This window comes from Colwellia sp. 20A7, assembly GCF_009832865.1.
GTDB lineage: Bacteria > Pseudomonadota > Gammaproteobacteria > Enterobacterales > Alteromonadaceae > Colwellia.
On the sequence record NZ_CP047130.1, the window covers coordinates 865,072 to 1,326,444 of the forward strand.

The 461,373-nt window shown below is 36.3% G+C and carries 385 protein-coding genes, 6 tRNA genes, 3 rRNA genes, 1 other RNA gene and 2 pseudogenes (2 of these 397 cut by a window edge); 271 read left to right on the top strand and 126 right to left on the bottom strand.

What is annotated here, in order from left to right; translation table 11 throughout:
• Positions 1-289: the 5' portion of an efflux RND transporter permease subunit gene (locus GQS55_RS03765; RefSeq protein WP_159818107.1), read on the bottom strand. 2,762 nt of this gene lie to the left of the window's left edge; only the first 289 of its 3,051 coding nucleotides appear in the window; it begins with the start codon at positions 287-289; its stop codon lies off the left edge, out of view.
• Positions 290-300: 11 nt separating this feature from the next.
• A complete protein-coding gene (locus GQS55_RS03770; RefSeq protein ID WP_159818109.1) occupies positions 301-1,401 on the bottom strand; it encodes an efflux RND transporter periplasmic adaptor subunit in 1,101 nt (366 codons plus the stop codon).
• 156 nt (positions 1,402-1,557) lie between these two features.
• Between GQS55_RS03770 and GQS55_RS03775 the strand changes: the two genes are divergently transcribed.
• The 4 genes from GQS55_RS03775 to GQS55_RS03790 all read left to right on the top strand — a co-directional run bounded on the left by GQS55_RS03775 (position 1,558) and on the right by GQS55_RS03790 (position 4,389).
• Complete coding sequence (locus GQS55_RS03775) at positions 1,558-2,187, top strand: TetR/AcrR family transcriptional regulator (protein WP_159818111.1); 630 nt, start codon at positions 1,558-1,560, stop codon at positions 2,185-2,187.
• 439 nt (positions 2,188-2,626) lie between these two features.
• Positions 2,627-2,711, top strand: a tRNA-Leu gene (locus tag GQS55_RS03780).
• Between the two features lie 71 nt (positions 2,712-2,782).
• Positions 2,783-3,061, top strand: coding sequence for a peptidylprolyl isomerase PpiC (gene ppiC / locus GQS55_RS03785; RefSeq protein WP_159818113.1), 279 nt, complete (start codon positions 2,783-2,785; stop codon positions 3,059-3,061).
• A 200-nt stretch (positions 3,062-3,261) separates the two neighbouring features.
• On the top strand, positions 3,262-4,389 hold the full coding sequence (locus GQS55_RS03790; RefSeq protein WP_159818115.1) for a hypothetical protein: 1,128 nt from the start codon (positions 3,262-3,264) through the stop codon (positions 4,387-4,389).
• A 124-nt stretch (positions 4,390-4,513) separates the two neighbouring features.
• Here the strand turns inward: GQS55_RS03790 and GQS55_RS03795 are convergent, their stop codons facing one another.
• The 4 genes from GQS55_RS03795 to GQS55_RS03810 form a co-directional block, all read right to left on the bottom strand.
• A complete protein-coding gene (locus GQS55_RS03795; protein WP_159818117.1) occupies positions 4,514-4,930 on the bottom strand; it encodes a DUF2787 family protein in 417 nt (138 codons plus the stop codon).
• Between the two features lie 123 nt (positions 4,931-5,053).
• Entirely contained in the window at positions 5,054-5,491 is a 438-nt protein-coding gene (locus GQS55_RS03800) for a DUF6641 family protein (protein ID WP_159818119.1), read from the bottom strand.
• Between the two features lie 35 nt (positions 5,492-5,526).
• On the bottom strand, positions 5,527-7,575 hold the full coding sequence (locus GQS55_RS03805) for an AAA family ATPase (RefSeq protein WP_236559752.1): 2,049 nt from the start codon (positions 7,573-7,575) through the stop codon (positions 5,527-5,529).
• A 545-nt stretch (positions 7,576-8,120) separates the two neighbouring features.
• Positions 8,121-8,969, bottom strand: a complete 849-nt coding sequence (locus GQS55_RS03810; RefSeq protein WP_159818121.1) for a hypothetical protein — start codon at positions 8,967-8,969, stop codon at positions 8,121-8,123.
• Positions 8,970-9,163: 194 nt separating this feature from the next.
• On the opposite strand from GQS55_RS03810, the gene GQS55_RS03815 reads away from it, so the two are divergent.
• The 3 genes from GQS55_RS03815 (at position 9,164) to GQS55_RS03825 (ending at position 13,700) form a co-directional block, all read left to right on the top strand.
• Positions 9,164-9,694 carry a hypothetical protein gene (locus GQS55_RS03815; RefSeq protein ID WP_159818123.1) on the top strand — a complete coding sequence of 177 codons (531 nt, stop codon included), beginning with the start codon at positions 9,164-9,166 and terminating at the stop codon, positions 9,692-9,694.
• 128 nt (positions 9,695-9,822) lie between these two features.
• Positions 9,823-12,555, top strand: coding sequence for a UvrD-helicase domain-containing protein (locus tag GQS55_RS03820; RefSeq protein ID WP_159818125.1), 2,733 nt, complete (start codon positions 9,823-9,825; stop codon positions 12,553-12,555).
• A 479-nt stretch (positions 12,556-13,034) separates the two neighbouring features.
• A complete protein-coding gene (locus GQS55_RS03825; RefSeq protein WP_236559827.1) occupies positions 13,035-13,700 on the top strand; it encodes an endonuclease in 666 nt (221 codons plus the stop codon).
• Between the two features lie 10 nt (positions 13,701-13,710).
• On the opposite strand, the gene GQS55_RS03830 is transcribed toward GQS55_RS03825, so the two are convergent.
• From GQS55_RS03830 to GQS55_RS03855, 6 genes are all read right to left on the bottom strand, one after another.
• Positions 13,711-13,938 (bottom strand): hypothetical protein, encoded by a 228-nt coding sequence (locus GQS55_RS03830; RefSeq protein WP_159818127.1) that lies wholly within the window; start codon positions 13,936-13,938, stop codon positions 13,711-13,713.
• A gap of 188 nt (positions 13,939-14,126) precedes the next feature.
• Entirely contained in the window at positions 14,127-14,996 is an 870-nt protein-coding gene (locus tag GQS55_RS03835) for a hypothetical protein (protein WP_159818129.1), read from the bottom strand.
• Complete coding sequence (locus tag GQS55_RS03840; protein WP_159818131.1) at positions 14,993-15,760, bottom strand: HipA family kinase; 768 nt, start codon at positions 15,758-15,760, stop codon at positions 14,993-14,995. Before GQS55_RS03840 ends, GQS55_RS03835 begins: the two co-directional genes overlap by 4 nt.
• Positions 15,761-15,879: 119 nt before the next feature.
• A complete protein-coding gene (locus tag GQS55_RS03845; RefSeq protein WP_159818133.1) occupies positions 15,880-16,428 on the bottom strand; it encodes a recombinase family protein in 549 nt (182 codons plus the stop codon).
• Positions 16,429-16,643: 215 nt separating this feature from the next.
• On the bottom strand, positions 16,644-17,651 hold the full coding sequence (locus GQS55_RS03850; RefSeq protein WP_236559753.1) for a HEPN domain-containing protein: 1,008 nt from the start codon (positions 17,649-17,651) through the stop codon (positions 16,644-16,646).
• A gap of 134 nt (positions 17,652-17,785) precedes the next feature.
• Positions 17,786-18,907 carry a DUF262 domain-containing protein gene (locus GQS55_RS03855; RefSeq protein WP_236559754.1) on the bottom strand — a complete coding sequence of 374 codons (1,122 nt, stop codon included), beginning with the start codon at positions 18,905-18,907 and terminating at the stop codon, positions 17,786-17,788.
• 377 nt (positions 18,908-19,284) lie between these two features.
• On the opposite strand from GQS55_RS03855, the gene GQS55_RS03860 reads away from it, so the two are divergent.
• Together GQS55_RS03860 and GQS55_RS03865 are read left to right on the top strand one after the other, a co-directional pair.
• On the top strand, positions 19,285-20,124 hold the full coding sequence (locus GQS55_RS03860; RefSeq protein ID WP_159818139.1) for a hypothetical protein: 840 nt from the start codon (positions 19,285-19,287) through the stop codon (positions 20,122-20,124).
• Complete coding sequence (locus GQS55_RS03865; protein ID WP_159818141.1) at positions 20,124-22,202, top strand: DNA methyltransferase; 2,079 nt, start codon at positions 20,124-20,126, stop codon at positions 22,200-22,202. The genes GQS55_RS03860 and GQS55_RS03865 overlap by 1 nt, the downstream gene beginning before the upstream one ends.
• Positions 22,203-22,228: 26 nt before the next feature.
• On the opposite strand, the gene GQS55_RS03870 is transcribed toward GQS55_RS03865, so the two are convergent.
• Both GQS55_RS03870 and GQS55_RS03875 read right to left on the bottom strand, forming a co-directional pair.
• Positions 22,229-22,531: a hypothetical protein gene (locus GQS55_RS03870; RefSeq protein WP_159818143.1), complete on the bottom strand. Its 303-nt coding sequence runs from the start codon at positions 22,529-22,531 to the stop codon at positions 22,229-22,231.
• 255 nt (positions 22,532-22,786) lie between these two features.
• Positions 22,787-24,058, bottom strand: a complete 1,272-nt coding sequence (locus GQS55_RS03875; RefSeq protein ID WP_159818144.1) for a tyrosine-type recombinase/integrase — start codon at positions 24,056-24,058, stop codon at positions 22,787-22,789.
• 275 nt (positions 24,059-24,333) lie between these two features.
• Between GQS55_RS03875 and GQS55_RS03880 the strand changes: the two genes are divergently transcribed.
• Complete coding sequence (locus GQS55_RS03880; RefSeq protein WP_236559755.1) at positions 24,334-24,963, top strand: SIS domain-containing protein; 630 nt, start codon at positions 24,334-24,336, stop codon at positions 24,961-24,963.
• Positions 24,964-25,001: 38 nt separating this feature from the next.
• Complete coding sequence (locus tag GQS55_RS19950) at positions 25,002-25,178, top strand: hypothetical protein (protein WP_236559756.1); 177 nt, start codon at positions 25,002-25,004, stop codon at positions 25,176-25,178.
• A 145-nt stretch (positions 25,179-25,323) separates the two neighbouring features.
• Here the strand turns inward: GQS55_RS19950 and murQ (GQS55_RS03885) are convergent, their stop codons facing one another.
• The 3 genes from murQ (GQS55_RS03885) to GQS55_RS03895 form a co-directional block, all read right to left on the bottom strand.
• Positions 25,324-26,253 (bottom strand): N-acetylmuramic acid 6-phosphate etherase, encoded by a 930-nt coding sequence (gene murQ, locus GQS55_RS03885; protein WP_159818146.1) that lies wholly within the window; start codon positions 26,251-26,253, stop codon positions 25,324-25,326.
• A gap of 54 nt (positions 26,254-26,307) precedes the next feature.
• Positions 26,308-27,930: a sodium:solute symporter gene (locus tag GQS55_RS03890; RefSeq protein ID WP_159818148.1), complete on the bottom strand. Its 1,623-nt coding sequence runs from the start codon at positions 27,928-27,930 to the stop codon at positions 26,308-26,310.
• A 333-nt stretch (positions 27,931-28,263) separates the two neighbouring features.
• A complete protein-coding gene (locus tag GQS55_RS03895) occupies positions 28,264-29,469 on the bottom strand; it encodes an anhydro-N-acetylmuramic acid kinase (RefSeq protein WP_159818150.1) in 1,206 nt (401 codons plus the stop codon).
• Positions 29,470-29,609: 140 nt separating this feature from the next.
• On the opposite strand from GQS55_RS03895, the gene GQS55_RS03900 reads away from it, so the two are divergent.
• The 6 genes from GQS55_RS03900 (at position 29,610) to rrf (ending at position 39,579) form a co-directional block, all read left to right on the top strand.
• The gene (locus tag GQS55_RS03900) at positions 29,610-32,357 is read left to right on the top strand and encodes a TonB-dependent receptor domain-containing protein (RefSeq protein WP_159818152.1); all 2,748 of its coding nucleotides are present in this window, start codon (positions 29,610-29,612) and stop codon (positions 32,355-32,357) included.
• Between the two features lie 390 nt (positions 32,358-32,747).
• Complete coding sequence (gene ppiC, locus GQS55_RS03905) at positions 32,748-33,026, top strand: peptidylprolyl isomerase PpiC (protein WP_159818154.1); 279 nt, start codon at positions 32,748-32,750, stop codon at positions 33,024-33,026.
• 1,072 nt (positions 33,027-34,098) lie between these two features.
• Positions 34,099-35,639, top strand: a 16S ribosomal RNA gene (locus GQS55_RS03910).
• A gap of 105 nt (positions 35,640-35,744) precedes the next feature.
• A tRNA-Ile gene (locus GQS55_RS03915) sits at positions 35,745-35,821 on the top strand.
• A gap of 539 nt (positions 35,822-36,360) precedes the next feature.
• Positions 36,361-39,255, top strand: a 23S ribosomal RNA gene (locus GQS55_RS03920).
• A gap of 209 nt (positions 39,256-39,464) precedes the next feature.
• Positions 39,465-39,579: ribosomal RNA gene (gene rrf, locus GQS55_RS03925) — 5S ribosomal RNA — on the top strand.
• Together the 16S, 23S and 5S rRNA genes with 1 tRNA gene alongside form the textbook arrangement of a ribosomal RNA operon.
• 75 nt (positions 39,580-39,654) lie before the next feature.
• Here rrf and GQS55_RS03930 read toward each other — a convergent pair.
• From GQS55_RS03930 to GQS55_RS03945, 4 genes and pseudogenes are all read right to left on the bottom strand, one after another.
• Positions 39,655-39,831: pseudogene (locus tag GQS55_RS03930) on the bottom strand (IS630 family transposase); the annotation flags it as partial.
• A 14-nt stretch (positions 39,832-39,845) separates the two neighbouring features.
• Positions 39,846-40,160: pseudogene (locus GQS55_RS03935) on the bottom strand (transposase); the annotation flags it as partial.
• 15 nt (positions 40,161-40,175) lie between these two features.
• A protein-coding gene (locus GQS55_RS03940; protein WP_442872171.1) for an IS630 family transposase occupies positions 40,176-41,199 on the bottom strand; the annotation gives its coding sequence in 2 pieces (ribosomal slippage) (positions 40,176-40,746 and positions 40,745-41,199; 1,026 coding nt in all).
• Positions 41,200-41,318: 119 nt separating this feature from the next.
• The gene (locus GQS55_RS03945) at positions 41,319-43,382 is read right to left on the bottom strand and encodes a NosR/NirI family protein (RefSeq protein ID WP_159818162.1); all 2,064 of its coding nucleotides are present in this window, start codon (positions 43,380-43,382) and stop codon (positions 41,319-41,321) included.
• A 942-nt stretch (positions 43,383-44,324) separates the two neighbouring features.
• Between GQS55_RS03945 and GQS55_RS03950 the strand changes: the two genes are divergently transcribed.
• Together GQS55_RS03950 and GQS55_RS03955 are read left to right on the top strand one after the other, a co-directional pair.
• Positions 44,325-46,184: a PQQ-dependent methanol/ethanol family dehydrogenase gene (locus tag GQS55_RS03950; protein ID WP_159822531.1), complete on the top strand. Its 1,860-nt coding sequence runs from the start codon at positions 44,325-44,327 to the stop codon at positions 46,182-46,184.
• 76 nt (positions 46,185-46,260) lie between these two features.
• Complete coding sequence (locus tag GQS55_RS03955; RefSeq protein WP_159818164.1) at positions 46,261-46,851, top strand: pentapeptide repeat-containing protein; 591 nt, start codon at positions 46,261-46,263, stop codon at positions 46,849-46,851.
• 152 nt (positions 46,852-47,003) lie between these two features.
• Here the strand turns inward: GQS55_RS03955 and GQS55_RS03960 are convergent, their stop codons facing one another.
• A complete protein-coding gene (locus tag GQS55_RS03960) occupies positions 47,004-48,014 on the bottom strand; it encodes a LacI family DNA-binding transcriptional regulator (RefSeq protein ID WP_159818166.1) in 1,011 nt (336 codons plus the stop codon).
• 141 nt (positions 48,015-48,155) lie between these two features.
• Between GQS55_RS03960 and GQS55_RS03965 the strand changes: the two genes are divergently transcribed.
• The 6 genes from GQS55_RS03965 (at position 48,156) to GQS55_RS03990 (ending at position 59,349) form a co-directional block, all read left to right on the top strand.
• Positions 48,156-49,946, top strand: a complete 1,791-nt coding sequence (locus GQS55_RS03965) for a sodium:solute symporter family transporter (protein WP_159818168.1) — start codon at positions 48,156-48,158, stop codon at positions 49,944-49,946.
• Between the two features lie 67 nt (positions 49,947-50,013).
• Entirely contained in the window at positions 50,014-52,080 is a 2,067-nt protein-coding gene (locus GQS55_RS03970) for a DUF4962 domain-containing protein (protein WP_159818170.1), read from the top strand.
• Between the two features lie 137 nt (positions 52,081-52,217).
• Positions 52,218-52,982, top strand: coding sequence for a 2,5-didehydro-3-deoxy-L-galactonate 5-reductase (locus GQS55_RS03975; RefSeq protein WP_159818172.1), 765 nt, complete (start codon positions 52,218-52,220; stop codon positions 52,980-52,982).
• Positions 52,983-53,201: 219 nt separating this feature from the next.
• Positions 53,202-54,524 carry an MATE family efflux transporter gene (locus GQS55_RS03980; RefSeq protein ID WP_236559828.1) on the top strand — a complete coding sequence of 441 codons (1,323 nt, stop codon included), beginning with the start codon at positions 53,202-53,204 and terminating at the stop codon, positions 54,522-54,524.
• Between the two features lie 226 nt (positions 54,525-54,750).
• Positions 54,751-55,530 carry a substrate-binding periplasmic protein gene (locus GQS55_RS03985; RefSeq protein WP_159818176.1) on the top strand — a complete coding sequence of 260 codons (780 nt, stop codon included), beginning with the start codon at positions 54,751-54,753 and terminating at the stop codon, positions 55,528-55,530.
• A 399-nt stretch (positions 55,531-55,929) separates the two neighbouring features.
• Positions 55,930-59,349, top strand: coding sequence for an ABC transporter substrate-binding protein (locus GQS55_RS03990; protein WP_159818178.1), 3,420 nt, complete (start codon positions 55,930-55,932; stop codon positions 59,347-59,349).
• A gap of 646 nt (positions 59,350-59,995) precedes the next feature.
• Here the strand turns inward: GQS55_RS03990 and GQS55_RS03995 are convergent.
• Positions 59,996-62,977: a TonB-dependent receptor gene (locus GQS55_RS03995; RefSeq protein WP_159818180.1), complete on the bottom strand. Its 2,982-nt coding sequence runs from the start codon at positions 62,975-62,977 to the stop codon at positions 59,996-59,998.
• A 398-nt stretch (positions 62,978-63,375) separates the two neighbouring features.
• On the opposite strand from GQS55_RS03995, the gene manD reads away from it, so the two are divergent.
• From manD to GQS55_RS04020, 5 genes are all read left to right on the top strand, one after another.
• Positions 63,376-64,593 carry a D-mannonate dehydratase ManD gene (gene manD, locus GQS55_RS04000; RefSeq protein ID WP_159818182.1) on the top strand — a complete coding sequence of 406 codons (1,218 nt, stop codon included), beginning with the start codon at positions 63,376-63,378 and terminating at the stop codon, positions 64,591-64,593.
• A gap of 105 nt (positions 64,594-64,698) precedes the next feature.
• Positions 64,699-65,850, top strand: coding sequence for a Gfo/Idh/MocA family protein (locus tag GQS55_RS04005; protein WP_159818184.1), 1,152 nt, complete (start codon positions 64,699-64,701; stop codon positions 65,848-65,850).
• 15 nt (positions 65,851-65,865) lie between these two features.
• Positions 65,866-67,626, top strand: a complete 1,761-nt coding sequence (locus tag GQS55_RS04010; protein ID WP_159818186.1) for a sodium:solute symporter family transporter — start codon at positions 65,866-65,868, stop codon at positions 67,624-67,626.
• Between the two features lie 166 nt (positions 67,627-67,792).
• Positions 67,793-68,665, top strand: coding sequence for a hypothetical protein (locus GQS55_RS04015; RefSeq protein ID WP_159818188.1), 873 nt, complete (start codon positions 67,793-67,795; stop codon positions 68,663-68,665).
• A gap of 297 nt (positions 68,666-68,962) precedes the next feature.
• The gene (locus GQS55_RS04020; protein WP_159818190.1) at positions 68,963-69,694 is read left to right on the top strand and encodes a DUF1499 domain-containing protein; all 732 of its coding nucleotides are present in this window, start codon (positions 68,963-68,965) and stop codon (positions 69,692-69,694) included.
• 218 nt (positions 69,695-69,912) lie between these two features.
• Here the strand turns inward: GQS55_RS04020 and GQS55_RS04025 are convergent, their stop codons facing one another.
• Complete coding sequence (locus GQS55_RS04025) at positions 69,913-70,461, bottom strand: NUDIX domain-containing protein (RefSeq protein ID WP_159818192.1); 549 nt, start codon at positions 70,459-70,461, stop codon at positions 69,913-69,915.
• Between the two features lie 448 nt (positions 70,462-70,909).
• Between GQS55_RS04025 and GQS55_RS04030 the strand changes: the two genes are divergently transcribed.
• The 3 genes from GQS55_RS04030 to GQS55_RS04040 all read left to right on the top strand — a co-directional run bounded on the left by GQS55_RS04030 (position 70,910) and on the right by GQS55_RS04040 (position 74,675).
• Positions 70,910-72,523 (top strand): hypothetical protein, encoded by a 1,614-nt coding sequence (locus tag GQS55_RS04030; RefSeq protein ID WP_159818194.1) that lies wholly within the window; start codon positions 70,910-70,912, stop codon positions 72,521-72,523.
• A 145-nt stretch (positions 72,524-72,668) separates the two neighbouring features.
• The gene (locus GQS55_RS04035) at positions 72,669-73,229 is read left to right on the top strand and encodes a hypothetical protein (RefSeq protein WP_159818196.1); all 561 of its coding nucleotides are present in this window, start codon (positions 72,669-72,671) and stop codon (positions 73,227-73,229) included.
• A gap of 300 nt (positions 73,230-73,529) precedes the next feature.
• Complete coding sequence (locus GQS55_RS04040; protein ID WP_159818198.1) at positions 73,530-74,675, top strand: AraC family transcriptional regulator; 1,146 nt, start codon at positions 73,530-73,532, stop codon at positions 74,673-74,675.
• A 414-nt stretch (positions 74,676-75,089) separates the two neighbouring features.
• Here GQS55_RS04040 and GQS55_RS04045 read toward each other — a convergent pair whose 3' ends face one another.
• The 3 genes from GQS55_RS04045 to GQS55_RS04055 form a co-directional block, all read right to left on the bottom strand.
• Positions 75,090-76,868 carry a hypothetical protein gene (locus GQS55_RS04045; RefSeq protein ID WP_159818200.1) on the bottom strand — a complete coding sequence of 593 codons (1,779 nt, stop codon included), beginning with the start codon at positions 76,866-76,868 and terminating at the stop codon, positions 75,090-75,092.
• A gap of 43 nt (positions 76,869-76,911) precedes the next feature.
• Complete coding sequence (locus tag GQS55_RS04050; protein ID WP_159818202.1) at positions 76,912-77,844, bottom strand: sulfotransferase family protein; 933 nt, start codon at positions 77,842-77,844, stop codon at positions 76,912-76,914.
• Between the two features lie 69 nt (positions 77,845-77,913).
• On the bottom strand, positions 77,914-80,556 hold the full coding sequence (locus GQS55_RS04055) for a family 20 glycosylhydrolase (protein WP_159818204.1): 2,643 nt from the start codon (positions 80,554-80,556) through the stop codon (positions 77,914-77,916).
• 538 nt (positions 80,557-81,094) lie between these two features.
• On the opposite strand from GQS55_RS04055, the gene GQS55_RS04060 reads away from it, so the two are divergent.
• From GQS55_RS04060 to GQS55_RS04145, 18 genes are all read left to right on the top strand, one after another.
• Complete coding sequence (locus tag GQS55_RS04060; RefSeq protein WP_159818206.1) at positions 81,095-83,749, top strand: TonB-dependent receptor; 2,655 nt, start codon at positions 81,095-81,097, stop codon at positions 83,747-83,749.
• 94 nt (positions 83,750-83,843) lie between these two features.
• Positions 83,844-85,409, top strand: coding sequence for a tetratricopeptide repeat-containing sulfotransferase family protein (locus GQS55_RS04065; protein WP_159818208.1), 1,566 nt, complete (start codon positions 83,844-83,846; stop codon positions 85,407-85,409).
• A 15-nt stretch (positions 85,410-85,424) separates the two neighbouring features.
• Positions 85,425-86,033 carry an aspartyl/asparaginyl beta-hydroxylase domain-containing protein gene (locus tag GQS55_RS04070; RefSeq protein ID WP_159818210.1) on the top strand — a complete coding sequence of 203 codons (609 nt, stop codon included), beginning with the start codon at positions 85,425-85,427 and terminating at the stop codon, positions 86,031-86,033.
• Positions 86,034-86,064: 31 nt separating this feature from the next.
• On the top strand, positions 86,065-86,508 hold the full coding sequence (gene secB, locus GQS55_RS04075; protein ID WP_159818212.1) for a protein-export chaperone SecB: 444 nt from the start codon (positions 86,065-86,067) through the stop codon (positions 86,506-86,508).
• A gap of 185 nt (positions 86,509-86,693) precedes the next feature.
• A complete protein-coding gene (locus GQS55_RS04080; protein WP_159818214.1) occupies positions 86,694-87,386 on the top strand; it encodes a glutathione S-transferase in 693 nt (230 codons plus the stop codon).
• Between the two features lie 280 nt (positions 87,387-87,666).
• Positions 87,667-88,938, top strand: a complete 1,272-nt coding sequence (locus GQS55_RS04085) for an O-acetylhomoserine aminocarboxypropyltransferase/cysteine synthase family protein (RefSeq protein ID WP_159818216.1) — start codon at positions 87,667-87,669, stop codon at positions 88,936-88,938.
• A gap of 102 nt (positions 88,939-89,040) precedes the next feature.
• Positions 89,041-89,502: a DUF1456 family protein gene (locus GQS55_RS04090; protein WP_159818218.1), complete on the top strand. Its 462-nt coding sequence runs from the start codon at positions 89,041-89,043 to the stop codon at positions 89,500-89,502.
• A gap of 84 nt (positions 89,503-89,586) precedes the next feature.
• A complete protein-coding gene (locus tag GQS55_RS04095; protein WP_159818220.1) occupies positions 89,587-90,786 on the top strand; it encodes a DEAD/DEAH box helicase in 1,200 nt (399 codons plus the stop codon).
• 112 nt (positions 90,787-90,898) lie between these two features.
• Entirely contained in the window at positions 90,899-91,663 is a 765-nt protein-coding gene (locus GQS55_RS04100) for a glucosaminidase domain-containing protein (protein ID WP_159818222.1), read from the top strand.
• Between the two features lie 161 nt (positions 91,664-91,824).
• Entirely contained in the window at positions 91,825-92,193 is a 369-nt protein-coding gene (locus tag GQS55_RS04105) for a glutaredoxin family protein (RefSeq protein ID WP_159822533.1), read from the top strand.
• A gap of 146 nt (positions 92,194-92,339) precedes the next feature.
• Positions 92,340-93,356, top strand: coding sequence for a protein-methionine-sulfoxide reductase catalytic subunit MsrP (gene msrP, locus GQS55_RS04110; RefSeq protein WP_159818224.1), 1,017 nt, complete (start codon positions 92,340-92,342; stop codon positions 93,354-93,356).
• A gap of 42 nt (positions 93,357-93,398) precedes the next feature.
• The gene (msrQ, locus tag GQS55_RS04115; protein ID WP_159818226.1) at positions 93,399-94,004 is read left to right on the top strand and encodes a protein-methionine-sulfoxide reductase heme-binding subunit MsrQ; all 606 of its coding nucleotides are present in this window, start codon (positions 93,399-93,401) and stop codon (positions 94,002-94,004) included.
• 353 nt (positions 94,005-94,357) lie between these two features.
• Complete coding sequence (locus GQS55_RS04120; RefSeq protein ID WP_159818228.1) at positions 94,358-95,746, top strand: amidohydrolase; 1,389 nt, start codon at positions 94,358-94,360, stop codon at positions 95,744-95,746.
• Between the two features lie 10 nt (positions 95,747-95,756).
• Positions 95,757-97,052, top strand: coding sequence for an amidohydrolase family protein (locus GQS55_RS04125; protein WP_159818230.1), 1,296 nt, complete (start codon positions 95,757-95,759; stop codon positions 97,050-97,052).
• Positions 97,053-97,459: 407 nt separating this feature from the next.
• Positions 97,460-98,383 carry an N-acetylglucosamine kinase gene (nagK, locus tag GQS55_RS04130; RefSeq protein ID WP_159818232.1) on the top strand — a complete coding sequence of 308 codons (924 nt, stop codon included), beginning with the start codon at positions 97,460-97,462 and terminating at the stop codon, positions 98,381-98,383.
• Positions 98,384-98,468: 85 nt separating this feature from the next.
• Positions 98,469-99,599, top strand: a complete 1,131-nt coding sequence (gene nagA / locus GQS55_RS04135) for an N-acetylglucosamine-6-phosphate deacetylase (protein ID WP_159818234.1) — start codon at positions 98,469-98,471, stop codon at positions 99,597-99,599.
• Between the two features lie 100 nt (positions 99,600-99,699).
• The gene (gene nagP / locus GQS55_RS04140) at positions 99,700-101,010 is read left to right on the top strand and encodes an N-acetylglucosamine MFS transporter NagP (protein ID WP_159818237.1); all 1,311 of its coding nucleotides are present in this window, start codon (positions 99,700-99,702) and stop codon (positions 101,008-101,010) included.
• A 255-nt stretch (positions 101,011-101,265) separates the two neighbouring features.
• Positions 101,266-101,490, top strand: a complete 225-nt coding sequence (locus GQS55_RS04145) for a TIGR02922 family protein (protein ID WP_159818239.1) — start codon at positions 101,266-101,268, stop codon at positions 101,488-101,490.
• Between the two features lie 112 nt (positions 101,491-101,602).
• On the opposite strand, the gene ccmE is transcribed toward GQS55_RS04145, so the two are convergent.
• From ccmE to ccmA, 5 genes are all read right to left on the bottom strand, one after another.
• Positions 101,603-102,127 carry a cytochrome c maturation protein CcmE gene (gene ccmE, locus GQS55_RS04150; protein WP_159818241.1) on the bottom strand — a complete coding sequence of 175 codons (525 nt, stop codon included), beginning with the start codon at positions 102,125-102,127 and terminating at the stop codon, positions 101,603-101,605.
• The gene (gene ccmD / locus GQS55_RS04155) at positions 102,127-102,360 is read right to left on the bottom strand and encodes a heme exporter protein CcmD (protein ID WP_159818243.1); all 234 of its coding nucleotides are present in this window, start codon (positions 102,358-102,360) and stop codon (positions 102,127-102,129) included. Before ccmD ends, ccmE begins: the two co-directional genes overlap by 1 nt.
• On the bottom strand, positions 102,360-103,133 hold the full coding sequence (locus tag GQS55_RS04160) for a heme ABC transporter permease (RefSeq protein WP_268892442.1): 774 nt from the start codon (positions 103,131-103,133) through the stop codon (positions 102,360-102,362). The genes ccmD and GQS55_RS04160 overlap by 1 nt, the downstream gene beginning before the upstream one ends.
• A 118-nt stretch (positions 103,134-103,251) precedes the next feature.
• A complete protein-coding gene (ccmB, locus tag GQS55_RS04165) occupies positions 103,252-103,941 on the bottom strand; it encodes a heme exporter protein CcmB (protein ID WP_159818247.1) in 690 nt (229 codons plus the stop codon).
• A gap of 55 nt (positions 103,942-103,996) precedes the next feature.
• A complete protein-coding gene (ccmA, locus tag GQS55_RS04170; RefSeq protein ID WP_236559757.1) occupies positions 103,997-104,662 on the bottom strand; it encodes a cytochrome c biogenesis heme-transporting ATPase CcmA in 666 nt (221 codons plus the stop codon).
• Positions 104,663-105,018: 356 nt separating this feature from the next.
• Between ccmA and GQS55_RS04175 the strand changes: the two genes are divergently transcribed.
• The 11 genes from GQS55_RS04175 to GQS55_RS04230 all read left to right on the top strand — a co-directional run bounded on the left by GQS55_RS04175 (position 105,019) and on the right by GQS55_RS04230 (position 116,443).
• Complete coding sequence (locus GQS55_RS04175; protein WP_201294637.1) at positions 105,019-107,028, top strand: heme lyase CcmF/NrfE family subunit; 2,010 nt, start codon at positions 105,019-105,021, stop codon at positions 107,026-107,028.
• The gene (locus GQS55_RS04180) at positions 107,029-107,577 is read left to right on the top strand and encodes a DsbE family thiol:disulfide interchange protein (protein ID WP_159818251.1); all 549 of its coding nucleotides are present in this window, start codon (positions 107,029-107,031) and stop codon (positions 107,575-107,577) included.
• 2 nt (positions 107,578-107,579) lie between these two features.
• Positions 107,580-108,110, top strand: a complete 531-nt coding sequence (locus GQS55_RS04185; protein ID WP_236559758.1) for a cytochrome c-type biogenesis protein — start codon at positions 107,580-107,582, stop codon at positions 108,108-108,110.
• Between the two features lie 9 nt (positions 108,111-108,119).
• Positions 108,120-109,382 (top strand): c-type cytochrome biogenesis protein CcmI, encoded by a 1,263-nt coding sequence (gene ccmI, locus GQS55_RS04190; RefSeq protein WP_159818253.1) that lies wholly within the window; start codon positions 108,120-108,122, stop codon positions 109,380-109,382.
• A gap of 20 nt (positions 109,383-109,402) precedes the next feature.
• Entirely contained in the window at positions 109,403-110,488 is a 1,086-nt protein-coding gene (hemH, locus tag GQS55_RS04195) for a ferrochelatase (RefSeq protein ID WP_159818255.1), read from the top strand.
• Positions 110,489-110,631: 143 nt separating this feature from the next.
• Positions 110,632-111,690, top strand: a complete 1,059-nt coding sequence (dinB, locus tag GQS55_RS04200) for a DNA polymerase IV (protein ID WP_159818258.1) — start codon at positions 110,632-110,634, stop codon at positions 111,688-111,690.
• A gap of 509 nt (positions 111,691-112,199) precedes the next feature.
• Positions 112,200-114,830 (top strand): alanine--tRNA ligase, encoded by a 2,631-nt coding sequence (gene alaS, locus GQS55_RS04210; protein ID WP_159818260.1) that lies wholly within the window; start codon positions 112,200-112,202, stop codon positions 114,828-114,830.
• 713 nt (positions 114,831-115,543) lie between these two features.
• Positions 115,544-115,738, top strand: a complete 195-nt coding sequence (gene csrA, locus GQS55_RS04215) for a carbon storage regulator CsrA (RefSeq protein WP_159818262.1) — start codon at positions 115,544-115,546, stop codon at positions 115,736-115,738.
• Positions 115,739-115,931: 193 nt separating this feature from the next.
• A tRNA-Ser gene (locus tag GQS55_RS04220) sits at positions 115,932-116,023 on the top strand.
• A gap of 96 nt (positions 116,024-116,119) precedes the next feature.
• Positions 116,120-116,196: transfer RNA gene (locus GQS55_RS04225), tRNA-Arg, on the top strand.
• A gap of 170 nt (positions 116,197-116,366) precedes the next feature.
• Positions 116,367-116,443 (top strand) — tRNA-Arg (locus GQS55_RS04230).
• 93 nt (positions 116,444-116,536) lie between these two features.
• Here GQS55_RS04230 and GQS55_RS04235 read toward each other — a convergent pair.
• A protein-coding gene (locus tag GQS55_RS04235; protein WP_442872172.1) for an IS630 family transposase occupies positions 116,537-117,560 on the bottom strand; the annotation gives its coding sequence in 2 pieces (ribosomal slippage) (positions 116,537-117,107 and positions 117,106-117,560; 1,026 coding nt in all).
• 468 nt (positions 117,561-118,028) lie between these two features.
• On the opposite strand from GQS55_RS04235, the gene GQS55_RS04240 reads away from it, so the two are divergent.
• From GQS55_RS04240 to GQS55_RS04260, 5 genes are all read left to right on the top strand, one after another.
• The gene (locus GQS55_RS04240) at positions 118,029-118,331 is read left to right on the top strand and encodes a hypothetical protein (RefSeq protein WP_159818266.1); all 303 of its coding nucleotides are present in this window, start codon (positions 118,029-118,031) and stop codon (positions 118,329-118,331) included.
• 993 nt (positions 118,332-119,324) lie between these two features.
• Positions 119,325-119,600: an OadG family protein gene (locus GQS55_RS04245; protein ID WP_236559759.1), complete on the top strand. Its 276-nt coding sequence runs from the start codon at positions 119,325-119,327 to the stop codon at positions 119,598-119,600.
• 10 nt (positions 119,601-119,610) lie between these two features.
• The gene (oadA, locus tag GQS55_RS04250) at positions 119,611-121,389 is read left to right on the top strand and encodes a sodium-extruding oxaloacetate decarboxylase subunit alpha (RefSeq protein WP_159818270.1); all 1,779 of its coding nucleotides are present in this window, start codon (positions 119,611-119,613) and stop codon (positions 121,387-121,389) included.
• An 8-nt stretch (positions 121,390-121,397) separates the two neighbouring features.
• Entirely contained in the window at positions 121,398-122,528 is a 1,131-nt protein-coding gene (locus GQS55_RS04255) for a sodium ion-translocating decarboxylase subunit beta (RefSeq protein ID WP_159818272.1), read from the top strand.
• Between the two features lie 127 nt (positions 122,529-122,655).
• A complete protein-coding gene (locus GQS55_RS04260) occupies positions 122,656-123,480 on the top strand; it encodes a M48 family metallopeptidase (protein ID WP_159818274.1) in 825 nt (274 codons plus the stop codon).
• Between the two features lie 22 nt (positions 123,481-123,502).
• On the opposite strand, the gene GQS55_RS04265 is transcribed toward GQS55_RS04260, so the two are convergent.
• The 3 genes from GQS55_RS04265 to GQS55_RS04275 form a co-directional block, all read right to left on the bottom strand.
• On the bottom strand, positions 123,503-124,876 hold the full coding sequence (locus GQS55_RS04265; RefSeq protein ID WP_159818276.1) for a sensor histidine kinase: 1,374 nt from the start codon (positions 124,874-124,876) through the stop codon (positions 123,503-123,505).
• A gap of 55 nt (positions 124,877-124,931) precedes the next feature.
• Positions 124,932-125,585, bottom strand: a complete 654-nt coding sequence (pdxH, locus tag GQS55_RS04270; protein WP_159818278.1) for a pyridoxamine 5'-phosphate oxidase — start codon at positions 125,583-125,585, stop codon at positions 124,932-124,934.
• Between the two features lie 252 nt (positions 125,586-125,837).
• Positions 125,838-126,038 carry a PA3496 family putative envelope integrity protein gene (locus GQS55_RS04275; RefSeq protein WP_159818280.1) on the bottom strand — a complete coding sequence of 67 codons (201 nt, stop codon included), beginning with the start codon at positions 126,036-126,038 and terminating at the stop codon, positions 125,838-125,840.
• A 150-nt stretch (positions 126,039-126,188) separates the two neighbouring features.
• Here GQS55_RS04275 and GQS55_RS04280 point away from each other — a divergent pair, with 150 nt between their 5' ends.
• Positions 126,189-128,399 (top strand): tRNA(Met) cytidine acetyltransferase TmcA, encoded by a 2,211-nt coding sequence (locus GQS55_RS04280; protein ID WP_236559760.1) that lies wholly within the window; start codon positions 126,189-126,191, stop codon positions 128,397-128,399.
• A gap of 8 nt (positions 128,400-128,407) precedes the next feature.
• Here the strand turns inward: GQS55_RS04280 and GQS55_RS04285 are convergent, their stop codons facing one another.
• The gene (locus tag GQS55_RS04285; protein WP_159818282.1) at positions 128,408-128,647 is read right to left on the bottom strand and encodes a hypothetical protein; all 240 of its coding nucleotides are present in this window, start codon (positions 128,645-128,647) and stop codon (positions 128,408-128,410) included.
• Complete coding sequence (locus tag GQS55_RS04290; protein ID WP_159818284.1) at positions 128,638-128,850, bottom strand: hypothetical protein; 213 nt, start codon at positions 128,848-128,850, stop codon at positions 128,638-128,640. Before GQS55_RS04290 ends, GQS55_RS04285 begins: the two co-directional genes overlap by 10 nt.
• 154 nt (positions 128,851-129,004) lie before the next feature.
• Here GQS55_RS04290 and GQS55_RS04295 point away from each other — a divergent pair, with 154 nt between their 5' ends.
• Together GQS55_RS04295 and GQS55_RS04300 are read left to right on the top strand one after the other, a co-directional pair.
• Entirely contained in the window at positions 129,005-129,901 is an 897-nt protein-coding gene (locus GQS55_RS04295; protein WP_159818286.1) for an ABC transporter ATP-binding protein, read from the top strand.
• A gap of 6 nt (positions 129,902-129,907) precedes the next feature.
• The gene (locus tag GQS55_RS04300) at positions 129,908-130,936 is read left to right on the top strand and encodes an ABC transporter permease (protein ID WP_159818288.1); all 1,029 of its coding nucleotides are present in this window, start codon (positions 129,908-129,910) and stop codon (positions 130,934-130,936) included.
• Between the two features lie 22 nt (positions 130,937-130,958).
• Here the strand turns inward: GQS55_RS04300 and GQS55_RS04305 are convergent, their stop codons facing one another.
• Positions 130,959-131,339: a hypothetical protein gene (locus GQS55_RS04305; protein WP_159818290.1), complete on the bottom strand. Its 381-nt coding sequence runs from the start codon at positions 131,337-131,339 to the stop codon at positions 130,959-130,961.
• Positions 131,340-131,536: 197 nt separating this feature from the next.
• On the opposite strand from GQS55_RS04305, the gene GQS55_RS04310 reads away from it, so the two are divergent.
• The gene (locus tag GQS55_RS04310; RefSeq protein ID WP_159818292.1) at positions 131,537-131,869 is read left to right on the top strand and encodes a PBPRA1643 family SWIM/SEC-C metal-binding motif protein; all 333 of its coding nucleotides are present in this window, start codon (positions 131,537-131,539) and stop codon (positions 131,867-131,869) included.
• Positions 131,870-131,945: 76 nt separating this feature from the next.
• Here the strand turns inward: GQS55_RS04310 and GQS55_RS04315 are convergent.
• Positions 131,946-132,022 (bottom strand) — tRNA-Arg (locus GQS55_RS04315).
• A gap of 98 nt (positions 132,023-132,120) precedes the next feature.
• Positions 132,121-133,296, bottom strand: a complete 1,176-nt coding sequence (locus GQS55_RS04320; protein ID WP_159818294.1) for a flagella assembly protein FlgT — start codon at positions 133,294-133,296, stop codon at positions 132,121-132,123.
• 234 nt (positions 133,297-133,530) lie between these two features.
• Between GQS55_RS04320 and GQS55_RS04325 the strand changes: the two genes are divergently transcribed.
• Together GQS55_RS04325 and GQS55_RS04330 are read left to right on the top strand one after the other, a co-directional pair.
• Entirely contained in the window at positions 133,531-134,178 is a 648-nt protein-coding gene (locus tag GQS55_RS04325) for a FlgO family outer membrane protein (RefSeq protein ID WP_159818296.1), read from the top strand.
• A 16-nt stretch (positions 134,179-134,194) separates the two neighbouring features.
• The gene (locus GQS55_RS04330) at positions 134,195-134,662 is read left to right on the top strand and encodes an LPP20 family lipoprotein (RefSeq protein WP_159818298.1); all 468 of its coding nucleotides are present in this window, start codon (positions 134,195-134,197) and stop codon (positions 134,660-134,662) included.
• A 302-nt stretch (positions 134,663-134,964) separates the two neighbouring features.
• Here GQS55_RS04330 and flgN read toward each other — a convergent pair whose 3' ends face one another.
• The 3 genes from flgN to flgA form a co-directional block, all read right to left on the bottom strand.
• Positions 134,965-135,396, bottom strand: coding sequence for a flagellar export chaperone FlgN (gene flgN, locus GQS55_RS04335; protein WP_159818300.1), 432 nt, complete (start codon positions 135,394-135,396; stop codon positions 134,965-134,967).
• 59 nt (positions 135,397-135,455) lie between these two features.
• Positions 135,456-135,761, bottom strand: a complete 306-nt coding sequence (gene flgM / locus GQS55_RS04340; protein ID WP_201294562.1) for a flagellar biosynthesis anti-sigma factor FlgM — start codon at positions 135,759-135,761, stop codon at positions 135,456-135,458.
• Between the two features lie 140 nt (positions 135,762-135,901).
• Positions 135,902-136,594 carry a flagellar basal body P-ring formation chaperone FlgA gene (gene flgA / locus GQS55_RS04345; protein WP_159818302.1) on the bottom strand — a complete coding sequence of 231 codons (693 nt, stop codon included), beginning with the start codon at positions 136,592-136,594 and terminating at the stop codon, positions 135,902-135,904.
• Between the two features lie 252 nt (positions 136,595-136,846).
• On the opposite strand from flgA, the gene GQS55_RS04350 reads away from it, so the two are divergent.
• From GQS55_RS04350 to fliD, 18 genes are all read left to right on the top strand, one after another.
• Positions 136,847-137,776, top strand: a complete 930-nt coding sequence (locus GQS55_RS04350; RefSeq protein ID WP_159818304.1) for a chemotaxis protein — start codon at positions 136,847-136,849, stop codon at positions 137,774-137,776.
• 40 nt (positions 137,777-137,816) lie between these two features.
• Entirely contained in the window at positions 137,817-138,647 is an 831-nt protein-coding gene (locus tag GQS55_RS04355) for a CheR family methyltransferase (RefSeq protein WP_159818306.1), read from the top strand.
• 300 nt (positions 138,648-138,947) lie between these two features.
• Positions 138,948-139,343, top strand: a complete 396-nt coding sequence (gene flgB / locus GQS55_RS04360; RefSeq protein WP_159818308.1) for a flagellar basal body rod protein FlgB — start codon at positions 138,948-138,950, stop codon at positions 139,341-139,343.
• A gap of 2 nt (positions 139,344-139,345) precedes the next feature.
• On the top strand, positions 139,346-139,765 hold the full coding sequence (gene flgC / locus GQS55_RS04365) for a flagellar basal body rod protein FlgC (RefSeq protein WP_159818310.1): 420 nt from the start codon (positions 139,346-139,348) through the stop codon (positions 139,763-139,765).
• Between the two features lie 10 nt (positions 139,766-139,775).
• Positions 139,776-140,462: a flagellar hook assembly protein FlgD gene (locus tag GQS55_RS04370; protein ID WP_159818312.1), complete on the top strand. Its 687-nt coding sequence runs from the start codon at positions 139,776-139,778 to the stop codon at positions 140,460-140,462.
• A 98-nt stretch (positions 140,463-140,560) separates the two neighbouring features.
• Entirely contained in the window at positions 140,561-141,865 is a 1,305-nt protein-coding gene (gene flgE, locus GQS55_RS04375) for a flagellar hook protein FlgE (RefSeq protein WP_159818314.1), read from the top strand.
• Positions 141,866-142,103: 238 nt separating this feature from the next.
• Positions 142,104-142,877, top strand: a complete 774-nt coding sequence (flgF, locus tag GQS55_RS04380) for a flagellar basal-body rod protein FlgF (RefSeq protein ID WP_159818316.1) — start codon at positions 142,104-142,106, stop codon at positions 142,875-142,877.
• 45 nt (positions 142,878-142,922) lie between these two features.
• Positions 142,923-143,711 carry a flagellar basal-body rod protein FlgG gene (gene flgG / locus GQS55_RS04385; RefSeq protein WP_159818318.1) on the top strand — a complete coding sequence of 263 codons (789 nt, stop codon included), beginning with the start codon at positions 142,923-142,925 and terminating at the stop codon, positions 143,709-143,711.
• 67 nt (positions 143,712-143,778) lie between these two features.
• Positions 143,779-144,486, top strand: a complete 708-nt coding sequence (flgH, locus tag GQS55_RS04390) for a flagellar basal body L-ring protein FlgH (protein WP_159818320.1) — start codon at positions 143,779-143,781, stop codon at positions 144,484-144,486.
• 71 nt (positions 144,487-144,557) lie between these two features.
• Positions 144,558-145,640, top strand: coding sequence for a flagellar basal body P-ring protein FlgI (locus GQS55_RS04395; protein WP_159818322.1), 1,083 nt, complete (start codon positions 144,558-144,560; stop codon positions 145,638-145,640).
• A 12-nt stretch (positions 145,641-145,652) separates the two neighbouring features.
• Complete coding sequence (flgJ, locus tag GQS55_RS04400; RefSeq protein WP_159818324.1) at positions 145,653-146,735, top strand: flagellar assembly peptidoglycan hydrolase FlgJ; 1,083 nt, start codon at positions 145,653-145,655, stop codon at positions 146,733-146,735.
• 43 nt (positions 146,736-146,778) lie between these two features.
• Positions 146,779-148,767, top strand: a complete 1,989-nt coding sequence (gene flgK, locus GQS55_RS04405; RefSeq protein ID WP_159818326.1) for a flagellar hook-associated protein FlgK — start codon at positions 146,779-146,781, stop codon at positions 148,765-148,767.
• A 10-nt stretch (positions 148,768-148,777) separates the two neighbouring features.
• Positions 148,778-149,992 (top strand): flagellar hook-associated protein FlgL, encoded by a 1,215-nt coding sequence (gene flgL, locus GQS55_RS04410; protein ID WP_159818328.1) that lies wholly within the window; start codon positions 148,778-148,780, stop codon positions 149,990-149,992.
• Positions 149,993-150,190: 198 nt separating this feature from the next.
• On the top strand, positions 150,191-151,642 hold the full coding sequence (locus GQS55_RS04415) for a flagellin (RefSeq protein ID WP_159818330.1): 1,452 nt from the start codon (positions 150,191-150,193) through the stop codon (positions 151,640-151,642).
• A 521-nt stretch (positions 151,643-152,163) separates the two neighbouring features.
• Positions 152,164-153,636: a flagellin gene (locus GQS55_RS04420; protein ID WP_159818332.1), complete on the top strand. Its 1,473-nt coding sequence runs from the start codon at positions 152,164-152,166 to the stop codon at positions 153,634-153,636.
• A 559-nt stretch (positions 153,637-154,195) separates the two neighbouring features.
• Complete coding sequence (locus GQS55_RS04425) at positions 154,196-155,584, top strand: flagellin (protein ID WP_159818334.1); 1,389 nt, start codon at positions 154,196-154,198, stop codon at positions 155,582-155,584.
• A gap of 163 nt (positions 155,585-155,747) precedes the next feature.
• Complete coding sequence (locus GQS55_RS04430) at positions 155,748-156,158, top strand: flagellar protein FlaG (RefSeq protein ID WP_236559761.1); 411 nt, start codon at positions 155,748-155,750, stop codon at positions 156,156-156,158.
• A gap of 93 nt (positions 156,159-156,251) precedes the next feature.
• Positions 156,252-158,321: a flagellar filament capping protein FliD gene (gene fliD, locus GQS55_RS04435; RefSeq protein WP_159818336.1), complete on the top strand. Its 2,070-nt coding sequence runs from the start codon at positions 156,252-156,254 to the stop codon at positions 158,319-158,321.
• A gap of 148 nt (positions 158,322-158,469) precedes the next feature.
• Here the strand turns inward: fliD and GQS55_RS04440 are convergent, their stop codons facing one another.
• From GQS55_RS04440 to GQS55_RS04450, 3 genes are all read right to left on the bottom strand, one after another.
• Positions 158,470-158,856 (bottom strand): hypothetical protein, encoded by a 387-nt coding sequence (locus tag GQS55_RS04440; protein WP_159818338.1) that lies wholly within the window; start codon positions 158,854-158,856, stop codon positions 158,470-158,472.
• On the bottom strand, positions 158,856-159,254 hold the full coding sequence (gene fliS / locus GQS55_RS04445) for a flagellar export chaperone FliS (RefSeq protein ID WP_159818340.1): 399 nt from the start codon (positions 159,252-159,254) through the stop codon (positions 158,856-158,858). The genes GQS55_RS04440 and fliS overlap by 1 nt, the downstream gene beginning before the upstream one ends.
• A gap of 108 nt (positions 159,255-159,362) precedes the next feature.
• Positions 159,363-159,695, bottom strand: a complete 333-nt coding sequence (locus GQS55_RS04450; RefSeq protein WP_236559762.1) for a hypothetical protein — start codon at positions 159,693-159,695, stop codon at positions 159,363-159,365.
• A gap of 244 nt (positions 159,696-159,939) precedes the next feature.
• Between GQS55_RS04450 and GQS55_RS04455 the strand changes: the two genes are divergently transcribed.
• The 38 genes from GQS55_RS04455 to hpf (GQS55_RS04640) all read left to right on the top strand — a co-directional run bounded on the left by GQS55_RS04455 (position 159,940) and on the right by hpf (GQS55_RS04640) (position 197,783).
• Positions 159,940-161,490 (top strand): sigma-54 interaction domain-containing protein, encoded by a 1,551-nt coding sequence (locus tag GQS55_RS04455; protein ID WP_159818342.1) that lies wholly within the window; start codon positions 159,940-159,942, stop codon positions 161,488-161,490.
• A 236-nt stretch (positions 161,491-161,726) separates the two neighbouring features.
• The gene (locus GQS55_RS04460; protein WP_159818344.1) at positions 161,727-163,040 is read left to right on the top strand and encodes a sensor histidine kinase; all 1,314 of its coding nucleotides are present in this window, start codon (positions 161,727-161,729) and stop codon (positions 163,038-163,040) included.
• A complete protein-coding gene (locus GQS55_RS04465) occupies positions 163,027-164,367 on the top strand; it encodes a sigma-54-dependent transcriptional regulator (RefSeq protein WP_159818346.1) in 1,341 nt (446 codons plus the stop codon). Before GQS55_RS04460 ends, GQS55_RS04465 begins: the two co-directional genes overlap by 14 nt.
• 239 nt (positions 164,368-164,606) lie before the next feature.
• Positions 164,607-164,969 carry a flagellar hook-basal body complex protein FliE gene (gene fliE / locus GQS55_RS04470; RefSeq protein WP_159818348.1) on the top strand — a complete coding sequence of 121 codons (363 nt, stop codon included), beginning with the start codon at positions 164,607-164,609 and terminating at the stop codon, positions 164,967-164,969.
• A gap of 187 nt (positions 164,970-165,156) precedes the next feature.
• Positions 165,157-166,857 carry a flagellar basal-body MS-ring/collar protein FliF gene (fliF, locus tag GQS55_RS04475; protein WP_159822550.1) on the top strand — a complete coding sequence of 567 codons (1,701 nt, stop codon included), beginning with the start codon at positions 165,157-165,159 and terminating at the stop codon, positions 166,855-166,857.
• Complete coding sequence (gene fliG / locus GQS55_RS04480; RefSeq protein ID WP_159818350.1) at positions 166,850-167,905, top strand: flagellar motor switch protein FliG; 1,056 nt, start codon at positions 166,850-166,852, stop codon at positions 167,903-167,905. The genes fliF and fliG overlap by 8 nt, the downstream gene beginning before the upstream one ends.
• Positions 167,906-168,005: 100 nt before the next feature.
• Positions 168,006-168,791, top strand: coding sequence for a flagellar assembly protein FliH (gene fliH / locus GQS55_RS04485; RefSeq protein WP_159818351.1), 786 nt, complete (start codon positions 168,006-168,008; stop codon positions 168,789-168,791).
• Between the two features lie 61 nt (positions 168,792-168,852).
• On the top strand, positions 168,853-170,205 hold the full coding sequence (gene fliI, locus GQS55_RS04490; RefSeq protein WP_159818353.1) for a flagellar protein export ATPase FliI: 1,353 nt from the start codon (positions 168,853-168,855) through the stop codon (positions 170,203-170,205).
• A gap of 153 nt (positions 170,206-170,358) precedes the next feature.
• Positions 170,359-170,814 (top strand): flagellar export protein FliJ, encoded by a 456-nt coding sequence (fliJ, locus tag GQS55_RS04495; protein ID WP_159818355.1) that lies wholly within the window; start codon positions 170,359-170,361, stop codon positions 170,812-170,814.
• 190 nt (positions 170,815-171,004) lie between these two features.
• Positions 171,005-173,017: a flagellar hook-length control protein FliK gene (locus tag GQS55_RS04500; protein WP_159818357.1), complete on the top strand. Its 2,013-nt coding sequence runs from the start codon at positions 171,005-171,007 to the stop codon at positions 173,015-173,017.
• A gap of 131 nt (positions 173,018-173,148) precedes the next feature.
• Entirely contained in the window at positions 173,149-173,694 is a 546-nt protein-coding gene (gene fliL / locus GQS55_RS04505; RefSeq protein WP_159818359.1) for a flagellar basal body-associated protein FliL, read from the top strand.
• A 122-nt stretch (positions 173,695-173,816) separates the two neighbouring features.
• Positions 173,817-174,881, top strand: coding sequence for a flagellar motor switch protein FliM (gene fliM, locus GQS55_RS04510; RefSeq protein ID WP_159818361.1), 1,065 nt, complete (start codon positions 173,817-173,819; stop codon positions 174,879-174,881).
• A gap of 54 nt (positions 174,882-174,935) precedes the next feature.
• On the top strand, positions 174,936-175,343 hold the full coding sequence (gene fliN / locus GQS55_RS04515) for a flagellar motor switch protein FliN (RefSeq protein ID WP_159818363.1): 408 nt from the start codon (positions 174,936-174,938) through the stop codon (positions 175,341-175,343).
• On the top strand, positions 175,343-175,918 hold the full coding sequence (gene fliO / locus GQS55_RS04520) for a flagellar biosynthetic protein FliO (protein ID WP_159818365.1): 576 nt from the start codon (positions 175,343-175,345) through the stop codon (positions 175,916-175,918). Before fliN ends, fliO begins: the two co-directional genes overlap by 1 nt.
• Positions 175,919-175,986: 68 nt before the next feature.
• A complete protein-coding gene (gene fliP, locus GQS55_RS04525; RefSeq protein ID WP_159818367.1) occupies positions 175,987-176,748 on the top strand; it encodes a flagellar type III secretion system pore protein FliP in 762 nt (253 codons plus the stop codon).
• A 34-nt stretch (positions 176,749-176,782) separates the two neighbouring features.
• Positions 176,783-177,052 carry a flagellar biosynthesis protein FliQ gene (gene fliQ / locus GQS55_RS04530; RefSeq protein WP_159818369.1) on the top strand — a complete coding sequence of 90 codons (270 nt, stop codon included), beginning with the start codon at positions 176,783-176,785 and terminating at the stop codon, positions 177,050-177,052.
• Positions 177,052-177,834 carry a flagellar biosynthetic protein FliR gene (gene fliR / locus GQS55_RS04535; RefSeq protein ID WP_159818371.1) on the top strand — a complete coding sequence of 261 codons (783 nt, stop codon included), beginning with the start codon at positions 177,052-177,054 and terminating at the stop codon, positions 177,832-177,834. Before fliQ ends, fliR begins: the two co-directional genes overlap by 1 nt.
• A 90-nt stretch (positions 177,835-177,924) precedes the next feature.
• Positions 177,925-179,055: a flagellar biosynthesis protein FlhB gene (gene flhB / locus GQS55_RS04540; protein ID WP_159818373.1), complete on the top strand. Its 1,131-nt coding sequence runs from the start codon at positions 177,925-177,927 to the stop codon at positions 179,053-179,055.
• Positions 179,056-179,138: 83 nt separating this feature from the next.
• Positions 179,139-181,241, top strand: coding sequence for a flagellar biosynthesis protein FlhA (gene flhA / locus GQS55_RS04545; RefSeq protein ID WP_159818375.1), 2,103 nt, complete (start codon positions 179,139-179,141; stop codon positions 181,239-181,241).
• Positions 181,242-181,357: 116 nt separating this feature from the next.
• On the top strand, positions 181,358-182,950 hold the full coding sequence (gene flhF, locus GQS55_RS04550) for a flagellar biosynthesis protein FlhF (protein WP_159818377.1): 1,593 nt from the start codon (positions 181,358-181,360) through the stop codon (positions 182,948-182,950).
• Positions 182,951-183,009: 59 nt separating this feature from the next.
• Entirely contained in the window at positions 183,010-183,852 is an 843-nt protein-coding gene (locus GQS55_RS04555; RefSeq protein WP_159818379.1) for a MinD/ParA family protein, read from the top strand.
• An 85-nt stretch (positions 183,853-183,937) separates the two neighbouring features.
• The gene (locus tag GQS55_RS04560) at positions 183,938-184,657 is read left to right on the top strand and encodes an RNA polymerase sigma factor FliA (protein ID WP_159818381.1); all 720 of its coding nucleotides are present in this window, start codon (positions 183,938-183,940) and stop codon (positions 184,655-184,657) included.
• Between the two features lie 57 nt (positions 184,658-184,714).
• A complete protein-coding gene (gene cheY, locus GQS55_RS04565; RefSeq protein WP_159818383.1) occupies positions 184,715-185,098 on the top strand; it encodes a chemotaxis response regulator CheY in 384 nt (127 codons plus the stop codon).
• Between the two features lie 74 nt (positions 185,099-185,172).
• The gene (locus GQS55_RS04570; protein ID WP_159818385.1) at positions 185,173-185,916 is read left to right on the top strand and encodes a protein phosphatase CheZ; all 744 of its coding nucleotides are present in this window, start codon (positions 185,173-185,175) and stop codon (positions 185,914-185,916) included.
• A 13-nt stretch (positions 185,917-185,929) separates the two neighbouring features.
• Positions 185,930-188,029 (top strand): chemotaxis protein CheA, encoded by a 2,100-nt coding sequence (locus GQS55_RS04575; protein WP_159818387.1) that lies wholly within the window; start codon positions 185,930-185,932, stop codon positions 188,027-188,029.
• 29 nt (positions 188,030-188,058) lie between these two features.
• On the top strand, positions 188,059-189,192 hold the full coding sequence (locus GQS55_RS04580; RefSeq protein WP_159818389.1) for a protein-glutamate methylesterase/protein-glutamine glutaminase: 1,134 nt from the start codon (positions 188,059-188,061) through the stop codon (positions 189,190-189,192).
• The gene (locus GQS55_RS04585) at positions 189,185-189,931 is read left to right on the top strand and encodes a flagellar motor protein (protein ID WP_159818391.1); all 747 of its coding nucleotides are present in this window, start codon (positions 189,185-189,187) and stop codon (positions 189,929-189,931) included. The genes GQS55_RS04580 and GQS55_RS04585 overlap by 8 nt, the downstream gene beginning before the upstream one ends.
• The gene (locus GQS55_RS04590) at positions 189,928-190,953 is read left to right on the top strand and encodes a flagellar motor protein MotB (RefSeq protein WP_159818393.1); all 1,026 of its coding nucleotides are present in this window, start codon (positions 189,928-189,930) and stop codon (positions 190,951-190,953) included. Before GQS55_RS04585 ends, GQS55_RS04590 begins: the two co-directional genes overlap by 4 nt.
• A 15-nt stretch (positions 190,954-190,968) precedes the next feature.
• Entirely contained in the window at positions 190,969-191,748 is a 780-nt protein-coding gene (locus GQS55_RS04595) for a ParA family protein (protein ID WP_159818395.1), read from the top strand.
• A complete protein-coding gene (locus tag GQS55_RS04600; RefSeq protein ID WP_201294563.1) occupies positions 191,749-192,537 on the top strand; it encodes a chemotaxis protein CheW in 789 nt (262 codons plus the stop codon).
• A 96-nt stretch (positions 192,538-192,633) separates the two neighbouring features.
• A complete protein-coding gene (locus tag GQS55_RS04605) occupies positions 192,634-193,128 on the top strand; it encodes a chemotaxis protein CheW (RefSeq protein ID WP_159818397.1) in 495 nt (164 codons plus the stop codon).
• A gap of 193 nt (positions 193,129-193,321) precedes the next feature.
• On the top strand, positions 193,322-193,789 hold the full coding sequence (locus GQS55_RS04610) for a DUF2802 domain-containing protein (protein WP_159818399.1): 468 nt from the start codon (positions 193,322-193,324) through the stop codon (positions 193,787-193,789).
• 110 nt (positions 193,790-193,899) lie between these two features.
• A complete protein-coding gene (locus GQS55_RS04615; RefSeq protein ID WP_159818401.1) occupies positions 193,900-194,670 on the top strand; it encodes an MlaA family lipoprotein in 771 nt (256 codons plus the stop codon).
• Between the two features lie 143 nt (positions 194,671-194,813).
• The gene (gene ribH, locus GQS55_RS04620) at positions 194,814-195,278 is read left to right on the top strand and encodes a 6,7-dimethyl-8-ribityllumazine synthase (RefSeq protein ID WP_159818403.1); all 465 of its coding nucleotides are present in this window, start codon (positions 194,814-194,816) and stop codon (positions 195,276-195,278) included.
• 10 nt (positions 195,279-195,288) lie between these two features.
• Positions 195,289-195,705, top strand: coding sequence for a transcription antitermination factor NusB (nusB, locus tag GQS55_RS04625; RefSeq protein ID WP_159818405.1), 417 nt, complete (start codon positions 195,289-195,291; stop codon positions 195,703-195,705).
• Between the two features lie 35 nt (positions 195,706-195,740).
• Positions 195,741-196,706 (top strand): thiamine-phosphate kinase, encoded by a 966-nt coding sequence (gene thiL, locus GQS55_RS04630; RefSeq protein ID WP_159818407.1) that lies wholly within the window; start codon positions 195,741-195,743, stop codon positions 196,704-196,706.
• Between the two features lie 26 nt (positions 196,707-196,732).
• Entirely contained in the window at positions 196,733-197,206 is a 474-nt protein-coding gene (locus tag GQS55_RS04635; RefSeq protein WP_159818409.1) for a phosphatidylglycerophosphatase A family protein, read from the top strand.
• A 220-nt stretch (positions 197,207-197,426) separates the two neighbouring features.
• On the top strand, positions 197,427-197,783 hold the full coding sequence (gene hpf / locus GQS55_RS04640) for a ribosome hibernation-promoting factor, HPF/YfiA family (protein WP_159818411.1): 357 nt from the start codon (positions 197,427-197,429) through the stop codon (positions 197,781-197,783).
• A 91-nt stretch (positions 197,784-197,874) separates the two neighbouring features.
• Here hpf (GQS55_RS04640) and GQS55_RS04645 read toward each other — a convergent pair whose 3' ends face one another.
• Entirely contained in the window at positions 197,875-198,033 is a 159-nt protein-coding gene (locus GQS55_RS04645; protein WP_159818413.1) for a DUF2986 domain-containing protein, read from the bottom strand.
• A gap of 124 nt (positions 198,034-198,157) precedes the next feature.
• Here GQS55_RS04645 and dbpA point away from each other — a divergent pair, with 124 nt between their 5' ends.
• From dbpA to GQS55_RS04665, 4 genes are all read left to right on the top strand, one after another.
• Positions 198,158-199,594 (top strand): ATP-dependent RNA helicase DbpA, encoded by a 1,437-nt coding sequence (gene dbpA / locus GQS55_RS04650; protein WP_159818415.1) that lies wholly within the window; start codon positions 198,158-198,160, stop codon positions 199,592-199,594.
• A 47-nt stretch (positions 199,595-199,641) separates the two neighbouring features.
• On the top strand, positions 199,642-200,862 hold the full coding sequence (zapE, locus tag GQS55_RS04655) for a cell division protein ZapE (protein WP_159818417.1): 1,221 nt from the start codon (positions 199,642-199,644) through the stop codon (positions 200,860-200,862).
• Between the two features lie 276 nt (positions 200,863-201,138).
• Positions 201,139-201,987 (top strand): DUF2884 family protein, encoded by an 849-nt coding sequence (locus GQS55_RS04660; protein ID WP_159818419.1) that lies wholly within the window; start codon positions 201,139-201,141, stop codon positions 201,985-201,987.
• A gap of 97 nt (positions 201,988-202,084) precedes the next feature.
• Positions 202,085-202,852 carry a tRNA-uridine aminocarboxypropyltransferase gene (locus GQS55_RS04665; protein ID WP_159818421.1) on the top strand — a complete coding sequence of 256 codons (768 nt, stop codon included), beginning with the start codon at positions 202,085-202,087 and terminating at the stop codon, positions 202,850-202,852.
• A 100-nt stretch (positions 202,853-202,952) separates the two neighbouring features.
• Here GQS55_RS04665 and GQS55_RS04670 read toward each other — a convergent pair whose 3' ends face one another.
• On the bottom strand, positions 202,953-204,455 hold the full coding sequence (locus tag GQS55_RS04670) for a CoA-acylating methylmalonate-semialdehyde dehydrogenase (RefSeq protein ID WP_159818423.1): 1,503 nt from the start codon (positions 204,453-204,455) through the stop codon (positions 202,953-202,955).
• 132 nt (positions 204,456-204,587) lie between these two features.
• Here GQS55_RS04670 and GQS55_RS04675 point away from each other — a divergent pair, with 132 nt between their 5' ends.
• From GQS55_RS04675 to GQS55_RS04745, 16 genes are all read left to right on the top strand, one after another.
• Positions 204,588-205,478, top strand: a complete 891-nt coding sequence (locus GQS55_RS04675; protein WP_159818425.1) for a LysR family transcriptional regulator — start codon at positions 204,588-204,590, stop codon at positions 205,476-205,478.
• 40 nt (positions 205,479-205,518) lie between these two features.
• Positions 205,519-206,436: a DUF3014 domain-containing protein gene (locus tag GQS55_RS04680; protein ID WP_159818427.1), complete on the top strand. Its 918-nt coding sequence runs from the start codon at positions 205,519-205,521 to the stop codon at positions 206,434-206,436.
• 216 nt (positions 206,437-206,652) lie between these two features.
• Positions 206,653-206,749, top strand: an RNA gene (gene ffs / locus GQS55_RS04685) — signal recognition particle sRNA small type.
• Positions 206,750-206,818: 69 nt separating this feature from the next.
• Positions 206,819-207,868: a site-specific integrase gene (locus GQS55_RS04690; protein WP_159818429.1), complete on the top strand. Its 1,050-nt coding sequence runs from the start codon at positions 206,819-206,821 to the stop codon at positions 207,866-207,868.
• A gap of 157 nt (positions 207,869-208,025) precedes the next feature.
• Positions 208,026-209,372 carry a KAP family NTPase gene (locus GQS55_RS04695; protein WP_159818431.1) on the top strand — a complete coding sequence of 449 codons (1,347 nt, stop codon included), beginning with the start codon at positions 208,026-208,028 and terminating at the stop codon, positions 209,370-209,372.
• A gap of 398 nt (positions 209,373-209,770) precedes the next feature.
• Positions 209,771-210,364, top strand: a complete 594-nt coding sequence (locus GQS55_RS04700; protein WP_159818433.1) for an RNA polymerase sigma factor — start codon at positions 209,771-209,773, stop codon at positions 210,362-210,364.
• Positions 210,364-211,542 carry a FecR family protein gene (locus tag GQS55_RS04705; protein WP_159818435.1) on the top strand — a complete coding sequence of 393 codons (1,179 nt, stop codon included), beginning with the start codon at positions 210,364-210,366 and terminating at the stop codon, positions 211,540-211,542. The genes GQS55_RS04700 and GQS55_RS04705 overlap by 1 nt, the downstream gene beginning before the upstream one ends.
• Before the next feature lie 136 nt (positions 211,543-211,678).
• Positions 211,679-214,441 carry a TonB-dependent receptor gene (locus GQS55_RS04710; protein WP_159818437.1) on the top strand — a complete coding sequence of 921 codons (2,763 nt, stop codon included), beginning with the start codon at positions 211,679-211,681 and terminating at the stop codon, positions 214,439-214,441.
• Positions 214,442-214,614: 173 nt separating this feature from the next.
• The gene (locus GQS55_RS04715; RefSeq protein ID WP_236559763.1) at positions 214,615-215,190 is read left to right on the top strand and encodes a hypothetical protein; all 576 of its coding nucleotides are present in this window, start codon (positions 214,615-214,617) and stop codon (positions 215,188-215,190) included.
• Between the two features lie 40 nt (positions 215,191-215,230).
• Positions 215,231-215,602, top strand: a complete 372-nt coding sequence (locus tag GQS55_RS04720; RefSeq protein WP_159818046.1) for a hypothetical protein — start codon at positions 215,231-215,233, stop codon at positions 215,600-215,602.
• Positions 215,599-215,937, top strand: a complete 339-nt coding sequence (gene tnpB / locus GQS55_RS04725; protein WP_159817815.1) for an IS66 family insertion sequence element accessory protein TnpB — start codon at positions 215,599-215,601, stop codon at positions 215,935-215,937. The genes GQS55_RS04720 and tnpB (GQS55_RS04725) overlap by 4 nt, the downstream gene beginning before the upstream one ends.
• A 96-nt stretch (positions 215,938-216,033) precedes the next feature.
• Complete coding sequence (locus GQS55_RS19775) at positions 216,034-216,678, top strand: hypothetical protein (protein ID WP_201294501.1); 645 nt, start codon at positions 216,034-216,036, stop codon at positions 216,676-216,678.
• Positions 216,679-216,680: 2 nt separating this feature from the next.
• Positions 216,681-217,631 carry an IS66 family transposase gene (locus GQS55_RS19780; RefSeq protein ID WP_236559830.1) on the top strand — a complete coding sequence of 317 codons (951 nt, stop codon included), beginning with the start codon at positions 216,681-216,683 and terminating at the stop codon, positions 217,629-217,631.
• Positions 217,632-217,694: 63 nt separating this feature from the next.
• Complete coding sequence (locus tag GQS55_RS04735) at positions 217,695-218,666, top strand: Na+/H+ antiporter NhaC family protein (protein WP_159822554.1); 972 nt, start codon at positions 217,695-217,697, stop codon at positions 218,664-218,666.
• 101 nt (positions 218,667-218,767) lie between these two features.
• Positions 218,768-220,183, top strand: a complete 1,416-nt coding sequence (argH, locus tag GQS55_RS04740) for an argininosuccinate lyase (RefSeq protein WP_159818439.1) — start codon at positions 218,768-218,770, stop codon at positions 220,181-220,183.
• 447 nt (positions 220,184-220,630) lie between these two features.
• Positions 220,631-222,955 carry a tetratricopeptide repeat-containing diguanylate cyclase gene (locus GQS55_RS04745; RefSeq protein ID WP_236559764.1) on the top strand — a complete coding sequence of 775 codons (2,325 nt, stop codon included), beginning with the start codon at positions 220,631-220,633 and terminating at the stop codon, positions 222,953-222,955.
• 65 nt (positions 222,956-223,020) lie between these two features.
• Here the strand turns inward: GQS55_RS04745 and GQS55_RS04750 are convergent, their stop codons facing one another.
• Together GQS55_RS04750 and GQS55_RS04755 are read right to left on the bottom strand one after the other, a co-directional pair.
• Positions 223,021-223,293 (bottom strand): late competence development ComFB family protein, encoded by a 273-nt coding sequence (locus GQS55_RS04750; RefSeq protein WP_159818441.1) that lies wholly within the window; start codon positions 223,291-223,293, stop codon positions 223,021-223,023.
• 94 nt (positions 223,294-223,387) lie between these two features.
• Positions 223,388-224,020, bottom strand: coding sequence for a primosomal replication protein (locus tag GQS55_RS04755; RefSeq protein WP_159818443.1), 633 nt, complete (start codon positions 224,018-224,020; stop codon positions 223,388-223,390).
• Between the two features lie 632 nt (positions 224,021-224,652).
• Here GQS55_RS04755 and GQS55_RS04760 point away from each other — a divergent pair.
• The 3 genes from GQS55_RS04760 (at position 224,653) to GQS55_RS04770 (ending at position 228,677) form a co-directional block, all read left to right on the top strand.
• Entirely contained in the window at positions 224,653-227,283 is a 2,631-nt protein-coding gene (locus tag GQS55_RS04760) for a TonB-dependent receptor plug domain-containing protein (RefSeq protein WP_159818445.1), read from the top strand.
• Between the two features lie 94 nt (positions 227,284-227,377).
• Positions 227,378-228,337 carry a class I SAM-dependent methyltransferase gene (locus GQS55_RS04765; RefSeq protein WP_159818447.1) on the top strand — a complete coding sequence of 320 codons (960 nt, stop codon included), beginning with the start codon at positions 227,378-227,380 and terminating at the stop codon, positions 228,335-228,337.
• A 190-nt stretch (positions 228,338-228,527) separates the two neighbouring features.
• Positions 228,528-228,677, top strand: coding sequence for a YcjX family protein (locus tag GQS55_RS04770; RefSeq protein ID WP_236559765.1), 150 nt, complete (start codon positions 228,528-228,530; stop codon positions 228,675-228,677).
• Between the two features lie 812 nt (positions 228,678-229,489).
• Here the strand turns inward: GQS55_RS04770 and GQS55_RS20140 are convergent.
• From GQS55_RS20140 to GQS55_RS04785, 5 genes are all read right to left on the bottom strand, one after another.
• Complete coding sequence (locus GQS55_RS20140) at positions 229,490-229,879, bottom strand: IS66 family transposase (RefSeq protein ID WP_201294564.1); 390 nt, start codon at positions 229,877-229,879, stop codon at positions 229,490-229,492.
• Positions 229,836-230,498 (bottom strand): IS66 family transposase, encoded by a 663-nt coding sequence (locus GQS55_RS20145; protein WP_201294641.1) that lies wholly within the window; start codon positions 230,496-230,498, stop codon positions 229,836-229,838. Before GQS55_RS20145 ends, GQS55_RS20140 begins: the two co-directional genes overlap by 44 nt.
• Positions 230,441-231,085 (bottom strand): hypothetical protein, encoded by a 645-nt coding sequence (locus tag GQS55_RS19795; RefSeq protein WP_201294501.1) that lies wholly within the window; start codon positions 231,083-231,085, stop codon positions 230,441-230,443. Before GQS55_RS19795 ends, GQS55_RS20145 begins: the two co-directional genes overlap by 58 nt.
• A 96-nt stretch (positions 231,086-231,181) precedes the next feature.
• Positions 231,182-231,520, bottom strand: a complete 339-nt coding sequence (gene tnpB, locus GQS55_RS04780; RefSeq protein ID WP_159817815.1) for an IS66 family insertion sequence element accessory protein TnpB — start codon at positions 231,518-231,520, stop codon at positions 231,182-231,184.
• Positions 231,517-231,888, bottom strand: a complete 372-nt coding sequence (locus GQS55_RS04785) for a hypothetical protein (RefSeq protein WP_159818046.1) — start codon at positions 231,886-231,888, stop codon at positions 231,517-231,519. The genes tnpB (GQS55_RS04780) and GQS55_RS04785 overlap by 4 nt, the downstream gene beginning before the upstream one ends.
• Positions 231,889-232,029: 141 nt before the next feature.
• On the opposite strand from GQS55_RS04785, the gene GQS55_RS04790 reads away from it, so the two are divergent.
• The 8 genes from GQS55_RS04790 (at position 232,030) to maiA (ending at position 243,053) form a co-directional block, all read left to right on the top strand.
• Positions 232,030-234,798, top strand: coding sequence for a TonB-dependent receptor domain-containing protein (locus GQS55_RS04790; RefSeq protein WP_328698891.1), 2,769 nt, complete (start codon positions 232,030-232,032; stop codon positions 234,796-234,798).
• 434 nt (positions 234,799-235,232) lie between these two features.
• The gene (locus tag GQS55_RS04795) at positions 235,233-236,708 is read left to right on the top strand and encodes a YcjX family protein (RefSeq protein WP_159822559.1); all 1,476 of its coding nucleotides are present in this window, start codon (positions 235,233-235,235) and stop codon (positions 236,706-236,708) included.
• The gene (locus tag GQS55_RS04800) at positions 236,705-237,811 is read left to right on the top strand and encodes a YcjF family protein (protein ID WP_159818449.1); all 1,107 of its coding nucleotides are present in this window, start codon (positions 236,705-236,707) and stop codon (positions 237,809-237,811) included. The genes GQS55_RS04795 and GQS55_RS04800 overlap by 4 nt, the downstream gene beginning before the upstream one ends.
• A gap of 283 nt (positions 237,812-238,094) precedes the next feature.
• A complete protein-coding gene (gene phhA / locus GQS55_RS04805; RefSeq protein WP_159818451.1) occupies positions 238,095-238,907 on the top strand; it encodes a phenylalanine 4-monooxygenase in 813 nt (270 codons plus the stop codon).
• 116 nt (positions 238,908-239,023) lie between these two features.
• On the top strand, positions 239,024-239,362 hold the full coding sequence (locus tag GQS55_RS04810) for a 4a-hydroxytetrahydrobiopterin dehydratase (RefSeq protein ID WP_159818452.1): 339 nt from the start codon (positions 239,024-239,026) through the stop codon (positions 239,360-239,362).
• Between the two features lie 162 nt (positions 239,363-239,524).
• The gene (tyrR, locus tag GQS55_RS04815; RefSeq protein WP_159818454.1) at positions 239,525-241,090 is read left to right on the top strand and encodes a transcriptional regulator TyrR; all 1,566 of its coding nucleotides are present in this window, start codon (positions 239,525-239,527) and stop codon (positions 241,088-241,090) included.
• Between the two features lie 292 nt (positions 241,091-241,382).
• Positions 241,383-242,384 (top strand): fumarylacetoacetate hydrolase family protein, encoded by a 1,002-nt coding sequence (locus tag GQS55_RS04820; protein ID WP_159818456.1) that lies wholly within the window; start codon positions 241,383-241,385, stop codon positions 242,382-242,384.
• A gap of 27 nt (positions 242,385-242,411) precedes the next feature.
• Positions 242,412-243,053 carry a maleylacetoacetate isomerase gene (maiA, locus tag GQS55_RS04825; RefSeq protein WP_159818458.1) on the top strand — a complete coding sequence of 214 codons (642 nt, stop codon included), beginning with the start codon at positions 242,412-242,414 and terminating at the stop codon, positions 243,051-243,053.
• A 217-nt stretch (positions 243,054-243,270) separates the two neighbouring features.
• On the opposite strand, the gene serA is transcribed toward maiA, so the two are convergent.
• From serA to GQS55_RS04845, 4 genes are all read right to left on the bottom strand, one after another.
• Positions 243,271-244,515 carry a phosphoglycerate dehydrogenase gene (gene serA, locus GQS55_RS04830; protein WP_159822561.1) on the bottom strand — a complete coding sequence of 415 codons (1,245 nt, stop codon included), beginning with the start codon at positions 244,513-244,515 and terminating at the stop codon, positions 243,271-243,273.
• A gap of 300 nt (positions 244,516-244,815) precedes the next feature.
• Complete coding sequence (rpiA, locus tag GQS55_RS04835; RefSeq protein WP_159818460.1) at positions 244,816-245,472, bottom strand: ribose-5-phosphate isomerase RpiA; 657 nt, start codon at positions 245,470-245,472, stop codon at positions 244,816-244,818.
• Positions 245,473-245,583: 111 nt separating this feature from the next.
• Positions 245,584-246,213: a 5-formyltetrahydrofolate cyclo-ligase gene (locus GQS55_RS04840; protein ID WP_159818462.1), complete on the bottom strand. Its 630-nt coding sequence runs from the start codon at positions 246,211-246,213 to the stop codon at positions 245,584-245,586.
• 69 nt (positions 246,214-246,282) lie between these two features.
• Complete coding sequence (locus tag GQS55_RS04845; RefSeq protein ID WP_159818464.1) at positions 246,283-247,806, bottom strand: peptide MFS transporter; 1,524 nt, start codon at positions 247,804-247,806, stop codon at positions 246,283-246,285.
• A 469-nt stretch (positions 247,807-248,275) separates the two neighbouring features.
• Between GQS55_RS04845 and tviB the strand changes: the two genes are divergently transcribed.
• Together tviB and GQS55_RS04855 are read left to right on the top strand one after the other, a co-directional pair.
• Positions 248,276-249,556, top strand: coding sequence for a Vi polysaccharide biosynthesis UDP-N-acetylglucosamine C-6 dehydrogenase TviB (gene tviB / locus GQS55_RS04850; protein WP_159818466.1), 1,281 nt, complete (start codon positions 248,276-248,278; stop codon positions 249,554-249,556).
• Positions 249,557-249,789: 233 nt separating this feature from the next.
• Positions 249,790-250,830 (top strand): NAD-dependent epimerase/dehydratase family protein, encoded by a 1,041-nt coding sequence (locus GQS55_RS04855; RefSeq protein ID WP_159818468.1) that lies wholly within the window; start codon positions 249,790-249,792, stop codon positions 250,828-250,830.
• A gap of 140 nt (positions 250,831-250,970) precedes the next feature.
• Here GQS55_RS04855 and GQS55_RS04860 read toward each other — a convergent pair whose 3' ends face one another.
• The 3 genes from GQS55_RS04860 to tolC form a co-directional block, all read right to left on the bottom strand.
• Positions 250,971-251,600: a TcpQ domain-containing protein gene (locus tag GQS55_RS04860; RefSeq protein ID WP_159818470.1), complete on the bottom strand. Its 630-nt coding sequence runs from the start codon at positions 251,598-251,600 to the stop codon at positions 250,971-250,973.
• Positions 251,601-251,727: 127 nt separating this feature from the next.
• Positions 251,728-252,666, bottom strand: coding sequence for an LpxL/LpxP family Kdo(2)-lipid IV(A) lauroyl/palmitoleoyl acyltransferase (gene lpxL, locus GQS55_RS04865; RefSeq protein ID WP_159818472.1), 939 nt, complete (start codon positions 252,664-252,666; stop codon positions 251,728-251,730).
• 230 nt (positions 252,667-252,896) lie between these two features.
• The gene (gene tolC / locus GQS55_RS04870) at positions 252,897-254,243 is read right to left on the bottom strand and encodes an outer membrane channel protein TolC (RefSeq protein WP_159818474.1); all 1,347 of its coding nucleotides are present in this window, start codon (positions 254,241-254,243) and stop codon (positions 252,897-252,899) included.
• Between the two features lie 154 nt (positions 254,244-254,397).
• Between tolC and GQS55_RS04875 the strand changes: the two genes are divergently transcribed.
• The 13 genes from GQS55_RS04875 to GQS55_RS04935 all read left to right on the top strand — a co-directional run bounded on the left by GQS55_RS04875 (position 254,398) and on the right by GQS55_RS04935 (position 271,030).
• Positions 254,398-255,033: an NUDIX domain-containing protein gene (locus GQS55_RS04875; protein WP_159818476.1), complete on the top strand. Its 636-nt coding sequence runs from the start codon at positions 254,398-254,400 to the stop codon at positions 255,031-255,033.
• Positions 255,034-255,178: 145 nt separating this feature from the next.
• Positions 255,179-255,670 carry a DUF1249 domain-containing protein gene (locus GQS55_RS04880; protein WP_159818478.1) on the top strand — a complete coding sequence of 164 codons (492 nt, stop codon included), beginning with the start codon at positions 255,179-255,181 and terminating at the stop codon, positions 255,668-255,670.
• Between the two features lie 7 nt (positions 255,671-255,677).
• The gene (locus GQS55_RS04885; RefSeq protein WP_159818480.1) at positions 255,678-256,436 is read left to right on the top strand and encodes a metallophosphoesterase; all 759 of its coding nucleotides are present in this window, start codon (positions 255,678-255,680) and stop codon (positions 256,434-256,436) included.
• A 78-nt stretch (positions 256,437-256,514) separates the two neighbouring features.
• Positions 256,515-257,117: a YqiA/YcfP family alpha/beta fold hydrolase gene (locus GQS55_RS04890; protein WP_159818482.1), complete on the top strand. Its 603-nt coding sequence runs from the start codon at positions 256,515-256,517 to the stop codon at positions 257,115-257,117.
• Between the two features lie 54 nt (positions 257,118-257,171).
• Complete coding sequence (parE, locus tag GQS55_RS04895) at positions 257,172-259,067, top strand: DNA topoisomerase IV subunit B (protein WP_159818484.1); 1,896 nt, start codon at positions 257,172-257,174, stop codon at positions 259,065-259,067.
• Positions 259,068-259,368: 301 nt separating this feature from the next.
• Positions 259,369-261,303 (top strand): GGDEF domain-containing protein, encoded by a 1,935-nt coding sequence (locus GQS55_RS04900; protein WP_159818486.1) that lies wholly within the window; start codon positions 259,369-259,371, stop codon positions 261,301-261,303.
• Positions 261,303-262,538, top strand: coding sequence for a GGDEF domain-containing protein (locus GQS55_RS04905; protein WP_159818488.1), 1,236 nt, complete (start codon positions 261,303-261,305; stop codon positions 262,536-262,538). Before GQS55_RS04900 ends, GQS55_RS04905 begins: the two co-directional genes overlap by 1 nt.
• Positions 262,539-262,675: 137 nt before the next feature.
• On the top strand, positions 262,676-265,003 hold the full coding sequence (gene parC / locus GQS55_RS04910) for a DNA topoisomerase IV subunit A (protein ID WP_159818490.1): 2,328 nt from the start codon (positions 262,676-262,678) through the stop codon (positions 265,001-265,003).
• A gap of 274 nt (positions 265,004-265,277) precedes the next feature.
• Positions 265,278-265,502, top strand: coding sequence for a FeoA family protein (locus GQS55_RS04915; protein WP_159818492.1), 225 nt, complete (start codon positions 265,278-265,280; stop codon positions 265,500-265,502).
• Positions 265,503-265,576: 74 nt separating this feature from the next.
• Positions 265,577-267,736 (top strand): ferrous iron transport protein B, encoded by a 2,160-nt coding sequence (gene feoB / locus GQS55_RS04920; protein ID WP_159818494.1) that lies wholly within the window; start codon positions 265,577-265,579, stop codon positions 267,734-267,736.
• An 85-nt stretch (positions 267,737-267,821) separates the two neighbouring features.
• The gene (locus tag GQS55_RS04925; RefSeq protein ID WP_159818496.1) at positions 267,822-270,494 is read left to right on the top strand and encodes an intermembrane phospholipid transport protein YdbH family protein; all 2,673 of its coding nucleotides are present in this window, start codon (positions 267,822-267,824) and stop codon (positions 270,492-270,494) included.
• A 2-nt stretch (positions 270,495-270,496) separates the two neighbouring features.
• Positions 270,497-270,679 carry a YnbE family lipoprotein gene (locus tag GQS55_RS04930; protein WP_159818498.1) on the top strand — a complete coding sequence of 61 codons (183 nt, stop codon included), beginning with the start codon at positions 270,497-270,499 and terminating at the stop codon, positions 270,677-270,679.
• Between the two features lie 9 nt (positions 270,680-270,688).
• Positions 270,689-271,030, top strand: a complete 342-nt coding sequence (locus tag GQS55_RS04935) for a YdbL family protein (protein WP_159818500.1) — start codon at positions 270,689-270,691, stop codon at positions 271,028-271,030.
• A 56-nt stretch (positions 271,031-271,086) separates the two neighbouring features.
• Here GQS55_RS04935 and GQS55_RS04940 read toward each other — a convergent pair whose 3' ends face one another.
• The 5 genes from GQS55_RS04940 to GQS55_RS04960 all read right to left on the bottom strand — a co-directional run bounded on the left by GQS55_RS04940 (position 271,087) and on the right by GQS55_RS04960 (position 275,573).
• Positions 271,087-272,568, bottom strand: a complete 1,482-nt coding sequence (locus GQS55_RS04940; protein WP_159818502.1) for a sensor histidine kinase — start codon at positions 272,566-272,568, stop codon at positions 271,087-271,089.
• 29 nt (positions 272,569-272,597) lie between these two features.
• Positions 272,598-273,341 carry a response regulator transcription factor gene (locus tag GQS55_RS04945; RefSeq protein WP_159818504.1) on the bottom strand — a complete coding sequence of 248 codons (744 nt, stop codon included), beginning with the start codon at positions 273,339-273,341 and terminating at the stop codon, positions 272,598-272,600.
• A 59-nt stretch (positions 273,342-273,400) separates the two neighbouring features.
• Positions 273,401-274,150 (bottom strand): spondin domain-containing protein, encoded by a 750-nt coding sequence (locus tag GQS55_RS04950; protein WP_159818506.1) that lies wholly within the window; start codon positions 274,148-274,150, stop codon positions 273,401-273,403.
• 10 nt (positions 274,151-274,160) lie between these two features.
• Positions 274,161-274,874 (bottom strand): spondin domain-containing protein, encoded by a 714-nt coding sequence (locus GQS55_RS04955; protein WP_201294565.1) that lies wholly within the window; start codon positions 274,872-274,874, stop codon positions 274,161-274,163.
• Between the two features lie 135 nt (positions 274,875-275,009).
• The gene (locus tag GQS55_RS04960; RefSeq protein WP_159818508.1) at positions 275,010-275,573 is read right to left on the bottom strand and encodes a response regulator; all 564 of its coding nucleotides are present in this window, start codon (positions 275,571-275,573) and stop codon (positions 275,010-275,012) included.
• A 188-nt stretch (positions 275,574-275,761) separates the two neighbouring features.
• Here GQS55_RS04960 and GQS55_RS04965 point away from each other — a divergent pair, with 188 nt between their 5' ends.
• Both GQS55_RS04965 and GQS55_RS04970 read left to right on the top strand, forming a co-directional pair.
• The gene (locus GQS55_RS04965) at positions 275,762-277,306 is read left to right on the top strand and encodes a methyl-accepting chemotaxis protein (protein WP_159818510.1); all 1,545 of its coding nucleotides are present in this window, start codon (positions 275,762-275,764) and stop codon (positions 277,304-277,306) included.
• 28 nt (positions 277,307-277,334) lie between these two features.
• A complete protein-coding gene (locus GQS55_RS04970; RefSeq protein ID WP_159818512.1) occupies positions 277,335-279,914 on the top strand; it encodes a GGDEF domain-containing phosphodiesterase in 2,580 nt (859 codons plus the stop codon).
• Positions 279,915-279,963: 49 nt separating this feature from the next.
• On the opposite strand, the gene GQS55_RS04975 is transcribed toward GQS55_RS04970, so the two are convergent.
• Positions 279,964-280,782, bottom strand: a complete 819-nt coding sequence (locus tag GQS55_RS04975; RefSeq protein ID WP_159818514.1) for an AraC family transcriptional regulator — start codon at positions 280,780-280,782, stop codon at positions 279,964-279,966.
• Positions 280,783-280,930: 148 nt separating this feature from the next.
• Between GQS55_RS04975 and GQS55_RS04980 the strand changes: the two genes are divergently transcribed.
• The 3 genes from GQS55_RS04980 (at position 280,931) to GQS55_RS04990 (ending at position 283,285) form a co-directional block, all read left to right on the top strand.
• The gene (locus tag GQS55_RS04980; protein ID WP_159818516.1) at positions 280,931-281,416 is read left to right on the top strand and encodes a YHS domain-containing (seleno)protein; all 486 of its coding nucleotides are present in this window, start codon (positions 280,931-280,933) and stop codon (positions 281,414-281,416) included.
• A gap of 70 nt (positions 281,417-281,486) precedes the next feature.
• Entirely contained in the window at positions 281,487-281,801 is a 315-nt protein-coding gene (locus GQS55_RS04985; RefSeq protein WP_159818518.1) for a thioredoxin family protein, read from the top strand.
• A 278-nt stretch (positions 281,802-282,079) separates the two neighbouring features.
• On the top strand, positions 282,080-283,285 hold the full coding sequence (locus tag GQS55_RS04990) for a bifunctional alpha/beta hydrolase/OsmC family protein (RefSeq protein WP_159818520.1): 1,206 nt from the start codon (positions 282,080-282,082) through the stop codon (positions 283,283-283,285).
• A 242-nt stretch (positions 283,286-283,527) separates the two neighbouring features.
• Here GQS55_RS04990 and GQS55_RS04995 read toward each other — a convergent pair whose 3' ends face one another.
• From GQS55_RS04995 to GQS55_RS05010, 4 genes are read right to left on the bottom strand one after another with little or no spacing between them, the layout of a single operon-like run.
• On the bottom strand, positions 283,528-284,004 hold the full coding sequence (locus GQS55_RS04995) for a glycine zipper 2TM domain-containing protein (RefSeq protein WP_159818522.1): 477 nt from the start codon (positions 284,002-284,004) through the stop codon (positions 283,528-283,530).
• Positions 284,005-284,031: 27 nt separating this feature from the next.
• Entirely contained in the window at positions 284,032-284,634 is a 603-nt protein-coding gene (gene lpoB / locus GQS55_RS05000) for a penicillin-binding protein activator LpoB (RefSeq protein ID WP_159818524.1), read from the bottom strand.
• A 30-nt stretch (positions 284,635-284,664) separates the two neighbouring features.
• Entirely contained in the window at positions 284,665-285,108 is a 444-nt protein-coding gene (locus GQS55_RS05005; protein ID WP_159818526.1) for a YcfL family protein, read from the bottom strand.
• A gap of 53 nt (positions 285,109-285,161) precedes the next feature.
• The gene (locus GQS55_RS05010; RefSeq protein ID WP_201294566.1) at positions 285,162-286,598 is read right to left on the bottom strand and encodes a COG3014 family protein; all 1,437 of its coding nucleotides are present in this window, start codon (positions 286,596-286,598) and stop codon (positions 285,162-285,164) included.
• Between the two features lie 412 nt (positions 286,599-287,010).
• Between GQS55_RS05010 and GQS55_RS05015 the strand changes: the two genes are divergently transcribed.
• The 4 genes from GQS55_RS05015 to GQS55_RS05030 all read left to right on the top strand — a co-directional run bounded on the left by GQS55_RS05015 (position 287,011) and on the right by GQS55_RS05030 (position 291,053).
• On the top strand, positions 287,011-288,222 hold the full coding sequence (locus GQS55_RS05015) for an acyl-CoA dehydrogenase (protein WP_159818528.1): 1,212 nt from the start codon (positions 287,011-287,013) through the stop codon (positions 288,220-288,222).
• A gap of 100 nt (positions 288,223-288,322) precedes the next feature.
• Positions 288,323-288,802: a transcriptional regulator ArgR gene (argR, locus tag GQS55_RS05020; RefSeq protein ID WP_159818530.1), complete on the top strand. Its 480-nt coding sequence runs from the start codon at positions 288,323-288,325 to the stop codon at positions 288,800-288,802.
• Between the two features lie 359 nt (positions 288,803-289,161).
• A complete protein-coding gene (locus GQS55_RS05025) occupies positions 289,162-290,544 on the top strand; it encodes a hypothetical protein (RefSeq protein WP_159818532.1) in 1,383 nt (460 codons plus the stop codon).
• A gap of 128 nt (positions 290,545-290,672) precedes the next feature.
• A complete protein-coding gene (locus GQS55_RS05030) occupies positions 290,673-291,053 on the top strand; it encodes a YacL family protein (RefSeq protein WP_159818534.1) in 381 nt (126 codons plus the stop codon).
• Positions 291,054-291,104: 51 nt separating this feature from the next.
• Here the strand turns inward: GQS55_RS05030 and GQS55_RS05035 are convergent, their stop codons facing one another.
• Positions 291,105-291,944, bottom strand: coding sequence for an HDOD domain-containing protein (locus GQS55_RS05035; protein WP_159818536.1), 840 nt, complete (start codon positions 291,942-291,944; stop codon positions 291,105-291,107).
• Between the two features lie 126 nt (positions 291,945-292,070).
• Here GQS55_RS05035 and GQS55_RS05040 point away from each other — a divergent pair, with 126 nt between their 5' ends.
• On the top strand, positions 292,071-292,964 hold the full coding sequence (locus GQS55_RS05040; RefSeq protein WP_159818538.1) for an ATP-grasp domain-containing protein: 894 nt from the start codon (positions 292,071-292,073) through the stop codon (positions 292,962-292,964).
• A gap of 87 nt (positions 292,965-293,051) precedes the next feature.
• Here the strand turns inward: GQS55_RS05040 and GQS55_RS19800 are convergent, their stop codons facing one another.
• From GQS55_RS19800 to GQS55_RS05065, 6 genes are all read right to left on the bottom strand, one after another.
• The gene (locus tag GQS55_RS19800) at positions 293,052-293,222 is read right to left on the bottom strand and encodes a hypothetical protein (protein ID WP_201294568.1); all 171 of its coding nucleotides are present in this window, start codon (positions 293,220-293,222) and stop codon (positions 293,052-293,054) included.
• A gap of 1 nt (position 293,223) precedes the next feature.
• A complete protein-coding gene (locus GQS55_RS05045; protein ID WP_159818540.1) occupies positions 293,224-294,510 on the bottom strand; it encodes an AmpG family muropeptide MFS transporter in 1,287 nt (428 codons plus the stop codon).
• Between the two features lie 89 nt (positions 294,511-294,599).
• Positions 294,600-294,929 (bottom strand): hypothetical protein, encoded by a 330-nt coding sequence (locus tag GQS55_RS05050; RefSeq protein WP_159818542.1) that lies wholly within the window; start codon positions 294,927-294,929, stop codon positions 294,600-294,602.
• Positions 294,930-295,109: 180 nt separating this feature from the next.
• Positions 295,110-295,730 carry a peptidylprolyl isomerase gene (locus GQS55_RS05055; protein ID WP_159818544.1) on the bottom strand — a complete coding sequence of 207 codons (621 nt, stop codon included), beginning with the start codon at positions 295,728-295,730 and terminating at the stop codon, positions 295,110-295,112.
• A gap of 22 nt (positions 295,731-295,752) precedes the next feature.
• Positions 295,753-296,328 carry a YajG family lipoprotein gene (locus tag GQS55_RS05060; RefSeq protein WP_159818546.1) on the bottom strand — a complete coding sequence of 192 codons (576 nt, stop codon included), beginning with the start codon at positions 296,326-296,328 and terminating at the stop codon, positions 295,753-295,755.
• A gap of 119 nt (positions 296,329-296,447) precedes the next feature.
• Positions 296,448-297,647, bottom strand: a complete 1,200-nt coding sequence (locus GQS55_RS05065; RefSeq protein WP_159818548.1) for a methyltransferase — start codon at positions 297,645-297,647, stop codon at positions 296,448-296,450.
• A gap of 254 nt (positions 297,648-297,901) precedes the next feature.
• Here GQS55_RS05065 and bolA point away from each other — a divergent pair, with 254 nt between their 5' ends.
• The 11 genes from bolA to nqrM all read left to right on the top strand — a co-directional run bounded on the left by bolA (position 297,902) and on the right by nqrM (position 308,606).
• Positions 297,902-298,216 (top strand): transcriptional regulator BolA, encoded by a 315-nt coding sequence (gene bolA / locus GQS55_RS05070; RefSeq protein WP_159818550.1) that lies wholly within the window; start codon positions 297,902-297,904, stop codon positions 298,214-298,216.
• Positions 298,217-298,363: 147 nt separating this feature from the next.
• On the top strand, positions 298,364-299,554 hold the full coding sequence (gene fabV / locus GQS55_RS05075) for an enoyl-ACP reductase FabV (RefSeq protein ID WP_159818552.1): 1,191 nt from the start codon (positions 298,364-298,366) through the stop codon (positions 299,552-299,554).
• Between the two features lie 348 nt (positions 299,555-299,902).
• A complete protein-coding gene (locus GQS55_RS05080; protein WP_159818554.1) occupies positions 299,903-300,727 on the top strand; it encodes a GGDEF domain-containing protein in 825 nt (274 codons plus the stop codon).
• A 436-nt stretch (positions 300,728-301,163) separates the two neighbouring features.
• Positions 301,164-302,501, top strand: a complete 1,338-nt coding sequence (locus GQS55_RS05085) for a Na(+)-translocating NADH-quinone reductase subunit A (RefSeq protein ID WP_159818556.1) — start codon at positions 301,164-301,166, stop codon at positions 302,499-302,501.
• 2 nt (positions 302,502-302,503) lie between these two features.
• Positions 302,504-303,706: an NADH:ubiquinone reductase (Na(+)-transporting) subunit B gene (locus GQS55_RS05090; protein ID WP_159818558.1), complete on the top strand. Its 1,203-nt coding sequence runs from the start codon at positions 302,504-302,506 to the stop codon at positions 303,704-303,706.
• Positions 303,699-304,469 carry a Na(+)-translocating NADH-quinone reductase subunit C gene (locus GQS55_RS05095; RefSeq protein ID WP_159818560.1) on the top strand — a complete coding sequence of 257 codons (771 nt, stop codon included), beginning with the start codon at positions 303,699-303,701 and terminating at the stop codon, positions 304,467-304,469. The genes GQS55_RS05090 and GQS55_RS05095 overlap by 8 nt, the downstream gene beginning before the upstream one ends.
• Complete coding sequence (locus tag GQS55_RS05100; RefSeq protein ID WP_159818562.1) at positions 304,469-305,092, top strand: NADH:ubiquinone reductase (Na(+)-transporting) subunit D; 624 nt, start codon at positions 304,469-304,471, stop codon at positions 305,090-305,092. The genes GQS55_RS05095 and GQS55_RS05100 overlap by 1 nt, the downstream gene beginning before the upstream one ends.
• Positions 305,093-305,096: 4 nt before the next feature.
• Positions 305,097-305,720, top strand: a complete 624-nt coding sequence (nqrE, locus tag GQS55_RS05105; protein WP_159818564.1) for an NADH:ubiquinone reductase (Na(+)-transporting) subunit E — start codon at positions 305,097-305,099, stop codon at positions 305,718-305,720.
• Between the two features lie 63 nt (positions 305,721-305,783).
• The gene (gene nqrF, locus GQS55_RS05110) at positions 305,784-307,007 is read left to right on the top strand and encodes an NADH:ubiquinone reductase (Na(+)-transporting) subunit F (RefSeq protein WP_159818566.1); all 1,224 of its coding nucleotides are present in this window, start codon (positions 305,784-305,786) and stop codon (positions 307,005-307,007) included.
• Positions 307,008-307,233: 226 nt separating this feature from the next.
• Positions 307,234-308,265 (top strand): FAD:protein FMN transferase, encoded by a 1,032-nt coding sequence (locus tag GQS55_RS05115; RefSeq protein WP_159818568.1) that lies wholly within the window; start codon positions 307,234-307,236, stop codon positions 308,263-308,265.
• Positions 308,266-308,375: 110 nt separating this feature from the next.
• Positions 308,376-308,606, top strand: coding sequence for a (Na+)-NQR maturation NqrM (gene nqrM / locus GQS55_RS05120; RefSeq protein ID WP_159818570.1), 231 nt, complete (start codon positions 308,376-308,378; stop codon positions 308,604-308,606).
• 162 nt (positions 308,607-308,768) lie between these two features.
• Here nqrM and dxs read toward each other — a convergent pair whose 3' ends face one another.
• The 3 genes from dxs to xseB are packed head-to-tail and all read right to left on the bottom strand — an operon-like array spanning position 308,769 to position 311,827.
• Positions 308,769-310,640, bottom strand: a complete 1,872-nt coding sequence (dxs, locus tag GQS55_RS05125) for a 1-deoxy-D-xylulose-5-phosphate synthase (RefSeq protein WP_159818572.1) — start codon at positions 310,638-310,640, stop codon at positions 308,769-308,771.
• 33 nt (positions 310,641-310,673) lie between these two features.
• Positions 310,674-311,564: a (2E,6E)-farnesyl diphosphate synthase gene (ispA, locus tag GQS55_RS05130; RefSeq protein WP_159818574.1), complete on the bottom strand. Its 891-nt coding sequence runs from the start codon at positions 311,562-311,564 to the stop codon at positions 310,674-310,676.
• On the bottom strand, positions 311,561-311,827 hold the full coding sequence (gene xseB / locus GQS55_RS05135; protein ID WP_159818576.1) for an exodeoxyribonuclease VII small subunit: 267 nt from the start codon (positions 311,825-311,827) through the stop codon (positions 311,561-311,563). The genes ispA and xseB overlap by 4 nt, the downstream gene beginning before the upstream one ends.
• 245 nt (positions 311,828-312,072) lie before the next feature.
• Here xseB and pomA point away from each other — a divergent pair, with 245 nt between their 5' ends.
• The 3 genes from pomA (at position 312,073) to thiI (ending at position 315,421) form a co-directional block, all read left to right on the top strand.
• On the top strand, positions 312,073-312,840 hold the full coding sequence (gene pomA, locus GQS55_RS05140) for a flagellar motor protein PomA (RefSeq protein WP_159818578.1): 768 nt from the start codon (positions 312,073-312,075) through the stop codon (positions 312,838-312,840).
• 26 nt (positions 312,841-312,866) lie between these two features.
• Positions 312,867-313,808 (top strand): flagellar motor protein MotB, encoded by a 942-nt coding sequence (locus tag GQS55_RS05145; protein WP_159818580.1) that lies wholly within the window; start codon positions 312,867-312,869, stop codon positions 313,806-313,808.
• 158 nt (positions 313,809-313,966) lie between these two features.
• Positions 313,967-315,421 carry a tRNA uracil 4-sulfurtransferase ThiI gene (gene thiI, locus GQS55_RS05150; RefSeq protein WP_159818582.1) on the top strand — a complete coding sequence of 485 codons (1,455 nt, stop codon included), beginning with the start codon at positions 313,967-313,969 and terminating at the stop codon, positions 315,419-315,421.
• Positions 315,422-315,462: 41 nt separating this feature from the next.
• Here the strand turns inward: thiI and GQS55_RS05155 are convergent, their stop codons facing one another.
• Both GQS55_RS05155 and GQS55_RS05160 read right to left on the bottom strand, forming a co-directional pair.
• Positions 315,463-316,446, bottom strand: a complete 984-nt coding sequence (locus GQS55_RS05155; protein ID WP_159818584.1) for a ketopantoate reductase family protein — start codon at positions 316,444-316,446, stop codon at positions 315,463-315,465.
• Between the two features lie 7 nt (positions 316,447-316,453).
• On the bottom strand, positions 316,454-316,852 hold the full coding sequence (locus GQS55_RS05160; RefSeq protein WP_159818586.1) for a VanZ family protein: 399 nt from the start codon (positions 316,850-316,852) through the stop codon (positions 316,454-316,456).
• A gap of 145 nt (positions 316,853-316,997) precedes the next feature.
• Here GQS55_RS05160 and GQS55_RS05165 point away from each other — a divergent pair, with 145 nt between their 5' ends.
• Positions 316,998-317,480 (top strand): YajQ family cyclic di-GMP-binding protein, encoded by a 483-nt coding sequence (locus tag GQS55_RS05165; RefSeq protein WP_159818588.1) that lies wholly within the window; start codon positions 316,998-317,000, stop codon positions 317,478-317,480.
• 312 nt (positions 317,481-317,792) lie between these two features.
• The gene (locus GQS55_RS05170; RefSeq protein WP_159818590.1) at positions 317,793-318,146 is read left to right on the top strand and encodes a DUF1428 domain-containing protein; all 354 of its coding nucleotides are present in this window, start codon (positions 317,793-317,795) and stop codon (positions 318,144-318,146) included.
• 153 nt (positions 318,147-318,299) lie between these two features.
• Here the strand turns inward: GQS55_RS05170 and GQS55_RS05175 are convergent, their stop codons facing one another.
• Together GQS55_RS05175 and ygfZ are read right to left on the bottom strand one after the other, a co-directional pair.
• Positions 318,300-318,794, bottom strand: a complete 495-nt coding sequence (locus GQS55_RS05175) for an FKBP-type peptidyl-prolyl cis-trans isomerase (RefSeq protein WP_159818592.1) — start codon at positions 318,792-318,794, stop codon at positions 318,300-318,302.
• An 83-nt stretch (positions 318,795-318,877) separates the two neighbouring features.
• Positions 318,878-319,855, bottom strand: coding sequence for a tRNA-modifying protein YgfZ (gene ygfZ / locus GQS55_RS05180; protein WP_159818594.1), 978 nt, complete (start codon positions 319,853-319,855; stop codon positions 318,878-318,880).
• A 186-nt stretch (positions 319,856-320,041) separates the two neighbouring features.
• Here ygfZ and GQS55_RS05185 point away from each other — a divergent pair, with 186 nt between their 5' ends.
• Both GQS55_RS05185 and GQS55_RS05190 read left to right on the top strand, forming a co-directional pair.
• The gene (locus tag GQS55_RS05185; protein ID WP_159818596.1) at positions 320,042-320,326 is read left to right on the top strand and encodes an FAD assembly factor SdhE; all 285 of its coding nucleotides are present in this window, start codon (positions 320,042-320,044) and stop codon (positions 320,324-320,326) included.
• A gap of 61 nt (positions 320,327-320,387) precedes the next feature.
• Positions 320,388-320,759, top strand: a complete 372-nt coding sequence (locus GQS55_RS05190) for a protein YgfX (RefSeq protein ID WP_159818598.1) — start codon at positions 320,388-320,390, stop codon at positions 320,757-320,759.
• Here the strand turns inward: GQS55_RS05190 and nadB are convergent.
• Complete coding sequence (gene nadB, locus GQS55_RS05195; RefSeq protein WP_159818600.1) at positions 320,731-322,401, bottom strand: L-aspartate oxidase; 1,671 nt, start codon at positions 322,399-322,401, stop codon at positions 320,731-320,733. The genes GQS55_RS05190 and nadB overlap by 29 nt on opposite strands.
• A 229-nt stretch (positions 322,402-322,630) precedes the next feature.
• Between nadB and rpoE the strand changes: the two genes are divergently transcribed.
• The 12 genes from rpoE (at position 322,631) to GQS55_RS05255 (ending at position 332,518) form a co-directional block, all read left to right on the top strand.
• Positions 322,631-323,209, top strand: a complete 579-nt coding sequence (gene rpoE, locus GQS55_RS05200) for an RNA polymerase sigma factor RpoE (RefSeq protein WP_159818602.1) — start codon at positions 322,631-322,633, stop codon at positions 323,207-323,209.
• A 77-nt stretch (positions 323,210-323,286) separates the two neighbouring features.
• Positions 323,287-323,934: a sigma-E factor negative regulatory protein gene (locus GQS55_RS05205; protein WP_159818604.1), complete on the top strand. Its 648-nt coding sequence runs from the start codon at positions 323,287-323,289 to the stop codon at positions 323,932-323,934.
• Between the two features lie 90 nt (positions 323,935-324,024).
• A complete protein-coding gene (locus GQS55_RS05210) occupies positions 324,025-325,038 on the top strand; it encodes a MucB/RseB C-terminal domain-containing protein (RefSeq protein ID WP_159818606.1) in 1,014 nt (337 codons plus the stop codon).
• Entirely contained in the window at positions 325,038-325,529 is a 492-nt protein-coding gene (locus tag GQS55_RS05215; protein ID WP_159818608.1) for a SoxR reducing system RseC family protein, read from the top strand. Before GQS55_RS05210 ends, GQS55_RS05215 begins: the two co-directional genes overlap by 1 nt.
• A gap of 102 nt (positions 325,530-325,631) precedes the next feature.
• Positions 325,632-327,422, top strand: coding sequence for a translation elongation factor 4 (gene lepA, locus GQS55_RS05220; RefSeq protein ID WP_159818610.1), 1,791 nt, complete (start codon positions 325,632-325,634; stop codon positions 327,420-327,422).
• Between the two features lie 78 nt (positions 327,423-327,500).
• On the top strand, positions 327,501-328,433 hold the full coding sequence (gene lepB, locus GQS55_RS05225; RefSeq protein WP_159818612.1) for a signal peptidase I: 933 nt from the start codon (positions 327,501-327,503) through the stop codon (positions 328,431-328,433).
• Positions 328,433-329,161 carry a ribonuclease III gene (gene rnc / locus GQS55_RS05230; RefSeq protein ID WP_159818614.1) on the top strand — a complete coding sequence of 243 codons (729 nt, stop codon included), beginning with the start codon at positions 328,433-328,435 and terminating at the stop codon, positions 329,159-329,161. Before lepB ends, rnc begins: the two co-directional genes overlap by 1 nt.
• Before the next feature lie 3 nt (positions 329,162-329,164).
• Positions 329,165-330,076 (top strand): GTPase Era, encoded by a 912-nt coding sequence (era, locus tag GQS55_RS05235; RefSeq protein ID WP_159818616.1) that lies wholly within the window; start codon positions 329,165-329,167, stop codon positions 330,074-330,076.
• Between the two features lie 93 nt (positions 330,077-330,169).
• Positions 330,170-330,898 (top strand): DNA repair protein RecO, encoded by a 729-nt coding sequence (gene recO, locus GQS55_RS05240; protein WP_159818618.1) that lies wholly within the window; start codon positions 330,170-330,172, stop codon positions 330,896-330,898.
• Positions 330,899-330,932: 34 nt separating this feature from the next.
• Positions 330,933-331,664 (top strand): pyridoxine 5'-phosphate synthase, encoded by a 732-nt coding sequence (gene pdxJ, locus GQS55_RS05245; RefSeq protein WP_159822567.1) that lies wholly within the window; start codon positions 330,933-330,935, stop codon positions 331,662-331,664.
• A 63-nt stretch (positions 331,665-331,727) separates the two neighbouring features.
• On the top strand, positions 331,728-332,120 hold the full coding sequence (gene acpS / locus GQS55_RS05250) for a holo-ACP synthase (protein ID WP_159818620.1): 393 nt from the start codon (positions 331,728-331,730) through the stop codon (positions 332,118-332,120).
• 149 nt (positions 332,121-332,269) lie between these two features.
• Positions 332,270-332,518, top strand: coding sequence for a hypothetical protein (locus GQS55_RS05255; RefSeq protein WP_159818622.1), 249 nt, complete (start codon positions 332,270-332,272; stop codon positions 332,516-332,518).
• On the opposite strand, the gene barA is transcribed toward GQS55_RS05255, so the two are convergent.
• Complete coding sequence (gene barA / locus GQS55_RS05260) at positions 332,499-335,318, bottom strand: two-component sensor histidine kinase BarA (protein WP_159818624.1); 2,820 nt, start codon at positions 335,316-335,318, stop codon at positions 332,499-332,501. The genes GQS55_RS05255 and barA overlap by 20 nt on opposite strands.
• A 195-nt stretch (positions 335,319-335,513) precedes the next feature.
• Between barA and rlmD the strand changes: the two genes are divergently transcribed.
• The 5 genes from rlmD to GQS55_RS05285 all read left to right on the top strand — a co-directional run bounded on the left by rlmD (position 335,514) and on the right by GQS55_RS05285 (position 341,324).
• Complete coding sequence (gene rlmD, locus GQS55_RS05265) at positions 335,514-336,929, top strand: 23S rRNA (uracil(1939)-C(5))-methyltransferase RlmD (protein ID WP_159818626.1); 1,416 nt, start codon at positions 335,514-335,516, stop codon at positions 336,927-336,929.
• A 257-nt stretch (positions 336,930-337,186) separates the two neighbouring features.
• Positions 337,187-339,379 (top strand): GTP diphosphokinase, encoded by a 2,193-nt coding sequence (gene relA / locus GQS55_RS05270; protein WP_159818628.1) that lies wholly within the window; start codon positions 337,187-337,189, stop codon positions 339,377-339,379.
• A gap of 36 nt (positions 339,380-339,415) precedes the next feature.
• Entirely contained in the window at positions 339,416-340,234 is an 819-nt protein-coding gene (gene mazG / locus GQS55_RS05275; protein ID WP_159818630.1) for a nucleoside triphosphate pyrophosphohydrolase, read from the top strand.
• An 11-nt stretch (positions 340,235-340,245) separates the two neighbouring features.
• Positions 340,246-340,857 carry an RNA methyltransferase gene (locus GQS55_RS05280; protein WP_159818632.1) on the top strand — a complete coding sequence of 204 codons (612 nt, stop codon included), beginning with the start codon at positions 340,246-340,248 and terminating at the stop codon, positions 340,855-340,857.
• Positions 340,858-340,868: 11 nt separating this feature from the next.
• Positions 340,869-341,324: a YbaN family protein gene (locus GQS55_RS05285; protein ID WP_236559766.1), complete on the top strand. Its 456-nt coding sequence runs from the start codon at positions 340,869-340,871 to the stop codon at positions 341,322-341,324.
• A 204-nt stretch (positions 341,325-341,528) separates the two neighbouring features.
• On the opposite strand, the gene GQS55_RS05290 is transcribed toward GQS55_RS05285, so the two are convergent.
• On the bottom strand, positions 341,529-342,143 hold the full coding sequence (locus tag GQS55_RS05290) for a DUF4202 domain-containing protein (RefSeq protein WP_159818634.1): 615 nt from the start codon (positions 342,141-342,143) through the stop codon (positions 341,529-341,531).
• Positions 342,144-342,437: 294 nt separating this feature from the next.
• Here GQS55_RS05290 and GQS55_RS05295 point away from each other — a divergent pair, with 294 nt between their 5' ends.
• From GQS55_RS05295 to GQS55_RS05355, 13 genes are all read left to right on the top strand, one after another.
• Complete coding sequence (locus GQS55_RS05295; protein WP_159818636.1) at positions 342,438-344,075, top strand: CTP synthase; 1,638 nt, start codon at positions 342,438-342,440, stop codon at positions 344,073-344,075.
• Between the two features lie 69 nt (positions 344,076-344,144).
• On the top strand, positions 344,145-345,443 hold the full coding sequence (gene eno, locus GQS55_RS05300; RefSeq protein WP_159818638.1) for a phosphopyruvate hydratase: 1,299 nt from the start codon (positions 344,145-344,147) through the stop codon (positions 345,441-345,443).
• Positions 345,444-345,652: 209 nt separating this feature from the next.
• The gene (locus GQS55_RS05305; RefSeq protein WP_159822571.1) at positions 345,653-346,330 is read left to right on the top strand and encodes a hypothetical protein; all 678 of its coding nucleotides are present in this window, start codon (positions 345,653-345,655) and stop codon (positions 346,328-346,330) included.
• A gap of 57 nt (positions 346,331-346,387) precedes the next feature.
• The gene (gene ftsB / locus GQS55_RS05310) at positions 346,388-346,702 is read left to right on the top strand and encodes a cell division protein FtsB (RefSeq protein ID WP_159818640.1); all 315 of its coding nucleotides are present in this window, start codon (positions 346,388-346,390) and stop codon (positions 346,700-346,702) included.
• Between the two features lie 2 nt (positions 346,703-346,704).
• A complete protein-coding gene (ispD, locus tag GQS55_RS05315; RefSeq protein ID WP_268892429.1) occupies positions 346,705-347,454 on the top strand; it encodes a 2-C-methyl-D-erythritol 4-phosphate cytidylyltransferase in 750 nt (249 codons plus the stop codon).
• Positions 347,445-347,948, top strand: coding sequence for a 2-C-methyl-D-erythritol 2,4-cyclodiphosphate synthase (gene ispF / locus GQS55_RS05320; protein ID WP_159818642.1), 504 nt, complete (start codon positions 347,445-347,447; stop codon positions 347,946-347,948). Before ispD ends, ispF begins: the two co-directional genes overlap by 10 nt.
• Before the next feature lie 36 nt (positions 347,949-347,984).
• Positions 347,985-349,067 carry a tRNA pseudouridine(13) synthase TruD gene (truD, locus tag GQS55_RS05325; RefSeq protein WP_159818644.1) on the top strand — a complete coding sequence of 361 codons (1,083 nt, stop codon included), beginning with the start codon at positions 347,985-347,987 and terminating at the stop codon, positions 349,065-349,067.
• A gap of 8 nt (positions 349,068-349,075) precedes the next feature.
• The gene (gene surE, locus GQS55_RS05330) at positions 349,076-349,828 is read left to right on the top strand and encodes a 5'/3'-nucleotidase SurE (protein ID WP_159818646.1); all 753 of its coding nucleotides are present in this window, start codon (positions 349,076-349,078) and stop codon (positions 349,826-349,828) included.
• A complete protein-coding gene (locus tag GQS55_RS05335; protein WP_159822575.1) occupies positions 349,828-350,490 on the top strand; it encodes a protein-L-isoaspartate(D-aspartate) O-methyltransferase in 663 nt (220 codons plus the stop codon). Before surE ends, GQS55_RS05335 begins: the two co-directional genes overlap by 1 nt.
• Positions 350,490-351,068: a YqaA family protein gene (locus GQS55_RS05340; protein ID WP_159818648.1), complete on the top strand. Its 579-nt coding sequence runs from the start codon at positions 350,490-350,492 to the stop codon at positions 351,066-351,068. The genes GQS55_RS05335 and GQS55_RS05340 overlap by 1 nt, the downstream gene beginning before the upstream one ends.
• A gap of 14 nt (positions 351,069-351,082) precedes the next feature.
• Positions 351,083-351,973 (top strand): peptidoglycan DD-metalloendopeptidase family protein, encoded by an 891-nt coding sequence (locus tag GQS55_RS05345; protein ID WP_159818650.1) that lies wholly within the window; start codon positions 351,083-351,085, stop codon positions 351,971-351,973.
• Positions 351,974-352,088: 115 nt separating this feature from the next.
• Positions 352,089-352,982: an RNA polymerase sigma factor RpoS gene (gene rpoS, locus GQS55_RS05350; RefSeq protein WP_159818652.1), complete on the top strand. Its 894-nt coding sequence runs from the start codon at positions 352,089-352,091 to the stop codon at positions 352,980-352,982.
• A gap of 377 nt (positions 352,983-353,359) precedes the next feature.
• Positions 353,360-354,037, top strand: a complete 678-nt coding sequence (locus GQS55_RS05355; protein ID WP_159818654.1) for a FlgO family outer membrane protein — start codon at positions 353,360-353,362, stop codon at positions 354,035-354,037.
• A gap of 197 nt (positions 354,038-354,234) precedes the next feature.
• On the opposite strand, the gene mutS is transcribed toward GQS55_RS05355, so the two are convergent.
• Positions 354,235-356,829 (bottom strand): DNA mismatch repair protein MutS, encoded by a 2,595-nt coding sequence (gene mutS, locus GQS55_RS05360; protein WP_159818656.1) that lies wholly within the window; start codon positions 356,827-356,829, stop codon positions 354,235-354,237.
• A gap of 340 nt (positions 356,830-357,169) precedes the next feature.
• On the opposite strand from mutS, the gene recA reads away from it, so the two are divergent.
• From recA to metH, 3 genes are all read left to right on the top strand, one after another.
• Positions 357,170-358,210 (top strand): recombinase RecA, encoded by a 1,041-nt coding sequence (gene recA, locus GQS55_RS05365; RefSeq protein ID WP_159818658.1) that lies wholly within the window; start codon positions 357,170-357,172, stop codon positions 358,208-358,210.
• 227 nt (positions 358,211-358,437) lie between these two features.
• Positions 358,438-359,385, top strand: a complete 948-nt coding sequence (locus GQS55_RS05370) for a homoserine O-succinyltransferase (RefSeq protein WP_159818660.1) — start codon at positions 358,438-358,440, stop codon at positions 359,383-359,385.
• A gap of 56 nt (positions 359,386-359,441) precedes the next feature.
• The gene (metH, locus tag GQS55_RS05375; protein WP_159818662.1) at positions 359,442-363,134 is read left to right on the top strand and encodes a methionine synthase; all 3,693 of its coding nucleotides are present in this window, start codon (positions 359,442-359,444) and stop codon (positions 363,132-363,134) included.
• A 296-nt stretch (positions 363,135-363,430) separates the two neighbouring features.
• Here the strand turns inward: metH and hpf (GQS55_RS05380) are convergent, their stop codons facing one another.
• The 3 genes from hpf (GQS55_RS05380) to radA form a co-directional block, all read right to left on the bottom strand.
• Positions 363,431-363,769: a ribosome hibernation-promoting factor, HPF/YfiA family gene (gene hpf, locus GQS55_RS05380; protein WP_159818664.1), complete on the bottom strand. Its 339-nt coding sequence runs from the start codon at positions 363,767-363,769 to the stop codon at positions 363,431-363,433.
• 284 nt (positions 363,770-364,053) lie between these two features.
• A complete protein-coding gene (locus tag GQS55_RS05385) occupies positions 364,054-366,357 on the bottom strand; it encodes a S9 family peptidase (protein WP_159818666.1) in 2,304 nt (767 codons plus the stop codon).
• 55 nt (positions 366,358-366,412) lie between these two features.
• Positions 366,413-367,783: a DNA repair protein RadA gene (radA, locus tag GQS55_RS05390; protein WP_159818668.1), complete on the bottom strand. Its 1,371-nt coding sequence runs from the start codon at positions 367,781-367,783 to the stop codon at positions 366,413-366,415.
• A gap of 207 nt (positions 367,784-367,990) precedes the next feature.
• Here radA and GQS55_RS05395 point away from each other — a divergent pair, with 207 nt between their 5' ends.
• Positions 367,991-370,441, top strand: a complete 2,451-nt coding sequence (locus GQS55_RS05395; RefSeq protein ID WP_159818670.1) for a PilZ domain-containing protein — start codon at positions 367,991-367,993, stop codon at positions 370,439-370,441.
• A gap of 67 nt (positions 370,442-370,508) precedes the next feature.
• Here the strand turns inward: GQS55_RS05395 and serB are convergent, their stop codons facing one another.
• Positions 370,509-371,528 (bottom strand): phosphoserine phosphatase SerB, encoded by a 1,020-nt coding sequence (gene serB, locus GQS55_RS05400; protein ID WP_201294570.1) that lies wholly within the window; start codon positions 371,526-371,528, stop codon positions 370,509-370,511.
• A gap of 47 nt (positions 371,529-371,575) precedes the next feature.
• On the opposite strand from serB, the gene GQS55_RS05405 reads away from it, so the two are divergent.
• Positions 371,576-372,229 (top strand): AhpA/YtjB family protein, encoded by a 654-nt coding sequence (locus GQS55_RS05405; RefSeq protein ID WP_236559767.1) that lies wholly within the window; start codon positions 371,576-371,578, stop codon positions 372,227-372,229.
• On the opposite strand, the gene GQS55_RS05410 is transcribed toward GQS55_RS05405, so the two are convergent.
• Together GQS55_RS05410 and purL are read right to left on the bottom strand one after the other, a co-directional pair.
• A complete protein-coding gene (locus GQS55_RS05410) occupies positions 372,226-373,071 on the bottom strand; it encodes a TatD family hydrolase (RefSeq protein WP_159818672.1) in 846 nt (281 codons plus the stop codon). The two genes, GQS55_RS05405 and GQS55_RS05410, sit on opposite strands and share 4 nt — an antisense overlap.
• A 147-nt stretch (positions 373,072-373,218) precedes the next feature.
• A complete protein-coding gene (gene purL, locus GQS55_RS05415; RefSeq protein WP_442872188.1) occupies positions 373,219-377,217 on the bottom strand; it encodes a phosphoribosylformylglycinamidine synthase in 3,999 nt (1,332 codons plus the stop codon).
• A 196-nt stretch (positions 377,218-377,413) separates the two neighbouring features.
• On the opposite strand from purL, the gene mltF reads away from it, so the two are divergent.
• The 4 genes from mltF to GQS55_RS20150 all read left to right on the top strand — a co-directional run bounded on the left by mltF (position 377,414) and on the right by GQS55_RS20150 (position 385,412).
• On the top strand, positions 377,414-378,901 hold the full coding sequence (gene mltF, locus GQS55_RS05420; protein ID WP_159818674.1) for a membrane-bound lytic murein transglycosylase MltF: 1,488 nt from the start codon (positions 377,414-377,416) through the stop codon (positions 378,899-378,901).
• A gap of 966 nt (positions 378,902-379,867) precedes the next feature.
• On the top strand, positions 379,868-384,403 hold the full coding sequence (locus tag GQS55_RS05425) for an ExeM/NucH family extracellular endonuclease (RefSeq protein WP_159818676.1): 4,536 nt from the start codon (positions 379,868-379,870) through the stop codon (positions 384,401-384,403).
• Positions 384,404-384,470: 67 nt separating this feature from the next.
• Positions 384,471-385,052, top strand: coding sequence for a PEP-CTERM sorting domain-containing protein (locus GQS55_RS05430; protein WP_159818678.1), 582 nt, complete (start codon positions 384,471-384,473; stop codon positions 385,050-385,052).
• A gap of 225 nt (positions 385,053-385,277) precedes the next feature.
• Positions 385,278-385,412, top strand: coding sequence for a hypothetical protein (locus GQS55_RS20150; protein ID WP_268892430.1), 135 nt, complete (start codon positions 385,278-385,280; stop codon positions 385,410-385,412).
• A gap of 30 nt (positions 385,413-385,442) precedes the next feature.
• On the opposite strand, the gene tadA is transcribed toward GQS55_RS20150, so the two are convergent.
• From tadA to GQS55_RS05465, 7 genes are all read right to left on the bottom strand, one after another.
• A complete protein-coding gene (gene tadA, locus GQS55_RS05435) occupies positions 385,443-385,958 on the bottom strand; it encodes a tRNA adenosine(34) deaminase TadA (RefSeq protein WP_159818680.1) in 516 nt (171 codons plus the stop codon).
• Positions 385,958-387,178 (bottom strand): radical SAM family heme chaperone HemW, encoded by a 1,221-nt coding sequence (gene hemW, locus GQS55_RS05440; protein ID WP_236559768.1) that lies wholly within the window; start codon positions 387,176-387,178, stop codon positions 385,958-385,960. The genes tadA and hemW overlap by 1 nt, the downstream gene beginning before the upstream one ends.
• Positions 387,179-387,222: 44 nt before the next feature.
• Positions 387,223-387,825, bottom strand: a complete 603-nt coding sequence (gene rdgB, locus GQS55_RS05445) for an RdgB/HAM1 family non-canonical purine NTP pyrophosphatase (protein WP_159818682.1) — start codon at positions 387,823-387,825, stop codon at positions 387,223-387,225.
• Positions 387,826-387,950: 125 nt separating this feature from the next.
• Positions 387,951-388,391 (bottom strand): DUF4426 domain-containing protein, encoded by a 441-nt coding sequence (locus GQS55_RS05450; RefSeq protein WP_159818684.1) that lies wholly within the window; start codon positions 388,389-388,391, stop codon positions 387,951-387,953.
• A gap of 132 nt (positions 388,392-388,523) precedes the next feature.
• The gene (locus GQS55_RS05455; protein ID WP_159818686.1) at positions 388,524-389,069 is read right to left on the bottom strand and encodes a YggT family protein; all 546 of its coding nucleotides are present in this window, start codon (positions 389,067-389,069) and stop codon (positions 388,524-388,526) included.
• An 83-nt stretch (positions 389,070-389,152) separates the two neighbouring features.
• Positions 389,153-389,965 (bottom strand): pyrroline-5-carboxylate reductase, encoded by an 813-nt coding sequence (gene proC / locus GQS55_RS05460; protein WP_159818688.1) that lies wholly within the window; start codon positions 389,963-389,965, stop codon positions 389,153-389,155.
• A 97-nt stretch (positions 389,966-390,062) separates the two neighbouring features.
• The gene (locus GQS55_RS05465; RefSeq protein ID WP_159818690.1) at positions 390,063-390,821 is read right to left on the bottom strand and encodes a YggS family pyridoxal phosphate-dependent enzyme; all 759 of its coding nucleotides are present in this window, start codon (positions 390,819-390,821) and stop codon (positions 390,063-390,065) included.
• Between the two features lie 144 nt (positions 390,822-390,965).
• Here GQS55_RS05465 and GQS55_RS05470 point away from each other — a divergent pair, with 144 nt between their 5' ends.
• Complete coding sequence (locus GQS55_RS05470) at positions 390,966-392,009, top strand: type IV pilus twitching motility protein PilT (protein ID WP_159818692.1); 1,044 nt, start codon at positions 390,966-390,968, stop codon at positions 392,007-392,009.
• A gap of 33 nt (positions 392,010-392,042) precedes the next feature.
• On the top strand, positions 392,043-393,170 hold the full coding sequence (locus GQS55_RS05475) for a PilT/PilU family type 4a pilus ATPase (protein ID WP_159818694.1): 1,128 nt from the start codon (positions 392,043-392,045) through the stop codon (positions 393,168-393,170).
• 48 nt (positions 393,171-393,218) lie between these two features.
• Here the strand turns inward: GQS55_RS05475 and GQS55_RS05480 are convergent, their stop codons facing one another.
• Complete coding sequence (locus GQS55_RS05480; protein WP_159818696.1) at positions 393,219-393,653, bottom strand: CBS domain-containing protein; 435 nt, start codon at positions 393,651-393,653, stop codon at positions 393,219-393,221.
• A gap of 222 nt (positions 393,654-393,875) precedes the next feature.
• On the opposite strand from GQS55_RS05480, the gene GQS55_RS05485 reads away from it, so the two are divergent.
• From GQS55_RS05485 to GQS55_RS05495, 3 genes are all read left to right on the top strand, one after another.
• A complete protein-coding gene (locus tag GQS55_RS05485) occupies positions 393,876-395,321 on the top strand; it encodes a coniferyl aldehyde dehydrogenase (RefSeq protein WP_159818698.1) in 1,446 nt (481 codons plus the stop codon).
• A 289-nt stretch (positions 395,322-395,610) separates the two neighbouring features.
• Complete coding sequence (locus GQS55_RS05490) at positions 395,611-396,291, top strand: TIGR00153 family protein (protein ID WP_159818700.1); 681 nt, start codon at positions 395,611-395,613, stop codon at positions 396,289-396,291.
• 10 nt (positions 396,292-396,301) lie between these two features.
• Complete coding sequence (locus GQS55_RS05495) at positions 396,302-397,567, top strand: inorganic phosphate transporter (protein ID WP_159818702.1); 1,266 nt, start codon at positions 396,302-396,304, stop codon at positions 397,565-397,567.
• A gap of 134 nt (positions 397,568-397,701) precedes the next feature.
• On the opposite strand, the gene GQS55_RS05500 is transcribed toward GQS55_RS05495, so the two are convergent.
• Entirely contained in the window at positions 397,702-397,983 is a 282-nt protein-coding gene (locus GQS55_RS05500; RefSeq protein ID WP_159818704.1) for a peptidylprolyl isomerase, read from the bottom strand.
• Positions 397,984-398,289: 306 nt separating this feature from the next.
• Here GQS55_RS05500 and GQS55_RS05505 point away from each other — a divergent pair, with 306 nt between their 5' ends.
• The gene (locus GQS55_RS05505; protein WP_159818706.1) at positions 398,290-399,207 is read left to right on the top strand and encodes a hydrogen peroxide-inducible genes activator; all 918 of its coding nucleotides are present in this window, start codon (positions 398,290-398,292) and stop codon (positions 399,205-399,207) included.
• 154 nt (positions 399,208-399,361) lie between these two features.
• Here the strand turns inward: GQS55_RS05505 and GQS55_RS05510 are convergent, their stop codons facing one another.
• The 5 genes from GQS55_RS05510 to GQS55_RS05530 all read right to left on the bottom strand — a co-directional run bounded on the left by GQS55_RS05510 (position 399,362) and on the right by GQS55_RS05530 (position 404,381).
• On the bottom strand, positions 399,362-399,637 hold the full coding sequence (locus GQS55_RS05510) for a hypothetical protein (protein ID WP_159818708.1): 276 nt from the start codon (positions 399,635-399,637) through the stop codon (positions 399,362-399,364).
• A 238-nt stretch (positions 399,638-399,875) separates the two neighbouring features.
• The gene (locus tag GQS55_RS05515; protein WP_159818710.1) at positions 399,876-402,053 is read right to left on the bottom strand and encodes a malate synthase G; all 2,178 of its coding nucleotides are present in this window, start codon (positions 402,051-402,053) and stop codon (positions 399,876-399,878) included.
• A 187-nt stretch (positions 402,054-402,240) separates the two neighbouring features.
• The gene (locus GQS55_RS05520; protein ID WP_159818712.1) at positions 402,241-402,951 is read right to left on the bottom strand and encodes an LrgB family protein; all 711 of its coding nucleotides are present in this window, start codon (positions 402,949-402,951) and stop codon (positions 402,241-402,243) included.
• Between the two features lies 1 nt (position 402,952).
• On the bottom strand, positions 402,953-403,327 hold the full coding sequence (locus GQS55_RS05525; RefSeq protein WP_159818714.1) for a CidA/LrgA family protein: 375 nt from the start codon (positions 403,325-403,327) through the stop codon (positions 402,953-402,955).
• A gap of 112 nt (positions 403,328-403,439) precedes the next feature.
• Positions 403,440-404,381 carry a LysR family transcriptional regulator gene (locus GQS55_RS05530; protein WP_159818716.1) on the bottom strand — a complete coding sequence of 314 codons (942 nt, stop codon included), beginning with the start codon at positions 404,379-404,381 and terminating at the stop codon, positions 403,440-403,442.
• A gap of 340 nt (positions 404,382-404,721) precedes the next feature.
• Between GQS55_RS05530 and GQS55_RS05535 the strand changes: the two genes are divergently transcribed.
• On the top strand, positions 404,722-406,311 hold the full coding sequence (locus GQS55_RS05535) for an isocitrate lyase (protein ID WP_159818718.1): 1,590 nt from the start codon (positions 404,722-404,724) through the stop codon (positions 406,309-406,311).
• A 348-nt stretch (positions 406,312-406,659) separates the two neighbouring features.
• Here the strand turns inward: GQS55_RS05535 and GQS55_RS05540 are convergent, their stop codons facing one another.
• The 7 genes from GQS55_RS05540 to GQS55_RS05570 all read right to left on the bottom strand — a co-directional run bounded on the left by GQS55_RS05540 (position 406,660) and on the right by GQS55_RS05570 (position 415,297).
• Positions 406,660-407,442 (bottom strand): DUF481 domain-containing protein, encoded by a 783-nt coding sequence (locus GQS55_RS05540; protein WP_159818720.1) that lies wholly within the window; start codon positions 407,440-407,442, stop codon positions 406,660-406,662.
• A gap of 87 nt (positions 407,443-407,529) precedes the next feature.
• The gene (locus tag GQS55_RS05545; RefSeq protein ID WP_159818722.1) at positions 407,530-408,390 is read right to left on the bottom strand and encodes a DUF481 domain-containing protein; all 861 of its coding nucleotides are present in this window, start codon (positions 408,388-408,390) and stop codon (positions 407,530-407,532) included.
• Between the two features lie 377 nt (positions 408,391-408,767).
• The gene (gene fba, locus GQS55_RS05550; RefSeq protein WP_159818724.1) at positions 408,768-409,832 is read right to left on the bottom strand and encodes a class II fructose-bisphosphate aldolase; all 1,065 of its coding nucleotides are present in this window, start codon (positions 409,830-409,832) and stop codon (positions 408,768-408,770) included.
• Between the two features lie 296 nt (positions 409,833-410,128).
• On the bottom strand, positions 410,129-411,034 hold the full coding sequence (locus GQS55_RS05555) for a fructose bisphosphate aldolase (RefSeq protein WP_159818726.1): 906 nt from the start codon (positions 411,032-411,034) through the stop codon (positions 410,129-410,131).
• Positions 411,035-411,238: 204 nt separating this feature from the next.
• The gene (locus tag GQS55_RS05560) at positions 411,239-412,417 is read right to left on the bottom strand and encodes a phosphoglycerate kinase (RefSeq protein ID WP_159818728.1); all 1,179 of its coding nucleotides are present in this window, start codon (positions 412,415-412,417) and stop codon (positions 411,239-411,241) included.
• 41 nt (positions 412,418-412,458) lie between these two features.
• The gene (rdgC, locus tag GQS55_RS05565) at positions 412,459-413,382 is read right to left on the bottom strand and encodes a recombination-associated protein RdgC (RefSeq protein WP_159818730.1); all 924 of its coding nucleotides are present in this window, start codon (positions 413,380-413,382) and stop codon (positions 412,459-412,461) included.
• A gap of 169 nt (positions 413,383-413,551) precedes the next feature.
• Positions 413,552-415,297, bottom strand: coding sequence for a sensor histidine kinase (locus tag GQS55_RS05570; RefSeq protein ID WP_159818732.1), 1,746 nt, complete (start codon positions 415,295-415,297; stop codon positions 413,552-413,554).
• A gap of 265 nt (positions 415,298-415,562) precedes the next feature.
• Here GQS55_RS05570 and GQS55_RS05575 point away from each other — a divergent pair, with 265 nt between their 5' ends.
• From GQS55_RS05575 to phoR, 3 genes are all read left to right on the top strand, one after another.
• Complete coding sequence (locus GQS55_RS05575) at positions 415,563-416,486, top strand: porin (RefSeq protein WP_159818734.1); 924 nt, start codon at positions 415,563-415,565, stop codon at positions 416,484-416,486.
• Positions 416,487-416,832: 346 nt separating this feature from the next.
• The gene (phoB, locus tag GQS55_RS05580) at positions 416,833-417,540 is read left to right on the top strand and encodes a phosphate regulon transcriptional regulator PhoB (protein WP_159818736.1); all 708 of its coding nucleotides are present in this window, start codon (positions 416,833-416,835) and stop codon (positions 417,538-417,540) included.
• 50 nt (positions 417,541-417,590) lie between these two features.
• On the top strand, positions 417,591-418,631 hold the full coding sequence (gene phoR / locus GQS55_RS05585; protein WP_159818738.1) for a phosphate regulon sensor histidine kinase PhoR: 1,041 nt from the start codon (positions 417,591-417,593) through the stop codon (positions 418,629-418,631).
• 216 nt (positions 418,632-418,847) lie between these two features.
• Here phoR and lysA read toward each other — a convergent pair whose 3' ends face one another.
• From lysA to GQS55_RS05600, 3 genes are all read right to left on the bottom strand, one after another.
• Entirely contained in the window at positions 418,848-420,119 is a 1,272-nt protein-coding gene (gene lysA, locus GQS55_RS05590) for a diaminopimelate decarboxylase (RefSeq protein WP_159818740.1), read from the bottom strand.
• 70 nt (positions 420,120-420,189) lie between these two features.
• Positions 420,190-421,011 carry a hypothetical protein gene (locus tag GQS55_RS05595; RefSeq protein WP_159818742.1) on the bottom strand — a complete coding sequence of 274 codons (822 nt, stop codon included), beginning with the start codon at positions 421,009-421,011 and terminating at the stop codon, positions 420,190-420,192.
• A gap of 8 nt (positions 421,012-421,019) precedes the next feature.
• Positions 421,020-422,090 (bottom strand): S66 peptidase family protein, encoded by a 1,071-nt coding sequence (locus GQS55_RS05600; RefSeq protein ID WP_159818744.1) that lies wholly within the window; start codon positions 422,088-422,090, stop codon positions 421,020-421,022.
• Positions 422,091-422,542: 452 nt separating this feature from the next.
• On the opposite strand from GQS55_RS05600, the gene GQS55_RS05605 reads away from it, so the two are divergent.
• From GQS55_RS05605 to GQS55_RS05660, 12 genes are all read left to right on the top strand, one after another.
• Positions 422,543-430,894 (top strand): SdrD B-like domain-containing protein, encoded by an 8,352-nt coding sequence (locus GQS55_RS05605; protein ID WP_159818746.1) that lies wholly within the window; start codon positions 422,543-422,545, stop codon positions 430,892-430,894.
• Positions 430,887-434,981: an OmpA family protein gene (locus GQS55_RS05610; RefSeq protein WP_159818748.1), complete on the top strand. Its 4,095-nt coding sequence runs from the start codon at positions 430,887-430,889 to the stop codon at positions 434,979-434,981. Before GQS55_RS05605 ends, GQS55_RS05610 begins: the two co-directional genes overlap by 8 nt.
• 193 nt (positions 434,982-435,174) lie before the next feature.
• On the top strand, positions 435,175-436,176 hold the full coding sequence (locus GQS55_RS05615; protein ID WP_159818750.1) for a D-cysteine desulfhydrase: 1,002 nt from the start codon (positions 435,175-435,177) through the stop codon (positions 436,174-436,176).
• Between the two features lie 106 nt (positions 436,177-436,282).
• Positions 436,283-437,677, top strand: coding sequence for a Na+/H+ antiporter NhaC family protein (locus tag GQS55_RS05620; RefSeq protein WP_159818752.1), 1,395 nt, complete (start codon positions 436,283-436,285; stop codon positions 437,675-437,677).
• Between the two features lie 132 nt (positions 437,678-437,809).
• Positions 437,810-439,387: a serine hydrolase gene (locus GQS55_RS05625; protein ID WP_159818754.1), complete on the top strand. Its 1,578-nt coding sequence runs from the start codon at positions 437,810-437,812 to the stop codon at positions 439,385-439,387.
• A gap of 60 nt (positions 439,388-439,447) precedes the next feature.
• On the top strand, positions 439,448-441,346 hold the full coding sequence (locus GQS55_RS05630) for a glycoside hydrolase family 3 protein (RefSeq protein WP_159818756.1): 1,899 nt from the start codon (positions 439,448-439,450) through the stop codon (positions 441,344-441,346).
• 50 nt (positions 441,347-441,396) lie between these two features.
• Entirely contained in the window at positions 441,397-442,803 is a 1,407-nt protein-coding gene (locus tag GQS55_RS05635; protein WP_159818758.1) for a C40 family peptidase, read from the top strand.
• Between the two features lie 97 nt (positions 442,804-442,900).
• Positions 442,901-443,992, top strand: a complete 1,092-nt coding sequence (locus GQS55_RS05640; protein WP_159818760.1) for a dipeptide epimerase — start codon at positions 442,901-442,903, stop codon at positions 443,990-443,992.
• Positions 443,993-444,125: 133 nt separating this feature from the next.
• Positions 444,126-445,718, top strand: coding sequence for a sodium:solute symporter (locus tag GQS55_RS05645; protein WP_159818762.1), 1,593 nt, complete (start codon positions 444,126-444,128; stop codon positions 445,716-445,718).
• 2 nt (positions 445,719-445,720) lie between these two features.
• Positions 445,721-446,635: a BadF/BadG/BcrA/BcrD ATPase family protein gene (locus GQS55_RS05650; RefSeq protein ID WP_159818764.1), complete on the top strand. Its 915-nt coding sequence runs from the start codon at positions 445,721-445,723 to the stop codon at positions 446,633-446,635.
• The gene (murQ, locus tag GQS55_RS05655) at positions 446,625-447,587 is read left to right on the top strand and encodes an N-acetylmuramic acid 6-phosphate etherase (RefSeq protein ID WP_159818766.1); all 963 of its coding nucleotides are present in this window, start codon (positions 446,625-446,627) and stop codon (positions 447,585-447,587) included. Before GQS55_RS05650 ends, murQ (GQS55_RS05655) begins: the two co-directional genes overlap by 11 nt.
• On the top strand, positions 447,580-448,761 hold the full coding sequence (locus GQS55_RS05660) for an exo-beta-N-acetylmuramidase NamZ family protein (RefSeq protein ID WP_159818768.1): 1,182 nt from the start codon (positions 447,580-447,582) through the stop codon (positions 448,759-448,761). The genes murQ (GQS55_RS05655) and GQS55_RS05660 overlap by 8 nt, the downstream gene beginning before the upstream one ends.
• 56 nt (positions 448,762-448,817) lie before the next feature.
• Here GQS55_RS05660 and GQS55_RS05665 read toward each other — a convergent pair whose 3' ends face one another.
• The gene (locus GQS55_RS05665; RefSeq protein WP_159818770.1) at positions 448,818-449,672 is read right to left on the bottom strand and encodes a MurR/RpiR family transcriptional regulator; all 855 of its coding nucleotides are present in this window, start codon (positions 449,670-449,672) and stop codon (positions 448,818-448,820) included.
• A 335-nt stretch (positions 449,673-450,007) separates the two neighbouring features.
• Between GQS55_RS05665 and GQS55_RS05670 the strand changes: the two genes are divergently transcribed.
• Positions 450,008-452,938 (top strand): TonB-dependent receptor, encoded by a 2,931-nt coding sequence (locus GQS55_RS05670; RefSeq protein WP_159818772.1) that lies wholly within the window; start codon positions 450,008-450,010, stop codon positions 452,936-452,938.
• A 150-nt stretch (positions 452,939-453,088) separates the two neighbouring features.
• Positions 453,089-455,578 (top strand): penicillin binding protein PBP4B, encoded by a 2,490-nt coding sequence (gene pbp4b, locus GQS55_RS05675; RefSeq protein WP_159818774.1) that lies wholly within the window; start codon positions 453,089-453,091, stop codon positions 455,576-455,578.
• Between the two features lie 606 nt (positions 455,579-456,184).
• On the opposite strand, the gene GQS55_RS05680 is transcribed toward pbp4b, so the two are convergent.
• Positions 456,185-456,433, bottom strand: coding sequence for a type II toxin-antitoxin system Phd/YefM family antitoxin (locus tag GQS55_RS05680; RefSeq protein WP_159818776.1), 249 nt, complete (start codon positions 456,431-456,433; stop codon positions 456,185-456,187).
• Between the two features lie 181 nt (positions 456,434-456,614).
• On the opposite strand from GQS55_RS05680, the gene GQS55_RS05685 reads away from it, so the two are divergent.
• The 5 genes from GQS55_RS05685 (at position 456,615) to GQS55_RS05705 (ending at position 460,065) form a co-directional block, all read left to right on the top strand.
• On the top strand, positions 456,615-457,082 hold the full coding sequence (locus GQS55_RS05685; protein ID WP_159818778.1) for a hypothetical protein: 468 nt from the start codon (positions 456,615-456,617) through the stop codon (positions 457,080-457,082).
• Positions 457,083-457,183: 101 nt separating this feature from the next.
• Entirely contained in the window at positions 457,184-457,345 is a 162-nt protein-coding gene (locus tag GQS55_RS05690) for a GCN5-related N-acetyltransferase (RefSeq protein ID WP_201294572.1), read from the top strand.
• 250 nt (positions 457,346-457,595) lie between these two features.
• The gene (locus GQS55_RS05695) at positions 457,596-458,753 is read left to right on the top strand and encodes a M23 family metallopeptidase (protein ID WP_159818780.1); all 1,158 of its coding nucleotides are present in this window, start codon (positions 457,596-457,598) and stop codon (positions 458,751-458,753) included.
• Entirely contained in the window at positions 458,743-459,201 is a 459-nt protein-coding gene (locus tag GQS55_RS05700; protein ID WP_236559769.1) for a bactofilin family protein, read from the top strand. The genes GQS55_RS05695 and GQS55_RS05700 overlap by 11 nt, the downstream gene beginning before the upstream one ends.
• A 612-nt stretch (positions 459,202-459,813) precedes the next feature.
• Positions 459,814-460,065 (top strand): TIGR03643 family protein, encoded by a 252-nt coding sequence (locus GQS55_RS05705; protein ID WP_159818782.1) that lies wholly within the window; start codon positions 459,814-459,816, stop codon positions 460,063-460,065.
• 172 nt (positions 460,066-460,237) lie between these two features.
• Here GQS55_RS05705 and GQS55_RS05710 read toward each other — a convergent pair whose 3' ends face one another.
• The 3 genes from GQS55_RS05710 to ettA form a co-directional block, all read right to left on the bottom strand.
• The gene (locus GQS55_RS05710) at positions 460,238-460,738 is read right to left on the bottom strand and encodes a glycine cleavage system protein R (RefSeq protein WP_159818784.1); all 501 of its coding nucleotides are present in this window, start codon (positions 460,736-460,738) and stop codon (positions 460,238-460,240) included.
• Positions 460,739-460,779: 41 nt separating this feature from the next.
• Positions 460,780-461,139 carry a PilZ domain-containing protein gene (locus tag GQS55_RS05715; protein WP_159818786.1) on the bottom strand — a complete coding sequence of 120 codons (360 nt, stop codon included), beginning with the start codon at positions 461,137-461,139 and terminating at the stop codon, positions 460,780-460,782.
• 107 nt (positions 461,140-461,246) lie between these two features.
• Positions 461,247-461,373, bottom strand: partial view of an energy-dependent translational throttle protein EttA gene (gene ettA / locus GQS55_RS05720; RefSeq protein ID WP_159818788.1) — the 3' portion only. The gene runs 1,547 nt beyond the window's last position; 127 of the gene's 1,674 nt are visible here — the last part of the coding sequence; its start codon lies off the right edge, out of view; it ends in the stop codon at positions 461,247-461,249.

Consider the following 461,373-nt stretch of genomic DNA (forward strand, 5'->3'; position numbering starts at 1 on the left):
CATGAATTTTGACATGTATTGTTGAGTTTCCTGTGGTTGAAAGCGATCTTATTTCTTTCACCTCAGGTACTTTTCTAATTTCTTCTTCGAGTTTCTTTGTTATTAATTGCTCGACACGCTCAGGTGCCATACCAGGAAAAGAAGTTGAAATAACGGATTCTCTTATTGTTATTGTCGGGTCTTCTTGTGCCGGTAGAGTAAAGTAGGCAAATACACCATTGATTAATAATAATGTAAGAATGAAAAATACAGTTTTACGATACTTAAAAGCTATATGAGTGATATTCATTATGTTGGTTCTTAATTAAAGCGCTGTGTAGTGTTATCTAGAAGTGTTACCTTTTGGCCGTCTCGTAAGAATGCGACACCAGCAATAGCTATGATTTCACCACTTTTTAAACCTGAAGAAATAAAGGCGGTGTTGTTACGTATATTTTCAGTTTTAACTTCGCTTTGTTTAACCGATTGTGTCGCTGGATCGTAGATAAATACATAACTTTTTTGATTCAAACCTGCTCGTATTGCACTAAATGGCACGCTGATAGCAACTCCTTGGTAACCTTTATCTCCTTCATCCTCAAAAGTAAAATCTACTTCAGCAGTCATTCCCGCTCTTAATGATGGGCTTTCATCTTGTAATACCACGGTTATAGGAAAAGCATTCGCAGCTTCTGCTCTAGTTCCTATCTCTGTAACCCGACCTAACATTTTAGTTTGAGGTAATACTGGAAATCGCACTGGTATCATACTGTTGTGCTGTAATTCTCGTATCAGAGTCTCAGGTACCATTACATGTACTTCTAAACCATGCTTTCCTTCAATTTCAAAAGCGGGTTGCCCTGAGCCAATCTGTTGTGATGGTTCAATCAAGCGTTTAGTAATTATGCCGTTATAGGGAGAAAGTAATGTTCCATCTTGTAGGTTTTTTTGAGCTATATCTAGTTGTGCTTGAGCAACACCTACCGCGCTTTCGCTCGATTCATAATTAGCTTTTGCGTTATCAAATCCAGATTGAGATACCAAACCGTTTTTAATTAACTGGCTGTAGCGAGTAAAACTGTTTTTAGCTTCAACTTGATCAGAGTTTGCTTTATCCAGTTGTGCTTTAGCCGATTTTACAGAGAGTGTAAGGCTGCGGTGATTTAGTTGTGCCAACACCTGACCTTTTCTAACGGTATCGCCAAGCTTTACTTCAACGCTTTCCACCTTTCCCATTACTTCAAAGCTTAAGCTTGTTGACTCAACGGGAGCGACAATGCCAGACAAAGTACGTAACTGTTGCAAAGTCGATTCGCTAACCTTTTCCCAAGCAATTGGTCTAATAGCTTTTTCAGTTATGATTTTTTCCTCACTACAACTAAATAATAATGTAGTTAAAAGGAGCGTTAATAATAGTCTCATAATGATTCCAATAATGAAATTTACTCATTTTTTATAAGGTAATAAATGTTAAAAGTAAATTGATACTGTTAAATTGTCTATATCTTGGTACTATGCAGTACCAATGTCAAACGATAGTTAAACAAGAGTTAAACAAGAGTTAAATAAGATTTAAATATGGCCTATAACGAAGAATTAATTTTAAATGGCTTAAGCTCACGTGGAGAGTTAATACTTGAAGCCGCAAAAAATTTATTTCTTAAACATGGTTATGCTCAAACATCCCTTGAAATGATTATTGCCGAGGCAGGGGGATCGCGTCGATCCATATATAATGAGTTTGGTAATAAACAGGGTCTGCTGACATCGGTAATACAGCAGCAAGTTCTTATTCATACTGCCAGTGTTGCATCTATTAAATTGATTCAATTAGCACCTAGAGATGCACTTAGGGAAATGTGCTTTCGCTTTGTTAAAGGAATTGTTTCAGATACTATTGTTTCACTTTATCGTTTAGTGCTTCAAGTCGTTCCTAAATTACCTGAAATAGGAGTACTGGTTTATGAAAAAGGTCCGCTTAAAGGAATGAAGCCACTAACTAATTATTTAGTACAGTTGGATAGAGAAAATGTCATATCAATAGATGACCCGTTATTCGCTACACAAATCCTTATGGAAATGGTGAAGGGCCGATTACATTTTAAAGCTTTGTTATTGCCTAATAAGGAGATAACCGACGAAAACATTCAACAACAAGTTGATAAAGCCGTTGATCTATTCCTTAAAGCCTATCATCCTGATTCATAATCGAATAAATAAACAGCAAATAGCCACTGAGTTAAGAAAAACTATTGCACACACAAGGATATCTCGTATAATGCCTCCTCTTCAAGTTATCGAAGAATATGTAGTAATAGAGTAGTTCGTTAGTTAGACACTAGTTTATAAAGAAATCAGTTTTTAAAATAAAAATGACTTCTTTGCAAATTGCAAAACGGGCGTAAAGCCTTTGCCAGCGTGATGAAATTGGTATACATGGGGGATTCAAAATTTAACGTGTCTACATATAAGTATATGAATTTGTTGTTTAAATTGACGTACTCCTGTTTGCAAAGTTTTGCAAAGTTTTGCAAAGAATAGATGTTAATTTAGTAAGTAAGTTAAGCGAAAATAGTTTACAAAGAAGTACGTTTTTAAAGTGAAAAAAATACTTCTTTGCAAATTGCAAAACGGGCGTAAAGCCTTTGCCAGCGTGATGAAATTGGTATACATGGGGGATTCAAAATCCCCTGTCGCAAGACGTGTCGGTTCGAGTCCGACCGCTGGTACCACTATTATAAAGCCCTGATTCGAAAGAGTCGGGGCTTTTTTATGTCTAAAATAATGTTTAAGAGGTTTCTACATGGCAGCGACAGCGCATGCACTGCATATATTAGTTAAGCACAAAGAAATTGCAGAAGATATTATTAAGCAGTTAGGTAAAGGTGCTAAGTTTCAAACGTTAGCTAAAAAACATTCATCATGTCCATCAGGTAAAAAAGGTGGGGATCTAGGTGAGTTCAGACGAGGGCAGATGGTACCGCAGTTTGATAAGATAGCTTTTAGTGGTGCAATATTAGAGCCTCACCTAGTTAAAACTAAATTTGGCTGGCATGTAATTAAAGTGCTTTACCGTACATAACTTACAACGAGTTTTTTTGCTGCATGTTCTTTCAAGAACGATGTCGCAATATATGTCGGTTGAACTCCCCCTTGCATTACCATTTATAGAAGATCCTGATTTGAAAGATTCAGGGCATTTTTGTATCTGAAATTTGTGATGATACTAATTACTTGATAAGTTATGGATGAGAATCAACTGAGTATGTCCAAGGAAGCGGCTTGAAAAGAAGACACATAGGAATATTAACCATTCTGGCGTTTGTTGCTAGCTTCCTAATTGCAAGCTACTTTGACGACAATGATATTCATCTAGATTCACAATTTAACAAAACCATCCTGTGGATTGAGTCATTATTTGGCGAAAAGGCTATATTAAATGATCAAACAAATAATATTCCCCAAACTATTCCCAACACTGAAACGAGAAAACAATACCAACATGTAGACGTTGGAAGTGCTGGTGTTTGCAAAGATACTTCAATCGGTGAGGTGAAATATAAAGAATTTGGAGGTGTGTATACGTGGGTTGATGAAAGGGGCATTACAAACTTCAGCAGCACACCACCAGAAAATTTGGATTTCCAATTATTGAATTATGCTGGTGATAAGGTGTTTGATTATTTCAACCTAGACTTAAATACTGAAAGGCTACCTTATGATTTTAACCAGAAATTATCATTGAAGTTGAACAAGCTATTTGAATTATACGGGCAACTTCTCGATCGGTCATCACTAAGAAAAGTAGATATTAACCTTCATGTATACTCATCTAAATTGGCTTTTGACCAAATAAAGAAAAAACATAATATGCCTGTTGGAGATAATACCGCTGGTTTTTATAGCCATGCTAGTAATCAAGCTCACCTTTTACTTACTAAACACGATGCAACCATGCGAACGGCAACTCATGAAGCGGCTCATGCCATTAACCGAGGAATCATTGGCTACAGTCCTAAATGGTTAAATGAAGGCTTAGCTGAATACAGCGAATATATTGAGGTTACAAAGTTGACTGGTAGGGTATATCCCAATAGAAATTGGACTAAAAATGGATTTTTGTCTGAACAACTATTGCCCTTATCGGTACTTCTACCTTCTACAAATAAAGATTGGGATTCTAAATTAAGAAGTAGGCTATATGCGACTAGTTGGGCATTTGTCTATTTTATGATGGATACTCAATACAGAAAGGATAAGCTGGCGAAGATTATTAAGTTAGAACAACAAGATTTGTGTAGAGTTATTGAAGTTAAAGAGGTTGTAAGAATTATAGGCTTACCTTTAAGTGAATTACAAAAACAATTTAACCGTTGGGCTAAGCGAAGATTAAAGACACAAAGTATTTAATATAACTGACGCCAGCATAGCATTTAAACTTTTACCTAGCATGATGTTGGCATAAGGCTTGGCAACTGTAGCCGTGATAACTTGCCAAGCTTTAATATATAAGGCCATTCCAAATGGCGATAGATTAACTATCAGGTGTAAATGTTATAGTGAATATCTCTGCTACCATGGCGTAATAAACAAAGTTACTCTCCCATATTTGAAACATCTCAATAGCCTGTTCAATAGGGTATGTGCCAAAAAGGTTTTGAAATACCCCTGAATCAAAATCAAAATCCGCGTCTTTTGCAAGCTCCGCACAGAAACCAGAGCCAACATAACAAAAATCAGTGATATAGCAAAACCGCCAACCATCACCCTCGTTTTCTAGTCGTATCTCCACAGGATGATAACCTCCATCATCGCTACTGTAACTAGGGTCACGAAAGTTGATAGTAACGCCATTTTCACATTCATAAGGCGTTAACAGGCTGGCGATATAAAGTGTGAATACAGGGCTTAATGGCAGGGCTAATCCTTCGTGTTTAATTCGAATGGTCATAATATTTCCTTTGGTTTAATAAATAATGCCCCTTTGCTTGGCTAGCCTAGGCTTAAGGTCGAAGCCTAAGGTCAAAGCCTAAGGCTTAGCTTTAAAAAGCAGGGGGCATGTAGGTTTGGTGAGTTACTTTTTACTTAGGGGAAGTTGGCTGGCGCTTTCTGTTAGGAGTTTATCTAACTCGCCAGCAACCACGGCTTCAATAACCGTTGCAATGATGGTGGTTAAATTCTCTACCTCTCCCACCTCTATGGCGTGATTCCCCTTACTAAGCTCCAAAGGCTTGTTGGCAAAGCGCACTTCCAGATAATACTGACCACCACGCTTATAGAACCATTTGGCTACATTTTTAGGTATTTTCACCTTCTCTTGTACGCCTGTTTCAGCATTCTTCTGCCATTTCTCACGGTAACAGGTATATATCTCTCCTTTTATATGGCTCTGTGCCATGGCTAATTGTTGGTCTAATTTGGCGAGTAACTTCTCACGTCGCTTTAATTCAGGGTTATCTGAGGTTTTCTCAGGGCGAGTTGATAGCTTGAGTGAACTCAATAGTTTTGACATGGTATGTACCTTTTGTTGTGGTTGAACGGGTTGGTTTAGTTGATAAAGCCGATGGCCTTAGGTTGTTGTTTTCGATTGTTTTCTTGGGTCAGTATTGCCAGACATTGGGTATGCGATGCCTTGGTGTTTGAGATTTTCAGCCTACGGACGATAATAGCGAAATCGCCTGGGGTTAACGATTTAAGTGTCAGTAATTTATCGCGTATATTCTTTGAAAAATCAGACTTGCCTAGGAGGCGATTGTAGAGCATTAAAACCTGTGGTGATGTCAGATACTCAAAGTGAAGTTTAAAATCAAAACGGCGCATAACAGCACTGTCTAATCGAGTAGAAAAGTTTGTCGCAGCAAAAAAAGGCTGATTAAAACACTCGATTTGTGTCAGTAATTCGTTTACTTGCTGCACTTCAAAGCTTTGTGTCATGCCGCCACGGTCTTGTAATAAACTGTCTATTTCATCAAAGAAGAGAATAGCCCCGCGTTCATCGGCTTCTTTAAAGAGCCTTGCGATATTCTTTTCACTGCCACCGACGTATTTATCCAACACATCAGAGCACCTAACGGTCATAAGCTCTTTATTGGCTTGCTTTGCAAGGTGGTTAACAACCGCTGTTTTTCCTGTGCCTGAAGGTCCTGTCAATAAGGTTCGAATATCGCCATTGGTATTGACTGCTCGCCTAATTTTCTCAATCGCACTATTGCCGCCTTTAATGTTCAGAAGCTCGGTTGAAAAGTCTAATTGAGGTTTATATTGTGCTTTATGCTCCTCAATACCACAGGCCAACAAGGTTTCATCAATCATGTCCACCATCGTAGCCTCGGCTTGTTTACCTACATAGCCAAGGGTCTGACAGATAAAGGTGGCAGTAGAGACGTGGGCTGGCGTTATTTGTGACTTAGCCGCTAACATGACTTTAAAGGTAGGTGATAACCTAAGGCCCTTGGTTGTCTTATTAATAACACTCTCCATGACACGATTATCAGGTACGTGAATATGCTTAACAAAACTAAAGCGCCTAATACAGCTCGGTGGTAGCGCATCCACATGGTTCGTTATCCAAATGGTTGGTACGGCATTGGTTTCTAAAATGTCATGCAAGACTTCTTTGCCTAGGCGTCTGTTTGAGTTGCCTCGTGTGAAAAGCCCCTCACAGAAGATATCTTCTGCCTCATCCACCACCAATACCGTTTTTTCATCATGGCTAACCACGTTTTGTATTAGGCGGTGGTGCTGTAACCTTAGGCTTGCACTGCCTGTGGTGCTCTCATAATCAGGTGTGTGTTGGTTGATGTTGCTGCCTAAAGGTTTAATGGCGATTAATGCCGCATCCATGGTGTCGGCAAACAACCTACTTAATTCACTCTTTCCTGTTCCTGCTTCCCCATAGAGTAAAATGTTGACGCCAACCAAGGAATGATTCACTGCCACGGTTAAGAACTCGACCAAGGCATCCATGTCCAAGTGAAATATATCTTTAAAGGTTAACTGGCTCCTAGGTTGTAGTTGAATTAGTGGCGCAATTAAGGTGGTGTAACTATCAGTCTTCTCGCCGATGAGTCCATTAATAATACCTCTTGGCAAGCCCACCAAATCAATGAGGTGTAGGCAACGTTCAGGAAATAGCCCTGTTCCTGATAGTGCTAAACTAATGTTAATAACCTCAACTTCATCGAGTCCAATCATTGATGCAAAAAGGGCATTGATGTACATATCGGTTGGTAGCACCTGTTGGACAAACTCACTCAGACCGCTATTTGTATCCATTACCACCATTAATTGAATAACCTTCCATGCATCGTTGGGCAGTGATAAACCATTGGCGAGAGTTTGGCTGTTATGTGAGAGGGCATCGTTATTGTTTTCAACACGCCTGTCACGGAAATGCTTTGTTAATTGCTCGACCTCTTTTAAAGGTTCATTGGTTAATTTTAGGTGAGAGCCACAGATTGATTTAACCATATGGCCTTTGATATTGAGCAAGTCGCTGGCGTCTATATAACCTGAGGTTAGGGCTAAATAGGCGAATTCTGTTGCCAGAGGTTGGAACATGTTGGCTGGTAACAGCTCAGCATAAAGTCTAGCCATAGCAACCTCCATTATTAGTGAAGGTGCATATAGCTGTGTGTAACGGTTGATACATAGTTAATACCTTTGGTTGCTCTGTTAAGCCTATGGTATCAGGATGCTTACTGTGCTTTTAGGGGATGTTTGGGTCGGTGTTAGGCGAGGCTTATTCAGTCGATATTAGTATTTTTGTGGTGTTCATAATTGATAATTATCTTTGCCACTACACTTGCACAGAAAAAGAATAGGCAGTAGGTATATGAAGCACTTTAGAAATACTTCTGACCAAACTAAAATCAGGTGCATGTGCACCTTTTTCATCTTGGTTTATTCGGGCATTATCTAAGCCTTCATCAATTTCAGCAGCTATTCCTAACTTTTCTTAGTTGAGCTTGGTCGCTTTGCTTGCATAAGTCTTTGAGGAAACAGGATTTATTTTAGTTGTCATATACGTTTAAACGTCAATCAAATACATCAGAAGACCTAAGGTATTTGATTGACATATTAAGGGGCATTCAGAATAACATATTTATATGCCCTTATAAGTTAGGCTTTTGAGCATCTATCTAGGTCATGCGCATACTGAGGAAATCTTCGGTTAAGCTCAGCACTGCTTCCAAGTCTCTAGGCTTTAATTTACGAAGAAGTGTTTCAACCTTCATTACTTCCTTGCTTTTATATTTATGAATAGAGTGTTGATATGCAGTAAGTAAATTTATATCACTTTTATGGTTAAGGTAATCTAGATTAGTTAACTCTTCTTTCTCTTTTTGTTCAATAGCCATATCAGATAATTCCATATTTTCTGAAGTAACATCATCTTCAGATAATTCCATATTTTCTGAAGTAATATCATCTTCAAGTCGTTCATTAATCTGAGAGATTTCGCGTTTTGGCAATAAATATCCCAATTTTTCATATTGCATTATATAAAATAATACTGTTTTTTCTGTAATAGGCTCTCCTGTTTCATTGATAAGAAATTGCCAGAATTCTCTTAAGCCTTCATCACCCATTATTCTGCCTAGATTTCCTAGTCTCTCAAAAGCAGCATCAGCAATATCGTTATGTTCACGAAATCCAATTTTTAGAGTCTGTCTAACACACATTACTCCGTATATACGGTAAACAGTTGATCGTGATATATCTAAATACTTTTTAATAAAACTGTTGAGCGTTTTGCAGTTGTACGGTTCCATCTTGTATGTCTTGTAAAAGCAAATATAGAAAATATACATTTTAAGTCTAGCGTGGCTAATGTTGGCTTTTTTTGTGAAGTCCTCTGCTTCTTCTTTACTGGGTTTATAGTTCTTATCACCTAACACATATTTTGATTTTTCCTTTTTAGTCTTAGATATGACCTTGCGTTTTTTTTTTTGTTTTTTTACTAGGTTTGAGTTCTTTTTTTTGATCATGGTTGGTTTCTTAAGTGGCTTAATGAAGGTTTGTATTATAGATGAGGCTATTGTAATAAATAGGGGGCAAATGACCCGTTGATATGGTCAAATGAACCCTAATTTAAAAGGGGTCATTTGACCTCTTTGATCTTGTTTTAATGATCTTTGAACACTGGTAGTATTGGGTTGCATATATTTTTATTGGATTTACCATGACTGAAGCAAAGAAAGAGGATAGCCTTAAAAATAAAAAGGTTAAAAAGAAAGCGAAGTACGGAAACAGTAAGAGAGCAACGTTTGCGTACAGTAGACGTAAGTCAAAATATATTGCTAAAGCGATAAAGTTTCTTGTTCGTGCTAGAAGCTGTGGTGTTGAGTATGTTGATAAAGAAGAAAACCCCAAACTAAGAAGGAAAGCTAAACTTTCACCTCAGGAATTTGAAATAGCTATGTACCTACTACATATATTTCTTGCAAAGGCGCAACCTTTTCATACGGGGCTTGTATATAACAAAATGCTTTCGTTTAGTCACAAGTTTGCTACCTATTCAAATTATCTAAATAAAGACGAGCTAGGGCATTCATCAGTACCAGAAGATAAAGTTATGAAGAATGCCTTAAATAAACTCAGAGATATAGGGTTAATTTCTTTTAAAAAAGAACTTTCTAAGGCTAAGAATAAGGAAGGCATTTTAGTGACATATATTAAATTTAAGAACCCTCCCAAAAATGTCTCAGATTGAGACATTTCTAATCCTACTAATAACGTTAGATCTTGTTGAAGTGTCTATTCTTACTAGACTTGTAACATCGTCGACTAAACGTTAATTCCTAGATAGTGTGTTCTAATGCATATGGAGATACATCGTTAATGCCAAACCATCAATCTAAGCAAATCCGTGACCCTAAAAGACAAGCTTGGAGTAACAAATTTAAGCTTGAAAACAATAGCCTTGTTAATAAGAAATTGAACCGTAAACTCATTACTCTTTTAGATACTGAGTTTTTAAAGTACGGCACCTCAGCTAACAAGTTCATTAAGACTTTAAAGTCAAAAGAACTGTGTCGCTATCAAAGCCGACTATTGAACAAATATTTGTCTAACCCTCAAGAACACTTAACGCTGGATTGTGATCGGTTAACGCTTTCGATGGAAATAGGGGATAGTGATCTGGATAAACTGTTGAACAAAGATAAGTTTTTAACACCTTACCCAATAAAGGCTAGTACCGTTTTAGAAATAGAAACGTGTGGTGTTGGTAAACTTAATAATGGTGCCGGTAATGATGTGAGGCCGCTTTATACCCATGGCTACAAAGTGACTTTGTATAACGATAGCCGTAGGTTTGTGCACATTGCTATTTCAGATGGTTCAAAGGGCGAGCGACCTCGTAAAACGCTACGAGTTGATTTTGTGCCACAAAGGTTCACAGATATCGAAATAACGTTAGTACTAAGTAAGCTAAGGTCAACCTTAACAAACAGGCGTTGGGAGCAGTTACTCAAAAATGCTAGGGTTACAAGAGTTGACATAGGCATTAATTTGATGGGGATTATGTCTACCTTTCTGTATCCCATTAAGCCCATGGCTTCGCAGAATAGATGTTTACCTAACTTCCCTAAAAAATCAATAGTCGAAACGACCTACATTCAAAGTGATCGAGATTCACTTCACTATATTATTTATGAGAAGCTACTTAAAGAACTCAATTCTGAGCGGAATAGCGGTTATTTAACAACAGCTGAGGATAGGCGCGATGTACTGAATAAGCTTGCTATCACGACAAGGCTGGAGCGTCGCTTCATTTTAAATAAAAGAAATGGTGGCTTGCCAAAAGTTAAGTTTAAAGATCTAGCAGATAAGTTAGATAACAGGTTGTTTGATTTACAATTTGTTGATCCGCTGCATCTCTCTGCCTTAAATAAAAAGGACCTAAGAAAATTACTGCGAAATAAAGTGCCGTCAAAGGTACAAGAAATTGTTGGCAAAGATATAAATGTTTGTAAGTTTAACGAAGTGTGGGGTGCTGAAGCTCAACATAAACTTGTCCAGCACTATGTAAATTTGATTCTCAAACCTGAATTGGTAACCGTTAAGCAAATTGCCGTTTTAACACAGGAGTTCGATTTGGTGAAATCTAAAAACAAAAAAGTAAAAGTTAAAGCTAAAAAGGTTATTAAACCTGTAAATAGCCGTATTATCACCGATAGTAATTTGGAAGCCATAATACAGACCAAAGAAAAGAGTGTATTAATAAATGCGGGGGCTGGTAGTGGTAAAACGACGACAATGATAAAACGGATTGAGCACCTATTAAATAATACTCAAGCTAATAATGCCATCTCGTTTATTTCGTTCACAGGTAAATCAGCACGTGATGCTAACCATAAGTTGTCTGAATTAGGTATTAAGTCTGTTAAAGCCGATACATTTCATTCTTGGGCGTTAAAGATAATTAAGTCGAATCCTCACTATAAATTTTACAATTCCACAAAGAGAGAACCTTCACCATTAAAACAAGCTATCGAGCTAGTAACTAAATGTACTGCCGAGAAGTCTAAAGCTATTCAAGCTATTCTTGACTATCGCGTCAATCGAATGGTTAATTTGAAGGAGGCATACAATCTGACTGGTCCACACAAAAAATTGTCTTATAAGCAGGTAAAGTCAATTCATGAAAGCTATAAGGAACTCAAAAATGAAGCGGGATACCTAGATTATAACGACATGCTAGAGCGGTTGTTTAGACTGTTAAAAGAAACACCTAGTTTCGCTAAAGAAGTCGCCCAAACTTATCTACATATACTGTTAGATGAGGCTCAAGATTCAAATAAGTTACAATGGTCTATATTGAAAATGTTATCAAAGTCTGGGGCTAATGTATTTTGTGTAGGTGATGCAGCTCAAAGCATTTATGAGTTTAGGGGGGCATGCCCTGAAATGTTAAATACTTTCAGGAAACGATTTGGTTCATCACCTAAATTCTTAACAAGCCACTTTCGCTCTACACCAGAGATACTTAACTTAACCAATTATGTTCGTCGACAAATAAACCCAGAATTCCCAGATCTTGTTACAAAAAACAGTAGCGGGATTTTACCTAGGTACATGGAAGCTGAAGGTCTTGATGAACTTGCGATGAAAGTCGCCAAGTTACTCTACAAGTTAATTGTAGATGGCTATGAATTGGACGGCATAGGTATATTGTTTAGGGAGCGGATTGATAAAAATAGAGATAATTCTAATGCAGTACGGTTTGATGGATTGAAGTTGGCTTTTGAGGCTTTGGTACAAAATTCACCAATTGAAAATTATAAGTATAGAGAAGCGGATTTTGATAAGTGTTTAACAACCATGCATAAAGCAAAAGGTATGGAATGGCCAATCTGTATTGTTATTGATCCAAGATTTAAACAAACGTACGAAGAATCTTATGCATCCCACCTGACACTAGCGTATGTTGCGTTATCAAGGGGAGAGAAAGAGCTCTATGTCATAAAGCCTTTAAATTCCAATAGTAAGTTTAAGGATAAAGTTAGTGCTGAAAATATTTATGATAAATTAACAGAGAAAACGGATTTTATTGAACACTTGTCACTATAAGCATATTGTTTGCTCGTGGTTTTTAGTGATTTAATTAGTCAAATACGAAGGGTTTTAATAGATTTAAGCAGCCGTAGGTAGCCTGAATTTCAAACGTGTGTATAGTGTATGAAATGTTAAAGTTGATTATATTTAAGGTGTTTTTCTTCCCATATTTGTATTGACTAAAAACTTTAAGTGACCCGATGCTTGCCCTAGGAAGCTGGCATTGGGGATCTAATAAGCCAAACTCTTTATATTTTTCAGCTGGATTCGACGGCTGTTTTGCCCGCTTCAATTCAATACTATGTGCTGAATTGAAGCCTAAGGCCTTAGGTACTTAGCGCGTAAATCACTAAAGTAGAACTAGGCATTGCACTCAATATAGATGACAGGCATATTCATGTAATAATTACTCCATAGGTATACGAATGAAAACAATCATTAGCTTATTGGTTGCCATTTTAATCGCAACCCCTGCTATAGCAGCAAACTAAGAGATACAGTCCTTTAGTAAAGCCAAAAGGCTATTAGAGCAAAAGGTATATAACGAACATCGAAAAACACTTTATTGTGATGCAGAGTTTACTGCCAACAAAGAAGTAATACCGCCCAAGGGGTTTTCCACTGATAAATATGAGAAACGCGCTAAAAAAATAGAATGGGAACATACCTTACCAGCAGAGAACTTTGGGCGTACTTTCAGTGAGTGGCGTGATGGTCATGAGCAATGTGTTAGCAGTAAAGGAAAGGCATTCAAAGGCCGTAAATGTGCAGAGAAAGTAAATATTGAATATCGATACATGCAAGCAGACATGTTTAACCTTTATCCTGCTATAGGTGCGGTTAATGCTTTAAGAAGTAACTATAACTTCACCATGCTACCTGATGTTAAAAGTGATTTTGGTAGTTGTGCTATGAAAATTGAAAACCGTAAAGCTGAGCCACCTGAAAACTCAAGAGGAAGAATCGCACGTACTTATTTATACATGGAAGATACTTATAAACGATATAACATGAGTAAAGCACAACGCCAGTTAATGACTGCTTGGGATAAAATGTATCCCGTAGATTCGTGGGAGTGTAGCAGAGCAGAGAAAATTACTGTGCTACAGAAAAGCCAGAATAACATTGTTAAAAGTCGGTGTGATACTTTAAACCTTTAGTTGATATACGTCACATAAAGTCAGTAAATTCGGGGTTGTAATCAATCTTATCAAATAAGAACGAATCTACATCACCCCGTTTCACTTGTTCAATGTATAAAAATGCTAGGTCTATTGAGCCAAAGTAAATATCGATTGCGTTAAGGGCGTGTGATTTAGAGTGAGTTAGCTCTGTATGTTGGTTAGTCGCTATAAATAACCAAGTATCAACAAGTACGACTGGTGGGTATCCTTTCATATCGTCATCATCCTTAATGTCTCGTTATTTAACTATAGAAGACCATTTTTAGAATGCAAATTTTGACAATGGATATTTCAACTGTGGTCTAAATCAAGATTAAAACGTTACTGAAATAGCGGCGGTTGAACATTGGTTTAGATTTAGTCGGTATAACTAATTATTGAGTCTTAGAAGTTAAATATACACTAAGCTGCTTGCTCATTAATATGACTTGCAGCCTTCACTGCACTATCGGTATGAAACAACTTAACACCTTCTTTTTCTGCTATCTCTGAAACCATATCTACAGTTTCACGCAAACGAATAACCGCTTTATCAGACAAGGTGGGATCATCAAAAGATGGTGTACCTATAATTATTTCATATTGCTCGGGCTTAATTAGAAGTGATGATTTTTTAAAAGATTCTAGGTCAAGCAATTTAGCCTTAACAGAACTTAGTGAACCAGATAAACGGGTAGGAACTAGCAAGCCAAAATTTGAAACATAGGTATCCGTATAAAACCCATATGAAGTCATGACATTGGACTTACTAACCTTAATTTTTTGGTTAAAGCAAGTTAGCAATCTTGGGTTTATTTGCTTTAGTTCTTCAGCAATACTCCTTGACCACTGTTCATTTTGTTTCTTAGGCTGAATATCTTCATCATCACGCTCAGCATCTAAAGCTATATTACTCAAACTTGCCGAAAAACGTATAGCTTGTTTTAAAATCCCTTCAATATTTTCATCTGCGGCCAGATGAACATTTCCCGTAGTTAACCCACCAAATGGTGGACACCAACTATTTAATGCACCATTTTGATTGATTTCACTTCGAGCAGATTCGATCGCCCAATCAATTATCCCTTGCATACTATTTGATTGAGAGCCATATAAGCAATCTAATAATTCCGACCTAAGTGCTTGTAGAATTTTATGCTCCGAATTTTTTCCTATAGCTACAACTGCTATAGCAATTTTCTCACCTGATCCAACTATTGGTTCCAAATAAATTGTTTGCCAACATCCATTATAGGAAGGGGATTCTGGAAATAAAGAGTTTAAAGTATTCAAATCGCCATCTCCTGTTGTTTTAAGTTAAGCCTTTTAGCGAAAAGCTTTTCAAGTACTATTATTCTATTTTCTAAAAAAGATATTACGCTTAAAACTTCTTCATCACTGAGGTATGAGGTGGCATATGTCTTGTCAGAGATAAGAGAAAAAGGGAATTTTTCGTATTGAGGGATAATTGAGGTTTTTACATTCCTATTTACTTTATATTTTTCAAATTCACTTTGTGAAGAATATATAGCATCAATAATAATATTCGCTCTGGCCGCAGAATCAAAAGCTAAATTTGGATCTATTGCATTTTCATGATCAATAAACGAAAAGTGATTTCCACCATCATATAATATATTCCCTTGGTTTCTATCCCAATTACCAATCCACTCATCAAAAACAGCAATATCGAGAGTTCTTGAAAACTCTATCAACTTGGTCATTGCGAGCTGTTCGTTACTATTTATATATCGTCGAAAACTTGGGTATGCTGCATCCTCTGACCCAAAAGCCAATCGAAATTGACCTACAGGAATACCAGAAAAGTTTTCATTTGTTACTTTTACTATTATTGGTTTAGGGATAGGCAGACCAATATAGCGCCCGATTATTGCACAAACACATTCAACATATAACTTATGAAGCGATATTTGCTTCACAAAAGCAACAATGACTTTTTCATGTGTCTTTACATGTGCTTTCCATGTTGGATTAACATTTTGGTCATTAAACAGTTGTGCACCAGGTAGCATTACCCCAATTTTAATTTGTTCCATTTTTTACGGTTTCCTAATTTCCTATCAGGTTATGAATCCATCTTAACAGGTAGAGTAAATTGCTCAACTGGTTTAGTTAAGATAACCTTTCACAATTCATACTTATACAGCGTTAGTCATTAGCTTTCAACTAACGCTTTGTAAACAGTAGCTCTAGCACAGCCAATGCTTTTAGCTATCTGCATCTTATTCAAACCTTCAGCATATTTTAACCTGATTTTCTCATGAAGTGCCACATCTACAGGCTTGCCTTTGTACTTTCCTTTTTGTTTGGCAATGGCAATGCCTTCGCGTTGGCGCTCTAAAATCATGGCACGCTCAAATTGATAAATACCACCAAGCATAGTCAGCATTAGCTGCTGCATTGGATTACCTTCGCCAGTAAATTCTAAGTGCTCTTTATGAAACTTAAGGCTTATGCCTTGTTCAATAAACTGTTTAACTAATCGCAGTAAATCTTCGGTATTACGAGCCATGCGGCTAATATCGTGACAATGAATGATATCGCCTTCACGGGCATATTCAATTAGCTGTTTTAAAGCGGGTCGGTTAGTATCTTTACCGCTGCACTTGTCTGTAAATGAATTGTCTAGCTCAACATTTAATAGTTGACGCTCAGTATTTTGATCTGCTGTTGAAACTCTGATGTAACCTATATTCTCTGACATAATTTTGTACCGTCTGTTTTAAGTCTTAGAGCTCCACGGTAACTGGCTATTTATCTAGCCTCAAGAGTTAAAATAGACACTATTAGGCAATGAGACATACGGCTGTTTTGACTGTACTTAAAGTAAGCATATATGATGCTGTCAAGGATTAACGTCAAGCTTTCTTATATTTCCAAATTAAAAAGTAACACTCGAAGATATTAGATGACATAAGATCAAGAAACACCTGTCCGTCGAGTGATCGATAATTCTCTATTAGTCATACTGTTAGATATTTCGAAATCGACTTTAATAGAAAAGTCCTGCTCACTTGGCACTACGACTTCATCTGAGCGCTTACCACCCAACATCAGTGATGACACTACCCCAGAAATCACCTTGCTTCCTGTGCTCTTATTATGGGCAAAAATTTCATCACCTATTTTAATCGTAAACTGTTCCTCATCAACATTTATTGCTTTACCTACAAAGCCAAAACTGCTCTGTAAAGGGAAGGCTCGGTCAGCAGTCCCAATAACAAATCGAGCTTTACCGTGAAATACAATCTCTTCAAATGAACGATACAAAATTGAAGCTAACGCGACACCGAAATGTCTTAAAAAACTAGCACGCTCAATGATTAGATCAAAGGACTCAATGGAACGCTCAAATGAACCGTGAGCTATTTCATTTCTTAGCTGAGCTAGTTCGCCCAGTTCATACTCAAGCCAGTTCTTAAGTGCTGACTTATTCTCTGTAGTCTCTTGCTGCTGCCTAAGCGCCAGTTGATTTGTAACATTGTCAAAACCAAGAGTTCTGTAGGCTATGTGACTAACACCTACTTGGGCAAAGTATGATTGAATCAATTCATAGCGAAAGTTAGCAGTGTGGGCTGAAAATGCTTTGCTGTTTAATGAATATTCATTAGTCTCTTGTAGAAATGAATGTAGGTTCTCGATAACTTGTTTTTCACAATTTTTCTTTACACTATCATCTTGGTTTCGATCTTTTCCTATTTTAGTAAGAAATTGCATCGATAACTCAAGGTGCCTCTCTTTTATGGCTTTTGGCAAAGCTGATACTGGAATAGATGCCTCGTTGATACTGGTGATGAACTCCTCAGCAAGCTTCTGGAGAAAGCTTTCAAGGTAACCGTATAGCGAAATTATTGAATTAGTGTAAATGAATTCTTTCGACGATATACCAGACGGTTTTACGACTGTAGCTAAGTGAAGGTTTATCAATTCATGTAATTCGTTTCCTGTTGAGCAAGATTTTACAAGTTCTTTGAAGAATTTTTCTTTCTGTTCTTCAAAACTCAAATGTTGAATTAACCCATCGATCTTATCGGAAAATTCGTCACAGCAAATAAACATAGTTACAAAAACCTTGCAATGAAATCAGCTAATAAATTCTCTCTTTCCTTCAAAGCTGCAGCATTAACATTGCGACCCCCAAAAGCTTCATAGTTACTTTGATAAAAGTTGATCATAGCAGCCTGAATGTTCGCTTTAAGAGCAATCAATGTATCCTTGTGGTGAATATTTTGGCTAAGTACTAGCATCATTGGATCATAGACAGCAACAGTAGGGCGTTCGTACCAGGCCCATTGTCCTTTACGTTCTCGGTACAAATAGAATGCTTGCTCTCCGAAAACCTCATATGCCAAGTCTATACTTTCATTGAATAAAGAGGATAGAGCATCAAGCGTTTCTTGTGATAAGTAGTTTGCTTGCTCAAGGTATCGATCCAGATATTTTTCTAGTGAACCTGTATGTAGTTGGTGTTTTTGTCTATATGCGAAGAATCGAAGTACCAATTCAACATCACCCATAGTTTTGAATAGTTTATTGGCCGCTCGAGCAGTATGGATACCGTTACTACCTTCAATGTATAACGGAATTCCCCAAGTTTTACACAGAGACTCATTTTCAGATAAGGCTATGCAAAGCTTATTAAGTTTTCCATCAAAATTGGCATTACGCTTTTCTTGCGCTTCTAGCTTCTCACCACCGCTATTTATGCGGTCAAAAACCATTTGTTTAAGCTGTTCAGCTTGTTCGGGTGTTTTAGCTGTTTCATTTAATAATATGATCGAAGAAACATACCTACGATCTATCCCTTGTTTAACCACCTTAGGCAATTCGTGGTATCGCTTTCCGTTTAACTCAGGCCATTTAGTCAACTCTTCTAGTTCAAACTCATTCTCATAGAATGAAGAAATTGCAGTGAGGCGCTGAAGTCCATCCATTACTTCGTAACATGAGAAGTCATATTCATATAAGAAAATAGGAGGTAACGGAACATTCATAATAAGCGATTCGATAAGTGCAGAACGTTTCGCGTTGGACCAACGATGACGGCGTTGATATTCAGGATTCATCTTATAGTCATCACTACTGACCATTGATGCAATGGTATTTAAGGGATATCGAGCTTGCTCTGTAACGATCCGGATTTCACCATCTCGGTATTTTTTATTTATCTCATCGTCCGTCATTATTACTTCAGGTATCTTTCCATCACCTAGCTTAAGCTCTTCATTTTCGAGTAATTCGATTTCCATTATCAGCCTTAACCGGGTACAGAAACCCGATAATTATAGTTTTTCTGGTCAATATCTTAGCACTAATCGAATTATAATGTCCTGAGCTTTAATTTACTTACAAGAAAACTAAACGCATTAATTAAAAATAAACCTGTATATTTGAACAGTTGCTTTTGATATCATATTCAAAATAAATATTGTTCGTTGAAACTATCCAGTTGATAAGAAGTTTATTACTTAACAACAGATACTTCGACAGACTTTGCCCTTATTTTCAGGTACGATTTAGCTCACAGCTACGTAGTAGAAAATAAAAATAAGGGCAAATCATGTTTCAAGATGAGCATCAGGTTATTAAGGCTATTTATGACCACTTTTATAGTTTGGACTCTAACGGAGTAATCCCAATCAATTTGAGAGCTCCAACATTAGTAGGTACTACTCAGGATGATCCGTTTGATTGTCTGATTGAACATACCTTAAGCTCAGCATTTCCTCAATTAGAAGTGTTTAGCTCAGGTAAGTTGATGACCCCAGATATTATTGTTCGTGATCGTGCATCTGGTATCATTGTTGGTATTGAAGTGAAGAAATTAATACAAAAACCGAATGGGGCTGATTCTCGTGGTTTAACCATGGATTATAATAGTTGTTTGCCCTGTGGGAAGACACAAATTAAAGTCGGCAAAATGGTGACAGATATTCCTTGTTATTATTTGTTCGCTCTTCTCAGTAATGATAGTTCCAGCATTGTAACCTTGATTTTGATGCATGGTGATTTTATCAATAATGATTTTGAACTTCATAAGTATGCTAAGACTGCTAATCAAAGCGAATACGGACATGGAGCATATGGAGAAGGTTCTGTACGTCATAGAGCTATGTATACATACGTTAATCCATTGAACTCGAAGCTATCTAGTTTTTTTGGTCGAAAGACATTTGTACTGCCTAAAGCTGCAAGTGACCAACTTGGATATTCGAATTTAGTAGCACAAGAAATAGTGAGGACGGATTTGCAGGGTAACGACAATGCTTATTCCGTAGTTGATAACTCCGTACAACCTCAATTGAAGCCAACAGAATTAAGAGATATTTTTGCTAATGCCAAAGCTCGTAAAGCTAAAGAACGGAATTCAGCATCAATGCCTCAATTAGATGAGATTTAATGACAAAGATTATTGAGCAAGATTTTCCATTTGAAAGCATCGATCCTATTGCGGAGAGCGAGAGTTATCGAAAGGAAATAAACAGACCTATTTATCACATCCATAAATGGTGGGCTAAGAGGCTAGGTAGCGTATTTCGCTCTATTGTTTCTGGTTCACTTGCAGAAAATGAATGGCCTGATTTCCACGAAAAACAAAACTTCAAAGGCAGTGTAGTACTAGATCCATTTATGGGGTCTGGCACTACTCTTGGCGAAGCTGCAAAGCTTGGTGCCAAGGCGATTGGTTGTGACGTTAATCCTGTAAGTACTTTTCTAGTACGTCAAGCTCTAACGGCAGTTGATAAGCGACTATTAGAAGCAGAGTTCGATGCAATCGAAGTAGATGTTCGAGAGAAAATCCAGAACTTTTATACTACTAGAGTTCCTGGCGGTAAAAACCCGACAAAAGCACTTTACTACTTTTGGGTCAAAGTGGTAACAACACCAGATGGAGAAGATGTTCCTCTGTTCTCAAGTTATGTATTCAGCAAAAATGCTTATGCGAGTAAGAAACCACAAGCACAGCTTTTATGCCCGTCATGTGGAGAAATATTTCAGGACCTTTACAATGCAATTAAAGTTAAATGTCCTAATTGTCATCACGATTACAATCCTCAAGAAGGTCCTGTAAATCGCTCAACAGTCACGGATTCACTAGGCAACAGTTTCAAGGTTAAAGAATTAGCGACTAGCGTAAATACCCCGCCTAAACATCACCTTTATGCGATCATGGCTTTAAATGAAGCAGGTAACAAGGTCTATATCAAACCTACAGAGTTTGATCATGAGTTATTGAAAGAAGCTTCTGACTTGCTAGAAGAACTTGGTAATGAGTTGCCGTTACCTACAATGGATGTTCGACCTGGTCACAACACAAATCAGGCAAGAGGTTATAACTACAAGTATTGGAGAGATTTTTTCAATGACAGGCAACTGCTGACTCTTGGTTTATTGCTGCAACGAATCCTTCAGATTAAGGATACAACTATTAGAGACCACTTTGTTTGTTTATTCAGCGGTACATTAGAGTTTAATAACCTGTTTTGCAGCTTTAAAGGTGAAGGTACTGGTGCTGTTCGTCATATGTTCTCAAACCATATTCTAAAGCCAGAGCGGACTCCCCTAGAAAATAGTGTTTGGGGAGTTAATGGTAAAAGTAGTGGAACGTTTAGTAGTTTATTTAAGAGCCGTTTACTCAAAGCTAAAGCATATCTAGAAGAACCGTTCGATATAGTTATTGAGAATATTAATGAAGGTAAAAAGAGTACTAAGCGTGTTTGTAGTGATCCTATCGATCACCAGCTTTGTGATAAATATGATGAGTTCACAAAGCATGATAGAGCAACATTAGTACTAAATGGAGATAGCTCTCAATTACCTATTCCAGATTGTTCGGTACATGCAATTGTTACGGATCCTCCTTATTTTGACTTTGTTCATTACAGTGAGTTAAGTGATTTCTTTTATGCTTGGTTGAGCAATGCACTAGGTGACGAGTACACTTATCTTTCAAGGCCGGATTCATCTCACGAAAACGAGGTTCAGGATGCTAATAATGAAAGTTTCGCTAGAAAAATTTGCAGCGTATTTGAAGAATGTCATCGTGTGCTGGTTGATGAGGGATTATTGAGCTTTAGTTATCACCATTCAACTATTCCTGGCTGGATGGCTATCTACAATGCAATCACACGATCGAACTTTGATATTGTTGCGGCTCATCCTGTTAAGGCAGAAATGTCTGTTGCTAGCCCTAAGAGTAAATCCAAAAATCCAATCAACATAGATGCGATACTAGTTTGTAAGAAAGAGCAAAAACCACCTCGTATAGACAATGCTAAAGATGAAATAGTAAAACGTTTCAATTCTTATATAGAGCGGTTTGAAGCTATTAAGCGTAATCTTAGCGATGGTGATAAGTTTGTTATTGTATGCTCGCAAGCAATATCTATTGCTTCATGCTTAAAAATGAGTGAATCTGATGCTGAAACTCTTGTTACTTGGTCTGTGAACACTTTGGTCTGTAAACTACATACCTAAACGATAACTAAGAGTTATTAATAGATTCACAACCAATGATTTGGTATTACTAACTCAAAAGAGCTTGCAGCGTATTTGAGCATAGATAATATTTCTTTGTGTTTGGCTTGGTCATACGATTGATGGTTTTTACGTTGTTCAATAATTATCTGTAAGCGTGGCAAGTTAAACATGCCTAACTTATAAAAATTATTCCATGATGGAGTGCCGAATAGATTATAGATGATTTCTGTACCATCTCGTTCACTGGCTAGTCGTTTTTCACCAGAGATCAGGGCTTCTGCTTTTTCAGCTTCGTCACGATTTTCGTAAGAATTGAGTAATTTCATTTATTCAAAGCGGCAATGTAAATAGGGTCTATGCAATCAATATTAACAATTTGATGATGATAATATAAGGTTGTTAGTTGAAGTTTATTGATGTGGAGGCACATTATTGAATGAATATTTGAAGTGGCTGTGATTTCGGCCTCTTAATTAGATATGTTTCGTTTTAAATATCTATAATTGGATTGTGTCAAATTACAGTAAAAACAATATTTTAATTGTTTGTCTTGAGTTAACGAATAAGTCAGCTCTCCCATATTATATACACCCTCGTTTTTTAAATTCAGCTTCCCAGCTTTTGAATTGTTCAATTTGTTTATCCAATGACCTTTTGTTTATATGTCTAACCTTTCTCTCTCTTTTCTCAAACTTGACCCCAGAAAGTTCCTCTTCAAACATGCTAGGAACAACATGACTATAGTGCTGTTCAATCATTGCAGTACTAGTACCACATTGTTTGGCTAATATATCAATGCGTAAATCACGACGTAGCAATTGCCAAGTAATATAAGAGTGGCGCAATGAATAAAGTGTTCTAGCACCATCGGGTGAATCTTTTAAATCACAAGCCTCAAGTACTTTCCTGAAGTTTACACCAAGCTCATTAGTTTCCTCACCATCGGATAATCTAAATAATTTATCTTTTGGCTTTCTATTTGGGAATCTATCACGTAATGTTTCTAAAGTACCCCATATTTTGTCACGGCAAATAACTGTTCGAGTTCCTGTATGTTTGCTGGTTTTTCCTTTTCTTATTTTTACCTTGAAACGTACATTATTATCTTGGCGAGCCATTTCAATATCCCCCCAAGTTATGCCTTCCATTTCAGTACCTGGGCGTATGCCAGTGTATACAGCAAACTCCATATAGTTGAGTAACAGCTCTCTTATTAACTTTGTTTTCTCTTTGCGGCTGTTATCAATCATATTGAGTAGCGTATCAAAAACTTTATCGTATTCATCTTCCGTAAATGCTGCTCGACGCTTTCCATTTTCACCTTGTGAAGTAAGAATAGGAACTTGGGCAGCAATCATCCATTTACTTTCGATGGCTTCTTTAAATACCATATTCATTGCAGAATTATGAGTAAGAATAGTTGATTTTGCAGGCATACGACCAAGCTGTTCTATACGCCACTTATTAAATTGGCGTATTTTATCTTGATCAATGGAGGTTATGTACATTCGGTCGAAGTAGGGGATATGATATTTATTCAGGACTAGGATATAATCACGGTAGATAACTTTTCCACCACCATTATCTAACTCGTATTGTAACTTTTCGATAGTTTTGGCGGCAACATCTTTGAATCGTTTACTCTCCACAAGTAGGTTGTTATCAGCTTTTACTTGGTATTCCATATAAATCATATGGGCACGTGCAATGGCTTTTTGTAGGTCTTTTTCTTTGGTGGCTTTCGAATACCACTTTCTATATAGTACAAAGCGACAATACCAACGTTCGCTATTGTCTTGAAGGTAGACGTATAAACCGTCTTGAATATTGTGTCGTGAGATTTGAATAGTCATGAAATCTAGTATGACTATTCACAGTGTGATTTGCAAAGTTTTTGCAAAGTGTGTTAATTTTGTTTTAAGTGGTTGATTATAAATGTTACTTTTTGACACGCTCTGTTCAAAATCCCCTGTCGCAAGACGTGTCGGTTCGAGTCCGACCGCTGGTACCACCATTATAAAGCCCTGATTCGTAAGAGTCGGGGCTTTTTTATGTCAAAATGAGACATATAATCAGATTTAAAATGAAGGATAGTAGTTTGCCTCTAATTAAATTAAAGAACATTTAAATGTCAGCATTCGTTAAAATTAAATCGATAAAATCATCATTGTCCACCAGTGAAACTAAATTAGCGGATTTTATTTTAGAATCATCTAATGTTATTCGAACACTCTCATCTCTTGAATTATCCAAAGTAGTTGGTGTTAGCCAGTCAAGTGTAATTAAGTTTTCCCAAAAACTTGGTTATAAAGGTTATCCAGCGTTCAAGTTAGCACTTATTGATACATCAAATAACGAATTTTTTGCAACAAAAATTCATGGTGAAATTACATTAAATGATAGCTTAGAAATGATTTCTTCAAAAATGTTAAATAGCAAACGGTCAGTACTTAATGAAACAATAAACCTTAACGAACAATGTTTTTTTGAACAAGCAATTAAAATGATCAAATCTGCAAAACGTATGGTAATTTGTGGTTTAGGGGGCTCGGCTTTAGTAGGTAAAGATTTTTCCTACAAGTTACAAAAATTAGGAATAGCGGCTATAGCTGACTCGAATGTACATTCGCAATTAGCTTATGTGACAAGCTTTACTAGTCATGACTTAGTTTTTGCAATCAGTGAGTCGGGTTCAACACATGAAGTAATTAAAATTACTGAACAAGCAAAAAAAACAATTGCAAAGTTATTTCGTTAACCAGGTATGGAAAAAACGCGGTTTCAGAAAATGCTGACTTGAGGCTTTATTCTGTTGCAGAAATAGAGTCTATCCGTTTATCTTCAGTTCTATCGCGAACCTCACAAGAGTTTATTATCGATATTTTATTTGTTGCAATTACTCAATCATCCCGGCAAGAACGAAAAATTCTAGAAAAAACGATTGAAGTGATTAAGGAATTTCGCCGAAATTAACAATCGGGTACAATGGTAAAAATATTTCGGTCAGAAATAAATATATTATGAATATTTTTATGTTTCATTAGACCTGAGAGTATTGTTATCGATGGTTATATTGTTTATTTTTGTAAAATTTTTAACATCTACATTATTACATTTTTTATATCGAATATTTTTCAACGGCTTTACGTAAGAATCCATTAGTGGACTCGAGCATTGCATTGCCTTGAGCAACAGATATACCTGTTAATACTAATAGTATAGCTAGCTTAGCATTATTATCGGCACGTTTTAATGCCGAGACACCTGTTTGGTAATCACAATCTGTTGCTTGCATCACAATTCTAATAGCTCGAGCGTAAAGTTTTTCATTGCTGGCATTAACATCAATCATTAAATTACGATAAACTTTACCATTACGAATCATACTGGCAGTACTTAGCATATTTAAAATTAATTTTTGTGCTGTACCAGATTTCATACGTGTAGAACCCGTTAAGGCTTCAGGTCCAACTATAGCACATAGGTTTATATCATTAGCTTTATTAAATTCTTCATTGAGACTACAGCTTAGACCCACTACTGTTGCGCCAACACTTTTACCATATTTCATCGCTGAAATTACGTAAGGAGTACGGCCGCTTGCCGCAATACCAACTAGCACGTCTTTACTAGATAACGTTATCGCTTGCAAATCTTTGATTGCCAATTCAGTACTGTCTTCTGCTCCTTCAACTGCTTTTTGTATCGCCTGATTACCTCCTGCAATAATACCTATAACTTGTTTATCTGAAACACTAAAAGTAGGGGGGCACTCTGCAGCATCAAGTATGCCAAGGCGACCACTAGTCCCTGCGCCAATGTAAATTAAACGGCCACCAAGATCAAAAGCATTACATATTTTATCAACAGCTTGAGAAATCTCAGGAAGAATAACTTCAACGGCACTTGCAACTTTTTTATCTTCATTATTTATTTTTTTTAAAATGTCAATGGTACTAAGTAAATCAATATCGAGGGTGTCTTTATTTTGCCCTTCAGTTGTAATGCTGTTTAGATCATAAACTAATTTAGCTTGTCTAGTTTTCATATGTTATTTTTCCTTGATAAGTTTAAATTTACTAAAGCTATATTTATTAGTTTTTTACAGCTGTGATTCTTGTTCAATATGCAATGAATCAACTTGATATTGAGCTAATGACGGTTCCTCTATCTTTCTTCTTTGTCCTATCATACACACAATAGTTGAAATTAAGGTGGCTATACAAAGTTTCCAAGTAAAGGCTAAGTCAAAAGACATGGATCCTGGTAAGTAAAGAGTTTGAATATAAGGCTGAAATAATAAAGTAGTAATAAAACCAGTAATTAATGCAGCAGAAACAGATTTTTCGCTGCCCCTGTTCGTAAATAAAGCTGTGAAGTACACCCCAAGCAAGCCACTATAAGAAAAAAGCATAACGCTTAACGCAAAAGTTAATAATGGTATATCGCTGTACTGTTGCCAATAAAAACATAATACCGCCATTGATATTAATGCAATACATACGATAACCATGCTAAATTTTCCTGCCTTAACATAGTGGCTATCGTTAAGTTTAAGACCTTTTTTTTCTTTGTATGGGCGATAGAGATCTTGAACTATGACTGATGACATAGAACTTAGCCCCGAATTTAGTGTAGACAATGCAGCCGCAATTATACCTATAGTAACTAAACCACGCACACCTGACGGTATCTCATTGAGAACATAAGACATAAATACAGTAACTTTCTCACCGTCAAAAGTTTTAATAGTGTGAGTTATAGACTCATTAAACATTAAGTCAGGTCGTTGATAAAAGATATATAGCAATAAACCGATAATTAAAAAAAGTAACATGACAGGGATTACCATTACTACTGAAAATAACATTGCTTTACTCCCTTCTTTAGCTGTTTTACAGGTCAATACTCTTTGAGTCATGTCTTGATCTAATCCAAAAGCAGCAATATTTAAAAGTACAAAACCTGTGATTGATGACCAAAAATTAAAGACTCCAGAGCTAGTAAAGTCAAAATTAAACTTAAAGATAGCCAACTTCGATGATTCACCAATTCCAGGGTTTTGTAAGACAGATATTATTTTATCGAAATCAGCAGGGATCGAAATGTATAAAAAATAGATAACAAAAACCGCTGCGCTTATATAAACGAAACATTGTATTACGTCAGAATAGATAACCGAACGAATGCCTCCAAAGACTGAAAAACATAAACCAATAACACCAATGATAAAACATGAAATAAATACACTTTCGCTATCAATATTGCCAAATAAAATCATTGAAACAGCTATAGCAGCCATATATAAACGCGCACCACTGGCAAAAACTCGACCAAATAAATACATTATCCCTGCATGCTTCTTAGCAGAAGGGCCTATTTTCTGTTCAAGTAATTCATAGACAGTATAAACATTATTTTCATAGAATTTAGGAATGAGATAAACGGCAACTAAAAAGGCCGCTATGAAAGCACCTATATTAGTTGCCAAATATGATAAATCACCTCTATAGCCCATATCAGGGCCGCCTAAAAATGTGGCTGCTGATTGTGAGGTTGCTAATACGGATATAGCGACCATCCACATAGGCATTGAGTTTCCACCTAAAAAATAATCGTCGCTATGAGTAACTTTCTTACGATTGACGTACCAACCACTAACAAGTAATAATAAGGCATACCCCAAAAAGACAGCCCAATCTAGCTCTGTATATGTAACTGACATTAAATAAACCTTAAAATATACTAACTATAACTACATAAAATTAAGAATATAATATTCCTTTCTTTATGTAAATGGTGGATTTAAATATTCCTGACTGACGTTGATAACTATGTTGTTTCAAATTGATGAGTCTTGATTTTTTTATAAAAGTAATGATTAAATTTAAGTACCTATTCTATATATGAAGGTACTACGATAAACAATTCCATTAAATACTTCCTTAGAATAAAATAGTTTTTATTTAGCTGTAAAAGAAGGAGGTTGAGCATGTATTATTGAGTTACTACTCAAAGTAGAGAGCTTCATCTAAACTAGGTATATATGTCATCCAATCTAATCAGGAAAGCTTACTTTTCCCATCGTAACATTAGGGATTTTTTGTTCTTCATTTCCAAAAGCTATAGTATTGCCAGCAAGACACTCATTAGCTAATATAGCGAATAACACCGCCTCTTTAGCATCAGGGGCAATACCTAATTCTTGAGTATTGTAAATAGTTTTTATTTGTGGTGAAAGAGATAATATATTATGCATCAATAAGGGGTTATGAATCCCACCACCACTAGCGTACAGTGAAAATTCTCCCAAATTTTTAGTACATTGATTTATTGCTTTGGAAATCATTTCGGCAGTAAAACGGTTAAGTGTAGCCATTACATCAATATGGCTGATATTTTTTGTGTTTGATGCCTGTTGAGCATGTTCTAAATAAGCTAAGTTGAAGACTTCTGGACCCGTTGTTTTTGGCATGTTTAAGGAAAAAAAGACATCTTGTTTTAGTGCATAAAGTAATTGTTGATTTATTTCACCTTGACGCGCTATTTCACTATTTTTATCATAATCAAGTCCGCTATAGTATCGTTGTACATATGCATCCATTATTGTATTGCCAGGGCCAACATCAGAACTAAAAACTTTAGATGAATCTGGTGATTTTGGTAAGTAAGTTAAATTAGCAATACCGCCCATATTTAATAAAACTCGATTCTCTAATTTGCTTGAAAAAAATAAATAGTCACCATATACAGCCAAAGGAGCGCCTTCTCCACCTGCAGCTATATGTTTCTGCCGAAAGTCAGCTACTGTAATGATTCCGGTTTTTACTGCTAAATGGCAACTATCGCCAATTTGTAAAGTACCATTACCAAAATCGGCTTGCCCATGTTGATGTTCAGGGCAGTGATAAATTGTTTGTCCATGACTTGCTATTACATCGATATCACTCGCTTTGATTCCCCAATGTATTAAACATTGATTGATCATTTCACCGTGTAAACTCCCTATCCATGGATTAAGTAAAGTTATTTGCTCTAAATCAACCTGCCGTTTAGCAAAAACATTCTTTATTTTTTTCTTATAATTATCATCATAATCTATTGTCAAAAATTTTAATAATTCAATTTCAGTATCAAAGCCAGAATGACTAATTTTACATAATGCTATATCAAGACCATCTAATGAGGTTCCACTCATGAGTCCTATGATCAGCCGTGTTTTTTTTCTAGCGCAAAGGGAAAGTTGTTCTATATGTTTATGCATAATTATACCAACAATTTACATTGAATTATCAGGAATACTTTATACCAAAATATTAAATATACAAGAATTTTTATTGCAAATGAGTTTTGTATACGCTACAAATATAGTTATGCCAAAAGAGTAACTATAGGAATGAAGTAATGAAACATGAAATGAATCAAAAAAAAAATAAACAACATCTAATCACTCCAGTCGCCTTAGCTGTAATGGTTGTATTTTCCAACGGTCAGGCGTTTGCATCTGAAGATAATAACGAGGAAAAGGCAAAGGTTGAGGTAATTACTGTTACAGGCTCTAGAATTCAGCGGGCTGAATTAGTATCGAGCAGCCCTGTATCTAGTATTGGTGAGGAGCAAATCCAATTAGATCGGGCTGTTAATGTTGAAGATATTACTTCTAAACTGCCACAAGCGGCAGCAGGAGCCAATAGCACTGGTGCAACTGTAGGTGATTCATTCGGTTCATCAACAATTGACTTGAGAGGCTTAGGGCAAAACCGTACCTTAGTCTTAATTAATGGAACCCGTGCAGTTCCATTTAGTTTTCGTAATTCTGTTGACGTTAATACTATACCTGCGGGGCTAATTAAGCGTGTAGATGTACTTACTGGAGGAGCCGCAGCTATTTATGGTGCAGATGCAGTTGCAGGTGTTGTCAATTTTATTTTAGATGATAACTTTAACGGTGTTGAATTTTCAACTAGCTATGAAACTGCAGATGGTGGTAATGAAAAATTCAACATCGAAGGTATTTTCGGTGGTGATATTGCGGATGAGCGCGGCCATATTACTGGATATGTTAGTTATGCAGAACGAAGTGAATTACTAGCGGGTGAGCGGGATTATGCACTAAAAAATAGCACGGCAATGATCAATGAGGGAGGATATTATACTGATGTCGCTAGCGGTAATACCTTTGGCATTAGTGATACCGGTTCATTGGTTGATAGTCGCGAGACTACCAATTTCGCTGCTGATAGATACTTAACTCAACCGATGAATCGTCTTTCAACAGGAATCATTTTTGATTTCGATGTAAATGACGATATGACTGCATATGGTCGAGCAATGTACTCGAAAGTTAACGTAAAAGGGGCTGGAGCTAGCGGTCAAACGCCCATTTTCGTAAACGAACAAGTAACACTAACTCAAGACAATCCATATATATCAGACGAAATACAGAATCAACTTACATTCGATGCTGATGGCAACGCATTAGTTAATGTTGAGCGTAATTTGGGTCTAGGTGTTCAACACACTAAAGCTATGCGAGATTCATTACAATTTCAATTGGGGCTAAAAGGCTATATAACCGATGGTTTAAGTTTCGATATATACGGACAATATGGTCAAACCGATGAAACAGCAACTATATTTAATAATGCAATTAAGATCAATAAAAATGGTGAGAGTAACTTTGCAAATATAGCTAATACTATCGATATTTTTTCACCGTCTTTGGATTTTAGTGAATTTAGTGATCCACTTATATATGCTACTCGTAACCGTACTCAAAGCGTATTGTCTGCTACTATTTCTGGTGATTCAAGTCCTGTGTTTGAGCTGCCAGCAGGGGCTGTTGATTTTGCTATAGGGTATGAATACCGTAAGGAAACTGGTAAACAAACTCCAGGAGACGCATTTAGAAATGGGACGAGTTTTTCCTCGATTAGTGCATTTGATATGGATGCAAGTTTTTCTAGTAAGGAGTTTTATGTCGAAATGTTAGTACCTGTCGTGGAAGATGTTGCTTTCGCTGATGAAATTAGCATTGAAGGTGCTTATCGTATCTCTAATTATTCGAATACTAAAGCAGCTGATACATATAAAATAGGCATCAACTGGGCTATTAATAGTGAAATTCGACTTCGTGCAAATAAATTAACCGCTTTTAGAGCACCAAATTTAGGTGAATTTGCTAGTCCTATAACTGCCTTATCATTATCATTGTTTGATCAAAATAGCGATCAATTTGTAGCTCGTTTAGCTGGACGTTATGATGGTGATCCATGTTTATTAGGCACTGGAGATGCGACGCAATGCGCTGCATTCGGTGCTGCAAGTGTTGGTACACCTTTTGATTCTTCAACTGCTCAGTATACTTTTGGCGGGAACCCTGAAATTAAACCTGAAGAAGCTGAATCAAGTACAGTAGGTTTAGTATATACGCCTGATTTTATCGAGGGTTTCAACCTTTCAGTCGATTATTATAATATATTAGTGACTGATGCAGTAAGCCAAATTCAACCAGGTGCCGCATTACAAAGTTGTTATATAGATAATCCTGATCCTAGTAACCCGTTATGTGGTGCAGTATTACGTGATCCTAGCACGGGCCTTATTAGTACTGCGATTGTTAATGACTTTAACCTTGCATCAATTGAGCAGACTGGTATTGATATTGCGATAAATTATTTATTTGACGCACCAAGAGAAATGGGTGGTAAGTTTAAGTTGTCTTATCAAGGAAATATTATAACTAAACAAACACGTCAAAATAACTCAACAGTACCTGAAACTGATTGTAAAGGTACATACGGAAGCTCATGTTCTGGTGACTTCGCCAGTATATTACAAGCAGATTACAAACATCGTGCAACATTTGATTGGCGTTTAGATGATGTGAGTTTGCAACTTGGCTGGCGTCGGATAGGTGAGGTCGATTACTCTGTAGATCGCAGTGAAACAATATCGGCACAAAATTACATTGATTTATCATCATCTTGGCAAGTTTCTGAAAATGTGGCTGTAAACTTAGGCATTGATAATCTTCTGGATAAAAAACCACCGACACCTTTGATTGGAGCAAACCACTTTAATACAGTAAGTGATTATAGTGTTATTGGTCGAACAGTAGGCATAGCAGTGAGATACACTCCAAGTTATTAATGGTTATCTTTATAAGTGGTGAGCTTTTTTGTGCTCACCACTTTGTTGATGATGAAGCATTTCGCATGGGTTTAGGTTTGAAAAAAAATTATCTTAATCAGCCATGTTTATCGTGACGATAGAATTACTTTAAATGTGAGTACTTAAATTTTTCTAGATATAATTCTAATATGCCAATTATTTTTGCTTATTAGATTACAAAATAACTCAGGTATAAGTTATAGTTCTTAAAAGTAAGGTAATATATTAGCAAGCAATTAATAGTGCTTACTCTTTTGTGTGCATGTCATTATGATGAATGGTCTTATCATGTTCACTATGCTATTCCAAGGAATCAGTTGTCTGATAATATTGAACTTCAAGTCCTTACTAATATTCGGAAGGTTTCTCATGGCAGCTACAGCACACGCACTTCATATATTAGTTAAGCACAAAGCACTTGCCGAAGATATTATTAAGCAGTTAGGTAAAGGTGCTAAGTTTCAAACGTTAGCTAAAAAGCATTCGTCATGCCCATCAGGTAAGAAGGGTGGTGATTTAGGTGAATTTAGACGAGGTCAAATGGTGCCGCAGTTTGATAAGGTAGCTTTTAGTGGTGCAATATTAGATCCTCATCTAGTTAAAACTAAGTTTGGTTGGCATGTAATTAAGGTACTTTACCGGACCTAATTGAGTGCTAGTGTTAAAAATCTTATCAGGTAACGCTTTTCATCCCAAAACCATTCGTTAGTTAATAATAACTCCTTCTATTTATTTCTATATATAGAGAAACATGTTCTTTATGGTTGTAGAGAGTTATACAGAACATGCATTATTTATATCTTTAATCTATTTCTTTCATCTTTAATGTAAAACCAAAACTTTCTAACTAGGTGTTCAAGTTAATCAATCTTAAGTTTCACCTTTATAGTTAAAATTGAATTAACAGCAGTTAAACATATAAGTTACGGCTTATTGATGTAGGTGCGAACATTAGTGGAGTTATATTATCCATAAGAGGATGATTATTCAGTCCTACAGATAAAGTAACTCAAGGTAATATCTTACTAGAATCGCCTATTTGTATGATGAGCTGTTTAAAAAATATCGTATTTGATGCTTTAACGATCATAGTTGACCTTATCTTTAAAAAAGAACAGAAATTTAAGGATTAATTGAAAAAAAGTGTTGACGTACAGTCAGAAATCTCTACAATGCGCTCCAGTTCCAAGGGGTTCAGGCAAAACGAATCATCAACGGGCTGTTTTAATAAGTTATCTACTCTCATTTAATGATAAGTAGTTAACTTAACGTTTTAAAATGAAGGGTTTGAGAGTTTGCAAAAACTTTTAAATAAATCAAAATAAAATGTTGACATTAAAACTCGGAAGCGTATTATACGCATCCTGCTTCGGGGCGACAGCATCGAAGCCAAGTAAATAACGAATGAGATTATTTACTCCTTACCTTTATAAGGTGAGCTTCTTTAACAATTAGTTATCATGCAATTTGTGTGAATACTCACATTAACTTGTTTTTACATAGTTTCTCGCTCTTGTAGCAAGGAACAAAAAAACGCTTAATGAATGATGTTCATGCAAATAAATATAGTTACTTATTTCTAGCGAGATAGGTAGCGACTATGTAATGCGATATCAGCTTCGCCTTTTATTAGGTTGAGAGGATATCACGACAGAATTCATTGAGCAGTAACACATCACTTTTACTTAGGTAAGAATGGTGGGGTTACACAAACGATTTTTAATTGAAGAGTTTGATCATGGCTCAGATTGAACGCTGGCGGCAGGCTTAACACATGCAAGTCGAGCGGTAACAGAGATAGCTTGCTATCTGCTGACGAGCGGCGGACGGGTGAGTAATGCTTGGGAATATGCCTTATGGTGGGGGACAACAGTTGGAAACGACTGCTAATACCGCATAACGTCTACGGACCAAAGGGGGGGATCTTCGGACCTCTCGCCATTTGATTAGCCCAAGTGAGATTAGCTAGTTGGTGAGGTAATGGCTCACCAAGGCGACGATCTCTAGCTGGTTTGAGAGGATGATCAGCCACACTGGGACTGAGACACGGCCCAGACTCCTACGGGAGGCAGCAGTGGGGAATATTGCACAATGGGCGAAAGCCTGATGCAGCCATGCCGCGTGTGTGAAGAAGGCCTTCGGGTTGTAAAGCACTTTCAGTTGTGAGGAAAGGGATGTAGTTAATAGCTGCATTCTGTGACGTTAACAACAGAAGAAGCACCGGCTAACTTCGTGCCAGCAGCCGCGGTAATACGAGGGGTGCAAGCGTTAATCGGAATTACTGGGCGTAAAGCGTTCGTAGGCGGTTTATTAAGCAAGATGTGAAAGCCCAGGGCTCAACCTTGGAACTGCATTTTGAACTGGTAGACTAGAGTACTGTAGAGGGTGGTGGAATTTCCAGTGTAGCGGTGAAATGCGTAGAGATTGGAAGGAACATCAGTGGCGAAGGCGGCCACCTGGACAGATACTGACGCTGAGGAACGAAAGCGTGGGGAGCGAACAGGATTAGATACCCTGGTAGTCCACGCCGTAAACGATGTCAACTAGCCGTTTGTGCCCTTGAGGCGTGAGTGGCGCAGCTAACGCACTAAGTTGACCGCCTGGGGAGTACGGCCGCAAGGTTAAAACTCAAATGAATTGACGGGGGCCCGCACAAGCGGTGGAGCATGTGGTTTAATTCGATGCAACGCGAAGAACCTTACCATCCCTTGACATCCAGAGAAGAGACTAGAGATAGACTTGTGCCTTCGGGAACTCTGTGACAGGTGCTGCATGGCTGTCGTCAGCTCGTGTTGTGAAATGTTGGGTTAAGTCCCGCAACGAGCGCAACCCCTATCCTTATTTGCCAGCGCGTTATGGCGGGAACTCTAAGGAGACTGCCGGTGATAAACCGGAGGAAGGTGGGGACGACGTCAAGTCATCATGGCCCTTACGGGATGGGCTACACACGTGCTACAATGGCAGGTACAGAGGGCAGCAATACCGCGAGGTTGAGCGAATCCCACAAAGCTTGTCGTAGTCCGGATCGGAGTCTGCAACTCGACTCCGTGAAGTCGGAATCGCTAGTAATCGTAGATCAGAATGCTACGGTGAATACGTTCCCGGGCCTTGTACACACCGCCCGTCACACCATGGGAGTGGGATGCAAAAGAAGTGGCTAGTTTAACCTTCGGGAGGACGGTCACCACTTTGTGTTTCATGACTGGGGTGAAGTCGTAACAAGGTAACCCTAGGGGAACCTGGGGTTGGATCACCTCCTTATCTTGAAGTAAAGACGAATAATGGAAGCTTCGGCTTCAGAGTATTCACACAAATTGTATGATAATGAAATGAAGAAAAAAGCTCAGTAGGGCTTGTTGATAAAATAGGTCTGTAGCTCAGCTGGTTAGAGCGCACCCCTGATAAGGGTGAGGTCGGCAGTTCAAGTCTGCCCAGACCTACCAATTTCGTGTTATATCTGCGTAAGTTCGCAGTCTCGTGTAGAAAAGACTACACGTCGCTACAAACCACCTTGAGATAAAACGAAATGGTATTAATTCTTCATAAAAGAAAGAAGCCAAATTTAAATACGCTTGTTAAGTGATTTTAAATTTGGTTTTTACTCTCCATTAGGAGGGTAATCAAGTTTTTAACCGAATGTGAGTTAAAAATTAGTTCTTTAACAATCTGGAAAGCTGATATAAATATCGGTATTTATATGACAAACACGGTGTCGCGCTGTTGTTTGTTACAGTATAAATACCAAGCTGTTACAACATTCTCTTATCGTGAATGCTGTAATGGTGATAATGCATCCCCCAAGGATGTATTATCGAATTCATACTTGCTCTTAGAGCAAAGATGTCTTATCAAGTAACTCATCTTATATCTTCGGATATATTGAGTACGTGAAAATGTCAGACTTTACAATTACTGTGGATTAGTCTCCACGGTGTACTTTGTTTTTGCTTCTTTTATTAGAAAAGACTACTTAGGGTTGTATGGTTAAGTGACTAAGCGTATGTGGTGGATGCCTTGGCAGTTAGAGGCGATGAAGGACGTGTTAATCTGCGAAAAGCTTTGGTGAGGTGATAAAAACCGTTATAGCCAAAGATGTCCGAATGGGGAAACCCACTTAGCATAAGCTAGGTATCATTATCTGAATACATAGGATAATGAAGCGAACCGGGAGAACTGAAACATCTAAGTACCCCGAGGAAAAGAAATCAACCGAGATTTCGTTAGTAGCGGCGAGCGAACGCGAATCAGCCCTTAAGCTTATTGGGCGCTAGTGGAACTTACTGGAAAGTAAGACGATACAGGGTGATAGTCCCGTACACTAAAGCAACCTTTAAGTGAAATCGAGTAGGACGGAGCACGTGAAACTTTGTCTGAATATGGGGGGACCATCCTCCAAGGCTAAATACTACTAACTGACCGATAGTGAACCAGTACCGTGAGGGAAAGGCGAAAAGAACCCCTGTGAGGGGAGTGAAATAGAACCTGAAACCGCATACGTACAAGCAGTGGGAGCCCGATTTAGTCGGGTGACTGCGTACCTTTTGTATAATGGGTCAGCGACTTATATTCTGTAGCAAGGTTAACCGATTAGGGGAGCCGTAGCGAAAGCGAGTGTTAACTGCGCGTTTAGTTGCAGGGTATAGACCCGAAACCCGGCGATCTACCCATGGGCAGGTTGAAGGTTGAGTAACATCAACTGGAGGACCGAACACACGTATGTTGAAAAATGCGGTGATGACTTGTGGGTCGGAGTGAAAGGCTAATCAAGCCGGGAGATAGCTGGTTCTCCCCGAAATCTATTTAGGTAGAGCCTCGCACGAACACCATTGGGGGTAGAGCACTGTTAAGGCTAGGGGGTCATCCCGACTTACCAACCCTTTGCAAACTCCGAATACCAATGAGTGATATGCGGGAGACACACTGCGGGTGCTAACGTCCGTTGTGAAGAGGGAAACAACCCAGACCGCCAGCTAAGGTCCCAAAGTACTAGTTAAGTGGGAAACGATGTGGAAAGGCATAGACAGCTAGGAGGTTGGCTTAGAAGCAGCCATCCTTTAAAGAAAGCGTAATAGCTCACTAGTCGAGTCGGTCTGCGCGGAAGATGTAACGGGGCTAAACTAGTCACCGAAGCTGCGGATTTAATCTTAGGATTAAGTGGTAGGGGAGCGTTGTGTAAGCCGTTGAAGGTGAATTGAGAAGTTTGCTGGAGGTATCACAAGTGCGAATGCTGACATGAGTAACGATAAGGGGAGTGAAAAACTCCCCCGCCGAAAGACCAAGGTTTCCTGTCCCATGTTAATCAGGGCAGGGTAAGTCGGCCCCTAAGGCGAGGCGGAAACGCGTAGTCGATGGGAAACAGATTAATATTTCTGTACTTCTATATATTGCGAAGGAGGGACGGAGTAGGCTAGATGAGCACGGCGTTGGTAGTCCGTGTGAAAGAATGTAGGTGGGCGACTTAGGTAAATCCGGGTTGCTGTTAACACTGAGACTCGAGACGAGTGTCTACGGACATGAAGTCATTGATGCCATGCTTCCAGGAAAAGCTTCTAAGCTTCAGATATATAGGAACCGTACCCCAAACCGACACAGGTGGTTAGGTAGAGAATACTAAGGCGCTTGAGAGAACTCGGGTGAAGGAACTAGGCAAAATAGTACCGTAACTTCGGGAGAAGGTACGCTGCTCAGGGTGATGGAACTTGCTTCCTAAGCTCAGAGCAGTCGAAGTAACCAGGTGGCTGGAACTGTTTATTAAAAACACAGCACTGTGCAAAATCGAAAGATGACGTATACGGTGTGACGCCTGCCCGGTGCCGGAAGGTTAATTGATTCGGTTAGACTTAGGTCGAAGCTGATGATCGAAGCCCCGGTAAACGGCGGCCGTAACTATAACGGTCCTAAGGTAGCGAAATTCCTTGTCGGGTAAGTTCCGACCTGCACGAATGGCGTAATCATGGCCACACTGTCTCCACCCGAGACTCAGTGAAATTGAATTTGCGGTTAAGATGCCGTATACCCGCGGCTAGACGGAAAGACCCCGTGAACCTTTACTATAGCTTGACAGTGAACATTGCTCCTACATGTGTAGGATAGGTGGGAGGCGTTGAAACAGAGTCGCTAGATTTTGTGGAGCCAATCTTGAAATACCACCCTTGTATGCGTGATGTTCTAACCTAGGGCCCTAATCGGGCTTGGGGACACTGTCTGGTGGGTAGTTTGACTGGGGCGGTCTCCTCCCAAAGAGTAACGGAGGAGCACGAAGGTTGGCTAAGTATGGTCGGACATCATACGGTTAGTGCAATGGCATAAGCCAGCTTAACTGCGAGACAGACACGTCGAGCAGGTACGAAAGTAGGTCATAGTGATCCGGTGGTTCTGTATGGAAGGGCCATCGCTCAACGGATAAAAGGTACTCCGGGGATAACAGGCTGATACCGCCCAAGAGTTCATATCGACGGCGGTGTTTGGCACCTCGATGTCGGCTCATCACATCCTGGGGCTGAAGTCGGTCCCAAGGGTATGGCTGTTCGCCATTTAAAGTGGTACGCGAGCTGGGTTTAGAACGTCGTGAGACAGTTCGGTCCCTATCTGCCGTGGGCGTTTGAGAATTGAAGAGGGCTGCTCCTAGTACGAGAGGACCGGAGTGGACGAACCGCTGGTGTTCGGGTTGTTATGCCAATAGCATTGCCCGGTAGCTACGTTCGGAACTGATAACCGCTGAAAGCATCTAAGCGGGAAGCAGGCTTTGAGATGAGTTCTCACTGGAGCTTTAAGCTCCCTAAAGGGTCGTTGGAGACTACAACGTTGATAGGTCAGGTGTGTAAGGGCTGTGAGGTCTTGAGCTAACTGATACTAATTGCCCGTGAGGCTTAACCATACAACACCCAAGTAGTTTTTAGAACTATGAAGTGCATTGTATGAAGACTGACATTAGAAAACACACGTACTTACGTGTTACTTGAATCAGAATAAAGAACAAAACGATATTTAAACCTCGAAAGAGAGTCGATAAAAACGTTCATCCATGAACATTATCGACATTAGTACATCCGTGTACGTTAGCTTTCTAAGATTGTAACCTTTTTGTTTAGCGACAATAGCGCTGTGGTACCACCTGACTCCATTCCGAACTCAGAAGTGAAACGCAGTAGCGCCGATGGTAGTGTGGGAGTTCCCATGTGAGAGTAGGACATTGCTAAACTTCTATTTAGAGAAGCCCGATTCGAAAGAGTCGGGCTTTTTGCTTTCTGAGATAAAGTTATACCAATTCCGATAATTAACTGGTCATCATGGCCCAGTCTCGGTGACATAGAGATATTACCCTTTTAGTATTACTTCTGAAGCTATTCCAAGCTTCTGAGCACTTCTCAACAATATCCTCATAATCCTTGAAACAACGGTTAGCTATTTCATTCTGCCTCATCCATGACCACACTTGCTCAATTGGATTTATACCAATTCCGATAATTAACTGGTCATAATGGCCCAGTCTCGGTGACATAGAGATATCACCCTTTTAGTATTACTTCTGAAGCGGTTCCAAGCTTCTGAGCACTTCTCAACAATATCCTCATAATCCTTGAAACAACGGTTAGCTATTTCATTCTGCCTCATCCATGACCACACTTGCTCAATTGGATTTAACTCGGGTGAATAGGGAGGAATATGGATGATCGTCAAATTGTTGTATTCGTCATCAAGATACTTTTGATGCCAACTGGCACCATCCATCAAGACTACAGCATGTCGTCCCTCTTCTGTCGCCTTTGAAATGAGTGCTAATACCAATTCCGATAATTAACTGGTCATAATGGCCCAGTCTCGGTGACATAGAGATATCACCCTTTTAGTATTACTTCTGAAGCTGTTCCAAGCTTCTGAGCACTTCTCAACAATATCCTCATAATCCTTGAAACAACGGTTAGCTATTTCATTCTGCCTCATCCATGACCACACTTGCTCAATTGGATTTAACTCGGGTGAATAGGGAGGAATATGGATGATCGTCAAATTCTTGTATTCGTCATCAAGATACTTTTGATGCCAACTGGCACCATCCATCAAGACTACAGCATGTCGTCCCTCTTCTGTCGCCTTTGAAATGAGTGCTAAGTGTGACGCCATCACATCCATATTACTTAATGGGGCTACGATAGCTTCTGTTTTTCCATTGGTGATGCAGACTGCGCCAAACAAATAAGCGTAGGTAAACTGCTGCTGTTTGATTGCCCTAGGGCGCGTTCCTTTTTCTGCCCACACTCTGGTCGTTGTGTTTTGCTGACCAAACCGCGCTTCATCCTGAAACCACACATCGACTTGATCAAGCGATATCGATAACGGGATCTTGGCGATCGTTTCAAATTGGAATTTTTTTAAAGGTTTCTTGAGTCTCAATGGATTGCTTAGGGTGCTTTGAACGTGTTGTTACCCAGCTTAGTTCAAGCTGGTGTAGTGTGTCGTATACATTAGATTTTTGGTAGACAACACCAAACTCTGTCGCAATATATTCTTGTATATCTTTTCCTTGAAGCCTACCACCACTCGGTTTTATAGCAGAATTGATAATAAAACTTTTCAGTTGTGATAGCTGCTTATCATCCAAAGATTTTGGGCGACCTGTATGTTTTTTTTCTTTAAGTCCCTCTAAGCCATCATGTAAATAAGTATGGATCCATTCATTAACGCTAGTGCGACTAACTTTCAAGAAAGTAGCTATTTGTGTGCGATTTTTTCCATCGATAAAGTGAGATACAGCAAGCAATCGTAATCGCATTCTTGCATTACTCGTTGATGAAATAAGCTGTGATAAGTTATGAGTCATTTTAAGCCTTATATTTAAGCTTACATTAGATCACAAAATTATCGGAATTGGTATTATATAAGCGGAAGCCCGTTACGAAAGTGACGGGCTTTTTGCTGTCTCACATAATTACTAATAAATTATGTGAGACATTTTATTTCGACTTGATTTGTAGGTAATTTAAATTTTTCTAGCCGTTTTTTCTCTTGTTTCTGTGGTGGGCACAAACTGTCATTATTATAATAAGCGATACATTCGAAGCATTGTACGCATTCGTTATAATCTATAGATCCTGATGGAGTAATGGCCTTAATATCACATTTATGATGACAAAGAGTACATGGACTGCCGCATTCTTTACGTCTACTCAACCACTTAATTGGATGAAACCTGCCAAGTAGTGAAAGTCCTGCTCCAAGTGGGCAGAGATAACGACAGTAAAACTTATTAATATATAATCCTAGACCTAATATCACTAAAGCATAAATTACAAATGGCCAAGTACGAACAAACATTAAGGTGAATGTTGTTTTAAAAGGCTCTACTTCTGCCATCACTTCTGCCATCACATTGGCGTATAGTGATAATCCAAGTAAGAATATCAACACGCCATACTTTACTAATTGTAGTTTTTTATGTAGCGAATAGGTTATTTTTAGTTGTCGAATACGCCACTTCTTAGCTAGCCAACCCACCATTTCCTGTAATGCGCCAAAAGGGCATAACCAGCCACAGAACAATCCACGACCTACGAGGAAAAGACTAATAAATACATAGGACCATAAAATAAAAATAATAGGATCCATTAGGTATGTCTGAATATTAAATCCCTTGAAAATAGCGTGTAAGATTGGGAATATATTAACAACTGATAGCTGCCCCTGGGCGTACCATCCGATAAACACTACGGTATAAATCAAAAAAAGCCAACGAACACGATGAAATAATTTAAAACGTCGAGAAAGTTGATGCTGATAAATGAACAGACAAGTTAAAATCAAAAGACTGACTGTTAATATAGCAATCTCACTAGATCTGTTTTGCCAAAGTTCTAGCCATAAAGGTAGGGGAGTATTGTTATTGTCTAATTCAGGATAACTATAAAGAGACTCTGGGAGTTGATAGTCTATAGGGAACACGGCAGACACCTGATCTAACCAAGGATTATTTCCATAACCAACAGTTAATGACAGGGTCCAAGGAGATCCAGGATCAAATCCTGACTGTGATTTTATTCTATATATATTTAAGGCTCCTGCTCCATTATGGGCGTCTTTTTTACCTTCATACAAGTCATAAAAATTTACATCACGAATTTCGATTGGGACATCATTTTGAAAAATGGATAGTCGGTCAGGTATTGATGCTGGTATAAAATCTTCATCTACGTGATGGTAAGCACCATAAGACCAAACACCAATAGCGTGTTCCCCTTCTTGCAAGCGTTGCATTAACAGTTCGTAGTCGTCACCGAGTAAGTTTTTACCTATCATAGGAGAGTTGAGATAGGCGAAACGTAAATCAACGATGGCTGATTGATTAACATTATTAGTGAGTTCGAGCTCATCAACTACGTCATCATCGTCAAACACTTGTGCTAATTGTGTATTCGAAAGCGCCAATGTACCAACATAATTACCATTTTCTAGTGCTTTAAAATCAAGTGGTTCATAAATTTTTGAAACATCGGCAACGCCATTAGTGGCAAAGCCGTCGAGGGTTTTACGCGCAATAGTTAATGAAGATAATAATACCGTTTCATTGATAACGACAACAGATACAGTTGCTTTGGTGATCCCATCAATGACTACATGAGAGCTGTTCGATGCCTTGCCTACTTTAATACTGTCTAATACTGATAGACCTGCATATTGGCTAACAAAGTCGAATAGCGGTTGTTCACCAAAACCATGTAAAAAAATTGGCTCTTGATGCTGTACAACTAGAACTCCTGCTAATTTTCCTTCTAGATCAAGACCAATCAACATGTCTACAGGTTCACCAGAAAAGGCTGGTAGCGCAACAACGTCTTGAGAATGAAAGAGGTAGCCAACCAAATTACCTACCTGATATACAGGCCAAACAGGTGGTGAAGATTCTTTTTTACCTATTGAAGTAGCATGAGGGAATATTTCATTCCAGCCATCAGGTGAGTCGGTTGATAATGCAAAAGTGAAGGTTGATGCCACAAAAAATAAACTCATTAATAATAATGACTTACAGAGTGTTAACCTGTTCATTATAATTGTTTACTGTTAAAAGTTGAGTTCATAATTTGTTCCTTTTTATAGGTTGAATATAGGTAGGATTTGTAATATTTGTTGCCAATGTTATAAGCATCAATTACTTATTCTATTATCATCTTAGAACCATAATTACTTTCATCACCATGCAACTATAAGACTAATTTCCTCATTACTTAGTCTTAATTATCTATCACCCTGCTAAGTTACGATAAAGTAATCCTCGCATTTACTTACCAATAGAAGTCGTGGCAAATACCCTCCGTGCACCTGCTGAATAACAACAAACCAAGCCTTTATAACGTCAGTTTAAGGAATAGTCTCTTAGCAGAAACCGATAAACATCATCAATAAATTTATTTGATGAAAAGCGTTCTTGGTAAAACACAAACCTTAAGAACTATATGAGCAATACCTTTGGGTATGTTTTTTGATTATGCCTTTGGATAGCTTAATTCATACTAAAGTATTGTTCATTTTAGTAATTGATAAATAAGTATTATTTCTAATATTGTCTTTGCTTAATCATTATTGAAAATAGCTTACTAAAAGGAATTATTCCTATAGCGTAATTACCGACAAGAAGATTAATATTTAACCGAAGGAAGCATCGTGATTTAAAAGGAATAGGAAAACAGAGATTACAAAAAGCAGTAACGATTTAGTAAAAGGTACATGATTATCCCTACTAAATGAAATGATAAAACACGATGGTTAAATTGGAATGGAAGACCTTACTTTAAAACGAAAACCAAAAATAATAGCTCCTTCACTGTGACAAGCAATACATATTTGTAGTAGATGCTTCATAGTTTTTATTAAGTAAATAGTTTTTTACCTAGCTGAATAGCTACAATTAATTGAGGAAATAATATGAAAACACAAATAGATAATTCTCGTCAAATGCCGGACCAAAAAAAATGGGCACTACATCGTATTGCTGTAGGTATTGCAACGGTAATATTGGCAAGTGCTGCGTTGAATGTACATGCCAAGTCAAGCAAGGTCACTTGGGAAGAAATTGCTAATGATCAAGAAACAACTACTGATGTACTTGGTTATGGTATGGGAGTTAAAGCACAACGTTATAGTGACTTAACTCAGATTAATACTGACACTATTAAAGCGATGGTTCCACAGTGGACAATGTCATTTGGTGATGAAAAGCAACGAGGACAAGAAACCCAAGCCTTGTATCATGAAGGTGTACTTTACGTGACAGCTTCTTACTCTAGAATTTTTGCGATGGATGCACGAACAGGTAAAAAACTATGGACTTATAGTCATCGTTTACCTGAAGATATTCGTCCTTGTTGTGACGTGGTAAACCGTGGTGCGGCTATTTATGGTGACAAAGTTTATTTTGGTACGCTAGATGCGCGAATAGTTGCACTTGATAAAAAAACAGGTGAAAGAGTTTGGAATAAAAAATTCGGTGATCACAAAGCTGGTTACACCATGACTGGTGCCCCGACTATCATCAAGGATAAAAAAACAGGTCGTGTAATGTTGATTCATGGCTCTTCTGGTGATGAATTTGGCATTGTTGGTAAGTTGTTTGCCCGAGATACGGAAACAGGTGAAGAGATTTGGATGCGTCCTTTTGTTGAAGGACATATGGGACGTCTTAATGGTAAAGAAAGTACGCCAACAGGCGATGTACGTGCACCTTCTTGGCCGCGTGATGACAATGGTGAATTAGTAGAAGCTTGGCATCACGGTGGCGGCGCTCCTTGGCAAAGTGCTAGCTTTGATGTTGACAACAATACCATTATTATTGGTGCTGGTAATCCAGCTCCATGGAACGGTTGGGCACGTACTGGCAAAGATGGAAAAACAGAAGATTACGATAGTCTTTACACATCAGGACAATTGGGTGTTGACCCATCAACTGGTGAAGTGAAGTGGTTCTATCAACATACACCTAATGATGCTTGGGATTTCTCAGGTAACAACGAGTTAGTATTATTTGAATATGAAGATGATGGTAAAGTTGTCGAAGCGACTGCTCATGCCGACCGTAATGGCTTCTTCTATGTTGTTAACCGAGAAGACGGTAAGTTTATTAAAGCTTTCCCATTTGTTGAAAACATTTCTTGGGCGACTCATATCGACCCTATCACTGGCCGCCCGGTAGAAGTAGAAGGTCAACGTCCGCCAAAACCAGAGCCAGGAGAGAAACGTGGTAAAAGTATTGAAGTATCACCACCTTTCTTAGGAGCTAAAAACTGGAATCCGATGGCTTACAGCCAAGATACAGGTTTATTTTATATTGGCGCTAACCACTGGAAAGAAGATTACTGGACTGAAGAAGTTAAATACACTGAAGGCTCTGCGTATATTGGACAAGGCTTCAGCATTAAACGTATGTTCGATGATCACGTTGGTAATTTACGAGCTATTGATCCGGTAAGTGGTGAAATTGTTTGGCAACATAAAGAAGAATTACCACTTTGGGCTGGTGTTTTAGCAACCAAAGGTAACCTTGTATTTACAGGTACTGGTGATGGTTTCTTTAAAGCATTTAATGCAAAAACTGGTGAAGAGCTTTGGAAATTCCAAACGGGTAGTGGCATTATTTCTAGTCCTATTACTTGGGAAATGGACGGTGAGCAGTATGTTGGCGTAGCATCAGGATATGGTGGCGCAGTACCTTTATGGGGTGGCGGTATGGCTGATTTAACCAAACCAGTATCTCAAGGTGGATCTTACTGGGTATTTAAAGTACCTAAGTGGGCGAAAGATATCGCACGTCTTGACTAAACTGATTCGTATCGGTAGCTAATATTAACACAGGCCAGTAAAGCTGGCCTGTGTTGTCTCACATAGGAAGATGAAGATGATAATTAAAAAACTATTTTTCACGCTAATTTTTTTACATATAAGCACTCAGTTCGCTCAAGCGGAAGATATCACTGAAAGGCGAATAGGTAGTTGTGTAATTATGCCTAAAACTAATTGTGCAGGTGCTGATTTGCGTAATGCCGATTTGCGACATGCTAAATTAGGCAATGCTAACCTTGCTGGTGCCGATCTTCGTGGTGCTAACTTAGTTCGTGCAGACTTGCGCCATGCGAACCTCAAAGGGGCCGATCTTCGAGGAGCAAATTTAGAATCAGTACAGGCATGGGCGGCATTTTTACAAGGCGCTAAGCTTAATAAAGCCAATTTACGCGGGGGTGGTTTTGAATTTGCTCGGTTGAGCGGTGCTAAGTTAATTGATGCCGACTTACGAGCAGCTAATTTTGAAATGGCTTGGTTTGCTAAAGCCGACCTAACAAGAGCTAATCTAACAAATGCTAATGTGCAAGAAGCCAAGTTTTACGATGCTAACTTTAAAGATGCAGTAATGGATGGTGTATTCAAACGGTATGCCATTTTTCAGGGGGCTTATATGGAAGGTTGCGAACTTTGCCCACATGACTGGTAAGCTAAAAAGTACAAGTAAATATATAAGTGGCTCTAAAAGCTAAATATCATAAATGTAAAGCCTCTGCTATTGCAGTAAACAAGGCGTTGAGGCTTCCAATGTTTTTTCAGTTAAGCGCCCTCATGCTTGTAGAGGGCTTAATTGCATTCCTTTTATATTTTTTTACAAGATTGTCTTTTAATAAAAGAACAAGGAAGGACAATTTTTTGTGGCGGAGTTTCATCGTCACTAATTTTATCAAGTAACAACTTTGTTGCCTCTCTACCCACTTCATAAGGGTTTTGGGTTATTACTGTAATAGGTACTTTTAAATACTCAGCCATTGGCAGTTCATCAAAAGCCAACAATGAAACATCATCAGGTATCGAAATATTCTCGTTATTAAACGCTGTTAATAGCTCTGTGGTAATAGGTAAATGCTGTGTAAAAAAGACGGTTGGCGGATTAGTCGCAGCAAGCATACTTTTTGGTGATTGTTGAAAACCGGTATTTCGGTGCCAATATTGAACCAATTGTTGATCAACAGGAATGCTATGCTTTTCTAAAGCATCGGTATAGCCAAGGTAACGGTCTTTTCTTGATTTCATACTCTGAAAATCTTGAGTAAGAAAACAAATTCGTTTATGTCCTAACTCTATTAAGTATTCCGTTGCGTCGAACGCCGCTTTTCGATAATCAGAAACAATTATATTTTTTTCATTGCCATCATGTTCAAGTTGAAAATGAACAATAGGTAGACCGTTATTAATATATTTATCAATTAATTTTGTATTTTGACCTGAAGAAGCAATAATAATTCCGTCTACACGTAATTGGTACAATGTCTCTAGCGACTTTGCTTCAACCTCGGGATCAACATCCGTATTATATATTAATACGTTGTAGTCACTTTTTTTACAATAGTCATCAATCCCTCTAAGAGTACGGCTTGTATAGAAGCCGGTAATATCCCTTACTATTACTCCTATTGTTTTCGTTTTATTCATTTTTAAACTACGAGCAATAGGGTTTGGTACATAATCAAGTTCTTCTACAGCCAGCTTTATGCGTTCTTTTGTCTTTTCTGACATGTAGTCAAAACGGCCATTTAGGTATTGAGATACTGTACTTTTTGAAACGCCGGCAAGCTGTGCAACATCAATTAACTTTATTTTTTTTTGCATGTGTATTTTCTTTGAAAGTCCAAATACTTGAATGTTGACATTTTGCAATATTATGATAACTTAATCAACTAAATCGGTTTAGTAAATTGATTTACTAATCATTATTAATTACTTTGGCAACCTAATAAAAAGGTAAAAAGAGTGGAAATTTCGAATGTTGAATATCTAGTGATCGTTGGATACCTTCTGCTGATCATTATCGTTGGTCTTGTTTTCAAAAAGTTTTCGGCAAATACCGATGATTACTTTAAAGGGGGCAGCAAAGGAACGTGGTGGTTAGTGGGTAGTAGTGCTTTTATGAGTGCATTTAGTGCGTGGACTTTTACCGGTGCTGCTGGTATCGCCTACGAGTCTGGGTTCTCCGCCATGTTTATATTCTTTGGTAACGTACTTGGCTTTTTCGTCAATTATCTTTTTATGGGGCCTTGGTTACGCCAAATGAGGGTGACTACTTTTCCAGAAGCTATTGCTGGTCGCTTTGGTGAGAAAACTCGTGATTTCTATGCATACTATGAAGTACCAATTCGTATTTTATATTCGGCTATGGCACTTTACGGTTTAGGTATTTTTTGTTCTGCCGTATTTGGCTACGACATTAATTACGTTATCGTTGTTTGTGGTGTTGTTGTTCTACTATATTCTGCAACTGGTGGACGCTGGGCTGTTATGGCGACCGACTTCTTGCAAGGTCTAATTTTAGTACCACTTACCTTAATCGTTGCCTACCTTTGCTTAGATGCGTTGGGCGGAGTTGAAAATTTATTTGTGAAAATAGAAGAACAAGGATTAACCGAAGAATATAGCATGATCAACTCCGCTACACTCTTTGGTGGTGCGTACACATGGGGCTGGGCTAGTGCCATGATGGCAAAACAATTTATTGTCTTTAATTCGATGAATGCTGCACCACGTTATTTTTCTGTTAAAGATGGGAAAGAAGCTAAAAAAGCTGCTTTGCTTTGTTCTGTATTGATGCTGCTTGGTAGTTTTATCTGGTTTTTACCACCCATTACCGCTCGACTTTTATATCCTGATCTCGTTATGGCATTCGACATAGCCAAGCCAGCTGAGGCTAGTTATGCCGTTGCAAGTATTAGCTTGTTACCTATGGGGCTAGTGGGCTTAATTGTTGTTGCGATTCTTGCTGCGACAATGAGTTCAATGGATACTGGGCTTAATACTAATGTTGCCATATTAATCAAAGATATATATCCGAAAATATCACGTAAACTAAGTTGGAAAGCTAAACGAGAATCTGAACTACTAAACTACGGGCGTACCTTAACGTGGGTAATGGGCTTCTTAATTGTATTGTTAGCGCTGTATTTTGCCCAGCAAGATGGCTCCGGAATATTTGAAATCATGCTGCAAGTAGGAACACTACTTTCTATGCCAATTACAATTCCGTTACTTTTAGGCATGTTTATTCGACAAACACCTTGGTGGGCAGCATTGTTTTCTATTGCTTGTGCGCTAATTTTTTCTAGCTTAGCTTTTTTCGAAGTACCATTAAGTTACCTTGGTTTCTCACAAGCGTATAGCGATAGCTTCGAATGGAATTTTCAGCAGCAATTTTTTGGAGTGTTAGGCTCCGGAACGTTTGGCTTTTTAATCTCAACACTTTTTGCACCAAGTCAAAGATCTGCGCATCGTCAAATGGTTGATAAATTCTTTACTAATATGAAAACACCTATCGATTTTGAAAAAGAAATAGGTGAGGGCAATGATTTAAGTCAACTTACCGCTATTGGGCGCTTTGGTGTGGCAGTAGCAGGTTTCATTGCCTTGATGCTGATCATTCCAAATCCACTAGAAGGCAGAATAGTTATTCTGGTACTTGCAGTGACAATTGGGGTAATCAGTTTGTTAATGCTCAAAGCGGGGAAGGAGCCCGTTACTAAAACCAAGGATGCGGTATCACAAATAAAATAATGAGACTTATTTTCTCGAGAGTTTACTGATTCTCATTATTTATCACTTTTTATTACAGGAATTAACAATGAATTACTTACTTATAAACGACCAACTTGATGTTTTAAAAGCAGAGCTCAAGACTTGTCGTAAAGAACATTTGACTCGACTTTTAGAGCAATGTAGCGCGTATGAAAACGAAGTGTTATCAGTAGAACATCCACATACTAGTATTACTTATATAGGAATGGCTGCGGCAAACTTAAGTTTGGCCTATTTATTAACTGAACAAGACCATTACCTGCAAGAAGCAAAGCGTTGGATTTTTACTGCGGTTAATTATGATGTTTGGGGATATGGATTTTTAGTCGATGTGGATCTTAGTGCGTCATGGTTACTGTATGGTTTAGGGCTTTCTTACGATTGGATAAAAGATTACTTAACTGAAGAAGAACGTAGTCAGTTTCTTAATAAATTGATCCTGCAAGGCAATAAGATTTTTGATTACGGCCAAGAGAACTTAGGCCATTGTTGGTCGACCAACTATTGGCAAAATCATAACTGGATTAATTATTCAGGCTTATTAACTACAGCTTATGCTATTCGCTCTGAGCACCAAGGTGCACAAGTATGGATTGATGAAATCAAAGACAACTTTGAAAAAGTATTTGAATACCTGCCTGAAGATGGCTCTAACTATGAAGGAACAGGATATTGGCGATACGCGATTAACTTCTTCTTATCTGCGGCCGATTATATTCGTGAAGACGGTGGTCCAAACTACTTTGATGCAGGCTTTTTAAAAAATTCATTCGACTACCGTATTTACCAGTCTGCGCCTAACTGGGAAGAGAATATTAACTTTGCCGATGTGCATGATAGAAGAAGCTCTCATTCCATTTCTGCTTACTACAAAATAGCATCAGAATATAATAATGGTCAGGCGCAATGGTTAGGTGAAATGGTACGCACTAAGTTCTTATTTAGGGAAGCTTATCAAAGTAAAATTTTTCCAGGTATTTTACCTGAGGCTTTTTTAGAGTTAATTTGGTTTAACCCTGAGATAGAAGAAAAGTCACCAGAAGCGCTGCCGTTAACCAAATACTTCCCAGATCTTGGTCTTGTGGTTATGCGTTCTAGCTGGGACACAGATGCTACGCATCTTTCATTTAAATCAAGCCCTGCTGGCGGTCATAAGCAATGGGAACTTAGCTGGAAGTTAGACAAAGAAAACGATTGGAAAACCCGTAGTTTGACCCATTATCACGTAGATTTTAATCACTTTATACTAATACATAATGGCGCGTCCTTAGCGATTGATGAGGGCTACAACCGTACATCTAAAGCGGAAGTTCACAACTTGATTACGGTTGATGGTACCGGTTGTGTTGGTGAGAAAATATGGGATGAAGGGGATTTAAGTGATCCTGAATTATTCGACTTAAACTGTAAAGGCATTCATAACGTATGGCGAGATGTGCCAGAAGAAGCCATTGCAAAAATTGAAGCTTTTTCTAATGAAAATGGCTATACCTATGTGGTTGGTGAATCGAGTAAAATGTATTATCCAGAAATGGAATTAACACGTAATGCACGTCATATCATTAATAGCGAATGTGGCTATTTCATCTTTTTAGACGAACTAGAGAGTGAGCTAGAGCACACATATACTTGGCGTATGCATTCAGAAAAATATGCAAATCAAGTAAGCCAAAACCAGTTTGAAATTGTTAATGGGACTGGCGCGCTTAACGTATTTACGGTATTCCCAGAAGTGAGAGCAACGAAAGTTGATGAAACCTTAGTTGAAGAAATAATGACGCCTCAACGTCCGGATGATATTCGTCGCATTAGCTTAAAAACATTATTAATTGAGAACCCAGAAAAAAGTAAAAATAGTTATTTCCTTAATGTACTTCAGCCTAAAGATGCTATTCAAGGTGACGCGAGTGATAACATTTCAGTGACGTCGATTAAAGGTGAACACTGTATTGGTGTTGAAATAACCTCGAAAGATCATATTGAAACCTTTATTTTTTCTAACGAAAATAAAATTGTTTATCAAAACATTCAAGCGGAATCAAAATGGGTTTCTGTTTTAAAGGATAAAGCGGGTAAGGTTATTAAAACGACAAGTTACGATGGCGTGCTGTAGGCCTTTGACAAGTAATTAATCAATAAGCCATTAATGCAATCGCTAAATTAGCGATTGTCAGTTCCTAGGCTATGAATCATGAATATCGAAAAGTGAGTAATAACTCGGTCATAAATAATGATTAGGAGATAAAGTAAATGTTAGAAAAATTCAATTTAGCGGGTAAAGTCGCCTTAATTACGGGCTGTAAACGTGGCATTGGCAAAGCTATTGCGCTTGGGTTGGCAGAAGCTGGCGCGGATATTATTGGGGTTTCAGCCAGTTTAGAATCAAAAGGCTCAGATGTTGAAAAAGAAGTAGTGGCACTCGGACGTAGTTTTAAAGGTTATCAATGTGATTTTTCTGACCGCCAAGCGTTGTATTCATTTATAAAAGAGGTTAAAGCTGACTTTCCTAAAATTGATATTTTAGTGAATAATGCCGGTACTATTTTACGTGCACCCGCTGTAGATCACGGAGATGAGTTGTGGGACAAAGTTATCGATGTGAACTTAAATTCTCAATTTATTCTTAGTCGCGAAATTGGTAAAGAAATGGTTGCTCGTGGCGCGGGTAAAATTATTTTTACTGCTTCGTTATTAACCTTTCAAGGTGGGGTTACGGTTCCTGGCTATGCAGCTAGTAAAGGTGCGATAGGGCAGTTAGTAATGGCACTATCAAATGAATGGGCTGGGCAAGGCGTAAATGTGAATGCGATTGCGCCTGGGTATATAGATACAGACAATACTGAAGCCTTACGTAATGATCCAGAACGCTCCGCTTCTATTTTAGCTAGAATTCCACAAGGTCGTTGGGGTAAACCAGAAGACTTTAAAGGACCTGCTGTGTTTTTAGCGTCTGACGCCGCAAGCTATGTAAATGGTACTACTTTATTAGTGGATGGTGGATGGATGGGCCGATAATAAGTAATGCTATTTCAATAGTTTATTATTAGTTATAGTAAGTGTAGTCGTTATATTTTTTTAGTTAGTTTCCGGTACATAATAACCGTTAGTAAGATCAGAAGACGATATCGATTATAGAATTTTTATATCGATGATTAAATTGAAGAACAGTTTACCCGCTTCCCTCTACAACTATTTATCTGTTGTAGGGGGCTTTTTAATAAAGGTTATTTCTTGATGAACTCTAGTGCGTATGTTCGGCGTAATTTTGCATTAGCATGGCCACTCGCTTTTAATGCGTTGCTAGTACAATCGATGTTAATGATTGATACATTGCTCGTTGCACCACTGGGAGAACTACCTGTTGCCGCGATGGGTATTGCCACAACGATAGTGGCATTTGTATTAGGTCTTGAAATTGCTATTGGTAATGGTATTCAACTTTTGGTCGGCAGAGCTTTCGGCTCAGATAATAAGGCTGATTTAGCGGTAGCATATTGGTCTGGCTTGCTGATCAATATATCAACCTCCTTTGTTTTTCTGTTTATTCTAACCTTGTGGGGTACTGATTTAGTTGCTTTTATTACTGATGACAGTGATTTAGCACAGCTAGCGAATAAATATATATCCATCATTAAGTATATCGTGGTGATAACAGCATACACGCAAGTTTGTACGGCTTTTTGTAATGGTCAAGGTGATTCCAAAGTACCATTAAAAGGCTTTATGATTGAATTACCAATTAATGCCTTACTTAGCTATTTTCTGATAAACGGGTTTGCAACACATCAAGGGCTGGGTGTCGAAGGAGCAGCTTGGGGCAGCTTAATTGCAGTATTCTTAAGAGCGATATTTTTTTACTTGGCTTTGCGCACTGATAATAAAGTCGATTTGACATACCCTAAAAATAGACACTTTTGGTTAGAGATTGGCCCTCAATACCGTGAAATATATCCTATAGCCGCTAACTTTTTTGTTTTATCCGTTGGGGCGACTGTTTACCAACTATTGTTCGCTCAATTGGATCTGTTCTCGTTTGTTGCTATTACCTTGATTTTTCCTTGGGTTCGCGCTGGTACGCAATTTCCTAACGCTTGGGCTCAAGCTTCTGGCATCAGTATTAGTCAGTTGCTCGGGCAAAAAGAAACCAGCGATCTTAAGCATTTTGTTACTAGCTGTACAAAAGTCGGCATGACGCTGTCAGTAATTATTGCGGGACTATTTTTTGTACTCAGCCAATGTATTAGATGGGTTTATCCAGATATTGAACCTGAAACTCAAACAGCGCTAATGATTATTGCGCCGCTTTATATCATTCTGCCAATTATTCGTGCCTACAATACCGTTGCCGGTAATATTCTTCGCGCACTAGGGAATAGTAATCTCGTGCTTAAAATTCACTTTGTAACACAATGGGCCATATCACTGCCTGTTTGTGCTGTCTTAGTTCTGTATTTTGAGGTATCCATTTTTTGGGCATTCGCCATGATACCAATAGAAGAACTGCTCAAAACCATCCCCTTTTATCGCTATAAGAAAACTTATATAAGCCGTTTATGATATTACTTATTGATAAATAATATCATTTTAGCTTAATCAATATACTTACTGACTTATAGTAGATTGATAGCTCTAGGGAATATTAATTGATACGAAAGCGGGCGTTAACTGTTGTTCACTGACTGGCAAATAAGAGCGTTTATAAATTTTATTTTCGTAGCGTATTCATTATAAGTATAATACCTTCAATAAATAGAATGGCTTTTTCAAAGAATGAATAATACAAGTGCTGCTTAAATATATTTCCGTCATTATCCTTTTAGTTTCTTTTAATACCGTTGCAAACGAAACACTAAACGTTGGTTCGGACGAGTGGTGTCCTTATATTTGCAATGAAGTACACAAGCCGGGTGTATTAATTGAGGTCATAAATGAAATTGCTAAACATAATGGTTTAGATATTAATTTTAATATTCTCCCCCTCGAACGTTCATTAATACTGCTGCAACAATCAAAATTAGATATGGTGTTAGCTTTAACCGCTGAACATATTGAAGAATATCATTTAAAACGAAGTCTGAAAGTTTATGGTGGTTGGTATAATGATTTTTATGTCGTAAAAACAAACCAGTGGAAATTTAGCTCTATAGAAAGTCTAAAAAAAGAGATTGAACAGGGTAACACGCTAGGAATAATTAAAGGTTATAAATATAGCGATGGAATAACTCAGCTCCAAGAAACTTCAGGTCAACTTATATATTTAGCCTCAGGTAACAGTCCATTATCTAATATATTAATGATGTTAAGTAAGCAACGAATATCAATGGTATTGGATTCGCGCTTTAATATTGAATATGAACTTCAGAACAGAAATATTTCCAATTTAAAATATGCTGGTACAGATGGTGATTTTGTTCCTCTTTATATTGGTTATTCTCCTGAGTTTAAAGTCAAATACATCAATATATTTGACCAGGGCTTAATAAAACTAAGAGCAACAGGTCAACTATCAAAAATATTAAAGCGTTACGGTATGCCTGATTGGCAAGCGAAGAGTCTCAATTAGTTTAATGATATGTCGGCTTTTGTTTAGGTTTGTTATACACCCGTCTGAGGAGTGAAGCTTGTGGGTCTTATGGTGTTTTGTCGCGACTGGTATCTAACAAACCTAAACAGAAGCTGACATTAGCTTTTGTATATTCTTAAGCATATTTAGAAGAATATTAGCTAGGGTTTGCTACTAGTCTATCAGGCGGATTTAAGTAAAGCACTGGCGTTGAACTTATTATGAGTAGTTTGATAAGTAATAAAGTGTACCTGATCCCATTTAATACACTACACTTTGTATATTGAAACTTTGTATATTGAAAACTTAGCAATAGCTGTATAGACTAAATCAGCAGGCCTTATTTTACTAAAGACTATAATATCATTGTCTTATTTAGCCTTATTCCATTAGATCATAATGAAAAAACATATATTTTATTCCATCATACTTTTACTACTACTGTTTTTTTCTAATGTGGCAGGTGCGAGTGAAACCGAAAAAGTAACGCTCCAACTTAAATGGTTTCATCAATTTCAATTCGCAGGATACTACGCAGCGAAGGAAAAAGGGTTTTATCAGAATTTGGGTTTAGACGTTGATATAAAAGAAAAACAAATTGACTCGAATAATATTGAGCAGGTTATCAGTGGTGATGCACAGTACGGTGTAGCAGACTCGGTATTGATCCTGTATAAAATAAGAAAAAAGCCTATAGTGATTGTTTCCCCTATTCTCCAACACTCTCCAAGTGTATTAATCGCACTTAAAAAAAGTGGCATTAATTCACCTTATGAATTAAATAATAAAAACATTACTTTTTATCAAAGTGATGCAGATGGATTTTCTATCCTAGCCATGTTAAATCAGCTTAATATCAAGCCTAATTTAATTAGAAAAAGAGAGAAAGATGATTATCTAAAATTGATAAATGGAGACGTTGATTTAACGCCTGCTTATTTAAGTAATGAATTATTCTATTTTAAAACACAAAAAATAGACGTTAATATTATTAACCCTATGAACTATGGCATTGATCTTTATGGAGACATGTTATTTACCAATGAAAATGAAGTAAATAATCATCCTGATAGAGTCAAACGATTTAAAGAAGCCACCTTAAAAGGTTGGGAATATGCATTAAATAATAAAGAAGAAATAATTCAATTAATTTATAACAAATATAACACTGATAAATCTCTTGAGCACTTACGTTATGAAGCAAATGCTATCGATAAAATCATCTCCAAAGAAACTATTCCTATTGGCTCTATCGACAAAGGAAGAGTGCAATATATTTCTGATTTATATAAAAAATATGGTCTTGCAGAAGACTCTTTAGATATTAAAGACTTTATTTTTGAAGAATTTAAATCCACAAACACAAGTATAAAATTTACACAGCAAGAAAAAGAATACTTAGTAAATAATCCTGTTTTAAAAGTCCAAAACATGGCCTCCTTCCCACCCTTTAATTTTAATGATAATAATCAAGCGATGGGGTATAGCATCGATTTTATAAGCTTACTGGCAAAAAAATCGGGGATTTCTGTTGAATTTATTAGCGGTAAAAGCTGGGAAGAAAGCCTAAAAATGCTCAAAGAGGGTGAACTTGATGTGTTACCTAATATTGCCATAAATCAAGATAGAAAAGCGTACATAGATTTTACCACATTTGAGCACTTTGATTACTCGATTAGTGTTGCCGTTAGAAAAAATCAGACATTAAACTCAATGTCTGATTTAGAAGGAAAAGTGGTTTCTGTACTCAATAAATCATTTTTACATACTATTTTGGAAAAGAAATACCCAGAACAAAAACTCTATTTAGCAGGTACGGTTAAGGATGCAGTTGCAGCAGTCTCAAGTGGTAAAGCTGATGCGGTAATATCTAATTTGGCAACCATTGATTATTACATTCAAAAAGGTTGGTTGAGTAATCTAAAAAACATTCAGATTAGTAACCTACTCGGACAAGAAAATAATGTTCCTTTCTATTTGGGGGTATCTAAAGGAAACCTAGTATTAAAATCTATTTTAGAAAAAGCAAATGCCTCGCTTACACACAATGAAATAGTGGAACTAAAACAGAAATGGCTAAATATAGCCCCCATTTCAAATGTAAAATTTAGTCCTCAAGAAATAGAATATATGCAAAATAAAAAAATACTTAATATGTGTATTGACCCTAATTGGATGCCCTTTGAAAAGATTGAAGATGATCAACATATTGGAATGACGGCAGAATATATAAAGCTATTTAAAAAAGAACTACCTATTCCTATAAAGCTAATTAAAACAAAAGATTGGTTAGAAACTGTTGAGGTTAGTAAACAAAGAAAATGTGACTTTGTCAGTATTATGAGACCTTCAAAAGAACGAAAAGAGTACTTTAATTTTACTACCCCCTTAATGAATATGCCGATTGTTATTGCCACACAACATGACAAGCCCTTCATCAATGATATATCCAATGTGATTTCAGAAAAGCTAGGAATCGTAGATGGCTTTGCTTTTACTGAAGACTTAAAAGCAGCTTCCCCCACAATAAAAATGATAAAAGTAAAAAGTGCAAAAGAAGGGCTAACTAAAGTAAAAAATGGAGAAATATATGGTTTTATTGGTGTCTTGCCATCAGTAGGTTACAACATAAATGAACACTTTATAGGAGATTTAAAAATTGCAGGTAAAGTGAATAACACGCTAGATTTTTCAATGGCGACACGCATTGATGAGCCATTACTCAATAGTATCTTTAATAAGCTTATTACTGAAGTTTCCACTCAAAAACGTAAAGATATTTTGAATAAGTGGCTATCGATTAAATATGAAGAGCAGGTGAACTATACCAATGTCATTATTTTAAGTTTATTTTTACTGACTGTGATTGCCGTAGTTTTGTATAAAAACAGATCGATTAATAAAATCAATAGCGTACTTGAAGATCATATAAAAATAGTTGATGAAAATGTATTAATCTCGTCAACGGATCTTACGGGAAAAATCACGTATGTTTCTCAAGCATTTTGTAAAGAAAGTGAATATACAAAAGAAGAGTTGATGGGGAAGAATCACAGTATTATTAAGAGTATAGATACCGAAACTAGCCTTTATAAAGAGTTATGGAACACCATATCACAAGGAAAAGTGTGGAAAGGTGAATTGAAAAACAGGAAGAAAAGTGGCGTTTTTTATTGGATAGAAGCTTCGATTTCACCTGTATTTGATACAAAAAATAAAATCACGGGTTACACCTCAACAAGGCATAATATAACCGATAAAAAACGTATAGAAGAAATATCAATAACAGACGCTCTCACCAATATTTATAACCGCAGGCACTTTGACGATATTTTTCCAAAATATGTAAATAGCTTAAAAAGAGATAACGGATTATTTTCATTTTTAATTATGGATGTAGATTACTTTAAGCAATATAACGATATTTATGGGCATCAAAAAGGGGATGAAGTATTACAACTTATTGCCCTTACATTGAAAAATAAATTGCACCGCGCAGATGATTATTGCTTCAGACTTGGCGGAGAAGAGTTTGGGCTCCTGTTTAAATCTGAAAAACGAGAAGATGTTTTAAGCTTTGTGGAAAGCATTAGAATAGCCATTGAAGCACTACATGTAGAACATTCGGGGAGCAAGGTAAGCCAGTATGTCACCGTCTCAATAGGGTTATATAGTGTTTTTGTAAATGAATCGCATCATACTAGTGATATTTACAAAGATGCAGATGTATTACTTTATAAAGCAAAAGAAAATGGTAGAAATCAAACTATGTTTAACGAAGGTATCGTCACTCACCCAATACAGGTAATTAAAAGCTAATAAATTACCCTTAAGCTAAATTTTGAATGGAGCTAAACTACGATCATTCCGAAAATGAATGATCACGAAAGCTTAGATAATGCTTGGCCCTGTGATTTAAAGCACCTCATGTTGTGGCTAAGTGACTTTAGTCACTAATTTAAAGTGAAGCCAGTAACATTTCCTATCTCGCTTTGTGCCTCATTACGCCTAAAAATTAATATTAAAATTAATCGAATGTCAGCTTTCAGGATTTTAACAAGTTTGAATATGATCATTTAGAACAACTTAAACTTCTAGTTTAGGGCAGATTATTCAGATCACTTATCGCTAGCTAAGCCAGGGCTTACTTTTGCTTTTGTATCCTAGCAGCCTTTAAAGTCATTGAACATAATGTTAGCCATAGCGACTGAAAGACTAAATAATAACTAATCTTAGCTATGAAAAACATAAGACGTTATGAATGAAAGTGGTTGAATCGATGGTTTTTAAAATGAGCATTAAAATATGATGTTATATTTTTCATTGATGAAGCTGACTTATGCGTCAAGTTTGGTTTAATTAAGCCATGGGAAGTTCAATTATTATATTTCACTAATAAAAAACGCTGTGATTACTACCTCTGACACTAATCACAGCGTTTAACATTTTGCTTTACAATGTCATATTAAAATCTGTAACTGGCTCCTACAGTAATACGACGTTCTGTTAAACCTTGATAACAAAGTAAGCCGCCTTCATTCACACATGATTGTGTAATATCTGATTCAGTCAAGTTTACACCTTCAATACCAACATTAAGTTGTTCGTTAATGTCATAGCTGATACTGGCATTAAGTTGCCCTCTGTCTTCCTGTACAACAGGGAAACCCCATGGGAAGCTAGTAGTACTACCAAAATCTTCAGAACGGTAGGCTTCACGCCATGTATAGCGAGCTCTGGCTGAAAGGCCATGTTTTTCATAATATAGTGTGAAGTTATAAGCATTTTCAGATAAATCGGTTAGCCCTTGTACACGAGTAACATTGATATCTTCAATGCCTGTTGTTAAAGAGAATATGTCATTAGCACGACTTGTCGCCGTATCGAATGCTTCACCACCAGAAAATTCTTGTTTGGTATAGTTAGCAATAACACCAAAACCAGAAGCCCAGCCTAAATCATCTTCAAAGCTAGAAAGATCATACTGAACAGCAATTTCTATACCTTTTTGTGTTGTTTCACCAGTGTCATTGATTGTGGTAGAAAACGGCACACATACGCCTACGCCGATATCAGGCCCAAATACATTGATATCTGCAATTGGATTGTAAATACCGCCGGCTTCACATGGATCTGTTAAATCACGATATCCAGTAGCTGAGTCTTCATAAGGGTCTTCTTGTTGACTAACATGAAGGTTGCTACGTTTCTTATGAAAAATACCAACACTTAATACACTTGCTTCGGTAAAGTACCATTCGGCAGATAGATCAAATGACGTCACTTCTTCAGGTACCAAATTTGGATTACCGATAGCGACAGCAGGGTTTGGGCTAGTATCAAAGGTAAATGAGGTTGATAAGTCGTCAAAATCAGGACGTCGAATATCTTTACCCCAACCTGAACGAATAACTATATCGTCGGTTAAGTCTACGCTTAGGTTTATTCTAGGTAATAAGAAGTTATATCCACCCGTTGTTGTTACTTTTGATACTAAGTCGTTTCCATTCGCATCAGTGGTTGCTGAATTACCGATAGATTTAACGTCAGTTTTTAGATAACGTAAACCAAAATTACCTCGGAATATATCGTATTCAAAGTTAGCTTGCGCATACAGTGCGTTAGTTTCTTCTTCGATATCAAAGAAGCCATCAGAGCTTGAAGTTGGCGCATCAAGTGCTATTGAGCCTCCTATTGTATCTATAGCACTTTGTAATACAGCTAAAGCACCGTCTTGATCTGAAGCAACAAGCTCAGGATCAAGTTGTAGATAATCACGAACATATAACTCTCTACCGTCGGCATCGTTAAAGTTTGTTGGTCCAGCGATCAGAAGTTCTGAGAATAGATCGCCCGTTGGGCTATCAGACATGTTTCTTAAACCAATACTACTAATAACAGTATCTTGAACACTTGAGGTTTTACTGTAGCGATAACCAAAATCAACTGACGTTATTACAGAATCTACATAGTAACTGAAGTCCACACGAAAAGCGTCTTCACTATTGTTCGCTGTACTTTTACCTATTTCTACATCACGTAATACGGTATTGCTAGGATCAAGTAGTTGAGCAGCCGTTGGTGCATTTGCTTCACCTGATGCTATGCCAAATGCTAATGAACCGCCTGTTAGATCATATTGAAAAGGTGTACCGTTTTCATTTGAAGCATTCGATGCAACATTTGGATTGATAAAGTTAAGGGTAGAGTTAAAGCTAGGCGTCTTTGTATCAGACTTTGATGATGAAGCTTCTATCGTGACTTTAAGGTTATCACCTTGCCATTCACCGCCAAGTCTGAATATTTCGCTTTTTGTTAAACGTGAGTTTGTATCACCAGAAAAACGAAGGTTTGGATCGGCACCGCCATCTTCAACCGGAATTACCCCTTGAACTGCAGCTTGTATAGAGCCAAGATCTTGACCATCTATTGTGCCAAAATTAACGGTTTCAAATTCAGTAGGAATTGAAACATTGATAAGATCACTAACACCAGAGGCTTGAACTCTTGAGCTTTCTTCTCTGCGCTCTTGATCATTAACGATAGCATCAAAATAAAGTCTAGTATTTTCATTTGGCGCCCATTCTAATGAAGAGGCTATATTGATGGTTTCAGATTCGTAGTTATCATAATCTTGAACAAAGAATTGAATTGGTAAGAAGTCGAATGATTGAGCACTCGCAACACCACTATTGGATGCTATTGAGTTATCACGATCTGATCTAGGACGAAATGCGGTCGCTTCTTGCTCAGCGTAATTAGCACTTATCACAATACCAAATTTACCGGCATCAGTTTCCCAATTATCGCCAAAGGTACCTGATAATCTAGGTTTTAAACCACTATCACTTGATAAACTACTATTTTCACCTTGTACTCTTAAGGTCGCTAATGTGTCGCTTAGTTGAAGAGGGCGGATAGTTTTTAAATTAATTGTTCCGCCTACAGAGCCTTCAATCGTTTTTGCTTCTGAAGCTTTCGTTACTTCAACAGCAGCGATAATACCTGCCGAAACATCTTCAAAGTTGATACCACTTCGGCCAGTACCTGAGCCTACGGTAGAAACACCATTGATTTCTGTTCTATTTGCGTTAGTGCCACGAATTTGTACGCCTGTACCTACACCGGCTGTTCTTGTAATTTGTATGCCAGTAACATTTTCTAAAACCTCAGCAAGGTTTTGGTCGGGTAACTTGCCAATGTCTATGGCTTTAATTACCTCAACTAGGTTATTTGCATCGCGTTTTTCTAAAAGTGCGCTAGTGAGTGAGCTACGTATCCCCGTAACCTCTATTACTTCAACTTCAGGTGTCTTTTGTGCTGATTGAGCTTCTTGTGCTGAAACAGAAGGTGCAGCCAATAATGTGGCTAAAGCGGCACTATATAGTACCGAATGTGATCTACGGTTTTGCAGTACAGAGCTTATTTTATTTAATTTAATTTTCATGAATTCCCCTTTTACTACGTAATGTTGTATTTATTGTTTATGTAAATAAATCGCTTACAAGATGTAAAACCACAGAACAAATCGTTTTACTAAACCGATTTACTACGATAAAGTTAACATAAAATAGACAAATGTCAATATAGCAATACTTAGACTTTTGTCACATAAAAGAGTGAAACGGGCTGTTAAGAGCAACAATATGTTTAAAATTATATTGTTGTCTTTTTATAATAATCACCAATAACGCTTTTATTAGTGAGAGCAATCCAAATTGTTGTAATGTGAAGTAAATGGAGTCAGGAATTTAGTTGACCAAGTGATTTTACATCAGTAAGATAATCGTTTTAGTAAATCGATTTAGTTATCTTTTGGTTTGATAACCTAAATAAGGAAAAGCAATGAAAATTAAAGAAATAAAAGTATTCGTGTGTAGTCCAGGAAGAAACTTCGTCACAGTGAAAGTTATTACTGATGAAGGTACTTATGGTTTAGGCGATGCAACTGTAAATGGCCGCGAAATGGCGGTGGTTGCCTATTTAGAAGAACACGTTGCTCCTTGTTTAATTGGTCGTGATCCACAAGAAATTGAAGATATTTGGCAATATTTATACAAAGGTGTTTATTGGCGTAAAGGGCCAATCACTATGGCGGCTATTGCGGCAATAGATATGGCGCTTTGGGACATAAAAGGCAAAATCGCGAATTTACCTGTATATCAATTATTAGGCGGAAAAAGCCGTAAAGGTGTTACTTTTTATGCGCATGCTAACGGCGAAAATATTGACGATACCTTAGATAAAGCACAAGAGCATATTGAAAATGGTTTTAAAGCCATTCGCTTACAGTCTGCTATTCCTGGCTTAAAAGTCACTTATGGTGTACTTGGCGATAAAAAGGATTACTTTGAATTACAAGGTAGCCGCCCATTACCACCAGAAGAAGAATGGTCAACCGCTAAATATTTCAACTCAATTGTTGAGCTATTTAAAAAAGCGCGGGAACGCTTTGGTTATGAGGTGAATTTTACCCATGATGTTCATAGTCGTTTAACGCCTATTGAAGCGGCAAAACTAGGTAAATTACTAGAGCCATATAATTTATTATTTCTTGAAGATGCCGCTATTGCTGAAAACCAAGACAGTTATAAAATTGTGCGTCATCACACAACAACACCTTTAGCTATTGGTGAAACGTATAACACCATTTGGGACTGTAAAGATCTAATTCAAAATCAATTAATTGATTATATTCGCGTGGCCGCAACTCATGCTGGCGGTATAACCGCACTTAAAAGAATTACTGATTTTGCCAGTGTTTATAACGTTAAAACGGCACCACACGGTGCACCTGACTTATCACCCGTATGTTTTGCTGCTCATATGCATTTAAATATTTGGGCACCTAATTTTGGTATTCAAGAGTTCGTTGGTTTTGGTAACGAAGGCTTAAATCGCATTTTCAAACATAAGTTCACCGTTGAAAACGGTATGGGGGTGATGAGTGAAGCGCCTGGTTTAGGGGTGGAGTTTGATGAAGAAGCTGCAGCAGAATATCCATACAAACGTTCATACTTACCGGTAAGTCGATTAGAAGACGGTACTCTTTGGAACTGGTAATTAACTGTATTAGTAGAGAAATTTAGAATTTTTTTTCAAATAATTTCCTACAAAGAAAGAATAAAAGACATCTATTTATAAATATTAAATTATTAGGAATAAATCATGAGTAATAAAGTAAAAGTATTAGTGCACGGTACTGGTTTTGCCGGACAAGGCCATGCTGAAGCATTTAGATACGCTGGCGCAGAAATAGTCGGCATAGTCGGTAGAACAGAGAGTGTTGTTAAACAAGTGGCTCAAGATATGGAAATTCCATACGCAAGTACTGACTGGCAACAAGCCTTAACAGACTGTAAGCCTGATGTTGTGTCAATTGCAACGCCGGGTGGCGCGCACGTTGAACCAATTAAGCAAGCGATTGCTTTTGGTTGTCATGTGTTTTCAGATAAGCCATTAACTGCCGATGGCAGTACTTCAAAAGAATTACATGAATTAGCTGTTGCTAAAGGTGTAAAAACAGCCTTTGCTTCAAGCTTTAGATACATGCCTGAAATATTGCATGCTAAACGTTTAGTTGCTGCTGGCGCCATTGGCGAGCCATTAGAAGTTGAATGTATTTCACACTTTAATTTAGAGCGTGATATCCCGTTTGGTTGGTCGCATCGTCAAGAAGATGGTGGTGGTCGTTTAAACAATAACTTCACGCACATGATGTCGATTGTAACTTCGGTTGTTGGTGAGAAGATCTTATCAATTATGGGGGAAGTGCGTGACGATTTAGGCAAAGCGCCAATTGTGGAAGGTGTTCATAACTTTAAAACGCGTCGTGACTTTATTCCTGAAGATATTAATGATCCGTCATTAAAATGGGGCGAATCTAACGTTGAATGGTCTTATAACGTGTTAGCACAGTTAGAAAGTGAGTTTGCTAAAAAACCAGTTTCGGTAATGTTCAAGCACGGCGGTTTACATCCTCGTTTTAATGAAGATCACATTGTGTTTTACGGTAGCAAAGGCGCTATTTACATTAAAGGTCATTACGGTGCAGGTCCACTTTACTTATATGGTGAAAACAATGGTGGTGACGCTAAAGAGTGGCTAGAGCAAGCATTACCTGCTGATATTGCCGCCGATATTCCTAATGTTGAAGGTGATACCGAGCGTAATTGGCGCTACCTTATTCGCGAAATGGTTAAAGATATTGAAGGTGAAGACGTTCCTCCTTACCAAACCTTTAAAGAAGGTAGCCAGTATCAGCAACTTATCGACTTAATTCGTAAAAACGATTACTGGGTAGACGTAAGCAAACTTTAATAAAAGGGCGATAACATGATCTATGATTACGCAGTAATAGCTGGTTACTTCCTTTTAGTTGTTGGTATTGGGTTTACCTTCAAAAAAATGGCAGCTAAATCAACAAGTGATTACTTTCGTGGCGGCGGCAGAATGTTGTGGTGGATGGTGGGTTCAACCGCCTTCATGTCACAGTTTTCAGCGTGGACTTTTACTGGTGCTGCCGGTAAAGCCTTTACTGATGGCTTTGCGGTAAGTTTGGTGTTTTTTGCCAATACCTTTGCTTACTTTTGTGGCTGGGCATATTTTTCGTATCGCTTTCGTCAAATGCGTGTTGATACACCAACAGAGGGAATTAAACGTCGTTTTGGTAGCCAAAATGAATTATTTTTCTCTTGTGCATTAATCGTATTCAGCTTTTTAAATGCTGGTATTTGGTTAAATGCTTTAGGTGTTTTTACCAGTGCCGTGTTTGAAGCTGATATCAACGTTACCATTATTGCTACTGGCTTAGCTGTATTGTTTATTTCAGTATTATCAGGTGCTTGGGGTGTAGTTGCATCTGATTTTGTACAAACCTTAGTGGTTGCTGTGGTATCTATTGCTTGTGCTATTGTTGCATTAGTAATGGTTGGTGGCCCTGTAGAGCTAGTTACTAAGTTCCCGTCTGATTTTATCATGGGGCCTGATATGAATTATGGTTTGTTATTGGTGGGAACCTTTGTGTTCTTTCTTGCTAAACAGCTTATAACCATTATGAACTTGAATGATTCATTTCGTTTTTTAAATGCGAAAGACTCTGACAATGCACGTAAAGCATCACTGCTTGCTATGGTATTAATGGGAGTTGGTAGTATTATTTGGTTTATCCCGCCTTGGGCATCAGCCATCTTATATCCAGACGCCGCGTTAGCTTATGCCGACCTTGGTAATAAAGCATCAGATGCGGTGTATTTAGTTTTTGCAAGAAATGCGATGCCTATCGGTACTGTCGGTTTATTACTAGCGGCATTATTTGCAGCCTCTATGTCTTCAATGGATTCAGCACTTAATAAAAACTCAGGCATTTTTATTCGTAGTATTTATCAACCATTTTTAGCTAAACGTAATCGAGTTGTTGATGATGCGCATTTATTGAAAATGGGTAAAATCTTAAGTTTTATTAGTGGTTTATTAGTTATCGTAATGGCGTTGTTTTTCAAATCATTAAAAGAGCTTAGCTTGTTTGATTTGATGATGTCTTTCTCGGTAATGATCCAGGTACCTATTCTTATTCCATTAATCTTTGGATTATTTATTAAGAAAACGCCGTCTTGGGCTCCGTGGGTAACGGTAGTTATTGGCTTGTTTGTTTCTTGGTTCGTGATGAATGTACTGACCCCAGATGTGTTCTCTCGTTTTATTGGAATACCTGAGTTTACGTCAAGAGAAGCAACAGACATGAACTTAATATTAACCATAGGTGCACATTTAGTTATTACTGCCGGCTTCTTCTGCCTAACTTCATTGTTTTATAAAGAAGAAAAAGATCAATATAAAGAACAAACAGATGAGTTCTTTAAAGACTTGGTTAAGCCAGTAATTGCTGATGGTGAGCAAGACGATTATGACCGTCAACAACGTAATAAACTAGGCTCTATGGTGATGTACATGAGCTATGGTATTTTCATTATGACATTAATACCTAATCCATGGTGGGGGCGTTTAATTTTCGTTTGTTGTGCATTAGTTATTTTGGGCACAGGCATTTTATTGAAAAAAAGCGCGAGTCCAAAACAAGTTACAACACAAGTTTAAGGTAAACAAAGTAACTTAAAATATATTTTTATTGGATATTATTCGGCGCTACAAACATTATTGATGTAGTGCCTTTTTTATATAAAGGTTAGTTAAAAATAATAGTTACAACAATATTTAAAGTAATAGTTGAAGTAAGAGTAATAAAATTTGGAGGGAGTTCCGTATGAGGTTAACAACATTAGCAGCAGTACCTAAAAAGCTAACACGTTTGGTTTTATTATCAGGGGTACTATTATTTATCTCTGGTTGTGCGACTGAAAATCAGCAGAGCGCAGCGAAGCAGGCTGTACAATTGACTCATGGTATTGATGATTCAGCAGGTGGTGTGTCTAGCTATATCATTACTACAACCAATGCGACCTATTACCTTGAAAAGGAAGGTGGTGGTTTATCAAGTATGCTAGATAAGGAAGGGGTTGATTGGATTGGTTTTCATAATGAAAAAGGATCAGGTCATAAAGGTGAATATCGTGGTTTTCCTAATGCCATTCATAAACAAGACGGTAACTACTTTCATGCGCTAAATTCTGGAACAGATTTATCAACGTCGGTGATTGATATTGACACTAAACAACATGTTCGTATTACATTCACATCAGCAAACAAAAAGTGGGAAGGGCAATGGGATTTTTATCCAGATCGCTTAGATTTCACCATGAGTAAAGTGAGTGCTGGATACCAGTATTGGGTGCAGTATGAAGGTGTACCTTATGGCAAAATGGACGATACCGATTTTTGGTTTACCGCCGTTAATAACAAAAAGAACTTAATCAATGAACCCTTTTTAGATGACTTACCTTCGCCTGAATGGATAGCTTTTGGTGATGAAAAAAGCCCACGTATGCTTTATTTATTACATCATGAAGATGATCAATACCCAGACAATTATGTTAGTCGCCCTGACATGACCGTATTTGGTTTTGGTCGTAGTAATAAAGATAAATACTTACATACACCACAAACATTTTCTCTTGGTTTTGTAGAGTCCGTGAACTACGAGCAAGTAAAGAACGTTATTGAAAATATTGTTCAGTAGTTGACTGAAATATAATTTAGGATGAAGAAAGTGAGGAGTTATAATTCCTCATTTTCAATAAAATAATTGAGTTAAAACAAGGTGTTAATTTGATAAAAGTTATTGAGAAACCTGAAGCCCCTTCAATATAAATAGCACTTCTGTAATAAATACGTTTAAATACCCCACATAAGCCAGAATCAATAGTGGCTTTTCTAATAAATACTCATTTAACAACACTATTTTAAATTCGAGCTTAGCTCAATAGGTAAGTGTTAATCATTTGAGTCGATACAGCAGCTAGATTAAGGATATATAATGGTTATTAATACCATCTCAAAATTTTGTAAACTCGCGGTAATTCCTCTATTACTTGGCTTTCCTATTGCGGTTGTTGCATATCGGTTAAACCTTTGGTCAATGGGAGTGTCTTTTCAGCTAATTAAATATACTGGCTATGTTAGTATTGCTGTGTTTTTAATCGCGATACTGGTCGCTTTATTTGCCTTATTTAAAAAACAGAACAATGTTGCTAAAACTTGTGCTGTCGTGGCTGTTTTATTAGCAATACCTGTTGTAGGGTTATCTATGCAAGCAGCGAAAGGTAAGTCTTTACCATTTTTGCATCAAGTAAGTACTGACACCGTTAACTTACCTGCATTTGATGCAATTATTGCATTACGTGGCGAGAAGAGTAATCCGTTAGATTATGATCGTGAAAAACTCGAACCGCTGCAGCAAGCTGCTTATCCTGCAGTAAAACCTATTGTAAGTGCTCTTAATGTAAAACAAGCATTTACTAAAGCAGTTAACACAGCAATGAGTTTAGGCTGGGAAGTTGTTGCTAAAAATCAGGCTACCGGCACGATAGAAGCAGTAGAAACTACTTCGTTGTGGGCGTTTAAAGATGATATAGCTATTCGTATTCAAATGACTGATAACGGTAGCAGTAAGATAGATTTACGTTCAATCTCTCGTGTTGGTGGTACCGATCTTGGTGCAAATGCCGAGCGTATCAAAAAATTCATTACTTTATTTACCCATCATTAATCATGGTATAAATGGGACTATTAAAAAGCTATTGTTAACAATAGCTTTTTAACTGGTAGGCATGGCTGACTTACAATTATCTACAAAGAAGAAAGATTAGAACTAAAATCACAACAAACTCTTTGGAAATACTATTTTAAATTAGGGCAGGTTAATACAATAATTTAATTGATATAATAACTATGTCTCCTATTTACTTCCTTCAAGCCTATTAACGATTAATTGTTAATAATTTGAGCCTTAATTTTTTGCAATAAATATGTTTCCCGCTGAATTGATAGCCCTTGTTTTTTATCATTTTTAATCGTTTTGTTGTTATGTTGAATTGCATCATCTATTGATACCCAACGTACATGCATGCCATTTTTCACTTCATAGTATTCTAGCTTATTTTCACCTAACTGGTCAGCAATATCACAAACATAACAGTATGAGAGCATGTGCATAATCGTACAGTCAGGGAAGTGCTTTTGGCTATTATGTGGTCGGTACTCCTCGTATAACCCAAAAGGGTTTATATTGTTTATGTTCAGCGCACCAGTTTCTTCACTTAACTCTCTTTTTAAACCATCAATTAACGCTTCATCTTGGTCAACGCCACCGCCAGGTAATGAGTAGTCGTTATAGCGTTCAGTAAACATTAATAATATTTTATTATTTTTTATGACAATTGCTCTTGTGGCAATTCGAGTAAAGCTCTTGGGATGATCAGGTGTTAAGTTGTTTTCTTCAATTGAATGATGAATAACTCGTTTTAATAAATGCATAAAATCTCTAAATGGTTTTTCAAGTGGTTACGTTATTAATGCTTACTTTTAAGAAGGTTTTAAAATTAATAGTATTTTAAATAAGTCCTATTTAAGGTGTTGCTATTGTACTTGTTAAATCAGGAATGTTGCTAATTTTTACAACTGATTGTGATGATAGGGGGAAGTATAAATAGATACTCTCAAAAGTTAGTAAGATCAAGGAAGTCATTTTAAAGCAGGCGGATATAATCAATATTTTCCAGTTATTCATTAAGAAAATATTTAATCTATTATATGTATTTCAATAAAAAATGTCCCATCTTCGGTTTTGGAAGTGCCACTTTATATTTGCTCATTGTTGGTGCTAATTCAGCGTGCTAGCCTCAGAAACGACAGAGAAAAGCTGTTATAAATACATGAAAGTGAGCACTACTAAACTAAAACTAAAAATTAATCGAGATATATTATGAGAAAAAATCTAACTTATTTAAAATATTTTATAGCAATACCCATTTGTTTTGTCGCTAATGCTTTTGCAACTGAACCAGTCGCTTTTTTAACTTCACCTGCACAGTCTGAAATAACAGTTAATGTTGGCGATAGCGTTAAATTCCAAATTAATGCTTCAGATGCTGACGGTGATTTACTTGGCATCGATTGGTATGGAAATGGTGATACACCTTATAGCCAAATATGGTGGAATGTTGAAGGTGAACCTAACAGAACCAATAGCGTGTTTCATCGTGAACACACCTTTAATAGCGAAGGTATGTTCACGATAACGGCTCAAGTTTATGACGCTAATTATACTTATGCTCCGAACTTGGTATTTAATGTAACTGTTATCGGTGGAGTAACCAATACAACACCGTTAGTTATAAATACTTCACCAGAGCAGCATAGCGTTGTAATTAATGTGGGGGAATCAATAAATTTTGCCATAACGGCTAGCGATGTTGAAGGTAACCTTGCCGGTAGTGAATGGTATGGTAAAGGTGATAACCCTTTTCTTCAAAATTTAAATAGTGCATCAGGCGACGAAAATACGGCAACTTTTTCACGTGAGCATACCTTTAATTATACCGGAAATTATAGTATTACCGGTTTAGTTTATGACGACCAATATTTATATACTGACGCCGTAGTTTGGGATGTTAGGGTTGATGCTGTGAGTGTTGACCATAGCGCAACAGTACCAAGTACATTAGGGCAACGCGCATTATATATTGATGATTTTGATGTGGTTCTTTCTTCAACAGAAAATACTGATAAATTATTAGCGCATATACAAGCGCATAATATTACCAAGCTTACGGTTTATAACCTTCATACACAATTGCCGAGTAAATCAGCTGAAATATCTATGTTCATTTTTAATGCTAAACGATTAGGTGTTACCTCGGTTGGTGCCGCAGGTGGCAGTTCCGTTGATTTTGACCGTGTTATGACATATCAGCATGACGATAATTTCCCTCATAAATTTGATAGCTTATATTTAGAATATGAGTATTGGAATCATGATCCCGACGTGAACAACTTTGTTGCCTTGCTTGATCACATGTCTATTGTTGGCGACGATATGGAAATTGAAGCTTATTTAGGTTGGTTAAACGAAGAAGATTATGCCCCGATAGCAAACCGTTTAGACAATTTATTTCTACATTGTTACGTGCAAGATCCAAGTAGTGCTTTTAGCTATTGTAAAGAACGCATGAAAAAATTTGGTGAATTAAATAAAAATATTAATATCTGGCCAATATTTAGTGCTGAATGGCGACCAACTAGCACATGTGACAACCCACCATGGTCGGAAGAAGCGCTTTGTTTTATGGGGAAATGGCTTGAGTTAAATGGTATAGCAGACGCTGAAAACGTTTTTATGGAAAAATACAATACAGATAGTGGCATTTGGAAAAGTGGCTTAAATATTCCGGGCTTTTATTATTTTGCTTATACCTTTCTTGATGCTGAAGTTGGCTCTCCAGAGACACCTGATTACACAGAACTTCCTGTTTCAGTTCGTGGTGACTGGGATGGTGATGGCGATGTTGATATTATTGGTGTACGTGCTTTTATGTAAGCATTACAAAAAAGAGAAGTTATCTATACTCGTTTTGATTTAAATGATGACGGTGTTATTAATATTTTAGATGTTCGTTCAATGATGGCCCTTTGTACACGTGAACGTTGCGCGTCTTAACTAATTAAATAAGAGTACCTTACACATGAAAAAATATATTACACTCATAATACTTGTATTGAGCTTTTGCAGTAATGCTAATGCGAGTATCATTACTATGAGCTTATCTGAACAAACAGTAACACCATCAGACACCATTGAAGTACAGCTGTGGGCAAGTGAATTTGAAGAATTTGATGCTTTTATGTTTGATCTTACAATAAGCTCAACATTATTTGAATATCAAGAAAGTTCTTTTGGTAGTGACTTGTTTATTTCAAATCCTTTTTCCTTTTTTGAAGTGAATCAATATACTGAATATCTATCATTCTCTTTTGTAGATTTGACCCCAGTTTCAAACAGTTATTTTTTGTTAGCTAGCTTTAATATTATAGCGAAGAGTGTTGGCATAGATAATTTAACGTTAGAAAATACAGCTTTTTATCAGCCTTACCCTGCGACCCAAGCATTAAATATTTCAACTGAAGGTAATGCTTCAGTCCATGTTACTAACGTTGCTAAAGTTAGTGAGCCTGCAACATGGTTGATGTTTATTTTAGGTAGCTGGTTCTTAAGGAAAAATATAATAAATCATAATCAATTTTGAAACTAAAAAGATTATTGCCATGGTTAAAATAAGAAAGTGTTAAATTTTTTATATTAGCTATGGCTTTGTCATTTACGTATAGATTTAATTATATAAATAAGCAGAAAAAGACATTTTTATCGATATTGTTATTCATATTTACGCTAAAAAGAGCGAATAGTAGCGGTATTAAAAATTACTTTTATTTTTTGCTTATTTTAAAGTACATGCCTTGATTTATAAGTGGTTATACCTATAAATATTTGATAGTGTATGTACGAATTGAGATCTACCAATTAATCGTTAATAGAGAGTTATATAGTGCTCGAAGTTCCTTTTTTTAATTTCCACGATATCATCCTAATTACGGTTATTTTGGAATGTATTTTAATTGCAGGGCTTCTCGCTTGGCGAGAGAAGGGGAAAAGGGTTAGTAATATTTTACTTGCCAGTTTTTTACTCGCCGATGCCGCTTATTTAATTGATACCATTACCTATTGGAACCTGCATCTCAATGCCTTTGCCGCATCTGTTTCCACTAACTTCTTCTTTTGGCTTGGCTTTGCTTCATTACTAAAAGGCCCTTTTCTTTTTTGGGCGACTAAATCCTTTATTTTTCGTGACTTTAAATTAACCGCTAAAGATATTGTGCATTTATTGCCTGCATTGATTTATCCTTTCTATATGTATGCTATTTATTATCAGCATGATGATTTATATAAACTGGCGATAATACAAAACTATGATGTACTTATTGCTAATAATGCCTTTAAATACTTGCGCTGGTTGCAAGATTTTGGGGTTATTATTTATGGTATAGCTAGCTTATATGTTTTACATAAGCATAAAGCGCATTTAGCTGATACGTATGCTAACTTTACAGATAAAAAATATAATTGGTTACAAATACTTATCATAGGTTTTCTATTTATTTGGGTATGGATATTTCTCTCTTATTTACAGGTATGGATAACCGACTGGACTATTCCTATAGGTACCATTGGTAACTATTTTAACTTTATTTTATTAAATACTCTGTTGGTTTATGGACTCAGTAATTCAAGTGTTTTTGATGAAGTGCCATTGCAATTTACCGCCAATTCACACAAAAGTGATATTGAAGAAGACTACCCTCATGTTGACTTGCTTAAAGAAAAAATGGAGCAAGATAAGTTATTTATACGTAAAAACTTAACGCTTGAGCGCTTGGCTGAAGAATTAGAAATTCCTGTTAAGTCATTATCAAGAACGATAAATGGTCATTTTCAAATGAATTTTTTTGAATTTATTAGTTATTATCGCGTAGAAGAAGCTAAAAAATTACTCGTAGAGCAACCTAAAATGACTGTTCAATTAGTGATGGAACAATCTGGATTTAAAAGTAAATCAGCGTTTAATCGTTTTTTCTTAAAATACGTACAATCAACACCAAGTGCCTATAGAAAGAATAGTACACTTATTAATTAAATCAATATGTTTTGGTGCTACTATGGAGCCAACGCATATGGAGATTGTTTGGTTAATTATGCAAGGACAAACTGAAAATATTTAATTTTATAAAGGCTCAAAGTATTCAAATAGATTTGAATTTGAAGAGCTCCCTATGTTCAATTAAGTAAAGATAAAAAATAATTCCAATATCAATATCTTTCTTTATGAAAACAGTTTAAAGAACTTATTAATACCGCTTTGCCGGACCACCTGTCGTTAGCCAAATAAAATATTAGCTTAGCTAAGTACTAAGCAAACTTGACTTCATTAATGGCAAATTTAATGTAATTCAGTGGCGGCAATAAATATTATTTATACTTAGAATAATTCAGGCGGTAAATGAGTGTTGTCAATGGTGCTATTAACTGCACCATTTACATTGTGTAAGCTTTATTCTTCAACAGGTTTAGTTGATGATTGTGCAATTAATCTATCATTAAGATACGCTTTAGCTATCAAGTTTTTAGGTGCTGAAGCTAGGCTGTCAGCAATAAAAATGTACGGTAAATGAGAGTCTTCTCCTATTAACTTATCGCCGTCATAAAATTTAATTGTGTCAATTTGGCTTACGCCTAAATATTTCACCGTATAAACCGGATTAGTATAATTAGCAAAGGTATTAATGCCAGCTTTACTTTTACTGATTGTTAACTGCGCTTTAAATGCAGGTACTGCTTTATTTTCTGTTGTTTCAGTTTGACCAAAGTAATAACGAGACACCGGTAAGCTGGCTTGTAAGTATTGCAATACATCAAGAGGAGGGTAGCTTGGTTTAAACTCTGTTTGGCCTGACTTTCGGTCTAATGGCCAACGTATATGTGATGCCCAACCCCAAAGATCAGTACCAATAAACTTTGGATCATCAAGTAAAAACAGTTTTTTACCATCAACTATCACATAAGCCTCATTGATCACTTCAATAGCTGCTTTCGTATAATCAATTGTTTGCTCTTCAAACGTTCTTTTGAAGTTGCCTGATAGGGTTCCATCTTGCATTATACCGTTAGGATCTTGTCCTAATATAGTGGTAAATTCATGTACCGAGGCTGCTGCGGGTATCGCTATTTTATAATAGAACTCTTGTTTCTGAGCTCTTACTAATGTTTCTTGTACGGTTTCTTTGAACAGTTTTTTATAAATAGCTACGTCATTATGGATACCTGCCGGCGCACCTTTAGGGTTTTCCATGTCGTATCCTGCAATAATGACATAGCCATTACCGTAACGATTCATTGTTTCAGAAAATTGAGGACTTACTCGGTCAGGAAATGTAAACACAGACCATGAACGACCATGCGGATATGAAGTGTTTTTACAGTACACTTGTTCATTTTTAGCGTTAACTAAAGGGTCGCCTTGGCCAGAAAAATAATAAGAAAGTCTTTCATAAAACAGTACTTGTCCTGGGTATTTTGCGTCGAAAGGTTCAATATCAAACTGAACAGAAGGTACGTTATTTGAAGAACAAAATAAGGCTGCGGTTTTTTCAGCTAAATAGTCAGCTTGCTGTTGATTAAAGTGATTAAATGAATCTAAATAGGTGTTATAGCCAAACAAACGTTGATCTAAGCGAGCATCAACAACAGGGATCATAACAAAGTCAGTATTCATTTCTTTTTTTAGAGGAGACAAAGTTTCTAAATAAGCAATTGTAGAGGCCATAGCCTGTTCAGCACTACGAGTAATAAAAATTTCGCCTTTATCCCATTGAACTCTATCATCAGCAGAGCAATGTAACAGCTCGTCTACGCTAGCATTAAATGGAACTGGAATTTTACAGGTTGTTTCAGGTGTTGTTGAGTAACTATACAGTTGGTTAATTTTTTTTCTTTTGCCTGCACCCACGTTATACGTAAATAACTTGCCTGTAAAAAGTCCTGGAATTAAAGACGTAATAGGGTGGTATTTTCCTTCTTCAGGCTGCCAATATTTTCCATCACCTAAATCTTGTTCTAAATATGATGCATCGTATAGCCAGCTACCATTGCCAATAGGAATTGCGGTATTTTTAATAAATATATTTTCTTCTATGGAAGGCGATACCGTCGTTTTTATTTCATTTTCAACAATGGGTAATGATTTAGAAAAAAGTAAATAGCAATAAGTGAACAGTAATATAATACTGAGTGTAATTGTTAATTTGGGTAGCAGTTGACGAAATTTTTTCACAAGTAATCCTTAATTATTATTAATGTTTCATTAATTTATTAATTTATTGATTAATAAAATGATGAATTTTTTCTTCTGTTTCTTTACAAATTGCCATGAATGGCGCTAATTCACTTTCATGTTTACGCCATTTATTCTTAGCTGGTCTGGTTAACGTGGTAATAGAATAAGGCATGCGATTGGGTAATAACGTTGGTAACACTTCGGTAGGTGTTACCCTACAAAATTTTGCTACCTTGATTAGCTCTGCTTGTGGGTTATTAATTAAATCTTCATAGTTAATTGAGGTCCATCGTTCTCTAGGTAATTTATTTAATTCAGATAAAATTACATTATTACTCGCTCGCCATTGAAAACTGGCTATTTCAGCAATAGATTTACCTTTGTATTCTCTCCAACCAGGCGGTAATAAAAAGCACCAGCGCTTTAATGGCCAATCAGGTAAATCAGTAAAGGTAACAAAATGTCCTGTTCTTTGAGCAAAATTCCACGCTTCAATTAAACTACTGATATTTTCATTCGCTTGACGATGTAGGTAAATAAATTTAGCTTCTGGAAATACCTTGAGCAAAAAGGGAATATTAAGAGAGTTTCTCGGTGTTTTTTCTAAAAAAGCAATACTATTTCTACGTGTTAACAGTTGAGATTTATGCGCTGGCACGCCTTTATGATCAATCAGGTTTTTGATAAATAAAGACTTAAATTCATGACACAATTCAGACTGAGCATGGGCTTCAGTTAAACGGCCTGAATCGAATTGGTCATTTTCTTTTCTTAAACTTGGAAATTGTCCGTATATGCTGTGACTTTCGTTTCCTATAGTGTGGAAAGTAAATGCTGAAGACATTAATTCAAACAGCAAGGTACTTCCAGATCTAGGTGCTGAAACAATAAACGTAGGATTATCAAACACCTGAGATATTTCATCAGCGCTATAGTTTATGTTGTCATTATTATTTAAAATATTATCGAGCATAGTTATTTCTCTAAATGTTCTTTTTATAAACGTTATTTATCTAAATGTTCTTGCGAAACATTTCAGTAATTAATTAACAAATATTGCTCGACCATAACGTAAACCGTTGGCGGCAACTGATCTTATTTCAATATCATGTTCATCAACGAAAACGGCATTTTTATATGCTTGCCAGTTGCCATCTTTTATACGGTATTCAATTGTTAAGCCCGGGAATGAGATGTTAGCTTTTAAAGTACCGTTGATGATTTTTGCACCTACGGTTGGTAGCCTATAGTCAATATTCAAAAGGTCTAATTTTAAAAATTCTTTGTGCCCCAGTACATTAGCAAAATTGTTCCATGCACTATCTCGTTGATGTCTTTTTTCATCAGAAAATACATTACTATTCTTGTTATAAATTCCACCTTCATAATTATATGGCACTTCCCACTTTGCTGTAGACCATGCTTTTTCGGCTAAAACAATTAAACGTGGAAATATCATATATTGTGCTTGTTCTGGGCTTCGAATAACCTCTGACCACAAATGACCTTGTAGTCCAATGTATTCATTACCTTTTTTAAGTGGTTTGTTATCGTTTATTTGAAAGTCATTATTGGATAAACTAGACCAGAACTCTGCGTGTATAGGTAAATTTTCAGGCATAAATTCAAATATTTTTCTGCTGTTTAATTCTCTTATTGCCCAATCGTAACCTCGTTCTTTGGGGTCTGCTTCATGGGGCATATCGAAATAAAGAGCTTCAGGTAGTGACAACACAACATCCCAGCCTTGGTTGGCATGCTTATGTGCCAGTTCAGTTGCATTACCTTGCAGTAAAGCCCAAATATTTGATTGTGCTTTATTTGGCATCACAACATAATTTGTATGCTCCATACCGTCATTCCAACCCGCAGGAACAATATTTTTATCTGCTAATATATTGGCAATTTTCTCAATAAATTTACCTCCTAAATTGAGCGACTTTTTAGCATCATCACTTTTATTGGCATACAAGTGTGCACAAGCAGGAGAGTCACGCCATGCACCAGGGCTTTCATCGCCGCCTAAGTGATATTTAACTAAAGGGACACCAGCAGCTTTATGCATTGCAGCAACTTCATCAATCACTTTTTCTACAAAATGATAAGCTGATGGTAAGCAAACATTAATGGTGTTGTCGGTATAATTTTGAATACTGTTATATTGCGTTTTATCGGTAAAATCAGTTAATAAATACTCAGTGGCTTTTTCGTTATTACCTTCATTTTTAAAACGATTGTACCTTACTTCCATTGACTTAATTGCTGCTCTAGCATGACCTGGCATATCAAATGATGGGATGATTTCTATATGACGTTGTTTGGCAAAGGTTAGTAATTCTACATAGTCGTTTATTGAAAAGTAGCCGTTGACCTTACTATCACGAAAAGGGCCATTACCAAGTTGTGGTAATAAACACGTTTGCTCTGTTAAGTCGTGACAACGAAATCCACCAATTTGCGTTAACTCGGGTAAATCTTTTATTTCTAAACGCCAACCTTCATCGTCTGATAAGTGTAAATGTAATTTATTTAATTTATAGGCCGACATTTGACTGATGAGTTGTTTAACCGATTCTTTTGAATGAAAGTTTCTCGCAACGTCAAGATGCATGCCTCGATAAGGAAATCGAGGTTGATCTTCTACAGTGATATTCGGTATTGTTTTATTGTCTAAGCGGTATAAGCTAGCCAATGACTGTAAGGCATAAAATGCGCCTGTTTCATCATTAGCGGTTATGGTGATTTTTTCATTTGTAGTATTTAATAAGTAGGCACCGCTAACATTACTATGAATATTTCCTTTGCTAATGTTAACGACTACACCTTGTACTGATTCGTTAATACCTAAATCAGCCAAATAATTTAGAGCAGCTATTACACCACTCTTTTTAATACTGTTAAATTGTACGTTTATACCGATGGATAAATCAATCAACGCTTTATTATTCAATGATAGTTTATTGGGCGTAGGGATGATTGCGTTGTTTATATACGGCGAATTTTTTGGCAGTAGTGTTAAGTCGCTATTCGCATTAAATAACTGAGGTGACTTTGTCCAAACTGTTTTATCTACTTTGTTATTTATAAATTGTTTTTTTTCATCAATAAAAGAGAGTACATGTGGCAATGTTTCTAAACCGGTTTCGTTATCTATTGTAGGAATAGTGCTTTTTATTAATGCCGGTGTTAGCGACTTACTTGTTAAATAATAGTTTCCAAGGGGCTTGTATTCAGTAAAGTGATCGCCGTGTAGTTGGAGTGTTAATTTATACTCATTGTTAGCTAAAAAACCGTTAAATGATGAAGATGGCACTAAAGATTTTATGTCGCCTTCTAGACGCTTTATTACAAAATTGTCATTACTGTTTGTAAGCAAAGGGTTCAATTGGCTAAAATAGAGTTGCCAATTGTTTTTTGTGAACTTATAAGGTAGTGAAAGTGTTAGTTCAATAAAATAACATGGCGATTTTATTAAACAATTTCCACCACTTTCATTATTGATAACTTCATATTTAACTTTCAAATGTTGCGCTACATTATTTAATTCTTGTTGTGTTAAAGAAGCACCACTTTTATCAACAGAATGAGCAAGAGAAGCTAACGCTTGATGAGATATAAAACATAAAGCCAATAACCCGAATTGAATACAAAATTGTATTTTATTTACTATTTTACTTTTTAACATTTGATGAGTTTTCCTACCATTATGAATACTAGTGTTTTCTAGATTTATTAAGGTTAACAAATGCTAAAGTTACTCTCTATAGAGAACGATAAGGTGGGACTTAAAAAGCTTAAAGTGATACAAAATCTCTAATACTTTTCAATGTTCGATTAATGTTAGGTAAGTGCCACATCATTTTTTTTAGGTGCCACTTTAGGTGTTTTACTTCTTTTAACTTCTCTGTAATCGCTGTTTTTTGGGGATATCAGTGCCACTTTATGATATTTAGAACCACCTGGATTTTACCTATTGTTAATAGTTTTTAGTCTTGGTAGATTTTTAAGCGAAATACAAAAACTTAAATAATTAGATATGAAAATTAAATGTTAAGTCGTCTTCAATAACTAACATTTGAAATGCAATATTGAAAATTATAAGAGTTACTAAAGCTAATTAACGATTAATAAATTTCAGTAAAAATATGTAGTTTTTTAGTAATAGTTGAAATTATAAAAACGATAAAAATAAAAACGATGTCATTAAGAGGATTATAAAAGTTATGTTTTATAACGATAGATTAAACTCAAAAAAGGTTGTTTTATCGCTGCCTTTTGTTAATAAAAATAAAAAATATGCAGGGCTGTTACCTATTGCTTTTTTTATGTCAGTTAACGCAGCAACGACAGATAACACGAAAAAAGATAAAGGCATAGAAACGATTTTGGTTACTGCACAAAAACGTGTAGAAAATTTACAAGAAATTGCCGTTAGTGTTGACGCCGTATCTGGTTTAGTGATTAAAGATCATGCTTTAGATTCATTTAAAGATATAACTAAATTGTTGCCTGGAATTACAATGGCGGTACGTAATGATCCTCGTTCGTTAGGTTTTATGATTCGTGGGATTGGTTCACAGCAAACTCATATTGGTGTAGAACCTAGCTCCGCTGTTATTGTTGACGGTGAAGTAATGGCAAGAAACTCATCATTACATGGTGATATGGGTGATATTGACCAAGTAATGGTTCTCAAAGGCCCACAAGGTACTTTATTTGGTAAAAATACAGTAGCAGGTGCCTTAGTTGTTAATAACTCTAGGCCCGTAATAGGCAGTAGCGAAGGTAATGTTAATTTACATATGGCGAATGCGAAAGGCACTGATGGTGAATATAAAATTAGTGCTATGTACAATGCTGAAGTAAGTAACAACTCAGCGTTACGCTTTAATATTTACAAGAAAGAGCAGGATGGTTGGATAGAAAATGTCTTAGCTGGTGGCCCTAATGGCGGTGAGTCAGATGGTTTTGGAGCTAAAGGTCAGTACTTATATCAACCGAATGATACTTTGGATATGTTATTTAGAGTTGAATATGCTGAAGCTAATTTTGGCCCAGGTATTCGTGTTTATAGAAAACTCGATCGTCCTATTATTCCTGAAGAAGATTTAGCTACTTTAACACCAGAACAACGAGAAGCAGCATTAACTACTCGTATTCATGAAATTTCTCAAACACCAGAAGGTGAGTGGAACGATAAAACATCTGCTTGGAATAATCGTGATTATGGCGGTATGACAAATGTAGGTGCGTCATTTGAACTAAATTATACTACACCTAATGACTATCAACTTACGTATCAAGCATTTGCTCGAAGCCATGATATGACGACAAATGAATCAGTCTCATCAACTGCGGTTAATACTGCTGCTCTTGCTTGGTCAGGTCCAGTTGAAACAGACACATATCAAACTGAGTTACGCATAGCTTCACCTATTGGAGGGTTTATTGATTATGTTGCAGGACTTTTTTATTACCACGCAGATATCACACGTGAAAGAAAAACCTTATTTTGTAATGATCGTGGTTTAGAGAATAGTATTATTGATGAAAACTATAATATAATTGAGTGTGGTGACACTAATCCTTGGGATGCAAACTCTGAAGCCATTTTATATCCATTTGATTTCTATACAGCAAGTGATGGAACTAGCAACCCTTGGATTGGTGGTATTACGAATAAATATTTGAAAAATAATACAATTATTAGTGATAATGCCGCTGTTTTTGGTCAAGCTAATTTACATTTTTCAGATAAGTTTAAAGGTATTATCGGCGCTAGATATTTATATGAAAACCAAGATTACAGCATTGATACTCGTATAAATGAAAGTGATGTTAATAGTGAGTTTCAAACGTCAGCAAAAGAAGTATCAGATACCGCTCTGGTTTATAAGTTAGCTTTACAATACTTTATCAATGAAGATGTCATGGCTTATACTAGTTATACTACAGGTTATAAAGGTGTCGCTTGGAACTCAGAAAATGACCTTAATCAGGAAAAAGTAGATGCAGATTATCCTCTTGCTGCAGAGACATCGACAAATATTGAGTTAGGTATACGTAGTGATTGGTTTGATAGTGCATTGAGAGTAAATGCAACATTATTTTGGGCGAATTTTGACCATTATCAAGATCGTGTTCGATATGTTGATGATACGGATCCTTCAGAATTACCTTTACTTGATTATAAGTTAATTGATGCAGGAGAGTTAAATTCACGTGGCCTTGATCTAGAAATTCAATATCAATTAACCGACTCTCTGAGTCTTCAAGCAAATTATAATTATTTAGATGCAACTTTTGGTGACAGTGAGGCTATGATTCATTGTACAGATGAGGTTGCCGATCAATGTACGGAAGAGCAAGTATTTAGACGTTGGTTTGATCCAAGTCTCACTTCGACTTATGCGCTATATAGTTTAAAAGGAAAACAGCTAGCTAACGCACCTCAGAATCAATTTAAATTGAACCTGGTGTATGATTTTGAAATTGCTGATTGGAATGGTTATGCACGTGTTAGCTATAATTGGCAAGATGATGTATCGCCAGAACATGGTGGTATAGAATCACACCCTGATTTAACAACAGAGGCATATGCTATAACTGATGTAAATGTCACCTTATTTGCCCCAATTGAGGGGTTATCTGTAAACCTTTATGTTAAGAACTTATTTGATAGACATTACTATGTTCGAAAATCTAATTATGGCGATGGTCAACAAGATTTAGCCATTGGTACTTATTTCTTAGCTGTACCTGAACTTCCAGGAGGCACTGCTTACGGATTAGGTTACTGGCGTAGTGCACCTGAAGCAGGTAATGTCGCGAGAGATTTCAATCGTTATTTTGGTATGTCAGTTAACTATGACTTTTAGACTTTTTTAGTCATACTTTATTGATAATAGAGACTCAGGTTCTTAGTCGAATCTGAGTCTTTTATACTAAACTGTTTACGCTACAAGGCTTGTTATGCATTCATCTAAATCACTATTAAAAGCGCAAAAGTACTTATTTGTAAACGATGAGTATTGTTTGACTTTAGTGGATAGATTAATTGATAAAGGCGATACCTCAAGTCAAGTATATGAGCTAAAAGCCAAGTGTTATCTTAATTTAGGTTGTCATCTTCTTGCCGCTGAATGTGCTGAAATGGCAATAAAACACGGAGGAGCGAATCCCTCTCTATACACAATTTTGTTGGAAGCGAGACTTAATTGTAGTGATCATCGGTATGTTGAAAATCTTATTGAAAAACTAGCAAATTCAACCGCTTTATATAACGTGTTAATTGAAGATATTGCTCAGTCAGCTCATTTAATTAATCAAAATGTGTTAGCAGAAAAGCTCTATTTAAAACTATTATTCACTGACTCTCATAACCATTTATATTTAACTCGTCTTGGTGCTATTTATCAAAAAATTGGCGATATGGATAAAGCTCAGTTTTATTATTTATCTGCAATTGAACATTCACCGCAATATGCTATTGCTTATAATTTACTCGCGAATGTGAGAAAACTAACAGAGCAGTCTAATCATATCGATTTATTGAAAAATGCTTTTGAACGCTCGGAACCATCGTCAGATAGTTATGCGCTTATCGCTTATGCTTTAGGTAAAGAATATGAAGATTTAGGTGAATATTCGTATTCATTTAGCCATTATAATGCTGGTGCTCAAGCGATGCGTCAACATATTAACTTTGATATTTCTAAAGTTAAACATGCCTTTAATCTAACAAAAAAATACTTTGACGAATATACTGCTGAATCAACATTACCATTAGATAGTATATTCAGTAAAAAACCAACGCCTATCTTTGTGTTAGGAATGCCTCGCACAGGCTCAACATTAATTGATCGCGTTTTATCTAGTCATTCACAAGTTGAATCCTTGGGTGAGCTTAGTTGCTTTAAAGAAAGCATGAAACGAGTCACTAATTTTCAAGGTGGGGAAGGCTTTCATCATCAATTTTATAGTTATAGCAAAGGACAAGTAGATTTTCAAAAGTTAGGTGAAATATATCAGCAGCTTGCTAAGCCAGTAAATACTAATTCATATTATTTCATTGATAAATATCCCATGAATTATATGGATCTTGGTACTATTGCTAAAGCTTTGCCTCATGCAAAATTTATCAATACGATACGAAATCCAATGAGTACAGTATTCAGTAATTTCAAACAAATATTCACGCACGGTATGTACAATTATTCCTATGATCAAGCAGAATGCGCACAGCAAACATTATACTATCGTGATTTAATGGCTTTTTGGCATAAGCAGTTTCCCGGTAGAATCCTTGATGTTCCGTATGAAGAGATGGTAGGAAATACTGAAAAACAAACTCGCAGTTTACTGAAATTCTTACAATTAGGTTGGGATGAAAATTGTTTAAACTTTCATAAAAATAAGAGCTCAGTAGCAACGGCTAGCGTGAGTCAAGTTAGACAGCCCATTTATAAGAGTTCAGTTGCAGGTTGGAAAAACTATGAACAATTTTTAGAACCCGCACAACAAGTTTTTAGCAATTAAGGTTAGGATCAATACATGTTTTTTAATGGTGATTTCAAACAATTAGGCCAATGTGATGTTAGCGCACTTAAATCACAGATAGACAATTTTGATGAAAGTTTATGGGATGAAGATAAAACACGCCAAAACACTTATAGCGTTCATAAAAAAACACAAACCATTAATTTGATTTTTGATGAAGATTTACGTCATGAAAATCCAACCGCTTTACCAATATATCATCAATTAGAAGAATACCTAATCCCTATTGAATCGTTAATAAAAGCTTACTATGCGCGTTCATTGAAGCTAAAACGGCTTGCTTCTAGATATGAATACCCTTATTTTATTCGTGCTATTCTTGTTCGGTTAGCGCCTAATAGTAGTATTTCAAAACATCAAGATCATGGCGAATCGTTATCGCGCTGTCATCGAATTCACATCCCCTTGCAAACAACAGAGCAAGTACTATTTTCTGTTGGAAAAACAACCATCAATATAAAAGAAGGGGAAATTTGGGAAATTAATAATCGTAATATCCATTCCGTTTTAAATCAAAGCGAACATTATCGTATTCATTTAATTGTAGACTACGTGATCCCTGGAGAAAAAGTGTTCGATTTACAAAATGTTTTAATTGCATAACTCAATAAATTATAAAATGAGAGAATAAAATATGACTACTGCACCACAAAAAAAAATAGCATTAAGCAAAATTTATACTAAAGATGTTTCTTGTGAATCCCCTAAAGGTGTAAAAATATTATTAGCACCGTTGAATAAGCCAACTGTAGTTGTAAACGTTGGTGGGAAAACAGAAAGAATTACCGAAACAGCATGGGAAGTTGAATTATCAATAACAGTGACATTAAAATCTGATGATAGTCCAATGTTTTTAGTTGAAATATATCAAGGAGGGTTATTTGAATGTCATGGTTTAAGTAATGAAGAGCTTCATCGAGTGTTAAATACAGATTGTATGGAAATTATATTTCCTTATGCTCGTGAAACGATTGATAGTTTAGCCGTTAAGTCAGGATTTCCACCTGTAGCACTCCAACCTGTTGATTTTTCTGCTATATACAATCAAGCCCTGAGCGAACGCGAACTTGAATCATAATGCTTAATATAACCGCTATAAAATTAAAGTTTGTATAGCATAGAGTCAATAATTATTCTGCTTTTATGCTTTATAAAATAACTTTAATTAATCATAATATGTTTATTAATGATAATACGCAGAAATTTTATGGTCATGTGAGTAACCGAGTACTTAAATGCTTACAAGTCATATAAATAGAGAAAATGACAATAGATAATATATCCCAAACAAACAATCTGCCTATACTTTATTCTCTTAGAAACTGTCCATATGCTATGCGAGCCAGAATAGCGGTTTTTAAATCGAAGCAGTCCATTGAGTTACGCGATATTGTGTTAAGTAATAAACCTGACGAAATGATACTTGCTTCACCTAAAGGGACTGTGCCCGTTTTGGTGTTGGATAAAAACGTAGCAACTGTGATAGATGAAAGTTTAGATATTATGTTATGGGCGTTGAAACAAAGTGATCCTGACGATCTCTTGCATAACCAACAAGCCAATGCCGATACAAATCCATTAGCTGATATGCTTAGTTTAATTGCTATTTTTGATCATCAATTTAAGACGAAGTTAGAAGCGTATCGATGTGCTAAACGGTATCACGAGGATAATATTACTGAATGTCGGTATGCCTGTGAAAAACACCTACAAATGATAGAGGAACGTTTAAATTGTCATACATTTATTATGTCTGATAAAGAAAGTTTAGTTGATATTGCTTTGCTACCTTTTATACGACAATTTGCCAGAGTTGAGCGCCAATGGTATTTACAAGCGCCTTATCCCAAAATTAGACAATGGCTTAATCGTTATTTACAAAGCCCGATGTTTTCAAAAGTTATGTTTAAGAACCCATTATGGTTAAACAGTCGTGAAGTTGTAGTTTTTGGTTAATATCATGATATTGGGGGCTCATTACTTGCGTTAGTCTTTTGATAACTGCTCCCATCATTTCCCCTGTTACCGTACTCGTCATTCCATAGATCAATTATTACGGAATCTCCTGGGGTTGGCTCTGTAGGTATGGGATCTTGAATCAAGTTCAAGAAACGACAGGAAATTCAGGGGGACTATTTATATATCTTATGGTGAATAGATATAATTTTTTTATTTAAACTTCACAAGCATTAAGATAGATTAACCTCAATTATAATAACATTAATTAGGGAACTCTATGAAACTAGCCTCATTAGCATTGCACCATGGTTATGATTCTGAAGCCACCACCAAGGCTGCAACAACACCTATTTACCAAACAACCTCTTACACTTTTGATAGCACGCAACACGGTGCTGATTTATTTGACTTAAAAGTGCCAGGTAATATTTATACGCGTATCATGAATCCAACGACCGACGTATTGGAACAACGTGTTTCACAAATGGAAGGCGGTATTGCGGGGTTAGCTGTTGCCTCGGGTATGTCGGCAATCACTTATGCCATTCAAGCTATTACATCTGCAGGCGATAATATTATCAGTACTAGTCAGCTTTATGGCGGCACTTATAATTTATTTGCGCATACCTTGCCAAGACAAGGCATAGAAGTAAAGTTTGCTTCAGGTGATGATTTAGCTTCATTCGATAAATTAATTGATGAGAATACTAAAGCCGTTTTTTGTGAATCTATTGGTAACCCAGCGGGTAATATTATAGATCTTGAAGGACTCGCTAAAATTGCACACAAACATGGCGTGCCGCTAATTGTTGATAATACCGTTGCAAGCCCTGCTTTGTGTCGTCCGTTTGAGCATGGTGCGGATATTGTTGTTCATTCATTAACTAAATATATTGGTGGTCACGGTACAACTATTGGCGGCATTATTGTTGACTCAGGAAAATTTGATTGGGTTGCAAACAAAAATAGATTTCCGATGTTAAATGAACCTGATCCTTCATATCATGATGTTATTTATACTGAAGCATTAGGCGCAGCAGCTTATATTGGTCGTTGTCGTGTGGTACCACTTAGAAATACAGGTGCTGCTTTATCACCACATAGTTCATTTTTGATCATGCAAGGCCTAGAAACCTTATGTTTGCGTATGGAGCGCCATTGTGAAAATGCGCTTAAGGTTGCTAAATACCTGAGCAACCATGAAAAAGTCAATTGGGTTAATTATGCGGCGTTACCTGAAAGTCCTTATAATGCACTTTGCCAAACTGTTACTAATGGTCAAGCGTCAGGTATCTTAAGTTTTGGTATTGAAGGTGGTAGTGAAGCAGGTGGACGATTTATAGATGCCCTTGATATGATTTTACGCTTGGTAAATATTGGTGATGCAAAATCACTTGCGTGTCACCCTGCATCAACAACGCATCGACAGTTAAATGCCAAAGAGCTTAAATCTGCGGGTGTCTCTGAAAATCTTGTTAGAATATCGGTGGGTATTGAACATATTGACGATATTATTGCCGATATTGAACAAGCGTTAGAAAAAGCTTAAGTAATGTAATCGAGCATATTGTATGAATGTGATGGCGCTTATGGGTTGATAGCCGTTATACTATAAGCACTTTCACTATTTTTTACAGCTCTGGGCAAATTAATGATAAATAATGACCTTCTTCGTCGTATCAGTACGATTTTAAACTTTAATGATGAAAAAATACTTGTCGTGTTTGCGCTAGGGGAATGTGTTATTACCCAAGAACAGTTAGCCGATTTTTTCAAAGAAAAAAATGACAGTGCTTATCAGATATTATCTGATAATGAATTAGCGAGCTTTTTGAATGGCTTAATCACTGAGAAAAGAGGTGCTAAGGATGACACGCCTCAACGTCAAGCTGAACAAGTATTAACGAATAATGCTATTTTTAATAAGTTAAAAATAGCATTTGGGCTTAAAGCTGATGATGTTACTAATATTCTTGAATTAGCTGGCTTAAGCTTAGGTAAATATGAGCTAAGTGCTTTTTTTAGAAATGTAAACCATAAGCACTACAGAGATTGCAGTGATGATGTACTTTCAACTTTTCTAAATGGGTTAAAAATACAAGCACAACAATAGTTTGCTAACCTCTCTTTTATAAGCGGCTTTACGTTGTAGTCGCTTTATTTATTATAACTAACGTTTTTACTCTTCTGGACCTACATGTCATTTTCAACACTTGGATTATCTGAACCCATTTTAAAAGCAGTTGCTGATTTAGCTTATACAGAGCCTACTGCTATTCAAAAGCAAGCAATACCTGTTGTATTGTCCGGTAAAGATCTTATTGCTGGTGCGCAAACAGGTACAGGTAAAACTGCGAGCTTTGTTTTGCCTCTTTTAGAGCAGTTACATACAAAAAAAGTAAATACAGATCGTAAGTTACGTGGTAAACGTATACGTGCGCTTATATTGGTGCCTACACGTGAATTAGCGGTGCAAGTTGAGTCAAGTATTAGTTCATACAGCAAATATTTAACCTTAAGCTCTATGGCTATGTATGGTGGTGTTGATGCAGAGCCACACAAGCAAAGACTAATATGGGGAGTTGATATTATTGTTGCAACACCCGGCAGGTTATTAGACATGGCACATCAGCGTGCTTTACATTTTGATGAACTTGAAATGTTAGTATTAGATGAAGCTGATAGAATGCTTGATATGGGTTTTATTGATGACATCAATAAAATCATTGAACGCTTGCCTACACAACGTCAAAATTTATTGTTTTCTGCTACTATTTCAGATGATGTGCGTGCCCTAGCTAAAAGAACCATTAATCGTCCGGTAGAAATATCTCTTGCTCAAAATAATGCTTCAAAGCCTAAAATTGAACAATGGTTAGTTACTACCGACAAAGGTAATAAATCCGCATTATTAAGTCATTTAATAAAAGATTTACAATGGCAGCAGGCGCTTATTTTTATTGAAACAAAACATGGTGCAGCTAAATTAGTAAGTCAGTTAGAAAAGCGTGACATAAAAGCAGAAGCTATTCATAGTGGAAGAACGCAAGCCGTTCGTGAACAAGTATGGAACGACTTTAAATCAGGGAAAATTCAATATTTGGTTGCAACCGGTATTGCTGCACGTGGTCTTGATATTGGCGCACTTGAACGCGTAGTTAATTATGATCTACCTGATAATGTTGATGATTATATTCACAGAATAGGCAGAACAGGTCGAGCTGGAGCGTCTGGAGAAGCGGTATCCTTTGTTTCAAAGGATAACTTTAGAAATTTATGTGCTATTGAAAGCAGGTTAGGACATGTGATTAACCGAAAAGAATTTGAAGGCTTTGATGTGAAAAAAGTCGTTCCGGTGTCTATTTTGAATTATATACCTAAAAGTAAGCGGAGCTAAGCATAAACGTACCTAAGTATAAATGCTCCTAAATAAGGTACTCAATAAAGATTTTCAATAAGTTAACGTAACGAATAAGTGGCCCTAAAACTCATTTGAATAAGGGAATTGTATGAACAAATCATTCAATAATAAACGATTGTCAATTATATTAGCCGTATTGGTTTTATTGCTTACACTTGTGATTACGCTTTATTCTCATGAACCCAAGGTCCCTGACTTTAACGAATACGCCGCAGGTACAGAAAGAAAATCAGCGTTTTTTAATTACTTTATTCCATTGATTAATGAAAAGAACGCCAAGATAAAAAACAAGAGAAAACAGTTACTTTTATGGTCAGAAAATAGAAATAATATTAGCTGGTGGGATAAACGTAAGGTTGCTAATTTAGCTATTCAATATAGAGTAACGGACGTCACTATTGACGATGATATTTTTTGGCAAAAACTACTTAAGCGTGTTGATGTATTACCGCCATCACTTGTATTAGCACAAGCTGCTAATGAAAGTGCTTGGGGAACTTCAAGGTTCGCTCAACTCGGTAATAATTATTTTGGTCAATGGTGCTTTGAAAAAGGTTGTGGTCTTGTGCCTAATAAAAGAGATTCAGGTAAGGCCCATGAAGTTGTTGTTTTTGACTCACCTGAACAGTCACTTGAAAGCTATATGAAAAATTTAAATAGCCATCCTGCTTATCAGTCATTACGAAATATTCGGGCACAACAAAGAGCTGACAAACAGCCGATAACAGGGCTTGTTTTAGCGGAAGGTTTAAGTCGTTACTCTGAGCGCGGTATGGAATATATAACAGAGCTACGTGCAATGATTAAATTTAATAAACTTACTCAATATGATCAAAGCCAAGATATTCAGTAACATTTAAGCAATATTCTTCTCGGGTTATGTATGGGCTAACAAAGATGGTTCATGCTAAACTATTTCACCGAATTTGGTTTAATGATCAAATTAAATGTTTTAACGCACTTTTTAAATAAAAGTTTTAATACACACTTTACTATAGAAACAATACTATGATTATGTCGCTCATACGCTGGCCAATTGGTCGCCTTATTTTATTACTAAACTTTATTTTTTCACCAAAATCACCAAAAAGAACCGTTGAAGAACAGAAAAAAGTTGATGAGAATACTAAAAATTTAAGTTTGTACCAACTACCTAGTTGTCCTTTTTGTGTAAAAGTACGCCGTACAATTAAGCGTGAAGGTTTAAACATAGAATTGCGTAATATTAACCAAAAAAATGATTACCGTGAAGAGCTTATTCGTGAGGGGGGCAAGCGTACTGTGCCTTGTTTACGTATTGAAAAAAACAATGGTGAAGTACAGTGGCTTTATGAATCAAGTGATGTCATTACGCATTTACAACAGTTAGTAAAAACAGCATAGTTTTTCTTTTAATAATAATATCTCTCAGTTTAAGCAGTAAATGATTGTTTAAAAAATTTAGTCAGTAATCGAGATAATTGAAATTATTTCCGCTGTATCAGTGTCTACTATTTCATGTGCTTTAATATGAACCATTAGATACTGATATGCTGATTAATATCCCGACAAAAAACACCCTAAAAGATTGCAACGTTACCGATGAATCGGTATATCTTGAACGTCGAAGTTTATTGAAAAAAATGGGGTTCCTAGGCGCGAGTGCAGTAATGAGTTCTGCCATTACCTCTAAAGCTCAAGCTGGCTTTTTTTCAGACGATGAAAAAGAGAGCGTGAGCTTTCAAACCAAAGCGCTCAATTTCAGTAAAGACTCAACAAATGAGCACCTACTTAGAACGCCTGAAAACAAGGTGATTTCACATAATAATTTTTATGAATTTGGCGCTCAAAAGGATCAACCTTTAGCGCTGTCACAAGGCTTTGATGTTGACCCTTGGCAGTTAAAAATATCAGGCGAATGTGATAATCCAATAACGCTTGATTATAACAACTTAACTAACATGTTTAATTTAGAAGAGCGTATTTACCGTTTGCGTTGTGTTGAAGCCTGGTCAATGGTTATTCCTTGGATTGGTTTTTCTTTAGCTGATTTACTTAAAAAAGTAGCGCCTAATTCTCGTGCTAAGTATGTGGCTTTTGAAACCTTGTATGATCCTAAACAGATGCCAGGGCAAGCCGACAGACGTTTAGGTGGTGGTCTTATTTTCCCTTATGTAGAAGCTTTACGTATAGATGAAGCTATGAATCCATTAACGTTAATGAGCGTAGGCTTATATGGTAAAACACTGCCTCCGCAAAATGGCGCACCTATTCGTTTGGTTGTTCCGTGGAAGTACGGGTTTAAAAGTATTAAATCAATTGTTGGCATTAAATTACTTGAGCATAAGCCACTAACCACATGGAATAAATTGGTACCAAAAGAATATGGTTTTTACGCTAATGTTAACCCTAATCATGATCACCCAAGGTGGAGCCAAGCGAGTGAACGTAGTATAACAACGGGAGGACTTTTTTCGCGTAATCGAGTTGCAACACTACCTTTTAATGGTTATGGCGAAGAAGTTGCTGATCTTTATAAAGGTATGGATTTATCAAAAAACTTTTAATGTATATGATTACTTTCTACAAACATAAGCTGTCTAGATAATATGAAAAATAATACTAAAGTGTTTTTATTAAAAGTACTTATTCACTTAGGTGCTTTGATACCATTAGTTAATTTATATTTCTTAGCTTTTAATGATGAATTAGGTGCAGATCCAGTTGAAAGTGTTATTCATTTTACCGGTATAGGTGCGTTTAATTTATTGTTACTAACGTTAAGTGTTACGCCAATCGCTCAAATAACTAAACAAGGCTATTTGTTTAACGTTAGACGCTTACTCGGACTTTATGCTTATACTTATGCTTTATTTCACTTAGTTAACTTTTTATCTTTTGAAATACAATTTGATGGCGCATTATTTATTAGTGAGGTATGGAAACGTCCATATATTACCATTGGTATGGTGGCTTTCTTTTTATTAACAGCGTTAAGTATTACTTCTATAAATAAGTTAAAACGTAAAATGGGTAAATCATGGCAAAGTCTTCATAATGTTAGTTATATCATTATTCTACTGGTCTCAATCCATTTTTATTGGTCAGTTAAGTCAGAATTAACATCGCCTTTGTTCTATTTCGCGATAGCAATCATGTTACTGTTATTTAGATATAAAAAAATTAAGCGGCTACTTTTATCTAAGTTTAACTAAGTTTAACTAAGTTTAACCAAGTTTATCAACTTCGGCTTTACCTAGGTTTTATTGATCCATTTAAATATTGATTCATTAAATATTAAGAATGCTCCTCAGTAAACTATCTCAATTTTTATACCATTGGTCGTAATTCTGTCTCAAACACGCTACTTACAGCGCTAAGGGCTTGTCGTTACTGGTCAAACATAATATTCTTTTTAGGTCTAAACTATTCTATTTATCCGATCTCGGGTTATTTTATATCAAAGCTAAAATAATCTGCTTATATTTTTTAGCTAGGAAAAACCCACTGATACAACTGAATAGCCATGAAAAATAATAATAGCTGTTATTTACCTAAAGGAATAAACATGAAAAAAATACCTTTTAAGCTGAGTTTAGCTTTGACCGCAGTGTCACTTACATTGACTGCGTGTTCACCCAACGAAAAACAAGATGATAAAGTCACGATAAATAAAAATCCATTCCCAAGCACTTATAAAGTATTACCACAACAAAACACCTTATTTACTAATGCCACTGTATTAAACGGAATTGGCGAGCGTATGGATAATGCAGATGTTCTTATTATTGATGGTAAAATTAAACAAGTTGGTGTTGATTTAACGGCAACAAATGTAGAGGTTATTGACGCACAAGGTAAATGGATAACGCCTGGTATTATTGATGTACATTCTCATCTCGGTGTATACCCAAGTCCTAGTGTTGAATCACATTCTGATGGCAATGAAATGACCTCGCCCAATACCTCTGAGGTATGGGCTGAGCATAGTGTTTGGCCACAAGACCCTGGTTTTGAAGCTGCGAGAGAAGGCGGAATAACGACTTTGCAGATTTTACCTGGTTCAGCCAATTTATTTGGTGGCCGTGGTGTGACTTTACGAAACGTTCCTGGCCATACTATGCAAGCGATGAAGTTTGCTGATGCGCCTTACGGTTTGAAAATGGCGTGTGGAGAAAATCCTAAGCGTGTTTATGGTAGCAGAAAACAAATGCCTTCAACGCGTATGGGGAATGTTGCTGGCTATCGAGCAGCTTGGGCTGAAGCAACTGAATATAAAGGCGCATGGGCTAAATATAATAGTGATTATGATGCGGGGAAAAATCCTGAAGCGCCAAAAAGAAATCTAGAGTTAGATACATTAATGGGTGTGCTTGACGGTGAAATTATTGTACATAACCATTGTTATAAAGCGGAAGAAATGGCAGTAATGATGGATATAGGCAAAGAGTTTAACTATGACTCGGGTACTTTTCATCATGCTGTAGAAGCTTACAAAATTGCCGACGAATTAGCTGCAAATGGAAACTGTGTTGCCATGTGGCCTGACTGGTGGGGCTTTAAAATGGAAGCCTATGACATGGTTGATGAAAACGTAGCTATTGTTGATTCTGTGAAAAACTCATGTGCTATTGTTCATTCTGATTCCGAGACCACAATACAACGATTGAACCAAGAGGCTGGTAAGGTGTTATATCGTGCTATTGATAACGGTTTTAATCTAAAAGAAGAAGATGCGATTAAATGGATTACAGCTAATGCAGCAAAATCATTAGGCATTAGCGATAAAACAGGTAGCTTGGAAGTTGGCAAAAATGCAGATGTAGTTTTATGGAATGTTAATCCCTTTAGTGTTTATGCGCGTGCTGAACAAGTTTTTGTTGATGGCGCAAAAGTATACGATCGTTTTGATGAAAAATATCAAGCGAAAAGTGATTTTCTTTTAGGGCAAGAGTAGGGAATAACTAATGAATAATATTCAAACAAAAAAACGAACATTTACTTTAAGCTCTTTAGTAACAGCATCTCTTACCGTATTAGCGTTAACGAGTACTGCAGTAAACGCTAAAATAACGGCTATTACTAATGCCACAGTTCATACGGTTGCTAGCCAAGGAGTTTTAGAGCAAGCCACTGTTATTATTGATGAAGGAATTATTACTCAAGTTTATGCGAATGAGAATACGCCTGAAGACATTGAAGCCGATGAAGTCATTGACGCCAAGGGAAGAATATTAACCCCAGGCTTTATTGGAACCATGAACTCTTTAGGCTTAGTTGAAGTTGGCGCCGTATCAAGAACGCGTGATGGTAGGGATGAAAAGGCAGATATAACATTTGACGCTAGCTTAGCATTCAACCCTAAATCAACTTCAATTTCTTATACCCGTAAAGGTGGGATCACGAGTAATATATCGGCACCCGATGGCGGAGAAGGTCTGTTTGCAGGCCAAACATTTGCTGCTGACTTATCCGGTGATTTTTCGAGTATTATTGAAAAACAAAATGCAGTTATCATTTATTTAGGATCAGAAAGTAAAGGCTCTAGAGCGCAAAAGTTACAAGCGCTAGATTATAAGTTTGACGATGCTAAAAAAGCGTTAGCCACACAAAAAAATCAAACAGCGAAAGACAAAAAAGAGGCTAAAGAGCCAAGCCGAGATGAGTTAGTCGTTAATGCTTTATTAGCAGGAGATAAGCCCTTATTAGCTTATGCTGACAGAGCGACCGATTTACTTGCTCTACTTGCCCTGAAGAAAAAATATGGTCTTGATTTAGTACTTGTTAGTGCGAGTGATGCTGTACTTGTTGCCACAGAAATAGCAACCGCGGAAGTACCTGTTATTTTAAGCTCAATTGATAACCTCCCAAGTAGCTTTGATTCACTGCATGCTTCTTTAGCTAATATAGGTATATTAGCTAAAGCCGGAGTTAAAGTTATTTTAGCGCCCAAAGGTGAAAGCTACAATATAAATCAATTACGCTTTGATGCGGGTATTGCCGTTGCAAATGGTTTATCAAAAGCTGATGCCATTTCCTCGCTTACTGCTAACGTAGCTGATGTATTTAAACTTAACTCAGGTCGTATTGCTGTAGGTAAAAATGCTGATTTAGTTTTATGGAGCGGTGATCCCTTAGAATTAAGCACTAAAGTAGATGTAATGTGGATTAACGGTAAACAAGTTTCTACCAAATCACGTCAAGATGCCTTGCGTGATCGCTATACAGCCAAAAGCAACATGCCTAGAGCGTATACTAAGTAACCTGATCATTTTTAAACTACGATAAAATGCCAGTTTTAGATGCTTGCAAACATTATGATTCAGGCATCGCTATCTGTTTATTATTTAATAAGCAGATAGCGTGATGAATCTTCCTGTATTTTTTATCTATTCTGACGGTTCAATAGCTACCTCTGTTTTACCCATTAATTACTAGCATGGTGTAACCCAACATATCAAAGCAGTTAATTGATTAAGTAAAGCGAACTTAATTAACAGCAAACTAGATTCAATGGAAAAAATTAAAAAAAACAAATGACAACGCTGTCATTTAAGGGTAGGATGATTGCAAATAAAAATTTAATCAAAGTAGTTTATAGTTCTTAAGATAAGAAAAATTGGATAATTTAAATTAATTGATTGAATAACTGAGAAAAATTGAGGTTAGTATGCTCACAAGTTATGACAATAACAAAGCACTATTTTTAGGAATAGATGGTGGTGGAAGTAAGTGTAAAGCCATTGTTATGAATGACCAAAATGAAATTCTCGGCACGGGGATTTCTGGTCCTGGTAATCCTTTGCATGGAATAGAGCAAGCAACGGATTCAATTACAGAATCAGCGCTATTAGCATTAAAAGATGCAGGATTAGCACATATAAGGTTAAGTGAACTCTACGCTGGTGTTGGTTTAGCAGGAGTTAACTTACCGGTGCAGTTTAAACAAATACAAGAATGGAAGAACCCATTTAAAGGCTTATTTTTGGCACATGATTTACTTATTGCTTGTTTAGGGGCTCACCATAGTAACAATGGTGCAGTCATTATTTCAGGTACAGGATCTTGTGGCTTCTCATGTGTTGATGAACAAGAAGTTATCATTGGTGGGCATGGTTTTCCTCAAGGTGATATTGGCAGTGGTGCTTGGTTTGGTTTACAAGCAGTGAAGCAAGTATTGCTTTCTCTTGATGGAATTGCTGAAGATTCATTAATGAATGAAGTGTTATTAACAAAATTAGACTGTATTGATGCTACATCGGTGGTTGAAAAAGTAGCGGGAAAAACAGCAACTTATTTTGCTCAACTAGCAAATTTAGTGTTTGATGCCGCAGAGCAGGGCGATAACATTGCTATTGCTATTGTCACTGAAGGTGCCGAATACATTAATAATGTTGCTCGTGTGTTATTAACTAAAATGCCCGCGCGTATATCAATGCTCGGCGGTTTAACAACACGGTTGAAACCTTGGCTTGATCAACAGTTGCAAGAAAAACTAGCTGAGCCGTTAAGCCCTCCTGAGGTTGGGGCTGTATTGTTCGCTCGTCAAGAGCTGGCAATACAACAACGTCTAAGTGTAGTTCAAAGCGCATAGTTTAGTAGGCAGCGGTTAGATAATTGCTAGAAACGAGTCGATAACTAGCATAGCCACACTAGAAATATTTAAGGATTAGCATTACATGACACAACTTAGATTCCACGCCAAACGTTTATTTGATGGTCAACAATTTATTGATGATCAAGTATTAACCATTACTGATGGTGTTATTAGCGCGATAGATCAAAATATCAATGATGTAGACGTTGAAGCATCAGATTTAGTTGTGCCAGGGTTTATTGATTTACAAGTTAATGGTGGCGGTGGCGCTTTATTTAATGATTCACCTTCAGTGGATAAACTTGAAATAATTATGTCTGCCCATGCAAAGTTTGGCACCACAGCGATGATGCCGACATTAATCACCGACAAAGTAGAAGTAATGGTGCAAGCAGCTGATGCTATATCAGAAGCAATAGCCAAGAAAATACCCGGCATAGTGGGCATTCACTTCGAAGGGCCTCATTTATCTTTAGCCAAAAAAGGCACTCACAGTGGCGACCTTATTCGTCCAATTTCTTATGCTGAATGGCAAATATTATCACGTAAAGACATGGGACAAGTGATGGTTACTTTAGCACCAGAGACTGTTTCTGCAAAAGATGTAGCACGTATGGTTGAGCTAGGTATTAAGGTTTGTTTAGGGCATACCAATGCAGATTTTTGTACAGCCCAAAAAGCGGTTGATGCTGGCGCTACTGGCTTTACCCATTTGTATAATGCAATGTCACCATTACAAGGCCGAGAGCCGGGTGTCGTAGGCTGTGCGCTGTTAAATGATAATACTCAATGCGGTTTGATTGTAGATGGTCATCATGTTGATTATGCAAGTTGTAAGTTAGCTATTAAAACTAAGCCTGCAGGGGGAATATTTTTAGTCACAGATGCAATGCCACCTGTTGGAACCAATATGACAGAGTTTCCTTTATATGACAGAACTGTTTATGTAGATAATGGCAAGTTAACGTCAACCACTGGTGAATTAGCGGGTTCATCATTAGATATGGCTACAGCAGTAAAGAATACACACTTAGGTTTGAATATTCCATTAGGTGAGTCAATACGCATGGCAAGCTTATATCCTGCTCAATACTTATATGCAAATCAAAAGATGATTCGTGGGGAATTAAAAGTAGGTATGCAGGCTGACATGGTTGTTTTGAAAGAAGACTTTACTGTGTTATCTACTTGGATTGCGGGAGAAAAAATTTAATAAATAGAAATAAAAATTTATTTGAGTAGTAAATAAAAATAATTAAAAAGTTAACGTTATTTTAACGGCTAACATACTAAAAGAAGAGGAAGTTAGAGAAATGTCATTACCTATAACTGAACAAGAGCAATCCAATAACTTAAAGAGTAATGCACTACCTATGGCAATAGTTGCAGGACTATTCTTTATTTTAGGTTTTGCCACTTGGTTAAATGGCTCGTTAATGCCTTACCTTAAACAAATATTACAGCTATCACCTTTCCAAGCATCTTTGATCTTATTCTCTTTTTATATAGCGGTGACTTTTACTGCACTACCGTCTGCTGCAATTATTCGTAAAGTTGGCTATAAAAATGGTATGGCATTAGGAATGGTGACTATGATGACAGCAGGTTTGTTATTTATTCCTGCAGCTAAAACACAAATTTTCGCGCTATTTCTTTTAGCACAATTAGTCATGGGGGCAGGTCAAACGTTATTACAAACAGCTGTTAACCCTTACGTCGTTCGCCTTGGCCCTGAAGAATCAGCGGCAGCACGTATTTCTGTTATGGGTATTTTAAATAAGGGTGCTGGCGTTGTTGCTCCTATTGTATTTACTGCACTAATTTTAAGTGGCTTTGGCGATACAGCTAATACAGAGCTAACAGCAATAGAAATTGACGGTATGGCTGACGCGTTAGTTATGCCTTATTTAGGTATGGCTCTATTTATAGGTTTATTAGGATTTGCAGTTAAAAAATCACCTCTACCCGAGTTAGAAAGAGAAGCGAATGAAGGAGATAGTAAAGGTCAATTAAAAGAAGCACTTTCTCATCCTAACTTAGCGCTAGGTGTATTAGCATTATTTTTCTATGTGGCCGTAGAGGTGATCGCTGGAGATACCATTGGTACGTTCGCATTATCTTTAGGTGTCAAAAATTACAGTGTGATGACTTCATATACTATGGGCTGCATGGTTATTGGCTACATTTTAGGTATTATTTTAATTCCTCGCTTTATTTCACAACAAACGGCGCTAACCATTTCAGCACTCTTTGGTGTGCTATTAAGTTTAGGTGTTGTTTTTGGTGATAATAACTCGTTTGTAATCGCTAATGGGCTTTCATTTATCTTAGGTGAAGCACAATTCCCAGATACGCTGATCTTGATTGCATTTCTTGGCCTAGCTAACGCTATTGTATGGCCGGCAGTATTTCCTCTTGCTCTATCTGGTATGGGCAAGCTAACGAGTATTGGTTCAGCATTATTAGTTATGGGTATTTCAGGTGGAGCATTTGGTCCTTTATTCTGGGGACTGGCAAGCGGCACTTCTATGGGGCAACAAGGCGGGTATATTGTTATGTTACCTTGTTATTTATTTATTCTATTTTATGCCGTAAAAGGCTGCAAAATGAAAAGTTGGAAGTAGTTAGATAAACAATTACGACTGACGAAAGAATTCAAATATTGGTGTTTCCTTCTAGCCAGTATTTGTAAAAATCTCTGCGGTCAAAATCAATAATAACCATTATTTATTTTGAAAGTTGAGGGTGCGTTAAACGGTCATTTGATCGACCCTGAGCCTTTATGGTTCAGGGTTTTTTTATGCCTACAGTAAATAACTTTACTAATAAGTTATTCGTGTATAATCTATAACCATATTTATTACTAAGATGTTAATACTATGTCAGAGCTACAACGTAGAGTAACCATTATTTATTATCAAGACAATGGTTTAGAGCTACACCATACGATCGAAACCTTTGACCAAAACCTGTCAGGTAGGGTTATTATTCCTAAAGAGTTTAAAAAAGGTAAGTCTATTATTGCTGTTTGTGATGGGGAAGTAGAAATACTTAATAAGATTGGGGATCGTATATTATCGGTAAACTACACTACTTCAATGTAACGTAATTTTAAATCATTGTAAGAAGAGAATGTATAAATCACATGATTGTGAAGTATGGAAAGCTACAAATATTGTATTCTCCTAATCTACATTCTCTTACCTTACAATATTACTAATCTTTACTCTCTAATTGCTTATTTGTATATTCTAATTTTTTATAATCTTTGCCAGCAGCATCGGCAAGTTCAGTTGGCATATAGTTTTCATCGTGTTTAGCTAAAACTTCACTTGCTTCAATATGTAACTCTCCATTAGCACCTAATACAAGCGCACCGTTAGCAACAATTCCTTGCCCTTCACGGAATAAGTCAGGCAAAATTCCTTCGTAATAAACAGAAACCATTAAATCATTTTCATCAAAAGTAATTGGCATTTTCATATCAGAAAGCTTAAAGGTAACTTTTAGATTATCAGGATCACGTTTTACTGAACCAGGTACAACCAAGCCACCAATACGAATTCGTTGACCAATTTCAGGTGTAGTACCAGATCCCTCTTTACCCTGAGTTATTTCTGATGGCGTATAAAATAAATCGATATTTTGGCTTAAAGCATAAAGTACCAGCCCTGTGACAAATGAAATACCGATTAAAATTGAAGCAACTATCGTTAAACGTTTCTTACGGCGCGGATGCATTATATAACCTCTTTAGGTATGTTGGTTTGAGTCTTATTACGTTGTGCACGTAATTCGCGTAATTTATTTTCTCTTTGCTGGCGTATCGCAATGTTTTTAATAACTTGTTTATGACCATAAATGGAATTATAAATCAGCGCCAAAATTAGCACTGCTGATATACCAAAAGATAACCACACATAAAAACCATAGCCACCCATCTCTAAAAAAGCACTAAAACTGTCAAATTGCATTATTTATTCTCCAAAGCGTTATTGGAAAGGCTCTCTTCTAAAGCTAATGCTTTTACCCAAGGCCTTATACTATTGCGAATTAAAATTTCACTTCGAAAACGTATACAAACAATTGTCGCTACTAATAAAGCAAAACCTAAAAAGCAGAATACAAAAGGCCAAAGCATTTCAACTGACATTGATGGTTTGCCCAAATTGCTGACTGTTGAGCCTTGATGTAAAGTATTCCACCATTCAACTGAATATTTTATAATAGGTAAGTTAATTACACCTACTAGTGTTAAAATTCCAGCGGCTTTACCTGCTAGTGCTTTGTCTTCAAAAGCATTGTGAAGTGCGATAACCCCTAAATATAAAAACAACAAAATAAGCTCAGAGGTTAATCGAGCATCCCATATCCACCAAGTTCCCCACATAGGTTTACCCCAAGCAGAACCTGTAATTAAAGCTATAGCAGTGAATATAGCGCCAACAGGGGCCATTGCAGCAGCAGATGCATCGGCCAATTTAAATTGCCATACTAAAGAAGTGAAAGCCGCAATGGCCATACCTAAATAAATCCCCATAGACAACGAAGCAGCAGGTACATGTATATAAAAAATACGAAAGCTATCACCTTGCTGATAATCAGCAGGCGCAAAAGCTAATGCCCAAGTAAGGCCAATAGATAAAAACAATATTGTTAATGCGCTAAACCAAGGAATAACTCTTCCAGTTAAGTGATAACTCACTTCTGGGTTAGCGTAGGGATGTAACCATTTCCACATAAGTATGCTCTTCTCTTTTACTAAAACTATTATATTTATTTACTATTATGAAAAAGCATCTGGTAATTAGGACAAATACCGTTATCCTGAATTTGAGTCAGGAACTTAATCAGTCAAGCTTATGTTAATTAGTACTTACTTTTAATGCAGCGCTAACTGCAAAGGGTGCCAGTGTTAGCGAACCAAAAAATAGTGCCGCAATTATAGCAAGTTGTCCGCTGTAAGGTAAGCCAAGGGCTGCTGTATCAATAGCGCTGGTAGCGAATATTAAAACAGGAATATACAAAGGAAGCACTAGTAAGCTTAGCAGTACACCTCCTTTTTTAATTCCTACCGTTAAGGCAACACCTATTGCGCCAAGTAAACTTAATACCGGTGTTCCTAATAATAACGTTAACATTAAAGCGCCATAACTTTGCTCATTTAAATGTAAAAGTACAGCGAGTAAAGGTGCGATTAAAATAAGCGGAAGCCCTGTTATTAGCCAGTGAGCAACAATTTTTGCAAGTACTAACACAAAGATAGGTTGAGGGCTCAACAACATTTGTTCTAGCGAACCATCATCATAATCTGACTTAAATAATCTATCGAGCGATAGTAACGTTGATAATAGTGCTGCTACCCAGATAATGCCGGGCGCTATACGACTTAAGGTTTCTGCTTCTGGTCCAATACCTAACGGAAATAAGGTGATCACAATTACAAAAAACAAAAGAGGGTTAACAATGTCATCTTTATGGCGCATTGCAATGGTTAAATCACGCTTAAGTACTAGTGAAAAAACAGCACGATATGACAAGTTAGCTATAGTCATGTAGTTCTCTATTTTTATTTTGGTCTATTTTACCTTTATTAAAGTACATTTATAATTACTCAACTATATAGTCTAAGGTTATTTTTTTTATTTTGGACTGCTCGAATGTCAGTAAATCCTGATGCGTCGTTAAAACAATACAACCACCTTGATTAATATGAGCTTTAAATAATTGTTCTAAATCGTACACACCTTGTTTATCTATAGCAGTGAAAGGCTCATCTAATATCCAAATACGAGCAGTTGATTGATATAAACGTGCTAATGATATTCGTCGATGTTGCCCTGCACTTAAATGAGAAGCTAAACTGTCTTCAAATCCTGTTAAACTTACTTTCGCCAATGTTTGCTTTATTGATGCAACATCATTTTGTAAACCATGTAGATTAAGATTAAATGCTAAGTTTTCTTGTGCGTTCATTTCACCTTTTACGCCCGGTAAATGTCCTAGGTAAAGTAATGCTTGATGGAACTCTTCGCGTGATTGATTTATCCGTTTATTGTTAAAATAAATATCGCCTTCGTAAGGCTGAGACAAGCCAGCTAAAATACGAAGTAAGCTTGTTTTTCCTGAGCCATTAGGCCCTTCAACTTGTACTATGTCACCCGCGTTTATTTTAATATCTAGTTGATCAAACAATAAGCGATCTTCGCGAATACAAGTTAAACTTATCGCGCTAAGTAAAGGGGCATCGCTGGCGTTGATGTGATTTTCTGACAAAGTAGAAGCTTCTCTGTTAGTTAATAAATTAATATCTTAATTTAGCAATTTACATTACAACTAAATTAAACTGATGTTTGTCAGTTCATTTTGAATTAGATTATATTATGTCCATAGGGCATATCATAACATAGCAATAGTTAGAATTAGCAAACATAGTTACTTGATAATTTGTAACATTAAGAAACAATTATCAAATGATTTTGAGTAAAGCATTTGATCTTTTCATCGATAAAAGTGTGCTAGAATTGCGCAACTATTATGAGTTAGTACTTTTTTGTTATTTATGCTTGAGCACAAATAAAAATAATTATGTGTATACGGAGAAATAAATGAATCCCCAAATTTTACCTGAGCTGATGCCTGAATTAGGTCATATCGCTTTGGTTATAGCCTTTGCTTTTTCATTATGCTTGAGTATTATTCCAATGATTGGTGTATACAGTACTCAACATAAATTAATGAACTACGCTAAACCACTTGCCTTTGGTATGTTTGTTTTTACCGCAATTAGTATCGTGATTTTAGCTTATAGTTTTGTCGTTGATGACTTTTCTATTAAATATATTGCAAACCACTCAAATACGCATTTACCTTATTATTTTAAAATAAGTGCTGTTTGGGGCGGACACGAAGGCTCATTACTCCTTTGGGTTTTTTCTTTAACTGCATGGACTATGGCGGTTGCTCAATTTTCAAAAAATGTAGAACAAGAATTTATTGCCCGTGTGCTTTCTATTATGGGGATGGTTTCTGTTGGATTTATTGCCTTTACATTATTAACTTCAAACCCTTTCGAACGTCTTTGGCCGAATGTCCCGCTTGAAGGGCGTGATTTAAATCCATTACTACAAGATGTTGGTTTAATTATTCATCCACCATTATTGTACTTAGGTTATGTTGGATTCGCTGTCGCTTTTGCTTTTGCCGTAGCTGCGCTAATGTCAGGTAAAATGGATGCTGCTTGGGCTCGTTGGTCACGTCCTTGGACTATTGGTGCCTGGGTGTTTTTAACATTAGGTATTGCATTAGGTAGTTGGTGGGCATATTACGAACTTGGCTGGGGTGGTTGGTGGTTTTGGGATCCTGTTGAAAATGCTTCTTTCATGCCATGGTTAGTCGGCACGGCGTTAATTCATTCTTTATCTGTCACTGAAAAACGGGGTACATTTAAAAACTGGACAATCTTACTTGCTATTTTTACTTTTAGCTTAAGTCTATTGGGTACCTTTTTAGTACGTTCTGGTGTTATAACCTCAGTACATTCTTTTGCTGCGGATCCATCTCGTGGCGTGTTTATTTTAGTATTATTAGCGATTGCTGTTGGTGGCTCATTAACCTTATATGCATTTAGAGCAAGCAATGTTGCAAGCTTCAGCCGTTTTGCACTTTATTCACGTGAAACCGCATTACTGTTATGTAACATTATTTTAGTTGTTGCTGCTACAACGGTATTACTTGGTACACTTTATCCTCTCTTAGTTGATGCTTTAGGTTATGGAAAAATATCTGTAGGACCTCCATATTTCAATGCCGTCTTTGTTCCTATTATGAGCATATTATTTGTCATTATGGGGATTGGCCCCCTAATTCGCTGGAAGAAAGCCAAAAAAGGTGAGTTACGTAAGCAGCTAATTAAGCCATCGGTATTTAGTATCGCATTTGGTTTGTTATTCCCTGTTATTTATGGCGGTGAATTTGATGTACTCGTTGCTATGGGCATGACATTAGCTGCATGGGTATTTCTTGTGGTAGTTAAAGACTTAATTAATCAATATAAACTTAGAGCAAAGTTAAGTTTGGGACAATGGGGCATGACAGTCGCACATGCTGGTATTGCGGTAACTATTGTTGGTGTTACTTTAGTGTCAAGTTATGAAAGTGAAACCAATGTTAAAATGCACCTACATGAAAAAGTAGAAATAGCCGGTTATAACATTGAGTTTAATGGTATTAAGCACGTAGAAGGACCAAATTACATTGCTGAACAAGGTCAAATTAATGTTTACAATGGTGATGATTTCGTCGCTTTATTGAAACCAGAACGTAGAACTTATCGTGTACAAACGATGGGGATGACTGAGGCTGGTATTGATGGTGGTTTATTTAGAGACATTTATGTTGCTTTAGGCGACCCTCTCGAGGGTAACGCATGGGCTATCCGAGTTCATTATAAACCCTTCGTTCGTTGGATTTGGTTAGGCGCTATATTTATGGCGATTGGCGGTATTTTAGCTATGATGGATAAACGCTATAGAGTGAAAAGTCAGGTAAGAAAAAATGCTCTGAATAATAGTCGTGACAACCAAGAAAATATAGCAACGAACGCAAAACCTAGTATTAAAGCTGCATCGGAGAGTGCTTAAATGAATAAAGTTATCCGTTTTCTACCGCTGATATTAGTGATTGCGTTAGGTGTTGTACTTTATCGAGGTTTATCCTTAAATCCTGCTGAAATGCCATCAGCTTTGGTTGGTAATCCTATGCCTGACTTTGTATTACCTACCTTGTCTAATCCTAACGGCACAGTTACTAAAGCAGACTTAAAAGGTGATATTGTTTTATTAAATGTTTGGGCAACTTGGTGCCCAACCTGTAAGTATGAACATCCTTACTTATTTGAGCTTTCTAAAGACCCGCAATTAAAGCTTTATGGTATAAATTATAAAGATGAATTATTAGCGGCTAATGAATGGTTAACACATTACGAAGATCCTTATGTGTTTTCTATTTTTGATAAAGATGGATTACTTGGCGTAAAATTAGGTGTTTTTGGCGCACCAGAAACTTTTGTGATTGATCATCATGGCATTATTCGTAAGCGTTTTGCTGGTGCTTTAGACCTTCGTGTATGGCGCAAAGAATTTGAACCATTAATCAAACAAATTATTGCTGAAAAGCAAGAGGGTAAATAATTATGTTTAGTCGATTTTTATTTATTCTTGCCATATTAGCTACCAGTACCTTTATGGTTAGTACTGTGAATGCTGCGCCGGTAGAAACTTTTCAATTTCAAGATGAAGTGACTAAGGTTCGTTTTCAAGCGTTAAGTAGGGAGTTACGCTGTCCTAAGTGTCAAAATCAAAACCTAGCCGACTCTAACTCTACTGTTGCTTCTGCAATGCGACTAGAGCTTTATAACCTGCTTATTGAAGGTAAGGCGGATATTGAGATTGTTAACATAATGGTTAGTAGTTACGGAGAGTTTGTCTTATATCGACCTCGCGTAACAAGCCTTACCTATATACTTTGGTTTGGTCCTATACTACTCATTCTAATCGGTATTATCGTTGTTATTATTATTGTGAGAAAAAAACCTGTGGCAAAAGAAAGTTTAGCACTAGATAACAATCAACAAGAACAATTAAAACAGTTATTACAGCGTGATAGTAATGTGACAGCCTCTAGTGAAGCTACACCTAACGCAACTAAACAAGAGAAAGAGTAGTCAACCGTTATGGAAATAGTATTAATAGCCTTTATCTTTATTGCCTTACTTTTATTAATTGTTTGGTTGCCGTTTTTTAAAAAGACAAAAGAAAATAATCAAAGTACACAAGGTTTACGTGATGAAACTAACGTTGTGCTTTATAAAGAACATAAAACTGAAATTGAAAAAGATTATAGCGATGGCGCTATTGATGAAGAAAGTTACCAGTACTTGTTAGCTGAGCTAGATAAAGGCTTACTGCAAGATATTACTACCACAGAGACAAAACAACATGAGGTGAGAAGCACTAATAATTTTAGCGTTTTATGGCCAATATCTTTGTCTTTATTTGTTATTGCTTTCTCTGTTGCTCTTTATTTAAAACAAGGCACTTTAGACGCAATAATTGCCACACCAATGGCTTCAAACGCTAATCAGCAAGGACCACAGTCCACTGAAGAACAGCAGGAAGAAATGTTGGCGTATATAAAAAGTTTACAGCAACAAATAGACACTAATTCAGATGATAGCAAGGCTTGGTATAGTTTAGGACAGGCTTTTGTTGGTGTAGGCGAGTTTGATCTTGCTATACATGCATTCGAAGAGGTTGTTCGAATTGAAGGTGAACATGCGGATTTATTTGGAGCAATTGCTCAGGCAACATATTATCGCAACAATCAGCAAATCGACGGGCAGGTACAAACCTTAATTGATAAAGCTTTAGCGTTAGATATTAATGATCCATCAACCAATATTTTATTAGGTATGCATAACTTTATTTCGCAAGAATATTCTACAGCGATTGAATATTGGCAACGTATTATTGATGACAATAGACAAAGTGTGAATGTTGAAGCATTAAAAGAAGCGGTGAATGAAGCAAAAAAACGTCTTGGCATGGAGCCAAGTCAAGCACCATCAACAGCCTCTGCTGAAGGTCCACAACTAAATCTTAGTGTGAGTTTATCTGACGAAATAATGGCAGAGTTAGCGCAAGATGAAGATAAGGTTGTTTTCGTTTATGCAATTCCAACCGACGGTCAACGTATGCCATTAGCGGCAGTAAAATTAATGGCTAGCGATTTACCTAAAGTAGTGGTGTTAAATAATAGTACTGCAATGTCACCACAGAGTAATTTAAGTAGTGTGAGTGCCGTGAATATATTCGCTATTGTTTCTAAAGATGGTGGAGCAGGTATTAAGCCAGGCGACTTTAAAGCAGAAGTTAACAATATATCTGTTGATAAAACAGAGACTATTCATATTGTTATTGATAGTCTTGTTGAATAGCAAAACTAAATAAGACTAAAATGAAATCACGCTTTACAGCTAATAACAATAACGTTGGCGATAATAATGCCAATAGTAAAAAAGTTTTTAAAACAGGAGTTTTACTAACTAATTTAGGATCACCAGCTGCACCAACTACGGGTGCAGTGCGTAAATATTTACGTGAATTTCTGTCTGATCCCAGAGTTGTTGAAATTCCGCGTCTTATTTGGTTGATAATACTGCATGGTATTATCTTACGTATACGTCCCCAAAAATCTGCAAAGCTCTATCAAACTGTATGGACAGAGCAGGGCGCACCTTTACTTGTTATTAGCAGAGCTCAGCAACAAAAAGTAGCGGCACAACTACAACAAAAGTACGGACAGGATGTCATTGTTGATATTGCTATGCGTTATGGTGAGCCTTCAATACCTAGCGTATTACAAAAATTTCAACAAGCAGGCGTAGATAATATTGTTGTGTTACCGCTTTATCCACAATATGCAGGGCCCACTACCGCCTCTACTTTTGATGCGGTTAGCAAAGAGCTAAAAAAATGGCGTTATATACCTAATATCAGCTTTATTAATAGTTATCATAATAATAAATCTTATATTAATGCACTAGCTAATACGGTAATAGAGCACTTAAATGAACATGGTACACCCGATAAACTAGTACTTTCTTATCACGGAATGCCTGAGTTATTTTATCAATGGGGAGACCCTTATTATGATTTTTGTAAAATAACAACAGACCTACTAAAGAAAGAATTATTAAGTCGCTCAGACAGTAACTTATTAAGTGAAAAATTACACTTAACAGATGATTTTTTCGTGATGACTTTTCAATCACGTTTTGGTAAAGCACAATGGTTACAGCCTTATACCGATGAGACACTTGAAAGTTTAGCGAAAGCAGGGCATAAACATATTGCAATTATAAGTCCTGCATTTAGCGCTGATTGTTTAGAAACACTAGAAGAGCTTGAGCATGAAAATCGAGACATTTTTATTGAGGCTGGTGGTGAAGAATATCATTATATAGCGGCGCTAAATGATCGAGATGACCATATTCAAGCTATTGTAAATATTTTAGCACCAAAGCTTAATGCTATAAAGTGATCTAACTTGAATGATTAGTTAGTCTAAATTTCAAGACTAATAGCTCTAAATAGCCTCATGTAATAGAGTGCAACAGTCTTAATAGAATACTTTAAACGTAATTGAGTAATTGACACTGTATAAAAAATCAGTAAAATGTCTGTATGAGAAAAATAATTCATATAGACATGGACTGTTTCTATGCAGCCGTAGAGATGCGAGACTTCCCTGAATACCGTGATATACCTTTAGCGGTTGGTGGTGACGGACCTCGCAGCGTTCTTTGTACTTGTAACTATCAAGCGCGAAAATTTGGCGTACGTTCTGCTATGCCAGCAAGTAAAGCGAAATTACTCTGTCCTGAATTAACCATTGTGCATGGACGCATGTCGGTTTATAAAGAAATTTCTGAACACATAAGAGAGATTTTTTCTCGTTATACTCACCTTATTGAACCCTTATCGCTTGATGAAGCCTTTCTTGATGTAACTGACTCAGTACAATGTCATGGCAGTGCAACGCTTATTGCGGAAAAAATTCGCAGTGATATATATAATGAGCTAAACCTTACTGCCTCGGCAGGTGTAGCGCCAAATAAGTTTATTGCAAAAATAGCCAGTGATGAAAATAAGCCTAATGGGCAATGTGTTGTCACACCTGATAACGTTAATAGCTTTGTAGAGCAACTATCTCTGAAAAAAATACCAGGGATAGGACCTAAAACATTTCAAAAATTACAATCTTTTGGTTTTACTACTTGTGCAGACGTTAGAGCATCTTCCATTGCGAACCTCACCACTATAGTCGGTAAATTTGCGACTAGTTTGTATCAAAAATCCCACGGTATCGACAATAGAGAACTAGAGGTGAGCAGACAACGTAAATCGTTGGCGATAGAAACAACTTTAATGGCGGATGTTTATAGTGAAACGGAATGCTTAATAGTTATTGAAAAGCTATATCCTCAATTAGTCGAGCGGTTAGCAAAAGTTGAGGGTAGGCAAATTGTTCGCCAAGGTATTAAATTAAAATTCAATGACTTTAATCAAACTACGGTCGAGCAGCAAAGTTTAGCTGCAGAAGAGAATGTTTTTCATCGTTTATTACCTAAAGCCCATGAACGCGCAAAAGGGCGAGGTATTCGCTTAGTCGGTTTAACATTAGGCTTTTCAGAGCCGATAATTGAAAACAATGCTCAAAGTAAACAACTATCTCTTCTATAAAAATCACAATTCATCAAACAAATAACGTTGCATTGTAGTCTAGTTTATTGGTTTGATGAGAATCTAATATATAAATTAAGACAAATATTTAAGCTTAGGTCATTTGATATTAATACTTTTATCTTAATAATTTGATACTAATAATGTAAACAACTCTCATTGTTCACTTGTTTTAAAAATATTACTTATCAGCTCTTAATTGTCCCAAAATACTTGTATATTCAGTATTAATGCCGGATATGGTTAACGTTATATTGCTAATGAGTTAGAACAACAAGGTGTTTGTTCAACAATTATTCAACAATTGCAGAAAAATTGCGAAATTGATTGGTATCTTCAAGCCGAGCTTGCGTATAATAAACGCTTTGGTGAAATTAGGAGAGTAGATTCTCCATTAACTCAAGAAGAGCAAACCAAAAAATACGATTTTACAATATCGCGGATTTTCTACTGAGGAAGTCTTTGCGATAGTTAATGATAATTGAACACACAGATTGATTAAGGTCCCCATGATTAAAAGTACCGCCGAAGTTCGTCAAGCATTCTTGGATTTTTTTGCCACAAAACAACACCAAATAGTTAAAAGTAGCTCACTAGTGCCAGGTAATGATGCAACATTACTTTTTACAAATGCAGGTATGGTACCTTTTAAAGATGTATTCTTAGGTGCTGAAAAGCGCAGTTATACACGAGCCACTTCAGCACAGCGTTGTGTTCGAGCAGGTGGTAAGCATAATGATTTAGAAAATGTTGGCTACACAGCCCGTCATCATACTTTTTTTGAAATGCTAGGTAACTTTAGTTTTGGTGATTACTTTAAAGAAGACGCAATAAGCTATGCTTGGGAATTCTTAACAGGTGTTTTAGGTTTACCAAAAGAAAAGTTATTAGTTACCATTTATGAAACTGATGAAGAAGCTTTCTTATATTGGAAAGACGTTATCGGTATTCCTGAAGATAAAATTATTCATATTGGTGATAAATCTGCTGGTAAAAAGTATGAATCAGATAATTTTTGGTCAATGGGTGATACTGGCCCATGTGGCCCATGCTCAGAAATATTTTATGATCACGGTGCCGACATTTGGGGTGGCCCTCCAGGCTCGCCTGAAGAAGACGGTGACCGTTTTATTGAAATTTGGAATATAGTTTTCATGCAGTTTAATCGCCAAGCAAATGGTGATATGGATAAACTGCCTAACCCGTCAATTGATACTGGTATGGGACTAGAACGTATTTCTGCCATTATGCAAGATGTGCACAGCAACTATGAAATTGATCTTTTCCAAGCCTTAATTAAAGATACGGCTAATTTATTATCGTGTAATGATTTAGATAATAAATCATTACGTGTTATTAGCGATCATATACGCTCTTGCTGCTTCTTGATTATTGATGGTGTTGTACCGTCAAATGAAGGTCGAGGTTACGTGTTAAGACGTATTATTCGTCGTGCTATTCGTCACGGACATCAACTTGAAGCCAAAGAACATTTCTTCCATAAATTAGTAAAATCGCTTATTGAACAAATGGGTGAAGCTTATCCTGAATTAGTTCAGCAACAAGCTATTATTGAAAAATTATTACGTATTGAAGAAGAGCAGTTTGGTCGCACCTTAGATCGCGGCATGATTTTGCTTGAAGATATGTTAAATAACTTAGATGGCGACACAATCTCTGGCGATGATGTTTTTAAACTGTATGATACTTATGGTTTTCCAGCAGATTTAACAGCAGATATTGCTCGTGAACGTCAATTAAACATTGATCATAATGGTTTTGATATTGCTATGGGCTTGCAACGAGAACGTGCACAACAAGCGAGTCAATTTGGTACCGATTATAACCAACAATTGAAATCAGATCATACAACCAGTTTTAAAGGTTATAGCAGTCATTCATCTTCGGCCACTGTCGTTGAATTGTTTAATTCTAGCGATCAAGAGCCGGTGAATCAATTGAATGCAGGAGAGCAGGGCTTAGTCATCTTAGATCATACGCCATTTTATGCCGAATCAGGCGGTCAAGTTGGTGATAGTGGTTTATTACACCTTGATAATGGTGTTTTTGAAGTGGCAGATACCATTAAAATCGGTAATGCTTTTGCTCATCAAGGTATCGCTCGAACCGATATTGGTATGAACCGTCGTGTTAAAGCTGAAATTAATAGTGAACGTCGCGCTGCGATTATTAAAAACCATACCGCTACACATCTATTGCATGCTGCTTTACGTAAAGTGTTAGGTAATCATGTTACTCAAAAAGGTTCATTGTGTGATAGTGACAAACTTCGCTTTGACTTCTCTCATTTTGAAGGAATGACAGCACAAGAGCTACAAGATGTTGAGCTACTGGTTAATGATGAAATCCGTCGTAATCATGAAAGAAAAACAGAGTTAATGGACATTGACGAAGCTAAAGAAAAAGGTGCTATGGCGCTCTTTGGTGAGAAATATGATGATGAAGTACGTGTAGTTACCTTAGGTGGTTTCTCTACCGAGCTTTGTGGTGGTGTTCACGTTGAACGTACAGGTGATATTGGCTTATTAAAAATAGTTTCAGAATCTGGTATCGCTGCAGGCGTTCGTCGTATAGAAGCGGTTACAGGTACAGGTGCGTTAGCATTTATTAATCAACAAGGCGCCTGTTTAGCTAAAGTAGCAAGTTTAGTGAAAGCTGATGTTGCAAGTGTAGATACTAAAATTGAACAATTAATTAACCGCGCAAAAGCATTAGAAAAAGAAGTTAGCCAATTAAAGCAGGAATTAGCAGCGCAAGCAGGCTCAGACTTAGTGAGTAGTGCTATTGATATTAATGGCGTGAAAGTATTGATTGCAGATCTTGATGGCGTTGAAACCAAAGCATTACGCGGTATGGTTGATGAGCTAAAAAATAAAATGCAATCGGGTATTATCATGCTTGCAACAGCAAATGATGGCAAGGTAGGCCTAATTGCAGGTGTTACTAAAGACCTTATTGGCCAAGTAAAAGCTGGTGAGTTAGTTAACATGGTTGCTTTGCAGGTTGGCGGTAAAGGTGGTGGACGCCCTGATATGGCACAAGCCGGTGGTAGTCAACCAGAGAACATTACAACTGCTCTAGCTTCAGTGCAACCTTGGTTAGTTGAAAAGCTTAGCTAAATTAATATATAAATGTATCGTCCTACAATGTGATTACACACTTCAGGGCGGTTAATTTGTACCGAAGAGCCAATCAAGTAGTTGAATTGGCTTTTTTTATATCAAAAATTGCCTAATACAAGGCATTTATTTCAATAATTAGTTGTGCTAATTATGAAGTAAATAACGATGAAGTCAGTAAAATTTCTGCTAGAGGAATATTTATTAAGTCGAGTTCAGATTAACGAATATAGTTCCTTTAATAAAGATAATAGAGCTACTTAGCTAGCGCCTGTAAGCATATATACAGATAAACCTCTTTCTCTCCTATTAATCGCTTATGTACTTAATATAGATACATAGCAGCTCATTTAAACACGGCAAATTGTTATATGAAATTTTATATGATTTCTCAGCCTACAATACTGTTTAAAACTTATGGATATTGACTGCATCACAACCGATTATGTTATAAAAGTGTTAATATTAGCAAAAAAAAACTGAAATACATTGAAAAATAGCTTTTAGCTATATTCAAAGTAAATATAAGCTTGTTAGAATGACGTACGTTTTAATAAGTGATAAACATAGGAGTTTAATACTTATTAAAAGTGGATTTTTTCATAATACGGTCTATTACTTAAGGTGTATTATGGAAAAATAAACTATTTACATATATTACTAGCTTATATATTTATTTAGTGGTTCTCAATTTTAATGAAAGGAATGTATAAATGTTAATATTAACACGCCGTGTTGGCGAAACGCTTATGATTGGTGACGAAGTCACAGTAACAGTATTAGGTGTTAAAGGTAATCAAGTCAGAATAGGTGTTAATGCACCAAAAGAAATCTCAGTACACCGTGAAGAAATTTATATGCGCATTCAAGCGGAGAAGGATGACGGAGAAGATACAGGCAACGTTTAATTTTATGGACATTATTAACGTTCTAAAAAGCACTATTTCTATAGTGCTTTTTTTGTGCCCATTATTTTTATTCTTTAAAGTTGGCTGAAAAATAGCAATATTGTCTGAATTCTCAGCAAACAGAACAAAAACATAAATTAATTCGTAAAAATGTTTGACTTATTCTTAGGATCCATTAGTATTCGCATCCATTGGAGAGGTGGCCGAGTGGCCGAAGGCGCTCCCCTGCTAAGGGAGTATCTGGTTTATCCCGGATCGAGGGTTCGAATCCCTCCCTCTCCGCCATTATTTACTTTTTGTAATGTATGGTTGTGAATCTTTAGACTAAGATATAAAAGAAAGTTTATCGGTTAAGTACGATATTAAAAACATCTTAATTGCGGACGCGTAGCTCAGCTGGATAGAGTACCTGGCTACGAACCAGGCGGTCGCAGGTTCGACTCCTGCCGCGTCCGCCACTTTTTCTTTATTATAAAGTTAAAGTGGTATAATGTTAAAAACAGTAACTACTAACACTGTATAAATAAATTTTTAGATGGTGTAAATATAGTTTAGTTGAATAGATTTATTAATGATACTATAGAGTTCACTTATCGGTTAAGTACGATATTAAAAGCATCTTAATTGCGGACGCGTAGCTCAGCTGGATAGAGTACCTGGCTACGAACCAGGCGGTCGCAGGTTCGACTCCTGCCGCGTCCGCCACATTTCTCTCTTAAAGAGAAACTAAAAAACCAATCTTATGATTGGTTTTTTTTCGCCTGTAATTTGATAAACAATTTATACCAATTCCGATAATTAACTGGTCATTATGGCCCAGTCTCGGTGACATAGAGATATTACCCTTTTAGTATTACTTCTGAAGCTGTTCCAAGCTTCTGAGCACTTCTCAACAATATCCTCATAATCCTTGAAACAACGGTTAGCTATTTCATTCTGCCTCATCCATGACCACACTTGCTCAATTGGATTTAACTCGGGTGAATAGGGAGGAATATGGATGATCGTCAAATTGTTGTATTCGTCATCAAGATACTTTTGATGCCAACTGGCACCATCCATCAAGACTACAGCATGTCGTCCCTCTTCTGTCGCCTTTGAAATGAGTGCTAAGTGTGACGCCATCACATCCATATTACTTAATGGGGCTACGATAGCTTCTGTTTTTCCATTGGTGATGCAGACTGCGCCAAACAAATAAGCGTAGGTAAACTGCTGCTGTTTGATTGCCCTAGGGCGCGTTCCTTTTTCTGCCCACACTCTGGTCGTTGTGTTTTGCTGACCAAACCGCGCTTCATCCTGAAACCACACATCGACTTGATCAAGCGATATCGATAACGGGATCTTGGCGATCGTTTCAAATTGGAATTTTTTTAAAGGTTTCTTGTGTCTCAATGGATTGCTTAGGGTGCTTTGAACGTGTTGTTACCCAGCTTAGTTCAAGCTGGTGTAGTGTGTCGTATACATTAGATTTTTGGTAGACAACACCAAACTCTGTCGCAATATATTCTTGTACATCTTTTCCTTGAAGCCTACCACCACTCGGTTTTATAGCAGAATTGATAACAAAACTTTTCAGTTGTGACAGCTGCTTATCATCCAAAGATTTTGGGCGACCTGTATGTTTTTTTTCTTTAAGTCCCTCTAAGCCATCATGTAAATAAGTATGGATCCATTTATTAACGCTAGTGCGGCTAACTTTCAAGAAAGTAGCTATTTGTGTGCGATTTTTTCCATCGATAAAGTGAGATACAGCAAGCAATCGTAATCGCATTCTTGCATTACTCGTTGATGAAATAAGCTGTGATAAGTTATGAGTCATTTTAAGCCTTATATTTAAGCTTACATTAGATCACAAAATTATCGGAATTGGTATTATACCAATCTCACTACCTATGTGATCATTTCTACTTGCTAAAATCACCAACTACATCGTTATTTATTTAATAATTAGAACAACTAGTTATTGAAATAAATGCCTTGTATTTGGTAATTTTTTCTACGTATAAAATTGTTCACTTAATTAATGAAACTGGTATTATTTCTTTCATAATTAGAACAAGTAGTTATTGAAATAAATACCTTGTATTTGGCAATTTTTTCTACGTATAAAATTGTTTACTTAATTAATGGACTTGGTATTAATACCAAGTCCATTAAGTTAGTTCCCACTCAGAGCTTACCAGCGGTTTGAGAACAAATAGAATTTTTTACCTATAGTTGTTCTATATGAAGAGCCATTACCATTCTGTAGAATTATACCGATGAGTAAACATTTAAAGAGGCTTTTATGAAAAAGTGGTTAGTCATACTTTCTTTACTCGTTACTGTTACTTTTTTTGCAGTTATGAATAGTCAGTCAATTTCAGAAAATGAAAACCTGTGCACCGATTCATGGGAGCGTTTTATTAATGATAATGTTTCAACAGGAGATGGTCGAGGGCACGGTCCTGATCTTGGATCGGACGAATGGAAATCAGTCGTTGAATTTAAACTTGGTATTCGAGGAGATTCCAATATCCCTCAACGAGACACTAAAGCTTGGTGCGCTTATATCGATAAACTACTACGTAATAAACTTGCGGTTATTTAAAAGCGTAAGCCAAATTTTTCGTTCTTCTGTCCTTGTTTCGATAACCATACGAACAATAAACCAAAAGCATTCAATTGATGTTTTAAAACGCTTGAATTACCTTGTATAAAATATTGTAGAGATAAATAAATCATTATTAATTAGGAATGTTAAGTAATACAGATTCACCTTTATTTAGTTGTTCTCTGATTGCTAAGTCTGCCTTATATAACAATGGTACATGGTTTGCTCTATAAGGATTAATATAGAAACGCGTTGGCCAAGCATTAGGTGGATACTTTACGTCTTTTTTGGTTTGTTGTTCTGTTACGTCAAATGTATAAACATAAGGCAGTGCTTGATTACTTCCAGGGACTGTATCGCGAGTATCAATGTAGCCATCCCTAAAGTTAGCGCATGCGCCAAAATGTTAAATGTCATAATCCCAACGAAGTTAGAATAAAAGGAACGCCTGGAATAAAGACCAACCACCACCAAAATAAGCGAATTAATTTTTGTTTGTAAGGTTTCATCATTGCTAGCTAAGTTTGATTATTCAAATGGAATATTAATTCAAGTAAATAAAGGAGATATTTAAAGACTCCGTAAGGTTATGTTTTCAAGGTTAACAAGTAAATTGTTTTATGGCTCTTTAGTGTTTAAATAATAGTATGAAAAATATTCTTACTTTGTACTATCAGATAGAAAGCGTATGTGAGTTTATATTACTTATGCATATTATGCATAAGTAATGAATAAATTTATTAGGTGTGTATATTGTATATTATAAATAAAAACTATCCTACATCTCAGCTATTTCAGTATTTAATATTGTATACAATATCTTGTTATGCAAAATTACATGAATATTTAGTAAAAAAGGCTGAATATCCATCTTTTTACCTATTGACGCAGTATTATTTTTCTGAAACTGCAAAATAATGTTTGTTTTTCATAAATGGAGTGATTATTCTAATTTCACTAACTTACGAGTGAGAACAAAAAATGAACAGTATGGAGCATCAATTTATAGAAGCAGGTACACTTATGCTTGCTGGAATGGTATTTGTGTTTGCTTTTTTAAGCTTATTAATTATTTTTATTAATACTGTGTTGGCAAGATTGGCAGTGAGGTTTCCTGACGCTATTACACCCAGCAGAAATCATTCGAATAAAAAAAAGAATAAGGCAGTAAGCGGTGAAATCTCACCTGCAATAGTTGCTGCAATTAGCGGCTCTATAAGTCAATATCGTCAAAAACATTCTACACAGCATAAGTCAAAGAAATAAGGGTACAATCATGAGCAAACCATTAGGTATTACCGAAGTTGTTTTAAGAGATGGTCATCAGTCAATTCTTGCTACCCGTCTGCGTTTAGCAGATATGTTGCCAATTGCTTCAACATTAGATGAGGTTGGCTATTGGTCAATTGAGTCATGGGGCGGTGCAACATTTGATTCTTGTATTCGTTATTTAGGTGAAGATCCTTGGGAACGTATTCGTGCCTTAAAAAAGGCTATGCCAAATACAAAACAGCAAATGTTATTTCGTGGTCAAAATATTTTAGGCTACCGTCATTATGCTGATGATGTTGTAGAGAAATTCGTTGAACGAGCTCACCTTAATGGTGTTGATGTTTTCCGTATTTTTGATGCAATGAATGATGTTCGTAACCTTAAAACTTCTATTAAAGCAGCTGTTAAAGTTGGTGCTCACGCTCAAGGTACATTAAGTTATACCGAGAGCCCAGTACACACACTTGAAGGCTGGTTAACCATGGCCAAGCAACTTGAAGACATGGGTGCTCATTCTTTATGTATTAAAGATATGTCAGGGTTGCTAAAACCTTACGACGCAGCTGAGTTAATTACTCGTCTTAAAGAAACTGTTGCTCTACCTATTGCGTTGCATTGTCATGCAACAACAGGCCTAAGTGTTGCGACACAAATGAAAGCCATTGATAGCGATATTGATGTAATAGATACATCAATTTCTTCTATGAGTATGACATACGGTCATTCACCAACAGAAACAATTGCTTCTATTGTTGAAGGTAGTCCACGTGCTACTGGCTTAAATATTGAAAAAATGGCAGAAGTTGCTGCTTATTTCCGAGATGTTAGGGAAAAATATGCCGAATTTGAAGGCAGTTTAAAAGGCGTTGATGCGAGAATATTAACTGCACAAGTGCCTGGTGGCATGTTAACTAACATGGAAAATCAGCTTAAAGAGCAAGGCGCGGCAGACAAGTTTGATGAAGTGTTAACTGAAATACCTAAAGTACGTAAAGATTTAGGTTATATTCCGCTGGTTACACCAACATCACAAATTGTTGGTACACAAGCGGTGCTTAACATACTAACCGGTGAACGCTATAAGTCTATTACAAAAGAAACTGCTGGTGTACTTAAAGGTGAATATGGTGCAACTGCTGCTCCCGTTGATGCTGAATTACAAGCACGAGTATTAGATGGTGATGAAGTTATCACTTGTCGTCCTGCTGATCTACTTGACCCAGAGTTAGATAAATTATCGACAGAATTACAGTTGCTAGCTAAAGAGAAAAATATTGATTTAGCTGATGACGTTATTGATGATGTATTAACTTATGCTTTATTTCCACAAATAGGGCTGAAGTTTTTAGAAAACAGAAATAACCCGTCAGCATTTGAACCAATCCCAACGAAAGTAAGTGCTAAGTCAGTTGAATCATCTGAGCCAAAAGATGCAACAGCACCAGAAAGTTACGCTGTTAGTGTTGATGGTAAAATTTATAGTGTTGTTGTCGCTCCTGGTGGCTCTATTGACTCTATTACGCTTCCTGCCGGTGATGATGCAATTAAACAATCAGCGTCTATTTCTGCTGAAGAAACATTAAATGCGCCACTTTCAGGTAACATTTTTAAAGTAATTGTTAATGAAGGTGATTCTGTTGAAGCCGGTGATGTTGTTATCATTATGGAAGCCATGAAAATGGAAACAGAAATTCGTGCAGTTCATGCGGGTGTTATTACTAGTTTGCATACCAAAGAAGGTGACTCTGTTGCTGTTGGTGATGCTTTACTTAGCTTTTCATAGAGGATCTTATGGATTCATTAACTAAACTATGGCTATCAACAGGCTTAGCTAATTTTGAGCTAGGGCAAGTCATCATGATGTTGGTTGGTTGTGGATTGTTGTATCTTGCTATTGCGAGAAACTTCGAGCCGCTATTACTACTTCCTATGGGCTTTGGTGCGATATTAACGAATATTCCTATTGCGGGATTTTCTGAAGTAGGTGGCCTGCTACACTATATTTATTATGCAGGAATAGACACAGGTATATTCCCATTAATTATATTTATGGGTGTAGGTGCAATGACCGACTTTAGTGCCTTGATTGCAAACCCTAAAACTTTATTGTTAGGGGCGTCAGCGCAATTTGGTATTTTTGCTACGCTATTTGGTGCTATTGCTTTAAATGGTATACCGGGTATTGAGTTTACTTTAAAAGATGCTTCGGCTATTGCGATCATTGGTGGTGCAGATGGACCAACGGCAATATTTTTGGCCTCTAAATTAGCACCTGAATTACTTGGCGCAATTGCGGTTGCAGCATATTCATACATGGCGTTAGTTCCTATTATTCAACCGCCTATTATGAGAGCTTTAACAACAGAAGATGAACGTAAAATTGAAATGGCACAGCTTCGCCCTGTAACAAAAGTAGAAAAAATTATTTTTCCACTGGGTGTATTACTAATGACTATTTTCTTTTTACCATCAGCAACGCCTTTAGTTGGTATGTTCTGTTTAGGTAACTTGATGCGTGAGTCAGGTGTGGTTGATCGCTTAAGTTCAACTTCACAAAATGAGCTAATTAATATTACAACAATATTTTTAGGCTTAGGTGTTGGGTCAAAATTAAGTGCTGAAGCTTTCTTAAACGTTCAAACATTAGGTATTTTAGCGCTTGGTGCAGTAGCTTTTTCTATCGGTACTGCTTCTGGTGTATTAATGGCTAAGTTAATGAATAAGTTTTCTAAGGAAAAAGTTAACCCATTAATTGGTGCTGCCGGTGTATCTGCAGTTCCTATGGCTGCACGTGTTGCTAATAAAGTTGGTTTAGAGGCTAATCCTCATAACTTCTTACTTATGCATGCAATGGGGCCAAATGTAGCTGGTGTTCTTGGTTCAGCTGTGGCAGCAGGTATATTACTTGCCCTTGTAGGTTAAGCGGTTCTAGTTCTATGTAACCCTATGAACACATAAAGTTGAATTAAATTAAAAAAGCCGAGCATGTCTCGGCTTTTTTATGTGTAAATGCTAATATTACTTTTTATCCTAACGATACCTATTCCATATGAAATATTCTCTTATTATATGTTTTGCACTATTAAGTTTGTCGGGCTGCTCTACGTCTTCAACAGGCCGTAACCAAGTGGCGCTTTATTCTGATAGTGAGTTAAGTAAAATGGGCATTACTTCATTTGAACAAATGAAGCAGGAAATACCAATTAGTACAGACAAAGTAACGAATGACTTTGTTCTATGTGTTGCTGATGCCATTACTGAGAATGTGCCTGAATCTTTATTTTCTGGCGAATGGGAAGTGGTTGTATTTGATTCTGCACAAGTAAATGCATTCGCTTTACCTGGTGGTAAAATAGGTGTTTATACTGGCATCTTAAATGTTACTGAGAACCAAGATCAATTAGCCGCCATTATGGGGCACGAAGTAGGGCATGTACTTGAAAGACATTCTAATGAACGTTTATCTGCTAGTCAGCTATCAAATGTTGGTTTAGCTGTGGCAACAATCGCACTAGGTGCCAGTGATATTGATAATCAAGGGTTATGGGTTGCTGGATTAGGGATTGGTGTTCAATATGGCGTTATTATGCCTTATAGTCGATCTCATGAAAGTGAGGCGGATATCGTTGGACAAGATTTAATGGCTCGTTCTGGTTTTTCACCTGATGCGAGTATTCAGTTATGGAAAAATATGTCGAAGTTGAGTAGTGCAGAATCACCTGAATTTATGTCGACTCATCCATCAAATGCAACGCGCATTAAACAATTAACTGAACACTTAGCCGTTTCTCAGCCTTATTATTTATCTAAAAAAAGTGCTAACACGTTACCTAAATGTGTAAAACCTAGCGTTATTCCAAAGCCCAAGAGCTAAACACCAAGGTTTATTGTATTGTTTATTGTATCGGGAAGTTTATATGGAAGCAGGTTCCTTTTCCTAGGCTACTAGAACATGTGATCTTTCCATGGAGTGATTGGGTTACTAAATTGTAAACAATATGCATACCTAAACCACTACCACCTTGACCGCGTTTTGTAGTAAAAAATGGTTCAAATATTTTATCCATATTTTCAGGCGCTATGCCGCATCCAGAATCTTTAAACTGTATATTTATACGTTGAGCTTCTTGTTCAATATTTATCGTGATTATACCCGAGGCCTCTTTTTCAAACGCATGAGTAATAGCATTAATCACTAAATTAGTAATAATTTGTGCTATAGCGCCAGGAGAGGTTTTGATAACTAAATCATCAGGTGCATTCAGGTCGATTTTGCAGCCGCTACGTCCTGTTTTTGGGCGTAAGCTTGACAATACATCATTAATGTAAGCCTTTAATTTGAACTCTCTAATTTCTTCATTCGATTGATCTATAGCGACTTCTTTAAAACCTTGAATTAAATCAGCGGCTCTATTTAAATTTGATTGCAATAATTTTGAGCTAGCAGCTGCTGTTTCCACGTAATAAACGAGTGCTTTTTTGGTAATATTGTCATTTTGATAAAGTGTATGAAAATCATTTGTCGCATCTTCTAAGTGTGATGATGCTGTAATAGCAATTCCTATCGGCGTATTAATTTCATGTGCTACACCCGCGACTAAGCGACCAAGAGATGCCATTTTTTCTGTTTGAATTAATTGTTCTTGCGTGTTTTTTAGGTTACTAATTGATTGTTCTAGCTCTCTTGTTCGTTGTTTAACACGGTTTTCTAATTCATTCTTATTGTCTATTAGCGCTTGATTAGTCTGTTTTATTTCTACAGCAATAAGCCAAGCAATATAGCTTATAAAGCTTAATATAATGATTAGTAAAATAGCGGAATGTATGTCACTTTCTTTAGTCTCATTATGGATGTATCCCATCTCATTTAGGTAACCAATAGATAAAAGATTAATACCAACTAAGAGATAGAGAAAAAAAGCTAAACGATGGCTACCTTTTAGTAGAGATATCATTATAAGTGCAGGGAAAGAAAAGAGTATTTCGTCTCTTAAACCGTTATATATCCAAACAAAGGCCAGCAATATAACCGTTAAAAGTAAAAGAAGTATATTTGTGCCTAACTCAAGCTTATTTTTTTGAGCTAAAAAATAAACGGGCGTGATAATAATAATCGTAAATATAATGGCATAAATTATTTGCCGGTTATCAGTAAATAAGTATTGTATGGCGATTATAGCGAGAGCCGACTCAACAGCCCAAAATAGTTTAATTAACCTATTTTTAGGTATGTTTAGTGAGTCGATATCCACGGGGGTTACTTTATCCATATAATACTTCTGTGTTTGAAAATCATATTACTAAAGACGTTTAGTCAAAAGCTTGTTAAGGGTGTAGTTTAAAATTAACCCATTCATTGTTTTGTTTTTCAAAACACACGCGATCATGTAAACGATTTGATCGCCCTTGCCAAAATTCAATGTAAGTTGGTTTTACTCGCCAACCTCCCCAAAATTCTGGATGTGGTACTTCACCAGTAGCGTACTTTTCGCTAAAAATGGCCATTCGTTTTTTTAATTGGTCATCTTCCGTTAATTTTTGGCTTTGCTTTGATGCCCAGGCACCAATTTGACTGCCTCGGTCACGGCTATGGAAATAATCTGCAGACTCTTGTGCGGAAACTTTTTCAACAGAACCTTCAATACGTATTTGGCGTTGTAATACATTCCAATGAAATAGTAAGGCTACTTTACTGTTTTCATTTAATTCCTGGCTTTTTCTACTGCCATAATTAGTGAAAAAAACAAAACCTTGCTCGTCAAAGTTCTTCAACAGCACCATACGAGAACTTGGTTGACCGTTTTGGCCACAAGTACTTACTGACACAGCTTCAGGTAGCAATATGCCTGACTTGTTTGCATCTTCAAACCATTGCTTAAATAGCGGTAATGGAGTCGAATCGGTAGGTATTTCAGGTAAGGGCAAGGCAACACCTTGCCCAAAAGTGAGTAAGCAACGAAGTTTTTCAAATAAAGTCATAAGGCTAACAAGTTATCTTTGAAATAAAGTCTATGTTATCAGTATTTACAGTAAAAAAAAGTGATAATTTTCAATTGATAATGCTCATTTGTAGTAGCATTACCTATATTTATTATAATCAAATCTTATATCGAGGGGATTCGGCCATTGTGCTTTAGTTTTGTTCGTTGCGAAGTTGTTAGAATAAAACGTCTTTATTTTTATATAAAAACATAAAATTTTCGTTAATAAACTAAAGCTATATTGGTAGGGTTACCAATCATTTTCATCGTCTAATAGTTCTTTTAGTCTTTTTCTCTCCATTAATTCATCAATACGTTTACGAGCGAGCAGGTTTCTTTGTGCTTGCTCTGCCGCCTTTTTTTCTGCGAATTCAACAGACTCAATATCAATATCTTTATTAAGTGTTTCATCGTCGTCATTTATATCATCTAAAAAGTCATCTTCTACCATTGTCTTTGCTCTTAAAAAATATTCTATTCAATATCAACATAAGGGGCTAATGATACTATTTCAAACTTTTTTTGGAAGAACTTTCTATTTTATTTTATTGGTGTGCTAGCAATTGCTTGATAAACTATTGGCCTATATAGAATTAATGATATGAACTTATCTTATATGCAAAGTCTCGATTTCTCACCTTGGTTTAATTGTTATCAACAGCAAGCGTTGATGTTAAATGAACGACGCCTAATTGTATTGGTGGGGGATAGTGCTTGGTCGAGTTCTTTATTAAAAAATACTGATAGTGTTAATGACGAAAAGAGTAAAGAAACAACGTGGTTTATTTATGGTGACAGCAGCAATATTCAACCAAATATTGCTAAGCAGCGTTTTCGCGATAAATTAGGCAGCGAAAGCAATTTTGTAATCTTTCAAGATCCTGATTTATCTATTGATGCTTTTGCCTGCTTGTCAGGGACATTAGTGGCAGGCGGCATATTTTTTCTCTTAATAAACGATAAATCACAGATAACAGACAGCTTTTTCTATCAACGATTTTTTAACTTATTAAACACTTTTCCTGAACATGTGATTATTGAACAAAATCAATTTGTACTACCTACCTTGCTACCTACGTTAACAGCACATAAAGCGGTTAATGCTTTTGAACATAATGATGCATTATTAGCCTATAACTGTGTCACTCAAGAGCAAGTGGTTGCCGTTGAATCAATTATAAAAGTGTTTAAAGGTAAGCGAAATAAACCTTTAGTATTAACGGCTGATAGAGGCAGAGGCAAATCTTCCGCTTTAGCAATTGCGTGTGCCGAATTATTAAAATCGGCAACTAAAGAATATAATTTGCGATTAGTTATTACGTCGGCAGATATAAATTCATTAACCGTCTTCTTTAACCACTTGATTCGTTGCTTGCCTGAAGGCGAGTTTCAAAAGAGTAAGTTTACAGTGTTAAATGGCTCAGTGGAGTTCATTGCTGTTGACCAATTAATTAAGCAGCCAGTAAATGCTAGTTTACTGCTAGTTGATGAAGCAGCGGCTATTCCTATCTATTTGCTTGAACAGTTATTGTCGAACAACTCTCGCTTAGTATTTGCCACCACCATTCATGGCTACGAAGGGGCAGGGCGAGGCTTCACCTTAAAATTTCAAGGCACGCTAGCGGCTCAATATCCTCATTGGCAAAGCTTACATATAAATGAGCCTATTCGATGGCGAGTTAATGACCCACTTGAGCAATTAGTTTTTGAAGCTTGTTTGTTGAATGCTGAACTGCCAAGTATAGCGGATGAACCATCAATAAATGGCTTGTCTTCATTAGTCTTTAAGAAATTTAGCGCTATTGAGTTAGCGCATAATGAATCACTGTTTAAGCAAGTTTTTTCGGTGTTAGTTACTGCGCATTATCAAACTAAACCAAGTGATGTAAAAATGATTCTAGATAATGAGCAAGTGCAGCTTGTCTGTTTATTATCTGGAGAATTAACGAAGCAAAAAGTAGTCGCGGTTGCACTCTTAATTAATGAAGGTAGCTCTAGTTCTAGTTCTAGCTCTAATTCTAGTGCCATCTCAGATTCTACTATTATCGATAGTGAATTAGTGAGTGCGATTCAGCAATCTAAAAGGCGTTTAAAAAATCATTTTGTTCCGCAATCACTATTAACCCAATGCGGAATTGAATATGCCTTCGATTATCATTACATCAGAGTGATGCGAATTGCAGTACACCCACAACTACAACAGCAAGGCATTGGCAGTTATTTTTTAGATAAAATAGAAAGTTTTGGCAGGTTACAAAAAGTTGATTTTCTGGCGTCTAGCTTTGGTGCGACTAAGCCGTTACTTTCTTTTTGGCTAGTAAACCACTTTAAATTAGCGCGTATAGGTTTCCAAAAAGATAAAGCAAGCGGTGAACAATCAGCCTTAGTACTTAAAGCGTTGTCTTCAAAAGCTACGGTGGCACTTACGGATATAAATTCAACGTTCTACCGCAGTTTTGAATACCTATTAACAGATGAGTATAAGTATTTATCTGCCAAGTTAGTAGCATTAATCATGTGTAACTCACCTAAGTTAACTTGTGTTGAATTGAGCGAGCGTGATCAAGCGAATGTTGCCACTTTTGCTAAGGGATATGGGCAATATTCAAGTTGTGTTTTTAGTTTACATTTATGGCTTAAATTGGCTTTTTCTGATCCAAAGTTCGCTGAAGACGAAGACTTGTTGATATTCATCAATCGTATCTTCCAGAAACATAGCATTAATGATGTTTGTAATACTTATGGGTTTACTGGCAAAAAAGCACTTGAACAATTTTTGAGATCAAAAGTAAAACTCTTACTAAGCCGTTAATCCGCTAATTAGTTTCTTGCTTGCCAACCCCAGAATTTTTTCATACTCAAATATTCACAACGTTTATCATTACCACTTTCGCCAGACTTCTGACCACAAAGATGAATATCTTCATGGTGTAATAACCGGTCTACATAGTAATTAATTGTTTTAGCTAATCCACAAGTTGGGTAGTCTTTATAGGTTTCAATTAAAATGGTTAACCAACGTTCAAGCTGTAAAAATTCACCTGAGGTATTTAAGCGCATAAATATTGCTCCACATTTATTCCATCATCTGTACTGGTTGCTAATAAGGCTTGCCACAGAACTTTTTTAGCGCTTGCGTTTAAACATTTACAATCGCCACCATGTAACACTCCTGACTTAAGTAATTGATGTAGCATATTACTTGATAATTCAACTTGAACTTTCGTGGTATTAATGTCGGCGCTAGAAATTTCAGAAGTCATATCTCATCCTTTAATTTACATTTTCTTAATCCTTAAAATAAACCAACCACCAATTAAATGCAAATGATAATTATTACTATTTGTGAGAAGTCTAATGTTTTTTTGAAGAAGTCCAGTACAATAAAGTTCAGAGTAGTATAAGGATCAGTAAACTATGAGTGTTGCAATTTGTGTTGAGGCACTAACTAAGAAGTATAAAGATGTTATTGCGGTCAATAATATCAGCTTCAATGTTAAACAAGGTCATTGTTTTGGGTTGTTAGGACCTAATGGCGCAGGGAAAACAACGACGATAGAAATTATGGAAGGAATTATTTCTGCTAGTTCAGGTTCTGTTGTTTATAAAAATCATGAGAAACAGCCGAAAGAAGTAGATAACTATATTTCTCAACAAATAGGGATTCAGTTTCAACACACCGCTTTACAAGACTTTTTAACCGTAAAAGAAACATTGAATTTGTTTTCTGCTTTTTATGAACATACGTTATCACAACAAAAAATTATTGAGCTCTGCGATTTAGGTGATTTTCTAAATCGAGATAATCGATTATTATCTGGCGGGCAAAGACAACGCTTATTGCTTGCATTAGCTTTAATTAATGACCCTGAAATTATCTTTTTAGATGAGCCAACAACGGGATTAGATCCGCAGGCAAGACGAAATTTTTGGCAATTAATAAAAAATATTAAAGCGCAAAACAAAACTATTATCCTTACAACACATTATATGGATGAAGCTGAACAGCTTTGCGACGACATAGTGATCATGGCTGAAGGTAAAGTTATTGAGTCGGGATCACCGCAACAACTACTAAGTAAACACTTTAAAGAGGTTTTTATCTATTTACCTGCACAACAAGTTCCTGCTTCATTAATTCAAACTCATCATTGGGAAGTTGTATCTGATAGGGTTGAAATTACCACAAGCAACGTTGAACAAACATTATTAATGCTGATACAGAATCACGTTTCATTAGAGGGCCTTCATGTAAAGTCTGCTAATTTAGATGATTTATTTTTACATTTAACTGGCCAGTCTTTAAGAGAATAGAGCAATATGAATATAAAGCGTTTTTATGCGGTGTTCAAAGCCCGCAACATTGAGTTTTTTCGTGATAGATCATCGCTAGGCTGGAACTTAATATTTCCTGTGTTATTACTTATCGGTTTTTCGGTTATTTTTTCAGGGGATGGGCGTCCAGCATATAAAGTTGGCATTATTAATAGTGTGACCGAAGGAAAGGCTCAAGCAGAAAGTGCACAAGATTCATTTAAAAATATTCGGTTTATTGATTATATTAATTACGACACGGTAGAGCTTGCTAATAAAAAGTTAAGTCATCACACCATAGATTTAGTGATTGATGTTTCAACTAGCCAATATTGGATTAATAACGAATCATCTAAGAGTTATCTAGTAGAAAAAATATTTAATCTCCCGTTGAAGGACTATACCCGCTTAGAAACGGTAGGAAAAAAAATTCGTTATATAGACTGGGTGTTACCCGGAATTCTAGGCATGAATATGATGTTTAGTTGCTTATTTGGTGTTGGCTACGTCATTGTACGCTACCGTAAAAATGCAGTGTTGAAGCGCTTAAAGGCAACGCCTCTGTCGGCTTTTGAGTTTGTTTCAGCGCAGTTAGTGTCTCGTTTATTTATCGTGCTGTTTATATCCACGGTAGTGTATACCGGCTGTAACTTTTTGTTTGATTTTTTAATGCTCGGTAGTTATTTCGATTTAATTGTTATTGGCATGTTAGGCGCTTTTTGTTTAATCAGTTTAGGTTTGTTAGTTGCTAGTAGAAGTAAAAGTGAAGAGCTTATTGGGGGCTTATTAAATCTAACTTCTTGGCCTATGATGATGCTTTCAGGTGTTTGGTTTAGCTTAGAAGGAGCACCATCAGCGTTAAAAACCGTGGCAGACTTTTTACCTTTAACACATTTAGTGGCTGGTGCTAGGCAAATAATTACCGAAGGAGCTACTTTAGGTGACATTAGTTATCATATTACGAGTTTATTAGTGATGAGTGCGATATTTTTATCTCTTGGTGCTTACTTTTTTAGTTGGAATACTGAGCGTTAACACCGTCTTTTATAATCAAAGACTAAGATAATGCTTTTAACCAATTAAGAGCATCTTCTTCATTATCAAAATTCTTACTTTGTTGTGATTGTCTCGAAGGGCAGAGCAAGTTAATAATATCGAGTGTGGTAATAGAAGATATTACCATTGCCTTGGCAGTTAAGTTTTGCGTGTTTAGCCATTGATTATATTTTTCAAGCTCTTCATAAGCTTCTGGGGTACCTCCTAATACTTCGAGGTTGTCGATTAAAATAGAAAAAGGTTTTCCTTGAAAAGTATCAATTGTTTCTTTTACACCAATCGTATATTTTTTCGCACCAAATTCGTTAAAAGCGCCTTCTAGCTTCACTATAATAATGTTTTTATCAACAGTAATTATCACTTCTCCGTGTTCAATATCCATTAATATTATGGCTCCTTGGTGCATTTATCTATACTAGCTTTTATTAACTGTAGTGCTATATTTACTGTAATTCAAATATAAACCAATTAATAAGAAGGCTTATATATTAATTCAATAGTCGACTATTTACCGCGTTACGTTATACTGCCGCGATAAAATGAACGTATTAAATACAGAATTAAAATAGCGGAGATATTGTGCACAATTTATATTATAAAGGTCGAATCCACACCAGAGAAAACCATGTAAAAACAGGGTTTAAAAATGAGCGCAATGCTAAGCTAGGGACAGAAAAAAATCCACTAACGCTAGTTGTTGGCAGTGAAACAAGAAAAACAGAAGTTGGCGCTATTGTTACTGAAAATGAATTTTATGCTGATATTAGTGTTGATAGTTCAGTTGATGAGAATATTAGCGAGCTTGATGCAGTATTAAATACACCGAAGACGACTACGTTCGAAAAAACACCTAACCGTAACGATCCATGTTCGTGTGGTAGTGGCAAAAAATATAAAAAGTGTTGTGGTTAAATACTACCCCTTTTATAGAATAAATAGTTTATTCGTTTTTTCGTCGTAGGTGTGTTTTTTAAATTATTGATTTTTATGGCGCCTTTGAGAAGATTCGAACTTCCGACCTAGCGCTTAGGAGGCGCTTGCTCTATCCAACTGAGCTACAAAGGCGTTTTGAAGTGGTAAATTGATTACGCTACTTTATGCTGCATATTCTATTGCTTTATGAGCATAAAGTTAAGCTTTACCTTTGCTTTATATACTTTTTTTTAATATCGTACTGCTACATCATTTATTTGAATATTATCTAATAAGTCATTATTCAACGTTTTTGCTGTTGCGCTTTGTGATGTTAGCTTGGTTACTTTAACTTTGTGTGGGCTAATATTGTAACCCGCATAGCTTTTTCCTTGTTGACTAACGAAAGTGCTACTATGGAGTAACGTGAACTCATCACCAACTTTCACGCCATGACTTTTACCTAAATTTATTGTAATTTGGTTGCCTTGGACTTGTATTATTTTTCCTTCATTCGGCTCACACATAACACTTTCGTCAATATCGTTTATTGTTCGGCTAAGTAAAGCATCAATCATATTACCGTAATCGCTCTGCCAAAAGGTGGTGGCGTGTACATCAATACTTCTTCTTTTATTGAAATCCCAAACCGCAGAGTCTTGGTAATTACCTTGCCATATTTGTTCGCCACTAAAACCATTGTATAAATAAAGGGTAAAATCGAAATTTCGAGGGTAGGTCGGTTGTTGCCATACTTTCAATGAATTTGTTCTTTGCTCTTGCAAAGACATATCGTTAATCTCACTAAAAAGAACATATTGGCTGTCGGTATTTTCGGCTAGAGAGATTGTTAGTTGTTTTATTTTTTCTTCATTAAAACTATTATTTAAACGCGAGAATTCTGTTGAGCTTTTAAGTAATAATTTACCCCCGCTATAGCTACTTTGATTTTTAAGTTTTTTATTTAGCTGTTTGATCATAGCGGAATCAATTTGATATATTTTGCCAAGGTTTGCGTGTTCTCTTTGAAGTAAGTGGCTTTTGGTGATCAAAATTGATTTTTTGTAATCTAACGAGAAACATTTTTTTTCTTGAGGAAAAATATCGGCACGTATAGTAACGCTAATCATATCGTTGCTATGAAGCTCTTCTATTAATTCAATTGAATTAACACTGCCACTAGCACGAATACTTATTTGATCTTGAGTGAGCAAACCATTCACCACTTGTTGAATGCTTGAAACACTGGCACCAGCGACAAGTAATGCTTTTTTTAAAGCGTTTTCCATTGCCTTAGTTCGTGCTACTTCAACCGAGTCTTTAGCTGTTGATGCATAGCCTTGAGCCTCATACCATTGCGCATTAACAATGGCGCTAGTTAACATTAAGCTGATAGATAAAATGATTTTTTTAGATATAGAATACATATACTCTCTCATGAAAACGAAAAGCCTGTTTTAGGCATAGTACAATTTACAAGGAATTTTACTATAGGGCTCATGCACAATGTGTGCCTGTTTATTTTAACCAAGCTTATGCTTGAAACCTAATTGGCTTGAAATGTGCATTGTTTTATAGCAATAAATAACCAAATACATAAAAAATTCATTGCTTAGGCTCGTGTAATGTAGCACAAACGTTGAATTATTAAGGGATGCACTATGAAAAAATGGCTTATACCATTACTTCTGCCAACTCTTTTATCTTGTAGTAATACAGTTGAAGAAGATAGCTTTTATAAAATAAAGCAAACAGATAAAAGTGAGATAGATAGCTATAATTTACCTAAGCATGCCATTAATGACTTAGTGAAAGGTTTAGCCTATCAAATGCTAGCAAACAGTAGTTTTGTTAACAACAAAACACCTGTGGCGGTTGCATCGTTTGTGAACTTAGAAGATCTTGAGTCAACGCATTGGCTAGGAAATCAAATAGCAGAAAGCTTTGTACATGAATTACAGAGCCATGGTTTGGTGGTGATTGATTTTAAAACTACGGGGCATATTCGTGTTACACAAGCAGGTGACTATATTTTTAGCCGTGATTGGAAAGATCTTCCTGAACGTCAGATTATTGACTACGTAGTCGCCGGAACTATGATGGAGCAAGAAGAAGGAATTATCATTAATGCGCGCATGATCGGCATTAAATCTCATGTTGTTGTTGCTACAGCACAATCTTTTATTCCTAAATGGGTAGTAGGAGAGGAAAGAAATAACGGTGAACATGTGATAATGAAAGACGGTATGATAATACGCAGTAACGAAAAATTAATTGAAGAGCAGCGCGCTGTTGCAATTCAACAGTAATTAAGTAGGTGAAATGATGAAAAATGCACACTTTAAAACAATCACTGTTGTTGTAAGTTTATTTCTGGTTGCCTCTTGTACCAGTATGTATGACAAACATGTACAGTGGGAGGTTGTTGAACCACAAGTGTTTCCTATTATTCATGGTATTGGATATGCGCCAATAAGTTTGCAGAAATCAGAGCATAAAACTCAGCGGATGCTAATGGCCATTAAAGCGTCGAAAATTGCCGCTTATTCAGAGTTGGCAGAGCAGGTTTATGGTCAACAAGTTAGCAGTTCAACCACAATAGCCGATATGCTAATTGAAAATCAGCAATTAGTTTCATCAGTAAAAGGGTTAATCAGAGGTGCTAGAGTAGTAAAAAGTTACCCTGTAGGAGACACTTACACAACTGAATTACAACTCGACTTCAAAGACGTATATGAAATATACCAAGCAAATCTACAGCGAAAAGAAATTAAAAAGGTACAATACTTTTAATTGTAGAGGAAATAATTAATTCCAAACAAGTTTTTCATACCAGTTTCTTAATTAAGTGAACAATTTTATACGTAGAAATAATTGCCAAATACAAGGCATTTATTTCAATAACTAGTTGTTCTAATTATTAAATAAATAACGATGTAGTTGGTGATTTTAGCAAGTAGAAATGATCACATAGCTAGTGAGATTGGTATCATAAGCTTGTTTGGTTTAAGTTAAAAAAGGGTGACGTTAATTTGAGTTGAGGTCGAGTGACAATTTAATTGAATCGAAATTTAAATCCTGAATTTAAGTGTTACCTAAGCTTTCATATTTATGCTGCTTAACCCACCAGATTTTTTGCCTTTACTGTCATAAGTCATTGATGACTTATTATTACTCTCTAATAACGTTGTTTTCATACGCTCAACAGCGAGTTGAGATTGCGCTATTATTTGACCATTTATTTTATTTTTTTGTTGGCAAAGGTGTAATAAGTCTTCGATTTCAGTGAGTTTTTCATCAAGAAAACCCGCTTTCTTATCTATTGAAAATGCCTGATTAAAGCTGATTTTTTTATCTAAATCTTGAATTGCAATGAGTAATAGGTTTTTTTGTTCACTAATTTTTAATAATGCGTCAGGTTGGTGTTGCTGTAAAATAAGCTTTTCGTTACTAATGATTTGCTCGAGTTCTTGTAATTGAGCAAATTGTAGAGATATTAACTCTATGGATTGAGGGGAAGCTGACATCAATGCACCTTTTATTATAGCAAAGGGTGATTATCACCCAGTCCCACCGTTAGATCAAATTATAAAGTAAACTCAAACTTGGCCATGCTAGCAGCAAGCTTTTGAGGATCTATTTTATACTCACCAGCAGCAATTGTTTTTTTCAATTCTTCAACTTTTTCCTGATTAATCACAGGAGCATCAGCAGATTTTTTTTGTAGTTCTTTAAACTGTTGAGCTTGTGGGGTCAAAGAAACAGAGTCGCGAGCAACATGTTTAGGTTGCGCACTATCTACTGTTGTCTGAGCTGAGCCTTGTTTAGTTTGGGCTTGTTTATTTTGGTTTATCTGTGCTTGATTGTTCAAGTTGTTGATATTTATAGTCATAATATTACCCTACGGTAAAAAGTTCTTCTAAAGTTTATTCATTAACTTTATATCGGCAAAAAGTAAGATAACTTAAATAAAATATACTAAAAATTTTAGCGTAAAATAATTTCCGATTTTAAAGATTAGATCTTAAAAAATTATAGGTTAATAGTAACCTGATTAACAGCACTAATTCGAGGCTTAATAATCCGACCAGAGCGTGAGTTTTTAACCTCAATTTGTTCATGTAAATTACCAGAGGTTAGCGCGGTACCTTTGGTTTTTATTAAAAAGTTTTCATTTTCTGCGACAATAGTTATAACGTCCCCTTTACATATTAAACATATATTGGTTTTAGTTATAGTACGTTCATTACCTATTCTTTTTTCTGCTTTACTACCTAACACCATATTTATGTCGGTGATTCTTTCGCCGCGTATTTGATTTGTTGCAATGTAATCTATCGCAATATTATCTTTAGTGAGCACTTCACCTTTCTCAATCGTACTTGTTGTAACAACAACAGCAAAGGTTCTTTCAATTTTAGCTGGTAGGTATAATTGCCAGGGAGTTGAATCATCACAAGTTATATTAACATTAACATTCCTACGATTGGTATTTTCAGGTATATTTGCTTTAATAGGTACTTGGCAAGGTTTTATTATTATTCTTGTATCTATATTAGTGACATTAAAAGATATTCGTCCATCATCAGGCGCAGGTATATTGCTCTCTAAGTGTTTTTTTGCAAACGACTCAATATAAGCTCTATCCCATGTTGTAGCTAAACTTATTGATGGTAATAATGCTAATAAGCTGATGAAAGAAAGGTAAACGATATTTGTACGCATGATTTTTGCCATTTATTTTTAGATTAATTCAAATACTCGACTATGCTTAAGCTAGATTAACATAATTATCGGCAGGTTAAGTTATACTATGTGTATAATATTTTTATTCATTTCTTATAAAATAGTGACATACTAAGCATCAATTTTTTGTCACTTATTTTGGCATATAATAAATACAATCAAGAATTGTGCCTGTTTGCCCTATAAATTGTAGGATAAATTATAGCGTTCTTGATTATAAATGAGGTTTTTATGGCAGGTATACTAGATTCGGTTAATCAACGCACACAGCTTGTTGGTCAAAATAGGTTGGAATTACTTCTTTTTAAATTAGTAGGTCGTCAGCGTTTCGGCATTAATGTGTTTAAAGTGAGAGAGGTATTGCAGTGTCCTAAATTAACAGTATTACCTAAACAAGACTCTTTTATAAAAGGAGTGGCTCATATTCGCGGACAAACTATTTCAGTTATTGATATGAGTAAAGCTATTGGTGGGCCAGCGATAACGCAAACTGAAAATTCTTTTATTATCATTGCTGAATATAATCGTAGCATACAAGGCTTTTTAGTTGCAGGTGTTGAACGCATTGTTACTTTAAGCTGGAAAGATATGATGCCTCCTCCGGAAGGTGCAGGGAAGTCTAGCTACTTAACCGCAGTGACTGAAATAGACAATCAAATGGTTTCTATTTTAGATGTAGAAAAAATATTGAATGAAATTAACCCTGTATCAACTGACTTAAGTGCTGAAGTGGTTGATGAAAGTGTGGGTAGAGATCTCGGTGAACGAATAGTTATGATAGCTGATGATTCAACCGTGGCACGTAATCAAGTAAAAAGAGCATTAGAGCCATTAGGTATAAAAATGGCTTTAGCAAAAAATGGTCAAGACGCCTTAGATCAATTGATTGCTATTGCTGCGACGTGTGAGCATAGTATTACTGAGAAAGTTGCCCTAATGGTTTCAGATATTGAAATGCCAGAAATGGATGGCTATACACTAACAGCTGAAGTTAAAGGTAATGAACGTATGGCTAAAATGCCTATTATTTTACATACATCATTAAGTGGTGTGTTTAATAATGCCATGGTTAAAAAGGTTGGTGCTGATGATTTTATTGCTAAATTTCATCCAGATGAATTAGCGACATCGGTTAAGAAATGGCTAAATCATCCATTATAAAAAATAGTCAGCATATAAAATAAATTAGGAAGTAGTACTAGTGTCCGTAAGACAGCTTGACGATAAAAGTTATCATCAATTTAGAGTTTTTTTAGAGCAACAGTGTGGCATTGTACTAGGTGAAAGTAAGCAATACCTAGTTAAAAGCCGCTTAGCTCCTTTAATGAGCAAGTTTTGTGTTAATTCGCTTGGGGAGTTAGTTACTCGAACGTTATTACCTATAGAGCGGCAATTAAGGGCAGCGGTCATAGATGCTATGACCACTAATGAAACGCTATGGTTTCGTGATGATTATCCTTTTAAATTACTAAAAAGCAAAATATTGCCAGATTTGGCCCAAAGTAGAACGCCTGTAAAGATATGGTCAGCAGCGAGTTCATCTGGTCAAGAGGCGTATTCTATTGCTATGTCAATTTTAGAATATCAAAAAAGTAATCCTGGTAGCTTCTCAAGAGGCATCCAAATTATTGGTACTGATATTTCAACAACCATGTTAGAACACTGTAAATATGGGCATTATGATTCACTTGCATTAGCACGAGGTTTATCTGAAGAAAGGAAGAGACAATTTTTCGAAAATGGTGATAACGGTATGCTAAAAGTCAAGGACGAAGTAAAGAAGATGGTGAGCTTTCGTCCGCTTAACTTACTTAATAGCTATAGTTTGATGGGGCGTTTTGATATTGTTTTTTGCCGTAATGTGCTTATTTATTTTTCACCTGAAATCAAAGCACAGATAATAAGTCAAATTCATGGCACTTTGAATGACAAGGGGTATTTATTTTTAGGCGCTTCAGAATCTCTTTCTGGATTAAATTCAGATTTTGATATGTTGCGTTGTAATCCTGGTATCATTTATCAAAAAAAATAAGAGAGATTAATCTCTCTTATTTTTAATCGCTAATGACAAATATAGTGGCGAAATTTACAAGAAAAAAACGTAATCTAAACTGTGAAACCTAATGTTTAATTAACCCTAATCAATATATCCATTGCATATTTATTTAACTTACAACCTATTATCTTCTTTCTTTATAACACCAGAATACTTTAATCACTTAATACCTCTTCTTTATTACTAAACAATTTTTATCTAAGTAACTCCATTATATTTTTTGTTGGCATAATTATTGAATGTCTCAATGTTAAATATAATTGATGGTGAGTTATTATGGCTATTAGCTTTGATAAAGGTTTTGAACTTCACGCAAAGGGAATGCTTTTGCGATCTCAGCGAGCGGAAGTGATCGCTAGCAATATTGCTAATGCCGATACCCCTGGTTATAAAGCAAAGGGCATGGACTTTCAAAAGGCCATGCAACAAGCTGGTCAACAACAAATGGGTATGAGTAAAACTCATGCTAAACACTTTGATGTTCGTACTGACATGAATAATAACATTGCTTTTCGCAATCCAGATCAACCAGATACCGGAGACGGTAATACAGTCGATGTACAAGTGGAACGAAACTTGTATCTAGAAAATACATTAGAGTATCAAGCTGGGGTTCAATTTCTTAACGGAAAGATAAAAGCCCTGAAAAATGTCATCTCAGGAGGTGGATAATAATGAGCCTTTTTAACGTATTTAACATCACAGGTAGTGGTATGAGTGCGCAGTCAATGCGTTTAAATACCACAGCAAGTAACATTGCTAATGCTGATAGTGTTAGCTCAAGTGTAAGTGAAACATATCGTGCTCGGCATCCAGTTTTTGCCGCTGCTATGCAAAAAGCTGCCGGCGGACAAGAAAGTAGTGTGGGTGTACAAGTATTAGGGATAGTTGAAAGTGACAAACCTCTAAATGTTGAATACGCACCTGAACATCCTATGTCAGACAAAGATGGTTATATTTATAAACCTAATGTCAATGTGATTGAAGAAATGACTAATATGATTTCTGCATCTCGTTCATATCAAACTAATGTGCAATTAGCTGAGTCAGCAAAAAACATGTTAACTAAAACACTGCAACTTGGTCAGTCATAAGGAGTAGGAAATGGAAACTATTAGTGGTACAAATGGCCTAGATTCCCTTTATTGGCAAAAAGAAGAGTATAAAGCTGCTGATAGTGGTGGCAATGGCATGCTCACACAGGCTGATTTTTTTGCGTTGTTAACACAAGAGTTAGCAAACCAAGATCCAACAGAACCTGCAGATAACAATGAAATGATCTCTCAAATGACCGCGTTTTCTACAACAGACGGTGTAAGTCAGTTAAATGACTCTTTTGCTGGTTTTGCTAATTCAATGACTTCAAGTCAAGCCCTACAAGCATCATCCTTAGTAGGTCGAAGTGTTTTAGTTGAAGATAATGTTTTTGGGATGACCGAAGGAGAATCTGCTCAAGGTAAAATAGTAACTACTGAAGCAGCAAGTAATGTCAGTATTTATGTTGAGAATGTTGCGGGTGAAATTATTCAAACAGTTTCTGTGGGCAATATAGGGGAAGGTGGTTCAGCCTTTACTTGGGATGGCAAAGCTTCGGATGGTAGTGATGCTGCTACAGGAGCTTACCGTTTTAGAATTGTTGGCCTTGTTGACGGACAAGCATCTGAATTGCAAGCAATGACTTATCGTAAGGTAGATAGTGTTACGCTTGCCGGTTCAAACGGTATTGTACTTAATCTTAATGGTGGTAGTGCGATGAAATTAGAAGATGTAGTTGAAGTTGCAGAAGGTTAATTGATTGGGGTAAAACTCAACAAAAAAATAAATTTTACAGGTTAGCATTAGAATGAAATGTAGCCTAATAAAGCAATGAATTTTAAGAGGATTTAATTATGTCATTTAATATAGCATTAAGTGGGTTAAACGCAGCACAAAAAGATTTAGATGTTACCTCAAATAACATAGCTAACGTTAATACTACAGGCTTTAAAGAATCGCGTGCAGAATTTGTAGATGTATATGCAACATCTTTACTGTCATCAAGCAAAACGAAAGTGGGTGATGGTGTACTAACATCAGAAGTTGCTCAACAATTTTCACAAGGTAGTATCGCTTTTACTACTAACTCGCTTGATTTAGCCATAACAGGTAATGGTTTTTTTGCGACAGTACCTGGTATTGATAGCCTAGAAACATCTTATACTCGCGCTGGTGAATATAAATTAAATGAGAGTAATTTTGTTGTTAACTCTGCCGGCGAATATTTATTAGCATTTGATGTTAACTCAGATGGCTCGTCTTCATCGGTTGCATTAAGTACTGCTTCGCCATTACAAATTCCTACTTCATCAGGCTCTCCGACTGCAACGAAGGAAGTAGACATTAAAATGAACTTACCTGCGGGGGATGATGTTCCTTCTTTTGCTTTTGATAAGGATGACTCTCTCACTTATAACAATGCTACGTCGGTTACAATTTATGACTCATTGGGTGATAGTCATGTTATGACCTATTACTTTGTTAAAACTGCTGCTAATAATTGGGATATGCATGCCGCAGTTGACGACCAGTTGGTTGATTTACCGGGTGGTGTCGATCTTGATGGTGATGGTATTAATAATGCTACTTTAGAGTTTAGTTCAAGTGGTGATTTTATTGCTCAAGTGCCACCTACAATTACTACTGCTGCATTAGGTGCGGCAATATTGTCTAACGGTGCTGATCCAACCCAAGAAGTAGTCATTGATTTTAATTTAGATACTTTGGGTCCTAATGCCAATGAACCAACGCAATTTGCGTCTAATTTTGAAGTTACGTCATTAGAGCAAGATGGTTTAGCGGTTGGCCGATTAACAGGCATTGATATAGATGCTGATGGCCTAGTAGAAGCGACATATAGTAACGGTACGGCGCAGCCTTTAGCGCGTATAGCGTTAGTGAGTTTTGCTAATGAGCAGGGCTTAACTCAAATAGGCGGCACGTCATGGAAAGAAAGTATTACTTCTGGTGACCCGATAGCAGGTGAGGCTGGCTCTGGTACTTTTGGTACCATTAACTCTTCAGCTTTAGAGCAGTCTAATGTGAACTTAACCACAGAGTTGATTGATTTAATTTCAGCACAACGGAATTTCCAAGCTAACTCTCGTTCGTTGGAAGTTGATAACGATTTAAATAATACTATTTTACAAATTAGATAGGTAAGCAATAATATCATTTAATTTCAATAGTTGTATTATTGAAAAAACTATCTTTAAAGCTGTTAGCGCTCGATGATTATGTTATTGGGGCTAACAGCTTTTTACTTTTATTTTCTCACCTATTTTCTCTATATATTTCCCATCAAAGCGTAGAAAACGCGGCATATACTTCTTAATAAATCTTTGGCATCGTCCTTGCATTTATTAACGTAACAATTTTTATTTTCTGGAAACCATTATGGATAAGATGCTTTACGTCGCCATGAGCGGTGCCAAACAAAATATGCAGGCGCTAGCGATTAACGCTAATAACCTTGCTAATGCCAAAACTACAGGCTTTAAAGCTGATTTAGCACAAGCGCGTACTATGCAAGCGTTTGGTGAAGGTCAACCAACACGTGTTTTTGCGATGACTGAACGCGCAAGCCAAAATTTTGACTCTGGTTCTTTATTAACGACTGGACGTCCTCTTGATATCGCAATCAAAGGTGACGGTTGGTTTGCTGTACAAACACCGCAAGTCATGAATAGTGCCGCCGACCCTTTTGGCCAAAGTGAAGCTTATAGCAGGCAAGGGCATTTACGTTTAACAGAAAATGGCACATTAGAAACAACCAACGGTGAAGTGGTATTAGGTGACAATGGCCCTATTATTGTTCCTTTACCGGTTAGTAATATTCAAATTTCATCTGACGGAACTATTATGGTTCAGCCAGAAGGTGCGCCTAGTAGCGTACAAGAAGAAATCGGCCGTATTAAGTTAGTTGACCCTGATGTTCGCTTACTTGAAAAAGGCGCTGATGGTTTATTCAGACGTAAAGATGGTCAAGCAGAACTTGCTAATGTCAATGTACAAGTACAAGGCGGTGCGCTTGAATCAAGTAATGTTAATCCGTTATCTGAAATGACAGACATGATTGCACTACAAAGACAATTTGAAATGCATTTGAAATTAATGAAAACAGCAGAAGAAATTGATGCCAGCAGTTCTTCATTATTACGTGCATTCTAGCGTTAAAAAAATGCTCGACGGCAATAAAATTTTTAGAGGTGATGTATGAACCCAGCATTATGGATCAGTAAAACAGGCTTAGATGCACAAACCAAAGATATCGCTGTTATTTCTAATAACTTAGCGAATGCTAGCACCATTGGTTTTAAAAAGAGTAGGGCTGTATTTGAAGATTTGCTTTACCAAAACATAAACCAACCGGGTGGACGAACTGCTAATGATAGTGAGGCGCCTTCAGGTTTAATGCTTGGTGCAGGTACTAAAGTTGTTGCAACACAAAAAATTCATACGCAAGGCGATATGCTAACCACAGATAATTCGTTAGATCTTATGATTCAAGGCGAAGGTTTTTTTGAAATTTTAATGCCAGATGGTTCATCAGCGTTTAGCCGTAATGGTCAATTTACCATGGATGACGAAGGCAACATGGTTACGCCTGGTGCTGGTTATGCGTTACAGCCACAAATTACTATTCCAGAAGACGCAATCAGTATTGTGATTTCACAAGACGGTGAAGTGTCAGTAACACAACAGGGGCAAGCAGAGCCTGCGGTAATTGGACAAATTAACACGGTTAACTTTGTCAATCCAACAGGGCTTGAACCCATAGGCCAAAACTTATTTACTGAAACGGCAGTAAGTGGGGCACCACAAGAAGGTATTCCAGGTTTAGAGGGATACGGCATGTTAGTGCAAGGCGCTTTAGAAACATCTAACGTAAATACCACCGAAGAGCTGGTTAACTTAATTGAGTCTCAACGTGTTTATGAAATGAATTCGAAAGTAATTTCTGCTGTTGATGAAATGTTAAGTTATATCAATCAACAACTGTAATTTATTTTTAGCTTAAGTATTTAAGTATTTAAGTATTTAAGTAATAGTTAATAGGTAGGAGGCAATAATGAAAAACAAACTATACAAAAGTAGCGTTAATTTAGTTGCGATTATATTAATGGCTCTGTTAAGTGGCTGTAGTAACACCATAGAATTAAGTAAAGCCTTACCTAATGATCCAGACTTTGCACCTATTTTACCCGAGGAAGAAGAAGCGTCAATTATTCCGACAGGATCTTTATTTAAAGCAAATTACGTTAATAATATCTACTCTGATTCTAAAGCACATCGTACTGGCGATATTATTTCGGTGATATTAAGTGAGAGTACCCAAGCAAACAAGAATGCGAAAACAGAGCTGAAAAAAGAAAACAGCAGTGAGCTTGACACCGTTATGGGCTTAAGCGGAAACCCATTAACACTTAATGGTAATACATTAGAATTTGGCCTGAATCAAAACTCTAACTTTAAAGGTGACTCAAAAGCTGACCAAGGTAATAGTTTAAGTGGCGATATTTCTGTGCATGTTTTAAAAGTGCTTCCTAATGGTAACTTAATGATACGTGGCGAAAAATGGCTTACGTTAAATAATGGCGATGAATACATAAGGTTAACAGGTGTTATTCGTCCAAAAGATATCAACTCAAACAACACTATTTTATCAACCAAAGTTGCCAATGCGCGTATTCAATACGCAGGTACAGGTAGCTTTGCTGATGCCAACGAACAAGGTTGGTTAACTAAGTTCTTTAATAGTTCATGGTGGCCATTATAGGTGTTATTTATCTTGCTGCATTAATTACAAATTCGTCAGTTGATAACCCTATAACCCAGAAAGGTAATATTATGAAAACAGTATTTACAATTATCATTATGTTGATGACCTTCTCCAGTCATGCCCAGCGTATTAAAGATTTAACGGATGTTGCTGGTGTACGATCTAACCAACTTGTTGGTTATGGATTAGTGGTTGGTTTACCGGGAACGGGTGAGCAAAGTCCTTTTACCGAACAAAGCTTCAAAACAATGTTAAGTAATTTTGGTATTACTATGCCTGAAAATCTTAAACCAAAAATCAAAAATGTTGCTGCTGTTGCTGTTCATGCTGAGTTAACTGCCTTTGCTAAAGCAGGACAAACTATTGATGTAACTGTTTCTAGTATGGGCAGTGCAGAAAGTTTACGTGGTGGTACATTATTACAAACTATGATGATGGGGCTTGATGGCAATGCCTATGCCGTTGCTCAAGGTAGTTTAGTGGTAAGTGGTTTAGGTGCTGGTGGTCTTGATGGTTCTAAAATACTCGTCAATACACCTACTGTAGGACGTATTGCTAATGGTGCTACTGTTGAACGTGAAATTAAATCACCTTTTTCAATGGGTGATCACATAACCTTTAATTTACATCAATCAGATTTTACGACGGCAAAGCGATTATCAGACACTATTAACGACCTTATTGCTGGCTCAGCTAGAGCTATTGATGCAACGTCAGTACAAGTTAATGCGCCAAGAGATATTGCTGACAGAGTTAGTTTTTTATCGGTATTAGAAAACTTAGAATTTGAACCTGCATCACCTGCTGCGAAAATTATTGTTAACTCTCGTACAGGTACTATTGTTATTGGATCTGAAGTTCAATTACTTGCTGCCGCTATTACCCATGGTGGTATTACGGTTACGATAAATGAAGTACAAAATGTAGTACAACCGGGAGCTTTTGCCGAAGGAGAAACTGCAATAGCTAACGAGTCTAGCGTTAATGTTACGCAGGAAGATGCACGCATGTTTGTCTTTGATCCAGGTGTATCACTAGACACTTTAGTGAGAGCTATAAATGAAGTTGGTGCGGGGCCAGGCGATGTTATGGCTATTTTAGAAGCGTTAGATCAAGCGGGCGCTATTCGTGGCCAGCTTATCGTTATTTAACGGTAGAAATATATGGCTGATAATCTAATAAACTCATCTAACTTTGAGCAATCGAGAAACTTTCTAGAGCTGAATGGTTTGAATGCTATTCGTCAGCAGTCGAAAGAAACCGATGGCGAAAGTAAAAAAGCAGCCTTACAAGAAGCAGCTCAACAGTTTGAGGCTATTTTTATGCAAATGCTATTAAAAAGCATGCGTAAAGCACAAGATGTGTTGGAGTCTGACAGCCCTTTTAACTCCGAATCAACAAAGTTTTACCGAGACATGAACGACCAACAAATGGCGGTCGAATTATCTTCAAATGGCTCGTTAGGGCTAACTGATCTTATTGTTCGTCAGTTAGGTGGTGGTGATGATAATTTTACCCCAAGAACGGTATTACGTAATGATGCTAATCTTGAAAACATAAATTCAACGCGTGAACCTGCCAGCACTAATATGCCTAATGCTAATCCTTTTGCGCTTTTCTCTAAAGATAGTCAAGCTATTGAAAGCAAAGCTACTTCAAATACAGCGGCGCAAACATCAAACGATAGCTTAAGCAAAGCGCCTTTAATACCGTTTAAAACTACTATTGATAAAGTGGAAAACGATGATAAAAACGTCAATTTTTCAACGCCATCGTTTGCTGAGCCCAAAGATTTTGTTACTGCCTTAATAGAGCCAGCAAAAAGAGTAGAAGAAAAAATAGGGGTACCTTTCCAAGTTGTTATCGCTCAAGCCGCACTTGAAACTGGTTGGGGACAAAAGATAATTAAAGATCAACAAGGCAGTAGTTCAAATAATTTATTTAACATAAAGGCTGATAGTCGCTGGGGTGGCGAGCATATTCAAAAAGATACGTTAGAGTTTGAACAAGGCGCTATGGTAAAAAAATCTGCACCATTTAGAGCTTATGAATCACTAAATGAAAGTTTTAATGATTATGCTAATTTCCTGACCAATAACGACAGATATCAAGGTGCATTACAAAATTCAGGCAATGTGGAGCACTTTTTGCAAGGTTTACAGCAGGCAGGCTATGCGACCGATCCACAATACGCCAATAAAATAATGGCAACACTTCGTACAGTCTCAAATTTAATCAATAAATAAATATAAATCGTAGGCTACTACGGTACATGTTGAGACTATCATTATGTCAGTAAGTTTATATCAAAGTGGCGTCAGTGGCTTGTCAGCAGCCCAACAACAGTTAGCTACTACAAGTAATAACATTGCTAATGTAAATACTGAGGGCTATAACCGACAACGTGCAGAGCAAAATGCATCAATGGGCTTAGTCACCGGTGGTAATTACATTGGTACTGGTACTTATGTTCAAGACATAACTCGAGTGTACGACGAATTTTCATATAAAGAACAAACGCTCAGTCAAAGTAACTTAAGTAACGCGGATTTATTTGATAGGCGTTTAACACAGCTTGATCAAATTATGAGTACGGGTGGTGGCGCAGTTGTTACTTCTTTAGAGAGCTTTTATCAAGCGATTAACAGTATTGCAGACAACCCTGGCGATGCAGGCTTGCGTAGCATAGCACTGAGCCAAGCCAATATTTTAAGTAACGATTTTAATGAATTAACTAATACCTTTGACCAAATGACAAGTGCGGTAAATGGTGAAATTTCACAAGTTGCTACTAGAATCTCTGAGATTTCATACGAATTAGCTAAGTTGAATGAAACAATGGCACACTCACAAGGCGTGTCAGGCCAAGCTAATCAATTGCTTGATAAACGTGATCAATTAATTACAGAACTAAGTAGTTATACAAAAGTGACCACGCTCGAAGATCAATATGGTGTTCAAACAGTAATGATAGGCCAAGGTACAACGTTGGTTGCAGGTATTACCCCTTTTACCCTGCAAGTTAATGTTGGTGATCCTGACGTAACACAAACACAAATAAGTTTAGTGAGTGGTGCTAGTACTGTTGCGCTAAATGGTGCCAAGTTAGGTGGCTCTTTAGGTGCTAATTTTGAGTTTAGAGATGAAGATTTAAGAGAAATAGGCACAGAGATTGATCGTTTAGCGATGGCAATTTCTTCAACATTGAATGACACACAAGCCAGTGGCTTAGATTTAAATGGTTTGCAAGGTGCCAATATATTCACTGACATAAATACCGCTCAGTTACAGCAAGGTAGGGTGTTGTCGCCTTCTTCTAATACCGGTGGAACATCAGCGCAAGTCACTATTAATGATGTGTCATTAGTAACAACTGATGAATTTGAAGTACGTTTTGATGGTACTGACTTTACACTATATAACTTAACCTCAGGTGGTAGTGAAAACTTAGGTCCTCCAGGTGGTGGCTCTCCTGCAGGCACACATACACCTACCAATCCAGATTATGGTTTTTCATTTGTTGAAACAGGCACTCCGCTTGCTGGCGATCTATTCATTATAGAGCCAACAAGAAATAGTGCGGCATTAATGCAGACAACACTAACTGATGGTACGTCCATTGCTGCAAGTAGTGCCGTTGCTATTACAGCAAGTACTAATAATGTTAGTGATGGCACAATAGCAATAACTAACGTGCTAGACCCAGAAGCAGCGAGAACTTACGACGTTACCGTTGATGTTTACGAAAGTACACCTGGTACTTTTAGCTATCGTGTTTATGACAGTAGCACACCACCGCCTGCACCTACTATTGCTTCAGGTAGTTATGTTGCTGGTGCTAGTGCAACGGTTGATATTCCATCAGGCTCACCTGTTTTTCAAATTGAAATTACAGGAGACCTTGCTGGTGAAGGTGTTAATGCTCGTGAAACCTTTACGATAGGTGATGCATTTGGTGTTGGTAATGCTACTCATGCCCTTGTGATGGCTAAAACACAAGAAGAAAAAGTTACTGACGGAGGTGAGGAAACCTTTAGTCAAAGTTTGGCAACGTCAACTGCTGTTGTTGGTGCTAAAGCGAGTAATGCAGAATTAGTCGCAGATACTGCTCAAGCATTATATACACAAGCTTATAATCGAAACCAAGCTACATCAGGGGTCAACCTTGATGAAGAAGCTGCTAATCTTTTGAAATTTCAACAGGCTTATCAAGCGGCATCACAAATAATTTCTACGGCAAATACTATTTTTGACACCATTCTAGCTGCCGTAAGGTAAGGAGTTTTTCATGCGTGTATCTACAGCTCAATTTTACTTTCAAAGTGCTCAGATGATGAGCCAGAAAACATCTGAAGTAAGTGACCAAATGGCACATATATCAAGTGGTTTACGTGTACATACTGCAAAAGATGATGCAGTTTCTTATGGTACATTATCAGGTTTGAAAGACGATTTAGCCAATATTGAAAAATACAAAAGTAATATTATTATGGCTGAAAGTGATAATAATTTACAAGATGTTGTTTTTGGTGATGCAGAGCTCGTTTTGAATCGCATAACAGAAGATATGCTACTCGCTAATAATGGTCGTATGTCTACCGAAGATTTACAGACGTTAGCAAATCAACTAAGAGATAGTTTTGATCAATTACTTGATATCTCTAATACACAAAATGAAAACGGTGACTATATATTTGCTGGCTTCCAGAATAATTTACAACCCTTTAGTCAAAATACTGACGGTTCAGTTGTTTACAGTGGCGATACAGGTGTAAATGAATTACAAGTTTCCAAAAATATAACGATAGCCACTAATCAAACCGGTGATGCTGCTTTTTTAAATGTTGAAAATGCTATTGGTGACTTTACTGCTGATTATATTACCAATACATCAGGAGTAGCGGTTGAGAGCGCTAAAGTTGCTGACCGGAATGCATATAATACGGCAGTTACTCCACATGACTATACCTTTTCTTTTGATGCAATAACTAATGACTTAACAGTGACTGACAGTGGTGGCGGCATTGTTTTTCCTGCTGCGCCTTATACTGCGGGGCAAACTATTACCTTTGATGGCGTTGACGTAACGTTAAGCGGCAACCCATTGCCGGGTGACAGCTTTGTTATTAGTGAAGAAGAAGAAATTAGTATTTTTGAAACCATTAGCGGTGCCATTGAATGGATGGAACGTGGTGTGGTATCAGATGATCAAAACCCGGAGCAACATCAAGTAGATTACAGCGCACTACTTACACAACTTAATTCAGCTACAAGTCATATGACTTCTAGACGGGTAGATGCTGGTGTGCGTTTGCAAGTGCTTGAAACTCAAGAAAACAGGCATCTAGATACTGAACTAGCCACAGCGATAAACCTTGGGCAATTACAAGATTTAGATTACGCCAAAGCTATCTCAGAATTTGAGCAATCACAAATAGCTCTGCAAGCTTCACAGCAAACGTTTACCACTGTGCAGGGCTTAAGCTTATTTAACTATATTTAATTAGCGTACCTGTGAAAACTGTATTTGAAAATCAATTTTTTTAAAACTGGCATCTTTTGTGCTTCAACCATAGTTAGTAGTACAAAATAATGAATACTGTTGGTATATAAGTGACATTAGTTGTTCTTATCTTTTAACCGTAAAGAGGCTTGAAGTACAAGCTTCTAATAAATAATTTTAATACATTAGGAGTTTATCATGGCTTTATCAGTAGTAACTAATACAGCATCAATTAACGCACAGCGTAACTTAAGTAAATCTGGTGAGGGACTTGCAACCTCTATGCAACGCTTATCTTCAGGTATGCGTATTAACAGCGCCAAAGATGATGCGGCTGGTATGCAAATCGCTAACCGTTTAACATCACAGGTTAATGGTTTAGGCGTAGCACAACGTAATGCGAACGACGGTATTTCAATGGCGCAAACTGCTGAAGGTGCCATGCAAGAATCATCGGCTATTTTACAACGTATGCGTGACTTAGCCTTGCAATCAGCGAACGGCTCGAATGGCGCAGAAGATAGAGCAGCGCTGCAGAAAGAGGTAGGCGCGTTGCAACAAGAATTAACGCGTATCGCTGAAACCACTAAATTTGGTGCTACCAGTTTACTTGATGGTACCTTTGGTACGAAACAGTTCCAAGTAGGGGCCAATGCTAATGAAACCATTAATGTTTCTTTAGGTAATATGGCGGCTGATGCGATCGGTGCTTATGAAGTTAATGATTCTGCAACAGTGTTAGGTAATACAGCTACTGCAACAGCGCCATTAACGACAGCTATAAGTAATGTTACCACGGCAGGGCTAAACATTAATGGTACTGATATTCCTGATGCAGGTGTAACAGGTAAAGGTGCTGCGGAAATAGCAGATACGATTAATGACGCCTCTGCAGGTGTAACAGCTACTGCTGAATTAGATGTGACCCTTGCCGGCTTAACTTCTGCTGATGATAGTACCTTAACTTTTCAAAAAGCAGGTGGTGCTCTAGATACCTATGAATTAGCAACCTTTGGTGGTGATTTAGACCGCTTAGCAGAAGAAATGTTAGCAGATGGTTATGATGCACTTGTTGATGATGGCGTATTAATTATAAAAGCTGTTGGCGTAGACGGTATCCAAATGACGGGTACAGCAGGTACAGCAACATTAGCAAATAATGCTACTGGTGGTGCTGCTATAGCCGGTGGTGTAACGAATAATGATATTAGTATTTCTTCAACATTAACCTTATCTTCATCTCAAAAAATTGGTATTTCGGGTACTGGTGTTGATGAGATTCTTGCTGAAGGCACCAGTATCAGCCCTACAGGCGGAACAGGTGCTCTAACAACTATAGAAGACCTTGATATATCAGGAACGACTTCTGTAGGGGCACAAGATGCAATAACCGTCATTGATGCTGCTTTAGCACAAATTGACAGTTCACGAGCAGCTTTGGGTGCGGTTCAAAACCGTTTTTCTCATACTATTAGTAACTTAGCTAACGTTGCCGAGAATGTCTCAGCGTCACGAAGCCGTATTGAAGACACTGATTTTGCCTCAGAAACGGCGATAATGACTAAAAACCAAATATTGCAACAAGCGGGTACAACTATGCTGGCACAGGCGAACCAAATACCGCAAGCGGCATTGAGTTTATTAGGCTAGTTTTTTTAGGCATTTTCGCTAACGTTAGTTAATAAAGCTTTAACTAATATATGCTAGATAGTAAAAGGAAACCTTAACAGGGTTTCCTTTTTTGCTTTCATAAGCTCTTATACCTATTTTGTTAAATTATTGTCCACGTGTGTTGGTTAAAATAAGCCAATATTATTTTTATTTTCAATCATATAAGCCAACGACTGAGCAATTCATTAGCTTACCTTGATCTGCTTTCCTTCGCGCAACAAGATCACAAACATAATGTAATGGTATTAGTAAGGGGTTAATGCCAAGGCCTATATTTAATCTAGGTTAAGTTACCTAAGTTGCTTTAAGTAAGTGGTCAAAAATTTGACTGAAATACAATAAACAAAAAAACATGAGAACCACTCCAAAAAAAAACTGGAATATATTCTTATCTATTTGTTTTTAAATAGATTTTAATGATTGGCCTATTTCTTGATATGTAATTATTAAAAGGAGCTTTAAGTTAAATAAGTTTCTAACATAAATATTAGGATATTATTATGGCTTTATCAGTAGTAACTAACACATCATCGCTTAACGCCCAAAGAAATCTAACTAAATCGGGTGATGGTTTAGCAACATCTATGCAACGTTTATCTTCGGGTATGCGTATTAATAGCGCTAAAGACGATGCTGCCGGGATGCAAATTGCTAATCGATTAACCTCTCAAGTTAATGGCTTGGCGGTAGCTCAACGTAATGCTAACGACGGTATTTCAATGGCGCAAACAGCGGAAGGTGCAATGCAAGAATCATCTGCTATCTTACAGCGTATGCGTGATTTAGCATTACAGTCAGCGAATGGTTCAAACTCTGCTGATGATAGAGATTCATTACAAAAAGAAATAGGGGCTTTACAACAAGAATTAACACGTATCGCTGAAACGACAAAATTTGGTACTACCAGTTTACTTGATGGTAGCTTTGGTACTAAGCAATTTCAAGTCGGTGCTAATGCCAATGAAACCATTAATGTGACTTTAGGCAATACATCCGCAGATGCTATTGGTGCTAATCAAATCAACGGTGCAGGTACCACAGCTACGGCGGCAAATAATATTGGTGACGCTGAACCGTCTTTGCTATCTACTAATATGGGAACGTCAGGAGATACTTGGAATATTAATGGTACAGATGTATCTTTTAATAGTGGTGATGGTGCTTCCACTATCGCGGCAAATATTAACGATGAATCTACCGGTGTTAAAGCTCAAGCTGTATTAACCACGCGAATTCAGGGCTTATCCGCTTCCGATGCAGGCACGTTTAATATTTATAAAGAAGGTGCTGTAGAAGATACCTTTGAGTTAGCTTCTTATGGTGGTGATATGGAGCGTCTTACTGAAGATTTACAAGCAGCTGGTTACAATGCTGTATTTGATCAAGGTTTAAATTCTGGGGCTGGTGGTATAGATATTGTTGCAACAGATATTGATGGTTTTGAGATTACCGCTTCGCCTGTGGGGACTGTAGAAATGGGACCAGCAGGTGCTTTATTAACGTCAGGTGCTGGCGCTTTATCTCATTCTGCAGAGTTACATTTATCATCATCAGAAAAAATTGGTATTTCAGGTACTACAGTTGATCAAATTCTTGGACAGGGTTTTGATGGTAATAATATAGCGGCTAGTGGAGGTGCAAGCGCTTTAAATTCAGTAGAAGATATTGATATTTCAGGTGTTACCGCGGAAAATTCTCAGGCGGCTATTGAGGTTATAGATGCGGCATTAGCACAAATAGACTCTAATCGTGCCGCGTTAGGTGCGGTACAAAATCGCTTTACCCACACAATAAGTAACCTAGCGAATGTTCAAGAAAACGTTTCAGCATCTAGAAGTCGTATTCAAGATACCGACTTTGCACAAGAAACAGCAGTAATGACCAAAAACCAAATATTACAACAAGCAGGGACCACTATTTTGGCGCAAGCGAATCAGATACCACAAGCGGCGATTAGTTTACTCGGCGGCTAAGTTAGATAGGGTTATGCATTAAAACACGTTAAAATGGCTAGGTTTGAAAACTTAGCCCTTTTTTAATATTCGTCGTTCCGTAGTTGAAAAAGTCTATCATTCTGTAGGTGTAACAGTCCGTCATTCCGTAGATCACTTAATACGGAACCCCAAACGTGTAGTTGAATAATACGTGAGATCTTGAATTCCAACGACTACGCAGCATAACGGATAAGATTCTGAATCAAGTTCAGAATGACGGTGTGGGATTCAGAATGACGAAAAGCCTGTCATTCAGTAGGTCACTTAATACGGAATCCCCTAATAATAATCAATATAACAATACTTTTCGAATAAAAGGCTAAATTATTTATCTTTATTTAACAATGTATTAATACCTTATTTATTTTTTTTATCATTTTTTTCAAAAAAAACGTCAAGTTAATTTTAATCCTGCCGTTAAAGTATTCAGTACAGAGCTGCTTTGATTAATTTGTTTGTAACTTTCTTATAAGTTAATTAACAGCTTCTGGTTAATACAACTAACTAAATCATTACATTATGTAATCAGGAGTTCATCATGGCTTTATCAGTAATTACGAATAGCTCGTCAATCAATGCACAACGTAACCTAAGTAAATCAAGTGAAGGTTTAGCAACATCAATGCAACGTTTATCTTCTGGTATGCGTATTAATAGCGCAAAAGATGATGCTGCTGGTATGCAAATTGCCAACCGTTTAACGTCTCAAGTTAATGGTTTAGGTGTAGCGCAACGTAATGCAAACGATGGTATTTCAATGGCGCAAACTGCTGAAGGTGCAATGCAAGAATCGTCAGCTATACTACAACGTATGCGTGATTTAGCATTGCAATCAGCTAATGGATCAAACGGTGCAGATGACCGTGCGGCACTTCAAAAAGAAGTAGGCGCGCTACAACAAGAGCTAACGCGTATTGCTGAAACAACCAGTTTTGGTTCAACAAGCTTATTAGATGGTTCTTTTGGTACTAAGCAATTCCAAGTAGGTGCTAATGCCAATGAAACGATCAACGTTTCTTTGGGTAATATGTCGGCAGATGCGATTGGTGAATATGCTGTTAGTGGTGCAGGTAGTGTTTTAGGGACTGCGGGTGATACTACTTTAGCACTTCAAAATGCTACGACCGCAGATGCAACACTAAATATAAATGGTAAAACTGTTTCTGTCGCTGCTAATGACGGCGCTGAAAAAATAGCCGTTAAGATTAATGATGCCGCTTCAGGTGTAACGGCGAGTTCTAAGTTGGAAACGACATTAACCGGTTTAGATTCATCTGATGTAGGTGATTTGAAAATTGGCGAAGATACTTATGCATTGGCTTCTTATGGTGGTGATGCTGCACGTTTGGCTGAAGCTATGGTCGCTGATGGCTATGATGTGGTTGAATCTGGTGGTGATTTAACTATTAAGGCAACAGGCGTAGATGGTATTGAACTTATTGCTACCGCAGGTTTAGCTTCATTAGGTGCTGGTACTGCAGCTGGTTCACAAGCTGTCTCATCTACACTAGAATTATCATCACCAGATAAAATTGGTATCTCAGGTGCTAGCGTTGATGAAATTTTAGGTGGAGGTTTGGCCGCAACGGGTGGTTCAGGTAAGCTAACATCTGTTGAAAGTATGGATATTTCAGGTGTTACTTCAGACGGTGCACAATCTGCGATACAAACAATTGATGCAGCATTAGCACAAATCGATAGCCAACGTGCTGATTTAGGTGCGGTTCAAAACCGTTTTAGCCATACTATTAGTAATTTGTCTAACGTTGCAGAAAACGTGTCAGCTTCACGAAGCCGTATTGAAGACACTGATTTTGCATCAGAAACAGCGGTAATGACTAAAAACCAAATATTGCAACAAGCAGGTACTACAATATTGGCACAGTCTAACCAATTACCACAAGCAGCATTGAGTCTACTTGGTTAATAAGTTTACGGTTCAGGTTATACCTCAATGATGAAAAGGGAATGGGTCAGCGCTCTTTCCCTTTTCCCTTTTCGTTTTGATAAACTGACCACTATAATTTATACTGATTTTTAAGGTAAGTTGTTCATTGTAAAAGTACGTGGTGATTTAAAAGGAGTATGTTATGAATGTCCAAAATGGTAATGACCTAGGGTTAACAGGCTTAACCTCTGAATATAAGCGTACTAGTGAAACAGCTAATCAAAAAAGTGCAGTAGATCAAAGTACAAATGACATTATTGCTACTGAAGACAAACAAGGTAATACTGTTCAAGAATTATCAGAAAATGTTGTCGATCACGAGCCATTAAAGGCTGAACAATTAGATAAAGTGGCGCAACAATTGCAAGATTTTATGGGCGATTTAAATCGAAATATTCAGTTTGTTGTTGATGAAGATTCGGGACGAGATGTTATTAAAGTAATTGATAAAACCTCGGGTGATTTAATTAAACAATACCCCTCTGAAGAAGTGCTAACCCTGGTCTCTAAACTATCAGACATGGTTGGTGGTTTTATTGATGCAAAAGTTTAATCGACTTTAGCTAAACTGATTTTGTAGCTAAGCTTTACGTGCAGTAATAAGTTCATTATTTTATCAACATTATAGGTTAAAGGAGAATTTTTCATGACAGGCATTTCATTTACCGGAATAGGCTCTGGCCTTGAAGTCTCTACTATTATTGATGCTATTGTTAGTGCCGAAAGTGTGCCTTATGAGTCGAGAATGGCTACTTTGCAAGGTGCATATACTACTGATATATCTGCAGTGGGTGCGCTAAAGTCAGCTTTAGAAGATGTGACCGCATCTTTTGGTGCCCTTGGTGACGAAGATGAATATCAACAACGTACCATTTCAGGACGAGATGACTTTGTTAGTTTGTCATCAGATAAAGAGGCCGAAGTAGGTAATTATTCTGTAGAAGTTTTAGCCTTAGCTACCCAGCATAAATTATTGTCTTCTGCTATTGATGGCGATGAGGCGGTAGGCGAAGGCACCCTCTCAATAGCGTCTGGTGATAATTCTTTTGATATTGTAGTGTCTGATACTGATACATTAAGTGATATTCGCGATGCGATTAATGACAGCAGTAGTAATTCGTCGGTTAGTGCAACTATTATTACTGATTCATCAGGTCAGCATCTCGTCTTAAATAGTAAAAAAACAGGCTTAGATAATGCTATTACAGTTAATGCTACTGAGCAAAGTAATCAGTTAACGTCAGCTACAGGTTTTACTTCAACTGACACTGTCGGCTCTGGTACGTTATCTTTTGGCTCAGGTGGTAATAATTTTGATATTGCCGTTGCGGCTACCGATACGTTGTCAGACATTGTAACGGCTATTAATGATAGTGAAGATAATACGTCAGTTGTTGCAAGAATCGTTACTGATGGTACTGGCCAACATTTAGTGTTTAATTCTATTGAACCAGGAACTGCTAACGCGGTTACTGTTACCGCCGCAGATGGTGATGGTGGTAATGGTGATTTAACAGGTATTTCTCAGTTTGCATCGGTAAATATGGACGTGCCAACTCCAAGTAATAGCGATATGACAGGATTATCTCGATTAACGTCAGATACTACAAACAAATTAACCTCAGCGAATGGTTTTGATTCAAGCGATACCGTAGGCTCTGGTACATTATCATTTAGCTCTGATGGTAATAGTTTTGATGTAACTATTGGGGCAACAGATAAGTTAGATGATATCGTTGATGCGATTAATAATAATGGTGATAATACCTCTATTAAAGCAAGTATTGTTATTGATGATGCAGGTGATGAACATTTGATGTTTAGTAGTCGACAGTCAGGTGGTGCTCACGCTATTACCGTAACCGCACTAGATGATGACGGTGACGATAATGACATGACGGGTATTTCGCAGTTTAGCTCTGTTAATCAAACCGCAACTGCAAATATTGGGCATATGTCAGAAATTGATGCAGCCTCAGATGCTAAAATTATGATTGATGGTACTATTTCAGTTACTAATAGTGATAATACCTTTAAAGATGTTATTGATGGCGTGACCATCACTGCAAATAAAGTACATGATGTTGGCGATGATAAAAGTAAAATAGCAATTACCGAAGATAATGATAATGTAGCAACAGGTATTAACTCATTTATTGAAAGTTTTAATGCGTTAGTTGCTTTGAGTGATCAATTGAGTAGCTCAAGCGAAAGCGGTGGTGCTGCTTTATCAGGTGATTCTTTACTTCGGGGCGTTATGAGTAAAATTCGTAACCAATTTAATGAAGCATTTGACTCAGGTAATGGCACTACGTTAACGTTATCACAATTAGGTATTCGCACTGAACTTGATGGCACATTAAGCTTTGAGCAGGATACGCTTGATGATTTAATTGCAGAGTCTCCTGACAGAGTACAGTCTTTCTTTTTAGGCTCAGAAGGCGACAATGGCTTTGTTAATAATATGGATGAGTTTCTTGGTTTTTATACTGACAGTGACGGTATAATACAGCAACGAATGGATGGAAAAACAACCCAGTTAGCCAAGTTAGATACTGAATATGAGGCTTTTCAGTTGAAAATGGAGTCATTAGAGTCAAGGTTATTATCACAATATAATGCGATGGACCTTCTTGTTGCACAATTGAGCTCAACTGGCTCATATTTATTAGCCCAATTAGAGAATATGCCTGGGGTTGTTAAATCAAGTAGCTAACTTGTAATTAATAAAGCTATGAGCTAATTAGCTATGATTTAATTAGCTAGGTTATTTTACAAAACACTAATATATGCTTTATTTTTAAAGTGTTTATTGGTGTTTTTTTATGGGTATGATTTGGTTAACTGATTATAATAAATATTCTTTAATATTTATTATAAAGGTTTCTAACTTTACTACTTTTTTTAAGTTTTGTTACTTGCGCTGCTAGTGCTTGTTTATTGTTTTGTGATAATGAGGTGAGTTGCTCATCTAAGGCAACCATCTCATTAATCATTGTTAATTCGACACTGAGTTTTTTTTGAGTATAGTTTTCAAATAACTGGGAAATAAGTGATTGGCGTTTAGCGAGCAATTTAAGTAATTGTTGGCTGTTTAATTGATATTGAACTTCATTAATTGATTGATTATCGGTTAATATATTTTCATCATTTGACGTAATTGTATTCTTTACTTGAATTTCAAGCTGCAACAGTGCCTGTCGCGATATTTCGACAATGTTTTCAAGGCGAGTTTTTAGTTTATTTGGCATTAAAAACTGACCTTGCCTTGTTCTGCTAGTGGAATTGAATCCCAACCTGACTTAATTGGGATAATAATAAGTGCTATTTCATTTAATAACTCAATATCGTTATTCGTGCTTGCTTCAAATAATTTTTCAGAGCTAAACGTGTATAAAGCTGATAAATTTTCTGAGATATCACCACCTTGACTATGATCAAGAGAGCCTTCTAAAACGCCTAAGATAGCGATGGCATTTGATATTTGTGCTCCCTTTTTTGCGTAGTCTTTTTGGGCTATAGCACCTTTAGCGGTTGCTATATTGTCCAACAATTTTTGAAACAACATGGCAACTAATTGATAAGGAGATGCTTCACCAGCATTACTTACCGTTGTTTGTTGATATTTTTTTAATGATACATGAGCCATTATTTACTCCAAAGATAACAACACTAACTAAGTGCTATATAGTAAATGTACGTTTTGTCATTTAACCAGCATATTTATATGATGTATAAGTTTTATGCTTAATTGATACTAGTTGCTTTCTATTGCATTTTTATTTACAACAACTGAAAGCCCTTCGCTTTGTGCTTTTTTAAATGCTGCAATTAATATAGCATGGTTTATGCCTTCAATATTTTCAATAAGGCCATTATCGGTAATTTCAATATTATCCCAGCCTCTATCGACAAGATATTTTTCTATATCGGCTAATTGAGAATTTAAATCATCTTTTTTTACAAATATATTAAAACCATATCTGTTACCTTGAACGTGTTCGTTATTTGTTAACATATACTCGGCACTACCATTTAAAATTAGCATTTTACTTTCCATTAAGTTAATAGGTTTATCATCACTATTCATATATTGTGCCAGTATTTATTGACACTTGATTATATGTCTAAAAATTTTCAATAATTAGTAGCAAAATTAATGCTTATACTTATTATCGACCGAATGTCTTTTTTCTAAATGCATTTTATCTATTTAATCGAGCTATTAAGTGACAAAATAATGACTTATAGTGTCAATTTTTTGTTGCCTATTTAGCGCTAGTTGATAGAATCATGAATAGTATAATTCTAATCGGTATAATTAACAGTTGCTTATGAACTCAATACATCATACTCAAGGTCACAAAAAAATCCTTATTATTGATAATGATGTGAGTCGTTCTCATCAAGTGGCGACGGTCTTGTCTTTTATTGGCGAGCACTTTATTCAGTGTCCTCCAAGTATCGTAGAAGAATGCTTTAAAGAAAGTGAGCACTTGTTAACGGTAATTATTTCTGGAGAGGTATCACCTGAAATAATAAAGCTGGTTGAAACTAATCCTAAAATCCCTTTTCTGTTACATGATGTTGTCGATGCTAATATTTTGGATGGTTATTGTAATGTTATTGCTAGTTTAAGTACCCCATTAAACTACGCCCAATTAACTGAACTTATTCATCATTGTCATCAATATCACAATAAGTTACCACGAACAGGCCCTAAGCTTAACTCAAGTGCTTTATTTCGTTCTTTGGTGGGAACAAGTAAGTTAATGAATGATGTGCGCTTTTTAATTGAACAGGTGGCCAGAAACCCTGCGAGTGTCTTAGTGCTTGGCGAGTCAGGTACCGGTAAAGAAGTGGTTGCGCGTAATATTCATGATTTATCTGAACGAGCTAAGGGCGCTTTTGTCCCTGTTAACTGTGGTGCTATCCCTGCTGAATTATTAGAAAGCGAACTATTTGGTCATGAAAAAGGGGCTTTCACTGGTGCTATTTCAACACGAAAAGGTCGTTTTGAATTAGCTGAAGGTGGTACATTATTTTTAGATGAAATCGGCGATATGCCGCAACCAATGCAAGTGAAGTTACTTCGTGTGCTGCAAGAGCGTACTTTTGAACGTGTTGGTGGTAGTAAAAGCTTAAAAGCAGATGTGCGCATTATTGCAGCGACCCATCAAAATTTAGAAGATATGATTAAAACAGGTGGTTTTCGCGAAGATTTATTTTATCGCCTGAATGTTTTTCCTATTGAAACACCAGCATTGCGAGATCGAAAAGAAGATATTCCTTTATTATTAAAAGAATTACTCGCTCGTTTCGAGCAAGAACAAAAAAGAACAGTACGTTTTACTGATAAAGCCATTGAGTCCTTAATGGAGCATTCTTGGGGCGGAAATGTTCGTGAGTTGTCCAATTTAATTGAACGCATGTTAATTATGTATGGCGATCAAATTGTTGATGTAGCCGAGTTACCACAAAAATATCAACATATTGATGCCGAAGTTTATACGCCCGAATACCCTGAGGAATTACGAGAGCGAGAAGCTATTAATGAGTTGTTTGGTGGCTTCGATTATGATGACGATGAAGACAGCACTGATGAAGGAACGTCTGATGAAAATAATCAGTTTGTTAATGGTCTTAATCAGAATGAGCATAATGCTTTAGCAGTCAAAAATCATAACGGTATTTCAAATGCGAGTTTATTGCCAAATGATGGGGTAAACCTGAAAGAATACTTGGCTGAATTAGAGGTTTCACTTATTTCTCAGTCGTTAGTCAAACATCAATATGTTGTAGCTCGCGCGGCAGAAACTCTAGGTATGCGCAGAACAACGCTTGTTGAGAAAATGCGTAAATACAATTTACAAAAACCATCTTAACGATATATCAAAGTACAAGTTGTTGTCGTTGAAATTCAGATGTCTTTTTTCTAATAGAATAAATTAGGTTGATATTTACGCTACAAGTAAAGTTACTGATAAAGCTAATGCCAATCCTTTGACAGTGTGCTTTTAGCAATTGATGCACCACAAGATACTGATAAATAACAATAAAAACTATGGCATGTATAATGCTTTAATCAACGTGATATAAATTTATTTTGGACGTTGATTTTATGGCACTAGCACAGCATTTTATTGCTAATAATTGTTTTAACTCTGTAAAGATCCTTTTGCCTACAAATACATTGGCAGACCCAACCTTGTTAGAAAGAGAGACTTTCCCTGGCGAATTAGCGTCATTGCGTGCCCAACTGTCCAAAAAGCAATCCATTCAGAGTCCGTCAGCTCAAAGCCAGTTCCCCCATAATGAGGTGGCGTCAAAAAAACAGTCTTATATTGGCGTAAATTTTCTGCAACAAAAAAATCAACAGTCAAATTACGCTGAAATGGCAGATCAACTGATTGAAATGATGCCTACAGGCCTGGTTATGCTTGATGGAAATGGCGTAGTTGTAAAAATTAACAAAGTCGCTAGAGGCTTACTTGATGAGCCTATTTTAGGACAACCTTGGTTTAGTGTTATTGCTCGCTCATTTAAACCTCGAGCCGATGATTGGCATGAAGTATCCCTTAAAGATGGTCGTCGCGTTAAATTAGAAATTGCGAGTTTAGGTGACCAACCAGGGCAGTTAATCATGATTACCGATTTAACGGAAACGCGCTTATTACAAGATAAAGTTGGTCAATTACAACGACTTTCATCTTTGGGTCGTATGGTGTCAACATTAGCACACCAAATTAGAACACCACTTTCTGCTGCAATGTTATATAGCGCTAACTTATCGAATAAAAAACTTTCTGATGAGTCTCGTGTTAGTTTCCAAGAAAAGTTGGGTTCTCGATTACATGATTTAGAGCAACAAGTTAATGATATGCTTCTATTTTCTAAAAGTGGTAATGAACAAGTTGTTCAATCGTTGTCAGTTAACGAACTGATTAATGATGCGACACAGTCAATGGATGCGTTAATTACTAAAGCTAACGCCAAATTAAATATTCGTTTACCTAATAATGATCATTTTATTTTAGCTAATAAAAATGCGTTAACAGGGGCGATACAAAACCTAATTCATAATGCATTACAAGCGACAGGTTCAAACCAAGTTAAGCAACCCGTTATTAACATTCAAATTTATAGCCAGAGTAATACTGTTTATATTAGTGTTAAAGATAATGGTGCCGGTATTAACAGTAAAAATATAGACAAAATATTCGAACCATTTTATACCTCTAGCCATAAGGGAACTGGGCTTGGGTTGGCTGTTGTTAAGTCGGTGGTTGAAGCACATCAAGGTAAAGTAAATTATTTAAGTAAAGCCGGAGAAGGCGCTCATTTTTGTCTTAAGTTACCGTTACTAGATAAAACTAGTGAAGACAAATCAGCACAAAATGCAAACCAACAGGAGAAGTCTCATGAGTCATCATAAAATATTGGTTGTGGAAGATGATGCTGGTTTACGCGAAGCATTGATTGATACTATTACTTTAGCTAATTATCAGTGTATTGAAGCCGACTCAGCTGAAAGTGCTTTGCTTTTACTAAAAAATCACAGTGTTGATATTGTTATTAGTGATGTACAAATGGGTGGAATGTCAGGGCTTTCTTTATTAAAAAACATTAAAAATAATCACCCTAACTTACCTGTATTATTAATGACAGCCTACGGCACTATTGATGATGCCGTTGAAGCAATGAAACACGGTGCTTGTAATTATATTGCTAAACCTTTTTCGCCAGAAGTGTTATTAAATATGATAAGTCAGTACATACCATTATCAGAAGTTGATAAAAACACGCCGATAGTAGCGGATAAAAGTAGTATAGCGTTATTGAGTTTAGCGCGTAAGGTGGCAACAACAGAGGCATCGGTTATGGTGCTTGGCCCTAGTGGCTCAGGTAAGGAAGTGTTAGCGCAATATGTGCATAATAATTCACCTCGAGCACAACAGCCTTTTATTGCCATTAACTGTGCTGCAATTCCTGAAAATATGCTAGAAGCCACTTTATTTGGTTACGAGAAAGGCGCTTTTACCGGAGCGATTCAAGCGTGTCCCGGTAAATTTGAGCAGGCTCAAGGAGGCACAATTTTACTTGATGAAATCACTGAGATGGATTTAGGGTTACAAGCTAAAATTTTACGTGTATTGCAAGAGCGTGAAGTAGAACGTTTAGGTGGCAGAAAAACGATAAAATTAGATGTACGCGTTATTGCAACGAGCAATCGTAATCTTAAAGACTCTGTAAAGCAGGGCGACTTTAGAGAAGATTTATACTACCGTTTAAATGTTTTTCCATTAACTTGGCTACCTTTAGCACAACGACCTGATGATATAATACCGTTGGCGCAACATATGGTGGTGAGTTATTGCCAAAAAAATGGTGAACAAGTTGTTGAATTTACTACTGCGGCTCGAAGTAAGTTAAATGCTTATAGTTGGCCGGGTAATGTGCGAGAACTTGATAATGTAATCCAAAGAGCATTAATTTTACAAAGTAATCAAGTTATCGATGCAAGTGATTTAATGATTGAAAATTTTGAAACAGCGAGTGTAAATGAAGTTGATAATACTATTGCACCCGATGATAAATTAGGTAGTGAATTAAAGCTGCAAGAAAATCAAATAATTTTAGATACCTTACAAGCTTGTCATGGTAGTAGAAAAGAAGTTGCCGAACGTTTAGGCATTAGCCCGCGAACACTGCGTTATAAAATTGCCAAAATGCGTGATTCAGGTATAAACATCCCCGCGTAAATTCAGTTTTAATCTTTCAATGTCAGTTGTTAATTTAGACAACTGACATTATTTTGTCTTCAATACCTATCACTTTTAATCATTAGATGTTTTTATAACTATTTGTTTTAATTTACTTTATGGTTATATGCGCTACTACATTTTTAATTTCTATTCAATTGGCACCATGCTTGCAGAATCACTAGTTATATATAATTTTTATTGCGTTATAGCAAAAAATTGACACAAGTGAGACTCCTATGGACATAAGCACTAATTCTTTATTCGCACAAATGCAAAGTATGTCATTACAAGCGTCTGGTAATAAAATTCCAGCTGTTGGTGGCGATATGGAAGGTATACCAGGTGTTAACTCTGCAGGGAAGGTCAATTCATCAAGTAATGATTTTGGCAACTTACTCACTGACGCATTAAAAACAGTTCATGAACTACAGCAAGATACTGGTGCTAAAAAAATGGCTTTTGAAATGGGCGATCGCAGCGTGACATTAGGTGATGTGATGATTGCATCGTCAAAGTCTGGTATAGCCCTAGATGCCACTGTTCAGGTACGTAATAAGTTTGTTGAAGCTTATAAAGAAATTATGAGCATGCCAGTGTAATTTAAGCGAATTAAATAACCAATAGCGGCGTTGCTTTCAATCGCAATAGGCCAGCTATTACTCATTCAAGCGCCTTGCTCTTGATGATTTACTCTCACTTAAATGTGAGTATGAAAAATAAAGTAGTAAGCGGAGAAGTAAAGTGGCTGAAACAAATTCAATAGTAGCAACAGATAACAATAGTTCAATGATTGCCAATGATTATGGTGATGATAGTGCTATTGAAGAAAAAAAATCAGGCTTTGCCGCTGCTTTAGGTGATGCAGACACGTTACGTCAAATAACCTTAGTAGTGGCGTTATCTATCTGTTTAGCTATTTCTGTGTTTGTAATTATTCTTGCGAATGAACCTGAATATCGCTTTTTAGCCAAACAACCTACAGAACAACTGATTAAAACAATGGATTTTCTTGATGCCAGTAAAGTTGATTACCGTCAAGAAAATAACACTCTGTCAGTACCAAGCGATGAATACCAAACCATAAAATTATTATTAGCCCGCGAAGGTTTATCAGCTGAAGCGACAGAAGGCGAAGATATGGTAATGCAAGATATGGGGTTTGGTGTTAGTCAGCGTGTCGAGCAAGAACGTTTAAAGTATGGTCGAGAACAGCGAATTGCTAAAACCATTGAAGAATTACAAAGTGTTTCTCGTGCAAGGGTATTACTTGCCATTCCAAAAGAAAATATTTTTGCCCGTCGTGAGAAAAACCCTTCAGCGACAATAGTACTAACTTTACAGCGCGGACGTTTACTTTCGGCTGAAGAAGTTGATGCTGTTGTTGATATTGTTGCTTCATCAGTTCAAGGCATGAGTCCAAATCGTGTTACGGTAACGGACCAAAATGGGCGTTTATTAAATTCAGGCAGTCAAAATTCAGTGTCTGCTCGTTCGCGTAATGAATTAGATATTGAACAAAAGCGTGAACAGGAATATATGGATAAAATTTCTAATATACTCATTCCTGTTGTTGGCTTAGGTAATTACACTGCGCAAGTTGATGTAACCATGGACTTTACTAATGTAGAAGAAACAGCTCGTCGTTATAATTCTGATTTACCTGCACTTCGTAGTGAAATGAAAGTTGAAGATAGTACTATTGGTGGTCTATTAGGTGGCATACCTGGTGCTTTAACTAATCAACCACCACTTGAATCGAGTATTCCTGAAGATGCACAAGGTCAACAAACAAAGTCAACGCCAACTAGAAAGCATAGTGAATCAACTAAAAACTATGAGCTTGATGAAGCGATTAGTCATACGAAACAGCAAACAGGTGTTGTACGTAGAATTAGTGTTTCTGTCGCACTTGATTATGTTGATGGCATAGCTCCTCCAATTGACCCTGAAGCCGAAGGAACACCAGCAGTCGCAGTTGCTAAAGTACCAAGAAATGTAGCTGAAATTGCCTCGATTCGACGTTTATTGCAAGGAAGCATTGGTTTTGATTTACAAAGAGGAGACGTTTTAGAAGTTATTACGATTCCTTTTAATCGCATTGATCTTGGCGCAACTGACGTGATACCAATGTGGGAACAGCTGTGGTTTTTGAAATTATCAAAGCTGTTGATGGCCGCATTAGTGATTATAGTTTTAATTATGGCTGTTGTTCGCCCAATGTTGAAACGCTTAATTTATCCTGATAGTTCACCAGATGATTACGGTGATAAATCACTTGATGGTCATATAGATCTTGGTGATGAAACCATGGATATGCTAACGTCAGACTTTGATGCAGGCAATGTTGGTTTTGCGGCTGATGGTAGCTTACAATTACCAGACCTTCATCGTGATGAAGATATATTAAAAGCGGTTCGAGCGTTAGTTGCTAATGAGCCTGAATTGTCGTCGCAAGTAGTTAAAAGTTGGTTAACCGAAGATGAGTGATGAATTAAGCGTAGGCGGAGAACTTACCGCAACAAAACCAAGTTTTGATATTAATAAGTTAGAAGGTAGCGAGAAGGCTGCTATTCTTTTGTTAAGCTTATCTGAAGAAGATGCAGCTCAAATATTGAAACATCTAGAGCCTAAACAAGTACAGCAAGTAGGTACTGTTATGGCCGCAATGGAAGATTTCACCCAAGAGAAAATCACCGCAGTACATAAACAATTTATTCATGATATTCAAAACTTCTCTACTATTGGTTTTCAAAGTGAAGATTTTGTTCGTAAAGCTTTAACTGCTGCTTTAGGTGAAGATAAAGCTGGTAACCTGATTGATCAGATTATTATGGGCGGAGCATCCAAAGGTTTAGATTCTTTAAAATGGATGGACTCTAAGCAAGTTGCTAATATTATTCGAAATGAACATCCCCAAATTCAAACGATCGTGCTTTCATATTTAGCACCTGAACAATCAGCTGAAATCATGAGTCAGTTTACCGACAAAGTTCGTTTAGATTTAATGATGCGTATTGCTAATTTAGAAGAAGTACAACCTGCTGCTCTTCAAGAATTAAATGAAATTATGGAAAAACAATTTGCAGGCCAAGCGGGTGCTCAGGCAGCTAAAATGGGTGGCTTGAAAGCAGCTGCAGATATAATGAACTATCTTGATACGAATGTTGAAGGCACACTGATGGATTCGATGCGAGAAAACGACGAAGAAATGAGTCAACAAATCCAAGACCTAATGTTTGTATTTGAAAATCTATCAGATGTTGATGATAGAGGTATGCAAGCAATCTTGCGAGAAGTTGAACAAGACGCACTAATGAAAGCTATTAAAGGTGCTGATGAAGCACTCAGAGAGAAATTCCTTAGCAATATGTCAAAACGTGCGGCTGAAATGCTAGTCGATGATCTTGATGCAATGGGTCCTGTACGTATTAGTGAAGTAGAAGTTGCACAAAAAGAAATTCTTGCTGTTGCCCGTCGATTATCTGACGCTGGTGAAATTATGCTTGGCGGCGGCGGCGGTGATGAGTTTTTATAATCTTCATTGATGATAGTAGAATATTTATTTGTTATTTAGGCTTTATACTTTTTTTTACTTCGTATTTGCCTGACAAGTTAACCCCAGCTTTGAGAAAGATATGAATAAAATATCAACACGCATTATAAAAGCAAAAGAATCAGAAGAATTAGATGTTTGGTCTTATCCAAATGTTCAAGCAGAAGTTATTGAAAATCAAGAAGGCCATACTAATGCTTTAGGAAAAAAGAGTACTTGGCGATTTGAGCCGCCTGAAGAAGAAATTGTCGAGCCTGATCCGCTTACTGCAGAAGAAATTGAAGAAATAAGACAAGCTGCGCATGATGAAGGTTTTGGTCAAGGTAAAGAAGAGGGCTTTGCCAAAGGATATGAAGAAGGTAAAGCGCAAGGTATTGAAGAAGGTACTGTGCAAGGTATTGAAGAGGGCACAGAGCAAGGGTTAACTCAAGGTAAAGAAACAATTGAAACCTTGAGTGAAAATTGGAAAAGCTTAATTGAACAATTAGATAAACCTTTAGCGAGTGTTGAAAAAAATGTAGAAGAACAACTTTTAAATTTAGTTGTGCAACTAACTGAAGCCGTTGTTTTACAAGAAGCTAAAACTAATCCTGATATTTTGATGGCCGCCATCAATGCAGGTATCAAATCATTGCCTAGCAATGAATCTACAACACAAATATACTTAAATCCTGAAGACATTAAACGCGTAGAACAGCAGTTTGGCGCACCTCACATTAAAGAAAGTGGTTGGAAATTACTACCCGCTCCGCAATTAAGTGTTGGAAGTTGCCAAATAGAAAATAGCACCTCTAATATCGATTTACAGATGAAGTCTCGTTTAAAGCAAGTATTGGAATCTTTCTTGCAAGATGCATTACATCAATAATTTTTTGACTAATTGAGCGTGAATTAACTTACGCTTTTATCTCGTGTACAAAGGGTAAGAAATGGTCGATAGCCAACGCATCAGTGACAGATTAAAAAACAGCCAAAAATTTATACACCCATTTAAAGAGCCCGTTGCCGGTCGCTTAGTACGTGTTGTTGGTTTAACTTTAGAGGCTGTTGGTGTTAAAGCACACATTGGTAGCCAATGCTTAGTAGAAACCGCACATGGTGATTTGTTAGCCGAAGTGGTTGGTTTTGCGCAAGAAATTACTTATCTTATGCCAGAAGAGAGTCTGCGTGGTGTGTTGCCCGGCGCTAGAGTACTTCCAATATCATCTAAAATGCACCTGCCTTTGTCAATGAATTTACTTGGACGAGTGATTAATGGCATAGGTAAACCGCTTGATGGCAAAGGCCCTATTAGTAACGATGAAGATTACAAACTAAATACCAGCCCTATTAATCCTTTATCACGTCGAGCCATTACTGAACCACTTGATGTTGGTGTACGATCAATTAATAGCTTTATTACCGTTGGTAAAGGCCAACGTATGGGACTATTTGCAGGGTCAGGCGTCGGTAAAAGTGTATTAATGGGGATGATGACACGAGGAACAACTGCTGACGTTATTGTTGTTGGTTTAGTTGGTGAGCGTGGACGAGAAGTAAAAGAATTTATTGAAGAAATTTTAGGTGAAGAAGGGCGAGCTCGTTCGGTTGTTGTCGCTGCACCTGCTGATAATTCTCCTTTAATGCGGTTAAAGGGCTGTGAAACAGCGGTACAAATAAGTGAATACTTTCGTGATCAAGGTTTAGATGTTTTATTACTGTTAGATTCATTAACTCGATATGCACAAGCACAACGAGAAATAGCGTTAGCGGTAGGTGAACCTCCTGCAACCAAAGGGTATCCACCCTCCGTTTTTTCAAAATTACCACAGCTTGTTGAACGTGCGGGTAATGGTGGTGAAGGGCAAGGATCAATTACGGCTTTTTATACCGTATTAACGGAAGGTGATGATCTACAAGATCCTATCGCTGATGCTTCTCGTGCTATTTTAGATGGTCATATTGTTTTGTCACGTGATCTTGCTGACGCAGGACATTATCCTGCAATTGATATTGAAGGGTCGATTTCTCGTGTCATGCCGATGGTTACCAGCATGGAGCATCAAACTCTGGCTCGTCAACTGAAGCAAATTTATTCTCTGTATCAACAAAACAAAGATTTGATTGCTATTGGTGCTTACACTAAAGGAAATGATCCTAGAATTGATCAAGCGATTAATGTTCAGCCCGTTATTAACTTTTTTTTACAGCAGCAGATTCAAGAAGTAATACCCTTTGAACAAAGCGTACAGCAATTACAAGAAATAATAGCCGCAGCTACGGCTAATGCTAAACGTAATTAAAAAAATTAATGTTGAAAAGCTAATGTTGAAAAATAGTATTGTTAAAAACACAGTTTTGAAAAACTAATTGAGCGTAGTAATCGGCAGTAGTAAATGTGCAAGTGTAGCGGCCGAATTATCTCAAACATGCTAATAGTTTAAGGAAAACATATTATGGCCAAAAATAATAATAAACAGTTACTCACGCTGCTCAAGTTTGAGCAAAGTAAAGTCGAGAAGGCTGAGAATGCGTTGCGTAGTGCTGAAAATGATTATCAGCAAAACTTAACTCGTTTACAAAGTGTGTCTGATTATCGATTAGAGTATATGTCACGATTGAGTGAACGAACCGCGCTTGGCTTGGATAGTGCGACTTACAATCACTATCATGCTTTTATTAATAAGCTCGATAATGCTGCAGAACAAGTAAGAATTGCTATGAATCAGGCTAAAGCGTTAGTTGAACAAAGTAAGGCGCTGTGGATCAAACAAAGACAAAAAGTACAGGCTGTTGAGATGCTTACAGATAAGCGCAATGCGGCGTTAATGAAGATTGAAAGTAAAAAAGAACAAGGTATGTTTGATGAAATTTCGACTCAGCAATTCTTACGTCGAAAATCTAGTCACTAATCGAGTTGAATATGTTTAAGTGATCGCTCGAATGACGAGGATTATTTTAATAAAATAATCTTTCTTTATATTTACTCGTTATAGTTATTTAAAAGCTAACTGGAATGATTATTGCTTTATTTTAATATATCAGGAAATATTTTCCTTCATTTATAATTTAGTTATATTCATTTTGACAATTGGGGCTATTATGCAACAACTCAATGTTTTATCCATGAAAGTATCACAAAGTATCGAAAATAAAGGCGATTCAGATGCTTTAATTTCCGCTCCACCAAAGGATAAATTTTCTCAGCATATAGACCTACAGCTCTCTAAAATTAAGAAGCATACAGAGTCTGAAAACAATCCTCCTAATGATGGAATCGTCTCTAATGAAGAAGCTTCTTCGAAAACGAGTAAGCCAGCTATTGAGCAAAAAAATATAAACAGGGATGATAAAGTCCAAGATAGATCCGAATATTATCAAGCTGTAGTTGATGACGCTGATTCGGCAACAAATGTGCAAGAAGTTGCCGCTATAGGCAAACAAGATGAACCTGATACAAATATAGTTAATGCTGATGATAAACAAATTATCGATGAATCAGAATTACTCATGACTTTTTTGACCAAAGTAGATCAAACGCTAGTGACTAATGCTTCCTCCGATAAATTTTCACCTTCAGTAGTGAATATAGGTGAAATATCTGATGAGCAGAAAGCAAAGGTTGAAGCGAAATTATTATTGAAATCAAGTGATTTAGTTGCTGATTTGTCAAGTGTTGCTAAGGCGGTTACCTCAACAGCAGATGTGTCGTCAGATGATATTCCAAAACAAGAAAAAGTGATTAATTCATTAATTTCTTCGTCAAAAAGTGCAGACATTATTAAAGGATCCAACACTAAAGAAACGAATATTGATAATCAGGTAAGTAGTAAATTATCAATTGATGGTGAAAGTTCAACAGTTGAAGAGTTGGTTGCTGACAAATTACTTAGTAAGGATAGTACTAATAATCTAGGAAGCGATTTAGCGAAATTAGCTGAAAAAAATGTTGTCACTAATAATAAAGCGATAGATCAAGCAGGAATAAGTCCAAATGGCGAAAATAAAAATACTCAGAAATTAGTTGATACTGCCATAGAAAGCCAAGGCACAAAGCAAGCTGAAACTGATAACCAAAGTGATAAGCTTCAACAAAATATCGTGACGACAAGTAAAGAAGCTAATGCGAGTAACACAAGCTTACCGACAAAAGAAATATTAGGGACTTCAACTGAAGTAGAGTCAAAAATTAATGAAAAGCTTGAAAAGTTAATTAAAGCAGACAATGGGATTAACGTCCAAAAAAGTGATTTAGCTATTGCTGAAGCTGATATTGCTGCTGATAGTGCTAAAACTCAAAGCACGACAATTAAAAATAACGATAATCTAACTTCTCCAGTCATCAATAAAAATGTAGCAACAAATAATTCAGAGCAAACCTTGGTTGAACCTGATACGGAAGAAAATACTACGGCTGAATCTGAAGAGGAATTAAGTGCTCGGTCGACTGATAAACTTCTTGAGCAAAATAAAGCATTAGATACTGATGGTAATAAGGGAGTTAATGATAAAAAAAATCCGGCAGGAGATATTGCCGCTCCAACCAACAGTAGTAACTTTATTGGTGAAGCGAGTAGAGCAACACAAGATGCTTATGACAGAATGGACCAACAATCATCTGACGTTGCTTCTTTAACTGGAAGTGCTGAAGTTTCACAAAGCCAAAAAACTAACACTCAATTGCATCAAGAAACTATTTCAATTTTTAGACGAGATTTTGCCGAAGCAGTAAAAGATAAAGTGATGTTAATTATTTCACAAAAATTACAGCAATTCGATATTACACTCGACCCGCCAGAGTTAGGTAATGTGCAAGTAAGGGTTAATTTGCAAGGAGAGCAAGCAACTGTAAATTTTGTGGTTCAAAATCAACAAGCTAAAGAAGCGTTTGAGCAGAATATGCATAAGTTAAGAGATTTGTTAGCTGATCAAGGTGTTGATGTTGGGGACGCGAATGTTGAACAACAATCTCAGCAATCAGACTCAGAAGGAAATACTGAGAGTAACCAACGTAATTTCTCGCAAAATACTGCTGATGCAAGTGATGTCATAGAACACAGTTTGTCAGCAAGAATGTCTGATCCTTCAACTAAAGTTATCGATTACTATGCATAAATAAAGCTATATGAATAGAATTGCAGATAAATTAGGCTAAATATCACTAAGTTGGCGAAAACACATTGGCTAGAGTACTATTCAAGGATATAGTTTACTAATATTTACTAATAAAGAGCTAAAGGTAATTTATGGCTGACGAAAAAGGTAAAAAAGCTGATTTAAAAATAGACGGTGGTGGCAAAAAGAAAAAATTGGTCATCATTATTGCTATTGTAGTCTTATTGTTAATTGGCGGTGGTGGGTACTACTTTTTAATGGGTAGCGGCAGCAATGAAACATCAGAACAAGCTAAATCTAGCCAAGAAGCTTCTGGTGGAGACAGTGATGCAGATCAAAATGCACCTGCTCAAATAGGAACAGCACTTTATGTTCCAATGCCTAGGCCATTTCGCTTTAATATACCGGGTTCAACCCGTGACCGTTTTATTGAAATACGAGTACAATTGTTAGTTAGATATGCTGAAGATGAAGAGAATGCTAAAATGCATATACCTTTAATTGAAAGTACTTTATTAAGTATTTTCTCACAAGCTAATGCTGACGATTTAGCCACTAGCGTAGGTAAAGAAGTATTGAAGGAACAAGCTCTTTCGGCAGTGCAGTTAGTAATGAAAGATCTTAAAGGCAATGAAACCGTTGAAAAAGTTCTGTTTACGGGTTTTGTAATGCAATAATTCTTAAAAGGCAGCGAATAATTACCTGCTAGTTTACAATGATAAAGACAGTTGAGAATGTTCATTTGAACGTATATTAACTAGGCCCAATTGAGCCAATATAGGCGAAAAGAGTATGACGCGTGAGTGATTTATTATCCCAAGACGAAATTGATGCGCTTTTACATGGCGTTGATGATGTTGAAGAAGAAGAAGTAGTTGACGATTCTACCACGCGAGAAGATGGTAGTGCTGACTATGATTTTTCTTCGCAAGATCGCATTGTTCGTGGTCGTATGCCAACGTTGGAAATGGTTAACGAACGATTTGCCCGTCACATGCGTATTAGTTTATTCAATATGATGCGCCGAACCGCTGAAGTATCGATAAACGGTATTCAAATGATAAAGTTTGGTGAATATATTCACACTTTATTTGTACCAACAAGCTTAAATATGGTGCGCTTTCGCCCATTAAAAGGCACCGGCCTTATAACAATGGAAGCACGTTTAGTTTTCATTTTAGTTGATAACTTTTTTGGCGGTGATGGCCGCTATCACGCTAAAATTGAAGGTCGAGAATTTACGCCAACCGAGCGTCGTATTATTCAAATGTTATTAAAATTAATATTTGAAGACTACAAAGAGTCTTGGTCACCGGTGATGGATGTGTCTTTTGAGTACTTAGACTCTGAAGTCAACCCGTCAATGGCAAATATAGCAAGCCCAACAGAAGTTGTGGTTATCAGCTCTTTCCATATTGAACTTGATGGTGGTGGTGGTGACTTCCATATTGCCCTACCTTACGCAATGCTTGAGCCTATTCGAGAGTTACTTGATGCCGGTGTGCAAAGTGATAAAGAAGACACGGATATGCGCTGGTCTAAGGCCTTGCGTGATGAAATTATGGATGTACCTGTAGCACTTAATACTAAGTTTTTAGAAGTTAAGTTACCACTCAGTCAACTGATGGAGCTGCAAGCAGGCGATATAATCCCCATAGAAATGCCCGAATATATTACTGTTTTAATTGAAGATTTACCTACATTTAGGGCTAAGTTAGGGCGTAGCCGAGAAAATATAGCGTTGAAAATAGAAGAAAAAATTAAACGTCCTGAATCAGTTAAATCTGAATTAACTATTTTGACTAAAGGCGGTAAACGCCTTGATAGCGACGCAGAGCTAGAACTTTTAGAAGATGATTTGTAATACCTACTGGGTATAGAACATTAATTGTAAAGAATTGACATTGAGGCAAGCGGTATGAGTAATGATAACGAAGAAGATTTAAGTATGTGGGATGAGGCGTTAGACGAACAAGCTGAGGCTTCGGCAGAAAAAGCTAATCAAGCGCAAAAAGTTGAATTAGAAGAACTGACAGAAGACGAAAGACCAATCACAGGTGAAGAGAAACGTAAGCTGGATACTATTTTAGATATTCCAGTAACTATTTCTATGGAGGTTGGTCGAAGCAATATTAGTATTAGAAATTTATTACAACTAAATCAAGGCTCAGTGGTTGAATTAGATCGCGTAGCAGGTGAAGCACTTGACGTTTTGGTTAATGGTACCCTTATAGCTCATGGTGAGGTTGTTGTTGTTAATGATAAGTTTGGTATCCGCTTAACGGATGTAATTAGCCAAATAGAACGAATTAAGAAGTTAAAATAATGAGTAAGTTAGTCGTTTTATTTTTTTGTGTTTTATCTGTGTTAACCCCTGTATCTTTTGCGCAAGAAGCGATTGATAATACCGTTGCTAGTGTTGTTGATAATACTACTACTACTAATGAGAAAACCACTCAGGTTGACTCTGATATTAGTAAAAAGAGTGAAATTGAAAATGCTCAAAACGAAAATTCATCAAATGAAAATGCACCGTCCGTTATAGAGAAAACACCTGAAGTAGGTAAGCATGTCAATTCAAGTATGGATGTTGGCAGTATGATCATGTCTTTATTAATGGTATTAGCATTAATTATTGTTAGTGGTTTCGTTTTAAAGCGTTTTAACCTTACTCAGCAAAACTCTAACCGATTAAGCATTGTTGCTAACTTATCTTTAGGTGCTAAAGAAAGAGTTGTCGTATTGCAAATAGGCGAAGAACAATTGGTTTTGGGTGTTTCTGCTCAACAAGTTTCTTTACTTAAAACCTTAGATAAGCCCTTAGATATACAAACGGGAAAAACAGTGGCGTTATCTAGCGGTGTATTATCTTTTCTGCAGAAAAATGCAGCTAAAACATAATTCGGTAGCAAAGCAATATAGCTACCAATGAAACAACACATAACATCAAAAATAATAAATAAGTGACTATGAAAAAAATTGTCTGGTTAGTTTTATTCTCATTGTTAGTATCAACATTAAGTTTTGGTGCTTTTGCTGCTGAAGATTTATCAATGTCAGCCTTAAAATTAACAACGAATCCTGATGGCTCTCAAGAGTACTCAGTAACATTGCAAATTTTAATGTTTATGACAGCGTTAAGCTTTATTCCTGCTGCTGTTATTATGATGACTTCTTTTACACGTATTGTGGTTGTGATGGCCATACTTCGTCAAGCTTTTGGTTTGCAGCAAACCCCATCAAACCAGGTTATTATTGGTTTAACGCTTTTCATGACACTTTTCATCATGACGCCGGTTTACAATCAGATAAATGAAGTAGCAATACAGCCTTATTTATCTGATCAGCTAACTTCTGTACAAGCTATTGATAAAGGTAAAGTTCCATTACGTGCTTTTATGCTTGAGCAAACTCGCTTAAAAGATTTAGATACTTTAGCTTCAATGGCCGGACTTGAGGCTGTTGATAAGCCTACTGATTTACCTATGAGAGTTATTATCCCTGCGTTTATTATTAGTGAATTAAAAACAGCGTTTCAAATAGGTTTTATACTTTTTATTCCTTTTTTGATTATAGATTTGGTGGTCGCCAGTATTCTGATGGCGATGGGGATGATGATGTTATCGCCAATGATTGTCTCGCTACCCTTTAAATTAATGCTGTTTGTATTAGTTGATGGCTGGAATTTAGTTATTGGTACTATTGCAACTAGTTATGGTTTAGGTAGTTAGCGTAAAAAACATTAGCTAAATAAGAGAATATAAGATGGGACCAGAGGTATTTGTAGACATATTAAGAGATGCTTTGTTGCTAGTGATCCTTCTCGTTAGTGCTGTCATCTTGCCAAGTTTATTTGTTGGTTTGCTTGTAGCTATATTCCAGGCTGCAACGTCAATTAACGAGCAAACATTAAGTTTTTTACCTCGTCTAATTGTTACATTGCTCGCCGTTATTTATGGTGGTCATTGGGGGGTACAAAAACTAATGGATTATACCTTTAGATTAGTCGCTAGTATTCCAAGTGTTGTGAACTAATGGAGTTCACCGAGTCAGTTGTTAATCAATATATTGCTGATTTTATTCTTCCTTTAACCCGTATCTCTGCTTTAGTCATGATGATGGTTGGGTTAGGCGCGCGTACCATTCCTGCTCGTATTAAGCTATTTTTATGTGTAACGCTAACCATAGCAATAATGCCTGCAATACCTCCCACTAATGTTGGGGAGCTCTTATCTTTTAGCACTTTTTTATTGATAGGGCAGCAAATACTTATTGGCATTAGTTTAGGTTTTATAACGGTGATGGTAGTTGATACTTTTACCTTAGCAGGCCAAATTATTGCAATGCAATCAGGTTTGGGTTTTGCTTCATTAGTTGACCCCGCCAGTGGTATGAACGTACCCGCGGTAGGTCAGTTTTTCTTAATATTATCAACATTACTTTTTTGGACTATGGATGGGCATTTAGCTTACCTGCAATTTGTAGTAGCAAGTTTCGATACGCTTCCTATTGGCAATGAGATGTTCGCCAGTGTTAAATATCAAGAAATGGTTTTATGGGGGAAGTGGATGTTTGCAACAGCTTTGTCACTTTCGCTAGCGCCTTTAACGGCAATGTTGTTAATTAACTTCTCATTTGGCGTAATGACTAGAGCAGCACCACAGCTTAATATATTTGCTATAGGCTTTCCTATTACTATGATGGCAGGTTTGCTGATTATGTGGTTAACCTTTGGTAATTTCCTGACACATTTTGAATTACAGTGGCAACGAGCATTGGACTTTAGCTGTTACCTCATTAATTGTTCGGGAACTTAAACCAGGTTTAGGCTATTAAGGAATATTTTATGCATGTAGCATATAGTGAAATTTTATACTTAAAGCATAATGTTTTTAGGGTAGTACAGCATGGCTGAGTCAGATAGTGGTGAGAAAAGCGAAGAACCAACAGCAAAAAAACTGGCTGATGCACGAAAAAAAGGCCAAATAGCTCGCTCTAAAGATTTAGGCACCATGTTTGTTTTAGTCGGAAGTGCGTTTGCTCTGATGGTAATGGGGAGCTCCTTGGTTGATGCTTTATCAGCTACCATGAAACGTCTGTTTTCATTGAGTCGTAATGAAACTATGGATCCACATGCTATCGTAGGCGTTATTTATAGTGCGACAAACAATATCATCTTCCCCGTTTTAGCTATTTTTTTGATTATTATGGTAGCCGCCTTTATTGGTAATACCATGTTAGGTGGTATGGCTTTTTCTTGGGAAGCTATGGCCCCAAAAGCTAGCCGGCTTTCTCCTCTTGCAGGCTTTAAGCGTATGTTTGGTGTGCAAGCAGGGGTTGAATTATTAAAATCTATTATGAAGTTTTTTGTAGTATTTATTGTCGCTTTTTTACTGCTGAAAGGGCTTTTCTCACAAATTTTAGGACTTAGTTTAGAAGCTATACCGTCAAACTTTGGCCATGCCGTTAACATGTTGTTGTGGATGTTTTTAGCGTTAGCGCTATCTATTGGTCTTATTGTGGTTATCGACGCTCCTTATCAAGTTTGGAATCATACACGTCAACTTAAAATGACTAAGCAAGAAATTAAAGACGAATATAAAAGTACTGAAGGTAACCCTGAAATTAAAGGGCGCATAAAGCAAACACAATATGAAATGTCGCAACGACGGATGATGGGAGAAGTACCTAATGCAGATGTTGTAATCACCAATCCTACCCATTATAGCGTGGCATTAAAGTATGATGCGAATATGGGAGGAGCACCGCAGCTAGTAGCAAAAGGCATAGATGAAATGGCTATACACATTCGTACTATTGCCAAAGAGCATAATGTTGAAATAGTACAGTCACCAGCTTTAGCAAGGTCGATATATTATACTGCAGAGGTTGACCAAGATATTCCTGAAGAACTTTATGCCGCCGTAGCTCAGGTGCTAGCATTTATTTTTCAGCTTAATGAACATAAAAAAGGTAAAGGTAAAAAACCTATTCCTATTCCTAAGAAGCTGCCTATTCCTGAAGAGTTCAAATATTAAAATATTGCGGCGTTACTTTTGGTATAGCTTTTGCAAATCCAAAGCTAGCGTCAAAAATTTACCATAACGAGCAGCAGTATCAAATGCAATTAAACGCCTTCTTCAATAAATTCGATAAGAAAAAATTATCTCATATCTCAGGGTTGGGTACACCAATCCTTGTAATGGCTGCACTTGGTATGGTTATTCTACCTATGCCTGCGTGGTTATTGGATGTACTCTTCTCATTTAACATTGCGTTATCTTTAGTGGTGTTATTAATCACTGTATACACACTTAAACCACTAGAATTTGGTTCATTTCCCTCGGTTATTCTTATTGCAACCATTCTCCGCTTAGCACTTAATGTTGCGAGTACTCGGGTAGTTTTACTTGAAGGACATGAAGGTACCGATGCTGCTGGTAAAGTGATTGAAGCCTTTGGCTCTGTTGTTATTGGTGGTAACTATGCTGTTGGTTTAGTTGTATTTTTGATTTTAATTATTATCAATTTTGTAGTAGTTACTAAAGGTGCAGGGCGTATCGCTGAAGTTACCGCGCGTTTTACGCTTGATGCTATGCCAGGTAAACAAATGGCGATTGATGCCGATTTAAATGCCGGCTTTATTAACGCTGAGCAAGCAAGAGAACGTCGAATTGAAGTTACCAGTGAAGCTGATTTCTATGGTTCGATGGATGGTGCAAGTAAATTTGTTAAAGGCGACGCTGTTGCAGGTATTTTAATTTTATTTATCAACATCGTGGGTGGACTAGTTATTGGAATGGTTCAACATGACCTTAGCTTTAATGAAGCTGTTGAAATTTATACTTTGCTAACCATTGGTGACGGTTTAGTGGCGCAAATTCCAGGGTTACTATTATCTGTTGCAACCGCGATTGTAGTAACACGCCAAAATACCTCCCAAGATATGGGGGAGCAGGTAAGTAGTCAATTAGGGCAAGAAAAATCACTTTATATCGCCGCAGGCGTTATGTTTGTCATTGGTGTAATTCCTGGAATGCCGCATTTTGCATTTTTACTCTTTGCTAGCATTATTGCAGCCGTTGCTTATTTTGGTACTAAACATAAAGCAACTAAAGCTACAGAGTTAGAAAAAGTTGCTGAAGAAGCGCAAGTACAAAGTCAGCAAAAAGAAGAGGAAGTTAAAGAGTTAGGTTGGGATGATGTTAATCATGTTGATGTTATTGGTTTAGAGATTGGTTACCGATTAATTCCATTGGTTGATAAAGCGCAAGGTGGCGAACTACTTAGCCGAATTAAAGGTGTACGTAAAAAGCTTTCACAGGAATTTGGTTTTTTAGTACCTGCTGTTCATATTCGTGACAATCTAGACCTAGACCCTAATAGTTACCAAATATCGCTAATGGGCGTAACGATAGGGAGTGCAGAGATACGACATGATCAAGAGTTAGCAATAAACCCTGGACAGGTTTTTGGAAAACTTGATGGTGTACCAACGAAAGATCCTGCTTTTGGGTTAGACGCTGTTTGGATTAAGCAAAATCAACGAGAACAAGCACAAACATTAGGGTATACCGTTGTTGACTCAGCGACTGTATTAGCGACACATTTAAGCCAAATTTTAACGAACAATGCTTCTCAATTGTTAGGTCATGAAGAAGTTCAAAACCTTATTGATATTCTAGCTAAAACTTACCCTAAACTCGTTGAAGGCTTTATTCCTGATACACTATCCTTAGGTACCGTTGTTAAAGTATTGCAAAGTTTGATGAATGAAGGTGTTGCTGTTCGCGATATGCGCTCAATTATACAAACCCTTGTTGAGTATGGACCTAAAAGCCAAGATGCAGAAGTGCTAACAGCAGCAGTAAGAATTAGCTTACGTAAATTTATTATTCAAGACTTGGTTGGCCCTGCGTTAGAAATACCTGTCATAACCTTGGCGCCTGAGTTGGAACAAATGTTGCATCAGTCTATGCAGATGGCTGGAGATGATGGTGCAGGTATTGAACCCGGCTTAGCTGAACGCTTGCAAAAATCATTAAATGATGGCGCTCAAGAGCAAGAACTGGCAGGTGATACCCCTATTTTATTAACCTCGGGTATTTTACGATCAGTGTTGGCTAAATTTGTAAAATATACCATACCAGGCTTAAGGGTAATTTCTTATCAAGAAATACCTGATGATAAACAAATTAAAATTGTAAGTGCTATAGGGCAGTAACTAATAAATTTGAGTAAGTAAAATACCGAATAAAAAAGTAACGAGCAACTTAAGTATTGAGCATGATAAGTTGCAGAGTATAGTTTAGTCGCTCGTAGCTAAATAAGGAGTTAACTGTGAAAATAAGACGTTTTGTTGGCAAAGATATGCGTAGCGCATTAGCACAAATTAAAGAAGAATTAGGCGTAGATGCGGTTATTATGTCTAATAAAAAAATACCTGAGGGTGTTGAGTTAATGGCAGCAGTTGACTACAGCCAAGCACCACCTGTAAGTGTAACTTCTTCACATGATAACCCTTCACTGAGTGATCAACGTGGCCGTGAAATACAAAATGATACGGTTAACATTCAAAATACTTCTGCAGCAGCATTGAACAGGGAAGTACCTGAACCACAAATAGGTGGTAATCAAGCTAACAGTACTACCGAGCCTGTTGATAGTTTATCAGCCTTATTAAGCAGACAAGTTCAACATCACTCTTCTGCTCAGCAATCTGAGAAAATCGATGTGCAACAGGGATATACCCAACAAAGTAACCAAGTTTCGAGCGAAGACGATAATATTGAAGATCAATTACGTAACTTTACGCAACGATTACGTCATTCAAAGCCTGATGGAACGATTCCTGTGCCAGAAGCAAGCTATACTAATGAAGATGCTCAATTTGAAGGACATACGTCGTTAGAAGCCGAACAAATGGCAGAAAAGTTACAATCTAAGCCAACTGCTGAACAAGGTGCTGATTTAAACAATCACGTTAACCAGCAAGATTTTGATAAAATGCAACAAGAGATGGCTTCTATAAGAAAGCTGCTTGAACATCAAGTATCAGGGCTTATGTGGCAAGATATGGCGCAAAAAGAACCCCAACGTGCAGTGTTAGTTAACCGTTTATTAGGGTTAGGTTTAAATGAACAAATTGCGGATCAAATAGCAGGTTATGTTCCTTCTGAATATCATGATGAGCAAGCTTGGCAGCAAGCGACCAAATTAATTGGTGAGCAACTTAATACGACGCAAAATGATATTATTCATCGAGGTGGGGTTGTTGCCTTAGTTGGTCCTACAGGTGTAGGGAAAACGACTACTATTGCAAAGCTTGCGGCACGTTTCTCTCAAGTACATGGGCATGAACAAGTGGCACTAATTTCAACTGATACATTTAGAATAGCGGGTTTTGAACAACTGGCTACTTATGGAAAAATTATTGGCTGCCAAGTTAAACTGGCTAAAGATAGTCAAGCATTAGACTTACTGCTTGAGCAGTTTTCTCAAAAGAAATTAATTCTAATTGATACTGCTGGTATGGGACAAAGAGATATACGTTTAGCTGAAAATTTAGCTAATTTGGTATCGAATGCTAGAGTTAGAATAAGAAATTATTTGGTGCTAGCAGCTAATAGCCAGCAGCAAGTTATGCAAGAAAATGTCGATCGCTTTAAAAAAGTACCATTGTCGGGTTGTATTTATACTAAACTTGATGAAAGTGTGAGTGTTGGCGAAATAATTACAACTTCAATTCAAAATGGCCTTCCAATAGGTTATCTTACTGATGGACAAAGAGTTCCTGAAGATATTAAAGTTGCAAATGCTGAAAAATTAGTTACTCTTGCAGATAAGATGGCAATAAATTCAGCGAAGAAAAATGTAGCTCATGTTCAACGTACGGCAAGGCCAATGCCAATAGCGCCAGTGGTGGCGATATAGATGTATTTTAAATTGCAGTATTCTTATTTGAAATAAAGCGATAATATAAGAAGTAATAAATGGCAGATCAAGCGAGCGGCTTAAGAAAGATGCAAGACTTAAAAAAAGTTAAAGTAATAGCAGTTTCTGGTGGTAAAGGTGGCGTTGGTAAAACCAATGTATCATTAAACACGGCTATAGCCCTTGGGCAGCAAGGGAAAAGAGTATTAGTATTAGATGCTGACTTAGGGTTAGCTAATGTTGATGTGATGTTGGGTTTAAGAGTAAAACGCAACCTTTCTCATGTTTTATCTGGTGAATGTGAACTTGATGATATTATTATTACTGGTCCTCGTAATATAAAAATTATTCCAGCCACTTCTGGCTCTCAATCAATGGTTGACCTTACTCCCGCTGAACACGCAGGTTTGATTCGTGCTTTTAGTGAAATGACTACTCAGTTTGATGTACTTATTGTTGATACCGCAGCAGGTATTTCAGATATGGTACTTAGCTTTACTAGAGCCGCACAAGACGTAGTATTAGTTGTTTGTGATGAACCCACGTCAATTACCGATTGTTATGCATTAATGAAACTGCTAAGCCGTGATCATAATGTATTTAAATTTAAAGTTGTTGCCAATATGGTGCGTACGCCTAATGAAGGGCAGCAATTATTTTCCAAATTAACGAAAGTTACCGATAGATTTCTAGATGTAGCACTTGAGTTGGTAGGTGTTATCCCATTCGATGAAAATATTAGAAAGTCAGTACGTAAACAGCAAGCCATTGTTGAAGCTTTTCCTAACTCACCAGCAGCAATAGCGTTTAAGGATTTAGCAAAGAATGTTAGTAGTTGGCCTATACCGAAGCAAGCGTCAGGTCATTTAGAATTCTTTATCGAACAATTACTGGATTACTAACATCTCGTTAATATTAAGTTATCAAGTACTTATTAAAAATAATAAATATAAATACGTTAAAGTATTTAGGTGGGAATAGTCAAAAGTGGCAAAAACTAAAGCCTATAACAACTTAATTGATAAAACTGTGCTGCTTGAACAGCATACTGTGTTGGTTAAGCGAATTGCTTATCATTTACTTGCTCGATTACCGGCAAGTGTTATTGTGGATGACTTAATTCAATCGGGAATGATTGGTTTATTTGAAGCCGCAAATAATTTTGATAACACTAAAGGTGCTAGTTTTGAAACGTTCGCAGGTATCCGAATTAGGGGTGCTATGCTAGATGAAATACGCCGTGGTGACTGGACACCTAGGTCTGTACATAAAAATAGTCGTATGGTTAGTGAAGCAATTAAGCAATTAGAAGCAACATTAGGTAGAGACGTTACTGATATAGAAGTTGCTGAAAAACTTGATATTTCGTTAAATGAGTATCATCATATACTTAGTGAAGTCAGTACGGGTAAAATAGTAGGGATTGAAGACTTAGGAGTGAGCGAAGATGCGCTTAAGTTTGACGACGCTTGTCACGGTGATGACCCATATCAAAGTATCGAGCACAAGGCTTTTAAAGATGGACTAAGCAAATGTATTAGTTCTTTACCTGAACGGGAAGCTCTAGTACTGTCTCTGTACTATGATGAAGAATTGAATTTACGTGAAATTGGTGCCGTGCTTGATGTTAGTGAGTCACGTGTAAGTCAAATTCATAGCCAAGCGATGCATCGATTAAAAGCACGTATGCAATCTTGGCAAAATTAAGTAGAATTATAACTGTGTTAACCTATAAAAATTTTGAATGTTTCGCCGGAGGGTGCCTTGGATAAAAATATGAAAGTACTAGTTGTTGATGATTTTTCAACAATGAGACGTATAGTAAAAAATTTGTTACGCGATTTAGGCTTTACAAACATTCAAGAAGCGGATGATGGCAGTACAGCCTTACCTATGCTTCAAAATGGTGATTTTGACTTTGTTGTGACCGATTGGAATATGCCAGGAATGCAAGGTATTGATTTGTTAAAGGCTATACGTGCTGATTCACGTTTAGCTCACATCCCTGTACTATTAATTACAGCTGAAGCTAAAAAAGAACAAATCGTTATGGCGGCTCAAGCTGGCGTTAACGGCTATATTGTTAAACCTTTTACAGCAGCAACACTAAAAGCTAAATTAAATAAAATTTTTGAACGTCTAGGTTAATTTTTATTTAGACTAGCTAGTTAAAGCTAATTCATAAAACTGATTGGCTTTAATTCAAGTATTAAGGACTGTGCATGAGTATGGCAATGGTGGGGCGTGTTTCTTTGGAGCAGGCTAAATCTTTGGTTGAGCTTTTAGAAAAAGGGCAGCAAGAAAAGGCTGATGAACTTGTTGCAACAATTCAAAACCCTATAAACTCTGAACTATTTGCAGAAATAGGTAAGTTAACTCGTCAATTACATGACTCTTTAACAAACTTTCAGCTAGATTCTCGATTGAATGACTTAGCAACAGCAGAAATTCCAGATGCTAAAGAGCGTTTGAATTATGTTATTACACGTACAGAAGAAGCCGCAAACAAAACTATGGATGCGGTAGAATCTATTTTTCCGGTAATTGAGGATATATCTAGTCAAGTTGGTGCTGTTAAACCAGCATGGGCTAAACTGATGAATAATGAGATAGATTTAAAAGAATTCAAAAGTTTATGCGTTGATATTGATCGCTTGTTAATTACTACAGGAAGAGAAACAGCACATATTCATGGTTTAATGACTGATGTGTTAATGGCCCAAGATTTTCAAGATTTAACTGGGCAGGTTATTCGTAAAGTTATTGATTTAGTACGTGAAGTTGAAGAAAGTTTAATTAACATGTTGACTGCATTTGGAATTTCCTCAGAAAATTCTCAAACAAATTCAAGCCCGAAAGTAGGTGAAAACTTAGTTGAAGGACCAATAGTCAATAAAGAAGATAGAAATGATATTGTTGAAGATCAAGATGATGTTGATGATCTTTTATCAAGTTTAGGTTTTTAACGGGAGTTAGTGAATGTCATTTGAAGCAGATGAAGAAATTTTACAAGACTTTTTAGTCGAAGCAGGTGAAATACTCGAGCAGCTTTCGGAGCAACTCGTTGAACTTGAAAATGATGTTGATAATGCTGATTTACTTAATGCAATTTTTCGAGGTTTTCATACAGTAAAAGGTGGCGCCGGTTTTCTGGCTTTAAATGACCTTGTTGATGTATGTCATGGCGCAGAAAATATATTTGATTTACTTCGTACTGGTAAGCGCACAGTCAATGCCGATTTAATGGACACTATTTTATCAGCGCTTGATACTATCAATGATATGTTTACGTTGGTGAAAAATAGAGAGCCACTTGTTCCTGCTGAAGCAGACTTATTAGCAGAGTTGCACCGTTTAAGTCAGCCTGAAGGAACTGTAGTTGAAGCTTCTGTTCCTCAAGCTGTAGAAAGTGCAACATCTGACTCGGCTGATGATATGAGTGAAGATGAGTTTGAGCGCTTACTTGATGAGTTACATGGTAGCGGTAGTCCTTCATCATCACCAACTCCTGCTATAGAGACGCCAGCTATTGCTGAATCTTCTAATGAAATTTCTGATGATGAGTTTGAATCATTATTAGATGAACTTCACGGACAAGGTGCATTTTCGTCTGAAGTAAAAGATACCTCTTCTTCTATTGTGAATAACTCATCTGATGAAATAAACGATGATGAATTTGAAAGCTTACTTGATGAGTTGCATGGTAAAGGCAATGCGCCTAAAGCTAGTGATGTAGCATCAATAGCACCAGCTGAATCACCTATAGCTAAAGTTACTCCTTCAGCATCTAATACCGCTAGTTCAAAGCCTGTGGTTAGAGAAGAAGTTAAACCATCACCGAGTAAACCACTAGTAGCTAAGAAAGTAGCTCAGGCATCAGCACCCCAAGGCGAAACAACCGTTCGTGTTGATACCAAACGACTTGATAAAATCATGAATATGGTTGGTGAATTAGTTTTAGTTAGAAATCGCCTAACAAGTTTAGGGTTAATTTCTGATGATGAAAACTTAACTAAAGCAGTCTCGAATTTAGATGCCGTCACTACTGATTTGCAAGGTGCGGTAATGAAAACCCGTATGCAGCCAATCAAAAAAGTATTTGGGCGATTTCCTCGGGTAGTACGTGATTTAGCGCGTAGTCTTAATAAAGATATCCAGTTGGTGTTAGAAGGAGAAGAAACTGATTTAGACAAAAATTTAGTTGAAGCTTTGGCTGACCCTTTAGTGCATTTAGTTCGTAATTCGGTTGATCATGGTATTGAAATGCCGGATGTACGCCAAGAACAAGGTAAACCGCGTCAGGGTACTGTCACTTTATCGGCTTCGCAAGAAGGTGATCATATTCTGTTAACCATTAAAGATGATGGTGCGGGTATGAATGCTGAAAAACTGAAAGAGATAGCGATTAAACGTGGCGTTCTTGATGTCGATGCTGCTGCAAGAATGTCAGATAAAGAAGCTTTTAGTTTGATTTTTGCTCCTGGTTTTTCTACCAAAACAGAAATATCAGAAGTATCAGGCCGTGGTGTTGGTATGGATGTTGTTAAAACCAAGATCACCCAATTAAATGGTGCTGTTGATATCGACTCAGAAATGGGTGTAGGCACCATTTTGGAAATAAAAGTGCCACTAACGTTAGCAATACTACCAACGTTAATGGTTGTTGTTGGTGCGCAAACGTTTGCATTACCACTTGCGGCAGTTAATGAGATATTTCATTTAGATTTAACTAAAACAAATAACGTTGATGGTCAGTTAACTGTCATTGTTCGTGAAAAAGCCATTCCATTATTTTATTTAGATCAATGGCTTGTTAGAAACTATGAAAATAAAAGCCGTGAACAAGGCCATGTGGTTATAGTGCAATTAGGAAATCAACAAGTTGCTTTTGTTGTTGATCGATTGATTGGACAAGAGGAAGTTGTCATTAAACCACTTGATAGACTATTACATGGAACTCCTGGTATGGCTGGAGCAACTATTACGAGTGATGGTGGTATTGCATTAATTATAGATATTCCCAATATGTTAAAATTCTATGCGAAAAAATCACCAGTAAATAGAAAGCTGCATTCATAAAAGTAAAATAATAAAGGTAGATGAAGTAAATGGCCTATAAAGTGCTCGTTGTTGATGATTCAAGTTTTTTTAGACGACGAGTCACTGATATTCTAAACAAAGATCCACAGTTAGAAGTTATTGATGTTGCAGTCAATGGGCAAGACGCAGTAGAGAAGGCTCTTTTACTTAAGCCTGATGTTATTACCATGGACATTGAAATGCCTGTTTTGAATGGCATTGACGCAGTGAAGAAAATAATGGCAAAGTCACCCACCGCTATTTTAATGTTTTCTTCATTAACTCATCAAGGTGCAAAAGCAACGTTGGATGCCCTCGAAGCAGGTGCTTTAGATTTCTTACCTAAAAAATTTAGTGAAATAGCGCAAAATAGTGATGAGGCTGGTAGTCTATTACGACAACGTGTAATTCAACTCGCTAAAAAGGGGGGCCTCTCTAGACGTCGCTCACTAAGAGAACCGGGTACGCTTATTAATCGTAATATAAGCAGCCAATTATCGCCCAGTACTCGAAAACCGACTGTACCTGCAACACCTATAAATGCTCAAAAACCGGCATCTTCACTCAAAGTATCTTCTGGAAAAAAATATAACCTATTAGCAATAGGTACCTCTACTGGTGGACCAGTGGCGTTACAAAAAATATTAACCCAATTACCTCAAAACTTTCCATTACCAATTATATTGATCCAACATATGCCTGCAACTTTTACTAATGCTTTTGCTAGCAGGCTAAATACTTTATGTAAAATTAGTGTTAAAGAAGCCAGTGATGGCGATGTACTTATGCCTGGCTGCGCCTATTTAGCTCCTGGTGGTCGTCAAATGATTATTACAGGCACAGAGCAAAATGCAAAAATAAAGATAATTGATGATAATTCTGAGAAAATCACTTTTAAACCAAGTGTGGATGTAAGCTTTGGCTCTGCTGCTAAAGTGTTTGGCGGCCATGTGTTAGGTGTTATATTAACAGGTATGGGTGCTGATGGCAGAGAAGGCTCTCGTATGTTAAAAACGAGTGGAGCCACAATCTGGGCACAAGACGAACAAAGTTGTGTGGTTTACGGCATGCCACAAGCTGTAACAGTTGCAGGTATTTCTCAATTATCTTTATCTTTAGATGTTATACCGAGTTCAATTCTTAAGGAAATAAAGCATGGATAGGCTCAGTATAGCTGGACTTTTGGTTGCTATATTTGCTATTTATTTAGGTTTCGTTCTTGAGGGTGGCTCTATTGGAGCATTATTTGAATTACCCGCATTGATTATTGTTGTTGGTGGTACTTTAGGTGCTGTAATGTTGCAATCTTCAAGTCGTCAATTTTATCATGCATTCGCTCTATTAAAGTGGGTATTCACACCACCTCGTTATGATATTGAAGAAGGAATTGAAAAAATTGTTCTTTGGGCGAGTAAATCGAGGGAAGCTGGATATTTAGCCCTTGAGAACATTGCACTAGATGAAGAAGACACTTACACCCGAAAAGGATTAAATTTATTGGTTGATGGTGCTGATATTGAAAATATTAGTGCTTCCCTTGAGCTAGATCTAGAGATATATCGAGAACATAACTTACGATCAGCAAATGTCTTTGAATCGATGGGCGGATATAGCCCAACAATTGGCATTTTAGGAGCTGTATTAGGTTTAATCCACGCAATGACCAACTTAACAGAACCCGAAATGTTGGGTCAAGGTATTGCCACTGCCTTTATTGCTACTATTTATGGTGTTGGTTTTGCCAATTTAATTTACTTGCCGGTCGCAAATAAAATAAAAGAAATAGTTCATCAACAAACTATGTATAGAGAAATGATTTTTGAAGGGTTAATCGCTATTGCTCAAGGAGAAAATCCCCACGCGATTGAAAATAAACTTTCGGCGTTTAGGTTAGAGCAGTGAAACGGTCGCGCAAAAGAAGACATAACGTAGAGCACGATAATGTTCATCGTTGGTTAGTTTCTTATGCTGATTACATGACACTTCTTTTTGCGTTGTTTGTTGTGCTATATGCTATGGCGATGGTGAACGAAAAACCTTTTGAAACTATTACTGAATCTGTTGGTAAAGTTTTTCAGGCGAATGATAAAAAGCCGAAAAATCGTGGCTACGGCGACGATATTCTCAATGTTAATACGAGTAAATCCAATAAGAAATTATTTGGTAATGGCTTAATTGAAGAAGCGGGACCTGAATTATTCGATGATGAAAAGCATCTAGTAAATATTTCATCTGAGCAAATAGGAAGTAATTTAGCGTCGTTAGAATCTGATTTACAATCGGCACTTTTTGATTTGATTGAATCGGGATCTTCTCAAGTAAAAATTGATGGTGATTGGTTAGAAATAGAACTTAATAGCGGTTTACTCTTTCCAAGTGGTTCATCTTCTGTCACAAATTCAGCGTCAAATATATTAGCCATTGTTTATGATGTTATTGGCGATGTGAATAACTTTGTTAGAATAAGAGGCTATACTGATAATCAAGTAATTAATACTGAAATTTTTTCATCTAATTGGGAGTTATCTGTTTTTCGGGCAACGGCTATTTTACGTGAATTAGAAAAGGTAGGTATTGAGCCTGCTCGAATGGCAATAGAAGGTTACGGTCAATACTCACCAACCGCTGATAACACAACGGTTGAAGGACGAGCGAAAAATAGAAAGGTTGTTATTGCAATATCAAAATATGGCTTAAAAAAAGCAGAGGTATTGAAAACGCCTATCAATGATCTTAAAGAGATTGAAGTAATAACTAAAGCTATTGAGTCAAGTGAACAAAAAAATAAAGTCAAAGTTATTCAATTACCTGGTGGCGGAATTAGAATTACGACACGAAATAACAATGAGAACTCTTCAGAAGATAATATTCAACAAGACAAAGTTCGACAACGTAATAATCAACAAATTGATGATAATAATTAAATATAGGAATAACTATTGGAAGTTTGGGCTGTAGCAAATCAAAAAGGCGGTGTAGGTAAAACAACTACTACTATTGCTTTAGCTGGTTTATTAGCTGAGTGTGGTAAAAAAGTATTGCTTGTAGATACGGATCCGCATGCCTCCTTAAGTTATTATTTTGGTATTGAATCTGAAGATTTAGATTTAAGCGTTTATGATTTATTCGCTCAAGTGTCTTCGAAAGAGCAAATTTTACAAAGCTTATGTCCGACACAATATAATAATATTGACATATTACCGGCCACTATGGGGTTAGCAACATTAGATCGATCACTAGGTGCAAGAAGTGGTATGGGTTTAGTGCTAAAAAAAGCAATGTCAAAGCTGTCACAAAATTATGACTATGTTTTAATCGATTGCCCACCAATTCTTGGTGTACTAATGGTTAATGCACTCGCAGCGTCAGATAGAATAATAGTACCAGTACAAACAGAGTTTTTAGCTTTGAAGGGGTTAGAGCGTATGATTAAAACTATGGATATGATGGCAGTAGAGCAAGATAAACCTTTTAACTATACTGTTGTGCCAACCATGTTTGACAAGCGAACTAAAGCATCACTATTAGCTTATAAGCACTTACAAGAAATGTATAAAGATAACATTTGGCCAAATGTTATACCTGTTGACACAAATTTTAGGAATGCGAGTTTAGCACAAAAGGTACCTTCACATTTTGCACCAAATTCTAGGGGTGTTTTTTCCTATAAAAATTTATTGAGTTATTTACTGAAATCAGCGCAAAGAAGTATCAAATAGATGTCAAAACCATTAGCAGCTAGTACAAAAGTTATGAAGAATTATCTGTCAGAATTACTCACAGATAAAGCGCCTATGGAAGATAATCCTAGGCATGATTTACTAGAAAAAAATGATAGTAAATCGACTGAAAGCAAACGATTAGAAGATCTGCTAAAAAATGTTAATGCTGAATTGAATATTAAAGAAACCAGTATTACGACAACAAAGAGCATAAATAAAGAAATAGAGAACAAAGAGATATTAACGAATGAACGAATTTTTGAGCAAGAACAAAATACTTTAGCTACCCAAAAAAGTTCAGATAGCTTAATTTCTAAAAAGGCAAAAGCCTATCGTAAAGGTGATTTTCAAGCTTTGTTTTTTAATGTCGGTGGTTTAACTATTGCTGTGCCTTTAGTTGAGTTAGGTGGTATTCATCAGATAGAAAAAACGACCGCATTAATGGGGAAGCCGGAATGGTATAAGGGCGTAATGCTCCATCGAGATGAAAAAATTAATGTCGTTGATACCGCGTTATGGGTAATGCCTGAAAAATGCGATGAAGAAATGAAAAACTCTTTGAGTTATCAGTATGTGATTATGCTAGAAAATAGTGCTTGGGGTTTAACTGCAGAAAACTTAGTTGATACCGTTATTTTAAAGCAAGATGAAGTGAAGTGGTTAGATTCACCAAGCAAGCGTCCTTGGTTAGCTGGCTTAGTAAAAGATAAAATGTGTGCCTTACTTGATGTAAATTCATTAATTCAATTACTTAATGATGGTAGCGGAATTCATCAAGATGATTAATAATGTCATTAGTAAGTTTTAAACGACAAGTACGAAATAATAATTAACTTAAATAAGATAAGTTAAAAAGTCTTAAATAATTAAGGGGCAATTGATATGTCTGACGAAAAGCGTAGTTTAAGCGGTAAAATAGGTGGAAACGATGAAGTACTTCAATGGGTAACGTTTAAATTAGAGAATGAAACTTACGGTATAAACGTAATGCAAGTACAAGAAATATTACGTTATACGGAAGTTGCACCTGTACCTGGAGCACCAGATTATGTACTTGGTATTATTAATTTACGTGGTAATGTTGTCACTGTTATCGATACTCGCTCTCGTTTTGGTCTAGAGCCTTGCGATGTTACTGATAATACTCGTGTTGTTGTTATCGAATTAGAGCAACAAGTGATTGGCATATTGGTTGATAGTGCCTCAGAGGTTGTTTATCTAAAAGCTTCTGAAATTGACGTTGCACCAAATGTTGGTAATGAAGAGAGTGCTCAGTTTATTCAAGGCGTATCTAATCGTGATGGTGAACTACTTATTTTAGTCGATTTAGATAAACTATTATCAGATGATGAATGGGATGAGCTAAAACAGTTTTAATTGCAATTTTGAATGCTAACCGGCGAGTATATGGCAAGGTAATCGTTTATCCCGTGTCTAGTAATATACTTCCCGTTATTTATATTCTTGAATGCAATATTTACATTAGTGAATAGTGAGACCTTGTAATTAAGTATCTCTTAGAAACTATTCTTATTATGATTGTTAAACAGACCAGTAAGTTACCCTATTTATGTCTTTGTTAGCAGTACCTATTATTGCTGTTGTTGCACTTATTATTAGTATTTTATGTCTTGTTATTATTTTTATATTAATAACTCGGCATGGTACTAAGTTTGCTGTTTACGAGTCTCAAGCTCAAACTCATGAATTACTCGTGAACAGTTTGCAATCAGCTAATGATAATTTAAATGCAACAGTACGTGATTTATCACTACAACAAGAAAAGTCCTTAACTGAAAATACACTTGTGTCCAAGCAGTTAGAGCATAGAATTAAGTCTATTCAGTCTGAACTGAACTCGCAGCAAGATCTTATATCTCAATTACAAACTGACAAAGGTGATGACAAATTTTACTCTCGTGCAATTAAGTTGGCAAAGATAGGCGCTGACATTGACGAAATAGTGGCTGAATGTGAACTTCCTTATGCAGAGGTTGAAATGTTAATCTCTGTTTATCAAAATAAAGTTCAGGGCTAGTGTTTTCTGAAATAAAAACAAGTTAAACTAGTTCTCTTTATATCTATATACCTTTATTAATATTTCTTTACTCATATTAATTAGCATTAACATGGCAAGGAACAACCTCCGTGAAAGACTCTTTAAGTCAATCTATTCGAATTCTATTTATATTTTCCTTTTTTCTTTTATCTGGATGTTCAACTACCCCTTCAGCTCAACAAGGTTTAAGTGATCCAAGAGATCCTATCGAAGTTATTAATAGACCTTTTTGGACATTCACTTGGGATTATGCAGACAAATATGTTGCTAAACCTGCGTCTGAGTTTTATACCACAAATATGCCTGTTTTTTTAAGAACGGGTTTTTATAACATGGCATTAAACTTAAATGAACCAGCAAGTATTATTAATAACCTATTACAGTTGAAAATGGGAAATGCTGCTAAAGCAACAGGGCGCTTTGTGCTCAACTCAACTATAGGTTTATTTGGTTTCTATGATCCTGCAAGTGATTTTGAATGGTCTACAGAACAAGAAGAATTTGGCGAAGTATTAGGACTTTATGGGGTTGGCGACGGCCCTTATCTTGTTATACCTGGTCTTGGGCCTAGCTCTGTTCGAGAAGAGGTGGGTGATTATGTCGACCGTTTATATTGGCCTTTAGCCGTTATTGATTTTTGGCCAAATGTCGTGCGTTTAGGTGTTATTGGTTTAGAAAAAAGAGCATCAATAAAAGATCAAGAACAATTACTAGAAAATTCAACAGATTCGTACGAATTTATTAAAAACGCCTATTTTCAAAATATGAATTATCGTGTGTATGATGGTAATCCACCGATTATTATTGATGAAGATGAAGAAGCTGCAATAGATGCACTTTTAGACGAATTTGAAGATTAACATTAAAAAGTTATAAACATATACCGAAGTTAGCCGTAATTTGTTAGAATTGCGGCAATTTTTTACTCTTATCATTTGATTGGCTTCTTGTTAACAGGAAACAGCGCAGTTAATTTGATATAAACTTTATTGGAAACAGTTAGATGAATATTATTGAAGGTTCATTTCAGGCTAAAGGCAAAAAATTTGCTATTGTTGTGTCGCGTTTTAACCACTTTATAGTTGATAGTTTACTTGACGGTGCAGTTGATGCGCTTAAGCGTCACGGTAGTGTTGCTGATAGTGATATTACTATTGTTCGTGTGCCGGGTGCTTATGAATTACCATTAGCAGCTAAAAAGCTTGCTAAAAAAGGTGATTTTGACGCAATTATCGCGATTGGTGCTGTTATTCGTGGTGGCACACCGCATTTTGATTTTGTTGCAGGCGAATGTAACAAAGGTTTAGCACAAGTTTGTTTAGAATCAGAAATACCTGTTTCTTTTGGTGTTATTACAACTGATTCAATTGAACAAGCCATTGAGCGTGCTGGAACTAAAGCGGGTAACAAGGGTGCAGAAGCAGCTCTTGGCGCATTAGAAATGGTTAACGTTCTTTCTCAAATTTAGGATACATATTGTGAAACCTTCTCCTAGAAGAAAAGCACGTGAACTAGCGGTACAAGCTGTTTATTCATGGCAAATTAGTCAAAACTCCGTTAATGATATTGAAATTAATTTTATTTCTGAAAATGGCAAACGTCGTTTTGATATTGAATATTTCCAACAACTTTTACGTGGTGTTACAGGTAACGTAGCTGGATTAGATCTTGCTATTTCACCGCACGTTGATAGACCAATTGATGATATTGATCATGTTGAAAAATCAATATTACGTGTTGCTGTATACGAATTGAGTGAATGTCGAGACGTACCTTATCGTGTGGTTATTAATGAAGCGATTGAATTAGCTAAATTATTTGCTGCTGACGATAGTCATAAATTTATTAATGGCGTTTTAGATAAAGCAGTAAAATTAATTCGTCCTCAAGATTAATAAACCATAATGCCAAAGAGTAAATTGTTAACTCTATGAAAGAATTTGAACTCATAAAAGAATTTTTCACCAAACAAGCAGTACAAAGAAAAGATGTACTTCTTGGAATTGGTGATGATTGTGCGGTAGTTTCTTGTACTAAAAATCAAAAAATTGTTGTCACTACTGATACATTAGTTGCTGGTGTTCATTTTCCTTTAGGTACTACTGCAAGGGCTATTGGTCATAAAGCTGTTGCGGTAAACTTATCTGATATTGCGGCTATGGGAGCGAAACCGAGTTGGATATCATTAGCCATTACTTTACCTGAAGTGAATGATGAATGGCTTACTGATTTTTGCTCTGGCGTTTTCGAACTTTGTGAGTTCTATAATGTGCAGCTTATTGGCGGTGATACCACTCAAGGCCCGTTAAGTATAACGATAACAGCACAAGGGTTAACGGCAGAAGATAAATATTTAACCCGTTCTGGTGCTAAAGCAGGTGATTGGCTTTATGTTACCGGCGACCTGGGTGATGCCGCTTTAGCGTTGTTGCACCTTAAAGAGGGTGTATTAACGGATAATGAGGCTATTGAACAGGTTCAAAGAAAATTAGATTTTCCGAAGCCAAGAGTACTTGCAGGTCAAGCACTACGTGAATATGCTTCAGCGGCAATAGATATTTCAGACGGTTTACTTGCTGATTTAGGGCATGTTTGTCAGGCTTCAAATGTAGGTGCAAATGTTGTTTTAGATGCTATTCCATTGTCTGAAACTATGAAAAAGTCACTATTATTTGAAGACTCTATAGAGCTAGCGCTCAATGGTGGCGATGATTATGAATTGTTGTTTACCGTTTCTGAAGATAAAAAAGTAGGATTAGAAACTGCTTTGTCTCATACAAGTACTGCAGTCACTTGTATTGGTCAAATAAATGCATCACAAACTATTTCTACCACATTAAACAATAAACCAGTACCAATTAAAAACTCAGGTTTTCAGCACTTTACTTCACCATAAAAACTACAAATAGCGTCGACATAACTATGAAAAACTCTCAATCAAAGGTTGTGTTTGACCTTAAACAACCGGTTCAGTTTTTAGCTTTAGGGTTTGGCAGTGGCTTAGCGCCTAAGGCTCCAGGTACGTTTGGTACCCTAGCTGCAGTTCCGCTCTTTTTACTTTTAGCAATGCTTACCCCAACATACTACTTAGCTGCGGTAATTGTTATGAGTATCGCTGGCATTTATATCTGTGGTAAAGCGGCAAATGATGTCGGTGTTCATGATCACCCAGCCATTGTTTGGGATGAATTTGTTGGTTATTTTATTACAATGTTTATGGTGCCTGTTAGCTGGCAAAGTGTCTTGGTTGGTTTTTTATTATTTCGTGTATTTGATATTTTAAAACCTTGGCCTATTTCTTTTATTGATAAAAAAATGACGGGTGGAGCAGGGATAATGTTCGACGATATTCTTGCTGGTATATTCTCTTTGATTATCATGCATTTAATCTTTTAATTTTACGCTGTTTTTTACTTACAATTTCTTAATCTAGATCAATAGCAATTCTTATGATTTTAGGCTACTTTTAAATAGAGGATTAAATATAAATAACTAACCAGAGGTTGTTTTTTATTTTTATGCCCTCAGCTATTTATTAAGACGTTACATTATTACAACGTTTAATCTCAGCTTTACTTCACAGTACTATTTAAAGTAAATGTTAAAAGGAATACCTATGAAAATAAATCTTTCTGGTCACCACGTTGAAATTTCTGCTTCTATAAAAGAAGACATTGATGCAAAATTTTCTAAAATCGCAAGCCATTTTCCAACATTAATTGCCTTGGACGTTATCGTTTCTAAAGAGCATAATCAACATCAGGTTGAAGTAACAACAAATTATGAAGGCGGACGTATATCAGTAAAAGGAATTGATGATGTTATGTATCCAGCTGTTGCAAGTGCAATCAAAAAGCTTGATGCAGCTTTAAAGCATAGAAAAGGTCAGTTAAAAGCTAACCTTCATGAAAAGCCTCAAAGTACAGCGCCAGAAATAGCACATGAGAAAGTGCAAGAGATGAATTTATCATAATCGTATAACGTAATATTAATAAATTTAAAACTATAAAAGCTGTGAAATAATTCATAGCTTTTTTTTTGACTTTTTTTGACTTTTTTATGGCTTAACTTTCTTCAGCTTCTTGTGAAGCGGCTTCTTCTAATGCCAACTTTTCTCTTTCTGCTTTAGATATGTAACGAGGCTTATTACTGGTATGTAATTTAGCATTCGCTTTTTTTTGCTTCTTTTTAAGTGTGTCGTTAATTTTCTTTTTACGATTCATAGTTTATTCTTTCGTGTTAAATAGCTGAAAAGGTCGATTGCTGTTATTATGCGCTTATTCACTTTCCCTTGAAAGTTTATTATATCTTAAATTATTTCAATTTGAACAATACAGAGGCACAACCTTGAGCGAAACAACTACTAACGGCAAAGGCTCATTAGCTTTTTCTTCACTAAACCTGCATAAAGATTTAGTGCAAAACTTATCTTCTCTTGGCTATCAAGAAATGACGCCAATACAAGCACAAAGTTTACCTGAAATGTTAATGGGTAAAGATGTCATTGCTCAAGCTAAAACAGGCTCAGGTAAAACCGCTGCTTTTGGTTTAGCTTTACTAGAAAAACTAGAAGTTAAACGTTTTAGAATTCAGTCTATGATACTTTGCCCTACACGCGAACTAGCAGATCAAGTGGCGAAAGAAATTCGTAAACTTGCCCGCGCAGTACATAATATAAAAGTACTTACGCTATGCGGTGGTACACCGTTCGGCCCTCAAATTGGTTCATTAGAACATGGTGCTCATATTATAGTAGGAACGCCTGGCCGAATAGAAGAACATGTAATTAAAGGCACACTTAAGTTAGATGATTTAAACTTATTAATACTTGATGAAGCCGACCGTATGTTAGAAATGGGCTTTGAAGCAGCACTTGATAATATTGTTGAGCGCACGCCGCTTGATCGCCAAACCTTGCTATTCAGTGCAACTTTTCCGAAACAAATTCAAGCGATCAGTGAAAGTATAATGACTGATCCTGTGATTATAAAAGTGAGCACAGAGGAAGATCAATCTAATATCTCGCAAGAATTCTTTCATGTTGAAGATGACGTAGAACGATTTGAAGCGTTACGTTTAATACTGCTTGATAACCCAGTAGAGTCTACTGCTATTTTTTGTAATACCAAAAAAGAGACCCAAGCCGTTTGCAATAAATTACATGATGATGGCTTTAGCGTTTTAGCATTACATGGCGATTTAGAGCAAAAAGACAGAGATCAAACTTTATTACGCTTTGCTAATAAAAGTGCTGCCATATTAGTGGCTACTGATGTTGCTGCGAGGGGATTAGACATAGACTCTCTTGACTTAGTTGTTAACTATAACATAGCGCATGACAGCGAAGTACATATCCATCGTATTGGCCGTACAGGTCGTGCTGGAGCGCAAGGTAAAGCGGTGTCATTGTTCAGTGATAAAGAAAGCTACAAAGTAGGGTTAATTGAAGATGAGCTTGAACAAGTCATCAAACCTGGTTTGTTACCTTCTGCTGAAGTTCTAAATAATGTTAGATTACAAGCTAAGATGGCGACGATACAAATTGATGGCGGTAAAAAGCAAAAAGTTCGCCCAGGTGATATTTTAGGCGCATTAACAGCTAAAAATACTGAAGGCAAAAATGGCGGTGTTGAAATTACTGGTAAAGATGTAGGCAAAATCAGTGTTTTAGATATTAGATCTTATGTTGCGGTAGATAAAAAAGTGTTAAAAAGCGCATTAAGAAAGTTATCAATGGGTAAAATGAAAGGACGAACTTATAAAGTACGTCACTTAACGGTATAGAAAACTAAACCCATAAAAATAAGCTTATAGAAAATAGCCGTTATATTTTGCTCAAACAATATCAACAATTAATTAAGCAACAGGTGCTTTGTGAAGACAAAGCACAATCCTCAGCTGTTGCTGCACTAGATTTGTTATCTAAACAACTAGTGCAAATTAGTAATGAACGAAAATCGTGTCATCCAAAAAGCTTCTTAAGTACTATATTCGCGCGTTTACCCCTTTATAAAATATTGAGACATCAACCAATCTCTGAAGGGGCTATTCCTCAACTTAAAAGTTTATATTTGTATGGCAGGGTAGGTCGAGGTAAAACAATGTTAATGGACATGTTTTATCAAAATATTCCTATTAAGCATAAGAAACGCATTCATTTTCATCGTTTTATGGAAAGTGTACATCAGCAACTAAATAACCTTGCTATACAACAATCATCTTCTGCTCAGAAAGTGAATGTAAATCCACTCGCCTATATTGCAAAGTCTTGGGCAAGTGATATTGAATTACTGTGTTTTGATGAGTTTTTTGTGAGTGATATTGGTGATGCAATGTTACTTTCAGGGCTATGCCGTGAGTTATTTTCCTTAGGTATAACACTGGTGTTTACATCTAACTGCAAGCCGGAAGAACTTTATCGTAATGGTTTACAACGAGAGCGATTTTTACCGACGATCGATTTGATTAATCAATATTGCCAAATACTATCCGTTAATGGTGATACAGATCATCGATTAACCGATGCTGTAGTCGTAGGCTACAAGAATTATTATTTTAGTAATGCTGATGGCGAACAACTTCTTGCGAAACGTTTTAAGGCATTATGTCATGGTTTACCTACACTTTTAGACAAAGAGATTATTATTAATAATCGAAAAATCAGTTACCGGGCTAAAGCCGATAAATATATTTGGTTCGATTTTTATGATCTCTGCTCTGGGCCTCGAAGCCAGAGAGATTACATACAATTGTCAGATAAGTTTGAAACAGTATTAATAAGCCATGTTCCACAATTTTCTGGCGAACTGGTGCCTGCGGTATTTTCAGGCGTAGAAGATAGTTATCAACGAAGTGGCGTATTAATGGGGAGTTTACGACACTTAGATGATGAAGCTCGTCGCTTTATCGCACTAGTTGATGAATTTTATGATAGAAAAGTACAATTAATTATCAGTGCCGATGTTGATATAGTGGATCTTTATCAAGGACAACAATTAAGTTTTGAATTTCAACGTTGCCAGTCACGGTTGTTTGAAATGCAAAATTATTGATTTTCTGTCGTCATTAGTCTGCTAAATGTTAACTAAATTTTAATTGCTAATATTTAGCTTTTTTTACTAAATATTATTGTTTCTATTAAATTGTATTTTTTGCATGTTTCTATGTTATTGAAAAATATTTAATTAAACTTGGCATTACTCTTGTAGTATTAAAATAAAGGCTAACAGAAAAGCGTTAAATAATAGCGCACAAATAAACGCTTAGAACATGTGCTAATAGCAAATACTAGTTAAAGCGCTAACCGAAATTGCATAGAAGGTATCATCATGATAAATAAATTATTATTAACAATTAAATCACCAAAAACACTTATTGCTGCAACATTGCTCTCATTATTTTCATCAACAGCATTGTATGCGCATGACTCTTGTGATGTTGATTTAAAGGCAGGCTTAACAATTAATGAGTCCAAACTTGAATTCTTTGAACCAAAAAAGAAAGAGAAAGTTTTATATATTATTGATAAGCAATATAACTTAACCGTTGGTGGAAAAAATATTTCGCTGAACTCTGAGCAACAAGCGTTAGTAAAAAAATACGCGACTGATATCCGAAATATAGTACCGCAAGTAAGGCTTATTGCTATTGAAGGTGTCGATCTTGCGTTAGCTGGTGTTGATTTAGCATTTAATCAACTCTTAGGCGAAGGCAATGAGGTTGGGGCTGATTTAACTCAAGAGCTCTCTTTACTTAAAGCCGAAGTTGCTGAGCGCTTTACAATTAAAAATGGTTTTACCATTGGTGAAGACGGCGTAGAAGACGATGAGCTTTTTGGCGCTGATATTGAACAGCGTATTGAGTCAGCAGTAGAAAAAGCTGTGATGAATTCAATGGGAAATTTACTTGTTGCTCTGGGACAAGAAATGATGCTTTCAGGCGGTGATAGTAATGATTTTGAAAGTAAAATGGAAAATTTTGGCGACACAATCGAATATGAAATGAAATCAGGTGCTGCGAAAATAGAGCGTAAAGCTGATAGTTTGTGCGCAGCTGCTATTGAAATAGATCAACTTGAAGAAAAGCTAAGATCGAATATTCCATCTTTAGCTGATATTAATGTTATTACGGTTAACACTGTAAAAGTTGATGATAAGCAAGAGAAAAAGTTAATGTAATTATCGTTTTTAGCTTTAGGCGTTTTATATTTATTATTATTTCCAAGGCTTAGTAATGTTATCATTACTAAGCCTTTTCATTTTTATTTAACCCTTCATGCACGCTGTCCATCAATTACACCTATTTAGAAAAAGCTTAAGTACCACCACATATAAAGCACGAGGGCAGCGAGTTATACGCTGTGAACTATGCCGCTTAGCTAAGCAATATTGTATTTGCGCTATTGCGCCAACCACAGGCACTGTGAAAACCAATGCTGGTTTCCTACTGTTGATGTATGACACTGAAGTGTTAAAACCGAGTAATACGGGGAAGTTGATAGCTGATTTAATTCCTGATACTTTTGCTTTTTTATGGTCACGTACAACCAAAAATGACGAATTACAAGCCGTGCTCGATGATGAGCAATGGCAACCTTTTGTTGTTTTTCCTCAAGAATATGCTGACGATAACCGCCAAGTTAATTCTAATACCGTGGTATGTGATGAAGGAAAAAAACCTTTATTTATTATGCTTGATGGCAGTTGGCGAGAAGCTAAAAAGATGTTTCGAAAGAGCCCTTATTTAGATAAGTTTCCTCTTGTTTCTTTTGATCCCAAAAGCTTGGTTGATAACTTATCATCACCTGTCGGTAACGACTCTCGTTATACCGTGAGAAAAACTGAATTAGAGCATCAATTTTCAACGGCTGAAGTTGCCGCTAGAGTGCTTGATATGTTTGGTGAAAAAAATAACGGACATTTACTTGATTTATGGTTTGATGTTTTTAATTATCAATATCAAAAAAGTGTTTGCCAGCGTAATAAAGGTAATCCAAGTGCTATTGAGAACTATCAGAATTTTCTACAGGAAGGCGATATTTAATAAAGTAAAATGAATAACGGGTAACAAAGCTTTATCTTCGTTACCCGTTACCCGTTACCCATTATTAACTATTAACTATTGATTATTCGTTGCTTGAAACTTACTTCATGCTAATCGTTGAGTGAATTTCAGATCCATCTTGATGGTCTGGTTCGAACCAACGAGCGGTTACTGATTTTGTATAAGTCCAAAAGCTGATTACTTGCTTACCGTTAGGTCCTAAATCGCCTAATTTAGAGCCACGTGAGCCGGTAAAGCTGAAATAGGCTACTGGTACAGGAATAGGTACGTTAATACCCACTTGACCAACATCTATTTCATTTTCAAATTTTCGTGCTGCCCAGCCAGAAGAAGTAAATAAAGACGTGCCATTACCATTTGGATTCGCATTAATTATCTCAATCGCTTCATCTAATGTTTCAGCTTCTAATACGCACAAGGCCGGACCAAAAATTTCCTGAGTATAAATGTCCATATCGGTAGTTACATTAGTAAATAATGTTGGTCCGACAAAGTTGCCGTTTGGATAACCTTCAACCTGACAATTTCTACCATCAATTAGCATAGTAGCACCTTGCGCCACGCCACTGTCTAGTATGCTAATAATACGAGCTTTAGCTTGTGGCGAAACAACAGGGCCTAAATCGGCATCTCGTTGCGTACCTGGGCCAATTTTCATTTGTTTTGCTCGTTCAACAATTTCAGGTAGCCAGTTTCTAGTTTCACCTACTAGAATTGTTACTGGGTTAGCCATACAGCGCTGTCCTGCTGCACCAAAGGCTGAACCAAGTAAATCATTAATAGCACGATCTTTATTTGCGTCAGGCATAATGACCATATGGTTTTTAGCACCCATCATAGATTGGGCACGTTTACCGTGTTTAGTTGCATGGTTATAAACGTGTGTACCAACGCCAGTTGAACCAATGAATGACACTGCTTTTACTGGCTCAGCTTCAATTAATTGATTAACAACATCAGCACCACCATGAACAACATTCAATACACCGGCAGGAATACCTGCTTGAAGTGCTAATTCAACAAGTAGAATTGTTGATGAAGGTGCTTGTTCTGATGGTTTTAAAATAAATGTATTACCACAAGCAATAGCAGGTGGGAACATAAACGATGGCAGCATTAATGGAAAATTAAATGCGGTAATGCCTAAACCAACACCAATTGGCTTATTCAATGTATAAGTATCTACACCTGATGCTGCGTTATTTGCAATTTCACCTAATTGTAAACGGGTAATTGAGCAGGCATTTTCAATAGCCTCTAATGAACGGCCAACTTCACCTTCAGCATCTGGGAGTGTTTTACCATGCTCTAAAGTAACTAACGCAGCAAGCTCTTGAGTATTCTCTCTCACTAATTGTTGAAAATTCAACATAATACGCATACGGTTAGTTAAAGAAACCTTAGACCAACTTTTAAAAGCTTCAGCAGCACTTGCAACTGCAGCAGCAACCTCTTCTTTAGTTGCCATAGGTACTCGGGCAACTACTTCTTGTGTAGCAGGATTTAAAACGTCTAACCAAGTATCTGTAGTAGAACGAACTTTTTCACCATTGATGATCAGTGGAATCTCTTTAACAGTCATGACAGTCCTTTTTTCAAGTAATTTATTTTAATTGGTATTAAAGTAATCTTTTACCATTTACTGAGCAATACTCAAAAATGCAGTAGCTATTGCATTTTTGCAAGGGGTTGGTTTTGTTGTTATGATTAAACAATGAACTGGGATGATATAAAATTATTTTTAGAGGTAGCGCGTAGCGAGCGTTTATCTATAGCTGCTAAGCGTTTGATGATTGATGCATCAACGCTCTCTAGACGTGTGCATAAGCTAGAAGAAAATTTAGCAACAAAATTATTTGAACGAACTGTAGATGGGCATGTCTTAACGCATGATGGTAAAAAGCTATTACAATTTGCTCGACGAATGGAGCTTGATGCCGTTCAGGCATTCGATGAAATAAAAGAGCAAAAAGATTTAAATAGTGGCCGCGTTCGTATTGGTGTAACTGAAGCGTTTGGTAATTGTTTTATTGCGCCTAATTTAACAAAACTTAAACATGAATTCCCCAATATTCAAATAGAACTAGTACACTTTGCACGCTACGTAAAAATAAGCCGAAATGAAGCAGATATTGCAATCGCTGTTGAAAAGCCAAAGAGCACTTCAACAATAATTACAAAACTTTGTGACTATCAGTTGCAATTATACGGGCATGCAAGCTATCTTAAAGAAATGGAAGGAAATGTAGAATTTAGTCAACTATCTAAATATCAATGGGTTAGTTACGTTGATAACCTTTTATTTACTGAACAACTCTCTTATTTAAAAGAGTTAAATGCAGATATTAAACCTAGTTTTCAAAGTACAAGTATTACTAGCCAGTATAGTGCAATAAAAAGCGGGCTAGGTATTGGCATTTTACCTTGCTTTCTGGCTGAACAAGATGCTAGCTTAGTTAAACTTTGTAGCGATGAAATTAAATTAGTGCGTAGCTTTTATCTAGTGACACACCCAGAAAGTAAACGTTTATCTCAAGTAGAAACTGTGTGGAAATATTTGAAAGTATTGGCACAACAAAATAAACAATTGCTTATGCCAGAATGAGCTAAGAGTTTAAGCAAATAACAAATAAGTAAAGGTGAACATGGACAACTCAAATCAATCTCCAGGTGACAACTCTCAAGGTACTTTTAAAAAAACACCTTGGGCTCTTATCGTTTTTATTATTCTTGTCATTATTGCTATGGGCTTTGCATGGCAATACACCGGCAATAAACCTGAGCCTGTCGTTGTGGTAGAAAAACCGATACCTGTACCCGTTGAGCCAGAAACGATAGTCACTGAACCAGAGCAAGAGCCTGAGCCAGTAATAGTTGAAGTAGAAGAGGTGATTGAAGAAGTCACGCCGATTGAAGTTCAATTACCACCTTTAAATAAGAGTGATGACTGGTTAAAAGTAAAATTACCAGAAATCACATGGCGAAAAGAATTACTTACCCTGATTGTTGGCGAAGATATGATCCGCCGCTTTGTTGTCTTTACTGATAACTTTGCACAAGGCACTGTCGCCTATGAGCATAGTCCATTTATATTACCTAAGATAAAATTTTCACCTGAAGCAGGTAGTGTTAGTTTACAAAACGTGAATGAAGAGACAGCAGAAGAGCAACAAGATGTTTTGCAGTGGTCTGAAGGCTCTAGTGAACGTTTCAGCTTGTATGTTGATCTACTTCGCTCTATGGACAGCGAAACCTTAGTTCAATGGTATGTAGAAATGAAACCGTTGGTTGATGAAGCATACAGTGAACTTGGTTATGATGATGACTTTACTAATACCTTACAAGATGCCATTACACGTGTTTTAGATATGGAATTACCTAAATCGTCAATGGATTTAGTACACCCAAGTGTTATGTATAAATTTGCAAGCCCTGAACTTGAAGCACTACCTGACTCTGATAAATTATTATTACGTCTAGGTAAGGAAAACCTATTGGTGATAAAGTCTGTTTTATTAGAAATACATGAAAAGTTAGCTCAACAAAAAAATGGAGTTAACTAATTAGTAAAAATTAATAAGTATTAATATTGATTGCTTTACTAAAAAGAGAATTTTTAAAGGTAAATATTTGGATGTTTGCACAAAAAATCTCCAAGCAGTATAAGGTTATTAGAAAATAACCAAGTAGTGCTTGCATACATCGATTTGATTAGCGATAATTCGCGCCACTTAAGCAATCTAAATATTTATCTTTGTTTAAGATCATTATGGTGACCCTTTTGGTCCCCTCGCAATGATACTCTGTGAACTCGGCCAGATCCGGAAGGAAGCAACCGCAGCAGACGACTCATGTGCCGAGGTGTGGCTATTAGGGTTGCCACCCAATCTAAAGTATTCAATGACTTACACCACAAAAAGCGTAATTGCTACAATTGGTGCTACAATGAAGTCAGCTAACATCCCTCATTTATACACTCGAAATGGTATTTTCTATTATCGAAACAACTCCGTTTGGAAATCATTAAACACTCGTTGCAAGAAAGAAGCCTTTAGAAAAGTCAGTCATATTTTATTTGGTACAACGCCAGCGACAAACTCAAATCAACAATCAGTTACAAAACTTGCTATTCCGTCTACCCCTGAGTTAATTAAAGCCTATTTAAAAGAAAATGGTCACAGGTGGTGCGCTAGGGAATATACACGTATCAATAGCGCTCTAGGGTTTATCCCGAAGGGTGAAATTTCAAAAGCTGTAGCCATTAAACTTAAAACTACTATTTTAAAAACTAAAACCGTTACTACCTTTAATCGATACCTTAAATATTTCAATGCCTTTTATCGTTGGGTTTTAGCGAATAATGTCACTGTTACGGTTAATCCATTTGAAGGGTTAAAGGTTCTCGAAAAGAAACGGAATATTGCAGAAGGCCGAAAAGCATATACACCTGAGCAATTGAAAGTCCTATTCAAGTTTGCTGAGGGTTATGGCAAAAATGATATTCGTTACTGGTTAATTATGATTGGACGATATACGGGCGCAAGGATGAATGAAATATGTCAGTTAAAGCCTGAAGATATAACTTCTGAGGCTATTCATATTCGGGGTGATGTACTTAAAACTGATAATGCTAAAAGGTCTATACCTATTCATCCTAAACTTGTTCAGTTGGGAATAATGGAATGGGTAAGTGAGTGCACAGGCGAAAGGCTGTTTCATGAATGGCGGCCTGTTAAAGGGAGTTTTAGTCATTCTGCTAGTAAATGGTTTAGCCGTAATAGCCCTTTTAAATCAAATGGAAAAGCTGAAGTCGATTTTCATTCGCTTAGGCATACTGTTGCTACAGAATTGAAACATTCTGGCGTTGCTAGTCAATATGCTGCTCAAATTTTGGGGCATAGCAACGGTAATATAACTTATGATAGATATGGTAAGGGTATTAATTTAATAGCTTTAATAGAGGCCGTCGAAACAATAGGGGCTGTGATAAATTAATTCATTAAGTCGGCATTGGTAATGAATTTTTAATCATATATTACCTTATGAATTGATGAGTTTATTGCCCTTCTGATATAGTGATTACATGGAGTTGATGTACGGTTAACTCATTATTATTTTATAAATTATTAAATGGGATGTTTTGGGTAGATTTATGATGGAATATACTTTTAAAAATCGTGATGAATTCTTAAGAAAGCCAATAGCTGAAAAAATTATTAAATTATTGTCGTCGGATATAGATGTTTCGCCAATGATGTTGGATGGTGACTGGGGGACAGGAAAAACAGAGTTTTGTTTGAAAACGATAGAACTTATTAAGGAAAGTGATCTACATCAGGTCATTTATGTGGATGGGTTTAAAGCAGATCACGCTAATGAGCCGCTTTTGACAATATTGGCTGAAATATTAAAACTGATTCCTGAAGGAAAACAAAGTAGTTTTATTAAAAAAATCATTCCTGCTGCAAGATACAGTGTTAAGACACTCCTGAAAGCAGGTGTTGGTCATATTCTTCGCCAAGATTTTGCTGATACAGCAGATGGTTTAGATAAAGAAATTCAAAAAGCGACTGATAAAGCTATCGACTCTAGCGTTGAATCTCTAATTAAAGAAAATGTTAAGGCTGAAGAAAACTTAGAAGCATTGAAATCGGCATTAAAAGAGTTGGCAGTGGAAAAGCCGATAATTATCTTCATTGATGAACTCGACAGGTGCCGTCCTGACTTTGCTGTGAGTATGCTTGAGATAATAAAACATGTTTTTGATGTTAAAGGAGTACAATTTATTCTAGTTACAAACTCCCATCAACTTAAGGCTTCAATTAATCATTGTTACGGTAATAACGTTGTAGCTCAACGTTATCTTGATAAGTTTTTAAGATTTAGCTTTCAACTTAGCGTTAAATCTAAAAGAAACCAGACTAATTCTCATTTTGCTTCTATTACATTATATCAAAAATCAATTCAAAGTGATCCCTCTTTGAATCAAAGTGGGTTACTTGATAATATTGTACTAGGATTTGTCGAAACTTTCATTAAGAACCATAAAGTGTCATTAAGAGAAGTTGAAACTTTTATACGGCATCTGACAATATTGCAAATTTTGTCAGAGGGAAGAGCTTTCGAGAATAACCAATGTTTCGGTCATACACTGATCAACCTTTTAGGGGTTTTAATTCATTGCTTTAAACCTGATTTAATATCATCAATCAACCATCTTAAGTATGATGCACTTGAAATTGGGCAGTTTTTACACGTTAAAGACATTAATTCATTTCCTAGTGGGCACAATCAACCAGCAGTTGAAGAGATCTTAATGGTCATTATTGCTCGTGACTGTAACTTAAGAACAAAATATCTCCTTCCAGAAAAAGATGATGAAAAATGGAAGCAATTCATAAATAAAAATTACTTTCATTTTCCCATCCAATCAGGAGACGCAATAAAAAAACTGAGTTGTATTTTTGAAGTTTTATCATTATCTAATGACTTTTCATAAACAGAGACCTAATTAGAACTTATAATTTTTTCGATAATGTTAATGTCTTCAATCTGGTAACAGCGCCCTAAAAGAAGTGTACCATTTTTTACTATCAAAACATGTCAGGGGGAGTGAACGGTCGGAACCCTTTCATAGTCTCCTAACCGCCCCTGCCTAAACTGTAATCAATACTACAGTTAGTGTTACAATGACGTTAGTAATAATCCCTTTTTATACATACGTAATGGTCTCTATTTATCCGCCAGTATGGAATATTTTAATAAAGGTTGTACATTTCTGCGTTTCATACGTCATATGTAATCATAAAGGTTTTTCGATAATAAGTTGTGCTCTTACAATATGATCCATCGTATTTTTAAGGTAAAACAACTAATGATTACAAAGGGGTTGCTAGTTTGAAAAATGAAAAAGCTAATAGTTCCATCTTGGATACTTTTAAGCACCATGAGAATTCGTTAAAAAAATACATATCGCGATTTTTTTTGCCCTCTCACGAAATTGAAGATATTTGTCAAGAGACATTCTTGCGTTCGTTTGAATCAAATATTCAAAACGAAATTCAGCGACCAAAATCGTTTATGTACAGGGTTGCTACAAATCTAGTGATGTCAAAATATCGACGTTCAGGTTATAAGTTAACTGACTATATTGATGATGTAGGCGAAGAGTTAATGCCTATTGATAGTACTAATATAGAGAATGATATTGATGCGCAAAGAAAATTGGGGATATTTTGTGAATCTATAGCATCTTTGCCTGAGCAAAGTAGAAAAATATTAATTATGAGAAAGGTGTACGGGTTCTCGATAAAAGAAATATCTAAGCGTCTAAATATGCCAATAAGTACTGTAAATTATAATATAGCCAAAGGAATGGTTTGTTGTGACAATGCCATGGAGCGTTATGAAAATGGTGATTTGACCAACAAAGAAGTTAACGTGATGGATAGCAAGCTTCTGCGCAAAAAGTTACAAGGAGGTGCTGAGTAATGAGTAATGTTAAAGGTTTTACCAATACGCAAAAAATTAAAGAAGAAGCGGCAAATTGGTTATTAAAAATTGATGAAGATAGTCCGCTTTCTAGCAAGGAATCACAAGCGTTAAATGATTGGGTTTTAACGAGTGAAATTCATCGCTCGGTTATTATTCGTATGTCTAAAACATGGAATAATATGGATGTTTTAGCTGCTATGAGGGTTGCGCCTGAGCGAAAGAAACGATTTTCTCTGGCGAAGTTCAAAGCATTGTTAGGAATAAAAATACTAACAACATTATCTGAAAAAAATAATGCTGAAGCCCCTAAAAAATATTCGTTTTTGTTTAAGTCGAGTTTAGCGTCAGTTTGCCTTTTGGTGAGTGTGTTATTTATTAATGCAACGTTTGATAATGGCGTAATCTCTGAGCCTAATTATTATGTAACAGGTATTGGTGAATATCAAAAGCATGAATTAGCAGATGGTTCAACATTGTGGCTAAACAGTAACAGTAAAGTAAAAGTTGATTATAGTGAGAACTTTAGGCGAATAGCATTGATAGCAGGCGAAGCGCATTTTGAAGTTAAAAAGGATGCGACCAGACCATTTGAAGTTTATTCTATGAACCGACTCGTTCGTGCTTTGGGTACGGCCTTTTCTGTACATAAATTAAAAGATAGTGTTGAGGTAATGGTTTCTGAAGGTGTTGTTGAATTAGCAATAGTGGATGAAGTTTTAGTGCTTAAACCTGATGACTTATCAACGTCAACTAGCATTAAGCTTGCGAGTAACGAAAAAACAAAAAATATTAGCAATGAGCAAGCAAAAGTTTCTAAATTTTTAGGAAAGCTAGCGGCAGGGGAAAGTATGTCTATTTCTACTACTTCTGCTGAAATAGAAGGTGAAGCTAGTCGTGTTGTTCATCTAGACAAAGGAGAAGTTGGTAGAAAATTATCATGGTTAGATGGTAAGTTAGTCTTTGCTGGCGAGACTTTAGCGGAAGTTGTCACTGAAATTAGCAGACATACTTCTGTAAAAATTGATGTTCCGGATCCTGAGCTACGAAAATTACGGATTGGTGGTCACTTTAAAGCAGGAGAAACTGATAAATTATTCTATATTCTTGAGTCAGGCTTTGGTATTGAAGTGAAAAGAATTGATGGAAATCATGTAGAATTACTAATAAGTAAATAAATTAAACAGGAAAATATACAAATTGAGTTGTACACATTTCAACTTTAAACGTCCTATAAACAGACGAGTGCTAGATTACTTCTTTAAGTGGGTGATCAGTTTGTTTATAGGGCCTAGAAATGTAGTTTGGATGCTAATGCGAGCCAGTTTGATTTTCGTCAGTGTTCAAGCTAATGCGATTGATGTTAATAAGGCTTATCAATTTGATATTCCTTCCCAATCGTTAGCTAAATCGCTTGGTGCTTTATCTCAAACGACAGAGCTATTATTTCTATTTCCTTATGACCTCGTTGAAACTAAAGAAAGTAAACCCTTATATGGTTTTTATACCGCCCAGAAAGCATTAGATTTATTGCTAACAGGGTCCGGTTTACAGGGTGAGCTTTCTAATAATGAAACGTTTGTGGTGAAGCCTATATTGCTTCCAAAAAATAACGTTCAATCAGGTATGAAAGACAGGAATAATAAAATGAATGCACAAAAAACAATAATAGCCTCTATTTTTGCAATGTTATTTTCTCCAGCTCATGGTGCTGAAGAATCAAATAACGAAGCTCAAGAGATAGAGCAAACAGAAAAAATCGTTGTCGTTGGCTCTAGATCCCATGGTAGAACAGAAATAGATTCTGCCGTCCCTGTTGATATCATCCCGCTAGGTGAAGTCATGAAGCGTTCAGGTCAAATTGACCTTAACACCTTGCTACATATGACCTCTCCGTCGTTTAATGCTAACCGCCAACAAGGCTCAGATGGCGCTGATCATATTGATCCTGCTTCGTTACGTGGTTTAGGTCCTGACCAAGTATTAATTTTAATTAATGGTAAACGTCGTCATACATCATCTCTTGTGAATATATTTGGTTCTTCTGGCCGAGGAAATGTAGGTACAGATTTAAATGCTATTCCTATTTCAGCGGTTCAACGAATCGAAGTATTGAGAGATGGCGCTGCTGCACAGTATGGCTCTGATGCGATTGCTGGCGTAATTAATATTGTTTTAAAATCAACACCAGGTACTCAAGCTTCTGTTCAAATTGGTCAATATAATACTGAATATAATGGCCCTGAAGGAAAGTTCTCACCAAACGATGGTGATACTAAACAAGCTTACTTAAGTCATACAATGGAAGTTGGTGACGGTGGCTTTTTAAATCTTTCTTTAGACTATCAAACTCGAGAAAATACTGACCGAACTTATGGTGTTGGTGATGAGCCGTTACGTGAAATTGGTAGTGCTGCTGTTGATAGTACCGGCGCATTTTTTAACTTTTCACTGCCTGTATTTAATGATGTAACTGATTTTTACATGTTTGGTGGTATATCTCGTAAAGACGGTGTTGCCGATGCCTTTACCAGAACGGCTGATAGTAGTAGAAACATTTTAGAAATTTATCCTAACGGTTATGTACCAGCAATTGAATCTGATATTGACGATAACTCTCTTGCGATAGGAATAAAAACGGTACTCAATAATTGGGATGTTGATTTTAGTAATACCTATGGCTCTAATCGATTTGAATATGGTGTAAGTAATACGTTAAACGTTTCATATGGTGCTAGCTCTCCTACAGAATTTAAAGCCGGTGGTTTTAAGTTTATTCAAGATACTGTTAATTTAGACTTTAGCCAGTATTTCGACGTTTTAGAAGGGTTAAACGTAGCATTTGGTTTTGAATATCGTGATGAAAATTACAGTATATTCGCTGGTGAAGAAGGCTCTTATAGCTTTGGTGGCGAAACATTAAGTGATGGCGTAACACCAAGTGCCGTAGGCTCACAAGGTTTTGGCGGTTTTCAACCAAATAATGTTTTAGATGAAAGCAGAAATAGTTATGCAGCTTATGTAGATTTTGAAATTGATATTACTGATGAGTTCATGATTGGTACTGCTGTACGTGCAGAAGATTATAGTGATTTTGGTAGCGCACTTATTGGTAAAATAGTGGCGAGATGGAATGTTAGTGATACTTTCACTTTACGTGGTGGATTTAATACTGGATTTAGAGCGCCTTCTTTACATCAACAGTACTTTAACCAAACTTTTACTGACGTACAGTTAGACCCTGATACTGGTAACTTAGTCGTGCAAGAAGAGTTGATGGCTTCAAATGATAGTGAAATAGCTCGAACACTTGGCGTACCTGAATTAGATGCTGAAGATTCATCAAGTATGAGCATTGGATTTACATGGCAACCAATAGAGTCACTTAGTGTCACTGTTGATGCTTACAAGGTTTCTGTTGATGATCGTGTGGTGCTAACTAAAAGTATTTCACAAGCAAGATTAGCTGAAATAGGAACACAAGAAGCACTAGAAGCTAAGAGTTTTTTAGAGTCGCAAGGTGTTGAAAGTGTGCAGTTCTTTGTTAATGCAATTGATACTGAAACGCAAGGTGTCGACCTTACGGTGTCTCACGATATTGATATTAGTGGTGGACACTTAAAGTCATTCCTAGGCTTAAACTATAACGATACTGATGTCGTTGGTGAGCCTAAAACACCGGAAGCTTTTTCTGGCTTAGAAGGTCAATTTTTAGCTCGTCGAGAACGTTTATTTATTGAAAGTGGTATTCCTAAAGTGAAAGGATCTTTGGGGATGGACTATGAATATAATAATTTCGTTATTGGCGGTCAGCTTTCTTATTTTGGTGAAGTGCATCATGGTGCATCAAGCGGTGACTTAGCTGATGATCAATTTTACTCTCCTAAGGCAACATTGGATTTAAGCTTTACTCATAAAGTTACGGATAATATCTCATGGACTTTAGGTGCTAATAATATCACTGATGAGTATCCTGATGAGCAAGATCCTAATTTAACAAGTGGCGCTTTATGGCGTTCTGTTCAAATGGGTGTTAATGGGCGTTTTCTATACCTAAGAACTTCGCTTGATTTCTAGTTATCACTAGAAACATTGATGGGGTCGCAATAAACTTATTGTGGCTCTATCGTTATCATTAAACAAAATAAATTTATTATTTTTTCTGTTCAATATCATTATTTGAACAGCCTTTCTTGATTGTAAAATATGAAAATAATTATTTTTTATACACTTATATTTAGTTGAAATTTATGACAGAAACAGATTTAAGCTCGCTAGTACCCATCGCTATCGCACTATGCCTATCTCTTTTTACTAGAAATGTGATCATTGGGCTTTTTTGTGGAGTATTTTCAGGTGTGATAATGATAAATGGATCTGAACCATTAAACGCTATGAGTTTTATGGTGAAAGACCACTTAGTCCCACAATTGACGGATAGCTATAAAGCAGGTGTTATTGTTTTACTAATGTTTATTGGCGGATTTGTTTCTCTAGTTGAAAATAGTGGGGGAGGGTCCTCGTTTGCCGGCGCGATAAACCGTTGGGTTAAAAAGCCGATTCAAGCTCAATTTGCTGCTTGGTTCGCTGGTATCGTTATATTTTTTTCCGATCTTGGTACGCCGTTAATTGTTGGCCCTGTATTTCAACCTTTAATGGATAAGTTAGCAATATCAAGACAAAAACTTGCCTTTATTATTGATTCAACGGCTTCTCCTGTCGCAATCTTAATCCCATTTATTGGATGGGGTGTGTATATCATGAGCCTGATAAACATTGAATATAAAGTGAGCTTACGGCAGCCTAGCTCAACTTCCCCCTTTTGATCTGTTTTAATGATCGCAACCAAATTACTAGGATGCAATCATGCCAAACCAAGATCAATTAACAACGGTCGTTACTGCTTTTGAGCACTGGCGTAGCAACAGAAGTGGTCGTCAAGTCACAACGCCCATCGCATTGCGTGAGCAAGCCGTAGCATTACTCAATCACTATTCTTCTAGCAAAATAACATCAGCATTAAGGATCAGTGGCGGCCAGCTCAAGCAATGGCGAAATACGCTTGAACCTGCTGAAAAAGCACCGCTATTTGTGCACCTTCCTATTTCACCACCGCCATTACTCACACAACCGCCCTTTACTGTTGAACTACGCTTTGCCCAAGGTAATGAAATGTCTTTATCTGGTGTTATTGATACTAACATCATCATTTCGCTCATTGGGGCAATGAAATCATGATCCATTTAACCGCTGACACCCACATATTAATCGCGATTGAACCCGCTGATTTTCGCCAGGGCATTGATGGTTTAGCCGCAACATGCCGTTATAAATTATCGGTCAACCCACGTTCGGGTACTGTGTTTGTCTTTATTAATCGCAATAAAACCATGGTGCGCGCATTATCGTATGATGGTACTGGCTTTTGGCTCATGACCAAGCGTTTATCTAAAGGAAAGTTTCAAAATTGGCCGTCATCAAACAAAAGTATTGAACAGATCATCGCGAAAAAACTGCGAAAACTATTGTGTGACAACGATCCATTATGGGAAAAAACGGATCCTCTTTACTGAGTAAAATCATTGAGATAAACACTTGATTTTTACTTTTATCGGATCATAATGCCTGCAAAATAAACCTGTACCAAACACTAAAACTCTGGACGTACCGTGAGCAAACCTTTTACCGACATTGATGGCAAAGCCCTTGAAGCGCTGATAGAGCGCGTGAACGAGGCCAAAGAAAACAATCTGGCCTTAAGCCCAGAGGATTATCAGTTATTACTTGATGCGTTATTGACCTTAGCCACCACGCAAACCCGCTTAGCGAATCATGATGTTACCGTGCATAAACTGCGAAAATTGTTAGGTATTGAAAAATCATCTGAAAAACTAGGCTCGGTGCTTAAGCAAACTAAAGCGTCATCGGGCAAGAAAAATAAAAAGCGTAGCAACGATAATGGTGAAGGTTTCACCCCGGTTAAACCCACGATTATCGTTCATGGACTAGTTGACGTAAATAAAGGCGATACCTGTGTTGAGTGCTTAACCGGTAAGGTTTATAAAACCGAGCCAGGTAGCTTGCTACGTATCACCGGACAAAGTCCTTTCAAACCTGAGCAGCATGTCATGGAGCGTCTTCGTTGTAATACCTGCGGTGCTTATTTTACCGCACCACTGCCGGACGATGTCTTAACCGATGGCTTAAGTACTCAAAAATATGGTTATTCAGCACGTTCTTTAATGGCGATTTATAAATACTTTGCTGGACTGCCTTTTTATCGTCAAAGCAGTATTCAAAAATTACTGGGGTAAAAATCACCGCGTCAACGGTTTTTGACCAAGTAGAGCTTGTTTGTAATGCTATTTATCCCGTGTACCAATTGCTCTTCAATTTAGCGGCTGATGGTAAACACTACTATTTAGATGACACAACTAACCGTATTCTTGATGCGAAATCGGTGATAAAGAAAGCACGCAACAGTGAGAAAGTCATCACACGTACGGGCGTTTATACCTCAGGTGTTATCGCAACGCTGGCTGATAACCGTCATATTGTTTTATTTGAGACTAACATCGGGCACGCGGGAGAATTCATTGACAGTATTTTGCACAAGCGCAGTCAATCATGCACCAAACCACTCATCATGAGTGATGCGCTAGCGAGCAATCGGCCGACGGTACGTGAGGCGATAACGTCACTGTGTAATAGCCACGCAAGACGACAATTTGTAGATGTTATCAATCACTTTCCAATTGAGGTCGAGCATGTCCTCAAACGTTATGGCGAAATATGGGTCAATGATGACCATACGAAAGAAGAAAAGTTAACCCCGACTGCAAGGCTTGCTTACCATCAGCAACATTCGCTGCCCATTATGGAAGCCATAAAATTGTGGGGAGAAACGCATTTAGCCAATGAAACCGTTGAAGAAAACAGTGGCCTAGGCAAAGCTATTCGCTACTTTATCAAACATTATGTCGGACTGAGTTACTTTTGCAGCACTGAAGGAGTAAAAATCGACAATAATCGTATTGAAGCGATGCTCAAAATTGTGGTGAGAGACAGAAAAAACGCGATGTTCCACAAAACCTTACTGGGGGCAACGATTGGGGATGTCATTACCTCGGTCATCGCGACGGCAAGTGAGGCGGGTATTAATGTCTTTGACTACTTCACCACCTTACAACGAGAAAAAGAGCAGGTAAAAAAGACCCCTGAAGATTATTTACCCTGGAATTATCTCGCTAAAAATTCAATCACCTAAAAAAACCAAACACGATGATTTAGGCTTTACCGCCTAGGTCAAGCTGTACCTGAAAAAATCGTGATGTCACGCTACGCTGCCGTAAGCTCACAATATAAAGCATTAGGTATCACAGAAAGTGAATTCTCTGTTTTTGTTAATGCTATTCCATTCCAGTTTTATGCATGGCTAGCTGTTTTCATGGTACCCATACTTGCTGTACTTAAGTTTGATTTTGGCCCTATGGCAAAAACATCGACCAATATTGAAAAAGATAGTACGGTGGAAGTTAAAAAAATCTTTAATCATCCTAACGCTAAACCGATATTAGTTTGGTTGCCTTTATTAATAATGGCTTTAGTGTTGTGTTTTTTACTTGTTCCATTAGGCTTTCCATTTAAGCAAGTTTCTGGAAATGATTTTAGGGCAGGTTTATCCACTGCTTATTTTACAGCAGCTGCGATGATAATCGCACTGATGTCTATTTATAAAGTTCGCACTGTCCTTAATAGTATTAATATTTACTTGAAAGGAATGAGTGGTATGACATCAGTCGCAATCACGCTTATATTAGCTTGGGCTTTAAGCGATGTTGGTAAAGCTTTAGGGGCAGCGGACTATATTGCTAGCGTTGTTGAAACAAGCTTATCGCCATGGCTTTTTCCTATAGTGAGTTTCATACTTGCGGCGATTATTTCATTTGCTACCGGCTCATCTTGGGGAACTTTTGCCATTATGCTGCCATTAGTAATACCAACAGCAGCTTATATTGATGCAGAAATGTATGTATGTATTGGCGCCGTTTTATCGGGTGGCCTTTTTGGTGATCACAGCTCTCCTATCTCTGAAACTACTATCCTTTCTTCTTCTGGTGCTGGTTGTACCCCACTTGAACATTTTAGAACTCAATTACCATATGCCATTTTTAATGGCGCTATTAGTTTACTTGCCTTTACCTTCGCAGGCATTACTGGTTGGACGTGGATAGTTTTAGTTGCAATAGCACTGCAAATTTTTGGGTTAATGGCATTAAAGCGCTTTTTACATACAAGATAATTTTACATAAAAAAATATAGAGACAATAGGCTGAATGCATTTGGCCTAGAGATACATTTTGGTTAGACATTACAAACATCAAATTTAACGAGATACCAATTATGAATGAAGACAAGTTAGCGAAAGAAGAAGTGAATAGCAGTTGGGGTGGACGTTTTAGTGAACCTACAGATGCTTTCGTACAAAGATTTACTGCATCACATACTGTCGATAGACGATTATATAATGAAGATATTACCGGTTCATTAGCCCATGCAGCTATGTTGACTCGGGTGGATATACTTACAGAGAAAGAGTTAGTAGATATTCAAGATGGCTTACAATCTGTTAAGGAAGATATCGAACAAGGAAAGTTTGAATGGAAAGTCGCATTAGAAGATGTGCATATGAATATAGAGGCTGCTTTAACTCATAAAATTGGTATCGCAGGGAAAAAGCTTCACACTGGCCGTTCACGCAACGATCAAGTCGCTACTGATATTCGCTTGCATCTGCGTAGCGCAATTGATGATATTAGTATTGAGTTAACTAATTTACAGTCAGGCTTACTTTCTTTAGCCAAAGGCGAAACAGAAACAATTATGCCTGGCTTTACTCATATGCAAGTTGCTCAGCCTGTAAGTTTTGGGCATCATTTAATGGCCTGGTTTGAAATGCTTGATAGAGATTTTGACCGACTGCAAGATTGTCGAAAACGTTTAAATATCTGTCCGTTAGGAGCTGCAGCATTAGCGGGTACTACTTACCCGATAGACCGTGACTTTACTGCGAAAATGTTAGGCTTTGATAGAGCTACGCGCAACTCTCTTGATTCGGTTAGTGATCGTGACTTCGCCATTGAATTTTGCTCTGCAGCTAGTTTGATTTTGATGCATCTATCTCGATTTTCAGAAGAGTTAATATTGTGGACATCGGCTCAATTTAATTTTATAGATTTACCCGACCGTTTTTGTACTGGTTCATCTATCATGCCACAAAAAAAGAACCCTGATGTTCCAGAGCTAGTACGTGGAAAAACAGGGCGGGTTTACGGAAATTTGACCTCATTACTAACGTTAATGAAATCACAACCCTTAGCTTATAATAAAGATAATCAAGAAGATAAAGAGCCTCTTTTTGATACTATTGACACTTTAAAAGATTGTTTAAGAGCTTTTTCAGATATGGTTCCAGCGATTAAAGCGAACAAGAAAGAAATGTATGAATCTACTTTAAAAGGTTATGCGACTGCGACAGATTTAGCTGATTATCTTGTGAAAAAAAATATGCCTTTTAGAGATGCTCATGAAGTAGTGGGTAAGGCCGTAGCATTAGGTATTAAACAAGGTATAGATTTATCTAAAATAGCACTTGAAGATTTACAACAATTTTCAATGCTAATTAGTAATGATGTTTATGAAATTTTAACGTTAGAAGGCTCTCTTAACGCTCGTAATCATCTAGGTGGCACGGCACCAGAGCAAGTTAAAATACAAATAGAAGAAGCTGAAAAAAGATTGGTTGCTGAGCGTAGATAATAAAAAAGCACCTACGCTTGCTATTACTGCTGTAATTAGTGCTAACAAGGTTACTTATGTAAACTGCAATAAGTAACCTTGTTATAATCCTATGTAATCGTTACCCCATTAATACTTTGCTAGTAAGATTATAGCCAAAAACTGCTAAATATATAGTATGTTTTATCTTCAATAAACCTCCTTTATATCGTTACGATCATTAACACTCAAAAAATTTAAATAATCATTTTTATTTTTTGGAGTGTTAATTAGTCACCACACAATATATACTTTATTGATTAACAAACTTATGGATATCCCTGTTAACGGGTAAGATTTAGGCTATCATATATGATGCTGTACTCTACTTTATACCGATCGTCTTCGGTTAATCTTGCTTTTAAGAAAGGGAGTTTTTATATTAGAATGATTTTTAAAAAATATAGTGCATTGATTTATAAGTATATAATGTGCTTTATCTTAGCCATTATTTTACCTATTTGTTATAATACTGCTTATTCCCAAGAAAAAACCTCATCAAACTCTGCTATTGTCAAAGATACTGCTAATTTATCTGAATCAGCGCTTTTAAAAAAAGCTAAGTCTCTTAAATATAGTGACAGAAAAAAAAGCACTACGTTAGCTAACGCAGCGCTTCTGTTATCGCAAAATAATAAAAATTATCGTTTAAGTGCACATTCTCATCATTTGTTAGGCGAACTAACTCGAGATTCAAATAATATTGAACAGTCAATACACCACTTCTTAGAAGCATCTACTATTTACAAAAATATTAATGAGAAGCAGCATTTAATAAGTTCTTCAATTGATTATGCGAATATGCTTTTTATTGCAAGGCGGTATGATGATGGGAATACAGTACTTGATGAATTATTATCTATAGCGAAGGAGTCTGAAAATAACTTATCTATAGCCCTTGTCATAATAGCTAAGGGAAAAGGCTGTTATCAGCGAAAGCGCTATAACGATGCTATTGAACAATATTCTCAAGCCATAAAATATCTTAAAGAAGATGATAAAGTGGTAAAGAGAAATCTTGGAGAAACATATAAAAACCTTGCTCAGTCATACAAGCGTATAAGTAATAGAGAGCAAACTGCAATTTTTTATAGAAAAGCATTAGATATATTTACAGCTTTACGAGATAAAAAGTTAATGGCACGTACGTTAAATACGCTTGCTGAGGCTGAACGTTATCTTGAAAATTACGTTGTCGCGTTAGACTATTCGCTTCGTGGTTTAGAAATACATGATCAAATCGATGACCCTAGTGGGCGTGCTAAAGCGTTAATAGGTGCGGGTATAATTTATCGAAATATTGCTCAATATGAAAAGTCGTTAGCCTATATTTACGATGCTTACTTGTATTACACTAAAATTGAAGACTTTAGCAGTATGGGAAAAGCGTCAAATCAAATGGGTCTTATATACACCCGACTGAAACAATTTGATCAAGCTAGATCGTTTTATCAGTTTACTATTGATTTACCTGAAAAACAGATTGAATCAAAAACGCTTGCCTCAGCATTAAGAGAAATGGCAGTGATTGATTTAAATGATGGAAAGTATCAATCTGCTAATGTTATGGCGAAACAAGCTTATAAAATTTATCAAAAACAGAATGATAAATTAAAGGGATCTACTTCGGCTCGTATCATCGGTAATATTTATCGAGCACAGCAAGAGAATAGTAAAGCTATAACCTATTATAGAGAATCGTTGGCTCTTGCTATCGAAGCTGATAGCAAGTTATATCAAATTAAAGCGCAAACGCCTTTGGCTGCTCTTCTTCGTGATATAAACAGCGATGAAGCCATTAGTTTACTAAAAAAATCGTTAGAATTATCGACTCAAATAAATACAAAATATCAGACGCTATATGCGTATCGAGAGCTTAGGAAATTAGAAAAGTGGAGAGGCAATATTGCAGAGTCATTAGATTATGCTGAAAATGAAATAAAATTATCTAAAATTATTCAAGATGAAAGGGAAGCAGAAGAGCTAGATTTAGCTAAAGCTAAATTATATTCACATAAAATGGAAGAAGAGCTAAAATCATTAAAGAAAAAAGTTAGGTTTGATCAACTTCAATTACTTAAGAAAAATACGGAAATTGAAATAGCAGGCCAAGCAAGAATTATTTCAGAATTAGAGCTTACTAAAAATAAATATGCCAGCGTTGCGTTAGCTTCGTTATTGGCTATTTGCCTATTTGCCGTATTATTTATATATAAAAGGTTTATTGACTCAAACAGACGGAATAAAGAATTAGACTATTTAGCCGCTCGCGATCCACTGACTAATTGCTACAATCGTCGAATATTATTCGATTTTATGAATCGAGACTTTGCAAATAAAGTAAGACTTACCGAGTATTGTATTCTTATGGTAGACATAGATCACTTTAAGGCAGTCAATGATACCTATGGTCATAGTACAGGGGATTCGGTTCTTAGTGCTGTAGCTAATATTCTACAAAATAGTGTACGTCAAAATGACATTGTTGCGCGTTTTGGTGGGGAAGAGTTTTGTATTGTTTTACCTGGCACTCATCAAGAGCAAGCCATGAATATTGCAGAGACCATTCGTCAAAAGGTTGAAGCGAGTAGCTTTGATAAAATCTCTGTTACCTGTAGTTTCGGGGTAACATCTATAAAATTTAATGCTAAGGCCCCATCAGAGTTAATTGAGCAAGCCGATTTAGCTCTTTTTAAATCAAAATCTCTAGGTCGTAATAAAGTGACTTTATGGGATGAGAAACTAAACGCATAATATGTGTAAAAGTCTCTCTTTTTACTATTATTGTAGGTGTTGTAACTATTGGTATATTCGAATTATTAATCGTTGTATATTTGGTTAGATTGCATAAATTCGAGTGACTTGGTAATAGCCGTTTTCACCTTTGACTCCATCTCAAAACGTTCAGATGCAGGTAGGTAAAAAGCCATGTCAACTTCATGCCTTATGTAGCGCGTAGGCAACTGATTTAATACAACACAAGTTAGGTCTGCAAGAAAGTCTTCATCATACTTTTCGTCAAACTTAGATAAAGTAAAATGTTGCATTACTAATTTTTCATAATAATTATGGATATCATCAGATATTTTCATAGTCGCCTTCTTAATATTAACTTAGTAGTCTCTAATATTAACCTTAGATTTATTTATATGCCATTCTTATTCGTATGAATTAAGGTAATAAATTTTAACGTTTTTCAGCAAGTTCTATATCGCGCTCAATAGTTGAAATTGCTTGACGACAACGGCCAAGGCGTTGGTGTAAAGCAAGTACTTCCATCGATATTTTTTCATTCTCATGATTTTTACATCGTACTCGTGCATTTTCTCGTTCACTTAGCATATCCATTAAACGTCGTTCAAATTCATGATGTTCGTTTAATTTTTGGTATAGCTGATGACTATTCAGCATAATGTTTTTGGTTAATGCGTTGTATTTACTTGCTTGTTTTTCTTTTGCCTTTTTCATGCGAACTTTTTTGTTTGCATCAAAACTTAACGTTGCAGCTTGGTGCATAACGGTGTTCGATTGTAATGCAATAGATATAGCTGATATTTGTTGTTCGATTTGCTGCAAAATTAATTTGGAAAGATCTACTTTATTGGCTGCAACTAAACGAGAAAATTCAGATACCTTTCGTTTAGCTTCTTTTATATATGGTGTGAATTGATCACTTTGACTGACAAAGAGTGTAGATGAAAATAAGTTGTTATTTTCAATTAAACGGTGTGCTTTTCGTTGTGTGTTCTGTATATCAGTTTGTTTAGCTTTAGCTTCTAGTGTATCAAGCAACACAGACAAACGCTCAGTAGAGTTCATTATTTAACCTAATGTAAGAGCAGCAGCAAATTTCATCATGATTGTATCACTTGAAATAATAATAATTTCAAAAATATATCTTTTTTATATCGCTATCACTTATAAAAGTTAATTATGTAAAACTATATTTTGTAACGTACTGTTTACGAGTGGTTGTTTTTGTTTTGTTAACTGTTGATTCTATTGTGTTATTTTTTATTTTTAAGGTTGGTGTAAATTAAGTGATAAAAAAAACAAAAAGTCTATTTTTTTAAGTTACTGTTTTTTGATGCTTTTATTTTTTATTAATAAAATACCACTTTAAAAAATGAAATAATGCTCATCTTTTTATAAAAAGTTCATTCTAATAATAAATAAATCATAATTACTATAACCCAATGTTTTACATGTTATTATTCGATTTTTTGTGTTTTTATTTGTTATTATTATGTAACTTAATATGTCTAAGTGTTAAAAACCTTACCAAATGGTTATAAATGGTATTGACGCTATGAGCAGATCCCGTTTAATATCGTAGGCGACAGATCAGGTCATATGACTCGTTCAAAAAAGTTTACGGGGCAAAATAGCTCTGAAGCGTATAAAAACAAACAAATAACAAACCAATCACAAATGTGATCCAGGGAGTAAACATGTATAACAATAGCAAATTAGCTAAGTCGATTCGTCTAGCTATGATGTTTGGTGCTGCGGCAACTGCATCAATTTCAACTTCAGTATTTTCTGCAGAAGATGGCGCTGAAGAAGTAGAAAGAATTTCAGTAACAGGTTCTCGTATTAAACGTACCGACTTAGAAGGTTCAATTCCTGTTACTGTAATTGACCGTGCAGCAATTGATTTTTCAGGCCAAACTTCAGTATCTGATTTATTACGTAATACTAGTTTTAACTCTGCAGGTTCTTTCCGTCCTCAATCAGGTAGTTCTGCTCAAGGTACTTCATCGGTTAACTTACGTGGCCTAGGCTCTGAACGTTCATTAATCTTAGTAGATGGTCGTCGTTTACCTAAATCTCCATCAACAGGTAACTCACAAGATTTAAACTCTATCCCTATGGCAGCGGTAGAGAGAATTGAAATATTATCTGATGGTGCTTCTGCGGTATATGGTTCTGATGCTATCGCTGGTGTTATTAACATTATCACTAGAAAAAACTTCACTGGTGCTGAATTACGTATAGGCGCTTCAGAAGTTAGCTTACCAAATGATGGTGGTGACCGCGAAGAAGGTTCTGCTGTATTTGGTGCTTCAACTGATAAAGCTTCTGTTATCGGTGGTGTTTCTTGGAACAGCCGTGACATTATTTTTGAAAATGCATATGACTGGGTTGAGCCAGGCGCGTCAAGTTTTGGTGCTAACTGGACAAGACCTGCGGGTTACCTTGGTGAAGGTGATAGCGGTGGATTAAGTTCAATTCTTTCTGCTTCAGAGTGTGATGGCTTACAAGATTTCTTCATGGCGGGCGACGATTTTTGTGCTTATAACTTCAACGCAACGAATGCTAATGAAGCATCAACAAGTAACACGTCAGGTTTCGTTAAAGCTGAGTATGAAATTAATGATGACTGGAAAATATTTTCACATACGTTAATCTCAAAAACTACTTCTTTTGGTCGTTATGCACCAACATTAAATGATGCCGGTGTTGGCGCATTTATGTCTGCTGATAGCCCAAATAACCCAACTAACCCAGATAGCCCATTTTATGAAGCATCTACTTCTGGTCAAGGTGCTCAAGAAGTTGGCTTTCGTCATCGTTTTGCTGCATTAGGTAACCGTGATAGTGAAGTTGATAACTGGTCAACTGACTTTTTAGTTGGTGTTGAAGGTACTATCGGTGATGCTTTTGTTGATTTTGGTGTACGTAAAAACAAAACTAAAACTTATGAAATTGGTCGTGGTTATTTAATGGGCTCTAATGCTCGTGTTGCTATTGATAGCGGCGCATATATGATTAATGACCCATTCGGCACTCGTTTTACTACTGATGCAGAAAAAAGCGATTATGCTAATTTATTATCTGGTTTAAACGTAACTACATCACGTATTGGTACGTTTGATCAAGAAGAAGTTTTCGGTTCAATTGCATTTGATGTAATGGAAATGGATGGCGGTACATTGCAAGCTGTTGTTGGTGCTGAATACCGTAAAGAAGATTACTCTGATACTTATGATTCTTTGTCAGAAGCTGGTCAAGTTGGTGGTTCTGCTGGTAACAGTGCTGGTGGTGGTCGTGATCTTAAGAGTGCTTACTTTGAAGCATTATTCCCAGTAATGGAAGGTTTAGAGTTTACTGTAGCTGGTCGTTACGATAACTACTCTGATTATGGTTCTGATTTCTCTCCTAAAGTTTCTGTAAAATATGATGTAACTGATGAACTAGTTCTACGTGCATCATATGGTGAAGGTTTCCGTGCTCCTACACTAGATATACTTACTGCTAAGCCTGCTCCTGATAACCCAAGTGTTTCAGATGATCCATCATGTCTTAACTTAGGTTTAGCTGAAGGTTGTGATGTTCAAGTTAGCGCTATCACTTTAGCGAATGCTGAAATGGGTTCTGAGTCATCTGAACAAATATCTTTAGGTTTAGCTTACCAACCTACAGATTGGTTAAACTTCTCTGCTGATTACTATCAAATTGAAATCACAAACATGATCCGTTTCTTCGGTGCTGATACAATTCTTACTCGTGAACAAACAGGCGACCCTATTCCTACTGGTTTAGGTGTAACTCGTTTAGCTAACGGTGGTGTTGATTTAATTACTCAAGGTTATGCGAATGAAGGTAAATGGGAAATCAGTGGTCTTGATTTAAACCTAAATACTACATTTGATTTTGGTAATGCTGGTACTTTAAGACAAACATTACAGTTTAGTCATCAATTCGACAGTAAAATCGATGGTGGACGTAATACTATTAAAGATACGGGTGAACCACAACAACGTGCTACTTTAAGTAACAGCTATTCATGGGAAAACTTAGATCTAACATGGAACATGAACATGATTGGCTCTCAGTATGAAGATGTAACACAAATAGATGATGGTAGTGTTCAACGTACTGGTAATATTGCGACTTGGATCACACACGATCTTCAAGCAACTTATAGCTTATCAACAGGTACTAAGATTTCTATTGGTATGCAAAATGCGTTTGAAAAAGAGCCTCAGTTAAGCAGCTTCGACGGTCGTAACTATAACTTTGATCTTTATGATGCATACGGACGTATTACTTATGTTCGTTTATCTCAAACTTTCTAAAGATAAGTTAGCATGAACTTTTAGTTAACTGAAAGTTGTACGAAAATAAAGGTGGGTATTATACCCACCTTTTCTTTTTTGATAGGTAGAGAAAATGCAACATTGGAGTACTTATTGGTCCTCAACAAAGTCACTTAATAGTTTTGCAGAAGGAGAACACAAGCAAGGGTATGTTGGAGAAATAGCTGATTACTGGCATAAAAAATTTCAACGACTTCCTAGTTCAGCAAAAATATTAGATATAGCTACAGGGAACGGCGGTCTTGCTGTTTTAGCTAAAAAATTTAATCCTCGGTTTAATGTTTATGGCTCTGACGCAGCAGCTATTAACCCTCTTTCTAAATTTAAACCTTCAGATCCTGTTTATAATACCCTTAAAAGTATCAAGTTTTATGGTGGAATGCCGTCAGAGACGTTAGCTTTTAAAGACCAAGAGTTTGATGCTGTCATTAGTCAATTTGGTTTTGAGTATGCCGAACCAAGTGCTGCAATATTAGAAATAAACCGAATTCTAAAACCTAATGGAAGTTTTATTGCTTTAATTCATCATGAGTCTTCATTTATTACCGACGATTGTAAAGTTGGTATTAATATCATTAATACATTATCAGTACAAAACGGCTTGTTAGATGGGTTACAAGATTTTGCAAACTTATGTGAAGCAATCAAAGATAAAAATAATCCAACATTAGATCAGCAAACTCAATTTCAGACAAAAAATAAGAATTTATTAAACTTATTTAAAGAGCTACAGAGTGCTTGTAATGACCAAGCGCAATTAGATTGGTTCAACTTACTAGCCAAAGAGTTAGTGCCTGTCATTATGAATTGGACGCATATGGATAGAGAAAACGTTGCGGCTATCGTAGCCAATACGCTATTTTTCAGACAACGCTTAGAAGATCAAGTTGAAGCTGCTTGGTCAACAGTTGATGTTGAGCAGATACAAGGCACGACAAAGGATCATTTCAATTCGTTTCAAGTGACGTTGATTGAGCACGATTTAGGTAAGTTATGCTGGGCGATTCAAGTAACTAAAAATATAGACACTTAAGCTGTTTTTGTATTAAAGCTTTGATAAGAAACTATTTTTAATTAAATAGCTAGATGATAATTTTAAATATGTACTATCTAACTGTTATTTTTGAAAAAAGTAAATATGATGAAATTACTTTTATGGTTTGTACTTTGACCCTGTACGTAATGGGAATTTTTTAGCAGCTAAACGTGTCCTGTAATAGAATTTGACTATTCCACGGTTTGATTATGATAAAGCAATAACTTCCCTTACCAATGAACTCCCAACATGGCCTGAGCCAACTCATGGCATTAGTGAACTGCGTCTTGCTATTCGCTATCAGCCCCCAGAAATCATTATTAAAGTATGCAGCTGATATGTACTTGTTATAACTGATTATCCAGCTGTTCTAATTATTTTTAAATGATTATGAAACAGAGATAATTATAAAATTCAATTTGATCATAAAATTAATCAAATTGGTATTACTGTTAATGATTATTAAGAGTATCCAGTTAATCATGTATTTAATAAAAATAAAAACTTTACAGATACCGGTTTTTGTAACGATATGTTTACATCTTTTGGGGTTACATGTGTAATTGGTTTTTAACCATTATATTTGATAAATATAATATTATGACATTAAAAAGCAAGTACTTTAAGTTATTGTTATTAAGGTGTTTATTTACCCGTTATAGTTTTTACATTACAAAGCCCTTGATTTTTATAGAGTTATCTTTAAATTGATGATATTTTAAAGTATGTATTTTTTTGTTTTAAATCAATTGCTTATTTTTTATTTTGGTGTTAAATGAATTGTTACTGGATATGTCTAATTGTTAAATAATGTATCATTTTATTTAAAAGAGTGATGGTAGTCTGTATCAATCCCGTTTATTATCGTAAAGGACAGATCAGGTCTTATGGCCCGTTCAAAAAAGTTTACGAGGCAAGATAGTCTCGAGACTACTAAATAACAAACCAATCACTAACGTGATAAAGGGAGTAAATATGTATAACAATAACAAAGTAGCTAAGGCAATTCGTCTAGCTATGATGTTTGGTGCTGCGGCAACTGCATCAATTTCAACTTCGTGAGCTTACGGCAGCGTAGCGTGACATCACGATTTTTTCAGGTACAGCTTGACCTAGGCGGTAAAGCCTAAATCATCGTGTTTGGTTTTTTTAGGTGATTGAATTTTTAGCGAGATAATTCCAGGGTAAATAATCTTCAGGGGTCTTTTTTACCTGCTCTTTTTCTCGTTGTAAGGTGGTGAAGTAGTCAAAGACATTAATACCCGCCTCACTTGCCGTCGCGATGACCGAGGTAATGACATCCCCAATCGTTGCCCCCAGTAAGGTTTTGTGGAACATCGCGTTTTTTCTGTCTCTCACCACAATTTTGAGCATCGCTTCAATACGATTATTGTCGATTTTTACTCCTTCAGTGCTGCAAAAGTAACTCAGTCCGACATAATGTTTGATAAAGTAGCGAATAGCTTTGCCTAGGCCACTGTTTTCTTCAACGGTTTCATTGGCTAAATGCGTTTCTCCCCACAATTTTATGGCTTCCATATGGGCAGCGAATGTTGCTGATGTAAGCAAGCCTTGCAGTCGGGGTTAACTTTTCTTCTTTCGTATGGTCATCATTGACCCATATTTCGCCATAACGTTTGAGGACATGCTCGACCTCAATTGGAAAGTGATTGATAACATCTACAAATTGTCGTCTTGCGTGGCTATTACACAGTGACGTTATCGCCTCACGTACCGTCGGCCGATTGCTCGCTAGCGCATCACTCATGATGAGTGGTTTGGTGCATGATTGACTGCGCTTGTGCAAAATACTGTCAATGAATTCTCCCGCGTGCCCGATGTTAGTCTCAAATAAAACAATATGACGGTTATCAGCCAGCGTTGCGATAACACCTGAGGTATAAACGCCCGTACGTGTGATGACTTTCTCACTGTTGCGTGCTTTCTTTATCACCGATTTCGCATCAAGAATACGGTTAGTTGTGTCATCTAAATAGTAGTGTTTACCATCAGCCGCTAAATTGAAGAGCAATTGGTACACGGGATAAATAGCATTACAAACAAGCTCTACTTGGTCAAAAACCGTTGACGCGGTGATTTTTACCCCAGTAATTTTTGAATACTGCTTTGACGATAAAAAGGCAGTCCAGCAAAGTATTTATAAATCGCCATTAAAGAACGTGCTGAATAACCATATTTTTGAGTACTTAAGCCATCGGTTAAGACATCGTCCGGCAGTGGTGCGGTAAAATAAGCACCGCAGGTATTACAACGAAGACGCTCCATGACATGCTGCTCAGGTTTGAAAGGACTTTGTCCGGTGATACGTAGCAAGCTACCTGGCTCGGTTTTATAAACCTTACCGGTTAAGCACTCAACACAGGTATCGCCTTTATTTACGTCAACTAGTCCATGAACGATAATCGTGGGTTTAACCGGGGTGAAACCTTCACCATTATCGTTGCTACGCTTTTTATTTTTCTTGCCCGATGACGCTTTAGTTTGCTTAAGCACCGAGCCTAGTTTTTCAGATGATTTTTCAATACCTAACAATTTTCGCAGTTTATGCACGGTAACATCATGATTCGCTAAGCGGGTTTGCGTGGTGGCTAAGGTCAATAACGCATCAAGTAATAACTGATAATCCTCTGGGCTTAAGGCCAGATTGTTTTCTTTGGCCTCGTTCACGCGCTCTATCAGCGCTTCAAGGGCTTTGCCATCAATGTCGGTAAAAGGTTTGCTCACGGTACGTCCAGAGTTTTAGTGTTTGGTACAGGTTTATTTTGCAGGCATTATGATCCGATAAAAGTAAAAATCAAGTGTTTATCTCAATGATTTTACTCAGTAAAGAGGATCCGTTTTTTCCCATAATGGATCGTTGTCACACAATAGTTTTCGCAGTTTTTTCGCGATGATCTGTTCAATACTTTTGTTTGATGACGGCCAATTTTGAAACTTTCCTTTAGATAAACGCTTGGTCATGAGCCAAAAGCCAGTACCATCATACGATAATGCGCGCACCATGGTTTTATTGCGATTAATAAAGACAAACACAGTACCCGAACGTGGGTTGACCGATAATTTATAACGGCATGTTGCGGCTAAACCATCAATGCCCTGGCGAAAATCAGCGGGTTCAATCGCGATTAATATGTGGGTGTCAGCGGTTAAATGGATCATGATTTCATTGCCCCAATGAGCGAAATGATGATGTTAGTATCAATAACACCAGATAAAGACATTTCATTACCTTGGGCAAAGCGTAGTTCAACAGTAAAGGGCGGTTGTGTGAGTAATGGCGGTGGTGAAATAGGAAGGTGCACAAATAGCGGTGCTTTTTCAGCAGGTTCAAGCGTATTTCGCCATTGCTTGAGCTGGCCGCCACTGATCCTTAATGCTGATGTTATTTTGCTAGAAGAATAGTGATTGAGTAATGCTACGGCTTGCTCACGCAATGCGATGGGCGTTGTGACTTGACGACCACTTCTGTTGCTACGCCAGTGCTCAAAAGCAGTAACGACCGTTGTTAATTGATCTTGGTTTGGCATGATTGCATCCTAGTAATTTGGTTGCGATCATTAAAACAGATCAAAAAGGGGAAGTTGAGCTAGGCTGCCGTAAGCTCACCAACTTCAGCCTTTTCAGTTGAAACTGAAGATGAAAAAATTGAAAAAGTAGAGCGTATTTCTGTGACTGGTTCTAGAATTAAACGAGCTGAATTATCTTCTCCATCTCCAACGTTAACTATTGAAGCTCAAGAGTTAGTAAGAATGGGTAATCCAGATCTTGGTAGTATGTTGGCTGAATTACCCGCACTCGGCGCAACAAGTACTATCATCGGTAATAATAATAGCAATGGAGACGCTGGTCTTAGCTCTGTAGATTTACGTCGTTTAGGTACCAAACGTACATTGGTACTTGTTAATGGTAAACGCCATGTTGCTGGCTCTCCTGGTTCTTCTCAAGTCGATCTATCAACAATCCCAGCAGCACTAATTGAACGTGTTGAAGTCATTACTGGTGGTGCTTCGGCTGTTTATGGCTCTGATGCTGTGTCAGGTGTTGTGAATGTAATATTAAAAAATGACTTTGAAGGTATAGAATTCAACCTTACGGGTGGTAACTCTACCGAAGGTGTTGGTAATGAGAACTACACATTTAGTGTACTAGGGGGAAGCGATGTAGCTGGAGGTCGTGGTAATATCACCTTTTTTGCTGGCATAGAAGATACTACTGAAGTAATGTCCGCTGCTGTTCGTCAATGGGATAATTGGGGTACAGTAATTAACCCTGCAAATGAAGGCGAAGAAGACGGTGTTTTTGATAAATTCCGTAGACGTAATGTTGGCTCTGAAATGATTAATGAGTTTGGTGTATTAAACCCATTTGAAGATAGTCGACTTACTTTTGATGCTGATGGTAATAGAAACGACACATGTGCACGTGATTTGACTAACAGTTTCGCTTTTGGTCAGCTAGAGGAAGATTGTGGTGCAGGCGGTTTGTTCACTGAGCAATATGAAAACTATATCCCAGGCGTTCAGCGAACGACAGTAGGCTCTACTTTTAATTATGAAATTACAGAAAATATCCAATTTTTTAGTGATTTTAAATTTACAAGAGCTGAAGTTCAGCAGCAATTTCAACCTAGCTTTCGATTTGGTGGTGTTTATATCGATGTTGAAGATAATGCATTCTTGAGTGACGATGTAAGAGCCGAGCTTGGCGGAACTGGTCAAGCTGAAATGTCTAAGTTCTTTGGTGAACTTGGTAACCGCTCAGCTAGAAATACGCGTGATTTATTTCGTTTTGTAGGTGGAATTGAAGGTGCTTTCACAGTAGGTGAAACTGATTTAGATTATGAGTTATTTTATATATACGGTGAAACAAATAACGAACGTATAGGTGAGAATGACCTAATTCCTGGTAACTTAGAAGCAGGTATTGATTCAGTTATTGATCCAGAGACAGGCAATGCTGTATGTCGTAGTCAATTAGAAAGTGCACAGGGTGATGGTTATTCTGATCCTGCAACAGTCGATGCTGGTAGTTGTGTTGCATATAATCCATTTGGTTTTGCTCAAGCTTCTCCTGAAGCATTAGATTGGGTTTCAGCTGATGTCACTCGAACAGATCAAATAAAACAAGAAGTTATTGGTGGTAGTATATCTGGTGATACAGGTGCCTTTTTTGAATTGCCTGGTGGTGCCATTGGCTTTGCTACTGGTATAGAATACCGAACTGAGTCATCATCAACGGTTACAGATGAGTTAACTAAAAGTGGTGCTACTACTAACGCCGCAACACCAGATGAATTTGGTGAATATGATGTTCTTGAAACTTTTATTGAAGTTAGCTTCCCAATTTTAAGTGATATGTTTTTAGCTCAAGAATTAACTATTGATGCTGCTTATCGCTCATCAGATTATTCGCATGCAGGTAATGTTGATGCATGGAAAGTTGGTATGATTTATGCCCCAATTGACGATTTACGTTTCCGTGGTACATATGGCGTTGCTGTACGTGCACCAAATATCACTGAAGCTTATAGTCCATTATCACCGAGCTTTGCACGAGTGAGTGATCCATGTGATGACGATAATATTCTTGACGATCCAGACCGCGTTGCTAACTGTGCTGCATTAGGTATTCCTGCAGGATTTCAGGCAAACGATAATGTGAGTGTGGATACACTTTCGGGTGGTAATGATAATTTAACACCGGAAGAGTCTACTTCATTGACTGTAGGTACAGTATGGACACCTAGTTACTTAGAAAACTTTTCTGTGACATTAGATTTCTATGATATTGAAATTGAAGATGCAATTATTGAAGTCGCTGCACAAGATATTGCTGATAACTGTGTAGATGCTACAGGTAGTCCTGATGCTGCTTATTGTTCTGCAATTGATCGTAATGAATCAAATGATATTAGTTTAGTTCGTTCAGGTTTCTTAAATGCTTCAGCATACAATACTTCTGGTATTGATGTAGATATGAGATATCAGTTTGGTTTAGATAGCTTTGAATTACCAGGTGAAGTGAAGCTTAGATTATTCGTAAATAAACTTCTTGAGTTAGAGCGTTTTGAGTTCCAAGATCGCCCTGATGAAATTAATGATGAAAAAGGTGAAGTAGGAGATCCTGAATGGCAAATGAGTATGTCAGCTACTTATATTTTAGATGATCTTTCTGTTACTTGGCAATCACGTTACATTGATCGTGTTGTAGATTATGATGTATCAGTTGGTGGAGGATCACCTGAAGATTTAGAGTATGGTTATGTTTCTTCAGTTACCACTCATGATGTATCATTTAACTATATTGTTAATGATCATTTAAAAGTTAATGGTGGCATTCGGAACGTTCTTGATAAATTACCGCAAGGTTGGACTAACAATGCGTTATATGACCTAGTTGGTCGTCGTGCATATGCAGGTATAACAGTTAACTTTTAATCTTATTTTATAGTTAGTTTAGTTACCTAAAAGCCTAATTTTTAATTAGGCTTTTTTATATTATTTATTCCCTAAAACACCGAAAGTTAAAAAGCCCACCCAGTAAATATAATATGTTGAATGAGAGTTTGAAGATTAGCGTATATATAGCTTATTGCTCATTGAAGTCTTTAATGTTGTGGGTTTTTATCCGAAAGCGAGCCCTAGAAAAAGTAGCAGTAAAGGAAAAACCTTTCAATGACAAAATTCTTAAGTACGCTTAACTTACACTAATCAAAGACATAATATTGAAATGAGCAGGTCAGTGCATTATAAAAAACCTGTAACGTACTTTAGAACGAGATAATTATTCATATTTTATATAGTAGCTATACATGAGCAGGTAGAGTTCTGCTATATTATCATTTCTTAGAGCTAACTTATGGAGCAGCTTTATCAAACGATTAGATAAATTAAAAAATAAAGCCGGTGAAATACTCAATCGTACGTTTGATCAACATATCAACTTAGCGGTTACTGGCTTAAGTAGAAGCGGAAAAACAGCTTTTATAACGTCGTTAGTTAATCAACTAATTACCGAAGGAAATGGTAGTAAGTTAAGTTTTTTTGACCCTGTACATAACGGGAATTTTATAGCCGCTAAACGTGTGCCGCAAAAGAATTTAACTATTCCACGGTTTGATTATGATAAAGCAATAACTTCCCTTACCAATGAACCTCCAACATGGCCTGAGCCAACTCATGGTATTAGTGAACTGCGTCTTGCTATTCGCTATCAGCCTCAGAAATCATTACTAAAGTATGCCGCTGATATGGCGACACTAACCCTTGATATAACTGATTATCCAGGAGAGTGGTTACTTGATTTACCTATGCTCAAACAAACTTATGAACAATGGTCTGAACAAACACAAGCCTTATTAACCGCATCACCGCGTATGGAGTTCTCTCAGGACTTTTTAACCAAAGTCGCGAATATAGACCCGTTTGATGAGGCTGATGAAGAGCTATTAGCGCAATTATCTAAAGAATATACCGACTTATTATATACATTCCGTTATCAATTAGGGCTTAGTGTTATTCAACCAGGACGATTCATTTTACCTGCTGAATTGGCGGGAGCACCCATTTTAGAGTTTTTTCCTTTTCCAAATTTAACAAATATTGATGGTAATGATTATCAAAACGCCAGTGATAATAGTTTTATTGGTATGTTAAGAGCGCGTTTTATTGAATATAAAGAAGAAGTCGTTAAAAAATTCTATCGGCAGCACTTTTTACGGTTTGATCGACAAATTGTTTTAGCTGATTGTTTGACGCCATTAAACTCGTGTTCTAAAAATGGTGGGGCAGAAGGTTTTGCTGATTTGCAGTTAGCCATTGATATGATTTTAGAGAGTTATGGCTATGGTAAGTCTGGTTTGTTTTCTCGTCTATTTTCACCAAAAATAGATAAGTTACTTTTCGCCGCAACCAAAGCTGATCACGTAACTGGCGAGCAACATGCGCCTATGGTATCGTTATTTAATGAGCTCATCTTTCAAAGTAAGCATAATATCAATTTTGAAGCCATAGAAATGAAAACGCTCGCAATAGCCTCGGTGAAAAGTACAACATCAGGCAAGAGCCACCATAAAGGCCAGCAATTTTCAGTTATTCAAGGCTACACAGATCAAATAAACACAAATCAAAGCTCATTAAAGAGTGAAGCTACGCCAACAACAAGAGAAAAAATCACAGTATTTCCTGGCTCTGTACCAGAACATTTACCTAAACCAGAATTTTGGCAAGCATGTGCCTTTAATTTCATAAATTTTCTTCCTATGAGTGGTTTGAAAAAAAATCAGCCTTTACCGCATATTCGTATGGATCAAGTTTTACAATTTTTGCTAGCAGATAAAATGATATGACCCAAATAAATAATAAAACTGATGAAGAGAATCATCAACAACAAATTCTCTTTTCTGAGAGCGAATTATCAGATCAACAGTCTGCTCAAGAAGCAAAAGAAACTGAAAATGGCGCACAGGTCATTTTTGATAATCAAGATTATTTACCTATAGATGAGGTAAGTGAACTGCCAACAGTTCAAAAAAATAGCTTATCCGTTGATAGCGCCTCAAAAAATAACAAAAGCCGTCCTCGTTGGTTATGGCGAATAGTCTTTACGTTACTTACGGTTATTATTGGTGTAGAGGGGGTTGATTTTTTTATTAATGGCTTTGAGCAGTCGCCTATTATTACAAGCATTTATGCTGTTATTTTATCGTGTTTAGCCATTATTACTTCTACCACTGTTTTCAGTGAATGGTCTAAATTAAGGCAATTTAAACGAAGAGAAGTATTAAAGAAAGAAGCAAATCAGTTATTGCTAAGCAGCGATAGCTTGAAAGGATCTTCATCAGAGCAGTTAAATGTACAACATTTTTGTCAAAAAATAACTGAAAGTCTACCTTGCGATCTTACCTCGGAAAATGAAAAAGATCAGGTGTGGCAAAATGCATTAAATGATCAATATTCAGATAGTGAACTATTACAACTTTATTCACGTTCAGTATTATCAAAAGTTGATGAAAAAGCGATGGCTGAAATTGCACGTTTCTCAACTGAAGCAGTTGTTTTAGTTACTCTTAGTCCTGTTGCTATAATTGATATGTTAATTATTGTATGGCGAAACCTAAGGATGATAAATAAAGTTGCTGGCTTGTATGGTTTAAAGTTAGGGTATTGGAGCCGCATTAAGTTGATTAAACAAGTGTTTATTAACATGGTTTATGCTGGAGCAAGTGAATTAATTGCTGATTTTGGTAGTGATATGATAGGTGCCGATTTACTTGGAAAACTTTCAGGGCGTTTAGCACAGGGACTAGGTGCAGGTATGTTAACAGCTCGATTAGGTGTAAAAACTATGCAGTTATGTCGCCCAATTCCTTTCGAAGACAAGCCTAAACTTGCTCATGTTCGAAAAGAAATGCTTACTACGATTAAAAATCTTATTAGTCAAAAAGCTTAATTTTTAATAGGTAGTCTATTCATTGTTAACCTATTATGTTGATTTTATGAATCATTAACTCTCTCATCTTAGTGCTGTTAGTTACAGCACTTGCTAACTCAAGGCTAACATAACTAGCAATAGCTGTTCTTACGCATACTCATTGTGACTTGTAATAATTAGTTTACATTTTAATCATGTGTATGTTTTTTGTTAGCTTAACGTTACTTCCCTTTTCCTCATCTCATGCCGTAATATGAATGTAACTAAGGGGCTTGCCCGTATAGAAAATAAGGTTACAACAATGACTAAATCTGCAAAGTATACTTCAAAGTATGCTGATGAACAGGGGATAATTCATTGGTCTGCACAAGAAAATAAAATATGGAATACACTCATTACTCGACAGCTCGTGCATATAAAGGGTAAGGCTTGTGATGAGTATTTAGTCGGGCTAGAAAAGCTGCAATTACCATTAGATAAAATCCCTCAACTAGGCGATGTTTCAAAAGTATTGTTAGAAACCACTGGATGGCAGTGTTATCCCGTTCCAGCATTAATTGGTTTTGGTGAGTTTTTTAAACTTTTATCAGAAAAAAAATTTCCAGTCGCAACCTTTATTCGCACAAATGAAGACTTGGATTACATACAAGAGCCTGATATTTTTCATGAAATATTTGGCCATTGCCCCTTATTAACTAATCCATCATTTGCAAATTATACCCAAGCCTATGGAAAAATGGGGTTAAATGCGACAAAAGAGCAACGACTATTTTTAGCTCGCTTATATTGGTTTACTATTGAATTTGGTTTACTTAATACGGCTAAAGGCTTAAAAATTTACGGCGGTGGAATTTTATCTTCACCTAGTGAAACGCTATATGCATTAACAAATGAAAATGTTGAGCGTAAGGCACTGAGTAAAGATAAGGTGATTGACGTATTAAGAACGCCATATCGTATTGATATTATGCAGCCAGTATATTTTATGTTAAATAGCGTAAGTGATTTAGATCGTATTAGAGAATTGGATGTTGACGAAATTTTGCAGTTAATTGAAGAAGCCAAATTACTTGGTTTATTTGATGCTAAATTCCCACCCAAAGAAGTCGCTTAGCACATATTTATTAGTTAAGTGGCTACCAGTTAAGTACCTATCAGTTAAATATATATTAGTTGTATAGCTACTTAGTATCACTCCGAAATAGTTAAGTATTAGTTAAGGAATATAAAATGAGTAATGAATTATCAATACAGCAATGTGAAGCATGCCATAGTGATGCACCTAAAGTTAGTGACGATGAATTGAAGAGCCTATTAAAGCAAGTTCCTGATTGGCTGCCTGAAGTACACAATAATGTGATGATGTTAGCGCGCGAGTACACATTTAAAAACTATAAATTAGCATGGGCATTTGCTAACAAAGTGAGTGAATTAGCTGAATCAGAATTCCATCATCCTGCCATTTTACTTGAGTGGGGTAAAGTAAAGGTAACTTGGTGGACACATTCTATCGGTGGTTTACATAAAAATGACTTTATTTGTGCAGCAAAAACTGACCAATTACTATAAGTTACCTTTACTTTTAACATTTCAGATCACAAACATTATTCCTCTTTGCTATAAAGTGGATTCTTGTAATATATAAAAGCCTTAATAATATCTATTATTAAGGCTTTTATATTGTAAAAAATAGTTTACAATAAGTTTTTTGTATTTGAAAAGGTTGTATAAATGCGCTTGGAAATTACGTGTCATGACCGTGTTGGTATGGGGCAAAAAGTATTAGGGATTTTTGTTGAACATGGGATTAATGTTCGAGGTATTGAATTAAAACAGCCAGGCAGAATCTTTATCAATATACCTGATTTAGACTTTTCAGATTTACAAAAATTTATGCCACAATTACGTTTGTTAGAAGGAGTAGGGGATGTACGAACAGCACCTTATATGCCATCAGAACGTGAAAGAAATGAATTAGTAACATTAATTAAAACCTTCCCGGATCCTTTTATTTCCCTGGATATTAAAGGTAATATTCGTATCGTAAACAATATCGCTTCTACTATTATGGGGTGTGATAATGATGAAAGCGTGAAAGGTCAGCATGTGAGTCAGTGGCTAAAAGGCTTTAACTTTACTCGTTGGTTAGATAGTGATGATGTCTTAGCGCAAACTTGTCGATTGAAGTTCCAAGGTGAGGACTTTGTCGCCGATATAATGCCAATTAATGTTGCTAGCGAAGATGATACTGAACATAACAAAAAAATCTTGGCTGGGGCTGTACTAATTTTGAAATCTGAAGCCCGTTTAGGCCAACAAATTAATGCTTTTAAACAGCCGAGCGAGAATACTTTTTCAGGGATTCAAGCAAGAAGCACGGGTATGAGAAAAGTAATTAGAGAAGCTAAGCGCATGTCTTTACTTGACTCATCTATTCTAATCATCGGTGAAACAGGCACAGGTAAAGAGCTCTTAGCAAGAGCGTGTCATGCTTCGAGTGAACGTGCTGATCAACCTTTTATGACCTTAAACTGTGCGGCTTTACCTGATGATGTCGCTGAATCTGAATTATTTGGTGTTGGTGAAAAAGATCAAGTTCAGGGCAAACGTGGTATCTTTGAGCTTGCTGACAATGGTAGTGTTTTTCTTGATGAAGTGGGCGAAATGTCTACTAAGCTTCAAAGTAAGTTATTGCGTGTTATTCAAAATGGTAGCTTTAGAAGAGTAAACTCCGAACAAGAAGTTACCGTAAATGTCCGTATTATTAGTTCTACTAATAAAGATTTGCTCCATTTAGTTTCGCTTGGAGAGTTTAGAGAAGATCTTTATTATCGCTTAAATGTTTTCGGTTTGAATATCCCACCATTACGTGAACGAAGAAGCGATATTTTACCGCTGACTGAGTTTTTTATTGCGCATGCTGGGCAACGTATTGGCAGAGTCAATTTAAAATTAACGCCAGAGTGTCGAGATTTTATTGAGCATTACCCATGGCCAGGTAATGTGAGGCAGTTAGAAAATGTGTTAACCCGAGCAACCTCGTTGCTAGAAGGTGATGAGATTGAAATTAGTCACCTTCAACTGCCAGCATATACCCGTGAGCATGGCTATTTAGAACAAGAATTTGAAGGTACACTCGATGCTGCAGTAAAAGGTTTTGAAGCTGATTTATTACGCAAACTTTACCCTGCATACCCAAGTACTAGGCAACTAGCGAAAAAATTGGGTTTAAGTCACACTGCCATTGCTAACAAGCTACGTGAATATGACATTAATAAAAAAACCGTAAAAATTTAGCCTCAATAACATAACAAAAATAGTGAAATACCTTTGTCAGCATATAAGCAAACGTAAGGAATTGTATACTGACAAAGGATAATCGATCTGATATTAATGATATATAACCTCCTCTTTAAGTCATTTAACCGTGACAAATAGAAAATACGGTGTTGTCATGCAAGTGGAAAAATACCTGTAAAGAATTTATTCCAAGGCTTTCTCTGTTCTCTTTTGGAATTACTTGTCGATTTTAGTTAAATATTCATAGAATTAGTCTTCTCTCATTATTGTCTTTTACGAAAGGTTTGCCATGAAATTAGCTACTCTTAAAAATAATACGCGCGACGGTCAACTCGTTGTTGTAAGTCGAAACCTGGAAAAAGCGATTGCTGTACCTAATATTGCTATTACATTGCAAAATGCTCTTGATAACTGGCAAGAGGTAGCTCCTAAATTAACGCTCATTTATAACACCTTAAATAAGACTGTATCTAATACAGATATGGATGGCGTCATTGATTTTGAACAATCTAATTGTGAATCACCATTACCGCGAGCTTATCAATGGGCTGATGGTAGTGCCTATGTGAATCATGTAGAGCTAGTACGAAAAGCCCGTAATGCTGAAATGCCAGAAACCTTTTGGACAGATCCCTTAATGTACCAAGGTGGCTCTGATGCTTTTATTGGTCCTTATGATGATATTAATGTGGCATCTGAAAGCTACGGTATTGATTTTGAGTCGGAAGTGGCAGTCATTACTGATGATGTACCAATGGGCGCTTCTGTAGAGCAAGCAGCAAGCCATATAAAATTATTAATGCTTGTTAATGATGTATCGTTACGTAATTTAATTCCTGGCGAATTAGCCAAGGGATTTGGCTTTTTTAGCTCAAAACCTTCAAGTGCCTTTTCTCCTGTTGCTATTACACCTGATGAGTTGGGGACTGCGTGGAACGGTAAAAAACTACATTTACCATTAATAACCTATTTGAATGACACCTTATTTGGAAAGCCAAATTGCGGTGTTGATATGACGTTTGATTTTCCAACCATTGTTGCTCATGCAGCAAAAACTCGTCCTTTGTCTGCGGGTTGTATCGTTGGCTCAGGCACTATTTCTAATTACGATCGTTCGGCGGGCTCAAGCTGTCTAGCGGAAAAGCGTATGTTAGAAATAGTTGCAAACGGAACTGCTAGTACTGAGTTTATGAAGTTTGGCGATAAAGTCCGTATTGAGATGCTTGACGACAATGGTGATAGTATTTTTGGTGCTATTAATCAAAAGGTTGTCGAATATAAAATATCATAACGAAAGATATTAAAAGTAGGGGATAATATGAAACTTTATGGTTATTGGCGATCAACTGCAGCTTATAGAGTACGGATAGCTTTGTACTTAAAAAAAATCGATTTTGAATCTATTTTCGTACATTTAGTTAAAAATGGTGGAGAGCAATGTAAGGATGATTATACCGCCATTAATCCTAACCAATTAGTGCCAACCTTAATAGATGGTGATTTCACATTACATCAGTCACTAGCAATTATTGATTATCTTGAGTCTAAAAAATCAGGGTTATCATTATATCCTGATAACTTACAAGAGACAGCTAAAGTGAAAGCACTTGCATTAGATATTGCTTGTGAAATTCACCCATTAAATAATTTACGTGTTCAACAATATTTAGTGGATGAACTTAACTTACTAAGTGATGCTAAATTAGCGTGGATTAAGCATTGGATGGTTATCGGTTTTGATGCGATAGAAAAGCAACTTGTACATACCTCTGGCTGTTACTGTTTTAAAGATCAAATAACCGTTGCTGATATTTGTTTAATACCACAAGTGTATAACGCCCATCGTTTTGGTATTGATATGAGTCACTTCCCCTATATAAATCGAGTAGTAGATAATTGCAGTAAACTTGAAGCTTTTCAGTTAGCTCTCCCTGAAAATCAGGCTGACGCACAATCATAATGTTGATCAAAACTTTGCTCATGTAAGTATTATTGCTTAGCGTGTTACATTAAATTGGTAATAGGTGTAAATGAAGTTCAGAGGAATATGTATTAAAGGAATATGTATTAACGGGATAAGAGTCTAGTAACTCTATTTGTGTTGCGATAAGGGAATTATACTAATAATAGGTTGGGTTCTAATCGCGGTTAACGAGATTAGAACCCAACCTGGTAAATTAATGCAATATTCTTGCTTTAATTGTACCGTCAATTGCTTTCAATGCTTTTAATGCTTGTGCGCTATCAGATGACTCAATATCAATAACCACATAACCAATTTCTGAATCTGTTTGTAAATATTGTGAAGCAATATTTATATTGTTTTCAGCAAAGGCTTGGTTAATTTTTGTTAAAACGCCTGGTTGGTTATGATGAATGTGTAATAAGCGGCTTGTTCCTGTTTCTCCAGGTAAAGAATGCTCTGGCAGTGATACTTCTGGGAAGTTAACTGCTGATAAGCTAGAGCCATTGTCAGAATATTTAGCTAATTTACTTGCTACTTCTAAACCAATGTTTTCTTGTGCTTCTTTAGTACTACCACCAATATGTGGTGTTAGAATTACATTATCAAAACCACGTAATGGTGATACGAATTCATCATCATTACCTTTTGGCTCAACAGGGAATACATCAATAGCAGCACCGGCTATTTTCTTGTCTGTCAATGCTTGTGCAAGTGCTTCTATATCCACAACGGTACCGCGAGAAGCGTTAATAAAAATAGCGCCTTTTTTCATCGCAGTAAACTGATCTTTACCTATCATATACTGTGTTTGAGGTGTTTCTGGTACATGTAAACTAACAACATCAGCTTCATTTAATAGTGATTTCAATGAAGATGATTGACTTGCATTACCTAAAGGTAATTTAGTTTCTATGTCGTAAAATCTAACACGCATACCTAATGTTTCGGCTAAAATACCAAGTTGAGTTCCAATATGTCCGTAACCAATAATACCGAGTGTTTTACCACGAGCCTCAAAAGAGCCTACTGCTGATTTTAACCATTCACCACGATGTGCTTTTGCACTTTTTTCTGGAATACCACGTAGCAGTAATAATGCTTCGCCTAATACTAATTCAGCAACAGAACGAGTGTTAGAAAAAGGTGCGTTAAATACTGGAATACCACGTTTTTTAGCTGCTTTGATATCAACTTGGTTTGTTCCAATACAAAAACAGCCAATAGCGACAAGCTTTTTAGCATGAGTTATTACTTCATCAGTTAGCTGAGTACGAGAACGAATACCGATAAAATGCACATCAGCTATTTTGGCAATTAAATCATCATTAGAAAGTGATGTTTTAATATACTCAATATTCGTATAACCTTTCTCTTTTAACTCCTCAAGTGCGCTTTGATGAACACCTTCAAGTAAAAGGATTTTTATTTTGTCTTTTGCTAATGATTTTTTGCTTATTGTCATAAGGTATGGCTTCACTTATTTAAGTTAGAATTACATTGTTAGTAAAAAAGTCAGTTAAATAAAAGTCAGCTAAATAAAACGTTTAGATGGCTAGATATCTATAATTTCAGTAAGATAACATATAGCGTATAAACTCTAAAGAAAATATTTAAGCAAACAAATCAAGTGTTTGATTTTTATGTTTATTTATCTGATTGCTTAGGTGAATTAGTTCGGTGAATGAGCGCTAGGTGTTCTAAATTATATTTTTATTATTTAATGTAAATTAATTTAATAACCTATAAGTATATGATATTACTTAATAACTTTAATGCCGCTAGCGCTACCAAGGATCAATACATCAGCACCTCTTGCGGCAAATAAACCATTTGAGACAACACCAACAATAGCATTAATATCAGCTTCTAACTTTTTAGCATCAATAATCTTTAAGTTATGCACATCAATAATGATATTACCATTATCAGTAATAACACCTTGACGATATTCAGGGTCGCCGCCAAGTTTTACTAATTGTCGAGCAACATAGCTACGCGCCATAGGAATCACTTCAATTGGTAATGGGAAAGTACCTAATATGTCAACTAACTTTGAATCGTCAGCGATGCAAATAAATTGATTGGCAACAGCGGCAACAATTTTTTCTCTTGTGAGTGCAGCACCACCACCTTTGATCATGGTTAAATACTCGTTAACTTCATCAGCACCATCAACATAAACATCTAAAACACCAATGTTATTAAGATCAAATACCTCAATGCCATGTGCTTCCAAACGTTTAGTCGACTCATCAGAGCTGGAAACTGCACCTTCTATATCATCTTTAATCGTTGCTAAAGCGTCAATAAAGTAATTAACGGTAGAGCCAGTACCAACACCAACAATAGTGCCTTCTTTAATAAATTCTAATGCTTTATATGCTGCTGCTTTTTTCATTTCATCTTGTGTCATGAGTTTGCCTTATAGGTGTTTAGCTATTTTTAGTATTTCATTAATAGCGCAGATTATAGCAGTAGCTTGTTAAAAAGACAGTAATAGCAATTTATACTAAGTTGGTATTAACTAAATTGAATTAGTTCTTTTTAGATTAAAATTGTAAGTGTGAGTGGGGGTGATAATTTTTGGCAATGGTATATCCCAATTTTCTACAGGAATAGTCTCGACTTGTTGGCAATCATGAGCAAGCCCTATTGGATAGAAGTGATGTTGTTGCCAATTGGCAAGTGTTCTATCGTAAAAGCCACCACCCATTCCTAATCGAGCACCCTTATCGTCAAAAGCAACTAATGGTGTGAATAAAAGATCAAGTTGGGCTAATGGGCAAATTTTATTGACGGCTAATTTAGGTTCAAAAATACCATAGCTATTTTGTATCATTACGCTATTTTCTTCATATAAAAGGAATAGCAAATGACCTGAACAAAATGGATGTAAAACGGGCAAATAAACATGTTTATTTTGTTGCCAGCACCAACGAATAAATGGCTGTAAATCTAATTCGCCGTCATTAGCTAAGTACAAAGCAATATGTTGAGATTTTTTTACAAAAATACTTTTTTTTAATGTTAATAATAAAGCCTGAGCAGCTTCTTGTTGAAATGTATTTGTGAGCTCTTTTCTTCTGCTACGAATTGTTTTTCTAATTGAGTTTCTATCGCAGTATTGGGTTGGTATTAATAAAGATTTAGTCATTTAATATTTCTTAATTGAAAATAAAGGTGGGTGTATTGAAACACCCACCTAATGCTAAATAAAAGTTAATTAAGCATTATTATTTGCTAAATTAGGATTAGTCTTTGTTTCATTTTCATCTGATACATTTTCCCAGAATCGTGACTTGAAACCTATTAGTAAAACAATCAAACCAATACTAATCGTAAATAAGCTAATTTGTATGTATAGCGAAGGTATTTGAGAAACATTATTTGGATCATAATTACCTGCTAATAAACCTGAAATGATATTTCCAATAGAATAAGTTAATACAAAAATACCCATCATTTGTCCTGCAAAGCGTTTTGGTGATAATTTACTTACCGCACTCAACGCTACAGGGCTTAAGCATAATTCACCAACAGTATGTAAGAAATAAGTCGCCACTAACCAATAAGGCGCAATTTTCATTCCTGACGCTGCATATTGTGCTGCAAAAAACATAACAATAAAGCCGCTGCCCATAATAATTAAACCAATTGCACATTTTATTCCATAAGAAGGACTTACAAGTCTTTTTCCTAAATTAATCCATAAAGCAGCAAAGAAAGGAGATAATAAGACAATGAATATAGAATTTAACGATTGAAACCATCCTGTTGGTATTTCAAATGAGCCGACGATACGGTCAGTATAATCACGAGTAAATAAGTTCATTGAAGAGCCTGCTTGCTCAAAACCAGACCAAAAACAAGCGGAAGCGACACAGATAATAAGTAGCGCTATGAGTTTTTTCTTTTCAGCAACAGATAAAGAACCACCGAAATAAATAGTGGCATAGTAAACGACGAAAATAGCAGAAAAAGCAACAGCAACATATTGCGCAATAGTTACCGGTACAATTGTAACAATACCTTGAAATATGGCATAAGTTAACGCTGCAACGCTAGCTAAAAATATAGCGATAATAGTCCAACTTAATTTTTGTGCCTTTTTTGATAAAGGATAAACTGGTTTTGCGCCAACACCATTAAGGTTAGGTGTTGTAATTTTGTACTGAATTAAGCCTACAGCCATACCTATGGCAGCAGCACCAAACGCCCAGTGCCAACCTTGATTTTCCATTAGATAACCACAAACACCGTAACCTATGATTGAACCTATATTAATACCCATATAATAAATGGCGTAACCACTGTCACGACGAACATCTTCATCAGAATATAGTTGACCAACCATGGCACCAATATTTGGTTTTAATAAGCCTGTACCTAAGACAACAAAAATCAAACCAATAAAGAATGAATACTCGCTAGGAATAGCTAAAATGATATGACCAATCATAATGATGATACCGCCATACCATACGGCTTTTTGTCCACCCATTAATCTATCAGCGAGCCAACCACCGGGAAGTCCCATAAAATATACACAACCTGTGTATAATCCGTAAATTGCAGCTGCTGAAGCAACGGTTAAACTTAAACCACCTTCTTGTAAAGTCGCCGTCATAAATAAAACAAGTAACATGCGCATGCCGTAATAACTCATGCGCTCCCACATTTCTGTAAAAAAAAGCGTTTTAAGGCCACTCGGCTGACCAAAAAAGTCTTTTGCTGGTTTTGATGACATAAAATTGTCCTAATTTTCATTATTATATTAAGTAGAGATACTTGCGTAAATGTACACTTTGCCTTAAAAATTCAAACGGCAAAAAAAATGCACAATGTGCTTTTATACCTGTGCTTTGGTTTAAAGGCAAGTTTGGATAACGAACAAGGTACTGGTTAATTGAAGTTGTGTAGCGAAATCTTTCCTAGAATAAAAAATAAAATGGGCAATAAGGCAATTTCAAAAGGAATCTATTGCTATTAATTGATGATATTACAATCATGCACAGTTTAAGCACTAACATGCATGACTTTGAAGTTGTTTGCCTATAAATATACTGTTAAACTTTTGTTATTATTATTATGTGAATATTATGCGAAATAAAATGCTAAATAAATTTATTAAACGTATTTACGTATAGTTTAAGCACTCTCAATTCTTATGGTCACTAGTTAGTGGAATTTAATACAATTTTAAATGGAATAATTCAATGTCAATTACATTAAGTGAAGTAAAAATAGCTATTATTGGTCTGGGCTATGTAGGTTTACCCTTAGCTGTAGAGTTTGGGAAGAAATATCCAACTCTAGGCTTTGATATTAACACCAAGCGTGTAGAAGAGCTAAAGCAAGGTCACGATTTCACTTTAGAAGTGTCAGCAGATGAATTAGCTGACTCAGCTTTTATTTCATACTCTTGTGATGTAGAAGCATTAAAATCTAGTAATGTTTATATTGTAACGGTACCAACGCCTATTGATGAACATAAGCAACCGGATTTAACTCCGCTTGTTAAAGCAAGTCAAATGCTTGCTACTGTTATCAAAAAAGGCGATGTTGTCATATATGAATCAACTGTTTACCCTGGAGCAACTGAAGACGTTTGTATTCCGCAAATAGAAAAAAATTCAGGTTTAGTGTTCAACAAAGACTTTTTTGCCGGTTACTCACCTGAACGTATTAATCCAGGTGATAAAGAACACAGAGTGACTAATATTTTAAAAGTTACGTCAGGTTCAACGAGTGAAATTGCAGATTTTATTGATAGTCTATACGGCTCAATTATCACGGCAGGGACATATAAAGCGTCAAGTATCCAAGTTGCAGAAGCTGCAAAAGTTATTGAAAATACCCAACGTGATTTAAATATAGCGTTAATAAATGAACTTGCCGTTATTTTTAATAAGTTAAATATTGATACTGAAGAAGTATTGAAAGCTGCTGGCACAAAGTGGAACTTTTTACCGTTCCGTCCAGGTTTAGTTGGCGGTCATTGTATTGGAGTAGATCCTTATTATTTAACACATAAAGCTCAATCTATAGGATACAATCCAGAAGTTATTCTAGCAGGTCGTCGTATTAATGATGGGATGGGTGCTTATGTCGTTTCGCAACTTATTAAAACAATGATTAAACGTAATATAGGTGTTAATGGCGCTAACGTTTTAGTGATGGGATTAACTTTTAAAGAAAACTGTCCTGATGTTCGTAATACTAAAATTGTTGATATTTTATCTGAACTTGCCGAGTACGATACCAATGTAGATGTTTATGACCCTTGGGTTAATCCTAGCGAAGCAAAAGATGAGTATGGCGTAGAGTTAATAGTTAAACCTAAAAATTCTCATTATGACGCTGTTATTTTCGCTGTAGCTCATAATGAATTTAAAGCATTATCAAATGATGATATTAAAGGTTTAATGAAAACTGATCATGTTATTTATGATTTAAAATATATGCTTGATCCTCAATTAGCCGATATTCGTTTATAGGTTAGGCAAGTCTTTTCATTCTTTAGATGTTTCGCTTTCCTCTTGCTATGAGGGAAGCGAAACATTTAAAGGTGTAAAAATGAAGAGTAAGATTTTTAATTAAGTGTCAAATCAAGAAGTTTTGCATCAATCTAACTGAATAGTTATCATTTCTATACCATCTTATTTTCGTCATTTCGTAAGTATTTAATACGAAATTTAACAATCAAATATATTAATTTCAGGTTTACTTTATGACTCGTTATCAAGAAATAAAAATACAATTAACATCCGCACCTAAAACATGGTTAGTCACTGGGTGTGCTGGCTTCATTGGCTCTAACTTATTAGAAACTTTATTACTTTTAAATCAAAACGTAGTAGGGCTAGATAACTTTGCGACAGGACATCAGCATAATTTAGATGAAGTTAAAGGACAAGTTTCCGCTGAGCAATGGCAAAACTTTACTTTTATTGAAGGTGATATTCGTAGTCTTGATGATTGTAAAAAAGCAGTGGGTACAGTTGATAAAAAAGTTGATTATATTCTTCATCAAGCTGCATTAGGATCTGTACCGCGCTCTATTGCTGATCCTATTTTAACTAACTCTGCTAATATAACGGGTTTTTTAAATATGTTGGTTGCAGCAAAAGAAGCTATGGTTAGTAGCTTTGTTTATGCTGCTTCTAGCTCAACTTATGGTGATCACCCTGCATTACCTAAAATAGAAGAAAATATTGGTAAGCCATTATCACCTTATGCGGTTACCAAATATGTAAATGAACTATATGCGGATGTTTTTAATAAAACTTATGGACTCAATGCTACTGGTTTACGTTACTTTAATGTGTTTGGTAAACGTCAAGACCCGGACGGAGCGTATGCTGCTGTTATTCCTAAATGGACTGCAGCCATGATTGAAAATCAAGATGTTCAGGTTAATGGTGATGGTGAAACAAGTAGAGATTTTTGTTTTATAGAAAATGCAGTACAGGCTAATATTTTAGCAGCGACAGCTCCAGATAGTGGAAAGAACCAAGTCTATAATGTTGCTTTAGGTGATAGAACTACTTTAAACACGTTATTTGACAGCTTAAAGAGTGCTTTGCAAAGTAATGGTATTAAATATCAAAAATCACCTGTTTACCGTGAATTTAGAGCGGGCGATGTACGTCACTCACAAGCCGATATTTCAAAAGCAAAATCAATGATAGGTTTTGAACCAGAATTTAAAATTCAACAAGGCATTGATAAAGCAATGCCTTGGTATGTTTCATTTTTGTTGAATAAGTAAAGTAGCTTTTTGGTTAAAGGTTAAAGTTAACAGCTTGACCTGGTCAGCTTAACGTTTAGCTACATATACAACTGAAAAGGGGATTACTAAGTTAATTCCCTTTTTGCATAAGTCATATAAATGATCTTCTTCACTTGGTATTAATTTAAGTGCAGACATTCATCATCAAGATAAGTATTAGGCTCATTAACAAAAACTAAAGTTCGTTGGCGATAACAAAAATAACTATTAATACCTTCAGGAAAATGGCTTGATATTGCATCGCCTATTTTCTTCGCTGTATTTATGATGTCGTTATCAATACGAAAAGGATTTTTAATGACAAAATCTCTGTTGATACGCCACATAATATCTAACCCTTCGCTGGATGAATATTCAGACAGTTTTTGATAAAGCGTTTCTCCTACTCTAAAGGGGCGGCTTTCTTCGGTTCCACGCCAGCTTCTAGGGTAAGAGCGTGTGGTTATTTCTCTTGCTTGTAATATTTTAGTTAAATCACCTTCCGGCTCTGGCAAAAAAATAACATTATTTACTATTTTTCTGTCTTCTTTATCACCATAAACTTTAGCATAAAAATTAGAGAGCCCTTCAGCTGCAGCATTTGGTCTTTTGGTGTTAAGTTGCTTTTTTATCGTACCACTAGCTTCAAGTGTTGATGATTGTGCATCACCTTGATTTGAAGAAAGCAGTAAATCTTTATTGAGAAAAAAAGCAACAGCAAGACCAATCAAGATAGCTGCAATAATAGCACTTCGAATCCAAAACCCCATATAGGTACACTTCCAATTGCTATAATGTTGAATATAAGGCTATACCATACAAAATAGTTAAATAATTATCAAAGAATAACAGTATATATTCATCGCTTCGTTGATTATTGATTACTCGTAATGCGTGTTACTTGTAAACAGAAGGTTCATCTGGGTTAGGGCGAGTTTTAAATCGTCGGTGTAACCACATATATTGTTCTGGTTTTTGAGAAATCGCTTTCTCTAATTCTTGATTCACGCGTATTAAGTCAGCTTCGTCATCTTTACTTGGAAAATTATCAAATGGTGGAGAAATTGTTAAGGTATAGCCACTGTCATCTTCATTTCTAATTGGAACGATCATCATTGTTTCAACATTTTTTTGTCGCGCAAAAATTAACGTACCTGTTGTTGTTGCAGTCTCTTTTACACCAAAAAAGGGGACGAATAAACTGCGATTTCTGCCGTAGTCTTGATCAGGTAAATAAATACAGGCTTCTTTATCTCTTAAAGCTTTCATCAGGCCTTTGACGTCTTTTTTACCTAACATATATTTATTTGAACGCCCACGCCCACGAAATTGGAAGAACTCCATTAAAGGGTTATTATGCGGGCGATAAAACACTACCATCGGATGTCCATAACCTATTCCACGTGCATTAATTTCTACACTTAAATAATGCATTGCAAGCAAGAGAATACCTTTACCTTCGCTTTGCGCTTTTTCTATATGTTCTAACCCAATCACATTAAACTTTCGTTTAATACGCCAATCTGGCCACCACCAACCCATGCCAGTTTCAAATAATGCAATGCCTGTGTTTTCGAAGTTTTTCTTTAATATTACTTCTCTTTCTTGCTCGCTCATTTCTGGAAAGCACAACTTTAAGTTAACATCCGCAATGTGTTTTCTTTTGGAGCCTATTTTATATAGTAGACGCCCTAGCATTCGACCTAAGCCTAATTGCCACTTGTAAGGGAGCCACGAAATACTGTAAAGAATAAAAACGCCTAGCCAAGTTAACCAGTATTTAGGCAATAAAAAGGCTAGTTTAAAATCAGGCTGTAAAACTTTATTTTTACTCACAGTGTTTTCTCTTGATAGGATTAAGGAGATTATTTGATGTTAATTATATCGATTAACAGCAGTTATGTGAAAGAAGAACTGACGGTTTTATTAAAAGTGCGGCTACCTTTAGCTGTAGTCTAATTTTTTCACTGTTTTTTAAGTAAAACGGTATTAGTAATTAAGGTGCTTTTATTATAAAAAAAGGGGCCGTATTAAATAGGTCCCCTTAATTACTTTATTCTTTAATATTACTTTGCAGCCATTAATCCTGTATTAATTGACGTGATGTCTTCGTCGGTAATAGTACCGCCAGCACGTTTTAATAATAATATGTTTTGAATGTAAGAATAACGCGTTGATGATAAATTACGTTTTGCGTTGTATAGATTACGCGTGCTATCTAATACGTCAACAATAGTACGTGTGCCTACTTCAAAACCAGCTTCCGTTGCTTCTAATGCTTTGGTTGCGCTCAGTACTGACTGTTCAAAAGCTTTAATACTAGAGATACTTGCTACTACTGTGTTGTATGCATTACGAGTAGTACGTACAACTGAACGATGTGTTTGCATTAAATCTTGGCTAGCTAGAACAAAGTTATTTTGGGCAGTACGGACACTACTTTCTATTGCGCCACCTGAATAAAGAGGTACATTCAGAGTTACACCTACTGAATAATCATTTAAGGCTGGCGTATTAATGTTAATAGAATTGATGTCTGATTCACTGTCGCTACTTTTATAATTAGCGTCAAAATCTAGTGTTGGATAATGACCTGCTTTAGCTGAACTAATTGTTTGTTTGGCAATTTCAATACCGACTCTAGATGCAATTAAATCTAAGTTTTTTGCTTCAGCCGCTTTTTGCCATTCATCAGCACTATTTGGTGTAGGTGTTGATGTGCTAAAGCGATCTGTATTTAATACATTAATGCTTTTAGGGTAATTGTTAGTAATAACACGTAATTCTTCTTCAGCACTAAAAATTGCATTTTTAGCACGAATCTCTTCTGTTACTGCAGTATCATACTGAGCTTGTGCTTCGTGTACATCAGTTATTGCCGTTAAACCTACAGAAAAACGCTGTTTAGTTTGTTCAAGTTGACGAGCAATCGCTGCTTTTTCTGATTGAGCAAAAACTAAATCATCTTTAGTGCTTAATAAAGAGAAATACGCTTGTGCAACACGTACAATTAAATCTTGTTTTGCTACTTGATAAATCAAATCACTTTGATGAGCAGATTTTTCAGCTATATTTAAACGTAACCAGCTGTCATGATGATAAAGCTGCATGTTCAGGTTCGCGCCATAACCTAGCGATTTATATTCTGTTGTATACACATCATTAATATCATAATCATAGCTTTCGCTTTGACCGTCACTATAATTAGCATAGGCGCTAATTTGTGGTAATAATGCTGAACGTGCTAGCGTAATGTCTTCTTTGACTATTTCAAATTGAGCTCGAGCTTTTAAAACAACGGTGTCGTTTAATAAGGCTTGTTGATAAACCGATAATAAGTCTTCGGCATGAGTGTTCGTCGCTGATATTGTACCTACAAGCGCTATAATAATTGTACTTAAAGTTTTTTTCATGAGTCGAGCTTTCCTTGGGCGATGAGTTCCCGTTTATAGTGATATAATGAAATATCTTATATATATACAAGATTATGTTACAGGGGTTTTGAAACTAACCAAATAAAATCAATATCCGATAGTGTAACAAATTATTATTAAAAAGAGAGTGTTTATGCAAGATAATCAAAGTAAATCAATATCTATGCTGCAATATACCCAAAATGACGTATCAATTTCAGCAATTAATACTAAATATAAAGGTTTTTTTAAAGTAGATGAATATCAACTTCAGCATAAGTTGTTTTCTCAAAAATTCAGTAAACATATGAAGCGTGAAGTATTCGAACGTGGTGATGCCGTTGTTGTTATGTTGTACGATGCTATCGAAGATAATTTATTATTATTAGAGCAATTTAGAGCCGGGGCATTACGTACCGAGCAAACACCTTGGTTACTTGAATTTGTAGCAGGGATGTTTGAAAGTAATGAGAACTCTATTGATGTTGCAATACGAGAAACGAAAGAAGAAGCAGGTATTAACTTAGAAGTAAGCAATATGAAGCCCATAATGAAATATCTTTCTAGCCCCGGAGGAATGAGCGAATGTATTCATTTATATTGGGCTAAGTTTGATAGCCACAAAGTCTCGCCTGGTAGTGTTCATGGTTTAGAGGATGAAAATGAAGATATATTACTTCATATTGTCTCGCGTACAGAGGCGTTAACACTATTAAAGGAAGGGAAGATTATCAATGCATCTACCATCATTGGCTTACAATGGTTAGCAATGAACTATCAAAGTCTGTAGGTTGAATTTATTAATCATATGCTGCAAGATCAAATCTTTCTCAGTTTCAACAAATGACACCCATCAATAAATGACATTTAATATAGTACACGCAGCACAACTATATTATTAATATTACAACAACATAGCCCAGCATAGGATATTAGTGAGTTTTTTCCCAAATAGCACAGTGAATAGAAGAACAAGGTATCAACCTAACTTAGTTAGCTTGATGACTTTGTGTGCTAACAATTATTTTTTATTATTGAAAATACAAGCTGATAAAACGGCACTTAACCAACAGCGTCATTTTTTTATTAATGAGCACCTTACCTATGTGGTAACAGTGAATGAAGTCACTCGCTATACATCACTCATTACTTTTGAACAAAAAATGCTTACTCGAACTACCGATAAAGAGAAAACATATACTCATTCACTTCATCCTCGTATGAGTATTCGTTTGTATCATGATGCTCGTCTGGCGGAAGTCATTAGTAATCAAGATGTTTTTCAAGTGAAACCCCGTTACGATTACCCAAATAAAGATATGCATCAGCAAGATGAAAAACAGCAAATAAATCAGTTTTTAAACGAGTGGTTACATCTTTGTTTAGAGCATGGTCAGGTTAATTTAACGCTAAAAAAGAACGGATAATAAATTTATGAATCGCCCAGCAGAAACGTTTGTTATTGCACAATTTAGTGATTGTCACTTATTTGCTGACAAGCAAGCTAAGCATTTAGGTGCAAATGTTTGGCAAAATTTAAACCGTGTTTTAACTGATATTGCTCAACGAAAAAATGTTGATGGCATTGTTTTTACTGGTGATCTTACTCAAGATCATACTGAAGACTCCTATCATCATTTTGTTCATGCTATTGAGCAAGCAAAGTTTGCTATCCCGGTATATTTTTTAGCGGGTAATCATGATGATCGCGCTTTATTGAGCCAACATCTAGTAGAGCCTAATTTTCAACCTAATAAAATGCTTTATAATGACTTTTGGCAAATACAGTTATTAGATAGTAAAAGCGATACACCGTCAGGTTTAGTTTCATCACAAAATTTACAGGCGTTATCACAACAAATGGATAGCACTAAATTTCAATTGTTAATGATGCATCACCATCCTATCGACGTAGGCTACTATATTGATAAACATGGACTATTAGCTCAAGATGATTTTTGGAAAACGATTGCAGAGTTAAATGAAAAGGACGGTCAAATTAAAGGTATTGCATGTGGACATGTTCACAGAGCAGTACACTTATCTAAATTTAATGTTGATGTGTATACTTGTCCAGCAACTTCTGTACAGTTTGGTGATACAAAAGAAGAAATAGGCTCTATTTTACCAAGTTACCAACTTCTTTATCTTGAAAGTAATGGTACAATGAGCCGCGAAATTATCGTGTTCTGATATAGTTTTAATATTAGCTTTAATATATAAATTACTATCTAGGACAAGGAGGCTTTACTTAGGGGGAAATATAACAATATGCAAAAAAACATTCTTTATATTCATGGTTTTAATTCATCTCCCTATTCATTAAAAGCTGAGCAAGCTCGTCAGTATTTTCATGAAAACTTTCCAGACATTAACTTTATTTGCCCTCAGTTAGCTAATTCACCAAATGAAGTGTTGTTGCAGTTAGAGGATATACTTAAACCCAAAGCCTCAAATACTGCAGACAATAATATGTGGTTTTTAATGGGATCATCATTAGGAGGATATTTCTCTCACTATTTAGCGAATAAATATCAGCTCCTTGCTGTGTTGATAAACCCGGCAATTAAGCCTTATTGCTTATTAGAGAACTATATTGGTGAACAAATAAACCCTTATACCAACACCGTTTATCAAGTAGCAAAGCAACATATGCTTGATCTTAAAGCAATTGAGCAAAGCGCTCCTGCGATTGACGATGAACAAAAAAATAATTACCTAATTATGGTACAAACAGGTGATGAAGTGTTAGATTATCAACAAGCAGTTGAGAAATTTAAACATAGCCGTTTTATCATTGAACAAGGCGGTAACCATAGTTTTGTTGGATTTAATGAAAAACTTCCAATGATTGCAGAATTTTTTCAACTATAAGCCAAGTTGGAAGATAGAAACGATACATATACTCACATAGATAGAAAATAAACCATGACCGACCAATATAATTCAGATTCCATTGAAGTACTTAGCGGCTTAGATCCTGTACGCCACCGCCCAGGCATGTATACAGATACCACTCGTCCAAATCACTTGGGTCAAGAGGTTATTGATAACTCAGTTGATGAAGCTCTGGCCGGACATGCACAAAATATTAGTGTTATTTTAGATACAGATCAATCGCTTGAAATTACTGATGATGGTCGAGGCATGCCAATAGATATTCATCCTGAAGAAGGCGTCTCTGGTGTTGAACTTATTTTTTGTAAATTACATGCCGGCGGAAAATTCTCTAATAAAAATTACCAATTCTCTGGTGGTTTGCATGGTGTAGGTATTTCAGTTGTTAACGCCTTATCAACGCGGGTTGATGTAAGTATTAGGCGTGATAGTAAAGTTTACGAAATGGCGTTTGAGAACGGTTATAAAGTTGAAGAATTAACTGAAACAGGCACGGTAGGAAAACGAAATACAGGTACACGTGTAAAGTTTTGGCCAGATCCGAAGTACTTCGACTCACCTAAGTTTTCTGTATTAAAACTGACTCATTTATTAAAAGCCAAAGCGGTATTATGCCCAGGCTTAACGATTAAATTTCATGACAAAATTGACAATAAAAAGCATGAATGGTGCTATGAAGATGGTTTAACTGATTATTTAAAAGAATCAGTTAAAGGTTATGAAAGCTTACCTGAACAACCTTTTGTTGGTGAGTTTACGGCACAAACTGAAGCGGCGAATTGGGCGGTCACTTGGCTACCTGAAGGTGGCGAAAGTGTAGGCGAAAGTTATGTCAACTTAATTCCAACTGTTGCTGGTGGCACACATGTTAACGGTTTACGCCAAGGTTTATTAGAATCTATGCGCGAATTTTGTGAGTTTCGTAACTTAATTCCACGTGGCATAAAGTTAACTCCTGACGACATTTGGGATAAATGTAGTTATATTTTATCAATCAAAATGCAAGACCCACAATTTGCAGGTCAAACCAAAGAACGTTTATCTTCTCGTCAATGTGCAGGCTTTGTAACTGGCGTTGTAAAAGATGCCTTTAGCTTATGGCTAAATGAACATACAGATATAGCTGAACTCTTAGCGGAATTTTGCATTAGCAATGCGCAAAAACGCTTGCGTGCTAGTAAAAAAGTGGTACGTAAAAAGATAACTCAAGGTCCTGCATTGCCAGGCAAGTTAACTGATTGTGGTAGCCAAGATTTATCCCGTACTGAATTGTTTTTAGTGGAAGGTGACTCTGCTGGCGGTAGTGCTAAACAAGCACGCGACCGTGAAACACAAGCGATAATGCCCTTACGTGGAAAAATTCTTAACACTTGGGAAGTAGATTCAGGGCAGATTTTAGCATCACAAGAAGTACATGATATTTCTGTTGCACTAGGAATAGACCCAGACAGTGATGATTTATCAGAGCTACGTTACGGTAAAGTGTGTATTCTGGCAGATGCTGACTCGGATGGACTTCATATAGCAACGCTTCTTTGTGCTTTATTTACACAACACTTTTTACCCCTAGTACAAGCTGGACATGTTTATGTAGCAATGCCACCACTGTATCGTATAGATGTAGGAAAAGAAGTCTTTTATGCGCTTGATGAATCAGAAAAAGATAGTATTCTTGACCGAATAGCTGCCGAGAAAAAACGCGGTAAAGTTAATGTACAACGCTTTAAAGGCTTGGGCGAAATGAACCCATTGCAATTACGCGAAACGACTATGGATGCGAATACTCGTCGCTTAGTGCAACTTACTGCGCTTGATGAAGAACATAGTCAAACCATTGAAATGATGGATATGCTCCTGTCGAAAAAACGCTCGGGAGACCGTAAAGAATGGCTCCAAGCTAAAGGGGATATGGCCGTAGTTCAATAATGGTTTTTAAATCATAAGTTGATAAAGTCTAGTGCATAAACTGACAATTAATGATGGTTAAAAGCCTTTTTTAATCGTCATTATTGCGAATACATGATTTATGTTTTTATGGCAAATTATGCCCTACGATTCAAATGAGCTTTGAGTAAAAAGTAAAGTAGGGCAAAAGGTGTCGATGTTAGATCAGGCCGATACATTCAAGCAGGAAGTGCAAATTTCGGCTTCGGTTGAATAGCATTGGTTTTCTGAAATAATCGCTTTATACTAGTTTGATAATCATCACGTTTATAGGCCATTTGTATTGTTATTTAAGCGTATCCCAACGTGTTTAATTACACTATTCTCTTTTATGTATATTGCGACGAGCTTTGCTGTTGTCATACAAGTTGAAGAAGAGGGCTTTGTTCCCTTTGAAGAAGCGGCAATAACAATTGAAAAATTAATTGATAACAATATACCTTTAGCGCGATCTGAATTAGAAAAATACGCAAAGCAAGTTGATGAATTAACTTTAGAGCAACAAATTACATACCAGCATTTACTAACTGATATTTATATTTTACAAGGGAAATATCATTCAGCAAAACAAAGTGCTACAGATGGTTTATCACTAACCCTTCAGCTTTCTAGCCCTAGCTTATTAATTTCTGAGTTACTTTATAATCGAGGCTTAGCCTATGAAAGCATAGGTGAGACTGCACTTGCAGCTAAAGATTATGAAAGTGGCTTAGCGTTAGCTAAATCACTGCACGACAATGTTTTGATTTCTACGGGGTTGGTGAAACTAGGCGTAATATATTATTTAACTGATCATTATGAAAATGCGTTACTTGTCTTAAATGATGCTTACAATATTGCTAAGCAAACTGATGATGAAAAACTTAAAGGGGCTGTTAATTTTGAGTTAGGTGTTTTGTATACCCACTTAAATAGAAATAAACAGGCAATGGTTTATTATCAGCAGTCTTATGAACATTATAAACGCTCCAACCAAACTATATTATCATTGAACGCGTTAGTGAATATAGGCATGAATCATGTCTCTGAGAATGAGTATGAGCAAGCGATTATTGCCTATGAAACTATTATTAATGAACCCGAGAGTGCTGGGCTTAATAAAATTATGTACAGTGCTTATTTGGGATTATCTTGGGCTAATTTAAAGAAAAAAAATTCTAACCCTGAAGCAAGTTATCAATATTTATTACTTTCTAAGAAATATATAGGGGATATTGAACAATATGATATTGAATTACAATATTGTGTAGATGAAGCCTTTATATTGTTCGAGTTAAAGCGTTTTAATGACGTTATTGAGACAATTAATAAAATAGAAAATATTTTAGCTAATCAAATGCCGTTAGGTCACTTAAAAATTCAAACACGTATCAATATTTTTGATCTACAATCTAAAACACACTTTGAATTAGGTGCTTATCAAAAAGCTTATGAGTTGCAAGAGCATCGATTGGTACTAACTCGATTGTTACGTGATGAAAAAGAGACCCAATCAGTTGCTGAGGTACGTTTAGCACTTGAAGCTAAAGAAGCTGATCTACAAACACAAGTTTTGGAAAATAAACAAACATTACAGCAAATATCGCTGTTAGAGGCCGAACAAAAGCAGAAAAGACAAAAACTCTATTTGCTTTATATTGCTGTTGTCGCCTTAATATTTGCATGGTTACTGGCTAAGTTAGTTCAAGGTCAACATCGATTGTATCAAGTATCGAGCATCGACATGCTAACAGGTATTGCCAACCGTCGAGAATTAATGAAAAAAGGCAATAAATCATTTCAACAATCTAAAAGTAAAAATACAGAATTCAGCGCCTTAATGATTGATATTGATTATTTTAAAAAGGTAAATGATCAATTTGGTCATAATTGTGGCGACTTAGTGCTGAAAAAAGTTGTTGAACTTGGTAAAGATTTAATGCGAAAAACCGATGTTTTTGGTCGTTTTGGTGGCGAGGAGTTTGTCGCACTTTTACCAAATACCTCTACCTCTCAAGCCAACATTATTGCAGAGCGTTTCCGAATGGCTGTGGATGCTTACGTTTGGGATAATAATGATTCAATACCCAAGTCATTGCATGTCACTATTAGTATTGGTGTTGCTAACAGTATCGATTTTTCCAATACCGAATCGTCAGACCTAGCTACTTTAATAAAAAAAGCGGACGGTCTACTTTATCAGGCTAAAGATCAAGGTAGAAATAGGGTATGCAGTTAATGATTATACGTTTAGCTTTATGCTTACTTTTAATAGCACATCTTATGTTTAATGTGTCTATGGCTGCATTAAATGTAAAAGATGAGAGCCAAGTAGCTGTCCAAGCTCAGCAGTTTAAACTCCGAAAAGATATTGTTGATTTGGCAGAACAAGCTAAAATTTCATCGGACAAAGTAAATTATTTATTAAATGATACATTAACATTGAACCCTTCTTTAAATTATGCCGAACAGTATTTGGTTTTATTGATTAAAGCTAAAGTTAAACAGCAAACTCAGCAGCATAAAGATGTTATTTTATTGATAGAGCAAGCTAAATTATTATCTAAATATATTGCTACAGAACAGTTGGCTTTACCTCTTTTTGCTAATGCTTATTTGGTTCTAGCTGACAGTTATGCGGGGATTAAAGATTATGACAATGCTTATAAAAATAAGAAGATTTTTGTTGATAAATATAATGAATACCGTGAGAGAAAACGTGAAAATAACATTGAAAAATTAACAAAAAACTCTGAAGTTGCACAAAAAATATCAGAAAATAAATTATTAGCAAATCAAAACAAGTTAAAAGAATTGCGTATTGCTGATGTACATGCACAACAAGAAGATCAACAAAGGCGATTTTTCTTCATTTTTTGTACTATTTTATTATTTATTTTATTACTGTTAAGGAAACTTAAAGTTAGAACGAAACTGTTAGTCTTAGCAAAAACAGACAGTCTCACAGGGTTACTGAATAGAACCGAGCTTTTCAATCAAGGACATAAGTTAGTTCAAGACGCTAGCGAACAAGAATTAGATTTAAGTGTATTATTGTTAGATATAGATCATTTTAAATTAATAAATGATAAATTTGGTCACTCTGTTGGTGATTTAGTGTTAGAAAAAATTGCGAAGCTTGTAAGTGAAACAATGAGAGCTAGGGATGTTTTTTCTCGTTTAGGTGGGGAAGAATTTGTATCTATTTTGCCCAACACCAACCTTGATCATGCTAAAGCAATCGCAATGCGAGTGATAGAAAAAATAGCTCAATATAATTTTAGTGAACTCGGTGTTGATGACAGTATAACGTTAAGTATTGGTGTGGCAAATTTGAAAGATACCAATCCAGAATTTGATGATATTTTACACGCTGCAGACCTAGCTATGTACCGAGCAAAAGCTCAAGGAAGAAACCAAATGGTTAGTTATGAAGCTATTGTTAGTGACCAAGAAAGACGTTATAGCAATTAGACTAACTATTTGAATTCACTTGGCTATAAAAATCATATAAGCTGTCTTTAATATTGGCGTTTATTAATCGTTATAAGAAAAATTAATCGCATAAAATTTTGCGATACTAATGTTTATGGGAATAGGATAATCATTTCATGTCTGATGTGCTCGAATATAGTCCAGACGGGGTAGAACAAGTTCCTCTACGACGTTTTACAGAAGAAGCTTATTTAAACTACTCAATGTACGTTATTATGGATAGAGCCTTACCGCATATTGGTGATGGCTTAAAACCAGTACAGCGTCGTATTGTATATGCTATGTCAGAGCTTGGTCTATCGGCTACGGCAAAGTATAAAAAATCTGCGCGTACTGTGGGTGATGTATTAGGTAAGTTTCATCCTCATGGCGATAGCGCTTGTTACGAAGCTATGGTGTTAATGGCACAGCCATTCTCCTATCGTTATCCATTGGTTGATGGTCAAGGAAATTGGGGTGCCCCAGATGATCCTAAATCGTTTGCTGCAATGCGTTATACAGAATCTCGTTTATCACGTTTTAGTGAGATTTTACTTGCCGAATTAGGTCAAGGAACGGTTGATTGGGTGCCAAATTTTGATGGTACTATGGATGAACCTAAAACATTGCCGGCTCGGTTACCACATATTATGCTTAACGGTATAACAGGTATTGCCGTTGGTATGGCAACCGATATTCCACCGCATAATGTGCGTGAAATTGCTGATGCTTGTGTGCACTTAATTGATGAGCCAAAAGCCGAAGTTGCTGACTTGTTAGCATTTGTTAAAGGTCCTGATTACCCTACTGATGCAGAAATAATAACGCCTAAAGCTGATATTGAAAAAATTTATCAAACTGGGCGTGGCAGTATCAGGATGCGAGCTGTTTATGATATTGAACATGGAGAAGTTGTTATTACAGCTTTACCGCATCAAGCCTCAGGCGGAAAAATATTAGAACAAATAGCGGGACAAATGACGGCAAAAAAACTGCCTATGGTCATTGATCTTCGTGATGAATCTGATCATGAAAACCCTGTCCGCTTAGTTGTTGTTCCTCGTTCAAATCGTGTTGATATTGAACAGCTAATGCAACATTTATTTGCCAGCACAGATTTAGAAAAAAGCTATCGCGTTAATATCAATATGATTGGCTTAGATAATCGCCCAGCGGTGAAAAATCTACGAGAAATATTAACCGAGTGGCTTGAGTATCGCCGAGAAACTGTGCGTCGTCGACTACAATATCGTTTAGATAAAGTACTTGCGCGCTTACATATTTTAGATGGTTTACTCGTTGCTTATTTGAATATTGATGAAGTGATTGAGATCATTCGTGGTTATGATGATCCTAAAGCGGAATTAATGTCGCGTTTTGCGTTATCTGAAATACAAGCACATGCTATTTTAGAGATTAAGCTAAGACAATTAGCTAAGTTAGAAGAAGTTAAAATTCGAGCTGAGCAAGATGAATTACGTGAAGAGCAAGATTATTTAGAAAAAATTCTTAATTCAAAAGCACGCATGAGTACGCTAATGAAGAAAGAAATTCTTGCAGCGTCTAAAGAATATGGTGATGATCGTCGTTCTAAACTAGTAGAGCGCAGTGAATCAAAAGCATTAACTGAAAAAGATCTTGTCCCAAGTGAGGCCGTAACGGTTGTTGTGTCCGACAAAGGGTGGGCTCGTTGCGCTAAAGGCCATGACATTGATGCAACTGCGTTAAGTTATAAGTCGGGTGACTCTTACCTATGCTCAGCTAAAGGGCGAAGTAATCGACCAGTGGCCTTTTTTGACTCTTCAGGACGAGCTTTCACGACCGATGCTCATACTTTACCTACAGCACGAAGCCAAGGCGAGCCGCTAACAGGGCGCTTTAGTTTAGCGTCAGGTGAAAATTTCGTTCATTGTGTGATGGCTGAAGATGAAGCTAAATATTTATTAGTTAGTGATGCCGGTTATGGTTTTGTTAGTAGTTTTAGCGATATGATTAGCCGTAATAAGAACGGTAAAGCGATGATTTCTTTACCGCAAGCTGCAAAAGTATTAACACCACAATTAATTGAAAATATCGATACCGACTCATGCCTTGCAATTACTACTGAAGGGCGAATGTTAGTATTTCCTGTGCAAAACTTACCTGTACTTAGTAAAGGTAAGGGCAATAAAATTATAAATATCCCTTCTGCTAGAGCAAAATCTCGAGAAGAATTTGTAACTGTACTGGCAATAGTGCCTGAGGGCGCTTCTGTAACGATTCATGCTGGTCGTCGTAAATTGACTTTGAAAACAATTGATATTGATCACTATCGTGGTGAAAGAGGACGTCGAGGTAACAAACTACCACGGGGTTTACAACGTGTAGATCATGTTGAAATTGAGTTATCTAATGCTACTGTCGCGCAAGTAACAGAGCAAGAATCTGTCAATAATGAAGGTATAACACCAACAGAAGAGTCATAGCTACCTGCGCTTTAAGGGAGGATTTACTTCCCTTAAAGCGGTTTAATAACTGGCTTTAGCTAAAGTGTAAATAGCAATTGTTTTCATTGTGTATTCTTTTATTTAGGAGTATCATTTTAACAATAGTAATTCTCATTAACCTTAGTTTTAAGTTTGGTTTTAGATCTTTCTATAGATCTTAATTCATAGCTAAAAGCAGAGAATATTCCATTTTACCTTACTGATCACTTTATTTTATAGTCTGTGTGATAGGTATAGCTATGAGGCATAGCAAATGACTTTAGTTGATGTAGCAAAAAATCAAGTAGTTAAAATCAGTGCCTTGCCACTTGACGAAACTCTGTCGGCTCAACTTTTAGAGCAAGGTTTTGCTTTACGAACAGAAGTTGCTTTAGCACATAAAGCCCCCTTTAATGGTCCATTAGCTTATCGTTTACACAATACCAAAATATGTATTCAACGTTCTGTAGCTGCACAAATTCAAGTTACTGCCGTTTAAGATTAATTAATTTAACTTCGGGTTGTCAGCTTTAAATAAAGCTGTTTTCAGTAAACCTTATATGAGTTTTCCCCATGAGTTGTTGTTCTAATTCTTCATCGTGTTCCGAGGGTATATCACCCTCTAAAAATCTACATTACGCTTTAGTTGGTTTTGCTAATTCAGGTAAAAGTACGTTATTTAACCTCTTAACATCTCGGCATAAAAAATCATCTAAGCAAAACGTAGGTAACTTTTCTGGTATTACGGTATCAGCTAAAAAAACATCATTACAATTGAATAATGTTGATGCTTATCTTTCTGACTTACCTGGTTTAAGTTCACTTTCTCAACGTGGTGAACAAGGGAAAGACTTATCTATTTCACAACAGTTTATTCAGCACAAAGATATTGACTGCATCATTAATGTTGTCGACATTAACCAATTAAGCCGACAACTCTACCTTACTACTCAATTACTTGAATTGGGTATACCTATGATGGTTGTATTGAATAAAACCGATAGAAAAAAACATGCATGGGTTGATGTTGATAAGTTAAGCGAAGAGTTAGGTTGTCCGGTTGTTGCTGTAAGCGCTCAAAATAAAAGTACATTAGATATTATAGAAAAAAAATTACTCGCGTGCTCTTTACAAAAAAAATCAGCACCAAGTAAAGAAATTTTACAGCCAGAAAGTTTATCTTCAATTCAGGCAAGGCAAGATTTTGCATCAGATATTATTGCTAGAGTCAGTGCTACTGGTGGTGGCGCAAGTTTTTCTGATTACTTAGACAATGTTGCATTACATCCTCTTACTGGTGTACCAATATTTTTAGGTATGATGTATTTACTCTTCATGTTTGCTATTAATGTGGGCAGTGCCTTTATTGACTTTTTTGATATTATTAGCGGTACTCTTTTTGTTTCTTATCCGCTCCATCTTCTTGAGCCTTTAAATTTACCACAATGGATTCTGACTATTATTGAAGGCGTGGGGAGTGGTATGCAAACCGTTGCTACTTTTATCCCTGTTATTGCTTGCTTATTTATTGGCTTATCCTTACTTGAAAACTCAGGCTATTTGGCACGCGCTGCTTTTGTGGTTGATAGCGTAATGCAAAAAATTGGTTTGCCGGGTAAAGCGTTTGTGCCGCTTATTGTTGGTTTTGGCTGTACGGTTCCTGCTGTTATGTCGGCTAGAGTACTTGATAGTGAAAGAGAGCGTATAACTACGGTAATGATGTCTCCCTTTATGTCATGTGGGGCTCGTTTGCCAGTGTATGCTTTATTTGCCGCAGCATTCTTCCCTGATAGCGGTCAAAACTTAGTATTTCTTTTATATTTAATTGGTATTGCCGCTGCTATTTTTACTGGCTTTTTACTGAAAAAGACAGTTTTGTCTGGTACTAGTTCACTTAATATTATGGAGCTACCACCATACGAAGTTCCGCATATTCGTGCTATTAGTAAACGTGTATGGCAACGGACTTATAGTTTTGTTACTGGAGCAGGTAAGACAATTGTTATTGTTGTGTGTCTATTAACCTTTTTCAATTCTATTGGTACTGACGGTAGTTTTGGTCATCAAGACAGTGAACAATCTATTTTAAGCCGAAGTGCGCAAGTAGTTATGCCCGTATTAGCTCCTATGGGAATTAAAGAAGAAAATTGGCAAGCTGGCGTTGGCATTATTACTGGAATTTTTGCCAAGGAAGTACTTGTTGCCACTTTTAACAGTTTATATTCCCCACAAAACGTACCTGATGAAGGTGAACCTTCTCTTGAGGCAAGTTGGCAAGAAGCGACCAAAAGTATTAAAGAAAATTTATTAGGTATTTCGCCTGATGACCCTTTAGGCATGAATGTTGGCGATTTGAGTGACATAGAAGCTGTAGCTCAAGAACAAGGGGTAGAATTAAGTACTTACCAAGTGATGCAAGCCGCATTTGTTGGTAAGTTAGGTGCTTTTAGTTATTTACTCTTTATTCTTTTATATACACCCTGTGTTGCTGCAATGGGTGCAATAAAAAATGAAGTAGGAAGTCGTTGGGCTGGTTTTGCCGGGATTTGGAGTTTTACCTTGGCTTATTTAATGGCAACTCTGTGTTATCAAGTAGGTAACTTCTTTGCCGCACCTATAATTGCTAGCATCTATATTACTGCTGTATTACTGAGTTTTACGGGGATATATTTTTGGCTCAAACATAAGGGACGTAAGGTATTAACGATCCCAATATCGGTGAGCTATTCATAACGGCTCATTGACTTTAAAGTCTTTTAGTAATAATTAGTGTATTCTTTCTAACTAATTAGATGATAAACAGGGTAAGGAAACTTAAGTGCGATTTTTCAAGTTTATTGCGATAACGCTTGTTTCCTTATTCATCATTTTTGCTGTCATTGTTGTTGGTATTTATAATGCTCGCATTTCAATTATAAACAGCGTTGCACAAAATCAATTCAGTTCAACTCCTGTAAAAGTAACGTGTTTTGATCTCGGTCTAACAAGTGATCTGTCAATTGTTGTTGATAACTTATGTTTACAAAGCCCAAAGGTGGATATAAATATTGTTGATACGGTTATACAGTGGCACCTCTACCCCAAATTTAATATAACTAATATTGATGTGAATTTGGTTGAAATTAGCGCTAAAGAGCATTTCTTTTCAAATATCAATCAAACTTCTTTAAATGATAAGGAAAGCACTACTGGTAAAAGTGTTAGCGATTTATTATCGGCAGCACTAAGATCTTATGTAGACCAACTTGATCAATTTCAATTGCCGTTAAATATGAATGTTGACCAAATTTTTTATGTACCTTTCACCGTGCAAGGTAAAACCGCAACAGCAAATAATATTACTTATGAACAAGAGCAATCACTTTATATTGCTCAGCTCTCAAACCTAGATAATACCTTGTTATTTTCATTGGGAAATGAAAACAATAAAGCCTTTCTTAACCTTGAATTGACTCAGGAATTATCAGGTTTCTCTATTACTTTCTCAAGTGAGTTAGAGCCATTAAAAACATTTGTTAGTGAGCATCGGTTACCGATCAGCACTAGATTTCAACATGATTTAAATGCTCATGAAGTCACAGGAAGTATTAGTTCATTAATAAAGTATCAAGCTGATAAGCTCAGTATGGAAAATCATATTACGGGCTTTGTATTAAACTCCGCTATTGGTATAGGTGACAGTGGTGCATTTAAACTCTCAGGGGAGCTTAATTTTAATAATCAGTTTGATTTAGGTTCCAACGAGGTGAACAGTAAAAAAAATGAAACTTTTAAAAAGAATAATAATACATCATCGAATAAAAATAATGAGGTACTGACTCTACAATTTATAGATCAAAATGAAATACTGTTGGAGTATCAGCAAGTATCGCTGTTGGCGTTACTTGAAAGAATTGAAGTTTCTCCAATAATTATGTCGGTAATGAAAGATAACCCAATACCTCAATTAGCACTTAAGCTTCAAGGCGATGCTATTGTTAACTTCAACACCAGTGAACTAGAGCTTAGCTATCTAGAAATGAATGCGCGTAATGGTGAAGTCATACATCAAATTGTATTGAATAATAGTGCAGTAGCGTTGGCTAACACAGAAATACTCAATGCATTTACTGTAGATGACTTTGTTATTGATAGTGAAATCAACTTGATTAGCGTGCCAGGTATAGCAAAATTAACAACTACGCCAATTAATATTCATTTAGCGGGATCATTACAGTCATTAAACAATCAAGCAAGGCTAAACTTAGCGGAAAACTCTGTTATTGAGCTTAACAATATAAAGATTGCAGGAAGCAGCGAGCAAGGTAATCAAACATTATTCAGTGTAAAAGCATTATCAACAGCATTAAAAGGTAATGTGGCATTGTTAGAAAATAATAAGCTTAATATGAATATATCCGTTCTAAATAAAGCGAAACAAATGAATGTACCTAAGGCCATACAAGTGAGCTCTCTTGAATTGTTTAGTGAGGTAAAAGGCTCTTTGGATGATATTAATATTAAAACTAGCACTAATGCTGACGGCGTAGAACTGGGGAATGTTTTTATTACTGGCTCAGTACAATCGCCGGCAATAGAAGTAATCGGAACAGGTTTACCGCTGACTGATTTACTCTTATTAAATATTAAATTGCCTATTAGTGTTGAGCTTATTGAGGGGACATTAAACTACAATGTATCAGGTCAATTACCAGACTTAAATCATATTACTCAAACTCACTTTGATACCAGTGTTGGTATTAAGTCGCTTAGTGGCGAAGTTGATGGTATTTGGATCCAAGATCTAAATTGGCAGCAACAATTCACCATAGAATCAGGAAATATAACCACAAACGCTAATGATAAAGAAAATATAACGATAGCGTTAATTGAGTCATTTACGCCTATTTCAAACCTTTCTGTTAATACTCGTTGGTCGTTTAGTAATAATAACTTCAAACTTGCTGTTAACAATCTTAAAGCTGATGCTTTTAGCGGAAGCATTTTTGTTCCTGATATGCACTGGCCTTTTGTACAAGGGCATTCAGCTAATGTTCAGCTAGATAGTATAGACTTAGCGCAAGTGTTGGCATTAGATAAAAAGCAAGGTATTGTTGTTACAGGTAATATTTCAGGGAACGTTCCTGTAATGTTTGATGGTGATAAACTTACTATTGAAGCGGGTGAACTATACAATGTTACTAATGGACTAATACAAGTGATTAACAATCCTGCAGTAGCAGAGTTAAAAGCTAATAATAGTCAGTTACAATTAGCATTTGATGCGCTGCAAAACCTGCATTATCATCAGCTTTCCTCTAAGGTTTCAATGTTAGATGATGGTTATATGCAGTTAGATACAATAATAAAAGGTCGAAATCCTGATATTGATAACGATGTAAACTTGAATTTGAATTTAACTTACGACTTGTTAGGGTTGCTTGAATCCTTGTCAATAACACAACGTTTTGAAGATATTATTATCAAAGGTTTACAAAAAAATAAGGAGTGAGTATGCGTAAAATACTAATAGCAGTATCCATTGTTTTCACCATGAGTGCTTGTACACATAAAGTAGAAGTTAGCGCAAAAGAGCCAATTACTATTAATTTAAATTTAAAAATTGATCATGAAATAAAAGTCAAAGTAGATAAAGAATTAGACGATATTTTTAGTGATGAAAGCGATGTTTTTTAGGGAGATATTATGAATATGATAACGAATAATTTGATAAAAAAAGTAAGCGGTATTCTTTTAATTTCAACAATCACTTTCTCTGCTTGGGCTATATCGTTAGGTGCAGCAAAGCAGCAAGGTTTAGTAGGGGAAATGTCTAATGGTTATTTAGGTGTTGTTGTGAATAGCCCCGAAGCTAAAAACTTAGTTAATAGTGTTAATCAAAAACGTAAACAAATTTATATAGATTTAGCACGTAAAAATAAAATTACTATGGAGCAAGTGACTGCGTTGGCGGGAAAGAAAGCATTAGCTAAAACAAGGTCAGGTCATTTTATTAAAAATACCTCAGGACAATGGATTAAGAAATAAGTATTGAAGGACAAAGGGAACTAGCGTCCCTTTGTCTTGATATTGCTAGCCGTTAATTATGAGTGATGTACTTGCTGTAAAGACAATGAAAAACTGCTACCTTGCCCTAACTCGCTCTCAACAAAAAGCTCAGAATTTAATATTTTACTCAGCTTTTGACTAATGGCTAAACCTAAACCCGCATGAGTTGTATTGTCTTCAATAGCGTTGCTTGCTCGATATCTAGCGTCAAAAATATAAGCAATATCTTCTTTACTAATCCCCGAACCGTTATCGGTAACTGAAACCTTTATTTTATCTGTTAGCTGATTAACAATGATCGCAACTTCACCATTTTCTTTGGTATGTCTTATTGCGTTCTCCAACAAGTTCGTGATTATACGTTCAAGCTTGGCGATATCAGAATAAACTACAAAACGGCATTGTTGTGGTTGTAGGCTTAAACGAATACCTTTCTCTTGTGCTTTAAGTGCGAACTTAGCAATAATGTCATGCAGTAACTCGCCAACAGCAAATGTCTCAAGGCTTACGGTTACTTGCCCATCTTCTAAATGGGCTAATTCAAATATTTGATCAATCAAGCGTTTTAATTGCATACCATTTCGTTGAGCTGTTGCCATATAATCTGCACGGGTAGATTCTGTTAATTTATCACCTTTCATGACTATCGTTTCTATATACCCTTGCATGGTCGCTAGTGGTGTACGCAAGTCATGAGATAAATGTGCTAATAACTCACTTCTTACACGATCATTTTCAGTCAGTTGTGATAATTGTTGGTTGATTTGATTAACCATGGCGTTAAAGCTAGAGCCAAGCATATGGACTTCATTATTTTGCGGATGCTCCCAATGCGTTAATGTAACTTTAGATTGATCAAATTTAACGTCATTAATCGCTTTCATCTCATTTGCAAGTTGTTTTATTGGTGCAGTGAAGTAACGAAATACTGCTAATAGAATAAGTAGAAGCAGTAATAATGAGCCAATGAAAATGGCACCAAACTGTTGTAAATGTTCATCACTTTTCACTTGGCTAAAAATAGAGTCATATATTTCTCCACCAATAATAATATATAAATAACCTTGTAAATTATCACCACGATAAATTGGCGCGGCTGAGAATATTTTTTGTTTATTTAAATCACGAGGATCATCACCTAATACAGGCATAATGTCGGGATTTGAAATTAAGTTAACTAGTGGGCTTAAATTTACTTTTTTACGCTTTATTTTGTTGGCGTCTGCGGAATAAGTAATAATATTTCCAGCGGGATCTAGAAAATAAAATTCAAATGAAGGCCCTAATAACATTAAGGTATGAAATAAATTTTTTAATGCTGTTTTATCATAGACACCATCTTGTAATAGCGGATTATCATGCGCTAAATGTTCGGCAAGCTGACTATGTAATCTTTGCTCTGCTTGTAATTTTGAGTGTTCAGCTAAGGAATTGCTCCAATAAAAAAGCATAGACGCCAATATAATGAAAGCGCAACACACCGATAATGCTAGCCGTTGATAAAGTGAAAATTTCATGAAAAACTCGTTTAAATACTAATGAATGACTATAAAACGCCAGCAGAGTTTAGCTTGTAGCCAACACCCCAAACTGTTTGAATAATTTGAGGATCTGCACAATTTTCTTCTAACTTATTGCGTAAACGATTTATATGAGAGTTTACCGTGTGCTCATAACCACTATGATTATAGCCCCAAACACCATCAAGTAATTGAGCGCGAGAAAATACCTGATCAGGGTATTTGCATAAATAATCAAGTAACTCAAATTCTGTGGAAGTTAAATTAATCGCATTGTCTTTATAAGTTACTTGATGATAGCGCTGATCAACTAATAATTTCCCTATACAAGTACTATGCTTTTGTTCTATTTGGTTTTTATTGTTTTCTTCAGGTTCACTTGTTTGGTTTCTTTGAGAATAAGCTTGAGCTCGTCTTAATTGCGCCCGAACTCTTGCTTGTAATTCTCTTATGCTAAACGGTTTTGTCATGTAATCATCAGCGCCAAGTTCGAGTCCCAATACCCGATCTGTTTCCGATGTTTTTGACGTCAGCATTATGATGGCTTGTAACGGTTTTTCTTGACGAATTTGTCGACAAATATCTAACCCATTAATGCCTGGAAGCATTACATCAAGCATAATTAGCTGATAATTTTGCTTTAGTGCTTGTTCAAGCCCTTGTTGTCCATGACAACAAATATCACTATCAATATCTAATTCTGACAAATGCACTTGGATTAAGTTGGCAATATCGTATTCATCTTCAACAATTAAAACTGTTTCTTTCATATTACTGGCCAGTTAGTAGCGCAAGTTAATTTAACCTGATATAACTGGCCAAGTTCAACTTACTGTGTACGCGTTATAGTTAATTTAATCGCAGGGTTATCAAAACGATGCGCCTGAGTTAAAACTGAGCTAGATAATCCATCGTCTTGGCTAATAACACCTGAATGAATCGCAACAAAGTCAACATCATCTCTTGCTTCATCAAAACCAGTACCGCCATCTGCTGGGCCAGGGATGGTTCCCATCGCTTCGCTATTGGCTTCTGTACCCGCATCATAAACGTTTAAGTTCCATGATTTCACGTCATCAATTGCCATTGTAGATATATCTATACCAGTAAGACCCGTAAAAGCATCATTTGTATTCACTAACATTGTTGCAGCAGTGAAATAAATTGCATTTCTATCAGTTGTTGTGATTGCAACAGTGTCCGCTGAACCAGGTAAAACAACACCTTCACCTGAACCAGAAGCAAGTACACTTGAGTCAGCTATTAATTGACTATTATCGCCACTTTCGGCTAGTTGCTCTAAAGCTGTTGATGACGCTTCACCTGCAATCCACATTTTACTGTCACCATGAAACATAACAGCAAGTGGTGAAAGCGGTTGCGCATAAGTTAAATTAGTTACTGTAACTGAATAACTATACTCATCTGGTGTAGCCGGCGTCTCAATAACAGGGTCAGCAGAATTATTGTCACTACCACAAGCCGATAAAACTAATAATAAGCTTGATGCAATTAACATTTTGCTTTTTTTCAAAGTATTGGCTCTGGCATTATTGTTATTTAAAGAAAAGTTCAACATATTCTTCTCCTTATTGAACAGTAATAGTTAATTTAGCTACAGGGTTTAACCAACGGTGAATGCTATTGTTTAAATCGCTTTTACCGCCATCAACCATTTCATCACCTAAGTTTCCGCGATGAATATGTATAGTGGTATTGCTTTCTGTATCAGTAACACCTGTTCCATTTGTACCTGCATCGCCACCTGGTGCTGCTGGAATACCTAATACACCTGGAGCACCGCCACCATTTACTAGTTCATTATTAGCTTCAGTACCCGCATCATAAGCATTTAAGTTGATAGTGTAAGTACCCGCTTCAGTTGGAATTTCCCAGCTATCTAAACCAACAAAACCATCATTTGAAGGTAAAACCATTGCGGCTAATGATAGGTGAGTATTAGCACTGTCATTTGTCAAAGTGTAAGTAGTTGACAAACCTGGAGCTAGAAGACCTGCAGCAGGGTTTTCATTGGTATTAGCATCAATATTTGATAACAAGCTAACTAAACCTGAAATGTCACCACCTTCTGCCATTGCTTGCAGTTCTGCTGTAGCTGTAGCACCAGACATGAAAATATGATTGTCACTTGAGTGGGCAGATGTAACGATTGGCGTGAAATGTAATCCTTGCGTTAAATTAGTGACGGTAATTGATAAGTCTTGGGCCATAACCGCTGAGCTAGAAAATGCGATTGCGCTGACGCTAAGTAAAGTAGTTAATTTTTTAGATGTTATTTTCATGGTTCTGTATACCTTCTCTTAATATTTATGATTTGTGTTTTTAAACTCAGGAGAAAGTATGCAGGGGAGTTGTTGTGTGAAGGTCACAAAGTTATCACGGTTTCATTACTTAATTATCACAAAGTTATCACAGTGCTATTGAAAGATAATAGGGCTGATTATTTGTTTTATCTGTTCATGATTAAAAGGTTTTTGTATGTAAATTTCAACTCCAAGTTCAATAATGTCTTTTATATTATCATCAGCTAGTACACTGCTTATCGCAATTATTTTAATGTTTCTGGTACTAGGCGTAGTTTTTATTTTATGGCAAATTGAAAAACCGTCAATTCTATTCATCATTAAATCTAGTATTATTAAATCAGGATTAAATCGATGTAATAAGTCGCCTGCGTCAAAACCATTATCAGCACATTTTATTTCTACGTGAGGAAAGTAGCTTTTTAAAAGCTTAGTTAACATAGCTAAAGATTCTTTATTATCATCAATAATTAATATTGAAAAATTTTGTTTGATATTATTTAGGTTTTGAGTATTTGATAGTAAATGTAAAATATCGTTCTTATCAAAATGACGATGGCCGTCCAGTGTGGTTATAAAAGGCAATCGTCCTATGTTGGCCCAATGTCGTATAGTTGTTGGCACAACGTGTAATAATTCTGCGGCTTCAGAAGTCGTTAGCAGTGTTTTTTTTATCATGTTTAAACCATACGTTATTGTCAGTTAATTCATTCTAACTCTCTGTTCAGCCTATATATTAACTTAGATCAATATAATGTGTTTTTATTTCATATGATGTAAAATATGTTGTGTTTTGTCGTTTTTGTCGTTTTACACGGATGAAGTAAATTAGTGTAAATAAATATACTTATACAACGAGAAGTCAAATGAATAAGAGAAATAAATCAATTATTAATGAAGAAGTTAATTTTCAACAGGACGATGAGTTAGTTTCAACAACCGACAAAAGTGGTGTTATTACTTATGCAAACCCTGCTTTTTGTCGAATTTCTGGTTTTTCTCTTGAGGAACTGGTTGGACAAAACCATAATATTGTTAGACACCCTGATATGCCTTCCGCAGCCTTTGCCGATTTATGGAAAAAATTAGCCGCTGGTTTACCTTGGCGCGGTGCAGTAAAAAATTGTTGTAAGGATGGCCGTTATTATTGGGTCGATGCTTTTATTACGCCAATTTTTGAACAAGGCAGCCTGGTTGGTTACCAGTCTGTTAGATCGAAGCTGAACGAAGAAACCAAGTTAAATGCTATTAAAGCTTATAAGGCTGTTAATGCAGGTAAATCACTTAATAAATGGTATGAGAATACGGCGATAAAAAATTTAGCTTACTGGGGGAGCAGTTTTGCAGTTTTATTTAGTGCCTTGTCTTATCCATACGCGATGTTCTTGGTTCCTTTCTTACCATTCTTGATATATAAAAACGAACTTATTAGTGTTCCTCAATATTTTAAGAGGTTAACGCAAGAGTATGACAGTCTTTCTCGTGCTATATATTCAGGGAATAAGCCTCAAGGTATTGCTGACTTTCATTTTAAAATGTCAGATGGGAAGATAAAGACAATTTTAGGCCGCATTTTTGATAGCAGTAAAATATTAACGTCGGGCGCAATTAACTTATCTGAAGCGGCGAAAAAGGCGAAAGAGGGTACTGAAAAAGAAACCCACGAACTTCATCAAGTTTCAACCGCAGTAGAAGAAATGGTTGTCACTATTGAGGAAGTTGCTAAAAGTACAACATTTACCTCACAAAAAGTTAATCAAGCACATCACGACTGTGAAACTGCTACCCACGCAATGCAGCACACGATGGATCAAGTTAACCTACTTGCCCAAGAAGTTGCAGAATCTGCTTCATCAGCCTCAGAACTCGCTAGCGAAGCAGAAAAAATAGGGAGTATTATGAATGAAATTCAAGGTATTGCCGATCAAACCAATTTATTAGCGTTAAATGCTGCTATTGAGGCAGCAAGAGCTGGTGAGCACGGACGAGGCTTTTCTGTTGTGGCAGATGAAGTACGAGCTTTATCTAGTAGAACACACGCAGCAACAGAGCAGATACAAACATCCATTTCAGAAATTCAAAATACATTGCTAATATGGTCAAAAACTATGGCCAAAGGAAAAGACTCTGCTGATGAGTGTGTCGATAAAGCATCAGGAGCACGTGATGTTGTTAATGAAGTCTATGCACTGCTTACTGATATATCTGATCTCACACTTCAAATATCAAGCGCATCAGAAGAGCAAAGTATGGTTTCGCAAGAAATAAGTCGAAATATTATTAATATTAGTGATGCCTCTCAAGACAATCTACAGCAGGTTAATACGGTAGAAAATGAAACAGACGAAATTCGTAATCGTGCCAATGCGCTTGGTTCATTAGGGAAAGCGTTTTCGAGTTCGAACAGTTAAGGCAATGATGAAATACGTAGAACTTCTTATGTCACTAACTGATAACGCTTTACTTAATGAAGCCTTAAATGTTGGTGATATGGCACCATTGGTTGAAGATGGTTTTTATGCTTTAGCATCATTATTATCTGTTGATAACGCTGCACTATGGTTATTGAGCGAAGATAATAAAAGTTATAAATGTGAAGCTAACTTTTTTAATAATAAAGCTAGTGCAATAGTGCCTAAACTAGTAAATAAAATAGATGATTCAGAGTTTTTTCAATTTTTAATAAGCACCTCTGAAGTTACTATTGATAATGGTAATATTCATGCATCTCTTGATATTAATATAAGTAAGATGGCAGTAATTTTTAATGTCTCTTCTATTTTGTTAATTCCCATTCATATTAAAGGAATAAATAAAGGTTTTATTTATTTAGGGGATAGTAAAAATGCTATTCAATGGAGCCCTGAAACTTTTTTTGTCTGTAGAATTTTAGTACAGTTATTTAGTCGGGCGATAATGGCTATTGACAAACAAGTGGTAGAAAAAGAGCTATTACATCAATATCAATTAATGAAAGAGATAGAGTCACTTGCGAAAGTTGGGGGGTGGGATTATGAAATATCTACAGGAGAAATTCATTGGACCGCTGAAACTTTTCGCATTCATGGGTTATCGTCTAACGATAACCTTGCTTTAAGTGAATGTATTGATTTCTATAGTCCAGAGTCACAAAAGCTAATAGAAGAAAACTTTAATTTAGCCGTATCACAATTAAAGCCTTACGAACTAGAGTTACCTTTTATCGATGGTAAAGGTAGGCATAAGTGGGTAAAAACAACAGGACAAATTAGAAATAACTCCCAAGGTATTGCGACACACATTTATGGCGCTTTTGAAGATATAACAGAAGAAAAACGGTTGCTTAATACTCAAAAATCGACAAGTAAAAACCTAAAAACAATCGTTGATAATTTAAACGACAGTATTGTCACCATTTCTAACAAAGGCATTATTCGTTCTGCAAACCGAATAGTTGAAAAGATTTTTGGTTATACACCTATAGAGTTAATAGGTAAAAATGTTTCTATGTTGATGCCTGAGCCATTTGCTACTCGCCACGACAAATATATGAGTAATTACTTGGAAACAGGAGATGCAAAAATTATTGGTATTGGGAGAGAGCTGCCCGCAATGAAAAAAGATGGCAGTATTTTTCCTATGGAATTATCTATATCTGAAATATTAAATGGTGAAGAAAAATTATTTATTGGTATTGTTCGAGATATTACTGAAAGAAAAAAAGCCGAAAAAGAAATCCATAAGCTCGCCTATTATGATGAATCGACCGGAGTATTGAATCGTTATTCTTTTGAACAAGCGCTAGAAAAAAGGTTCGCTAAAACCTTATCAATGAATGAGAATTTAACCGTATTCTTGGTAAATTTAGATAAGTTTTCACAAATAAATTTAGCTTATGGTGAAAAAATTGGTGATAAAGTTCTTCATAAAACGGCAGCGAGATTAGAAGAGTGTTTAGCTAATGTTGGTGCTTTATATCGAAGTAGCGCAGATAGTTTTTATGTTATTTTAAGCGCAAATGAACATGTTAATTGTGATAATTCATCTATTGATTCAAATAAAGTTTTAGCTGATATTTTACTAAAAACAATCAGACAGCCCGTTATTATTAAAAATAACTTGATCAATGTTCAAGCCAGTATTGGTATATTAAATACCCCGACCAACGAAATTAATTATATTGATATTAAGCCTTTATTAGAATTAGCTGTTTCTAATGCTAAAAAAAATGGTGGGAATAGTTATATATTTTCCCATAAAAATGAAACGCTTATTTTAAAACGGTACTCTGAGTTATCGCTCGCCATGAAAAGCAGAAGCTTTGTCAACGAACTAGATCTTGCATTACAGCCACAATATTCAATAGCGGGAGATATTGTTGGAACAGAAGCTTTAGTAAGATGGCGATCACCTTTATTAGGCTTTGTTTCTCCTGCCGAATTTATCCCTTTAGCTGAGCAGAATGGCGCAATTATTAAGTTGGGTGATTGGGTTATTGAAAGAGTATGTATGTTGATAGCACAAAGACAAGAATATTCAACAGAGGTTACTCCTGTTTCTATTAATCTAAGTGCAAAGCAGGTTGCTCAACCGAACTTTAACCATAACTTGTTAGTTAAGCTTGATAAGTATCAAATACCTTATTCAATGGTGATATTAGAATTAACGGAAAGTGCCCTTATTGCAGATTTTGATTTAGTTATTAGTAAAATGCAGTCATTAAAAGAAAAGGGAATTAATTTCTCATTAGATGATTTCGGGACAGGTTATTCAAGCTTAAGTTATATTAATCATTTACCTATATCAGAACTAAAAATTGATAAATCTTTTGTTGATAATATTACTAACGTAACCGACGAAATTCCCATTATTAATAGTATTATTCATATGGCTAAGGCGTTAAGTCTTATGGTAGTCGCGGAAGGAGTAGAAACAAAAGAACAACTTGATTATTTGTCCAAGCGTGGCTGTAACGTAATACAAGGGTATTATTTCTCTAAACCCTTAACGCCTGAGCAATGGCTTGAAAAGTGGCAGTGAAATATCTTATTCATTACAATACTCACACAGACAATTTACTTGTATCAAGTTAATTTTTTTCAAGCCATTGCTTAGGTGAAATCCCTAATTTTTTCCTAAAGACTCTTGCTAATGCCGAGCCATTTTCATAACCAACGGTATTAGCAACTACTGCTACTGGTTTATTTTGTTTTAATAATACTTTGGCGACATTAATGCGCCAATCAATTAAATAATTTCCAGGGCTTTGACCAACCGTACGTTTAAATACATCTGCAAATTTTGAGCGTGACATTAATGCTAGCTCTGCCATTTCTGCTAATCCCCATTGCCTTTCAGGGGCTTCATGCATAGCTAATAAAACAGTTGATATATAAGGGTGAGCTAAACCTGCTAATAAACCGTGTTGTATAATATTGTTATCGAGCACATGGCGAAGTGTGTGAATAAGAAATATATTGGTTAACGACTCAATCATTGGTAATCGCCCACATCGTTCATGAAAGGCTTCATCAAATAACCACTGTGCAGTTTGGTTCAGTTTTTCACAGTCGTTAAGTTTGAACAATAATAAGGATGGTAGAGCATCAGCAATAGGGTTAGATGTATTTTCATTATAAATAATGTTGGCACAAACTAGTTCAGGAGGATTATCTTCACTGGCAATAATACGATGAGTATGAGGTGTTGGCACATACAGTACGGCTGGTTCATTAATTAACAGCGATTTACCTTGTTCGTCTATCAATGTTAACTCGCCATTACGAAGTAAGTGTAAATGACCTTGATTTGGCGATTTATTGAAATTACTAATGCCACATAAGTTGCCAGTAAAAAATACTGAGGTATTCATCGAAAAACGCTGCAAGATAACTGATAGTTGATCCATTTTATTCTCTTTTTAACTATTTTGGACGATTGGGTTCAAAGTTGGGACTATGTCATTCCTTTAAGGTGATTGAAAGGACTATATTATTAACCAAGGAAAAGATCCTTATTAATAACTAATCTTAAATATTACATATCGGAGCAACAAAATGAAACTTTCAACAATTATAAAATCAACTTTTGCCAGTTCTGCTTTATTACTAAGCAGTTTAAGTTTTGCCGCAAATATTGAAGTCAATGCAAATGACAATGATATTGCGATTCAAGGCTATGACACCGTTTCATATTTTACAAAAAGCTCTCCAACAAAGGGGTCTAATAAATATACAGCCGCGTATAACGGTGCAATCTATCAATTTTCAACCGCTGATAATCGTGATTTATTTCAATCAGAGCCTGCTAAATATGCACCGCAATATGGCGGTTATTGTGCAATGGGAGTCGCGATGAATAAGAAATTTGATACAGATCCAACGGCTTGGCATATTCGTGAAGGTAAACTGTATTTAAATCTAAATAAAGATGTACAAAAACAATGGGTGACTGATATTCCTGGTTATATCGATACCGCTCAAACGAATTGGTCTGGTATTAAAGGACTGACTGAAGAGCAAATTGAAAAAGTATTCGATTAGTACTTAACCTGAACTCGGTTTAAGGTGCTTTTATTAAGCCGAGCTCACTTACTTATAAGAGGAATTACAGATGAAACAACTAACATTAACCGACTCAATTGATGACTTATTGCTAGAACAGGAATATTCATTACTCTACTTTACCGCGGCGTGGTGCGGACCTTGTAAATCAATGTCGCCTATTATTGAGGGAGTGTCAGGGTTGATGAGTGATCGATTTAATACGATTAAAATTGATGTTGATACCGTAGCAAAAGTTGCTTCTGATTATGGTATACGTAGTGTGCCAACACTGATGCTAGTGAAAGACGATGTAATTATTGATCAACGTGTTGGAGGCTTGCCGCCACAGCAATTAATGCAATGGTTAGAGAAGCTTACCTAGTTTTTATCTTATATCATTTAAGGGGGAGCTCTGCGCTTATATAAATGATTAAATTGATGATTGTACTGGTATTTAAGCGAGCCTTATTTTGTTACGAATTATTCAATATTGAGTTGATAACATCAATACTATTGATTAATAATTCTGGTAAGGTATCTACTATTCAACAATTATCATTAGTTGACTGAAAGGTAAGGCTAAGCCTTTGTTATCGTTTTTACGTTAGCTTTTGAATCGTATTTTTTTGTGAAACCAATTATTAACTGAGGGTGTAATAGATGAGAGAAAAGGTAGAATTTCCTAGTCAAGGTCAATACTTGGCGGGTTTATTAGAAACACCAGATCAAGCAATACGCGCTTATGTTTTGTTTGCACATTGTTTTACTTGCGGTAAAGATGTTGCTGCTGCGTCGAGAATTAGTCGATTTTTGGTGCAACACGGTTTTGCTGTGTTTAGATTCGATTTTACAGGTTTAGGAAACAGTGATGGTGACTTTGCGAATACTAACTTTTCATCAAATACCGAGGACTTACTTTCTGCTGCAAGTTTTTTAGAGCAAAATTACGAAGCGCCACAATTATTAATAGGGCATAGTCTTGGTGGTGCTGCGGTGTTAGCTATGGCTGATAAACTTCCAAAAGTAAAAGCTGTAGTGACTATTGGTGCTCCGTATGAAGCAAGCCATGTAATACACAACTTTGATGCACATATTGATACAATAGAGAATGATGGGCAAGCAAAAGTAAGCTTGGGAAAACGAGAGTTTACCATTAAAAAGCAATTTTTAGATGACTTACGTAATCAAACAACGGCTCATATTCAACACCTAAACAAGGCTTTACTCGTATTACATTCACCTATTGATTCAACTGTCGATATTGCTGATGCTGAGAAAATTTATAAAGCGGCTAAACATCCTAAAAGTTTTGTTAGCTTGGATACCGCTGATCACCTTTTATCCAAATCAATAGACAGTGAATATGTAGCACAAACTATTTCGGGGTGGGCAAGTCGTTATATACCTATGCCTAAAACAGCAAATAAAAGTGTTAGCAAAGGGCATGTATTAGTTGCCGAGCTTGATCATAAATTCCAGTTAGATATTTCTACTGATCATCACCATTGGTATGCTGATGAGCCAACAGAGCAAGGTGGTAAAAATTCAGGTCCTGATCCTTATGAACATTTACTTGCTGCCTTAGGGGCTTGTACCGCGATGACTATTCGCATGTATGCTGATCATAAAAAGATACCACTCGAGCATGTAGAGGTCTCTTTATCTCATGTACGTGATTCTTTAAAAAGAGAGGATGGTACTGCTGCTGGGCATGATGAAAAGGTGGAAGCACTAATCCGTAAGGTACAATTATTAGGTCCACTAAGCGATGAAGAAAAAGAAAGACTGATGGAAATAGCTAACCGATGCCCTGTGCATAGAACATTACACAACAACCCGCAAGTTTTGACTACTTTAGTGGAGTAATGTTTATCTGATATGTTGTAGATTAGTCTTTGGTCTACAACCTTATCAGCTAAAGTTGCCTGTTAAGGCTATCAGTTAAGGCTATCAGTTAAGGCTATCAGTTAAGGCTATCAAGTTATAATAATCATTTCAGAGCATTCAGGCTCGCTAAGCCAATTTATAATAGTAAAGATAAATATTCATAGTTTATTGTTTAGTATTAGCAATACTAACGTCCAGTTCAACGTTAGTATTGCTAAAAGTTAGCGTTGTTTATCTATTCTGACGGTACTGTTCTCTAAATAAATCATTCTCACTTTATCCGAAGAATGAAATGTCATTTGTGGATCTACATCTTGTATCACCATAAACTTTTTACCACTGTCGACCTCGATCATTAATTCAACCAAGCGTATTACGACTTTTTTAGGTTGGCTATGACGATTATTTGCGGTTGAACCTCCAATAATAGCACCTAATATTGTTGCGACATCTCTACCGCTACCACCGCCAAATTGATTACCAATAGCACCACCTATTAGGGCTCCACCAAAGGTATGCCAACCATTGTTCTTATCTTGAATCAGCGTTTCATCAGTGATGTTACGTACTGATATTACGGTACCAAATAAAACTTTCTCAACAGGTACCGCTTTATTTCTATCATAGTTGGCATAGCTATCATTGCTAAAAAAAAATATGATAAATAAAGCCAATATTTTAAGACTTGTTAATTTCATGATATTACTTGCCTCCTATCCATTGTACTACCAGCTTACAAACTCTTTTTCTTTCGTTTTACGAATTTCAGTTTCGTCAGCCCATTCTACTAAGCCACTTTTTAAATCCATCAGGCGCATAGTAAATTTATAATACACATCAGACTTATCTTTATTCGATTTAACAATACTGGCTAAATTTCCGTATAACATATATTGTGCGCCGACTTGCTGGCCAAAAGCGATAGCCTTACTGGTATCAACCATACCACTACTTTGTTGAAATTCAAGTTGCTCACGTACCGCAGCAACACGTCCCATATCAACAAAACGGAATTTACCTGAGCGTAATAGTTTGGTAGAAATAGAATCAGTAATTGATTCGGTGTCTATATGCTCGCTGGTTTTATTTTTTATACTTTCTACAAAAATAATAGGTCGAGTATTGGCTGTTAACGTGCCAACAACGGGTGATAGTAATAAAGAGTCAGTCATTTGGCTGGCAACTTTTTGTAAATCGGTTGAGCCAAAGTTAATATCGGTAGTTTCTACCGCTGCGGCATCACCATATCGAACGACTGATTTATTGGTACAGCCACCTAGTGCTGTTATGGCAATACATAAGCTTGTTGCTAATACTATTTTATTCATAATTTTTTCCTTAATAACTTGTGCTGTTAATTAAAACTTAAAAAACTTTTCGGGTACTTCACGGACATAAATGCTAAAGCTCGATGCATTGGTTGATGGTGCTAAGCCTGCGGCAGTTGCTGTTTGCATACCGTGTAACTCAAACGCTTTCCATGGACTTTTTCCTACTTCAATAGCAAAACCGTCTTGATCAAACCATTGAAATTGATACTGTAATTGTAATGATTTTTTATAAGTACTTGTTAAAATTGCGTTGACCTGTAATAAATCATTATTGGTGCGTGACTTGATATCGCTAATATAAAGTTTAGAACCAAGTTGCTTGTTGTCTATTTGTAAGTGTTCACTAAACGCTTGCTCTGGTGTTATTTGATTACTGCCAATACCTGAAGTAAGCGGTGCTATGTTTTGACAAGCACTGAGCAAAAAAGTGCCCACTATTAAGGCTAAAATGGTGCGAGATTTATGGTTCATAAGTAAACTCCTAAGTTAGGTCTATTTTAGCATTATAAGTTAAAATTTATATGCTAAAGATTATAGGTTTGATAGTGATGAAAGGTACCTATAGCGGTTAATTTTATTAAAGTAATTCTATCGGGATTAACTAATATCTCAACTTGCTGGTTCAATCCATTTATATTAAGCGTAATATTATGTTCACCTACCGGTAAGTTTAATCGCATTATATGAATGCTATCAGGTAGTGTACTCCAACTTCGCGTGTCAGCTTTTTCTGTTGCAAGGTTATAAATACTAGCAAAAAGGTTTCCAAGCTCACCATTATTTCGTGATAACTGTTGTCTAAGTTCTTCTTTGGCAACTAACCTAACTATTTGTCTGGTGACCATCGCGGGTAAATCATCTTTCAATTGTTTCGCGGCTAAAGATTGTAGCCTTACTATCTCTTGTGATTGATAACGTTTACCTTGGTATTGCAGGCTTAATGGTGAATAGCTCGTTAAGTAATTCTGGTAGCTAGGTAAAGCGACACTGTAAAATCGCATTTGATTGTGACGAGTAAAAATAGGTAAGTTGAGCGCTATTTCTTGCTTTGCTGCTACTATGCCGTTTTCCGTAATTACAATAACTTGCCCATTGTTTTTTTTATCTAATGGGTTGTTTTTACTAATGATAGTGTCAGGTAACGTTGTTTTTAATAAACTTATATCAGCACTCATAGATAGGTTATTCGCTAATCGCCAAACATCTTGCTGTATGTAGCTATTATTAGGATAGATTTCTAATGCTTTTTTGTAATCAATGTACGCATCATTACGTTGGCCTGCGGCTTCATAAAGTAAAGCGGATAAGTAAAATGTGTAGGCATTTTGAAAGCCATTTTTAACATTGCCAATAGCATTATTCATTGTTGGATATTGGCTATCAAATTTACTAATATTCAAACCTTGTGCTGACATTTTTTCTTGATTTTTTAAAATATTGTTAGCATTATTTTTTAGCGCTTGATCTTGTACTAAGTTAGCACGACGAACTTCTACCAAAGCACCAGATAAGTTTTTCTGGGCTAAGTAGTTCAGCGCTTGATAAGTATGCAGCATACTTTGCTCATAGAAGGGGATGTCATAACGAGTCGCGTTGTCATTACTCATTATTGCGGCAACATTCTCAACACCTCTACTAAGCTCAATTTTTGCTGAAAGCTGGTCTTGCTGAATGAGTTGGTATACTTGCTCAAAGTCAGTTTTACTTTGCTCAATATCTGTCGCTAAGAAAGCTAAACGGGCTTTTTCCAGTAAATGTAAATTATAGCTACTATCACCTGAGTTACGCGAAGGAATCAAGCTAATAGCTTGCTGAAAATTCCCTTGTTGTTGCGCCTGTTTTACTTCTCGCATTTGCTGATTGTAATTACTGAATAAGTCATTAAATGCACCGGTACTGCAAGCACTTAGTATTAGTGACAGGAGTATGAATATAGAGGTTTTTATAAAGGTTACTTTCATACGGTTAACTTTTTTCATCCTAGATAGCGAGCTGTTTAGACATGAAGTATTGTTTATTAGTTCAACCTAGTTTACTTCCTACTTGCATTATATAGAAAATAAAGCTGAATAATTACCTAAAAAATCACTTTAACGCGAACAAAAGAGAAATACTCTTATTCTTCAGTATTCATAAATAATACTTTCTCTGACATTAGTTAGGTTAATCTATAATTTAATTTAAAGGTTAATTCATCTGTTAATACATAGATTAATTCACTGGTTAATGAATAGTTTATTGATTTTAGTCATCAAAGTCGTGTTCCTTGTTAGACAAATATTGACTTGCCTCAGCGTTGAATTAGAATTTGATATAAACGAATATACTAATAAAATTTTACTTACTCGATACACATTTAAGGTATTTATATCTATGTCAGAAGAACTTACTAATTCAAAAAAATCACAACAAAATAAAATTCGTTTTAATTGGCAAGATCCGCTACTGCTAGAGTCATTATTAACTGAAGAAGAGCGCATGATACGTGATAGTGCTCATCAGTACTGCCAAGAAAAGTTAATGCCACGTATTTTATTAGCAAATCGGCACGAACGTTTTGATGTTGGCATTATGAAAGAGCTTGGCGAGCTAGGCTTACTTGGGGCAACTATCGATGAAAAGTATGGTTGTGCCGGCGTTAACTATGTGACTTATGGTTTAATTGCTCGTGAAGTAGAGCGGGTAGATAGTGGTTATCGTAGTGCGATGAGTGTGCAATCGTCATTAGTGATGCACCCAATACATGCTTATGGAAGTGAAGAACAAAAAATGAAGTTTTTACCTAAGTTGGCTAGCGGTGCAGCGATTGGTTGTTTTGGTTTAACTGAGCCTAATTCAGGCTCAGATCCTGCAAGTATGTCAACTAAAGCAGTTGAAGTTGATGGTGGTTATCAACTCAACGGAAGTAAAATGTGGATTACCAATTCTCCTATTGCAGATGTCTTCATTGTTTGGGCTAAGCTAAATGGCGTGATTAAAGGTTTTATTCTTGAAAAGGGCATGGTTGGTTTAAGTGCGCCAAAAATTGAAGGGAAGTTTTCGTTACGTGCATCTATCACAGGTGAAATTGTAATGGAGAATGTTTTTGTGCCAAAGGAAAATATGCTTCCCAAGGCTGAAGGACTGTCAGGACCTTTTGGTTGTTTAAATAAGGCTCGGTATGGTATTGCGTGGGGCGCGTTAGGCGCTGCAGAGTTTTGTTGGCATGGTGCTCGTCAATACACCCTTGATCGTGAACAATTTGGTAAGCCGTTAGCGGCAACACAGCTTATTCAGAAAAAATTAGCAGATATGCAAACAGATATTAGTGTGGGGTTATTAGCTTGTTTACAAGCAGGGCGATTAATGGACTCTGGGCAACTAGCGCCGGAAGCTATTTCTTTAATTAAACGTAATTCATGTGGTAAAGCATTAGATATTGCTCGAGCGGCTAGGGATATGCACGGAGGTAATGGTATCAGCGATGAATTTCACATTATTCGTCATGTTATGAACTTAGAAGCGGTAAATACTTATGAAGGTACACATGATGTTCATGCACTTATTTTAGGTAGGGCTCAAACGGGCATTCAGGCGTTTTTTTAAGATTAAGCAAGTCATACTAATTAAAATTTTTTAGTGTAGAATAGTAGAAATTTTATTGTAATTATATTTCTACTTACTTGCACTTTGAGACAGCATAAAGATGACCACTCTTAGAAAACAAAATGAATCGAATTTGGTGTATGCGTTTAAACGATTATTAAAAGGACAATGCTATGGTTCGCAAGGACAATTAGCAGAAGCGCTAGCTGAGCAGGGATTTGAAAATATGTCTCAGGCTAAAATATCTCGCTTGTTATCTAAGTTAGGAGCAGTAAAAACACGTAATGCTAAAAATGAAATGATTTATATTTTACCTGATGAATTAGCTGTGCCAAAGTCAAAGCACTCTATTGAATCAGTAGTGCTAAGTGTTAAACATAATGGTATGCAAATTATATTAAAAACAGGTATTGGTGGGGCTCCTTTAATTTCTAGAATGCTTGATAGCATGGGCGAATCAGCGGGTATTTTAGGAACGCTTGCAGGTGATGATACTATTTTTATTGCACCAGTAGAAGCTGAACGAATTGAAGAAATATCACAATCGATTCGTACTTTGCTTGGTGTAAATGCCAGCTAATAGAGCATGATGAAATTTAGAATTCATGATGACCATATATTCATAGACTCTTAATCAGGCCGTTGACCTAATTCTAAATTCACATAAATAGATTGCCGCAAAGCATCTGAATAGCTCGTTTTGTTAACTCTTAATAAAATAATAGCGAGTTATTCACCCACCATAATAAGTATTACAGTAGTAAGCTGTTATCGGCTTAGTTACTAGTTTAGTTACTAGTTTAGTTACTAGTTTAGTTACTAGTTTAGTTACTAGTTTAATTACCGGCGTTAACTAAACTAAGTTGATCAAAGTTACTATTTTATTCATACTCATACTTATGTTTTCTGATTAACTATTTTTTCAGGCTACCCATAAATATGAAATATATATTTTATACTTTTTTAATTTCCCTATCTACGGTGTTGTGGGCGGAGCCTGTAATTTCAAAAAAAAACACTGTAATTGATCTAAAATTATCTACTAACTCTAACCATGCCTTATATGCTAAAGAGCTTTTAATAAAAGCGTATGCATTAATAGATCATGAAATCAATTGGGTAAACCTCACTAGCTCTCAGGAGTTAGAACTTGTCAATAACGGTAGATTAGCAGCAGCTATTGCAAGAAGCTCTATTATTGAAAGTCAATTCCCTAAGTTAGTCAAAATACCCTATGAACTGTTTGACTTCTCTCTTCTTAGAGTAAGCGATAGACGTCGTTGTGGTTATTGTTTAAATGAAGATATAGAGTCTATTGTTTATCCTAAAGGAGCCATTTTAGCCGTAAGTTATGCTGAATCTTTACCTGGTGATGTGGACAAATTAGGACTTAATAACCCTGATAATCTTAATGAAATTATTTTAAAAAGGCGGGCAGATTCTGTTTTGATTATGAACTTTTTATTGGCTCCTGAAATTTATGAAAATCCGGATTTTATCGTTGAGACCATTACACATAAATATGATTATCATTATCTATCACCGAAGTATAAACACTTAGCAAAACCGCTTCTTAAGGCTTTTCAAGAGTTAGAACACAATGGTACTGTGGCCAAATTACAACAAAAGTATAGTATTAATTCTGTTTATCATTTAAGTGATGTACCTAAAGAGGTTAGCTTCATTTCAGGTACTTGGGATGATTATAGTAATGCTGATAGTACAGGGGCTTATTGGGATATAATTGAAAAAGTGTTTAATGAAGACTTTTCTATTACTAAAAACACTTCTATTTGGGCTAGGGCTATTCATTCTTTTGAGCAAGATCAAATTGATGTATTGGTAGGTGCCTATAAAGAGGATGTAGTAATTGATGCTATTTTTTCTTCATATCATCTTGATTATGAATACCCTCTTTATGCTTTTGCTCGTAATAATAAAACGTTAGATCGTATTAAAGAAAAAGATGCCACGCTGACTGCTTGCATAGATGCAGGAAGCACTTTACGTAAACATATTGCGTTTATTTCTAAAGATAATATCGTCGAAACATCATTTACACAATGCGAGACACTATTAAAGAATAATAAAATTGATATTGTTATTGAATATGATTATAACTTGGAACAATCGACTCTGGCTTTACCAAGAGTGGTGTTAATGGAAAGCTCTCCTTTATTTCTTGTTTTCCATAACACGCCTAAAGGGCATTTTCTAAAGTCCTACTTTGATCAAAAGATAGCGGGATTAGCTCGAAAAGGTATTTTAAAAAGCTTATTTCCTGATGAATACTCTTTTAATAGAGCAAATATTCGACCCTGAACTCAATTTTTAGGGTGACTATTACGGTGGTATTAATAAATTCAAACTTCCTAAAGCAAATTAACTTTGTAGTCTTTCTTTTGCTATAATTAGCGATGAAACTTATGAAAAAGTAAAATGGTAAACTTATGGAATATGAATTTATACACGATGCAATAACAGGTAACGCTAAAGCCCGATTCTCTTTAGAGCATGAGGTAATAGGCCCATGGATTGAAGTTGAGCTAGGGAATGATAATACCAAGCTAAAGCACTTATTAGCAGTGATTGATGATGTTGAAAAGGGGTCTCAGAGTGAAGTGGTAATTACTGGCCATGAATACACGATATCGATCAGTCAAGATGATGTTGAAATACACACTAATGCAAGCTTAGATGGTATAGAGTCGCTACCAGAGATGTTAACAACCGAACATATTCATTTTGATGATAATGAAGGTGCTGCTTGCGGTATTGATGATTTTAAAGAACTACTTATTTCATGGGCAATGTTTAACAATAACTTATAAGAATAATATTTTCTTAACTCGAGTGAAACCTAATATGGACAATATATTAGGTTATAAAGAGGCGCTAATTTGAAGAATAATTTCAGGCAGTTCTTCTTTTTTTATTCCTAATATAGAAATTATTGGCTTTTCCAAATACGGCCAATCAGCTGAAGCTTCATCTAGATTTTTTAATGAAACAACATGCTCAGCTAGCTTCAATATCGCAAATAAATCTTGCTCTGGTGAGCCATTTAATCTATCTAAATAGTCTATCTCGTGGTGTTGTAATATTATTTGGCAAACATCTTTTGGCAAACGCCATGAACTTGCTACGTAATAGCCTAGAATTGCGTGGTTCACATGAAAATTCTGTTCTTCTAATTTGACTAATGATAAGTCTGAAGTTAATGCTAATTGATCAACAACCTCTTGGTAGTTATTATGTTTCATCGCTAGCACAGGAATACCACAGTCATGAAATAACCCTAGACTAGAGAGTTTGTCCATTGCAATACTTTGTTTGAATCTCTTTCCAATTGCCACAGTAGCATTAGAAATATCTGTTGTGGTGCGCCAAAAATCTTCTAGATTAATACTACAATTTTTAGGATCAAAACTTTTTTTGATAAGACTATTAGTGATCAGCATGACTACACCATAAATGCCGATATATTTTACTGACATTTTTATATCAGTAATAGTTCTACCTAATCCATATAATGGTGAGTTAACCGCTTTTAAAATGGCCGCACTAACAGCAATATCTTGGCTAATACAATCAGCAATAGCATTGGTGTTAGGGTATGGTTCTGCCATCAATTTTAAAAGGTTAAGGAGTAACTGAGGCTGTGCAGGAACAGCAAAACCTTTACTGATATCGTCTAAAACATTTTGATCAACAATAAGCATAAAAAGAATAGTAGTGTAAATTTAAAAGATTGGGTTAATTCTAAAGCATATTAGTGATAATTACTTAATATTATTAAAAATATTTGTTAAAGTTTATCTTTATATTGTATGGTTTCAAGGTTTTTTATGAATAATTGCGCAATTTTAACGATGGAAAATCTGTCTGATTTTGAATGTTATGATAGTTTACTTGATAAGTCTTTAGCACAGCGAGGATGGCAAACACAATTAGTGTCATGGCGGGAAAGAAGTGTAGATTGGCAACAATTCGATGCCGTTATTATTCGAAGCCCATGGGATTACCAAGATGATGCTAGTGCTTTTATATCGGTATTAGAAGAAATTGAGCGCTCAAGAGCGGTATTACAAAACTCGTTAGCAACCGTTCGTTGGAATATTGATAAAATATATTTAAAATCACTCGCTGAACAACAAGTCAATATTGTGCCAACTTTGTGGGGGAGTAACTTTTCAGCTAAAGATATTATTAGTTTTTTTGACTATTTCAGCTGTCAACAAATTGTGATTAAACCTAGGATAAGCGCTAATGCAGACAATACTTTTTGGCTAAAAAAAGAAACGTTTGAAACCTGTTTGAGTCAACTAGAAGATATTTTTTCACAAAGCGAGTTTATGGTTCAACCATTTATGAGCAGTGTGATTGAAGAAGGTGAATTTTCTTTATTTTATTTCTCCGGCAAGTATAGTCACGCTATTTTAAAAACACCAAAAAAAGATGATTTTAGAGTACAAGAAGAGCATGGTGGGCAATTAGAGTTAATAACGCCTGAAAAAGCGTTATTAGCACAAGCAGAGAGTACTTTAGCTGCGATTAACCACTTAACAGGAGAAATTCCCTTATATGCGCGTATTGATTTTGTCCGAGATAACAATGCGAAGGCCGCATTTGCTTTAATGGAAGCTGAATTAATAGAGCCTTCACTATATTTTAATATGGATGACAACTCAGCTGATAATTTTGTGAATGCTTTTGTTAAACGGATGAAGGAATATTGCTAACATTAGCTCTTATGTAGGATATCCTTAAGTAAAAAACTTAGCTACAGTATTTATTAATAGAATTTTTGTCTTTATGTAACACGTTAGCTAACGTGTTACATAAATCATGGTGGTAAAAAAAAGTATAATTACCGCATTGAATATTAATATATAAGTAAAGCCTTTAATACCTTCCTTTAAGCTATAACCATGGTTATCGAGATACCACCACCAAATAGCACTCATGAGGATAGGTAATATAAAGAAAAATTTGATCATGTTAATGTCCTGATGAATTAGTTGTAGGCTCAGATTTATTCACGTTTATTTGTTTAACTGGTTCATGCCAAGGTGCTACTTTAAATAGCATTAACATACCGGGAACAGCTAATGCGGTACATAGAAAGTAAAATTGAGTCCAACCTATTTGTTCTACAATAAATCCTGTAGTAGCATTAGCAAATGTTCTAGGTAGAACAGCTAATGCCGTAAAAAGAGCGATTTGTGTTGCGGCAAAAGCAGGGTTTGTTGTACGAGCTATAAAAGCGGTGAAAGCCGCGGTACCTAAACCTACGCCTAAATATTCAAAGCCCATTGCTATGGCCAAAGCGTAATTGTTATGGCCAATTTCAGCAAGGGCTGCAAAGCCAAGAATACTTGCTATTTGCACAAAACCAAACAACCATAAAGCACGGTTGATGCTGAGTTTTATCATAACAAGACCACCAACAACTATACCTACAGTCATAGCAATCAAAGAAGATGTTTTAGCGATAACACCTATTTCTGTTTTACTAAAGCCCATATCAATAAAGAATGGGGTTTGTAACGCCGTGGCCATATTATCACCTAATTTATATAAAACTAAAAAAGCGAGTGTATAGCAGGCTGGTTTGAAGCCATTACTTTGTATAAAGTCTTTAAAAGGTAGTATCACCGCATCTTTTAATGATTTTGGTGCATTTTGCTCAGTATCTAATTCTTTAATAAATAAAGTTAATAAAACACCAACAACCATGAAAGCAGCCACAATCATAAAAACAGATTGCCAACTGATATGATCGGCAAGAATAAAGGCTAATGAACCGGGTACAAGGCCAGACAAGCGATAAGCTTGAACATGAATAGAGTTTCCAAGGCCTAATTCATTATCGGGTAGTAATTCACGTCTATATGCGTCTAATACAATATCTTGGCTAGCACTGAAAAAAGCCACCGCGGCTGCTAAGTATGCTACCGACCAAATATCAGCGACGGGATTTACCCAACCAAAAGCGGCGATTGAACCCAGTAATAATATCTGTGTTGCTAACATCCAACTTCGTCTTCTACCTAAGCCACCTAACGAATAGCGATCTATTAACGGCGACCAAATAAATTTCCACACATAGGGAATACCTATTAAAGAAAATAAGCCTATTTCTGCTAAGCTAACTCCTTGATCGCGCAGCCAACCGGGCACTAATTGATAAAGTACAAATAAAGGTAAGCCCGAACTAAAACCTGTAAAAATACAAATTAGCATACGCTTGTTTAAAATAGCTTGTTTAAACGATGTATTCGACATTAATTACTACTTTGCAAAATTGATCATGCAAGCTTATCAGAGAGTTGAACTGAGCAGAAGGAGATTAACATTATTAAACTGAATGTTATTTAAGGAATAGGGCGCCAACCAATGCAATCAATAGGATAACTGCCAACACCATTAAAAAAATCAAGACAGGTATTTATTTCACTTTTAAAGAATAAATCATATTTTAAAGCTTTAGCACCATTGACACTTATCTGATGTATTAAATGCCAAAAAACACGTTCTTTTGCATTGCTTGGCGTTTCATCTAATACGTTTAATAAAGTCCATTCACTCATCGTATCTAAAATGAAATTATCTAATTCGGTATAGTGAATCGAGCTATTTATAACGGCGTTAACATAAGCCACCATTTGTATTACTTTAGTATTGATGAATTGTTCAATTATCATGACGGACCCCATGAAGACGTCCTTGCTTCCTGAATAATTTAATTGATGAACCGCATATGTTGTTATGCTCAACAATTACGGGCTAAAAAAGAATAAAGTATATACATTTATTAATGTTACAGGTTCTTTTGTTAAAAAAATTAGTCCATTATTCTTAATAAATATGTAACATTATGTTAATTACTCTGATGGTAATAGCGTAGCTTTAATCAATATTATAGGCGCTAGTGGTACATTTTCCCAACCGATAGCCTCATTATATTCAGTTTTTACCTTAGCTATCGCCTCAAGTACTTCTTCTCCTTCCATAATCATACCAAACACTGCATAGCCCCAACGTCTTCCAGGATCTAAATTGGTGTTGTCGTTAATATTAAAAAAGAATTGTCTGTTGGCCGTATGCGGTCTATTTTCTTTGGCCATTGCAATAGTGCCTATTTCATTTTTTAAACCATTGCCTGATTCATTAATAATATCACCGTTCGTTTTTTTTGGAATAAAGTCAGCATCATAACCACCACCTTGTACGATAAAGTCTTCGACGATACGATGAAAGATAGTGTTGTTGTATTCACCAGTGACAACATACGTTAAAAAGTTATCAACAGTCATTGGTGCTTTAACACGGTCAAGTTCAACAATAATTACTCCCATGCTTGTTTCTAATTTTACTTTTGGGTAAATATTAGTTGGATCAATAGCAAGGTTTTTAGTAAATGCTACTGAGCTAAATAAAGCCAAACCGAGTAAAAATGTACGGGTAATTTTAGGGGTAGTAATTAAGTTACAAAAAAATTGCATGAAATGAATCTCTATTAGGGGGTTATATTAAAAAATCACTGATCTTTTGGTTTACTATAATTTGCTCTAGTAGCTTGGCTAAACGCTCATTAAAGTTACGCTCTAATACAGCTATGTCTGCTTTAAAAGGCCCATCACTATTACCTCGGTTTTTAAAGGTGCTAGTGAGTGTTTCTGAGCCATTGTTTACTATTACTTTTAATATGATTTCTGTTTGTACTTTATAATCGAAGGTTGATTGTTCAACATTGATAATCGCTTTATCAATAGTGATATTAATAGTGTTGATAGCATTATTGTTAAGCGTTAGTTGTTGCTTCTTCCAATGCTTAGTTAAGGTTTCTTGAATCGTATTTTCAAGCCTTTCTTGTGCTGAAACAAGAGTAGCGGCTTTGCCTTCTCGCATAATTTGTACAATATGATTTGATGTACGCATATCGATTACATCAAGTTGTGCTTGTTTGTTATTTTGCACAGTATTTGATGGACTCGATATCTCAGGAGCAATAATTATGTGGCTAGGTACATTGGCACATCCGTATAACCCTAATAATAGTAAACATGCAGTAACTTTATGGATAACAGTATTAAATTTCATGAGAGGTAGCCGCTTTGTTGTTAGTCAGTTTAGTGATTAGTTTTTTGGTTATTATCTTTTGGTAATCATTTTTTGTTAAGTGATTTTTTGTTAGAAAGTAATAACATCATTATGCCCAATTATCTCTTTATGGCTGACTGTGTGACAAATTTGTCATTACTAGCAATCAGTTTTTCATTACCAAAGATTCTTTTTAGTTTTATATGATATGCCAATTGTCTATTACCAATAATGCGTAACTCTCCTCCTTTTTTCAATACTCTATGGCTATCTTTAAACATTTGCCATGCAATATGATCTGTAGTTGCAGCTTGCTGATGAAAGGGAGGGTTACATAAAATCAAGTCAACACTATTACTTTCAACATTACTTAAACAATCATTGAGTTGAAACTGACATTGTGTGATTAAATCAGGTAAGTTATTGTTAATATTTTCTTTCGCAGATGTTATAGCCATGTGTGACTCATCAAAAAACTGTATTTTAGCACTGGGTTGTTGGGCTAATATAGTTAAACCTATAACACCATTACCACAACCCAAATCAATTACTTGGCTATTTTCTGCTACATGCGGTAGGTTTTCAATAAAATATCGAGCACCTATATCAAGCTTTTCTCTTGAATAAACATTGGCATGATTACTAATAGAAAAGTCACAATTTAAGGTTTTATTAGCTAAGGGCCATATTGTTGGAAAAGGAGATTTTTGGGTTTGCTCTTGATCAAATTGGCAAAAAACTAACCGTGCTTTTTTTACTGCAAGTGAGGTTGTTGTTGTTCCTAAATATTTTTCAAATAATTTAAGCGTTGAACTATGAATATCTTTTGCACGATCAGCAGCAATAAATATTGGCTGTTGTCCTGTTTTATTTTGGTCAACACTATCCTTAATCATGATTAATTGTTCTATTAACAGTGATTTGCTTTTAGGGATTTTAAATAAAATAACCTCAATGTTTTGAGGAAGAGAATCTAAACAATTTAGTTGTGTGACATTGTCATGACTCAATAGATTTTTTTCAATATTACAGGCAATCCCTTGGCTGCTTATATAAGAATCATTAATACAATAAACGTCTACTTTATTAGGATAAGTATCATCTGCATTTTTTGGAACACAAAAATGTGTCGTTAATGCGCCAAAAGCATCATTAAAAATTACCACACGAGACTTTTCAGAGAGTAACTGTTCAGTGTTAATATAATTGATTAAATATTCGTCAGCGGCATCCCATGCCTGTAAACTGCGATTTACTTGTGCTAACGGAAAACGCACCAGTGTTAATTGTTTATCATGAAGAAAAAAAGGGCTAAGCATTTTAAAAGTAATGTAGGATAGAAATTAATATGAGTTATTGTGACATATCCGCAAGCGACTTCAAAATATACTTGTTTAAATGTTGATTCACCCCCATAAAAGTAACTAAAATAAAGACTATTAAAATACTAAATAGATTAATGGTACTAAGTTGTGTCGATTGATAAATATTTGCTTTTGTTTCTTTGTTGATGGCATATAGAATTTAATCGACTAAAATTATTAGTACACCTTTCATTTTATCGAGAATAATAATGTTTATAGCTACCGTCATTGAAGAAAAAATTCTCTCTGCTTTTTCCCCGTTACACCTAGACGTAATTAACGAAAGCAATAATCACAATGTGCCGCCAGGAAGTGAGTCACACTTTAAAGTGACTATTGTGTCTAATAAATTTGAAGGTGAGCGTTTAATTAAGCGCCACCGTGCAATTAACTCCTTATTAGCTGAAGAGCTAGCAGGAAAAATACATGCGCTTGCATTACATACCTATACCGAAAAAGAGTGGCATGATTATTATGCCGACAATACACCATTGTCACCGAATTGTTTAGGCGGAAGTAAATAACTTATTCAGTCGTTATTTCTTCTTTTTTTCACTGCTCGTACCTCTTTGATTTATTAGCAAGGTACAATAGCGGAAAATTCCCATGCTACCTCGGAGTAATATGGGCATAAATTTATTCTTTATAAAAGTAATTTAAAAGGTTTTCTTATGGTTATCAAACCAAAAATTCGTGGTTTTATTTGTACTAATGCTCACCCAGTAGGCTGTGAAGCACATGTTAACGAGCAGATTTCTTATGTTAAAACTCAAGCGTCTAGCGATAATGGCCCTAAAAATGTTTTAGTTATTGGTGCATCTACTGGCTATGGTTTAGCTTCACGTATTACTGCAACATTTGGTCATAATGCTAGCACATTAGGTGTTTTCTTTGAAAAACCACCAACAGAAAAGAAAACAGGATCAGCTGGCTGGTACAATACTGCCGCTTTTCAAAAGGCTGCAGATGAAGCGGGTATTTATTCTAAAAATATTAATGGTGATGCTTTCTCTCATGCAATTAAAGCGCAAGCAATTGAAACCATTAAAGCTGATTTAGGTAAAATTGATTTAGTAATATACTCATTAGCATCACCACGTAGAACTGATCCTGATTCAGGTGAAGTATACTCATCTACTTTAAAGCCTATTGGTGAAAGTGTTACTACTCGAAACTTAAATACTTCTAAACGTACTATTGATTCAGTTTCTGTAGAAGCAGCGAATGAAGAAGAAATCCAAGGTACTATCGATGTTATGGGTGGTGCCGATTGGGAGCTTTGGCTAAATGCATTAAAAGAAGCTGATGTATTAGCACAAGGTGTTAAAACTGTTGCTTATACATATATTGGCAAAGAATTAACGTGGCCAATATATGGTAAAGCGACTATTGGTAAAGCAAAAGAAGATTTAGATCGCGCAGCTACAGCTATTAATGCTGCAACGGCTAGTCTTGATGGCCAAGCACGTGTTACATCACTTAATGCAGTAGTAACGCAAGCAAGCTCAGCTATCCCAATTATGCCACTATATATTTCAGCCATGTTTAAAGTAATGAAAGCTGATGGCACCTATGAAGGATGTATTGAACAAATCGCTAATTTGTTTAAAGAAAATATTTATAGTAATAGTCCACGTCTTGACGACCAAGGGCGTTTCCGTCAAAACTATAAAGAGCTAGAAGACAGTGTTCAACAACGTATTACTGATATTTGGAATACTGTTGAAACAGAGACTATTGATGATTTAACTGATTATGTTGGTTATCATAATGAATTTCTAAAACTGTTTGGTTTTGGTGTTGACGGGGTTGATTATGATGCAGATGTTAGCCCAGAAGTGAGTATTAATAACCTAAGTTAATACAGTTAAAACTATCTACTTTAAAACCGATGCTTGTCATCGGTTTTTTATTTTTTGTAGGACTCAATTTAGTCATCTATAATTAGGTGAATTTAAAATTTTGTAGCTGATGATATGCCTAGTCTTTGGTTTTCACACTTTTTTGAGCGTAATGATAGTAACTTTGTTGATTACAATAGACGACTTTATTCTTTTTTAGGATTTAGTTGCTTTGGTTGTATAGCGCTATCATTCTTTAGTTATGTTAATTATATCAATAACGATATAGTTATTTTTTTAACCGTATTTATTACCCTTCTTATTTTCCTTGCCAATTTAGTTTTATTTTATTTTTATAAGTGCTTAGATTTGAGCTGTAATATTATCAGCTTAAGTATTGTTATTTTTTGTCTGGTCTTGGTTTACCAAGGAGGTATTGATAATACCGCGCTTTATTGGACCTTCCCCTTTCCGTTAGTACTCTTTGCAATGCTTGGTTATCTTTATGGATCTATCACTAACGGAATCGTATTTGTATCCTTATTACTTATGCTTAATAATCAGGAACTATTAATAGCTCATTATTCTGATATTGAAGTTATTCGTTTCCTCTCTTCTTTTTTTGTCGTCAACATTCTTAGTTTTATTAATGAATATTTTCGTGAACACAGCCACTCCGCGATGACTGACATTAATATCACTAAAGAACAGCAAGCGAATACTGACATACTTACTAATTTACCTAATCGTCGTTTTATCGATGCGGTATTTATTCCTGCCAGCAAGGCAAACGTACCGAATCGTTTCCCCATGGTGCTGATCATGGGTGATGTAGATTACTTTAAAAGCTTTAATGATAATTATGGTCATCAAACTGGCGATCTTATTTTGGAAAAATTGGCTAGAACAATGGAACAATCTATTCGTGATGAAGATATTGTTTCTCGCGTTGGAGGAGAGGAATTTTTAATTTTTTTTTCAAATACAGATTATGATACCGGCATGAAAATAGCTGAAAAAATGCGAAGTGCAGTTAGTGGTATGAGACTAAAGCATGAAACTAAAGAGTTAAAAATAACAATGAGTTTTGGTGTGGCAATTGCCCACAGTTACAATGAAATTGACAGTAAATTGAAAGAGGCAGATGAAAAACTGTACCAAGCAAAAAATGCAGGTCGTAATTGTGTTTGTTAAATTTTAGTTACGGACTACTTTTATTTATCAGCAGTATTAATCTAGCGACTTAGCACATTTAATTTTAATCTTCATTATTAGAAAATAACCTAAAAAATTAATTGATCTGTATCATCAAACAAGTCTTTTTTATTAAATAAATGTTAATGGTTGAGCTTTTGCTCTTTTTTTAGTCCAAAAGATACCACTATAGTCTAAATTGTAGTGAAAATTTGTGAATGAGCGTAGAATGAAAAGACTTTTTTTGGTAATATTTGCACCAGAAAAATTTAACTTAGAGCCAGTGGGTCTTGTTTTTTCGAATGAATAAATAAGTTCTTTACTGAAATACACTGAAATCAATTACTTATATGTCTTTTTTATTTGGGTTATGCCAATTATTAAGGATAAATATGCCGTTGATTTTTTACTCCCATCAAAAGTAGTGCAAGTGTTTATGATTACAATAAAAAAAGGCTTAGATGTTCCTGTAAATGGAGCTCCACAGCAGGTAATCCATGATGGTCCGTCCATCAAAACCGTTGCGACATTAGGTGAAGAGTTTGTGGGTATGCGTCCAACCATGTTTGTAAAAGTGGGTGATCGTGTTAAAAAAGGTCAAGTGATTTTTAGTGATAAAAAGAACCTTGGCGTTAAATTCACAGCTCAAGCTGCCGGTGTTGTTAAAGAAATTAACCGTGGTGAAAAACGTGTTTTACAATCAGTCGTTATCGATATTGATGGCTCTGATCAAGAAATATTTGCTAGTTACTCGGCCAACGAATTAGGTGCTATATCACGTGAGAATGTGGTAAATAACTTAGTTGAATCTGGTCTTTGGACTGCAATAAGAACACGCCCATTCAGCAAAATTCCAGCAGTTGATAGCGCTCCCCAAGCTATCTTTGTTAGCGCGATGGATACTAATCCTTTAGCCGCTAACCCTGAAGTTATTATTGCCGAGCAAGCGGAAGCTTTCAAACAAGGTTTAACGATTCTTTCTCGTTTAACTGAAGGCGAAGTTTTTGTAAGTAAAGCACCAGGAGCTAATATTCCTGTTGATGCTAATGCGATTGTAACTGAGTTTGCAGGTAAACATCCTGCTGGTTTAGTGGGTACGCATATTCACTTCTTAAAAGCTGCAAGTGCTGAAAGGTTTGTTTGGCATGTAGGCTATCAAGATGTCATCGCTATTGCTAAATTATTCACTACAGGTGAGCTTGATAACACACGTGTTATTTCGATTGCCGGGCCAGCTGCCAAAAATCCTCGCTTAATTCGTACTGTTTTAGGTGCAAATACAAGTGAATTAACAGCCGGTGAAATTACAGATGGTGAAGTTCGTGTAGTGTCTGGTTCATTATTAATGGGTGCAACGGCAACAGCTGTACATAGTTATTTAGGTCGTTATCATGTTCAAGTGTCTTTGATTCTTGAAGGTCGCGAAAAAGAATTTATTGGATATATGTACCCTGGTCCAAATAAATTTTCAGTAACTCGCGCTTATATGTCTCACTTCTTCCCTAAGAAGCTGTTTAACATGACAACCACCACTAACGGTAGTTCACGCGCAATGGTACCTATTGGTAATTTCGAACGTGTTATGCCATTAGATATTTTACCTACCTTGTTTTTACGTGATATTTGTTCAGGTGATACTGATAGTGCGCAACAACTTGGTGCCTTAGAGCTAGACGAAGAAGACTTAGCACTGTGTACATTTGTTTGCCCTGGCAAAACAGATTACGGTGTAATTCTTCGTGACTGTCTAACTACTATCGAGAAGGAAGGTTAGTCATGGGCGTGAAAAAGTTTATTGAAGATATAGAGCCGCATTTTGAAAAAGGCGGCAAACATGAAAAGTGGTTTGCGTTATATGAAGCTGTTGCAACAGGTTTATTTACTCCTGGTTATGTAAACAAGGGTAAAACTCACGTTCGTGATAGTATTGATTTAAAACGTATTATGATCACAGTATGGCTTGCGGTTTTCCCTGCCATGTTTTTTGGTATGTATAACATCGGTTATCAAGCGGTTGACGCTTTAGCTGCTGGTTATTCTTTACCACAGTCTTGGCAGGTTGATTTATTCAACTTTTTAGGTGGTTCATTATCAGCAAGCTCAGGCTTATTAGATATGACCTTCTATGGTGCCATGTTCTTCTTACCTATCTACGCAGTTACTTTTGTCGTAGGTGGTTTTTGGGAAGTACTTTTTGCTGCCGTGCGTAAGCATGAAGTGAATGAAGGTTTCTTCGTTTCTTCTATTTTATTCGCATTAATTTTGCCAGCAAGTATTCCTTTATGGCAAGTAGCCATTGGTATTACCTTCGGTATTGTTATCGCTAAAGAAATTTTTGGTGGCACAGGTAAAAACTTCTTAAACCCAGCATTAGCGGGTCGTGCGTTTTTATTCTTTGCTTATCCTGCACAAATTTCAGGTGATGCTGTATGGGTTGCTGCTGACAGTTTCTCTGGCGCTACAATGCTAAGTGCTGCTAATCAAGGCCTTGTTGATTATTCAATAAATGCTGATTGGTGGAACGCTTTTTGGGGATTCATCCCTGGTTCTGTAGGTGAAGTATCAACTTTCGCTATCCTTCTTGGTGGTGCTTATATACTTTATAAAGGTATTGCCTCATGGCGCATCGTACTAGGTGTGTTTGGCGGTATGGTTATTACCTCATTGATGTTCAACACTGTTGGAAGCGACACTAACACTATGTTTGCAATGCCTTGGCATTGGCATTTAGTTATTGGTGGTTTTGCTTTTGGTATGATGTTTATGGCAACAGATCCTGTTTCAGCATCTTTTACCAACACAGGTAAATATTGGTTTGGTGCCTTAGTTGGTGTAATGGTTGTACTCGTTCGCGTAGTGAACCCTGCATTCCCAGAAGGTATGATGTTAGCTATTTTATTCGCTAACTTGTTCGCACCACTGTTTGATTACTTTGTGGTGAAAAGCAATATTAAACGGAGGCTTGCACGCAATGTCTAGTAATAAAGAAACTCCATTAGGAACGATATTATTCGTTCTAGCGGTCTGTTTAGTCTGTGCTGCCTTAGTGTCTATTTCTGCAGTAGGTTTAAAAGATAAACAAGATGCAAACAAGTTACTTGATCAACAAACTAAAGTATTAGAAGCCGCTAAGTTAATTGAAAAAGCAAACGGCAATATTGTTGAAACATATAATAAATATGTTGATGCTAAAATGATTGATCTTGATTCAGGTGAATTCATTGATAGTGATCCATTATTATTTGATGAGCGTCGCAACTCTCGTGATAAAGCTTTATCAATTAAGCCTGAAAATGATATAGCAGGTATTAATCGTCGTTCTAATACAGCGGTTATTTACCTAATAAAATCAGAGTCGGGTTCTATTGATACTATTGTATTACCGATTATTGGTTCTGGTTTATGGGACTTAATGTATGGTTATGTTGGTTTAGAGTCTGACTTAAATACAGTGAAAAGTGTTATTTACTCTGATCATAAGGAAACTCCTGGATTAGGTGCAGAAGTACTTAACCCTAAATGGAAAGCCTTATGGCCGGGTAAAAAAATATATAACGACGCTGGTGAAGTTAAAATTAAGCTAATTAAAGGTGGTGCTAAACCTAATGATATTCACGGTGTGGATGCATTATCAGGTGCAACTTTAACAAGTAACGGTGTTACTCACACATTACAGTTTTGGTTTGGTGAAGAAGGCTATGCTCCTTTCATTACTAAATATCGTGCAGAAGGGGTTAAATAATGTCTTCAGATGCTAAAAAAGTATTAACGGGTCCTATTGTTGACAATAACCCGATAGCATTACAAGTATTAGGTATTTGTTCTGCTTTAGCGGTAACCAGTTCGATGGCGAATGCCTTGGTTATGAGTTTAGCTGTTATTTTTGTAACTGCATTCTCTAACTTCTTCATTTCTTCGATTCGTAACTATATACCTTCAAGCGTACGTATTATTGTACAAATGGCTATCATTGCATCTTTAGTAATTGTAGTTGACCAAGTGCTTAAAGCTTTTTCGTATCAGTTATCTAAAGAACTATCGGTTTTCGTTGGTTTGATTATTACTAACTGTATTGTAATGGGACGTGCGGAAGCATTTGCCATGAAAGAAAAACCTGTTGTTAGCTTTATCGATGGTATCGGTAACGGTTTAGGCTACGGTTTAATATTAATGATAGTTGCCTTTTTCCGTGAGTTATTTGGTTTTGGTACCTTATTTGGTATTGAAATTCTACCATTGATTCAAAATGATGGCTGGTATCAGGCGAATGGTTTATTAGTATTACCATTTAGTTCATTCTTCGTTATTGGTTTAATCATTTGGGCTATTCGCCAATGGAAACCAGAACAAGTAGAGAAGGATTAATACCATGGAACATTATATTGCATTATTAGTTAAGTCTATTTTTATTGAAAACATCGCATTAATGTTTTTCTTAGGTATGTGTACTTTTCTTGCGGTATCGAAAAAAGTAGATACTGCTATTGGTTTAGGTGTTGCTGTTGTTGTTGTACTTGGTTTGGCTGTTCCAATGAACCAAATTATATACCAAGCAATATTAGCACCAGGTGCGCTTGATGCTGTTTTAGGCATTACTGACCCGAATGAATCGATTGATTTAAGCTTTTTATCTTTTATTACCTTTATTGGTGTAATTGCTGCATTAGTTCAAATCTTGGAAATGGTACTAGATAAGTATTTTCCTTCACTTTATCAAGCCCTTGGTATATTTTTACCACTTATAACAGTTAACTGTGCGATTTTTGGTGCGGTATCATTTATGGTATCTAAAAACTTAACGCTTGGTGAGTCAGTTGTTTATGGTATTGGCTCTGGTGTTGGTTGGGCATTAGCGATTGTTCTTCTCGCTGGTATCCGTGAGAAGATGAAATACTCTGATGTACCAGATGGATTGAAAGGTTTAGGTATCACATTTATTACTGCTGGACTAATGGCTTTTGGCTTCTTGTCTTTCGGTGGTATTTCGTTATAAATTTGGTCGGTGTAACGCATATTTATATACGTTACACCCTTAGATAAGTTTAAGGAAAGGTCGATGGAAATTATTCTCGGCGTATCGATGTTCACAACGATAGTTATTGCCTTAGTATTAGTAATTTTATTTGCTAAATCTAAGCTAGTATCAAGTGGTGACGTAACGATTAGCATAAACGGTGATCCATCTAAAGCAGTTGTAACTGCGGCAGGTGGTAAATTATTAGGCGCATTAGCTGATCAAGGTATTTTTATTCCTTCAGCATGTGGCGGCGGCGGTACTTGTGGTCAATGTCGTGTTGAAGTGCATTCAGGTGGTGGTGATATTCTTCCTACGGAAGAAGGTCATATAAATAAACGTGAAGCTAAAACAGGTTGTCGCTTAGCGTGTCAAGTTGCAGTTAAACAAGACATGGAAATTGAAGTTGAAGATGAAATCTTCGGTGTTCAACAATGGGAATGTGAAGTTATTTCTAACGATAACAAAGCAACGTTCATTAAAGAATTAAAACTACAAATTCCTAATGGTGAATCAGTACCGTTTAAAGCGGGTGGTTATATTCAAATTGAAGCACCAGCACATCATGTTAAATATAAAGATTTTGATATTGATGAGCAGTATAAAGGTGATTGGAACCATTTTGGTTTCTTTGATGTTGAGTCAAAAGTTGACACTGATACTCTACGTGCATACTCAATGGCTAACTATCCTGAAGAGGAAGGCATTATAATGCTTAACGTGCGTATTGCTACGCCGCCTCCTGGACGTTTACATTTACCTGCTGGTAAAATGTCTTCATACATCTTCAGCCTAAAAGCTGGTGATAAAGTAACTATTTCAGGTCCATTTGGTGAGTTCTTCGCTAAAGAAACTGATAATGAAATGGTATTTATCGGTGGTGGTGCTGGTATGGCACCAATGCGCTCTCATATCTTTGATCAACTTAAGCGTCTTCATTCGAAGCGTAAAATGAGTTTTTGGTATGGTGCTCGCTCTAAACGCGAAATGTTCTATGAAGATGATTATAACGGCTTAGCGGCTGATAATGATAACTTCGAGTGGCATGTTGCATTAAGTGACCCACAACCAGAAGATAACTGGGATGGTAAAACTGGTTTTATTCACAACGTACTTTATGAAAGCTATTTAAAAGATCATGAAGCACCAGAAGATTGTGAGTATTACATGTGTGGTCCACCAATGATGAACGCAGCGGTTATTCATATGCTTAAAGATCTCGGCGTAGAAGACGAGAACATCATGCTAGATGACTTCGGTGGCTAATTAAGCTGAATTTTTTGCTATTTCGTCCAATAGCTGCATTGAAGGTGCTAATTGACTAACGTCAACTCCGCGCCTTCTCTTTGCTCTAAAACGAACTATCTGCAAATTACAGTTTAATTTGAATCACATAATAAAAGACGACTTAGGTCGTCTTTTATTATTTATATCAAGGTATTAAATCATCGAGATTAGTATCTGGATATAAATAATAAATTTGGAATACCTAATGAATAAATTCAAACTAATATTGGTTACGTTATTAGCCGTCAGCCTGACTGCTTGTTTTCCTAGTAATAATTCCGCTAAAAAAGAAATTTTATTACAAGGTTATACGATGGGAACAACTTATAATATTAAAGTTGTTGCTACAACAGAAGAAGTTGAAGCTTTAGATTTACAGAAAAAAATTGATACTCTTTTAGAAGCAGTTAATCAGGAAATGTCGACTTATATTCCTGATTCAGAAATATCTCGATTTAACGATATTAAGTCACTTGAACCTGTTGAAGTCTCACCTGGTTTTAAACGAGTCTTAGCGGAATCTATTCGTTTAGGTAAGTTAAGTGGTGGTAAATTAGATATTACCGTTGGTCCTTTGGTTAACCTGTGGGGTTTTGGACCTGAGCATAGACCAGAAAAAGTACCAAGTGATGAGTTACTAGCCAATACACGTTTACGTGTTGGGTTAAATAACCTGCATTTGGACGATAATAAGCTATCAAAAGATATCCCTGACTTGTATGTTGATTTATCTACTACTGCTAAGGGCTATGGGGTTGATGTGGTTGCAGAATTAATTGAAGCGAATGGAATTCATAACTATTTAGTCGAAATAGGCGGAGAGCTGCGTTTAAAAGGTTTTAAGCATACAGGAGAGCTGTGGGCAATTGCGATAGAAAGACCTATCTTTGATCCTTTAGGTGATCATAGGGCCGCTCAACAGGTAATCATTCCAAAAGATAATGCTGTTGCAACTGCAGGAGATTATCGAAATTACTTTGAAGCAGACGGACAACGTTTTTCTCATATAATTGATCCTGATACGGGGAAACCGATTAATCACAATCTTGTGTCAGTCACTGTTATCGCCCCATCATCAATGACTGCCGACGGCTTATCTACAACTATGATGGTAATGGGAGCGGAAGAAGGGATGAAGTTTGCGATAAAAAATGATTTAGCCGTATTGTTTATTTCTAAAGCTGAAAATGGCTTTCATGAAGAGTTTACGGTAAAATTTAAACAATATTTGAAATAATACTTACCGTGTGTCGATCTTAATTAATAACATAGATACGCATTAAATTTATTCCAATGGCTCTTGTCCTGAGTCCTGAACATTAATTATTTAATTGAGAGCATAACATTATGATGATTTTTATTATTACCTTTGGCTTTTTTCTGGTTGTAGGCGCAGCAATGGCTGTAGGTTATATTTTTCAAAATAAAACGTTAGCAGGTAGTTGTGGTGGTTTAGCAAGTGTCGGTATTGAAAAAGACTGTAACTGTGAAAATCCGTGTGAAAAACGTCAAGAACGTGAACGTAAATCAGCGCTTGAAGATAACTTGAAAAATAGAATAGATGTTACCAATCTTTAGTGTTTTGAGATTATAAACTTATTAAGGATAGTAGTCTTACTATCCTTTTTTTTGTTTAATCGGTTTGTTTAATCGATTTATTTAATAGCCCTTTACTAAACTTTTTACTGAACACTAACTTAATCAACTTATTAAAAGTATCAGTGTTGTTAATTTTAGCGGCTAGCTAATAAAATCATTGATTTTTTTAATTATTCCCAAACTGTCTAAACCTAATTCTTGATGAACTTCTTCTTGCGTACCATGCTTAATGAACTGATCAGGAATACCTATATTTAATACTTTAATCGCAATACCTTGCGATAAAATATATTCATTTACTGCTGATCCAGCACCGCCGGCAATTGCATTATCTTCGATCGTCACTAGCGTACTATGGGTTTTAGCTAATTGATTAATCATATTGTTATCAAGCGGTTTAATGAAGCGCATATCGATAAGTGTCGCACCAAGTGATACAGCCGCGTTATTTGCTTCATTTAACATGGTACCAAAGCTTAAAATCGCAATATTATTGCTCTCGGTTGGCGCTATAACTTCTCTGGCTTTACCTATTTCTATTACTTCATCAATATTTGGTAGTTCTTCACCAGTGCCACTACCGCGTGGGTAGCGAACTACCGTTGGGGTATTTGATTTATGACCTGTATTTAACATCAACTGGCATTCACGTTCATTTGCTGGGGCCATAATAACAAGATTTGGAATACAGCGTAAAAAGCTTAAATCGAATGAGCCTTGATGTGTCGCACCATCGGCACCAACAATACCTGCGCGATCAACAGCAAACATAACCGGCAAATTCTGAATGGCAACATCATGGATAAGTTGATCGTAGCCGCGTTGTAAAAAACTTGAATAAATAGCAACAACGGGGTGTTGACCACCAATAGCTAGTCCTGCTGCGAATGTAACAGCATGCTGTTCAGCAATAGCAACATCGTAATACTGATCCGGAAAACGTTGGCTAAATTCAACCATACCAGAGCCTTCACGCATAGCAGGGGTAATTGCGACTAACTTTTTATCTACGGCAGCTGTTTTACACAACCAATCACCAAATATTTGAGAGTAAGTTGGCAATGAAGGTTTAGATTTAGGTAAGTTTGCATCGCTAGGATTAAACTTAGGTACTGCATGATACTTTATAGGATCTTGCTCAGCAGCATAGAAACCTTTACCTTTCTTTGTTGCAATATGTAGTAGTTGCGGGCCTTTAAGGCTGCGCATATTTTTAATTGTATCGACTAAACCTTCAACATCATGGCCGTCAATCGGGCCTATATAGTTAAAGCCAAGCTCTTCAAAAAAAGTACTAGGAACAACCATACCTTTTAGGTGTTCTTCTGCTCTACTTGCCAATTCCTTAATTGGAGGAAGGTTGTTTAATAAACGTTTACCACCTTCTCTAATACCTGTATAGAGGCTTCCTGAAAGCATTTTTGCAAAATGATTATTTAAAGCACCAACATTTTCTGAAATAGACATTTCATTATCATTTAAAATAATTAACATGTCTTTTTTAATATCACCTGCGTGGTTTAGCGCTTCAAATGCCATACCAGCAGTCATCGCACCATCACCGATAACGGCAACGGTTTTTCTATTTAGTCCTTCCTTTTCAGCGGCAACTGATAAGCCCAATGCTGCTGAAATAGAAGTGCTTGAATGACCAACACTTAATGTGTCGTATTCACTTTCTTCACGCCAAGGAAAAGGATGTAATCCATCTTTTTGCCTAATAGTATGAAGTTGATCTCGACGGCCAGTTAAAATTTTATGTGGATATGCTTGGTGACCAACATCCCAAATAAGATGATCAAAAGGGGTATTGTAGACATAGTGTAAGGCAACAGTTAGTTCAATTGTGCCTAAACCTGAAGCAAAATGCCCACTACTTTTACTCACTGAATTTAATAAAAAACGACGTAACTCATTACTTATTCGCGGTAATTTATCTTGAGAATAATTTCGCAAATCTTTTGGCGAATTAATTTGGGTAAGTAATGGGTAGTCAGTAAGGTTTGTGGTCATAGTTGTTCTATAGTTGTTTTTATTTTTAGCTGTTTAATGGCTACGTTTAATAATAAAGGTGGCAAATTCAGCTAAGGATTGTGTATTGTAAGGCAAACTGGCTAAAGCTTGAAGTGCTTGTTGAAATAAGTTTTCAGCTTTTTCTTGAGCGCCTTCTAAACCCAGCAGTGCAGGGTAAGTACTTTTATTTAGAGCAAGGTCTGAACCACATGGTTTTCCAAGCTGTTCTTGGGTTGATATTATATCAATAATATCGTCTCGTACTTGATATGCTAAGCCAATAAATTGCGCATAAGCTTTTAATGCTTGTTTCTCTTGAGGCGATATTTTAGAACTACATTCTGCAACCATTAAAACAGAAGCTTCCAGTAAAGCACCTGTTTTCAAAGAATGTAAAACTTCTAATTGTTCTAAGGTTATCATTTTATCTGTTGCAGCTAAGTCAAGTGCTTGACCACCGCACATTCCTTGATATCCAGCAGCAGTAATTAATTGTTGAATTAATGTAATTTGTTTAGGCTTTACGGTTTCAGAAAAGTCATGGTTAGCGATAATATCAAAGGCGAGTGTTTGTAAGCTGTCACCAGCAAGGATAGCTGTAGCTTCATCAAAGGCTTTATGACAGGTTGGTTTACCGCGCCTTAAATCATCATCATCCATAGCAGGCAAGTCATCATGTACTAATGAATAAGCATGTATACACTCTATTGAGCCAGCAACTCCGTCGATGTCCTTTAAATCAACACCTAGCGCTTCTCCTGTTATATAAGCCAAGTATGGGCGTATACGTTTTCCGCCTATTAATAGTCCATATCGCATTGCTTCATGCAACTTATTGTCGTTGACTGTTAAGCTTGCAAGCTTTTGTTCTAAAAATTGGTCGATACGCTGTTGAAAAACATCATGGTTGGTTAAACTACTCACGAAAGCTCACCTGGTATTTGTTCATCGTCAGTTAAAGCAAAGTCTTGGAGCTGTTGCTCGCCATTTTGTTCGAGTAAAATTTTAACTTTTTGCTCTGCTGTTTGTAGCTTATTTTGACTTAGTTTACTTAATGTTAAACCACGTTCAAAAAGTGCCATTGACTCTTCTAAGTCTAAATTTCCTTGCTCTAAATTCTGCACTATAGTGTCCAATTCGCTAAGCGACTCTTCAAAACTTAGGTTTTCTAATTTCTTTTTGGCCATCTTTTATATTCTCTTTATGCTCTAGATGCTTTCAACTCTAGGCGCAAACTTACCCTAGCTAAGCACAATGGTCAATGTAGCGCTCATATATTTCAATGAATATTGTTACTGATTTACGATTAAGTTATTGACTACAAGGGCGATAACTTAATATATAAAAGGATAAGTAATGGCGAATAGCTTTGTCATAATGTACTATTATTTTATTAGGTCAAATTGGTTTTTTTAGTTTTAGGAGTTTTTCTGTGGATTTAGCAACCTTAATCGGTATCCTTGGTGCCGTTGCTTTTCTTGTTATCGCGATGGTTTTGTCTGGCGATATTATGATGTTTGTTGATACGCAATCAATACTAATTGTTTTTGGTGGTTCACTTTTTATCGTGCTATCTAATTACAGCTTAGGTCAGTTTTTTGGTATCGGAAAAGTTATAGCTAAAGCGTTCATATTTAAATTAGAAAAACCTGAAGAATTAATAGAAAAATCTGTTGATATGGCTGATGCAGCGCGCAAAGGTGGATTTCTTGCATTAGAGGAAGCAGAAATAACCAATAACTTTATGCAAAAAGGTGTTGATATGCTCGTTGATGGCCACGATGCCGATGTAGTACGTGCGACTTTACAAAAAGATATCAACCTTACGACAGAGCGCCATGAAAAGGGTGCCGGTATGTTATCGGCTTTAGCTGATGTTGCTCCTGCTATGGGGATGATTGGTACACTTATTGGGTTAGTGGCTATGTTAGCAAATATGGATGATCCTAAATCCATTGGTCCTGCCATGTCGGTTGCTTTGTTAACGACACTCTATGGTGCTTTCTTAGCTAATGTGATTGCAATCCCACTTGCTACGAAATTAAAGTTACGCATGGAGGAAGAAAAAATGAACCAAGAATTAATTCTTGATGCGGTACTTGGAATTCAAGATGGGCAAAATCCACGTGTAATCGAAGGTTTATTGAAAAACTATCTTGCTGAAGGTAAGCGTCAAGCGTCTACTACTGATGATGAATAGTAATAGATTTATAAATAGGAGGTTTTATGACTGAACAAAAGTGTAAATGTCCACCTCCTGGTCTACCTGCATGGATGGGGACATTCGCCGACCTTATGTCGTTGTTAATGTGTTTCTTTGTACTATTGTTATCTTTTTCTGAAATGGATGTACTAAAGTTTAAACAAATTGCGGGGTCAATGAAGTTTGCTTTTGGCGTACAAAATAAAATTGAAGTAAAAGATATTCCTAAAGGTACCAGTATTATTGCTCAGGAATTTAGACCAGGAAAACCAGAGCCAACACCAATTGAGCTTATTCAGCAGCAAACAATGGAAATAACCCAGCAAATGCTGGAATTCCAAGCTGGCGATGAAACTTCTGCTGGCGGTCGTCAAGAACAACGAGGTAGCGAACGAGGAGGGCAATCACAAAAGACAGATGACGCCTTGTCTGAACAAGTACTTCAGGAAGCACAAGAACAAATAGAACAAGCGGCGCAAGAACAGGTAAATGATTTAGTCAAAAAAATAGCCGACAAGCTTGAAAAACAAATTGAAGATGGCGCTGTTGAACTCGAATCATTAGGGCAGCAAGTTATTATTCGCATTCGAGAAAATGGTTCATTTCCATCGGGCTCTGCGTTTTTACAACCTAAATTTAAACCTATTATTAGACAAATAGGTGAGTTGTTAAATACGATTCCGGGTGAAATTATGATTTCAGGAAATACTGATAATCGCGGGATAGATTCAGAATTATTTAATTCAAACTGGGATTTATCAAGTCAGAGAGCCGTTGCTATTGCACATGAGATAATTAAAGTACCAGGCTTTGATCAAGCCCGTTTAGTTGTTGCAGGGCACGCAGACACTCGCCCATTAGTGCCTAATACTAACCCACTAAATCGACGCAGAAATCGTCGTGTTGAAATTGCTATTAATCAAGGTAAGCCGAAAGAGAGCGAACCTATTCAAGTACTTCAATAAAGTTAATGTATTAATCTACTAATATTAAAAGCTGTCACCGTAATTGTGACAGCTTTTTTTATGGGTGCTCAATATTTCCTAAACTCGCATTTTGAGGTGGTTTGGGTATATAATGCGCGCCATTATTCTTATTGTTATTATTTATTAGGCCAACATCGATGAAATTTATCGTTAAGCTGCAAGCTGAAATCACCATTAAATCTCGCCCTGTTCGTAAACGTTTTACTAAGATCTTAGAATCGAATGTTAAAAATGTTTTACGCCGTATTGACGAAAAAGTAACTACGCGGATGAACTGGGATAACATTGAAGTAAATACTAAAGACAATAGCCCTGAAAACCGTGAACGTTTAGTGGAAGCACTTAAGTGTATTCCAGGTATACCAATGTTTTTAGAAGTTCAGCAATCAGAATTTGTTGACGTACATGATATTTATGAAAAAACATTAGCCATTCATGCGAAAACTATTGAAAATAAAACTTTCTGTGTTCGTGTTAAACGCACGGGTACACATGACTTTAATTCACTTAAAGTAGAACAGTATGTTGGTGGTGGTTTAAATCAATCAGTAGAAAGTGCAAAAGTTAAATTAACTAAACCTGATATCACGGTTCGATTAGAAATAAAAAATAAAGATTTATTTATTGTTACTGAACGCCATAAAGGCTTAGGTGGCTTCCCAATAGCTACACAAGAAGATGTTTTATCATTAATGTCTGGTGGTTTCGATTCGGGTGTTGCTAGTTATCAAATGATTAAAAAGGGTGCTAGAACTCATTATTGTTTCTTTAATCTTGGTGGCTCTGCTCATGAAGTTGGTGTTAAGCAAGTAAGCTATTATTTATGGAATAAGTTTGGTGCTTCTCATAAAGTTAAATTCTTTGCCGTTGATTTTGAACCTGTTGTGGCTGAAATATTAGAAAAAGTTGAAAATAGCCAGATGGGCGTAATACTTAAACGTATGATGATGCGTGCCGCGAGTAAAATAGCTGCAAAAGGTAAAGTTCAAGCGTTAGTTACTGGTGAAAGTTTAGGGCAAGTTTCTAGCCAAACGCTAACTAATTTAAACGTTATTAATCGAGTAACAGAAACACTTATTTTACGTCCGTTAGCGGCTTATGATAAACAAGATATTATTGATATAGCTCGTGATATTGGTACGGAAGATTTTGCGAAAACTATTCCTGAGTATTGTGGTGTTATTTCAAAGAAACCGACAGTAAAAGCGGTATTATCTAAAGTTGAAGAAGAAGAAGGTCATTTCGATTTTGATATTCTTGACAAAGTTATCAGTGAAACACGTGTCTTTGATATTCGTGATATTGGTAAAGAAACCGAAGAAGAAATTCATGCAGTTGATCTTGTGGAAAATATTCCAGAGAATGCTGTAGTGGTTGATATTCGTAGTCCAGAAGAAGAAGAAGATAAACCATTAAACTTAGATAATGTTGAAGTTAAACATATTCCATTCTATAAACTTTCCACACAGTTTGGTGATTTAGATATGAATAAAGATTACTTACTTTACTGTGATCACGGAGTAATGAGTAAGCTACAAGCTCTATACTTGATTGATAATGGTTTTAGTAACGTAAAGGTATATCGTCCATAGTACCGAGTTTAGTTTTGAAACTAGCGTATTAGGCAAGCGCGTTAACTTAGCGCGCTAACGGCTTGCCACATCTTCGTATTTTCTGGTGTGGCAATCTTGTATTTTATACCTAAGCGATGAATATAGCCATTAATGTAATCTATTTCGCTCATACGTTGTGCTGTAATATCACAACGCATAGAAGAGCTATTTTTAGCTGTTGCTTGTGCTACATTTTTCACTATTATTTTAAGATCTGCTAAATCTAAGTTCACCTTTTCAGCATCAGCTACAGCCACTACTTCTTCTAGTAAGATTAAAATTGTTGATGAATATTCAGCATTATTTATTTCACCATTACTGATATCGTTTATTGCTGTTAATGGATTAATAACACAATTTATTGCTAGCTTTAACCATTGTTTTTGATTAATTTCTTGATGAGATGTTACTTGAGGTAGGGCGGCATTTAATAATTTTGTCAGTGATTCTTGCTGTGCTAAGTTTGGCACACCAGAAAGTAAACCAATATCTGTTGAACCGACTCCGGTATGTGTCACCGTAAAAGGCGCTGAGCGCAAACAACCATGTGTTGTGAGTAATGCGTAAATATTCTGGTGTTTGATTACATCTTGCGATAGTTCTGACAAGGTTCCCATACCATTATGAGCAAGTACAATATCAATATTATTCTTTAATTTACTTGCAATATTACTCAGCGCTAACGATATTTGAAAAGCTTTTACGCAAAAAATAATGAGATCAGCTTGCTCAATATCCTCAGTTTGCGCGTAATTAATTTTACCCTGATGTACTAAAGCATTATGATCAGTAAAAGAATATTGATCATAGGATATGGTTACTTGATTTGTCGATGTCTTATTAGACCGCGGCTTAGCTGAAGGATAAGTTGAATCGGTTCTCTTCGAGGGTAACAGATGCAGCCGTGCTTTATTATAATCACCGTGGTTATTTATCATCTGTAAAATATGATGATACCAAAGTAATCCTATCGCGCCTTGCCCAACAATAATAATATTTCTCAACTGAGTACTACCCGCGTCGTTTGCTTTTTTTTATTTTCTGAATCATAAATGATCTATATCGAAAATAAGCAACTTTAAACAGTATGTATAAAACAATACCAGCCACGTCGGCAAAAAAGTCACTAAATTCACCATTTCGAAACCCTAAATAATATTGTCCTAATTCACTGAGTCCAGCATAGAAAGATAAAGTAACAAAAGTAGTTAATAATGAAAGCTTTATCACTGAAATAGCTAACCAGCTTAAGACGAAAAAGCTAATAAAATGACCAATAGTATCTATTTGCGGTGAGCGAAATACTAATCTTGTTAGGGCATCAGGTAATAATAATTCATGGGAAAAAAACAGAGCGATCCCACAACAGAACATAAAAATAAAAAAGGTTAGGTGATGTCGTACTTTCACAAGGTATACATTTTTAAAAAATAAGACCTCAATATTATCATGTCTGCAGCGCTTGTGGATGAAAAATTCTGGTGGCGTCGGCTTGTTTGGCTCTTTTTGCTAGGTATAATAGGGGCAATAATACTTTAATTGAAAGAGAATAATTATGCCATCAATGGATATTGTTTCTGAGACTGACTTAGAAGAAGTACGTAATGCGGTAGATAATGCCAATCGTGAAATATCAACTCGTTTTGATTTTCGCGGTGTAGATGCAAGTTTTGAATGGAAAAAGCCTGCGGTAACGGTAAAGTCTGAAAGTGATTTTCAACTAAAACAACTTTGTGACATGCTACGTAGTCAATTAACTAAGCGTAATGTTGACGCTAAAGCGATGACAATGGGAGCCCCTTCAGCAACGGGTAAAAACTGGAGCCAGCAAGTAACGTTTAAAGAAGGCATTGAGCAAGACGTAGCTAAAAAAGTAGTTAAGTTAATTAAGGCTGAAAAATTTAAAGTGCAAGTTGCTATTCAAGGTGAGCAAGTTCGCGTAACAGGAAAGAAACGTGATGATTTACAAGCGGTAATGCGTTTTGTTCGTGAAGCTGATTTAGAGCAATCATTTCAATTTAATAATTTTAAAGATTAATTTTTATATAGATTTTAATGCTCGCTTATCGAGTTGCAGCCATTCGTCGTAGTGGCTAAAACTCGATATAACACTGCTAGTTTCTCCACTTTAGCCAAACCTGACTGTCGTAAAATCCATCAATACAGGTGCTTTCACCTTTAATAGCAACTTGTACTTTAAATTTTTTAGAGTATCTAACCCTATGCTTCAGTTCTTTACTAAACTAATTATGTTTTTTTAAGTTAATCTCGGATATGGAGGCTAGCCTTTTGAGAAATTCATCATGTCTAGGTGAATTTCAACCTGAAAAATATTAAACAGAGGTCATATATGTCTTATGTAGATGGTTTTGTAGCTGCAGTACCAACAGAAAATAAAGAAAAATATGTTGAACATGCTAAGTTGTCTGCGGTTGTTTTTAAAGATCACGGAGCACTTAAAGTCACTGAAACTTGGGGGGATAATGTTCCTGATGGCGATATAACCTCCTTTCCTATGGCTGTTCATTGCGGCAAGGATGAAACGGTAGTTTTTTCATCTGTATTATGGCCGACGAAAGAGGTACGTGATGCTGGTTGGGAAGCTATTATGGAAGACCCTAGGATGCATCCAGATCAAAATCCAATGCCTTTTGATGGTAAGCGTTTAATATACGGCGGTTTCGAAGTTCTTATAGAGGAATAGCTGCGAGTGTCATTTAAATAACAAGTAACATAAAAGCCAATAATCTGACTGTTAGAAGATATTTGGAATTACTAGATAAAGCTTGAGTTATGCTACCTTAGTTAAATGCTTAAGGTTTGTAACTCGAACTTTATCTATGGGGTAAATTTTTATTTAGCCGTGATCATGTCCACAGCTTTCACCTTCACCATGAATATGGCCGTGTTCAAGTTCTTCTTCAGTAGCTTCACGAATTTCTAAAATATCTACTTCGAAGCTCAAATCAATACCTGCTAATGGGTGATTACCATCAACGGTTACTTCATCGTCTGCTACATCAATTACAATAACGGTTTGTTCACCATCGTCAGTGCTAGCACGAAGTTGAGTACCTAGTGTTAAATCTTCAACGCCTTGCAGTAATTCTTTTGGTACTGTTTGTACATAGTCGTCATGACGTTCACCGTAAGCTTTATCTGCGCTTACATCTACTTTAAATTGATCACCAACTTGATGGCCAAGTAATGCATCTTCAAGACCTTCAATAAGATAGCCTGAACCTTGAATTATGGTCATTGGTTTATCATCATAAGAACTGTCGATTAATGAACCTTCGCTGTCTGATACTGCGTAGTGCATAACAACTACTGAATTGTTGGTAATTTTCATATATTGTCCAATGTTAAAACTGAGTTTAAAGTTAAGTTTAGATGTTAAGCGGTTATGTTAACATTTAAGTAAAGCTATTTCTGTTATTCAACAGCTAATGAGTAAGGTAATGCTTCAATTGCTACCTTAGCATCAGGTTGCGATTTTATTCTTAATTGTGTTGAGCTATCTACATCGTGTCCTAATACTGCTTGGATATAGCATGTTCCATCATCGGCTTGATATGTACATAATACATCACCGGCTTTACGCCAATTTTCACCTAATTGCTTTTCAATTATATCATCACTTTGTATTGGCTGATTTAATGCGGCAGTTAATGAAAAGAGTGCTTTTTTATTTTTACCTAAATACTGCATACGAGCGACAGTTTCTTGGCCTAAATAGCAGCCTTTAGTAAAACTGATACCGTGAATAGCCTGCAGGTTAAGCATTTGAGGAACGTATTCACCGCTATTTTCACCAGATAACTGTACAAAACCTTCACTGATTTCGAGCAAATTCCAGATATTATTAGAGTAAACAGGTAAATTTGTTTTTTCTAAAATATTTTCTAAGCAAGGTGCTGAATCAATTAATAAATAACGTGATTTTTGTCCGGGAATATAAACAAGAGTAGTTGTATCAGATTGGACTACAGGGTTTAAACTGTCTGGAATTCGAGAAAAACTGTTTTTTAATGTAGTTATAGCGTCATCACCTACCAGAGCAAAAATCGCCAACTCTTTGGTTTCAGATATATCAACTTTGGCAAAAACACCAAATTTCTTTAATTCTGCTATAGATGACTCAATACTCGATTTAGGCTGAATCAATAAATGTGCATCGTTTCTATTTAATAAGCGAAAAACACTAAAAGTTTTTCCTTTAGCATCGCAATGTGCGCCAACAAGTAAGCTATGTTCTGTACTCGTGGTAACGTCACAGGTAACTTGTCCCTGCAAATACTTGCTCTTTTCTTCACCCGTTAATGAAATAGCACTATAATGGTTCAGTGAAACTAAATAAGTGTTGGGTAATTTTTCTAGAGTAGGTAAGTTTACTTCAAGGTTTATTGACATAAGAAAAGCCTATACTGTAGTTAATAAAAGATAAATAAGGGTGAAAGAGCAAAAAATCAAGTTCAGTTGTAAAAAAGACACAATTTATTGGCGGTAAAACAGCTGTTGTTGTTACAATGTATTCTACTAAACAACGCGTTAAAGCAAAACGGTTACTCCTTAGAACATCACTTTAGGTAAATTACTATGCCAACATCAATTAGCTCTCAAGAAAAAAATCCTCAACCTATAGTCAATAAAGCTAGACTAAGATGGGCTTGTCGCCGTGGTATGCTAGAGTTAGATATACTATTCATCCCGTTTGTTGATGAAGCTTATGATAATTTAACATCGAAAGAACAATACATTTTTGAACGTTTACTTACCGAGCAAGACCCAGATTTATTTGCTTGGTTCATGGGACATAAAACTTGTGAAGATAAAGAACTTAACACCATGGTGCAACTTATTCTCAACCGCGTTAAAGTATAATATATGCGTTAAAAGCTCACGCTATAAAACTATGTTATATGCGGGCGTTTGGGTTGTATTATTGCTATTACCATTACTCTTGTTGACTTATGCTTATCATCTAGCAGTAGTCATTATTGTGCTTACGTTATTTATATTTGGCTTATGGGTTTCAAATAAACCTGTTGAATTTATTACTGACGTAAACTTTGAATTAAGTAGAGAAGGTGATTGCTCTTTTAAAGGGAGTGACCACTATCAATTGCAAGAAAGTAGTCGTTTTAGTTTTTTGGGCTGTTGGTTGATTTTACAGCCCAAAACTCCAGCTAACTTGATATTTAACGATAACCAAGCTTACAAAAACAAAACACTCTTTATTTACCGTGATAGTTTAAGTAAGCAAGACTTCTCTCGGTTAGCGACTGTTATTGCTCAACTGAATCGTCAACCTTAGGCACTAAACTTTTATTTGAACTCAATTTACTGGTTAATATTGTTGGTTTTGCGTCTGGTAAGGTATCTGGAAAATCTAGCGTGTAATGAAGACCTCGGCTTTCTTTTCTTTTCAGAGCACAATGAATAATTAGCTCAGCGACTTGTACTAAGTTTCTTAATTCTAGTAAATTATTACTGACTTTGAAGTTTTGATAATAATCTTGAATTTCTTGCTGTAGTAATTCAACACGATGCAAAGCGCGTTCAAGCCTTTTAGTTGTTCTTACAATACCAACATAATCCCACATAAATAGGCGTAGTTCATGCCAGTTATGCTGAATAACCACTTCTTCATCCGAGTCGGTTACTCGACTCTCATCCCAAGGCGGTAAGGTAATAAAAGAGTTGCTATGCGTTAACGAACCACTAATTTCTAATGCAGCAGCTCGTGCATAAACTAAGCATTCAAGTAATGAATTACTCGCTAAACGATTTGCACCATGTAGCCCTGTGTAAGACATTTCACCAATAGCATAAAGCTGATGAACATCCGTTCTACCGTGTTGGTCTATCATTACACCACCACAAGTATAATGTGCCGCAGGTACTATAGGCATAGGTTGTTTGGTGATATCAATGCCTAAATCTTTAGTACGTCGATAAATCGTTGGGAAATGTTGTTTGATAAAATCAGCGGGTTTATGGCTTATATCTAGGTACATACAGTCAACACCTAAACGCTTCATTTCAAAATCTATCGCACGGGCAACAATATCTCTAGGTGCTAGTTCAGCGCGCTCATCAAAAGCCGGCATAAAGCGGCTGCCATCAGGTCGTCTTAATTTAGCGCCTTCACCACGTAATGCTTCTGTTAATAAAAAAGTACCAGCATCAGGATGAAATAAACAGGTGGGATGAAATTGATTAAATTCCATGTTTGCTACACGACAGCCTGCTCGCCATGCCATAGCAATACCGTCACCACTAGCAACATCAGGATTAGAAGTGTATTGATAAACCTTGCTCGCACCGCCTGTAGCTAAAATAGTTTTTTGGGCGTAAATGCTTTCAACTTTCTCTGTATTTCTATTCCATATATAAGCGCCAATACATTGTTTTTTACCATTGGCTTTTTTAGCATCAGTACTTTTAGCGTCAATATTATCGCAAATAAGATCAATGGCATTATAACGTTCAAATATGCGAATACGTGAGTGTTGCTTAACTCGCTCAGATAGGGTGGTTTGAATAACTTTACCGGTTGCATCTGCAGCGTGAAGAATACGACGATGGCTATGACCGCCTTCTCTGGTTAAATGATATTTAGCTTGGCCTTGAGGGTCATCTTCTTTATCAAAATTAACACCTTGCTCAATTAGCCAATCAAGGCAAGCTTTTGCACTTTCAGCCGTATACCGAACCGCACTTTCATCGCAAAGGCCAGAGCCAGCAATAAGTGTGTCTGAAATATGATCTTCAATACTATCATTTTCATCAAAAACGGCTGCTATACCACCTTGAGCATAATAAGTAGATCCTTCATTTAATGGACCCTTACTTAATATAACAACATCTGCATTTTTTGCTAAATGTAAAGCAAGTGTTAAACCAGCAGCACCGCTGCCAATAATTAAAACGTCACAATTATTTTGTTGATTCATATATACGAATGTTCAGTGAAATCAGTTATTATAGTTAGATATTAACGTTAATTAACGTTTGATAATAGAGCTAATAAGTACGAATTGAGACTAAAATAGAAATAAATTAAATTAAATAGAACTTTTTCTAGAACCTGTAGTCTTAATTTATGCGTTTGTTATGAGCCAAATGTGTAAAATAATTTTTTACTCTCAATTTTGAAGAGTATATTTAGGAGAAATGGCTCAAATGAGCGAACAGAACGTCGACCAAGTATTGGTTGAGCGGGTTCAGCAAGGGGATAAAAACGCCTTCAACCTGTTAGTAACTAAATATCAGCATAAAGTGTCTAACCTAGTGTCGCGCTATGTAAGTAATCACAGTGATGTGCCCGATATAGTACAAGAAGCTTTTATAAAAGCTTATCGTGCCTTACCTAATTTTAGAGGGGAAAGCGCATTTTATACTTGGCTATATCGAATCGCAGTAAATTGTGCAAAAAATCATAGTGTCGCTTTAGGTCGTAAACCACCAAGTAATGATGTTGAAATAGAAGATGCTGAGTTTTATGATGGAGGGGAAGCGCTCAGAGAGAATGCTTCACCTGAAAAAGTATTACTTACTGAAGAAATTAAAAAGGTGATTTTCGATACAATAGCTCAACTACCAGATGACTTGAGAATGGCAATAAATTTTCGAGAAATTGAAGGGTTAAGTTATGAAGAAATAGCAACCATTATGGAATGTCCTGTTGGTACAGTACGTTCGCGAATTTTTAGAGCACGTGATGTAATAGATAAAAAGATTACACCATTACTAAAAAATTAACTTTCGCAATAATGGATAGTTAAACGAAAGTTTATCAATTTTAACACCAATTTAGGTGTGAATTAAAAGGTTAAAGTATGAGTGAAAGTAAGTTTGAGACAATATCATCTATAGTTGATAATTATCGTGTTCCTGAGCAAGAGTCAGAACAAACTATTGACGAGATGCTCAAGGATGAAGACTTAGCAAATACCTGGGAGAACTATCATTTAATTGGTGATGTAATGCGCAATGAAGTACCCGCAGCATTACAGTTAGATTTATCTGCACAAATAGCATCAGCAATTGCAGATGAACCAACGGTACTAGCGCCTAGTCGGTCGAGTAGTAATGTTTCTACTGGATTTAAAGCTAAAGTCGTTCAGCTTATCAAGCCTGTTGGTCAATTCGCTATTGCAGCCTCAGCTGCAGGACTAATGATTATTGGCGTACAGCAAAATACCGCTGATACCAATGAAATTATTATGCCAAGCCAAATTGTACAAACGAAACCGCTAGGTGGGTTTGCCAATCCAGTAAGCTTTAATTATCAACAAAATACTAAATCTCAACAAAATACTAAGTCTCAACAACAAGCTGAACTTGAACAAAGAATTGAACAACAAAGACGTTTCCAAGCTTTATTATCAGATCACGAGCAACAAATTAAGTTGAGCGAAGTCAGACAAAACGATAACACAGAAAGTCTTGTTGAAATTAAAAAAGAATTAGAGAAATCTCAATAGAAAATTAACCCTTTATTGCCCCTATATGAAACGTGAGTAACTTAAGTATAATGAGTTATTCACTTTTTAATGTCTAAAACACGAGAAAATATGAAAACACTAACATCATTCTCCTTTATCTGTATTTTTATCACCAGTTTATTTGTTAGTTTTTCAGCGTTCTCTGCTGATGAAGAGCAAGCAAAACTACTTTTAGAGCGTCTTTCTCAATCATTACGTCAGGTAAATTTTAATACTTCTTTTGTTGTTGTTAAAAATAACCAAGCTGAACCTTACCACTGGCTACACGGTATTGCAGAAAATGAAACGGCAGATAAAGATGACAGTAACAAGTATGTAGAGCTTGAAATATTAGCTTTATTAAATGGCCCTCGTCGCGATATTTTACGTATTAATAATACCGTTAGTTATAACGAACCAGAGTATGCACCATACTCTATCGACTCTTCACAAATTAGTGGTCCAATTCCGGCTGTTTTTAGCCAAGATATCAGTGTTTTAGAAAAAAATTATCACCTAGTTTTAGTAGGAAAAAATAGAGTGCTAGGTAGAGCCGCGCAATTGGTGCGTATTGTGCCAAAAGACTCGCATCGTTTTGGTTACTGGATTTGGTTAGATCAACAAAGTGGCTTGCTATTAAAGTTAGCAATCATCACCCGTAAAGGTAACTTACTTGAGCAAATTCAGTTTACTCATTTAGACATAACGGACACTATTTCTGAAAACCTCAGTCAATTAAAAACTACTGAATTACCCAAAGTTGTGGATGTTACTACTCAACAAAAAGTGACAGATCTAGCCTGGCAAGTTAATTGGCTACCTACTGGTTTTGAATCGATCAAATCAGATAGACACCGCATTAGCACTAATAAACAAGCTGTTGAATTTATGCTTTTTAATGATGGTTTAGTTGATATTTCGGTTTATGTTAACCCAAGCCAAGAAAAAAATAGAGCATTAGAATTCGGTAACGATGGTGCTACGTTAGTGTTGAGCCAAGTAGTTAATAATATTGAAGTGAGCGTTGTTGGAAAAATCCCTTTAGAAACAGCTAAAGAAATAGCTAATTCAGTGAGCTTTAATGCTAAGGCAGTCTCACCCTAATGGAAGAACTAGCAACGGTTACCGGGATTAGTCGTGGAGACATTACAGTAGTCAGTCAAATAAAGTCTACCTGCAATAGCTGTTCGCAGGTTAGTAGCTGTGCTAACGGACAGGTTGCTAAAGCTATTCCTCATAAAAAGCTATCATTCACTTTGAGTAAACCTAAATCACTCTATAATCAAGTTATCGATATTGGCGATAGTGTTTTATTAACAGTACCTGAAGAAGATGTATTACGCAGTGCTTGGCAAGTTTATTTACTACCAATCTTTGGGCTTTTTTCTTTTTCAGCATTCGGGCAATGGTTAGTACAGGAAGATATACTCGCTCATGAGTTAATCGCAATGGTTATAGGCACTTTCGGTGGCTATTTAGGTTATCGATTAGCTAAAAAGCTACAAAGTGATCCAATAAAGCAAAAAAAATTACAACCTAAGATTTTACGCGTTTTACCTAAGCCGCTCGAAGTCGACAATATTAGCGAAAGTTAACATGTGTTGTGAAAATTCTGAACAAAAGATAGCCCCAGCGCGCTAAATTCGTTAAGATCACGCCATTCTTGAATTAATAACTTTTTATCTGAATAGCCATTTATGAAAAACATACGTAACTTCTCAATTATTGCTCATATCGATCACGGTAAATCAACACTTTCAGATCGTCTAATTCAACATTGTGGGGGGTTGCAAGCACGTGAAATGGAAGCCCAAGTTCTTGACTCAATGGACATTGAACGTGAACGTGGTATTACCATTAAAGCACAAAGTGTTACTTTAGATTATATTGCTAAAGATGGTGAAACTTATCAACTCAACTTTATCGATACTCCCGGCCATGTTGATTTCTCTTATGAAGTATCACGCTCTCTAGCCTCATGTGAAGGTGCATTACTGGTTGTTGATGCCGGACAAGGTGTTGAAGCACAAACAGTGGCTAATTGTTATACTGCTATCGAAATGGATTTAGAAGTAATTCCTATTTTGAATAAAATAGATTTACCACAAGCCGATCCTGAACGTGTTTGTGAAGAAATTGAACATATTATTGGTATTGATGCTACTGATGCCGTGACTTGTTCAGCAAAAACAGGTCTTGGTATTGAAGATGTGTTAGAAACTATTGTTAAAAATATCCCACCACCGAAAGGTCAGTACGACGCTCCTTTGCAAGCTTTAATTGTTGATTCATGGTTTGATAACTATCAAGGCGTTGTTTCTTTAGTTCGTGTAATAAACGGTGAAATTAAAAAAGGCGATAAGATGTTGGTGATGTCTACAGGACATGTTCACCAAGTTGATAAAGTTGGCATATTTACACCTAAGCAAGTTGATACTGGCATATTACGCGCAGGTGAAGTTGGTTTTGTTATTGCTGGAATTAAAGAAATTCATGGTGCACCGGTAGGTGATACCATGACTATCAGCAAAAAAGAAACAGACAAAGCACTACCTGGCTTTAAAAAAGCACAGCCACAAGTTTATGCGGGGATTTTTCCGATAAGCTCAGATGAATATGAAAATTTTCGTGATGCACTTAATAAATTAAGCCTTAACGATGCATCATTATTTTTCGAACCTGAAAATTCTTCTGCTTTAGGCTTTGGTTTCCGTATTGGTTTTCTTGGCATGTTGCACATGGAAATTATTCAAGAGCGTTTAGCACGTGAATATGATCTTGACTTAATTACGACAGCGCCAACCGTAAATTATGAAATTGCTTGTACAAATGGTGAAGTATTATCTATCGATAATCCTGCTGATTTACCTGCAATAAATAATATTGACGAAATTCGCGAACCTATTGTACAAGCTAATATTTTAGTACCGCAAGAATACTTAGGTAGTGTTATTACCTTATGTATTGAAAAGCGTGGTGTACAAAAAGATATTATTTATCACGGAAATCAAGTTGCCGTTACTTATGAATTACCTATGGCTGAAGTGGTTATGGACTTTTTTGATAAATTAAAATCAACAAGTCGTGGATATGCTTCGCTTGATTACAACTTTATTCGCTTCCAAGAAGCCGATATGGTGCGTGTCGATGTTATGATTAATGGCGATAGAGTTGATGCTTTAGCTATGATTACACACAGAGATAACTCTGTTTCACGTGGACGTTTGTTAGTTGATAAACTAAAAGAACTGATTCATCGCCAAATGTTTGATATTGCTATTCAGGCTGCTATTGGTAATAACGTTATCGCAAGAACAACCGTTAAACAATTACGTAAGAATGTAACGGCTAAATGTTATGGTGGTGATATTAGTCGTAAGAAAAAGTTATTACAAAAACAAAAAGACGGCAAGAAGCGCATGAAACAGGTAGGTAATGTTGAAGTACCTCAAGAAGCGTTTTTAGCGGTACTTAAATTAGATAGTTAACAAAAAAATACAAATCATAAGTATTGAACTAAAAAATATTCAGTACTTATTTTTTTGACAATTAAAAATAGGAATTTTATGGCTGTTTATTTTTCAATTATCTTAGTCGCAATTACGGTAATAACCGGTATTGTTTGGCTTGTAGATAAGTTTTATTTGGCACCTCAACGTAAGTTAAACGTTGAGGAAGCGCAAGATGCACTAAAAGCACAAGGTGGAGCTGAATTACCAAAAGAAACTATTGCAAAGCTGATGGAACCATCACCTTTAATTGATACTTCTGTTCAAATTTTCCCTATTATAGCCTTTGTTTTAGTTTTAAGATCTTTTCTTTATGAACCTTTTCAAATACCTTCTGGTTCGATGATGCCAACATTGCTTGATGGTGATTTCATCTTAGTGAATAAGTTTAATTATGGTTTAAGGGATCCTGTTGCTCGTAATAAATTTTTTGAGGTTGGCCTACCTAAAAGAGGTGATGCTGTTGTATTTAAATACCCAAGAGATCCTCGTATAGATTATATAAAGCGTGTTATTGGCTTGCCTGGTGATCGTATTATTTATAGAAATAAATCTTTATATATTAAACAAGCCTGTAAAGAGTCAGATACTAGCTGTCCAGACTTTGTACAAATTGTGAATAATTTTACTAATAAGTATCAAGGGCCTGATGCAGAAGAGGGAATGAACCAATTTGAAGCAGTAATGTTCGATAAAACGCACAATATTTTGAATAATCAGAACGTGTTACCTAGAACAGGACATTATTTTCAGCAAGCGGGTACCGGTCAAGATGAATTCTTAGTTCCTGAAGGTCATTATTTTGTTATGGGTGATAACCGTGATAACTCTCTTGATGGCCGTTTTTGGGGGTTTGTACCTGAAGAAAACTTAGTAGGACAAGCCGTTGCGATTTGGATGAGTTTTGATTTTGAACGCACTGATGAAAGTATTTTACCTCACTGGATACCAACAAATGTCCGTTTTGAGCGAATTGGCGCAATAAACTGATGAGTAATAAAAATCAAATTAGTGCTATTTCTATTAATCGATTGTCAAAAAAAATTGGTTACACTTTTTCTCAACCTGAGCTACTTATACAAGCACTTACTCATCGAAGCGCGAAAGGGCAGCATAATGAAAGGCTTGAGTTTCTAGGTGATTCTATTTTAGGTTTTGTTATTGCAAAAGCTTTATTTGATAAGTTCCCTAAGCATAACGAAGGCGACTTAACTCGTATGCGTTCTAGTTTAGTGAAAGGCGTAACCTTAGCTGAAATTGGACGGGACTTTAATTTAGGTGATTACTTAATATTAGGTCCAGGAGAGCTGAAAAGCGGTGGGCATAGACGAGAATCTATCTTAGAAGATGCGATTGAAGCTATTATTGGCGCGGTATATTTAGATTCCAATATATCTCAATGTAAGCAGTTGATTTTATCGTGGTTTGCTCAGCGACTAGATGCAATTAAGCCAGGAAATGAGCAAAAAGATCCTAAAACTCGTTTGCAAGAATACCTTCAAGGTAGAAAAATACCTTTACCTGTTTATGATGTTATTGATACAAGTGGTCAATCGCATAACCAGCATTTTACTGTCAGCTGTATTACCGAAGTTGTCAATAAAGAGGTTATTGCTCAAGGTACAAGTAGGCGAAAAGCCGAGCAAGCTGCGGCACAAGAAGTTTTAGCACAGTTAGAGCAAATTAGTCTTAAGCAAAAAAATACCAAGGTAAAATAGTCAATGAATAATGAATCTACTCGTGCAGGGATAATTGCCATCGTTGGCCGTCCGAATGTAGGGAAATCTACTTTACTTAATGCGTTGCTTGGTCAAAAAATTAGCATAACATCTCGTAAACCGCAAACAACACGTCATCGTATTTTAGGTATTCTTACCGAAGAAAATAGACAAGCTATTTTAGTTGATACACCGGGCCTTCATTCTGAAGAAAAAAGAGCAATAAATCGTTTGATGAACCGTGCTGCGACTAGTTCTATTGCTGAAGTTGAACTTATTCTTTTTTTAGTTGAAGGTACTCATTGGACATCTGATGATGATTTAGTCCTTAATAAAATCAAAAAAAGTGGCTCACCTTGCATTTTAGTGGTTAATAAAATCGATAATATTGCTGAGAAAGATGATTTATTACCTCATTTACAAAAACTAGGTGCAATGCATGACTTTACTGATATTGTGCCTATTTCTGCAAGTAAAGGGCATAGTGTTGGTACGATAAAAAAACTGTGTTTAGACAGCTTACCAGAAAGCGAATTTTGGTTTCCTGAAGATCATATCACGGATAGATCAAGCCGCTTTATGGCGTCAGAAATCATTCGTGAAAAGCTTATTCGCTTTACAGGTGATGAACTTCCTTATTCAATTACCGTTGAAATAGAACAGTTTAAAATGGATGATAAAGGTATTATTCATATTAACGCATTAATTTTAGTTGAACGTGATAGCCAAAAGCGAATGGTTATTGGTAATAAAGGTGAGCGCCTAAAAACTATTGGTCAAGAAGCTAGACGCGATATGGAAAACTTATTTGATAGTAAGGTCTTCTTAGAAACGTGGGTCAAGGTTAAATCTGGCTGGGCAGATGATGAACGTGCGTTAAGAAGTTTAGGCTATGGTGATGACTATTCTGGTTAGTGGCTAATTAAGTAACAGATAAGCTAATAAATAAATATTTATTTATTAGCTTATTCTATTAAATGATGTATTAAGAAAATAAATAGTAGAAAAATGTCAAATATTCAAGTGGAACATCATGCTTTTGTACTCCATTCTCGTCCGTTTAAAGAGAATCAGCAATTGCTTGAATTGTTAACTGAATATGAAGGTAAAACCTCCGCGCTTGTTTATGTTGGCCAATCTAAACGGTCTATTAAAAAAGGCATGATTCAGCCTTTCTTACCCTTAAAACTTACTTTTAAAGACAGCAATGCGAATTTAAAGCGCATTACTGGTATTGAAGCAATTGGTAACTCTTATTCTTTAAGCAAACATTATTTATATAGTGGTTTTTATGTAAATGAACTTTTGGTAAAACTATTAACTAATGATATTGTCTGTGAAGACGTATTTAAACAATATCAGTTAACGTTAATATCCCTATCTGAAAATTTACCTATTGCTCCTCAATTAAGACAATTTGAATTATGTTTGTTAGAAGAGTTGGGCCAATCGTTTGATTTTAGCCCAGTATTTAATGAAGTAACTGATAATGTTGCAGGTTTTTATTATGTTATAGAGCAAGGTTTTGTCCCTGCCTATAATTACTCAATAAGTAATATAACTACGCCTTGGTTTAATACCGAACATTTACAATCAATTGCGGAGCACATTTATCATGGTGCAGAGCTTATTCATAAAGAAGCCGAACATACGTTTAAACTATTAATGCGAAATGTTTTAACCCATCTACTTGATGGCAAACCTTTAAATAGCCGTAAATTATTTGAAAAAAAATAATGGCTAAGTAATGAGAAAAATAAGTGAGAATAAAATGAAAGAGTTACTTTTAGGTGTTAATGTCGATCATATTGCGACTTTACGTCAAGCTAGAGGAACAAATTACCCTGATCCAGTGTACGCTGCCAGTGTCGCTGAGCATGCAGGTGCAGACGGTATAACCGTACATTTACGCGAAGATAGACGCCATATCCAAGATCGTGATATTCACGTATTAAAGCAAACACTGCACACCCGAATGAATTTTGAGATGGCAGTTACTGACGAAATGATCGCGATTGCCTGTGAAGTTAAACCTGCTTTTTGTTGTTTAGTACCTGAAAAAAGAGAAGAGCTCACAACCGAAGGTGGCTTAGATGTTATTAGTCAACTTGAAAAGATATCTGAAGCAGTGACAAAGCTCTCAGCAGTAGGCATACAGGTGAGTTTATTTATCGATGCTGATAAAGGGCAAATTGATGCTGCTTTAGCGAGTGGTGCACCCTATATTGAAATACATACTGGTCAATATGCAGATGCAACAGAAGAGTCAGTTCAACAAAGTGAATTAGCACGTTTAACTGATGGGATTAAATATGCGCACAGTATTGGTTTGAAAGTGAATGCAGGCCATGGTTTAAATTATTTTAATGTTAAGCCTATTGCTGCAATAGAGGAGATCATAGAATTAAATATTGGTCATGCGATTATCGCTCGTGCAGTTATTGATGGTCTGGATAAAGCTGTCAGAGATATGAAAGCGTTAATGTTAGAAGCAAGACAGTAGCTTTTAGCGCAACTATTATGTTGAACCGAGTTTAGGTTAGTTAGTACTGGAGGAAAATCGTATATGCCTGTTATTGGTATTGGTACAGATATTGTGGAAATAAGCCGTATTGCTAAAATGTCTGATAATACTCGTGAGCGTTTAGCTAAACGGGTATTAACACCGAATGAATATGAACGCTTTAGTACAATGAATTTAAACTCAGTTAATAATGCTGTTAGCTACTTGGCTAAACGTTGGGCGGGAAAGGAAGCCGCAGCGAAAGCTTTAGGCACTGGCATAGCAAGTGGTGTTTCTTTTCAACATATAGAAATAGTCACGCTTGAAAGCGGGCAGCCAACGCTAATACTCTCTAATAGAGCCTTAGAAATAGCTCTATCAAAAAAATCTAAGTATTGGCATATTTCGCTAGCGGATGAAAAACTTTACGCGACAGCTTTCGTGACACTTTCATAAAGTAGTCAAAAATATTAAATTAAGGATAACTGTTTAATATTTTTTGTTTTATTTTTATTTTTTTTATACTAATATTGAGTTCTTATATTTGCGGAATTCTGCATTTTAATTGTAGCTATTAGCTTTTGTTGTTTAAATAAGGAATTTTCATGCAAACAGAAGAGAAAATTATACTTGAAAGGCGTCAACGTTCATCCGATAAGTCTATGTTGTGGGATAAGCTATCTTTAGCGCAAAAATTTTCAGCCAGTAGTTTAGGCAAGTTTGGCTATGAGTTGTCTTTTGTACGGACTGTAAAAGGACATGGAGTGGCAGTTCTTACTTGTAACTCTGGTGTTGCTATCATTACAGAAGACGGCGAGATCGATACAAGCCCTATCATTGAGCTTCGTGATTAATACCTAAATCAGGTATGTTGCTATTGAGTTCAACTAATACGCTAGGCGCTTTTTTTAATATTAGCTCTATTTGCTCAAAAAATTCTAAAAATTCAGGCTCTAATGCATCTAAAGAAACTTCTTTTTTCAGTTGTGTTTCTATTTCTTGGCAAATATTAGTTAAATACGGAACACCAGTGTAACAGCAGGTACCGTTTAGTTTATGTATTAATGTTTTTAATTGAGTACTATCTTGTTTTTCTAACGCAGCACTAATATTTCTTTTACTTTCGGGTAAGTAGTCAATTAACCCTGTAAACATTTCTTTAGCTAAATTCTCTTTTCCACCTGTTCTTTTAAGTGCTAATGGCCAATCTATTATCTTTATACTGTTCTCTGTTTTTTGAACTAAAGGTAAGGACTCCCTTGTTATCAGTGTGCTTTTTATAGCGCTATCTAGAAAATAATTAATATCGCAATATTCATAAATAATGTGATTAAGCATAGTTTCATCTATAGGCTTAGTCATGTAAGCATCAAACCCTTGCTGCTCCATTCTTTCTTTTTCACCACTTAAAGCATGAGCTGTCACAGCAATTATAGGCGTCTTTTCGTTGTAAGAATTACGTCTTATGGCTTGTAATGCGCTTATTCCATCCATTACTGGCATTTGAATATCCATGAAAATTAATGTGAAAATTTCATTTTGACATAATTCTAATGCTTTTAAGCCATTTTCAGCCAAGACTACTTCACTAACTTGCTCACGTAATAGCGCATTAATTAACTTTAAGTTAGCTTCGTTGTCGTCTACCGCGAGGACCTTGATCGGCAAAATATTTTTATTAGGTGTTGATAAGTATTCTGGCTCTGCTAACAAAGCACTGTAGAGTTTATTTGTTGTTATTGGTTTACTTAAACAACTCAATGCACCACTGGCTAGCAGAGCATCATGTAAGCTAGGTGAGTTACTGTTAATAGCTAAATGTATGTTAGGTATTTGCGGCTTAATTTTAGTTATTGTTTTCTTTAAGTCACTTAATGCAGTTGCTGTTTTATCGTGACCAATTAATGCAAAGTCAAAGTTTTCATCTTCATTCTTCGACGAACTTTCAAGTAATTCATTTAATTGTTTCTTACTTTCTACTTGAGTTATTTTCATATCCCAATTGGATAATATGTCATATGTTGCAGCTCTACTATGTGAATGAGGTTCATAATATAAAATAGATTTATTGGTCAATAGTAAGTGCTCTAACTCTCCTGTAACAGGTAATGTGTTCATGCCGCATTCAAAATTAAACCAAAACTTTGAGCCATGGTTTTCATTTGAACTAAAACCTATATCTCCTTTCATTTCATGGGCAAGTCTTTGGCAAATAACTAAACCTAAACCAGTTCCACCATGTAATCGGGTTATACTTTGATCCGCTTGCGTAAAAGCTTTAAATATTGTTTTCTGTTGTACGTTGCTCATACCAATACCACTGTCAGCAACTGTTATCTTGATGGAAGCACGTTTAGCATTAATGATGTTAAAGGTAACGTCAATAATGACAGAGCCATGTTGAGTAAACTTAATCGCATTACTGACTAAGTTACTCATTATTTGTTTGATGCGCATAGCATCACCTAATAAAGAATCAGGAAGTGAATTATCAATTCTTATTGATAATTCTAATTCTTTTTTATGAGCACTCGGTGCTAAAAGCACTAAACTCTCATCAATAGATTCTCTAAGTGAAAAGGGGATACTTTCTATTACCATTTTCCCTGCTTCAAGCTTGGAAAAGTCAAGAATATCATTAATTATGGTCAGGAGGTTATTTGCAGATCTATCTATTGTTTGTAAGTAATCTCGTTGGGAGTCACTTAATGGTGTTTTAAGTACTTGTCGTGTAAAACCTATAACCCCATTCAATGGTGTGCGTAATTCGTGACTCATGTTAGCTAAAAATTCGGACTTGATCTTATTTGCATCCTGAGATTTTTTCTTAGCGATACTTAGCTCAACATTTTGAATTTCATATTGTTCTAGACTTTCACGCAAATCAATTGTTGCTTGGTCAATACTACCTTGCATCTCATTTTGGTAATTACCTAATGATTGTGCCATAGCATTGATACCGGTTTTTAAAAAATTTAGTTCACCAATTAACAGTTGTCCAGTTACACGGCTTTCAAGCTTTCCTTCTCGAATACGATCAATAGCATTCACCATGGAGTTGATCGGTTTAGTCACATTTTTAATCAGCGTCAGCGCTAAAAGACTACTTAGTAAAACAGCAAAGAAAGCGAGGCCTAATGCAATAATATATTGGTTTTGTTGCTTAAGTTTAATCCAACTCTTATCTACATGAATCGCGATATAACCTAAAGGTGTTAATACCTTATTATTGTCGAAGCTCTCCTCTAGGATCGGTGTTCTGAATATAATGAAGTCATCAAAATGCTCTCCTTGGGTATACAAAGGTGGCTTTTGTGCAGGTTTTAATCGCATTAAGTTAGTATCACCATGGTAGGCACTGGTAACAAAAATTTGATTATCTAAAGTAAATACGGTGATGCTTTTGATAATACTTGATTGGCTGCGATGAACTGCGCTGATGATAGATCGAACTTTTTCGCGGTTGTTATTAATATATGCTTCTTTAGTCGTAATAGCTAAAGGTTCGATAATACTTTGAGATCGTAAATTTAAGAACTCATTTAATTCTGTACTACGGTTATATGAAAAATAGCTGGCAAGTCCAAAGCTGATTAATGCTATAGGAACAATAGTTAGTAATATAACCCAGTCTTTGAGGCTTAATTTATGCATTATTAATAGTGTTTAATATTTATTCGTTTTACCCTAAACCCGTAACTTCAGGTGGAACGAGTATAAAACTAGTGTAAAATGATCATCCTGATAAGCCTATAATGTCATATGCTTAATAAAATTACACTTTTTAGTTGAATTCAGCTTTAGCTATTGATGTAAGCCCAAATAAAGAAAATTCCTAGGTATTCAATAATGGCAAACTTTTTCCAAGTAAGTAATAAAAAGTCAGTTAAAGCCCAAGAAAAACAAAAACTAACAGTAAAGGTTGAAAGGTTAGACTCAAATGGCTGTGGTGTTGCTTATTACCAAAGTAAACCTGTTTTTATTCATGGTACTTTGCCGAACGAAAACGTTGACGCAAAAGTAGTTGAGCAAAAAAGCAAATACACCCTAGCTAAACTATTAACAATCAACAAAGCGAGTCAGCATAGAGTTATAGCCAAATGCCAGCATTTCACTCTGTGTGGTGGCTGCGATATACAACACCTAGAGTATTCACAGCAACTTGATTTTAAAAAGAATAAAATTATAGAGCTATTTTCTCGCTCTGGTGTTGCAGGCAATATTGTTGCTACATTACCCTGGCAAGCTCCTATTGTTAGTTCGCCGTGGGAATACCGTCGCAAAGCGAGAATAGGCGTACAATTTGATAAACACTCACAAGCGACTATTGGCTTTAGACAAAAGGCTACTAATCAGCTTGCCGCTATTAAATCATGCCCTGTGCTTGTTGAACCCGCGGCTAATATATTTCCTTTATTAAAAACATTGATTAATAAACTAAGTGTAAAAAAAGCGATTGGTCATATTGAAATTATTAGTACAGACGATTTAGATACTACTGATCTGGCAACCGTTGATATAAATAGCACTACGAAGCCATTAAAAAAGTTAACACTCATTATACGCCAAATTAGAGCGATAAATGAACATGATCGTAAGCTGTGGCAAGAGTATGCTGAAAAAAACTGTTGGAATATTTATTTTCAAACTAATGATAGTAATAAAGAAAATATTAACAAAAGCTCGTTAGTTTCAGCTGATAGTTTAAGTTATCGTCTAGCTAACGGAATTCAAATTAACTTTTCTAGCACAGACTTTATTCAAATAAATCAGCAAGTAAATATGGCCATGGTAGAGCAAGCACTTGATTGGTTGTCGCCACAAAAAAATGATGACATATTAGATTTGTTTTGTGGTCTTGGAAACTTTAGTTTGCCGTTAGCGCAACAAGCTAAGCAAGTTATTGGTGTTGAAGGTGTACAAAGTATGGTTGATAAAGCTAGCGCGAACGCTAAATTTAACCACATTGATAATTGCCGATTTTTTCAAGCTGATTTAAACAGCGAATGGTTGTCTAATGCTTGGGCGAAACATGAATTTAATAAAGTATTATTAGATCCTGCTAGGGCAGGTGCTGAATTTGCTGTAGAACAAGTGATTAAACTTAATATTCCTACAATTTTATATGTTAGCTGTGATCCAACAACACTAGCAAGAGATAGTCAGTTACTTATTTTAAAAGGTTATAAAATTGAAAAAATAGGATTGATAGATATGTTTTCTCAAACAAAGCATGTTGAGACTATGGTATTGTTTAATCGGTAGGTAAACTAAATTATTGTTGATGATAGTTAACGACAATACTGCATGGGTAAATAGATTTGGACTACCAATATTATACTATTTCATTAGGGCTATGATTTGTTGTACGTAGGAAAAATAAATCAAAGTAAAGCGTTCGATTGAGCGTTAGTTGCCTATTGTGATTGAGAGTAACGTTCTCATGGAATATGTTAATCCGTACAAGTGGGCATAGTTTAGTTAAATTGGTATCAGTTCGTGGCTTTTATAAAGGAAAGAAAATGGTTTCGGTGCGTAAATCTCATCAGGTTGTTAGTGTAAATTTCAAACATTGGCTAACAGAGCAATCTTTACCCGACGAAAAACAACAAGCACTTGAGCAGTTGTGGGAACAAGTTTCGCCATTTTTTCAGCTACACGAAGCGAGTTTGTTAAAAGCAAGGGAAATGGTCGAGATACTTTCTAATTTAAATCTAGATGCAGACTCATTATTAGCTGCTTTTTTAACACCATTACTAGAAGAAAATTTAATCACGCAAGACTTTGTCAAAGAGCACTGTAGTAAAGATGTTGCAATGCTGTGCCAAGGTGTTGAAAAAATGGAAGCCATTAAAGGTTTAAGGCAACAAAGTAGTGTTAGCAATATCGATAACATACGCCGTATGTTATTAGCTATGGTTGAAGATGTACGTGCAGTTGTTATTAAGCTAGCTGAGCGCTTATGTGATTTACGTGAACAAAAAAATAATGATGAAGAAACGAGAGTATTAACAGCAAAAGATAGCGCTAATATTTATGCACCACTGGCTAATCGATTAGGCATTGGTCAGCTAAAATGGGAATTAGAAGATATCTCATTTCGTTACCTTCATCCGCAAGTTTATAAAAAAATTGCCAAATTGTTAGATGAAACGCGTCTTGAACGTGAACAATATATGCATGACTTTGTTGGTAATTTGAGTGACCAATTAAAAGCCTTAGAAATTAAGGGCGAGGTCTATGGCCGTCCAAAGCATATTTATAGTATCTGGAAAAAAATGCAACAAAAAGCATTAGACTTCGAACAATTGTTTGATGTTAGAGCTGTTCGGGTAGTCGTTGAAAGAATACAAGATTGTTATTCTGCATTAGGTATAGTCCACACAGAGTGGCAGCATTTATCTCAAGAGTTTTCAGATTATGTCGCAACCCCTAAATCCAATGGTTATCAATCCATTCATACTGTTGTTCTGGGGCCTGAAGGTAAGTCGGTAGAAGTACAAATAAGAACGCAACAAATGGATGATGATGCTGAGCTCGGTGTAGCGGCACATTGGCGCTATAAAGAAGGCTCGATAACTGGAAAAAGTAATAGTTTTGATGACAAAATAGGCTGGTTACGCAAAATTTTACAATGGCAAGACGACGTCTCTGAAAATGGAGAAATGTTAGATGAGCTTCGTAGCCAAGTTTTTGAAGACCGAATCTATGTTTTTACACCTTCAGGCGATGTGATTGATTTACCTATGGGCTCAACCCCATTAGATTTTGCCTATTATATTCACTCTAATGTTGGTCATTGTTGTATTGGTGCAAAAGTATTTGGAAAAATTGTTCCTTTTACTCACCAATTGAAAACGGGTGATCAAGTTGAAGTATTAACAAATAATCATCCTAATCCGAGTCGTGATTGGCTGAACCCTAACTTAAATTATATTCATTCCTCAAGAGCTCGAGCAAAGGTACAACACTTTTTTAAGTTACAAGATCGAGATAAACATCTAGCGCAGGGCAAGGAACTATTTGATACAGAATTAGCAAAATTAAGTAAGCTTACGATCAACCAAGGACAACTAAAAGAAGCGGTAGCGCATTTCAATGTTAAAACTATTGATGACCTATACGCGGCAATTGGTTCAGGTAATGCACGTTTACAACAAGTTATTAACTACTTTAAGCAACTTGAAGAAAAATTTAATCCAGCACCTGAGATCGATCCACAAAGCTTAGTGAGAGAATCTCAAGTAGGGCATAGCACTGCCGGCGATGATAATGGTATTACCGTATCAGGAGTTGGTAACTTGCTTACTCACATGGCTAAGTGTTGCTCTCCAGTACCTGGTGACATGATTTCAGGTTTTATTACTCAAGGGCGAGGGATTTCAGTTCACCGGCAAGATTGTGAGCAATTAGCAAACTCTTTAAACCAGCAACCAGAGCGCATTGTGGAATTACAATGGGGGCTTGACGATAAACAAAATTATCAAGCTAGTGTGCTTATTATAGCTTGTGATCGTCAAGGGTTATTCCGAGATATATCAACGATTATTGCTAATGAAAAAGTGAGTATTGTTGGTATTGATAGTCATAGTGATAGTACAAGACAAACCATGAGTATGAAAATTAAAGTAGAAGTTACCAGTGGTGAGCTACTTACTAGAGTATTAGATAAAGTGAGACAACTTGATGATGTTGTTGAAGTTAAAAGGCTATAAGCTTTTGTTGTCAAAATTAAGAATAAGAGAAAATACATGCTAAATGTTAATATTGAAAGTGAAGCGTCAATTGATAAGTTGCGTTGGATTATGTCCCAATTACGTGATCCTGAGACAGGTTGTCCATGGGATATAAAGCAAAACTTTGCCTCTATTACCGCTCACACAATAGAAGAAGCATATGAAGTTGTTGATGCGATAGAGCAAAATGACTTCATTGAACTTAATAAAGAGTTAGGCGATTTATTGTTTCAAGTTATCTTTTATAGTCAGCTTGGTCAGGAACAGCAACTTTTTGATTTCGATACTGTTGTTGCGTCTATTTGTGAAAAACTGATTCGTCGTCATCCCCATGTTTTTAGTAGTGCTGATTTAACAAGTGACGTACAAATAAAGGCTAATTGGGAAAATGAAAAAGCCAAAGAACGTCAAGCAAAGAATAATCAAGAAAATTTAAGCATCCTTGCTGACATACCTAAAAACTTGCCTGCTTTGTCACAAGCGGCAAAAATTCAAAAAAGATGCTCACACGTCGGCTTTGATTGGGATAATGTGATGGATGTTTTTGCAAAAATTGAAGAAGAAGTGCTTGAAGTTAAAGAAGAGCTCGAAGCCGAAAATATTAATAAAAAAGCGTTAGGGGAAGAAATAGGGGACTTAATGTTTGCCGTAGTGAATTTATGTCGTCATGCAAAAGAAGATCCTGAAACACTGCTGCGTAAGGCAAATCAAAAGTTTACTAAACGCTTTCATGGTGTTGAAGCTCAAGTACAGCAATCGGAACGAGACTTTTCACAACATAGTTTGGCGCAATTAGAACAGTATTGGCAGCAAGTTAAAATGGCAGAGAAATAGCAGATAATATTATGACCAAACTTTTACTCTCAACAATGGCTTTAGGGAAGCGATTACAAGTTGAAAATAGTTATGTAACTATCGGCTTAACTAACCCTAAAAGTCCCAGTAATGTTGGCGCTGTAATGCGTGCAGCAGGTTGTTATTGTGTCGACCAAGTACTATATACAGGACAGCGGTATGCGAATGCAGCCAAATATAATGGATCAAAGCATAATACAGATACTAAAAATGCCCATGAAAAAATTCCTTTAAAAGCCGCTGATGACTTTAAAGACATTAAAGCTTTACGTGCTGAACTACCTGAAAATACTAAAATTATTTGTGTAGATTTAGTTGAAGGAGCGACACCACTGCCACATTTTCAACACCCAGAACAAGCGATTTATATCTTTGGTCCTGAAGATGGTACTATTAGCCAAAGCGTAATCAATAATGCTGATGGTGTTGTGTATGTACCAACGGTTGGTTGTATGAACTTAGCCGCTTCAGTGAACGTGTTATTATACGACAGACTAGCTAAATCCTTGGTGAGCAATAACCAAGTAGAAAGTGATAATGTATTGATAAAGAAAAGCCGCGATACAAATAATAAAGTTAAAGTTAACTTGAAACACGAATAATGGAGTGAGTTGTGCGTCAAAATCAAGAATCGCTAACTCAAGCAGTAAAAATAGAGCCAAAAATAACAGCGCAAGGTTGTCCTGTGCCTATTGCTAAACGAAACAAGATTATTGTTTTGCTGTGGAAGGTCTTAGGTGTTTTTTGTGTTGGTTTAGCTATATTAGGTGCTATTTTACCAATTTTACCTACGACTGTTTTTTTGATTATGGCAACCGCCTGTTTTGCTAAATCTTCACCGCGAATGCAACAAAAATTGCTGAATAACAAAACATTCGGGCCATTAATTCATGAATGGCAGCAAAGCCGCAGTATACCTAGAAAAGCAAAAAGAATTGCTTTGCTTATGATCATACTGTCGGTAGCCTGGTCCTCTTACTTACTGCAAGATATAATGCTTACGTTACTGGTTATCTCTCTTGTTATTTGGCCTTTCATTTTTTTATGGCGTTTACCTATTAGTAAGTAGCTCTATACTATCGCCATATTTTCGCCTCTTAACGAAACGGGGAGATAGTGAAGTATGTTTGAGATTCTGAATCAAGTTCAGAATGACGCCCCTTTCGTCATTCCGTCAGTGTTTTAATACGGAATCCCATGCGTGTAGTTGAACCACTGGCGAGCACTCTAACCTTTTAAGCTAAACAGTTAACGATTGAGAGCGTGAATCAAATTAAGCCGATAGTGCTTTTTTTACAATATTTGCCAAATGATCGGGCAATGTTACTTGTAGAGCAATATTATGAGCCTCTTCAGACATCTTTCCCCACGTTAATTGCACAATACGAATTATTTTAGCTTCATTATCTTGTTCAATATATTGTGTAGCAAATTCATCGAAGTAATGAACAAGAAAAACTAAACAGGCAACATCTTCTAATGTTTGACTATCAGCATTAAGTTGGTTGTCCGTTTTACTCTTTAAGTTTTCTTTACAAATAATAGAAGCCGTTTGGGTCGCTTGTAATTCACTATAACCTTGTTCAATCATAATGCTAGCAGCTAGTTCAGCATGAAACTTCCCTAACGCTATTCGCCATTTATAATATCCTGCTTTTCCTGTTTCAAACTCACTGCGCTTTAAATGCCAACGTTTAATATGTTGAGCACGAACTGCTATCTGTAATAGTTCACTTGCTTGTGGCCAATACTGATTTAGGCAAGCTGTCATTCGTTGGCCGTAAAGCAATTCTTTCGGATGTTCTTCTTTATTTAACAAGGTGATATTACTATCTTGGCGATTGATATCGTCAATAGCTGATAACACCTGTTCTAATTTATTAGTCATAGATTACTTAGGTTAAAAAGTGATATCAGTATCATAACGATTAATGAACGACAAAAAAATGCTTATTTTCAACCTTGTCTATCTTTGAGCTAGAATAAATTTAATAGAATTGGACGCACAGTTATTATTGTTGTTTTCTTGTATTTTAAGTATAATGTTTTCCCGTCCTGTTTTACTTCTTTTTAACGTGTTTTTTAGTGTTTTCTTAACGAAAATAATCACTATGAACGAGTATTTTATAGTTAAAAAAGTAAAGCAAAAAAAATTCTGTATTTCCCTTACATCGGTGTAGACATGACAACTAGATATATTTTTGTTACTGGCGGCGTAGTTTCGTCTCTTGGTAAAGGTATTGCCGCAGCATCTTTAGCTGCAATCCTTGAAGCACGTGGTTTGAAAGTAACCATGCTGAAACTTGACCCTTATATTAATGTCGATCCCGGCACTATGAGCCCTATTCAACATGGTGAGGTTTTTGTTACTGAAGATGGTGCTGAAACCGATCTAGATTTAGGTCATTACGAGCGTTTTATTCGTACCAAAATGACTAAGCTAAATAATTTTACTGCGGGTCGTATTTACCAAGATATTCTAGCACGCGAGCGTAAAGGTGAATTTTTAGGCGCGACTATTCAAGTCATTCCACATATTACTAATGACATAAAACGTCGTGTAATTGAAGGCGCGGAAGGTTACGATGTTGCTATGGTTGAAGTAGGCGGCACTGTTGGTGATATTGAATCACAACCGTTCTTAGAAGCTATTCGTCAATTAGCGACAGAGGTAGGTCGTGAACGTGCAATGTTTATGCATCTTACTTTAGTGCCTTACTTAGCTGCTGCTGGCGAAATTAAAACTAAGCCGACTCAACATTCAGTAAAAGATCTTCGTTCAATTGGTATTTTCCCAGACATTTTAGTTTGTCGTTCAGATCGACCTTTACCAAATGGGGAACGTGCAAAAATTGCTTTATTCTGTAATGTTGAAGAAAAAGCGGTTGTGTCAATGCGCGATGTTGACAGTATTTATAAAATTCCTGCATTATTAAAATCTCAAGGAACAGATCAGTTAGTGACTAAACGCTTTGGCTTAGATCTACCTGAAGCAGATTTAACTGAGTGGGAAGAAGTGCTTTATCATGAAGCGAACCCTAAAGGTGAAATCACGGTTGGTATGGTCGGAAAATACATCGAACTTCCTGATGCTTATAAATCTGTTAATGAAGCATTAAAACATGCAGGTTTGAAAAACCAAGTAACCGTTAATATTAAGTATATTGATTCACAAGATGTTGAAGTGAAAGGTACTGACTTATTAAAAAATTTAGATGCTATTTTAGTACCTGGTGGTTTCGGTGAGCGTGGTGTAGAAGGTAAGATTTTAACGGCTCAATATGCACGTGTAAATAAAATACCTTATTTAGGTATTTGTTTAGGTATGCAAGTTGCTTTAATTGAATTTGCTAGAAATGTTGCAGGTTTAACTGATGCACATAGCACTGAATTTAATGCTGAATCGCCGCACCCAGTGGTTGGTTTGATCAGCGAATGGCTTGATGAAGAAGGCCAAGTTGAGTACCGTAGCGAAGAGTCAGACTTAGGCGGAACTATGCGTTTAGGATCACAATTGTGCCACCTAGTGAAAGGTACCAAGGCTTGCGACGTATATGGTAGTGAAACAATTTATGAGAGACACCGTCACCGTTATGAGGTAAATAATAACTACCGAGAACGATTAAGCCAGGCTGGTTTAATATTTTCGGGGTTATCAACTGATAAAAGTTTGGTTGAGGTGATTGAAATAGCGGATCATCCATGGTTTATTGCCGGGCAGTTCCATCCTGAGTTTAATTCTACTCCTCGTGATGGGCACCCTTTATTTGAAAGCTTCATTGCGGCTTCTTTTGAATATCAAAAGCAGCAGTTAAGTTAATTCAAAGTAATTATAAACCGTAGCCATATGCTGCGGTTTTTTGTTTTTTAAGTTTGAGAAGGAAATATAATGTCAAATATAAGTAAAATAATAGCACGTGAAATTATGGATTCTCGTGGTAACCCAACCGTTGAAGCGGATGTTTATTTAGAATCAGGTGCTTGGGGACGTGCAGCAGCACCTTCTGGTGCATCAACAGGTTCACGTGAAGCATTAGAGCTACGTGACGGTGATAAGTCTCGTTACTTAGGTAAAGGAGTTCTTAAAGCCGTTGCTGCCATTAAAAATGATATTACACCGGCTTTAGTTGGTCAGAATGCGCTTGAGCAAGCTAATATCGATAAAATCATGATCGATTTAGATGGCACTGAAAATAAAGAAAAATTTGGCGCAAATGCTATTTTAGCTGTGTCACTAGCTGTTGCTAAAGCCGCTGCAGCTGACAAAGGTGTTCAGTTGTTCGAACATATTGCTGACTTAAATGGTACTCCAGGTGTTTATAGCTTGCCTGTACCTATGATGAACATCATTAATGGTGGTGAGCATGCAGACAACAATGTTGATATTCAAGAGTTTATGGTTCAGCCTGTAGGCGCTAAAAATTTCTCTGAAGCACTAAGAATGGGCGCTGAAATTTTTCATGCCTTGAAAAAAGTATTATCAAGCAAAGGCTTAAATACTGCTGTAGGTGATGAGGGTGGCTTTGCTCCTGATTTAGCCTCTAATGCTGACGCGTTAGCGGTAATTAAGGAAGCAGTTGCGGCTGCTGGCTACAAGTTAGGCTCAGATGTCACATTAGCGATGGATTGTGCTGCATCTGAATTTTACGATAGCGAAAAAGGTATTTATGACCTTAAAGGTGAAGGCAAGCAATTTACTTCAAACGAGTTCTCTGATTTCTTAGGTGAGCTTTGTAAAGAATACCCAATTGTTTCAATTGAAGATGGCTTAGACGAGTCTGATTGGGATGGTTTTAAATACCAAACTGATTTACTTGGCGATAAAGTACAAATTGTTGGTGATGATTTATTTGTTACTAACACTAAAATCTTCAAACGAGGTATTGATACCGGCGTTGCTAATTCAATCTTAATCAAATTCAACCAAATTGGTTCATTAACTGAAACGTTAGCTGCTATTCAAATGGCTAAAAGTGCTGGTTATACTGCAGTTATTTCTCATCGTTCTGGTGAAACAGAAGATGCTACTATTGCTGATTTAGCGGTGGGTACTGCTGCTGGTCAAATTAAAACGGGATCTTTATGTCGTTCAGATCGTGTTTCTAAATATAACCAATTATTACGTATTGAAGAATTTTTAGGTGATAAGGCTATCTATAACGGTCTTAGCGAAATTAAAGGTCAATAACCATCAGTGTTATTTACCTTAACTAAAAAGTTATAAACTGACTATTTATATCAATACAATATATATTCAGGTTATCTTTATTCAAAAACCGAGCTTTTAAAGCTCGGTTTTTCTTTATCTGGCGTTGTATTTTTTATCTACAATCAAGTATGCTAAGAGGTAACGGTTCGCTTGAACAATAAAAATATAACCACTTGATTTATTAATTGATGTCGCAAACTTCTCTTTGGCAAACTGACCAGCAAAGTAATGACTTTGCAGAAATATGTAATGCGCTTTATGAGCGAGAATTACGGGTGCTTGCACATAGTGAATTTACGTCTGCACAATCCATACAGGGGCGTTTAAAAAGCTTAGCTTATTATATTAAGCGAACAGCTAATTTAATGACTCAAGTTAACGCGCAGGGTATCAGTCCGCTATCATTAGATATTCAAAATGCGAGTTGGTCAGCAAAACAAGCCAGTAAGCTTTCCTTGTCTGGACAAACAACGTCAGAAGTTTCTTCATGGTATTTAACTAAAAAATTAACCTTGGGGTTAGTTATACCAATATTTAATGGGGAACATGTCATATTAGATTCAATTGATAAGATTGATATCGAAAATAAACGACTGCGTAGTAATGTCGCGGGTTGGATCTCACTTGGTAGTGATGATGAACCTATGAATGAAGGCCATCGTTTAGCGGATAACCTTCTTTTGAATAATACGAAGATTCAACTATTAAAACCTAATAAAAAGGTTATGTTAGCTGCTTGTGCAGGACACTGCTGGAAAAATAAAATTAATAGCACTGTGTCACAGCCGATCATACCCAGTTTACGTGAATTGCTACTTTCTTGTGCTATTAACTGGAAAGACTTTAAACAACCATTAGCCTTATAAATAAGAAGTCCATATAATAGTAAATCTGATTGTCATTATTTATTTGATTAAGGGATTATGAGGGCATTTACGGTATTATTATTCATTGTGTTGGCTTTACTGCAATATCGACTTTGGTTCGGTAAAAACAGTGTGTCTGATTATTTATCTTTGCAAGAAGATGTTAAAGCTCAGCAATTAGTAAACGCCAAACTTCAACAACGAAATAAATTATTGTATGCGGATACTGACGACCTTAAGTTAGGTACAGAAGCTATTGAAGAGCGTGCTAGAAATGAACTCGGTATGATAAAAGAAAATGAAACGTTTTTTCGCGTTGTTCCAAGTAAAAATAGTGAAGTAAATGATAATACTAATAAAGAGTTATATTAGTTGTGAGTAACCCTATTTTGTTAGTTGAAAATCAACAGTTTATTGTCGTTGTACCTGCCGCAGGCGTTGGTAAGCGGATGCAGGCATCATGCCCTAAGCAATATCTAACACTCAATGAACAAACTATCTTAAGCCATACAATCAATCGTCTGCTAAACCATAAAAATATAGCCAAAGTGATCTTAGCTATCAGTGATGATGATGACTATTTTATGCAAACAGCATTGCTAGATAATCCTAATATTATAAAGGTTAGTGGCGGCGAAGAGAGAGTAGACTCTGTTTTAAGTGGTTTACAAGCTATTAATGAATTGGACTGGGTATTGGTGCACGATGCAGCACGTCCTTGTATCACTCATGCAGATATAGATAAGCTTATTTCACAGTGCCTTGAAAATAATACAGGTGGCATCTTAGCTGCGCCTGTTGTTGACACAATGAAGCTCGCTATAAACAAGAATGATCAAGTAGAACAAGTTGATAAAACAATTGATAGAAGTCATTTATGGCATGCTTTTACACCACAAATGTTTAAAGCCAAAGAATTAAAAGAAGCAATAATACAAGCTAAAGAAAAAGGTTTAGTAATAACAGATGAGGCTTCTGCGATAGAATCTGTAGGCTTACCATGCTTACTTATTTCAGGTAGAAGAGACAATATAAAAATAACGCGCCCAGAAGATTTAGTCTTAGCTAGTTTTTATTTGAATCAGCAAGAAATTGAACAAGAAAAGGATAGAAAATGCGGATAGGACATGGTTTTGATGTACATAAATTTGGCGGCTCAGGACCTTTAATGCTTGCGGGTATTGCTATTCCTTTTGAGCAAGGTTTTATTGCTCATTCTGATGGTGATGTAGCTATACATGCGCTTTGTGATGCCATTTTAGGTGCGCTTTGTTTAGGTGATATAGGAAATCATTTTCCTGATACAGACGGAAAATATGAAAATATTTCTAGCAGAATACTACTGCGCCATGTAGTGGCTTTAATGAATGAACATGGATATGAAATAGGCAATGGAGATATAACCATTGTTGCTCAAGCACCTAAGATAGCGCCTTACTTATTGGCTATGCGTGAGTGTTTAAGTGAAGATCTAAAGTGTTCTTTAGGGCAAATAAATGTAAAAGCAACTACAACTGAAAAACTGGGTTATACCGGTCGTAAAGAAGGTGTTGCTGTTCATTGTGTTATATTACTCACACCTATTTCTCATTGCATTCCAGCGACACCGGAAGTTTAATTTTACCGCTCCATACGACTAATTCAGAGATAAATAATGTTACCAGAACTTGCCTATTTGCACGAAAAACCAGAGCCTAAAGGTTTATTAAGAGTTAATCAAAGTGATTTTAAAGTATTTGAGCTATTGCCATTTTTACCCTGTGGTGAAGGTGAGCATTTATTTATTCACATTAGAAAAACAGGAGCGAATACTGTTTTTGTTGCACGAGAATTAGCTAAATATTTTAAAGTAAAAGAACAACTAGTTTCTTATGCTGGTTTAAAAGATCGCTTTGCTGTCACAGAGCAATGGTTCGGCATTCATGTGCCAGGCAAACAAGTATATGATTTAACAGACCTCGTTATTGAAGGTGTTGAAGTACTTAGTTACCAAAGACATAACAAAAAGTTACGTACCGGTGCATTAAGTGGTAACCGTTTTGAGTTAATATTACGTGACGTTACCGAACTTAAAGTGTTGTATGAACGTTGGCAGAAAATTATAGATCAGGGTGTGCCTAATTATTTTGGCGAGCAACGTTTTGGGATTGACGGTGGTAATATTGAGCATGCATTAGCTTTGTTTTCAGGGGCTAAAATCAAAGATAAAAAGAAACGAGGCATGTACTTATCAGCCGCACGTTCATATATTTTTAACGATATAGTTAATCAACGCATAAAAGACAATACCTTCTCAGAATTACAGCTCGGTGATGTGTTAATGCTGGCGGGCACTCAATCTGTATTCCGACCTAAGGAAGTTGATGATGTTCTTAAGCAACGATTAATTGAAAAAGATGTCGATATTACTGCAGCAATGTGGGGATCGGGTGATTTAATGACAACTGCTGCACCCGGTATACTTGAGCAAGAAGTAGCAGATAAACACAGCGAATTTTCAAATGGTTTACCACGCTTTGGTTTAAAGCAAGAACGTCGACGTATTCGATTAGTTATTGAGAATGCAGATATTGAACTTTTAGTAAATGAAAACTCGCTTGAGGAAACATTACCAGCTGTAAAAATTAGCTTTTCACTCGCCGCTGGCTCATATGCAACCACAGTGCTTCGGGAGCTAATTGATTATAAAGATTGTACTCAACGTGTTAATACGCAGGCAATTGGTAATATAGAGTAAAATAATTAATGAGAATTTTATTAAGTAATGATGACGGTGTTCATGCACTGGGTATTAAAGTGCTACAACAAGAACTAGTAAAACACTTTGACGTAACGGTTGTTGCACCTGATAGAAATTGTAGTGGGGCAAGTAATTCTTTAACTTTGCTAAATCCTCTTAGAGCTGAAACCCTTGAAAATGGTTTTATTTCGGTGAATGGCACGCCTACTGACTCAGTTCATTTAGGGGCTAGTCAACTTGCATCGCCTTCGTTTGACTTAGTAGTGGCAGGTATTAATAATGGCCCTAATTTAGGTGACGACACTTTATATTCAGGTACTGTTGCTGCCGCGACTGAAGGCCGACATATGGGGTTACCTGCTATTGCCATATCACTACTTGGCAAACATGAAAAACACTATCAAACAGCGGCCATAATTACAGCTAAAATTATTAAACGTATTCAAAAGCACCCTTTAGCTGCGGATCAAATTCTTAATATCAATGTACCTGATGTGGCAATTGATGAAATAAAGGGAATAAAAGTCACTCGCCTTGGTCATCGACATAAAGCCGAGCAAATGAAAAAAATGAAAGATCCATGGCAAAGAGATATTTACTGGTATGGCAGATTAGGTAAAGAGCTTGATGGTGGTGAAGGTACAGATTTTCATGCAGTAGCGAATAATTATGTTTCAGTAACTCCGCTAACTGTCGATATAACAGCACATAAAAGTATAGATAGTATGAAAGAATGGATAGGTGAAGTAAGGTTATGATGAGTCATAAAAAAAATGTTAGGACGGGTAGTCGAACAAAAAGAAGTGGTGAGTTACTTGCACAAAAACTGCAAGCTGAAGGGATAAAAAATCCACAGGTATTACATGCTATTGCTAGTTCACCTCGCCATATTTTCTTACCAGAAATATTAGCTCATAAAGCCTACGATAATACAGCCTTACCTATCGGGCAGGGGCAAACCATATCTCAGCCTTATATAGTTGCAAGAATGTCAGAACTGCTATTGAATGATTATAAGCCTAAAAATATTCTAGAAATAGGCACTGGCTCAGGTTACCAAACTTCTATTCTCGCGCAATTGACTGAAAAAGTTTTTTCGGTAGAGCGTATTAAAGCCTTACAATTTCAAGCTAAACGTTGTTTAAGGTCGATAGATTTACATAATATTTCATTAAAACATGGAGATGGTTGGCAAGGCTGGGCAAGTAAAGCCCCTTTTGATGCCATTATTGTCACAGCAGGCGCTGCAAGTGTGCCACAAGCATTACTCGACCAGCTTGTTGATGGCGGCCGTTTAGTTATTCCTGTAGGTGAAAAAACTCAAATACTCAAAACAATTACTCGTCACGGTGATAATTATAGTGAGGAGCAAGTTGAAGCTGTTCGATTTGTGCCGTTAGTCGCTGGAGCGTTACTATAATGAAAATATTTACGGCTGTTTATGATTGGACGCTTAAATGGGCTGAGCATAAGTTTGCACCCCGTATGCTAGCACTGCTAACTTTCGCTGAATCGGTATTCTTTCCCATTCCACCAGATGTTTTACTCGCACCTATGGTGCTAGCTAAGCCAGAAAAGGCATGGCGGTTAGCTAGCCTCACAACTATCTCTTCTATTTTAGGTGGCTGTGTTGGCTACATGCTCGGATATATGATGTTTGAGCCATGGATACAACCGCTCATTACTGAATTTGGTTATCAAACACGTTTTGATACCGCGATAACCTGGTTTAATGAGTGGGGTGTCTGGGTGGTTTTCATTGCGGGCTTTTCACCTATACCTTATAAATTATTTACAGTAAGCGCTGGTTTTCTACATATGGCATTTTTGCCTTTTTTAATTGCTTCAGCTGTTGGGCGAGGGATGCGTTTTTTTCTTGTCGCAGGGCTTATTCGATGGGGAGGAGAGGCTATTGCACATAAATTACGTAAATGGATAGATGTTTTAGGCTGGACTGTTGTTGCGCTAATCGCCATCGCTTATTTGATTTTGAAATAAATTTTCGTTTTACCATGATAGCTACTCAAACTAAAAATAATACAACGTTACCTATACAATCACTTTTAAAATCATGGTGTTGTGTTTTTTTAGTTCTGAGCCTTTTTGCTTGCTCTTCTCGTGACAAACCAGCCCCTGTAGTAACTGTTTATGGCAGTATTCCATTAACGAAACAAGCTCAAAATACTATTAATAGCAGCGATTATGTGGTGCAGCCAGGAGAAACATTATATTCAATTGCATGGCGAGCAAATTCTGATGTTAGGCAAATAGCTAAATTGAATAATATCCCCGCTCCTTATAATATTTTTCCAAATCAAAAATTAATTTTAGTGGCTAATAAACAAACAAAAAGTGTTAAAGCTAGTAATAGTAAGCAGTACAGTAAAAGTCCGACTAAAAGCTCTAATCCAAAGAGTAATACTGTAGTGAAAAAGAGTGTTGCATCTTCAAAAAAGCAAGCGTATGGTAAAAATATAAACAATAAAAAAATAATAGAAAATAGTGTACCGAAAGAGAATTTTTCTCAAAAAATTCGTCGTTGGCAATGGCCTGTTAAAGGTAAAGTTATTGCGTATTTTTCTTCTAAAGAAAAGGGTAATAAAGGGATTGATATTGCTGGTCGCCGTGGTACTCAGATTAAGGCAACGGCGAGTGGTAAAGTCGTTTATTCAGGTAGTGCATTAAGAGGTTACGGCAAGCTAGTTATTATAAAGCATAATGATGATTATCTTAGTGCCTATGCTCATAATGATAGAATAAAAGTAAAAGAACAGCAGCAAGTAAATGCTGGAGATGTAATAGCAACTATGGGTGACACCGATGCAGAAAGGGTTATGCTTCATTTTGAAGTGCGCTTTCGTGGTAAATCAGTAGATCCATTAAAGTACCTACCGAAGAGATAATAAGTGTATTCCTGTGAGTCACTATTAATAGTGAATACTGTTAAATTAAGTAAAGTAGGGGGTAGTGTGAATATATAATAGTTACTAATAAGCTTGCGATATAAAGGAGAACATCATGGTAAAAGAAAAACAACAAACCACAGTACTTAAAGATAAAGTACAAAAATCGTCAAGTGTTGATGCAACACAAATTTATTTAAGTGAAATTGGTTTTTCACCATTACTAAGTGCAGAAGAAGAAGTATATTTTTCACGTCTATCTCTAAAGGGAGATGAACCATCACGTAAACGTATGATTGAAAGCAATTTACGTTTAGTTGTTAAAATTGCTAGACGCTATAATAATCGTGGTTTACCTTTACTTGATTTAATTGAAGAAGGTAACTTAGGTTTAATTCGTGCAGTTGAAAAGTTTGATCCTGAGCGAGGCTTTCGTTTTTCGACTTATGCTACTTGGTGGATTCGTCAAACAATTGAACGCGCGATAATGAATCAAACACGAACCATTCGTTTACCCATTCATGTAGTTAAAGAATTAAATATCTATTTACGCACTTCACGAGAGCTTGTTCAAAAATTAGATCATGAACCAACCGCTGAAGATATTGCTAATTCATTAGATAAGCCCGTAGCGGATGTCACTAAAATTCTCCGTTTGAATGAACGTATAGCATCAGTAGATACGCCTTTTTCAGGTGATTCAGATAAAGTATTACTCGACGTAATCGCAGATAATAATAGTAATGGCCCAGAAGGGGATTTACAGTCGGAAGACATGAGTAAAAACATTGTAAATTGGCTAAATGAATTAAACTCAAAACAAAAAGAAGTGATTGCTAGACGTTTTGGTTTAATGGGCTATGAAGCTGAAACATTAGAAAATGTCGGTATTGAAATTGGCTTGACTCGTGAGCGGGTTCGTCAAATTCAAGTAGAAGGACTAAAACGACTTCGTGATATATTAAGCCAGCAGAATTTATCTATTGAAGCATTATTTGAAAATCAATAATCAATAATCAATAATCAATAACTAAAAATGTAATCAAAAGATAATTTGAATAATAAAGCATAGCAGGCTGTAAAGGATGACTTTACAGCCTTTTTATATGAAAAAAATCACTTTACTTATTTAATAATTCAATCGAACAGTTATTCCTAGATGTTATCCTTCCCTGTAAGGGCAACGTCTTAATCAATTCAGCTTGTGGTGGCATTGTTAATTTAACCAGGTCACTTCAGTATTGAGTTTAATGAGATTTAATTGTTATATAAAGCTATTTTATTGTTAATTAATTTAAAGGCACATTTTATGCATCGTTTATTTGAACTGAATCTGAAACATAAAGAAAGTGCTATGTTTTTGACTTTTAATTACTAGGTATTGTTATGAAATTTTACGTATGTTTACTTTTAATTGGGCTATTAACTGCCTGTACGTCATTTTCGCAGAATGATTTTTATCATACTTTTAGAACAGAAGAGCCAGAAAAAATAGAGAAGACAAAAGCAGTTAAGCATAAAGCCATTGATAGTACGAACTTAGAAAACCACAGCTTAAATGCTATAGTACAAGGCCTAGCTTTTGAAATGTTAGAAAATAGTGTTTTTGTTAGCCATAAAACGCCTATTGCCATGGCTTCTTTTGTTAATTTAAATGATTTAGAAAGTGCTAGTTGGTTAGGGAATTTAATATCAGAAAGCTTTATTTATGAATTTCAGCGCCATGGCTTAATAGTGATAGATTATAAAACTACAGGTTTTTTTAGAGTCACTAGCGAAGGCGATTTCGTTTTTAGTCGCGATTGGAAAGAGTTACCAGAGAATCAAATTATAGATTATGTGGTTACTGGCACGTTACTAGAACAAAAAGATGGCTTTATTCTTAATGCTCGAATGATAGGTATGATATCCCACGTAGTTGTTGCAACTGCTCAAACCTTTATTCCTCGATGGGCTTTAGGTGAAATGTTACTTGAAGAGCCGCTTGTCGAAGGTGATATGAAAGCAGATAAACCTGCTATTAAGCAAAATGATGAAGCATCTTGGATCGAGATAACTAATTAACTGCAATAGAATAATTAGTCTTACTATACCGTGCTATAACAATCTTCGAATTTATTAAGGTGTTAACCATATTAGGCAGTGCACTATTAAAGCGGTAAAGTTTAGCTGTTACATTTTTGTACCATCACAAAAATATAATTGCTGACTTATCTCATTTAGTGAAGATAAGTCAGCAGCTCAGTGTTTTTCAATATATATTAAAGCTTTGCTTTTAAGTCGAATAGCAAATCTAGTGCTTGCTTAGGCGATAGGTCATTCACATCAATACTACGTAAGGTATCAATAGCAGGGTGCTCATCCGCTACTAACGCTAATTGCTGAAAATTTTCTGACTGCAGAGGTAAAATAGAAGCAACTTCCTGATTTTCCAATTCTAATAGTCTTTGTTTAGCTCGTTTAATTACCATTTTAGGTACGCCAGCAAGTTGTGCAACTTGTAAACCAAAGCTTTTACTTGCAGGACCTTCTTGCACTGCATGCATGAAAATAATGCTATCGTCATGTTCCATCGCATCTAAATGCACATTGGCTAGTGTTGGTATTTCTTGGGCAAGTAAGGTTAACTCAAAATAATGGGTCGCAAATAAAGTAAAAGCTTTTGTTTTTAACGCTAACATTTCGGCACAAGCCCACGCTAAAGAAAGTCCATCATAGGTGCTAGTACCACGGCCTATTTCATCAAGTAATACTAAGCTTTTTTCGGTCGCATTATGAAGTATATTAGCCGTTTCAGTCATCTCAACCATAAAGGTTGAACGACCACTCGCTAAATCATCAGAGGCACCAATTCGGGTAAATATTCTGTCAACTAAGCCAATCGTAGCTGAATCAGCAGGGACAAAACAGCCTATATGTGCAAGTAATACAATGAGTGCTGTTTGGCGCATATAAGTTGATTTACCACCCATATTAGGGCCGGTTATTATCAACATCTTACGTTGTTCTGTTAATACTATAGGGTTAGCAATAAAGGTATTATTCGTCATTTGTTCAACAACAGGGTGTCGGCCTGCTTCTATATCAATGCCAGTTGAACTAACTAAGGTTGGTTTTACATAATTTAAGCTTATAGATCGTTCAGCAAAGTTAGTTAGCACGTCAAATTCCGCAATAGCTTGACTGAGTGTTTGTAATCTTGCTAATTCAGGTAATACTAGATCGAACAATTCTTGATAAAGGCGTTTTTCTAACGCTAAAAACTTTCCTTGAGCACTTAGTACTTTATGCTCATGTTCTTTTAGCTCTTCAGTAATAAAACGTTCATTGTTTTTTAATGTTTGGCGACGTATATAGTCGTCCGGTACATCATTTGCTGCCGTTCTGCTCATTTCAATAAAGAATCCATGAACTTTGTTATAGCCCACTTTTAAAGAATGAATGCCAGTACGCTCTTTTTCTCTTTGTTCTAATTGTGCTAAAAACTCGGTTGCACCATCACTTAAATCGCGTAATATATCGAGTTCTTCATGATATCCAGGTGCTATAACACCGCCATCTCGAATAAGGACCGGTGGATTATCGACAAGTGCTTTTTCCAGTAAATCTTGAATACTGGGAATTGGCGCCATTAATGTCGCGAGTGTATTTACATAGCCAGTATTGGTACTTGCCGATAAGTAGCTTTGTAGCTCAGGTAAAGCTTGTAAGGTGTTTCGTAAGCGAGCAAAGTCACGTGGCCTTGCTGAGCCTAATGCAATTCGAGAGACAATACGCTCAATATCACCAAAACCTTTTAAAATCGGTTTTACATCAATATGTAAGTCGGTTGAAATTATTTGTTCAATGGCATTTTGTCTATCAGACAAAATAGTTAAATCACGCAACGGAAAATGTAACCAACGTTTTAATAAGCGCGAGCCCATTGGTGTGGCTGAGCGATCTAATATAGCGGCTAAGGTATTATCAACACCACCTTGCAAGTTTTGTGTTAGCTCTAGGTTTCGTCTTGTTGCTGCATCAAGTACAACACCAGAAGTCGCTGATTCACAAATTATTGCGCGAATATGAGGGAGTGCAGTTCGCTGTGTATCTTTAACATATTGAAATAAACAACCAGCAGCAGATAAGCCTAATAACTTATCATCAACACCAAATCCTGTTAGCTCTTTTGTTCCAAACTGTTTATTAAGTAAAGACATCGACGTTTCAAGATCAAATTCCCATTCAGGACGTCGGCGCAAACCTTTATATTGGTCAACATGTTGCATTGATGAAAGGGTTTCAGAGTAGAGCAATTCAGCAGGAGAAAGGCGTTGTAACTCTGCCTGTAATTGTTCACTTGTTTGTGGCTCTGTAATTACAAAGCGGCCACTAGTCATGTCTAAGTATGCTAAACCAAAACTTGGATCAGAAGCCTTCTTTGATCTAGCGTTGTTTTCAGTGATCGCTACAATCAAATTGTCTTGCCTATCTGACAACAGCGCCTCATCACTCACTGTACCTGGCGTTATAATCCTTACTACTTTACGTTCTACTGGGCCTTTACTTGTTGCTGGATCGCCAATTTGCTCACATATGGCAACAGATTCACCAAGTTGAACTAATTTAGCTAAATAATTCTCTACCGCATGATAAGGGACACCTGCCATTGGGATAGCATTTCCTCCTGTTTTACCTCGTGCTGTTAATGATATATCTAATAAGTCAGCTGCTTTTTTTGCATCATCAAAAAATAATTCGTAGAAATCACCCATACGATAAAAAATTAGAATATTAGGAAATTCTGCTTTTATCGTTAGGTATTGACGCATCATAGGGGTGTGTGAAGAAAGGTCTTGCGTTGTTGTGGTCATTTAAATGCTGCAACTCATAGAATAAATAAGGTTGGTGAAAAGGGATTATGCCATATTTAACGAATAAAATTATTAATTATTTTTATAAAATAAATAGGTTTAGCTTAGTTCTAAAACTACTGTGAAAATAGCATGAAATCAAATTAGTAACTTTTTCAAGGTAAAAAGATAAAAGTTATTGATGTTGTTTTTACTATTTAATATCAATACTTTAAAAGTATAGGTTTTTTTATAATTTAATTTAAATAAAATAAATTATAAAAAAACTTGATACTGTACGACCATACAGTATACTTACATTATCAAAACGACGTACCAGACGTTATTAGCGGAGTAAATTATGAAAGACGATAAAGAAAAAGCATTAGCAGCAGCCTTAGGCCAAATCGAAAGACAATTTGGTAAAGGTTCAATAATGAAGCTTGGCGACAATACTACAATGGATGTAGAAACTATTTCAACTGGTTCGTTAGGTCTAGATATTGCCTTAGGTGCTGGTGGTTTACCTATGGGAAGAGTTGTTGAAGTTTATGGTCCTGAATCAAGTGGTAAAACAACATTAACCCTAGAAGTTATTGCTGAAGCGCAACGTAATAATAAAGTTTGTGCTTTTATTGATGCTGAGCATGCACTTGACCCTATTTATGCTGAAAAGTTAGGCGTTAACATTAACGAATTGCTAATTTCACAACCAGATACTGGTGAGCAAGCCCTTGAAATTGTTGATATGTTAACTCGCTCTGGCGCTATCGACGTTATTGTAGTTGACTCGGTAGCTGCACTTACACCTAAAGCTGAAATTGAAGGTGATATGGGTGACTCTCATATGGGGCTACAAGCGCGTATGTTATCCCAAGCTATGCGTAAGTTAACGGGTAATTTGAAAAAATCTAATACTATGCTTATTTTCATTAACCAAATACGTATGAAAATTGGTGTAATGTTCGGATCTCCTGAAACGACAACCGGTGGTAATGCACTTAAGTTTTATGCCTCAGTTCGATTAGATATACGTCGTATTGGTGCGGTTAAAAATGGTGATGAAATTATTGGTAATGAAACACGTGTTAAAGTGGTTAAAAATAAAATAGCACCGCCTTTTAAACAAGCTGAATTCCAAATTCTTTATGGTCTGGGTATTAACAACCTAGGTGAATTAATTGACTTAGGCGTGAAAAATGGATTTGTTGAAAAAGCCGGCGCTTGGTATAGCTGTAATGGCGAACGTATCGGACAAGGTAAAGCAAATGCTGCTAAATACCTTGAAGAAAATCCAGAAATGGCAAAAGATGTTGATGCCAAATTAAGAGATTTGTTGTTAAATAAAAATATTGATCCAAAGAAAGCTGAACCTGAAGTATTAGATATAACAGAAGAGTAATAGTATTCTGTAAATTCAATCAACTTTGAGTGAGTTCTTCTATATAAAACCTCTGCTACTTTAGCTGAGGTTTTTTTTTATCTGAAATCTAATAAAAAACATCACATAGGCTTTAAATCTATTTAGCCATCTAAACGTTTAGATGTTGACATATCTAGCAATCTAAGTAGTATTGTAATTATAGTTTTTTCTATGCTTTATTTGCTTTTCTTCGTAATAGGTGCGTTATGCCAATTAAAATTCCAGATCAATTACCTGCATTATCAGTGTTAGATAAAGAAAATATTTTTGTTATGTCTGAGCATAGGGCCATTTCTCAAGAAATACGCCCAATGCAAGTCGCTATTTTGAATTTAATGCCGAATAAAATTGAAACAGAAGTACAAATACTGCGCATGCTGTCGAATACTCCATTACAAATCAATATAGAGTTTATTCGTATCAATGCTAATGTATCTAAAAATACGCCAACAGAGCATTTAGATACTTTTTATCATTTATTTGATGATATTAAACACAAGCAATATGATGGTTTAATTATTACCGGAGCCCCGTTAGCTTTACTTGATTATTCACAAGTTACCTTTTGGGATAAAATATGTGAAGTCTTTGACTGGGCTGAAAAAAATGTTACTTCAACAATGTTTTCTTGCTGGGCTGCACATGCTGCGCTTTATCATTATTATGGTTTAAATCGTCACTTAAGAAAAAATAAATTATCGGGAATATTTAATCACAAAGCGCTTGATGAAAAAGAGCCTTTAACCCGTGGTTTTGATGAGAACTTTAATGTACCGCATTCTCGTTATGGCTACATTGATAAATCAGATTATGAAAGTATTTCACAAATAAAAGTACTAGCTGAATCTGAAGAGGGAGGCGTTTATTTAGCAGCCAGTAAAAATAAGCAACAAGTTTATTTAACAGGTCATCCTGAATATGATACCTCTACCTTACATGAAGAGTTTTTACGTGATAGCTCAAATGATAGTGGCACAGCGATACCTAAAAACTATTATAAAGACGATAACAAAAACAATTCACCGGTTGGTTCTTGGCGAAGCCATGGTAGTCTATTATTTACTAATTGGCTGAATTATTATGTTTATCAGATTACACCATATAAATTGGATGCTTCTAATATTAAAGCGATCCATCCAGATACAGTCATTTAAGTTTTGTAAATATATTCATTTGATTTAAAGATTTACCCATAGGAAACTGATACACCATGAAAAAACATCCTTCATTCGCTTTATTCGAACAGCAATTGGCTAAAAATATTCTTATTCTTGATGGTGCTATGGGAACAATGATCCAAGCCTATAAGTTTGAAGAGCAAGATTTTAGAGCAGATCGCTTTGCTGATTGGCATACGGATGTTAAAGGCAATAACGATATGTTAGTGCTTACTCAGCCTGACATTATTAAAGCCATTCACCTTGAATACCTTGAAGCCGGTGCTGATATTCTTGAAACGAATACATTTAATGCTACTACGATTGCAATGGCTGATTACGACATGCAAGAGTACAGTGCTGAAATTAACCGTGTTGCCGCACAAATAGCACGTGCAGCCGCTGACGAATATACGAAGAAGAATCCAGAACGTCCACGTTTTGTTGCCGGAGTTTTAGGGCCAACGAACCGTACTTGTTCAATTTCTCCGGACGTAAATGATCCCGCTTTTCGTAACGTTAGCTTTGACGAGCTAAAAGATGCCTATATTGAATCAACACACGCGTTGATTGAAGGCGGCAGTGATATCATTTTAATCGAAACTATTTTCGATACGCTTAACGCTAAAGCGGCTATTTTTGCCGTGGAAACTGTATTCGACGAACTTGGTGAGCGTTTACCTGTCATGATTTCAGGTACTATTACCGATGCATCAGGCCGTACATTATCGGGCCAAACGACCGAAGCTTTTTACAACTCACTTCGTCACGCTAAACCTGTTTCATTTGGCCTTAACTGTGCATTAGGCCCGGTTGAATTACGTCAATATGTGGCGGAGTTAAGCCGTATTTGTGACGTTGCAGTTTCTGCGCATCCTAATGCGGGATTACCTAATGCCTTCGGTGAATATGACTTCACTGTTGAAGACATGAATACTCATGTAGAAGAATGGGCTTCATCAGGTTTTTTAAACATTATTGGTGGCTGTTGTGGCACCACGCCTGAACACATTAGAGGCATGGCAGACTCTGTTGCTAATATCACGCCGCGTAAGGTTGAAGCTCGTCCTATTGCCTGTCGTTTATCGGGCTTAGAAGCATTAACTATTGATAAAGATAGCTTGTTTGTTAACGTTGGTGAGCGTACTAACGTTACTGGCTCAGCTATGTTTAAGCGTTTAATTGTTGAAGAAGATTACGATAAAGCTATTTCTGTTGCTTTACAACAAGTTGAAAACGGCGCGCAAATTATTGATATCAACATGGATGAAGGCATGTTGGACTCGAAAACTGCAATGGTGCGTTTTTTAAACCTAATTGCTGGCGAACCTGATATTGCCAAAGTGCCAATCATGATTGACTCCTCTAAATGGGACATTATTGAAGCGGGTCTTAAGTGTATTCAAGGTAAAGGTATTGTTAACTCTATTAGCTTAAAAGAAGGCGAAGAAAACTTCCGTCATCAAGCCGAATTACTACGTCGATATGGTGCTGCCGTTATTGTCATGGCCTTTGATGAAGAAGGTCAAGCTGATACGCGTAAACGTAAATATGAAATTTGTCACCGTGCTTATCACATGCTTGTTGATGAAATTGGCTATCCGCCAGAAGATATTATTTTCGATCCGAATATCTTTGCGGTTGCAACAGGTATTGAAGAACATAACAACTATGCCGTAGATTTTATTGAAGCGGTTGATGATATTAAGAAAAACCTACCTTATGCGATGATCTCAGGTGGTGTATCTAACGTTTCTTTTTCCTTTAGAGGAAACAATCCTGTTCGTGAAGCTATCCATGCCGTGTTTTTATATTATGCCATTAAAAATGGTATGGATATGGGGATTGTTAACGCAGGGCAACTCGCTATTTACTCGGATTTACCTGCCAATTTAAAACAAGCGGTAGAGGATGTCATTCAAAATAAGGATGATGGAGCAACAGAGCGCTTACTCGATATTGCGCAAGAGTTTCATGGTCAAGCTGGCGGACAAGCCTCAAAAACCGATTTAACTTGGCGCGAATTACCTATTAATGAACGTTTATCCCATGCGTTAGTTAAAGGGATTAATGAATATATTATTGAAGATACTGAAGAAGCTCGTTTAGCCTCTGAAAAACCGCTTGATGTGATTGAAGGGCCATTAATGGATGGCATGAACACAGTTGGTGATTTATTTGGTGCTGGTGAAATGTTCTTACCGCAAGTCGTAAAATCAGCACGTGTAATGAAACAAGCTGTTGCTTATTTAAACCCTTTCATTGAGGAAGGAAAAACTGAAATAAGCACTAATGGTAAAGTGTTACTTGCTACCGTAAAAGGCGATGTGCACGACATAGGTAAAAATATTGTTGGCGTAGTACTGCAATGTAATAACTATGAAATTATTGACCTTGGCGTAATGGTGTCTTGTGATGATATTTTACGTGTCGCCAAAGAAGAAAATGTTGATATTATTGGTTTATCAGGTTTGATCACACCATCGCTTGATGAAATGGTTTACGTTGCGAAAGAGATGAAACGAACCGGCTTGAAATTACCATTATTAATTGGCGGAGCAACTACCTCAAAAGCACATACAGCCGTTAAAATTGAGCCACAATATGATGAACCCGTGGTTTATGTCTCTAATGCTTCACGTGCGGTATCAGTAGTAAGTAATTTATTATCTGAAGAACACAAAGCTAAGTTCTTCGCGAGTACTCAAGAAGAATATGAACGTGTACGTGCCCGTCATTATAAAAAAGGTCCTCGTTCAAGTTTAATAAGTCTTGAAGATGCTCGTGCGAATGCAACTAAAATTAACTTTGATGACTACACGCCAAAAAAACCAAATAAATTGGGCGTAACGGTACTTGATAATATTGACTTAAATGAAGTAAGAAAATACATCGATTGGACGCCATTTTTCATGACATGGCAAATGTCGGGTAAATACCCACTTATTTTAAAACATGAAGTGATTGGCGTGGAAGCAACGAAACTATTTAACGATGCTAACGCTATGCTTGATGACGTTATCAACAATAAAAAGATTTGTGCAAGAGCGGTATTTGGTTTGTTCCCTGCGAACACTAACCAAGATGATATTCAGTTATATACTGATGATAGCCGTAGCGAAAAATTAATGCGTCTTCATCAACTACGCCAACAAAGTAAAAAACCAGCAGGGCAGTTTAATCGCTGTTTAGCCGATTATATTGCGCCAGATGATTCAGGTATTGAAGATTATGTAGGTGCCTTTGCTGTTTCAGCAGGTTTTGGTGTTGAAGATTTAGTTAAAGTTTTTGACGCAGACCATGATGCTTATAATTCAATATTACTTAAAGCGGTTGCTGATAGATTGGCAGAAGCTAGCGCTGAATATTTACATGAAAAAGTACGTAAAGAATACTGGGGATTTGCACCAGACGAAGATTTAGATAACGATGCGTTAATTCGTGAGAGTTACCAAGGTATTCGTCCGGCGCCAGGCTATCCTGCATGTCCAGAGCATACCGAAAAAGGTTTGATCTGGGAATTACTTAAGGTGAAAGAAAATATTGATATGGATCTCACGTCAAGTTATGCCATGTGGCCTGGTGCAGCGGTAAGTGGTTTATACTTCTCTCATCCCGAATCTAAGTACTTTGCAGTAGCGAAGTTAGCGAAAGATCAGGTTATTGATTACGCGGCACGTAAAGGGATGACATTAGAGCAAGCAGAGCGTTGGTTGTCGGCTAATTTAGACTACGAGCCAGAGTAGTCACAACGAAATAAACGATGGTCGTACCCATTGTGCGACTTTTGAACTAGTAGAATACCTTAAAATAACGAGTGCTTTAATTGCTATTCGTTATAACAAAAAAGCTGCAGCCTGTTAATCAGCGTGCAGCTTTTTTATTTCAGTATTTTTATGTCAGTATTTTTGTTAATAATTAATTAAAATAATAGGAATAATTCAATTAATTAGCGTATTAAAGTAAGTATTTGAGTCTATAACCGTAGTTTTTTACTCGCATTACTTACTCACTTTATGGCATTAATCTTAAAGGGATAGTTTTAAGTTGTTGCCTGATATAAATCTGTTTGTGGAACAACAAACTTTTTGTTAAATTTGGCGGTTAACACACCTTTGCGACGAGCAAGTGAAACTTCGAGTTTCTTGGCTACTTTAGCAATAGCAGCATACAATTGCTTATCAGATGCATTTACTGTAACTGTTTCACCTTCATATAAGGTTGTCACTTCAAGTTTTTGTTGATGTGGCTCTACAGTAATAGTTGAATCTAGCGTCATAATTGACGGATAATGTTTAGAGATTTTCGCGAATTTACTCTCGATAGATTGCTTAATACCTTCTGTAATTTCAACATGGTGTCCAGAAATTTTAATATTCATAATCTTACCTCTTGGTCATCTTAATCGTAAACTAATCATTCTTTGCACTTTCATAATCCTCCTCTCGTCATAAAAATGCAATAGTAATTTGCTAGATAAATGCAAATAAATGTAACTAAAAATTATACATTTTTGATCACACTTTTATTACATTTAAGGCATGAAAAATGCTTGAAGATACTGCTTATAGTCTCGATATAAAAAAGATAATAAAAAACGGCAAGTAACATAAGTACTTGCCGTTTTATAAAGTAAAAAAAATCTAAATTAAACTTAAATTGAAGCTATTTAAAATGCCTATCAAAGAAATTCATAATAGTATTATTCAAATGAACTTTTACTTTTTTGCCTTTCATACTGTGTTTACTACCAGGGTAAGTCATTAGCTCAAATTGTTTATTTTCGTCTTGCAATGTCTTAATTAATTTAGTGGTATTGGTAAATAGAACATTATCATCAGCCATTCCATGATAAATCAATAATGGATTTTTTAATTCAGGTGCATAAGGGAAAACACTCGATTTATCATAACCATCGCTATTAACACTTGGGTGGTTCAAATAGCGTTCAGTGTAATGAGTATCATATAGTAACCAGTCGGTTACAGGAGCGCCACTCACACCGGCTTTGAAATAGTCACCGGCTTTGAAAAGTGCCATTAATGCCATATAACCACCATATGAATGGCCATAAATACCAATACGATCTTTATCAACAAAAGGTAATTCATGTAAGTACTTCACGCCCGTTATTTGATCTTCTATTTCCACTTGACCCAGTTTTTCATAAATAGGAAATTCGAAAGCAGTACCTCTAAAGCTAGAGCCTCTGTTATCTAGTTGGAAGACGATATAGCCTTGTTGCAACATATACTGAGTAAAGTCTGCGCCTTCCCATGCGTTTTTAACTTTTTGTACGTGGGGACCACCGTAAACATTAACGATAACGGGATACTTTTTACCGGGCGCAAGATCATCTGGTGTATATAATTTATAATAAAGCGTTGTTTTACCATCATCGGTAGTGAGAGTGCCAAAACTGGGCTGAATTAAGTCATCGTAGTATGGGCTACTAGGATGAGTCGCATCTATTTTATTTTCCGCTAACCAAGTGATATGTTTACCATCAGCGTCATGTAAGCTTACTTGAGTCGGCGTATATATATTGGAAAAGCTATCAATATAGCTTGTACTATCTTTACTAAAATTGATGTTATGGAAACCATTACGTTGACTTAAACGAGCGACATGCTCAGGAGCGTTTCCATGTAATGGTACGCTGTATAAATGACGTTCAAGAGGAGTGTCTGCACGGCCAGTGAAGTAAATTAGTCCTTTATTTTCATCAATTTGATTAATTTCATCTACTATCCAATCGCCTTTAGTTAGTTGATTAATTAATTCTCCTTCATTAGTAAAATGGTATAAATGTTTGAAACCATCTCGCTCTGAAGCCCAAATGAACGACTTATTATCATTTAAAAATTGAAGGTCGTGATGTAGGTTTATCCAATGATCTGAATGTTCTGTAATTAGTGTTTTTTGATCACGTGTTTTTAGATTATAGGTTTTTAACTTTAATGTTTTTTGATCACGGCTCTGCCATTGATAAGATAAAACTTTACCGTCAGGTAACCATTTTACACGTGGAATATAAATATCATTTTTATTACCTTTCGATGTGCCGCCCTCTGCTTCATCTAATTCAACAAAACGGATTTTTTTCCCTTTAATATCGGTTACTGCTAATTGTATTGTGACATTATTGGTGCCAGTGGCAGGGTAGCGCTGTTCAATTAACTTTATTTTTTCTGCATATATTTCATTGCGTATTACTGTTTGTACAGGCGTTTCGTCTACACGTAAAAAAGCAATGTGTTTTTCATCTGGAGACCACCAATAACCAGTCATTCGGTCCATTTCTTCTTGGGCAACAAATTCGCTCATGCCATTTTTAATTGAGCCTTTACCGTCTTTGGTTAACTGTGTTTCCTTACCTGTACTAATGTTTAGTATAAATACGTTCTGAGCACGAATGAAGGATGCATAATTACCTTTTGGAGAAAATTTAACATCTGTTTCGAATGCGTCTGTTTGGGTTAGGCGTTTCGCTGTTTTTGTTGCTAAATGATAGTAGTAAATGTCGCCATTAAGAGGGAATAATAGTGCATTACCATCATTTGAAAATGTATACTCCATAATACCAAAACCATAAACCCGTTGACGTTCACGGCGTGCTTTTTCTTCATCAGAGAGTATTTCTGTGCCAGTAAATAACACTTGAGAATCTACAAGTAGGTTATTCTCTTTGCTTTTAAGGTTGTACTCCCATAAATCGTAACGATTTAAATCGTCACTTTTCCCTTGTAAATAGGTCACTCGTGACCCATCAGGGGAAAATTTTAACGACTTAGGTGTTTGACCATTTAAATCTGGAGAGCTATAAATACGTTCAATAGTTAACGGCATTATTATTTTGTCTACTTGATTAGTGTCTTGCTCCGTTGCATGTACAGTATTTGAAAAAATAAATACTGATGAAAGCAGTGTGCAAGAAGTAAGGAAAGAAGTGATTAATTTTTTATTCATGTATAAACCAATTTATATTTGTAAATGTAATTAAGAAAATGCGATCTGTTATCAGTTATATTACTTCTAATGCTTCGCTTAATTTTTTGATACCAATAACTTCCATGCCTTCTATTGCGTGTTTAGGCATGTTATTAAAGGGGACTATTGCACGTTTAAAACCATGCTTTGCAGCTTCATTTATTCGTTCCTGGCCACTCGGGACAGGTCGTATTTCTCCTGATAAACCAACTTCGCCAAAAATGACTAAGTCTTGCGGTAATGCGTTATCTTTAAAGCTAGAAACTAATGCCAGAATTAATGCTAAATCGATACTTGTTTCTGTTACTTTTATACCGCCAACAACATTAACGAATACATCTTGGTCGTTAAGCTGAAGACCACCATGACGGTGCAGAATAGCCAAGAGCATTGATAATCTATTTTGATCTGCACCAACAGCAACGCGTCGCGGGTTTCCTAAAGCAGAATGATCAACCAAGGCTTGAATCTCTACCAATAAAGGGCGAGTTCCTTCCCATAGCACCATAACTACACTTCCTGCTGTTTGCTCTTCTGTCCGACTAAGGAAGATCGCAGAAGGATTCTTTACCTCTTTTAAACCGGCACCTGTCATAGCAAAAACGCCTAACTCATTAACAGCACCAAAACGGTTTTTATTACCGCGCAGTGTTCTATAACGTGAATCAGTACTTCCTTCAAGCATGATTGAACAATCTATACAATGTTCTAATACTTTCGGGCCAGCTAGAGAGCCGTCTTTGGTGACATGACCAACTAATAAAATAGCGACATGATATTGTTTAGCAAAGCGTGTCAAATAAGCGGCGCTTTCTCTGACTTGTGAAACACTACCTGGTGCAGATTGTATATCGCTCATGTGCATTACTTGAATAGAGTCAATAACAATAATTTTTGGTTGTTCTTTTATGGCAATTTGACAAATATTTTCAACGCTTGTTTCTGACAGCATTTTTAATTTATCGGTAGGTAAACTTAAGCGTTTAGCACGCATTGCAACTTGCTGTAGTGATTCTTCACCTGTTATATATAACGCAGGCATATTAGTCGCTAAAGTACACATGGTCTGCAGCAGTAAAGTACTTTTTCCGGCTCCTGGCTCTCCACCAATTAAAATAGCACTTCCAGGAACAATGCCTCCGCCAAGAACACGGTCAAATTCAGCGAAACCAGATGAAAATCGAGGTAAATCGGCTAAATCAATATCGTCAAGGGTTTGAACCTTTGCTTGTTCATTGTGCGCCGCCCCCGCAAATCCGGCAAAGTTTCCACCGCGAGCAGGTAGTTTTGCTTGTCTAAATTCTGAAATAGTGTTCCATGCTTTACAGTCAGTACATTGGCCTAACCAGCGTGAATATTCAGAACCACAGTCTGTACAGACATAGGCTGCTTTAGTTTTAGCCATACTTTCCTCTTCATTAATTATTAATTGTAGGCACAAAAATTGCTTCGTTATTGATATATCTATATTGTTGCAGATAGCTGCAAGATGATGTATTAAATACTATAGCTGAATTTAAGTCGTTTAAATTATAATGCTATTTGACGTTGCATTATACTTTATTCAAAAAATTCTTTAATTAGACAATAAGAGTCAACATAATATTATTCTATGAGCAAAGACTTTTCAAAATACCAAAAGATAATTCATAACTTTCGCGGTGAAGTAAGCAAGCCAAGTTTTGATATCAAGTTTACTCAACAGAGTAAACAGATGACTAAGACGGAGAAGTTCTTATTAAAAATGGAATTGAAACGCTTAGCGAGTACCTGTACTCGGTCTATAGATTTACGCGGTTTGGTTAATGGGGAGTGTAAGTTATTTCAATATTGTGGGCAAAGCCACTTTTTAGATGATATTGCTATTAGTGTATTTCAAGAAAATGTAGAAAAATACCAAGGTTATACTTTCGGCGTTTATGAAGCGGTAAAAAATACGGAAAATAATTTTCGTGTTCTATATCAAAAAGAGCAACAAAATATCGATCAGGCCAAATCAAAGCAAGGGTCGGTTCAACTTCCTACAAAAACAGTCGACAAACTTCAATATCCTGTTAAGTATTTTCCTTGCAGTGAACGATATAATCGAATGGAAGAACGAATGAATTTTGTTGTGCCTTTCGCAATAGCGTTGGACGATAATCAGAAAAAACCAGTGAGTAGTATTGATATCAGCGTGACAGGGTTAAAATTTCGATTAAATAGTAAGTTTCCTCTTTATATAGACCAAAAAATAACAATAGTTTTCAAAGATATTGAAAGTGACTTTCAATTTTCTCGAAGTGACAGTTTAGTTTATCAAATTAAAAATATATACAGTGATGAAAATACCCAAATTATTGGTTGTCAGCGGATAGATGACTTTGAAAGTGATGATTTTAAAACGTTTTTACTTGATTATATTCAAGTTAATAAACGTAGATATAAGATTAACTTAGAAAATACTATTGCAGCTTTACAGTCTAGAAGTTTTGAACAATATGTATTACCTAAGATTAATGAGTTACCTATATATTTTGAGCGAAACAGCAATCAAATTATTCCTCGTTATGTATTAACAACAAACAATAATCAACCTACCTTTCAATACTGGCAAGATGAAAAGAATCACTCTAATTTACATTCGCTAGTTAATGAAGAGCGTTTGCCTCGCTTGTTAAAAAGACATAAGCAAGGTAAGTCGTTATTGGTTTATAGTTTTATTCATCACCATCAAGGTAAAGATTATTTTTACACTGTAGATGAAGATCAATTATCTGAGGAAAGTGACTTTATTCCCGAATTTTTTGCTTTTGCAGCTAAAAGAGCTTCTTTTTCAGTGACCAAGTTAACCTATTTCGCTATTGATAAATCAGCAATATATTCTCCTTTTATTTTATCAAATAGCCAAGACTCGGATAAACAATATATAAATCTGCCACCTTCAAAAGAAGTAATTAATTGCATTAATTCATTGTCTTTTACTGTTGTTGCTAGTGATATTACGCATGAAAAATCTATTGCTGAGTATCAACATTTTTCAAATGAAGGGATAGATGTAAACAAATTGAAAAAGTTTGGGCACAAGCGGTTAAAAAATAAATTGGTTGTTCAACAGTTAGGTATTACCTATAAAAATTTGCGACAAGAGCCTCGATTTATTTATAAAACGCCAGTTATATTGGAGAGTAATGAGCAAGAATGGCAAGCGGATTCTATTGATTTTTCTGTATCTGGTCTTAAGTTAGTGTTAAGTGAAAGTGCCGGTGTATGTGCCGGCGACGTTATTAATATGACATTTCCAAGCTTACAAAAGATAACCTCATCCCATGAATTGAAAAAATTACCTTATGAGATCATACAAGTTAATCAGAAAAAAACACTGCTTAATTGTAAAGTTTATATTAGAACAGAGCAGCATGTAGGTCGCACATTTTTTAAATTATTAATTGATAAAAATAAAGAGAAGCTAACTGCCGATAAAGATAGTTTATTGATTTCAGGATTAGCTGAATCACTGCGATCCCATTATTCACAATGTATCGAAGTACCAACGTTAATTGTACAAACAAGTGGTAGTCGTTACAAAGTAGAAGTACTGGTTACCAATAATCAGGATAATGAGTTTTTAGAACGATTACGTATACTTAGTGATAGAAAAGGATTTTATAATTTTTATCCAATATTAACCAAGCTATATAAGGATAACTTTCTTGATTCTTGCCTTAAAAAACTGGTGATAAATGCTGAGCCCATTAGTGATGTTCTTTATATTGCTATTGCAAACAATGTAGAGCAAATTGATAGAGGGGTGAGTATAAAGTTTGAGCGGGAATTGAATACGTCAGTATTGAGAAAAAATTTCATCAAGCAAGCAACAGAAAAAGGAAGTTTCTTCTGTTTTCAATTAAAAATATCACGCACTAACACACCTGATTTAGAATATTTAAACGCAGAGCTCAGCTACATTAGTACTTATGCTATACATCGTAGTAAACAAATAGAACAAGATATTTTGAGTGTTGTTGCATCTATTCAATGTATCGACATTACGCATGGGGTTTTGTACAGCCATCGATTGTAGGTAAACCCTTGAATTAATGACTGTGAGTATCGTTATTGGCTCTAATACTTATAATAGAGCCGTCTAATTAGGCTAACCAATGCAATAAACAATCTAATCCCTTTTGGTTAATACTGCTATCTGCTTGTGCTAATACAATGGGTTTAGCGTGAAATGCAACACCGAAGTTAGCTGCTGCCATCATCACAAGATCGTTAGCACCATCACCCATTGCAACGGTTTGAGCATGAGGTATTTGATATTTTTCTGATAATAAGTTTAATGAATCAGCTTTAACTTGCGCATCAACTACACTGCCTAATACTTTTCCCGTTAGTTTACCGTCAACAATTTCTAATACATTAGCGAAAGTTGCGTCAAGATCTAGCATGTCCTTAAGGTGATCAGCAAAGTAAGTAAAACCACCTGATGCTACAGCAATACGCCAATTGTGTTTTTTAAGTTCGCTAATTAATGTTTCTAAACCTGCCATTAATGGAATGTTTTTTGCGACATCGGCAAGAATTTTCTCCGGTGAACCAGCTAATGTTGCAACACGTTGATGTAAGCTTTGAGAAAAATCTAGATCGCCTTGCATAGCAAGTTCAGTTACCGCAGATACTTCTTCACCAACACCTGCTAATTTTGCTATTTCATCAATACATTCAATTTCAATGGTGGTTGAATCCATATCCATTACCAGTAACCCTGGTTCATTTAATTTAGGAGCATTTAGAATTAATGCCGCCTCTATTTCATTTGCTAAAGCAAAGTCTGCAATAGCTCGGCGAGACTTAAAAAAATCATTACAAGTAGCACTAAAACGGTAACTCGTTTGATTATTTCGGGTGTTTATTGCAATTAATCCATCAATAGTAAAATGGCAGTTGCGTTGTAGTGAAAGTAAATTTATTAATGTTAAGTCAGAAAATACCACTAATTCAGGTTTTGATGAATCAGTATTATGACCTTCATTTAATGTTAAGTGTTCATCGTTTAAAGTGAAATCAATAGGTAATTTACTTTTAATTTCATGCTGCCCAAGATGATTTTCAAGCGATAAAGATGATATTTCAGTAGAAAAAGATACAGTAGTAGAAAAAGACACGTTAACTCTCTATTATAGGGGCATGTATATCGATACCATGCACTTTTATGATGAATAAATTAGAACAGCCTTTATACCCTAAACTATCGTCAATTTATAATAAAATTCTGCAATTAGTTAGTGCTATTTTGCTTATAGTAATGCTATTGGTATTTTTGGTGGATAATACAGAAAAAAATAATCAAGTTGTTGAACAGCACTTTGAGCAAGTTGCCGATAAACTTCTAGAGCAAGCTATTGCCGGTATTTCAGTGATTTTAATGGATAACACTTCCTCGATATCCAAAAAAGAACGTAATGCTCAATTACAGGCATACTTGAATAACCTTGCCGATGCGGATTATATTAAACATGTACACTTATATGATACCACTGGGTTGTTAATGTTGAAGTCAGAATCAAGTGGCGAAATTAGTAGTACGATTAAATATCTTTATGGTATTGATGAAGTGATGCCATCACTTGATAAAAGTAAGCAATATGTTCCTGTTATTAAAGAAATAAGAAGTACGAATATAAAGGGATATTTACGACTAACTATAGAGAAATATTATTTAACGTCAGCGTTAATTCGTAACAATTATGAAAGCCATACATCATTTAGGTTATTACTTCTTGCTGCAGGTGTTATAGGTTTTTTACTGACAAGAGGTTTAAATCGCTTTAGTAGACAGGGTTATAGAGCACCTAAAAGCTATTAAATGAAGAATAATTGCTCTACATTACGTTCTATTTGTTCAGCAATAACTACTGCTGGCTCTTCCCTTATCGCTGATAAAGCCTGGAATATAGTAAGTACATTTAGTGGTGAGTTATTGCTACCTTGGGTTCCAAAAGGCGGCATAGATGGGGCATCAGTTTCTAATAACAAACTTGATAAAGGTAAACGTTTTATTGCATCAATTGTTTTTTTTGCTCTAGGGTAGGTGATAGTGCCGCCAACACCTAGCTTAAATCCTAAATTTACATAGTCTTTAGCTTGTTGGTAACTACCTGAAAAAGCATGTATAACTCCTGCGCTTTCGAGTTTATATTGCTTTAATAACGACAATATTAATGGATGCGATTGGCAATGATGAATTATGATGGGTAAATTATTTTCTTGCGCAATACCCAATTGCATTTCAAAAAACTCTTGCTGTAATTTAATGTTCTTATTGAACTCATGTTCATTTTCTGTACTTGTTTTTGCCTTACATACATCAATACCGCACTCACCAACCGCGACTATTTTATTACTTTTAAAACGATAATTGTCGGCAAAGATTTGCTTAAGTTCACGCTCTTGAAATGCAACATCATAATTTTTTGACGAGTTAACATCTTGCTCAATAATAAACCAAGGATGAATACCTAAACTGCACGTTATATTTATTGGTGTTATTGTTCCTGTTAACGATATGACTCTTTGCCAATGCTCAGGATTAACAGCAGGTACAATAATACGATGAATATTATTCGTTTCACATCGCTGTAGAAGTTGAGGGAGATTAGCTTCGAAGGCAGCAAAATCAAGATGACAATGACTATCGGTAAACTGCATCATTGCCTCTTTATTTTATAAAAAACGAGTGAATTATTATTCATTATTACTAGTTTTTTTGTAGTCAGTTATTAAAATATTTTAATCAAAACATATTGAGCAAGTGCTGTGACTTTGTTCTTTAGCACAGCGCTTGCTCGTTTTGCATTAGCCGATAAAGGCTCTTGCATTGCGGAACATTCTAACCCAAGGTGAATCTTCACCCCAGCTATCTGGATGCCATGAGTTAGCAACTGTTCTAAATACACGCTCAGGATGCGGCATCATAATCGTTACGCGACCATCAGTAGTTGTTAATGAAGTTATACCGTCTACTGAGCCATTAGGATTAGCAGGGTAGGTTTCAGTAACATCACCGTAGTTGTTTACAAAGCGCATTGATACTGTGCCTGAGTTGTTGGCAGCATCAATCGCTTCATCAGATTTAAACTCAGCATGACCTTCACCGTGTGAAACAGCAATTGGCATACGAGAGCCAGCCATACCTTTAAACAGTACAGAAGGGCTTTCTTGAATTTCAACTAATGAGAAACGTGCTTCAAAACGCTCAGATTTGTTTTGTACAAAATGAGGCCAGTGCTCAGAGCCAGGGATGATTTCTTTTAAGTTAGATAACATCTGACAACCGTTACACACACCTAAACTGAACGTATCTTCACGTTCAAAGAAAGTTTTAAACATAGCGCGAGCGTTGGCATTGAATAAGATTGATTTTGCCCAACCTTCACCAGCACCTAATACGTCACCGTATGAGAAACCGCCACAAGCCACTAAACCATTAAAATCAGCTAAGTCAGTTCTACCAGATAATATGTCAGACATATGGACATCAATAGCAACAAAGCCTGCTCTGTCAAATGAAGCAGCCATTTCTACATGAGAGTTAACGCCTTGCTCACGTAAAATTGCGATACGTGGGTTAGCGATTGTTCCATTCGTAGAATTAGCCGCATCTTTAACAATTAAATCAGCAACTATGTCTTCATTAATATCAAAAGTCAGCTCAGTGTTTAAACCTGGATCTTCAGTATCAAATTTAACATCATGTTCTTGTTGTGCACACTCTGGGTTATCACGAAGTGACTGCATTTTATAAGTCGTTTGTGCCCATGTAGTACGGTAATAAGTACGAGAGTTTTCTAATACAACCTCACCATCACGGCTAAAGCGAATAGTATCTTCATTGTTAAGCGTACCAATAACGGTAGCTAACTCGGCAATACCATACTCAGCGAACATTGCGTTTACTGCGTCAAGGTCACTGTTCAGTACTTGAATAACACCACCTAACTCTTCATTGAATAAAGTAGCTAAGTCATCACTTACACCATTTTCAGTATCTACACTAACGAGTTTTGTGATATCAATATCAACACCCGTATGACCGGCAAAAGCCATTTCAGTTACTGTAGTGAATAAACCACCGTCTGAAATATCATGATAAGCAATTAGTTTTTCAGCGCGAACCAAATTTTGCATCGCATTGAAGAAGCCTTTTAATACTTCTGGGCTATCAACATCAGGGGTTTCATTACCAAGCTGTTTATAAACTTGCGCTAAACATGAGCCACCTAAACGTTTCTTACCGTTTGATAAATCAATCGCGATAAGTGTCGTCTCGCCTTTATTAGAGCGAAGCTCAGGAGTCACAGTTTTACGAATATCTTCTACAACACCAAAAGCAGTAATAATAAGTGACAGTGGTGATGTTACCGATTTTTGTACACCGTCATCTTCCCATTGGGTTTTCATCGACATAGAGTCTTTACCCACTGGAATTGTTAATCCAAGTGCAGGACACAGTTCTTCACCAATAGCTTTTACTGCTTCATAAAGACCAGCATCTTCACCAGGATGACCTGCAGGAGACATCCAGTTAGCTGAAAGTTTTATACGATTCAATCTCTCACCGTCAGCACCAGCGATATCAGTACCAGCGATGTTAGTTAATGACTCAGCTACAGCTAAACGAGCAGAAGCGCCAAAGTTAAGTAATGCAACTGGCGTACGTTCACCTAAAGCCATTGCTTCACCGTGGTAAGAGTCAAGTGCTGATGCGGTAACACCACAATCGGCAACAGGCACCTGCCAAGGTCCAACCATTTGATCGCGGTTAACCATACCAGTAACACTGCGATCGCCAATGGTAATTAAGAATGTTTTTTCAGCAACTGTTGGTAAAGATAAAATTCTGTTCGCTGCATCTTCTAAGCTTACGTTGCTAAAATCTAATACATCACCAGCCGCTTTTGCTGATTTTACATCTTTGATAATTTTAGGTGTTTTACCTAAAAGGACATCAAGCGGTAAATCAATAGGGGTATTTAATTTTTCATCATCTGCGAAATGTGAATCGGTAACCGTTAAGTGCTCTTCTTCAGTAGCACGACCAACAACAGCATACGGTGCACGTTCGCGTTCACATATTTTTTCAAATGTTGCTAAATTTTTATCTGAAACAGCAATAACGTAACGTTCTTGAGATTCATTACACCAAATTTCATGTGGTGCCATACTACGTTCGTCATTTGGTACGTTGCGTAGTTCAAATACACCACCACGTCCGCCATCAGACACTAACTCAGGGAAAGCATTAGACAAACCACCTGCGCCAACATCATGAATAAAAGCTATTGGGTTTTCTTCACCTAACTGCCAACATTTATCGATAACTTCCTGACAACGACGTTCCATTTCTGGATTTTCGCGTTGAACAGAAGCAAAATCTAAGTTTTCAGCTGATTGACCTGAAGCCATTGATGAGGCAGCACCGCCACCTAAGCCAATGTTCATTGCTGGGCCACCTAAAGCAATTAGGTTAGCGCCAACAATAATCTCACGCTTTTGTACATGTTCATCACGTATGTTACCTAAACCACCGGCAAGCATAATTGGTTTGTGGTAACCACGTACCTCAACACCATTGAATGAGTTAACCTCTTCTTCGTAAGTACGGAAATAACCTAGTATAGCTGGACGACCAAATTCATTGTTAAATGCTGCGCCACCTAATGGACCTTCCAGCATAATATCTAATGCAGTAACAATTCGACTTGGTTTACCAAAATCAGTTTCCCATGGTTGGACAAAATCGGGAATACGTAAGTTAGATACAGAGAAACCAACTAAACCTGCTTTAGGTTTTGAGCCTATACCTGTAGCGCCTTCATCACGAATCTCACCGCCACTGCCTGTTGCAGCACCTGGGTATGGTGAAATAGCAGTTGGGTGGTTATGGGTTTCAACTTTCATCAATACTTGAATATCTTCATGGTGATAACCATAAACATTTGTTTCAGCATTAGGGAAGAAGCGACCACCTTTATTACCAACCATTACTGCAGCGTTATCACTGTAAGCGCTAAGTACGTAATCACTGTTTAGTTCATGAGTATTACGAATCATTTTAAATAATGATTTTTCTTGTTTAACGCCATCAATAGTCCAATCAGCGTTAAATATTTTATGACGACAATGTTCTGAGTTTGCTTGAGCAAACATATATAGTTCAATATCGTGCGGGTTACGGCCTAATTTCGTGAAGTTTTCAAATAAATAGTTAACTTCATCTTCTGCAAGCGCTAAACCTAATTCAATGTTAGCGTTAACTAAAGCTGCTTTTCCGCCATTTTCAATATCAATCGCAGTAAGCTTACCTGGTTCACTGCTAGCAAATAATAAACTTGCTTGCTCAAAGTCGTTGAAAATACTTTCCATCATACGGTCGTGTAATAACGCGTTTAATTGTACTTCTTGCGCTGTAGTTAATGCTTCATCGTCTTGTATTGATACATAATAAGCAATACCGCGCTCTAAACGTACTACATTAGTAAGGCCACAATTGTGCGCTATATCGGTAGATTTTGATGACCAAGGAGAAATAGTGCCTGGACGAGGTGTCACTAATAAAAACCAACCGCTAGGCTGATGTTCTTCAATAGTAGGACCATAAGTAAGTAATTGCTGTAAAACATTTTCATCGTTTGAACTTAATGCTTCATTAAGTTGAGCAAAATGGGAAAATTCAGCATAAATATCATTTACTGGTAGCTGTAACTCTTCACATTGAGCTAATAATTTTTTAACTCTAAATTCCGAAAGTGCAGGAGCGCCACGAAGGTTTTTAATTAATGTCGTCTTAGGCATCGTCATAGGGTAATCACCAAGTTTTTATAGGTTTTTTGATCAGACTAAATATTGAGCTTAGCCTAAGCGAAAATTTCGCGCGTATTATAGTTTAAAAGTTAACTTTTAGTAAGCGTTAAAACTTCATGTTTATATGAAAAATCAACTTTAAAAAAAAGAGCTTGGCTAACAAGGAAATACACGACACAATTACATTATGAAATTTATAATTTGTAATCCAAAAAAGACGTTAATAATAAGGAAAGTGTTTATTGCTTTTTTCTTATTAAGCGCGCTTTTTTCTTGTAGTGAAAAAAATCAACAAGTGACCTTTGAACGTATTGTGGAACGAGGTTATATCACTATTGGTACTTTATATGGTGCTAATAGTTTTTATACGCAAGGTAATGATATTCAAAGTAATGGCATGCAAATGGATGCCTATGCAGGTTTTGAATATGAATTGGCGAAACAGTATGCTGACTATCTCAATGTAACGCTAAAAATTGTCCCAAGTTATTCTTTGGATGAACTCTTTGCTATGCTAAATTCTGGTGAAGTTGACTTACTTGCTGCTGGGTTGGCTGTAACAGAAAAGCGTTTGCTTGATTTTGATTTTGCACCAAGTTATACAGATATAAGTCAAAAATTGGTCTTTAAACAAGGTAATGTAAGACCGAGGGAACTTAGTGATTTAACTGGAACGTTAATGGTAACAGCTAGCTCTAGTCATGTAGAAAGTTTGAACAAACTGAAGCAAGTTCATCCTGATCTTAAATGGATTGAAACAAGCGATTTTGACGGTGAAGAGTTACTGGCTAAATTACTTAATGATGAAATAGACTATACCATTGTTGACAGTAATACGCTGGCGTCAAGTCGTCGCTATTATCCTGAAATTAGTATCGGTTTTACTATTCAAGAAACAGAGCCTTTAGCGTGGATGGTAAATAAAACTACTGACGACGCTATTTTAGCAAGTTTAGTCGAGTTTTTTGGTCAAGTTCATCACAATGGTTCTCTGTTGGCGCTAGATGATAAATATTATGGTCATATAGAACAGTTTAATTACGTAGAAACACGTACTTTTATTAAAGCGGTTAAAAGTAGATTGCCTGAGTATCAGGCGGTATTTGAAAAATATAGCCAAGAAATCGATTGGCGATTACTGGCAGCAATTAGCTATCAAGAATCTCATTGGAGACCTCATGCTCGCTCGCATACCGGTGTACGAGGTATGATGATGTTAACCTTGGCTACGGCTAAACAAATGGGTATAAAAAGCCGTTTAGATGCAGAGCAAAGTATTCGAGGGGGCAGTAAATATTTCAGGCGTATGATAGCTAAAATGCCAGATAGAATTCCAAACCCAGATCGTATTTGGTTTGCGTTAGCGTCTTATAATGTTGGTTTTGGCCACTTAAATGATGCACGTATTATCACGCAACAGCAAGGAGGAGATCCTGACCGTTGGGTGGAGGTAAAGTCTCGCTTACCATTATTACAACAAAAGAAATACTATAAAAACACAAGGTATGGTTACGCTCGAGGGACCGAACCTGTGCATTATGTAGATAATATTCGCCGTTATTACGACACGCTAACTTGGTTAGATGATAAGTCACAAGAAGCTATAGAAGCCGCTGAAGATGCTGAAGTACTTGAAGCAATAGAGCAAGAATTAGAGCAAGTTACTAGCGAGTAACTATTCGTATTCTATATAGTTAAGAAGGATTGGTGAAACTAATTCTCAGAGATACCTTAAAAAGCATTCATTAATCCGTTTTATATAATGCATAGTTTCCATCTCAATAATTGACTTTATTGACCATGCTGCAACAATCGCACTTTATTTCATTGAACTACTGCAACACATTTACGGGTTATTAAAAGGTGTGTTTTGCTGCTTTCCTCTATACAAAGTAGACAAGCTCATTAAGTCAATAGGGCTGAGCCAAAAGCCTCTTTTTGGTGCGCTTTGCCCTACAAAGAGGAACACCGAAATATTAATCGCTCTATTTATACATATAGATGAGATGGAAAAAGCACTTGTTGTTCACGTCAAAAAAAGCCTCTAAGGGACGGTGTCGCGCAATAATTGTTTATAATTTCCCTAAGCATCCCATCCACTAAACCGATAAAGTCAATAATTTACCCATCATAAAATGCTTAACATACTTATAAGAATTAAATCCTATTGCATAAGTAGAGTAATGGCTAAAGTAAAATTCTAAACAACGACTAACCGAAATTTATTTATTTTTTGTCATTGTTATGATTTTAAAACGACATAGCATTGTTCGTTTGATTAAAATACTGCTCACATTAATCTTATTATTTTGATAAGCGGAGCTGATTTTTATGTTTATTTTATTTTTTAATAAGAGTTTTTTATATCAAAATGGAATAGAAATTGCTTTAATACTGACCGAATGGTCAACAATTTTATCAGCGGAGTGCGTGTTGATATTTGTTGTCATTATATTGAAATAAAAAAATAAGATAATAATATTGAAATACAAAAATTAACAGTTGACCGAATGGTTATAAAATTATTAGCCAAGTACATGCTCAAATTTTTTGTCATTATATTGACATAAAAAACTAAGGTGATTGTACTCAAATTCAAAAACTAAGTGTTGAGCGCAGGCTTACATTATAAGGGAAAACTATGAAATATAAATCTTCAGCGCTACTCGCGTTGATAATAACATCTTCAGTCCAGGCAAGTGATCTTGTCATTACTGGCGTTATCGATGGACCGTTATCAGGGGGAACCCCTAAGGCGGTAGAAATTTTTGTTCTTAACGATATAGCTGACTTATCAGCATGTGGTTTAGGCTCAGCTAATAATGGTGGAGGGTCTGACGGACAAGAATATACTTTTAATAGTGGTCCAGCGACAGCGGGCAGTTATATTTACATTTCGAGCGAGAGTACTAATTTCGAAGCTTATCTAGGATTCCAACCTACCGATACAGCTGGAGCAATGGTTATAAACGGTGATGACAGTGTTGAACTGTTTTGCGATGGCGTTGTTGTGGATACCTTTGGTGATATCAACGTAGATGGTAACGGTGAGGCTTGGGAGTACCTTGATGGCTGGGCTTACCGTACTGCTAATACAGGCCCAGATGGAGTAACATTTGTTCTTGGTAGTTGGTCGTTTAGTGGCGCAAATGCCCTTGATGGTGAAGCTTCAAACGCTTCAGCAACCTCTGTATTTCCTCTTAAAAATTTTGCTGACGGTGAAAATAGCGAAGATGAAGACACTGGTACTGTAGATTCAAATGTTATCAGTGGTAGTGTTTGTACAAACTGTCCAAATGTTCCTAAAATTAAAGACGCTAGTCTTTTTGATGCCACTAGTTATTATGCTGCAGCACAAGCAGAAATTAATTTTAACTCTTCTGTATCGACTATAAAGTTAGTCTTAAGTGATATCATTGCAACTGATCATAAAAACTTATCTTATTCAGATGTCTGGACAGCATTAACTTATACAGATGAAGATCCAACCAATACTGATAACGTTATTTTATGGTATAGCAACCGTTCACAAGGCAAGGCAACGAACGGTAGTGGTGCTGCTAGTTCTGATCCTGATAATTGGAATCGTGAGCACTCGTGGGCTAAAAGCCATGGTTTTCCAAGCGATTCTTTTGAAGCTTACACAGATATTCATCATTTGAGACCAACAGATATTAGTATTAATAGTTCTCGCGGTAACTTAGATTTTGATAACAGTGATAGCCCTCTTGCTGAAAGCCCAATTAATAGTGTTGATAGTGATTCTTTTGAACCAAGAGATGACATCAAGGGTGATGTTGCCCGAATGATGTTCTATATGGACACGCGTTATGAAGGTACTGGCTCTGATTCTACGCCAGATTTAGAGCTAGTTAATCGTATAACGACTACAAGTGAAAGCAAGTTAGGCTTGTTATGCACATTAGTCGCTTGGAATGCAGCGGATCCTATCGATGCGTCTGAAGAGTTACGTAATAGCCGTATTTATGAGCTACAAGGTAACAGAAACCCTTATATTGATAATCCTGCTTGGGTTGAAGTGATTTACCCTTCGGCCGGTTGTGGAGTTGATAGCAGCGATGACGGAACAGATGACGGAACAGATGACGGTGATGAAGGAACTGATACTGGCACTGTAGTTTCTAGTGATATAATTATCAGCGGTGTGATCGATGGCTCTTTAAGTGGCGGCATACCAAAAGCAATTGAATTACATATCGTTAACGATATCGCTGATTTAAGTGTATGTGGTCTTGGCTCTGCTAACAATGGTGGTGGCTCAGATGGTCAAGAGTTCACATTTGATGCAGTTTCGGCTAGCGCAGGTGACTTTATCTATGTGGCATCTGAAACAACAGGGTTTAATACTTTCTTTGGTTTTTCCCCTGATTATACTGCTGGAATGGCTGCTATCAATGGTGATGATGCCGTTGAACTCTATTGTAATGATGAAGTTGTAGATACCTTTGGTGATATCAACGTAGATGGTAACGGTGAAGCATGGGAGTACCTTGATGGTTGGGCTTACCGTAATGCTAATACAGGTCCTGATGGTAGTGATTTTGTATTAGCCAACTGGACTTTTAGCGGTCCTAATGCGCTAGATGGAGCAAGCGCTAATTCGTCAACAGACTTAGCTTTTCCAATTGGGACTTTCTATGTTGATGAAAAACTTGTTATTACTGGTGTAGCAGATGCTTCGTTATCTGGTGGCACGCCAAAAGTGATTGAATTCTATGCCGCGACAGACATTGAAGATTTGAGTATATTCGGTTTTGGCTCGGCTAATAATGGTGGCGGCTCTGATGGCCAAGAGTACACTTTCTCTGGTTCAGCAAGTAAAGGCGATTATATATATATCGCGTCAGAAAGCACAAACTTCGAAGTTTTCTTTGGTTTTGCTCCAACTGATACCACCAGTGTTGCTGGCATAAATGGTGATGATGCTGTTGAGCTGTTTAAAAATGGCGAAGTTGTTGATGTATTTGGTGATATCAACACCGACGGTAATGGTGAAGCATGGGAGTACCTTGATGGCTGGGCATATCGTGTTTCTGGTACTGGCCCTGATGGCGCTACTTTCACGCTAGAAAATTGGTCTTTTAGTGGTATTAACGTTTTAGATGGTCAAAGTACGAATGATACAGCTACAACGCCTTTCCCAATAGCTTCTTTTTCTGGCAACGGAGCTGGAACTGGTGATGGCGGTGATGATAATGGTTCAACAGTATCTATTGGTATGTGTGCAGATGAAGCGACGCTTATTAGTGCTGTTCAAGGTAATGGCTTTATTTCTCCTTTAGTGGATGAAACTATTCTTGTTGAAGGGATTGTTAGTGCGTCGTTTTCTGAATTAACGGGGTTCTTTGTACAAGAAGAAGTAGCTGACATGGATACTGATAGCTTAACATCAGAGGGTATATTTGTTTATTATGAAGGCGTATTACCAACAGTTGGTGATGTAGTCCGAGTAGTAGGTGATGTCGCTGAGTATTATGAAAGAACTCAGATCGTAGCAACAGAAATATTAACAGGTTGTGGAACGGATTCAGCTATTGCAGTTTCATTGAGTTTACCTTTTTCTTCGAGCGAAGAAGTAGAATCGTTAGAAGGTATGCTTGTTTCAAGTGCACAAAACTTGGTTGTAACAGATAATTACTATTTATCTCGATATGGCGAAGCGACTTTATCGTCAAAACGTTTGTATAATCCTACTAATTTATATAGCCCAGGTTCAGTTGAAGCTGTCGCGCTTGAAGCTGCTAATGCTTTAGATAAAATCATTCTAGATGATGGTGTAAATGGTTCTAATCCTGAATCTGTTCCATACCCTACAGGTGGTTTGTCAGCGGGTAATAGCTTACGCTCTGGGGATACTGTTTTATCGCTAACAGGTGTTATGGATTATAGTTTTGATAAGTATAGAGTGATTCCAACTGCCTCACCTAGCTTTGCGACAACGAATGTTCGTGAAAGTGAGCCTAGTTTGAGTTTAGGTAATCTTAAAGTGGCTAGCTTAAATGTGCTTAACTACTTCGTAACGCTCGATGATGGTGCTGTGTTATGTGGCCCTAGTGCAAGCTTAGATTGCCGTGGTGCAAATGATGCTGTTGAGTTTGAACGTCAAAAAGCTAAAACAGTATCGGCAATTGTTGCAATGGATGCTGATGTTGTCGGCTTAATGGAAATCGAAAACAATGGTTTCGGTACAGGATCAGCAATTGCTGATTTGGTTTCAGCAATTAATGATGTTGTCGGGACTGATACCTATTCAATTGTTGACCCGGGGACCACTGTGGGCACTGATGCTATTACCGTAGCGCTTATTTATAAGTCGAGTGTTGTCACTTTGAATGGAGCATTAAAAATTCTAGATAGTAGTAATTCTATCTCTGATGAAGACGGTGCGTTGTTTGTTGATACTAAGAATCGTCCAGCTTTAGCTCAAGAGTTTTCTCTGGTTGAAAATGGCGAAGCATTTGTTGTTAGTGTTAACCATTTTAAATCTAAAGGCTCAAGTTGTGGTGCTAGCGATGATGATACAACTACTGGTCAAGGTAGCTGTAATTTAACTCGTACACGTGCTGCTCAGGCGCTAAGTGCCTTCCTAGATACTCAATTCCCTGATACAGCTACTTTAATCATTGGTGATTTGAATTCTTATGCGAAAGAAGATCCTATCAGTGCACTAGAGCAGTCAGGTTATACCAACCTAGTAAACTATTTTGGTGGCGCTACCGCTTATTCTTATTCTTTTGATGGTCAAGTGGGATATTTAGACCATGCATTAGGAAATAATAAAGCATTAGCCAAAGTAGTTGACGTTACTGAGTGGCACATTAACGCTGATGAACCTATCGCACTTGATTACAATATTGAATTTAAGGCTGATGCACATATAACTGATTTCTATGCAGCTGATGCGTATCGTATGTCTGATCATGACCCTGTTGTGATTGCCCTGCAGTTTGATGCAGTTGTTGATGAAACTCCAGAGACTAACGCAGATGTGAATCAAGATGGTAGTGTTGATTTTTCTGACTACATGGCCATTATCGGTATGCTTGGTAGCGTGACTGGTGATACTAACTTTGATGCTATTGCTGATTTCGATGAAGATGGTGCCATTAGTGCTGCTGATCTTCAGGTTTGGTATCAGTTATATATAAATCAATAAAAAATAAAAATAGGCGACTTCGTTAAACGAAGTCGCTATTCATTTCAATTTTAAATAGAGATATACGATGAAAAATTTAATTACTAATAACAAAATATTCCGTTCTTTGACACTTGCTACTCTATTGTTAATGAGCGCTTTTAGTGCACAAGCTGGCTTAATATTGTCTTTTAGCGAGCCTGATGTAGAGGTCCAAGTGAATAATACTTTTACTCTTGACTTATATGTAAATGTTACTGCACAGGTCGATTCTATTCTGGCTTGGGGGTTAGATCTTGACCTTTCTAATAGTAGCTTGCTTAACTTAAATAGCTTTACGTTAGGTACTGATTTTATGACTATCTTTGGCTTAGATGATGGTATTGGTGGCGCCTCTCCTACCGGCCCATTATTTGGTAGTAACATATTACTTGGCTCGTTTGAATTTACTGCTTTAGCAGTTGGAGATACTGTTGCTAGTACTTCTAACAATGACCCTATTTTTGAAGGTTTTTTTACTACCCGCTTCTTTACGCCTACAGAATTTAATAGCGCATCAGCCAATATCTCTGTTGCTGATAGCTCCGCAGTTGCCGTTCCTGAACCTGCAACGTTGGGCTTTTTTATTATAGGTGCTTTAGCTCTATTCGGATTACGTCGTAAGGTGTAATTGAAATAACACGAATGAAAAAGGCGGTGAACTCAGAGTTCACCGCCTTTTTTGTTAGGTTTAGAGCTTCTATTAAAAGTGCTCTTAAATCTGCATCTTGAATGATAAAGGGTATATATCAAATGACTTGAAAATAATCTTTTATTTTGTCATATTCATGTAATATTAATCGACAATAATGAGCTCGAATTAATTTTAATAACTAAATACAAAAGAGAGAATAAAATGAAAAATAGAAGACAAGCAACAGCAAGAAAAAAACAACTTAAAGTGCAACATCATAAAGTAAACTCACGACGTCAATTTTTCTTTAATCAGGTTGTTAATCAAGAGTCATCACAACAAGCAAAAGAAAGTTAAGGCTTTTTTTTTGCTATGGTAAGTCATAAATTATTTAAGTTCTGATGTAAGCTTTAATGCTTTCTTAGCTAATTTCTTTTCACTTCGTCTACGTTTGAAAAATCCTGATAATAACTCACTACATTGCTCAACCATAATGCCATTGTCTACTACTATTTGATGGTTCAGTTGTGATGTTCCTACTAGATTAAAAATACTGCCAGCAGCGCCTGTTTTTAAATCTGGACTTGCATACACTAAACGCTGAATTCTACTATGTACTAATAAACCAGCACACATAGGGCAGGGCTCAAGCGTTACATACAAGGTACAATCTAATAACCTATAATTATTTAGGTACTTGCCTGCTTGACGGATCGCGATCATTTCAGCATGAGCGGAAGGGTCATTGAGTAAAATAGATTGATTAAACCCTTCGCCAATAATCTTTCCTTGATAGACAACGACAGCACCAACAGGAATTTCATTATGTTGTTCTGCTTGTTGAGCAAGTTCATATGCTCGTTGCATAAATACTTGATCATTCTCGGCTGGGACTACTTTCATTAGAGAAAAAGCTCCAATAAATCATTTAAATACCTATGTCCAAGTGGTGTTACTTGCCACGTTTCTTGGTTAGGCGCTTCATCAATACATATCATTAATTGTTTATTTTGTGCTTGTTGTAATGTTGGTAAAATAGTACTTGAAACTAACCCCGTTCGCTGTTGATAATGAGTTAACGTAAAAGGGGAAAACAACCTTAATTGGTTCATCATATACTCAAAAGGTAACTCTTCACTAGATACGGTAGTTAAGTGATCTAGCGGATCTCGATTTGCATCGAGGTACCCTTTAGGGTGCTTTACTTTGACTGTGCGGTGAACAACATTTGTATCCACATCAGTAATTTTACCATGGGCACCACAACCTATCCCTAAGTAATCACCAAAACGCCAGTAGTTAAGATTATGTTGGCATTGCTTAGTTTCTTTTTTGTCTTTTGTCTCTGCTTCTAAACTAAAAGCCGATATTTCGTACTGTTTATAACCAGCATCTGCGAGTAACTTAAAGCCTTCGTCTTGAATATTCCACAAGGTTTCATCTTGCGGCAATTTTGGTGGTTTAGAATGAAAAGCCGTATTAGGCTCTATGGTTAATTGATACCAAGAAAGATGATCGGGTTTAAGATTAATAGCCGTTTTTAAATCATCTAAAGCATTTTCAATAGTTTGGTTAGGCAAGCCGTGCATTAAATCTAAATTAAAGCTTTGAACGCCAGAGTTTGTCGCAAGTTGAGCAGCTTGCTTTGCCTGGTCAACATTATGAATTCTACCAAGTTTGACTAACTTTTCTGATTCGAAGCTTTGTACGCCAATAGACAAGCGAGTAACGCCTGCCTTTGCAAAGCCAATAAATTTATCTGCTTCTACAGTACCAGGGTTAGCTTCTAGTGTAACTTCTATCAATTTTTCTGGTGCAGAGCTTTGTGATGCACCATTAATAAAACGAGAAAACACTTGCTGCAGTAAACTTTCAATCGATTGCGCTGAAAACAAACTAGGTGTACCGCCACCTATAAAAATAGAATGTAGTGGTCTGTTCTGTAAATTAAAACGTTCAATATCTGCATCTAAATCAGCAATCAATGCCTGTACGTAATCTTGCTCCGGAACTTTTGATTTAAGAGCATGAGAATTAAAATCACAATAAGGGCACTTTTCAACACACCATGGTATGTGAATATATAAAGAAAGCGGTGGTGTTGTTAACAAGTTAGTACTCACTATTAATGTCTATGTTTGCAGGCCAAATAGATTGGGGATTAAAGTTACTTGGCTAATTTTTTAATCAGTTGCGCTAATGCTTGGCCACGATGGCTTAGTTTGTTTTTAACATCACGAGTCAACTGTGCTGAAGACAATTGTAAGTCTTCTTGCCAAAAAATAGGATCATAACCAAAACCTTGTTCACCTTTTTTGTCGTTGCTAATGCTCCCTTGCCAAATACCATGACAAATAATAGGCGTTGGATCATTTTCATGCTTCATATATACCAATACACAATGGAAACGAGCTTTGCGTTGTTCAGTAGGGGTATCTTTTAATGCATTAAGGAGCTTGTTCATATTGTCATCATCAGTGACGTGATCACCAACAATATCACTCGCATAACGGGCAGAATAAACACCAGGAGCACCATTTAACGCATCAACTTCTAACCCAGAATCATCAGCAATAGCAGGTAATCCTGTAATTTTAGCTGCATGGCGCGCTTTGATAATGGCATTTTCAACGAAAGTTGTACCTGTTTCTGCAACGTCGGGTACATTAAAATTACTTTGCGGTACTATTTCTATTTGATGTTTGCTAAGCAAGCTAGCTAACTCTTTAACTTTACCTTGGTTGCCAGTGGCTAAAACTATTGTAGACATAAAATAACAGGGCTTTAGGAATGAATAATTGTGGGCAATAATACGGGAAAAAGGAGATAGGTACTAGGTTATATTCTCAAGGCTACAGCCCTAAGTCCTTAATACCTTCTCTTTTGGGTAGCGATTTAATCAACATAAAATTTTTGTGAAAACTTTAATGTTTGTTGTTCTTTACCATCATTAATTTCTAGCGTGAAATGTAATGTTTCTTCATCGTTATAGTTAACTTGCGCTAAGTAATAAATGGCATCACCTTCTTTTACTTCTTCAAACGCTAAGTTTTTAAATTGGCCCAAATTATTTTTTGCTTGGCCAATAATACTAACCGTTTTAGCTGGGTGACCTGCCTTTGTATTATCAAGTACTGAAATATTAACTAATCCATTATAGCGACTACGTGTTATACCGTAAGCTTTAGCTATTTCAGGTGTAAAAAAGGTTGAACCGATTGCCATGTAATGAACATTCATTGAGCCTAATGGCTTCATGTTTTCGGCGTTAGCACTCGACATCACTAATAAGCTTATCGTGATCGCCAATATTAGTTTAACGATTGAATTATGCATACTACTTCCTGATTCGTTGGTTTAAAAAATAGCCAGTTCCATATATGGATAGAACTGGCCGGGTTATTAGTTCTAACTTAACTACTATGTTATTTAAGTAATTAGGGGTCCAAAGTAATCTTTGGTACTGAACTATAAAGCTCCCCAGTAGGGTAAAGATCCTGACAGGAGAATATTGATAACATTCATCGCTAAAAAGGCAACAATCATAGATAAATCTAAACCACCCAAATTAGGAATAATACGTCTAATAGGGTTTAAGAATGGCTCTGTTAGTTGATGGAATACTGCCAAGGTAGGGTTATAACCTTGAACGACCCAACTCATTACCGCCATAATAATCATGATCATAAACAATAAAAAGCCCGCTTGTTTTAGTAAAACTAAAAAGCCGATATAAAAAGCTAATAAACCTAAGCTTTGACCTGTTATGGCTGCTAAGGTGAAAAACTTTAAAGTAGCTACTGCATATGCAATTAATATTGTTGCTAAATCTATTCCACCAAATCCAGGCACAATTCGTCGTACCGGAACCACTAATGGGTTACTCACTTTTACAATGAATTGGCTTAATGGATTATAAAAGTCAGCTTTTACCCACTGTAACCAAACTCTCATGATTAAAATTATTAATAAAGCATCAAAAGCGAATCTTAATAAGTATGTAACTGCTTCCATATTTTCTCCTAAGTAGCAATATAACCTATTGTTATACTGCTATTATATTATTGTAACGTAATCTATGTTTATTATTTGAAACGTTAGTTACCTTTTGCCATTTCTTCGGCTCTGGCGATTGCAGCATTCATTGCGTTAGTCACCATTTCTTCAATACCATCTTTTCTAAACTGTTCAAGAGCTGCAAAAGTAGTGCCGCCTTTTGACGTGACATTTTCTCGTAAGGTACTAATTTCAGCTGTACTATGTTCAACCATTTGTGCTGCACCAAGCGCAGTTTGTTGTACTAACATTCTACTTTCTTCTGCGCTAAAACCTAGCGTTTGAGCGTGTTTTTCCATTGCTTCCATAAATAAGAAAAAGTACGCTGGCGCAGATCCTGCAACAGCAATAACATCGTTAATTTTATCTTCAGTTGGTAGCCAGATAACTTTACCCACGGCAGACATCAATTTATCACTTGCTGCCTTTTGTTCTGCATTGACTTCTTGTGAAGCGAACATACCGCTCATACCTAAGCCGAGTTGTGATGGTGTGTTTGGCATAACGCGAACAAGCGCGGCATTACAATGAAGTGCTTGTTGAATTTGGGTAACAGTTGTACCCGCAGCAACAGAAATGAACAATTTATTTGATATATCCAGTGCACTGCTAAGTTGCTCACAAACATCACAAATAAAATGTGGTTTTACACTTAATACTATAATATCAGCAAAAGTTGCTGCTTCGATATTATCACTGGTATGTTGTACACCAAACTCGTTAGCTAGTTGTACTCTTTTCTCAGGAGACGGGTTGGCAACCATAATGTTTTTTGCTGCAACACCAGAGCTTATTAGCCCGACAATGATTGCACGGGCCATATTACCTGCGCCAATAAATGCTATTTTATTCATGAAAATTATCTACCTTTTTGTGCGAATACGTTTTGTTAGGTTATTTGTGTCAGAGTACTTTTAGGGTACTTTCTTCAGAGGAAGTACTGACTTATATTTAACTTCTCTCTCCAAAAATGGCCGTACCGATTCTGACCATAGTGGAACCATGTGTAATAGCCAACGTTAAATCGTTCGACATACCCATGGATAGCGTATCTACAGTTGGATATTGGGCCTGTAATTTGTTAAACAAGTGCTGCATTTTTACATAACTTGCTTCACCAGCATTCTTTTCTGGAATGGCCATTAATCCTCGCAGGACGAGTTTATCACAATTATTAACGACTTCAGCTAAAGAAAATACTTCATCTACCATAATGCCAGATTTCGATGCCTCTTCACTAATATTGACTTGTAAACAAATGTTTAGCGAGGTATCTTTGCAAGGAACTTGCTGATTTAAATCATTTAAATGTTCATTTAAACGTAATGCTATTTTGGCTCTATCTACACTGTGAACCCAGTTGAAGTTTTGAGCGATAAGCTTTGTTTTATTCGATTGAATAGGGCCAATAAAATGCCAACAAATATTAGATAAATGTGACAGTTTAGAGATTTTTTCTATTGCCTCTTGTAAATAGTTTTCACCAAAGTCACGTTGTCCGGCCAAGTAAGCTTGCTCTATCGCGGCTATAGGTTTTGTTTTACTTACCGCGAGCAAAGTTATAGGATTTTGTCTACTATCGGAAGATGGCTCATTTTCTTGCTTAGATGTAATAGTGGCGTGATGATGAAAATTAACACGAGAACTAGCATGGTAAGCCTGATCTATTTTTGATTTTATTTTTTGAATGTTTTCGTTAATTTCATTCATTATTTTAGCTACTAAAGTTTGACTGATATATTTTTATTGATAATAACAGTTTGTGAGATTGGTATAAAATATTAACTATCGCTATTTTGAGCCATGATACTTTTACCATCTATATTTTGACAAATAATACCACCGAGGTTTTTTATGGATATTACTGAACTACTTGCCTTTAGTGTGCAACATGAAGCATCAGATTTACATTTATCGACCGGGTCGCCACCTTTGATTCGCGTTGATGGTGATGTTCGTAAACTTAATATACCCGCTTTTGATGCTAAAGATGTTAACGCATTAGTCTACGACATTATGAATGACCGTCAGCGTAAAGAATATGAAGAAAAGCTAGAGGTGGATTTTTCTTTTGAAGTGCCTAATTTAGCAAGGTTTAGGGTTAATGCCTTTAATCAAAATAGGGGGCCTGCCGCTGTTTTTCGTACCATCCCAAGTACAATATTATCCCTTGATGAATTAGGTTGTCCTGATATTTTTAGAGATATTTCCGATACCCCACGTGGTTTAGTTTTAGTTACAGGACCAACAGGCTCGGGTAAGTCGACAACGTTAGCTGCAATGGTTGATTATATTAATGATTCGAAAAACGATCATATTTTAACTATTGAAGATCCGATAGAATTTGTACACGAAAATAAAATGTGTTTGATTAACCAACGTGAAGTACATCGTGATACGTTAAGCTTCGAGGCGGCATTACGTTCAGCTTTACGTGAAGATCCAGATGTTATTCTTGTTGGGGAAATGCGTGATTTAGAAACTATTCGTCTTGCCATGACTGCCGCTGAAACGGGGCATTTAGTTTTCGGTACCCTACATACAACCTCTGCCCCTAAAACCATTGACCGTATTATTGATGTATTCCCTGCAGCAGAAAAAGCAATGGTGCGCTCTATGTTGTCAGAGTCACTTAGAGCCGTTATCTCTCAAACGTTAATTAAAAAAGTGGGTGGTGGTCGTGTTGCAGCGCATGAAATTATGATTGCTACACCCGCTATTCGTAATTTAATTCGTGAAGATAAAATTGCACAAATGTATTCATCTATTCAAACCGGTATGTCTAATGGTATGCAAACGATGGATCAATGTTTACAAAATTTAGTTAGTCGAGGCATTATCACTAAAGCCTCAGCCATGGAAAAAGCGGTTGATAAAAATCAGTTCAAAAGCTTTTAAATTATGTATGAATTATTAATATAGGAATAATTAATGGCCTTTCATCAGTTATTAGAAAAGATGGTTGCTGCACAAGCTTCCGATATGTTTGTTACCGCGAAGTTGCCCGTTAGTGCTAAAATTAATGGCGAGTTACAACCTATTGATGACCAGGTATTAACTGCCAAAGATGCGTTAGCCTTAGTGCATAATGCGATGAATGAAAAGCAAATTCGTCAATTTGATGAAGAAAAGGAATGTAACTTTGCCATTTCAATTGATGGGATTGGGCGTTTTCGTATTTCTGCTTTTTGGCAGCGTGATATGGCAGGTATGGTCGTTCGTCGTATTGTTACTGAAATACCTGATACCGACGAGCTTGGTTTACCTTCTGTATTGAAAGATGTTGTGATGTCAAAACGAGGGTTAGTACTTTTTGTTGGCGGTACCGGCACCGGTAAGTCAACGTCGATGGCATCATTAATTGGTTATCGAAACCGCAATTCACGTGGACATATTCTAACTATTGAAGATCCGGTGGAATTTGTTCATGAACATGGAAAAAGTATGATAACTCAACGTGAAGTAGGGTTGGATACTGAGTCGTTTGATGCTGCCTTAAAAAGTTCATTACGACAAGCACCTGACGTAATTCTGATTGGTGAAATTCGTAGTAAGGAAATCATGGAGCACGCGTTAAGTTTTGCTGAAACAGGCCATTTATGTATTGCTACTTTACATGCGAACAACGCAAACCAAGCGATTGATCGAATTATGCATTTAGTACCAGCTGATCAGCATGGTAAGTTACTGTTTGATTTAGCATTGAACCTTCGGGGAATTATTGCTCAGCAATTGGTACCGACTAAAGACGGTACTAGCCGAGTAGCTGCGATTGAAATTTTATTAAACTCGCCTTATGTCTCAGAGCTTATTAAAAAAGGTGATGTTGGTAGTCTCAAAGACGTAATGAAAAAATCTAATGAGCAAGGGATGCAAACCTTTGATCAAGCATTATTTAATTTATATGAAGAGGGCTTGATCACATATGCCGATGCACTGCATCATGCTGATTCACCCAATGATTTACGTTTGATGATTAAATTGCGAACTAATGATCAAAGTGGAACAGGTGGATTGAGAGGTGTAACACTTGATGGCTTTGACGACCCTATCGATTGATGGTTTCGATAAGCATTAGTTGCTAATTTTTTAATGGTTGGAAGATTGTTAATTGTTAGCGGCTAATTTTACTTTATACCTTAATGCTAATACCTTTAATAAATCTCGCCAAGTAATAATCCCTACTGGTTCATTCAGCTTATTGACTACAGGTAAACAAGAAACATGGTTATCATGTAACAGTAAAACAGCTTCATTTAATGATTGCTCTGGTTGCGTTTTAATCACATTTCTAGCCATTATTTGATGCATTTTCTTTTGCATTAACGCCGTATCTCTATGGGTTTCGTGGCTCGTGCCAACAGTCGGGCTCAAATGCTTATATAAATCTCTATCTGTTATGATCCCAGCTAATAAACCATGATCATCAATAATAATTACGTGGTGTATATTATTATTTTCAAAGATTTCTTTAGCCTGACTTAATGGTGAATCCATAGAAAGGGTGAGCAAGTTTTTTTGCATTATGCTTTCAATTTTCATAGGTCTTTCTATTTATATGATTATATTAATGGTCATTATCACGATAAAAAATTATCGCCATAAGTAAAATTCTATGCTTAGATAGCTCATCGGATCAGCTTAACTAACTGATTAATTTTGCATGTTAATAAACTAATCAATTCGATGTAGTATAGCAATAGTTGTTACAACTATTTTCTATGACTTATAAAATTAATTCCCAGGTAATTGAGGTAAATAAGAATGGCTAATAATTTATATAGCGAATTAGATGATCAACAAGAGATTGGTCAAATTGATAATGTTTTATTGATGCAAAAAAAAGCCTTTATTAATGATCCTTATCTATCTGCACAAGCACGTATAGATGATTTAGTTAAATTAAAATCAGCTATTCTTAGCTCTCAAGAGGCTTTACTTAAAGCACTGTCAGAAGATTTTGGCTGCCGTAGTGTTGACGATAGTAAGATGGCTGATTTAATGCCTACAATTATGGGTATTAATTACTCGATTAAACATATTAAAACATGGATGAAGCCATCAAAACGTCATGTCGCTTTACTTTTTCAACCAGCGAAAGCTTTTGTAATGTATCAGCCGTTAGGCGTTGTTGGCATTATTACACCGTGGAATTATCCGTTATTTTTATCGCTTGGCCCTTTAACAACAGCACTTGCTGCTGGGAATAGAGCGATGATTAAAATGTCTGAATTTACGCCCGCGACAAATGATGTAGTAAAAGAAATGCTGTTGAGTATATTCTCAAACGATAAAGTGGCTGTAATTAATGGTGGTCCTGATGTTGCTTCTCACTTTTCTGCACAACCTTTTGATCATTTGATTTTTACTGGGTCAACCCGTGTTGGCAAAATAGTCATGGCAGCAGCAGCTAAAAATTTAACACCTGTTACTTTAGAGTTAGGCGGTAAATCACCAACAATTATTGATGATGAAATTGAGATTAACGATGCTGTATGCCGTTTTATTTTAGGTAAAACGCTTAACGCGGGGCAAACGTGTGTCGCACCAGATTATATTCTTTGTCCGAAGGGACGCGTTGATGAGCTAAAAAATTCAATAAGCAAACAATTTAATAAAATGTACCCTAGTGTGGCTAATAATAAAGATTATGGTGCAATAATTAATGACATGCAGTTACAACGATTGAACCATTGGCTAGAGGATGCTCAAGCTAAAGGTGCTATTTTAACGCCATTAGGTAACGATAATCAGCAAGATTGCTTGTCAGCAGGAAAGATTCCATTAACGCTAGTTAATAATGTTAATGACGATATGCTGTTAATGCAGGAAGAAATTTTTGGCCCTATTTTACCCATAGTTAGTTATAAGGATATAGATGAAGTGATTGCTTATGTAAATGCTAGGCCTCGTCCACTGGCTTTATATTTATGTAGTTATAATGCAGATATTCAACAGGCTGTACTTGAAAGGACACATGCGGGAGGCGTTTGTTTAAATGACGCAGCAATGCATGTTGCTCAAGACGATATGCCGTTTGGTGGTATAGGTCCATCAGGTATGGGACATTATCATGGTCATGAAGGTTTTTTAACTTTTTCCAAAGCAAAATCAGTCTTTAAAAAAGGTAAGATAAATACGGCATCTACAGCATTTCCTCCTTATAATAAATTAATTCATAAGCTCATTTATAAGCTATTCTTAAAATAATGTTCTCCATTTATCAAAGGTAGGTGCTTACGGCTCTGTTCGTTATTTTATAATGAATGATCAGTTTCACCCCTGTAATAAAAATGTCATATAAGTGTCATATAATCTTCGTAGCTAAAATAAATTAAGCGTATATAGGTCGATTTCACTGTATTATGTCAACTTGATTAAGTTATTCTCCACTCAAATTTAATCAAATTGGTATTGTAGGAAAGTTTAACTTAGTTAAATAAATACGGTATGATCAACATTAATTGATTTACAACGAAAATAATAACTGGAAAATATCATGGCCAGCAATTCAATATTGGGTGTTTTTGCAAAGTCCCCAATTAAACCATTAGTAAAACATATAAAATTGGTTGTTAAATGTAGCAATCAACTTATTCCATTTTTTAACGCTTGTAGCGAGCAAAACTGGAGTGAAGCAGCTAAGGTTCGTCGCAAGTTATCGAAATTAGAGCAAGATGCGGACGTATTGAAACGACAATTACGTTTAGAGCTGCCGGGTGGTTTATTTATGCCGGTAGACCGAGCTGATTTGCTTGAGCTACTTAGTCAGCAAGATAAAATAGCGAATAAAGCTAAAGATATTTCGGGGCGCATTCTAGGTAGAAAGTTAGAAATTCCTGAAAGTTTACACATACAATTTGATGCCTATTTAGCACGCTGTATTGAAGCGACTGAAAAAGCAGCCGAAGCGATTAGTGAATTAGATGATTTATTAGAAACTGGCTTTCGTGGACGCGAAGTAGAGCTAGTTGAAAAAATGATAAATCAATTAGATGAGATTGAGAAAGATACTGACAACATGCAAATCGTGTTGCGTAAAGATTTACTTGCTTTAGAAAGTGAGTTAAATCCCGTTGATGTAATATTTTTATATCAAATTTTTGATTGGGTTGGTGATTTAGCTGATCTTGCTGAGCGTGTAGGTGCACGTTTAGAAATTCTTTTAGCTAGAAAATAGGGTTTAACCGATGGAAATTATACAAAATTCAGGCTCTATTTTAGTCATGATCGCCGCTATTGTTGGTTTGTTTATGGCGTGGGGCATTGGTGCTAACGACGTAGCAAACGCAATGGGCACTTCAGTTGGCTCTAAAGCGTTAACTATTAAGCAAGCAATTATAATCGCTATGGTATTTGAATTTGCCGGTGCTTATTTAGCGGGTGGCGAAGTTACTTCAACGATTCGTAAAGGGATTATTGATGCTAGCTTTTTTATAGATTCACCTGAATTACTCGTCTTTGGGATGATTTCAGCGCTATTTGCTGCGGCAACGTGGTTACTTATTGCGTCTGCATTAGGTTGGCCTGTATCTACAACACATTCTATTGTTGGTGCTATTGTAGGTTTTGCGGCAATGGGCGTGAGTGTTGATGCTGTTACTTGGTCTAAAGTGCTTGGTATTGTTGGAAGTTGGGTAATAACACCATTAATCTCCGGTGTTATCGCGTTTATTATCTTTAATAGTGCACAAAAACTTATTTTTGATACGGATAAACCTTTAGTGCAAGCTAAGCGTTGGGTACCAATGTACATGTTTTTTGCCGGTTTTGTTCTTGCGCTTGTTACGATTACAAAAGGGTTAAAACACTTAGATTTACATATAGATACAACTGATGCGTTTATTTATGCCGCTATTACCTCAGTTATTGTCGCTTTAATCGGTAAATATTTTATTAGCCGAATCAAGTTTGATGAATCTGCAGAGCTTAAAACACATTATGCTAATGTTGAAAAAGTGTTTGCTGTGTTAATGATTGTAACCGCTTGTTGTATGGCCTTTGCTCATGGTTCAAACGATGTTGCTAACGCTATTGGTCCATTAGCTGCAGTAGTTAGTATTGTTGATAATGGTGGTGAAATTGCAGCTAAATCAGCAATAGCTTGGTGGATATTACCATTAGGTGGTTTTGGTATTGTTGCGGGTCTAGCTATCTTTGGTCATAAAGTTATTGCAACAATTGGTCAAGGTATTACGCATTTAACACCAAGTCGTGGTTTTGCAGCTGAATTAGCCGCAGCGTGTACCGTTGTTATCGCCTCAGGAGCAGGCTTACCTATTTCGACTACTCAAACCTTGGTAGGTGCGGTATTAGGTGTAGGGATGGCGCGTGGTATTGCAGCAATTAACTTAGGTGTAGTACGTAACATTGTTATTTCTTGGGTAATCACTTTACCAGTAGGCGCAGCATTATCAATTATGTTCTTCTGGATGATGAAAGCGATATTTGCTTAATATCTTGATGTAATCGATATCTAAATGATAAAAATTAAAAAGCCGCAATATTAATGCGGCTTTTTGCTTTTCTGTCGTAGGTGATTAGCTATTACCCAATATACTACCAAGCGGATAAAAATCAGGTTAACGTTTTACTCGCTACGTTCAGTAACCTCAAGTAAATGATAACCAAATTGAGTTTTCACTGGACCTTGTACTTCATTAAGTGGAGCAGAAAATACTACTTTATCAAACTCAGGAACCATTTGGCCTGGGCCAAAAGTACCTAAACTACCACCTTGTGCTTTAGATGGACAATTAGAGTGCTCTTGAGCCACTTCTGCAAAGTCTTTTCCATTTTCAATGTCAGCTTTTAATGCTAAACATTGTTCTTCAGTATCAACCAATAAATGACGTGCTGCTGCTTGAGACATATTTTTTCCTATTCATAACTGTAGTGAGAATTAATTTGAGTAACAATAACGTATCTAGTAATAGATTTAAAGGTAGCTAATCAATTTATTCTTTTGCCTAACTAGCTCTACTAATACCATTGTTATTATATTTGTGATCTTACTGTATATAATAAAAGTAAACCAAGGTAGGAGTTGGGTTGAGTAGGAATGTGTTGGTGATTGAGCATAATGTCGCAATGGTATACTTTAATCAGCACAAAAGAGTAATCGTTTAATTAAATTGCTATAGTATTGATTAAGGTTAAATCAATACTATAGCTGTCTATGGATAATAATATTTTCAATAACAAGTTACCTAATCTTAAACATTTAAACTACTTATTAGCACTTGATAAGCACAAGCATTTTAATAAAGCTGCACAAGCTTCTTTTGTGAGCCAATCAACATTAAGTAGTGCAATCTTAAAATTAGAAGAGCAGCTTTCTTGTCAGCTATTAGAGCGTGATCATAAGAGTTTTGTTTTCACTAGTCATGGTAAACAAGTCGTTTTACTGGCAAAGCAGTTGTTATTAAGTGCGAATGAATTCGTAACCTTTGCTAAACAACAAGAAAGCCAAAATGAAGGGAGTGTGCGAATAGGCTGTATTCCAACTATTGCTCCTTTCTTATTGACTGATTTAGTCTTGCTATGTCAAAGGAAGTTACCAAAACTTAAGCTTTATTTGTGTGAAGACACGACTGAAAACTTAATGATGCAATTAGAGCAAGGAGAGATTGATTGTGCAATATTAGCCTTTCCTATCACCAAACATAATTTTTCAATGCAAATATTGGGTAGAGATAAATTCTATATAGCCGGCGAAGAAAATCTTGTGAACAATATTTTAAATTCACGTAATTATGATAGTTTACCAAAAAGCAGTATATTCCTTCTCAAAGAAGAGCACTGTTTAACTGAGCATACAGTATCAGCTTGCCAACTAGCGGATAATACTCGTATTAATAATTTTTCTGCCTCAAGCATTGCAACACTGGTTCAGATGACGGTTTTTCACCACGGTATTACATTTCTTCCTCAAATGGCGGTAGAAAAGGGCGTTGGGAAGTTTGAAGGTTTAACGATTAAACCAATACAAGATGATGTTTATCGAGATATAGGCATGATTTGGCGAAAAGCAAGTATGCGAGAACAGTCTTTTTTGGCTTTGGGGAAGTTAATATCTGACTTACTGAATAAATGAGTATTAAAGTGACGTAATACTCATTACTGAGCTCGACTTCAATAACAATAGATTAGTTATTGGTAGAAAAGTAAGTCAGAGGTTGGTTTTTAGCTAAACTATTTTAACTAAATTATTTTAAGTAAACGATTATAAGTAGTCTGTTTTAAGTCAACTATTTGAAAGATGAAATAAATTGTTGCAGCTTTTCATTAAAAATCATAGTCATTTCAAAGAACTCATTGTTCTTATATTTACTATTATTTGATGATAAAGCTATACTTTCATCAATAGTTTGAGTCGATAATGAGGGTTTTAGTGCCATTAGCTCTGATGTTGATGATGATTGAATATAAAGCGTGTTGGCCTGTATTAAATTGCTTTTGGCAAATGTAGACCATGAAATTATAGTGATCGAAACAATCAATAATAGTGAAAATAATGTTTTCATATAGTTCTCCTGCCAATTTAGAAATTTAAAGATACATTATAACTATATTTTTTTACAAAGGTAAATACTATATTAATAAGGTATGCAGAATATTTACTAGGATAAAGCGTTTTAATCCATATGATAAGCATATTTATGGAATTTAGTTTTACTAATTAGCGTCATATTGTAGACGTTTACAATAGCCAGAGCTTCAATCTCTGGCTATTATTACTTAACGCATTAACGCATTAACAAATTAACTACTTGTACTAGCCTTTTTATCTAACCTAAATTGATGCAATAATGGCTCTGTATACCCGCTTGGTTGTTCAGCACCTTGAAAAACGAGTGCCGAAGCTGCTTTAAAAGCGATATTATTCGTAAAGTCGGCACTCATTGACTGGTAACTTGGATCTCCAGCATTTTGGCCATCAACAATCTTCGCCATTTTTTCTAAGCTTGCTTGTACTTGTTCTGGCGTGCAAATTTTATGGTAAAGCCAATTTGCGATATGTTGACTAGAAATACGTAACGTTGCTCTATCTTCCATTAAACCAACATTATTAATATCTGGTACTTTAGAGCAACCAATACCTTGGTCTATCCAACGAACTACATAACCTAATATGCCTTGGGCATTATTATCTAGCTCTTCAGTAATCTCATCTATGCTCCAGTTAGTATCTTGCGCCAATGGGATAGTTAAAATATCATCTAAATTAGCACTTTCACGTTGCATTAAATCTTTTTGAAGAGAGAATACATCAATACGGTGATAATGCAGGGCATGCAATGTAGCTGCTGTCGGTGAAGGAACCCAAGCAGTATTTGCGCCGGCTTCAACATGATTTATTTTGGTTGCTACCATATTCGCCATTTGATCAGGTATTGGCCACATGCCTTTACCTATTTGAGCTTTTTGACTAAAACCACAGGCTAAACCAACATCTACATTGTTATTCTCATAAGCGCCTATCCAAGGTGTCAATTTAATATCAGCTTTACGTGCCATAGGTCCTGCGGCCATAGACGTGTGAATTTCGTCACCAGTTCTATCTAAAAATCCAGTGTTGATAAATACCACTCGCTCTTTAGCTGCATGGATACAGTTTTTTAAATTGACACTGGTGCGTCTTTCTTCATCCATAATGCCCATCTTTATGGTGTTAGGCGGTAATAATAGGGCGCTTTCTACACGAGAAAAGAGTGTGTTGGCAAATTGCACTTCATCAGGGCCATGCATTTTAGGCTTAACTATGTAAATAGAGCCTTCATTACTATTACTTAATGAGCCATTACCTTTTATGTCATGTAAGGCTATTAATGACGTGATCATGGCATCTAAAATGCCTTCAGGTATTTCGTTACCTTGTTCATCAATAATTGCGTTATTTGTCATTAAATGACCAACATTACGCACAAACATTAAACTGCGACCTTTAAGTGATATAGTTTCACCCGATAGTGACTGGTATTGTCTATCGCTGTTCATTTTACGTGTAAATGATTGACCAGCTTTAGAAATATTCTCAGTTAAATTGCCTTTCATTAAGCCAAGCCAATTCCGATAAGCAATCACTTTATCTTCACCGTCTACAGCGGCAACAGAGTCTTCACAATCCATAATAGTTGTTAAGGCTGACTCAATTATCACATCGCTTAAAGTTGATGGATCTGCTTTACCTATTTCACTTGTGGCATCAAAAACCAATTCAAGGTGTAAGTTGTTATGCTTAAATACTAAGGTATTTGGCTTGCTGATACTGCCAGTAAAACCAATGAATGATTCATTATTTTGCAATGAGCTTTGTTTGCCATTACTTAAGCTCACCATGAGTTGCTGTTCATTTAAATGATAAGCAACAACATCTTTATGGTTTGCATCAATTAGCGGTATTGCTTGATCTAGGAAATCTTTAGCGTAGCTAATTACTTTTGCACCACGAACAGGGTTGTATGCACCAGCTTTTTCTGCACCATTGTCATTGCTGATAACATCCGTACCATATAAAGCGTCATATAAACTGCCCCAACGCGCATTTACAGCGTTCAGAGCGAAACGAGCATTCATTATTGGTACAACAAGTTGCGGCCCTGCAATAGTCGCAAGTTCTGCATCAACATTTTCTGTAGTGATAGAAAAGTCTTCAACAACCGGTGCTAAGTAACCGATATCCGTTAAAAATTGTTTATAATTAGCAAAGTTAAACTTCTCACCAAAGTTATCTTGATGCCAATTATCAAGTTGTTCTTGTAATTCTTCGCGTTTAATCAGTAATTTTTTATTGTCACCAGACAAATCATTAATAATTTGAGCAAAATCTTGCCAAAATTGTGATGAAGATATTCCTGTATCTGGTAGAGCTTCGTGTTCAATAAAATCAAATAATTCTTGGTTTATTGTTAAGCCTGATAATTTTACGTTTTGAGTCATGTTTTCCTCGCTTACTCTGGTGACATTTCATCTGTTTAGGTAGAAGTTAGATAACACTTCAGTTTAATAACTCTATCCTATTGCTAATAGCATGGACTAGCAATGACAGTGTTATTATAACTATTATTCATTTTGTGAATGTATTTCCATATGTTTTTTAAATTTAGTTATAGTGAATTTCTTACGCTTAAAAAAGTGGTAACAATAAAGGAACCATTATCGGTATTATTAATGCGGTTAATAACGCTGATATTATTAACGCCACTGAGCTATATGCTCCTTGATTAAGGTTGTTCTTTGATAAAATAATGCTACCAATAACATGACTACCCGTTCCAATAGCGAGTCCAATAGCAATATCGCTGCGTATATTAATAAACTTAAGCCAAATTGGGCCTAAAATAGCACCAGAAAATCCTGCAATCATAATGGCAAAAGCGGTTATTGAACTATCACCTTGCAACCGCTCTGTTAAGGTTATACCTATAGGAGTAGTCACTGATTTCAATGATAAAGCAATAGCGATTTCAGTTTGATGAATTAATAACATGGTTAACGAAAAGCTAATAATCATCACAATACATATACCTAACGCGAGTATTGCAATGAGCTCTTTCCAATAGCGTTTTATATGCTGAAGCTGCTGATAAAGAGGGAAGCCTAAAGCAACAGTAGCCGGCTCTAATAAGGCGTTTAATACTTGTGTTGATTCGCGATAACTTGGGTAATCAATATTATTTAATAGTAAGTAGGGTATGATGAAAACAGTAGAGAATAGCATTGGGTTTAACCAAATCAACTGCCATTTTTGCTGAGCCCAAGAAACACTTTGATATAGTGCTAAAGTCATTAAGGTGAGCATTAACGAATCGACTAGATTTATGTTTTCAAATAACATATCAATAATCCTTTGCATCTACAGCTGGTTTTGATTTTTTTGTTAAATATTTTTCAGCTAAAATGCCAACAAAGGTTATTAATATAAAGGTGGTGACAAGAATAATTGCGACTATCGAATAACCATGTCGTTGAAATAATTCAAAATGATTAATTACTCCTACAGCTGCAGGAATAAAGCAAATCCCCATATGCTTTATTCCCCATTGGTTTGCTTGTTGAACTTTATCAGGATTAAACCAACCTAACTGTAATAATAAGCAATACATTATCATGCCGTATAAACTTGCTGGTAAACCGCCGATAACACTGTAAAGCATTCTGCCAGATATTAAGCAAATGCTAATAGCTATTATGGTATAAATAATATTTTTCATTCTAACTCAATTAACTAGAAAGTTTTTATAGGTTTATTTCAACATTATTAAATTTATTGTTAACTCAGAGCTGGTTACCTCAGTAAGCTTTGAGTTAACAAATAGATTTACTCTACATTTGCACTAACCTAGCAGCTTCTATTACCAAATGTCTGAACCATATATGGCTTGCATCATGATGAAGTAAAGGGCTCCATATCATTTTTAATTCCATGTCAGGAATTTCAAATGGTGGTTTAACAATAATATAATTAGCATCGCTTTTATGTAACATAGCGGCTTTTGTTGGTAACGTAGCAATTAAGTTATCTTCAAAAGCAAGTTGCATGGCAACATGGTAGTTTCGAGTGAATACCTTTATGTCGCGTTTCTTTCCTAACCTTGCTAATGATTCATCAACCCAGCCAAGTTTTTGTACGTCGTTTGGATTCATTCCAACCCCAACACCAAAACCGGTTTTTGATACCCAAACATGTTTTGCTGCTAAGTAAGAATTCAAATTGAATTTAGTAACAATAGGATTATCAGCACTTACTAAGCAAGAAAAGGAATCACGCCAAATAGACTTTTGATGAAAGGATTGTGGAAGTTCATCAAAGCGGTTTATGGCCATATCGATTTTACCGGCTTCAACATCATGAAAGGTAACATCACTTGGTGTCATAATATCAATAGTGACATTAGGTGCTACTTTATTAAGAAGTTTTAATAACTTTGGTAGTAGGGTAGATGCCGCATAATCACTGGCCATAATGCGAAAAACGCGAGTACTATTCTGTTCGTTAAATTCTTCTTCGCCTTGCAATGTTTTTTCTAATTCAAGTAATATTTTTCTAATAGCTGGCGCTAGTGCTCTTGCTCTTTCAGTTGGAGACATACCGTCAGAAGTGCGTACTAGTATAGGGTCATTGAATAGCGTTCTTAGTCTTTTTAAGCCATTACTCATCGCAGGTTGAGTAATGTTAAGCTGACCAGCAGCGCGAGTAACATTCTTTTCTCTAAGTAGTACGTCTAAATAAATGAGTAAATTTAAATCAATTTTAGAAATATTCATCAGTTTGATAGCTCTCTCTTGAATCATAATTTAAATGAATATAAGCTAATTTTTATTCTTGTTCAATGATAAATAGTGATTATTTAGTATTATATTAAGAGAAATTAATATTAGGTGAACTTTAATGCATTGTATTTTAATACTTTAATTATTTTAGATAAATGTAAAACATACTATTTCCTATGTGAATGGTGGTAATAGTAATTATATATTTCATAAATAGTGGCTAGTTGGTTATTATTTTTGTTGTCCGGTGTGGTTGCTTTCACAGCAAGTTACACTAACCTAATTTTAGTTATAGAATTTAGATTCATGTTAAATAAGACCATTGGAGAATATTATGTCTAATTATCAAAGCGCAATTGAAGCAGTTAAAGCAATAAAAGAAAAAGCAGGTTCATCTTGGGATCCTATTAATCCTGAATCAGTAGCCCGTATGAGAACACAAAACAGATTCAAAACTGGTTTAGAGATTGCTCAGTATACTGCAGATATTATGCGTGCTGATATGGCTGCATTTGATGCAGACAAGACTAAATATACACAATCTCTAGGTTGTTGGCATGGTTTTGTTGGTCAACAAAAAATGATTTCTATCAAGAAACATTTTGACGGCAAAACTGATCGTCGTTATTTATACCTTTCTGGTTGGATGGTTGCTGCACTTCGCAGTGAGTTTGGTCCACTTCCTGATCAATCTATGCATGAAAAAACGTCTGTAGCTTCTTTAGTTGAAGAGCTTTATACATTCTTACGTCAAGCTGATGCACGTGAACTAGGCGGCCTTTTCCGTGAGTTAGATGCAGCAGCAACAGAAAGCGAAAAAGCAGCAATTCAAGATCAAATTGATAACTATGTAACACATGTTGTACCAATTGTTGCTGATATTGATGCTGGCTTTGGTAATGCTGAAGCGACTTATTTAATGGCTAAGCAAATGATTGAAGCCGGTGCTTGTGCACTTCAAATTGAAAACCAAGTAGCTGATGAAAAGCAATGTGGACATCAAGATGGTAAAGTTACTGTACCTCATGCTGATTTCCACGCGAAAATTCGTGCTTTACGCCATGCTTTCTTAGAGCTAGGTATCGACAATGGTTTAATTGTTGCTCGTACTGACTCTGAAGGTGCTGGTCTTACTAAAGAAATCGCTGTTGTTAAAGAGCCTGGTGATTCTGGCGATATTTATAACTCTTTCTTAGATGTTGAAGAAATCGACGTAACTGATATGGCTGAAGGCGATGTTTGTTTCAACCGTGACGGTAAACTTGTTCGTCCTAAGCGTTTACCTTCTGGTTTATACCAATTCCGTCAAGGTACTGGCCATGAACGTTGTGTATTCGATTGTATCGGTGCACTTAATGCAGGCGCAGATTTACTGTGGATTGAGACAGCAGTGCCAACTGTACACGAAATTGCAGGAATGATGGATGACGTTCGTAAAGTTCATCCAGATGCTAAACTTGTATATAACAACTCACCATCTTTCAACTGGACGCTTAACTTCCGTCAACAGACTTACGATACAATGGTTGAAGAAGGTAAAGACGTTTCTGCCTATGAACGCGCTGACTTAATGAGTGCTGAATACGACGAAACTGAACTATCTGCTGTTGCTGATGAGCGTGTTCGTACCTTCCAAGCAGATACTGCACGTGAAGCTAATGTGTTCCATCACTTAATTACGCTACCTACATACCATACAACGGCGTTGTCTGTTGATAACCTAGCTAAAGAATACTTTGGTGAGCAAGGTATGTTGGGTTATGTTAAGAAAGTTCAACGTGAAGAGATTCGTCAAGGCATTGCATGTGTTAAACATCAAAACATGTCAGGCTCTGATATGGGTGATGATCACAAAGAATACTTTGCTGGTGAGAATGCACTTAAAGCTGGTGGCGCGAAAAACACCTCTAACCAATTTAATTAATCACTAATAGGTTAATCTTTAAAAAGCGATCTTCGGATCGTTTTTTTGTGTCTGTAATTTGAGTATTACTATGATAGCAGGAAAAAGACTAAATTATTGCTGTGCTATTTAAGCAATATAATTTTATGGCTTGTGTTAGAAAGTAGCTTTGCTTAACATCTTTTGGCGGTTTAGTTAATTACACTCGAAAGGTATTAATATGTGTTTATTTTTCAGAGGGAGAATAGAAGAGGGCAATAAGGAGGTAATTATTAATTTTTTACAGTTACTATTATTTTATTTCATTTAGTTTAAGTAAATAATAGTAACTGTAATAATAAAGCGTTAACTTATTAAAACCATATAAGGTTAGAAGTTATAAATTAACGTCATTGATGTTTCTGTATTTGTTTTTTCAAACTCAGGTTGAACTTCAGTGTCATAATCAATACTCAAAGCAAACTTAAGTTGTAAAGCATCAATTAACTGAGCGGTAATAGAGCTTTCAGATTTATAAACGCTGTTTTCACCAGACTCTGTTGCTTGTCTTGCTACGAAAAACTGTTTAAATTGAACATGCTCATTGAATTTGTGAGTATAAAGCGCTTGTGCTTGTATGATAAAGTTAGTACTACTTTCTGAAGGAACTGTATCTGTTGCACGAGTAACATCGTATGTAACACCAGGGCCGATATCAGCAAAAAATGATGACGTTTCGTTTTCAAACCAGTGACGACCCCAACCTGCAGAGAAAGAGCCTTGAGATTCATAACCGCTGAACTTATCTTGTTGATAAGAAAGGTTACCGTAAAGATAATTTTTACCTTCTTCACCGATAGTGTAATTTGTTTGAGTTAAAATATCCCATTTGTTGTCTGTGGTTTCAAACTCGTCATTACCTTCGTCATCTTCTGTTTCTAATTTTTTAGCTAAAATATTGAAAGCAAGAGTAGAACGCCATTTGTCTTTTTCGTATCCAAGGTTAAAAGCCGCTTTAACATCAGCGCTCTTAGTATTACCTGTCTTATATAAAAAACCTAATTCAGCTGATGCTGTATAAGGTGATTTTGCTTCAGCCATATCTTCTGCTGCCACGGTATAAGATAGTAGTGGTAATATACATAAAGTTGAAAGTGCTAATTTATGGTTCATAGTTTTTCCTTTTCAATGATGAGTCATTTTGTGCGGATATAAAAAACCGCTATTAATTATGTGTAATTTGTTTAATTTTTTAAAATATTAGAAGCTATAGACTAATGTTGCGGCTGTTTGAGTATCAAAATTCTTCTGTTCTTCATCTACATTGGTGTTGTAGCCTAAGGTAATCGTAAATTTTAATTGCAGCGTAGAAATTAGTTTTGTTGTGATTATTGTTTCTGATTTGTAAATACTATTTTCATCTGTATCAAGTGCTTGCTTAGCACTTAAATATTCTTTGAATTCAATGTGTTCACCAATTCTTCGTATATACAACGCTTGTAATTGAACAATAAACGTATCTGCGGTTAATTGTGGATCGGTATCGGTTGCTTTGTATAAATCGCGTTTATAACCTGGGCCTATATCTCCCCAAAGCGAGGCTTCGTTACTCCTATACCAGTGACGACCCCAACCCGTTGATATGGAGCTTTGGTTATCAAAACTACTAAATTCATTTTCTTCATACCAAATGTTGCCATAGATATAATTTTGTTCTTCATTATCTAAGTTGTAGTTTGTTTGTGAAGATACAGTCCATTTGTTATCGGTTGTTTCAAAATGTGTATCACCATTATCATAGACAACATCTGATTTTTTTAATAACAAATCGATATTCAATAAACTTAACCAGGCACTTTTTTCAAAACGAAAATCTAACCCTGTTTTTACATCACCGCTATTAGTATTACCCGTTTTGTAAAGGAATCCCAGCTCAATTGAACCAGTAAAAAGAGGGGGAGTTCTAATGTTGCTAGATGTATCAGGAGTTTCTAAGCTAAATAGAATGTCAGCTGCTGTTGCACTTGATGTGTCAGGCTTCGTTTTTTGAAAATTACTTCCTTGTGCATAAGTACTAACAGATAAATACAAAAATGATATCACAATAAGTAAACGGGACATTTTAAGATCTTTTTAGTTTGAAGTATTATATCTAAGCTGCATAAGCACCTTAGAACCAATTAAAAGTAGATTTATAAGCAAACATACAAATGTGGCGTCACTGCGGCTAAATCAAAACTTTAAAAGAGCTCATTATAAAGAAGTTTTGATTAATTTAAAGTAGGTTTTGATGTTTAATAGCAATTCGATTAATTTTATTGCTAATTCACTGCTATTTCAGTGATCTTATAATCAGGTAAGTTTGTTTTCTAATAAGTATAGATGTGTGATTAATTCTTCGAATGGGGTGATTTTTTACATAAAAAAAGGGCCTAAGCCCTTTAAATAAATTCTTTATTAACAAGGACTTTATTACCTAAGTCCTAGCATTAATTATTCTATTTTATTAATGCGTTTAACTTACCTGCTTGATATAAATCAAACATGCTATCAAGGCTGATAGGTTTTATTTTACTTGCATTACCTGCGGTATTAAATGCTTCATAACGAGCAACACAAATATCAGACATTGCTTTGGTTGTTTCGGCTAAAAATTTACGTGGATCAAATTCACTTGGGTTATGCGCTAGAAAACGTCGAGTCGCGCCCGTTGAAGCTAATCGTAAATCAGTATCTATATTAACCTTACGTACACCGTTTTTAATGCCTTCTTGAATTTGTTCAACAGGTACACCATAAGTTTCCGGGATATTACCACCATATTCATTAATAATAGCTAACCATTCTTGTGGTACAGAAGATGAACCATGCATAACTAAATGTGTATTAGGAATACGTGCATGAATAGCTTTGATTCGATCAATAGCTAAAATATCACCTGTTGGTGGACGAGTGAATTTGTATGCACCATGCGATGTACCGCAGGCTATAGCTAAGGCATCTACTTGTGTTTTTTGTACAAAGTCAGCGGCTTCTTCAGGGTCTGTTAACATTTGTTCAAGGGTTAACTTACCAACAGCACCAATGCCATCTTCTTCACCAGCTTCACCTGTTTCTAATGAACCTAAACAACCTAGTTCACCTTCAACTGATACACCACAAGCATGAGCCATTTCTACGGTTCTACGTGTTACATCAACATTATATTCATAACTGCTTGGTGTTTTACCGTCATCCATTAAAGAGCCATCCATCATTACAGATGAAAAACCTAATTGAATTGAACGTTGGCAAACGCTTGGTGACGTACCATGATCTTGATGCATAACTACTGGAATATGAGGAAACTCTTCAATAGCTGCTAGAATCAAATGCCGTAAAAATGGGGCTCCAGCATATTTACGTGCGCCTGCCGATCCTTGAAGAATTACAGGACTGTCCGTTTTGTCTGCTGCAATCATAATTGCGCGCACTTGCTCTAAATTATTTACATTAAATGCAGGAATGCCATAGTTGAATTCAGCTGCATGATCTAGCATTTGACGCATTGAAATTAAAGCCATTGATTACTCCTAATATTAGCCAGTTAAATTTTTGAATTTTAAGGTGTGTTTTTACTGTTTATGAATAATTATTTTTATAACAAACAGTTTTAATAAAGAAATTATAACAGTATTTATACTGTTCAGGCAGTAAAAGTTGTTGTTTTGATGGTTTGGCTGAAAATACGGGGTTGATGCTAGGAATTTACTAGAAAAGTAGTTGAAAAATAAGTAATATTAGGTGGTTATTGTCAATATGTGTGAAAGTTAACCATACTATTGGGTAGGGTTAACTTACTTCGAAGTTCGCTTAATAACTAGGTTTTTGAAGCGTTATAAATACTTTCTATTGCGGTATTTAATATTGTTGTAAATTCTTCTTCTGATTGTTTCGCGCTAAGACCTTGAGTTAACGCACGAGAAAAACTAGCAATCATTTTAGGATTAGCTGCAACTTTTTTATTGGCTTGTTCTCGATCGTAACCACCTGATAATGCTACTACTTTGATCGTGTTTTTATGGTTAATACAGGTGTCGTAAAAATCATCAGTATTAGGTAATGTTAGTTTAAGCATGACTTTTTTATCGTCAGGTAATTTATCTAGTTCGTGCAATAATGCTGATTTAAGTAACGCTTCGGCTGCTGATTTTTCAGGGCTATTAATATCAATTTCAGGCTCTATTATTGGAGTTAAACCTTTTGCTAATATTTGTTTAGCAATTTCAAATTGTTGAGCAACAACATCATTAATACCTTGTTGATTAGCTAACTTTATTACAGAGCGCATTTTTGTTCCAAAAACACCTTGAGAAACAGCTTTATCAAGTAATGAGTCTAGCTCAGGAATGGCTTTCATTAACTGCACATTATTTTTCTCTTCACAAAGCCCTTTATCTACTTTAAGAAAAGGAACAACTTGTTTGTCTTCCCACAAGTATTGCGCTGCAGGTTTACCTGAAAATTCTCTATCTAACGTATTTTCGAATAATATAGCACCCAAAATACGTGTGCCGGTGAAAGCTGAATTGGTCACTATACGAGTGCGCATTTGATGTACTAAATCGTACATTTGTTCGTCATTAGAGAACTCATTCTCTTCTATGCCGTATAAAGCTAATGCTTTTGGTGTACTACCGCCACTTTGATCCAGTGCGGCGATAAATCCATTTTCAGTGATAACCTTTGTAAGCATTGATGCCATACTTGAAGCACTTAAAGCCATGTAATTCTCCTTCAGGTTTGAGCTCGATTTTACGTTAAGCTCAGTTAGTTTGGGTGCGTTAACTTACTCATTTTTTGTATAGACTGCTGAGTATAGTTGATTGTATTCATTCTTTAGCAATTAAGCCTAATTGCTAAAGAATGAATACAAGTAGCAAACTTCATCGCAAATAGATTGCTTTGGAAGTTCGCTACTTGAAAGTACTTATTGGTCTTTGGCTCTTTGTTCTAAAATTTCTACAGCAGGTAATTTTTTACCTTCTAAGAATTCTAAGAAAGCTCCACCACCAGTAGAAATATAAGATACTCTATCTTTAATATTGTATTTATCTACTGCTGCTAATGTATCGCCACCGCCTGCAATTGAAAAGGCAAAGCTATCAGCTATTGCGTTAGAAATAACTTCAGTGCCTTTAGCAAAAGCATCTATTTCAAATACGCCAACAGGGCCGTTCCATAAAATAGTACCGGCTGTTTTTATTATTTCAGCAACTTTAGCTGAGGTTTCAGGGCCGTAATCGATAATATCATCTTGCGCATCTACGTTTGATGATGCTTTAATTTCAGTTACTGAATCATGCTTCCAATCGCTAAAACCATCACGAGTTACCGTTACATCATCAGCAAATATTATTTCTGTTTGCTTACAAAGGCGTTGCGCTTCAGGAATTAAATCTGGTTCATATAATGATTTACCTACTTCGTTTCCAGCAGCGGCAACAAATGTATTTGAAATACCACCACCAACGACTATTGTGTCGGCTATTTTTGATAAAGCATCTAAAACAGTTAATTTAGTCGATACTTTTGAACCACCGACAATCGCAACTAATGGGCGGGCAGGGTTGTCTAATGCCTTAGCTAAAGCGGCTAACTCATTAACTAATAATGGGCCACCACAAGCAATTGGTGCATACTTAGCGACACCATGAGTACTTGCTTGTGCGCGATGCGCAGTGCCAAAAGCATCCATTACAAACACATCACAAAGGTTTGCTAATTGCTTAGCTAAAGCATCATCATTTTCTTTTTCGCCTTTATTAAAACGAACATTTTCAAAAATAACAAGTTCACCTGAAGCTACTTCTACGCCTGATAAATAATCTTTTACCAAACGTACAGGATAATTAATAGCGCCAGCTAAATAATCAGCAACAGGTTTAAGTGAGTACTTATCTTCATACTCTCCTTCAGTAGGACGGCCAAGGTGTGACATTACCATCACTTTAGCGCCTGCTTCTAAGGCTTGTATAATTGTTGGTAATGCAGCTTGTAAACGAGCATCAGAGGTAATTATTCCATCTTGAACTGGCACGTTCAAATCTTCACGTATTAAAACGCGTTTATCTGTAAGTTCCACATCTGCCATTTTGATAATTGTCATTTCTACTCCAAATAAATAATAATCTGTTTGACTAACACTGGTTAGTCGTTTTCTAATAAATCAGTTGTTTTTAATGAAAACTCTGCAAGTAAATCGTGAATGAATCGATTTAACTCTCCTGCCATCAATGAAAAATCGGCGTCAAGTTTAGCAACAATATCGTCACCATCTATATCATCATTTTGCTCTTGAATTACGTCAAAAAATTTAATACGTTTAATAGATAAATCATCACAAAGTATAAAAGATAATGACTCATCCCATTCAAGGGCAACTTTTACCATGTATTTATCTGCATCTAAGTGAGACTTTATTTCATCGCTATCTAAGTCTTGGTTTTTAACTCTGATGACAGCACCATCGTCACCTAATGCATTAAATTCAGCTTCCATACCTAATTGAAACTTAGGACCTAAATCTTTCTTAACTAACCAATCTGTCATCGTTTCGTCAGCTTGAACATCAGGCTCTAAAGTAGTTACCGGAAGAGTGCCTAATACTTTACGAAGCAAAGCAAGTAAATCTTCTGCTTTTCCACGAGCACTTGCATTAATAACAATAATGTTATCTTTAGGACTAATATAGGCATGAGTATCTGAAATGCGAGAAAAAGCACGCGGTAGTAATTCAAAAACAATATCTTCTTTAAATTGTTCTTTTTCTTTTTTTGTTGCGCCACGACCTTGTTCTTGTTCAAGCAAAGCGATCTTTTCTTCGATCATATCTTTGATTACAGGGGCAGGTAATATTTTCTCTTCTTTTCGTGCACATATTAAGAAATTACCATTTGCACTATGTACACTGGTATCTCCATGTTTTCCTAAGGCATTTACCCAGCCAAAGTGTGATACTTCTGTAGAGCCACAAGGAGTGAAAAGATGTTCACTCAGATGTTTTTCTAAATCTTCCTCTGAATGTTCAAATGGACGAGTAAAGGCGAAAAAATATAGGTTCTTAAACCACATAAAAGGATCCTAGCTTGGGTGCTCACCTAATGGATACGGAGTGAGGCTAATTTTTAAAAAAGCCATATTACCTGAAAAAAAGCAGTGGATCATTAGCATTCAATAAAAGTTATGCTTAAGCAAGTTCAAAAAAAATATTTTACCAGTACTTAATAGCGTTAAGATTATGTTATGTACGCATATCCGGTATTTCTATATGGTATCTCAGGCCTTGATTTATTTCACTATACGCGGTAATTGTTCCATTTAAGGTATCCGTTACTAATTTTTTAATAATGTGGGTACCTAACCCCGTACCGCCTTTATTCGATTTTGTTGTATAAAATGCATCAAATAAGTTTTCTTTGGCTTCTTGAGTAAGACCATGGCCATTATCTTGATAGTCAATAAACAAGTTATTATGATAATACTTTACATCAATAGTTATTTGCCCGCGGTTGATTTGTTCGAAACCATGAATGATTGAGTTAATTATTAGGTTGATCAGTATTTGCGCTATGGCGCCTGGATGACTACATATTTCGATATTCTTATCACAATGTACTTTAATACGATGGTTCGTTTTCTTTAATTTGGGATGTATAGATTTGATGATTTCATCAATATAACTGGAAATATTCACTAAACGAATTTTATCTCTCGCTTGATCTGTCGCTATATGTTTAAAGCTAGTTATCAATTCAGATGCTCTATGAAGATTATTGGTTAATAATTGCGTACTTTCAGTGGCTTTTTGAATAAAGCTTTCGATACTTTTTCTTGATATTTTATTTTGGTCGAGAGTTTGCTGTAAATGAGATATTTGCTCAGATAAATAACTTGATGAAGTAATACTAATACCTATTGGTGTGGTGATTTCATGAGTTACCTCTGCTGACAGTTGGCCGAGTGACGCCATTTGTTCTGCTGCTAATAATCGTTCTTTAGCTTTATTTAATTCTTTAATTGAATGAACTAAGTCTTTATTGGTTGTCGTCAGTGTTTTTTCTGTTTTACTGTGGCGAAGATTTTCTTCTTGCAACGTTTGCTTTTGTTCTCGTAATTCTTTTTGTTGAATTTCCATTTTTAGCATAGTGCTACTTAGTGACGATGTTTTTCTGGCAACTTCTTGTTCAAGTAAAAGATTGTTTTCGTCTATTTGCTCTTTAGCTCTATCGGTTTCTAGTTGAGATACGGCTAACTTTTCCTTAAATTCAACTAACTCATCGATCAAATGGTTATAAGCATCTTCAAGAACATTCAATTCGTTTTTTTCATAATTCATAGAATGGAGCTTAGAGGCCTCAGGATCATCTAAGTCAACTTGTCTAATTTGTCGGGTTAACTCTTTAAGCGGCGTCGTTAAAAGTTTATTAAAGGCTAAGGTGAATAAAAAGACTAAAAATGCAGTTTTAACCATGGCATTACCGATAAGAAAGTAGATACCAACTTCAATTCTGCTAAAAATTACAGCATTACTCGATAATAAGGTAACACGGCCTACTGAGGTTGTACGGCCTGAGAATTCAAATACAAGCGGGAATGAATGACCAAATAAACCTTCGGTAATTGAACTAATACCCTCTGAGGCATCATCTAATGCCATTTTATGTATACTTGATTTTTCAGGAGAAATAACTTCACCTAACTGAGTGATAATGTTATTTGATTCATCAGTAACTGTAATCCCCTTAATCATAGGAATAGCAACGAGTCCTTCTGAAATATCAATGGCCTGTTGAGTATTTAATTCCCAAACTGCACGAGTTAAGCTTCCACTAATTGTTTTTTCTAGGGTGAGAAGCTCACTATTAATATGATTTTTGGTATTAAAATACTCGGCAACTATCTGTATGCCTGTAACACCCAAGGTTAATATAAAATAAAAAGAGAGCACTCTAGTTAGTAGTTTTCGAGATAGACTCTTTACTTTCATATTATTTTATTTCGTTTGTTTGGTTATCATTATTATGACTTTAACTACTTTTATTAAAAGGATAAAGTTTTTTACATAAATATTCTAAACTTCGGTGAATTGAGAAAGGCAACTTAATATACACAAGTAAGTTATCTTGTCATATTTATGTCATATTTTTGTAATATTCAGTGATTGTAGTCTTGTATTGTCATATTATGTAAGAAAATGACAGATATATAATCTAAAAATAAAGAATATTTTTAGAGTTTAAAAGGCTTAAAACATGAAATTAGTAAAAGGTGCCCTTAGTTTAATGCTTTGTTCAGTTGGAATCGGCTCGGCTTATGCTGCAAATGTTGATATTTATGGTCGGGCGAATGTTTCCTTGCAATCTTCTGATGACGGCGAAGGTCGCTATAGCGAACTTAAAAGTAATGCTTCTCGAATCGGTTTTAAAGGCACTCATGATTTGAATGACGACTTAGAAGTTGTCTACCAAGCTGAGTTTCAGATAGATATTGATGGTGATTCTGACGATGCTTTTACTGCGCGTAATCAATTTATCGGCTTAAGAGGTGCTTTTGGAGAAGTACTATTAGGTAAAAATGATTCAATATTAAAACAATCTCAAGGTAAAACTGATTTATTTAGTGACTTAAATGGTGATATTAAAACACTTTGGGCGGGTGAAAACCGTTTGAGTGATACTGTTACTTATAAGTCACCTAAATTTAATGGTTTCCAATTAGGTCTAACCTATATTGTTGAAGACTCTGTAGAAGGTGAAGATGCGCTATCTATCGGGGCTTTTTATGGTGATAAAAACCTGAAAAAATCTCAAGTATATGCAGCAATCGCTTATGACGCAGAGGTTAAGGGTTTTGACACTATCAGAGCAACAGTACAGACTAAAATTTCAGATGTTATTGTAGGCTTGGTACTTCAAAATCAAGAAGATATTGCTACAGGTGCCGAAATGGATGGTGTGATGGTTTCAGCTAAATATACCATTGGCGCTACAACGCTTAAAGGTCAATACCAAATAGCTGATCATAAAGGTAGTGATAAGAATTCAGGTTTAACTGCTGGCGCAGATTATAAGCTAGCAAGTGATACTAAACTTTATGCTTTTTATACAACGTTTGATGTTAAAACAGAAAACCAAGATGCCGATTATTTAGGTGTTGGTATTCAGTATGATTTCTAATGTTAACCGTTATATAACAATATTTATTTATGTTATGGAAAATCGATAAGTAATTAGTGGTGAGATCTTCTTCGAATTGAAATGATGTATTCGCCAGGGTTAAGTAGCAATATGTGTGAACAATTATTAGAAGATAGAACATTAAAATAGTTATTCATAAAAAAGTCGCATTGCGGCTTTTTTAGTTTTTTAATGTGTATTTAACTAAGTAAAAGCGTACTAAGTAAGTACTTATATTAAGTAATTAAGTATGTCACTTAGTCTACTGTCACAAAAGTGTCATTTTTGTTGTGCATAATAGCAACATTGAAAATTACGTGACGTAAATATATTTTAAGGTATAGGTATGAGTGGTTACATTTTAGTTGTTGAAGATGAAACTCCAATCAGGGAAATGATCACCTTTGTTTTAGAGCAAAATGGTTTTAACTCGGTCGAAGCTATTGATATAAAAGAAGCAAAAGAAAGAATTGTTGAACCTTATCCTGATTTGATCTTGCTTGATTGGATGCTACCCGGTGGCAGTGGTGTCAAACTAGCGAAAGAATTAAAGCAGGGTGAATACAGCCGTAATATTCCTATTATCATGCTTACTGCACGTGCTGACGAAGATGATAAAGTGAAAGGCCTTGATGCTGGCGTTGATGACTATGTTACTAAGCCTTTTTCACCTAAAGAATTGATTGCTCGTATTAAAGCGGTAATTCGTCGTGTATCACCGACATTATTAGCCGAAAAAGTAGAGTTTCATGGCTTAAAGCTAGATCCCGTTTCTCATCATGTCACTATCAATGAAGAAGCCTTAGATTTAGGGCCGACTGAGTTTCGTTTATTGCATTTCTTTATGACTCATACAGAACGTGTTTATTCACGTGAACAACTGCTTGATAATGTTTGGGGAACCAATGTTTATGTTGAGGATAGAACGGTTGATGTTCATATTCGACGCTTAAGAAAAGCTATTTCAGGGGCAGGACATGAAGATTTCATCCAAACTGTTCGTGGTGCAGGCTATCGCTTTTCGGGTAAAACAGTCCAAAAGTCTAAAAATTAAATATTGTTGTAAAACAATACGATTAATAACTACTATAACAAGTATAAATAATGCAAAATCATTTGAATATTAAAGACAAGCAGGACTTCCGTTTTCACTCAGGAATAGAAGCTCTGCCTGATGCAGCGCTTATCTTGTCGACTGATTTATTAATTGTTTCAGGTAATAAAAAAGCCCAGCGTTTACTGGGTGTTAATTTTCCTGATGATATTGGTAAGCATATTGAGCATTTACTTGTTGATCCTGTGTTATCCGAATACTTAGCTCAAGATAATTTCGAATCACCTTGTTTAATTACGTCACCTATTAATGATGAACTGCAATTAGAAATATCAGTGATGTCTTTTGGCGGTGAACGTGTCTTTTTAATGTCTCGTGCTATTGCTAAATATCACCGCATGAAAAAAATGCGACGTGAGTTTGTGGCTAATGTGTCTCACGAACTAAAAACGCCACTTACGGTGGTTCGCGGTTACGTTGAAATGATTCAAGAAACTGAATATGCGCTAGACTCTCATTGGCAAAAAGTATTTTGTACAATCGAAGGGCAAGTCTCTCGAATGGAGCGTTTGGTTGAACAATTACTGAATTTATCTAAAGTAGAAAATAATCGTGATGATGACGCGATGAAACCTGTAGATATGCCAAGTCTTATAGAAAACCTTGTTGAAGATGCTAAATGGCTAAATCAACTTAAGCAACATGAGATTCTTACTAACATTACGCATGGTATTGGTATTTATGGTATCGAAACTGAGTTGAAAAGTGCATGTACAAATTTGATTTCTAATGCCATTGCCTATACGCAGCCTCATGGTGTTATTGACATTAGTTGGCAAAAAAATGGTGATAAAATGATATTTAGCGTTAAAGATAATGGCGATGGTATTAAGTCTGAACAATTAAATCGGTTAACAGAACGTTTTTATCGTATTGATAAATCTCGCTCTCGTGATACTGGTGGTTCAGGACTTGGATTAGCGATTGTTAAGCATGTATTACTTCACCATAAAGCTGAATTAGTGATAACAAGCCAATGGGGGGAGGGCAGCGAGTTCTCTATTTATTTTGATGAAAGCTCAACCCATTAGTTAATCTACATTTAAAACGTTATTGACGTATGTTGTGAACAGGCGACTGAAGTCGCCCCTACAAAAATGCCCATATAGAAAACGTCCAACGAAAGAATTGATTATTATCACCGTAGGGGCGAATTTATTCGCCTAATAATGGATATAACATAATACAGCGTTATTGGCGTGTATTGTGAACAGGCGACTGAAGTCGCCCCTACAAACGCCCATACATTATTTTAATAACCAATCAGGAATAATATCTTGAGCAATAACTTCTTCATAACTTAAACGCGGTTTAATTACAGCGAATTTTTTATCATTAACCATTATCTCAGGTGCGTTTAGACGAGTGTTATAGGTTGAAGACATAACAGTACCATAGGCGCCACAGCTTAAAATTCCAATGAGATCGCCTGCTTTTGCTGTCGGTAACTCTCTATTTTTAGAGAAGGTATCACCAGTTTCACAAACCGGGCCAACAATATCGTAATGGGAAACTTCGGTCACCGAATTATTAACCGGTTTTATTTGATGATAAGCATCATACATACTTGGTCTAATAAGGTCATTCATACCAGCATCTAAAATTAAGAACTGGCGCTCTTCCCCTTTTTTAACATAAACAACACTTGATACAAGTATACCTGCATTACCAACAATTGATCTGCCCGGTTCAATAATTATTTTACAATCTAAATGACTAAGGCAATGTTTAACTATGGTTGCATAAGCATTTTTGTCAGGTTCAATTTCATCTTCACTGTAATCTATGCCTAAACCACCACCAATATCAATAATAGATATTTTATGGCCGTCGTTTTTTAATATCGTTACAAATTCAGCTACTTTATTGAACGCTTCTTCAAACGGTACTAAATCTATTAATTGAGAGCCAATATGAACATCGACACCTTGAACGACGATATTTGGTAATGATGCAGCATAACGATAAACTTCTCTCGCTTTCGCTATTGGAATACCAAACTTATTTTCTGATTTACCTGTGGTTATTTTTTCATGTGTTTTGGCACAAACATTAGGGTTTATTCGAATTGAAATTGCAGGGAATTTATTTTTTGTCGCAGCTATTTGACTGATTAATAATAATTCTGGCTCCGACTCAACGTTAAACTGAAAAATATCATTGTCTAACGCTAATGTTATTTCAGCTTCAGTTTTAGCTACACCTGAAAATACAATTTTGTTGGCAGGTATGCCTGCACTTAATGCTCTTCTTATTTCACCTTCGGAAACCACATCTGCACCAGCGCCTAAGTCGGACAGTGTTTTTAATATTGCTTGATTAGAATTTGCTTTTACCGCATAGCAAATCATTGTGTCTAGCTCACTGAATGCTGCTTCGTATTCTAGGTAAGCAGCCTTAATTGCAGAATAAGAATAACAATAGAAAGGTGTAGGAATGTCCTTAGCTATGGACTCTACGGACACATTTTCTATATGCATTTGATTGTCGAAGTAAGAAATATGAGACTTTGTTTTCATAAATAATTCAAAATTGATTTTAATATAGGAATAATATATTTCTTTTTAGGTTGGTAAGCAAGGGATACTCTTACTGATTCCTTTCTTCTAGCAATGAAAAGACAAAATCAACCATTTCAGTTTGTACTGATAGGTGATCTTCACCAAAACCATTATTGACTCTTTCTGCTTCCACATTAATATAACGGTAGCCTTTCATTTCAGCATACACAGATAATGAACCATCGTCTTCTGAGGGGTCGTAAGCGACTTCAGAGTTTTGCAATACAACATTCCATCCTTGCTCTTTTGCTGCTTCAAAGTCTTCTCTATCGGTCATGAAATATAAGTCATCTTCATCATATGAACCATGAGATACATCAATTAAATAGTTAGCCCCGCTAGAGAATTTTTTTTGATAACGAATAATAGAAACATCACCAACACCATTTTTACCATCATTTTCATAACCATTAGTGTTGTTATGCATAGCAACTAATGCCGTTGGTTTGTTATTACCGTTGAGCGCTTTAAGCACAAAATGACTGAGTGTTTCAGCTAATTGCTCAGTTTTATTAACCAAGGCTTTTTGCTCAGCAATACTTGGGTTTAATTTTTTTATGCTTTCTATACGCCCATGTGACGTAAACATACGGTTGGGATCTATTTTTACCTTTGTACCACCAACATTTAAGGTAATAAGACGTTTACCATCTTGCCTTAAAATAATGAACACACCACCTTTATCAACTACTTGCTTAGCAACATATTGATTGGCAACAAATTCAGTTTCGTGTGGAGCAAAAAAGACCCAATCTTTAGTTGAATGGGTATCACCAACAACTTCTAAATAAATATTAGGTTGCTGTGGAAAAACTAGCGCCTGAGATAATACGAATAGTAAATTATGCATAAAGTACTCTAGCTAACCGCTGTTTCAGTTAATATTAATCGCTTATTGGTGGCGTCAAGTTTTGCCATAGCGCCAACAGGTATCGTTGCTATATCATCAATATGTCCAATCATTAAGCCTTTTAAAACAGGAATATTTAAATCGCCCAAACGCTCTTTAATCACTTCTTCAATACTTAATGAGTTTCCTGTAGCAGTGCAATCGGTACATTTACCAAAAACAATACCAGCGAGCTTGTCTAATCGACCAGATATTTTTAAGTGCGTTAACATACCGTCAACGCGGTAGGGCGCTTCTTCGACATCCTCTAAAAATAAAATTTTATTAGTGTAGTCAGGCTCAAAAGGGGTACCGATTAATTTCACCATCAAAGAAAGGTTTCCGCCAATAAGTTGCCCGTGGGCAACGCCTTGATTGATCAAGGTTAGCCTATTGTCTTTTTCCGCTTGTCCTTCTTTTGTTTCAAAAAGAGGCGGTGTGCCAAGATCTATATTAGCTTTAGGGTTAAATAATATATCTTTAAAGCTTTTTAGGGTGTATTCAGTGAAGTTTTGTTTGGCAATCGGTCCATGAAATGTTACTAAACCGGTACGTGCATAAATAGCATTTAATAATGCTGTTATATCGCTGTAGCCAATAAGTGCTTTGGGATTCTTTGCGATAAGTTCATAATCTAAATACGGTAAAATTTGAGGTGAGCCGTAGCCACCTCGTAAGCAAAAAATACCATCAACACTTTTGTCTTCGAACATATTATTAACATCCCAAGCGCGATTCTTATCACTACCTGCAAGATAACCCTTACGTTCAAAAATGTATTTGCCTTGTTTTACCTTAAAACCAAAAGATTTAAGTACATCAATGGCAAAATGAATTTCTTCATCTTCCCTAGTGTTACTGCTCGGCGTGATTAAACCTATGGTATCTCCTGCTTTTAAACGTTTAGGTTTTATTTGGCTTTTTACATCAGGATTAATGCTAGCTTTGGGCGCAGCGTTAGCATTACTAATGTTAGAGAATAGGCTTGTTGCAATAGCTGACGTTAGCATTGCTTTTATAAAGGCACGTCTTTGACTCATGATTATTCCTGTTTTTAACATAATAAAATAGTATCGCATAGGTAATAAATTATTACAGATTTTTTATGTTTATTGAATTTTATATTGCAATAAAAAATATTTTGGTTTTAAAACTTTAACTTTGTGCTGAAAATATACACACATTCTATTTTTATTTCTATTCGTTTTAATATTTTTTTTGTTATGTTTTGTTTTTATATGTCACTGTTTATAATAGTATTTTTTGTCTTGTTGTGTGGGGTTGATAATTTTTAATTATAAATAAAGCTAAAAAAATAAAAATTCTATGTGACTTTTTTGTTGTTTCTTTCGTTGTAAGTTTATCAGGGAAGAAATTATTACTCTGACAGTTTTATCCTGCATTAACTTGATTTTATTCATAAATAGTTTTGGGTAATTAATGAATAGTTAGACGCTATTCATTGATGATTAATATAATAAAAAAGGAAATTATGAAATATTCACCTTATTTAGTTTTTTTTATTGCACTTTTTAGCGCTAATGTTTTTGCTGCTGATGTGCTGGTATCTACACTAGAGGATACCCCGGACCCCGCAACTCGCGGTGGTGAAATTAATTATGCTGTTAAGGTGAGTAACAATGCCAGTGATACAGCAAATGATGTAAGCTTGGCTTTTCTTTTACCAGCAACGACCACTTTTGTATCAGTGGATAATAGCAATTGTGCTTATGATGGTATTGTTAGTGGAACTTCACCCGGTACAGTAAATTGTGCTTTTGGTGATTTGGCTGGCTTGGCTGATATTGGTGTAAACATCGTTATTAAAACGAGTGCTAGTACAGGCGCAACTATAGGGGTTAGTGCAACCGCTGCTACCTCTTCTACTGATATCAATACTGGTAATGATAATGTTACTCAAAATACTACCATTGATAATGGTGCCGATCTTAGTTTAACCATGAGTGATAGTGTTGACCCTGTTACTGCTGGTGGTGAATTTTACTACACATTAATTGTCAATAATGCAGGACCTAATGATGCTGAAGATCTTAAAGTCATTAATACTTTACCTAGCGGCGTTAGTTATGTTTCATATAGCGGCTCTGGATGGAGCTGTGGTAATTCTGGTCAATTAGTCACATGTCCCCGAGATTCTTTGGTTAATGGGGCTAATGCACCCTCGATTATTATTAATACTAAAGTAGAAGGAGCTATTACCGGTACTATTACTAACAGTGCTACTGTTTCAACTACGTCTACAAGTACCAAAGACCCTATTGACAATAACAATACTACAACAGAAAATACTGTCATTAATCCGGGTACTGATCTCAGTATTACTAAAACAGTCGCATCGCCAATTATTGGTGGTGAAACCGTTACATTCACTTTATCTCCTCGCAATAATGGTCCATTTGATGCCAGTAATATAACAGTTGTTGATACCTTACCGAGTGATTTTACGTTTATTAGTGCTACGGGCACCGGTTGGAGTTGTATTGGCACCGTTGGTACTGCTAACCCGGTAACATGTACTCGAACTTCTTATGCTGTCGGTACAACTGATAATATTATTATTACAACTAATGTTCCAGCGACAGGGGCAAATGTTGTCAATACGGTCAATATTCAGAGCGCAACTACTAATGACCCTATTGCGAGTAATAATAGTGACTCAGTAACGTTTGATGTTGTAGCTGATGGCGCTGATTTAGCGATAACTAAGACTAAAGGTCCTAATCCCGTTGCACAAGGCTCTGATATGACGAGTCAGATCAGGGTGAAAAATAATGGGCCTAGGACAACAACGGGGGTCGTTACAGTTGTTGATACTTTACACAACGATGAGAGTTATGTTTCTTCTTCTGGAACAAACTGGACTTGTATTGCTGCAGGAGCAGGCCCTGAAATAGTTACCTGTGAATATAGCAATCAATTAACAAGTGGCTCTTTTTCAAATTATTTATCTATAGTAACAACCGCAAATGCTGCAGGTACATTAACTAACACAGCTTGTGCTTATGATATAGGTGGTCAAACAGACCCTGTTGCTGGCAATCACTGTACTGGTGCTGGTGTATTGAGTACTGCGGCTATTGCTGACTTAGGTATTACTAAAAGTGTTAGCACAACCAGCGGTACAAATGATGTACTAGAAACAACGGAAAGCCGAGCAACTTATACATTAACGGTTACTAATTATGGTCCTAATACACTGAGTGGAGCTAATAATGATGCCGTAGTAGTGACTGATGATATTCCTGGTTATTTTTCAAATATTACTAGTGCTACGCCAAGTGAAACACCAATATCAGTGACCGATAATTCAAGTAAATTCGATTGTACTGTCATTAATGGCACAGTGCGTTGTGAATTGAAAAATGGTTCTACTATGGCCATGAGTGATGTTTCAATTTTTACCATTACGGTTGATCGACCTTTAGCTGATGGCCTTTTGACGAATACTGCAGAAGTGGATTCAGCTGTATTAGGTGATGATGACCCAAGTAATAATAGTGCCAGCATTGACTTAACGGTAAACCCGATTGCTGATGTTGAGATGACAGCATTAACTATTACCCCCAATCCAGCAAAAGCGGGTACAGATGTTACCAAAGTACTTACTTTTAGAAATAATGGCCCATCACAAGCCGAAGGCGTTAAAGTAACCCATACCTTTACTCCTGATGCTGGTTTTACTTACGAGCTAATTTCAGCCGTTAGTTCACAAGGTAGCTGTGATCCGCTTAGTGGTAATGTGCTCACTTGTAACATTGGTACTTTAAACCGAAATGAAACACATACAATTACACTCAATGTACGCCCAGGTTGGGAAGTTAGTGAGTTAACATGGGATTTAGGAAATACATCAAAAATAACGACTACAACAGTAGAGAGCAATACGACTAATAATGATAAAAGTGAAATTTTAGAGGTTGTAAGTGCTGAGTTAGATTTACTCATCAATACCACCGATGTCGAAGACCCTATAAGCTGGACTCCAACACCAGGGGCATTCCCAGCAACGACTGATAACGTTATTCGTTATAAAATGGAAATTACCAATCGTGGTCCTTCTGTCGCTACTAGTGTCTATTTTGACGCTATATTAGCACCTGAGGCTGGTAAACAATTTACTTTTTTATGTGATGATGCAAGCAATAGTAGCTGCGATGTAGCCAACGTTATCTGTGATAATGTAGGAAATTCGGTAACGGGTGCTACTACCATGACAATGCACTGTGAATTACCCGCAACTACTCAGTTAGAGGCTGATGATAAATACACGCGTTATTTATATTTTGAGGCTGATACTCAACCTAAGCCAACAGGCGATACAGTCACTATTACTCCAACAGTCGGCTCTAATGAAACTGATACTAATACAGCTAATAATACAGAAGATGAAAGTACCTCGTTACGGATTCAACTCGATTTAACGGTTGATATAACGCCGTCTAAAACCTCGGTCACTGTATATGAACCTTTTAATTGGACCATGATAGTGGCTAATGATGGTCCTGGGGATAGTGCAGATTCAGAACTAACGAATAATTTACCTGCAGGCATGGAATTAACTGGACCACCGGTTCCTGCTCAGGGTAGTTGTACTGGAGCGGCTAATGATACAGGTTTTGTTTGTGATTTGGAGACCATCAATAATGGTGGCAATGTAATAATTGACGTGCCAGTCCGCTTTATTACTTATCCTCCAGGCGGAACGAGTACCAATACAGCGACTATTACAACAGCCGGTTTCGATTCTGATAGCACTAATAATACTGATAGTGACATAGTGCTGGTTACAAAATCGTCTATTGCGGGTCAGGTTTATGCAGACTTTAATGATGATGGGATAGTAGACGGTAATGAAGACGGTATTGCCGGGGTTACACTTAACTTAAGTGGTACAGATCTTTATGGGAACACTGTTAATTTAAGCGAAACCACGGATGTCGATGGTAATTATTTATTTGATAACCTTATTCCTAGCAATGCTGCTGGTTATAGTATTAGTGAAGTTCAGCCTAGTAGTTTTGATGACGGTTTAGATAATGCTTCAGGAATTTTGGTTACTAATAGTCGTAGCACAGACAACATCAACGGTATTGATTTAATTGCCGATACCAATTTAGAAAACTATAACTTTGGTGAACTATATAAAGGTAGTTTAAGTGGTTTTGTTTTTGGAGATATGGATCAAAATGGCCTTAAAGATATTGGTGATAACGGGATTGCAGGTGTTACGTTAACTTTAACGGGTACTTCTAGCAATGGAGAAACGCTTAATCTAGTACAACAAACCGATGCTGATGGTAAGTATCTTTTTACCAACTTACCACCAAGTAATGCTACAGGTTATATAGTCACAGAAACACACCCTACTAATTATCTTGATGGTCAAGAAAGTATCAATGGTGTTGTACAGGCAAATAGTGAGAATAGTGATAGTTTAACTGCTATTCAAATAACCCTAACGAGTCAACTTGAAAATTATAATTTTGGAGAATGGTCAACGGCTTCAATTTCGGGTTATGTTTTTGTTGATGACAATAATAATGGTCAATACTCTATCAATAAACAGGCTTTAGCTGGGGTTGAATTAACGTTATCAGGTAAAAATATTTCTGATATTGCGGTAACACGAACCACCACAACCGATGTCAATGGTTTTTATTCTTTTGGTCTATTAGATGCGAGCGATAGTAATGGTTATCAAATTACTGAAACACAGCCGACTGATTATAACGATGGTTTAGATAGTATATCTGGCGTTGTTATAACCAGTAGCCGTGGTAGCGATATATTAACGGGCCTTAAATTAATTGCGAACCAAGAGCTAACCAATAATAACTTTGGTGAAATCTATAAAGGTCAATTAAGTGGTTTTGTTTTTATTGATGCTAACCAAAATAGCCTTAAAAATAATAATGAAACAGGAATAGCTAATGTTGAAATGACATTGGTTGGTACGAGTTTATATGGAGAGACGATAAACTTAGTTCAGAAAACAAATGCTAATGGTTATTATCTCTTTACCCAATTACCACCAAGTAACGCATCTGGTTATCGCTTAATAGAAACGCATCCTGCTGACTATCTTGATAATAAAGAGAGTATTGCCGGTATCGTCGTTGCTAATAGTGAAGCGAGTGATACCTTAGACGCTATTCAAATTAACTTAAACAGTAAGCTAGATAATTATAATTTTGCTGAGTGGGCTATTGCGGCTATTACGGGTACTGTTTTTGTTGATGCTGATGCTGATGGTATTTATTTAGCTAATTCAAAAGATGAAGTAGGTATAGCAAACGTTAGTCTTACTTTAACTGGTAAAGATAATGTTGGTGCAGTTGTCGAGCGTCATACAACGACAGATGCAAATGGCTTATACCTATTTGATTTATTACAACCTAGTGATGAGAACGGCTATCAAATTAGTGAAGTACAGCCAAAAGATTATATCGATGGTTTAGACAGTATTGCAGGGGGAATTGTTGCAAACAGTCTTGCTTCAGATAATTTGACTGGCTTAGTGCTAAAAGCAAAGGTGACCTTATCAAACAATAATTTTGGTGAGTTATATCAAGGTAGTTTAAGTGGTGTTGTTTTTGTTGATAACAATAAAAATGGTCTTAAAGATACCACTGAAAGTGGCTTAGCTAATGTTGAATTAACATTAACGGGTACCAGTAAAAACGGACAAGTGATCAATTTAGTTCAACAGACTGATGCCGATGGTCAATATCACTTTACGCAATTACCACCAAGTGATGCTGCTGGCTATAGCTTGATAGAAACGCATCCAACTGAATATCTTGATGGCCAAGAAAGTATTGTTGGTGTGATTGTTCCTAATAGTCAAGGTAGCGATATAGTCACGAACATTAAAACCACCTTAACCAGTAAGTTAGAAGAGTATAATTTTGCTGAATGGCCAATTGCTTCTATTGCGGGTGTTGTTTTTATTGATGCTAATGCCGATGGTCTTTATACAGCCAGTGAAACAGGTATCGCCAACGTCAGCCTTACCTTAACAGGCAAGGATCACTTAGGTAGTAGTGTTTCTCGTACTGTAAAAACGGATGATGAGGGTAAGTATTTATTTGACTCATTAGATCCGAGTGATGCTAACGGTTATCAAATTAATGAAGTACAGCCGGCTGAATACTTGGATGGCGCAGAAAGTATTGGCCAGCAAGTTATTGCTGATAGTTATCAAACTGATAGCATTATTGACATACAACTTGCACCAAACACACAGCTTGAAAACTATAACTTTGCTGAGTTAGAAGGTGCGTCACTCAGTGGTGAGGTTTGGGTTGATGAAAATGATAATGGTGAACGTGAAGAAAACGAATTACTAACAATTGCAGATGTCACTATCACATTAACAGGCCTTGAATCTTGGCAAGAAGATGAAAATGTTGAATATACTCAAGTAACAGATAGTGAAGGTAAGTATAACTTTGTCGGATTACGTGCTGGCACTTATGTTATTAGCCAAACACAGCCTGCAGCATGGCACGATGGTAAGGAGCACCTAGGTAGTTTAGAAGGTGAGGTTACCAATGATCAATTTAGTAATATTATCATTGTTGCTGGTAATAACGGCGTAGATTATAACTTTGGCGAACGCGGTAGCCTATTAAGCGGCAGAGTATTTAATGATCAAAACCGAGACGGTAACCGTTCAGAAACTGAGCCGGGTATTCCAAATGTTGTTATACAGCTTGAAGGTATTGATCTTGATGGTAATCCGGTCGTTCGCAGTGTATTAACTGGGGTCGATGGTCGTTATACCTTTGAACATTTACCATTACCTAATAGCCAAGGTTATTTGGTAACGGAAACACAGCCAAGTGATGTAGATGATGGACTAGACAGTATTGGTAGTCATGGTGGTGAGTTACACAATGATTCATTCAGCGAGATTATTTTTACTGCACATATCAGTCATCTTACTGACTATGATTTTGGCGAGTTACTTAGAGACCCTGCTAGTATCAGTGGCTTGGTATGGTTAGATAGTAACCACAACCGTGATGAAGATGAAGGTAATGGTCTTGAAGGTTGGACCGTTCAGCTTATTGATACACGAGATAATCCTAAAAATAATCAAGATATAACACCTATTGCGGTCGTAAAAACAGACAGCAATGGTCGTTATTTATTTGAAGGTTTATCACCGGGTGTTTATGAAGTGCGTTTTATGCACGAACAAAATGGTGCTATTTATGGCTATGGTGTTTCCGATGAACCAGGCGCTGATTTATCTTTTGGTACTATTCGTAACATCACCTTAGAGGTTGGTGAAGATATTGTAGAGCAAAATCTACCGATTGATCCGTCAGGTATTGTTTATGACAGTAAAACTCGAGAGCCTGTTGCGGGTGCTACTGTTCGTTTTGAAGGGCCAGCAGGCTTTGATCCAGAACGTGATTTAGTTGGTGGTTTAGATAATGTAGAACAAATCACCGGGGCAGATGGTGTTTATCAATTTCTAATTTTTAATTCTGCACCTAAAGGGGTTTACACCCTTGTCGTGACCGAACCAACGGGGTATTTACCCGGCGTATCTAGAGTGCTTCTGGCGTGTACTAATACTGTTGATGTGCTTGCCTTTCCAAATCCAGCGTTGGTACAACGTCAAGATAGTCCTCCTGCATTGAGTGCTAGTGTTCAAGATCCTGAAACTTGTGGTACTACATCGGCAGATTTTTCCGACGGAGACGAAGGAACACAGTATTACTTAACTTTCAATATTGACCCGTTATTACCATCAGGCAATGTTGTTAATAATCACATTCCTGTTGATCCTATTGATAATGAAATGTTGGGTGTCATTAAAACGACTAACGTGAAAAATGCTTCTCGTGGTGATTTTGTTCCTTACTCTATTGTTGTCACGAATAATCAAAACTTTAGTTTGAGTCAGCTTAGTGTCATTGATCAATTGCCGCCAGGATTCAAATATGTTGAAGGCTCTGCGACCATTGACGGCGAGAAAGTTGAGCCTCTGGTTAATGAACGACAACTTGTTTGGTCTGATTTAGATTTCAACCCAAATCAACAGTATCAAATTGATCTTATAACTATTATTGGTGCTGGTGTTGGCGAAGGTGAGTATGTCAATCAGGCATGGGGTGGATATTTACAAAGTCAATTAGTTGTTACTAATATTGCTGACGCGACCGTACGTATTGTGCCAGATCCGTTATTTGATTGTTCAGATATTCTCGGAAAGGTATTTGATGACTTAAATGCTAATGGTTACCAAGACAAGGATGAAGCTGGCATACCCGCAGTACGTTTAGCTACGGCAAAGGGACTAGTAGTTACTACCGATGAACAGGGCCGTTATCACATCGCTTGTGCTGGTGTACCTAATGAAATGCGCGGATCTAATTTTATTCTTAAAATTGATGAACGTACATTACCGTCTGGTTTTAGAATCACGACTGAAAACCCAAGAGTTGTTCGTTTAACGCGCGGTAAAATGGTAAAAGCGAACTTTGGTGCGACCATTCACCGTGTTGTTCGTATTCAGCTAAGTGCTGGTGCTTTTGAAGGAGATAAGTTAAATGATGAGTCTCAACAACAATTGCAATCAGCGATTAAGGCGCTGCACTTTAAACCATCGATTTTACGTTTAGCTTATGCCAAGCATGATGAAAGTGATGACTTGATAGAACGTCGCCTAACTTTATTACGCGAAAGTAGTGAAAAATTATGGCAAGAGTGTGACTGTCAATATGAACTGATTATTGAACAAGAGATATACCGGGATGAGGGAAATATTAAAGATGTTGTTAATGTAAGGAGAGCTGGTAATGAGTAATTTAATCGTGCGTCGAAGTTTACTAGCTAGTTCAATCGCGCTTGCTATATCTACCGCAATACCTGTTGTTGCTGAGCAGTTTTGTGAAGAATCCAGTGTTTGTACTTCACGTGATTCCGCCGGGCGGGTTAGTGAAAACAACAATCAAGTACTTGTTAAAAAACAAGAGAATGCAGAGAAAAATTTAGCGAGTGCATCTTGGGTTTTCCTTGGCTTGCCTGATGTAGCAAATAATAGTCAAGCAACTCTTGCGCTTGAACCAAAAACGTTAGAGATGGATAATTTACCTCAGGTTAATTTTCCTTCAGGAAAACATGCACTGGCCAAGGAATTAACATCAGTGTTTGATCCGGCTATTGAAAGCTTGAAAGGAAAGAAAAATGTACGATTACATTTTGTTGGTCATGCTGATAGCCAAGCATTAAGTACGAGAAGTCATAAAGTTTATGAAAGCAATGTAGCGTTATCAATGGCTAGAGCCAAGGTTGTCGCTGAGTATTTTCAACAAAAACTGTCATTGGCTGATACCGCGGTAACCATTGAAGGTAAAGGCAGTAATGAACCACTCACGTCTAATTTAACCGAAAAAGACAGAGCTCAAAATCGTCGAGTAGAATTAAATGCTTGGTTTGATGATGAGGTTGTAATACCTAAACCTTCAATGTCGATGATGCGCAATGATGTTTGTCAGTTTACTAGTACAGAGGCTCGTCCATTAATCATTAGTATTGATGGACAAGTATTGAACGACATAGAGCAAAGTAGTAATGCAGATCATCAACGTTGTACTGATGTTGCCTTGGATCAAGCTGACATTAAGTTACAGTATGATAATTTATCAATAAAACCAGCATTAAATATGACACCTGTGCTGCAAGAGATTGATGAACATTGGCAAATATATTGGCAAGGTTATAGCAATTATCTTAATTTTATTGATAAAGCAGAGGTACGTGTATTTAGTAATATGCAATCATCTCAGGCTGATCCTATTTTGATCCTTGAGCTTAATGATGCACTTCAAGCTCAGTGGACACTGCCTGATACGCCATTGGTTGAATATCATTACTTATTAAGAGTCTATGATAGTGAAGGAAATTTTGATGAAACACAACTCTCGACTATGCCTACAAGTACGCCTATACGTCCTGATTTATCTGTAAATCAAGCAACGTTAAGTGGCTATGGCGAGAGTCGACTTGTATTGCAAAATATCCCGTTAAGTGGTGGAACGTTAACGGTTAATGGCAAAAAAGTGCCTGCAGAACATCACGTTTACTTTTTAGGTCAGCAAGTACCGGTTAACGAACAAGGTGAGTTTGTAAATCAACAAATAATACCTTCTGGGCAATTCAATGCGGAAGTGGCAGTACTTGATAAAGATGGAAATGGAGAATTATTTCAACGTCATCTTGAATTGAAAACAGATGATTGGTTCTATGTTGGCTTAGCTGATATAACCCTAGGTAAAAACTCTACCAATGGTGCTGCTGAGCTTTTGACTCAGGATGATGCCTTTGATGATGACCTCTTTATTGATGGGCGTCTTGCCTTTTACGCAAAAGGTAAGTGGCGTGATAAATACACCATCACTACCAGTATTGATTCAACGGAAGAGCCTTTAGAGGACTTGTTTTCTAATTTTTCCAAAAAAGATCCAAGTAGTTTATTACGCCGATTAGAAGAAGAAAATCATTATGCGGTTTATGGCGATGATTCAACACTTGTTGATGACGCGCCTACGCAAGGTCGCTTCTATGCCAAGATAAACGATTATAAATCGCACTTAATGTGGGGTAATTTTGTCTCTGATATAAATGAGACTGAATTTTCTCGTATTGAGCGCGGACTCTACGGTGCTAACCTTGATTGGAATGGTGAAAAATTAACGGAATTTGGCGAGCGTACTACGCAAGTTGATTTATTCGCTGCTGAAGCAGGTACTAATGCCGCTTATGAAGAGTTCCGTGGTACAGGCGGTTCATTGTACTATTTGGGAAATCAAGATATTAGCCAGGGCTCAGAACGTTTATCCATTGAAATACGTGATAAAGATTCTGGTTTGGTGTTAAGTTCACAGCCTTTAGTTGCGGGTGTTGATTACGACGTTAATGCGATTCAAGGACGAGTTTTATTAACAACACCATTATCTTCTATTAGCCAAGATGATCAAACGGTTAGAACAGGTGGTTTATCGGGTCATTCAGCCTATTTAGTGGTTAATTATGAATATACACCGGGTTTTGATGAGTTAGATGACTTAGCGCTTGGTGGACGAATAAGCCACTGGGTTAATGATAGCTGGAAAATAGGCTTTAGTGGCAGCAAGCAAGATATGGGAATTGAAGACCACAAGTTACAAGGTCTTGATTTAACCTATCGTCACTCTGCTCAAACTTATATTAAATTAGAAGGCGCTCAAACCGAAGGGCAAGGTGTTACAAGTATTAGCTCTAATAATGGTGGCTATCACTTTGGTGACTTAACTGCGCCAGTCGCAACTGATGATAAAGCTCAGGCGTTACGTGTCGAATCTGCATTTCTTTTTAAAGATTTAGGTTTGGACAATAATGGACGAGGAAATATCTATTGGCAAAACCGTGATGCAGATTTTTCAGGCGTCGGTCAATTTAGTCAATATGATACTGAGCAAGCGGGTATTCAAATCAATCTACCTGTGTGGGAAGACACTGCAGCGAGTTTGAAGGTTGACTCGAGAGAGGAGCAGGGCGGTATAGATAAATTTAGTGCCGAGCTAAACTTACGTCACGATCTTGATCAACAATGGGCTATTAGTGCCGGTTTACGCGCAGAAAATAGTGAGGCTACGACAGAAGCTCAGCAACAAAATATAGGTAAACGAACCGATTTAGCTGTCCAGGTTGACTATCAACATGATGCTAATTGGGGGCTACTCGCTTTTGTACAAGGAACGTTAACGCACGACGAAAGTAAATTAGCGAATAACCGTGTGGGTCTTGGTGGTAATTATCAAATATCTAAAAACATTAAGTTAAATGGTGAAGTCTCGGGTGGTAATCAAGGATTAGGTGCCTTAATAGGTACTGATTATCAGTATGATGATGCCAGTAATATTTATTTAAATTATGCACTGGATCCTGACCGAACTGATAACGGTTTAGGTGGCCGAAATGGACAGCTTGTTAGTGGTATTCGTCATCGCTATAGTGATAGCGTGAATGTTTATGGCGAAGAGCGCTATCAACATGGTGATAATCGTGTTGGTTTAACACATGCTTACGGTATTGAGTATTTACCAAGTGAACGTTGGTTGTTAGGACTCAGCTTAGAAAATGGCACTCAAGAAGAGCCTGGACGCCCATCGTTGGAGCGTAATGCTGTGGTAGTAAATGCCAATTACGCGACAACAGATTTTAAATATGGTGGTGCGTTAGAGTATCGAAATGACAAACAAGCGTTGGAAGAGCGTGACTCTTATTTAGTTAGAAATAACCTCTCTTATAAAGTGAATCCTGATTGGCGAGCGCAATTGCGTATTGATTTTGCTATTAGTAACTCGAGTATCGATGAAAGTTTAAATAGTGATTATAGCGAAGCGCTTTTAGGTTTTGCTTATCGACCTGTTGCTAACGATAGATTTAATGCTTTGCTAACTTATAACTACTTATATGATTTAGCACCTGCAGAACAATTTACTGCCAGTTATCAGCAGAATGATTATCAACAACGCAGTCATGTTGCGGCTATTGATATGAACTACGATTTAACCGCCCGTTGGACTATCGGTGGTAAAATAGCTCATCGTAAAGGTGAAATTCGAGCAGGTAGAGAAGCTGGAGAATGGTTCGATAGTTCATCTAGCTTATATGTTGCCAGACTTGATTGGCACGTTGTGAGACATTGGGATTTCTTAATTGAAGGACGTATGCTTGAAGTCAGTGAAGCTGACGATAAGCGTAGCGGTATGTTAGTTGCTATACATCGTCATATCGGTCAACACTTTAAAGTAGGTGTTGGTTATAACTTTACCGATTTTAGTGATGATTTAACTGATTTAAATTACGATTCAAAAGGTTGGTTTATTAACTTAGTTGGTAAGTTCTAAGTAATAAAACCAATTTAAATCACATTACTTTTGTATATTTTAACTCCCTGCTTTTGCGGGGATTTTTATTTCAGCGATTACATTATCTATTCTAAAATATATAGTTGATCACAATTTAATAGTATTTTTAATGTGTCTGACCGACAATAATCCAATATTATCATTTATTTTATAAGTTTAAGGTTTTCGAACAATGCCACAATTTAACACTATCCCTCGTGTCAGCATCTCTCATAGTCCAACACCATTAGAAGCAATGCCACAATTATCGAAAATATTAAACCACAATCTCTTTGTAAAACGTGATGATTGTACGGGCTTGGCTGGCGGCGGTAATAAAACGCGCAAGTTAGAGTATTTGGTTGCTGCAGCTTTGGCCGCTAATGCTGATACCTTAGTCACTGTTGGCGGAATTCAATCAAATCATGCGCGTCAAACAGCTGCTGCCGCTGCAAAGTTTGGCTTAAAGTGTGAATTAGTATTAGAAGATGTATCAGGTACGCCAAAATCTGACTATTACCAAAACGGCAATGTTTTACTCAATAATTTATTGGGTGCGACTATTCATCGTATATCAGCAGAAGATAATTGCACTGATTATGCAAATGAGCTGATGGTAAGTTTACAAAACAATGGTAAACAGCCTTATTTGATTCCAATGGGGGGCTCAAATGAAATAGGTAGCTTAGGTTACATTCAGTGTGCTCAAGAAGTTATTGACCAAATTAAAGATCAAGACATCGCGCTTGATCATATTGTACTTGCGACAGGCAGTGCTGGTACACAAACAGGGCTTTTAGCAGGGTTAATCTTAGCTGGCGTTGATATTCCAGTACTCGGTATATGTGTTAGTCGCCCAGCAGATGAACAAATTCAGATAGTAACGGAATTATTAGAAAAAACCTTAACCTTAATTGGTTTAGATCCTAGCCTAGCAAAAGGTCGAGTGTTTGCTAATGGAGATTATTATGGTCAAGGTTATGGTATTCCAACAGATGAAATGATTGAGGCTGTTAGACTTTGTGCACAACATGAAGGTTTAATATTAGATCCTGTTTATACGGGTAAAGGCATGTCTGGCATGATTGATTTATGTCGAAAAGGTGTTTTTAGCGATAAAGATAATATTCTTTTTCTACATACAGGTGGAAGCCAAGGCGTGTATGCTTACCAAGAAATTTTTGACAACGAATAACAACTGTTGTTATTAATAAAAAATTACCAGTTACTGTTAAAGCTTGAATAATCTATTCTTATTTGTCAGTATGTCTTATTAGTTATATTTATATAAAGGGTTAAATATGGAATGGTACTCATTGTTACCGCCGTTAGTTGCTGTTTTAGTGGTCTTGTGGAAGAAAGAAGTAATACTCGCTTTACTATTAGCGATTATTACTTCTGAAGTATTACTCGCTAAAACAGGCTCAACAATGCTATTTCATGGTGTTGTTGGCGCTTGTGAGCGTATTGTCTCTGTATTTGGCTCGGCAGGAAATACGCGAATTCTTCTTTTTAGTTTAATCATAGGGGCTGTACTTGCGTTTATGCGCCACTCTGGCGGCGTAACCGCAATGGTTGAATATGTTATTTCTAAAGGTTTAGGGAAAAATAGGCGACAAGCTGCATTTATGGCAAATTTCACCGGCATGGCAATTTTCATTGAAAGTAATCTTTCGGTATTAACTGCTGGTATTGTTTCTAGAGGTTTGTTTGACCGTTATAAAATGAGTCGAGCAACACTCGCTTATATTATTGACAGTAGCGCAGCACCTATCTGTATTTTAGTACTTCTTAATGGTTGGGGTGCTTTTGTTTTAGGTTTGTTAAGTAACTATGAGTTTGAGCAAAGTGCGGCAGAAATTATGTGGGGAACTATTGCGCTTAACTTCTACCCTATTATTGCTTTGATGATGGTTTGGTATACCGCTTACACGGGCAATTTACATGGTCCATTAGCTCGTTCAAAATCAATGGTAGAAAGCCAAGTTGAAAACGAATCAGAAAACCATGCTGCACCAGTACCTGAGTTCAAGCCAACAAAAGCAAGGTTTATGTTTATCCCTTTACTCACTATGGTTTTGGGTATGATCATGTTTATGTTTTTGACGGGTGACGGCACCTTAGCTAATGGCAGCGGTTCAAAATCAGTGTTATATGCGACAGTTAGTGCCTGTCTAGTGGCTTACTTTATGATGTTATCTACTAAGAAGTTTACGCATCATCAACTGGTGAAAATTGGTTTTGATGGTATGAGTGAGCTATTACCATTAGTAACCATTGTTTTATTATCGTTAACATTAGGCGCTAGTCTAAAAGTATTAGGTACAGGTATTTATGTTGCGCAAATTATTGGTGACACTTTACCACTATTTATGATTGCACCTATGTTGTTTATTGCCGGCGCTGTCATTGCTTTTTCTACTGGAACATCTTGGGGAACTTTTGCCATATTGATCCCAATCGGCGTTCCACTTATTCAAACAATGGGCTTACCACCTTCTTTCATCATTGCGGCTATTTTAGGCGGCGGTGTTTTTGGGGATCATTGTTCACCTATTTCCGATACGACCGCTGTTTCTGCTATTGCATCAGGTTGTGAATTATTAGAGCACGTTAAAACGCAATTACCGTATGCGTTATTTGGCGGGGCGTTAACCATTATTCTTTATGCGCTTTATGGCATAGCCTTTTTATAAATACACTATTTATGATGTTTATTATCAGCAATGCTTCATGTGAAGCATTGCTTTTTTAGAAAACAGCTTTTTAGAGAATCACTTTTTTAGACAACATTCTGTTTTATTAATTAACTCGAGACGTTTTTAACGATGAAAAATTATTTAATTATATTCATTTCTATTTGTGTATTGGTTAGCCACCCAGTATCTGCACAAAAAAAAGCCTTTAATTCTGAAGACGTTGATACCTTGGTTAATGACGTATTAACGACTTTTAATGTACCAGGTGCGGCAGTAGGAGTAATAAAGGATGGCAAAGTATTATTAAATAAAGGTTATGGACGACAAGATATTAATAAAACGCTAGCAATTGACTCAAAAACGCTCTTTAAAATAGCATCAACAACGAAAGCGTTTACTGCTGCAGCGTTAGCTATATTAGTTGATCAGGGAAAAATAACTTGGGAGAGTAAAGTTGTTGATATTATTCCTAACTTTGCTTTATATGATGATTGGGTAACAAAAGAGTTTACCGTAGCTGATTTGTTAACACATCGCAGTGGTTTAGCTCGCTTTGCCGGCGATTTGATGCTGTGGCCTGAGCCGGCAGGTTTTAGCCGTGGTGAGATTATTAACAACTTAAAGTTCCTCAAGCCAGCATCAGGTTTTCGTAGTGAATATGCTTATGATAATTTGCTTTATATTGTTGCTGGAGAAGTTGTCGCTAATGTTACTAGCATGTCTTGGGAGAACTTTGTAGAAAAAAATATTTTTATGCCTCTTCAGATGAACCGTTGTTTTGCGGGTGCAGTACCGGCTAAACAAATGACGAACATTGCTCAGCCACATGGCTTAATCAACAATAAACCTACCATTATTAAACGGAATCAAACGTATCATAAAGATAGTGTTATGGCTGCTGCAGGGGGCATTAAGTGTAGTGTTAATGATTTACTTACTTGGGTTGAAACACAGTTAAACCAAGGCACGTCACCAGCAGGCGTTAAAATATTTAGTGAACAACAAAGTAAAACAATGTGGCAACCTCATACTATTTTGTCTGTTTCTGATAACGAGAAAAAATACAATAACACCAACTTCAAGTCTTACGGTTTAGGCTGGCGCTTAGCCGATATGCATGGTTATAAGCGTGTATCTCATACTGGTAGCCTGTCAGGAAACCTATCCTATATTACTATGATACCTGAGCTTGATTTAGGCGTTGTTGTCTTGATAAACCAAAACTCATCTTATGCCAGAAGTACGATCATGAGCAGTATTGTGCAATCATTTATGGATGTAGCACAAAAAGATTGGTTAGCAATTCAATTGCAAAGGCAGCAAGAGCGACAAAGCCGAATTCAAGCGAAAAATGCTGAAGTAAACCTAAATGTTATGCCTGTTAGGAAAAGCGTTGATTTACCCTTAACCTCTTATTTAGGTCTTTATCAAGATCCTTGGTTTGGTCAGGTAAAAATTTCCATGAAAAATAAACAACTGTATTTTGAATCATTGAAATCAACTCGCATGCACGGGCAATTGATTGAAAATGAAAGTAACGAATTTATTGTTTGGTATGACGATAGAAGCTTAGAAGCAGACGCATTTGCACAATTTATTATTGACGGAAACAATAATGTTGTAGGGCTAAAAATGGATAGATACTCAGATGATGTGGATGCAAGTTTTGACTACATAGATCTAAATTTTACACGTATTTCAAAATAAGCCATTAGGCATTACAAATATTTTAACCATAGAACAACATTAATTAGAATAAGAGGAAGTATGTTGAGTCGTATTAGTATAAAAATTATATTGAGCTTTGCTGTAATGATAGTTATAGCGTTCTCTTTATTGGGGAAACATCAAGACGGTCGTACAGAAATAGCACAAAAAATAGCGCAAAAATTAATGCTAGATATTCGCTATTATTGTCCAGAGCTAACAGAGCATGTTGTTTTTACAGATGATAACCAATGTGTAACACCGGTAACAACATTATCTAAGGACTTAGCTGATTTAATTACCGATACATCATTAGGTTCGGTCATTTTATTTGCTGAAAACTTTACCGGTATTGAGCAAACTATTCATTTAACTCAAGATTTGCAAAAAGCAGCGTTAGCATCAGCAAGCGAAGAGTCATTACTTATTTCAATTGATCAAGAAGGTGGACGAGTTGTTCGTTTACCTCGCACTATGGCTACTTCATTTACCGGTAATATGGCAATTGGTGCCACCTATGAGAACCATGGTGATTATTACGCAAGAAAAGTTGGCGAAGTTATTGGTGCCGAATTAGCTACTTTGGGCGTTAATGTTAACCATGCTCCAGATGTTGACGTAAATATTAATCCAAATAACCCCGTTATCAATGTACGATCTTTTGGTGAAAAACCAGAGATTGTTGCTGAGCTAGGTATTGCGATGCTTGAAGGGTTGCAGTCTAAAGGTGTTATTGGCACGTTAAAACACTTTCCTGGTCATGGTGATACAAATACCGATAGTCATACTGGTTTACCGCGAGTCGAGCACCCTTATGACGTTGTTAAATCGGTTGACTTACTCCCATTTCAACAAGCTATTGATCGTAGCAATGTTGAAATGATCATGACCGCGCATATTCAATATCCAGCGCTTGATGATAGTTTGGTGGTAAATAAATTTGGCGAATCAATGATAAAGCCCGCCACGTTGTCCAAAAAAATATTAACGTCGTTATTACGAGATGAAATGGGCTTTGATGGCATAATTATTACTGATGCGTTAGATATGGCGGGGATTGCAGAGTTCTTTTCTGAAGAAGAGGCGGTAATTCACACTTTTAATGCCGGCTCTGATATTGCCATGATGCCAATGAGTATTAGACAACCTTCAGATATACCCCGTTTTAAAGCATTTATTGAACTATTAGTTGATAAAGTATTATCAGAAGAGTTATCACTTGATGATATTGACAGCTCTGTTGAAAGAATTACTGCCTTAAAGCAAAAATTAGCACCTGCGGTAATTACCACTGTTAGTACAGATGTTAGTGAATTAACGACACAAGCTAAAAGAACGCTTGGCATAGAAAAGCATAGAGCGTTAGAACAAGCACTTGTGCAGCACTCAATTGTTGAAATAAAACCTAATCCAGCATTAGTTAAACGCATGTCAACGATTAACAACATTCATCTTGTGTTTCCTAAAAAATCACAATCAGAGGCAATGGCGTTAGCACTTAATCAATACGCGTTAAATATTGGCGGAGCATCTTGGGCAATTACTACCTCAAGTTTAGATGAGAGTAATTCTACCGCAATGCTTGAGCAGCTAGATAATAGTGAGCTTGTTATTGTGGCAAATGATAGTCAAAAGACGGCTGTTGAACTAGGGCAAGCTGGCGATTTAGCTCTAGCGACAACAGTTAAAAAATTGAATGACAAAAGTAACGCGGATAAGGCGTTAGATGTTTTAGCCTATGCCAAACAAAAGCAATTAGCGACGATTTATATTTCACTTAAAGCGCCTTATCAATTAGAGCAATTTACCAATACCGCTGATTGGGTATTAGCTTGCTTTGATGGCAATGCTTATCAAATAACAGGGTCAAATGAATATACAGGTGCTGTATTTAATGGCTTAACACAAATAATTAGTGGGCAAATAAACGCTACCGGGCATTTACCTATTACGATATAGGCTTTTTTTAATCGTCTAACTTTAGCGTAATTCTGTTTTAAGGACTTTACATGAAAATTAAAATTATTGTTTCATTCGTATTATTTATACAAATGAATGTTTATTCTCTTGCGGCATCTCCTTATATAGAAGGAAAGTCAGATGTTATTAATGTAAAAGAAGCACAGTTAAACAGTGCTTATTGGGTTGATTTACACGAAAAAAAGCGAGTGAATGATAACATCGTGTTAATAGATAAAAAGGGCGTTAGTCAATTTAACCAGCAAGTGATGCAGAGTAATTCGCACGTTGTTGATCCATTAGCAATGCCAAAGGTGTTAACGAAAGCACAATTAACTCACCATATTAATACTATTAGCGCTGTGCCAAGTAGCGATAGGTTTTATTATGATGGTCATAAGTTAGCTGATAAAGAATTTAACGCTTATAGAGATAATGTAAATATACCTGCGGTACTTGAGCAAAATAATGTTAGATGGGGGCTCGTTGTTAAACGTACCTCTTTGCGTACTTTTCCGACAACCGACAGAGTATTTAATCGTGGTATGGATACCGACCTTGATAGGTTTCAAGAAACAGCCGTGTTTCCAGGTGAAGCTATTGCCGTGTTACATGAAAGTAAAGATCAAAAGTGGTATCTAGTACAGTCATATAACTACCTTGCTTGGGTGCTAAAAGAAGATGTTGCGTTAGGTGGCAAAGAAATCGTTCATGACTTTGTACGTAATACTAACTTTTTAATGATCACCGGAGATAAAGTTTTTACTACTTTTGTGCCTAATAAAGTACAAGTATCTGAGATTCAATTGGATATGGGAGTTAAATTACCTTTAATAAGTAAGCAAGACTACATTGCTCATTTATATGGTCAAAATCCATTTGCTTCTTATATTGTGCAATTACCGGTCAGAACGAGTAAAGGCATGTTAGATTTTTTACCGGCAATGATTGCTAAAAGTAAAGACACCCATATTGGTTATTTACCGTTTACAAAACAAAATATTATCAAGCAAGGCTTTAAATTTTTAGGCGAACGCTATGGTTGGGGTCATGACTATAATGGCCGTGACTGCACCGGTTTTGTTGGCGAAATTTATAAAACATTTGGTTTGTTAATGCCACGAAATTCAGGCCAACAAGGGAATGCCAGTTATGGCAAAAATATTGATTTTACTGCGGAATCTAGCAACCAAGAAAAATTGAATGCTATTAGCCAATTAGAAATTGGTGATTTAATTTATATTCCAGGCCATGTTGTTATGTATTTGGGTGACGACAATGGCGAACCTTATATTATTCATGATGTAAAAGGCCTCGCATATTACAACGAAGACAAAAAGTATTATAAAGGTACGCTTAATGGTGTTTCCGTAACGCCATTGTTACCGCTACATTTGTCAGAAACGAAAAGTTATATTGATACAATTTATAACATCAAAAAGATCAGACTTAACTAAAACTAAAACTAAAACTAAAACTAAAACTAAAACTAAAACTAAAACAAACGCAAAGCAATAGAGGTACATGATTTACCTCAAGTTATAAGGTAGCAAAATGAAAATTACAAATATCCGTTTCGCCAAGTTAATTGTGCCATTGATAACGCCTTTTAAAACCTCTATGAGAACAGTTGAAAATATTGAAGATTTAGTTGTTATTGTGGAAACAGATGCTGGGCAAGTAGGTTATGGATCTGCTCCTGCAACGCCGGTTATTACAGGTGATACTCACGGTAGTATAATGGCAGCAATCACAAGTGTTTTACTGCCTAAATTACGTGGGATGGAGATTGAAAACTTAAACAGTATTATTCATGTTATTCAATCTTCACTGGTAAATAACAGCAGTGCTAAAGCAGCATTAGAGCTCGCTATCTATGACCTTTGGGGTAAATTTCATAACGCACCTCTCTATAAATTATTAGGGGGAGGTAATAACACGTTAAAAACTGACATAACCATTAGTGTCGATACAATCGATAAAATGGTAAGTGATTCACTTAAAGCGATTGAAGATAACTTTGATATACTAAAAATTAAAATTGGTACTGATATCAAAGAAGATATTGAACGGGTTAAAGCCATTCATAGTGCTATAGGTAATGACGTACAGATAAGATTAGATGTTAACCAAGGGTGGAGCGCTAAACAAACGGTTTACGCGGCCAATTACTTCGAAAGTATGGGGATTCAATTAGAGCTAATTGAACAACCGGTTCGTGCTGATGATATTGCTGGATTGAAATATATCTCAGATCGCGTTCATACCCCAATAATGGCTGACGAAAGTGCATTCTCTCCTAAACAAGTGATTGAGCTTATTACAAGTCACTCGGTCGATATTATTAATATTAAATTAATGAAAACAGGTGGCATTTCTAACGCCATTAAAATTGCTGATATTGCAAAAATTTATCAAGTAGAATGTATGATTGGTTGTATGCTTGAAGGCAGTATTGGTGTTTCTGCTGCAGCACATTTAGCCGTAGCAAAATCAGATGTTATCACTAAAATTGATTTGGATGGTCCTGCATTAGGTCAATTTGATCCTGTCTCTGGTGGCGTTTCTTTTAACAAGTCTATAATTCAATTAAATGAATTACCTGGTTTAGGAATAGATGTTATTAATGGTTTGATTGAACTTTAAGCCTCGAATTAATATTCAGATCAGGTTTTTGTTATAGTAAATTATAGATTTTTGTTATATTTAATTATGTATTTATGGTAATATTTGAATAATTTATTCCTAGGTATTAGCGAAGTGAAGTTTTGAGAAGCATATGAGCACATTATATTCAGGTTTGGACTGGCTAGTCTTTGGTTTGTATGGAGCTATGTTACTAGGCTCTGGTATTTACTTTAACCGCAAAAAATCAAATAACACTCAAGATTTTTTTCTTGGAGGGAATACTATTCCAACATGGATGGTCGCTATTTCTATTTTAGCAACCTCTCAGTCTGCAGCTACCTTCTTAGGTGGACCAGACCAAGGGTATCAAGGTGACTTATCTTACTTAGCAACAAATATTGGCGCTATTATCGCTGCTATTTTAGTGACTGTATTTTTAGTACCTAAATTTTATCAACAGAAAGTTTTTACTGTTTATGAATTGTTAGAAAAACGTATGGGTAGCTCTGCCAAAAAGCAGGCCGGTATTATGTATTTGTTTGGTCGGATTTTTGCTAGTGGCGCAAGGCTTTATATGGCTGCTTTAGCGGTAGCGATGATTCTTTTTGGTAATATCGACGCTGAAAATGTGATTATAGCAACGATTATTCTAACGTTAGTTGGTCTACTCTATACTGTATTTAGTGGTATTAGAACGGTAATTTATAGTGACGTTATTCAGTGTGCTGTATATGTTAGTGCAGCAGTCTTTGTTATCTATTTTATTTACACTGCAATACCTGCCAGTTTTTCTCAAATAGTAGAAGCTTTGCAGCATCCAGCACCTAATGCACCTTCTAAATTGGCACTATTCAAATTTGATTGGGATTTTTCATCAGCAGGCGTATTTAATTTTTGGTCAGCAATTACCGGTTTTATGCTATTAAATTTTGCTGCTTTTGGCTTAGATCAAGATATGACTCAACGTATTTTAACCTGTAAGAATGCGAAAGAAGCAAACAAAGCTATGCTACTTTCTGTTCTATTAGTTATTCCTGTGATGTTGTTATTTATTGTTATAGGATTATTACTGTTTATTCTGTATCAACGTCCAGATATTATGCAAATGTCGGCGTCTAGTGAGCTTATTCAAAGTTTCCAAGGTGAAAAAATCACAATATTTATGTATTACGTCCTGAATGAAATTCCTTCAGGAGTGCGTGGACTAGTGACTATTGGTATTATTGCTGCTGCTTTATCTACATTGAACTCAGGGCTCAACTCAATGTCTTCGGTAATAGTGAATGATTTATATCGACCATTTAAAGAAAAACAAACAATGTCTTTACCTGAATCACACTATGTAAAAGCAGGGCAAGTAGGCATGATTGTTGTTGCGGGTGCGCTTTGTTTAATGGCAATACTTTGCTTTTATTGGCAACGATATACAGATATGCCATTACTAAAATTCGCACTAAGCGTTATGGTTTTTTCTTATAGTGGCTTGTTAGGTGTATATTTCACTGCGTTATTTACGCAAAGAGGTAATGAACGTTCTGTTTTTTGGGCATTGATGATTGGCTTTATTGTCACACTATTTTTCCAACCTTACGTTATGTCTATTTTCCTTCCTCAAGCGTGGTTATTTGATTTAGGTTTTACGTGGCAATTATGTATAGGCTCATTTATTTCATTAGTAGTCTGTATGCTAGGACGTAATAATAAGGTCGATGATAAAAACTTAACGCCTTGTCTGGATACCTAACAATGAATGATATGATAAATAAAAGTGAATTTACTTTAGGCGTTGATGGCGGTGGAACGAAAACCATTGCAAGGCTTGAAAATTTATATACCGGACAGCAATGGCTAGCAACAGGCGGAGCAGCATCATTAACCAATGATTTTGATTCAGCCTTACAACATTGTAATGCGTTAGTTACCGAATTATGTGCGCAAGCTAATTGTAGCCGCGGTGAAATTAGCGCTGTTTTTGGCTTAGCGGGCGCGGGCAATAAAGAAAAATCAGCTAAATTTAAGCAATCAATCGTCGCTGACTTTAAAGATGTCAACGTTTATACGGATGCAAAAACTTCTTTATATGGTGCTAATGAAGGTAACCCCGTTGTGGTTGTTTCGCTAGGCACTGGTTCGGTAGGTGCAGTGTTAAACGCTGATGGAAAAGAGATTCAAATTGGAGGCTGGGGCTTTAATGTTGGCGATGAAGGGAGTGGCGCCAAAATGGGCGTGCTAGCTATTAGGGCGGTATTATCAGAGATAGAAGACTTAAGTCATGTAGAAAGCATATTAGCCCAAGCAATTGTAAGTAAGTTGGGCGGTGATCAAAATAATGTTTTAGCTTGGTCGACCTCAGCCAAACCGTCTGACTTTGCAAGTCTAACGCCTTTGATTTTTGAATATCATAAAAAATGTCGAACAGCTAGAAATATTTTAATGGAACATGTTGGGTATGTCGAAAGTTTGATTAATAAAGCACGATCAAATACTAACTTGCCAGTTGTTTTACTCGGTGGTTTATCAATACCAACATTGCCTTTTTTAAACCCAAGAATAATAAATTTGTTAGTTGAAGCAAAAGGTAATGCTTTAGATGGCGCCTGTTTATTGGCTAAAAAACTAACACAGATTCAAATTACAAGGTGTGTAACACATGGAAATTAAAGTAAACCTTCAACAACCTCAATTGATTGATGATCTACAACTAATGTCGTCTGAAGGGCGTAATCCAGATACGATGGATTTGGACTTACTCGATACTAAAAGCTTGTTAGTTGCGTTAAATAAAGAAGATCAAAAGGTTGCTCACGTTGTTCATCGAGCTATTCCTGAAATAACGTTAGCAGTAGAAAAAATTGTCTCTGCCTTTCGCAAAGGAGGAAGACTTATTTATGTTGGCGCCGGAACAAGTGGTCGCTTAGGTGTGCTTGATGCTGTTGAATGCCCACCAACGTTTAGTGTTTCTGAACATCAAATTATTGCATTAATAGCTGGTGGCGAAAGTGCTATGTATAAAGCGGTGGAAGGGGCTGAAGATGATCCCGTTCTAGCGATAACAGAGTTGAAAGCCTGTAATTTATGTAAAGATGATGTTGTTGTTGGTATCGCCGCTAGTGGAAGAACGCCTTATACAATTTCGGCTTTAAAATATGCTAAAGAAGTTGGTGCTGTTGCTGTTGGTGTTTCTTGTAATTCAGGCTCTGAGTTATTAGCAGAAGCTGATATTGCTATTTGTGCCGAAGTTGGCCCAGAAGCATTAACCGGCTCTACACGTCTTAAGTCAGGCACAGCACAAAAATTGATTTTGAATATGCTTACTACGGCAAGTATGGTCAAAACCGGTAAAAGTTATGAAAACTTGATGGTTGATGTTCATGCAAGCAACGAAAAGTTAAAGGCGAGAGCTGTACGTATTGTTATGCAAGCAAGTGCTTGTGATATGCATACTGCATCGACTGCTTTAGCAAAGACGAGTAATAATGTGAAGCTTGCTATTTTATTAGTGTTAACTGATTTACCAATAGAAGAAGCTGCTGTGCTACTAGAAAGCAAGCATGGTTTCTTAAGAGCAGCGGTTAATGATTCTATTGATCAACCAATTAAAATAAATGTATAAAATGAAAGCACTTAACTTGTTTTTGTATAGCCTTTGCTTTGTTGTTATAAGTATTGTTAGTTTCACTGGGCATGCTAAATCTATCATTGTAGGCGCTGAACAGCCTGCTGAGTATTTACCTTTATTACAGGGTAAAAAAGTGGGATTGGTGGTTAATCAAACGTCTAGCGTTGAAGGTAAACATCTTGTTGATTTTTTAATTAGTCATGATGTTGATATTAGATATATCTTTGCCCCTGAGCATGGCTTTAGAGGCAATCATGATGCTGGTGCTGTGGTTAAAGATAATATAGACCCACTTACTCAACTTCCTGTTATTTCTATTTATGGAAAAAACAAAAAACCTTCTCAAGATATTATCGAGCAGCTCGATGTTATTATTTTTGATATTCAAGATGTTGGTGTCCGTTTTTATACTTTTCTTAGCTCCATGCACTATATGATGGAAGCCGCGGCTGATGCAGGGAAAATTTTTATTGTTTTCGATCGACCTAACCCTAATATAAAGTTTGTGAACGGGCCAATATTAGAAGCAGATTTTTCGTCATTTGTTGGTATGCACCCAATACCTGTTTTACACGGTATGACATTAGGTGAGTTAGCAAAAATGATCAGTGGGCAAGGGTGGTTAACAAGTAAAAATGAACTTGATTTACATGTGATTCCAGTAAAAAACTACACGCGAAGTAGTGTTTATTCTTTGCCAATAAAACCGAGCCCTAACTTGACGAATGATCAATCTATTCAGCTATATCCGTCGCTTACTTTTTTTGAATCAACGGTGGTGAGTATTGGACGAGGAACTGAGTTCCCATTTCAAGTGATTGGTCATAATCAATACTCTATTGGTGATTTTAACTTTACTCCTATTTCAATGCCTGGCAGCGCGCTTAATCCTAAATTGATGGATAAGTTGCTAACAGGGCAAGATTTAAGAAACTCAACGATGAATGGGCTAGATTTACAACCATTTATCCAGTGGTATCAAGTGTTCGCAAAACACGGTGAAGTGTTCTTCAAATACCCTGAATTTATGGATAAGCTGGCAGGCACTGATAAGTTAAGAAAGAGTATTCAAGCAGGGAGTAGTCTTCAAAAAATAGAAGCTAGCTGGCAACAAGGGTTATCAAACTATAAAAAATTACGTGCTAAATATTTAATTTACCCTAATTAGTTTTATCTTAGTTAGGTTACTATTCGTTAGTTTTACTTTAGGTAGTTTTGCCTTAATTAATCATAAGCTTGTTGGAAATCTTTAACCACACGGTTACTTTTTTCTAACAGCTTTCTGCCTTGGCTAGAAGCTTGTGTTAACGCGATAAACAAGATATCAATAATAAACTCTTGTGATGTTCTGGCAATAATTGACGATAAACGTACCGATTCTTGTTCGGCAATCGAATACAGTTTTACATCTGCATTATCTGAAACAGGCGTAGAACCATACTTAGTTAATGATATCACTGAGCTTTTATTCGCTTTTGCTTGGCTGGTAACGGCTTTAATTTCTCTTGTTTGGCCTGATTCACTAATGGCAAACACTAGATCATTTTTTTTAAACGTTGATACATAAGCTAATTGTGCGTGACCATCAGGCTCTGCGTAGGCAGATAAACCTAGTTTTTGTAATTTATATGAAAAATCTTTACCGACTAAAGCTGAGCCGCCTAAGCCACAAATTAAAATACGCTTGGCAGAAGTAATTAACTTTACCGCTTCTTCAAAAGCACTTTGTTCGTTAAGCGATTTAGTTTCAGAAAGTACAGCCATTTTACTGTTTAGTAATATATCGGCAATTTGAGTTAACGTAGAATCTAAGGTAATTTCACCGTGTAGGGTTGGCGCACCACTCGTTTTACTATTTAACGCATCAATAACTGCCATTTTAAAAGCAGGATAGCCTTTATAACCTAGCTTTTGGGTGAATTTAACCACACTAGATTGACTTATTCCAATTACATTAGCTAACTCTTGTGATGATAAATCTCGTATTGCATTCGATGACTTTAATACAAAGTTAGCAAGTTTTAATTCACTTACTGAAAGAGATTTCTGAATAGCTTTTATTTTAAGAAGTGCTGACATTGTTACCTACGGTAATAAATTATTTTCAAACTTATATTATTATTTAATTAATAAGTCCTAATTACTAGTAAAAAATTATATAAGGCTGAAAATAACTAAAATATAAGTTATTAGAATTAAGAAATACCATTTAGGAATATTAATAATAATATATTTGTTTATTTTTGAAATACAGTAATAAAATATTTACTTTTATTACTGTTGTGATAAGTTAATCACACTGAATAAAAATTCTACATTTAAAAAGGTGACGGATTTTAAAACGAAATACTAAATTTAAATGTAAGCACAACACGTATTTAATTCTTATAATAATTAAGTTGGAGAAGTTAAACATGAAATTAAAAAAAATAGCACTTGTCATTGCAATGGGGCTGGGTGTATCCACATTCGCACAGTCTGCTAGCATAAAAGGGAATGTAACTACAGAAAGTTCAGGCCTCGCAGTTGGTGGCATTACGGTAACCGCTTCAAGTGAAAATATGCCGAAGCCTCGTACGGCAATCACAAACGCTGATGGTAGCTACAACTTACCGGCGTTAATTCCTGGTAATTACGAACTTACGTTTGTTTCTGCTGACGGAACAACACGTAGAATGAGTGTTGAAGTATTCCTAGACCAGTCAACAAAAGTAAATTTATTGCTTGAACCTGTTGAGAGAAATATTGAAGTTATTACCGTTACGGGTTCTTCAATTGTGCGTGAAGGTAATTCTTCATTAACTAACTCTATTGGTGCTGATGTTGTTGAAAGCGTGCCAATTGGTACGAACTACCGTGACTTAATGAAACTTATTCCAGGGGTACAATACTCTGAGAATACAGTTTTAGGTCCATCAGCAGGTGGTTCAGGCCGTGATAATAAATATGGTTTTGATGGCGTTGATGTATCGTTACCTATGTTTGGTACACTAGCCTCAGAACCGTCTACTCATGATGTGCAAAGTGTATCTGTTGACCGTGGTGGTGCTAAAGCTATCGGTTTTAACCGTTCAGGTGGCTTTTCAATTGATACTATTTCTAAATCAGGTACCAATGAATTTCATGGTAGCCTAGAGTACAAAATTCAAGATAAAAACTTTGTTGCTGATAAAGATGATATCGATGGTACATCGTATGATACCGACAAAACTTGGTTAATCGGGACTGTAAGTGGTCCTATTATTGAAGATGAATTGTTTTTTTATGGTTCATTTTATCAACCAGAAGAAGAACGCGTAAATAAAGAAACTGCTTATGGCGAAACAAAAGACTACAGCAGTGAACGTAAAGAATACTTTGGTAAATTAACCTATGCACCAATAGATGATTTATTACTAAACTTTAGTTACCGTACTTCAGAAAAAGAAAATCAAGGTGAGTCAATAGAGGCATTTGATGCAGATAGTACTTCAATGGGCTCAGTTGCCAATCAAGATATTTTAACGTTTGAAGGTTCATATCTTATTAATGATATGACAACCTTGAACTTTCAATACAGTGAGTTCTCTCTTGAAAGTGGTAGTTCTCCAGATAATTTATTAACAAATGTTAATCCAATAAAAGGTGCTCCGTTAGATTTAAATAATTTAGATGGTCTTGGTTTGTTTACTGTACCAAACCTTCAAGCTGACAACGAAGACTTTGACAGTGCCGGTGCTCAGGCATTAATTGACCAATATGGTTATACTGATGATGCTGGTGTCTTAACTGGTGGCGGCTCTATTGGTTCAGGCTCAACAATTGATGAATTAAATTATTACCGAGATATTTTTGAAATATCAATTGAGCATGAATTAGAGTTTGGCGCCACATACCATACTATTCATGCTGGCTTTAAATGGTCAGAAGGTACCGAGAAATTAAGTCGCGCCTCTAACGGTTGGGGTAGCATGAGTTACTTTGGCGGTGAAGAGTTATCAACTGATGGTACGCCAATTTATTATCGTGCGCTTACACAACAAATGAGTTTGGCAGATGGATCAGGTTCAGTAGTTCCTGAAATTGTATCGTCAAGTGAGAGCTTTAACTTTGAAATTAATGATTCAATAGAATACCGTGATTTTATCTTTGAAGTTGGTGTATTAATTAGTAAAGATGTTTTATATGGTCAAGGTCTTAAGAAAAATTCATCAAATGTATCTGGTTATGAACTTGCACCAGGTGAAAAATATGAAATGTATACTGTTGACTTTAAAGATATGATTCAGCCGCGTTTAGGTGCGACTTGGAATTATCAAGAAGATGCGTCTGTATTTGTCAATTACGCGAAATATAACCCCGAAGCTTCATCTTTAGCGCGTGCTGCTTCGTGGGCAAGAAATACCCGTGCAACCTTGAATGTTGATTTTGACGAAAATGGTGATTTCATTGAATCAACAGAAAGAGCAGGTTCTTCGGGTAAATTTTTCCAAGAAGGTATGACACCTCGTAGTATTGATGAATTCACCATTGGTGCAACTAAGTCAATGTCTAATAACCTATATGTACGTGGTCATATTCGTCATCGTAAAGGTGATCATTTCTGGGAAGATACAGCAAACACAGATCGCCTTTTAGGTAAATATGAAAGTCCATTTGGCGGCGTACCTGATCACATTGCAGAGAAAGGTCTTTATATTGAAAACTTAGACGCAATGCGCGCCGAAGTAGGTGGTTCATCATATGTTGTTGCTGAACTTGATGATGCTTTCACTAAGTACTGGGAAGTGAGCTTAGAAGCTGAATATTTTGGTGATAGAACTTACTTTAATGCCTCTTATGTGTGGAGTCATTATTATGGTAACTATGATCAAGATAACACGAGTGCAGATAGCGATGCTAACTTATTCATTGGCTCATCAAATCTTGCTGATGGCGCAGGTCGTCAAGTATGGGATGGTAAATACGGAACATTAAATGGTGATAAGCCACACGTATTTAAAGCCTACGGTTATTACACTACCGATTGGGAAGCGAATATTGGTGCCTATTTTGTTTACCAATCAGGTGATGTTTGGGAGAAGTGGGATGGTTCAGTATACGGTTACAGCAGTGATACAATTCGTTATGCTGAAACAGCTGGTAGTCGTCGTGAATCGAGCCATTGGCAAGTGGATTTAACTTATACTCAAAACTTTACTGTCTATGATAACTATATAGTTGAATTTTCAGCTGAATTATTTAACGTATTTGACAATCAAACAGGTTATGACTATGACCCGTATGCATCAAGTACCACGTTTGGTGAAGCACGTAGTTTAATTAACCCTCGCAGTCTACAATTATCAGCTAAAATTAGCTTTTAATTGAAAATCGAATGGTGAATCTTTAACGTTTTTAACTAGCGTTATTATTGAAATCCCCGTCATTAGATGGGGATTTTTCTTATTACTTTTTGATTGTTACTTTATGATTTTACAAAAAATAGAAATTTTAGCAGTGAATAGGCAAGTATTATGAATAACAGACTTTTTTCTTTTAATAGTAAAAACACCAAGTGTTCTTTAGTTGGACAGCTATTTGCGTGTGTCTTGTTATTGACTAGCTGCTCATCATTACCAATAAAATCGCTGCCATCACATAATTATAGTGAACGAATAAAGTTTTTAGTTATGCACTATACTGCCATTGATTACGAAAAATCAGTGCAAGCACTAGTAGAAAAAGGTCATGTAAGCTCACATTACCTTATCCCACAAACAAATGATGAAACCTATACTGAAAATGAATTAAATATTTACCAATTAGTGCCTGAATCACAACGTGCTTGGCATGCTGGTAAAAGTTATTGGCAAGGGCGTACCGAATTAAATGATCAATCTATTGGAATTGAAATTGTTAATGTACCGCAATGCCGAAAGTTAGCACAAGTTGCCGATGAAACGACAACCTATATACGAGAAAATAGCGAGAGTAAACTCTGTGTATTCCCCGATTTCGACCCGAAACAAGTCGAATTAATTATAAAACTCTCACAAGATATACTTAAACGTAACCCAGATATATTACCTACACAAATTGTTGGTCATTCAGATATTACCCCAACACGAAAAAACGATCCTGGTCCAAGATTTCCATGGCAACAACTTTATCAAGCGGGTATTGGTGCTTGGTATGAAACCGACACAGTGGATAAGTTCTGGCAAATATTCGAACAAGAAAAAGCAAATACTGGCCTTATTCAAGCGGCACTGAAAAGTTATGGTTACGGTGTGGTAGAAACAGGTGAATTAGACGCTCAAACACTAGATACCCTATCAGCATTTCAAATGCACTTTGTGCCCTGGAAAGTAACAGGTCAACCTGACTCAAAAACAGTGGCTACTATATTCGCCTTATTAGAAAAATATTTTCCTGAAAAAGCCACGGCTTTATTAAAACGATACAAGAGCGAGCTAACTGCTACCCCTGAAGTATTATTAACACAAAAACGTGGCCAAGTTGATCAACGTTTTCCTGAAATGGAACGAAGCACCCGAGCGTTGGTCAATGACCGTACTACATTCAAAAGCTATCGTGGATCAGGTGATATTATCATTGATAATAACGATGCGTTATCTGCAGATATCTATATTAATGGTCAAAAAATCAATATTAGAGAACGCATGGAAATAGGCGAACGATATCAATATAGCTTGAAGCGCCGTACTGTCAATGGTGTTAACACGTTAAAAGTTGATAATATTTTCCCTGAAGATGCGTCGTTAAATATTATCATTCCATTTCCAGAGCTTGAATTTAATAGTAAAAAACAAGACAAACGCTTTATCAATGTAGATAAACAAATTAATGCGGATATCGAACATGGCTTCCCCGGTGCAGCATTAATGGTTATTAAAGATGGTAAAGTAATCAAAAACACAGCTTATGGTTATGCACAAAAGTATGGTGATGGAGGAGAGTTATTATCTTCACCTTTACCAATGACAACAAATACCATTTTTGACATCGCCTCAAATACTAAAATGTTTGCAACTAACTTTGCTTTAATGAAGTTAGTGAGTGAAGGGCGTTTAGATACCAATAAATCACTGTCATATTATTTACCAGATTACAGCGGCTCAGGTAGAGAAACACGACGCGTTAAAGATTTACTCACTCATAGTGCAGGCTATGGCCCTCAAGTACGTTTTTTTGATGAAAATAATAAACTTGGTAAAGCTTTTTATTCTCAAAACAGTGATAAAACTAAGCAGCTTATTTTAACTAAAGTACCATTTTCAATGGGTAGGAATACTAAGCATATTTACAGTGATACTGACTTTATGTTACTGGGAATGTTAATTGAACGTATAACAGGGAAAAGCCTAGATCAATATTGTGAATTTGATATTTATCAGCCACTTGATTTACATAACACGTTATTTAATCCTTTAACTAAAGGTAAAAATAAAAAACAAATAGCGGCAACTGAAATTCATGGTACAACACGCGGTGGTCGCGTAGATTTTGATAATGTTCGTCGTTATGTTTTACAAGGTGAAGTGCATGATGAAAAAGCTTTTCATTCTTTTTCTGGTGTAGCAGGGCACGCAGGCGTTTTTTCAACAACGTCAGATATAGCCGTATTAATGCAAACACTTTTAAATAGAGGAGGCTATGGAAGTACGCAGGTTTTTGACCAGAGCGTATTAGACCAATTTATCAAACCCGCAGACACCGATGGTAGTTACGGTTTAGGTTGGCGTCGAAATAACAATGGTGCATTAAAATGGCATTTCGGGCCTTATGCTAGTCCATCAGCATACGGGCATACCGGTTGGACAGGCACAGTAACAGTTATTGACCCTGAACATGATTTAGCTATTGTATTACTCACTAACGCTAGACACAGTTTAGTAGAAGGTGATGAAACGCATTACACCTTTAAAGGAAAAGCATTTGAAACAGGGAAATACGGCAGCATCATCTCATTAGTTTATGAAGCTGTTTTAACAGGGAAATAGTTACCTGGTCTGTAGTTAATTAGTAAACAGTTAGTAAATAGCTAGCTACTAAACCGTTATTTAAAATAGCGATATAAGAAAAACTAGGCAAGAAAAGATAAGTAAGAAAAAATAACGTTACTTTTTTATTAAGTGGCGTTGAATCTTGTACAGTCAAGAGTCTGTTCCAAGGCTCTTGAGGTTAATTTTTAACTACAGAGTTTATGTGGTCTTTAGATTTATGTTTTCGGTAATAAGCTATTTTTCTAAACTAAACTGTATCCACCTTGCCTGATTGTAGTGGTCAACTAATTTTGTAAAGTTCATTACCACCAGACAATTTTTAACTTTCTATGTGCGGATTTTATATTATATCAACTAGCTTCTTCTTAAATTGGGCTTGAGTGTTAGCTCCTAATTTTTCCATTATTTTATACCAGTTTCATTAATTAAGTGAACAATTTTATACGTAGAAAAAATTGCCAAATACAAGGCATTTATTTCAATAACTAGTTGTTCTAATTATTAAATAAATAACGATGTAGTTGGTGATTTTAGCAAGTAGGAATGATCACATAGTTAGTGAGATTGGTATTAGTGCCGATTTTTTAAATGCTAACTCATAACTCATAACTTATTTAAGTTAACCTTTATGCTAGCTTCATTTTTACGCTGTTCAGCAATTGCTAAAAGCTCAAGATCTTCCATATGGTCCATCATAAATTCATATGTATTTGCTGGTATACAGTAAAATATAGGTCCATTTCTATTTAAAATAGCAATCGCTTCGCCATCTGCGCTTAAAGGAGCCTTGATTGGTTTAGCTTTTAATTCACTTATACTTACAGCTGCTTTTGTTAATATTCTAGTTGTCATACGATTTTAGGTACTTTAACGTGGCCATTAGTTAGGTCTAGTATGAGCAGTGAAATATAGCAAATCACTAAAAATGACAAAAAACAGTTGGTTGTTGATCGTATATCAGGCATTGTTATCAACCGTAATTAAACGCTTAAATGCCGTTATATTTAAATTTTTCAAAAAGTAAGGAGCACTTTTGAAAAAATTCACTAAATTATTTTTATTACCTTTAACACTGGTTATATCCTCTCAAACCTTTGCAAATGACAGTTTTACTTTTGGTTTAGGTGCAGGCACTTTATATAGTGGCCTTGGTATTAATGTAGGAATGCAGTCTAAAACAGATTTAAAGTATATTTCTGCGGGTTGTGTTAGTTATTCTTCTATTTATGGCGAAACTTGCGGTGTAGGCGCTGGTTGGATCACAACAGATATCTTTGACTTTCAAACTTCTAAGCATGGGGCAAGCTTTTATGTAGGTATTGTAGGAAGGAAATATGCTAACTTTGATCACAAAGCTATTTACGGGGCTGGCTTAGGCTACCATTACTTTTTTCGAGGCCTAGGTAATTCTGGCGCTAATATCGGTTTTACTATCACCGCTGGAAATGGAAGAGATGATATTGCTATGGGTGGTATGCTTCAGCTTGGTTATCAATTTTAAGAAAAAACTCATTAAAGAACAATTATTTGATTTTTTCGTATTGTAATCAACGATATTCGTCCGTTTAATACGGTGTTATACCTACCTCAGGAGGTTTTGGTTTGATTTCAGGCTATCGAATTAGTTACGATCTAAAAGATATGGATATTATTGCTATCAATCGTTTTATAGCGAACTCATATTGCGCTAAAGGTATCTCATTAGAGACAATGAAAAAGGCAATGAATAATTCATTGTCTTTTGGTGTTTTTAATAACTTATAATTACCTGGATAGTCGTTTTAATACTTTATTGGTGTTAGTGATAAGGCTGTTTATTTGAAACTATTAATAAGTGAATTCAACAACTAACAACCCTAGACAATTTAATATCATCAATAACACTGTTATATTTTGATTTTTTACGGTATATATATAGATGAATTAAAAATAAAATATTATTTCTTTTTTTCGAGGGATTTGATGGTATATTATCAAGGAACTTATGTTTTAGCTTTTACATTAAATCGAACTTATGCTCAAAAAAACACAACAAATCTATAAGTACCTTTTTCCGCGCCGACAATTATTAATTCGTCAAGATGGTGAAATTAAATATATTAGCGCTTCTGCTCGCCTGCAGTTTAGCCTGGTAATTGCTTTGGGAGTTTGTCTTGTTTGGTTAGCCTTTTCTAGTTTGGAATATTTTACGCTTAACGACAAAATATCATTAACTAAAAATAAGCTAGGTGAATCTCGAAACTCACTGAATCAATTGTCATTAACTTATCAAGAAAAACAAAACGCTCTGGTATTAAAACTAGAACAAGTGGAAAAACAGCAAAAGTTTTTACAAAATATTCTTGATTCAATGTCATTAGTACTACCAGAAAAAAACACTAGCCAAACAAGTCCTGATATAAAATCGTCTGAGATAATAAACACTGAATTGAAGATTGGAAGTGACAAACCTATAGCTAAATCGAGTCAGCAAACAGATGTTGTACTGGATAGCATAGAAAGCGTAAAAATTAGGCTGGAAAATATTATAAACTATCAGGTAAGTAGTAGGGTTCAGCTTGCTCAGCAAATTAGCCATCGACAACAAACGTTGACAAACGCTGTTTTGTCAACGGGGATCTCTCCTGATATGTTACTGGAAAATATGACGAGACAAGCACAAGGTGGGCCTTTAGGCGATCTAACTCTAGACACTATGTCTGCTGAAAATGAAGGTTTACTGAATAGGCTTGTCTCCCTGCTTAATCTTGAAGAGGCGCTTAGTAACGTTCCTCGAGCATTTCCAGCAAAAAAATATTACATATCGAGCCGTTTTGGTATTCGCAGTGATCCAATGATGACTCGTCCTGCAATGCATAAAGGCATTGATATGGCTGGTTGGCCTAAAACTAAAATATACTCACCTGCTAACGGTATTGTACGTCGAGCAGGCCGTAATGGCAGTTATGGCATTTTTATTGAAATTGATCACAAAAATGGCTTTACGACACGCTATGGCCATTTGCACAGCACCAAAGTAAAAAAAGGACAACAAGTTGATAAAGATGATATTATCGGATTAATGGGGAGCACCGGACGCAGTACAGGTACCCATTTACATTATGAAGTTATCTTCGATAAAAAGCAGATTAATCCAGTGAAATTGATAAGGGCTCTAACAGATGTTCTCTAAAATTATGTCGCCTAAAGTAAGCAAAGATACTAAAGTAGCCAAAGATACTAAAGTAACCAAAGATATTAAAGTGGAAACAAATATGAAAAAAACTTCAAGTAATGCTATTCCTTCAATAATCGGATCAGATGTAACTATCGTCGGTAATGTGTCAAGCCAAGGCGTAATGCAATTAGAAGGAAAAATAGAAGGTGATATCAATATCAATCATTTGACCGTAGGCAATGATGGTTGGGTTGAAGGCTCTATTGTGGCAGATGAAGCGATTATTAAAGGTAAAGTCGTAGGTACTATAAAGGCAAGAAAAGTTGTTCTTGAAAAAAGTGCTAAAGTGCATGGCGACATCCAACATGAAATTATCAGTATTGAAGAAGGCGCAGTAATTGAAGGTAGCTTCAACTCAACAAAGAAAAATGTTGTTGAAGTTTCTAAATTAAACGTAAATTAACCCAACACCCACTCTAATATTATCAAGTTACCTATTATGATGGGTTTGTATATCACCATTACAAACCTGAGTGATATATGGTAAAAATAGATAATAAGATAATAAGATAATAAGATAATTGGATTCACTTAATTATGAGTTTTTAGCTAAGCTTAATTACTCTATTTTAATCAAGAGCCTTTTATTTTAGTACCGCTATATTTGTATTTATGCAAATATAAAAGTACGTTCAACTAGTGAGAAGACATCTTCTGACTAAGCTCTTCAAAAAGTACCATCATATTTTTAGTTTGCAGCACTGCTAATTATGGAGTCAAAAGTTGTAATTAATTAGAGTTTTAATTAATTTAATTGACTTGAAAATCTACTCGGACGGCCGACTTTAGTTGGAAAGTTCAATCTTTTGACTAGAATTAAAGCACCAATTTAAAAAAGTATTTTGCTGATAACTACGGCTAAAAAAAATTATTAATTAAATTGATAGCTTATATTACCACTGTATTTCCCCGCGACTAATTACTTAGGTGCTCCGACGTTTAAGGTGAAGTTCCTTTTGATCTAAAAGTGTAGAATGTACGTATGTTTACTCTGTTGACAAATAAAGGGTACTCAATGAAATTATCTCAAGAAAGTGAATCAAGAATTATTGAAATGGCGTGGGAAGATAGAACGCCGTTTGAGGCGATAGAGCTACAATTTGGTTTGAATGAGTCTGACGTTATTCGCTTTATGCGTAGTCATTTAAAGTTGGGCAGTTTTAAACTTTGGCGTTCTCGTGTTTCTGGGCGTGCAACAAAGCATATAAAAATTCGCAGTGCCGATGTCTCTCGGGGGTATTGTCCTACTCAGTACAAGCATCGCTAAAAGAGTAGGTATTAAACAGGTATTAAGTTGCTATTTATTAGAGGGCTTAAAAGTAATAGTATTCTATTATTAAGCCCTTTCCTGTGAATTTATCACGCTATCTTAATGAATTTTTTATTTAATGCGCTTATTTTTGTATTAAATGCGTTAATTCAGATTTGAATATATGTAGTTAAGCTCTGGCAATATCAACCATTAAATCATCATCAATATTCTCTAAAGCATCGACCAGTGTATCAACATCTTTTGCTTTTATTGCAACGTGAGCTTTAGCATTAAATATTAATTGCCCTGTGTGAGCGGCACTGGTTTGTGAACTTACTAGTTTAATTAAGTTACCGCCTTGCAGATGAATAATAGACGAAATTTCTTGTACAATACCTGCTCTGTCATTAGCGGTTAACTCGAGTGTTAAGTTAGCGTTTACTTTTTCTGAAACTGAGTGAGCTATTTCAATTTGACAGTTTAAGCTTGCAATATTGTTAAGTGCTGTCACTAATGCTTGAGTGTTATCTACACTCACTGCAACTTCTATTACACCGGCAAAAAAACCAGATAAATGATGTAAGCTACTTACTTGCCAATTACCTTGATGCTCTTTAATAACATTAGACAAGGTGTCTACAATACCCGTTTGGTCTGCACCAATACATGAAATTACAATATGGTTCATAGGGATCCTTAAATACGGAGTTTGTGAATAATGATAATGTACTATACTCGGGAAAGTTGATTTAATTCTTTATCAAGTTGTTGACTGTCACCTAGATTTAACTCAATCAAGCGACGTAACAGGGTAATACTGTCTATATCGATAGCATCACAGTGTAACCCTATTTCGCTTTCTTGTTCGTGAACTACGATCATATGCATAGTAACTTTAGATTCACCGTCAGATAAAAAAAACGTTAGCGTGCCTAACTTTTCTTTGAGTGATTGTTTAGGCTCTACTAAAGTCACTAATGCACCTTTAAGAGATATATCGTGTATCGAGACCGGATAGCTATTATTTTCAATGTTTAGCTCTGCTTTAATTGAAAATAATACTCGGGTGAATTGTCGTCTATTGTCCATGTAAACTTATTATCGTTATGAATTATAGTTTCAGCATAGCTGTCTTTTAAACAAAAGGCACTTAAAGATACATGTTTAACGCATGTATCTTTAAGTGTGGTAAATATTTAACCTATTTTTTTATATTTGATACGGTGAGGCTCAATTGCTGCAGCACCTAATGTTTTCTTCAACCAAGCTTCGTAATCACTAAAGTTACCCTCGAAGAAGTTAATTTCACCTTCGTCGCGGTAA

What these genes read in the sequence shown, in the direction of transcription:
- GQS55_RS03770 (WP_159818109.1), bottom strand. Translation starts at nt 1,401, where the DNA reads ATGAGACTATTATTAACGCTCCTTTTAACTACATTATTATTTAGTTGT.
- GQS55_RS03775 (WP_159818111.1), top strand. Translation starts at nt 1,558, where the DNA reads ATGGCCTATAACGAAGAATTAATTTTAAATGGCTTAAGCTCACGTGGA.
- ppiC (WP_159818113.1), top strand. Translation starts at nt 2,783, where the DNA reads ATGGCAGCGACAGCGCATGCACTGCATATATTAGTTAAGCACAAAGAA.
- GQS55_RS03795 (WP_159818117.1), bottom strand. Translation starts at nt 4,930, where the DNA reads ATGACCATTCGAATTAAACACGAAGGATTAGCCCTGCCATTAAGCCCT.
- GQS55_RS03800 (WP_159818119.1), bottom strand. Translation starts at nt 5,491, where the DNA reads ATGTCAAAACTATTGAGTTCACTCAAGCTATCAACTCGCCCTGAGAAA.
- GQS55_RS03805 (WP_236559752.1), bottom strand. Translation starts at nt 7,575, where the DNA reads ATGGCTAGACTTTATGCTGAGCTGTTACCAGCCAACATGTTCCAACCT.
- GQS55_RS03810 (WP_159818121.1), bottom strand. Translation starts at nt 8,969, where the DNA reads ATGATCAAAAAAAAGAACTCAAACCTAGTAAAAAAACAAAAAAAAAAA.
- GQS55_RS03815 (WP_159818123.1), top strand. Translation starts at nt 9,164, where the DNA reads ATGACTGAAGCAAAGAAAGAGGATAGCCTTAAAAATAAAAAGGTTAAA.
- GQS55_RS03820 (WP_159818125.1), top strand. Translation starts at nt 9,823, where the DNA reads ATGCCAAACCATCAATCTAAGCAAATCCGTGACCCTAAAAGACAAGCT.
- GQS55_RS03830 (WP_159818127.1), bottom strand. Translation starts at nt 13,938, where the DNA reads ATGAAAGGATACCCACCAGTCGTACTTGTTGATACTTGGTTATTTATA.
- GQS55_RS03840 (WP_159818131.1), bottom strand. Translation starts at nt 15,760, where the DNA reads ATGGAACAAATTAAAATTGGGGTAATGCTACCTGGTGCACAACTGTTT.
- GQS55_RS03845 (WP_159818133.1), bottom strand. Translation starts at nt 16,428, where the DNA reads ATGTCAGAGAATATAGGTTACATCAGAGTTTCAACAGCAGATCAAAAT.
- GQS55_RS03855 (WP_236559754.1), bottom strand. Translation starts at nt 18,907, where the DNA reads ATGACGGACGATGAGATAAATAAAAAATACCGAGATGGTGAAATCCGG.
- GQS55_RS03860 (WP_159818139.1), top strand. Translation starts at nt 19,285, where the DNA reads ATGTTTCAAGATGAGCATCAGGTTATTAAGGCTATTTATGACCACTTT.
- GQS55_RS03865 (WP_159818141.1), top strand. Translation starts at nt 20,124, where the DNA reads ATGACAAAGATTATTGAGCAAGATTTTCCATTTGAAAGCATCGATCCT.
- GQS55_RS03870 (WP_159818143.1), bottom strand. Translation starts at nt 22,531, where the DNA reads ATGAAATTACTCAATTCTTACGAAAATCGTGACGAAGCTGAAAAAGCA.
- GQS55_RS03875 (WP_159818144.1), bottom strand. Translation starts at nt 24,058, where the DNA reads ATGACTATTCAAATCTCACGACACAATATTCAAGACGGTTTATACGTC.
- GQS55_RS03880 (WP_236559755.1), top strand. Translation starts at nt 24,334, where the DNA reads ATGTCAGCATTCGTTAAAATTAAATCGATAAAATCATCATTGTCCACC.
- murQ (WP_159818146.1), bottom strand. Translation starts at nt 26,253, where the DNA reads ATGAAAACTAGACAAGCTAAATTAGTTTATGATCTAAACAGCATTACA.
- GQS55_RS03890 (WP_159818148.1), bottom strand. Translation starts at nt 27,930, where the DNA reads ATGTCAGTTACATATACAGAGCTAGATTGGGCTGTCTTTTTGGGGTAT.
- GQS55_RS03895 (WP_159818150.1), bottom strand. Translation starts at nt 29,469, where the DNA reads ATGCATAAACATATAGAACAACTTTCCCTTTGCGCTAGAAAAAAAACA.
- GQS55_RS03900 (WP_159818152.1), top strand. Translation starts at nt 29,610, where the DNA reads ATGAAACATGAAATGAATCAAAAAAAAAATAAACAACATCTAATCACT.
- ppiC (WP_159818154.1), top strand. Translation starts at nt 32,748, where the DNA reads ATGGCAGCTACAGCACACGCACTTCATATATTAGTTAAGCACAAAGCA.
- GQS55_RS03945 (WP_159818162.1), bottom strand. Translation starts at nt 43,382, where the DNA reads ATGAGTTTATTTTTTGTGGCATCAACCTTCACTTTTGCATTATCAACC.
- GQS55_RS03950 (WP_159822531.1), top strand. Translation starts at nt 44,325, where the DNA reads ATGCCGGACCAAAAAAAATGGGCACTACATCGTATTGCTGTAGGTATT.
- GQS55_RS03955 (WP_159818164.1), top strand. Translation starts at nt 46,261, where the DNA reads ATGATAATTAAAAAACTATTTTTCACGCTAATTTTTTTACATATAAGC.
- GQS55_RS03960 (WP_159818166.1), bottom strand. Translation starts at nt 48,014, where the DNA reads ATGCAAAAAAAAATAAAGTTAATTGATGTTGCACAGCTTGCCGGCGTT.
- GQS55_RS03970 (WP_159818170.1), top strand. Translation starts at nt 50,014, where the DNA reads ATGAATTACTTACTTATAAACGACCAACTTGATGTTTTAAAAGCAGAG.
- GQS55_RS03975 (WP_159818172.1), top strand. Translation starts at nt 52,218, where the DNA reads ATGTTAGAAAAATTCAATTTAGCGGGTAAAGTCGCCTTAATTACGGGC.
- GQS55_RS03980 (WP_236559828.1), top strand. Translation starts at nt 53,202, where the DNA reads ATGAACTCTAGTGCGTATGTTCGGCGTAATTTTGCATTAGCATGGCCA.
- GQS55_RS03990 (WP_159818178.1), top strand. Translation starts at nt 55,930, where the DNA reads ATGAAAAAACATATATTTTATTCCATCATACTTTTACTACTACTGTTT.
- GQS55_RS03995 (WP_159818180.1), bottom strand. Translation starts at nt 62,977, where the DNA reads ATGAAAATTAAATTAAATAAAATAAGCTCTGTACTGCAAAACCGTAGA.
- manD (WP_159818182.1), top strand. Translation starts at nt 63,376, where the DNA reads ATGAAAATTAAAGAAATAAAAGTATTCGTGTGTAGTCCAGGAAGAAAC.
- GQS55_RS04005 (WP_159818184.1), top strand. Translation starts at nt 64,699, where the DNA reads ATGAGTAATAAAGTAAAAGTATTAGTGCACGGTACTGGTTTTGCCGGA.
- GQS55_RS04010 (WP_159818186.1), top strand. Translation starts at nt 65,866, where the DNA reads ATGATCTATGATTACGCAGTAATAGCTGGTTACTTCCTTTTAGTTGTT.
- GQS55_RS04015 (WP_159818188.1), top strand. Translation starts at nt 67,793, where the DNA reads ATGAGGTTAACAACATTAGCAGCAGTACCTAAAAAGCTAACACGTTTG.
- GQS55_RS04020 (WP_159818190.1), top strand. Translation starts at nt 68,963, where the DNA reads ATGGTTATTAATACCATCTCAAAATTTTGTAAACTCGCGGTAATTCCT.
- GQS55_RS04025 (WP_159818192.1), bottom strand. Translation starts at nt 70,461, where the DNA reads ATGCATTTATTAAAACGAGTTATTCATCATTCAATTGAAGAAAACAAC.
- GQS55_RS04030 (WP_159818194.1), top strand. Translation starts at nt 70,910, where the DNA reads ATGAGAAAAAATCTAACTTATTTAAAATATTTTATAGCAATACCCATT.
- GQS55_RS04035 (WP_159818196.1), top strand. Translation starts at nt 72,669, where the DNA reads ATGAAAAAATATATTACACTCATAATACTTGTATTGAGCTTTTGCAGT.
- GQS55_RS04050 (WP_159818202.1), bottom strand. Translation starts at nt 77,844, where the DNA reads ATGCTCGATAATATTTTAAATAATAATGACAACATAAACTATAGCGCT.
- GQS55_RS04055 (WP_159818204.1), bottom strand. Translation starts at nt 80,556, where the DNA reads ATGTTAAAAAGTAAAATAGTAAATAAAATACAATTTTGTATTCAATTC.
- GQS55_RS04060 (WP_159818206.1), top strand. Translation starts at nt 81,095, where the DNA reads ATGTTTTATAACGATAGATTAAACTCAAAAAAGGTTGTTTTATCGCTG.
- GQS55_RS04065 (WP_159818208.1), top strand. Translation starts at nt 83,844, where the DNA reads ATGCATTCATCTAAATCACTATTAAAAGCGCAAAAGTACTTATTTGTA.
- GQS55_RS04070 (WP_159818210.1), top strand. Translation starts at nt 85,425, where the DNA reads ATGTTTTTTAATGGTGATTTCAAACAATTAGGCCAATGTGATGTTAGC.
- secB (WP_159818212.1), top strand. Translation starts at nt 86,065, where the DNA reads ATGACTACTGCACCACAAAAAAAAATAGCATTAAGCAAAATTTATACT.
- GQS55_RS04080 (WP_159818214.1), top strand. Translation starts at nt 86,694, where the DNA reads ATGACAATAGATAATATATCCCAAACAAACAATCTGCCTATACTTTAT.
- GQS55_RS04085 (WP_159818216.1), top strand. Translation starts at nt 87,667, where the DNA reads ATGAAACTAGCCTCATTAGCATTGCACCATGGTTATGATTCTGAAGCC.
- GQS55_RS04090 (WP_159818218.1), top strand. Translation starts at nt 89,041, where the DNA reads ATGATAAATAATGACCTTCTTCGTCGTATCAGTACGATTTTAAACTTT.
- GQS55_RS04095 (WP_159818220.1), top strand. Translation starts at nt 89,587, where the DNA reads ATGTCATTTTCAACACTTGGATTATCTGAACCCATTTTAAAAGCAGTT.
- GQS55_RS04100 (WP_159818222.1), top strand. Translation starts at nt 90,899, where the DNA reads ATGAACAAATCATTCAATAATAAACGATTGTCAATTATATTAGCCGTA.
- GQS55_RS04105 (WP_159822533.1), top strand. Translation starts at nt 91,825, where the DNA reads ATGTCGCTCATACGCTGGCCAATTGGTCGCCTTATTTTATTACTAAAC.
- msrP (WP_159818224.1), top strand. Translation starts at nt 92,340, where the DNA reads ATGCTGATTAATATCCCGACAAAAAACACCCTAAAAGATTGCAACGTT.
- msrQ (WP_159818226.1), top strand. Translation starts at nt 93,399, where the DNA reads ATGAAAAATAATACTAAAGTGTTTTTATTAAAAGTACTTATTCACTTA.
- GQS55_RS04120 (WP_159818228.1), top strand. Translation starts at nt 94,358, where the DNA reads ATGAAAAAAATACCTTTTAAGCTGAGTTTAGCTTTGACCGCAGTGTCA.
- GQS55_RS04125 (WP_159818230.1), top strand. Translation starts at nt 95,757, where the DNA reads ATGAATAATATTCAAACAAAAAAACGAACATTTACTTTAAGCTCTTTA.
- nagK (WP_159818232.1), top strand. Translation starts at nt 97,460, where the DNA reads ATGCTCACAAGTTATGACAATAACAAAGCACTATTTTTAGGAATAGAT.
- nagA (WP_159818234.1), top strand. Translation starts at nt 98,469, where the DNA reads ATGACACAACTTAGATTCCACGCCAAACGTTTATTTGATGGTCAACAA.
- nagP (WP_159818237.1), top strand. Translation starts at nt 99,700, where the DNA reads ATGTCATTACCTATAACTGAACAAGAGCAATCCAATAACTTAAAGAGT.
- GQS55_RS04145 (WP_159818239.1), top strand. Translation starts at nt 101,266, where the DNA reads ATGTCAGAGCTACAACGTAGAGTAACCATTATTTATTATCAAGACAAT.
- ccmE (WP_159818241.1), bottom strand. Translation starts at nt 102,127, where the DNA reads ATGCATCCGCGCCGTAAGAAACGTTTAACGATAGTTGCTTCAATTTTA.
- ccmD (WP_159818243.1), bottom strand. Translation starts at nt 102,360, where the DNA reads ATGCAATTTGACAGTTTTAGTGCTTTTTTAGAGATGGGTGGCTATGGT.
- ccmB (WP_159818247.1), bottom strand. Translation starts at nt 103,941, where the DNA reads ATGACTATAGCTAACTTGTCATATCGTGCTGTTTTTTCACTAGTACTT.
- GQS55_RS04180 (WP_159818251.1), top strand. Translation starts at nt 107,029, where the DNA reads ATGAATAAAGTTATCCGTTTTCTACCGCTGATATTAGTGATTGCGTTA.
- GQS55_RS04185 (WP_236559758.1), top strand. Translation starts at nt 107,580, where the DNA reads ATGTTTAGTCGATTTTTATTTATTCTTGCCATATTAGCTACCAGTACC.
- ccmI (WP_159818253.1), top strand. Translation starts at nt 108,120, where the DNA reads ATGGAAATAGTATTAATAGCCTTTATCTTTATTGCCTTACTTTTATTA.
- hemH (WP_159818255.1), top strand. Translation starts at nt 109,403, where the DNA reads ATGAAATCACGCTTTACAGCTAATAACAATAACGTTGGCGATAATAAT.
- dinB (WP_159818258.1), top strand. Translation starts at nt 110,632, where the DNA reads ATGAGAAAAATAATTCATATAGACATGGACTGTTTCTATGCAGCCGTA.
- alaS (WP_159818260.1), top strand. Translation starts at nt 112,200, where the DNA reads ATGATTAAAAGTACCGCCGAAGTTCGTCAAGCATTCTTGGATTTTTTT.
- csrA (WP_159818262.1), top strand. Translation starts at nt 115,544, where the DNA reads ATGTTAATATTAACACGCCGTGTTGGCGAAACGCTTATGATTGGTGAC.
- GQS55_RS04240 (WP_159818266.1), top strand. Translation starts at nt 118,029, where the DNA reads ATGAAAAAGTGGTTAGTCATACTTTCTTTACTCGTTACTGTTACTTTT.
- GQS55_RS04245 (WP_236559759.1), top strand. Translation starts at nt 119,325, where the DNA reads ATGGAGCATCAATTTATAGAAGCAGGTACACTTATGCTTGCTGGAATG.
- oadA (WP_159818270.1), top strand. Translation starts at nt 119,611, where the DNA reads ATGAGCAAACCATTAGGTATTACCGAAGTTGTTTTAAGAGATGGTCAT.
- GQS55_RS04255 (WP_159818272.1), top strand. Translation starts at nt 121,398, where the DNA reads ATGGATTCATTAACTAAACTATGGCTATCAACAGGCTTAGCTAATTTT.
- GQS55_RS04260 (WP_159818274.1), top strand. Translation starts at nt 122,656, where the DNA reads ATGAAATATTCTCTTATTATATGTTTTGCACTATTAAGTTTGTCGGGC.
- GQS55_RS04265 (WP_159818276.1), bottom strand. Translation starts at nt 124,876, where the DNA reads ATGGATAAAGTAACCCCCGTGGATATCGACTCACTAAACATACCTAAA.
- pdxH (WP_159818278.1), bottom strand. Translation starts at nt 125,585, where the DNA reads ATGACTTTATTTGAAAAACTTCGTTGCTTACTCACTTTTGGGCAAGGT.
- GQS55_RS04275 (WP_159818280.1), bottom strand. Translation starts at nt 126,038, where the DNA reads ATGGTAGAAGATGACTTTTTAGATGATATAAATGACGACGATGAAACA.
- GQS55_RS04280 (WP_236559760.1), top strand. Translation starts at nt 126,189, where the DNA reads ATGAACTTATCTTATATGCAAAGTCTCGATTTCTCACCTTGGTTTAAT.
- GQS55_RS04285 (WP_159818282.1), bottom strand. Translation starts at nt 128,647, where the DNA reads ATGCGCTTAAATACCTCAGGTGAATTTTTACAGCTTGAACGTTGGTTA.
- GQS55_RS04290 (WP_159818284.1), bottom strand. Translation starts at nt 128,850, where the DNA reads ATGACTTCTGAAATTTCTAGCGCCGACATTAATACCACGAAAGTTCAA.
- GQS55_RS04295 (WP_159818286.1), top strand. Translation starts at nt 129,005, where the DNA reads ATGAGTGTTGCAATTTGTGTTGAGGCACTAACTAAGAAGTATAAAGAT.
- GQS55_RS04300 (WP_159818288.1), top strand. Translation starts at nt 129,908, where the DNA reads ATGAATATAAAGCGTTTTTATGCGGTGTTCAAAGCCCGCAACATTGAG.
- GQS55_RS04305 (WP_159818290.1), bottom strand. Translation starts at nt 131,339, where the DNA reads ATGGATATTGAACACGGAGAAGTGATAATTACTGTTGATAAAAACATT.
- GQS55_RS04320 (WP_159818294.1), bottom strand. Translation starts at nt 133,296, where the DNA reads ATGTATTCTATATCTAAAAAAATCATTTTATCTATCAGCTTAATGTTA.
- GQS55_RS04325 (WP_159818296.1), top strand. Translation starts at nt 133,531, where the DNA reads ATGAAAAAATGGCTTATACCATTACTTCTGCCAACTCTTTTATCTTGT.
- GQS55_RS04330 (WP_159818298.1), top strand. Translation starts at nt 134,195, where the DNA reads ATGAAAAATGCACACTTTAAAACAATCACTGTTGTTGTAAGTTTATTT.
- flgN (WP_159818300.1), bottom strand. Translation starts at nt 135,396, where the DNA reads ATGTCAGCTTCCCCTCAATCCATAGAGTTAATATCTCTACAATTTGCT.
- flgM (WP_201294562.1), bottom strand. Translation starts at nt 135,761, where the DNA reads ATGACTATAAATATCAACAACTTGAACAATCAAGCACAGATAAACCAA.
- flgA (WP_159818302.1), bottom strand. Translation starts at nt 136,594, where the DNA reads ATGCGTACAAATATCGTTTACCTTTCTTTCATCAGCTTATTAGCATTA.
- GQS55_RS04350 (WP_159818304.1), top strand. Translation starts at nt 136,847, where the DNA reads ATGGCAGGTATACTAGATTCGGTTAATCAACGCACACAGCTTGTTGGT.
- flgB (WP_159818308.1), top strand. Translation starts at nt 138,948, where the DNA reads ATGGCTATTAGCTTTGATAAAGGTTTTGAACTTCACGCAAAGGGAATG.
- flgC (WP_159818310.1), top strand. Translation starts at nt 139,346, where the DNA reads ATGAGCCTTTTTAACGTATTTAACATCACAGGTAGTGGTATGAGTGCG.
- GQS55_RS04370 (WP_159818312.1), top strand. Translation starts at nt 139,776, where the DNA reads ATGGAAACTATTAGTGGTACAAATGGCCTAGATTCCCTTTATTGGCAA.
- flgE (WP_159818314.1), top strand. Translation starts at nt 140,561, where the DNA reads ATGTCATTTAATATAGCATTAAGTGGGTTAAACGCAGCACAAAAAGAT.
- flgF (WP_159818316.1), top strand. Translation starts at nt 142,104, where the DNA reads ATGGATAAGATGCTTTACGTCGCCATGAGCGGTGCCAAACAAAATATG.
- flgG (WP_159818318.1), top strand. Translation starts at nt 142,923, where the DNA reads ATGAACCCAGCATTATGGATCAGTAAAACAGGCTTAGATGCACAAACC.
- flgH (WP_159818320.1), top strand. Translation starts at nt 143,779, where the DNA reads ATGAAAAACAAACTATACAAAAGTAGCGTTAATTTAGTTGCGATTATA.
- GQS55_RS04395 (WP_159818322.1), top strand. Translation starts at nt 144,558, where the DNA reads ATGAAAACAGTATTTACAATTATCATTATGTTGATGACCTTCTCCAGT.
- flgJ (WP_159818324.1), top strand. Translation starts at nt 145,653, where the DNA reads ATGGCTGATAATCTAATAAACTCATCTAACTTTGAGCAATCGAGAAAC.
- flgK (WP_159818326.1), top strand. Translation starts at nt 146,779, where the DNA reads ATGTCAGTAAGTTTATATCAAAGTGGCGTCAGTGGCTTGTCAGCAGCC.
- flgL (WP_159818328.1), top strand. Translation starts at nt 148,778, where the DNA reads ATGCGTGTATCTACAGCTCAATTTTACTTTCAAAGTGCTCAGATGATG.
- GQS55_RS04415 (WP_159818330.1), top strand. Translation starts at nt 150,191, where the DNA reads ATGGCTTTATCAGTAGTAACTAATACAGCATCAATTAACGCACAGCGT.
- GQS55_RS04420 (WP_159818332.1), top strand. Translation starts at nt 152,164, where the DNA reads ATGGCTTTATCAGTAGTAACTAACACATCATCGCTTAACGCCCAAAGA.
- GQS55_RS04425 (WP_159818334.1), top strand. Translation starts at nt 154,196, where the DNA reads ATGGCTTTATCAGTAATTACGAATAGCTCGTCAATCAATGCACAACGT.
- GQS55_RS04430 (WP_236559761.1), top strand. Translation starts at nt 155,748, where the DNA reads ATGAATGTCCAAAATGGTAATGACCTAGGGTTAACAGGCTTAACCTCT.
- fliD (WP_159818336.1), top strand. Translation starts at nt 156,252, where the DNA reads ATGACAGGCATTTCATTTACCGGAATAGGCTCTGGCCTTGAAGTCTCT.
- GQS55_RS04440 (WP_159818338.1), bottom strand. Translation starts at nt 158,856, where the DNA reads ATGCCAAATAAACTAAAAACTCGCCTTGAAAACATTGTCGAAATATCG.
- fliS (WP_159818340.1), bottom strand. Translation starts at nt 159,254, where the DNA reads ATGGCTCATGTATCATTAAAAAAATATCAACAAACAACGGTAAGTAAT.
- GQS55_RS04450 (WP_236559762.1), bottom strand. Translation starts at nt 159,695, where the DNA reads ATGAATAGTGATGATAAACCTATTAACTTAATGGAAAGTAAAATGCTA.
- GQS55_RS04455 (WP_159818342.1), top strand. Translation starts at nt 159,940, where the DNA reads ATGAACTCAATACATCATACTCAAGGTCACAAAAAAATCCTTATTATT.
- GQS55_RS04460 (WP_159818344.1), top strand. Translation starts at nt 161,727, where the DNA reads ATGGCACTAGCACAGCATTTTATTGCTAATAATTGTTTTAACTCTGTA.
- GQS55_RS04465 (WP_159818346.1), top strand. Translation starts at nt 163,027, where the DNA reads ATGAGTCATCATAAAATATTGGTTGTGGAAGATGATGCTGGTTTACGC.
- fliE (WP_159818348.1), top strand. Translation starts at nt 164,607, where the DNA reads ATGGACATAAGCACTAATTCTTTATTCGCACAAATGCAAAGTATGTCA.
- fliF (WP_159822550.1), top strand. Translation starts at nt 165,157, where the DNA reads ATGATTGCCAATGATTATGGTGATGATAGTGCTATTGAAGAAAAAAAA.
- fliG (WP_159818350.1), top strand. Translation starts at nt 166,850, where the DNA reads ATGAGTGATGAATTAAGCGTAGGCGGAGAACTTACCGCAACAAAACCA.
- fliH (WP_159818351.1), top strand. Translation starts at nt 168,006, where the DNA reads ATGAATAAAATATCAACACGCATTATAAAAGCAAAAGAATCAGAAGAA.
- fliI (WP_159818353.1), top strand. Translation starts at nt 168,853, where the DNA reads ATGGTCGATAGCCAACGCATCAGTGACAGATTAAAAAACAGCCAAAAA.
- fliJ (WP_159818355.1), top strand. Translation starts at nt 170,359, where the DNA reads ATGGCCAAAAATAATAATAAACAGTTACTCACGCTGCTCAAGTTTGAG.
- GQS55_RS04500 (WP_159818357.1), top strand. Translation starts at nt 171,005, where the DNA reads ATGCAACAACTCAATGTTTTATCCATGAAAGTATCACAAAGTATCGAA.
- fliL (WP_159818359.1), top strand. Translation starts at nt 173,149, where the DNA reads ATGGCTGACGAAAAAGGTAAAAAAGCTGATTTAAAAATAGACGGTGGT.
- fliN (WP_159818363.1), top strand. Translation starts at nt 174,936, where the DNA reads ATGAGTAATGATAACGAAGAAGATTTAAGTATGTGGGATGAGGCGTTA.
- fliO (WP_159818365.1), top strand. Translation starts at nt 175,343, where the DNA reads ATGAGTAAGTTAGTCGTTTTATTTTTTTGTGTTTTATCTGTGTTAACC.
- fliP (WP_159818367.1), top strand. Translation starts at nt 175,987, where the DNA reads ATGAAAAAAATTGTCTGGTTAGTTTTATTCTCATTGTTAGTATCAACA.
- fliQ (WP_159818369.1), top strand. Translation starts at nt 176,783, where the DNA reads ATGGGACCAGAGGTATTTGTAGACATATTAAGAGATGCTTTGTTGCTA.
- fliR (WP_159818371.1), top strand. Translation starts at nt 177,052, where the DNA reads ATGGAGTTCACCGAGTCAGTTGTTAATCAATATATTGCTGATTTTATT.
- flhB (WP_159818373.1), top strand. Translation starts at nt 177,925, where the DNA reads ATGGCTGAGTCAGATAGTGGTGAGAAAAGCGAAGAACCAACAGCAAAA.
- flhA (WP_159818375.1), top strand. Translation starts at nt 179,139, where the DNA reads ATGCAATTAAACGCCTTCTTCAATAAATTCGATAAGAAAAAATTATCT.
- GQS55_RS04555 (WP_159818379.1), top strand. Translation starts at nt 183,010, where the DNA reads ATGGCAGATCAAGCGAGCGGCTTAAGAAAGATGCAAGACTTAAAAAAA.
- GQS55_RS04570 (WP_159818385.1), top strand. Translation starts at nt 185,173, where the DNA reads ATGAGTATGGCAATGGTGGGGCGTGTTTCTTTGGAGCAGGCTAAATCT.
- GQS55_RS04575 (WP_159818387.1), top strand. Translation starts at nt 185,930, where the DNA reads ATGTCATTTGAAGCAGATGAAGAAATTTTACAAGACTTTTTAGTCGAA.
- GQS55_RS04580 (WP_159818389.1), top strand. Translation starts at nt 188,059, where the DNA reads ATGGCCTATAAAGTGCTCGTTGTTGATGATTCAAGTTTTTTTAGACGA.
- GQS55_RS04585 (WP_159818391.1), top strand. Translation starts at nt 189,185, where the DNA reads ATGGATAGGCTCAGTATAGCTGGACTTTTGGTTGCTATATTTGCTATT.
- GQS55_RS04600 (WP_201294563.1), top strand. Translation starts at nt 191,749, where the DNA reads ATGTCAAAACCATTAGCAGCTAGTACAAAAGTTATGAAGAATTATCTG.
- GQS55_RS04605 (WP_159818397.1), top strand. Translation starts at nt 192,634, where the DNA reads ATGTCTGACGAAAAGCGTAGTTTAAGCGGTAAAATAGGTGGAAACGAT.
- GQS55_RS04610 (WP_159818399.1), top strand. Translation starts at nt 193,322, where the DNA reads ATGTCTTTGTTAGCAGTACCTATTATTGCTGTTGTTGCACTTATTATT.
- ribH (WP_159818403.1), top strand. Translation starts at nt 194,814, where the DNA reads ATGAATATTATTGAAGGTTCATTTCAGGCTAAAGGCAAAAAATTTGCT.
- thiL (WP_159818407.1), top strand. Translation starts at nt 195,741, where the DNA reads ATGAAAGAATTTGAACTCATAAAAGAATTTTTCACCAAACAAGCAGTA.
- GQS55_RS04635 (WP_159818409.1), top strand. Translation starts at nt 196,733, where the DNA reads ATGAAAAACTCTCAATCAAAGGTTGTGTTTGACCTTAAACAACCGGTT.
- hpf (WP_159818411.1), top strand. Translation starts at nt 197,427, where the DNA reads ATGAAAATAAATCTTTCTGGTCACCACGTTGAAATTTCTGCTTCTATA.
- GQS55_RS04645 (WP_159818413.1), bottom strand. Translation starts at nt 198,033, where the DNA reads ATGAATCGTAAAAAGAAAATTAACGACACACTTAAAAAGAAGCAAAAA.
- GQS55_RS04660 (WP_159818419.1), top strand. Translation starts at nt 201,139, where the DNA reads ATGATAAATAAATTATTATTAACAATTAAATCACCAAAAACACTTATT.
- GQS55_RS04665 (WP_159818421.1), top strand. Translation starts at nt 202,085, where the DNA reads ATGCACGCTGTCCATCAATTACACCTATTTAGAAAAAGCTTAAGTACC.
- GQS55_RS04670 (WP_159818423.1), bottom strand. Translation starts at nt 204,455, where the DNA reads ATGACTGTTAAAGAGATTCCACTGATCATCAATGGTGAAAAAGTTCGT.
- GQS55_RS04675 (WP_159818425.1), top strand. Translation starts at nt 204,588, where the DNA reads ATGAACTGGGATGATATAAAATTATTTTTAGAGGTAGCGCGTAGCGAG.
- GQS55_RS04680 (WP_159818427.1), top strand. Translation starts at nt 205,519, where the DNA reads ATGGACAACTCAAATCAATCTCCAGGTGACAACTCTCAAGGTACTTTT.
- GQS55_RS04690 (WP_159818429.1), top strand. Translation starts at nt 206,819, where the DNA reads ATGAAGTCAGCTAACATCCCTCATTTATACACTCGAAATGGTATTTTC.
- GQS55_RS04695 (WP_159818431.1), top strand. Translation starts at nt 208,026, where the DNA reads ATGATGGAATATACTTTTAAAAATCGTGATGAATTCTTAAGAAAGCCA.
- GQS55_RS04705 (WP_159818435.1), top strand. Translation starts at nt 210,364, where the DNA reads ATGAGTAATGTTAAAGGTTTTACCAATACGCAAAAAATTAAAGAAGAA.
- GQS55_RS04710 (WP_159818437.1), top strand. Translation starts at nt 211,679, where the DNA reads ATGCGAGCCAGTTTGATTTTCGTCAGTGTTCAAGCTAATGCGATTGAT.
- GQS55_RS04715 (WP_236559763.1), top strand. Translation starts at nt 214,615, where the DNA reads ATGACAGAAACAGATTTAAGCTCGCTAGTACCCATCGCTATCGCACTA.
- GQS55_RS04720 (WP_159818046.1), top strand. Translation starts at nt 215,231, where the DNA reads ATGCCAAACCAAGATCAATTAACAACGGTCGTTACTGCTTTTGAGCAC.
- tnpB (WP_159817815.1), top strand. Translation starts at nt 215,599, where the DNA reads ATGATCCATTTAACCGCTGACACCCACATATTAATCGCGATTGAACCC.
- GQS55_RS04735 (WP_159822554.1), top strand. Translation starts at nt 217,695, where the DNA reads ATGTCACGCTACGCTGCCGTAAGCTCACAATATAAAGCATTAGGTATC.
- argH (WP_159818439.1), top strand. Translation starts at nt 218,768, where the DNA reads ATGAATGAAGACAAGTTAGCGAAAGAAGAAGTGAATAGCAGTTGGGGT.
- GQS55_RS04745 (WP_236559764.1), top strand. Translation starts at nt 220,631, where the DNA reads ATGTGCTTTATCTTAGCCATTATTTTACCTATTTGTTATAATACTGCT.
- GQS55_RS04750 (WP_159818441.1), bottom strand. Translation starts at nt 223,293, where the DNA reads ATGAAAATATCTGATGATATCCATAATTATTATGAAAAATTAGTAATG.
- GQS55_RS04755 (WP_159818443.1), bottom strand. Translation starts at nt 224,020, where the DNA reads ATGAACTCTACTGAGCGTTTGTCTGTGTTGCTTGATACACTAGAAGCT.
- GQS55_RS04760 (WP_159818445.1), top strand. Translation starts at nt 224,653, where the DNA reads ATGTATAACAATAGCAAATTAGCTAAGTCGATTCGTCTAGCTATGATG.
- GQS55_RS04765 (WP_159818447.1), top strand. Translation starts at nt 227,378, where the DNA reads ATGCAACATTGGAGTACTTATTGGTCCTCAACAAAGTCACTTAATAGT.
- GQS55_RS20140 (WP_201294564.1), bottom strand. Translation starts at nt 229,879, where the DNA reads ATGGAAGCCATAAAATTGTGGGGAGAAACGCATTTAGCCAATGAAACC.
- tnpB (WP_159817815.1), bottom strand. Translation starts at nt 231,520, where the DNA reads ATGATCCATTTAACCGCTGACACCCACATATTAATCGCGATTGAACCC.
- GQS55_RS04785 (WP_159818046.1), bottom strand. Translation starts at nt 231,888, where the DNA reads ATGCCAAACCAAGATCAATTAACAACGGTCGTTACTGCTTTTGAGCAC.
- GQS55_RS04800 (WP_159818449.1), top strand. Translation starts at nt 236,705, where the DNA reads ATGACCCAAATAAATAATAAAACTGATGAAGAGAATCATCAACAACAA.
- phhA (WP_159818451.1), top strand. Translation starts at nt 238,095, where the DNA reads ATGACTAAATCTGCAAAGTATACTTCAAAGTATGCTGATGAACAGGGG.
- GQS55_RS04810 (WP_159818452.1), top strand. Translation starts at nt 239,024, where the DNA reads ATGAGTAATGAATTATCAATACAGCAATGTGAAGCATGCCATAGTGAT.
- tyrR (WP_159818454.1), top strand. Translation starts at nt 239,525, where the DNA reads ATGCGCTTGGAAATTACGTGTCATGACCGTGTTGGTATGGGGCAAAAA.
- GQS55_RS04820 (WP_159818456.1), top strand. Translation starts at nt 241,383, where the DNA reads ATGAAATTAGCTACTCTTAAAAATAATACGCGCGACGGTCAACTCGTT.
- maiA (WP_159818458.1), top strand. Translation starts at nt 242,412, where the DNA reads ATGAAACTTTATGGTTATTGGCGATCAACTGCAGCTTATAGAGTACGG.
- rpiA (WP_159818460.1), bottom strand. Translation starts at nt 245,472, where the DNA reads ATGACACAAGATGAAATGAAAAAAGCAGCAGCATATAAAGCATTAGAA.
- GQS55_RS04840 (WP_159818462.1), bottom strand. Translation starts at nt 246,213, where the DNA reads ATGACTAAATCTTTATTAATACCAACCCAATACTGCGATAGAAACTCA.
- GQS55_RS04845 (WP_159818464.1), bottom strand. Translation starts at nt 247,806, where the DNA reads ATGTCATCAAAACCAGCAAAAGACTTTTTTGGTCAGCCGAGTGGCCTT.
- tviB (WP_159818466.1), top strand. Translation starts at nt 248,276, where the DNA reads ATGTCAATTACATTAAGTGAAGTAAAAATAGCTATTATTGGTCTGGGC.
- GQS55_RS04855 (WP_159818468.1), top strand. Translation starts at nt 249,790, where the DNA reads ATGACTCGTTATCAAGAAATAAAAATACAATTAACATCCGCACCTAAA.
- GQS55_RS04860 (WP_159818470.1), bottom strand. Translation starts at nt 251,600, where the DNA reads ATGGGGTTTTGGATTCGAAGTGCTATTATTGCAGCTATCTTGATTGGT.
- tolC (WP_159818474.1), bottom strand. Translation starts at nt 254,243, where the DNA reads ATGAAAAAAACTTTAAGTACAATTATTATAGCGCTTGTAGGTACAATA.
- GQS55_RS04875 (WP_159818476.1), top strand. Translation starts at nt 254,398, where the DNA reads ATGCAAGATAATCAAAGTAAATCAATATCTATGCTGCAATATACCCAA.
- GQS55_RS04885 (WP_159818480.1), top strand. Translation starts at nt 255,678, where the DNA reads ATGAATCGCCCAGCAGAAACGTTTGTTATTGCACAATTTAGTGATTGT.
- GQS55_RS04890 (WP_159818482.1), top strand. Translation starts at nt 256,515, where the DNA reads ATGCAAAAAAACATTCTTTATATTCATGGTTTTAATTCATCTCCCTAT.
- parE (WP_159818484.1), top strand. Translation starts at nt 257,172, where the DNA reads ATGACCGACCAATATAATTCAGATTCCATTGAAGTACTTAGCGGCTTA.
- GQS55_RS04905 (WP_159818488.1), top strand. Translation starts at nt 261,303, where the DNA reads ATGATTATACGTTTAGCTTTATGCTTACTTTTAATAGCACATCTTATG.
- parC (WP_159818490.1), top strand. Translation starts at nt 262,676, where the DNA reads ATGTCTGATGTGCTCGAATATAGTCCAGACGGGGTAGAACAAGTTCCT.
- GQS55_RS04915 (WP_159818492.1), top strand. Translation starts at nt 265,278, where the DNA reads ATGACTTTAGTTGATGTAGCAAAAAATCAAGTAGTTAAAATCAGTGCC.
- feoB (WP_159818494.1), top strand. Translation starts at nt 265,577, where the DNA reads ATGAGTTGTTGTTCTAATTCTTCATCGTGTTCCGAGGGTATATCACCC.
- GQS55_RS04930 (WP_159818498.1), top strand. Translation starts at nt 270,497, where the DNA reads ATGCGTAAAATACTAATAGCAGTATCCATTGTTTTCACCATGAGTGCT.
- GQS55_RS04935 (WP_159818500.1), top strand. Translation starts at nt 270,689, where the DNA reads ATGAATATGATAACGAATAATTTGATAAAAAAAGTAAGCGGTATTCTT.
- GQS55_RS04940 (WP_159818502.1), bottom strand. Translation starts at nt 272,568, where the DNA reads ATGAAATTTTCACTTTATCAACGGCTAGCATTATCGGTGTGTTGCGCT.
- GQS55_RS04945 (WP_159818504.1), bottom strand. Translation starts at nt 273,341, where the DNA reads ATGAAAGAAACAGTTTTAATTGTTGAAGATGAATACGATATTGCCAAC.
- GQS55_RS04950 (WP_159818506.1), bottom strand. Translation starts at nt 274,150, where the DNA reads ATGTTGAACTTTTCTTTAAATAACAATAATGCCAGAGCCAATACTTTG.
- GQS55_RS04955 (WP_201294565.1), bottom strand. Translation starts at nt 274,874, where the DNA reads ATGAAAATAACATCTAAAAAATTAACTACTTTACTTAGCGTCAGCGCA.
- GQS55_RS04960 (WP_159818508.1), bottom strand. Translation starts at nt 275,573, where the DNA reads ATGATAAAAAAAACACTGCTAACGACTTCTGAAGCCGCAGAATTATTA.
- GQS55_RS04965 (WP_159818510.1), top strand. Translation starts at nt 275,762, where the DNA reads ATGAATAAGAGAAATAAATCAATTATTAATGAAGAAGTTAATTTTCAA.
- GQS55_RS04970 (WP_159818512.1), top strand. Translation starts at nt 277,335, where the DNA reads ATGTCACTAACTGATAACGCTTTACTTAATGAAGCCTTAAATGTTGGT.
- GQS55_RS04975 (WP_159818514.1), bottom strand. Translation starts at nt 280,782, where the DNA reads ATGGATCAACTATCAGTTATCTTGCAGCGTTTTTCGATGAATACCTCA.
- GQS55_RS04980 (WP_159818516.1), top strand. Translation starts at nt 280,931, where the DNA reads ATGAAACTTTCAACAATTATAAAATCAACTTTTGCCAGTTCTGCTTTA.
- GQS55_RS04985 (WP_159818518.1), top strand. Translation starts at nt 281,487, where the DNA reads ATGAAACAACTAACATTAACCGACTCAATTGATGACTTATTGCTAGAA.
- GQS55_RS04990 (WP_159818520.1), top strand. Translation starts at nt 282,080, where the DNA reads ATGAGAGAAAAGGTAGAATTTCCTAGTCAAGGTCAATACTTGGCGGGT.
- GQS55_RS04995 (WP_159818522.1), bottom strand. Translation starts at nt 284,004, where the DNA reads ATGAAATTAACAAGTCTTAAAATATTGGCTTTATTTATCATATTTTTT.
- lpoB (WP_159818524.1), bottom strand. Translation starts at nt 284,634, where the DNA reads ATGAATAAAATAGTATTAGCAACAAGCTTATGTATTGCCATAACAGCA.
- GQS55_RS05005 (WP_159818526.1), bottom strand. Translation starts at nt 285,108, where the DNA reads ATGAACCATAAATCTCGCACCATTTTAGCCTTAATAGTGGGCACTTTT.
- GQS55_RS05010 (WP_201294566.1), bottom strand. Translation starts at nt 286,598, where the DNA reads ATGAAAGTAACCTTTATAAAAACCTCTATATTCATACTCCTGTCACTA.
- GQS55_RS05015 (WP_159818528.1), top strand. Translation starts at nt 287,011, where the DNA reads ATGTCAGAAGAACTTACTAATTCAAAAAAATCACAACAAAATAAAATT.
- argR (WP_159818530.1), top strand. Translation starts at nt 288,323, where the DNA reads ATGACCACTCTTAGAAAACAAAATGAATCGAATTTGGTGTATGCGTTT.
- GQS55_RS05025 (WP_159818532.1), top strand. Translation starts at nt 289,162, where the DNA reads ATGAAATATATATTTTATACTTTTTTAATTTCCCTATCTACGGTGTTG.
- GQS55_RS05030 (WP_159818534.1), top strand. Translation starts at nt 290,673, where the DNA reads ATGGAATATGAATTTATACACGATGCAATAACAGGTAACGCTAAAGCC.
- GQS55_RS05035 (WP_159818536.1), bottom strand. Translation starts at nt 291,944, where the DNA reads ATGCTTATTGTTGATCAAAATGTTTTAGACGATATCAGTAAAGGTTTT.
- GQS55_RS05040 (WP_159818538.1), top strand. Translation starts at nt 292,071, where the DNA reads ATGAATAATTGCGCAATTTTAACGATGGAAAATCTGTCTGATTTTGAA.
- GQS55_RS19800 (WP_201294568.1), bottom strand. Translation starts at nt 293,222, where the DNA reads ATGATCAAATTTTTCTTTATATTACCTATCCTCATGAGTGCTATTTGG.
- GQS55_RS05045 (WP_159818540.1), bottom strand. Translation starts at nt 294,510, where the DNA reads ATGTCGAATACATCGTTTAAACAAGCTATTTTAAACAAGCGTATGCTA.
- GQS55_RS05050 (WP_159818542.1), bottom strand. Translation starts at nt 294,929, where the DNA reads ATGATAATTGAACAATTCATCAATACTAAAGTAATACAAATGGTGGCT.
- GQS55_RS05055 (WP_159818544.1), bottom strand. Translation starts at nt 295,730, where the DNA reads ATGCAATTTTTTTGTAACTTAATTACTACCCCTAAAATTACCCGTACA.
- GQS55_RS05060 (WP_159818546.1), bottom strand. Translation starts at nt 296,328, where the DNA reads ATGAAATTTAATACTGTTATCCATAAAGTTACTGCATGTTTACTATTA.
- GQS55_RS05065 (WP_159818548.1), bottom strand. Translation starts at nt 297,647, where the DNA reads ATGCTTAGCCCTTTTTTTCTTCATGATAAACAATTAACACTGGTGCGT.
- bolA (WP_159818550.1), top strand. Translation starts at nt 297,902, where the DNA reads ATGTTTATAGCTACCGTCATTGAAGAAAAAATTCTCTCTGCTTTTTCC.
- fabV (WP_159818552.1), top strand. Translation starts at nt 298,364, where the DNA reads ATGGTTATCAAACCAAAAATTCGTGGTTTTATTTGTACTAATGCTCAC.
- GQS55_RS05085 (WP_159818556.1), top strand. Translation starts at nt 301,164, where the DNA reads ATGATTACAATAAAAAAAGGCTTAGATGTTCCTGTAAATGGAGCTCCA.
- GQS55_RS05090 (WP_159818558.1), top strand. Translation starts at nt 302,504, where the DNA reads ATGGGCGTGAAAAAGTTTATTGAAGATATAGAGCCGCATTTTGAAAAA.
- GQS55_RS05095 (WP_159818560.1), top strand. Translation starts at nt 303,699, where the DNA reads ATGTCTAGTAATAAAGAAACTCCATTAGGAACGATATTATTCGTTCTA.
- GQS55_RS05100 (WP_159818562.1), top strand. Translation starts at nt 304,469, where the DNA reads ATGTCTTCAGATGCTAAAAAAGTATTAACGGGTCCTATTGTTGACAAT.
- nqrE (WP_159818564.1), top strand. Translation starts at nt 305,097, where the DNA reads ATGGAACATTATATTGCATTATTAGTTAAGTCTATTTTTATTGAAAAC.
- nqrF (WP_159818566.1), top strand. Translation starts at nt 305,784, where the DNA reads ATGGAAATTATTCTCGGCGTATCGATGTTCACAACGATAGTTATTGCC.
- GQS55_RS05115 (WP_159818568.1), top strand. Translation starts at nt 307,234, where the DNA reads ATGAATAAATTCAAACTAATATTGGTTACGTTATTAGCCGTCAGCCTG.
- nqrM (WP_159818570.1), top strand. Translation starts at nt 308,376, where the DNA reads ATGATGATTTTTATTATTACCTTTGGCTTTTTTCTGGTTGTAGGCGCA.
- dxs (WP_159818572.1), bottom strand. Translation starts at nt 310,640, where the DNA reads ATGACCACAAACCTTACTGACTACCCATTACTTACCCAAATTAATTCG.
- xseB (WP_159818576.1), bottom strand. Translation starts at nt 311,827, where the DNA reads ATGGCCAAAAAGAAATTAGAAAACCTAAGTTTTGAAGAGTCGCTTAGC.
- GQS55_RS05145 (WP_159818580.1), top strand. Translation starts at nt 312,867, where the DNA reads ATGACTGAACAAAAGTGTAAATGTCCACCTCCTGGTCTACCTGCATGG.
- thiI (WP_159818582.1), top strand. Translation starts at nt 313,967, where the DNA reads ATGAAATTTATCGTTAAGCTGCAAGCTGAAATCACCATTAAATCTCGC.
- GQS55_RS05165 (WP_159818588.1), top strand. Translation starts at nt 316,998, where the DNA reads ATGCCATCAATGGATATTGTTTCTGAGACTGACTTAGAAGAAGTACGT.
- GQS55_RS05170 (WP_159818590.1), top strand. Translation starts at nt 317,793, where the DNA reads ATGTCTTATGTAGATGGTTTTGTAGCTGCAGTACCAACAGAAAATAAA.
- GQS55_RS05175 (WP_159818592.1), bottom strand. Translation starts at nt 318,794, where the DNA reads ATGAAAATTACCAACAATTCAGTAGTTGTTATGCACTACGCAGTATCA.
- ygfZ (WP_159818594.1), bottom strand. Translation starts at nt 319,855, where the DNA reads ATGTCAATAAACCTTGAAGTAAACTTACCTACTCTAGAAAAATTACCC.
- GQS55_RS05185 (WP_159818596.1), top strand. Translation starts at nt 320,042, where the DNA reads ATGCCAACATCAATTAGCTCTCAAGAAAAAAATCCTCAACCTATAGTC.
- nadB (WP_159818600.1), bottom strand. Translation starts at nt 322,401, where the DNA reads ATGAATCAACAAAATAATTGTGACGTTTTAATTATTGGCAGCGGTGCT.
- rpoE (WP_159818602.1), top strand. Translation starts at nt 322,631, where the DNA reads ATGAGCGAACAGAACGTCGACCAAGTATTGGTTGAGCGGGTTCAGCAA.
- GQS55_RS05205 (WP_159818604.1), top strand. Translation starts at nt 323,287, where the DNA reads ATGAGTGAAAGTAAGTTTGAGACAATATCATCTATAGTTGATAATTAT.
- GQS55_RS05210 (WP_159818606.1), top strand. Translation starts at nt 324,025, where the DNA reads ATGAAAACACTAACATCATTCTCCTTTATCTGTATTTTTATCACCAGT.
- GQS55_RS05215 (WP_159818608.1), top strand. Translation starts at nt 325,038, where the DNA reads ATGGAAGAACTAGCAACGGTTACCGGGATTAGTCGTGGAGACATTACA.
- lepA (WP_159818610.1), top strand. Translation starts at nt 325,632, where the DNA reads ATGAAAAACATACGTAACTTCTCAATTATTGCTCATATCGATCACGGT.
- lepB (WP_159818612.1), top strand. Translation starts at nt 327,501, where the DNA reads ATGGCTGTTTATTTTTCAATTATCTTAGTCGCAATTACGGTAATAACC.
- rnc (WP_159818614.1), top strand. Translation starts at nt 328,433, where the DNA reads ATGAGTAATAAAAATCAAATTAGTGCTATTTCTATTAATCGATTGTCA.
- era (WP_159818616.1), top strand. Translation starts at nt 329,165, where the DNA reads ATGAATAATGAATCTACTCGTGCAGGGATAATTGCCATCGTTGGCCGT.
- recO (WP_159818618.1), top strand. Translation starts at nt 330,170, where the DNA reads ATGTCAAATATTCAAGTGGAACATCATGCTTTTGTACTCCATTCTCGT.
- pdxJ (WP_159822567.1), top strand. Translation starts at nt 330,933, where the DNA reads ATGAAAGAGTTACTTTTAGGTGTTAATGTCGATCATATTGCGACTTTA.
- acpS (WP_159818620.1), top strand. Translation starts at nt 331,728, where the DNA reads ATGCCTGTTATTGGTATTGGTACAGATATTGTGGAAATAAGCCGTATT.
- GQS55_RS05255 (WP_159818622.1), top strand. Translation starts at nt 332,270, where the DNA reads ATGCAAACAGAAGAGAAAATTATACTTGAAAGGCGTCAACGTTCATCC.
- barA (WP_159818624.1), bottom strand. Translation starts at nt 335,318, where the DNA reads ATGCATAAATTAAGCCTCAAAGACTGGGTTATATTACTAACTATTGTT.
- rlmD (WP_159818626.1), top strand. Translation starts at nt 335,514, where the DNA reads ATGGCAAACTTTTTCCAAGTAAGTAATAAAAAGTCAGTTAAAGCCCAA.
- relA (WP_159818628.1), top strand. Translation starts at nt 337,187, where the DNA reads ATGGTTTCGGTGCGTAAATCTCATCAGGTTGTTAGTGTAAATTTCAAA.
- mazG (WP_159818630.1), top strand. Translation starts at nt 339,416, where the DNA reads ATGCTAAATGTTAATATTGAAAGTGAAGCGTCAATTGATAAGTTGCGT.
- GQS55_RS05280 (WP_159818632.1), top strand. Translation starts at nt 340,246, where the DNA reads ATGACCAAACTTTTACTCTCAACAATGGCTTTAGGGAAGCGATTACAA.
- GQS55_RS05290 (WP_159818634.1), bottom strand. Translation starts at nt 342,143, where the DNA reads ATGACTAATAAATTAGAACAGGTGTTATCAGCTATTGACGATATCAAT.
- GQS55_RS05295 (WP_159818636.1), top strand. Translation starts at nt 342,438, where the DNA reads ATGACAACTAGATATATTTTTGTTACTGGCGGCGTAGTTTCGTCTCTT.
- eno (WP_159818638.1), top strand. Translation starts at nt 344,145, where the DNA reads ATGTCAAATATAAGTAAAATAATAGCACGTGAAATTATGGATTCTCGT.
- GQS55_RS05305 (WP_159822571.1), top strand. Translation starts at nt 345,653, where the DNA reads ATGTCGCAAACTTCTCTTTGGCAAACTGACCAGCAAAGTAATGACTTT.
- ftsB (WP_159818640.1), top strand. Translation starts at nt 346,388, where the DNA reads ATGAGGGCATTTACGGTATTATTATTCATTGTGTTGGCTTTACTGCAA.
- ispF (WP_159818642.1), top strand. Translation starts at nt 347,445, where the DNA reads ATGCGGATAGGACATGGTTTTGATGTACATAAATTTGGCGGCTCAGGA.
- truD (WP_159818644.1), top strand. Translation starts at nt 347,985, where the DNA reads ATGTTACCAGAACTTGCCTATTTGCACGAAAAACCAGAGCCTAAAGGT.
- surE (WP_159818646.1), top strand. Translation starts at nt 349,076, where the DNA reads ATGAGAATTTTATTAAGTAATGATGACGGTGTTCATGCACTGGGTATT.
- GQS55_RS05335 (WP_159822575.1), top strand. Translation starts at nt 349,828, where the DNA reads ATGAGTCATAAAAAAAATGTTAGGACGGGTAGTCGAACAAAAAGAAGT.
- GQS55_RS05340 (WP_159818648.1), top strand. Translation starts at nt 350,490, where the DNA reads ATGAAAATATTTACGGCTGTTTATGATTGGACGCTTAAATGGGCTGAG.
- GQS55_RS05345 (WP_159818650.1), top strand. Translation starts at nt 351,083, where the DNA reads ATGATAGCTACTCAAACTAAAAATAATACAACGTTACCTATACAATCA.
- rpoS (WP_159818652.1), top strand. Translation starts at nt 352,089, where the DNA reads ATGGTAAAAGAAAAACAACAAACCACAGTACTTAAAGATAAAGTACAA.
- GQS55_RS05355 (WP_159818654.1), top strand. Translation starts at nt 353,360, where the DNA reads ATGAAATTTTACGTATGTTTACTTTTAATTGGGCTATTAACTGCCTGT.
- mutS (WP_159818656.1), bottom strand. Translation starts at nt 356,829, where the DNA reads ATGACCACAACAACGCAAGACCTTTCTTCACACACCCCTATGATGCGT.
- recA (WP_159818658.1), top strand. Translation starts at nt 357,170, where the DNA reads ATGAAAGACGATAAAGAAAAAGCATTAGCAGCAGCCTTAGGCCAAATC.
- GQS55_RS05370 (WP_159818660.1), top strand. Translation starts at nt 358,438, where the DNA reads ATGCCAATTAAAATTCCAGATCAATTACCTGCATTATCAGTGTTAGAT.
- metH (WP_159818662.1), top strand. Translation starts at nt 359,442, where the DNA reads ATGAAAAAACATCCTTCATTCGCTTTATTCGAACAGCAATTGGCTAAA.
- hpf (WP_159818664.1), bottom strand. Translation starts at nt 363,769, where the DNA reads ATGAATATTAAAATTTCTGGACACCATGTTGAAATTACAGAAGGTATT.
- GQS55_RS05385 (WP_159818666.1), bottom strand. Translation starts at nt 366,357, where the DNA reads ATGAATAAAAAATTAATCACTTCTTTCCTTACTTCTTGCACACTGCTT.
- radA (WP_159818668.1), bottom strand. Translation starts at nt 367,783, where the DNA reads ATGGCTAAAACTAAAGCAGCCTATGTCTGTACAGACTGTGGTTCTGAA.
- GQS55_RS05395 (WP_159818670.1), top strand. Translation starts at nt 367,991, where the DNA reads ATGAGCAAAGACTTTTCAAAATACCAAAAGATAATTCATAACTTTCGC.
- GQS55_RS05405 (WP_236559767.1), top strand. Translation starts at nt 371,576, where the DNA reads ATGATGAATAAATTAGAACAGCCTTTATACCCTAAACTATCGTCAATT.
- GQS55_RS05410 (WP_159818672.1), bottom strand. Translation starts at nt 373,071, where the DNA reads ATGCAGTTTACCGATAGTCATTGTCATCTTGATTTTGCTGCCTTCGAA.
- purL (WP_442872188.1), bottom strand. Translation starts at nt 377,217, where the DNA reads ATGCCTAAGACGACATTAATTAAAAACCTTCGTGGCGCTCCTGCACTT.
- mltF (WP_159818674.1), top strand. Translation starts at nt 377,414, where the DNA reads ATGAAATTTATAATTTGTAATCCAAAAAAGACGTTAATAATAAGGAAA.
- GQS55_RS05425 (WP_159818676.1), top strand. Translation starts at nt 379,868, where the DNA reads ATGAAATATAAATCTTCAGCGCTACTCGCGTTGATAATAACATCTTCA.
- GQS55_RS05430 (WP_159818678.1), top strand. Translation starts at nt 384,471, where the DNA reads ATGAAAAATTTAATTACTAATAACAAAATATTCCGTTCTTTGACACTT.
- GQS55_RS20150 (WP_268892430.1), top strand. Translation starts at nt 385,278, where the DNA reads ATGAAAAATAGAAGACAAGCAACAGCAAGAAAAAAACAACTTAAAGTG.
- tadA (WP_159818680.1), bottom strand. Translation starts at nt 385,958, where the DNA reads ATGAAAGTAGTCCCAGCCGAGAATGATCAAGTATTTATGCAACGAGCA.
- rdgB (WP_159818682.1), bottom strand. Translation starts at nt 387,825, where the DNA reads ATGTCTACAATAGTTTTAGCCACTGGCAACCAAGGTAAAGTTAAAGAG.
- GQS55_RS05450 (WP_159818684.1), bottom strand. Translation starts at nt 388,391, where the DNA reads ATGCATAATTCAATCGTTAAACTAATATTGGCGATCACGATAAGCTTA.
- GQS55_RS05455 (WP_159818686.1), bottom strand. Translation starts at nt 389,069, where the DNA reads ATGGAAGCAGTTACATACTTATTAAGATTCGCTTTTGATGCTTTATTA.
- proC (WP_159818688.1), bottom strand. Translation starts at nt 389,965, where the DNA reads ATGAATAAAATAGCATTTATTGGCGCAGGTAATATGGCCCGTGCAATC.
- GQS55_RS05465 (WP_159818690.1), bottom strand. Translation starts at nt 390,821, where the DNA reads ATGAATGAAATTAACGAAAACATTCAAAAAATAAAATCAAAAATAGAT.
- GQS55_RS05470 (WP_159818692.1), top strand. Translation starts at nt 390,966, where the DNA reads ATGGATATTACTGAACTACTTGCCTTTAGTGTGCAACATGAAGCATCA.
- GQS55_RS05475 (WP_159818694.1), top strand. Translation starts at nt 392,043, where the DNA reads ATGGCCTTTCATCAGTTATTAGAAAAGATGGTTGCTGCACAAGCTTCC.
- GQS55_RS05480 (WP_159818696.1), bottom strand. Translation starts at nt 393,653, where the DNA reads ATGAAAATTGAAAGCATAATGCAAAAAAACTTGCTCACCCTTTCTATG.
- GQS55_RS05485 (WP_159818698.1), top strand. Translation starts at nt 393,876, where the DNA reads ATGGCTAATAATTTATATAGCGAATTAGATGATCAACAAGAGATTGGT.
- GQS55_RS05490 (WP_159818700.1), top strand. Translation starts at nt 395,611, where the DNA reads ATGGCCAGCAATTCAATATTGGGTGTTTTTGCAAAGTCCCCAATTAAA.
- GQS55_RS05495 (WP_159818702.1), top strand. Translation starts at nt 396,302, where the DNA reads ATGGAAATTATACAAAATTCAGGCTCTATTTTAGTCATGATCGCCGCT.
- GQS55_RS05500 (WP_159818704.1), bottom strand. Translation starts at nt 397,983, where the DNA reads ATGTCTCAAGCAGCAGCACGTCATTTATTGGTTGATACTGAAGAACAA.
- GQS55_RS05505 (WP_159818706.1), top strand. Translation starts at nt 398,290, where the DNA reads ATGGATAATAATATTTTCAATAACAAGTTACCTAATCTTAAACATTTA.
- GQS55_RS05510 (WP_159818708.1), bottom strand. Translation starts at nt 399,637, where the DNA reads ATGAAAACATTATTTTCACTATTATTGATTGTTTCGATCACTATAATT.
- GQS55_RS05515 (WP_159818710.1), bottom strand. Translation starts at nt 402,053, where the DNA reads ATGACTCAAAACGTAAAATTATCAGGCTTAACAATAAACCAAGAATTA.
- GQS55_RS05520 (WP_159818712.1), bottom strand. Translation starts at nt 402,951, where the DNA reads ATGTTATTTGAAAACATAAATCTAGTCGATTCGTTAATGCTCACCTTA.
- GQS55_RS05525 (WP_159818714.1), bottom strand. Translation starts at nt 403,327, where the DNA reads ATGAAAAATATTATTTATACCATAATAGCTATTAGCATTTGCTTAATA.
- GQS55_RS05530 (WP_159818716.1), bottom strand. Translation starts at nt 404,381, where the DNA reads ATGAATATTTCTAAAATTGATTTAAATTTACTCATTTATTTAGACGTA.
- GQS55_RS05535 (WP_159818718.1), top strand. Translation starts at nt 404,722, where the DNA reads ATGTCTAATTATCAAAGCGCAATTGAAGCAGTTAAAGCAATAAAAGAA.
- GQS55_RS05540 (WP_159818720.1), bottom strand. Translation starts at nt 407,442, where the DNA reads ATGAACCATAAATTAGCACTTTCAACTTTATGTATATTACCACTACTA.
- GQS55_RS05545 (WP_159818722.1), bottom strand. Translation starts at nt 408,390, where the DNA reads ATGTCCCGTTTACTTATTGTGATATCATTTTTGTATTTATCTGTTAGT.
- fba (WP_159818724.1), bottom strand. Translation starts at nt 409,832, where the DNA reads ATGGCTTTAATTTCAATGCGTCAAATGCTAGATCATGCAGCTGAATTC.
- GQS55_RS05555 (WP_159818726.1), bottom strand. Translation starts at nt 411,034, where the DNA reads ATGGCTTTAAGTGCTTCAAGTATGGCATCAATGCTTACAAAGGTTATC.
- GQS55_RS05560 (WP_159818728.1), bottom strand. Translation starts at nt 412,417, where the DNA reads ATGACAATTATCAAAATGGCAGATGTGGAACTTACAGATAAACGCGTT.
- rdgC (WP_159818730.1), bottom strand. Translation starts at nt 413,382, where the DNA reads ATGTGGTTTAAGAACCTATATTTTTTCGCCTTTACTCGTCCATTTGAA.
- GQS55_RS05570 (WP_159818732.1), bottom strand. Translation starts at nt 415,297, where the DNA reads ATGAAAGTAAAGAGTCTATCTCGAAAACTACTAACTAGAGTGCTCTCT.
- GQS55_RS05575 (WP_159818734.1), top strand. Translation starts at nt 415,563, where the DNA reads ATGAAATTAGTAAAAGGTGCCCTTAGTTTAATGCTTTGTTCAGTTGGA.
- phoB (WP_159818736.1), top strand. Translation starts at nt 416,833, where the DNA reads ATGAGTGGTTACATTTTAGTTGTTGAAGATGAAACTCCAATCAGGGAA.
- phoR (WP_159818738.1), top strand. Translation starts at nt 417,591, where the DNA reads ATGCAAAATCATTTGAATATTAAAGACAAGCAGGACTTCCGTTTTCAC.
- lysA (WP_159818740.1), bottom strand. Translation starts at nt 420,119, where the DNA reads ATGAAAACAAAGTCTCATATTTCTTACTTCGACAATCAAATGCATATA.
- GQS55_RS05595 (WP_159818742.1), bottom strand. Translation starts at nt 421,011, where the DNA reads ATGCATAATTTACTATTCGTATTATCTCAGGCGCTAGTTTTTCCACAG.
- GQS55_RS05600 (WP_159818744.1), bottom strand. Translation starts at nt 422,090, where the DNA reads ATGAGTCAAAGACGTGCCTTTATAAAAGCAATGCTAACGTCAGCTATT.
- GQS55_RS05605 (WP_159818746.1), top strand. Translation starts at nt 422,543, where the DNA reads ATGAAATATTCACCTTATTTAGTTTTTTTTATTGCACTTTTTAGCGCT.
- GQS55_RS05610 (WP_159818748.1), top strand. Translation starts at nt 430,887, where the DNA reads ATGAGTAATTTAATCGTGCGTCGAAGTTTACTAGCTAGTTCAATCGCG.
- GQS55_RS05615 (WP_159818750.1), top strand. Translation starts at nt 435,175, where the DNA reads ATGCCACAATTTAACACTATCCCTCGTGTCAGCATCTCTCATAGTCCA.
- GQS55_RS05620 (WP_159818752.1), top strand. Translation starts at nt 436,283, where the DNA reads ATGGAATGGTACTCATTGTTACCGCCGTTAGTTGCTGTTTTAGTGGTC.
- GQS55_RS05625 (WP_159818754.1), top strand. Translation starts at nt 437,810, where the DNA reads ATGAAAAATTATTTAATTATATTCATTTCTATTTGTGTATTGGTTAGC.
- GQS55_RS05630 (WP_159818756.1), top strand. Translation starts at nt 439,448, where the DNA reads ATGTTGAGTCGTATTAGTATAAAAATTATATTGAGCTTTGCTGTAATG.
- GQS55_RS05635 (WP_159818758.1), top strand. Translation starts at nt 441,397, where the DNA reads ATGAAAATTAAAATTATTGTTTCATTCGTATTATTTATACAAATGAAT.
- GQS55_RS05640 (WP_159818760.1), top strand. Translation starts at nt 442,901, where the DNA reads ATGAAAATTACAAATATCCGTTTCGCCAAGTTAATTGTGCCATTGATA.
- GQS55_RS05645 (WP_159818762.1), top strand. Translation starts at nt 444,126, where the DNA reads ATGAGCACATTATATTCAGGTTTGGACTGGCTAGTCTTTGGTTTGTAT.
- GQS55_RS05650 (WP_159818764.1), top strand. Translation starts at nt 445,721, where the DNA reads ATGAATGATATGATAAATAAAAGTGAATTTACTTTAGGCGTTGATGGC.
- murQ (WP_159818766.1), top strand. Translation starts at nt 446,625, where the DNA reads ATGGAAATTAAAGTAAACCTTCAACAACCTCAATTGATTGATGATCTA.
- GQS55_RS05660 (WP_159818768.1), top strand. Translation starts at nt 447,580, where the DNA reads ATGTATAAAATGAAAGCACTTAACTTGTTTTTGTATAGCCTTTGCTTT.
- GQS55_RS05665 (WP_159818770.1), bottom strand. Translation starts at nt 449,672, where the DNA reads ATGTCAGCACTTCTTAAAATAAAAGCTATTCAGAAATCTCTTTCAGTA.
- GQS55_RS05670 (WP_159818772.1), top strand. Translation starts at nt 450,008, where the DNA reads ATGAAATTAAAAAAAATAGCACTTGTCATTGCAATGGGGCTGGGTGTA.
- pbp4b (WP_159818774.1), top strand. Translation starts at nt 453,089, where the DNA reads ATGAATAACAGACTTTTTTCTTTTAATAGTAAAAACACCAAGTGTTCT.
- GQS55_RS05680 (WP_159818776.1), bottom strand. Translation starts at nt 456,433, where the DNA reads ATGACAACTAGAATATTAACAAAAGCAGCTGTAAGTATAAGTGAATTA.
- GQS55_RS05695 (WP_159818780.1), top strand. Translation starts at nt 457,596, where the DNA reads ATGCTCAAAAAAACACAACAAATCTATAAGTACCTTTTTCCGCGCCGA.
- GQS55_RS05700 (WP_236559769.1), top strand. Translation starts at nt 458,743, where the DNA reads ATGTTCTCTAAAATTATGTCGCCTAAAGTAAGCAAAGATACTAAAGTA.
- GQS55_RS05705 (WP_159818782.1), top strand. Translation starts at nt 459,814, where the DNA reads ATGAAATTATCTCAAGAAAGTGAATCAAGAATTATTGAAATGGCGTGG.
- GQS55_RS05710 (WP_159818784.1), bottom strand. Translation starts at nt 460,738, where the DNA reads ATGAACCATATTGTAATTTCATGTATTGGTGCAGACCAAACGGGTATT.
- GQS55_RS05715 (WP_159818786.1), bottom strand. Translation starts at nt 461,139, where the DNA reads ATGGACAATAGACGACAATTCACCCGAGTATTATTTTCAATTAAAGCA.